A 426401-nucleotide genomic window follows, 5' to 3' on the forward strand; every position below is an offset into this window, starting at 1 on the left:
GACGGCGCCGCTCATGCCGACCCCTTTTGCCCTGGCCGCCCTGTCGGGACCGGCCGCCGCCCCCGCTGCGACCGCCCAATGACCACACACCGTATCGACGCCCGCTTCGCCGCCCTCAAGGCGGAGGGCCGGGCCGGTTTTGTCGCCTATGTGATGGCCGGCGACCCCTCGCGCGATGAGTCCCTTGAAATCCTGCGCGGACTTCCGGCGGCGGGTGCGGACATCATCGAGCTGGGCTTCCCCTTCTCGGACCCCATGGCCGAAGGCCCCCCCATCCAACGGGCTGCCCTGCGCGGCCTCAAGGCCGGTCTGACGCTTAAGGGCACGCTTGATCTGGCCAAGGCCTTCCGCGAAGGCGATGCGGATACCCCGCTCATCCTGATGGGGTATCTCAATCCGCTTGAAAGCTACGGCTACGAGGCCTTCGCCCGCGACGCCGCGGCCAGCGGCGTGGACGGCGTGATTATCGTCGATTGCCCGCCTGAGGAAGCCGATCCTCTGACCGACGCCCTGGACCCCCACCAGGTCTCCCTGATCCGGCTGGCGACCCCAACCTCGGACGACGCCCGCCTGAAGGTGATCGCCCGGCGGACCTCCGGCTTCGTCTATTATGTCTCGGTCGCGGGTGTGACCGGGGTCAAGGAAGCCCAGGCCGGTTCGGTCGCTCCCGCGGTCGAGCGAGTGCGCAAGGCGTCGGGCCTGCCGGTCGCTGTCGGTTTCGGAATCAAGACGCCGGAACGGGCGGCCGAGGTCGCCCGCGTGTCCGACGCCGTCGTCGCCGGCTCCGTGCTGGTGGACGAAGTCGCCGCCGCTCTTGAAGCGAACGAACCCGCCGCTCCGCGCGTTCTGGCGAAGGTGCGCAGCCTCGCCGACGCGGTGAAGGGTGCGCGCGCGACAGAAACCGTCTGATCTGAACCGCATCGTTCTGAAACCAGATGCGTCGCATCTGGCTCGAAAATGCTCTAAAGCGCCCCGCATGGTCGACAAGAACAAACCTCAGCAGGAGAAGCGCGGCGGCTGGCTGTCCCGCTTCGCCCCCGGCGTCCGCAAGATCGTCAGCCGTCGGGACACGCCTGACAATCTCTGGGTCAAGGACCCGGACAGCGGCGAGATGCTCTATCGCTCGGACCTCGAGAACGCCCTTTGGGTGACCCCCTCGGGCCGTCACATGCGCATCGACGCGCCGACGCGCCTGCGCTTCACCTTCGACGGCGGCCAGTACGAGTCCATCGACACCCCCGACGTGCCGGAAGACCCGCTGAAATTCTCGGACGGCAAGCCGTACAAGGATCGCCTGAACGCCGCGCGCAAGGCCGCCGGCCGCAAGGACACCATGGCCATCGGCTTTGGTGAGATCGACGGGACCGAAGCCGTCGCCATCGTCCAGGACTTCACCTTCATGGGCGGATCGCTGGGCATGGCCGCGGGCGAAGCCTTCATCGCCGCCGCTCGCGCCGCCATCGCACGCGGCGTGCCGCTGGTCTGCTTCACCGCCGCCGGCGGCGCCCGTATGCAGGAAGGCGCCCTCAGCCTGATGCAAATGGCCCGCACGACGCTGGCGATCCAGGAACTGAAGGCCGCCCAACTGCCCTTCGTCGTCGTCCTGACCGACCCGACCACCGGCGGCGTCACAGCCAGCTACGCCATGCTTGGCGATGTCCATCTGGCCGAGCCCGGCGCCCTGATCGGCTTCGCCGGTCCGCGCGTCATCGAGGCGACCATCCGCGAGAAACTGCCGCCGGGCTTCCAGCGCGCCGAATACCTTCAGGAAAAGGGCATGGTCGACAAGGTCGTCGCCCGTGGCGATCTGCCTGAAACTCTCGGCCAGATACTGTCGATCCTGATGGGCGGGAAGCGCCGGGCCGCGTAATAGCGGTCATGGACCCGATCTCCGAACGCCTTCGCGCGCGGCATCCGCAACGCATCGACCTGTCACTGGGTCGAATGAAGGCCTTGTGCGCGGCGCTTGGCGATCCGCAGGATCGCCTGCCGCCCGTCATCCATGTGGCGGGCACCAACGGCAAGGGCTCGACCGTGGCCCTGCTGCGCGCCATCGCCGAGGCGGCGGGACTCAAGGTCCACGTTTATACCTCCCCGCATCTGGTGCGGTTCAACGAGCGCATCCGGCTGGCCGGCGAACTGATCACCGACAAGGCCCTGAACCTTATCCTCGACAGGATCGAGACCGTATCGGGCGAAGCGACCGTCTTCGAAAGCACGACCGCCGCCGCCTTCGTCGCCATGACCGAGACCCCGGCCGATCTCGCCATCATCGAGGTCGGGCTTGGCGGGGTGCTGGACGCCACGAATGTGATCGAGCGTCCGCTGCTCAGCCTGATCACTCCGGTCGATCTGGATCATGCGGAGTTTCTGGGCACGTCCCTGCGTGGCATCGCGATCGAAAAGGCCGGCATTCTGAAGCCCGGAGCGCGCGGCCTGATCGCCCGACAGGCTGAAGAGGCCATGGCCGCCATCGAGGTGGTCGCCCAGGCTGTTGGCGCACCCCTGACCGTCATGGGCGTGGACTTCGACGCCTGGGCCGAGCGAGGCGGCATGGCCTTCCAAGACCAGGAGCGCTTTCTCGACCTCCCCGCGCCCGCGCTGACGGGCGGGCATCAGATCGACAACGCTGGTCTCGCTGTCGCCGCCGCGCTGGAACTGGACCTGCCCGAAACCGCCATCGTCGAGGGCCTGAAGACGGTGCGCTGGCCGGCTCGGTTGCAACGCCTGACCGCCGGTCCCTACGGCGAGGCGGCGAGGGCGGCGGACGCGGAGCTCTGGCTGGACGGCGGGCACAATCCCCATGCGGCCCGGGCGCTGGCGACGGCGCTGGCCTCCCGACAGGCGAAAGCGCCCCGTCCCACGGCCCTGATCGTCGGCATGCTGGGCAACAAGGATGCGGGCGGCTTCTTCGAGGCGCTGAAGGCATCCGACGCCACCGTTTTCACCGTCGGCTTCGAGGGCGCGGCGGCAGACCCGGAAGCGCTGGCGGCCGTCGCACGTGGCCATGGACTGGGCGCCGCGGTCTCGGGCTCCGTCGATCAGGCGCTGACGCAAGCCCTGCGGCTGGGCGCGGGACGCGTGGTCATCTGCGGCTCCCTCTATCTGGCAGGCGAGGTTCTGGGCGCGTCGCCCGAGACCTGGCCGACCTGAGCCGGACAGAACAACGCCCGCCCGGCGAGGCCGGACGGGCGCGTCTGAAGTGACGACAAAGCGGCGGCGATCAACCCTCGGCCTTCACCCCGGCCTCGGCCAGCCATTCGACAATCTTGCCCTTGGGCATGGCGCCGACCTTCATCGAGGCCATCTGACCGTCCTTGAACAGCATCAGCGTGGGGATGCCCTTCACGCCCAGCTTGGACGGCGTCATCGGACTGTCGTCGATGTTCACCTTGGCGATGGTGACCTGACCGTTCAGTTCGTCGGCGATCTGCTCCAGCGCAGGGCCGATCTGCTTGCACGGGCCGCACCATTCCGCCCAGAAGTCGACCAGCACCGGCTGGGACGCCTTGAGCACGTCGGTTTCGAAGCTTTCGTCAGTGACCTTGACGGTGGCCATGGATGTTCTCCTGACGGCCCGCGCGGGACCGCGTCGCATGAATGTCAGCCGGACACCTTAGGGTGATTCCGGCCCGTTGCAGCCGATGTGGGAAACCAGGCCCCCAAAATCAACGGATCAGCGCCGCCTCCAGCATCGCCTGCGGAACCGGCATCAGCTGCGGCCCGTCCGTCCAGACGAGAGCCGCCGCCACCGGTCGATCGGGATACATTTGTCCCAAGATGGAGACATAAACCGCCAACTGCAGCACATAGGCCGGGTCCGCATCCTCGATCCTCGAGGGCGCCGGGCGGTTGGTCTTGTAATCGACCACCAGAACCCGCTCAGGTGTAACCACCAATCGGTCCATGCGACCGGAGACGGTCACCCCGTTGACCCTTCCCGTCAGCGCGACCTCGGGCCGGGAACCTTGGCCGAAGACCGGCGCGAACAGCGGATGGTCGAGAACCGTCAGCGCCGCCCCGATCATTTCCGCCCGTTGCTCTCCGCTCAAATCCCGCTCTCGGGACAACAGGCGTCCGGCGATCGCCGGACGTTGGTCCGACGGGACTTCAGGCAATCGTTCAAGCAGACGGTGGATCAGGTCGCCCCGCCGGAATCGCCCAAGGCCGCCGCCTCCCATAGAGAGAGGCGAAGGCGCCGGGATGCGCAGCACCTCGTCCATCTGCGAGGGTGATGCGATCCGGGCGGCGGGGTCAGGCGAGGGAGAAACGCGGGCCCAGTCCGGCGCGATGACACGCCCGGCCGGAGCCGCGCCTTTCGGCGGCGCCTGGCCGGGATCGACCCCGTAGCGGCGCAGCTCGCCCACCATCCGGACCTGTCCCTCCAGACCGTCAAAGGTGCGGGTCAGGACATCCCACCAGCTGCCTTCGTCAAAGCCGGCCTTTGTCTTCGCGCTGCCCTTGCCCATGATCACGATCCGGTCCCGGGCGCGGGTCAGGGCGACATAGAGCAGACGCAGGGTCTCGGCGTCCGCCTGGGCCTGCCGGGCGTCGCGCGCGGCGCGCGAGGCTTCGCAGTCCTCCTTCGAGCTGCCCGGGCACATCAGCCAGGCCTCGGAGCCATCCTCCAGCGCCACAGGCATGAGGGACGGCCCCTGAGCCTTCGCCCGGCTGGTGGTGTCCGGCAGGATGACTACCGGCGCCTCCAGCCCCTTGGCGCCGTGGACCGTCATGACGCGAACCTCGCCACGTGGCCCCTCCAGCTCCCGCTTCACCTCCACGTCAGCGGCTTCAAGGCGGGCCAGACAGGTCTCCAGGTCGATGGCTCCCCGGCCCTCGGCCGCCAGCACCTGGTTCAGCGTCTCATCGATCGCCTCTTCGGCCTCCGCGCCCAGACGCCGCAGGATCCGCGCCCGTCCCGAAACGCCCGTGTCGTCCACCCGGCTGAGCACGGCGGAGAAGAAGGCGAAAGGATCACGGTCACTCATGGACAGGGCGAAGTCCAGCATGTCCCGCGCTCGGGACCATTCCGGCCGCTCACCGGCGCGGTCCGTCAATTCCCGCCACAGCCGCCGACGTTCAGACTTTGCGCCCGCGAGGGCGAACAGTCCGTCCTCATCCACATCGCACAGGGGGCTGCGCAGCAGGCCCGCCAACGACAGATCGTCGTCCGGATAGAGGACAAAGCGGGCCAGGGCGATCAGGTCATCAAAGACGATGTGCGACGACAGCTTCAGCCGGTCCGCCCCCGCCACGGGCACGCCCGCCGTCTTCAGCGCCCGGATGATCTCCTCGAAGGTCGCATCGCGACGACGCACCAGGATCAGGAAGTCGCCATAGCCCGATGGGCGAGGCTCGCGGGTCTTCCGATCATACACCGTGACCCCGGTCTCGACCTGCAGCCGGATATCGCTAGCCAGATCGGCCGCCAGTTGCTTGCGGGCCGAGACAGCGGATTCCTGATCGACCGGCGCGTCCCATGCCTCGCGGTCGGGCCCCTTGATCTCCTGATGCAGAGGCCAGAGGTCGACCGAACCGGCCTGTCCCGACCGCATGGCGGTGTGAGTGGGCACGGCCGCCAGGCTTTCACCGACCAGTGCGGCGGCTCGCTCCGGTCCGGCGAAGACCGCGTCCACAAAGCCCAGCACATCCGGGGTCGAGCGGAAGGATTTGGCCAGCTCTACAGCCCTGAATTCCGATCCGGCGCCCTGCACCATCATGTCATAGCGCTGGGACTCCTGACGCAGCCGCTGCGGACGGGCGCCCTGGAAGGAATAGATCGACTGCTTCTCGTCGCCCACCGCGAAGACCGTGCGGTCCAGCCTTTGGCCCGATGGCGGCGGAGGCGTGAACCGTCGCCCCCCTTCCCCTGCGAAGAAGCTTTCGGTCAGGGCTTTCAATATGTCCCACTGCTGGGGCGCGGTGTCCTGCGCCTCATCGACCAGCACATGCTCTATGCCGCCGTCCAGCTTGTAGAGCACCCAGGCCGCCGAAGCCCGATGGGTCAGAAGCTCAACCGTCCTTGCGACCAGATCACCGAAGTCCAGCGCCCCGGTCGCGGCCTTGGCCTGCTCGTAAAGCCGCGCATGGGCCGCAGCGAGGGTCAGGACATGGATCGTGTCCCGCGCCACCCGCAGACGCCGGACCTGCTCCAGCGTCGAGACGTATTTCATCTGCAGATCGGCCAGCCAGCCCCTTGCCGTGGGGGGAGCCTTGGATGTCGCCATCGCCTTGCGCGGCTCGCCTCCGGTGAGGAAGACCTCGGCGATCCCGGCGAAGGTCCAGTCCGCGGCCCGCATCCGGTCAGCGCACTTCTGGTCGTTGGTCCCGCCCATCGCCATGGCGGAGGCCGTCTCCAGCCACTCCGCGCGGTCGAGGAAGCGCATGAAATCGCCCTCCACCGCCTCGGCTGTCTGCTCCGGGTGAGCGCCCACGAGCAGATGGGGGGCCGGCGCCCGACCTTCGGCGACCCTGTCGACATAGTCCGCCAACTTGTCCCGGTCCGTCTCGATCAAGGCCAGAAGCGACTGGAATGCGCCCCAGTCCAGCTCGACCGCGAAATGGCTGTAGGCCCGACCGATAGGGCCGTCCGCGTCCTCCAGGGCGGCGCGGGCCAGTTCCTCCCGCACGGAATGCGACAGGGCCACCGCCGCCTGATCCTCCAGCACCGTGAACCCCGGCGTCACGCCCGCCTCGATCGGAAACCGCCGCAGCAGCTTCTCGCAGAAGGCGTGGATGGTCTGGATCTTCAGCCCACCCGGGGTCTCCAGCGCCTTGGCGAACAGGCGGCGGGCGTCCGACAGCTCCGGCCCCGACAGACTGGCCGGATCGCGGCCGTCCAGATCGGCGAGCGACACCCGCAACCTGTCATCATCCAGGACGGCCCATTCGCCCAGCCGATCAAACAGACGCGCCTGCATCTCGGCGGCGGCGGCCTTGGTGTAGGTGACGCACAGAATTTCGCCCGGTCGCACTTCACGCAGCAGCAACCGCGCCACCCGGTCCACCAGGGTCGAGGTCTTGCCCGAGCCGGCGTTGGCCGTGACGAAGACCGACTGGCCCGGATCGGCCGCGGCGATCTGGGCGGGGTCCGGCAGGATACGCGCGCTCATTCGGCGTCCCCCCCGTCCTCACCGCCGACCACATGCCACTCCCACACCCGGGCGAGATGATCGTAGTTGCCGCCGAAATTGCCCATGAACTGGGGGGCCGTCCAACTGAGGTAGGGCGTCACCTCCTCGTCGAAACGGGCGATCCGCGCGGTCAGGCCGGACAGCGCGGCCTCGCACAGCGCCATCGCTTCGGCCCCTTCGCCACGCACCACCTTGCTCCCCGGCTCCTTGCGCCCGACGACCCGCACATAGGTCAGCTCTTCCGGCTCGACCGGTCCCGTGTCCTTCAGCCCGGCCTCCGCCAGAATGGCCCCGGTCAGCGTCAGCTGGGGCGAGAAGCCGGTCTTCACCTGTTTGGCGCTGGGAACGGAGCCGGTCTTGAAGTCCAGCACCGCCGCCCCCGTCGCCGACAACTCGATGCGGTCGACCCTTGCCGTCAGGCGGAACGGCCCGGCAGGCCCCGGAATGACCATTTCCACCCCTTCCTCGACCCGGATTTCAACACCTCGCGCGCGACGCTCCGCCTCGAACCCGGCCAGCCACACGGCCGCGTTGCGCGCCAGCGGCGCCTCGCGCGCCATGGCGGGGTCCTCGAAACCGGCGGTCGCCAGTTCCTCCAGCAGGAACGCCTCCAGCCGGTCGGCGCGGTCTTCGGGAGGGATCTCGGTCCAGAGCAAGGCGAACCGCTCCATCGCCTTGTGCACCGCGTCCCCACGCGCGAGGGCTTCGGCGGCCTGACCGGGCCGGTCCAATTGTCGCAGATTCAGGACATAGCGTGCATAGACGGCATAGGGATCGCGCACCCAGCGTTCGACGCCTGTAACCGCCAACTTTCTCGGCCGCCGCTCGACCGGCGGGCGCGGTGCGGGGCGTGGCGCGTAAGCCGGACGGGACGAGGCCGGCGCATCCAGCCTCCGGGCCTGTTCCAGCGCCTCGGAAGGTCGTGCAATGGAGACGGGCGTCTCGTCTGTGTGAGCCCCTCGGGTCAGCATCTCGAGCCGCCACAGCCAGCGCGACTTCACCGCCGGCTGCCCCCCCCTGCGTTCACAGTGAACCAGAATGGCCTCATCGGCGCTCGCCGCCTGCACGAAATCCTGCGCCGTCTGACCCAGACGGCGTTCGGGTGGTGGCAAACCAAGTGTCTCGCGCATGGGACGCGAAAGGAAAGGGTCCGTCGGCGCGGCGTTCGGCCAGACCCCTTCCTCTAGTCCGGCCAGGATCATCCGGTCGGCCCGCACCAGACGAGCCTCGATGGCGCCGAGGATACGCAGACGCGGTTGATTGGCCCCGCCGGTCCGCACCGTCTCGTCCGCCAGCAGGCCGTGGACCAGATCAGCGAACTCGCTCCGGTTCACCGCACCCAGCGAACCTCCGCCCTCGATCAGGGCTGACAGCAGGGCGGCGGCGGCCTCACCGTCGGGCCCGCCCCACGCGTCCTGCCTTGCCAGGGCTTCGACAAGCCCGGTCAGGGCTCGCGCGGCTGCGTCCGGTAAGGCGGCTTCGGCGAACGGCGCACGCGCCGCGCCGGACAGGGCTTCAAGTCGGTCCAGCAGGGCCCCGGCGGCCGCAAGTCCCGATACTGTGAACTCCGACGCGACCCGCCCGTCGTCTGTCGGCTTGCCCGCCTCGAGGAGCGCCTTTCGCGCACGGCTCCAGTCGCGTCGGCGCGGACCACGCAGGGCGTATCGCTCAAACGCATTGACCGCGCGATCATAGTCGAACGGCTCCAGCGCCAGCCGCACCTGCGGGTGTTTCAACAGCCCCAGGAGGGTGTGGGGGTCCAGCGGATCAGCAATGAAACGTGCCGCCAGATCCACAAGGCGGCCGGCGGACATCCGGCTCAGCGGCTGACCGGAGGACACGTCAGCGCTCACGCCCCAGCGTTCCAGCCGCGCTGCCACCCGCCGCGACAAATCGAGGTCGGGCGTCACCAGCGCACAGGTCCGCCCCGGCGTTTCAAGCGTTTCTCGCATCATCAGGGCGATGGCCGCCGCCGCATCTTCCTCGGCGCGCGCGGTGACGACTGAAAGGCCACGAAGCCCCTCCGCGATCGGGTCCGCCGACTGCTTGCCTGCCGCGTCGGCCCGCAGGCCCCGGATCAGGTTACGCCAGTCGTCTGTAGCGTCCGCGGGCCGCAAGGCCTCATTCAGCAGTCTCTGACGGGCCTTCCCGCGCGCCTCGACGGCGGCTTCGACGGGTGGACGGAACCAGGGCCGCACACCCTCGCGGTCAACCCGGCCGTCCAGCAACCGCCACAGGGCGTTTTGCGGGTGCTGCTCGCTGTCCCGCAGGCGAGACCAGACCATCGGATCGAGATCCATGTCCAGCCCCGGCAGGACGACACAGCCCTGCGGCGCGTTCGCGACGGCGTTCAGAACATCCGCGGCGGCCGGGGCCGAGCCGGTCGATCCGGCGGCGATGACCGGCTGCTCCGGCGGTCGGTCGCGCCAGCTGTCTGCCAGCAACCGCAATAGCTTTGCCCGTCGCCAGGCCGGATCAACCAGCCCCAGCGCCTTCAGCCGTTTCGGCCAAACCTCGACCGCCAGCCCGAGGAACCGCGCCGATTCCTGCCAGTGCTCGGCCAGATCACCCTCGACCAGACCGGCCACCCGACCGATGTCCTCGATCTCCTCCAGATGGCAGGAATCGAGGAAGCCGCCGAGCGCGTCCGCCATCTCCAGAGCCCGCAGAGGCGACAGGTCCGCGCGGAACTGCTCGGTGATCATCCGCGCCATCTCGAAGCGACGCGTCAGGGGCGCGATGGCCGGCGGCAGGTCCAGTCCCAGTTCACCCGGCGCGAACGGCGGCTCGTCCTCTTCCAGATCGCCCAACGGCCGGACCTGCGGCAGCAGAATGGCCCGCCCGCCCGCCTGCTTCGCCAGCGCCCCGGTGAAGGCGCGCGCCGCCCGGCGATTGGGCAGCAGGATCACGGCATCCGACAGGGCCTCCGGCGGATGATCGCCCAGCCAGTCCAGCACCCCCGCGGCGAGGTCTTCCAGAAATGGCCGCCAAGCCTCCACCGCGTACCAGCGCGGTCGGTCGCCGGCGAAGGGATCGAACCGTGACGTCACGGGCGTCCGGCCAGTCTCGCCTCGGCCTCAGCGCGGGCCTGCGGATCACCGACGTGCATCCAGTCGCCGTCCATCACCACCCCGTACAGCCGCCCGGCGGAGGCGGACCGGCGCCAGAACTGGCTCAGCGAGAACGGACCATCGGGCCCGTCAGCGACATAGTCCGGCTTGCAGATGTGCACGCCCATATAGGCGAAGGGGGCTGACGGCGCCTCGCCCCGGAAGGTCAGCCGTCCGCCTTCATCGAGGAAGAAATCGCCGTCGCCTTCAAATCCGATCGAGCCTTCGCGCTTCGCGAGAAGAAGCGCGGCATCCATGATTGACGGATTCCACAGGCGCGCGAGTTGATTCAGGGCCTCGCCCCGATCAACCCAGACGCTGTCGATATTGGCGACAAAGACAGGATCGCTCCCCAGCAAAGGCGCCGCCTTCTTCAGCCCTCCGCCCGTCTCCAGCAGGGTTTCCCGCTCGTCCGAGATGACGATTTCCGGTCCCCGCCCCCGCGCGGCCAGGTGTGCTTCCAGCCGGTCAGCGAACCAGTGGACATTGACCACGGCCTTCGCGACCCCCGCATCCGCCAGTCGATCCAGCACATGGTCGATCAGGGCGCGCCCGCCGACCTCGACCAACGCCTTGGGCCGGTCATTCGTCAGGGGGCGCATCCGGGTGCCCAGCCCGGCGGCCAGCACCATCGCGGTCTTCGGCGCGTCGGTCATTTGCGGCTGGCCTCCGGCACATGGGCGTTGAACCAGTCCGCGACGGTCTCGAGGCCCGGCGACTTCAGATTGGCGTTCAGATGCGCCCACATGCGCGGCATGAAGGCCGCGTATCGCGGCTTGCCGTCGCGCACGATCAGGCGCGCGAAGACGCCCAGAATCCGCGCCTCGTTCAGCGCCGCCAGACCGGCGTAGTCCCGCATGAACTCGGTCCGGTCCACCTGGGGGCGCAGGCTGAAATAGTGATCCAGCGCCTTCGTCTCGAGCGCGGGCGAAACATCCCGGCGGGCGTCCTGAAGCAGGGAGTGCAGATCCCACGACGGATGGGCGCGCACCGCGTCCTGGAAATCGATCATCCCGACCATGGACGCGCCCGACTTCCCCGGCAGCCGGATCAGATTTTCGGCATGATAGTCGCGGTGCGCCATCACGCTCGCCCCCGCCGCGCCGCGTTCGACCACCGGACGCCACGCCTCGCGCCAACCTGCGATCGCCGCCTCATCGAAGCGCAACGCCGGGTCCAGCTTGGGCATCCATTCCACGAACAGATCGGCTCCGCCCTGCAAGGCCGTTTCGTCATAGACCAGCAGGGGCCAGTCGCCCGCCGCGCCCGATAGCCGCTCCGGCGTCGTCGCGTCATGCAGGGTCGCCAGCGCCTCGACCGCGGCCAGATACAGCGGCGCCTCAGCCTCCCCGGCCTCGATCACCCGGGCGAACAGGGCGTCGCCGAAGTCCTCCAGAACGGCCAGACCCGCCGCCGCGTCCACGGCGAGGATCTCCGGCGCGGACAGGCCCAGCGCTTTCAGATGCGCGGCCACGGCGGCGAAGGCCTCGATCCGGCCGGCGGACAGACGCGCGGTGGCGTTCCAGCCGGAGGCGAGCCGCTGCTCCGGCGTCCACGACGGATCGGCGGGGGGGCTTTCGGCGCTGGCCGCCTGATCCATCAGCATCAGTGAGCGTCCGTCCGTTGTTGTCAGCCGCTCATACCGGCGGGTCGAGGCGTCGCCGGGCAAGGGATCTCGCGCCGCATCCGCCAGACCGGCGGACTTCAGAAACGCCAGACGTTGGGCTTCACGATCAGACATGCAGGTCCTTCAGCTTCTCTTCCCACGCCCCCGCGCCGGACAGGGTCGCCCCCCTTCCCTCGCCTTGTTCGGACAGGGTCACAACCAGTCGATCCGGCCCCAGCCAGGCGCCGGGATCATCACCCAGCCGTTCCGGCCATTCGATGACGGCGCAACCCTCATCCAACGCCTCGTCCAGACCGATCTCCGCGGCCTCCTCAGGCCGCGTCAGCCGGTAGAGGTCGAAATGCGCGACGGGCGGCTCGCTGTCGTAGAACTGAACCAGGGTGAAGGTCGGCGACGGCACATCCTCATCCGGCGTGGTCAGGGCGCGGATCAGGGCGCGGGCCAACGTCGACTTGCCCATGCCGAGCGGGCCATACAGCAGGACGCTCTCACCCGGTTCCAACAGGGGCGCGATGGCCGCGCCCAGCCGCCCGGTGGCGTCCGCGTCCGGAAGGGTCAGGGTCAGATCAGGCAAAGTCGGCGTCCGGCTGGGCGGGCAGGACCCGCTCGGTGAAGGCCTTCAGCGCATAGGTCGCCTTGCCTGCATCGATGTCGAGACGCGACGGCGGGATCGGCTTGCCGACCTTCATCTGGAAGGCCGTCCGGCGCTTGTTCAACAGCTCATGGAACAGGGTGATGTCCCTCAGTTCCTCGGAGAACCGGTCAAACCAGTGGAACAGGCGCGAATAGGGACCGGCCACATGGATCGGCACCACCGGCGCCTCAGACTTCCGCGCCAGGGACGCGGCGGTCGGCGCCCATTCCGGATCGGTGACCGACCCGTCCTTCGCGATCCGCGCCAGCCGCCCGGCCGGGAACATCACCAGACACCGCTCGGCCTCAAACGCCGCCTTCGCCGCCTGCAGTGTGGCGCGGGTCTTCTCGCGGGTGCGTTTGTCATGAACCCACTCCACCGGAATAATCACCTCGCCCAGTCGGGGCGAGACCCGCAGGGCGTCAGCGTTCGCGAAGAAAATGGCGTCCGGCCGCCGCTTTTTGATGGCGTCAAAGACGGCGATCCCGTCGGCGATCCCCGTCGGATGGTTAGCCACCACCACGCATCGCCCCGTCGCCGGGATGCGATCCGCGTTCAGCACCGAGACCTTCAGGTCCAGCAGGTTGCTCATATAGTCCAGCGCCGCCCCGCCCGAGAGCGGCTTGACCGCATCGGCCATGCGGACCGCCTGCGGATAGTTCAGGAGCCGGTACAGAAGCGGCCGCACCAGCGGCCAGACCGCTGACTGCGTCAGCCGCGGCGCGCGCTCGGCGATCAGCACGTCGCAGATGTGCGGCTCAGGTCGCGCGGGCAGGGTCTCGGGGGTCGTCATGCGACGCCGGTTGTCGCCGCTCCCGCGAAGGACGGCAAGCGGCTTGGCGACCGCATCGCACGCCTTTGTGAGCACAGGCGGCGCCGCTTCCGCCCGCCGCCCCCCGGTGCTACGCCACCCGCCGAAGACAAAGGAACCTGCCCATGCGTCACCGCTCCCTGCTTTCGTGCGCCGTCGCCGCCATCGCGCTGTCGACCGCAGTCCCCGCCCTGGCCGAGACCCCGACCGTCTCCCCGGCTCCGGCGGAGGCGTCGGCTCAGGCCGCGCAACCGGCCTTCGACTACCGCGCCATGATCTCGGCCAACCGGCTGGGCGATCCGCAGGTGTCCCCGGACGGCCGCTGGGTCGTCTATTCGGTGACCACCACGGACGTCGCCGCCAACCGCCGCGCGGGCGCCCTGTTCATCCAGGACCTGCGCAGCCCCGGCGAGGGCCGTCGTCTGGCCATCAACGAGGGCGGCGCCAACACCGCGCGCTGGGGTTCGGACGGCAAGCTGTACTTCCTCTCGGGCCGGTCGGGCTCCAGCCAGGTCTGGCGCGCGGAAGCCGACGGGACCGCTCCGGTTCAGGTCACCAACCTGCCGCTCGACGTGAACGCCTACCGCATCAGCCCCGACGCCTCGAAGGTCGCGGTCTCGCTGGCGGTCTTCCCCGACTGCGCCGACCTGGCCTGCACCGTGGATCGCCACAAGGCTGTCGCTGACGATCCTTCGACCGGCCAGACCTACGACCGCATGTTCGTGCGCCACTGGGACACCTGGAACGATCACACCCAGAACCATCTGTTCGTTCTGAACGCCGACGGTTCGGGCCAGCCCGTTCACGTCACCCGTGGCTTCGACGGCGACACTCCGTCCAAGCCGTTCGGCGACGAGAGCGAGTTCGTCTTCACCCCGGACAACCAGGGCATCGTCTTCTCGGCCCGCGAGGCCGGAAAGACCGAGCCGTGGAGCACCAATTTCGACCTCTATCAGGTCGCCATCGGCGCGCCCGGTCAACTGACCAATCTGACCGACGCCAATGACGCCTGGGACACCGGCCCGGTCTTTTCACCGGACGGCAAGACCATGGCCTATCGCGCCATGGCCCGTCCGGGTTTCGAGGCCGACAAATATTCGATCTTCCTGCGCGACGTGGCGACGGGCCAAACCCGCCAGATCGCCGCCGACTGGGACCGCTCGGCCGACACCCTGCAATGGTCGCGCGACGGCCGCACCCTCTACACCACCGCCGGCGACGTCGGTCAGACCCGCCTGTTCAGCATCGACGTCCGTCGCGGCACGGTGATCCCGATCACCGGCGAGGGCCACGTCTCGGCCTTCCAGCAGACGCCCTCGGGCTTCGTCTTCGCCCAGGACAGCCTGACCCGCCCCAGCGAGCTGTTCGTAAAGACCTTCCGGGGGCGCGAAATGCCCGCCCGGATCACCAATGTGAACCCGCAGCTGGACAACCTTGCCTTCGGTGAAGCCGAGCAGTTCACCTTCGCCGGCTGGAATGACGAGACCGTCCACGCCTACGTCATCAAGCCCGCCAACTATGTCGAGGGCCAGAAGTATCCGGTCGCCTTCCTGATCCACGGCGGCCCGCAGGGGTCGTTCGGCAACGGCTGGTCCTACCGCTGGAACCCAGGGACCTATGCCGGTGCGGGCTATGCGGTGGTGATGATCGATTTCCACGGCTCGACCGGCTACGGCCAGGCCTTCACGGATTCGATCAGCCAGCACTGGGGCGACCGCCCGTTCGAGGACCTGCAGAAGGGCTGGGCCGCCGCCCAGGCGAAGTACAGCTTCCTGGACGGCGATAACGCCTGCGCCCTCGGCGCCTCCTACGGCGGCTATATGATCAACTGGATCGCCGGTAACTGGCCGGGTGAGTTCAAATGCCTGGTCAACCATGACGGCGTCTTCGACATCCGCGGCATGGGCTACGGCACCGAGGAGCTGTGGTTCACCGAGTGGGAGTACGGCGGCACCCAGTACGAGAATCCGCAGGGCTACGAGCAGTTCAACCCGGTGAACCACGTCGCCAACTGGCGTGACCCGATGCTGGTCGTCCAGGGCGACCTCGACTACCGCATCCCGACCTCGCAGGGCCTGTCGACCTTCACGGCGCTCCAGCGTCGCGGCATCGACAGCCGCCTGCTGTTCTTCCCGAACGAGAACCACTGGGTGCTGAAGCCGGCGAACAGCCTGCAATGGCACAACGAGGTGTTCGGCTGGCTGGACAAGTATCTGAAGCCGGCGAACTGATCCCGGCGTCAGACCAAAGAGAAAGGGCGCTCCCGGCGGGAGCGCCCTTTTTCATGTCCCGATCCCGTTGGAGGTCAGCGGGCGCGGGCGTTGGCCGAACTGTTCATCAGCCGCGCATGCTCTTTGGCGGTGATGCAGCGCGGGGTTGACCAGGTCGGGTCGGTCGGGCGCAGGGCCTGAACCTCGCGCGCGGTGATGAAGACCGGCGCGGCGCCGTGTTCGCGCGTGAAGGCGCGACGGGTGGCGGCGTCGGTGGCGCAGACCATAACCGGACGAGCCGGAGCCGCTTGCGCGGTTTCGTGAGCGACAGCAGGGACCGCCGAGAGGGCGGAAGCGGCGACCGCGAGGGCCGCAAAGGCGCGAATTGCACGCATGGGATTTCCTCCAGAACGCCTGAAATGCTCAGGACTCGGACGGAATAATGCGCGAACGCCGTCATTTGTAAATCTTATATGACGTTTGGAAGTATGAAATTTTACATTGGCGGTTTCAGGCGGACCTGGGCCTTTCCGCGACCTCGTGCGTTGTGCAGGCTTCGATGGAGCCTCCCCGCTTGCTCAACCCGTTGAAAAACAGCCCGATCTGGCCCGCCGCCCGAGACCGTTTCCTGCTGCCGGCATGGCGATGGGTGCGGGTTCGGAGCGTCAACGCCTACGCGGCGGCCAGAGGCTGGCGACCGGGCCGAAAGACCCGCGTCGCCGGGATCGTCGCCCTCGTTCTGGTGCTGGCGATCACGATCGGCCTCGCCTTGCTCGACTGGAATCTGCTGCGTGGCCCCATCGGGCGCTGGGCCTCGGCCAGATATGATCGTCAGATCGAGCTTAACGGCGACCTGGATGTGAAGCTGTTCAGCTGGACCCCCTCTGTCCACGTCCGTGACCTGCGTGTCGGCGGACCCTCATGGGCGCGGGACCGCGACACGCTGAAGATCGCGGATTTTCAGGGCTCGGTCCGCCTGCTGCCCCTGCTCATCGGCAGGGTCGAGGTTCCGCGCGTCGCCATCGTCCGCCCCGAGGTCGTCCTGATCGCCACCGAGGACGGTCGCCGCAGTTGGCAGCTCAATCCCGACAAGCCTGACGACGGCAAGGGCCTGAAGCTGCCGCCGATCCATCAGCTGATCATCACCGACGGCTCTCTTTCGCTGTACGAGCAACGCCGCAAGATAAGGATGGAGGCCACCCTGTCCGCCCGCGAGGGCTCGCATGGGCGCGCCGGTTTCCGGCTCGACGGTCAGGGCACGATCAACGGCACGCCGCTGACCCTGGCCGTGGCGGGCGGCCCCTTTATCAATATCCGTCGCGACCGCCCCTACCCCTTCCAGGCCTCGCTCGCGGGGGTGAACTCGACGCTCGAGGCGCGCGGCTCCATCACCCGACCCTTCGATCTCGGACAGTTCCAGACGACGCTCAGCCTTCAGGGCCGCGATCTGGCGGACCTGTATCTCCTGACAGGCATCGCCCTGCCGAACACCCCGCCCTATCGGCTGTCGGGCCGACTGACGCGCGACGACGCCAAATTCAGCTTCAACGACTTCGCCGGTCAGGTGGGATCGTCGGACCTGTCCGGCGATCTGGTGGTCGACAAGGTCGGCGATCGTCGGCGCGTGGACGCCGTCCTGCACTCCCGGCTGCTGGACATCGACGATCTCGCCACGGTTCTGGGCGGAACGCCGACGGTCACGCCCGCCGGCAATACGGTGGTGACATCCGGCCAGCCGGGCCGGTTGCTGCCCGACGCACCTCTGGCCGTCGAGCGCCTGCGCGTGATGGACGGCACGCTGCGCTACACGGCGGGACAGGTGAAGCGGAACGAACTGGATATCCGCAAGGTCGAGCTGGGCGCCGATCTGGATCGCGCCATCCTTGATCTCGACCCGGTAGCCTTCACCTTCAATCGCGGCGAACTGCGCGGAACGGCCCGGATCAACGCGACCCGCGACACGCCTTACAGCACCGCCGATTTCCGCCTGCGCGGCTATCCGCTGGAATCCATCATCCCGGCCCAGGGCGGAGTCCCGACCGTGACCGGTCGGGCCTTGGGGCGCCTCCAGCTCGAAGGACCGGGCGCGTCCATTCACGACTTCGCCGCCGCCTCAAAGGGCCAGATCACGGTCGTCGTGCCGCAGGGTCGCATGCGTTCAGCCTTCGCCGAACTGTTGGGCATCAACGCCAGCGCCGGTCTGTTCCGCCTTCTCGGAGGGGATGAGTCCGACGTGGAGATCCGCTGCGCGGTCGCCGACTTCCGCGTCGCGGGCGGTACGGCGACGGCGCGGACCTTCGTCATCGACACCACCCCGGTTCTGGCCCAGGGGACCGGAACCCTTGATCTGGGCGCCGAGACCCTGAACCTGCGCATCGACGGCGAAACCAAGGAGGCCCGTCTGGTTCGCCTCTGGTCACCGATCACGGTGCAAGGATCGTTGACCGCGCCCCGCGTCGGCATCGATACCGGCTCGGTGGTCGGTCAGGCCGGTTTGGCGGGGGTTCTTGGCGCCGTAGTCAATCCGCTGATCGCCCTGCTGCCCTTCGTCGACCCCGGCCTGGCCGAGGACGCCAACTGCGGCGCGCTGATTTCTTCGGCCCGTTGAGCGCCGGCGTTCTGGTCCACGACGGGTCTTCGTGCGTATCTGAAGCATGACACGACGCGGCATTCTCGCATCCACCCTCGGCGCTCTCGTCGCGGCCTGCTCCCCTCTCGGCCTCCTGAACGGGCTGGGGCCGAGGGACGGCGGCGTGCGTCGCGTGGGTCGCGACATCGCCTACGGTCCGGCTGAGCGACAGACGCTCGACATATGGGCGCCGACCGATCCGTCAGATATGGCTCGGCCCGTTCTGGTCTTCTTCTACGGCGGCGGCTGGTCCGACGGGTACAAGAACCTCTACGGCTGGGCTGCGCAAGCATTGGCGGCCCGCGGCTTCCTCGTGGTCGTTCCCGACTACCGGCTGGTTCCCGAGGTCCACTTCCCCGCCTTCATCCAGGACGGCGCCGAGGCCACAGCCTTCGCCGGGACCATCGCGCGTCAGTATGGCGGCGACCCCGCCCGGCTCGGTGTTCTGGGCCACTCCGCCGGCGCCCATCTGGCGATGATGATCGCACTCGACCGACGATACATGGCCGGCGCCGAAGCTCCGAATCTCATCCGGGCCGCCGCCGGTCTGGCCGGACCCTACGATTTTCTGCCGCTGGACGTTCCCGCCTCGATCAACGCGTTCGGCCGCGCGCCCGATCTTACCCTGACCCAGCCGGTCAGCTTCGTTCGCCCCGACGCCCCGCCCCTCTGGTTGGGCCACGGAGCCGCCGACACGGTCGTGCACGCCGAGGACACCACCATCCTGCGCGACCGGATGCAGGCGGTGGGCGGCCGTTGCGAAGCCAAACTCTACCCCGGTCTGTCCCACGAAGACCTGATCGCGACCTTCTCGCCGCTGTTCCGCAAGAAGGCTCCGGTTCTCGACGACGTCACCGCCTTCTTCCGGCGCGAGCTCGGCTGACGTCAGGGTCGGTCACACCCCGTAACCGGTGTTCAGCGTGGCCGTCTCGCCAACGTCACCGTCTTCCGTTAAGGGAGGCCATGACAAATACGATGACAGCACAGGCGGCGCTGGACCGCCTTGAAACCCTCTACTCCGAATCCGTCGCCAATCTTCGCGATGCTGTGAAGACCTTCCTCGCCACGGGCGAGCGTCCCGATGCCGAGGCGCGGGCCAAGGGTCTCTTCACCTATCCTGAACTCCGCATCAGCTGGTTCGGCGACCGTCCGGTCAATCTGGCCACCCGCGCCTATGCCCGACTCTCGCGGCAGGGTGTGTATTCGACGACCGTCACCCGGCCGGAACTATACCGCTCGTACCTGCAGGAACAGCTGGCGCTGCTGGAGCAAGACTACGGCGCGACCTTCGACGTTATCCCGTCGGCGCAGGAAATCCCCTTCCCCTACGTGCTGGACGGCTCGGACGTGGTTCTGGACGCGACCATGACGGCGTCGATCGCCCGCTACTTCCCGACCACCGATCTGGCCCACATCGGCGATGAGATCTCCGATGGCCTGTGGGATTCGGACGAGGAGTTCCCTCTGGCCCAGTTCGACGGCCTGCGCACCGACTTCTCGCTGGCCCGCCTGCGCCACTACACCGGCACTCCGGTCGAGGACGTGCAGAACTACATCCTGTTCACCAACTACAACCGCTACGTCGACGAATTCGTCCGCTGGGCGCTGGAGCAGATCAAGGATCCGAACAGCATCTACGAGACCTTCTCGACCTCGGGCGGGGTCGTGGTCACGCGGGACACGCCGAACCCGGAAGCCGTCGTCGCCGACGCCGCCTGGAAAAAGCACCAGATGCCCGCCTACCACCTGACCGCGCCGGGCTGGAACGGGATCACCCTGGTCAACATCGGCGTCGGTCCGTCGAACGCCAAGACCATCTGCGACCACCTGGCCGTCACCCGGCCGCATGCGTGGATGATGATCGGCCACTGCGGCGGCCTGCGTCCGTCCCAGACCATCGGCGACTATGTGCTGGCCCACGCCTATCTGCGCGAGGATCACGTTCTGGACGCCGTCCTGCCGCCGGACATCCCCATCCCCTCGATCGCGGAAGTTCAGCGCGCCCTGTACGACGCCGCCAAGATCGTCTCGGGCGCCCCGGGCGAGGAAGTGAAGCGTCGCCTGCGCACCGGCACCGTCGTCACCACCGACGACCGGAACTGGGAGCTGCGCTATTCCAAGTCGGCCCTGCGCTTCAACCAGAGCCGCGCCGTGGCAATCGACATGGAATCGGCCACCATCGCCGCGCAGGGTTACCGCTTCCGCGTGCCCTACGGGACGCTGCTCTGCGTGTCGGACAAGCCGCTGCATGGCGAGATCAAGCTGCCGGGGCAGGCCAACCGCTTCTACGAGGGCTCCATCTCGGAACACCTCCAGATCGGCATCCAGGCCGTGGACCTGCTGCGCGCCGAAGGCAACCGCCTGCACAGCCGCAAGCTCCGCGCCTTCGACGAGCCCCCGTTCCGGTAGGTGATACTGCGGGCGCTATTTCGAAGACGCCCGAAGGGATATTTGGACGACGAAAATTGTGACGACGGCGACAGGATATACAGCCTGAGCCGTCGTCCTAGCGCTTGAGCCGTTCCGCATTGGCGGTCGCCGCCGCATGGATCGGCTGCAGGGCGTCGGTCTGAAGCTTCAGCATGGCCACGCCCATGGCCCAGCTCTGTTCGAGAGACCGGGTCCAGGCGTCGGCGGCCCAGGCGCTTTGGGCGGCCATCATCTCCGCCGGGGTCCGGGAACGCAGCACAGCGTCGAAGGCCCGGCCCGCCGCTGCGGTTTCCCGTGCGGCGACCGTCTGCGCCGTCTGCGCCAGCACCGCCGCGCCGTTCAGACCGATGCGGGCCGATCTGGACATGGCGTCCAGTTTCTCCGACCCCATCAACGCCAGCTCCGCCATATCCGCGCCGGCCGGATTCGCGACGGCCTCGGCCATGATGGTCAGCCGCCGGGCGATGACGTCGCCCGAGGCTTCCAGCAGTTCCTGTCCGGCGCGGGCGGCCCGCGCGGCCTCGTCGATAGGGCTCATGGAATGACGGTGCGCCTGACCCGGCCTTACGGCAAGACCTCGACCGAGAAGTCCGCCACATCCTGTAGCAATCCCGGCACAGCGGCATCGATGATCGTCTGGCCGTGCTCCGGGCTGGCCAGCATGGGATCGGAGCCGATCCGGCCGTCCGGGAACCGGGCGCGATAGTCCAGCGCATCGCGGATCGGCCCGTTCGGCGCGATCTTCGGGCTGTAGTCCGCAGTCTTGATCCGGTCCGGATAGGCCGCCTGCGTCACCGCGATCTCGGACGGGGTGGCGTGCATCCCGTGCCCGACCGGGAACAGCCGGTTGCACAGGCTGTTCACGCCCGGCAGGTCCCACCAGTTGCGCAGTTTCAGCACGAACGGCGGGCGATCTTCCGCGAACGACCACTCCGCATAGATCTCGGCGAAGGTGGCCTCGATGGTGGCGACGTTGCCGCCGTGACCGTTCAGGAAATAGATTCGCTCGAAGCCATGGCGGCTCAGCGAATGCACCCAGTCGGTGATCGCGGCCATGAAGGTCGAGGGGCGCAGCGAGATGGTTCCCGCGAAGGCCAGATGGTGCTGGGCCATGCCGATGTTGAACGTCGGTGCGACCACCAGTTGCTCGTCCGCCTTCTCGGCGGCGTGGGCGATGATCTCCGGGCACAGCCAGTCGGTGCCCAGCAGACCGGTCGGCCCGTGTTGCTCATTCGAGCCGATGGGCACCACCACCGTCTTCACGGTCTTCAGCCGCGCGTCGATCTCGGGCCAGGACGACAGATGCATCAGCATGGGCGGAACTCTCAAACCGGGGATGGGGCCGCTCTACACCCATCCCGGGCCGCCGTCATTCCGGAGCAAACGCTCGCATGAAGCGGCGCGTGACCTCGGCCGCGCGGGCGGCGGGATCGATCACCGGATGCGGCACGCCCAGAATGCCGCGCAGATGCCCGTGGCCCAGCACCATGCCCGAGAACATCTCGGCGGCGACATCCGGCTCCGGCACCGACAACACGCCCTTCCGGTCCTGCTCGGCCAGCCAGACGGACAGCTTGCGCAGGCTCTCGGCCGGCCCGGCCTCATAGATGGCCGCCGCGATGTCCGGGGCCTGGGGCGACAGCAGGGCGACCCCGCGCATGGACCCCTTGCTGTCATTGCCGGCGATCTTCTCCAGCAGCAGGCCGGCGAAACCGCGCAGGACCGCCTCGGCGTCCCCGCCTGAGCGCAGCGGCGCGCTGATCGTGTCCGACCGGCGACTGGCCAACGCCCGCCCGATGTCCAGCTTGGAGGGGAAGCGGTTGTAGAGGGTCTGGCGCGAGACCCCGGCGGTGCGTGCGATGGCCTCCATCGAGACTGACACGCCTTTTTCAGCGAAAAGGGCGTGCGCGGCCTCCAGAATGGCCTCGGTCTTGGTCTCGTCGACCTGTCCGGCAATCCTCGGCATCAGTGCGCGTCCGACGCCACGGGTGGCGCGCCCGGCTGCTGTTTCACCGGCTTGGCCAGCAGGGTCACGAAAGCCGCGAAGGCGCAGCCGACGGCCAGCATGGCGAAGGCGTCGCCGAACGCCAGCGTCGTCGCCTGCATCTGAAGCATCCCGTTGACGGCCTTCATCGCTGACCCCGCCGGATCGATCGAGTCGGCGAAACGCTCCTGCATCGCCGACAACATGCCCTGCATGGCGCCGCTGGTGTTCTGAATGCCCTGGGTCAGCTCGCTCATGTGCAGGGCGGTGTTGGTCGTCAGCGAGGTGTTCAGAAGAGCCAGACCCACGGCCCCGCCGACGTTGCGGAACAGGTTCACCAGCCCCGAGGCGTTCTTGACCATGTGCGGCGGCAGGGTCGACATCGTCACCTGCTGCGAGGCGATCATGGCGATCATCACCCCCACCCCGCGCAGGGCCTGAACTCCGGCGAACTCCCAGAAGCCCCATTCGCTGGTCAGCGCATGGGCGTCCCACATGCCCCAGGCGCACATCATGAAGCCCCCGAACATCAGGATGCGGGGATCAACCGCCCGCACCAGCCGACCGGCGAAGGGGCCGGTGGCGAACATGGCCAGACCCGACACGACCATGGTGGTGCCCACCTCGGCCGCCGAATAGCCCCGCACCCGCCCGAGGAAGAGCGGCAGCAGGAAGGTCCCGCCGAACAGGGCCAGGCCGACGGTGAAGGTCATCACCACGCCGACGAAGAAGTTACGATTGGCGAACGCCCGCAGCTCCACGATCGGGTTGTAGTAGGTCAACGTGCGCCAGATGAAGGCCGGGCCGGTCACGGCCGTGACCACTGTCAGCAGCAGGATCTCCTCGTCCGCGAACCAGTCATTCCTGGCGCCTTCCTCCAGCACGAACTGAAGGCTCATCAGGAAGGTCGCCATCAGGACCAGACCCAGCCAGTCGAAGCCCTTGGACAACGACGGATCGCCCTTGTCGAAATTGGCGTACCGGCTGACGAGGAACAGTACGAGAATTCCCGGCGGCACATTGATGAAGAACAGCCAGCGCCAGCTCAGCTGCTCGGTCAGGTGCCCGCCCAGCGTCGGCCCGATGGTCGGGGCCAGGGTCACGATCAGGCCCATGATGACGCTGGCCGTCACGCGCTGCGCGGGCGGAAAGGCGGTGAAGGCCACGGCGAAGACGGTCGGGATCATGGCCCCGCCGACAAAACCCTGAATGGCCCGGAAGAAGATCATCTGCTCGACCGACCCGGACAGGCCGACGGCGATGCTCATCAGAATGAAGCCGGTGCAGGACAGCAGGAACACCTTCTGCGTGCCCCACAGCCGCGACAGGTATCCCGACAGGGGGATCATCACGACCTCGGGGATCAGATAGGCGGTCTGGATCCAGCTGATTTCATCCGCCGACGCCCCGACGCCCGCCTGAATCTGCGGCAGGGAGGAGGCGACGATCTGGATGTCGAGAATGGCCATGAACTGGCCGATCACCATCCCGGCGAAGCCGAGCAGGAGGATCGTCCAGTTGACCTGGGGTTCGGCGGCTGCGGCGGGGGCCGGGGCCTGACCCTGCGTGACGGACTGGGACGTCATGGTTCTGCCTTCCCCGTTCGGGGCGGAGTTCAGCGCGCGGCGGTCTGGACCGGGGCGGCGGCGGATTCGGCGAAGGTCAGGCCGCCCTCGCTCTTGAGATCGACCTTCACCTCGACCGACAGGCCGGGACGCAACACCGCGCCCTCGCGACGATCCACACGGATGCGAACCGGGACGCGCTGGGTGATCTTGGTGAAGTTGCCGGTGGCGTTCTCGATGGGGATCAGGGCGAACTCGGACCCGGTCGCCGGGGCGAAGCTGTCGATGTGGCCGACCAGAGGCTCGCCCTTGAAGGCGTCGGCCTTGATCTCGACCTGCTGGCCCAGACGCATCCGGTCCAGCTGGGTCTCCTTGAAGTTCGCCACCACATAGGTGTCGCCCAGCGGCACGATCGACAGGATCACCCCGCCCGGACGGACATACTGGCCGACCCGCACACCCCGCGCGCCGACGACGCCCGCGACGGGGGCCCGAATGACGGTGCGCTCCAGCGCGATACGGGCCTGTTCGACCAGAGCGCGCGCCTGTTCCACCGAGGCGACCGATTGCTCGCGGGTCGAGCCCAGAACACCGGCGGTGCGCTGCTCGGCGGCCAGCGCGGCCTGCGCCTCGGCGACCGAGGCCTGCGCCGTGCGGGCGCTGGCGCGTTCGGTCTCGATCCGCTGTTGCGAGACCCAGCCCTGCTCGGCCAGCTGGCTGTAGCGGTTGACCTGCTGGCGGGCGAGATCGGCCTGGGCCTGGGCCTGCGCCACCGAGGCGGCGCGGCTGGCGATCATCGCCTGTTCCTGTTCGGCGCGGGCGTCCACGTTGGCGACCCCGGCCTGCAAGGCGGCCAGATTGGCCTCGGCCTGCGCCAGCTTCACCTTGGCGTCGGCGTCATCCAGACGGATCAGCACCTGACCGGCCTCGACGCGCTGGTTATCGGCGACCAGCACCTCGACCACATAACCCTCGACCTGCGGGCTCAGGGAGGTGGTGTCAGCCTGCACGAAAGCGTTGTCGGTGGCTTCCCACCTCTGCTTGCCCTGCCACCAGACAACCCCGCCGGCGATCAGGCCGAGGCCCACGATACCGGCGACGATCAGGGGAAGGCGTTTCTTGACGGCGGGATTCAGAGCCATGTCAGAACTCGAAGTACGGGGGGAGGCGCGATAAAGCGTCGCGCATAAATGGACAGCCTTGTCCAGAAATCAACTCCCTTGTTTCGGCGCCGCAACACGTCATGTTTCGCGCCATCAGGACTGAGGTTTCCGTGTCACTTCCCGCTTTCGTCGATGTGGTCATTGTCGGGGCCGGCGCCGCCGGTCTGGCGGCCGCCCGCGCCCTGTCGCACCAGCCCCTCACCATCGCCGTGCTCGAGGCCCGGGATCGCATCGGCGGCCGCGCATGGACGATCCGGTTCCAGGGCGAGGGCCTCGACATGGGCTGCGGCTGGCTGCACTCGGCGGACGAAAATCCGCTGGCGACCATGGTCGAGCCGGCGGGCCTGACCCTCGACCGCACCCCGCCGCCCTGGCAGGGTCAGGCCTTCAATCACGAGACCACCGACGCCGAGATCGCCGACTTCCGCGCCGCCTGGGACGCCTTTGACGAACGCATCGCAGAGGCCGCCGCCGCCGGTCGTGAAGGCCCTGCCTCCGCCTTGCTGGAGCCCGGCAATCGCTGGAACGGGCGGATGGACGCCATCTCCGGCGCCCTGAACGGCGCCCGCTTCGCCCAGGTCTCCATTCTCGACTACGACGCCTATCGCGACACCGGCGTGAACTGGCGCGTGCGAGAAGGCTATGGTCGGCTGATCGAGACTCTCGGCCGTCCGGTCCCGGTCATCACCGACTGCCCGGTGCGCAAGATCGACCGGACCGGTCCCGTCCTGCGGCTGGAGACCGACCGGGGCGTCATCGAGGCCCGCGCCGTGATCGTGACTCTCCCGACCGACCTGATCGCCCGCGAGACCCTGAAGTTCGACCCGCCCCTGCCCGCACTTCTGGAGGCGGCGAACAATGTGCCGCTCGGACTGGCGTCCAAGATGCACATGACCGTCACCGGGGCAGAGGATTTCCCCGAGAACAGCCAGCTCTGGGGCCGCACCGACACCGCCGACACCGGCGGCTATCACCTGCGCCCCTTCGGCCGGGCGATGATCGAGGGCTACTACGGCGGCGATCTGGCGCGTGGGCTGGAGGCCGAGGGACAGGCCGCCTTCTTCGCCTTCGCCGTGGAGGAACTGGTTCACCTGCTGGGCTCGAACATGCGCCGGCGGCTGGACCCGGTCGTCGCGACCCTGTGGGGCGCCGACCCGTGGTCGCTCGGCGCCTACTCCCACGCCCTGCCCGGTCACGCCGGGGATCGCGCCAGACTGAAGACGCCCGTCGAGAACCGCATCTTCTTCGCCGGCGAGGCCACCGCTGAAGCCTTCTACGGCACCGCCCACGGCGCCTGGATGGAAGGCGAACGGGCGGCGCGGGAAGCCATGGCGACGCTGGGACTTGATCCCGGGCCGCGCCCCGGCGACGAAGGCGCATGAAGCCGCCCGCGCCGAAGCGTTCGAAAAAGCCCGCCCCCAAACGCCCCGCCGTCATGACCGGCGCGGCGATCCCGGTGCTTCGCTGGCCGCCGGACGAGGATCGGGTCGAGACCATCTTCGAGCGGCTTGCGGCCTTCATGCCGGACCCGAAGACCGAGCTGAATTACTCCAACCCCTTCACCTTCGTGGTCGCCGTCGCGCTTTCGGCCCAAGCCACGGACGTCGGGGTCAACAAGGCCACCGACAAGCTGTTCAAGGTCGCCGACACGCCGGAAAAGATGCTGGCGCTCGGCGAGGAGGGGCTGATCCCGTTCATCAACTCCATCGGCCTGTATCGCGGTAAGGCGAAGAACGTCATCGCCCTCAGCCGGATCGTGCTTGAGAAGCACGGCGGCGAGGTTCCGCTCAACCGTGACGAGCTGCAGGCCCTGCCCGGCGTCGGCCGCAAGACCGCCAGCGTGGTGCTGAACGAAATGGGTGTCGAACCGGCCATCGCGGTGGACACCCATGTCTTCCGCGTCTCCCACCGGCTGGGGCTGGCCAACGCCGCGACGCCGGACAAGGTCGAGGCCCAGTTGCACCGGATCGTGCCGGAGGACTGGCTCCCCAAGGCGCATCACTGGCTGATCCTGCACGGCCGCTACACCTGCACGGCGCGCAGGCCGAAATGCACCGCCTGTGTGATCAATGACCTTTGTCCGTCCCGCGCCGGGCTGATGGCGCTGGGCGAAGCCGCCTGACCGCTTCAGGAATCGAGCGCCTCGTCGTCGGCCCCGGCGTCTTCGGGCCGCAGGCCCGGATCGGTCAGCAGGCGGGTCGCCAGCGTGTCCAGCACCTTCAGGGCCGTGACCAGCTCATCATCGGGCACCCCGTCAAACACCCGTGTCCGCATCGCCGCCGCCAGACCGTCGAAGGCCGCCAGGGCCGTCGCGCCCTTCTCCTGCATCACCACCAGTCGCGACCGTCCGTCCCCGATCAGCCGACGTCGGGACACAAGACCGGCATCCTCCAGCCAGTCGACCAGCCGGGTGACGCTGGCCCCCGTGATCTTCATTCGCGCCGCGATCTCCGAGTGGGTCAGGCCCCGTCGCGCATCCGCGAGGACATATAACAGGCTCATGGGCGCCCCCGCATGCCCCGCGCCCCGGTAGGCCTCGGCGGACCGTTGCTGCCAACGCCGCGCCGCCTGCGAGACGCTGTTCACAACCTTCAATTGCAGGGAGTAGCGGGAAGTCGGCACGGCTCTCCAGGGGACGGGCGGCGTAACAATGCGTGAAACGCCGCGCCGTATCACACGTCGGATTCCGGCGTTACCGCATGCCCTTGTTGGGAGAAAAATCCAGCTCTCGCCATGATATATAGCGGGCTAAGCAAACGGGCGCCGCGCATAAATCATTTAAGGTCAGGCTTAACGCAGTTCGCGTTTCCCCTCTCTCCATATCGAGACACGCCATGAAGTCCTTCCTTCGCGCGCGCCCCGCTGATTCGGCGGGTGAGCTCGCCGAGCTGCGCGCCATGCTGGCCGCTGTTCATCGTTCGCAGGCCGTCATCGAGTTCGAGCTCGACGGCACGGTTCGCACCGCGAACCCCAATTTCCTGTCCGTCGTCGGCTACGAGCTGGACGAGATCCGGGGCCGTCACCACAGCCTGTTCATGGACCCTGACGAGGCCGCCAGCCCTGAGTACAAGACCTTCTGGCGTCGCCTGAACGCCGGGGAGTTCATCGCCGACAAATTCACCCGCTACGGCAAGGGCGGGACGCGGGCGGTGATCGAAGCGTCCTACAACCCCATCCTCGATGCGGCCGGGAAGCCGTACAAGGTGGTCAAGTTCGCCACCGACGTCACCGCCGCCGAAATCGAACGCGAACGTCGCGCCGAGGCGGACCGCAGGGAAGCCGAAATCCAGACCAATGTGGTCGAGGACACGGGGCGCGGACTGGCCGCCATGGCGGCGGGCGACCTGTCCTATCGCATCACCAACGAATTCCCGGGGCGCTACGGCCCTCTGCGCGAGAATTTCAACGCCGCCATGAACGCCATGGACGAGGCGATGGGCGTCATTCGCGACAACGCCGGAACCATGCAGTCCGGCGCCGGCGAGATCAGCGGCGCCGCCGAGGAACTGTCCCGCCGCACCGAGCGTCAGGCCGCCTCGCTTGAAGAGACCGCCGCCGCCCTGGACGAGATCACCGCCACGGTGAAGAAGACCGCCGAGAACGCCCTGTCCGCCGACACCGTCGTCGGCCACGCCCGGTCGCAGGCGCAGAGCGGCGGCGAGGTCGTCCAGCGCGCCGTCACCGCCATGGGCGAGATCGAACGGTCCTCCGACCAGATCAGTCAGATCATCGGGGTGATCGACGAAATCGCCTTCCAGACCAACCTTCTGGCCCTGAACGCCGGCGTCGAGGCGGCCCGCGCGGGCGAGGCCGGTCGTGGCTTCGCGGTCGTGGCCTCCGAGGTCCGGGCCCTGGCCCAGCGCTCCGCGGACTCGGCCAAGGAGATCAAGACCCTGATCTCGGCCTCCGGCGCCCAGGTCAAGGACGGCGTGGTTCTGGTTCGCCAGTCGGGCGAGGCCCTGACCGGCATCGTCAGCCGCATCAGCGAGATCACCGAACTGATGGGCGAAATCCGCGCCTCGACCCAGGAACAGGCCTCCGGTCTGGCCCAGGTCAACACGGCCGTGAACGACATGGACCAGGTCACGCAGCAGAATGCGGCAATGGTTGAGGAATCGACCGCCGCCAGCCTGAACCTGACCCGCGAAGCCGCCACCCTCGCCGAGCTGGTCGGACGTTTCCAGGTCAGCGAGGAGGCGCATCGTCCCACGCCGATCCGCGCCGCCGAAGCCCGGATCGCGGCCTTCGCCGCCGAGCCTGCCCCCGCCCGTCCCTCCCGCCCCCGCATGGCGGTCGGCGCCGGTCGCCCGGTCGCCGTCGCCGCCGGCTGGGAGGAGTTCTGATGACGACCGCCCTCGCCGACGGCGGGACGCGGGAGCTGGTCGGCTTCCGCGTCGGGGATCAGGCCTTCTGCATCGACATCACCTCGGTGCTGGAAATCCGGGGGTGGACCCCGGTCACGCCCCTGCCCGAAGCGCCGCCGTACATGACCGGCGTGGTCAACCTGCGCGGCACGGTCCTGCCGATCATTGATCTGGCCGAGCGTCTGGGTCTGCCGACCTCGGAGCCCTCGGCCCGGCACGCCATCATGGTCGCCCGTTGCGGCGGGCGCACCGTGGGCCTGCTGGTCGAGGCCGTGTCCGAGATCATGCAGTTGAACGACGCCATCCTTCAGCAGACGCCGGAGATGGGCCAGGGCGACGGTCAGGGCCTGATCGCCGGCATCTTCGCCGTCGATGGCGGCATGATCAGCCTTCTGGAGCTGGACAACCTGCTTCCGGCCCTGCGCGAGGTCGCCTGATCCGGCGTTGAGCCCTAAGCCTTGAGAATGGTCCGGACGGCCTGCGCGAAATTCCGCCCGCCGTCCGGCGCAGATCCCAGATAGAAGTCCGGCTCGATCAGCTCCGCCTCCATCAGCCGCCACGTTCCGTCCGGCGCCGTCGCCATGTCGATACGGGCGTAGAGCAGCTCTTCCCCGATCGCGGCCAGGGTCGCCTCGGCCAGCGCCGGCGCGCCCTGCGGCGGTTCCGGCAGGGCGACATACTGGCCGCCGAACTGCACCTGAATGCGGAAGTCCCCGTTCACCGGCCGCTTGTTCACCACGTGGCTCAGCTTGCCGCCGAAGAACAGCAGGCTGGTTTCTCCTTCCGTCTCGATGGACGGCAGATAGGGCTGGATCATCGCCGCCCCCTCCGGCGCGCCCTCCAGGGGCTCGCCCTTCGCCAGCCGCAGCGTCTTCCACGCCCCGCCCGAGACGCGCGGCTTGACCACCACCACATCGGTTTCGAACCGGTCGAAGGCGGCGTCCACATCCGCCTGCGTCACGGCCTCGACCCAGATGGTGTCGGGCACGGCCACCCCCTTGTCGGCCAGACGGCCCAGATAGCTCTTGTCCGAGTTCCAGCCGATCACCGACGCCGGGTTGCGCATCCGCACGCCCGCCGCCTCCCACGTCCGGCAGGCCTGAATCCATCGTTGATGATCGCGGTGATAGCCCCACACGATCACCGGCAGGACCAGCGGATAACCGGTCAGGCCCGACGCATCCTCGACATGGTCCGTCCACGGGGTCGGCTCGACGGTCACCCCCGCCGCCTCCAGAGCCGCCGCCAGCCGCTCCAGCACGCCGGGCCACTGGCCGGCATAGGAGGGATCGGCGGGATCGGGGGTCAGGACGGCGATACGGGTCATCCGGCGTTCCTAACGACCCCGCCCGTCTGGTCAAAGCCCCTCCGTCCCGCTATGGGCGCGCCATGACCCAGAACGCCCCCCTCTACGACGTCACCGCCGTCGGCAACGCCATCGTCGATGTGCTGGCCCCCTGCGAGCCCGCCTTCCTCGACGCCCAGGGCCTCGTCGCCGGTTCGATGCAGCTGGTCGACGCGGGACAGAGCGCCGCCCTCTATGCGGCCATGCAGGCGGGTGTGGAGGCCTCGGGCGGTTCGGCGGGCAACACCGTGGCGGGCGTCGGCGGCTTCGGGGGGCGCGCGGCCTACATCGGCAAGGTCGCCGACGATCAGCTGGGCGGGGTCTTCGCCCACGACATCCGCGCGGCGGGCGTTCACTTCGACACCCCGGCCCTGGCCGACGGCGCCGCGACCGGCCACGCCACCGGCGTCTGCATGATCAACGTCACCCCGGACGGCCAGCGCACCATGTGCACCTTCCTGGGCGCCGCCAACCAGCTGACCGTCGCCGACATCGACGCCGACCTGATCGGCGCCTCGGCCATCGTCTATCTGGAGGGCTATCTGTTCGACCCGGCCCCGGCCCGCGCCGCCTTCGAGGCCGCCGCCGCCGCCGCCCACGCCGCGGGTCGCAAGGTGGCCATCACCCTGTCGGACAGCTTCGTCGTCCACCGCTGGCGCGCCGAGCTTCTGGCCTTCATCGAGGCTTCGGCCGACATTGTCCTGGCCAATGAGGCCGAACTGGCCGCCCTGTTCGAGACCGAAGACTTCGACGCCGCCGCCGCCCGCCTTGCCTCAATGGTTGACGTGGCCGCCGTCACGCGCGGCGCAGAGGGCTCGGTGGTCATTTCCGGCGACCAGCGCGTCGCTGTTCCGGCCTTCCCGGTCGACAAGGTCATCGACACCACCGGCGCCGGCGACCAGTACGCCGCCGGCCTGCTGCTCGGCCTCGCCCGCGGCCTGTCGCTGGAAGACGCCGGCAAGCTCGGCTCGCTGGCCGCCTCCGAAGTCATCGCCCACTGGGGTCCGCGTCCCATGACCTCGCTGAAGACGCTGGCGGAAGAGGCCGGGCTGGTTCTGGGCTGACCGCCTCGTCCGGGCCCGGTTTTCGCCGACGGAGCCCGGAAAGTGATTGGTGATTGGTGGTTCGCGGCGTCACGGGTGGTTGTTGTCTTGCCCCTGACCGTGGTCCCGGCCACCCACTAATCACCAATCACTTCCCGGCACACTGCCGGCCGCCTCTAGCTCCGGCGAAGCGTCACATACAGCGCCCCGTCGCCGCCGTGGTGGCGCGCGGCCGGGGCGAAGCCTGACACCACCGTCCGCAGTCCCGGCGCGGCCAGCCATTCGTGCACCGAGGCGCGGATGACGCCCGTACCGCCGCGACGGCCCTGACCGGTCACCACCAGCACAGAACGATAGCCTCGCGCCTGCGCCCCGATCAGGAAGGCGGTCAGGGCGTCCTGGGCCTGGAAACGGCCATAGCCGTGCAGATCGATCTTCGCCTCGATCGGATCGCGTTCGCGCGACAGCCGGCGCTTGCGGCGCGGCTCCAACTCCTCGGGCGCGCCCCGACCACGGGACGGGGACGCGGGCGCGGGCTCCGCGAAAACCGGAAGGGCGGCGGGCCGCGGTCTGGCGACCTTGGGCGGCGTCTTGCTCATGCCTTTCGGCAGGCCCTTCGAAACCGGAACAGTCCGCGGATCGACTTCGGCCATGCCCGGCGTCACGCGCAACGCCTTCTTCGCGACCTTCTCCTTCACCGAGCCCGTGACGCGGGCCCAGATGCGGCGGTCATCGGGGCTCAGATCGTCCCGGCGGCTCATGACGTCCCGTCGAGGTCCTCGTCCGGCGCGGTCTCCTGCGGACCCGGGGTCCAAGCCAGCAGATCGCCCGGCTGGCAGTTCAGCTCGCGGCACAGGGCGTCCAGGGTGCTGAACCGCACCGCCCGCGCCTTGCCGGTCTTCAGGATCGACAGATTGGCCAAGGTCACGCCCACGCGGTCGGCGAGCTCCGTCAACGACATGCGCCGTTCGACGAGGATGCGATCAAGCTGGACGCGGATGGCCATGGACACTCTCTAGCTTCAGGCGCCCTGCGGGTCGACCCGCGGCGCGCCGGGTCGAAAAGGCGGAGCCTTTTGGACGCGCCGCCACATCAAATGGTCAGTTCAGACTCACGACGCAGGCGCGCGCCCTCGCGGAACACTTCCGCCAGCACGAAAACGACCAGCACCGAAAAGGCGGGGGTCACCAGATCAAACACGCTCGGCGGCTCAAGCTCGCCGCGCACCAGACGTGACACCAGATACTGGCCGATCCAGGCGCCGCCGGTCACCACGGCCAGGGTCAGACCGATCTGCTTCAGGCGGCTCACGTTGGCGGGCTGAAAGGGATCGCCCATCTGCAGCGCGCGCACCATGGCGCGCAGATGGTTCAGGATCAGGGAGAAGCCGCCCAGATAGGCGGTGATCGCGCCGACGGCGAACAGGATATAGACGCGCGGAACCGGCACGGTGATGCCGCCGGAATCCGTGGTGACACGCACGCCATCCACGCCCAGCGGCACGAAGATCATAAAGATGAACAGGCAGACCGAGGCGGCGGTGGCCAGGGTCAGGGCCCAGAAGGCGGCCCAGAGGACGGCGCCGAGCAGCCGGCTCATCTGGCCCTGGGCCAGACGCGGAAGGCGGATCCCGAGAGAGGGCGGTTTCGGGAAACGCATGACGTCAGGCTCTCTCAGGCCGGACGTCGGGGCGCGATCGCCGCGCGGGGTCCGGCGAACCCACGCGCGGTCTTATTAATCGCGATTGTCATGCGGCTCGTCAAAGCTCCCTGACCGGTCGGGTCAGAAGAACTGGACGAGGGTCGAGATGAAGGCGACCGGCATGACGGCCAGCAGGAAGGTGTTGAGCACGCCGTGGCCGACCTTTTCGACGAAGTAGGAAGCGTTCATGGTGTTCATAGTCGTTCTCCGGTGATCCTGAGTGAGGGATATTTTCACCCCTCTTCGTTGAAACCGCTGCATCGATCTTGCCGGTCTGGCTCGTATCGGAGAACGTCGCGGCGTCCGTTCTTGAGATAATAGATAGGACGTGCACCGGGGTAAGTCATGTTACATATCGTTTAACGATATTAAACTTGTGCAATGAAACATTAAAGCGTCGCTTGAGGTCAAAATGCTGAAACTTGTCAAAGGGATGCGCATCGTCGCGGCGACCCACAACCCGGGCAAGGTTCCGGAGATCAAGGCCCTTCTGGGCGGACATTACGAGGTGGTCACGGCCGGAAGCCTGAACATCCCCGAACCGGACGAGACAGAGACGACATTCGTCGGCAACGCCCTGCTGAAGGCCCGCCACGCGGCGGACCTGTCGGGCGAGGTGGCCCTGGCCGACGACTCCGGTCTGTCGGTCGCCGCGCTGGACGGTGCGCCGGGCATTTTTTCCGCGCGCTGGGCCGGTCCGGACAAGGATTTCGCCTTCGCCATGCGTCGCGTGGAAGAACGGCTCGAGGAAATCCGGTCCGATGACCGCCGCGCCTGGTTCACCTCGGCCCTCGCCGTCGCCTGGCCGAACGGCCCCGCCGTGGTGGTCGAGGGTCAGGTCCACGGCCTGCTGACCTTCCCCCCGCGCGGCGACCGCGGCTTCGGCTACGACCCCATCTTCATCCCCGAAGGCCAGACGCAGACCTTCGGCGAACTCGACCCCGCCGTGAAGGACGCGCTCAGCCACCGGGCGCGGGCGTTCGAGAAGCTGAAGGCGGCGCTGATGGACTAAGGCCGAAGTGGCGAGTGGCGAGTGTTCTCACGCCAAAGCGTGTAAGGGATCAATCCAACTCCGGATCGCCTCGCCCTTGGGGTGGAATGCCCGCTACGCCCTCTTCCTCCTCGCCACTCGCCACTCGCCACTCGCCACTTCGCGACCCCGGCAGCGACGTCGCCCTCTACGTCCACTGGCCCTACTGCGCCCGGATCTGCCCCTATTGCGACTTCAACGTCGTGCGGGACCGGGGACGCACCGACGAACAGGCCGCGCTGGTCGAGGCCATCCTGACCGACATGCAGGCTCAGGCGGCCCTGACCGGCCCGCGCCGCCTCGCCTCCATCTTCTTCGGCGGCGGCACGCCCTCGCTGATGGACCCGGCTGCCGTGGCGCGGGTGATCGCGCGCGCGCAGACCCTGTTCCAGCCGCGCGGCCCCATCGAGATCACGCTGGAAGCCAACCCCACCGACGCCGAAGCCGACCGCTTCGCCGCCCTCGCCGCCGCCGGCATCAACCGCCTGTCCATGGGGGTGCAGGCGCTGGACGACGCCGCGCTGAAGGCGCTGGGCCGCAATCACTCCGCCGACGAGGCCCGCCGCGCCGTGTCCACGGCCGCCCGCGCCTTCCCGCGCCTGTCCATCGACCTGATCTACGCCCGCCCGGGCCAGAGCATCGCCGACTGGCGCGCCGAACTGTCCGAGGCGCTGGACCTCGGCTTCGAACACGTCTCGCCCTACCAGCTGACCATCGAACCCACGACCGCCTTCGGCCGCGCCTTCGCACGCGGCACGCTGGTTCCGCCCGACGAGGACCTCGCCGCCGAACTCTATGAGACCACGCAGACCGTCCTCGAGGCCGCCGGGTTCGAGGCCTATGAGGTCTCCAACCACGCCCGGGGCGAAGCCGCCCGCTCGTCCCATAATCTCCATGTCTGGCGCGGCGGCGACTACGTCGGAGTCGGCCCCGGCGCCCACGGCCGCCTGACACTGGACGGCGTCCGCACCGCCACGGTCGCCCATCGCGGCATCGCCGATTACACCACGGGTGTCGCCGCCAACGCCCCCTGGACCGAACGCGACAACCAGTCCCCGCTCGAGGCCGCCGAGGAACGCCTGTTGCTCGGCCTGCGCACCGTCGAGGGCGTCTCCCTCACCGACCTCGCCGCTCTCGACCTGTCCCCCGACCGTGGCCGCCTCGCCGACCTGCTCGCCGACGGCTTCCTCACTCGCACCGACGAACACATCGCCGCCACCGCCGCAGGCCGTCCCCTGCTGGATGCGGTGCTGAAGGCGTTGCTGACGTAACCCCTCTATCGTCATCCCGGCGAAAGCCGGGACCAGCGGCGCCGCGACGGCGGCGAAACACAGAAGGTCAAAGCAGGACGCCGGCGCTCCTGACAGCTTCGCGCTCGCGCGCGCCGCTGGGTCCCGGATCGCGCGCCCGCTACGCGACCGCTTGTCCGGGATGACGATAGCAAGAAAGCGATACGTCCAAATTTGACGCACCGGCATGTCAGACTGGATCCCGGTCTTTGACATCGCGGTCCGTGACGCTCCCTCCGGGTTGAGCACAGGCTGAATGCCCCGCCGCACTGAAAACCTCGCCAAACGCCCTGTCGCCGGCGCCTGACGTCGTGCCCGGAGCCCTCATTCACGGTTGAAACGGCTGCCGATCACCTCGTTTCACGAAAAAATGTGCACGATGTGCACTGCATTTTTTTCGAGTGCACATTATCGCCCGACCCCGGCGCCTGTGTCGGGAAGACAGGGTTCCGGCATTTTTCCCCTGACAGGGCCGACCCTGTCAGGCACGGTCCCGCCGATGCCTGATCCCACCCGCCTCAGCAGCCTCATCGAGGCCGAACTTCAACACCTTACTGATGCTTGTGCAGTCGCAGCGATCCGCGCCCGGCTGATCGCCCCCGTCCAGGTCATGCTCGACTGGGACTACGGCGCCCCGGACCAGCAGTTTCCGGGCTGGGTTGTGTTCAGCGATCCCCCGACACAAACTGAGATCGTTTTCTGCGCCGAGGGTTTCGGTCCATCGCGCCCTTGGGGCCTGATCATGCCCCAAGGCGACCAGCGTCCCATAGGGATGGATTCCGGCTGGTTTCAGAGCTTCACGGACGCCTGGCTGGACTCCTGGGCCGCCGCCGACCTTGAGCGCAAGGCCCCGCTCGGGCACGGTCCCGCCGATGCCTGATCCGTCCGTCTTCCCGCCGACCGCCCCGCCCGCGCGCACCGTCGCGCCCGGCCTCTATCTGGTGGCGACGCCCATCGGGAACCTGCGCGACATGACCCTGCGGGCGCTGGACGTGCTGGCCGCCGCCGATCTGGTGCTGGCCGAGGACACCCGCGTCACCGCCAAACTGCTGTCGGCCTATGGGCTGAAGGCGAAGCTGGAGCGCTGCGACGACCACGCCTCGGCCCGCGCCGCCGAACAGGCGATCGAACGGCTGAAGGACGGCGCCGTCGTCGCCTTGGTGTCCGATGCGGGCACCCCGATGATCTCGGACCCCGGCTTCGTCGTCGCCCGCGCCGTTCTGGCCGAAGGCCTGCCGGTCCATCCGATTCCCGGCGCCTCCAGCCTGCTGGCCGCCCTGTGCATCGCCGGCCTGCCCGCCGACCGCGTCACCTTCGCCGGCTTCCTGCCGTCCAGGTCGGGCGCGCGGCGCACCGCGCTGGAGGAGCTTCGCACCGCCCGCCAGACCCTGGTCTTCTTCGAGAGCGGCCCGCGCCTCGCCGACAGTCTGGCCGACATGGCCGCCGTGCTCGGCCCCCGCCCCGCCGCGGTCGCCCGCGAGCTGACCAAACTCTATGAGGAGTGCGTGCGCGGCGCCCTGCCCGAACTGGCCGTCGATCCGCGCTGCCAGTCACCCAAGGGCGAGATCGTCATCGTGGTCGCCCCCGGCGAGGTGGAGGCCGCCTCCGAGGCGGACGCCGACGCCGCCCTGACCGAGGCCCTGACCCGCCTCCCGCCCGGCGAGGCGGCGGCGGAGGTGTCGAAGGCGCTGAACCTGCCCCGCAAGCCGCTCTACAAGCGGGCGCTGGAGCTTCAGGGCCGGTGACCCGCAAGCGACCCTCGGACCGCCTCAAGGCGCCGAAGGTCGTGAAGACGCCGTCGCGCGGCTGGCGCGTCAGCCTCGGCAAGGCCGCCCACCGGGCCGGTCACCGCTCCGAATGGCTGGCCGCCGCCCTGCTGATGCTAAAAGGCTACCAGATCCTCGGCTTCCGCCTGAAAACCCGCGCCGGCGAGATCGACATCCTCGCCCGCCGCGGCCGGACCCTCGCCGTCGTCGAGGTCAAACGCCGCGCCACGATGGAACAGGCCCTCGCGGCGCTTCAGCCGGAACAGTACGAAAGGCTGCTTTCGGCCGGCCGGGCAGTGTTGCGCCAAAGACCCAGCTTGGCCGGACATCTGTTGCGGATTGATATTGTGGCGCTGGCTCCCCGCCGCCTTCCGCGCCATCGTCCGGGTGTGAACCGGGGGCGGTCGTGACGCGCGACGAAGCTGAGACCTGCTTGAGCGAGGCCGGACTGGCCGACGACGACGCCTTCCCCCTGCTGGAAGCGGCCATCGCCTGCGCCATTCACGACTATCCGTTCCGCGACCCGGAGCCGGTCCGGCTTCTCGCCGCCGCCGCCGCCCAGCGCCTGACCGAACGGATGATCGGCGAAAGCCCGGATGACGCCCTGGCCGAGACCATGGCCTGCGACCTGCGCCTGAACGGCGACCTGATCCACTTCGAGCACGTCGGCAACACCGACATCATAGACGTGGCCGAGCGGCGTCGCGGCCTGTCGGCGGCTCTGGCGATCCTCTACCTCGACGCGGCCCGCCGCGCGGGCATCAAGGCCCAGGGCGTCGACTTCCCCGGCCACTTCCTGCTGCGGGTCGAAACGCCGGAGGGCCCGGTGGCGCTGGACCCCTTCAGCCAGGGGCGTCTGGTCATGCCGTCCGAACTGACCCGGCGCGCCCTGCGCGCCGGCCTGACGCCCCATGTCGCGGATCGGCTGGACGTCCTCATGGCCCCGGTCAGCGACCGACAGGCCCTGATCCGGCTGCAGAACCTTCTCTTCATCCGCGCCATCCGCGCCCATGACTACGAGAGCGCCGAGCGGTCGGCCGTCCGCCGCGCCCTGCTGGACCCCGAGGACCACCGCCCCTGGCTCGACGTCGCCGCCGCCCGCGAGAAGCAGGGCGCGCTGGCCGGGGCGCTCGAAGCCCTCTCCCGCGCCCGCTCGCTCGACGACGGCGCCGAAGTCCGCCGCCGCCTGTCCGTGGATCGCGTCCGGCTGCAGCTGAACTGACGCCAAAGGGTTGCGCCCGGCCCGTCCGGCGCCCATTAGCCAAGCTGCTGCCCGCGAGGCGGCCTCAAGTAGCGCGAAGCGCGGTAGGCCAAGAGACAAGTGATGCTGAAGGTCGCGATCCAGATGGACCCCATCGAAGGGGTCAATATCGAGTCCGACACCACATGGCTGCAGGCCATGGAGGCCCAGAACCGGGGCTACCCGCTTTGGGTCTATGACTTCCGCACCCTGGCGCTGGAAGACGGCGTCCTGTTCTGCCGCGCCCGCCCGGTGACGTTGCGCCAGACCGTGGGCGACCACGTGACCTTCGGCGACGAGGTGAAGCTGGACCTGTCGAAGGACGTCGACGTCATCCTGATGCGTCAGGACCCACCCTTCGACATGGCCTATGTCACCGCCACCTACCTGCTGGAGACGGTGCACCCGAAGACGCTGGTGGTGAACGACCCCGCCGAGGTCCGCTCGGCGCCCGAGAAGCTGCTGGTGACGAAATTCCCCGGCCTGACCCCGCCGACCCTGATCAGTTCGGACCCGGTCGCCCTGGGCGACTTCCACCGCCGCCACGGCGAGGTGGTGCTCAAGCCCCTGCACGGCGCCGCCGGCTCGGGCGTGGTGCGGCTGAAGGCCGACGACCCCAACCTCGACGCCCTGGTTGAAATCCACGCCATGGGCTCGCGCGATCCGCTGGTGATCCAGAAGTTCATTCCGGCGGTGTCCAAGGGCGACAAGCGCATCATCCTGATCGATGGCGAGCCCGTCGGCGCCATCAACCGCGTCCCGGCCAAGGATCAGGTCCGCTCCAACCTGCGCGTCGGCGGCACCGCCCAACCGGTCGAACTGACCCCGCGCGATCTGGAGATCTGCAAGGCCATCGGCCCGACGCTCAAGGAACGTGGCCTGCTGTTCGTCGGCATCGACGTGATCGGCGACTATCTCACCGAGATCAACGTCACCTCCCCCACCGGCGCCCAGCAGCTGCTTCGCTTCACCGGCGTCAACGCCGCGGCCCTCATGTGGGATGCCATCGAGAGCAAGCGCGCCGGATAACGTCGCTCTTGCAATGGTTGTGAGTTCGTGTTTCGTTCTTCCCGAATAGCGGGAGAGAATGATGCACGCCAGCGTCGTCACGGTAGCGTTCGAAGGCGTCGACGCCCGGCGTGTGGACGTCGAGGTCCAGCAGCTGTCGGCGGAAACGCCGTCCTTCACCATTGTCGGCCTCGCCGACAAGGCGGTGGCGGAAAGTCGTGAACGGGTGCGCGGGGCCTTCGCGGGCATCGGACTGGCCCTGCCGTCAAAGCGGATCATCGCCAATCTGGCGCCCGCTGACCTGCGCAAGGAGGGCAACCATTTCGACCTGCCGGTGGCTCTGGCCCTGCTGGCCTCGATGGGCGTCATCCCGCCGGACGCCCTGTCCGGCTGGGCTGCGATCGGCGAGCTGGGGCTGGATGGACGGATCGCGCCGGTCGGCGGCGCCCTGCCCGCCGCCGTCGCCGCCGACGGCATGGGGCTGGGCCTGATCTGCCCCGAGTCGAATGGACCCGAGGCCGCCTGGGCGGGCGACGTGGCCGTGCTGGCGCCCCGGTCCCTCATCGCCCTGGTCAACCATTTCAAGGGGACACAGGTTCTCCGTCGGCCCGATCCCGGCGCCATGCGCAGCGGCGAGCGCGTGCCCGACCTGCGCGAAGTCAAGGGACAGGAAAGCGCCAAGCGGGCGCTGGAGATCGCGGCGGCAGGGAGCCACAATCTGCTGTTCGTCGGCCCGCCGGGCTCGGGCAAGTCGATGATGGCCGCCCGCCTGCCCGGCCTGCTGCCGCCCCTGACGCCGAAGGAGTTGCTGGAGACCTCCATGGTCTGGTCGGTGGCCGGGCTGATCGAGCGCGGCGCCCTGACCCGCGACCGCCCCTTCCGCGCTCCGCATCACTCGGCCTCCATGGCCGCCCTGACCGGCGGCGGCCTGCGCGCCAAGCCCGGCGAAGCCTCCCTCGCGCACAATGGCGTGCTCTTCCTGGATGAACTGCCGGAGTATAGCGCCATTATGGAGCAAACACACCTAGAAGAACGGATCGTGCTTCTGGTGTAGGCGGCTCGTCTCAAATGCGTTCTTGCCTGTCCATTTGGGCTCCGGCTTTTTCTTATGGTCGCTCATGACAACGCAATCGGTAAGGGCGGTGGTGACCCGCTTTTCTACAACGACCTTGTAGCCGACGATCTTTTGAGTGGCTGCCCGAGCGCGCTCGAACGCCGCGTCGGCCTCGACCTGCGATACAAACACCCCCCAGATGGTAGTGTTGGGAAGCCGATTCACGAAGTTCACTCCCTTCCAAACATACAGCAGTTCCTCCTTCTCCGCTTGAATGAGAAACTGGCTGTGAGGGGAGCCAGCGTCGGTGTTGAGGTCGTAAGAGATCAGATAGTTGGCCATCAGGGCGCTCCAGAAAGCGAAAGGGCGACGCACGGCGTGCGTCGCCCAGTCGGTCAGCAGTCGGGGAGATCATCCAAGTTGTTCTTGGTGGTCGTGTCCCTATCCGTCCGCAGGTATTTTCCTTTGACGGGATCGTTGACGACCCTGATCTCGGTTCGTCCGCTCGTCCACGGGACGTAGTAGGTGTGGAGGCGGTTTTCGATGTCGTGGATCGCATCGGCCTTCTTCCGAGGCGACCACGCGGCTCCATCATCGCAAAGAGAGGTGATATCGCCGTCCCGGTTCTTACCGGTCTTACGCACAGCACGATCGGCCATGATTAAATTCCATGTATTGGAGTTGGCCCGGCCGCTCAGCGGCCGGGACGAGAGAGGTTGCTACCAGCGCCCCGGACGGGGGCTGGGAGGAGCCGAAGGCCTGCTCGGATAAGACGGCCGCTGAGGAGCGGACGGCCCAGAGGGTCGAGCCGGCGAGGGACCGCTAGGCAGCGACGGACGTTGGGGGGTCATAGGGATTTTCCTTCGGAACGAACGGCGTTCGTGAAATCCCACCTGCTGCGCAGGTTGATTCGGCAAGGACTCTGATTCTAACCTGCCCGAATCATCGGGAATGAACGCCTGATGGTGAAAAGAGGGGAGGGTCGGATTTCCTCGGCTACCAAACTTCGGAACCGACTCCTCCTCTCAGACGCCTCGCTGTCGGCCGCATCACGCTAGCCTAGACGAGCACTACCGCACCTACTTCTTGCCGGGTTCCGACACCGTGCCCTTCGGGTTACGGACGGCTGTTCCAGTCGTCACGTATTTGCCCGTCGAGGCTGAACGGTGCGGTCCCTTGGGGGGCGACTTGGCCATCCCAATCTCCAACACATGGTTACGCGACCGTGCCTCGCGCTGGCACTCATCACACTCGACTGCCACGCTCGATTTCGCAACCCCTATCTTGTGGGTATATCCTGGAAATCCACACGATCTAGTGGACACCGGAAGCGAACACGGCGAATCTTAATCTGATTGGTCTGAATTGGTCGCCCTCGACAAGGGGTGTGTTCCGATTTTGTTTCGCCCATCCACAACTTATCGGCGTTCAGTTTACCATCCTGAGTCATTCGGCGTTTAGCCCTGACGGTGAAGCTTACTGGCATGGCCAGACAGCACGCAGCGACCCAGCTTGAAGACAAATACGCCCGCCTGATGGGCGCCTTGCAGGTGATCGACCAAGAGGTGGAGCCCGTCATCGGCGTGGCGGCGATCATCGAGAAGCAGCTTGAGATCGAGAACCGGAAGCGGAAAATGCTCACTTTGGCGCGGGAACTAACCAGTTCAATCCGCCAGTTCGAGCCGGATTGGGACCCCGAGTCTATCAAGCCCATTGTGACCAAGCCTCGAATTCGTGCGCATGGCGAGGGAGCAAAAGCCGCCTATCGAGTGCTCAAGGCTGCCGAACGGCCGATGACGACTTGGGAGATCGGCAAGGCGATCGCTGTCGAGCTAAGTCTCAAACAGCCGGATCATCGAGAGAAGGCTCGGCTTGCCAACATCGCGAACGGAGCGTGTCAGCGCTCGCTTAAGCGCGGCTTGGTTGAGCGCCATGAGGGGCCGCCGATCCGGTGGTCGGTCAAGCGGCCTTCCCGTGCCTCTGCCAGTATCCGCTCATCGGCCTAGAAATCGCACTCTTGGCGACGGCGCCGACGACCAACGTAAATTGCCGACCGTTGTCCGCTCGGCGGAAGTCTTCGCGCCAGCCTAGCTCCTGCGCATACGCCAGCAAGTAGCGGCCCCATATGCGGTGGTGGACACCGCGTTCGGCCCGCCGAAGGCGGGCGTTGAAGCTCTCCGCCCAGTTGGTGTGGACGCCACCCGGTTCCGCGTATTGGATGCTGTGGTTGATCTGCTTGTGCTCCTCAAAGAACATGTGGAGGGCATTCCATGCAGACCCTTCATCGGTGCGGATGCTCGCGGACGGGTCGATGTGCTGCAAGAGCGCCTTGAACGCCTCGGTCTCCTGCTTCACGACAACCGAGATGGTCCGCCCGCCGGCCCGGCGTTCACGCATAGTCACGACCGACAGCCGCTTCGGATTCTTCACCCGCCGGTCCGGCCGCTCCGCCTTCACGTTCTTATGCTTGATGTGCCCGCCTACCCAGACGCCGTCGATCTCGACCACGCCCGTCAGCATTCGATCTGCCCGCATAGAACCCATCGCCTCTCCTCGGGGTGTGCCGGCTATATCGAGCACCAGAGCCGGCCGATTTCTCAGGAAGAGCTTCGAGAGCGGGCGAACTCAGCCTTCAATCCGCCGTCCCCGGATTCCTTCGACACGATCATGGGCAGGATCGTGTCGAACCTATGCAAGCAGAATCCAGCCCATCGGGAGTGCGGCTAACTCCTCAAAGTGCCGAATCGCTTCGGTCCCGACTCGTTTCTTGACTCATTGCAACCGTTACCCCATCTTGGGTCGTGCCCTTCGCGGCCTCCTTCCGAGTTGCAATTCGGAAGATGGTGGTTAGAAGCGGCTCTGACGGAGAGGAACAAATCGCGTTCTCCCCGCTTTTGTCCATCTCAAGCTGCCATTAACCCCGGCAGTCTTAGAGGTGGGTCAGCACGTAAGGCGGACTGGATTTATCTGGAAAGCCACTCGAAGCTTTCTTTGGCTCTTGCGGCCAATAGGGGGCGCGTTCGTGACGGTTAGATTGTGAACCTCGTCTGCGCAGGCGGCTTCACAATGGTCGTTACGATCCTAAGGTTACGAGGAACGGCCACGCATAGCGCGCCATTCCGCTGCTGAGTACAATGCAAGAAAAGGATTCTGTGCCGGCGAGCTTTAAGCTCGCCGGCGCAACCCCAATTTCAGATCAAATTATCCCGTCATTCGGGGCGATGTTCACGTGCTTTTCCTTCGGAGCACAGGCCTTCCCGTGGCAGTTAGGATACTGAGCATCCAGCTTCCGAACAGCCTCCACATCGAAATGGAATCGGTAGTCGTAGGCCCCGCCCAGCCTGCTGCGTGAGCGCAACAGGCATGTCAGCCCATGATCATCGTCGTCCTTGTTGCGGTAATAGCCGTGGCGGTCATTGCCCGGACTTTTGAAATAATGCTTTCCGTCAGAAAAACAGCGGCGCTGCCCATTTGCCGGCTTGGTCAGAGGGAATTTGCGAACAAAAGAGTCTGTGGCCTCACGCAATAACTGCTCCACATCGTTCGCCTCGCCGAGCTGGCCGTAGAGATCCAAAATCATCTCTCTCAAACTATTGTCAGCAAAGTTCTCGATCGGAAGAAGAAGCGGGGATATGTTTCCAACAGACGTTTTGTCAGTGACGATCCCGACCCGCTGACGGCACTGGGCGACAGCCTTCTCTATCCCGTCCACATATGCGGCCACGCGCGCGTTGCGAGCAGGCGTGGGCACCGGATCGCGGACGATTGCGGGGATAATTTTTGCAAACGCGAACGGGAAAAAAGCTCCCGTTAGAACCTCAGCGTTTTCCTTATGGGCGCCAACCACAATCGTCGTTGTAGGAACTGCTTCCTGTAGCGTCCGCGCATACTTTCGCGCCGCCTCGACTAAGCTGTTAGCGTAGTCCTGCGTGTATGGGCCGGAATGCGGCTTAATAATTAGCGAGCCAGTCTGGACGAACCGCTTGGAAGATCGAGAGCGTATTCTGTCATGAACATCTAGATCGAAGCCCGCGAGGACGACGATAAAGTTCATGCACGCGTTCTCGCGAGAGCGGCAACTGCATCTAAGCTCATGCTTATGCCTTGGAGCTGCTTTCTGTCCAAGCAATCAAGAACGAGATCAAGGACCGTGCGCCCGTCATGAGGGCGCGGAGCTACAGGATCGACCTCCAACTCAAAGGTCTTCCGATCAAGCTTGTGATCATCCAGCCATTTTTCAATGCGCTCAAGGATGACCCTAGGGTTGAACGGCTCTTCAGCTTTCCGAATTAACTCTTCCGGTATCTCAATCCAGCCATCTGCGGGCTCATCTTGAGTCACAACCTCATGCTGTGCCGGATCGTAGAACCTCTTTCCATGCGTTTTAGGCGAGGAAAATGCCAGCCAGAACCAGTGCACATATGATCGCCCGCGAGGACCGGAAGAGCTTTTCTTTACGGGCGGAATAAACGAGTTGCCTTTAGGCCATACAGCAAAGGTGCTCGGCTTCATTTCCACGACATCATATTTGTCGCTGAAGCGCTGACGCATGAAATCGGCGAGAGACAACCCACTCAAAGCCTTCAGGCGAGTGAGGTTTTCTTTGAGCGCAATGCCAATTGCACTCACAAATGCAGGTTTTCCCTCTGCAATTCTTTCTGAGATTATTTTCTCGATTTGGGTCGTGATTAGACCGAGTTCATCCGGTTTGGCCGTCGTTGGATCGGTCATTTGCCCCTCCTACCCCAAGCAAGCTCGGTATCACGCCCCGCTAGCTATTTCATAGTGGTTCGACAACTGTCGATGGAAGACAATCTGTACCACGCCCTCGTCATAAGGATCGCCCGCATCACCCCCGGCCGATCGGGTGCTGTTGCGACGACCCTCCCATCACATAGCCCCAAGAAGCCATCGCCCTCGTGCGCATGGGTGATCTGATAGAGCCGGGAGCCACGCCAGAAGCGTATTGGCTCGGACTGCCGGCCAGCGCTCATCGGTTCAACTCCCACAGCTTGTACAGCCCGCTGCTGGGAGCATTCCGAATGTGGCCGTCAGCCCTGAGCTTAGTCAGGCAGGCACCGATCCGCTTGCGCATTTGGACGACGGTGTTGTCGTCCGCTTTGAGCCGCCGCTCCTTGATCTGCTGGTGGACGATGTCGAGCGCGGTGAGCGGCCGATCCGTCGCCTTCAGCATCCGGATGACCAACCGCACCACCTCACCCTTCTTGGCGCGGTGCTTGGTCGGATACCGGACCAGTCTGGTGGTGTCGGCGTTCTTGTCGAACATCCGGATAGCGGCGTCGATATGATCGAGGTCGCAGATCACCTTGCGCTCATCCGCCCGCAGTTGCTTCAAGAGCAGGGCGAGTTCGGAGCGCTTGGCGATCAAGCCGGCGATCGTTCGGGGGCGGTCAAAGCCTTCGTGTTCCATGCAAAGAACGTAGCAAGAACAGCTAGTTAGTCATCCCGCCGCTAGGTGTGTTTGCTCCATAATGGCGGAGTATAGCGCCCAGGCCCTCGACTCGCTCCGCCAGCCCCTTGAGACCGGTGAGATCGTGGTCGCTCGCGCCAACGCCCATGTCCGCTATCCGGCGCGCTTCCAACTGGTGGCGGCGATGAACCCTTGTGGCCGTGTTGCCTTGTCAGCATCATTTCCGGATGGAAGGTGGAGGAGGGTTATCTCGATCTCCGTCCTGCCCACCACGATACGCTCCGTGATGGCTTCGACGATCTGCCGCTTCTCTTCCTCGGGGAGGTCTCCCCATCGTGTGGCTAGGTCTCTGGCTTCTACGAGAGCCTCGTCTCGCGACAAAAGGCTGATCCGCAGGACGTCGAGTTCGGCTTGGAGCCGCGGCAGTTCTTGCTCGAGCTGGTCCCGACGCTCGGCGAGCGGACGGTGCCTGCGGCCGAAATCGTCCTTGCTGAGCGCGTCGGCGAGATAGAGCTCGTACAGGCGATCGTCATCGGACGTGATCTTACGGAATTCGGCTTCGGCGGCCGTGACCAGTTTGGTCTTTTCACGGATGGCGTCCTGGGCGGCCTCGTTGTGCACGGCGACCTCCTCTGGAGAGATCAGGAAGTGCGTGAGCTGGGCACGATAGACCGCTTCAAGATCCCCTAGCCTCAGACCGCTTCTATCAGCGTCCGACAAACAAGTGGGTTGGTCAGGTCCTGCGGGATCGGCTGCGGCTTCAGACCACGAAATCCCGAGGCGTGTATGTAATCCCGCAGTCGGAACGGCCGAGGCCCCCGAGGCGAAGAACGGCTTGTAGCAGAGCGAACCGATGGTCAAGCCCGGTACGCCCCTGCGGACATCTTCGAACCTTTGGAAACGGCCTACTTGCTAGGCCAGAACGCCGCCTGGGTGTTCAGATACGGCGAACAAGAGCTCCGCACAGCCCTGTTCAAAATCGCTGCTTCGAACCCGATCCTGACCGATAGAAAAGTGAGCTTTCAGGCCGCGGAACCAGTCTCATGGGTCGCCGATTTGCAGCGATTTCTCCTTAGGCGGTGGGACGTAGAGGACGTTCGAACCTTTTCCGGTAATCCGTCCATTGTACCGCACCTCGAGGGGGCCGGAGAACGTCCCCCAAATCCACCACGTCCTTTCACCCGACGTGATGCAAAGATCCTGCTTGAAGGATGGCAGCAAGCCGCTGCGAAACCGAGTTGCCGAGCTCGCACCGATGCTCTGGAAGGCGTGAGAGAGATGCTCTTGTCACCCCTCACAGATTCCGTCCCATCTCGCCTGGCAGCGTAATCAGAATGAATCTCAAGTAGTGAATGCTTATTGCTAAGCTCCACACTGTTCGCCGCCGAGATTTCACAGCAAATTTCGCTCTTGGGGCGAACCGATCTTCACGTTGTCGCGAACGGACATTTGCACACGTTGACTCTGTTTAGGACCGCGCGCCCTATGAAGTCACGGATTTTGCCGACCACCTGGGAGAGTACGCTAACGATTATCGACTGACTGCAGGCACCAAATCTTCGTAGCCAGGTGCAGCCATGTCTGAGTTAGCGAACATCGATAGACGCGTCCCGCCTGTAGGGCGGAATGGATCACTGTTTTCGGTCTTTGAACCGTTGTGCCGCTGCTCTCGGGCCAGCGGTATTTTTTGATCTGCGGTCCGGCAAGGAGGTGCCTCATGCCTAGCCCATAGTCAGCGTACCGGCATCGCAGTGTGACGTCCCGAAACGAAGAAGGGCCGTCACCAACGGTGACGGCCCCCTACCAACCAGTGAACCGACCAAGGTCTGAATCAAACTCGGTTCACCAGAGGAAGGACTATGAGATGCTTAACGCAGCTCTCTTGGTGAGACATGTCTCGGCGATAGCCAAAACATGCGTTCACGTTGTTCGTGTTGCCGGCCCTACATGCCACGCGACGTCGTCTGCCGATAAAGTGCTTCTTCGCCTCGTTCAGGCGTTCGACGCTTTTACGGTGGGTGACCTCGTTGGGATGGGTATGGCCTTCATCTGGGCCTTGGGGAACTTGGTATTGTTCCTCGATGCCGCAGTGACCGCCTACTCTCATCTCCGGCACTCCGGCAAAAGAGCGTAAAGTCTGACGCCTGTCGGAGCGGTCTAAGTCGGCCGCTTCGGCAGTGCGTTTAGTGTACCAGAGGGACGATGGGTTGGGCCTATCGCCCAGTTGGGGATAGTGCTGTCTGACTTCCGGCGAGATGACACCGACACAGCCCACACCGCGCGCCTCGCATACGCTACGTTGCCCGAATACGCAGCGCTTCAAATAGAAAGGGAGCGCTGAATTTCACTCCGGGTCAAGCGATGCAGTGACTTGTATCGCAAACGTGACCTTCCAAGTCCGGTAATTGCGTGCGCCGGTTAGGCGGCCGCTTCAGCTTTTAAGCACGATTTCTCTAGTTCTGACTTACGTTCAGTTCACAGTAGCGCGCCTGAACACAGATTCGAATTTCTGTCACGGCGACCACGGGCGGTGGGGCGTAGAGGGCGTTCGAATATTTCCGACCATGAGCCCATTTTAACAGTTTAAAGTGGGGCTAATACACGTCCACAAAGTCCCCAAACCCCTAACTGGGCTTGACGCTGTGGCATTCGTTACCCGTTGGCAGAACGCTGCGCGACTGGACAGCTATCGGGCTCACATCGCCCTGACGAACTAATGTCGAAGTTCGAATTTCGACTTAAGACTTCGACAGAAACCCATCCAGCGTCTGCACAAAACGTGCAGCCCAACTTATAGTTTGTTCCTGTAGCAAAGAACTCCAAGGAAAAATAAAATTACAGACAATCCGCCAGCGCTTAATACTTGCCACACGTCATGCCAAGATATGAATAAAAATTCCCCTCGATTTGAGAATCTCAATACGTATTCGCCAGACTCAAAGTTAGGTCTATTTCTTACTAGAAATTCCCACCTCCTAAATGTAAGGAAAAGCATTACAAAAGACAATGCTGAAAAAGCAAAAGAGCCAAAAAATCTAATCACATTCATCTGTCCGTCGTGGTCATTATTACAGTCTTCGTATATCCCGCAAAACTCGTTTCACCTCCAGCAAGTCCAGCCGTAAATCCACCAGAAGCGCCAGCAACCGAGCCGTCATCATTAAACAATATGGCCCCGTCGGCGGTACCTCCAGCCACAAGCCCGCCACCAATGCCGGCTTCCGCAGCGCTTCCCCCCAGCCCGTCGACGGGCACATTGGCCCCCTCCACGCTTACCCCGAGCGCCCCACCTAACCCAGCCCCAGCTCCACCCCCGCCGGACAAAAAGGCCCCTAGGTCGCCGTTTGAATCAATGGCGACACCAAAAGAACCTTTGAGCGAGACCACACCAAGGGTGAGTTGCCCCGAAACGGCAACCGAAAGCGTATTACCCTGTATCTGTTCAACAGCTTGCGGTGCCGAAGCCAGCGCCGGCTGCCGTAAATTGGAGCGGGGGCTCTGCGGCTGGCGCAAAGCGGGTCTGGGCGGCGTCAAAACCCTCTCGGTCTCGGAGGCCATCCACTCGCGCGTAAGCCCGGGACGTAAAGTTGATGATTGCATCCCGTTCGGATCGGTTGCATTCGCGGGATCGAGTCCGACGTACATATACAGGTTCGGATCATCCTTCGTCCCGATGGGATCGGTGGTCAGGAAGGTCCCCAGGTACGGCGAGTAGTACCGCGCCCGGTAGTAATAGAGCCCCGTCTCCGGATCGTACTGACGCCCGGTGTAGCCGAACGGGCTCTGGCCGGGCGGCGCACCCTCCCCGTACGGAGAGTAGGTGGCCGTAGACACCGTCTCGCCTGCACTGTTGGACGTCGCGATCACCGAACCCTGATGGTCGGTATGGTGCCAATAGACCACGCCGGTCGAGGTCACCGTCGCCAGCCGCGCGTCCATCGTCGGTTTGCCGTCCTTGTCCACCGTCCCGTCCGGGATGAACCTGCGGATAAGGTCGCCGTTGACGTCGTACTCGGCCAGTTCATCGGTTCCAGACCACATCGTGCGGGTGGTGACGCCGTTGACCACCTTCTTGGTGCGGCGGTCGTCGCTGTCGTAGTGGTAGCTGGCCGTCAGCGGATTGACCGCCGCGTTGTTGGTCACGACGGCCAGACGGTGGCCGTAGGTCCAGCTGTAGGTCCAGGTCACCGCCGCCCCGCCGCCGACCGGCGTGCGCACCTCCTGCGACAGGTCTCCGTCACCGTTCCAGGTCAACGCCCGGCTTTCGACCGCGTCGCTGACCGAACTGATCCGATTCATGTTCGAGGCCGGACCATAGGTGCGGCCATAGCCCAGCGTCGGCATCCACTCGAACACCGGCTGGTTGATGCCGATCGAGGTCACCTTGCCGGACTGGTCCCGGCCATAGGTGAAGCTGGTCGCCCCCGGCCCACTCCCCGCCACGAAGGCGTGACTCATCCCGGTCAGGTCGTTGTCGACATCATAGCTGTAGGCCGTGTCCGCCGCCGCGCCCGGACGGTCGACGCCCGTGCGCCGGCTGAGCGAATCATGACTGACGCCGACCGTCTGCGTGCCCGCGGCGCCGGGGAAGCTGATGGTCTGCACCCGGTTGGCCAGGTCGTAGACGTAGTTGATGGTCCAAGCGCCCCCGCCCGACTGGGGCTGGTTGATCGCGGTGCGATTGCCGCGTCCGTCGCCGTAGGCATAGCCGGTCGTATAGCTGATGCCGCCCGTCCCTTCCGGACGCCACTGCTCGGCCGTCAGCCGCTTCAGTCCGTCGTTGTAGGTGTAGTTGCGAACATCCCGACGCAGGCTGTCGTCGAAGGTCGCGGTCGTCGTGGTCTGAGTCGAGACGTCCCGGTAGGCGGGACGACCCGCCAGATCATAGCCGGCGACCGTATTGCGCCCACGATAGACGTAACCGGTCTCAGCGGCGCCGAACTCGCGCACATGGAAGTCGCGGCCCATGGCGTCATAGAACAGGCTGACCAGATGGCCCGCGGGCTGTTTGCGCGCCACGACCTGACCGCGCTGGTCGCTGGCCGTCCACGCCTGAAGGGTGTTGGCGTAGATGGTGCGGACCGGGCGCCCCAGACCGTCATACTGCTGCTCGGTGCGATTGCCGTTGGCGTCAATCTCCGCCACCTGCAGGCCGCCGGCGTTGTACTCGAACCGGCGCCAGCGGGTCTCTGAGAAGGTCACGTCGGTCGGCAGTTCGGTCGCGGCCGTGCAGCCGCTCGAGCTTGCGCGCTGGAAGCGATGGATCGCCGTCGGCTGGCCCGCAAGGTTGTAGACCGTCCGCGTCGCCCGAAGCTCCGGATCGATGGTCATCACCGGTCGGTCGACCAGATCATAGCAGGTGCGGGCGATGTCGCCGGACGGGTCCGTCACGGTCAGCGGCTGGTGCGTCGCCGAATAGGTGGTGGTCGTGGCCTGCCAGGTCGAACTGCTGGAGTCCCACTGCTCGACCAGGGTCTGGTCGCCATTGTCGTCATAGAACCATTTGGTCGCGATGTTGGTCCCGGCCGCCCCCGTCTCCAGACGTTTGCGGCGCATGGAATCGTATTGGGCCGTCGTCGTGGCGCCTCCCACCGTCGTGGTCAGCACATTGCCGACGGGATCACAGGTGAAGTCCGTGGAGATCGTGCCGCCGGAAACCTGGGAGCCCTGGACCTGCCGGGTGAGGCAGAAGGCCGGATTGGTCCCACCGCCATAGGTCATGGCGGATTCCACGCCGGTCGGGTCCTGGGTCCGGTTCGGACGACCGTAGCTGTCGTACCAGGTGCGCCAGACCGGATGGGTCAGGGCGTTGTTGTTGGTCGCATCCGGGACCTTGGGTCCGGTCATCACATCGACCAGGCCCTTGCTGTTGTAGCTCAACGTCCATTCCGGCCGGGTCGGGTCCGCCGCCGTCGCCGGCAGGCGGATCAGGGTCGGCTTGTGCCAGACGGGATCATAGTCCGCCTCGATGCGGATGGTCGTGCACCAGTAGTTGGCGGCCCAGGTCTGTTGCTGGGGGGTTGTGTAACCCGAGATGCAGTTGTCGATCGGCGTCTGCTCGCGCGCCCGCAGATCGCCCCAGCGGTCAAACTCGAACGTCGTCCGGTCACCGTAGGGGGTTTTGATCTCGATGGTCCGGCCCGGGCCGTCGTACTTCGCTCGCGAGGTGCGGCCCAGGGCGTCGGCCGAGGCGATCAGGCGCCCGTCCTCGTCATAGGCCTGACGCACCACGCCGTCTTCAGCGTCCCGCGCCGAGGAGAAGGTGAAGGTCGAGGAGTGATAGACCGTCTTGCGGTTCTGGGCGTCGAACGATTCCGCCACATAGGGCGCAACCTGGCCGCCCACCGCACGCCAGTCGAACCGGGCCCGCGGCGTCGCAACACCCTCGTCCACGACCTGCGTCAGAACCTGCTGGAAGCCGGCGCCTCCGCCCTGCCCGCCCGAAGCTGGGCCATAGACATATTCACGCTTGCGCAAACCCGGACGGTCGGCTGTGATCAAACGTGAAGCGCAAAAATTAACATTGATCTGGCAGTCGAAAGCATAGCTGAACAGCAGTTGGTCGTTCCCGCCGGTCACCTTGAGCAGCCGCCCCCCACTTCGGCTGGCCTCATAGCATTCTTGCTCGGCTTCCCTGCGCCCTCCCCCATATTCAATGCCGCCCGCGACATTATTACAGGCCGTCGTCTGCAGCTGCGTTGGCGCGAAAGCATGCTGGAAGGTCAGGCTGGCGCCGAGGTTATTGGACACAGTGGACAGTTGCGGCGGATTGGAGTCATTGCCGCCACCATAGGTCAACGTGATCACTACCCCGGTGGGGAATGCCCAAGTCGTAAGGGCGCCCGGCCTGCGAGCAAAGTTAGCACCGAACGCGTTTTGCACCTCACTGAAGGTCATCACGGAACGATCTGATAGCGTCCAGTCATAGGTCCAGACGCCGGGAGCCGTGGAAGCCACCGCTAGTTGCTCCGTGGGCGCGTTCGGGTTGCGCCAAGTCCCATCAGCCATCCGCACAAAACGGGCGGACTGTCCGCCGCCGTTCAGGCTGATGACGTTGGCATCGAACTGGGATTGCAACCAGTTGGCGGAAACCCCGGAGATCAGCGAGGCCTCCAAAGTGTCTGCGCGGCCAGCCTGGAGCGCAATGAGCGCCGTTATCAGAGTCGGCGCCACACTGACCGTATCCGCCTGAGGGAAAAGCACCCCCACGTCCGACGACCGGTTCACCGAACTTTCCCAGTTGTGGGTCCAACCCATGCCGAGGCTACCAACACCCTCCACCGGCCCGCCCGAGCTATAGCTTCGCGAGAAGCTCAGGGAATAGGGAAACTCCCCCTGCCCTACCGTGATCTCGGAACCTTCGCCAAACGAAAGGGATCCGATACGCAGGTCAACCGCCCCCAAATGCGTGCCTGCCACATTGGCGGCGATCTGCCGGCTTTCCGCCTTACCAAGATAGTCCAACGGGTTTGGCGCTTCGGTCGAGGCCCCCTTCAGGAAGTAGGTTCGTGGATCCACGTTTGTAGAATCGCCCTCTGACCGGTGACGAATGATCCAAGCCTGCTCGGACCCGTCGTTGCGGCGCGCCAAAAACGCATCCGCCCCGTCGGTCGTCGTTACAATCGAGAACCCTCTCTGCAGATAGCTCTCCATTTGTGTCCGGGTGTCAGCCTTCACTGCCGACGGCAAGCCTGCGGTCGACCCCACCGCAGTCAACACTTTCAGGGTGGGAGACTGCGCGATACGGGACGATGCGGTGACTTGGATCAGAGACCCGGTGAACATCGGACGCTCTACAGCCGTCTGTCCCAAAGCCAGAGCTTCACCTGTGACCGAAAGCGACGCCAGAGCGGACAAGATGTGGTGCGGCTCGTCCCCGTTTCCCGCGGCAATGCCAACGGCGGTGTCCACATCCAGAACGTTCAAATCATAGCTGGGCGTCAAAGACAGCCCGATTGAATGCTGGTGGAAAATTCGCGCACCTGACAGAGGCTCGATCACCCGCACCGTGTTGTCGAAGATGTCGGTCCAGGTGTTGAGAACCGTGTCCTTCTTGGTTGCCATCTCTGCTGCGGCGACCTCTCCCTGCGGAAAAAGGCGGGCGCCCTTATCGCTGCTCTGGACCCAGTAGCGCCAATCAGTAGCCTGGGTGCCGTCACAGGCTGGCGACGTGCTGGTGCCTGCGGCGGATTCACAGGAATACGGGTTTCCACGGGGGATAATCCGGTGCTGTTGAATAGGATCGTGCGCCGCCGCCCATAGCGCCTTTCGACCGCTACTCCCGCCAGCGGTGCGGACCAGGATGTCCGCCCGTTTGCCGATTTCCAACTGTTTCGTCACGGTTTCGTCGGCGAAGCTGCCGACAGGCCAAGCTTGACTGTTTTCAGGATTTACGCCGGACCGCCGCGCAGCATATGGATGATTGATCGTCAGGCGAAGCAGACGATTGTCGGCGTTGAATTCGGCCTCGGCCGGCGTGACGCCGCAGACAATCTGGTCCACTGCGGGATCATCACAAGGGGGCGGCCCGCCGCGAACTCCGCCGGTGAAATATGCCGTGGCGTTGGTATCCAGATGCTCCTGCTTGCGGACCGCGACAACCAGGCGACGCGTCTGAATTTGAGCCTGCGTACGCCAGCCATACATTGAGGGCAGATCGAAGGTGTGGTTGAAACCTGCGGCGACCATTGTCAGCGTTGCCCGGTAAGGCGCAGGGACTTCGCCGCTCCAGCGCGAAGAGACGCTCGCCTGACGCGCGATCTGGGCAACCCGCAGCGCCTCTTCGGAGCGCCTGATCTCCCAGCCACCGGTCACCTGCTTCAATGAACGGCCGCTATTCGCGTCGGTCATCAACGCGTCCTGAAGGGCGTCGGCATAGGCTGTCATCTTGGTGTTGATGCTGGTCGCATTCAGCCCGGTCAGATTATCACCGCTGACGGAGACGCCCGACGAGATGTTGTTCCAGGCCGAGGCCGCATTGGTGCCCGCCGCGTCCCACAGGTCGATGCCGGCGATCTGGTCGTTGAGCTTCAGCGACGGATCAAAGGCGTACCAGCTGCCCCCGATATTGGCCTCGACCCACAGGTGCAGCATCGTCACCGTGCTGACGTCGCCGCTCATCGATCCGCAGGCCGTCGCGCCGTTCACCGTCGCCGGGGTTCCCGCCGCCGCCAGCAACAGACAGGCCTGGCTCGCATTGCTGACGCGCAGGATCGATCTGGCGTCCGCGCCGGACAGGTTGACCTGGCCCAGCACGAAGCGCGCCTGGTAGCCTGAGGCCCGCAGCAGCTCGACCATCAGCTGCGACTGGTCGAACGACCCGCCCGAGCCGTCCAGCAGCACGCCGTCCGCTCCCTTGTGCAGGCCGAACTGCGGTTCGAACAGGATGGTGTTGTGCACGAACTGGTAGATGCGGTCCGGATCGTTCTCCAGCGCTCGGGCCAGCGCCGTGATCCGCGCACTCGGCGCACCGGCCGTCGGCGAGGTTGGGGAACCATAGACCGTCGCCAGATCACCGCTGCCGGGCGAGACGAGAGATTGCTGAACCGAGAGCCGGAACCCGGGGAGGTCAGACGCCGTGTAGGTGGAGAGCGTGTAGCCCGGCGTCCCTTGCGCGCGCGCGCCGGTCTTCGACACCGACAGGAAGGCGCCCGCCGAGGCGCCCAGCGCCATCGTCCCGGCCAGACCCGCCAGCATGACGCGACGAAGTCCCATCCGGCGAACAACCTGCCGGACCTTCCCAACACCGAGACCCATCAACGCCCCCAACGCGCAACAGCTACGCTTACAGACAAGCTCAACCGCCCTCGCTTTGAAAGAGAGAAAATCCACCCCTCAACGAGAAATTGCAGCTTGTCCCTGCAATAAGGCTCAGCTTTAGTCTGCTCGCTAGCCGGCGGGGGATGTATGGCGCGTTTGAACGCATTGCTGACAGGACTGTGGGGGCGAGCGCGCGCCTGCGGATCCGCCCTTCGGCATCAATGGGCTCATATCCTGGACATGGAGCAGTTCCACTCGGCGACGAGCTGGCGGGACCGTCTGAAGGCCGTTGCATGGAAGAGAGTTGCGATCGTCGGCAGCGGACTGGCGACCGTCGCTCTCGCGGTCAGCTTGGGCGCTTGGCTTCTACAGCCCGAATTCCGAGGCAGGCCTCCGCGCCTCCCGACCGAGCAGGAATGGCGCGCCAATCAGGACGCCGAGCGAGCCATGGAAGCCGAACTCTCGCCCGCGCTTGCCGAAGCCAACAAAGCCGTTCCGAACTGAGGTCGCCGATGACGTTCGCCAAGCCCATCAGCGCCGTTCTGGGCGCCCTGCTCCTTGCATCCGCCCTGCCGGCTCATGCGGGAGTCCAGTATGTTTATGACAGCTCCGGCCGTCTCATCCGGGCGATCTATTCGAACGGCGTGACCATCAACTATCGTTATGATGCGGCGGGCAATCGCACCCAGATCGTGACCACCAATACGCCGAACACAGCGCCGACCGCGGTCAATGACGCCGCGTCGGTGCAGGTGTCGGCGAGCGTGAACATTCCGGTACGGGCGAACGACTCCGACCCGGACGGAAACACCCTGACCGTCACCAACCTCGGGACCATAACCGGCGGCGGCTCCGTCTCCATCCAGGGCGGCGGAACCTACGTGCGCTACACGGCGCCGGCGAGCGCGGGAACAAAGACCTTTACCTACACCGTCTCTGACGGCGCCGGCGGCACGGCGACGGCAAGCGTCACCGTCACCGTCTCGTCGGCGAACCAACCGCCGGTGGCGACGAACGACGACGCCAGCGCGACAGTCAGCGCCGCACAGGCTATCTTCCCCCTGGCGAATGACACGGACGCCAACGGCCATGCCCTGACGATCACCGCGGTGACCACGCCGACGGGCGGGAGCGTCGCCATCGCGCCCGGCGGCGGCTATCTGAACTATACCGCGCCCTCCACGCCCGGGACCTATACCTTCAGCTACACGGTCAGCGACGGGAATGGCGGCACGGACACCGCCCAGGTGACCGTGGAGGTGACGCTTGGCGAAGGGTGCGTCCCCAGCGGCGGCAATCAGTGTGGACCGGGCGAGCCCTGAGTCTCACAGACAGTGACGCCTTGCAGCCGGCGGTAGTCATGCAAGGCCCACGCGTGGTCAAGAAACCGCGCTCGCATCCAGAGCACCGTGCCCGGCACGACGTTTGAAGCGACCCGAACATCGAGCTGATCACCCGGAGCAACCATCAGCGCAGGCGGACGATCACCCTCGCTCCGCGATTGCCCGCCGCGCCCATAGGTGAAGCGGGCCCGCAGGCAATCCTCGTCGGACGCATTCAGCCTCAGCAGATTTGAGAGGTTCGCCAACCCCGTCGCTGATCGCGCCAGTTCGGAATCCACGACGATCCCCACCGCCTCAGCAGCTTGGGTCAGCGCCGCCTCATCATCCGTCGCAAGATCGACCTTCTGGCTGGTCGGCGTGAGCGACACACGATAGGTCACCCCATTGATCGCGACCTCGGTCTCGGCCTGGACTGTCAAACCCTCAGCCGCTCGTCCAAGAACGGTCGCCGCGGCGCTTTCCATCCCGATACGCTCACGGATCGTCCCCGCCTCACTGCCGGTCGCCCGGATATAGGACGCCGTCCCCGTCGCCACCACGCCGGCGAAGATCGCCAGACCGACCGTCAGGCTCATGGCGAGCAGGGAGATGTATCCCTGCCGGCGGTCCGGATCAGGGCGCGACGGGCGCTTCAACGGGCAGACTCAGGGCCTGGAGACGGCTGACCATTTCCGCGGTCACCGCTTCGATATCGCCCCGCGACCGGATCACCTTCGGGCGCAGGAACATGACCAGCTCGGTCTGGCGCTGGTTGTTGTCACGCGACCTGAACAAGGCCCCCAGCGCCGGGATGCGGCTCAGATAGGGCACGCCGGTGTCGCCGAGGCTGGTGCTGGATCGCAGCAGGCCGCCCAGCACCACCAGTTGTCCGTCCTCGACCTGGATGCGGGTGTTCAATCGGCGCTGCTGGATGGTCGGTGAATCGATGTCGGAGGTCGTGGTGCCCGCGACCTCGCTGACCTCCTGCTCGATCTGGATGAACATCCGACCGCTCTCGGTGACCCGGGGCGTTACGGAGAGAACGACGCCCGTGTCGCGGTACTGGACGCTGTTGAGGATGCGACTATCGTTGTTCAGGCCGACCGCGGTCTGGGTGATGATCGGCACCTGGTCGCCAACCTGGAGTTCGGCGGTCTCGTTGGACAGCACCAGGACCCTCGGAGTCGAGACCAGTTGAACATCCGTGACGGTCGACAGGGCGTTCAGCACGGCCCGTACGTCCAACGTCGCATAGCTTAACGAGAAGCCCGGGAAGCTGGGCGCGGCCTCGTCATTACTGGTCGAGGAGAAGCCGCCGGTCAGATCGCCGTCATCCAGGAACCACTGAACGCCGAAGCGCAGGCGGTCATTCAAGGTGACCTCGGCGATCGTGGCCTCGATCAGGACCTGGGGCGGCGGCGCGTCCAGCTCGCGCACGATGTCGACGACATTGCGATACTCCGCGTCGTCGGCCAGCAGGATCAGGGAATTCGTCCTGGGGTCGGCCGTCAGCCGCAAGGCTCCGACCGCGCCCCCCGCGACCGCCGCCGGCGTGGCGCCGGCCGTCGTGTCCGCGGGTGCGGGCGTCGACGCCTGTCCGCCGGGCTGTTGCCCGGCGGTCGGCGTCACACTGGTCGCGGCGCCGAGAAGGGAGCCCAGGGTGGTGACAAATTGTTCGGCCTCAAGGTTGGCCAGCGGAATGGATCGCAAACGCCGCGCCGCAGGCGGCGGCGACCGGTCGAAGCGGGCGATCCACTCGGAAGCCCGGTCCAGGCCGGCCGGAGACCGGGCGATCACCAGCAGGCCGTTCAGCCTGTTCAGCTCGATGAACTGGATCTGGCTGCCCAGCGGGCCGTCCGGACCGCCGAAGACCTGGCGGATGTCCGAAGCGATGTCCGCCGGGGTTGCATGACGGACGGGGAAGAACTGCAGGCTCTTGCCCTGGAGCCAATCCACATCGAGCAACCGCGCGGTGCGTACCAGAGCGCTGACCGTGGTCGGATCACCGGTGACGAAGACCTGTTCCCGGGAAGCGTCGGCCCGAACGACCGCACCCTCCCCCGCCAAAGGCTCAAGCAGCCGGGCGATCTCGGCGGCGCTGATCGATCGCGCCTGATAGACAGCGGAACCCGCGAGGACATCGGCGCTGTCCCCCGCAACCGGCAAGCCGTTGAACCGGGTCGCTTGGGCGGACGGCACCACGGCATATCCCGCGCCTTCGCGAACGACAGCGGCATTGATGCTTCGCAGGGCGCGGTCAAAGCTCGCCAGCGCATCCGCCTCGCTCATCCGGCCGACCAGGCTGAGCGTCAAAGACCCCTGCACCGAGGGATCCAGGCGATAGGATTTGCGCAAGGACTGGCCGATCACCGCATCCACGACGGCCGCCACCGGCGCCTGGTCGAACACGACATTCATCGACCGTTGCGGTGATGCGCGCGGCGCGGGCGCCGACGGCGCCGCGGCGGCGTTTTCGATGCGCCATGCGAGCGCGTCCTCATCCACGGCCGCGGTCGTGTCCTCGACCGCCGGGGTCAGCGCCGCCGGGCGGCTCTGGGGAATGACCGCCAGGTCCGGTCGGATGGCGCGCGGCGCTTCACAGCCGGCAAGAACACACATCGCCGCGCCTACAAGCGCGCGGGTCTTCAAGGTCATTGGGCCGCCTGCAAGGTGATGTCGCGCTTGAACCCGTTGCCGCCGGGCGACTTGTCAGACCCATAGCTGGTGAGGGTGAACCGGTCGCCTGCCGCAGCCGGCGGCGCATAGACGATGTCCGCGCCCCAAGGGTCTTTCAGCAAGGCCTTGTCTGACAGATACGGACCGGCCCAGTCCGCCACTCCCGTCGGGGCGTCGGTCAAGGCCGCCAGACCTTCTTCGGCGCTCGGGTAGCGCATGAGGTCCGCCGAATACATCTCCAGCGCCGCGGCCACGCTCTCCATCTTCAGACGGGCGGCCCGAACCTTGGCGCGGTCCATCTGACCCAGGGTCTGCGGGACCACGATCGCGCTGATCAGACCGATGATCACCAGAACCACCAACATTTCCGTCAGGGTATAGCCTGATCGCCGACCGGATCGCTCCGATCGCACCCCTTTGCCAATATCCCCCATGGCTCCCCCAGAACCGACGCGCTAATCAAGCGACTATAGGGGAGCGGGGGCCGAGTCCATCGGCGTCGGAATGACTGTAACGTCTGATGAGTTCGAACTGCCGGCGCCCGACCATGCGCGGGCTGACCTGGCCCGGACGCTCGGCCTGTCCGGCAGCGCCGTGGATCGCGCGACCCGCGCCAGCCGGGCTTCCGGCCAACCGCTGGCCGTCGCCCTGAGCCTGCTGGGCCTGGCGACCGAAGAGGCGATCGCGGACGCCTGCAGTCAGTTGTATGACGCCCCGCGTTGGCCGGACACCCGGCCGATCGAACCCCTTGAGTTGCCCGGCCTCAACGCCCGCTTCCTGCAGGATCGCTACGCGATCGCCATGGCGGACGACACCGGCGAATGGTGCCTGGGCCTGGTCGATCCGGGGGACGCGGCCACCCGGGAGGCGCTTTGGTTCGCCCTGGGGCGCGAGATACGCATCCGCACGATCACGCTCAGCGGTTGGCGCCAGACCCAGACCTCGGTCGATGCAATAGATCTCCCGCAAACAGCCGCGCCGATCGCCGCGACCTGGCTTGATGACGCCGAAAGACTCCGCGACACCGCCCGCGACGCCCCCGTGGTGCGCATCTCCGAACAGATCCTCGAGCGCGCCTTCCTGCTGAACGCCTCCGATGTGCACATCGAGCAGAAGATAGACCACACCCGGGTGCGCCTGCGCATCGACGGCCAGTTGCAGGACCAGGACCGCCTGCCCGGCGAGGTCGGTCCAGCACTGATCGCGCGCATCAAGGTGTTGTCGGATCTGGATGTCGCGGAGCGCCGTGCCCCCCAGGACGGCCGCACCACCATCAACGTCCGCGGCGTGCCCGTCGATGTCCGCATCTCGACCACCCCGACGGTGTTCGGCGAGTCCCTCGTCGTCCGTCTGCTGACGCGGCGCGACGTGGAGTACTCCCTTGAACGGCTGGGCCTGCGCGATGCGGTGACCACGGGGCTGGACCAGCTCCTGAAACGCACCCACGGCCTGCTTCTGGTGACCGGTCCCACCGGCAGCGGCAAGACCACCACCCTCTACGCCGGCCTGCGTCGGCTGGCCTCCGCCCGCCAGAAGATCCTGACCGTCGAGGATCCGGTCGAATACGTCTTCGAGGACATCCTGCAAAGCCAGGTCAACGAAGCCGCCGGTTTCACCTTCTCCACCGCCCTGCGCGCCTTCCTGCGACACGATCCCGACGTCATTCTGGTGGGCGAAATCCGCGACACGGAGACCGCACGGCTCGCCGTCCAGGCCAGCCTGACCGGACACCTTGTGCTGGCGACCGTGCACACCAACGACGCCGCCACCACGCCGTCCCGGCTGATCGACATGGGGGTCGAGCGCTATCTGCTGGGCGACGCCCTGATCGGCGTCATGGCCCAGAGGCTCGCGGCCCAGCTCTGCGCCCACTGCCACACCCTGGAGCCGCTCGACGCCCCGGAACGCGCGGCCCTTGCGGACGCAGGCCTGCCAAGCTTCCCACGCGTCGGTCGCGCCCAGGGCTGCCCGGCCTGCGGGGGAACCGGGCGGCGTGGTCGGCGGGCGATCACCGAGCTGATGGTCTGCACGCCGGAGGTGAGCGAACTGATCGGCGCCGGGGCCCCGGCCTCCGCGCTCCGCGAAACCCTCCCGCGCCAAACGGGCTACGCAAGCCTGCGCCAGGACGCCCTGTCCCAGTCCGCGCAAGGCCTGGTCGACTGGGGCGACGCCTGGCGGCTGGCTGACCGATGAAGGCCTTTCGCTACCGGGTGCTGACCCCTGAGGGCCGACACCAGACGGGGGTGAGCTACGCCGCCTCCGCCGCGGCGCTGCGCGATCGCCTGATCGAGAGCCGTCTACACCCCGTCCGGATCCGCCCCGCCCTGTTCCAGCGTCAGGGCTCGCTTCGCCTGTCGAACGCCGAGGCCGCGCGGCTGGGCCGCGACATGGCGCAACTGATGCAGAGCGGCATGGCCATCGGCCCGGCCCTGAGCCTGCTCGAAGCCCGCGAAACCCCGAAGCTCGCCGCCATCATCCGGGAGATCCGCCGTCGACTGATCGAAGGCGAACCACTCTCACGCGCCCTCGGCGTCGCCACCGGCGCGCCGGCGCGGCTCCTGCAGTCCCTGGCGCGCGGCGGCGAGGCCTCCGGCCGCCAGACAGAGGTGCTCGCCGCCGGCGCCGCCTCCCTGGCCGCGATGGACCAGCTGGGGCGTCGCCTGATCACGCTGGGCCTCTATCCGGGCTTCGTGATCGCGGTCGCCCTGGGCGCGATCGGCATCTACGCCTACGCCGTCCTGCCGGCCCTGGAGCCCGCCTTCGAAGGCCTGGGTCAGGACATCCCCGCCCAGACCCAGGCGGTCCTCACCTTCGGCGTCATGGTCCGCGCGGCGACCCCGGTTGTGCTCATCGGCCTCGGATCAGGCGCCGCCGCCCTGGTCCTCTCGGCCCGCCTGCGCAGGCTCACCCTCGGCCTGCTGTCCCGACTTGGAATGCGAGGCCGTGTTTCTCCCCTGCGGGACTTCGTCTTCGCCAACCTCGCGTCCCGCCTGGCGGTCATGCTGCACGCCGGGGTGCCCCTGGCGCCCGCCTGGCGGCTCGCCCGCGATCCGGTCACGTTGGACTGGCTCAGCCGCGCCCTCGCCGGCCAGGATGATCGTCTGATGGAGGGCGCGCGGCTGTCAGAGATCCTGAGCGCCATTGCCCAGACGCCTGCAGACCTGCTCCACTATGTGACGATGGGCGAACAGTCCGGACGGGCCGCGGAGGCGCTCCAGAACGCTTCGGCCCTGCTGGCCGCGCGCGCCCAGGAGAACGTCGAACGGCTGTTGTCGATCATGACCCCGCTGGTGATCATCCTGGTCGGCGCGATGGTCGGATTGATCACCATGATGGTCTTCCAGGGGCTTCTCGCGATCGGTGACGCCGTTGCCGTCTGACCTCCGGTCCCGTCGAAGCGGTTATCTGGCGGTCGACGCCCTCGCCGGGCTGGCGGTCATGACCCTGGGCGTCGCCGCGGCCGTCGGTCTGGCGGCGACGACGGTGACCCGCCTCGCGCAAGCAAAGGATCGCTTGACCGCCATGCGGATCGCCGACGATCTTTACGAGGAGATCTACGCCGGCGTTCGTCCTGACGGGCAGCAATCCGGAAACACGGATGGACGCCCATGGACCTACGAAAGTCTCGACGCCGACGGGTCCGCCGCGCGGCGCATCCGGATCACCGTGGACCGGCGGTTCGGCCAGGACCTGGTCGTGGACGCCGTGGCGCCGCCCGCGCCGGCTACACCGTCCTCGAGCTCATGATCGCCATGTCGGTCGCCTCCATCCTTATGGTCGGCGCGGGCGCCGCCTATGCCGCCCTGGGTCGCAGCGCCCATCGGCTGGCGCTCGCCCAGGCCGGGCTGGCGGATCGGGCCGTCCCGACCTGCCGCCCCGGCGCGGACACGGGCGCGGGCGCAGGCGCCGGCGCCTCGCCCTCTCCGGACCGTCCCTATCGTTGCACCCTGCCGGAACGGTGCGAGTTTGACAGTGTCAGTCAGTCATGTCGCCCGACCCGGACCTGAGCCTCGAACTGGCCGCCTCCCCCAGGCTGGAGGTGATGACCCGCATCGTCAGCCTGCCGACGGCCTCCCTGCGCCAGGCCAGGGCGATCGTGCGCCTGCAGCTCGACAGACTGTCGCCCCTGCCGCCCCGCGACGTGGTGTTCGATCTCGTGCGCCTCAGGACGACGGGCGCCGAGACAGGATACGCCCTCGGCATTTTGCGGCGCTCGGCGCTTCAGGACGCCGCCTTTGCCTCGCGCCGGGTGATCAGGGTCATCCGCGCCGTGGAAGAGACCGAGGTGACGTTCCGGTTCCGCAACGTCTTCGCCGTCGATGACCGGGAAGTGCGCTGGCTGGTCCATGCGCCGCGCGCGGCGCTGGTCGCGCTCGGCCTGGCCGCCGTCGCCCTGGCCGGCCAGATGCGCGCCGATCAGTGGCGCGCCCAGCGGCTGCCGGAGATCGCCGAGGCCCAACGCGAGACCGCGCGTCGGACCCGGGACGCCCGCGAACAACGCGCCGCCCAGGACGCCTGGGCCGCCCTGGAGCGCACGGACGCCTCCACCCGGCTGCTGTGCGCCAGCGGCGCGATCGGGCCCCGGCCGGTCCCCGTCCTCAATCTTTCGGCCGATACACGCCAGGTGACCTTCACCCCGGAGAACACCGCAGACGTCGCGCGACTGGAGGCGCTCGGCGCCGAGGCTCAACCGGCCAGCGGCGGCGCGCCGCAAGGCGTGTCCTTCGGCGAGGAGACCTGCCGATGATCCCGCCGATCTGGTTCAGGCGCGCGGCCGGGTTGGTTGCGGCCGGCCTCGGCCTTGTCGCCCTCACCTCCCTCATCGCCGTGTTCGGCGACGTCATGGCGGTCCGCGCCGCCCGGGCCGGCGCGCCCGTGTCCGCATCGCCTCCCGCGCAAGGTCCCCTAGCCCCGTCCCTGCGCCCCCTCGTTCACGCACCGGGCGCGGATCCCGAGACCGCGATCGCCGAATACCTGAACGTCCGGCTCGGAGCACTCGGCCTGCTGGTGAATGGCGCCGACACCGTCTCCGTCCGTCCCTTGGGGGGAGGCCTCAAACTGACGGAGATGCGCATCACCGGATCCGGCGACGCCCTGGCCGTCGGTTCCGTCGCGAACTGGGTGGCGGTGAACAGGGAGGCCGTTCGACTTGAATCGCTGGTCCTGGCTCGGGGCGCCGAAGGGCGAGGTCAGGTGACGCTCGTACTGCTGATGGTCGTCGCATGAAGATCGCCAGACGCTATCTGCTCCCGGCGATCCTGACCGGATGCGCGGCGCTCACCCTGGGCTTGCTGCTGTGGCCTCAACCCGAGGCGACGCCGACGCCGCCCCAGCCCCGGGAGCGATACGCCGGCCCCGCGTTCACAGCGCGCCCGGCGACCCGTCTGGCCGCCTTCCCCCTGTCCCTCGGCGCGGCCCGGACAGAACCGGTCGCCCCGGCCGCCGAGTTGCCGACCCTGGTCGGGATCGCGGGCTCCTCCGCCTATCTGAAGGGCCCCGACGGAGAAGTCATTCGCGCCCAGCCAGGCGAAGAGATCGACGGGTGGAAACTGATTTCAGTGCGAGGACGGACAGCCGTGCTCCGGGGTCCCGCAGGTGACTACTCTCTCGACCTGTTCACCCAACAACCTGCGGACGCTGCGGCTCCGCCTGCGCTTTAGCTCCCAAAGGCCTTGTCAGGCCATGCGGCTTGCGCTTCCGGTCGGATCAAAACAGCTTGGCCCGATGACAAAATCCGACCGCTCATTCGATGGTTCGATAGCTCGCTTGAACTGATCGGGCCGTCGCGATGACGTCAAAGAGCTTACAATTGTGCCTGCTCGACGCGGGGGAGAAGGCTAGGCCGGAGGCTCCGGATTGGCCGGCACTAGGTCCAACTCGCGTTGATTCTCTGCCTTCCTCCGATCCAGATCAACGCGGCAATGCTTCGTGCGACAGCGGCAGGCCATCCCGCGCTTCAACCTCCAAGTCAGTGGTGCCGGGCAGTCCGGGCGCTCCACGCCCCAGATACGGTGCCGAACGTCCTTGATCACCGTCACGATCACAAACGGTCGGGCATCGTCGTAGAGAAACGGCGTGAGTTCTTCCAACAGCCCCTCAACCAGGAGGGAGCTCCGAATCCAAAACGCAATCCATGATGATGTTCATATGTTAGCCATGGGGAGTATCGGGCTAGGGCAAATTCGCGTCTAACGCGACAATTGTGAGGCTCGGCATTCTTGCCGAGCGCGCCGGATCACTCGCTCTTATACGACGACACCCCATTGATCTTGCTCGTAGGAATGCGCGCAAAAGATGCTTCATGGACCAAAGAACCACCCATGGTGTACCTTCTTTTGATTTGGGGGAGGATCAAATGAAGCTACTTCTACGTCGCGACCAACGATCAGCGATCATCGGTTCCAAGCCAGTCTTCGTGCTTGAGGTGCGTGCTGAGCTTTCCGCAGAGGAGCGCGAGAGCATCAAGAAATACAAGCTAGGCGACGCCATCCTGTACGAAAGGCGTCCCATGAAAGAGGGTTCAAATGAATACGCTCAGCTCGGGCACGCCCTTGCTTGGCGGTTCGCCAACCTTACCATTCAAGTCTCCGACCTCGCCAATGGCCGCAAGATTGAGTGCAAAGACATCCTCGAGATGCTCGGCGTCGAGGAGCAGCTCAAGCGGGCGGCCCAGACCTTCAAAGCTATCCTCGACGCTGCGTCTAATTTTGGCGGCGAGGAGGTGATCACGCTCTAGCGGCCGTGGACTGGGATAACATCGCTGCCTGGTTCACGGGCGGCACCCGAAACCGCGAACTCTCAGACATGCGAGCGCAGTGGTCGGAGGTAGACGACCTCTGGCAGCGCTCCCCCTTGGCTGTCACTCCACTCGACGATTTGACCGTCCTCATCATGAAGCGGGTCTTCAAGGCCTGTGATCGCCTGCCGGCGTATCCCGTCATTGCGGCTTGTGCGGAAGCGGTCGAACGTATCCTCCGTGCCGAAGACGTCCTGGCGCTTGTCGCGGATTGGCCCGTGATCGACGGCGACGTGGCAGCGGCGGTGGAAGTTCGAAAGCTCCTCGTGCGTCGCCGACGGTGGGCAGCGGACTTCGAGCGGATGTTCAAGACGCTGGGCGATCGGCTGGTCGACGGCTTCGTGACGCTGTTTGCTGCGCTTCCGGAGAGCTGTTTTCAGCCTTGGGATACGGGCCGAGGCGACGCCTTGGGCGTCCCCTTGATCGAGCTTCTTAATCGACCAGCCGAGATGGTCGAGCGGTTCCTGGTACTGCCGAGCACAGACGAGACTGAGCGTCTGGACCTCTTCTACAAGCTCCGGCGGCAGCTGATCCGCAATACGGTTATGGCGTCGGGCTTCGCTGCGGAGACGCCGCCCGAGGACGTGTGGGCAAAGCTCCTGGTGCCGACCCGGCTCAAGGGGCGGACTCGATGTCCGACGGATCGATGAGCACGAGGCGGTCAGCGAGGCTCCCGGGCACGTCCGGCGAGAACAGCTCCAGCCGGATCAGCTTGTTGATCATGTCGCCCTGGCTGTCGATCACCACAACCGACCGTCCATTCGGAACGATCAAGGCCTGGATGGGCCACACCCACTTCCTGATGAAGCGGCTGTCCAACGTGAAGACGGAGATCAGCCTCCACATCCTCGCCTACAACATGAAGCGGGTGATGGCGGTGCTCGGAACGAAGCCCTTGATGGAAGCGATCAGAGCCTGAGAAGGGAGCGCTCTGCGCCTCGCCGTTACCTCCGCCCAGCCGCAGCTCCGCACGTTTTTACACAGCCTCAGTCAGAAGCAGTCACCGGCGATCTAGGAAGTTATGAACTGCCGCTAGGCGGTATCCGGTGGGCAGGTGTGCATCTCGCTCCCACCACATCCACGTCTTCGCATCCGCGCCAACCTGAGCCGCTGCCTCCTTTTGCTGGAGACCCAGCTCTTGCCGGCGGACGCGTAGTCGTTCCCCTAGTGTGGGGTTCTGGGAGAGCGTAGCGTCGGCTCGGCGGGCTTTCAGGGGATATCGGACACCTGGTAGCAAGAAGGCAACGCGACCATGCCGCTGCGGCGTGGGCGGCGCCGGGCGCGGGGCTTGCGGGAAGGCGCCGCGGTGCCAGATGGACTATCGCAACCGCATCTCCGGTCCGATGTTCGACCGCATCGACCTGACGGTGGAGGCGCCCCCGGTCACCGCAGCCGACATGGCCCTGCCGCCGCCCGCTGAAGGCACGGCCGAGGCCGCCGCCCGGGTCCTGCGCGCCCGTGAGATGCAGACCGACCGCCTGCACGCCGCCGGCGTCGATCCTGACACAGCGCAGGATCAGGCGGTGAACGCCCGGGTCTCGGGCGATCTTCTGGACCGCTTCGCCGCGCCGGACGAGCCGGGCAAGGCCTTGCTGATGAAGGCGGGCGAGGTCGGCGGCCTGACCGCGCGGGGCTGGACCCGCACCCTGCGGCTGGCCCGCACCATCGCCGATCTGGACGGGTGCGACGGCGTCCTGCGCCGCCATATCGCCGAGGCCCTGATCTATCGTCGATCAACCGCCGACGCGAACGCCGCCTTCGACGCCCGCCGCCCGGCCGCCCCGGCTCCCGCGCCCGGCCTTCCCGCGTGGTGATCTCTTAACGTCTTGAGTTCACGGTGTGATCGAGGAGAACCCGACATGCCCCGGCGACGGATCGAACAGCCAGCCCCCGCGACGCCCGAGATCGTGTCGACCGAGCAGCAGTTCCTTCGCCTGATGAGTCACGAGATGCGGACACCCCTGAACGGGGTGATCGGCATGCTCGGCCTGTTGTCCCGCACCAGGCTGGACGGCGCCCAGCGCGCCTATGCCGAGGCTGCGCGATCCTCAGCCGAACACCTGCTCGGCCTGGTCAACGACCTGCTGGACTACGCTCGTCTTGAAGCCGGCAAGCTGGAGTTCGACGCCGCCCCCGTCGATCTGGAGGCGCTGGTGCGCGGCGTGGCCGAGCTGCTCAGTCCCCGCGCCCATGATAGGGACCTGGAAATCGCCTGGTCAGTCGCCGCCAACGCCCCCGACGTGCTCGCCGACGAGGGTCGCTTGCGGCAGGTGCTGTTCAATCTGGCGGGCAATGCGGTGAAGTTCACCACGACCGGCGGTGTGCGCATCGCCGTCGAGCGCGCGGGGGGAACAGACGAGGCTCCGCGCCTTGCCTTCATCATCGACGACACCGGCCCCGGTGTTCCCGCCGAGGCGCGCGAGCGCATCTTCGAGGAGTTCGGCCACGTCGACTCCAGCGACGCCAGCCGTTTCGGCGGGGCGGGTCTGGGCCTCGCCGTCGTGCGCAAGCTGGCCGCCGCCATGGACGGGACAGTCGTCGTCACGGACCGCCCCGACGGCCCCGGCGCCCGCTTCCGCTTCGAGGCGCCGTTCCCGGCGGCGCCGGACACTGTGCGCGGACAACCCCTCGCGGACGTTTCCGTCGCGGTCCTCACTCCCGACCTGTTCATCCGTCAGGCCGCCGAGGCCCAGATCATAGCCTCAGGCGGGACCGTGGCGGCGGACGCCTCCATTGTGCTGGTCGATCACGCGGGGCGCCAAAGCCCGCACGGCCTCGCCGCCCGCCCCGCCGACAGCCGGGCCGTGGTGCTGCTCAAGCCCTCCGAACGTGACCTGATCGCCCGCTACCGTTCCTCCGGCTTCCACGGCTACCTCATCAAGCCACTGCGACGCGCCTCGCTGGCCGAGCGAGTTCTGGCCGTCGCCGGGGTTCAAACACTGGAACGGTCCGGCGCCCGTCCGACGCACGCCGACGACGACCGGGTTCTCCCCGGCCGCTTCTCGGGCACCCGGGTGCTGCTGGTCGAGGACAATCCCGTCGGCGCCCTGCTGGCCTCGACCTTGCTGAAACGCGAAGGCTGCGCCGTGGAGACCGCCGCCAGCGGCGAGGAGGCGCTCGCCGCCCTGAAGCGCGCGCGCTACGATCTGGTCTTCATGGACATGCGGATGCCCGGCATGGACGGTCCCACCGCCTCGCGCGCCCTTCGCGCCCGTGGCGACCGCACGCCCATCGTCGCCCTGACCGCCAACGCCTTCGCCGAAGACCGCAAGGCCTGCCTTGAGGCCGGCATGGATGACCATCTGGTCAAGCCGCTGGAACTGGAAGCCATGCGGGCCGCCCTGTCCCGCTGGACGAACCGCGAAGTCCGCGCCAAGGTCGCCGTCTGAATCAAGAGACGCCGGGGGCGTCCGGAGACGCCTATGACCGACAGCTCGACGCCCGCGACCGAGGCCGCCTCGCCGCCGCCCGCGCCCAAGGGTCTGGCCGTCCTGAAGGCCGCCTTCCGCGAACGCCGGACACTGGCGATGCTGTTGCTGGGCTTCTCGGCGGGCCTGCCCTTCGCCATGCTGATCGGCACGCTGAACGCCTGGCTGACCGAGGCCGAAATTCCGGTCGCGACCATCGGCGTCCTGAGCTGGATAGGTCTGTTCGGCGCCTTCCGGTTCCTGTGGTCGCCCGTCGTGAGCTGGACCCCGCCGGTGATCGGCAAGCGGTTCGGCCGCCGGCGCAGCTGGCTGATCGTCCTTCAGGTCATCATCGCCATCGCCCTGGGGCTGGTCGCTCTGTCGCATCCCGACACGGGAGTGCTGGGACCGCTGGCCATGGGGGCTGCACTGGGCGCCTTCGCCTTCGCGACGCAGGACATCGTCATCGATGCCTGGCGGATCGAGGTCGCCGATGAGACGACGCCCATCGACCTGCTGTCGACCATCTACCAACTCGGCTATCGCACCGCCGCCCTGACCGGCGGAGCCGGCGCACTGCTGCTGGCGACGGTTCTGGGCTGGCCAGGGGTCTTCATCGTCGGCGCTGTCCTCATGGGCGTGGGCGTCATGGGCACCCTGATCGCGCCCGAACCCCAAGCCAGCTCCCGCGCTGCCGTAGCGCGCGAACGTCGGGGGTCGCCGCGCCTGCGCCTGATTGTCCTGATCGCCACCCTGTCGGCCTGGGCCTGGGCGGCCTTCATGCTGTTCCGCTTCATGGTCACAGCCCTGACCACTTCGCCGGCGCCGAGCGCGGGCGCATTTACCGGTTCGTGGGGGCCGTGGATCGTCGGCGCGACCGTGATCCTGCCCGCCGCCCTCGCCGGCCTGATTGTCTGGAAGGGTCGCGGACCAACCGCAGAGGAAGCCTCCGCCCGGCCGAAACTGGCTGATACCCTCTATGACGCCATCCTGGCGCCGCTGGTCGAACTGATGGGACGGCTGGGTTGGGGCGCATTGATCGTTCTGGGCCTGATCCTGACCTACCGCATCACCGACGGCGTCTGGGGTCCATTCGCCTTCCCCTTCTACATGGGGGACACTGGCGGCGCGCTGGGCCACACCAATGCGGAAGTGGCGCTGGCGTCCAAGACCTTCGGCGTCTTCATGACCATCGCCGGCATCGCGCTGGGCGGCTGGGCGCTTCTGGTCATCGGCCGGATGTGGAGCCTGCTGATCGGCGCGATCCTGTCGGCCGCCACCAATCTGCTGATGATGGATCTGGCCATGGGCGCGCCGGTGATCGGCGGCTTCATGCGCGCGACGCACCTGTACGACCTGTTCGCCGTCTTCCATATCGGCGAACCGCTGGCCCGCCTGATGCTGGCCATCGCGGGCGAGAACGTTGCGGGCGGCTTCGCCGGCGCGGCCTTCGTGGCCTATCTGTCCGCCCTGTCGAACAAGACCTTCGGTGCGGTTCAGTTCGCGGTCTTCATCTCGCTGGCCCTGCTGATCGGCACGCTCGGCCGGGGCGCGCTGGGAGAGCTGGTCGATGCACAGGGCTATGCGCCGATGTTCGCCATCGCCGCCTGGCTGGGCCTGCTGGCCGTCGTGTTCTGTATCCTGGAGTGGGTGCGCGGCAGTATTGTCGAGCGTCGCAAGGTCGACGCCCGGAGCCTGATCGGCTGAAGGGGAATCGGAGCCAGGCTGGACCGCGTCCAACCTGGCCGATTTCGTTCCGGGCCTGATCGGCCCGGACTTCAGGCCTTACTCCTCGCCTTCGGCGCCGTCTTCATAGGCGGCGAAGGTCGCGGCGGTGATGATCTCGCTGACCGAGGCGCCCAGCGAAACGATCTGCACCGACTTCTCCAGGCCGACCAGCAGCGGGCCGATCACGGTCGCTCCGCCCAGCGCCTGCACCAGACGGGTCGAGATGGCGGCTGAATGAATGGCCGGCATGACCAGAACGTTGGCGTGACCGGTCAGGCGCATGAACGGATAGGCTCCCCGCAGTTCCGGCTCCAGAGCCAGTTCCGGCGGCATCTCACCCTCGTACTCGAAGTCCACGCCCTTGCTGTCGAGGATGCGGATCGCCTCGCGCACCTTCTCGCCCCGCTCGCCCGGCGGGTTGCCGAAAGTGGAGTAGGACAGGAAGGCGACGCGGGGGGTCTTGCCCAGCTTGCGCACCGTAGCCGCCGCCTGGATGGCGATCTCGGCCAGCTCCTCGGCGTCCGGAAGCTCATGGATCGAGGTGTCGGCGACGAACAGGGTCCGGCCCTTGGCCAGCAGGACCGACAGGCCGATCATCCGTTCCTTCACGTCCAGAACGCGGCGGACCTCCTTCAGCACCATATTGAAGTTGCGGGTCACCCCGGTGACCATGGCGTCGGCCTGACCGCGCGCGATCATGGTGGCGCCGAAGTAGTTGCGGTCCTGATTGATCATCCGCTGAACGTCACGGCGCAGATAGCCCCGGCGCTGCAGCTTGGCGTAGAGCCATTCGGTGTATTCGGCGTTGCGGTCGCTGATGCGGGCGTTGACGATCTCGATGCCCATGTCATCGAAATTCAGACCGGCGTCTGCGGCGTTCTTGCGGATCAGCTCCTCGCGGCCCAGCAGGATGGGCGTGCCCAGTTCGGCCTGCTTGAAACCCCAGGCGGCGCGGATGACCGAGGTTTCCTCGCCCTCGGCGAAGACGACGCGCTTGTTCGGGGCGGCGCGCACCGCGCCGGAAATGTTCTGCATCAGGGCCGCCGACGGGTCGAGGCGCTGGCGCAGGGAGGCGCGGTATTCATCCATGTCGGCGATCGGCTGGCGGGCCACGCCGGTGTCCATGGCCGCCTGGGCCACGAAGGGCGGAATGAACCAGATCAGACGCGGATCGAACGGGGTCGGGATGATATAGTCCCGGCCGAACTTCAGCTTGCGGCCACGGTAGGCGGCGGCGACCTCGTCGGGCACATCCTCGCGGGCGAGGGCGGCCAGCGCCTGGGCGCAGGCGACCTTCATCTCGTGGTTCACCCGGCGGGCGCGCACATCCAGCGCGCCGCGGAACAGATAGGGGAAGGCCAGAACATTGTTGACCTGATTGGCGTAGTCCGACCGGCCGGTGGCGATGATGGCGTCAGTGCGGACCGACAGCACATCCTCGGGCAGGATTTCCGGGTCCGGGTTGGCCATGGCGAAGATGATCGGATTGGGCGCCATGGTGGCGACCATCTCCTTGGTGATCGCGCCCTTGGCCGACAGGCCGATGACGACGTCAGCGCCGACCATGGCCTCGGACAGCGTCCGGTGGGGCGTATCGGTCGCATGGGCGGCCTTCCACTGGTCCATGCCGTGCTCGCGGCCCTTGAAGACCACGCCGTCACGGTCGACGATCACGGTGTTCTCGGCCTTCACGCCCGCCGCCTTCATCAGGGCGATGGACGACAGGCCCGCCGCGCCGGCGCCGGACAGGACGACCTTCACGTCTTCCAGACGCTTGCCCGCGACGTGGCAGGCGTTGATCAGGCCGGCGGTGGAGATGATCGCCGTGCCGTGCTGGTCGTCGTGGAAGACCGGAATGTCGAGCAGATCCTGAAGCTCGCTCTCGATCACGAAGCATTCCGGGGACTTGATGTCCTCCAGATTGATGCCGCCCCAGGTGTCTCCGATGTTCTTGACGACGGTGACGAACTCTTCCGGATCGGTGGTCTTCACCTCCACATCGAAGCTGTCGACATCGGCGAAGCGTTTGAACAGGACCGACTTGCCCTCCATCACAGGCTTTGAGGCCATGTGCCCGAGGTTGCCGAGGCCGAGGATGGCCGTGCCGTTCGAAATGACGGCGACCATATTGCCCTTGGACGTATAGTCGTAGGCCTTGTCCGCATCCTTTGCGATCGCCAGCACCGGGATGGCCACGCCGGGCGAATAGGCCAGCGACAGGTCACGCTGGGTCGCCATCGGCTTGATCGGCGCCATCGAGATCTTGCCCGGCGTGGGAAGGCGGTGGAAGTCCAGCGCGTCCTCGTCGGAGAAGGTCTGTTTGTCTGTCAGGTCGGGCATGGCTTTCGGCGTTTCCGGTCGCAAGGTCGCAGGTCGTCTGTGGCCCCGTTCCTAGTGCGCGGGACCCGGCGCGACAACCGCTGACGCAAGGGAAGGCGCAAACCCGGCCGGACAGGCTTTCCCGGCCGGCCGCCCGCCATCCTGTCCGGAAAATGTGACAGGACGGCTCGCAATTGCGCGGATTCCCGCACCTTGAGCCCGATCAGCGCGCCAAACCACTACGGCCAAGGTTGTGTCCGGGGAGCGTCGCTGTTAGTGCGACCCGTTCTCAATATCAGCCCTCCCCCAAGGCAGATCCCGTGACCCTCCGCTCCCTTCTTCTGCTGTCCACCGCCGCCGGCGCCGCCCTGATCGCGGCCCCCGCCTTCGCGCAGGACGCCGCCTCAGCCGCCGAACTCGACGACGTCATCGTCACCGGCTCCCAGGTCCGCCAGGCCCCCGCCTATGCGGGCGGCCAGGTTGCGACCGGCGGCCGCGTCGGCCTGTTCGGTTCGCTGGATGTGATGGACACGCCCTTCTCCAGCACCGCCTACACGGAAGCGCTCGTCCGCAACCAGCAGGCCGTCAGCATCGGCGACGTGCTTCAGAACGACCCGACCGTCCGCGTGTCCAAGGGCTTCGGCAACTTCCAGGAACTCTACGTCATCCGGGGCTTCCCCGTGTACTCGGACGACATGACCTGGAACGGCTTGTACGGCGTTCTGCCGCGCCAGTTCGTAGCGGCTGAACTGGTCGAGCGCGTCGAGGTGTTCCGCGGCGCCTCGGCCTTCCTGAACGGCGCCGCTCCGGGCGGCACCGGCGTCGGCGGCGCCTTCAACCTGACACCCAAACGCGCCGGAGACCTTCCCCTGAACCGCGTCACTCTTGGCTGGGACGGTGGCGACGCCCTCTACGCCGCCGGCGACTTTTCGCGACGCTTCGGAGAGAGCGGCGAGTGGGGTGGCCGCCTGAACGTCGCCGCGCGCGACGGCGAAGGCTCCATCGACCGTCAGAACAGCGAGCTTCAGGTCATCGGCCTGGGCCTCGACCGTCGTGGCGACCGCGCCCGCTTCTCGGCTGACTTCGGCTGGCAGAACCACCGCATCGACGCGCCGCGTCCCAGCGTGACGCCCGCCTTCGGCAGCACGTCGCTCCCGACCGCCCCATCGGCGGACAGCAATTTCGGCCAGTCTTGGACCTATACGGATGAGGAACAGCTGTTCGGAGCCGTGCGCGGCGAGTTCGACCTGACCGACAACGTCACCGCTTGGGCGGCGATCGGCGGACGCCGCGGCACGGAAGAGAACGTTCTGGCCAACCCCACGGCCCAGTCTGATGGACCGATCAGCGCCTATCGCTTCGACAACGTGCGTGAAGACACCGTGTGGTCGGGCGACATCGGCCTTCGCGCCGAACTGACCACCGGCCCGGTCGGCCACACGCTCGTGGCGTCGGCCTCGCAAGTGCAACTGAAGTCGCGCAATGCCTGGGCGGCGTCCGACTTCTCGGGCTTCGCCATGGGCACGCTCTACAACCCGACCCTTGTTCCGGCCCCGGCGGCCTCGATCCTGTCCGGCGACATGGACGATCCGCACGTGACCGAGCGCGTGAAGACCTCCAGCTTCGCCGTCGCCGACATCCTGTCCTTCCTCGACGGTCGTTTGCTGGCGACGGTCGGGGCCCGCTATCAGGAGATCGAGACCAGAACCTACGCCTATGCCGACGGCTCGGCCTACACGCCCTACACCGCCGATGCGGTGACCCCCGTCTTCGCGCTGGTCTACAAGCCGAGCGATACAATCTCGCTTTACGCCAACTACGCCGAAGCGCTGATCCCCGGAAAGATCGCGCCGGGCGTCGTCAACGGCGTGCCGGTGACCAACCCGGGGACGGTGCTGGATCCGTTCCGCGCTGAACAGGCCGAGGTCGGCGTGAAGTACGACGCCGGTTCGTTCGGCGGCACGCTGAGCGTCTTCCGCACCACCCTGCCGAGCGAGTCCTTCGACCCGGGCACGGGTGTCTACAGCTCGGGCGGCGAGCAGGAGAACAGGGGCGTCGAACTGACCGTCTATGGCGAGCCCGTCGAAGGCCTGCGCTTGATCGGCGGCGCCACCTGGCTGGACGCCGAGATCAAGGAAGCCCTGAACACCGCGCTGAACGGCAAATCGGCCATCGGCGTGCCGGAGTTCCAGATCAACGCCAACGTCGAGTGGGACGTGTCCGTCGTGAACGGCCTGACGCTGGAAGGCCGCGCGATCCACACCAGCTCGCAGCCCGCCAGCGCCGACAACACGCTGGAGCTCGACAGCTGGACCCGGTTCGACGCGGGCGTCCGTTATGAGTTCGAGGCCGGTGACCGCCCACTGACCCTCCGCGCACGGGTCGAGAACCTGGCGGATGAGGATCAATGGGTGGCCGTCGGCGGCTATCCGGGCTCGAACTATCTGACGCTCGGCGCTCCGCGCACCTTCCGCCTTTCGATCTCCACGGACTTCTGATCCGGATGAAGCCGGGCACGATCCGGGCGTGGAGCTGGGTGCATAAATGGTCGAGCCTCGTCTCGACCATTTTCCTGCTGATGCTCTGCATCACCGGGCTTCCGCTCGTCTTCACCCATGAGCTCGACCATGTCCTGCTCGGCCACGACGAGACGGCTCCCGTCTCCCGGGGCGCGGAGAAACTGAACCTCGACCAGGTCCTGAACCTCGCCCTCGCCCGCAAGCCAGGCGAGGTTCCGGCCTTCATGAGTTTCGACGTCGAGCGCCCGGTGGTGAATGTCACCAGCATCGACCCGAACGGCCCGGCCGACCGGTACAGCTTCCAGCCGATCAACCAGTTCACCGGCGAAGCCGCGCCACTCGTCGCCGGTCACCCGGTGATGGAGTTCATTCTCCAACTGCACACCGACATGTTTCTGGGGCTAGCGGGGATGCTGTTTCTCGGCGCCATGGGCCTGCTGCTGGTGGCGGCGCTGGTGTCAGGGGTGGTGCTCTACGCCCCCTTCATGCGACGCCTGCCCTTCGGAACCGTGCGGGCGACGAAGGCCGCGCGGACGCGGTGGCTCGACTATCATAACCTGCTGGGCGTGGTGACCGCCGCCTGGGTGCTGGTCGTGGGCGTGACCGGGGTGGTGAACACCCTCGCGGTGCCGATCATCGCCTACTGGAAGGATGACGCTCTCAAGGAACTAATGGTCGCCTATGACGCCCCGGTCAGCCTGACGGAGCGCAGCTCCCTCAACGCCGCCGTCGAGCGCGCCAAACAGGCCCTGCCGGGCATGACGCTGCAGTTCGTCGCCTTCCCCGGCTCGACCTATTCGACCGACAACCACTATGCGGTCTTCTTCCACGGCGACACGCCGCTGACCGAGCATCTGACCACGCCCGCCCTGATCGACGCCCGCACCGGCGAACTGGCGGCGGTCGCGCCCGCCCCCTGGTATGTGAAGACCCTGTCCCTGTCTCAGCCGCTGCATTTCGGCGACTATGGCGGCCTGCCGCTGAAGATCCTCTGGGCCCTGCTGGATCTGGCGACCATCATCATTCTCGGCAGCGGGCTTTACCTGTGGTGGGTCAAGCATCGGTCGGCGAAACGCGGTGCGAAATGAAGACCGGTCCGTTCAGCCTGAAGGTCATCTTCGCCGTTCCGCTGGTCGTCGCCCTCCTGTCCCTGATCGGGCTCGTCGGCGCCCTGCTCGGCGACGGCGTCTGGGACTGGATCGGCTGGCTGGGTCTGGGGGCCTGTATCGCGGTGACGATCTGGGCGTTGATCGCCCGACGGGTTCGCTAGACTCTAGGGCCGCGTGCCGATCCGTGACGGGTCGTCCGAACGCACCACGGACACCACGACGCCACACAGGTCCGACGCGGCTGTCGGACCGTGAACCCGGTCATCCACCGCATTGTCACGGCTGTCACCGAGCGCGAACCAGTGCCCTTCCGGCACAAGAACTTCAGGCGTGTCATCCAACATTTGGCCGTCCCCGAAGTCCGAGATTAGCCAAGACCGGCCGGAAGGCAGAGTTTCACGCCAGACAGAGACCTGCGGATACAACTGTTTCGATTGGTCCTCCGACATGGCGGCGGGATCAACGCGCTCGCGTTTGACCGGCTGTCCATCGACATGGAGGACGCCGCCCATGACCTGAACCGTCTGTCCCGATCCCGCGACGACCCGCCTGAGCCACGGCTGACCTCGGGTGCGCGCAACCACGATGTCTCCCTGAACAGGCCGGGTTGTTCCGCAGACACCGCCGGGACGGTCGGCAAGCGCGACATCCCCCTCCAGGAGGGTCGGCTCCATCGAACCGGAAGACACCCGATAAGCGTGATGCCCGGCAGGCACGAGCACAGGCTCCTCCGTCAGCAGGGCGAAAAGGAGCAGCGCGGCGATCACAGGTTCAACGCGCCCGTCCGCTCGACCTCCACCGGACCGGTCATGAAGACGTGATCACTGGCCTCGTCCCAGTCGATCAGCAGGCGGCCGCCATCGACATCCACCGTGGCATGCCGACCGGTCACCCCCCGCCGCGCCGAGGCGACCAGAGCCGCGCAGGCGCCGGTGCCGCAGGCCTTGGTCAGACCCGCGCCGCGCTCCCACACCCGCAGGCGAATGTGATCCGGCGACAGGGCGTGGACGAAGCCGACATTAACCCCTTCAGGGAACATCGGGTGATGCTCGACCAGCGAGCCCGAGCCGCGCACGAAGCCGTCGTCCGGCGTCTCGCCGACAAAGAAGACCACATGCGGATTGCCCATCGAGACCGCGCCCGGCGTATGTAGCAGGGGGGCGTCGATGGGGCCGACCTGAAGCTCGATCCCTCGCGTGTCCATCTCCTCGGCCAGCGGCACCTGCTGCCAGTCCAGTCGGGGCACGCCCATGTCGACGGTCACCTGTCCGCCCGGCGCGCGGGTCGCCACGGTCGGACCACCGGCGGTGTCGATCACCACCCTGTCCTTGCCCGTGGACTCCATCAGCACCCAGCCGACGCAGCGCAGGGCGTTGCCGCAGGTCTCGACCATGGTCCCGTCATTGTTCCAGACACGCATGAAGGCGTCGGCGCTATTGCTCGGTTCGATGGCGATCAGCTGGTCGCAGCCCTCGCCCGTCTGCCGGTCCGCGATGGCGCGCACCTGCTCAACCGTCGGCGAGAACGGGGTTTCGAGCGCATTGACGACGACGAAGTCGTTGCCGGCGCCGTTCATCTTGAGGAAGGGACGGGTCATTACACTTCGCATATAGGGCCAGACTGGAGCTGAGACGAGAGAACCGCGTTAAGCTGGGCCATGACCACCACTACGCCTGCCCGGAAGACTGTCGGAAAAGCCGCCCGCAAGGGTGACAAGGGGCCGCAATTCCCGGAACCGCCGGCGCGGGGCGAGGGCCTGCGGCTGCGCGCCCGACTGCGCTACCTGTACCACGGCGCGTCCCCGCTGGCGGTGAAGTTCCGGCTGGCTGTCATTGTCATCGACTTCGCCATCATCGCCTTCTTCCTCGCCGCACCGATCCTGCATGAGGCGGGGATCGTTTTCTATGTGATCGACTACATCATCGCCCTGATCCTGATCGCCGACCTGACCGGTCGGGCGCTGGCGCATACGGACATCAAGGACTGGCTCAAGAAGCCCGCGACCTGGGTGGACCTGTTCGTGCTGGCCACCCTGCTGTTCCCTTACTGGCTGTTCAACCTGGGCTTCCTGCGCCTGGTGCGCCTGTGGACCCTGCTCCATTCCGAGTTTTTCTGGCGCACCATTGGACAGAAGTACGATGACACGCGTGTGGAGGAGGTCACCAAGGCTGTCGCCTCGCTGACCACCTTCATCTTCGTGGTCACGGGTTTCGTTTACACCAGCTTCCGGGGCGAGCATCCGGGCATCACCGGCTATCTGGACGCCCTGTATTTCACCATCGCCACCCTGACGACGACCGGCTTCGGCGACATCACCTTGCCGGGCAACTGGGGGCGGGTGCTGTCGATCTTCGTCATGCTGACCGGGATCACCCTGTTCCTGCGGCTGGCCCAGACCATCTTCCGCCCGCACAAGGTCAGCCACGATTGCCCCACATGCGGCCTGAAGAAGCACGACCCCGACGCCGTCCATTGCAAGGCCTGCGGCGAAATCCTGTGCATTCCGGACGAGGGCGCGTGACACCGCGCCGCATGACAAAGCCGTAACCTTTGTCCTCAACGCCTTGCCGACCTTCCGCCCCCGGATAAGGTGCCGGCGACTTTTCCGGGGGAGTACCCATATGTTCCGTTCCGCCGCGCTCGCCGCGCTTCTCGCCACTACCGCCCTTTCGAGCGCCGCCATGGCCCAGACCGCTCCCGCTTCCGCCAACGCCCCCTCGGGCTTCGCCACTTCAGACGCCACCGATCCCTATCTGTGGCTGGAAGAGGTCGAGGGCGAGCGGGCGATGGAATGGGTCCGCGCCCACAATGAACATTCGCTCGGCGTTCTGCAGGGCGACCCCCGCTACGCCCAGCTGCACGCCCAGGCGCTGGAGATCGTGCAGTCTCGCGACCGCATCCCCGGCGTCGGCTTCAACCACGACGGCACGCTGGACAATTTCTGGCAGGACGCCACCCACGTGCGCGGCGTCTGGCGCACGACCACACTGGACAGCTATCGCACGGCCGAGCCCGTGTGGGAGACCATCCTCGACATCGACGCCCTGTCGACCGCCGAGGGAAAGAACTGGGTCTACAAGGGTGTGACCTGCCTGCCGCCGCAGGAAACCCGCTGCCTCGTCAGCCTGTCGGACGGCGGCAAGGACGCCGTCACGGTGCGCGAGTTCGACCGCGCCACCCGCACCTTCGTCGCCGACGGCTTCATCCTGCCGGAATCCAAGGGCGGGGCCTCTTGGATCGACGAGAACACCCTGCTGGTCTCGCGTGACTTCGGCGACGGCACCCTGACGGACTCGGGCTACCCGCGCACCGTCCGCCTCATGCGCCGCGGCCAGACGATCGAACAGGCCACGACCATCTTCGAAGGTCAGCAGACAGATGTTTCGGTCAGCGCCTACACCCTGCGCGACGCCGACGGCGTGGTGAAGGCGACACTGATCAACCGGGGGATCAACTTCTACGAGGGCGAAACCTGGCGTCTGAACGCCGACGGCACGACGACCCAGCTGCAACTGCCGGCCAAGTCGAACATCAACGCCCTGGTGCAGGGCCAGCTGGTGGTCACCACCGATCAGGACTGGACCGCCCCGTCGGGGCAGGAGTTCAGGACCGGCGACGTCATCGCCTGGAACCTCGAGCAATGGCTGGCCAACCCGGCCACGCCCGCGCAACTGATCATCCGCCCGACCGAGCGGGAAGCCATCGAAGGCATCACCGCGACCCGCAACAAGCTGGTCGTGGCCCTGTACGAAAACGTGCGCGGCTCGGTTTACGTCTACCAACCCAATCCCTCGGGCGAGTGGGCGCGGACCCGTCTGGACCTGCCGCAGAACGTCACGGTCGGCGTCGGTTCGGCCTCGGAACGGAACGATCAGGTCTTCGTCAGCGTCGCCGGCTATCTGAACCCGTCCAGCCTCTATCTGGCCGACGCCGCCACCGGTCAGGCCGATGTGGTGAAGTCCCTGCCCGCCAAATTCGACGCCACCGGCATGGTGGTCGAACAGTTCGAGGCCCGCAGCGCCGATGGCACGATGATCCCCTACTTCGTCGTCCATAAGGGCGACATGCCGATGGACGGCTCGAACCCGACCCTGCTGTACGGCTACGGCGGCTTCCAGAGCTCGCTGTTGCCCGGCTATTCGGCCACGGTCGGCAAGCTGTGGCTGGAGCGCGGCGGCGTCTATGTGATCGCCAACACCCGCGGCGGCGGCGAGTTCGGCCCCCGTTGGCACCAGGCGGCCCTTCAGGAAAATCGCCAGCGCGCGCACGAGGACTTCCAGGCCGTCGCCCTGGACCTCGAGGCCCGCAACATCACCTCGCAGCCCCGCCTCGGCATCATGGGCGGCTCGCAGGGCGGCCTGTTCATGGGCGCCATGCTGACCCAGCGCCCGGATCTCATCAACGGCGCGGTCATCCAGGTGCCCCTGTTCGACATGCTGCGCTTCCACAAGCTGCTGGCCGGCGCGTCGTGGATCGCCGAATACGGCAACCCGGACATTCCGGAACAGCGCGCCTGGATCGAGCAGTACTCGCCCTACCAGAACCTGCGCGCGGGCCAGCCCTATCCCGAGGTCTTCATCCACACCTCGACCAAGGACGACCGCGTCCACCCGGGCCACGCCCGCAAGGCGGCGGCGCGTCTGGAGGCGCTGGGCTATCCCGTCCTGTTCTATGAAAACACCGACGGCGGCCACGCCGCCGGCGCCAACCTGCAGGAGACGGCCCGCCGTCTGGCGCTGGAGTACACCTATCTGACCCGCCGCCTGATGGACTCTCCGGCGCAGCAATAGGCCGACCGGTTCAGGGCCTCGAAGCGGTGGAGGGGTGTTCCGCTCCACCGTCTCCGGTCCTTGACCACCCCGACCATCCTGCGGATGGTCCCGCTCCCCCTTCCGGGGAGGAATAACGCGGAGTCTGTTTCGATGATGAAGTCCCTGATGATGGGTGTGGCCATGGTCGCCATCGCCGCGCCCGCCTATGCGCAGAGCCAGACCCCGCCGCACTTCCCCGCCGACCTGACCCCCGCCGGCGTTCGCGCCGCCGACGATCATCTGGCGCTGGAGGAGGTCAACGGGACCGAGGCGATGGCCTTCGTCGCGGCGTCGAACGAGCGCGCCCTGGCCAGCCTGACCAACGATCCGCGCTACGAAACCTTCCGGGCCGAGGCCGAAACCATCCTGACCGCCACCGACCGCATCCCGGCGCCCAGCTTCCTCGGCGACGGTATCGGCAACTTCTGGCAGGACGCGACCAATCCCAAGGGCGTTTGGCGCCGAACCACGCTGGACAGCTACCGTTCGGCCGATACGCAGTGGGAGACCCTGCTGGACATTGACGCCCTGTCGCGCGCCGAGGGCAGGGACTGGGTCTTCAAGGGCGCCAGCTGCCTGGCCCCGGACGAGACCCGCTGCCTGATCAACCTGTCGGACGGCGGCAAGGACGCCGTGGTCGTGCGCGAATTCGACACCACCACCAAGAGCTTCGTGGACGGCGGCTTCATCCTGCCCGAAGGCAAGCACCGCATCAGCTGGCTGGACCGCGACACGCTTCTGGTCGCCACCGACTTCGGCCCCGGCACCCTGACCGAGAGCGGCTACCCCTTCATCGTCAAATCCCTGAAGCGCGGCCAGCCGCTGAACCAAGCGACCGAAGTCTACCGCGGCGACCGGTCGGACGGCGGCTATGGCGTCTCGGCTTCGGTCTATCGTGATAGCCGAGGCGCGGTGGAGGCCGTCATCATCTCGCGTCCTCTGGACACCTACCGGTCGGAGACATGGCGGCTGATTGACGGTCGACCCGCGAAGCTGGCCGTGCCCGAACAGGTCTCCATCTATGGAACGCTGGGGCAGCGGCTGGTGCTGTCGAATGACGAGGCCTGGCGCTGGGGCGCCCGGACCATCGCCCCCGGAACCCTGCTGGCGATTTCCATGGAGGAACTGGCGCGCGGCGCCGGAGGGCTCTACCCCGATACGGATCCGGAAACGATCTTCACGCCCACCCCGCGCCAGTCGCTTCAAAGCGTGGCGGTGATGGATGACCACGTCGTCGCTGTCATTTCAGACAATGTCGTCAGCCGGGTCAGGCGCTATCGCTTCGGCCAGAACAATCAGGCCGTCTGGTCGGGGAGCGATATCGCCGGACCGGAGAACAGCGCCATCGGATTGGGCGACAGTTCGAAGGCGTCGGGACGGGTCTTCGTGTCCGCTCAGGGCTTCCTGACGCCCCCCACACTGGGCCTTCTGGCGGCCGACGCTGCCGCGCCGACCGAGCTGAAGTCGGCTCCCGCCAAGTTCGACGCCTCGACGCACGTCACCGAGCAGTTCGAGGCGACGTCCTCGGACGGGACGAAGATTCCCTATTTCGTCACCCGCCCGCGCGACCAGAGCGGCCCGGCGCCGACCATCCTGTTCGGCTACGGCGGCTTCCAGGTCAGCTTCCCGCCCGCTTACAAACCCGAAATGGGCAAGCTGTGGCTCGAGAACGGCGGCGTCTTCGTCCAGGCCAACATCCGGGGCGGTGGCGAGTTCGGGCCGCAATGGCATCAGGCGGTGCTGAACGAGAACCGCCAGCTCGCCTTCGACGACTTCGCGGCGGTCGCCCGTGATCTGGAAGCGCGTGGCATCACCACCCCACGCCGTCTGGGCATCTATGGCCGGTCGAACGGCGGGGTCCTGACCTCGGTGTCGATCACCCAGCATCCGGAGTTGTTCAATGCCGCGGTCATCGAGAGCCCGCTGATCGACATGCTGCGCTATCACGAGCTGCCCGCGGGCGCTTCGTGGATCGGCGAGTACGGCGACCCCCGAATCCCCGAGGAAGCCGCCTGGATCGCCCGCTATTCGGCCTATCAACAGCTTCGTCCGGGCGCGCACTATCCGCGCGTCTACATCACCACCAACACCCGCGACGACCGCGTCCATCCGGGTCACGCCCGCAAGTTCGCGGCCCGTCTGGGCGATATGGGCTACGACCACCTCTATTATGAGGAAACCGCCGGCGGTCACTCCAATGACGCCGACCCGGTCGCCAACGCCCGTCGCTGGGCGCGCCACTACGTCTATCTGTCGCAACAGCTGATGGATTGAGGAGGCTGGGCTCCATTGGCGATGGAGCCCACTGCCCCTCTTCTGCGCTGGGGAAGTGATTAGTGGTTCGATGCCGCTCGCGCAGGTGCACGGCCTGCGGGCGCCGGCGCCGAAACCGCCACCCATTGATCACTAACCACTAATCACGAGCCGGGCTCCGCAGCCCGCCGCCTCGAGCGCAACCGAGCCCGCCGCTTACGCCGGCTCCGCCACCTTGTCCTTCTTCACCTTGGCCGGCTTTTCAGCCTTCGGAGCCTTGGCGGGCTTGTCGGCTTTCTCGGCCTTGCGAGCCGCCTTTTCAGCCTTCTTGACCTCGCGGGCGGCCTTTTTGGCGGCCTTGGCTTCCGCCTTGGCTTTCAGCGGGGCGGCGTCCGCCTCCCCGGCCAGTTCGCCCAGCAGGTCCAGGAAGACATCACGCTTGCCCTTGGGCAGCAGGCCGACGATTCGCTTGTCAGCGGCCTCGACGCGCGGGCGCGCCGCTTCCAGCGCCGCCTCGCCGGCTGGCGACAGGCGCACAGCCTTGGCGCGGGCATCGAGCGTCGACTTCTCCCGATCCAGCAAGCCCTTGGTGGTCATCCGCGCGACCAGATCAGCGAGGGTCGAACGGTCGATGCCGGTGGCGCGCACCAGATCGGTCTGCGTCAGGCCCGCCTTGTGGCTCACGGCCTCCAGCACGGCGAACTGCCGCTGGGTCAGACCGTCCGGACCCGTCTCTTCGGCATAGATATCGAGCGCCAGCTGCAAGGCGCGGTGAATCAGATGGCTGGGTGAAACGCCGAGGGCGCCGCCACGCTTGGGCTTGTTACCGGACTTGACCATGAACCGTATCCCCTCGGCTGCATCGACAGAGCTAGCAGCCGCGTTTTACGGTTTGACGACGGACAATCTCTTTCAGCGTCAAAGCCCGGTGTCGGGCGATACCGGCTCTACGGTCTCTTCATCCTTGATCAGGTGCTTCATGATGAAGAACACCTGCCAGATGCCGAAGGCGGCCGAAGCCATCCAAAGTCCGCCCCGGAAGGCCATCCAGACATCATAGGGATCCGCCGGTGGACGTTTCAACGCCTGCAGCGCAGCCTCGACCACCACCGGACTGCGCACCAGCTCGTTCACGATCGCCACGGCGGCGAAATACAGGCCGTAGCGTAGCGTCAGCCCACGCCAGCCCGCGTCGGTGATCTTCAGGGCTGAACCCAGAAGATATTTGAACGGATACCGGCCCAGCGGCAACGAACCCAGCAGCACCACCGCGAGCACCGCGTTCTGCACCGTGATCTTGATCTGCAGCAACTTCGGATCGTGAAACACCAGCGTCAGCACGCCGAACACCAGGGCGAAGCCGCCGGTGAGCAGCGGCAAGGGCGCCAGTCGCCGCTCGACGATCCAGCCGATCGCCAGGGCGACAAACGAGGCTCCGACCAGAACCCAGGTCGCGTGCAGCATCGCCTGGGTGCTGTCCTGCTTAAGCACGAACCGCATAAAGGCATAGGCGGCCAGGAAGGCGACGAGCGCGCCGAAATCGACGGCCTGACGAATGCTGGAGCCCCGACGTTCAGTGACTTCGGTCATGGGTTCAGTCCTCCAGTCCGACCAGCGAGCGCGAGAACGCACGGGCATCGAAAGGTTGCAGGTCCTCGACCCCTTCGCCGACGCCGATCAGCTTGATCGGAGCGTCCGAGGCCTGCGCCACCGGCACCAGCACCCCGCCACGCGCGGTGCCGTCCAGCTTGGTCATCACCACGCCCGACACATAGGCCGTCCGGCCGAAGATCTTTTCCTGTTCCAGCGCATTGCGGCCGACCGTGGCGTCCAGCACCAGCAGGGTCTCGTGCGGGGCGTCCGCATCAATCTTCTTCAGCACGCGAACGATCTTCAGCAGTTCGTCCATCAGGGCCGACTTGTTCTGCAGCCGGCCGGCGGTGTCGATCAGCACGACATCGAACCCTTCCGCCTTGGCGCGGGTGTAGGCGTCGAAGGCCAGACCAGCGGCGTCGGCGCCGTCGCGGCGGCTCTCGAAGGTGGCTCCGGCCCGCTCGGCCCAGACCTTGAGCTGTTCACGCGCGGCGGCGCGGAAGGTGTCGCAGGCCACGATCATCACCTTGGCGCCTTGCGCCGTCAGGTCCGAGGCGATCTTGCCCAAGGTCGTCGTCTTGCCCGAGCCGTTCACCCCCACGAACAGGGTCACGAAGGGCTTCTGACCGGCCAGCGGCTCGTAACGGGCCTCGTGATTGATCAGCTCGGCGGCCACGGCCTCGGCCAGCGCTTCCTTGACCTCCCGCTCATTCGCCCCGGCGGAGAAGCGCAGCTCGCGGAACCGCTCCACGATCCGGTCGGTCGCCGCCGGCCCCAGATCGCTCTCCAGCAGATGCTCTTCCAGCTGTTCCAGCGCCTTGTCGCTGAGCGGCTCCTTCACGAACGTGGCGACGACCTGTTCGGTCATCTGCTTGGAGGAACGGCTCAGGCCTTCGGTCAGGCGCGAGAACCAGCCTTTTTTGGGCGTATCGGTCATGACCCCCGTTTAGCGGTCGGCGTTCGTCAGGTCACGGGCTAACGTAGCCGCAGCCCGCCTTTGGCTCTATATGAGCAAAAGACCCCTGAAGGATCGCGCCTTGGCCGAGACATCCGCCTTCCACCGCCCCGCCACCCACGGCTTCGTCCGCGTCGCCGCCGCCACCCCGGTGGTGCACACCGCCGACCCGGCGGCCAATGCTGACGAACACATCGCCCTGATCCGTCAGGCGGCCGGACAAGGGGTGGACCTGATCGTCTTTCCCGAGCTGTCCCTCAGCGGCTACGCCATTGACGACCTGCTGCTCCAGACGGCGCTGCTCGATGAGGTCGAACGGCAGGTCGACCGGATCGTGCAGACGATCAAGGATCTCAAGATCATCGCTGTCGTCGGCGCGCCGGTGCGTCACGAGCAGCGGCTTTACAACGCCGCCGTGGTCATCGCCGACGGCTGGATCTGGGGCGTGGTTCCCAAGACCTATCTGCCCAATTACCGGGAGTACTACGAGAAGCGCTGGTTCTCACCGGCTTCGCCAGAACTGAACCCAGGCGGCGGGACCCATTTCGCGGGCTATTACGCCGCCTTCGGCACCCACCTCATCTTCAGCGTCGAGGATCGTCCCGACCTGAGCTTCGGCGTGGAGATCTGCGAGGATTACTGGGCCCCGCTGCCGCCCTCGACGCGTCTGGCGCTCGCGGGCGCGCGCGTCCTGCTCAACCTGTCAGCCTCCAATGTCGTCATCGGCAAGTCCGTTGACCGCGCCATGCTCAGCTCCAGCCAGTCGGCTCGCGCCATGGCGGCCTATGTGTTCACCGCCTCGGGCTGGGGCGAGAGCACCACCGACCTGGCCTGGGATGGGCAGGCCACCATCCACGAACTGGGCGCCAAACTGGCCGAGGGCGAACGTTTCGCCCTGGAAAGCCACCTGACCGTCGCCGACATCGACCTGGACCGGATTGCGCAGGAGCGCATGCGCACCGGCACCTTCGCCGATTGCGTCCGGCGGGAGATCAAACCCGGCGACTACATCGAGGTGGCGATCCGTGAACAGGGCCTCGGTCAGGCGACCGGGGACCTTGTCCGCCCCCTCGACCGCTTCCCCTTCGTGCCCGACGACCCGGCGCGGCTGGATCAGGACTGCTACGAGGCGTTCAACATCCAGGTTCAGGGCCTGATGCGCCGGCTCAAGGCGACGGGGTCGAAGACCCTCGTCATCGGCGTCTCGGGCGGGCTCGATTCCACACAGGCGCTGTTGGTCGCCTGCCGCGCCTTCGACCGGCTGGGGCTGCCGCGCACCGGCATCCTCGGCTTCACGATGCCCGGCTTCGCCACCTCGGACGGCACCAAGTCAAACGCCTGGGCCCTGATGAAGGCGCTGGGCGTCACCGGCGAAGAGATCGATATCCGCCCCGCCGCCGAGCGCATGCTGGCCGACATCAAACACCCTTACGCCGACGGCGAACCGGTCCACGACATCACCTTCGAGAATGTGCAGGCGGGCCTGAGGACCGACTATCTGTTCCGCCTCGCCAACCACAACGGCGGCCTGGTGCTGGGTACCGGCGACCTGTCGGAACTGGCGCTGGGCTGGGCCACCTATGGCGTCGGCGACCATATGAGCCACTACAACGTCAACGGTGGCGTGGCGAAGACCCTGATCCGGCACCTGATCCGCTGGGTCGCGGCCAAGGAACATGACGGCGAAACGGTTCGCGTGCTGCACGCCATCCTGGACACCGAGATCTCGCCCGAGCTGGTCCCGGCCAGGGACGGCAAGATCCAGTCGACCGAGGCGACCGTCGGTCCCTATGCCCTGAACGACTTCTTCCTGTTCTACATCACCCGCTTCGGGATGACCCCGTCCAGGGTGGCCTTCCTGGCCCATCAGGCCTGGAAGGATGCGTCGACCGGCCACTGGCCCGAGGGCACGCCGGAGGATGAGAAGGTCGAATACGACCTGCCGACCATCAAGAACTGGCTGCGAAAATTCCTGCACCGCTTCTTTCAGACCAGCCAGTTCAAGCGCTCGGCCGTGCCGAACGGGCCCAAGGTCGTCACCGGCGGCTCTCTGTCGCCGCGCGGCGACTGGCGCGCGCCGTCCGACGCGACGGCCAAGGTCTGGATCGATGAGCTGGAGACGAACGTTCCCTAGCGGTTCGCGACAAAGACCAGAACAACCAGCACCGGCGCCAGCGGCAGCAGGACCCGGATGATCGGCACAAGGCGTCGGGTGCTGCCGTCCACCTCCCGGTATCGCCGCGAATAGAGCTCCATGAGGTTGATCGACATTCCTCCGCCCCATGGGCGGAACCCGAGGGTGAATATCTCGGGCGTCGATGGGGGCAGGTCTCCGCTACGCTTCAGGGCGTCCAGCCGGAGGCTCAGATAAACGAGCAGTGCGATCGCCATCATCCAGCAGGCAAACGCTGTGATGCCCAAAGCGGGAGCCAGCCAGCCGATCACGGCACCTCGTTCAGGAACGGGAAGATCGCCGCCTTGGCTTCCGGCTCGTCCAGCATCGGAGCGTGTCCCACGCCCGGCACCTCGACGAAGTCCATCTTTGGCGCACGCTTGCGCATCTTGGTCGCGATGCTCTCGCTCAGCAGGTCCGATGTCTGGCCGCGCACCAGCAGCACCTGACGCCCGCGGGTCAGCCGGCCGAACATCGGCCACAGGTTCGGGACCAGCGCCTTGGCCCCCGCCGCCTTGATCGGCACGGCGATGTCCGGATCGTAGTTCAGCACCGGCGCCCCTTCCGTCCCCTCGCGGAAGATGCGGCGGGCGAAGGCGTCCCAGTCGGCGTCCGTATAGTGTGGGAAGGCGACCGCGTTGATCCGCTTCGCATAGGCGGCGGCATCGGCCCAGGTCGGGGTGTCCACCGGCTGGCCTGAATAGGCGGCGATACGCGCCAGCCCTTCCTTGGCCACCTCGGGACCGACGTCATTGATGATGGCGCCCGCGATCACTTTCGACCGGATGGCGGCCAGCGCCATGGTGATCAGCCCGCCCATGGAGGTGCCGACAAAAACCGCGCGCTCGATTCCGGTCTGCGCCAGCAGCGCCAGCACATCCTGGGCATAGGTGGCCGGCTGATAAGTCATCGGATCCTGGGCCTCGTCCGACAGGCCGCGCCCGCGCACGTCGATGGCCAGCACCCGCCGCCCGCTCTGGGCGATCAGAGGAGCGATGACCTCGAAATCCTTGGAATTCCGGGTCAGGCCGTGAATGCAGATCACCGGCAGCTTCGCCGGCCCGCCGGCAGGGGCGTAGTCGCGGGCATAGAGGCTGAGGCCGTCAGCGCTGGTCCAGCGGCGATCAACGAAGGACTGGCTCATGCGGTCTCCGGGAAGCTAAGGGCCAATCGTAATTCATCGGGGCGGGAAAACCCACCGGTCGAGCCCTGACAAAAATGGATCAGTGGCCGAGGAGTTCGCGGACGAAGTCGTCCAGATTGCCGCCCTCGAAGCGGAAGCCGGGGATGCCCGCGCGTTTCGCGGCCTCCATGTCCGACGGCTGGTCGCCGATCATGAAGCTCTTCGCCGGATCGATATTGTGCTCGGCGATGGCCTTCAGGATCATTCCCGGATTGGGCTTCCGGTCCGGATGGTCGGGATGGATATAGGCCTCGACCCGCCCCTCCGAGTGATACGGACAGGCATAGACGGCGCCGATGCGCCCGCCCCCGAGCGCCAGCTTGCGCACGATCAGATCGTTGAAGGCGTGCATCTGCTGTTCGGTGAACAGGCCGCGCGCGACGCCGGACTGGTTGGTCACGATCACGCACAGATAGCCCAGCCGGTTCAGCCGCCGCACCGCCTCGGCCGCACCGGGCATGATGCGCAGGTGTGATTCGAGATGCGGATAGCCCGTGTCCTCGATCAGAACGCCGTCGCGGTCGAGAAATACAGCGGGATGGCCGGTCGACATGGCGCTTGGGATAGGCGCCCCGGAGGTTCGTTGCAATCCCTCACCCGAAGTGACCCCTCACGATTTGGCGGGACCGGGCGCCATTTGTTAGGAGCGGCCAACCTCACCGGCGCGTTGAACCCGCGCCGCACCGCCCGCGCGTCCGCGACCGGAGACCACGAATGAGCATTCCCTTCATCGACCTTCAGGCCCAGCGCCTGCGTCTGGCCGGCAAGATCGAGGCCGCCGTTCAGGAGGCTGTCGTCGGCGGCGCCTGGGTCATGGGCCCGCAGGTCCGCCAGTTCGAGGCTGATCTGGCCGCCTTTGGTCAGGCGAAGCACGCGCTGGGCTGCGCCAACGGCACGGACGCCCTGGTCCTGCCGCTGATGGCCTGGGGCGTGGGCGCCGGTGACGCTGTCTTCTGCCCCAGCTTCACCTTCACGGCGACGGCCGAGATCGTGCCCTGGACCAATGCGGAGCCGGTCTTCGTGGACGTCGACCCGGTCACCTACAACATCGACCCGGTGAAGCTGGAAGCCGCCATCGAGGGCATCAAGGCCGAGGGCCGCCTGACCCCGCGCGTGGTCATCGCTGTCGATCTGTTCGGCCAGCCCGCCGACTATCCGGCCATCAAGGCGATCTGCGACAGGCATGGCCTGAAGCTGATCTCGGATTCGGCCCAGGGCTTCGGCTGCACCGTCAACGGCGACCACCCGATCAAATGGGCCGATGTCACCACCACCAGCTTCTTCCCGGCCAAGCCGCTGGGTTGCTACGGCGACGGCGGCGCGGTGCTGACCAATGACGACGATCTGGCGCAGGAGATGGATTCCTACCGTGTCCACGGCAAGGTGGTCGCCAAGGACCTGACCGCCGGGGCCGACGCCTTCGAGCACGATCCGAAATACCTGGCCATGCGCATCGGCATGAACAGCCGCCTGGACACCATTCAGGCCGCGATCCTGATCGAGAAGCTGAAGGTCTTCGGCGAGGAGATCGAGTGGCGCAACCGCATCGCCGCCCGCTACAACGAAGGCCTGCGTCCCCACGTCGGCGCGGTGCCGGACGTGCCGGCCGGAAACGTCTCCAACTGGGCCCAGTACACGATCGAGCACGATGACCGCGACGGCCTGATCGCCCATCTGAAAGAACAGGGCGTGCCCACCGCCGTCTACTATCCGGTGCCGATGCACATGCAGCCGGCCTACAGGCACTTCCCGCAGGGCGCGGGCGGTCTGCCGGTCACGGAGCGCCTGAAGGACCGGGTTCTCAGCCTGCCGATGCATTCGGATCTGGACGAAGCGACCCAGGACCGCATCATCGCCGCCGTCGCATCGTTCAAGGGCTGATCCGCATGACCGTCCAGACCACCCCGCTCAAGATCGGCGTCGCCGGAGTCGGCGTCATGGGCCGCAACCACGCCCGCGTCCTGTCGGACGTTCGTGACGTCACCGTCGCCGCCGTCTTCGATCCGGACGCCGCCACGGCCGAGGGCGTCGCGAGCCTGTACGGCGCGACCGCCTTCACCACGGCGGAGGACTTCGTCAACGCGGGTCTGGACGCCGCCGTCGTCGCCACCCCGAACCGCTACCACGCCGACCTGTCGGTTGCCCTGCTCGAGAAGGGCGTCCACGTCCTGGTCGAGAAGCCCATCGCCGCCACCGTCGCCGACGCCCAGCGGATGATCGACGCGGCCAGGGCCAACGACCGCGTGCTGATGGTCGGTCAGGTCGAGCGCTTCAACCCCGCCGTCGAGGCCGTGAAGCGCGCCATCCAGGGCGAGGACGTCATCTCCATCCAGATCACCCGCGTCGGCCCCTTCCCGCCGCGCATGGGCGAGGTGGGCGTGGTCATCGATCTGGCGGTGCACGACATCGACATCATCCGCCACCTGACCGACAGCGAGATCGTCGAGGTCCAGCCGCAACTGGCCCGCACCAAGGCCGAGCGCGAGGACACCGCCCTGCTCCAGTTCCGGCTGGAAAACGGGGTGATCGCCCACATCACCACCAACTGGGTCACGCCCTACAAGACCCGCACCCTGCAGGTCGCCACCAAGGGCAAGTTCGTGGTCGCCGACCTGATGACCCGTCAGGTCACCGAGTATTTCGGCCAGCAGCCGGACGGCAGCTACTCCACGCGCGGCGTGATGAGCTGGCCGAACGAGCCCCTGAAGAAGGAGCTGGAAGCCTTCGCCCACGCCATCCGCACCGGCGAGACCCCGGCGGTCACCGGCGAGGACGGGCTGCGCAACCTGGAAGTCGCGCTGCGCTGCCTGGGCGAGGGCTGATTTAAGCCCCGCCCACCATCTGCATCCCCAGCCATTCGGCGATCAGGGCGGGCTTTTCGCCGCCCTCGATCTCGACGGTCAGTTCGTGCTTGATCAGCCAGCGGCCGCCGCCCTTGTCCTCGGCGGACAGCAGCTTGAAGCGGCCCCGGATCTTCGATCCGGCAGGCACGGGGGCGAGGAAGCGCAGCTTGTCGAAGCCGTAGTTGACGCCCATCACCACCCCGTCCAGCGGCTTCACGCAGTCATAGGACATGGCCGAGGCGAGGCTGAGGGTCAGGAAGCCATGGGCGATGGTCCCGCCGAAGGGCGTCTGCTTCGCCAGTTCGGGGTTCACATGGATGAACTGCCAGTCCTCGGTGGTGTCGGCGAAGGCGTCGATCTTCGCCTGATCGACCAGGAACCAGCGCGAGACCCCGATTTCGGTCCCGACGAGCGACTGCAATTCTGACGGCTTGGGCATGGTTTCCTCCGGTTTTGAGGCCACGCTAGCGGGGTCGGTCCATTATCGAAACCCCTGTCTTCACCCGACCCGACACATCATGAAAATGCGCACTCAAAAATTTTTTGAGTGCACAAAGGTGCACTTTTTCCCGCGAGACAGAGGATGGGCGCAGGGCTCTACCTGAGGGGTTTGGTTGTCAAAGACCCGGGATCGACACGTTAGCAGGTCGGTGCGTCAAAATTGGTCGCAGGGGTCAGTGGAAGGGCCGCCTGTCATCCCGGCCGAAGCGAAGCGGAGAGCCGGGACCGCTTGGTCCTTTAAAAATTCAACGCCCCGGACAGCCCGCAGGGCTGAGCGGGCGACGGACAGAGCCAGGTTCAACCCTGCTCCCGGATAACCGCTTCGCAGTTTCCGGGAGGATGGAGGAAAGAGCGCCAGCATCCCGGATAGCGCCTGCGGCGCTTCCGGGATGACAAGGGGTAGATGAGCAGGAGCCTCCCGGGCTGGTCCTGAAATGGCCTGCCCGCACCCCTCCCAACCCTCCCCGTCGAGGGGAGGGCTATCAGAGTGTAGTCATTTCCCCTCGAACCGGCCCTCGATGATCTCGCTGAACAGGGACGGGTCTACGTTGCCGCCGGACAGGACCACCGCCGTCGTCCGGTCCTTCGCCTCGACCTTGCCGGCCAGCAGGGCGGCCAGCGACACCGCGCCGCCGGGCTCAACCACCAGCTTCAACACACGGAAAGCGTAGCGCACGGCCTCGGCTACCTCGGCGTCCGAGACGGTCTCGACGTGCGACAGGCGGCGGTTGATCGGGAAGGTCAGCTCGCCCGGACGGTCGGTCATCAGGGCGTCGCAGATGGTGCCGTGGGCCGGGGCGTGGGTCAGACGTTCGCCCGCTGCCATCGACAGCTGGGTGTCGTTGTAGTCGCGCGGTTCGATGCCGATGACCGGAACGTCCGGCAGCAGCGCGCCCATCGACAGATTGATGCCGGCGATCAGACCGCCGCCCGAGGCGCCGCACAGCAGCTGGTCGATCTTCGCCCCGACCACCTCGGCCTGTTCCACGATCTCCAGCCCGGTCGTGCCCTGACCTTCGATGACGAAGGGATCGTCGAAGGGCCGGACCAGAACGCTGCCGCGCGTGCGGGCGATCTCCTCGCCGATGTCCTCGCGGCTTTCGGTGTAGCGGTCGTACAGGCGCACCTCGCCGCCGAAGCCGATCACGCCCTCGACCTTCACCTTCGGACTGTCGGCGGGCATGACGATGATGGCGCTGGTCCCCATCATTTTCGCCGCGCAAGCCACCGCCTGGGCGTGGTTGCCGGACGAATAGGCGACGACGCCCCGCGTCAGTTCATCGGCCGTCAGACGGCTGATCCGATTATAGGCCCCACGGAATTTGAACGCCCCCGCCTGCTGCAGGTTCTCGGCCTTGAGCAGGACCCGTCCGCCCAGATGCGCGTTCAGCGCCGGGCTTTCGATCAGGGGGGTGCGAACCGCATGGCCGAGAAGCTGGCGGGCGGCGTCGCGGACGCCTTCAAAAGAGGCTGTGTGGGTCATGGGCTCTCAAGCGGCGCGAAAGTGAGGAGTGTTGGTGAGCGGAGAAGTGAGCAAGGGCGGCGCTCACGCCTCGCTCACTAGCACTCTTCACCCCGCCGGTTCACCGGCCTAACAATCACACATGAAAAGCCTCATCCTCGCTATCGATCAGGGCACCACCTCGACCCGCGCCATCGCGTTCGGCTGCACCGAGGATGGCGGCCTGCGCCCCGTGGCGGTCAGCCAGATCGAGCTGGAGCAGCATTTCCCGCATCCCGGCTGGGTCGAGCATGACGCCGCCGAGATCTGGGCCGCGACCCTGCAGACCTGTCGCGAGGTGGTGCGCAAGGCGGGCGGGATCGGTCGGTTCGCCGCCATCGGCATCACCAACCAGCGCGAGACCTCGGTGATCTGGGACGTCGCCACGGGCGAGCCCCTGCATCGCGCCATCGTCTGGCAGGATCGCCGCACAGCCGCCGCCACCGCGAAGCTGGCCGGCGCCGGACATGAGCCGGAGGTGCAGGCCGCGACCGGTCTGATCCTCGATCCGTATTTCTCGGCCTCGAAATTCGCCTGGCTGCTGGACCACGTTCCGGGCTCGCGCGAGCGGGTGCGGGCCGGCGAGATCAAGCTGGGCACCATCGAGAGCTGGCTGATCTGGAAGCTCACTGGCGGCGCCAGCCACGTCACCGACGCCACCAATGCCTCGCGCACCTCCCTGATGGACCTGCGCGCCCGCCAATGGCGGCATGATCTGGCGGAACTGTTCAATGTCCCGATGGAGGGACTTCCGGAAATCCGGGGCTGCGCCGACCATCTGGGCGACAGCGAGCCGTCGCTGCTGGGCGCGGCCCTGCCGATCCACGGGGCGGCAGGCGATCAGCAGGCCGCACTGGTGGGACATGGCGCCCTCAAGGCCGGGGACGCCAAGATCACCTATGGCACCGGGGCGTTTCTGGTCGCCAATGTCGGGGCCGAGCCGGCGCCGTCGACAACCCGCCTGCTGGGCACATTGGGTTATGACGCGCAGGGGACGGCGGCCTGGGCGCTGGAGGGCTCCATTTTCTCGGCCGGGTCGGCGATCCAGTGGCTGCGCGACGGGCTGAAGGTGATCTCGGAATCGCGCCAGTCCGAGGCCATGGCGCAGGGGCTGAAGGACAACGGCGGCGTCTATCTGGTTCCCGGCTTCACCGGTCTGGGCGCGCCCTGGTGGGAGCCGGACGCGCGCGGAACCATCGTCGGCCTGACCCGGGACAGCGGCCCGGCCCATATGGTGCGGGCGGCGCTGGAATCCCTCGCCTACCAGACCCGCGACCTGCTGGATGCGCTGGCGAAGGACGGGGCGCCGAAGCTGTCCGTGCTGAAGGTCGACGGCGGGGTCACCGCCAACGCCTTCGCCATGCAGTTCGTGGCCGATATCTGCGATGTCACGGTGGAGAGACCCGCGTTTCAGGAGATGACGGCGCTGGGCGCGGCCAAGCTGGCGGCGCTGGGGTGCGGCCTGATCGACACGCTTGACGCAGCGTCCGCCGAGGCTCCGGCCGTCTGGCGCCCCCGCATGTCCGTCGAAGACCGCGAGCGACTGCTGAAGGGCTGGCGCGGCGCGGTGAAGGCCGCCATCATCGCCGCGCAATGACCCAGACGCCCCCTGAAGACGCGCCAACAGACGCCCAGTCGACCTTCTCCGGCACCCGCGAGGTCGATCCCCGATACGCCCTTGATGAGACGTCGCTCGGCGCCTGGCTGGCGGCGAACGTCGAGGGCTACGCCGGTCCCCTGACCGTGCGCCAGTTCAAGGGCGGCCAGTCCAATCCGACCTATGAGCTGTCCACGCCCGGCCAGACCTACGTGCTGCGTCGCAAGCCGCCGGGAACCCTGCTGCCCAGCGCCCATGCGGTGGACCGGGAGTTCACCGTCATCTCGGCCCTGCACGCGCAGGGCTATCCGGTGGCGAAGCCTTGGGCCCTGTGCACCGACGACGGCGTCATCGGCTCGATGTTCTATGTGATGGACAAGGTCGAGGGCCGGGTCCTGTGGGACCTGAAACTGCCGGGGATGGCGCCTGCCGAGCGCCGCGCCGTCTATAACGCGCAGGTCGATACGCTGGCGGCCCTGCACCGGTTCGACCCCGCCGCCATCGGGCTGGGCGACTACGGCAAGCCGGGCAACTATTTCGAGCGGCAGGTCGGGCGCTGGACCAAGCAGTACCGGGCGTCCGAGATCGACCCGATCCCGGCGATGGATCGGCTGATCGACTTCCTGCCCGCCACCCTGCCGCCCGAGGGGCCGACCCGGATCGTCCATGGCGACTTCCGCCTCGACAACATGATCCTTGCGCCGGATCAGGCGCAGGTGCGCGCGGTTCTGGACTGGGAGCTGTCCACGCTCGGCGATCCGCTGGCCGACTTCTCCTATCTGCTGATCGCCTGGGCCATTCCGGGCTCGTTGCGCAACGGCCTCGCCGGCGCCGATCTGAAGGCGCTGGGCATTCCGTCGGTAGAGGAGGTGGTCGCCCGCTATTCGGAGAAGACCGGCGCCCCCGCGCCGTCGAACCTCGACTGGCTGTTCGCTTACAATCTGTTCCGGCTGGCGGCCATCTGTCAGGGCATCGCCGGGCGGGTCCGCGATGGCACGGCGGCCTCGCCGCAGGCGAAGTCCATGGCCGCACAGGTTCCGGCGCTGGCCGAAGGGGCGTGGAGCTTCGCGAAGAAGGCGGGGGCCTGAAGAGAGGAATTAGGGCTCTCCGACCAGCGTAAACGCCGCCCAATAGGCAGGATGGGCCCAGCGGCGTTCGGCGCGGACGGCGCGTTGGCCCGCCTGAAGCGCGCGGGCGCGAACGCCCGGATCGCTGACCGCGTGGCCGTCCAGATCGGCGAAGGTGGCGGTGATCAGGGTGGTGGTGGCGGCGTCCGACACCTCCCAGTGAGACACCAGCACCGACCGCGCGCCCGCATAGAAGAAGGCCCGGGCCAGTCCTGACAGCCCCTCCCCGCCCGGCCGCCCGTCAGACGCCGCGGTGTTGCAGGCCGACAGGACCACGAATTCGGCATTCAGGCGCAGCTGGGCTGCTTCGGAGGCGCTCAGATAGCCGTCGTCGGCCTCCGTCGCCTGATCCGGCGGGGTCATGACCAGCCCCGGCTCGGCCGCGGCTGATCCGGCCATCAGGCCATGGGTCGAGAAGACCACGAACCGGGCGCGCGACAGGGCCTCGGCGTCGGCGGTCCGCACCGCCCGCTCCGTGGCCTCCGAGCCGATCCGCACCACCGAGTCCGGATAGCGGGCCTTCAGCGTCTCCAGCTCCAGCCGCGATCCGCGCAGATAGGGCAGGGCCTTCAGCTTGCTGACATCGGCCAGCTGGCCGTTCATGACCGAGTCCGCCGCCGCCGCGCCGCGCGTCGGGTCGGACGGGGCTCCCGCCAGCAGGGGCGCGCCGAACGCCGCCAGCCGGAGCGGCTCGACCCTCGGCTCATTGCGCGAGGCGGGGGCCAGACCGGGCGGGCAGCCCGCGCTGCGCATCGCCGGAGAGGCGACCAGATAGCAGCGCAGCGACCGCAGGCTGGACACCGCCGGCAACCCGGCCATGGCGTAGCGATCCGCCAGCCAAGGCGTGGCGGCCAGCGCCTCCGGGTCCGCATCGGCCCCTTGCGGCGGCGCGGTCACCAGCACCGAAAGCGGCAGGGTGGACAGGGCCCCGGTCGTGACGGTGATCAGGGTCGTCTTGTCCTTGAAGGTCTCCTCGACCGGCAGGATCAGCTCGGAATACAGTCGCCAGCTCTCGGCCCGGTCGAAAGCAACCGGCTGGCGGCCCGCGAACAGGGTCGGGTCCATGTCATCGCCGCGCGGCGCGGCGGTGGCGCTCAGCGACAGACGCAGCTTGTCCACCGTGACCTTCAGCCGGGCCTCATCCATCGCCTCGGAGCGGGTCCAGGCGGCGCGCTCGCGCGTGACGGCCCAGACATAGGTCGCCTCCGGATTGACCAGGATGAGCAGCAGCCCCTCGTCGGGGCGCAGCAGTTGCCGGGTCTCGGCGATGGACAGGGCGCGGGGGCTGGTCAGATCTGAATAGGCCGGGAAGCGGGTCTCGATCTCGCCGTCCAGCGCCGCCAGACGGGCGGTCGCGGCCTCCCAGTCGGACTGGGCGCGGGTCCGGGCCGCCAGATCGGCGGGATCGGACGAGGCGTAGTGCCGCTCCAGCTCCCGCTCCAGACGGTCGCGGCGGACGATCAGCGCCTCACGCTCCTCGGCCAGACGACCGAGCGCGTCATCGCCCTGGGCGAAGCGGGCGGACACCCGGGCCAGGGCGTCGGCGGCGTCGGAGGCGATGGCCCACTGGGCCGCCTCGAAGGCTTCGGCGCGCAGGCTTTCGGGCGTGTCCGGACGGGCGGGCGCTCCACCGGCGGCCATCAGCAGGCCGGCCGCCGCCAGACCCGCCGCGCAGAGCCGCCCGAAGCGCCGCATCAGTTGCTGAGCACCTGAATACTGGTGCGGACATCCCCCCGGTTGGTCAGGGCGACCCGCATCTTGCCCCCGGCGCGCGAGGACACGGTGCAGACCGGATAGTGGTCGCCGAAACCGTCACGGCACATCGTCGCGCCACGCTGGTCCTGGACAGTCAGGTCGATGTCCGTGTCGCCGTCGCCGATGGCCGCCACCCGCAGCACCTCTCCGGCGCGGGCGTCGACGTCGAAGGTCCAGCTCTCGCGGGCTCTCAGTTGCTTGACGGTGAACACCGGCCCCGCGCCGAACGGTGAGGAGCGGACGCCGCGCGTCATTGGCTCGCGCAGACGGTCGATGGCGTCGATGATCGGCTGGTTGCCCGCCGACAGGGCCGCCGCCTCGTCCAGCAGGCGGGCCGGGGTGAGGATCGGTTCTGGCCCCTCGCCCTGCCGGACCGGCACCTCGGACAGCAGTCGAGCCGCCATGATCAGGGCGCCGGCGTCCCCACGCTCGCGCCCCCATGCCGCCAGTTCGGCGGCGGTCACGGCCTGGGCCACGCCGCGCGCTTCAGGCGTAATGACCGTCTCGGGATCGGTGGTGAAGGCCGACACGCTTCCGGCCGCGGCCAGAACCGCTGCGAGGGCCAGACCCTTCATCACAGGCTTTAAACCGATCATGCGCGCATCCCCGGGCGATGACGCCCCGACGTCCGGGGCCGATCATGCACTGTGAAAGACCTCTGGAGAACAGGGATACTGATCAAAGCTGACAGCGCCGCAATCGGACGGGATCAGCGACTTTCCAGCACCGCCGCCGTCAGGATGCGGCGATCCTCCCGTGACTGGACCAGAACCGCGACCGCCTGATCCGGGCCGGAAGCCTGAGGAAGGGTGTAAAGCACGGGGCGTCCGTTCCACGGCCCCAGCACGCGCAGCGACCGCACGACGTTCACATGCCGCACTTTCTGGCCGCGATTGTCGCCGCCGCCGATCTCCACCGTCTGGGGGCCGGGCGTATAGACCACCGCGACCACCTCGGCCCCGCCCGCGGGCGCGCGGCCCGAGCCGACGCCGACCCGGTCGCCGGTCTCACGGAACTCGACATCAGGCGGAGAGACGCGGCGGGCCGCTTCCTCGTCGATGGCGATCTGGATCGCCTCGATGCTGGCCGGAGCCTGACGGCGCCCGTCGATCACCACCTGCGGCGTCGAAACATTGCGGATGCGCAGCGCCCGGCGATAGTCGCGCTGGCGCTGGGCGAACTCGGGCCGCGCGAAGGTGTCGGCCCAGCCCATATAGTCCCAGTAGTCCACGCCATAGGTCAGGGCGATGACGCCCGGCTCCGCGGCGATGGTCTCGATCCGGGCGTTGGCTTCCGGACACCCCGCGCAGCCCTGCGCGGTGAACAGCTCGACCACCACAGGCTCTGTCGGCGCGGCGCGATGACGGACACGGGTCGACGACGGCTGGGCCGATGAGGCCGCCGTGAGCAGCGCGGTCAGGCCGACCGCGATCGAGAATGTCCACCCCCAGGTACGCATGCGAACATCTTAATCACGGCGTTCACACACGCGCCGGTCATTTTCGCGTGAGCCCGGCGTCAGACCCTGATGTCGAGCAGGCTGCCGGGGCGGCTGGGGCGTTGGCCGCCCTCGCCGGCATCGGCCCTCGGCGCGACCGAGCGAACCGGCGTGTCGCGCTGGACCACCGGCGCCGTGATGGCCGGAGCCGCCGCCGCGATGGAAGGTGAAGCCGCCGCCAGCGCCGACTGGAAGAAGGACGAACGCGAGGCCGCGGCCGGAGACGGGGGCGTCTGCGACGGGAACAACGGCGACGGAACAGGCGGGCGAATCACGCTCATGCCGACAGGGTTAATGAAAACCGTCGGAAAAGGGTTAACGCCCTGAAAGCAAGGGTTTCGGCCCCGGCTCAGACAGGGATCAGCGGCTCGTGGCGGTCGGCAGCGGACGCGCAGGGGCCTGCATGGCCGCCACCAGCCGTTCGATCTCGGCGTCTTCCAGCAACGGCCCGGCGAATTTCGCGACCACCCGACCCTGGGCGTCCACGGCGAAGGTCTCCGGCGCGCCGGTGATGCCCAGATCCAGCCCGGCCCTGCCCTCGCGATCCACCAGAACCATCGAGAAGGGATTGCCCAACTCGTCCAGGAAGGCGCGGGTGGCGACCGGGTCATCCTTCCACGCCACGCCGACGACGGAGACGCCGCGTTCCTTCAGCGCCATCAGCTTCGGATGCTCGACCCGGCAGGGCGCGCACCAGCTGGCGAAGACATTGATCAACATCGGCCGACCGACGCCCGCCGTCTTCAGGTCCACATGGCCCGGCCCGGCTTCGGTCCCGGTCAGGATCGGCAGGACGGTCTCCGGCACGGTCTGACCGACCAGCGCTTCCGGCTTCACCGCCGGATCGCGTTTCAACGACCAGCCGATGAACAGGGCCGACAGGGCGACCAGCACCACCAACGGAACGACAGCAAACCAGCGGCTCATTCTTTTGGCCCTAACGCGCCTTGCGCTGCTTGAGGGCGAGTTTGCCCTACCGCGCCTTGCGCTGCTTGAGGGCGGGCTTGCCCTGCCGCGTCCTGCGCAGCCGGAGGGCGGTCAGCTTCGAGCCTGGCCAGCTCCGCCTTCCAGCGACGCGCCGAAACGAGAGCGCGCGCGGCCAGCGCCGCCAGCACCACGGCGCTGACGCCCCAGGCGGGCCAGACGTAGGCGGCGTACTTCCCCATGTCGAAGTCGAGCATGATCAGGCCTCCAGAGCCCGGCGGGCGCGGATCGCCACGACCCGGCGGCGCACGATCTCGGTGCGGATCGCGGTCAGCCAGATGGCGAGGAACAGGACGAACCAGGCCGCCATCATGGTCAGCAGCGGCGTCAGGAACACCGGCGGCATCGACGGTCCGTCGGCGCGGATCAGGGAGGCGGGCTGGTGCAGGGTGTTCCACCAGTCGACCGAGAATTTCACGATCGGCAGATTGATCAGACCGACCAGTCCCAGCACGGCGGCGGCGCGGGCGGCGCGGGCCTCATCGTCGATCGAGGCGCGCAGGGCCATGTAGCCGAGGTAGAAGAGGAACAGCACCAGCACCGACATCAGGCGGGCGTCGCCCCATTCCCACCAGCTGCCCCACATCGGCTTGCCCCACAGGCTGCCGGTCGCCAGCGCCAGAAGGGTGTAGGCGGCGCCCGGCAGGGCGGCGGCCCGGGCCGCGGCGTCGGCCAGAGGGTGGCGAAACACCAGGGCGAAGAAGCTCGAAACGCCCAGCGCGCCGTAGATCATCAGACCAACCGAGGCGGCCGGAACGTGCACGAACATGATCCGCACGGTGTCGCCCTGCTGATAGTCCTCGGGCGCGGCGAAGCTGAACCAGCTCCCGGCCAGAAGCAGCACGATGGCGGCTCCCCACAGCACCGGCACGAGCGGGCGCGTGAAGCGGGCGAAGCGGTCGGGATTGGCGAGGCCGAACATTGTGAGCGCTCTTTAATCGCCTCTGACGATTTGCGCTACTTGAGGCTTTGTGCGGCCTATCGCGCATCGTGCGGCTTGAAGCTTGACCGTTCGACATGCCAGACCGTCGCGCACCAACTCCCCGAGGACCGCAATGACCGACGACGTGACCAAGGATTCCAACGGCAATATCCTCGCCGACGGCGACAGCGTGACCCTGATCAAGGACCTGAAGGTCAAGGGCTCGGGCGGCGTGACCCTTAAGCGTGGCACGCTGGTGAAGAACATCCGTCTGACCGGCGACCCCGATGAAATCGAGGCCAATGTCGAGAAGGTGCGCGGCCTCGTCCTGCGCACCGAGTTCGTCAAGAAGGCCTGAGCGCAGGTTACAAAGCCTTAAGTGGCGGGCCGTCGCCCCCTCCGGTAGCGCTTGCGTCACACCGGAGGGGAAACCGATGACCGCACGCCTGCTCGCCGCCGCTCCGGCCCTCGGCCTGACGGTCGTCCTGGCCCTGGCCGCCGCGCCCGTCACCGCCCAGGAGACGCCCGCCGCGCCGTCCTTCCTGACCACGCCGCGCGACTGGTCCGCGACCCTGCGCGAGGACGTGACAGCCCTGCACGCCGTCATCATGGACAGCCATCCGGGCCCCTACGATACCCTGAACCCCGGGTTCCGCGCCAAGGCGGAGGCCGGACTGGCGACCGCGTTGCAGCGGGCCGAAACCACCACCGACGCCGGCGGCTGGTGGTGGGCCCTGCGCGCCTATGTCGCCAGCTTCGATGACGGCCACGTGCAGATGGGCCTGAAGGAATCCGGCGGCTTTCCGACCCGCTGGCCCGGCTTCCTGACGAATGACAAGGGCGGCGACCAGATCGTCATGACCCGCGACGAGACCGACGCCGACACCCCGCCCGTCGGCGCCCGCCTGATCGATTGCGACGGCGTGTCGGCGGATCAGCTCGGCGCCGACCGGATCGGCGCTTTCCGGGGGCGCTGGTTCCTGGAATCCCAGCACGTCCTCTACGGCGACTGGCTGTTCATGAACGCCTCCAATCCCTGGACGCCCGAGATGCGCAACTGCCGCTTCGAGGTCGGCGGACAGACCCGCGGCTGGACCCTGAACTGGCGTCCCATCGCGACCGATGACCTGTCCGCCCGCCGTCAGGCCCTGAGCGGCCGGGGGGACTATGAGTTCGGCCTGAAGACGCTGGATGACGGGGGCGTCTGGTTCTCGGCCCCCTCCTTCAACGGGAACCCCGGGAGTGACGCCTATGCGGCCCTCACCCCTTTGATGGAGGAAATGAAAACGCGTCAGACCGAACTGCGCGCCGCTCCCTATGTGGTGCTGGACCTGCGCGGCAACGGTGGCGGGTCCTCCCACTGGAGTGAGCTGGTGGCTCAGGCGCTGTGGGGCGACGACTGGATGGCCTCGCACCAGCTCCCGGCGATTGAAGCCATCGAGTGGCGTGCCTCTGACGATAATCTGAAGGCCATTCAGGCCTATTTCGATGAGTGGACCGCCGCCAACGCGGATGCCCAGCGGATCAACTGGGCCCGCCGCATCATCGATGGCATGACCGCCGCCCGCGCGGCGGGCCAACCCTACTGGCGCGACGGAAACGACCAAACCGCGCCGGAAGAGGCTCGCCCGGCCCCGACCCGGGTCGTGCGTGGTCCGGTCTTCGTCCTGACCGACGCCGGCTGCGGCTCGGCCTGTCTGGACGCCGTCGATCTCTGGAAGGCCATGGGCGGGATCCAGATCGGTCGCGAGACCTCGGCGGACACGGTCTATATGGATGTACGCGGCGACGAACTGCCCAGCGGCCTTGTGCAGATCGCCATTCCCATGAAGGTCTGGCGCGGTCGTCAGCGTGGCAACAACGAGCCCCAGCGCCCGGCCCACGTCTTCGACGGCGACATGACCGACACCGCCGCCCTCCAGGCCTGGGTCCGGACCCTGCCGGAAAACTGACGCCGCTCAGCCCTGGGCGTTGCGGATCGCCGCGGCGCCCGCGAAAGGCGTGATCACCGCGGCGAACAGCACATAGGCGATCAGGAAGGCCAGCGCCGGTCCCGGCGACTGACCGTTCGCCGCCCGTTCCAGCGCTCCCGCCCCGAACACCACCGGCGGGATGAACAGGGGCAGGACGACCACCGCGATCAGCAGACCCCCGCGCTTCGAGCCCAACGCCAAAGCCGCGCCCAGCGCGCCGGTCAGGGCGAAGCCCAGTCCGCCGATCAGGGCCGCCAGCGCGGCCAGCGGAGCCAGCGACACCGGCAGGCCGAGCGTGATCGCCGCCACCGGCGCGGTCACCGCCAGCGGCCAGCCGACCGCCAGCCATTGCGCCTTGGCCTTGGCGATGACCGCCAACTCCAGCGGCGCGGGACCGAGCGCCAGCAGGTCCAGCGTCCCGTCCTCGAAATCCCGCTCGAACAGCCGCTCCAGCGACAGGATCGAGGACACCGCCAACGCCACCCAGGCGATGCCGCCCGCGACCGGTCTCAACGCCGCCGGATCACTGCCCGAGGCCAGCGGCACCAGCACCGTCAGGCACAGGAAGAAGCCGCAGGCCAGCAAGGGCCCGCCCCCGCCCGCCCAGGCCAAAGCCAGTTCGCGCCGCCAGAGGGTCATCAGCGCCTTCATGCGACGCCTCCCGGGGCAAGGCCGATGTCGAGAGACCGCGCCGGGATCGGCAGGGGATCATGGACGGCGGCGAGGATGCATCCGCCGCGATCCAGATGCGCCTTCATCAGCACTCCCATGGCCTCGCGCCAGCGCGCGTCCAGCGGGCTGAGCGGCTCGTCCAGCAGCCAGATCGGGCGCTGCACGGCGATCAGTCGCGCGAAGGCCAGCCGTCTCCTCTGCCCCGCCGACAGCTTACGCACCTCCAGGTCCAGCAGGGGGGTCAGCGCCAGCACATCCACGGCCGCCGCGAGCCCGTCCGCGCCGGCCCCCAGCCACCGGGCCTGAAACATCAGTTCTTCCCGCGCCCGGCGTGCGCCCTTCAGACCGTCCAGATGGCCCAGCCAGTGCAGATGTCTGGTGCGCGCCTCGTCCGCCTCGACGTCGGCGAAGGCGATGCTGCCCGTGTCCGGACGCAGGAAGCCGGCCAGCGCCCGCAGCAGGCTGGTCTTGCCCGCCCCGTTCGCGCCGGTCAGGGCCACGGCCTCGCCGGAAGCCACTGAAAAGGAAAGATTTCGGAACAGAACCCGTTCGCCGCGCGACAGGGTCAGACCATCGACGGTGATCATCTGAAAGGGCTCCAGTTGCGAGCCGCTATCAATGCCCCTTCTGACGTCATGGATTCATGGACGGAGGGGGGAACCATCGCTATATGCCCGAACGCCGCAGCAGGCGTTCGCCGCGCGCGACGGGACCCTGTGCGCCCCGCCGACGAGAGCGCGAACGTGCAACCGGATTGTCGGGCGGCTTTGACCAGAGGACGCTTCTCCATGCCGTCGATCGACAGCCTCAAGACCCGCCAGGACCTTTCGGTCGGGCGCAAGAAATACGCCTATTACAGCCTTCCCGCCGCCGAGGAAGCCGGTCTGACCGGGATTTCCCGCCTGCCGCGCTCGATGAAGGTGCTGCTGGAGAACCTGCTGCGCAACGAGGACGGCGTCTCGGTGACCGAGGCTGACCTCAAGGCCGTCGCCGCCTGGATCGAGAACAAGGGCTCGGTCGAGCACGAGATCGCCTTCCGCCCGGCCCGCGTGCTGATGCAGGACTTCACCGGTGTTCCGGCCGTCGTGGATCTGGCCGCGATGCGCGACGCCATGGCCAAGCTCGGCGCCGACGCCACCAAGATCAACCCGCTGGTCCCCGTCGATCTGGTCATCGACCACTCGGTCATGGTCGACCACTTCGGCACCGCCAAGGCCTTCAACCAGAACGTCGAGCGTGAGTACGAGCGCAACATCGAGCGCTACAACTTCCTGCGCTGGGGGTCGTCGGCCTTCAATAATTTCCGCGTCGTGCCCCCCGGCACCGGCATCTGCCACCAGGTGAACCTGGAAAATCTGGCCCAGACCGTCTGGACGCTGGAAGAAGGCAAGAAGACCGTCGCCTACCCGGACACCGTGGTCGGCACCGACAGCCACACCACCATGATCAACGGCCTGGCCGTTCTGGGCTGGGGCGTCGGCGGCATCGAGGCTGAAGCCGCCATGCTGGGCCAGCCGATCCCGATGCTGATCCCGGAAGTCATCGGCTTCAAGCTGACCGGCAAGCTGCCGGAAGGCGCGACCGCCACCGATCTGGTGCTGACCGTCACCCAGATGCTCCGCAAGAAGGGCGTGGTCGGCAAGTTCGTGGAGTTCTTCGGCGACGCCCTGACCGGCCTGACGCTGGAAGATCAGGCGACCATCGCCAACATGGCCCCGGAATACGGCGCCACCTGCGGCTTCTTCCCGGTGTCGCAAGCCACCATCGACTTCCTGACCGCCACCGGTCGTGACAAGGCGCGCGTCGCCCTGGTCGAGGCCTACGCCAAGGCGCAGGGCCTGTGGATCGACGAAAACTCCGAAGAGCCGGTCTTCACCGACACGCTGGAACTGGATCTGGCCTCGGTCGTGCCGTCGCTGGCCGGTCCGAAGCGTCCGCAGGACCGCGTCGAACTGACCACCGCCGCCCCCGAGTTCGAAGGCCACCTGACCGGCACCTTCGCCCGCGCCGCCGACGCCGAACGCGTCGCGGTCGAGGGTGAGAAGTTCACGGTCGGCGACGGCGACGTCGTCATCGCGGCCATCACCTCCTGCACAAACACCTCCAACCCGTCGGTGCTGATCGCCGCCGGTCTGGTGGCGCGCAAGGCGCTGGCGCTGGGCCTGAAGCCCAAGCCCTGGGTCAAGACCTCGCTGGCCCCCGGCTCGCAGGTCGTCACCGACTACCTGACCGACGCCGGCCTGCAGAAGGATCTGGACGCCATCGGCTTCAACCTGGTCGGCTACGGCTGCACCACCTGCATCGGCAACTCGGGCCCGCTGGACCCGGCGATCTCCAAGGCGATCAACGACAACGGCATCGTCGCCACCTCGGTCCTGTCGGGCAACCGCAATTTCGAAGGCCGCGTGAACCCGGACGTGCAGGCCAACTACCTGGCCTCGCCGCCGCTGGTCGTCGCCTATGCGCTGGCCGGCTCGATGCGCATCGACATCACCAAGGACCCGATCGGTCAGGACAAGAAGGGCAATGACGTCTTCCTGAAGGACATCTGGCCGACCTCGGCCGAAGTCGCCGAAATCCAGCGCAAGTCCGTGACCCCGGCCATGTTCGCCAAGCGCTACAAGGACGTCTTCAAGGGCGATAAGCACTGGCAGGCGATCAAGGTCACCGGCGGCCAGACCTATGAGTGGGACGGCACCTCGACCTACGTCGCCAACCCGCCCTACTTCGAAGGCCTGTCCATGGAGCCGAAGCCGGTTCAGGACATCGTCGAAGGCCGCGTGCTGGCCATCTTCGGCGACTCGATCACCACCGACCACATCTCGCCGGCCGGTTCGATCAAGAAGACCTCGCCCGCCGGTCAGTGGCTGACCAACCACGGCGTCGACGCCCTGGACTTCAACAGCTACGGCGCACGCCGCGGCCACCACGAAGTCATGATGCGCGGCACCTTCGCCAACATCCGCATCCGCAACAAGATCACCCCGGAGATCGAGGGCGGCGTCACCAGGCACTTCCCGTCGGGCGACGTCATGTCGATCTACGACGCGGCCATGCGCTACCAGTCAGAAGGCCGTCCGCTGGTCGTCTTCGCCGGCAAGGAATACGGCACCGGCTCGTCGCGTGACTGGGCGGCCAAGGGCACCAACCTGCTGGGCGTCCGCGCCGTCATCGCCGAGAGCTTCGAGCGCATCCACCGCTCGAACCTGATCGGCATGGGCGTCGTGCCGCTGCAGTTCAAGCAGGACGGCTGGCACAAGCTGGGCCTGACCGGCGAGGAGATCGTCACCATCCGCGGCCTGACCGACGCCAACGTCGGCAAGTTGAAGCCCCGTCAGGACCTGTGGGTCGAGATGTTCCGCCCGTCGGACGGCAAGATGGCCCGCTTCCCGGTCCGCTGCCGCATCGACAACCAGACCGAGCTGGAATACCTGCGCGCCGGCGGCGTCATGCCCTACGTGCTGCGGAACCTGGCCGGCGGTGAAGTCGCCGAGGCTCCGGCCGCCGCCGACTAAGCCAGACCGCCCTCAAGCAGCGAGGCTCCGCGAGCCTCGCGATAGGGCAACAAGAATGAAAGGCCGGTGGAGCGATCCACCGGCCTTTTTCATGCGCTTCGCGCGGCGACCGGCTAAAAGGCGCCGATGCTGCGCCTTTCAGAAATCAAACTGCCTCTCGACCACGCGCCCGAGGCCCTGCCCGAGGCGATCGCCACGCGTCTTGGCGTGCCTGCGCACGATCTCGTCCGCTGGTCGGTGTGGAAGCGGGCGCACGACGCGCGGAAGAAGTCCGCGATCCTGAAGGTCTACATCCTCGACGTCGAAGTCCGCGATGAGGCGGCGGTGCTGGCCCGGTTCGAAAACGATCCGCATGTCCGGCCTTCGCCGGACGTGACCTATCACCCTGTCGCGGTCGCGCCGAAGGACATGCGCCTGAGGCCGGTGGTGGTCGGGGCCGGGCCATGTGGCCTGTTCGCCGGTCTGATCCTGGCCGAGATGGGCTTCCGGCCGATCATCTTGGACCGGGGCAAGGTGGTGCGGGAGCGCACGAAGGACACCTGGGAACTCTGGCGCAAGAGCAAGCTGCACCCCGAATCCAACGTCCAGTTCGGCGAAGGCGGCGCCGGCACCTTCTCGGACGGCAAGCTCTACAGCCAGATCAAGGATCCGCGCTTCCTGGCCCGCAAGGTGCTGACCGAGTTCGTCGCGGCCGGCGCGCCCGAGGAGATCCTGACCGAGGCCCATCCACACATCGGCACCTTCCGGCTGGTGACCATGGTCGAGGCCATGCGCGAGAAGATCGAGGCCCTGGGCGGCGAGTACCGGTTCGAGCATCGCGTCGTGGACATAGAGATGCGGGACGGCGCCCTGAAGGGGCTGCACCTGCACACCGGCGAGGTGCTGGAGGCCGACCATGTGGTCTTCGCCATCGGCCATTCGTCTCGCGACACCTTCCAGACCCTGTACGACCGGGGCGTCCATATCGAGGCCAAGCCCTTCTCCATCGGCTTCCGCATCGAGCATCCGCAGTCGTGGATCGACCGGGCCCTGTTCGGCCCCTGCGCCGGTCACCCCGATCTGGGGGCGGCGGCCTACTCCCTGTCGCACCACTGTTCGAACGGGCGGACCGTCTACAGCTTCTGCATGTGCCCGGGTGGAACGGTGGTGGCGGCGACCAGCGAGCCGGGCCGCGTCGTGACCAACGGCATGAGCCAGTATTCGCGCAACGAGCGGAACGCCAACTCCGGCTTCGTCGTCGGCATCTCGCCCGAGGACTATCCCGGCGATCACCCGCTGGCCGGGATCGAACTGCAGCGGCAGCTGGAGACCCGCGCCTATGCAGCCGGCGGCGGGGACTATTTCGCGCCCGGTCAGCTGGTCGGCGACTTCCTCGCGGGACGGCCTTCGACCGAGCTGGGCGAGGTGGTCCCCAGCTACAAACCCGGTGTACGCCCGACCGATCTGGCGCCCCTGATGCCCGACTATGTCATCGCCGCCATGCGCGAGGCCCTGCCGGTCTTCGGCCGCAAGATCCCGCGCTACGACGACACCCAGGCCGTGCTGACCGGGGTTGAGACCCGCACCTCGTCGCCGATCCGCATGACCCGCGGCGCGGACTTCCAGAGCCTGACCATGCGCGGGCTGTTCCCCGCGGGCGAGGGCGCCGGTTATGCGGGCGGCATCCTCTCGGCCGCCGTGGACGGGATCAAGGTGGCCGAGGCCGTGGCGCGGTCGATGACCGGCCAGTCCTAGTCGCCGGTCTCAGCGTCCGCATGCTCTCGTCGACATCGGGCGACCGAATGAAGTTTGTAAATCGGCACAAGCGATGGCCATTCAGCCAAAAGTTGCCTTCCTGACAGCGTACCAACCGTCGCTTCGGATTGATTCCCGCCTCACCCCAGAATCAAAAAGGGCCGGTGGAGCGATCCACCGGCCCTTTGTCGTTTCCGACTGACGTCCGCCCTTACCCGGCGGCGACGCGATCCGCGTATTCGGGGATCTGGTCGAAATTCATGTAGCGGTAGACCTCGGCGCGGTCGGCGTCGATGACGCCCATCTCGGCCATGTATTCCGCCACGGTCGGGATGCGGCCCAGCTTGGAGGCGACGGCCGCCAACTCGGCAGAGGCCAGGTAGACGTTCGAGCCCTTGCCCAGACGGTTGGGGAAGTTGCGGGTCGAGGTCGAGACCACGGTCGCGCCTTCCTTCACCTGCGCCTGATTGCCCATGCACAGCGAGCAGCCCGGCATTTCCATACGGGCGCCGGCGCCGCCGAGGGTCGAGTAATGGCCCTCCCTGGTCAGTTCGGAGGCGTCCATCTTGGTCGGCGGGGCGACCCACAGACGGGTCGGGATGTCCTTCTTGCCCTTCAGCAGCAGCGAGGCGGCGCGGAAGTGGCCGATGTTGGTCATGCACGAGCCGATGAAGACCTCGTCGATCGGGGTCTCCTGCACCTCGGACAGCAGGCGCGCGTCGTCGGGATCGTTCGGGGCGCACAGGACCGGCTCGGTCACCTCGGCCAGATCGATTTCGATGACGTGGGCGTATTCGGCGTCCGCATCGGCTTCCAGCAGGTTCGGATGGGCGAGCCACAGCTCCATGGCGTCGATCCGACGTTGCAGGGTGCGAGCGTCGGCGTAACCGTCGGCGATCATGGTCTTCATGAGCACGATGTTCGAGGTCATGTACTCGATGATCGGTTCCTTGTTCAGCTTGACGGTGCAGCCCGCCGCTGAACGCTCGGCCGAGGCGTCGGTCAGTTCGAACGCCTGTTCCACCTTCAGATCCGGCAGGCCCTCGATCTCGAGGATACGGCCCGAGAAGGCGTTGACCTTGCCCGCCTTGGCCACCGTCAGCAGGCCCTGTTTGATGGCGTAGTAGGGGATGGCGTGCACCAGATCGCGCAGGGTGATGCCCGGCTGCATCTCGCCCTTGAAGCGGACGAGGATCGATTCCGGCATGTCCAGCGGCATCACGCCGGTGGCGGCGCCGAAGGCCACCAGACCCGAACCGGCCGGGAAGGAGATGCCGATGGGGAAGCGGGTGTGGCTGTCGCCGCCGGTGCCGACCGTGTCGGGCAGCAGCAGGCGGTTCAGCCACGAGTGGATCACGCCGTCGCCCGGACGCAGGGCCACGCCGCCGCGGTTCGAGACGAACTGCGGCAGTTCGCGGTGCGTCTTCACATCCACCGGCTTCGGATAGGCGGCGGTGTGGCAGAAGGACTGCATCACCATGTCGGCCGAGAAGCCGAGGCAGGCCAGATCCTTCAGCTCGTCACGGGTCATCGGACCGGTGGTGTCCTGCGAGCCGACCGTGGTCATCCTGGGCTCGCAATAGGTGCCCGGACGCACGCCCTGACCTTCCGGCAGACCGCAGGCGCGGCCGACCATCTTCTGGGCGAGGGTAAAGCCCTTGCCGCTGTCCTCCGGCGTGACCGGCAGGCGGAACGCGGTCGAGGCCGGCAGGCCCAGCGCCTCACGCGCGCGGGCGGTCAGCGACCGGCCGATGATCAGGTTGATGCGGCCGCCGGCCTGCACCTCGTCCAGCAGGACCTGCGACTTCAGCTCGAAGTCGGCGACCGTCTGGCCGTCCTTCTCGATCTCCCGGCGTAGGGATAGATGTCGATGACGTCGCCCATGTTGAGGTTCGAGACGTCGACCTCGATCGGCAGGGCGCCGGAGTCTTCCTGGGTGTTGAAGAAGATCGGGGCGATCTTGCCGCCCAGGGTCACGCCGCCGAAGCGCTTGTTCGGCACGAACGGAATGTCCTCGCCGGTGGCCCAGATCACGCTGTTGGTCGCCGATTTGCGCGACGAACCGGTGCCGACCACGTCGCCGACATAGGCGACCAGATGGCCCCTGGCCTTCAGGTCCTCGATGAACTGCATCGGACCACGCACGCCGTCCTGCTCCGGGGTGATGCCCGGGCGCGCGTTCTTCAGCATGGCCAGATAGTGCAGCGGGATGTCCGGACGCGACCAGGCGTCGGGCGCCGGCGACAGGTCATCGGTGTTGGTCTCGCCGGTCACCTTGAACACGGTGACGGTGATCTTCTCGGCGACCTTGTCGCGCGAGGTGAACCATTCGGCGTCGGCCCACGACCGGATCACGGCCTGGGCGTTGACGTTGCCGCCCCTGGCCAGTTCGGCGACGTCATGGAAGAAGTCGAACATCAGCAGGGTCTTCTTCAGGCCCTCGGCCGCGACCGCGCCGACCACCGCATCCGTCAGCAGGTCGATCAGCGGCTTGACGTTGTAACCGCCCACCATGGTGCCCAGCAGCTCGGTCGCGCGCTCGCGCGACAGGGCCGGAACCGCGAAATCGCCATGCGCCACCGCCGACAGGAAAGACGCCTTCACCTTGGCCGCGTCATCCACGCCGGGCGGCACGCGATGCGTCAGTAGGTCCAGCAGTTCCTGTTCGGACTCACCGGCCGGGGGCGCCTTGATCAGCTCGATCAGGTCCGCGGTCTGCTCCGCCGACAGCGGGAGCGGCGGGATGCCGAGCGCCGCGCGTTCGGCGACGTGGGAGCGATAGGCTTCGAGCATGAGGGCCTCCTTGATCCAGTCGCGATCAGGTTGGCCACCGGCCCGTCAAAACCGCGCGCGGGCTTTCCCACATAAGGCCCGACGCCGCAACACGAGGGCCCGATCCGGCGGGGACCGGGCGGCAGCCTGTGTCATGCGCGGAACAGGTCACCCCGCGTCAGCCGACGCTTCCGCCCGGGTTCAGCGCCCGAAGACCTCGACACCGATCTCCCCGGCGGGCGTCAGCCAGGCGCGCTTCATGCCCTGGCTGTTGAACGGGGCGGTGATGTTGCCTTCGCGGTCCAGCGCGATCAGACCCCCGTCGCCGCCCATGGCGCCGATCTCGTCGATAACCGCCTGAGCGGCCACGCTCAACGATTGACCCGCCGCCACTCGCCAGGCCGTCTGGGCCGTGGCGGCGACGCGAATGAAGTATTCACCCTGCCCGGTGCCCGAGACGGCGACATTGCCGTCCGCCCACGTCCCGGCGGCGGGTATCGGGGTGTCCCCGACCCGGCCCGGCATCTTGCCGAAAACCCCGGCGGTCGAGGTCGCGGCCGCCAGCCGACCCTCGCTGTCCAGCACGCAGCAGCCCACCGTGCCGTGGCTCAGCGTGCCCGGCGGATGGTTGTCCTCGCCCTTGCCGGCGCGCGTGAACCAGGCCTCTTCATCGGCGATGGGCTCCAGTCCCTGATCCAGCGCGAACAGGGCCGCGCCCTCGCCGGCCAGCATGACGTGTGGCGTCCGGTCCATCACCGCGCGCGCGGCCACCACCGGATTGCGGAAGCCCTGCAGCGCCGCCACGGCGCCCGCCCGCTTCGTCGCACCATCCATGATGCTGGCGTCCAGCTCATAGGCCCCGGCCAGATTCGGCGAGGCGCCCCGTCCGGCGACATAGAGACCCGAGTCCTCCAGCATCACGACCGCCGCGACCGCGACGTCCAGCGCGCTGTCGCCCCGGTCCAGCCGAACCTTCATCGCCTCGACAACCTCGCGCATGTGCACGACCTCCCGGTCATAGTTGCGTTCGCGCCGCGCACCGGCGCCGCCGTGAAGGATGAGGGCGGGTTGGGTCATTGAGGTCTTTTATCTCGTGCCGGGACTGCTAGCGTCTTCCGGTGTGGACGGAAGATCACCGTCCATGCGCTGCAAGGGGCGACGCATGCAAGCACCGGGAACGGGGAATACGACCAAGGGCGCGACGATCACCATTGATCCGGCGCTGGACGGTCGCGCCATGGCCGCTGCCTTCAAGGCCCATGGTCGCATCCACATCCCGGGTTTCCTGGCCCCGCACTCGGCGGCCGCCCTGCACGACGCCCTCGCCGCCGAGACCATGTGGGTCTGCTCCACCCGGGGCGGCGGCCAGAACATCGACATCCCGGTCGAGCATTTCGACGCCTTCACGCCCCAACAGGCGGCGCGATTCTTCAGCCTGGCCCACGCCGAGGCGCGCGACGGCTTCCACTATATGTTCGACAGCCTGCGGGTCAGCGACCTGATCGAGAAGGGCGAGTCGATCCATCCGGCGCTGGCCGCCGGCTACGCCTTCCTGAACAGTCCGGCCTTCCTCGACTTCGTTCGCGCCCTGACCGGCGATGAACGACCCAATCATGTCGATGCCCAGGCGACCCGCTTCGAGGCCGGCCACTATCTGACGCAGCACGACGACAAAAAGCCGGAGGCCGGGCGGCTGTACGCCTATGTGCTGAACCTGACGCCACGCTGGCGTACGGACTGGGGCGGACTGCTGACCTTCATCGACGAGGACGGCCATCTGGCCGAAGCCTACGCGCCCGCCTGGAATGCGCTGAACCTTTTCCGCGTGCCGGCGGAGCACGCCGTCTCCTTCGTCACGCCCTTCGCCGGCGCGCCCCGGCTATCCATCACCGGCTGGGTGCGTCATCTCCCGTCCGACTCCCCGCACCGTCGCGCGTCCGCGCGTCGCCCCTAGAGAGAGATTTCATGCGCGCTGTTCTGTCCAAGGCCCCCGGCGGCCCCGAAACCCTGGTCGTCGAGGAGGTTCTGGACCCCCGCCCGCAGAAGGGCGAGGTGGTGATCGAGGTGAAGGCCATCGGGGTCAACTTCCCCGACACCCTGATCATCGAGGACAAATACCAGTTCAAGCCGCAGCGCCCCTTCTCGCCGGGCGGTGAGGTGGCCGGTATCATCGAGGCCGTCGGCGAGGGCGTGAAGGGCGTCTTCAAGGGCGACCGCGTCATCGCCGTGCCCGGCTGGGGCGGCATGGTCGAACGGCTGGCCGTGCCCGCCAGTCAGGTCATCAAGATTCCCGACGGCATGGATTTCCAGACCGCCGCCTCGCTGGTGATGACCTACGGCACCTCCTACTACGCCCTGAAGGACCGGGCGCAGCTGAAGGCGGGGGAAAGCCTGCTGGTGCTGGGCGCCGCGGGCGGTGTCGGCGTCGCCGCCGTCGAACTGGGCAAGGCCATGGGCGCCCACGTCATCGCCGCCGCCTCGACCAACGACAAGGTCCAGTTCGCGTTGGAAGCCGGGGCCGACAACGGCCTGATCTATCCGTCGGGCAAGATGGACAAGACGGCCCAGAAGGAGCTGTCAGGCGAGCTGAAACTGGCCTCGGGCCGCGACGGCCCCGACGTGGTCTATGACGGCGTCGGCGGCGACTACTGCGAGCCGGCCCTGCGCGCCATGGACTGGAACGGCCGCTATCTGGTGGTCGGCTTCCCGGCGGGCATTCCGTCCCTGCCGCTGAACCTGACCCTGCTGAAATCGGTGTCGGTGATCGGCGTCTTCTGGGGCGCCGCCGTGGCCCGCGATCCGTCGCTGCACGTCGCCAACATGGCCGACCTGTTCAGGTTCTGGAGCGAGGGCAAGATCAAGCCCCGCATCAGCCGCACCTTCCCGCTTGAACGCGCTCACGAGGCCATTCAGGCGCTGGGCGACCGCTCGGTCATGGGCAAGGTCGTGGTGACCGTCGAGGACTGAGCCCCGCTCAGTCCTGATCGCCTTTCAGATGATCAAGCGCGGTCCGGGCCAGTTCCCGGTGCCGCGCCTTGATGTTCGCCCCCAGCGTCGCCAGCAGGGCCGCGAACACCGCCGCGTCGTCGGTGAAGCCGACCACGGCGAACAGGTCCGGGATGGCGTCCGTCGGAAGGACGAAATAGGCCAGCGCCCCCAGCATGATGCCCTTGGCCGCCGTCGGGGTCTCCGGGTCGCGCGCCGCGTACCAGACCGACAGCACCTGATCGGCGAAGGGGATGCGCGCCGCCGTGCGCCGGATCTTGGGCCAGAAGCCCCGGCGCACCCGCGCCTCGTTCACCTGCTGGACGGCGGGCACGAGGGCGTAGGACGGGTCCAGCGCGTTTTCGGGGTTGGCTGCCCCGGCGGCAGGTTTGGCATTGGTGGTCATGGCGGCTAAATCCCCCGCGACAGTCTCGGTTCACAACAACACATAGGGTCTCCGGACATGAAACTCGACAGCAGCATCGCCGCGGTGGTCACCGGCGGCGCCTCGGGCCTCGGTGAAGGCACCGCCCGCGCCATCGCCGCCACCGGCGCCAAGGTCGCCCTGTTCGACATGAACGAGGAAAAGGGCGAGGCCGTCGCGAGGGAGATCGGCGGGATCTTCTGCAAGGTCGACGTCACCTCCGATGAAGAGGTCGCCGCCGCCTTCGCCAAGGCCCGCGCGGCCCACGGGCAGGAGCGCCTGACCATCAACTGCGCCGGCATCGCCACCGGCCAGAAGACCGTCAGCCGCAAGAAGGACACCGGCGAGATCCGCGCTCACGACATGGCGTCGTTCGAGCGCACGGTCCGGATCAACCTGTTCGGCACCTTCCGGGTCCTGTCGCAATCGGCGGCGGGCATGGTGACGCTGGAGCCCATGGCTGACGGCGAGCGCGGCCTGATCGTCAATACCGCCTCGGTGGCGGCCCAGGACGGCCAGATCGGTCAGGCGGCCTATTCGGCGTCCAAGGGCGGCGTCTACGCCATGACCCTGCCCATCGCCCGCGACCTCGCCCAGGAAGGCGTCCGCTGCAACACCATCCTGCCCGGCATCATGTGGACGCCGATGATGGCCGGCATGGACCAGAAGGTTCAGGACAGCCTCGCCGCCGCCATCCCCTTCCCCAGCCGCCTCGGCACCCCCGCCGACTACGCCTCGCTGGTGCTGGAGCTGGCCCGCAACGTCTACATCAACGGCGAATGCATCCGCCTCGACGGCGCCATCCGTCTGGCGCCGCGGTAAGCGCGCTAGCGCTCATGACGCCGTCATTCGCTGCTTGAGCGCAGTTTTTTCAAAAAGGGACTTGCCGGATGTCGAAAGCGTCCGCTATACGCCCGCCTCCAACTGAAGCGCGGGCGTAGCTCAGGGGTAGAGCATCACCTTGCCAAGGTGAGGGTCGGGCGTTCGAATCGCCTCGCCCGCTCCAGTTTGGAACAGCAAAAGGCTCGGTCTTCGGACCGGGCCTTTTTGTTTGGCGTCATGGGCCGCCCCCAGATCGCCACGGTGAGGGTCGGGCGTTCGAATCGCCTCGCCCGCTCCAGTCGAAGCTTTAAAGGGCTCGGTCTTCGGACCGGGCCCTTTTGCTTTTCCGGCCCTAGATCCGCTTCAGCCGTTTCGCGTGCCCGCCGACCATGTTCAGGGCGATGCGGTCGGGCAGGTGTTTGGCCAGACCGGCCAGCAGGTTGTTCATGAACCCCGGCGTGACCTGCGGGCGGTTGGCCTCGACGGCGTCATAGCCGACGCGGGCGACGTGTTCGGCCGTCTGCCACATCCAGGCGGGATAGGCGGTCGAGACCTCGTCGCGCGTGCCGTTGACGTCGTGGAATTCGGTCAGGGTGTAGCCGGGGCAAAGCACGGTGACGTACACACCGGTGTCGAGCAGTTCCAGATACAGCCCCTGCGAGGCCTTGATCAGGAAGCTCTTGATCGGCCCGTACAGGGTGTCGCCGCCGGTCGCGGGCATCCGACCCGCCAGAGAGGCGACGTTCAGGATGCGGCCATAGCTGCGGGCGACCATGTCGGGCGCGAACAGGCGGGCCAGCTCGACCGGCGCGCTCAGCATCACCCGGATCATGGCCGCGTGATCGGCCGGATCCGTCTGAAGGAAGCCCTCGGTCCGGCTGAAGCCCGCATTGTTGATCAGGGCGTCGACCATCAGCCCGCGCTCGAGCACGGCCTCATACAGGGCGCGCGGCGCGGCCGGATCGGCCAGATCGGCGGTCAGGACCGTGACGGCGGACCCCATCCGCCGCAGTTCCCCGGCCAGCGCCTGCAACGGCGCCTCGCGACGGGCGGTCAGGATCAGATCCCAGCCCTCGCCGGCATAGACGCGCGCCAGGGCGGCGCCGATGCCCGCCGACGCGCCGGTGATCAGGGCTGTGCGGCGATTTCCGGGATTCACGCGCGGATCAGGCGGCGACGGGGCAGGATTTGTGGAGCGCGAAACCCGCCAGAGACGCCGGGTTTTCCGCCAGCAGGTCGGCGATGGTGATCTTGGCCAGAGCCGCCGTCGCCGCTTCATCGGCGGCGGTCAGGGCCTTGGCCACCTGACGCGGGATATGCTCGCTGACCGGGCAGCCGCGGGCGCCCGCCGGAGTCGAGCCGATGTGGGCGCAACCGTTGACGGCCTTCAGCACCTCATCCAGGCGAATATCCTCGGGGCGGCGCAGCAGCCAGGCGCCGCCGGACGCACCGGGACGGGTCGCGATCAGCCCGGCCTTGGCCAGCAGGGCGGTCACGCGGCGCACCACCACGGGGTTGGTCGGCACCGACGCGGCCAGCACCGCGCTCGGCGCGGCTTCGGCCGGCGAGTACGCGCCCTTGTGGGCCAGATAGGCCAGGGAGTGGGCGGCGACGGGGAATCGTTGGCTGTCGGACATGGGCGCTCTTTTCAACCCCCAAGATAGGCGTTCCATCCGCGTTTCACAAACAGACGCAACCTTCGCACATGCAGCACGATTGAAACGCCGATTGAAAGGGCCTAAAGGCTCGCCGCTCTTTGATGGGGCCGCGCCAAAGCGGAGCCCCGGAGGAACTTCATGGCCGGGGCCTCTCCCCAAGGTGAAGACGGCGCGACCGGCGCCGGCGACCTGACCTCTTCCCAAACCGCGAATCCTGCTTCCGCCGCCCCCGGCGCGGATGCGCACGGTCACGGCCATGCGGTCGGCAAGGCCGGCAAGTTCGGCCTGATCATCGGCGCCATCGGCGTCGTCTTCGGCGACATCGGCACCAGCCCGCTCTACGCCCTGCGGGAAGCCATCGACCATGCCCGCGACGGCGTGGGCGGCGACCTGGCCGTCATCGGCGTGGTCTCGCTGGCCTTCTGGGCCCTGATGGTGGTGGTGACGTTCAAATACGTCTTCTTCCTCATGCGCGCGGACAACAAGGGCGAAGGCGGCACCCTGGCCCTGATGGCCTTGGCCCAGAACGCCGTCGGACGGCGCTCGGCCCTGATCTTCATTCTCGGCGTCTGCGGCGCGGCCCTGTTCTATGGCGACGGCATCATCACGCCCGCCATCTCGGTCCTGTCGGCCATCGAGGGCGTCAAGGAAGCCCCGGGAATGGGCGGATCGCTCGACCCCTTCATCGTGCCGGTCTCGGCGGGCATCCTGATCGCCCTGTTCATGGTTCAGGCGCGCGGCACCGCCGGTCTGGCCAAATGGTTCGGCCCGATCACCGCCGTCTGGTTCCTGAGCCTGGGCGTGCTGGGCCTGATCCACATCTTCGACGACATCTCGATCCTGCGCGCCCTGTCGCCCCACTACGGCGTGCAACTGCTGATCAACGACGGCTTCCTGGGCTTCGTCATTCTGGGCAGTGTCTTCCTGGCCGTGACCGGGGCCGAGGCCCTGTATGCGGACATGGGCCATTTCGGTAAGTCGCCCATCCGCGCCGGCTGGATGTTCTTCGTCCTGCCCTGCCTGACGCTGAACTATCTGGGTCAGGGCGCCCTGATCCTCGACAACCCCGCCGCCTCGGAGAATCCGTTCTGGAGCATGGTGCCGCAGGTCGTTTACTGGCCGATGCTGGGGCTGGCGACCGCCGCCACCGTGATCGCCTCGCAGGCTGTCATCACCGGGGCCTTCTCGGTCACCCAGCAGGCCGTCCAGCTGGGCCTTCTGCCCCGCATCCAGATCCTGAACACCTCCGAGAGTCAGGCCGGCCAGATCTTCGTCCCGGCGGTGAACACCCTGCTGATGGTGGGCGTACTGGTGCTGCTGGTCGTCTTCCAGAGCTCGCATAACCTGACCGCCGCCTATGGCGTGGCGGTCACCGGCACCATGCTGGTCAACACCCTGATGTCGTATTCGGTCATCACCAAGAAGTGGAAATGGCCGATGTGGGCGGTGCTGGGCTGCCTGATCCCGTTCGGCTTCATCGACACCGTCTTCCTGACCTCGAACCTGCTGAAGATTCCGGACGGCGCCTGGATGCCGCTGGTGCTCGGCGCGGCGCTGGTGTTGCTGATGTGGACCTGGGTGCGCGGCACCCAGATTCTGACCGCCAAGACCCGCAAGGACAGCCTGCCGCTGATCGACCTGATCGAGATGCTCCGCGCCCGTCCGCCCCACCGCGCGCCGGGCACGGCCATCTTCCTGACCAGCGACCCGGACATCGCCCCGGTCGCCCTGATGCACAATCTCAAGCACAACAAGGTGCTGCACGAGAAGAACGTCATCCTGACCGTCCGCACCACCGACCGGCCCCGCGTCGATCCCGCCAACCGGGTCTCGATCGAGCCGATATCTGACGACTTCAAGAAGCTGGTCATCTCCTACGGCTTCATGGAACAACCCAACGTGCCCAAGGCGCTTGGCGTCTGCCGCAAACAGGGTTTGAAGTTCGACATCATGTCGACCAGCTTCTTCCTCGGCCGCCGCTCCGTCGTGCCTTCCGCCACCGAAGGCATGCCCCTGTGGCAGGACCGGTTGTTCATCTTCCTCATGCGCAACGCCGCCAATCCCACCGACTTCTTCCACATTCCGCCCGGCCGTGTGGTCGAACTCGGCACGCAGGTGTCGGTTTGACCGCCCGCGACACCGGCGGTCGGAACTCCGCCGCCCGGGGACGCCGCATGGCCGAAAAGGCCCGAGGCCCGCGCCCGCCGCGCGCCGAGGCCCCGCGCGATGAAGCCGCCGACATCGGCGTCGAGGCCCGTCTGGCCGCCGGCATCCTGCTGAACGCCGCGCTCGAGGGCCGGGGCGGTCTGGATTCCGCCCTGACGTTCCGCGAGGTGTCGGCCCTGCCGCCAGCCGACCGCGCCTTCGCCCGCGCCGTCGCCATGGCCGCGCTGCGCCGTCTGGGCGAGATCGACCAGATTCTGGATCGCCGCCTCAACAAGGCGCCGCCGCTGGCGGTTCGCACAATCCTGCGGATCGCCCTGGCCCAGACGCTGGTGCTCGAGACCCCGGCCTTCGCCGCCGTTTCGACCGCCGTGAAGCTGGCCGAGCGGGATACCAAGACCCGTCCCTACAAGAATCTCGTCAACGCCGTGCTGCGCGGCATCGGTCGTGACGGCCCCGGCCTGACCACCGCCGAGAGCAACCTGCCCGACTGGATCGCCGCCCGCTGGAAGGCGACCTGGGGCGAACAGGGCCTGATCGCCCTGGCTCTGGCCGCGCGCGAGGAACCGCCGACCGATCTGAGCCTGAAGCCCGGCACGGACGCAGCCGCTTTGGCGGACGTCGTCGACGGCGAGGTTCTGCCCGGGGGCACGGTTCGCACCGGTCGCCGCGGCGATGTGGCCGCCTGGCCCGAGTTCGAAGCCGGCAGCTGGTGGGTGCAGGACGCCGCCGCCGCCGTGCCCGCCCGCCTGCTGGCCCCCAAGGCCGGCGAGTCCATCATTGATCTGTGCGCCGCGCCGGGCGGCAAGACGCTGCAGCTGGCCGCCTCGGGCGCCTCCGTCGTGGCGCTGGACCGCTCGGAAAGCCGGCTGAAGCGCCTGCACGCCAATCTGCAGCGCACAGGCCTGTCCGCCGAAGTGGTCGCCGTCCCCGCCGAGGACTGGGAAGACGACCGCGCCTTCGACGGCGTCCTGCTGGATGCGCCGTGCACCGCCACCGGCACCTTCCGCCGCAACCCCGAAGTCCTGCGCGCCACCAGGCCCGCCGACGTCGCCAAGCTGGCCGATGTTCAACACCGTCTGCTGGACGCCGCCGCCGGGCGGGTGAAGCCGGGCGGCCGTCTGGTCTATTGCGTCTGCTCGATGGAACGCGAGGAGGGCGAGACCCAGATCATCGCCTTCCTGCGCCGCAACCCGGCCTTCAGGACGGCGCCTGCGGTGCCCGCCGAGGTGGGCGCGCCGGAAGAGGCCCTGACGCCCGAGGGCTGGCTGCGCATCCTGCCGTCCATGTGGGCGGAAAAGGGCGGCGTGGACGGCTTCTTCGTCGCTCGTCTGGACCGCGTCAGCTGATCGCCGGAACGGCCTCCATCACCACATAGCTGGGGGTGGTGCGGGGCCGGAAGCCGAGGGTCTCGTAGAAGGCGATGGTCGCCGCGTGGCCGATCCGCGCGTGCAGAAAGACAGTGTCGCCCCGATCCAGAATACTCTGCCCCACCGCGCGCATCAGGGCGCCGGCATAGCCGTGGCCGCGATGGTCCGGATGGGTGCAGACGCCGCTGATCTCGCTGAACCCGTCCAGGCTCAGCCGCTCGCCCGCCATGGCCACCAGCACGCCTTCGCGGCGGATGCCGATGAAGGGGCCGAGCAGATGGGTCTTCGAAAAGAACGGTCCCGGCTGGGTCAGGGTCGCCAGCGCCAGCATCTCCGACCCGTCGGCGTCAGTCAGGGCTTCGAACTCGATCAACTTGCCGCCCGCTGACAGGTTGGTGGCCACCATCTGAAGGCAATCGATCCGGTCCACCTCGACCAGACCCTCCGGCACAACCGCATCGGCCTCAAACAGGGCGGCGCGACCGGTCGCCTTGGTCAGCGCCAACCAATCTTCCGGGCGCGCGTCCGGCCCGGCGGCGGCGAAGGTGGCGTAGGCCGGATCGAAGCGGACGACTCCGCCCACATGAAGGGCAAGAGACGCCTGACGGCTGGTCAGCGCGTTCCAGACGGCGCGGTCGAGGGGGTGGCTGGACGTCATTACAGCGATCTACTGCACAACATCGGGTTCGCCAGTTCGGAGCCCGTAAACGATGTCCGCAATTCGCCCGGCATCAAGGCTTGGACGCGGGGTTCCGCTGGGGCCGGATCACAGGCCGCGGCGGCCGTGCGACCACATCGACCCAGCCCGACCTTTCAAACCGTAACCGGATCGGCACGCCGTTCGAGTATCGCTCCGCGTCACTCAGCCCAGCCAAGGAGGCCCGTACCACCACGATGGCGGCGGTCGGACCGGACGGCGGAATCAACAGCGGATCGTCCTGCGGGATCAACGCCTCTTGCCGATCGCGGACATAGACCATGATCGGTCCCTCGACACTCCCCGGAGCCTCGATCTCGACAACCCGGTCCGGCGTCGCGCCGCGATTGGACACAACCACCCAGAAATCAGCCGCATAGGGCGCTTGCGAGCCCTCCACGTTGATCCGGGGTTGGGTGAACTCCAGACTCCCGGCCCGCGCCTCCACCATCGGCGCAGGCATGATCGGAGGTGCGACTTGCAAAGCGACGAACAGGGCCAGAGCGGTGGCTGAGATCATGGCTATGCGCCCCAGAAGCCGATGATCTTCTTCACCTCGGCCACCACCGGGTCAGCGATCTGGGCGGCACGTTCGGCCCCGTCCTTCAGCACCCGGTCGATCTCGGTCGTGTCGGCCATCAGACGACGCATCTCGGCGGTGACCGGGGCCATCGATTCGACCGCCAGCTCGGCCAGCGCCGGCTTGAAGGCGCCGAAGCCCTGACCACCGTACCGGGCCAGAACCTGTTCCCGGGTCAGGTCGGCCAGAGCCGCATAGATGGTCACAAGGTTCTTCGCCTCGGGCCGGTCGTTCAGACCCTCGACATCCTCCGGCAGGTTGCCCGGGTCGGTCTTGGCCTTTCGGATCTTGGCGACGATGGTGTCGGCGTCGTCGGTCAGATTGATGCGCGAGGCGTCCGACGGATCGGACTTGCTCATCTTGGCCGCCCCGTCGCGCAGGCTCATCACGCGCGGGGCCGGGCCCTGCGTCAGGGGTTCCGGCAGCGGGAAGAAGCCGGGGACGTTGAAGTCGTTGTTGAACTTGGCGGCGATGTCGCGGGTCAGTTCCAGATGCTGCTTCTGGTCCTCGCCGGTCGGCACCTCGGTCGCCTTGTACAGCAGGATGTCCGCCGCCTGTAGCACCGGATAGGTGTACAGGCCGACGCTCGAGCGTTCCTTGTGCTTGCCCGACTTCTCCTTGAACTGGGTCATCCGGTCCAGCCAGCCGAGGCGGGCGACACAGTTGAACATCCAGGCCAGTTCAGTGTGCGCGCGAACCGCCGATTGCGGGAAGATCACCGACTTCGCCGGGTCCAGACCCGAGGCCAGATAGGCGGCGGCGATCTCGCGGGTCTGGGCGGTCAGCAGGGCCGGGTCCTGCCACACGGTGATGGCGTGCAGATCGGCCACGAACAGGAAGCAGGGCGCGCCTGTGTCCTGCAGCTGGGTGAAGCGCTTCAGGGCGCCCAGATAATTGCCCAGATGCAGGGCGCCGGAGGCCTGGATGCCGGACAGGATGCGGCGCGGGCCGGTGTATTGAGCCGGGACGGTATCGGTCATGGTCGGGTACTCGGGAGGAATCTGGATCAGACGCGCGAAAACGCGCGCGGCAAGGTGCTGGAGCAGGTCAGCGGCGCCATCGAGGCGCGGCGAAGGTCGGTCCCGAAATCATCATGCCATCGCGCTTATCGCCTCACCGTCGGTCAGTCCAGACCGGAGGAAATCGAGGCGCCCGGCTCACGCCGCAGCACGGCCTTCAGTTCGGCGACGCTGACGGCGCGGAAGGCCAGCAGACAGACGCCGTAGAGACCCGCCCCGACCGCGCAGACCACCAGCACGGCGATCTCCTTGGCGAGGAACAGACGGCTCAGGGTCTCGTAGCCGATGCTCGCGGCCAGCAGCACCGCCGCCATGACCGCGCTGGCCAGCACGACGCGGGAAATACGTGAAATGAAGGCCGTCGAGGCGTGCCAGGCCTTTTCACGGATCAGCGTCCCGCCCAGCAGGGCGACGTTCAGCCAGGCCGACAGGCTGGTGGCGATGGCGAGGCCCAGAACCCCGTCACGACCGGCGGCCGACAGCCAGAAGAACAGGGCCGAACCGACAACGACGGTGAACACCACCGCCGAGATGGCGAAGATCATCGGCCGGCGCGTGTCCTCGCGGGCGAAAAAGGGCGGGGTCAACACCTTGGCCAGCACGAAGGCCGGAACGCCCCAGGCGAACTGGCGCAGCACGTCAGCGGTGCGCGCGGCGTCGGCGCTGGTGAAGGCGCCCCGGGTCACGGTGGCGTCGATGATGAAGAACGGGATCACGAACAGGGCCACCGCCGCGGGCAGGGTGAAGGCCATGGCCAGGGTCACGCCGTCGTCCAGCGTCTTGCGGCCCCCCTCATGATCGCCCTGCACGAAGGCGCGGGTCAGGCGCGGCACCAGCGCCAGACCGATCGCCACCCCGACCAGACCCAGCGGCAGCTGGTACAGGCGGTCGGCGTTGTAGAGCACCGAGCGGGCGCCCTCGTCCGACCCGGTCAGCACCTGACTGACCACCGAGTTGATCTGCATGGCGCCGCCCGCCAGAGCGCCGGGCACGGCGAGGGCCAGCGCCTTCTTCACATTGGGGGTCAGGCGCGGCATGCCCAGCTTCAGCTTCACGCCCAACCGGCGCACGCCCCACCACAACAGGCCCGCCTGAATCAGGCCCGACACCGTCACCGCCGTCGCGGCGGCCAGAAGCGTGGTCTCCTGACTCATCGCAAGGACGCTGGGCGCCAGCAGCGGCACCAGGGTGCAGACGTTCAGGAAGGCGGGCACCGCCGCCGACAGGGCGAACCGTCCGCCCGTGTTCAGCACGCCGGACAGCAGGGAGGCGATGGTCATGCAGGCCAGATAGGGCATGGCCAGCTGGGTCGCGATCACGGCGACGCGCATCACCTCCGCATCACTCCGCCAGGCCGACAGCAGCCAGGGCATGATCCACGGCATCAGCACCTGCAGAACGATGCAGAAGCCCGCGACCACCGCGAACATGAAGCTGAGCGCCTCGGAGGCGGTGACGGTCGCGGCCTCGTCGCCCTCGCGCGCCTTCACGCCGCCGTAGACCGGCACGAAGGCCTGGGCGAAGGCGCCCTCCGCGAACAGACGCCGGAACAGGTTGGGCAACATCAGACAGGTCGCCCACACATCCATCATCGGCCCCTGACCGAACCGGGCCGAGAGGGCCAGATCGCGGGCGAAACCCAGAACGCGGCTCCCCAGCGTCAGGGTCGCTTGCACCAGGGTGTTTCGGGCGAGGCTCATCGGGAACTCGAAGGGACGTGTGACGCTGGCTTAGCGCGCTTCCGGGCGGGGCGATACGGGGCGTTTCCGACCGAATTCCGACACGTCCCGCAGGCTGGCCCGGACCGGGGTGGAGACGGATCGACCATTGGCGTCGCGGCGATCCAGAACCGCCTCCAACGCCTCGCGCAACCGCTCCAGTCTGGGTCCTGCTTTCGGGCGCCGGCCCTTCGCATCCGTGACATAGAAGCTGTCCACCGCCCGCTCGCCGAAACCGGCGATATGGGCCGAGCGGATCGACAGCCCGTTGTCGGTCAGCACCCGCGACAGCTCGGCCAGCAGGCCGGGCCGGTCAGCGCCGGACAGCTCGATCACCGCCGCATCGAGGCTCTCGTCCAGATCAATCAGGGCCACCGGACGCACATCGAAGGCCGCGCGCCGGGGGTTCGGTTGCGGTTCCGGCGGGGGCGTCAGGCCCTTGCCCCGCGCCGCCGCTTCGAGCGCCGAGACCAGCCGGGTCAGACGACGGGGTTCCGCCTGGCCATAGGGCGCGCCCGATCCGTCCTGAAGCTCGAACACGTCCAGCGCGGTGCCGTCTTCCGCCGTCGCCACCCGCGCCCCGACGACGTCGGCCCCGCCCGCCGCCAGCGCCGCCGCCAGATCGGCGAACAGACCCGGACGGTCCTTGGCCGCGACGGCGATGCGGGCGGCGGCCAGAGGCTCATTGCCCTCATCGTCCGGCCTCCCCGTAATGATGCTGGCCGCCGCACCGGACTGGGCGGCGCGCTTCACCAGATCAGGATAGTCCGCCAGCGGGTCCGCCCGGGTCACGTTCTCGCCCCGGAACACCGCCTCGGTGCGCTGATACAGGTCGCGCATCAGCTGGCCCTTCCAGCCGTTCCAGACCCCCGGCCCCACCGCCCGGACGTCAGCCACGGTCAGCACCAGCAGGGTCCGCAACCGTTCGGGGTCCCCGACCAGTTCGGCGAAGGCGCGGATGGTCGCCGGGTCGGAGACATCCCGCTTCTGGGCGTAGTCCGACAGGGCCAGATGGTTGCGCACCAGCCAGACCACGAACTCGGTTCGTCTGGGATCGATTCCCAGCCGGTCGCAGGCGCGACGGGCGGAGATGGCGCCGTCCTCCAGCTGCCCGCGATCCCCGCCCTTGCCCACGTCATGCAGCAGCATGGCCAGCATCAGGGCCTCGAAGTCGTCGATCCGGTGGACCATCTCGGTCGCGGTCGGATGTTCGGCCTTCAGCTTGCCGCGCCAGATGTCGTTGATGATGCCGATGGCCTGCAGGGTGTGCTCGTCCACCGTGAAGGCGTGATACATGTTGAACTGGGTCTGGCCGACGATCCGTCCCCATTCCGGCAGGAAGCGGCCCAGCAGACCCGTCTCGTTCATCAGGGTCAGGACACGATAGGGCCGCTGCCCCGTCAGGATATCCAGAAACGCCCGCGTCGCCTCCGCATCGCGCCGCAGCGACGGCGTCACCAGCGACAAGGACCGCGTCACCGCCGAGAAGGCCTCCGGGTGCAGGTCCAGATCATGCTCGTCGGCGATCCGGAACAGGGTCAGCAGCTTTGCGGGGTCTTCGGCGAAGACCTCCGGCCCCGTCACCGAAAGCCGTCCCGCCACCTCGATGAAGCCCTCGACACCGAGGTTCCGCTTCCGGCCGGGGATCAGACGCGACAGGCTCATCGCCCGCTTCTGATGCCGCGCCTCCAGCTTGGCCGACATGGCCCGGGTCAGGGCGCCGACGTCACGGGCGACAAGGAAGTAGCGGCGCATGAAGCGTTCGACGGCGGGTTCATCCCCCCGTCCCTGCCAGCCCATCCGGCGGGCCACCTCGGGCTGAAGATCGAAGGTCAGCTTCTCCTCGGCCCGCCCCGCGACCAGATGCAGATGCGCCCGCGTGCGCCACAGGAAGTCGAACGATTCCTCGAACGTGCGACGCTCACGGGAGGTCAGCAGATCATCCATGACCCGGGCGCCCAGCGGACTTTCCGGCGCCAGCGAGCGGGCGATCCAGAACAGGGTGTTCAGATCCCGCAGCCCGCCCTTGCCGTCCTTAACATTCGGCTCGACCCGGTAGCGCACCGCCCCGGTCTTCTGGTGACGGACATTCCGCTCTTCAAGTTTGGCGGCGATGAAGGGGCGGGGATCGGCCTTCAGCACGAAGGCGCGGAAGCGGCTGATGAAATCATCGGTCAGCGCCATGTCCCCGGCCAGAGGTCGCGCTTCGAGCAGGGCGGTTCGCACCGTCATGTCGGTCTTCGCCAGCGAAAGGGACTCGTCCACCGACCGCGCCGCCTGCCCGACCTTCACCCCAAGATCCCACAGGACATAGAGCATGAACTCGATCACCTGCTCCGACCGGGGAATGGATTTCCACGGTCGCAGGAACAACAGATCCAGATCGGAAAACGGCGCCAGCACGCCCCGGCCGTAGCCGCCGACGGCGATCAGGCTCAGCCGTTCGGCCTCGGTCGGATTGTAGGCCGGATAGAGAACCTCGGTCGTGAACCGCCACAGGGCGGTCAGCATGTCGTCCGCGGCGTCCGAATACAGGCGCGCCACCTCGACGCCGTCGCCGCCTGCCTCCAGCCGTCGCGCCGCCCTCCCCCGCCCGGCGTCCCAGCTTTCACGCAGGATCGCCGCCACGGCCTTGCGGACGTCCGACGCCACGGCCGCCTCGACGAGCCGTGCGTCAAGAATGTCGGTCACCGACCCTCCATTCCCTTTGACAGGCCCTTGAGGCGATACAGGGCCTCCAGGGCTTCGCGCGGCGTGAGATCATCCGGCTCGATGCCCCGCAAGGCTTCATCCACGGCCGAAGATCTTGCCGGTTCCGGCGCGGGCGGCTCATTGACCGCGAACAACGGCAGGTCGTTCAGGTTGGCGCCGGCGGCCTTGTCGCTTTCCAGCCGGTCCAGCACCTCGCGTGCGCGGGCGACGACCGGGCCGGGCACGCCCGCCAGCTTGGCCACCTGCACGCCATAGGAGCGGTCGGCGGCGCCCGGCGCGGCCTCGTGCAGGAAGACCAGCTCGCCGTTCCATTCCCTGGCCCGCATCGACAGATTGCAGACGTGGGTCAGCCGCGTCTCCAGCGCCGCCAGCTCATGATAGTGGGTGGCGAACAGCGTCCGGGCCCGGTTGCGGTCGTGCAGGGCCTCCGCCGTCGCCCAGGCGATGGCCAGACCGTCATAGGTGGCCGTGCCCCGCCCGATCTCGTCCAGCACCACGAACGACCGGTCGGTGGCCTGAGTCAGGATCGCGGCGGTCTCGACCATCTCCATCATGAAGGTGGAGCGCCCGCGCGCCAGATCGTCTCCGGCGCCGACGCGGCTGAACAGTCGGTCGACCACGCCCAGCCGCATCGCCCGCGCGGGCACGAAGGCCCCGGCCTGGGCCAGCACCACCAGAAGCGCGTTCTGGCGCAGGAAGGTCGATTTACCCGCCATGTTCGGACCGGTGACGATCGACAGCCTGGCGCACCCCGCACCCGATCCGTCCAGACGGCAATCGTTGGGCGTATAGGGATCGCCCGCCGCCTTCACCGCCGCCTCGACCACCGGGTGGCGCCCGGCGGTGACCTCGAAACACAGGGTGTCATCCACCGACGGCCGCACCGCCCCCACCTCTTCCGCCCATTCCGCCAGAGCCGCGTGGGCGTCCAGCTCGGCCAGCGCCTCGGCCACGGCCTGAAGCGGCTGCGACAGGGTCTGGACCGTGCGCCGCCAGATTTCGAAGGTCTCGCCCTCGATGGCCAGCGCCCGATGCCCGGCCTGACTGATCTTCGCATCCAGCTCCGACAGTTCCACCGTCGTGAAGCGAACCTGATTGGCCAGGGTCTGGCGGTGGATGAAGGGGCTTTCCTCCGTCGGACGCAGCAGGGGCTCGGCGGCCTTGGCGCTGGTCTCGAGGAAATAGCCCAGCACGGCGTTGTGCTTGATCTTGAAGGCTACGCCGGATTCGGCGACGGCGCGGGCCTCCAGATCGGCGACCACCCGACGGCTGTCGTCGCGCAGGCGTCGCGCCTCATCCAGCTCGGGCCGGAAGTCGGGGTTCACGAAGCCCCCGTCACGCGCCAGATGCGGCGGCTCGGCCACCAGTCCGGCGCCCAGATCGGCCAGCAGGCGGCCGAGGTCCGGCGAGAGCGTCAACCGGTCGATGCAGGCCGCGATACGCGGCGGCGGTCCGGTCAGGGGATCGGCGACCGGCGGGAACAGGCCCGCGATCCTCCCTGCGATGGACAGGCCGTTGCGGATGGCGGCCAGATCGCGCGGCCCGCCCCGGCCCAGCACCAGTCGCGACACCGCCCGCGCCACATCCGACGACGCCTTCAACCCGTCGCGCAAGTCCCGTCTCAGGTCGCGCCGCTCCAGCAGCCATTCGACCGCATCGAGTCCATGATTGATGGCGACCGGGTCGCGCAGGGGCCGGGCGATCCGTTCGGCCAGCGCCCGCGCCCCGCCGGACGTCACCGTCCGGTCGATGCAGGCCAGCAGGGAGCCGTCGCGCTCGCCCCGCTGGGTGCGATCAATCTCGAGGCTGAGGCGGGTCGCCGGATCGATGGCCAGAAAGCCGGTGTCGCCCGACCGACGCGGCGGTGTCAGGGCCGGTATCTTACCCGCCTGCGTCGTTTCCAGATAGGCCGCGATCAGGCCCAGCGCCGAAACCTCGGCCTCTTCAAACGCCCCGAACCCGTCCAGCGAGGCGACGCCGTACAGCCGCTCGACCCGCACCTTGGCGCCGACGGGTTCGGCCAGCGCCTGCGGCAGGGCCTGCACCACCCCGCCCGAACTGTTCAGGGCGTCCTTGGTCTCCTCATCCGAGAACAGGCGGTCCGGCACCAGAACTTCCGACGGCCGGAACGAGGCCAGGGTCGCGCCGAGGTCGTCCAGGGAACAGGCGACCACATCGACCACGCCGCCGGCCAGCTCGACCACCGCCACGGCGGCCCGCCCCTTGCGCACGGCCACGGCCGCAAGCCGGTTGGCGCCGCGCGCATCCAGCAGGCTGTCCTCGGTGAGGGTGCCCGGCGTGACCACCCGCACGACACCGCGCTGCACCACCGACTTGGAGCCGCGCTTCTTGGCTTCGGCCGGGTCTTCCAGCTGTTCGCAGATCGCCGCCTTGAACCCCTGCCGGATGAGCCGCGCCAGATAGCCGTCCAGCGCGTGCACCGGCACGCCCGCCATCGGGATGTCCTCGCCCTGATGCTTGCCTCGCCTGGTCAGGGTGATGCCCAGCGCCGCCGCCGCGATCTCGGCGTCCTTGAAGAACAGCTCGTAGAAGTCGCCCATCCGGAAGAACAGGATCGCGTCCGGCTGCCCGGCCTTGGCCGTCAGATACTGCGCCATGAACGGCGTCGCGCCCTCCACGGATGGGACGGCGTCGGCTTGCGGCGGGTGAGCGAGGGGAGCGTTCATGCGTGGCGACAGGGTGACGGATCAGGCCCGTCGTCTCAAGCGTGATCCGCCTGTCTTGCACAAGCGTCTTCGCGCTGCGACAAGCCGCACCGGCGGTTAAGGGAACGCGGTCAGACACCGCGGCTGTGCCCGCAACTGTAGGCGGCGAGAGCGTCGTCCGTCCGGGGTTCGCCCCGGCGCCACTGGTCTTCGGGCCGGGAAGGCGAGGGCTTCGCTTGTTGACCCGCAAGCCAGGAGACCTGGCCGCCGATGTCGCTCGCTCCTGTCCGGGACCAGACAGAGGCGCGGGGACTTCCGTCGCAGCGACCCGATCTTGCGCCGTCCGGACCATTCAGGCCCGGCGGATCGGCTCGCTCATATACGGCCCCACGCGCGTCTTCGCGGGGCCGACAAGGGGTCCTCGCTCAATGAAGCGCTCCATTCTCCTCTCCACGGCGGCCCTGACCGCCGCCCTCGCCTCGCCCGTCTTCGCCCGGTCATCGGATGAGCTTCCTGAAGTCGTGGTCACCGCGACCCGCATCCCGGCCATCGTCGCCGAGACCCCGGGCGCCCGCGTCATCGACGCCGATACGATCCAGCAGCGCGGCGCCGTCTTCGCCGCCGACATACTGACCGACGTGCCCGGCCTGTCCGTGACACGGTCAGGAGCGTTCGGGGGTGTCGCCCAGGTCCGCATGCGCGGAGCTACCCCGGGCAAGACACTGGTTCTGGTCGACGGCGCCCCGGTCAACGATGCGGCCGAGCCCAACGGCGCCTATGATGTCTCGGGCTTCGACCTGGGCGATGTCGAGCGCATCGAGGTCCTGTCAGGCCCGCAGTCCTCGCTGTGGGGCTCCGACGCCATCGGCGGCGTGATCGCCTTCACCACCCGAGAGATCAACGGCCTGCGCGCCGAGGCAGAGGCCGGCGACTTCGACACCCTGCGCGGTCGTATCGCCGTCGGCACGGCCAACGAGACCTGGGCGCTGGGCGGCTATGTCTCCCGCTTCACCACTGACGGGATCTCGGTCGCGGACGAGGCCGACGGCAATCCGGAAGCCGACGGCTTCGACAACACCACCGTGGGCCTGCGTGGCCGCTACGCCGTCTCCCCGGCGGTGAAGCTGGACGCCTCGGCCCGCTGGTCGCGAAGCGAGGCTGATCTCGATAACGGCTTCCCCATCGCCGACAACGGCGACCGGTCGGAGTCCGAGCAATGGTCGGGCGTGGTCCGCGCCACCGTCGATGCTCTGGGCCTGCAACATCAGTTCAGCGTCTCGGGCTCGGACATCGAACGCCAGACCTTCAGCGTCTTCGGCGGCGTCTTCGACGCCAACCGTCAGGCCTGGCGCTGGCAGGCCAACGGCGAGACCGGCGCGGCCACCTACGCCTTCGGTCTGGAACGCGAAGAGAGCGAAGGCAGCCTGTCGACCGGCGCCGACGTCAGCCTGGAGAGTACTGCGGCCTTCGCCACCGGCCGTTATCAGGTCACGGACGCCCTGAGCGTCACCGGCGGCCTGCGTTTTGACGACACCGACTTCGGCTCGAAGACCACCGGGCGCGTCTCGGCGGCGTGGGACTTCGGTCCGGGCTTCACCCTGTCCGGCGCCTACGGCACGGGCTTCAAGGCGCCGTCGGTCAGTCAGGCGGCCTGCGACTTCTGCTTCGCCGCCATCCCCTTCCCGACCCTGCGTCCGGAAAAGGCTGAAGGGCTGGAAGCCGCCATCGGCTGGCGTTCGGCCGATGGCCGTATCGAGGGCCGGGCCACGGTCTATCGTCTGAAGGTCGAGGACCAGATCAGCTTCTTCTTCGATACGACCACCTTCGACAGCTATTACGTCAACATCGCCGAGACGGCGACGGACGGGGTCGAGCTGGAGGGCCGGGCGGCGCTGATCAACGGCTTCGACCTGAGCCTGGCCTACGCCTGGACCGACGCGAAGGACGAGACCACCGGCGCCCGCCTGCTGCGCGTGCCGGAACACGCCGGTTCGGTCACCCTCGGCTGGACGGGCGACCGGCTGTCCGGCGCCCTGACCGTGCGGGCGGAAGGCGATCAGGATGACAGTGGTGGTGTCCGCGAGGGCTTCGTCACGGCCAATGTGAATGCGGCCTACGACCTGACCGATCACATCACCCTGACGGCGCGCGTCGAGAATCTGGCGGATGAGCACTACCAGCAGGTGCTGGGCTACGGCGAGCCGGGCCGTTCCGGCTACGTCGGGATCAGGCTGCGCTACTGATCCGGGCGCGAGGCCCGGCCGCTACGGCGGCCGGGTGCTCAAGCTGAAGCAGTTGCCAGTCCAGCGCCGGCGCTGGCGCGTGGGCGGCGGCCAGAATGGCGCGAACCTCGGCGGCGGACGCCGCGCTGGCGACCACCGCCGACACCTGCGGCAAGCCGAGCGTATAGGCCAACGTCGCCTGCATCGGATCGACGCGGGCCTCGGCCAGTCGGCGGCGGATGCGCGACAGCTGCGGCGCATGATGCGCCATCTCGGGCGGCAAGGCGTCGCCGCTCATGAACATCACCCCGCCCGCGAACACGGACGACAGGTGAATGGCGGCGCCCAGATCGGCGATCTCGTCCAGAATCCCGGTCCGGTGGACGCGCTGGTCCAGCAGGTTGCAGGGCAGCTGGACCACGTCTGGCTGGAAGCGGCGGGCCAGCAGCGCCGGGCCGTCCTCGACGGTGGCGCAGAAACCGATGCGGCGGAACAGGCCGCGATCCTTCAGCGCCTGCATACGATCCCAGAGCGCGCGACCTTCGGCGCCGACCAGATCCGAGGCCTTGGAGGCCAGCAGGGTGTCGCCCCGCGGCAGGCCCATCCGCTCCAGCGAACGCCGGGCGCGGGCCTCGACCCGGTCCACGCCCTCCTCGATGGAGACGGTGCGGACCGTCACACGGAAAGGCGACGGGAAGGGCCAGGCCTGACCCAGCAGACGCTCGCCATCCCCGTCCGGCCGGGTCGCCACCAGATTCACGCCCGCGTCGGCGGCCGTCTGCAGCAGGAAGCGCAGAGCCTCCTCGCGCGCACCGGCGGGCGCGGGCAGGGCGCGTTCAGGCTGGTGCACGACGGCGAGCGCCAGCTTGTCGACCGGGGACGGAGCACGGTTGGGGATCACGACCCTACCTTGCGCGCGAATGCTTAAGGCCCCCCTTCCGAGACATTGACCGAATCTTACCCGCGGAACGCCGGTCTGTTCATATTCCTTATGTTTTACAGTGGACTACCTATTGAATGGCGCGGAAATCCCGGGGCGGGAAAAACGCGGTGATCCACAAGAGAATTTCGCCACGGAGCATCGGCGATCTGGAAGATCACTCGGCGAGAGCGGGGAAGAATTCGAACCAGACCCGGCCACGCCCCAATCCGGCCCTTGCATCGCGGGGCGTCTGGCCCTTTAAGCGCGCGCAATAGAAGGAACGCCTCCCCGCGTTCGCCGAAGGATTCTGCCCATGTCGTCCTCCGCCCCCAAGAAGCCCGTCAAGAAGGTCGTGCTCGCCTACTCCGGCGGTCTGGACACCTCGATCATCCTGAAGTGGCTGCAGACCGAATATAACGCCGAGGTCGTCACCTTCACGGCTGATCTGGGTCAGGGCGAGGAGCTCGGGCCGGCGCGCGAAAAGGCGCTGAAGCTGGGCATCAAGCCCGAGAACATCTTCATCGACGACCTGCGCGAGGAGTTCGTGCGCGACTTCGTCTTCCCGATGTTCCGCGCCAACGCCCTGTACGAGGGCAAGTACCTGCTCGGCACCTCGATCGCGCGTCCGCTGATCGCCAAGCGCCAGATCGAGATCGCCAAACAGGTCGGCGCCGACGCCGTCTGCCACGGCGCGACCGGCAAGGGGAACGATCAGGTCCGCTTCGAGCTGGGCTACTACGGTCTGGACCCGGACATCCACGTCATCGCCCCCTGGCGCGAGTGGGAGTTCAGGTCGCGCGAGGCCCTTCTGGACTTCGCCGAAAAGCACCAGATTCCGATCGCCAAGGACAAGCGCGGCGAAGCCCCGTTCTCGGTCGACGCCAACCTGCTGCACTCCTCGTCCGAAGGTAAGGTGCTGGAAGACCCGGCGGTCGAGGCCCCCGAGTTCGTCCACCAGCGCACCCTCTCGCCGGAAGACGCGCCGGACGTGGCGACCGTCATCGAAATCGGTTTCGAGAAGGGCGACGCCGTCTCGATCAACGGCGAGGCCATGAGCCCGGCGACGATCCTGACCGCCCTGAACCAGTACGGTCACGACAACGGCATCGGCCGTCTGGATCTCGTCGAAAACCGTTTCGTCGGCATGAAGTCGCGCGGCGTCTACGAGACCCCGGGCGGGACCATCCTGCTGGCCGCCCACCGCGGCATCGAGTCGATCACCCTCGACCGCGGCGCCATGCACCTGAAGGATGAGCTGGCCGTCAAATACGCCCACCTGATCTACAACGGCTTCTGGTTCGCGCCCGAGCGCGAGATGCTCCAGGCCGCCATCGACAAGTCGCAGGAAAAGGTCTCCGGCACGGTTCGGGTCAAGCTCTACAAGGGCAACGCCACCGTCATCGGCCGCGAGAGCAGCCAGAGCCTGTACGATCAGGACCTCGTCACCTTCGAGGAAGGCGTCCAGGCCTATGACCACCACGACGCCGAGGGCTTCATCAAGCTGAACGCCCTGCGCCTGCGCGTGCTGGGCAAGCGCGACGCCCGCGACAGGAGCTGAAGCTGGGCCGCAAATCCGGCTCGCACGCGGTGACGAAATGCGCCACGGTAGGCCTCACGGCCGCCGTGGCCTTTTTGTATTGATCGGATACCCGATGTCCTTGCGCATCGTTCTGGCGGCCTCCGCCGCCCTGACCCTCGCCACCCCGGCCTTCGCCCAACAGGCTCCCGCGGCCCCGCCCGCGCCCCCGGCGGCGCCGGCCCCCGCGCCCGCACCGACGCCGGAAGAACAGGCCATCATGGTCCGCGTCGAAGCCGCCGGCGAAGCGCTGCAGGAGGTCATGGAGGATCTTGAGCCGCGCGCCGCCGCCGTCCGCGCCGATGCGAGCCTGTCGGCCGCTGACAAGGAAACCCGCATCCGCGCCATGATCGCCGAACATCAGCCGGTGCTGGATGAGTTCAACTCGGCCCTGCAGGGGCTCATGCTGATCAAGGCCGCCGCCGAGGGCGCCTCGCCCGAGGAAGCCGCCCAGGCCGCCGCCATGGTCAGCACCATGGTGTCGGCGCAGATCACCCAGGCCCTTGTGACGGGCGAAGATCCGGACGGCGAATAAGCCTTACCGCGATTTCACTTGAGATCGACCGGCGTTGGGCGGACCCTTCAGTCCTGCCCTTCGCTGGAGTCCTTCGATGATCAAGGCCCTGTCCCTCGCCGCCGCCCTCGCCGTCCTGCCGCTGTCGGCGGCGCTCGCGGCCGACCCCCAAACCGCGCCAGGCGCGTCGTCCGACGCCGCCGAAGCCGCGGTGGAAGCCGCCGCCGAACGGTTTGAGGCGCGCATGGAAGCCTTCGGCGAACGCGCCGACGCCATCTCCGAAGACGCCAACCTCACCGAGCTGGAAAAGAAGACCCGCATCGCCGCCCTGTGGGCCGAGTATGAGCCGGACGTCGCCGCCTTCACCGCCACGGTGACCGAACACGTCGGCGCCATCGCGGGCGCGGCTCTTGCCGAGGTGGATATCGAAGGCATCGTCGCCGAGGCGATGACGGCGGTGGAGGAGTCCGGAGCCCTCGGCGCCGCCACCGGCATCGCGACCAACGGCGCCTGGGCCTCGAACGATCCCGAACATATGGCGACCTACGGCCTGATGGCCGAATACGCGCTGGGCGAGGCCATGGACGCCATTGATGAGGCGACCGGAGGCGAGATCAGCATTGATCTGGGCGACGATGAGGATGCGGCCGTTCCGGTCACCGCCGCCACGACCGTCACGACGCCCGTCGCGGTCCCGGTCCGCGCCGAAGTCCGCTGATCCATCTGGACGCTTGACCCGGAACAGCGTCGGTCCGACAGGATCGGCGCATGGTCCTGCCTGTCGATCCACACCTCTACGCGACCTTCCTTGGAGTGATGGCCGTCATGGCGATCACGCCGGGACCGGCCAATGTCTTCTCGGTCGCCAACGGCATCCAGCGCGGCAAGGCCGGAGCCATGGCGGGCGTGATCGGCATGAACGCCGCCACGCTTGTGTGGTTCGGCGCGGCGGCGCTGGGTCTCGGCGCCCTGGTTGTCGCCTTTCCTGACGTCTTCCGCTTCATCTCGGTCGCGGGCGCCCTCTATGTCGGCTGGCTGGGCTACAAGGCCCTGCGCGGCGCCTTCGCCACCGCCGCCGATCCCGATGCGCCGACCGTGAAGATGGGCCGCAGCGCGATTGTCGACGGCTTCATGGTCCAGATCGCCAACCCCAAGGCCATCCTCTTCTTCACCGCTGTCCTGCCGCCCTTTCTGGACGTGAACCGTCCGGCGGCGCCCCAGCTGGCCCTGTTCGCCCTGGCCACCATCGGCATGGACGTGATCAGCATGTCCGCATACGGTCTGGGTGGCGCGGCCCTTGCGCGGCGGATGTCCGAACCCGGATTTCGCAAGGGCTTCGCCCTGTTGACAGGCGTTCTGCTGATCGCCGCCGCCGTGCTTATTCTTTCGCGTTTATAGCCGTTTGCCGCATCCCGGAACCGGCGACGTTCATGTACCGTTCAGCCAAGGGAGCGCGTAGTTTCGCGTTCAAGGAGCATCCGATGAACACCCGTTTCCTCAAGCCCGTACTGCTGGTGACGGCGGCGGCGCTCGCCCTGTCCGCCTGCGCCACCGCCACCCCCTACGGCCCGGCCGGCCCCAACAGCCGCTACGGCTATTCCGAGCAACGCGTCGACGCCGACCGCTATCGTGTCAGCTTCGCCGGCAACTCCGTGACCTCGCGAGAGCAGGTCGAGATGTCGCTGCTGCTGCGCGCCGCCGAACTGACGCTGGAGAGCGGCCACGACTGGTTCGCCACCGTCAATCGCGCGACGGACCGGGACGTCCGCCTGCAGGCGACGCCCGATCCCTTCTACTATGACCGCTACAGCCCCTTCTGGGGTCCGTCCTGGCGCTATCAGCGTCGCGGGCTGTGGAGCCCGTGGGGCTATCGCGACCCGTTCGGCCCGGACTTTGACGTGCGGGAGATCGACCGGTTCGAGGCTACCGCCGAGATCGTCCTGGGCCGGGGCGCCAAGCCCGCCGGCGATCCGAACGCCTTCGACGCCCGCGAGGTGGTCAACAACCTCGGCTCCCGCGTGCCGCGCGGCTGAGACTCGTCGGACTGAAATGAGGAGGCCCCGCCGGTTCGCCGACGGGGCCTCTTTTTCACCCCACGCGCGGAGCTTTCAGCCGCCGCTTGTTGGTGTGGGTCGCGGGCGCCGAACCCAGATTCTGGGGAATTTCGCCCTTGAAGTAGAAGCGCTGCCACTGCTCCTTCACGGCCTCCGGATCACCGGCGGCCAGCGCGGTATTGAACTCGCCGCGCGCCTTCAGCCAGGCCTCGTATTGACCCTTCATATTGGGGTTTGACTCCAGCGTCCGGATCACCGGTTCCAGGGTTTCGACCTTGCGATGCTCGAACGGGGTGATGAAGCAGAAGGGCTCTCCCTTCTTGAACGTCACCTTGCCGGGGCGGGTGAAGATCCAGTTCATGGTGAAGGGGAAGGGCAGCCAGTCGGTCTCGATCAGGCCGGTCAGCGGCTGGATGCCGTCCTTCACATGGTTCGGCGCCCCGCCCGCCAGCATCCCCCAGCCCGGTGGGGTGCGGAACAGATACTGCGGATGCAGGGTCAGCACCCCACGCGAGAAGTGCGACGTCACAAAGTGGTTCAAACGCGGCGTCGGCCGCTCCGGCGTGATCGTGATGTCGGCCTGCGACGGGCCGCCGTTCCACTCGGCCGTGAAGGTGAACGGGCACTGGATCTCCCAGCCCGTGGTGTTGGCCATGTTCAGCGGCAGGCAGCGATAGGGGTGTCGCTGGGCGAAGGCGTCCATCCAGTCGCGCGAGACCCGGCCCGGGACCAGATCAGGCGGCTGCGGCGACATCGGATAGCATTCCAGTTCCACGGGCGGTCTCCGGCGGGTAAGCGAATACGTCCCCTCCTCCCTACCGAAGCCAGATGACCGAAGACAACCCGACCGCTGCCGCTCCTGTCGCCGAGCCCGCCTTTGACCGCGACCGGCTGCTGGCGTGGATGGCCGAGCAGGGGATCGCGCAGACCACCCATGATCACCCCGCCGTCTTCCGGGTCGAGGAAGGGCTGGAGCTCAAGGCCGCCATGCCCGGCGCCCACACCAAGAACCTGTTCCTCAAGGACAAGAAGGGGAAGCTGTGGCTGATCTCGGCCCGGCAGGACACGGTGGTCGACCTGAAGCGCGCGCCCAAGACCATCGGCTCGGACCGCCTGTCCTTCGGCAACGAGCATCTGCTGTACGAGACCCTCGGCGTCCGGCCCGGCTCGGTGACGGCGCTTGCGTTGATCAACGACCCCGATCAGCGCGTGACCTTCATCCTCGACAAGGCCCTGTGGGACGCCGAGATCGTCAACTTCCACCCGCTGACCAACACCGCCACGACCGCGCTGGCGCAAGGCGAGTTCCGCAAGGCGCTCGACGCCATGGGCCGGGCTCCGGTGGCGGTGGTGGATTTCTCTGACCTGATCTGAGGTTCCAAGGTTCAATCCTTGGCCGGACAGTGCTAGAGCCCCGCGCGTCTCCCCGACCCCATTCCAGATCACGGACGTCGCCATGCCCGCCGCTCCCGACTTTCCCCCCGCGCCGAACCGCGTGGCGCCGAAGCGCGCCCTGATCTCGCTGAGCGACAAGACCGGGCTGGAGGACGCCGCCCGCGCCCTGCACGATCTGGGCGTCGAACTGGTCTCGACCGGCGGCACCCGCGCCGCCATCGCGGGCTTCGGCCTGCCGGTGAAGGACGTGGCCGATCTGACCGGCTTCCCGGAAATGATGGACGGCCGGGTCAAGACCCTGCACCCCGTCGTGCACGGCGGCCTGCTGGGCGTTCGGGACGAGCCGTCCCACGCCCGGGCCATGACCGAGCACGGCATCGGCGGCATCGATATCGCCTGGATCGACCTCTATCCGTTCGAGGCGACCGTGGCTTCCGGTGGAGGTTTTGAAGCCGCCGTCGAGAACATCGACATCGGCGGCCCGGCGATGATCCGCTCGGCGTCCAAGAACCACGGCTATGTCGCCGTCTGCGTCGACAAGGACGCCGTCGATCAGGTGCTGGAAGCCCTCAAGGCCGACGGCGCGACCACGTTGGAACTGCGCAAGCGTCTGGCCGCCCGTGCCTTCGCCCGCACCGCCGCCTATGACGCCGCCGTCTCGGGCTGGTTCGCCGGTCAGGTCGGCGACGAGGCTCCGGCGCGCAAATCCATCGCCGGTTCGCTGGCCCAGACCCTGCGCTACGGCGAGAACCCGCACCAGACGGGCGCCTTCTACCGCACGGGCGAGGCCCGCCCCGGGGTCGCCTACGCCACCCAGATCCAGGGCAAGGAGCTGGGCTACAACAACATCGCCGACGCAGACGCCGCCTATGAGCTGGTGGCCGAGTTCGAGCAGCCCGCCGTCGTCATCGTCAAACACGCCAACCCCTGCGGCGTAGCGGTCGGTAAGGACCTGTCGGAAGCCTACGCCCGCGCGCTCGAGTGCGACGCCGTCTCCGCGTTTGGGGGAGTGATCGCGGTCAACCGCGTGCTGACCGGGGCCGACGCCCGCGCCATCACCGAGATCTTCACCGAAGTCGTCATCGCCCCCGGCGCCGACGATGAGGCGAAGGACGTCTTCGCCGCCAAGAAGAACCTGCGCCTGCTGATCACCAACGGCCTTCCTGATCCCCATGGGCCGGGCGAGGTCTTCCGCTCGGTCGCCGGCGGCTTCCTGGTCCAGAGCCGCGACCGGTCGCTGATCAAGCCGTCGGACCTGAAGATCGTCACGCGCCGCCAGCCGACGCCGACCGAAATCCAGGACATGCTGTTCGCCTTCACCGTGGCCAAGCACGTGAAGTCCAACGCCATCGTCTATGCGAAGGACGGCCAGACGGCGGGCATCGGCGCCGGCCAGATGAACCGCCGCGACTCGGCCCGCATCGCCGCCATCCGCGCCAGGGAAGCCGGTGAGGCCAAGGGCCTGACCACCTCGCTGGCCGAGGGTTCGGCCTGCGCGTCGGAAGCCTTCTTCCCCTTCGCCGACGGCCTGCTGGAAGCGGTCGCCGCGGGCGCCACGGCGGTGATCCAGCCGGGCGGCTCGATGCGCGACGCAGAAGTCATCGCCGCCGCCGACGAGAAGGGCATCGCCATGGCCTTCACCGGCGTCCGGGTCTTCCGGCACTGATCTGGCGCTAGCGCTCGCCGCGCGGCGGCTCGCTGCTTGAGCGCAGGTCCGCCTCACCCCTCCACCACCCTGCGGGTGGCCCCCCTCCCCAGCTTCGCTGGAGAGGTGATCCGGTTTTCACCTCTCCACCCAGTGGGGAGGTGGCTCGACGGCGAAGCCGGAGAGACGGAGGGGTCAGTCCTCAATCACCTCGTGCGCCCCGACGGCTCCGGCGCGCCAGTAGCCGGCGGCCTTCAGCGCCTTCGGATCAAAGCCCATGGCGACCACCACGCCGCGCAGGGTCCGCGCCACCTGACTTTCGCCCGCGATCCAGACATAGGCGTCGTCGCGCGGAAGATCGGCCAGCGCGGTCTCGGCCGCCGCCTGCAGGCCCTCCACGCGACCACGCGGGCCACCCTTGCGATCCACGCGCACCACCGTCAGGTCGGCGGCGCTGTTCAGCGGCGGGGCGGAGGCTTCATCCTCGACCTCCACGATCACCAGCGCCTTGCTGCGTCCAGACAGTTCCTCCAACCGCCGCGAGATGGCGGGAACCGCCGTCTCGTCGCCGATCAGGACGTGATGCGGGAAGGCGGTCGGGACGATGAACGATCCGCGCGGCCCGCCGACGCCCAGCTTCGATCCGGGCCGGGCCGTCATCACCCAGTCCGTCGCCGGACCGCCGTGGCCGACCGCGAAGTCCACGGTCAGGGTCTTCGCCGCCGTGTCCCACAGGCGTGGCGTATAATCCCGCATTACCGGGCGCGGCTCGGCGAAGACCGGCCCGTCCGGCCCCACCGTCGGCAGGGCCAGGGTCTCGCCCTCACGGACGGGGAAGATCTTCACATGGTCGTCGAAGCCCATGGAGACGAAGTCCTCAAGGTCTCCGGTCAGCACCACCCGCTTTAGCGACGGCGTCAGGTCCGAGACCTCGACCACCTCCAGCAGGCGGAATTTCAGCGGGTGCCGGACCCGCCGGGCGATACGAAGGGCGGCCGTCATGCCTTTTCCACCCGATCCGCGGCCTGATTGAGAATGTCGGCGACGGCCTTGATCCGCGCCTCGTCCAGCGGAATGTCCTCGGCCAGCTTGGCGTGAACCACGCCGCGCAGACGGACGATGGCCTCGGCGATGGGCGTCGGCCGCGCCGCGCGATGAGCGAATTTCGCCAGCATCTCGCGCAGATCGGTCAGGGCCTCCGCATTCTCTTCCAGCAGGGTCCGTCCGGCCCCGGTGATGGCGTAGCGCTTCTTGCCGCCGTCCTCATGGCCCTCCAGCGCGCCCATCTCCTCCAGCAGGGTCAGGGTCGGATAGATGACGCCGGGGCTGGGCGCATAGGCGCCGCCCATCCGGGCCTCGATGGCCTTGATCAGCTCATAACCATGCGCCGGGCCGTCCTCGGCGATCAGCGACAGGATCAGCCAGCGCAGGTCGCCCCGCGCCAGCAGCCGCTTGCCGCCGCCGCGATGACCTCGCGGACCACCCCGACCACCGCCTGGACCGCCGGGCCATCCGCGACCGAACTCATTGCGCATGCCGCGCCCGACCTTACCAGGGCCGCCATGGCCCCATCGTTGATGCCACATCATCGCATCCTTCTTTTCGATATATCTATTCATCGAGATTTAGATATATCTGAAACTACAGGTCCGCAAGGGGGTGGCGCTTTTGGTCGAAGCGCGGCTCACTCCGGGCATGGATACGCTCGCCGGCCGCTGGGCCCTTCTCGAAGCCGGGGTCACGATCATCGGACCGGATGACGACCGCCCACGCCCGGCGGTCCTTCTGTTCCATGGCTGCGGCGGCATTCGCGAGCACATGACCCACTACGCAGAGGCGGCGAAGGCCGTGGGCTGGCGGGCCTTCATCATCGATTCCTTCGGACCGCGCGGCTGGAGCCGACAACGCGCCCTGTTCGCCGTCTGCTCGGGCATGACCTTCCGGGGCGACCAGCGGGCGGGCGACGTGCTGGCCGCCCTGGACGGCGTGTCACGTCGGCGAGACGTGGATCGATCGCGGATCACCCTCGCCGGCTGGAGCCACGGCGGCTGGGGCATCATGGAGGCGATGAGCGCGGATCGGCGCGCGGGCAGTCTGGGCCTCCGCGATCCCGGGGCGGCGTCCCTCGACGGCGTCGTCGGCGCCTATCTGGCCTATCCCTACATCGGCTTCGGCGCCTTCAACCGAATGCGGCCCTGGACGCACTGCCCGAAGACCCTCGCCGTCATCTCGCGCACGGATCACCTCAGCACCGTGCGCAACGCCGAACAGGTCCACGACATGGTCCGCCGCTGCGGCGCCGAGGTCGAGACCTGGATCGCGGACGGCAGCCATGCCTTCGATGAACCGGGTGCGGCCAAACCCATGCTGTACGATCCGGCTCTGGCCGACGAGGCCCTGCGCCGCTTCGCCGCCCTGCTGGAAGACGTGGCGGTCGCGCCTGCGAACCCCTAGCGCGGCTCCACCGTCACCGACGCCCGCAGGGAGTTGGCGATGTAGCAATGCTCGTGCGAGCGGTGATGCAGTTCCGCCAGCGCCGCCGCGTCCGGCGAGGTCGCGCCCGAAAAGGTCACCGCGGGCTTCAGCACCACCGAGACGATGGACACCCTGCCCCGGTCATCGCGCCCCATGATCCCGACCGCCTCATCGACATAGCGATCCACGACAAGGCCCGCCTTGGTCGCATAGGCGAGGAAGAACAGCATGTGACAGCTGGACACGGCGGCCACCAGCGCCTCTTCCGGGTCCACGGCGGTCGGGTCGGACATCGGAACCGGCACACTGCCCGGCGCGGATGACCCGCGCACCACGGCCCCGCCGTCGAAACTCCAGTCGTGGGCGCGGCTGTAGCGGTTGTCGAGGAAGGGCTGCTCGCCCCGGACCCATTCAACGGTCGCGACATACTCACTCATGGCGGTCCTTCCTCTCCTGCGATCCTCAGGCCGATGACCAAACCGTGTAGCACGGCTTCACGCGGGAACCCGGACCCGGCTTGCCCGCGCGGGCGACCCGCCTTATCCGGGGTCCATGGCCGCGCCCCTGATCTGCCCCTCCATTCTCGCCAGCGACTTCTCGAAGCTGGGCGAGGAAGTCCGCGCCCTCGACGCCGCGGGCGCCGACTGGATCCACGTCGATGTGATGGACGGCCATTTCGTGCCCAACATCACCCTCGGCCCCGACATCGTGAAGGCCATCCGGCCGCACACGAAACTGCCGTTCGACGTGCACCTGATGGTCGCCCCGGTCGATCCCTGGCTGGAAGCCTATCGTGAGGCGGGCGCCGACATCCTGACCGTACACCCGGAAAGCGGCCCGCACCTGCACCGCACCCTGGGCCGCATCCGGCAGCTGGGCGCCAAGGCCGGCGTGGTGCTGAACCCCGGCACGCCCCTGACCGTTCTGGAAGAAGTCGTGGAACTGGTGGATCTGGTGCTGCTCATGTCGGTCAACCCGGGCTTCGGCGGGCAGTCGTTCATCCCGACCTCCCTGCGCAAGATCGAGAAGGCCCGCGCCCTGCTGGACGCCGCCGGATCGAAGGCCCACCTGCAGGTCGACGGCGGCGTGACCTCGGCCAACGCCGCCGCCTGTGTCGCGGCGGGCGCCGACGCCCTTGTGGCCGGCTCCTTCGTGTTCAAGGGCGGCCCCGACGCCTATGCCGCCAACATTCAAGCCCTGAAGGCCGCGTGAGCCCTCTCGGACCCTTCGCCCGGACGGATGGCGACGGGCCGGCGCCCGGCGAGATCCCCGGCCTGCGCGGCGCGCCGGTCCGCACCCCCGTTCGCACCACGGGCGCCTCGACCGGCCCCGCCCTGTGGCCCGCGATCATCGGCAAGCTGCTCAGCCGCCAGCTGTGGATCGAGGCCTATGGCCTGCCCGGCTACGCCCTGACCCTGCGCGGTCGCACGGCCCAGAGCTTCGCCTCGACGCCGCGCGACTTCCGCCCGGTCGATCCGGCTGTCGGCAAGGGCATCCTTGGAGGCCGTTTCGTTCTGGCCGGCTCGAGCCTTGAGATCGAGGCGACGGAAGACCCCTTCAACCGCCCCAGCCCCAATCGCGCGTTCGCGACCGACCTGCACGCCTTCGCCTGGCTGCCATCCCTGATGGCCCAGGGCGAACGCGGCGCCCGCGAGGCCCTGCGCCTGACCCTGATCTGGGCCGATGTCTTCGTGCGCTGGTCCCCCTTCGCCTGGGACCCCGACATCCTGTCCCGGCGCGCGGTCAACCTGGCCTGCGCCGCCCGTCGCATGGGCCAGGTCGCCACAGAGGCCGAACGGCTGAAACTGGCGAGCATTCTGGGCCGTCAGGCGCGCCAGCTTCTGCGTCCGCCCGGCGGGGTCGCCACCCTGTCCGAGCGCATGACCGCCGCGGCCTTGATCGGCGCGGTCCTGTCCGGTCCGCCCGGCGCATCACTACGCCGCAAGGCCCTGGCCCGCCTCTGCCGCGCCCTGCCCCGCACCGTCGGCGTCGACGGCGGCCATGCCGGTCGCAGCCCGGAGGCCGGTCTTGAGCTCCTGCTCGATCTGCTGACGCTGGACGACGGCCTGTCCCAGATTTCCGAACCCACGCCCGACGCCGTCAGTGATACGATCCACCGGCTGCGCAAGGCCCTGATCATCCAGACCCTGCCGGACGGCCGACTGGCCACCCTGCAAGGCGGCGGCCCCTCGACGGTCGAGCGTGTCGCCGCCGCGCGCGGGATCGAGGGTCGGCCGGAAGACGTCTCCGGCGGCGTCGGCGGGCTCAGCCGCATCCGCAGCCCCCTCCTGACCGTGACGGCAGACACCGCGCCCCCCGCGCGCGGGGCGTGGTCCACCGCCGCCTGCGCCCAACCGCTGTCGCTCGAGATCGTCTGCGGCAAGGACCGTCTGGTCACCGGCTGCGGCTGGACGCCGCGCGCGGCTGATCGGCAGGGCCTGCGCCTGACGCCCGGCCATTCGACCCTGACGCTGGGCGAGATCTCGACCGGCGAACCTCTGGGCGGCTGGAAAGCCGACCTGCTCGGCTCACGCCTCGTCGGCGCCCCCCTGCATGTCGAGGTTGACCAGCGCGACGGCGAAGGCGCCGTCTGGCTGGAGATCGAACACGACGGCTGGGTCCACGAGTTCGGCCTGATGCATCAGCGCCGTCTCTATCTCGACCAGCGTCTGGATGAACTGCGCGCCGAGGAGCGCCTGCACCCGGCGCCGGGCCGCAAGGAGGTCGTGCGCGCCATCGCCGCCCCTTACGCCGTCCGCTTCCAGCTGGAGCCCGGCGTTCAGGCCTCTTTGGCCCGCGACCGCCGCTCGATCCTGCTGCGCGGCCATTCGGGCCGTGGCTGGTGGTTCCGCACCGACGGTCCTGACGTGGCCATCGAGCCTTCGGTCCATGTGGACGAAGGCCTGACCCGCCGGTCGCTGCAGATCGTTGTGCGAGGATCGGCCCGCACCGATTCCGAGACCAAGATCCGCTGGAAGCTCAGCCCGGCGGGCGCCGGCGGCGACCCCTCTTGAGCGTGACGGTCCCCGGGACCATCTGACGAGCTCGCGCGTTACGACTCATCGAAGACCAGGACCGATATGACCCTCACCGACCTGCCTGACGACCTGATCAAGGAAGGCTCCGACGCCGGCTTCATGGCCGATGTGGTCGAGGCTTCGAAGACCCAGCCCGTGCTGGTTGATTTCTGGGCCACCTGGTGCGGACCCTGCCGCACCCTGACCCCGATGATCGAGAAGGCGGTCCGCGCCGCCGGCGGGGCCGTCAAACTGGTCAAGATCGACGTCGACAAGAACCCCGCCTATGCGGGCCAGCTCCGCGTCCAGTCGATCCCGACGGTGTACGCCTTCGTCAACGGCCAGCCGGTCGACGGCTTCCAGGGCGCGGTTCCGGAGAGCCAGCTCAAGGCCTTCATCGACAAGCTGACCGGCGGTCAGAGCGGCAACTCCGACATCGAGCATCTGCTGTCGTTGGGCGAGGAATCCCTGTCGCTGAACGACCTCGGCGGCGCGGCCCAGGGCTTCGCCCAGGTGCTGACGCTCGATCCCGGCAACGAAAGGGGCATCGCCGGAATGGCGCGGGTCTATCTGGCCGACGGCGACGTCGATCAGGCCCGCCAGACCATCGCCATGGCGCCGCAGGACTCACGCGATCCGACCGTCCAGTCGATCCGCGCCCAGCTGTCGCTCAGCGCCGCGGCTCCCACCGGCGCCTCGACCGAGCTTGAAGCCCGGGTCGCCGCCAACCCGAACGATCATCAGGCCCGCTTCGATCTGGCCCAGGCCCTCGCCGCCGCCGGTGATCTGAAGGGCTCGGTCGATCATCTGCTGAAGATCGTCGCCGCGGACCGCGAGTGGAACGAACAGGCCGCCCGCAAGCAGCTGCTGACCGTGTTCGAGGCCGCCGGCGCCACGTCCGACGTGGCCCGTGACGGTCGTCGTCGCCTGTCGTCGCTGCTGTTCGCTTAAGGAGCTCCGGTGGCTCAGGGTTACATCAGGGCCGCCGACCTGCCGCAGGTCATCCCCGTCTTTCCCCTGTCGGGGGTGCTGCTGCTGCCGCGCGGCCAGCTGCCGCTCAATATCTTCGAGCCGCGCTATCTGAACATGATCGATGACGCCATGGCCGGAGACCGGATCATCGGCATCATCCAGCCGTCGGGCGGCTCCCTCCAGCTGCCAGGCCTGTCCCCGATCGGTTGCGCCGGGCGGATCACCAGCTTCAACGAGACCTCGGACGGCCGCTATCTGATCACCCTGACCGGCGTGGCCCGCTACCGCATCGCGACGGAACTTCCGGTCAAGACACCCTATCGTCAGGTCCGCGCGGCCTTCGACGCCTGGGCTGACGATCTGATCCCGCCGCCGCCGGGCGAAGGCGCGCTGGACCGGGACGGTCTGCTGGAGGCCCTGAAGGCCTATCTCGAGACCCGCGGCCTGGATATCGACTGGGACATGGCCGAAACCGCCCCGCCCGAAGCGCTGGTCAACAGCCTGTCCATGGCCCTGCCCTTCGAACCGTCCGAGAAACAGGCCCTGCTGGAAGCCGCTGATCTGGACCGACGCGCCGAGGTTCTGACCGCCCTGATGCAGATCGGCGCCGCCGCCGGAGATCCCGGCGAGGGCGACGGACCGTCAATGCAGTGATCGGGTCGACCCCCGGCCCCTGAGCCTGTAATCTGCTCCCCATGTCCGACGCCTTCCACACCCCGAACACCGTCGATCCGCGCCTGCTCGAGACGCTGGTCTGCCCCGTCACGCGCGGCAAGCTGACCTACGATCGGGAGGCGCAGGAGCTGGTGTCGGCGAGCGCCAGGCTGGCCTTCCCGATCCGCGAGGGCGTGCCGATCATGCTGGCCGAGGAAGCCCGCCAGCTGGGCTGACACATCAACTGAATCCGCGCTCAAGCAGAGAGCCGCCGCGCGGCGAGCGATAGCGCCCTAGACAGCCTCGCCCTTCAGCAGACGCGGCAGGTCGCCCGTCGCGCCGCCGGCTTCATGCATGAAGGCCTTGCGAAGGGCGGGGATGCGGTTGACCGCCGCCATGCCCAGATCGCGCGCCAGACGCACCGGCGCCAGATCGTTCGAGAACAGCCGCACGAAGCCGTCGAACCCCGCCGTCAGGGCGACGTTGTCGAACCGGCGCCAGCGGGCGTAGCGGTCCAGCACGATCTCCGAGCCGATGTCCTCGCCGGTCCGCATCGCCTCCACCAGCACCTCGGCCAGGGCGGCGGCGTCCTTCAGACCCATGTTGAGCCCCTGGCCGGCGACCGGATGCACCCCGTGGGCGGCGTCACCGATCAGGGCGACGCGCGGCGCGGTCATCTCCTCGGCCAACTGAAGGGACAGCGGATAGACGAACCTTGGTCCCACCACCGTGACGTCTTCCAGAAACTCGCCGAACCGTCGCATCAGATGGGACTGGAAGGCCTCATCCGACGCCGCCCGCAAGGCCTCGGCCCGGCGCGTGGTTTCGGTCCACACCAGACTGGCGCGTTGCTCCGTCAGCGGCAGGATGGCGAATGGTCCACCCGGCAGGAAGTACTCATGGGCGACATTGCCGTGGTCCCGCCCGAGGGACACGGTCGCCACCACCCCGCTCTGGCCATAACCCCAGCCCAGGGTGTCGATTTTCGCGGCCTTGCGCACCGGCGACTGACGTCCCTCCGCGCCCACCACCAGCGGAGCCTCCAGAACGGAGCCGTCGGTCAGGGTCACGGTGGCCTTGCCGGGCCCGACCTCGATTGAGGCCGCCTTCGCGGGAGCCCGGACCTCGATCCCGGCGGCGATCACCGCCTCGGCCAGCGCCGTGCGGATGCGGCGGTTCTCGACCATATAGCCCAGCGGCTCGCCGTCGGTGCGGTCAGCGATCTCATCCGCGTCGAAGCGCAGGAAGGCCGATGACGGACGACGGCTGGCCGCGCCGGGGCGATGGCCGTCCGTCACCAGAATCCGGTCCATCCGACAGGCGTGGGGCCGCATCGCCGCCCCCGCGCCGAGGGCGTCGAACATGCGGAAGGTGGCGAAGGCGATGGCCGTCGACCGCCCGTCGAAACTGGGCGCCAGCTGGGCGTCGAAAGGCTGGGGATCGATCAGCACCACCCTCAGCCCGCCCTGGGCGGCCGCCAGCGCGAAGGTCGCCCCGGCCATCCCGGCCCCGGCGATGATGATGTCATAGCGATCCGGCGTGCTCATGCCCCGCTTGTCGCGCCGTGTGGTGTCCGCGTCCAGTGCCTGAACGTCGCGCGGCCGGGGTGAAAGGTGATTGGTGACGGGTGATTGGTGAATGTCGGGACCGCGACTGATGTTCAGAAGGTCGAACGTCGGTGCAGGCGGCATCGAACCACCAATCACCAACCGCCAATCACCTCCCTGGCGCCGTCTGGTAAACGGCCCTTAACCCTCCGCGCGCGACAACAGGGGTCGAGTCCCGCCGTCCCGGAGATCGCGACCGCATGTCCGCCGCCCTCGCCCTTGGTCAACGCGCCTGGGTCAGCGCCCGCATTCTGTGGGACGCCCCCTTCGTCGTCCGCTTCCGCGGCGTGCTGCAGGCGCTTCTGGCGACCCTGCTGGTCGTGGCCATGATCTCGTGGAATCCGGCCGATCCCAGCCTGAACGCCGCCTCCTCCAACGCCCCGACCAACTGGCTGGGGGCCAACGGCGCCCTGTTCGCCGATTTGTTCATGCAGTCACTGGGTCTCGCGGCCTGGCCCGCCGCGCTTTTGCTGGTCGCTTTCGGACTGGCCGGCGCCATCGGCGACGCCATCCAGCAGCGCCTGAAGCCCACGCCCCTGCGCGCACTCGCGGCCACCGGCGGGGTTCTGGCCCTGTCCGCCGGTCTCTCCGCCTTCGCCCACCCGGCCGCGTGGCCGCTGGCCGCCGGTCTGGGCGGTCTGTGGGGCGACGCGGTCACCAGTCTGGTGAAGATGGCCTGCGAGGCGCTGCGCATCGGCGCGGGCGGCCTGATCGCCGCCCTTCTGTTCCTGCCGCTGGGTCTGTGGGGTGTCGGCTACGCCATCGGCCTGCGGCTGGCGGATCTGGGCGAGACCCTGACGTGGGCGCGCAGTCAACGCGCGGGGCGGGGCGGCGTCCTGACGCCCACGCCCAGGCACGCCGCCGCACAGTCCGCGCCGAAACGCGCGCCGCGCCAACGGCCCGAGCCGGAACCGGACTTCGAGCCCGGGCCCGCCCCGCGCGCGGCGACCTCCAAACCCGCGCCCGAACCGACCTATGCACCGGTTTCGCTGGATGACGCCGGGGACGACAGCCCGCCCTGGGCCGATCCCGCCCCGACCCCGGCCCCTCCCCGGGCCGCCCCTGAACCGAAGGTCGCCGCCGCCAAGGCGCCCAAGGCCTCGCGTCGCGAGATTGATGACAATCAGGGCGCCTTCGACTTCGCCAAGGCGGACTCGCTGGACGGTTTCGATCTGCCGCCCCTGGGCATGCTGTCCAAGCCGGAGAAGCGCGTCGCCTCGGTCGACGAGGAGGCCCTGAAGCAGAACGCCAAGATGCTGGAGGGCGTGCTGCAGGAGTTCGGCGTGCGCGGCGTGATCGACCAGATCCGCCCCGGCCCGGTGGTCACCCTGTATGAACTGGTCCCCGCGCCCGGCGTGAAGCACGGCCGCGTGGTGGCGCTCGCCGACGACATCGCCCGCTCCATGTCCGCCCGCGCCTGCCGCATCAGCGTGGTTCAGGGTCGCAACGCCATCGGCATCGAACTGCCGAACGCGCGGCGCGAGACCGTCTATCTGCGCGACCTGCTGGCCTCGACCGAATACGACAAGCCCTCGCACCTGCTGCCTCTGGCGCTGGGCGAGACCATCGGCGGCGAGCCCTATGTCGCCGATCTGGCGCGCATGCCCCACCTGCTGATCGCGGGCACCACCGGTTCGGGCAAGTCGGTCGGGGTCAACGCCATGATCCTGTCGATCCTCTACAAGCTGACGCCCGCCCAGTGCCGCTTCATCATGATTGACCCCAAGATGCTGGAACTCAGCGTCTATGACGGCATCCCGCACCTGCTGGCGCCGGTCGTCACCGATCCGAAGAAGGCCGTCGTCGCGCTGAAGTGGACCGTGCGGGAGATGGAGGACCGCTATCGCCGGATGTCCAAGCTCGGCGTGCGCAACATCGCCAGCTACAACGACCGCGCCCGCGAGGCCCAGGCCAAGGGCGAGCATTTCGAGCGCACCGTCCAGACCGGCTTCGATGAGCAGGGACGCCCGGTCTATGAGTCCGAGAAGATCCGTCCCGAGCCCATGCCCTATCTGGTCGTGGTCATGGACGAGATGGCCGACCTGATGCTGGTCGCGGGCAAGGATGTGGAAGGCGCCGTCCAGCGTCTGGCCCAGATGGCCCGCGCCGCCGGCATCCACCTGATCATGGCCACCCAGCGCCCGTCGGTGGACGTCATCACCGGCACCATCAAGGCCAATTTCCCGACCCGCATCTCCTTCCAGGTCACGTCGAAGATCGACAGCCGCACCATCCTGGGCGAACAGGGCGGCGAGCAGCTGCTGGGTCAGGGCGACATGCTCTACATGGCCGGCGGCGGCCGCATCACCCGCCTGCACGGCCCGTTCGTGGACGACAAGGAGGTGGAGGCCGTCTGTAATCACCTGAAGGCCCAGGCCGAGCCCGACTATCTGGACCTGATCACCGACGATCCGGACGGCGACGGCGACAACGCCTATGGCGACGAGGGCGGAAATGGCTCCTCGGGCGACGACCTGTATGATCGCGCCGTCGCCGTGGTCACCCGCGACCGCAAGGCCTCGACCAGCTACGTCCAGCGCCGCCTGCAGATCGGCTATAACCGCGCCGCCTCCCTGATCGAGCGGATGGAGCAGGAAGGCGTCGTCAGCCCCGCCAACCACGCGGGCAAGCGCGACGTCCTGGCGGGTCCGCCGCCACTTTAGTTTGGGCCGCGGTCAAACGACCCGACGCGGCCTGGCGCTTGGCGCCCGCTTCTTGCCTCTGCTGAGCGGAAGAGAAGAGGAACGTGTCGTTGGCCCGGCCGTTACTGCCCCGCTGTTTTGCGATGTTCCGATGAACACCCCTTCATCGAAGCGCCGGAATATGGTCAGGCTTGGGTCACGCCCCTGACAGACACGACCTGCAAGACGGCATGATCGACAACCATCCCGAACGGGAGAAAAGCCTGATGACCGTCTCACGTCGCGCCTTCGCGCTTGGAACCGCCGCTGTCGCCGCCGTCGCGGCCCTGCCGGCCCATGCCCAGTCCAACCTGTCCGCCGAGGACCAGGCCACCCTGCGCCGCGCCCAGACCTATCTTCAGGGCCTGACCTCGGCCCAGGGCACGTTCACCGAAACCTCCGGCCCCGCCCGCCGCGCCGGTCGGTTCTACCTGCAACGTCCGGGCAAGATGCGGTTCGAATACACCAACCCGACCGGCCTGCTGGTCGTCTCGGACGGCTATAATGTGAAGCGCTGGGACCCGCGCCTGAACCATTTCCAGCAGGTGCCGCTGGGCAATACGCCGCTGTCGACCTTCCTCGCCCGCAACGTCCGTCTGGATCAGGGCGTCCGCATCGACCGCGTCACCCGGATGCAGGGCGGCGCCTTCACCATCAATGCGCGGGATTCGCGCCGTCCGAACGACGGCCAGATCGTCCTGTCCTTCGGCGGCGCGCCCCTTCGCCTGCTGGAATGGACCATCATCGACGCCCAGGGTGCGCGCACCACGACCCGGCTCACCACCCTGCAACCCGCGTCCAGCCTCGCCGCCAGCCTGTTCCAGCTGCGCGACCCGACCCGTCGCCCCGGCCGGAACTAGGACGCTCGCCCGCCACGCGAAGCGTGGCTGTAACGACACGAAAGCCGCCCGCCTTTCGACGGCTTGACATTTTCCGCCGAGAGTGGCCTTTTGGTCACAGATCGGCGGGAGTCGATCAACACCGCTACGGATATCATCCCCTTCCCGGCGGCGAGAGAGACGAACCTTCAGCGCCCGGTCGCCCCCGACCGGGCGCTTTTTTGTCGGCTGCGGACCGTCGGCCCTTCAAGACCCCCCGACCCGCCGCGGCCTTTTTTGTTGGGCCGCGGTCAGAAGGCTCCACCTTCTCGACCCGACGCGGCCTGGCGCTTCGGGGGGGGCTGGCCTGCCAACACCGGACCCGCGCTCAAGCAGTGAGACGCTGCGCGGCGATCGATAGCGCGACAAGGCATCGAAGCTGCTAAGTCCCCTCCCATGCTTCGCATCGCCACCTGGAACATCAACTCGGTCCGCCTGCGCGTGGATCAGGTCGCCCGCTTCGTCGCCGAGGCGGCGCCGGATGTCCTGTGCCTGCAGGAGATCAAATGTCTGGAGGACCAGTTCCCCCGGGCCGCATTCGAGGCCATGGGCCTGCCGCACCTGAAGATCGGCGGCCAGAAGGGCTGGCACGGCGTGGCCATCGCCAGCCGCAAGCCGATCACCGAGGCGCCGAAACTCGACGTCTGCCGCGAAGGTCACGCCCGCTGTGTCGGCGTGATGGTCGACGGCGTCGAGATCCAGAACTTCTACATCCCCGCCGGCGGCGACATTCCCGACCGCGCCCTAAACCCGAAATTCGACCACAAGCTGGACTTCTACGAGCGCCTGACCGCCGACATGGCCACCCGCGACCGCCGGCGCCCGCTGGTTCTGGCCGGTGACTTCAACATCGCGCCCGGCGAGAACGACGTCTGGAACCACCGCTATATGTCGAAGGTGGTCAGCCACACTCCCATCGAGGTCGAGACCCTGAAACGGCTTCAGGACGCGGGCGACTTCACCGACGTCCTGCGCGCCCAGATCCCCGAACCGACCAAGCTGGCCAGCTGGTGGAGCTATCGCGCCGCCGACTTCCGCAAGTCCAATCGCGGCCTGCGCCTGGACCACCTGTGGACCTCGCCCGGCCTGACCCCCGCCGTGACCGCCGGCTCCGCCCGCATCCACGACGACGTCCGCGCCTGGGAACAGCCCAGCGACCACGCGCCTGTGACGATGGACCTAGACGTCTAGAACGGAAAGAAGATCGGAATGGCGATCATGGCCGCGACCCAGGTGACGAGGTTCAGCGGCACCCCGATCCTCACGAAGTCCATGTAGCTGTAGCCGCCCAGCTGGAAGACGAGCACATTGGTCTGATAGCCGAACGGAGTCGCGAAGGCCGCGCTGGCGGCCATCATGACCCCGACCAAAAACGGACGCGGATCGACGCCGAGGCTGGCCGCAAGCGCGACCGCGATCGGGGTGATCAACACCGCGACGGCCGCGTTGGACAGCAATTCTGTGGCGAACAGCGTGACCCCGTAGAGGATGATGAGCGCGCCCAGGGGCCCCAACGGCCGGATCGCATCGATCAGAAGCTCCGCCCCGGCTCCCGCAAGGCCCGTCACCTCGATCGACAGGCCCACCACCACCATGCCGGCGATCAGCAGCAACACCTCGGGGCGAAGACCGGCATAGGCTTCCTCGGCGCTGACCACGCGCAGCAGGATCAGGATCACCGCCCCGGCGAAGGCCGCCGCGGCGATGGGGGCGATCCCCAGGCCCGCGGCGACAATGACTCCGACGAAAACCGTCAGGGACAGGATCGCCCGCCGGACATCGAACGGTCTGTCGGCGGCGGCGAACAGATCCGCATCACCCAGCAGGCCGTCACCGGTCTGCTCCTGCGACCGACGCAGGCCGCTCTCACTGTCCGCGGATCCCAGAAGGCGCCCGCCGACGAAATACAGGTAGGCGCCGCCGAACAGGGCGATGACAAGGGCCACCGGCGTGATCTCGAACAGACCGAAGACCGGCTGGCCGGCGTTGCGCGCCATATCGTTGACCAGCAGGTTGGTCGAGGTGCCGATCAGGGTGCAGGCGCCGCCCATGATCGTCACATAGCTGAGAGGGATCAGAAACCGCTTCGGCGACAGCGCCATGCCGGCCGCGACCTCCTTCACCACCGGCGCGGCCAGAACCACGATCGGGGTGTTGTTCAGAAAGGCCGACGCTCCGCCGCACAGGGTGATCATCAACCAGAGTCCCGCTTCGCCCATCCGGGCGCAGAGGGCGGTCGCCTTGCGGATCATCAGTCCCAGCAGGCCTGACATTTCGATGGCGTAGGCGATGACGAACAGGCCGGCCAGGGCGATAACCGCGGGACTGGCGAAGGCGCCCTGGACCTCCACGGGTCGGATGACGCCCAGAAGCAGCAGGGCCGCGGCGCCGGTCAGCGCCGTCACATCCGACCGCAACTTTCCGTGGATCATGATCGCCACCACGGCGATCAGGACTACCAGGGCGGCGATCTGATCGAAATTCATACCCCTTTGAGAGCCCCGGCGACCCGCGTCGTCAAATTTATTCGGTGCGACGGGACAGGCCGGTCGATTGTGCTAGGCTGCCTTCATGCTTGGCCGGAAGAGACCTTTTCGCCGCGTTTTAGTCCCTGTCGCCCTGGCCGCGATCATCCCGCAGCTCGCAAGCTGCGATCGGGATGAGTTGTCGCCGGATGACCCCGCGCCCGAAGCCGCCATGCCCACCCCCGCGCCGACGCCGCTCCAGCCGACAGCGCCCTTGTCCCGCGCCGATCTGCTCGCGGCCGTTTCCCGCGCGGCGTCCGCCTATGCCGCGGGTCAGATCGCTGATGGGGTCGATCCCCTCGTCGGTCGGCATTTCGCGATCCGCACCCCCTTCGGCTGCGCCGGACCCGCGCCCGCGACGGGTGTGGAAGACGGAGTGGCGGCCTGGTCCTGGGGGCCGGACCAGAAAACCATCCAGCTCTCCCTGACGCCCGGCGGCTGGCTCAATACCGCCCTGATCGCGGGCGCCGGCGATGGCGACTGGGAATCCGTCGAGGGCGTCTGGCTGCCGCGCCCATGGCTGGCGACCGACGCCTGCCCGTCGATCCGCACCGACGCCTTGCAAAGCGGCCAGCCCGCCCCATCCCCGCAGACGGTGGGCCTGGCCGCGATTTCGGAAAAGACCGATTCCCGCGCCGGACGCCGCAACGGTCGGGCCTACACCTTTACGATCCGGGGCGAGGATGATCGGGCGCCCTCAGCGCCGGTCGACGGATACCGAACGCTGCTGGAGGGAAGGATCGCCGCCTTCCCCGGTGGCCGGGCTGTGCGTTGCCGCGCCTCCAGCCCGGACCAGCGGCCAGTCTGCATCGTGGCTATCCGACTGGACCGCGTCGCGTTCACCGAGGCGAGCGGAAACGTCCTGACCGAGTGGCGCGCAGGCTAAGGCTGACAGGTCACGGCTGAAGCCGGTACCCGCCCGCGTCGGTCAGAAGCAGACGCGCCTGACCGGGCTCGGGCTCGATCTTCTGGCGCAGGCGATAGATGTGGGTTTCCAGCGTGTGGGTGGTGACCCCGGCGTTGTAGCCCCACACCTCGGTCAGCAGCTCCTCGCGCGACACGGCCTTGGCCCCGGCGCGATAGAGGTACTTCAGGATGTTGGTCTCTTTTTCCGTCAGCCGGACCCTCTTGCCCTTGTCGTCGACCAGCACCTTGGAGGCCGGGCGGAATTCATAGGGGCCGATGCGGAAGACGGCGTCTTCCGACTGTTCGTGGCTGCGCAGATGGGCGCGGATGCGCGCCAGCAGGACCGCGAAGCGGAAGGGCTTGGTCACATAGTCGTTGGCCCCGGCTTCCAGCCCCAGCACCGTGTCGGAATCCGACGACTGGGCGGTCAGCATGATGATCGGAGTGGAGACGCCGTCCTTGCGCAGCAGGCGGCAGGCCTCGCGCCCGTCCATGTCGGGCAGGTCGACGTCGAGCAGGATCAGATCGGCGCGAACCTCGCGCCCCATCTTCACGCCTTCCGTGGCGGTCGAGGCCTGAACGGGGCGGAAGGCCTCATGCAGGGCCAACTGCTCCGCCAGCGCCTCGCGCAGGTCGTCGTCGTCGTCGATGATCAGGATCGTCTTGGGCGTCGGCATGGGTGCAACAATGGAGAGAGCCGGTCCAAACGCCAAGGGCGCCGGTCCGTTGCGAGGTGTTTTTCAGTCCTTGGGGTGAATTTCAGCGGGTTTCCGGTCTCCGAACAGGGCCGATCCGACCCGCACATGGGTCGCGCCGAAGCGGATCGCGATCTCATAGTCGCCGCTCATGCCCATCGACAGCACCGTCAGCCCGTTCCGGCGGGCGATCTTTCGCAGCAGGGCGAAATGCAGACCCGGCGCCTCGTCCGCGGGCGGGATGCACATCAGGCCCTCAACCGTCAGACCCACGGCGCGCGCCTGTGCGATCAGGGCGTCGGCCTCTTCGGGCAGAACGCCGGCCTTCTGCGGTTCCGCTCCGGTGTTCACCTGAACCAGAACCCGAAGGTCCCGAGCGGTCTTCACCGCCTCGGTGGCCAACACCTCGACCAGCTTCGGACGATCCACCGTCTCGATCACATCGAACAGGGCCACGGCGTCGGCGACCTTGTTGGTCTGCAACGGTCCGATCAGGCGCAGCTCCAGCCCCGGCGTCCCGCGACGCGAGGTCCAGTGCGACCGCGCCTCCTGGACCCGGTTCTCGCCGAACACCCGCTGGTTGGCGGCCAGGGCCGCATCCAGCGCCTCGTCCGGCTGGGTCTTGGTCACGGCGACCAGCGTCACCTCCGCCGCATCCCGCCCGGCGATGCGGCAGGCCCGGGCGATCTTGCGGCGCACCGTCTCGAAGCTGGACGTGATGGAAAGATCGGGGGAAGAGGAGGTCATGGACCGGTCGGATGCGGATACCCTGTGGCGGATCGCCGGCTGTCTAGCCCGTGACGCGGCCAAAGTCAGCCGGGCGACCGGCGCGCCGCGCCCCAATCTGCCGCCCCTGCTCTTCTTCACCGATCCGCACCGGACGCCCGAGCCCTGGCGCGTGGCCGAGCGTCTGCCGGTCGGATCGGGCGTGGTCTTCCGTCATTTCGGCGCGCCCGACGCGCTCCAGACCGCCCAAAGACTGCGTGACGCCACCCGCAGGCGCGACGGCCTGCTTCTGATCGGGCGGGATGCGGAACTGGCGGAAGCGGTCGCGGCGGACGGCGTTCACCTGCCCGAGGCCCTGATCGCGCGTGCCCCGGACCTCGCCGCCGCCCATCCGGGCTGGACGCTTACCGCCGCCTTCCACGCCGTGGCGCCCCTGCCCGACCTGACCGGTCTGGACGCCCTTGTCGTCTCGCCGGTCTTTCCGGCGGGCGGGGCTTCGGGCGAAAAACCGCCTCTGGGCCTCGACCGGCTGACCGTCATCACCCGGACCAGCCTGCTTCCGATCTACGCCCTCGGCGGGATCCACGCGTCGAACGCCCCGGACCTCATCGGCTCGGGCGCATGCGGAATAGCGGCGGTGGGATCGCTACAGGCGGCCTTCGGGGCCTGATCAGAAGCGGAAGATCGATTCCAGACGGAAGCGCGCGGCCGGACGTTCACCTTGCGGCGCACGGGCGGGATCGCGTTCCTGTTCGGCCAGTCCGGCCGAGGCGCCGACCCGCAGACGCGGATTGACGCTGTAGTAGGCGCCGGCCTCGACGTCGCCGAGATTGTTCTCGCGGCCGACGGGCTGGTTCAGGTTCAGGTCGAGGCCCCAGCGCCCGCGTTCGGTGAAGCGCAGACGACTTTGGCCCGCCGGCGCACTGGAGCGGGCGGCGTTGGCTTCGTTCAGGCTGACGGCGGGAGCGCGCGAACGCGACTGCGCGGTCTGGGCCGACGCGACGTCGGCGACAGCGACGAGGGCAAGCCCCGCGACCAGTCCAGCGATGACGGCGCTCTTGCGCATGTCCTGCCCTTTCGTCGCGCCGGGCGTCCCGACGCGATCCATTGGACCCAAGTAAACCTTGCACCCAAGTCCGGTCAACGGAACGGCGACGCTGAAGCTCTGTTCCTCGCGACTCGGGAAGACTCCTGTGGCGCGAGCGTCACGGCCCTTACAGCCCTTGGGCGCCGGTTCGACACGAAGTGGCGCCGTATCCAACGTCTTCGCCTTGTCATCGCCCCTTTTGACCGTGTTATAGAGCCTCGCTTCGGTTCCGACCCGCGTTCGGGCGGTCCGGCGCGCGCGCCGGAAAGTCTGGCGTGCGTCCCGTTCGAATGGAGAACTCTCTATGGTGCTGGTTCGCGGCGCAGCGGTCGCCCTGATCGCTTCCGGTCTGATGCTCAGCGCGTGCAGCTCGCTTCCGAGACTGCCGGGCACCGCCCCGTCCGAAGGCTCCGCCACGGCTCGCACCGCCGCCCAGACGGGCATCGGCGTGAACGCCTATCTGTGGCGCGCCACCCTGGACACCTTCGCCTTCATGCCGCTGGCCAACGCCGATCCGTGGGGCGGGGTGATCAACTACGACTGGTTCACTGATCCGCAGACCCCGAACGAGCGCTTCAAGGCGACCGTCTTCATTCTTGACACCCGCCTTCGCGCCGACGCCCTGAACGTGACCATCACCAAGGAAGTCCGCGGCGCGGACGGCCAGTGGGTCAGCGCTCCGGTCGCCGCCCAGACGGAAACCGATCTGGAAAACGCGATTCTGACCAAGGCGCGTCAGCTCAATCTGCAGAACGCCGGCTAAGCCTCTTTTTACGACCACAGCCTCCTTCAGGCGCGCCCTCAAGGAGCGATGCCTGAAGGATTCCCGTGGCCCGCTACGAGCCCAAGACCGCCGAACCCCGCCAACAGGCCCGCTGGGCGGCCGCTGACGCCTTCCGCACGCCGACCGAAGGCACGGGAAAGCCGAAATACTACGTGCTGGAGATGTTCCCCTATCCGTCGGGCAACATCCATATGGGCCACGCCCGCAACTACGTCATGGGCGACGTGGTGGCCCGTTCCAAGCGCGCTCAAGGCTTTGACGTCCTGCATCCGATGGGCTGGGACGCCTTCGGCCTGCCCGCCGAGAACGCCGCCATCGAGCGCGGCATCCATCCCGGCGACTGGACCTGGTCCAACATCGCCAACATGCGCGACCAGCTGAAGCTGCTGGGCCTGTCGCTCGACTGGAGCCGCGAGTTCGCCACCTGCGATCCGGCCTACTACGGCAAGCAGCAGGCGTGGTTCCTGGAGCTGTTCAAGCGCGGCCTCGTCTATCGCAAGGACTCGGTGGTCAACTGGGATCCGGTCGACAACACCGTGCTGGCCAACGAGCAGGTCGTGGATGGTCGCGGCTGGCGCTCGGGCGCACCTGTCGAGAAGCGCAAGCTGAACCAGTGGTTCCTGCGCATCACCGACTACGCCGACGACCTGATCGAGGGCCTGAAAGAGCTGGAAGGCCGCTGGCCCGAGAAGGTTCGCCTGATGCAGGAGAACTGGATCGGCAAGAGCCGGGGCGCGACCCTGTGGTGGAACATCGTCGAGGCGCCGGCCTTCCTGCCCGCCTCGCCGGAAGGCGAACCCAACCACGCCCGCGATCCGATCGAGGTCTACACCACCCGCCCCGATACCCTGTTCGGAGCGAGCTTCCTCGCCCTGTCGGCTGACCATCCGCTGACCAGGGCCATCGCGGAACACCGGCCGGAGGTTCAGGCCTTCATCGAGACCTGCGCCCGCTCGGGCACCAGCGAGGCCGATATCGAGAAGGCCGAGAAGCTGGGCGTCGATCTGGGCATCCGTGTCCAGCACCCGTTCGACCCGGAACGCACCGTGCCGGTCTGGGCCGCCAACTTCGTCCTGTCGACCTACGGCTCGGGCGCCATCTTCGGCTGCCCGGCCCACGACCAGCGCGACTTCGAATTCGCCACCAAATACAGCCTGCCCATTGTCCCGGTCGTGAGACCCGAAGGCGCGGGTGACGACTTCACCGTCGGCGACGAGGCCTATACCGGTCCGGGCGCCATCTTCCATTCGGACTTCCTGAACGACTTGGACGTCGAGGCCGCCAAGGCCGAGGCCATTACCCGTCTGGAAGCCTCGGGTCAGGGCAAGGGCGCGACCATCTATCGCTTGCGCGACTGGGGCATCAGCCGCCAGCGCTACTGGGGATGTCCCATCCCCGTGATACACTGCGACCGCTGTGGCGCGGTCCCGGCCGCCGAGCTTCCGGTCGAACTGCCGAAGGATGTGACCTTCGACACCCCCGGCAATCCGCTGGATCGTCACCCGACTTGGAAACACGTCAAATGCCCGTCGTGTCACGGTGATGCGACCCGCGAAACCGACACCCTGGATACCTTCGTGGACTCCAGCTGGTATTTCGCACGCTTCACCGATCCGACCGCGGCCGAGCCGATCTCGCAGAGCGCGGCCGACCACTGGCTGCCCGTGGATCAGTACATCGGCGGCGTCGAGCACGCCGTCCTGCACCTGCTCTACGCCCGTTTCATCAGCCGCGCCCTGTCGGACGCGGGCCTGATGACGGTCAAGGAGCCCTTCGCCGGCCTGTTCACCCAGGGGATGGTGGTCCACGAGACCTATTCCGACGGCGTGGACGGTGTCGGGAAGCCGCTCTGGGTCGAGCCCACCGATGTTCATATCGAGACGGTGGACGGCAACCGCATCGCCACCCGACTGTCGAACGGCGCCGTCCTGACCATCGGCGACATCGAGAAGATGTCCAAGTCGAAGAAGAACGTCGTCGCCCCGCAGGAGATCGTCGACACCTACGGCGTGGACGCCGGTCGTCTGTTCGTCCTGTCGGACAGCCCGCCCGAGCGGGACGTGCAATGGACGCCCGGCGGCGTCGAGGGCGCCAGCCGTTTCGTCCAGCGCGTCTGGGCCGAGGTCGACGGCTATGACCCCGCCTTCGCCGGAGAGGCCGACGCCAACGCGTCCCTGCTGCGTGAGACTCACAAGGCCATCAAGGCGGTCAGCGAGGGCATCACCGGCTTCCGCTTCAACTCGGCCATCGCCAAGCTCTATGCCTTCGTCGCCACCGTGCGGGACCACCCAAAGGCCGGCGGCGACGCCCGGCGTCAGGCCCTGTCGGCCCTGCTGCGTCTGGTCGCGCCCTTCACGCCGCACCTGGCCGAGGAAGGCTGGACGCGGCTGGGCGAAGAGGGGATGATCCTGAACGCGCCCTGGCCGGAGTATGATCCGGCGCTGGCGGCTGACGACGAGGTCATTCTGCCCATCCAGGTCAACGGCAAGCGTCGCGGCGAGATCCGCGTCGCCCGGGGTCTGGAGCCGGCGGAAGTCGAAGCCCTCGTCCTGGCCGATCCGGACGTTCAGGCGCGGCTGGAGGGTCTGACGGTGAAGAAGATCGTCGTGGTCAAGGACCGCATCGTCAACGTCGTGGTGGCCGGATGAGAGCCCGTCTCCTCGCCCTCGCGCTCGGCCTTGTCTCGCTGACGGGACTGTCCGCCTGCGGCTTCACCCCGCTGTACGCCAGCGGGGCCGCGGGAACGTCCCTGTCGCGCATCGCCGTGACCACACAGGACGATCGCCTCGGCTATCGGGTCCGCGAGCAGCTTGAGGATGCGCTGGGCCGTGACGGTTCGCAGCCGCCCCTGTGGCGTCTGGAGACCGCGATCGTGCAGTCGCGCCGTCCTCTGGGTCGCCGGATCGACGACACCGCCACCCGGTACGAGCTGACCGTGCGCGGCAGCTGGACCCTGACCCCGACCACGGGCGGCGATCCCGTCACCGGCGTCGAGACCGTCACCACCACCTATGCCGCCGCTGACCAGCCCTACGCCGCCATCGCCGCCCAGCAGGACGGTGAGGAACGCGCCGCGGCCGAACTGGCGCGGCTGATCCGTCTCGAGCTCCTCCGGACCCTGTCCAACCCGTGATTCTGGCGAAACGGCCCGAGGTCGACCGCTTTCTCAGGGCCCCGGACAGGGGCGTCCGGGCCGCCGTGATCCACGGCAAGGACCGTTCCGGCGTCGCTGAGCGGGCCGAGATTTTGTGCAAGACGATCACCCCGGACCTGAACGACCCGTTCAACGTCACGCTTCTGACCGACAGCGACATCGACGGTGACGAAACGAAGCTGGATGAGGCCCTGACCGCGCTCAGTTTGATCGGCGGCCGTCGTCTGGTGCGCGTGCGCCTGTCGAACGAGAAGGCGTCCATCGACAAGATGCTCGCCGCGGCGCTCAAGAGCCACGCCGCCGGTGACTTCAACCCCGACTGTATGCTGGTCATCGAGGCCGGGGCGCTGGGGCGGGACTCCGCCCTGCGCAAGGCCGCCGAGGCCGACAAGGCCGCCGTCGGCATCGCCTGCTATGAGGACGAGACGGGCGACGTGGCCCGCATGACGCGCGAGGCCTTGGCCGGAGACAAGGTCGGGCTGACGCAGGACGCCCTGGATCGCTTCGTCTCCCGCCTGCCCCGCGAGCGCGGTCTGATGCGACAGGAGATCGAGCGCCTGATCCTCTACATCGGCCCGGGCAGCGGCCGGACCATTGACGCGGCCGAGCTGGAGCTGCATCTGGGCGTCGAGCCTGACGCCTCCCTTCAGGACGCCGCCCTTCAGGCCTTCGGCGGTCGTCCCGGTCCCGCACAGTCCGGCCTTCGCCGCGCGTTCGCCGAGGGCGAAAGCCCTGTCATGGCCGTGAGACAAGCCTCGATTCATCTCGGGAAACTGAGGCGGATCAACATCCTGCAAGGCAACGGAGCCAACGCCAGGGAGGCCGCCAAGGCCGCCGGCGTGTTCTGGAAGCAGGAGGCGGAGATGCTGCGTCAGGCGCGCAGCTGGCGTCTGGAGGACCTCGACAAGGTTCTGGACAGCGTCAACGCCGCCGACATCGCCACCAAGACCACGGGATCGCCGGACCAGCTGATCGCGGAGCGCCTTTTGCTCGAGATTTCCGCGCGGGCGCGTCGTCTGGGGCTCTAGCCCCGCTTCGACGCCTTGCGGAACGCCGGCTTGTTGGCCGAGGCGCTCTGGTGCGCGCTGAGCTTTTCGGCGTGCTGGGCGGGCTTGAAACCGCCGCTGGCGGACGGCTTTCCGCCCCCAGCCTTCTTGGCGGCCAGCGCCTTCTTCATCGCTTCAGCGGTCGGATTGCTCGGCTTGTCGGTCATTCGTCCATCCTGCCACCGGCGCGCCGGGCAAGCCAGACATTGGCGCCGCCGCAATCCGGATCATTCTCGACCTGGGCCAGAACCTCGAAACCGATCGCCTCCAGCCCGGTGCGGTACGCCGCCGTCGACAGACTGCCGTGGTACAGCGGCTCTCCGCGCCACTCACCGACGGTGGCCCCCTCCTCCGTCCCGCTGGTGAACATCAGGACGCCGCCCGGCTTCAGATGCCGGGCATAGACCCAGAACATCTCGCGCTGGGCCTCCGGGTCGAGGTGGAAGACGCTGTGCCAGGCGATCAGGCCGTCAAATCGACGCCCCAGAGCCAGACCGCGCATGTCCGCGACGATCCAGTCCTGCTCCGGGAAGCGCAGACGGCAAAGGTCGATCAGGCCCGGCGCCGCATCCACGCCCGTCACCCTCAGATTCTGCTCGATCAGATAGCGGGCGATGGGCTCGCCCGAGCCACAGCCGAGATCGAGAATATGTCCTCCGACCGGGATACGATCCAGAAACCGGTCGAGCCACGGCTTTTCGAACAGGGACCGGCCCCGATCCGCATCCCAGTCCGCGGCCCGGCGGCTGTAGAGATCAACGACCTCGTCCGCCGGCCCCGGCATAGCCGCTCAGCCTCGCATCAGACGGCGGCAAAGGTCATCCAGCTGCTCCAGCGTGCCGTAGCGGATGCTGATCTCGCCCTTGCCGCCCTTGTCGGACAGCTGGACCTTCAGGCCCAGGGCGTCGGCCAGATCCTGCTCCAGCGCCGCCACGTCGGCCGAGCCTTCGCCATCGGCGCGCGGCGCACCGGCGTTTACGGGCTTGGGCCCTTCGGCTGACCGGCGGGCCAGGGCCTCGGCCTGACGCACGTTCAGCCCCTCGCGCACGATCTTGTCCGCCAGATCACCCGCATCGACGGTGTTGATCAAGGCGCGGGCGTGGCCGGCGCTCATCCGGCCGTCGCGCACATAGTCCAGCACCTCGTCCGGCAGCTGCAGCAGGCGCAGGGTGTTGGCCACATGGCTGCGGCTCTTGCCGACGATGCCCGCGACCGCATCCTGCGTCCGGCCAAACCGGTTCATCAGCTGCCGATAGGCGTCGGCTTCTTCCAGCGGGTTGAGGTCCGCGCGCTGGACGTTCTCAATGATGGCGACCTCGAACACCTCTACGTCGTCCATTTCACGAACAACGACCGGCACCTGGGTCAGGCGGGCCATCTGAGACGCCCGCCAGCGGCGTTCACCGGCGATGATCTGCCAGACGCCGTCCTCACCGGGCTGCGAGCGCACGAGGATCGGCTGCAGAACGCCCTTGTCGCGGATCGAGGCGGACAGTTCCTCAAGGATTTCCGGGGTGAAGATCTTGCGCGGTTGATCCGGGTTAGGCTTCAGGCTCTCGATCGGCACGATCCGCACGCCCGCGGGCGCCGGAGAACCGTCGACCGGGACGGCTTCCGCCGCCTGTTCGCCCAGAAGGGCTGACAATCCCCGGCCGAGGCCGCGCTGACGTTCGCTCAAGATACGGATTCCGTTCTTCTAATCATTGATCAGGCGGCCTGCTTCAGGCGTTTGCGCTCGCGCGCCACCACCTCACGCGCCAGTTTCAGATAAGCCTGGCTGCCCGCGCATTTCAGGTCGTAGATCAGCGCTGGCTTGCCGAACGACGGGGCCTCGGCCACGCGCACATTGCGCGGAATGACACTGTCATAGACCTTGTCGCCGAAGTGATTGCGCACATCGTTGGCCACCTGCCCCGACAGGGCGCTGCGGCGGTCATACATGGTCAGGACCAGCCCCTGGATTTCCAGCGCCGGATTCAGGCTCTGGCGCACCATTTCGACGGTCTTCATCAGCTGGGTCAGTCCCTCCAGCGCGAAGAACTCGCACTGCAGCGGCACCAGAACGGCGTCGGCTGCGGCCATGGCGTTCAAAGTCAGCAGGTTCAGCGACGGCGGACAGTCGATCAGGACATAGTCATACCGGGTCTGGCCATCCCGGCCCTGCGCCGCCAGGGCGTCACGCAGGCGGAAGGACCGGCGATCCGCCTGCCCCAGCTCGATTTCAACGCCGGACATGTCGGCGTCTGCCGGAATGATGAAGAGACCGGGCACGGTCGTCTGCACGGCGGCGTCATCGACTGAGCGGCCGTCTACCACCACGTCGTAGATGGTCACTCGCCGTGTTTCACGTGGAACACCCAGACCCGTCGAGGCATTGCCCTGCGGGTCCATGTCGACGATCAGCACCTTCTCGCCGATGGCGGCCAGAGCGGTGCCGAGGTTGATCGCGGTGGTCGTCTTTCCCACCCCGCCCTTCTGGTTCGAAACGGCGAGGACGCGGGTCTTACCAGTTTTTGACACGGCTGATGCCCCGGACAGATACGATACGGCCGCGCGGGTCGCTGCGCGAGACGGAGAGGTCACTTTTGAATTGCCAGACCTTGCGAGCCTCCGCCACCTCAACCTCGGCCTTTTCGCCCTTCAGGAACAATCCCTGGGCGCCGCGCTGTAGATAAGGCTGTGCATAGCCCAACAGCTTCTCCATCGGCGCCACCGCGCGCGCGGTGACGACATTTACGGTAACCACATTGTCCTCGGCGCGGCCGTTGATGACGGTCGCCCGCAGGGACAGGGCGTCGACCACCTCCTGCAGGAACCGGCACCGCTTGCCGAGACTATCGATCAGCCAGACGTGGCTCTTCGGGTCGGTCTTCAGCATGATGGCCAGAACCACGCCCGGGAAGCCCGCCCCCGCGCCGAGGTCGGCCCAGCTTTTCGCGCCCGGGGCCAGATCCAGCAACTGAGCCGAGTCCCGGAAATGGCGGCTCCAGACGTCCGGCAGGGTGTCCGGCCCGATCAGGTTCATCACCGCATTGGCTTCAGTCAGACGAACGACAAAGCGTTCCAGATCGCCCATCTGCGCCGGCGTGGCGTTGAACTCCGCCTGGAAGGCGGCCGCATCATAGGTACTCACGCATCAGCCTCCAAAGGCCGTGGCGCCTTCTTCACATGCGACAACAGGGCGGTCAGGGCGCCGGGCGTCATGCCCTCGATCCGCCCGGCCTGTCCGAGGGTGCGGGGCTGAACGCGGCTCAGCTTCTCCTTCACCTCGTTCGACAGGCTGCCGATAGCCGCATAGTCGAGGTCGACCGGCAGGGCGAGCGCCTCTTCCCGACGCAGGGCCTCGGCATCGGCCGCCTGACGATCCAGATAACCGGCATAGCCTGCGTCGATGGTGATCTGCTCGCGAACCTGCGCCGACCAGCCCGCGATCTGCGGACAGACCGGCAGGAAGGTGTCGAGCGTCACACCGGGGAAGGACAGCAGATCGCGGATCGAGCGACGCTGACCATCGGCGTTGACGCGGATTCCGAGCGCCCCCGCCTCCTTGGGCGTAAACAGCGTTTCACGTGAAACAGCGGTCGCCGCCGCCAGTTCAGCGGCCTTCAGCGCGAAAGACTCCGCGCGGCTGGAACCGACGACGCCCGCCTCGACACCCAGTGGGGTCAATCGTTGATCTGCGTTATCGGCGCGCAGGGTCAGCCGGTACTCGGCCCGGCTGGTGAACATCCGGTAGGGCTCGGTCACACCCTTGGTGACCAGATCGTCGATCATCACGCCGATATAGGCCTGATCCCGACCGAGAATGATCGGGGCCTTTCCGGCGGACGCGCGCGCGGCGTTCAGCCCCGCCATCAACCCTTGAGCGCCCGCCTCCTCATAGCCGGTCGTGCCGTTGATCTGGCCGGCCAGATAAAGGCCGGGCCGCTTCTTGACTTCCAGAGCAGGGCTCAGTTCACGGGGATCAACGTAGTCGTATTCGATGGCATAGCCGAAGCGGAACACCTCGACCTGCTCCAAACCCGGGATGGTCCGCAGGAAAGCCAGCTGGGTCGCGTCGGACACCGAGGTCGAAATGCCGTTTGGATAGATCGTCGGATCATCCAGACCCTCGGGCTCGAGGAAGATCTGGTGCGAGGTCTTGTCGGCGAACCGCACCACCTTGTCCTCGATGGACGGGCAATAGCGCGGACCCCGGCCGGACAGGTGGCCGCCATAGACCGCGCTCTCGCCCAGGTTCTCGGCGATGATCCGGTGCGTCTCTTCCGTGGTGTGCGTCACGCCACAGGTGATCTGGGGCACGTCGATCCGGTCGGTCAGGAAGCTGAACGGCACGGGCTGCTCATCCGCCGCCTGATGCTCCAGCCGATCCCAGGCGATGGTCCGGCCATCGAGACGCGCGGGCGTGCCGGTCTTCAGCCGCCCCATCTGCAGGCCCGCGCCATAGAGGTCCGCGGCCAGACCCGTCGAGGGGGCCTCGCCATGGCGACCGGCAGGCGTGCGCTCATCGCCCTTGTGAATGACCCCGTTCAGGAAGGTGCCGGTCGTCAGCACAACCGCGCCCGCCGACAGGTGCTCATCACTCTCAGTGAGCACGCCGACCACCCGGTCGCCGTCCATGATCAGACCCTCGGCCGTCCCGGCCATCAGCTCGAGGTTCGGGGTCTGCGCCAGCTCGGCCTGCATGGCCTCGCGGTACAGGCGTCTGTCGATCTGACTGCGCGGGCCCTGCACCGCGGCGCCCTTGGAGCGGTTCAGCAGCCGGAACTGGATGCCGGACACATCGCCCAGCCGACCCATGACGCCGTCCAGGGCATCGATCTCGCGCACCAGATGGCCCTTGCCCAGACCGCCGATGGCCGGGTTGCAGGACATCTCGCCGATGGTCTCGAGCTTCTGGGTCAGCAACAGGGTGCGCGCGCCGGTCCGCGCCGACGCGGCCGCCGCCTCACACCCGGCGTGCCCGCCGCCGATGACAATGACATCAAAGGATTTCATCGCCGGGAGATAGTCTAAACCGGGCCGAAATTCCACCGGCGCCGTGGGGGTGAAGAGTGCTGGTGAGCAAGGAAGTGAGCCGCTGTTTCACGTGAAACACCATGCCCCGCTCACCCCGCTGCTCACCAGCACCGCTCGCTCACCGCCTACTTCCCGATGCAGAACGTCGAAAAGACCTCGCCCAGAATATCCTCCACTCCGATGGCGCCGGTCACGCGAGCCAGCGACTCGGCCGCTCGTCGCAGGTCGTCTCCCGCCATCTCCGGCGCCAGATCGAGCGCCCGACGTCCGGCCTCGACCGAGATCAGGGCCTCCTCCAGCCGACGGCGGTGGCGTTCACGGGTGACGGCCGGAAAGTCCGCGCCGGACAGGTCTCGAGCCAGACGAGCCGCGATCCAGTCGTGCAGGGCCGCCATCCCCTCCCCGGTCGTCGTGCTGACCACCAGCGCCTCCCGATCAGGCGGCGGGGCGGCGCGGTCGATGTCGGCCTTGGTCAGCACCAACAGGTCCTCGGGCTTCGCATAGTCGGCGGCGACACCCTCGGCGTCTCCGGGCGCCCGGACCCACAGACGCAGTTCCGCCTGCTCCGCCCGAACCCGCGCCCGGCGCACGCCCTCGGCCTCGACCGGATCATCACTGTCGCGGAGCCCCGCCGTATCGGACAGGGTCACCGCATAGCCGCCGATGACCAGATCCGCATCCAGCACATCGCGGGTCGTGCCGGCGATGGGGGTCACGATCGCCGCCTCCCGGGCCACCAGCGCATTGAACAAGGATGACTTGCCTGCATTGGTCTCGCCGATCAGAACGATGCGATAGCCTTCACGCACCCGCTCGCCCCGTCCGGCGTCGGCCAGGGCGGCCTTCAGATCAGTGATCAGTCCGTCCAGAACCGGCCCGGCGGTGCGCGCCAGATTGTCCGGGACCTCTTCATCCGGAAAGTCGATTTCAGCCTCGACCAAAGCCAAAGCCTTCAAAAGATCGCGGCGGAAACCGGCATAGGCGGCGCCGAGCGCGCCCTCCAGCTGGCCCAGCGCCTGGGCCGCCTGCGCTGTCGTTTCGGCGTCAATCAGGTCGGCCACGGCCTCGGCCTGGGCCAGATCCATACGGCCGTTCTCGAACGCCCGGCGGGTGAACTCGCCCGGATCAGCGGGGCGCAGACCCAGGGCCATCAGCGCCCTCGACGCCGCCTCCACCACCGCCCGTCCGCCGTGCAGATGCAGCTCAGCGCAGTCCTCGCCGGTATAGGAGTTCGGTCCGGGAAAACGCAGGACCAGCGCCTGATCGACGACTCCGCCCTCATGGCTCAGGGTCCGAAGCGACGCCATCCGCGCCCTCAGTCCGCGCGCGCCGAGACCCGCGAGAGCCGCATCCGTGCCCGGGCCGCTCAACCGCACAATGGCGATCGCCCCCCGGCCGGGCGGGGTGGCGAGGGCGAAGATGGTGTCGGTCATGGCGTCAGTCCCACCTCCCCGCTCTGCGGGGAGGTGGCGCGGCGCATCTGCGCCGTGACGGAGGGGTCGGCAGTGGCGAGAACGGACAGAGCCTCTCCACCGCTGCGCGGTCCCCCTCCCCGCGACGCGGGGAGGACAATCCGGATCACGACTTGATCGCCCCTTCCATCAGGCGGCGGAACTGGTCCTGGGCCTGAAGGCCGAAGCTGGTCCAGGTCTTCATCAGTTCCTCGGGCTGCATGGCGGCGACATTGGCCTCCATCCGCTTCTGCATCTCGGCGACCATGGCGTCGTTCAACGGGGTCACATCCGGCAGGCCGAGGAAGGCCCGCGCCTCCGCGGGGGTACAGTCGATCTCGACGTTGATTTTCATGGGATCGCTCCAATCTGTCAGGGACAGTCCTAGACCAATCCGGCCTGCCAAAGGAACCCGAGCATGTCCCTCCCCCCGACCTCGGCCAAGACCCAGTCCGCCGTCCGCTTCGATCATCACGGCGGGGCCGAGGTTCTGGATCTGGTCGAGGTTCCGGCGCCCTCACCCGGTTCCGGTGAAGTCCTGATCCGGAATGTCGCGATCGGTCTGAACTTCATCGACATCTATCAACGCACCGGCCTCTACCCCCTTCCCCTCCCGTCGGGCCTCGGCAAGGAATCCGCCGGCGTGGTCGAGGCGGTCGGCGAGGGCGTCACGCGCTTCAAGGTCGGCGACCGCGTCGCCACCGCCACCGCCCCGGTCGGCGCCTACAGCCAATTCCACCTGATGCCTGAAACCGCTGCCGTCGCCGTCCCGGACGACATCAGCCTGGAGGTGGCTGCCGCCGTCATGCTGAAGGGCATGACCGCCGAGTTTCTGGTCAACCGCGCGTTTCACGTGAAACAGGGCGACGAGATCTTGCTCCACGCCGCCGCCGGGGGGGTCGGCCTGATCCTTGGCCAATGGGCGAAGTCGCTGGGCGCCACGGTGATCGGGACTGTCGGGTCCGAGGCCAAGGCCGAGTTGGCCAAGGCCCACGGCAGCGACCACGTCATCCTCTATGACCGCGAGGACGTCGCCGCCCGCGTGAAGGACATCACCAAAGGCCGGGGCGTCGCCGTCGCCTATGACTCGGTCGGCAAGGACACCTTCGAGGCGTCGCTGGCCAGCCTCAAGCGGCGCGGGACCCTGGTCTTGTTCGGCAATGCGTCCGGCCCGGTGCCGCCGTTCGATCCGCTCCGTCTGTCGCGCGGCGGTTCGCTTTACGTTACCCGCCCGACCCTGTTCGACTATGTCGCCACCGTCGATGAATTGGACGCCAGCGCCGCCGCCCTGTTCGCCGTCATCCGCTCCGGCGCGGTGAAGGTCGAAATCGGCCAGACCTTCCCGCTGGCGAATGTGCGGGAAGCGCACGAGGCGCTGGCCGGGCGGAAGACGACGGGATCGACATTGCTGATCCCCTGATCACCCGCAAAGAAAAAGGGCCGCCCCATCCGGAGCGGCCCTTCGCATTTCCGTGCCGCGGCTGCGGATCAGGTATTCATCGACTGGAAGAAGTCGCTGTTGTTCTTGGACTGGCGCAGCTTGTCGAGCAAGAATTCGATCGCGTCCTGCGGCCCCATCGGATTGAGGATGCGGCGCAGGACATAGGTCTTGGCCAGCTGATCCTTCGGCGTGATGAGGTCTTCCTTGCGAGTGCCCGACTTGAGCACGTCGATGGCCGGGAAAATGCGCTTGTCGGCGACCTTGCGGTCCAGCACGATTTCCGAGTTACCGGTGCCCTTGAACTCTTCGAAGATCACCTCGTCCATGCGCGAACCGGTGTCGATCAGGGCGGTGGCGATGATGGTCAGCGAGCCCCCCTGCTCCACGTTCCGCGCGGCGCCGAAGAAGCGCTTGGGCCGCTGCAGGGCGTTGGCGTCGACACCGCCGGTCAGCACCTTGCCCGACGACGGGACGGTGGCGTTGTAGGCGCGGCCCAGACGGGTGATCGAGTCCAGCAGGATCACGACGTCCTTCTTGTGCTCGACCAGACGCTTGGCCTTTTCGATCACCATTTCGGCGACGGCGACGTGGCGGGTGGCCGGCTCGTCGAAGGTCGAGGCGATGACCTCGCCCTTCACGGTGCGCTGCATGTCCGTCACTTCTTCCGGGCGTTCGTCGATCAGCAGGACGATCAGGAAGACTTCCGGGTGGTTGCGCTCGATCGACTTGGCGATGTTCTGCAGCATGACCGTCTTGCCGACGCGCGGCGGGGCGACGATCAGGCAGCGCTGGCCCTTGCCCAGCGGGGCGACGATGTCGATCACCCGGCCCGAACGGTCTTTCAGCGTCGGATCCTGGATCTCCATGTGAATCCGCTCTTCGGGATAGAGCGGGGTCAGGTTGTCGAACAGGACCTTGGTCTTGACCAGTTCCGGGTCTTCCAGATTGATCGTGTCGACCTTCAGCAGGGCGAAATAACGCTCACCCTCGCGCGGACCGCGGACGGCGCCGTGGATGGTGTCGCCCGAGCGCAGGCCGAAGCGGCGGATCTGCGAGGGGGAAACATAGATATCGTCCGGACCCGGAAGGTAGTTGGCGTCCGGGCTGCGCAGGAAGCCGAAGCCGTCCGGCAGGATTTCCAGCACGCCGTCGGCGATGATCTCGACTTCTTCCTCGGCCAGGGCCTTGAGGATGGCGAACAGCAGGTCCTGCTTGCGCAGGTTCGAGGCGTTCTCGACCTCAAGCCCCTCGGCGAAGGCGACCAGATCTTCCGGCGTCTTGGCGTTCAGCTCGGCCAGGGTGATGCGGCCGTTCGGAACGATCGGCTCACCGTCCTCGTCCTCGTCAGCCTCCTGATCGACCATCGGCAGGTCGGCGGCGGAGACTTCGTTGGAGGCTTCGTCGAGGGTTTCGGTCTCGGGCGCGGTCGGATCGGTGTCGCGGACGTCGGTCATGGGTCTTTGTCTTCTTGGCGTGCAGGCCCGCACGCTCGCGGCGCGAGGTCGGGTCGGGCTGGCGATGTTGGCCTTGCGGCCGGCAGGAGGTGCGATGGGATCCCGCAGGGTCGATCCGGCAGGCATCGCGAGGAGAGAGGGACCGTCCGGCAGAGGGCCAGGACCGGTTCGCATCCAGCGAAACCACGCTTCCGGGGGTCAGGTCAAGCGGGACAGGTAGTGATGAGGACGTTGTACCTTGGCCTTGGCGCACGATAGCCTGATCCAATGTCCCCTCGCTTGTCCCTCGTCCCGATCTGTCTGGCCTCCGCGCTGCTGCTGGGCGGATGCAACGCCGATCCCTCGACAAGGCTTCTGGAAGCCGCCGCCATTGCAACAGATGTCAGCGGTCGTGATGCCATAGCGTTCAAGGATTATGTCGCAGACGCAGAGGTCTATGTGAGGGCTGACCGGGTTGGCGAGATCATCAACATCTACATGGTCCCGTTCCCGGTACCGGGAAGCCAGCAGGCATCATCCGTGCCCGCCTATCTGTCCAAGGCCTCTTACGATGAGCATATGGCCCATCTCGGCCCGCCCCTGACGCTCAAGGGCAGGGAGATGATGCGCCTGACGAGAGGCCGAGGCATCGTCTTCAACCTCGGCTCCGACCGCGTGCTCAACTGGGCGCCGGACTACGCAGATGACGTGCGAGACGAATGGAACGTCGCCGCTCCGCGTTGAGGCTACCTACCCCAGCGTCCACTCCGTCGTCACCGACAGCACCATGATGATGGCCAGGACGAAGGGGATTTCGTTGGTCATGCGCCAGAACTTGCCCGAGTATTTCGAGGTCCCGGCGGCGATCTTTTTGCGCTGCCCGGCCAGAAAGCCGTGCCAGCCGGCCAGCAGGAAGACGCCGACCAGCTTGGTCACCATCCACGGCTGATGCGCAAAGCTCCAGTCCGCCCCCTCACCGCTGCGCAGCCAGAACAGCCAGGCGCCGAAGATGAAGGCCAGGATCATGGCCGGGTTGATGATGATGCGCAGCAGGCGGGTCTGCCATGTCCGCAGCAACGCCTGCATCTCGGATTTCAGCGGCTCGGCCTTGGCGTTCTGTTCGGCGTCATAGGCGAACAGGCGCGGCAGGAAGAGCATGCCGGCCATCCAGGCGATCACCGCCAGGATGTGCAGGCCACGGACCACGTCATAGGTGTTCACGCCGCTCTCCGCTCGCAGGTGCGCGGGCAGGCCTTCCAGTCCGCGCGACAACCGGGACCGTGCGGCGCGACACCGGTTCGCGCAAGCGCCCCGACGGCCGCCTCGGCCAGTTCATTGATGAAGGCCGCCGTCACCCCGACCGCCGGAACCCGCAGATAGGGCGCGACGCCGAGCGTATGCGCCAGCTCGCCGTACTCGATATCGAGCTCAACGAGAGTCTCGACGTGTTCGGAAACGAAGGCGATGGGAACCACCACCGCGCCCACGCTATCCTTGGCCGCCTGTTCCAACGCCTCGGGCGTCGATGGTCCCAGCCATTTCATCGGTCCGACCCGGCTCTGGTAGCAGAGGGCCCAGTCGGTCAGACCCGCCACGGCGGCCACGGCGGCGCAAGTGCTTTCGACCTGCTCCTGATAAGGATCGCCCTTCTTCTCGACCAGCACCTCGGGGATGCCGTGGGCCGAGAACAGGACCCGTACCGGCTTTCCTCCGGCCTCGGCCAGCTTGCCCCGGATCAGGTCCGCCTGCGCCGTGACCCAGCCCGGCGCCTCCGGCCAGCAGCAGACGGTGCGGGTGACGCCCGATCCGGCATAGACCTCGTTCCAGCGCTTCAGCGAGCTTTCGGTCGTGGTGGTCGAGAACTGCGGATAGAGCGGCAGAAGCACGATCTCATCCGGCCCGAAGGCGGCGACGTCAGCAGCGGTCTCTTCGGTCAGCGGATGCCAGTACCGCATGGCGATGAAGGTCTTCACCTCATCCCCCGGCAGGCGCGCGCCGAGCACGGATTCCAGAGCATCCGCCTGCTTCCGGGTCCCTGGCAGCAGGGGCGATCCTCCGCCCATCAGGGCGTAGTTGGCCTGGGCGCTGGTCTCACGACGGCTGGAGATCAGCTTCGCCAGCGGTGTCCGGAACAGGCCCGGCAGGCCGATGATCGCCGGATCATTGAACAGGTTGAACAGGAAGGGTTTCACCGAAGCCTGATCGTCCGGCCCGCCCAGATTGAACAGGACGACGGCGATACGACGGCCTTTCAGATCACTCATTGCGCACCGATCCGTTTCAGCACCTGCTCGACATGGGCGACCGGCACATCCGGCATGATCCCGTGGCCCAGATTGAAGATCCACGGCCCCTGACCCCAGGCCTCGCGCAGTTGGTCCACGCGGCGATCCAGAAGCGGGCCGCCCGTGCGCAGAAGCAGGGGATCGAGCGCCCCCTGGATGGTCCTGATCTTCTGCACCGCCTGACCGACCGGCAGGGGACAGGCGGTGTCCAGGGCCACGGCCTGAACCTCGACCTCGCGCGCATAGCGTTCGGCCAGCGCCGCCGAGCCTCTCGGGAAGCCGATCAGGGGAACGGTGACGCCAAGTTCGCGCACCCGCTTCACCAGCTTGATATGCGGCTGCAGGACAAGGCTCTCGAACAGATCGTCGGGCAGACCCTCGGCCCAGCTCTCGAAGATTTTCAAGGTCTGGGCCCCGGCGTCGGCCTGCATCTTCAGATAGTGGGCGGTGGCCTCGACCAGCACGTCCAGAACCGCCGCCACCTTCTCCGGCTCCGCATAGGCGTAGGTCCGGGCCTGCGCCCGCTCGCCCTTGCCGATGGTCCGCGCCACGCCGTCCAGCATATAGGTCGCCACCGTCCAGGGTGCGCCCGCGAAGCCGATCAGCGCCTTGGACGGATCCAGCTGTTCCCGAACCAGGCTCAGGGTCTGACCGATGGACGACAGGGCCTCACCGGCGCCTTCCGCCTTGTCCCGCATGGCCTCGACCGACGGCATCTCGCCCAGTCGGGGACCTTCCCCGGCCTCGAACCAGACGTCCTGACCCAAAGCCCGGGGAATCAGCAGGATGTCGGCGAACACGATGGCCGCATCAAAGCCGAACCGGCGCATCGGCTGAAGCGTCGCCTCGGCAGCTTTCTCAGGATCGTGACAAAACTCGATAAAGCCCGGCGTGGTCGCCCGCAGCGCCCGGTATTCCGGCAGGTAGCGCCCGGCCTGACGCATGAACCATACCGGAGGACGAGCGGTCGTCTCCCCGGCCAGGGCTTTCAGGAACAGGGGAGTGTCATTCGAGATCGTCATTTGATCGTCGGCTTACCGGGGCGGGGGGACAGGCTCAAGCCCGGCCCCGTGTCGCACCCTTTCCCTTCCCAAACATTCAAATTTGAAAAGGGTGGAAGGAAGTGGGTTGGGCCGGGGATGGCGGGGACAAGTCGGTCGAAAAGGCTGCGGACGGACGGCTTGTGCGGATTCAGTCACAGGGCGATCGACAGGCCTGGTGGCGCCTGTCGATACCGGGGATAACCATTAACAAGACCTTAACAGCGGGCGTTTTCGGGGGTTTGCGCCGGGTGGCCGCCTGGGCGCCGGTTTCGTCGAGCCCGGTTCCTCCACAAGCCCTCCGCCCGGAACCGCCGGCCGGTGGATGAACGGGCTGAAGACGGACCCTCCCGTCCACCTTCATCCCGCTCGCGACCGGGAACGGGGACGGCTATAGAGATCGGCGCCCGGTCATGAACCGAACGGCGCCCCGTCCTTTCCACAGGAGTCCCCGTTGAACGGACCGTTTATCCCGATGAGTCTGCGGCGTCGGGGGACCACGCGATGAGCCCCGCGCGTCCCGCCGGCGCGTCGAAACTCGCCACCTATTTCCATGTCCATCTGGTCTCGGATTCGACCGGCGAGACGCTAAACGCCATGGCCAAGGCCGTGGTGGCCCGTTTCGACGGGGTCATTCCCATCGAGCACATCTACGCCCTGGTCCGTTCGGACCGGCAGATGGAGCGGGTTCTGGACGAGATCGCCGCCGCCCCCGGGGTTGTCCTGCACACCCTTGTGGATCGGGAGCTGCGCGAACAGCTGGAAGAAGGCTGCCGCAGGCTGGACATGCCCCAGATCGCGGCGCTGGACCCGCTTGAGACGGTGCTGTCCCGCTACTTGGGCGCGGCCCTGGCCCCCCGCGTCGGCGCCCAGCATGCGCTGAGCAATGAGTATTTTGACCGGATCGCGGCGCTGGACTTCGCCATGGCCCATGACGATGGGCAGGGCACGACGGAGCAGCTGGAGACCGCCGACGTCATCCTGTGCGGGGTCAGCCGCACCTCCAAGACCCCGACCTGCATCTATCTGGCCCACCGCGGCATCCGGGCCGCCAATGTCCCCTTGGTCCCCGGACAGGAAGACGGTGAGCGCCTGACACAGCTCAAGCATCCGCTGGTCATCGGTCTGACGGTTTCGCCGGACCGTCTGGTCCAGATCCGCCGCAATCGGCTGGATGGTCTCAACGCCAGCCATGCCTCGACCTATATCGACCACGACTCCGTGCGCGAGGAGACGGTCAAGGCGCGCCGGGCGTTCGAGCGTCGGGGCTGGCCGGTGATCGACGTCACCCGCCGCTCGGTCGAGGAGACCGCCGCCGCCATCATCAACGTCCTGAATGAGCGCCGTACCAAACGGGCGGCTGCGTCATGGTAGGCGAGCGTCTGATCCTGGCGTCAAAGAGCGCCGCCCGCCGCGCCATGCTGGACAACGCCGGCGTGCCCTTCACCGTTCAGGTCGCCGATGTGGACGAGGATGCGGTCAAGGCTGTGCACGATCCGGCGGACCCCGCCGGTCTCGCCGTCGAACTGGCCCGGGTGAAGGCGCTGGCCGTCTCGCGCCACGACGCCGACGCCTGGGTGCTGGGCGCCGACCAGACCCTGGCCTTCGACGGGGGCCTGATCTCCAAGGCGAAAAGTCTGGAGGACGCCCGCGCCCGTCTGTCGGCCATGCGTGGAAAAGCTCACCATCTGCATTCCGGCGCCGCGCTGGCCCGCAACGGCCAGATCGTCTGGTCCGGCGTCGACACCGCAGCCATGCAGGTGCGGAACTTCTCCGACGCCTTCCTGGACGCCTATCTGGCGCGTGAGGGCGAGGGGCTGCTGACCAGCGTGGGCTCCTACAAGCTGGAGGGCATGGGCTCGCAGCTGTTCGACCGTATCGATGGCGACTACTTCACCGTTCTGGGCATGCCGTTGTGGCCGGTGCTGGCGGAGCTGCGCCGGGCCGGAGTGCTGCTCGTATGACGATCCACTCCGGGGTCGCCGGCCAGCCGATCAGTCATTCGCTCAGTCCGCTGATCCACGGACTGTGGATCGAGGCCGCCGGGCTGAACGCCACTTATGAACCCTTCGGTCCGGCAGATGAGGCCGGGTTCGACGCCCTGATCGCCGGGGTGCGCTCGGGCGCCCTGCGTGGACTGAACGTCACCGCGCCGTTCAAGGAACGCGCCCTCGCCCTGGCCGATGAGGTCAGCGCCATGGCCCGCGCCTGCGGCTCGGCCAACCTGCTGGTCTTCAATGACGGTCGCCTGTCCGCGGACAGCACCGACGGCTTCGGCCTGATGACGGCGCTGGCGGAGCAGGCTCCGGCTTTTGATCCCGCGGGCGCGCCCGTCGTGGTGCTGGGCGCCGGTGGTGCGGCTCGCGCCGCGGTCGCCGCCTTGCGCGATGCCGGGGCCGAGGTCTCGGTCCTGAACCGCACCCGCGCCCGCGCCGAGGCCCTGTCCGCGGATCTGGGATGTGCCGTCGCCGAAGACCATGCCGTCAAGGACGCCGCCCTGATCGTCAACGCCCTCAGCGTGCGGCCGGAGATCGACATCGCCGCCCTGCGCGCCGACGCCGTCCTGCTGGACATGACCTACAAGCCGCTGATCACCCCCTTCCTCGCCGCGGGTCGGGCGCGGGGCCTGACTGCGGTGGACGGTCTGGCCATGCTGATCGGTCAGGCCCGTCCGTCCTTCGAGGCCCTGTTCGGCGTCCCCGCGCCGTCGGTGGATGTCCGCACCGCCGTCCTGCGCCGTCTGGGAGAGGTCGCATGATCCTGCTTGGCCTCACCGGCTCAATCGGCATGGGCAAGTCGACCACCACCGCCATGTTCGCCGACCACGGCGCCCTGATCTGGAACGCCGACGAGGCGGTGCATCAGCTCTATGCGCCCGGCGGCGCGGCGGTCGAGCCGATCGGCGAGGCCTTCCCCGGCGTGGTCGTGGACGGCGCCGTTGATCGCACCCGGCTGGCCGAGGTTCTGGGCCGCGACGATCAGGCGTTCAGACGGCTTGAGGCCATTGTCCATCCGCTGGTGGCCTGCGGTCGCCTGGCCGATCTGGCGGCGGCCGAGGCGCGGGGCGTGAAACTCGCCGTGCTGGATATTCCCCTGCTGTTCGAGACCGGTGGCGACGCCGCCGTCGATGCGGTGGTGGTGGTCAGCGCTCCGCCGCAGGTGCAGGCGGAACGGGTTCTGGCCCGGCCCGGCATGACCCGCGAACGGTTCGAGGCCATTCTGGCCCGCCAGCTGCCCGATGCGGAGAAGCGCGCCCGCGCCGACTTCGTGGTCGAGACAGGCCGGGGACTGGAGCCCGCCCGCGCCGCCGTCGCCGAAATCGTGGGGACAGTCCTGTCGCCGGAGTGGGTCTCCCCGCGCCGCGCCCTTTCACCGACGCCCGAACGGCTCCATTAAGGGGTCATGCGCGAGATCGTTCTGGATACGGAAACCACCGGCTTCGACCCGAAGACGGGCGACCGGCTGATCGAGGTCGGCTGTATCGAGCTGATGGACCTGCTGCCGACGGGGCGGACCTATCACACCCTTGTCAATCCGGACCGGCTGATCCCGCCGGACGCGACCCGCGTTCACGGCATCACGGACGACAAGGTCAAGGACGCCCCCCGGTTCGCCGACATCGTCAAGGAACTGGACGCCTTCATCGGCGACGCGCCGGTCATCGCCCACAACGCGCAGTTCGACCGCAATTTCATCGACTTTGAATATGCGCGGATCGCCCACCCGCTGATCCCCGGTGATCGCTGGATCGACACCCTGCAGCTGGCCCAGAAGAAGTTTCCGGGCATGCCCAACTCCTTGGACGCCCTTTGCAAACGCTTCAAGGTCAGCCTGGCCGACCGGACGTTCCACGGCGCCCTGATCGACGCCCGCCTGCTGGCCGAGGTCTATCTGGAGCTGCGCGGCGGCAAGGAAAGACGGCTGGATCTGTCGTCGGCCCGGGTGACGGCGGTGTCCGGCCCGGTGACGGCCGCCGCCCACGGCGCGCGTCCGCGCCCGCTGGCCGCCCGCTCGACCGAGGCCGAACGCGCGGCTCATCTCGAATTCCTCAAGGCCACGCTCAAGGACCATACCCTGTGGGAGGGTTATGGTCTGGACATGGAAAAGGCGCCCGCCGCCTGACGGACGCCTTTTCTCTTTTGTCCTAACGCTCGCGACGCGGTCGCTCGCTGCTTGAGGACGAAGCCTGCTCCGTCCTCAAATCCTGTATCGGATCAGGCTTGGCCGGTGTCGGCCGGGCCGCGGGCGATCTGTTGCTGGCGGGCGACGTAGATGGCCGCGAAGTCGATCGGGTCCAGCATGAAGGGCGGATAGAAGCCGCCGTCCGAGGTCGCGCGGGCGATGATCTCGCGAGCGAACGGGAACAGGTAGCGCGGGCATTCGATCAGCAGCATGGGTTCGATGTCCTGCTCCGACACGCCCTGCAGGGCGAACAGGCCGCCATAGACCAGCTCGACGTGGAACACGGCCATGGTGTCGGTCGAGGCCTTGATCGACAGGCGCAGCTCAACCTCGAACAGGCCGTCCTGACGGCCCGAGGCGTTCATTTCCACGCCCATGTCGATGGCCGGCTTGCCGTCGATGCGCAGGCTGTCCGGCGCCTTCGGGTTTTCGAAGGACAGGTCCTTCACGTACTGGGCGACGATACGGAAGCCCGGACCCTGGGGTTGGCCGCCGGTCACGGCGGGGTTGGCGTCGGCGGGCGGAGCGGCGTCGGTCATGGGTGGAAGTTCTGTCTGGAATGTGGGTCGGGCGCACGCCCGGAAGGCGCCGCGACTACCATGCGCGCCCCCCTGCGGCAACGACGCTCGCCCAACCGGGGGGGCGCTTCGCCTTGCGCGGCCCTATATCAGCCCCTAATCGTCATGTTCCGCGTCGTTCTCACGCCGCCAGTCAAGGATGTCCCGTGCCCCCGGTTTCGGTCCAGATCGTCATCTTCGCCGTCATTGCGGCCTTTGTGCTGTTCCAGCTCTACAATGTGCTGGGCAAGAAGGTCGGCCGCCAGCCCGAGGAAGACGCCCGCGCCAAACCGGCGGCCGCTGTCAATCCGGCCGATCCCGCCGGCCAGCCGGGCCGCAGCGTTCTGGACAGCGTCACCCTGGCCGCGATCGCCGGTCTGAAGGCCCGTGATCCGGCCTTCGACCCCGTCCGCTTCCTCGAAGGCGCGCGCGCCGCGCACGAAAGCATCGTTCGCGCCTATGCCGCCGGTGACCGGGAGGCGCTGAGGCCCCTTCTGACCTCCACGGTCATGCAGTCCTTCGAAGGCGGCATGGCCGCCCGTGAGGCGCGGGGCGAGACCGAGACGGTGGAGTTCGTGCATCCGGCCCGCGCGGATCTGGAGCTGGCGACGGCGAAGGAAGATCTGGCCATCGCCAAGGTTCGCTTCCTCGCCGAACTGCGCAGCCGCGTGAAGCCCGCCGACGGCTCGGCGGAGGAACAGATCGAAGAGCGGCGCGTGGCCGAGATATGGACCTTCGAACGCACCCTTGGCGCCAATGACCCGAACTGGGTGCTGGCGCGAACCGAGGCGGCGACGGCCTGACCGTGACCTCCCACCGCGCCGTGAATATTCGGGGCGCGGTTCTCGCCCTTATGGTGACGCTTCTGGCGGCCTGCGCCACCCGGCCGCCGGTCGCCCCGCCAGCGTCGGAACCCTCCGCGCCGACACGGCCCCAGCCGCCTCGTCCGGCCGAGCCCCGGCCTGACCCTCGCCCCGAGCCGGTGGTCGGTGTCAGCCCGGCCTCCCTGCCCGGCTGGGACGAGGAAGATCATCTGGCGGCGTTCAACGCCTTCGCCGACGGCTGTCGGGTCTCGCGCGACACCGCCCTGCGCGCACAGTGCGACCGGGCCATGCACATCCGCCAGACCTCGCGTCCGGTCACGCCCTCCATGGCCCGCGCCTTCTTCGAGGCGGGCTTCACGGTGGTCGAGCAGGAAACCGCCGACCGCGCGGGCCTGCTGACCTCCTATTTCGCGCCCGAATACCCGGCCAGCCGGGTTCAGACCGCCGAGTTCGACATGCCGGTTCTGGCCGCGCCCGCCGGCTGGCGTCGGGGCCAGACCCTGCCGCCCCGCGCCGAGATCGAGGCCGCGCCGCCCACCGCCGCGCTCGCCTGGATGCGGGCCGAGGACCTGTTCTTTATGCAGATCCAGGGATCGGGCTATCTGACCTTCGAGGACGGCTCCAGGGCGCGGGCGTCCTACGCCGCTGATAACGGCCAGACCTTCGTCGGCATCGCCACCCCCATGGTCCGGCAGGGCCTGCTTCCGCAAAACGGAACCTCGGGCGATGCGATCCGGGGCTGGCTGGCTGCGCATCGGGGGGCCGAGGCCCGGGCGGTCATGGCCCTGAACCCCCGCTACATCTTCTTCCGCATGGACCCGGACGACGGCGGCGATCCGTCCGGCGCGGCGGGTGTTCCCCTGCCCGCCCGGCGCGCCATCGCGGTCGATCCCGCCCACTGGCGCTACGGCGATCTGGTCTGGATCAGCGCCGACGGCGGTAATCTGGCCGGCGCGCGCGGCAGCTATCGCGGGCTGGTCGTGGCGCTGGACACCGGCTCGGCCATCCGCGGCCCGGTCCGCGCCGACCTCTACATGGGCCGGGGCGACGCTGCGGGCGCCGAAGCGGGCGCCGTGCGGCATCCGCTCCGGATGTGGCGGCTGGTGCCCAAGCGTTAGGCGGACTTACCGCCGCTTCAACCCGCCCAGAATCCCGCGCAGCAGTTCGCGCGTAAGCGTGCTCCCCGCCGTTCTCAGAACCGACTTGGTCATCGCCTCCACCGGCGTTTCGCGGGTCGATCGGCGCGCGGGCGCACGGGCCGGGGCGCGGGACCGCGCCGCTTCCCGCTCATATCGGGCCTGCATCCGGGCCTGTTCCTTCTCGCGCGCGACAGCGGCCTTTTCGGCGTCCTTCGCGGCGGCGGCGTCCGCCTTGGCCTTCGCTTCCGCAAGCCTCGCGTCCGCGGCGGCCTGATCCGCCTCGCCCCGGCGGGCGGCGAGGATTTCGGCGGCGGAGTCCCGGTCCACGACGGTGTCGTACAGGCCCCGCACCGGGCTGGCGGCCATGATCTGGGCGCGTTCGGCGTCCGTCGCCGGTCCCAGCCGCGAGTCGGGCGGACGGATGGCGGTGCGGCCGACGATGTTGGGCGCACCCTTCTCGTCCAGCGTCGAGACCAGCGCCTCGCCGACGCCCAGACCCTGGATGCATTCCGCCGTGTCGAAGGCCGGATTGGGCCGGAAGCTCTGCGAGGCGGCCTTCAGCCCCTTCTGCTCGGACGGGGTATAGGCGCGCAGGGCATGCTGGATGCGGTTGCCCAGCTGGGCCAGCACGATGTCCGGAATGTCGGCCGGGTTCTGGGTGACGAAATAGACGCCCACGCCCTTGGACCGGATCAGGCGCACCACCTGTTCGACCTTCTCGCGCAGGGCGTCCGGGGTGTCGTTGAACAGCAGGTGGGCCTCGTCGAAGAAGAAGACCAGACGCGGCTTCTCCGGGTCGCCGACCTCGGGCAGTTGCTCGAACAGTTCGGACAGCAGCCACAGCAGAAAGGCCGCGTACAGACGCGGGCTGTTCATCAGCTTGGTCGCGTCCAGCACATTGACCTGTCCCCGGCCATCCAGACCGGTGCGCAGCATGTCCTCCAGACGCAGGGCCGGTTCGCCGAAGAAGGCGCCCCCGCCCTGTTGCTCCAGCTGCAGCAGGGAGCGCTGGATGGCGGCGATGGAGGCCGGGGCCACATTGCCCACCTCGCGCCCGATCCGTTCGGCGTTCTCGCCCACATAGACCAGCATGGCGCGCAGGTCGTCGAGGTCCAGCAGCAGCAGGCCTTCCTGATCCGCGACGTGGAAGACCACCGACAGCACGCCCTCCTGCACATCGTTCAGGTTCAGCATCCGGGCCAGCAGCAGCGGGCCGATCTCGCTGACGGTGGTGCGGATGGGATGGCCCTTCTGGCCGTACAGGTCCCAGAACACGACCGGGGCGGCCCTGGGGTCCAGCGTCAGCCCCATGCCCTGGGCGCGGGCCAGCTGCTTTTCGTTCGGTGATCCGGGCAGGGCGATGCCCGATAGGTCGCCCTTCACATCGGCGCAGAAGACCGGGACGCCCGCGTCCGAGAAGCCCTGGGCCATGATCTGCAGGGTCACCGTCTTGCCGGTGCCGGTGGCCCCCGCCACCACGCCGTGCCGGTTGGCGCGGCCGTACAGCAGGATTTCGGGCTTGTCGGGCGATTGGCCGAGGAAGACGCCGGTGTCGGACATGGGAACTCCGCAGTGGGGGGCGCGCTCATGCTCCACCCGCGCGCCTCGCGGTTCAAGGGCGATTGACGATCCCTGACGAGACCTTGACCATATGCCCATGAAATCGCCCATCGCCGTTCCCACCTCCGCGGTGGCCCGCAATGCCCTCGTGGCGCTCGCCGTCGTCGGCGTCGGCGCCGCCGTCTACTGGATGGCCGACATCCTGACGCCGCTGGCGATGGCGATCTTCCTTCTGATCATGATCGACGGGGTGAAGCGGACCATCGAGAACCGCACCAGTCTGCCGGGGCATCTGGCGGGGACCGCGGCCCTCTTGCTGGTGGTCGTGGGTTTCTTCGCCTCGATCGCCTTCATCGTGAACGGCGCCTACGGCTTCTTCACCGACGCCTCGGGCGTGTCGGCCAACATCGGCCCGCGCATCGACCAGATCCTGCGTGACGGTTCGGCCCTCGTCGGCGTCAGCAATCCGCCGACCACCACCGACCTGATCAACCAGATCGATGTGCGGGGGTATCTGATGACCATCGCCGGTCAGGCGCAGGGCGTGGTCACCGGCTCGATCTTCGTCATGATCTACCTGGGCTTCCTGCTGGCCTCGCAGAGCGGCTTCCGGCGCAAGCTGGTCAACATGTTCCCGGACCGCACGGCCCGCGCCGAGGCTCTGGAGGTGTTTCAGCGGGTTCGCGGCGGGGTCGAGGGCTATCTGTGGGTCCAGACCGTCACCGGCGTCATGATCTGCGCCGCCGCCTGGGTCCTGATGCGGGTGGTCGGGCTCCAGAACGCCGAGTTCTGGACCTTCGTCATCTTCATCGTCGGCTTCATTCCGGTGCTGGGCGGCGCCATCGCCGGTCTGGCACCGCCCCTGTTCGCCCTGGTCCAGTTCGAGAGCTACTGGCCGGCGGCGATCCTGCTGGGCGGCCTTCAGGCCATCCTCTTCATCAGCGGCAACTTCATCCAGCCGCGCATGCAGGGCGACAACCAGAACATCGATCCGGTCGTCGTGCTGCTGGCCCTGGCCTTCTGGGGCAAGGTCTGGGGCGTGGTCGGCATGTTCCTGTCCACCCCGCTGGCGGTCATGGCCATGGCGATCCTCGCGGAGTTCAAGGGCTCGCGCTGGATGGCGATCCTGCTCTCGGGCGATGGAGAGCCCTACGCGACGGACGAAAAGGCCGAGGCGACGCCAAAGCCCAAGCGTGGCCGCGTCAACCCGCCGCAGCCGAAGCCGGATTGAGCCACGCCGGCGCCCTTGATTGGCCACAACCGGCTCCTATCTCCTCACTGTCGCCGCGGGCCCTCCCCTCCCCCCAAAGCCCGCGGTTGAAACGATCAGCGCCACCCTCCCCCCTCCTGGGCGCTGGTCCGAAAGCAGGCCGCCGAACGCAAGTTCGGCGGCCTTGTTCGTTTCAGGCCGTCTCTCCGGCGGACGATGGGGTGCGGCTTTCGGGCCACAGGCCGCCGGTCACCGGTCGGCGTGAGGAACGGGACGCCGGTCTTGCGGATTGATGGTCCGCGGCGGGGGCCGAACCGTTTCTCAATCCGGAAGAGCCCTATGAAATATCTTCTCCCCGCCGCCGCCCTGACCTTGCTGATGACCGGCGTCGCCGCTCCCGCCCTCGCCCAGTCCACCCCGGACTGGAGCGGCCCCTACATCGGGATTTACGGCGGCGGGATCGACAACAAGGAACAGTCGGACGAGACCCTGATCTTCGACCGCGATCTGGACGGAACCTTCGGTGAGACCGTCACCACCGCGGGCGCCACGGACGCCTTCGCGCCGGGCTTCTGCGGCGGCGGCGCGCTGACGTCCGAAGCGGCCGGCGGCTGCGACAGCGACAATACGGGCGTCGAGGGCTCCATCCGCGCGGGCTATGACTGGCAGTTCGGGTCGTTTGTCGCGGGCGTCGTGGCGGAATGGAGCGCCGTCAATCTCACCGACACCGTCACCGGCTTCAGCAGCACCCCGGCCAACTACGTCTTCAGGCGCGAGCTGAATGACATGGCCGCCCTGCGCGCCCGTGTCGGCTTCGCCACCGGCCCGGCCCTGGTCTACATCACCGGCGGCGCGGCCTATGGCGGCATCGAGAACAGCTTCCGCACCACCAACACGGCCAACAGCTTCGTCGTCCAGGAAGACGAGGATGACGCTGACGGCTGGCAGGCAGGCGCCGGTCTGGAGTGGCGTCTGGCCCCGAATCTGTCGGTTACCGGCGAGTATCTCTACACCAGCCTGACCCCCGGCGATTACATCGTCCGCGCCGGCAACACCGGCACGACCCCCGTGACCAATCCGTTCATCCTGGCGCCGAACACGACCGGCACCGACATCACGCGCAGCAATGATGAGATGGAGTTGCACGCCTTCCGGATCGGTATGAACGTCCGCTTCTGAACCGTCCGCTGACTGATCACTGATAACCGGCGCCGGCCTCCGAAAAGGGGCCGGCGCCGTCTCTTTTGGGGGTTCCCGCCGTCGCCGGGCTGGCCTAGTGACCCCGTCTGACGGGACGGCTTGCCCCTGTGCGCAACCGGCCTAGTCTGTGTCCATCACCGGCGGCCCGACGGGGCCGCGCCATACGAGACTTCTCCATGACCGGCGCCTCCGCCCCCACGCTCCCTCAGGCGATCACCCTGGAGGCGCTGGAGGCGAACTTCGCCGCCGCGAACGGTCATCCGCCGGGCGCCGCCGAAAAGTCCTATCTGGCCCAGGTTCTGGAAGACTACGCCGCCGATGAAACGCCGGAGCTGGACGGAGCGGACCTCGCCGCCCTGCTGGCCGCGGTCTGGAAGACGGTTCAGGAGCGCGACGTGGCCGACCCGGCGCGCATCAGCGTCGGTCCGCACACCGGCGCGCGCGGCGCGAACACCGGCTACGACGTTCTCAGCATCGTCCAGAACGACAAGCCCTTCCTGGTCGACAGCGTGATGGGTGAACTGGCCGAGGCCGGCGTCACCGTGCGCTCGATGTATCACCCGATCATCGAGACGCCGAAGGGTCGCATCTCGGTCATCCTCGTGGTCCTGGACGCCCTGCCGCAGGAGCGTCGAGACGTTCTGGGAGAGGCTCTGGCCCAGACCCTGGCGGACGTCCGCACGGCGGTGACCGCCCACGGCGCCATGAATGAGCTGATCGGCAAGTCGATCGCCCATCTGGAAGCCTCGCCCCCCGGCGTCGATCCCGAGGTTCTGGCCGAGAACCTGGCCTTCCTGCGCTGGCTGGCGGCCGACCATTTCGTCTTCCTGGGCGCCCGCGACTACGACTATCCCCGCGACGACGCCGGCGGCTACGAGGCCGAGGCGCCCCTCTCCCAGTCGGGCGAGGGTCTGGGCGTTCTGGCCGACCCGGAGCGCACTGTCCTGCGCCGCGCGTCGGAGCCGGCGGTTCTGACCCGGCAGATGAAGCGTCAGCTGGACCTGTCCGAGCCGGTGACCGTGGCCAAGGCCAATGTCCGCTCGCGCGTCCATCGCCGGTCCTACATGGATTACGTCGGGGTGAAGCGCTACGGCGCCGACGGCCGCCCGTCCGGCGAGACCCGCTTCGTCGGCCTGTTCACCGCCGAGGCCTATGACAAGGCCGCGTCGGAGGTGCCGCTGATCCGCCGCAAGGTCGCCAACGCCCTCGCCCGCGCGGGCAAGCTGGAAGGCACCCACAGCTACAAGCGGCTGAAGAACATCCTCGACAACTATCCCCGGGATGAACTCTTCCAGGTCACCGAGGACGAACTGCTCGATATCGCGCTGGGCATCCTGCACCTGCACGACCGCCCGCGGATCAAGACCTTCACCCGCAAGGATCCGTTCGACCGCTTCGTCTCGATCCTCGCCTTCATCCCGCGTGAGCGGTTCGACGCCTCGGTCCGTGAACGGATCGGCGCCATTCTCGCCCGCGCCTGGGGCGGTCGGATCTCGGCCTGGTATCCGCAGCTTTCGGATCAGCCCCTGGTCCGCATCCACTACATCATCGGCGTGACGCCGGGCGATCATCCGTGCCCGGATCAGGCCGCGCTGGACGCCGAAGTGGCCGAGGCCGGCCGCAGCTGGATCGACCGTTTCGAGAGCGCCCTGCGCGCCGCCGATGTCGATGAAGTCTCGGTCGGCCCGGTCAGCGCCCGCTGGGCCGACGCCTTCGGCGCGGCCTACCGCGACCGCTATGACGCCGCCGAGGCGGTGCGCGACTATCGGGCCATCGACACCCTGAACGCGACCGGCGAGGTCGGTGAGGGCGAACCGGTGGCCGTGCGCGCCTTCCGCACGGATCGCGACGGCTCGCTGAACTTCCGCTTCAAGCTGTACCGCCGGGGCTCGGCCGTACCGCTGTCCGATGTTCTGCCGATCCTGGCCGACATGGGGCTGAAGACGCTTGAGGAATGGGGCTACGCCCTGAAACCCGCCGGCGGTCCGGAAATCCATGTCCACGAATTCCTGATGGAGGACCCGCGCGGCGGCGATCTGGACTTCGCCACCGTCCGCGATCCGTTCGAGGCGGCCTTCGTCGCCGTCTGGAACGGCCGCACGGAAAGCGACGGCTTCAACCGTCTGGTGCTGGAGCTCGGCGTGAACTGGCGCGAGGCGGCGCTGATCCGCACCCTCGCCCGCTATCGCCAGCAAACGGGTCTGGACCCGTCCCAGGCGGTTCAGGAAGAGGCCCTGCGCGACTATCCCGCCGTGGCCCGCGCCATCCTGGCCCTGTTCGACGCCAAATTCAGCCCGGACATCGACGGCGACGTCGCCGAGCGCGAGAGCGTGGTCGCCGATCTGGCCGGCCACATCAACGACCTGCTGCAGGACGTGAAGAGCCTCGACCACGACAAGGCCCTGCGCCGTCTGTCGCTGCTGGTTCAGGCGATCAAACGCACCAACTATTATCAGGTCGGGGCCGACGGTCAGCCCAAGCCCTACATCTCGATCAAGATCGCCTCGCGCGAGCTGGTCGACCTGCCCCTGCCCAAGCCCTTCCGCGAAATCTTCGTCTGGGCGCCCTATATCGAGGGCGTGCACCTGCGCTTCGGTCCGGTCGCCCGGGGCGGTCTGCGCTGGTCGGATCGCCGCGATGACTTCCGCACCGAGGTTCTGGGTCTGGTGAAGGCGCAGCAGGTCAAGAACGCCGTCATCGTACCGGTCGGCTCCAAGGGCGGCTTCTTCCCGAAGAAGCTGGCCGACATCGTCCGCGCGGGCGGCGACCGCGACGCCCAGCAGGCCGAGGCTATTCGCGCCTACAAGACCTTCCTGTCGGGCCTGCTCGACGTGACCGACAACATCGCCCGTGACGGGTCGGTGGTCCCGCCCGTCGCCGTGACGCGCTGGGAGGGCGACGATCCCTATCTGGTCGTGGCCGCCGACAAGGGCACCGCGACCTTCTCGGACATCGCCAACGGCGTGTCGGCCTCCTACGGATTCTGGCTGGATGACGCCTTCGCATCGGGCGGCTCGGTCGGCTACGACCACAAGGTCATGGGCATCACCGCCCGCGGCGCCTGGGAGGCCGTGAAGCGGCACTTCCGCGAGGAGGGCAAGGACATCCAGTCCGAGCCCTTCACAGTCGTCGGCGTCGGCGACATGTCGGGCGACGTGTTCGGCAACGGAATGCTGCTGTCGAAGCAGATCAGGCTGGTCGCCGCCTTCGACCACCGCGACATCTTCATCGACCCGAACCCGGACCCCGCCTCGTCGTGGGTCGAGCGGGAGCGGATGTTCAAACTGCCGCGCTCGTCCTGGCAGGACTACGACACGTCGAAGATTTCGGCAGGCGGCGGGGTCTTCTCGCGTTCGGCCAAGTCGATCCAGCTCAGCCCCGAGATCAAGGCCGCGCTGGACATCCAGGACGACGTTCTGGACCCGGCGGCCCTGATGAAGGCCATCCTCAAAGCTCCGGCCGAGCTGCTCTACTTCGGCGGCATCGGCACTTACATCAAGGCGCCGAACGAGACGGACGCCCAGGTCGGGGACAAGGCCAATGACGCCATCCGCATCGACGGCGCCGAGGTTCGCGCCAGGGTCATCGGCGAAGGCGCCAACCTGGGCCTGACCCAGGCGGGCCGTATCGCCTTCGCCCGCAGCGGCGGTCGCATCAACACCGACGCCATCGACAACTCGGCGGGCGTCGACAGCTCCGACCACGAGGTCAACATCAAGATCCTCACCGGGGCGGCCATCGCCTCGGGCGCGCTGAAACAGGAAGACCGCAACGCCCTGCTGGCCTCGATGACCGAGGAGGTCGGCCTCAAGGTTCTGGTCCATAACTACGACCAGACCCTCGCGCTGACCCTGCAACAGGCCGAAGGCGCGGCCGCGCTGGATTCCCAGCAGCGCTTCATGCAGTGGCTGGGCGGCAAGGGTAAGCTGGACCGCAAGGTCGAGGGCCTTCCGGACGACCAGCGTCTGGCCGAGATGAAGGCGTCGGGCACGCCGCTGACCCGGCCGGAACTGGCGGTCCTGACCGCCTATTCCAAGCTGGAGTTGTTTGACGAGATCGTGGCCACCACGGCGCCGGACGACGCCTTCTTCAAACAGACGCTGGTGCGCTACTTCCCCGGTCCGCTGGCGAAGTTCGAGGCCGACATGCAGCGCCACCGGCTGAAGCGCGAGATCATCTCGACCATCCTGTCGAACGAGATCGTCAACATGTGCGGCGCGACCTTCCCGGAACGTCTGCGCCTGTCGGCACAGTGCGACACCGGCGCCATGGTCATCGCCTTCGAGGCGGCCCGCCAGATCTTCCGCCTCGACGAGGCGTGGAACGCGGTTTCGGCGCTGGACGGCAAGATCCCGGCCGAGGCCCAGACGGCGCTCTATACGGAAATCTCGACGGTGCTGCGCCGCCAGACCTTCTGGCTGGCCCGCCGGGCGGCCCGTGACGGCGCGACCGTGGACGGACTGATCGCGGCCTACCGTCCGGCCGCCGACGCCCTCCGCGCCGCCGGCGGCGCGGTCCTCAGCCGCTTCGAGGAAGGCCGTCTGGAAGCCCGTGTCCAGAAATTCGTCGGCCTCGGCGCGTCGGAAGAGATGGCCCGCGACTTCGCCATGCTGCGTCCTCTGGTCGCCACCGCCGACATCGGCGATCTGGCGCGTGAGGCGGGCTGGCCGGAACCGGCCATGGCCATGCTCTACCACCAGGTCGGCGCGGCCTTCGACTTCGACCGCCTGCGCGCGGCGGCGGGCGCCGTGCCGTCCGTGGATCATTTCGACCGTCTGGCCGTGCGCCGCATGATCGAGGATCTGATGGGTGAGCAGATGATCCTGACCCGCGCGGTGGCCAAGGCTTCCAGCGTGGCGGTCGGCGCCAGCGAGGCCGCGGCCGAGAAGGCCGTCGATGACTGGATCGGCTCACGTCTGGCCATGGTCGAGGCGGTCCGGGCCTCGGTGGATGAGATCGAGACCTCGGGCTCGGGCTGGACCTTCGCCAAGCTGACCATCGCCAACGCTTCGATCCGCGAGATCGCGTCCTCGGCCCGCTGACGCCTCGAGGAGGCTGCTGATGCGCCGGTACGTCCAATTTTGACGTACCGGCGTGTCATGCTCCGGACTGTGACAGCCGACAGCAGGGCGCCGAGGCGGCTATGTCCGATATGTCCGGTGTTTTTGATGAGTCCGGTTGAGTAAATTCAACAGGTTGCGGAGTCCGGCCCGGACATGGCGGACTCATCGGCTCCGGTGGGCGGCAGGGGCCGTTTCGCGGTCCGCGACCTGATCTGCTAGACGTTGTCGGCTGAGGGAGGGCGAACCATGCCCAGGAAGTTTCTCGTCGTCGTGGACGACAGCCCCGAGTTCGAGGGCGCCTTGCGTTATGCCTCGCGCCGGGCCCGCTCAACGGGCGGCCATGTCGTGCTGTTGCGCGTCATCCCGCCCGCCGCATCCGACGCCCACTGGGCCGGCGTGCGCGAGGAGATCGAGCGCCAGACTCGCGCCGAGGCCGAGGCCGAACTGAACCGCTGGGCCGGGGAGGCCGCCGAACGCTCCGGCTCGACCCCCATCCTGCTGATCGAGCGCGGGGAGCCGCAGGGCTGCATCCGCAAGGTCGTCGGGGAAGACAACGACATCAAGATTCTGGTGCTGGCGGCGGGGGAGGGCAGTCGCGGCCCCGGCCCGCTGGTCGCCGCCGTGGTCAAACAGGGCGCCGCCTTCACGGGTCGCAAGCTTCCCGTCACCATCGTCCCCGGCGCCCTGACCGAACAGGACATCGAGGACCTGGCATGATCTCGGGGCCAACGCTCGCCGCGCGGCGGATCGCTGCTTGAGCCCCCTCACCCTCTCGTTGCCCTGCGGCTCTTGAATGGGCGGGGCCGGAAGCGCACTTACCCCTCATGTTCATCCAGACCGAACCGACGCCGAACCCCAACGTCCTGAAGTTCCTGCCGGGACGGGACGTGTCGGAGGATCCCCGCGACTTCGTCAACATCGACGAGGCCGCCGCCTCGCCGCTGGCCGAGGCCCTGTTCGAACTGGATGGCGTGACCTCGGTCTTCTTCGGCTACGACTACATCTCCGTGACCCGCGACGCCCAGGGGCTGGAGTGGAACCAGATGAAGGCCCCGATCCTGGCGGCCATCATGGATCACTTCGTCTCCGGCGCACCCCTGTTCCGCGGCGGGACGTTCGACAGCGCCGACCCGGACGGCGAGGACACCGAGATCGTCGCCGAGATCAAGTCGCTGCTGGACAGCCGCATCCGCCCGGCGGTGGCCCAGGACGGCGGCGACATCCTGTTCGACGCCTTCAACGCGGAGACCGGGGTCCTGTCCCTGCGCATGCGCGGCGCCTGCGCCGGCTGCCCGTCGTCCTCCGCCACCCTCAAGGCCGGGGTCGAGCAGATGATGAAGCACTACGTTCCCGAAGTGACCGCCGTCGAACAGGTCATTTAAGGGCGCTACCGCTCGCGACGCGGTCGCTCGCTGCTTGAGCGCGGTTTGGTCCGCGCGCCGGTCTGGAACTTGAAACGATTTCGTTCGCCCTGCCGACCGACGCGGGCCATAAGACATCATGCCCCGGTTTGAGAGTGACAGTGACGCCCTGCGTCTTGGCGAAGCGCTTGCCGCCCTGCGTCGCGCGCGCGGGTTGAGCCAGGCCGAGGCGGGCGCCCGGGTCGGCATGACCAGTCAGGGCTGGGGCCTGTATGAGGCGGGCAAACGCCCCGGCCTGTTCCGCCCTGATGTCCAGCGCCGCCTGACCGGCGCGGTCGATGCGACCCCGGAGGCCCTGGCCCTGCTGCTGTCCGATGCGTCCGCCCCGCCGCCGTCCACGCCTGACGGTCTGGAGAGCGTGGGCCGGGATTTCGCGGCTGCCGCACCGACCGGCCTTCGCCGTCTCCAGCTCTCCACCGATGATCTCGCCCCCTGGGCCGCATCCGGCGTGACGCTGGAGTACGCCCCCGGTCGCTGGCCGCGCCGGGATCAGGGCTGTGTGATCGACCTCGCGAACGGCGCCCGTCTGATCCGGATCTACGACCGGTCCGAGGGGGAGGATCTGATCGTTCGCGGCGGCCCCGGCGGTCTGTCCGTCGAGGAACGGTTGCCACGCGCGCGGATCAGGGCCGTCTCCGCTGTCGTCGCCCGGCTGGATCTCTGATGAAACTCTTTTGTTGCAACCTTGGGGTGTTTGTGAAACTGTTCGGTATCGAACAGGAGAGCCGCCATGGCCCGCGCCGCCGCCCCGGATCATATCGACGCCTATGTGGGCGCCCGCATCAGCCTTCGGCGCTCGGCGCTCGGTCTCTCGCAGGCCGCGCTGGCCCAGCGCATCGGCGTCAGCTTCCAGCAGGTACAGAAATACGAGACCGGCCAGAACCGCATCTCCGCCTCGCGCCTGCATCGGACGGCGGTGGTGCTGGGCGCCTCGGTGGACGCCTTCTTCCCGGCGATCGAGGGCGCCGCGGCGGGCGAGGCGGACATGCTGCGCGCGCTGGGCAGCACGGCCGACGGGCGCGCCGTGGCGATGGCCTTCCCGCGTATTCCCGACAAGGGCTTGCGGCAGGCTCTGGCCCGGATTGTAACGGCGCTGGCGCCCGCACCCTGAACCCGGTCCTGTGCGGCGCGCCCGGGGAAGGTCGCGCATGAAGGTTCTGGTGATTGATACGGCGCTCGGCCTGTGCACCGCCGGTGTTTTCGAGGTTGAGAACGGGACTGCGCGCCCGCTCGGCCTGCGCTCCGAAGCCATGGCCAAGGGCCACTCCGAACGACTGGGCGGCCTCGCCCGCGACGCCGTCGCCGAGGCGGGCGGGTTCGACGCCGTCGACCGGATCGGCGTGACCGTGGGGCCGGGCTCTTTCACCGGCCTGCGGGTCGGCCTGGCCTTCGCCCAGGGACTGGGCGCCGCCCTGCATCGTCCGGTGGTCGGGGTTTCCACCCTCGATGCGCTCGCCGCCTCCGTGGACGGACCGACGACGGTCGCCCTGATCGACGCCCGTCGGGGGCAGGTCTACGCCCGGTTCTGGCGCGACGGCGCGGCGGACGGTCCGCCCGAGGCCCTGTCTCTGGAGCAGGCGGCCGAGCGGGTGGCCGCCCTCGGCGCCGGCGCCACCCTCGTCGGGACAGGCGCCGCGCTGTTGGCGGCGGCCGCGTCCGGCCTGATCGTGACGGACCTGCCCGGCGCCTCTCCCGAGGCGCTGGCGCGTCTGACCGCCGCCGCCCGCCCCGATCAGGCGCCGCCGTCGCCCCTGTATCTTCGGGCGCCCGACGCCACGCCGCCGACCCGCTTGCCGGGCCAGCCCCGAGGTCAGCCCCGGGCGGCGTCCGCGTGACCGGCGCGCCGGAGGGACAGGCGGAGCGGCTCGCGGCCCTGCACGCCACCGCCTTCGACGCCCCGTGGGACGCCGCCGCCTTCGCCGCCCTGCTGGACCAGCCGGGCGTCTTCGCGGTGGAGCAGGACCACGGCTTCATCCTGATGCGGGCCGTTGCCGATGAGGCGGAAATCCTGACTCTGGCGGTCCGGCCCGAGGCGCGCAGGGGCGGGGAGGGGACCCGTCTGGTCGCCGAGGGCGCCGCCGCCGCCGCCCTCGCCGGGGCGGATCGGGTCTTCCTCGAGGTGGCGGAAGACAACATCGCCGCCCGCGCCCTGTACGCCCGCACGGGCTTCACCGAGGCCGGTCGTCGGCCCCGCTATTATGCGCGTCCGGACGGTTCGCATGTCGACGCCCTGCTTCTCGCGCTGAACTTGCCGGGGCGGCTTCCCTAGAGCGCCGACGCCGCCTATTCTCCTGCGCCATGGACCGGATCGAAAAACTCTGCGCCGACCGCGGCATGCGCATGACCGAGCAACGTCGCGTGATCGCGCGGGTGCTCTCCGCCGCCGCTGACCACCCGGATGTGGAGGAGCTGTACCGCCGGGCCTCGGCCATCGACCCGCACATCTCAATCGCCACCGTCTACCGCACCGTCCGCCTGTTCGAGGAAGCCGGCGTGGTCGAGAAGCACGACTTCGGCGACGGCCGCAGCCGCTATGAAGAGGCCGGCGACGATCACCACGACCACCTGATCGACACCAAGTCGGGCGAGGTCATCGAGTTCTTCGACGCCGAGATCGAGCGCCTGAAGACCGAGATCGCCGAACGCCTCGGCTTCAAGCTGATCGGCCACAAGCTGGAACTGTACGGCACGCCCATCGAGGGCGCCGAGCCGTCGAACCGCGAAGGCCTGATCTTCACCCGTCACGCCGCCCGGGTCGATCCGGCGGATATCGGCTAGCTGGAAGGCGCGTCGGGCGGTAAAAGCCCGTCCATGACCGATACCCTCGTCCCGCCGTCGGGGAAGCAGGCCGCGCCCAAGCGCCTGTTCATCAAGACCTACGGCTGCCAGATGAACGTCTATGACTCGGAGCGCATGGCCGATGTGCTGCGCCCGCTGGGCTATGCCCAGACGGACAGCGCCGAGACCGCCGACTTCGTCATCCTGAACACCTGCCACATTCGCGAGAAGGCGGCCGAGAAGGTCTATTCCGAGCTCGGCAAGATGCGCGAGCTGAAGGACGCCAAAAACGGCGCCATGACCATCGCCGTGGCGGGCTGTGTCGCCCAGGCTGAGGGCGAGGAGATCATGAAGCGTCAGCCGGCGGTCGATCTGGTGGTCGGCCCGCAGGCCTATCACCAGCTGCCGGAACTGCTGACCCGCACCGCCCGCGCGCGCGGCGAGCGGATCGGCGCCGACTTCGCCCCGGACGAAAAGTTCGACGCCCTGCCCGTCGAACGCGGCGTCGAGGGCTTCACCGCCTTCCTGACCGTGCAGGAGGGCTGCGACAAATTCTGCACCTTCTGCGTGGTGCCCTACACCCGCGGCGCCGAGTGGTCGCGCCCGGTGGCGGCCATCCTGTCCGAGGCCCGCGAACTGGCGGCCAAGGGCGTGCGCGAGGTCACCCTGCTGGGCCAGAACGTCAACGCCTATGACGGCGAGGGGCTGGACGGGAAGCCGTCGACGCTGGCCCGTCTGGCTTATCTGCTGGCCGAGGTGCCGGGGCTGGACCGCATTCGCTATACGACCAGTCATCCAAACGACATGTCGGACGATCTGATCCAGGCGCACCGCGATCTGGACGTCCTGATGCCCTGGCTTCACCTGCCGGTGCAGTCCGGCTCGGACCGCATCCTGCGGCTGATGAACCGAAAGCACGGTCGTCAGAAGTATTTCGACCTCATCGAGCGCATCCGCGAGGCCCGGCCCGACATGGCGATGTCCGGCGACTTCATCGTCGGCTTCCCGGGCGAGAGCGACCGGGACTTCGAGGACACGATGGATCTGGTCCGACGGGTGACCTACGCCTCTGCCTTCTCGTTCATGTACTCGCCGCGTCCCGGCACGCCCGCCTCGACCATGGGGGCGCAGGTCCCCGCCGAGGTCTCGCGCGAACGGCTGCAGGCGCTGCAGGCCCTGCTGTTCGAACAGCAGACCGCCTTCAACGAGTCCCGCGCGGGCATGACCATCCCGGTCCTGTTCGAGCGTCCGGGCAAGTTCGACGGCCACGTCACCGGCCGCTCGCCCTGGCTTCAGCCGGTGTATGTTGACGGCGTCGCGGATCAACTGATCGGCCAGATCGTTCCGGTGAAGATCGAGAGCGGCGGCCTGAAGTCCCTCAGCGGCACACTTCTGAAGAAAGCGGCCTAGTGGCGAGAGAGAGTGAATTTCTGGCTTTGGGCGATGAAGCCCTTCACGCGGTCATCGGTCCGAACAGCCGGCACATCGCCCTGATCGAGGACCGCTTCAAGGTGCTGGTCGAAACGCCCGGCGGCGGGGTCTCCATCAACGGCTCGGCGCGGGACCGCGCCCAGGCCAAGCGGGTCATCGAGGTCCTGGCCGACCGCGCCGATCAGGGTGTGGAGATCACCGAGGCCGACGTCCGGACCGCGCTGGGCGCCGCCGTGGCCCAGCCGCGCGCCGGTCAGGGCTCGGTCGCGCCCGACGCCGTGGCCCTGCCGGTTGGTCGGCGTGGCGCCATCGCGCCCAAGACGGCGGCCCAGGCCCGCTATCTGGAGCTTCTGTCCCGCTGCGAGCTGACCTTCGGGGTCGGTCCGGCGGGGACGGGCAAGACCTTCCTCGCGGCCGCCTACGGCGCCTCCCTGCTGCGGCGCGGACAGGTGGACCGGCTGGTCATCACCCGCCCGGCGGTGGAGGCAGGGGAGAAGCTCGGCTTCCTGCCCGGCGATCTGAACGAGAAGGTCGATCCCTATCTGGCCCCCATATGGGAAGCGCTGAACGACATCCTCGGTCCCGACGACGTCCGTCGCCGTCGCGACAAGGGCGAGATCGAGGCCGCGCCGATCGCCTTCATGCGGGGGCGCACGCTCAGTCACGCCTTCATCATCGTCGACGAGGCGCAGAACCTGACCCGCCTTCAGATGAAGATGGTCCTCACCCGTCTGGGCGAGGGCGCGCGGATGGTCGTCACCGGCGACCCCTCGCAGATCGATCTGGTGAACCGCCGGGATTCCGGCCTGCCCCATGCCCTGCGAATTCTGGACGCGGTGCAGGGGGTCGGCGTTCTGAAGTTCGAGGCGCAGGACGTGGTCCGGCATGCGATGGTCGAGCGCATCGTGCGGGCCTATGACGCCGATGCGGCGGCCCCGTCGCCCGATCTGGAAGAGCCGCGCCGGTGATCGAGATCGAGGTCGAGGACGAGGCCTGGTCCGCCGCCCTGCCGCAGGTCGAGGCGGTGGTGAACCGTGCGGCTTCGGCGGCGCTGGGAACGATCAAGGGCGACATCGTCGTTCTGCTGACCGACGATGAGAGCGTGCGCGAAATCAACGCCCGTTTCCGCGACCGCGACCGGCCGACCAATGTCCTGTCCTTTCCTGCGGCCGGGAGCGCCTTTCCGCATCTGGGCGATCTGACCTTGGCCTACGGCGTCTGTGCGCGGGAGGCGGTCGAACAGGGCAAGACCCTGTCGGATCACCTGTCGCATCTGACCGTCCACGGCGTCCTGCACCTGCTGGGCCGCGACCACGAGGACGACGCCGAGGCGGAGGAGATGGAGGCCGAGGAGCGATCCATCCTTGCCAGTCTGGGCGTCGCCGACCCATACACGGTGGATGAGCATTCTCCCGACGACGCCTGACGCCGACAGCCCCCGCGCGCGGTTGATCCTGCGTTTTGGCCGCATCGGTCTGGCGTTGGCCGCCGGCGCGGCGGCGGCGCTGGCCCATCCGCCGTTCGGCATCCTGCCCGGCCTTCTGGGTTACGCCCTGCTGATGTTCCTGTCGGAGCGCTCCACAACGGTGCGCGGCGCCTTCTGGATGGGCTGGCTGGCCGGGTTCGCCTACTTCTTCATCAGCTGCTGGTGGGTGGCCGAGGCGTTTCTGGTCAACCCGGCGCAGGCGTGGATGGCGCCCTTCGCCGCCTCCGCCCTGCCGATCGGTCTGGCCCTGTTCTGGGGAACGGCGACGGCCCTGTATCGCCGCTTCCTGCCGTTCGGCATGACCCGCGTTCTGCTGTTCGCCGCCCTGTTCTGCCTTCTGGAATGGCTGCGGGGGCATGTGCTGACCGGTTTCCCCTGGAACCCGGCCGGGGCCAGCTGGAGGGCGGGATCAGCGGCGTCGCAGTTCGCCGCCCTGGCGGGGGTCTATGGCCTCAGCTTCGTCACCGTGGCCGCCGCCGCCGCCTTCGGCCCGCTGCTGAACGCCGGGTCGCGGAAGGCCCGGATCGTCACGGCGGTTCTGGGCGCCCTGACCTTCGCGGTGCTGATGATCGGCGGCGCGGCGCGCCTCTCGTCGGCCCGGCTGGAGTTGACCCCGACGGTGGTGCGCATCGTTCAGGCCGACGTGTCCCAGGCGACCAAATGGACGCCCGAGGCCTATCAGGGGATTGTCGACCGCTATGTGAACCTGACGGCCCGTCCCGGCGCGGTGACCCCCGATCTGATCATCTGGCCGGAAGGGGCCCTGCCGGCCTCGGCCAACGATGTCTTCGCGCCCGGCGCGCCCGAGGCCCTGGCCATCGCCCGGGCGGTCCAGCCGGGTCAGAGCCTGATCCTGGGTCTCGGGCGAGGCGAGGCCGATCCGTCGGCGCGGGAAGGGGCGCGCTATTTCAACAGCCTGTTCGCCCTGACGGATCAGGGCGGCGAGGGGCTGCGGGTGTCCGCTGTCTATGACAAATACCGGCTGGTGCCGTTCGGCGAGTACCTGCCCGCTGGCGGGGTGATGAGCGCCCTGGGTGTTCGCGCCCTGACCCATATGCCGCTGGACTTCAGCCATGGACCGAAGCCTGCGCCCATAGACATTCCCGGCGTCCCGCGGGCCCAGCCGCTGATCTGCTACGAAAGCCTCTACCCGGGATTCACGCCCGGCGCGGCGGGGCGGCCCGGCTGGATCGTCAACATCTCGAATGACGCCTGGTTCGGGCGGACGTCAGGGCCGGTCCAGCACCTGAATCTGGCCAGCTATCGCGCCATCGAGACCGGCTTGCCCGTGGTCCGCTCGACCCCGACCGGCGTGTCGGCGATGATCGACCCCTGGGGGCGTGTGATTGACGGCCAGAGACTGGACCCGGGCGAGAGCGGCGTCATTGACGCCCGCCTTCCGGCGCCGACCGGTGTGACCCTGTACGGCCGTGTCGGGGACCTGTTGTTCTGGCTGGCTGTTCTCGGCGGATTGCTTGTCACGGCTCCGTGGCGTCGGCTGATTCGTTCCAAGACCGTTGTTCCCTAAGGGTGATTCCCCTATCGGTCACTGCGCTTGCGAAAGGATTCCCGCCCAGCGGGAAAGACGGCGCCTTACGGGCAACTAACCGTCTGTGGCCGCCCTGATTTCTGCGTTTTTTGGTGACACAGCCCCGCTGGCGGCGCATTCAGGCTTGGCCGATTATCGACTTCCAAAAGGCATATGACTATGGCGAGAGGCAAGGGCGAGGATGGTCCTCATCCCGTGGACCGGCATGTTGGCCGGCGTGTCTGCGAGAAGAGGCTGGCCCTCGGCTATAACCAGAGCGATCTCGGTCGCGCCCTGGGTCTGACTTTCCAGCAGATTCAAAAGTACGAGAAGGGCGCTAACCGCATCTCGGCTTCGAAGCTCTGGGACATCGCGCGGTTCTTCAAGGTGGACATCGGCTACTTCTTCGAAGGTCTGACCGGCGCCCAGCTGGCCGGTATGGCCGAAGGCGAAACCGCATTCGAGCACGACTTCCCGGCGACCCGCTACACGATCGAGATCGGCCGTCTGGCGCCGCAGCTGTCGACCCGGCAGCAAAAGCTGGCGCTTGAGCTGATCCGTGATATGGCCGACCGCAAGGAGACCGACGAGGACTGAGGTCCTCGTCGCCTTCAACCGCCGCCCTCGTTGCCCGTTGACCGCCGCCGACCAAAGTCGGGGGCCGCCGCCTTCTGCTCAGCCCAGTAGGCGGCGCCGTCACGTGGCTTGAACATGGTCTTGGCCACGCCGTCGCGCGAGACGACCGCGAAGGTGTTTGTCGAGGCCTGATACAGCAGCACATCGCCGTTGGGGCGCTCAGCCCGATCCACGTCCGCCGGCGGCCGGCTGGTGAAGGCCTGCACCCTGGTCAGATAGTCCTCGGCCGTGCGCGCGCCGAAATCCGCGCCGTTGCGTTCGAACAGTCGCGCCACCTTGGCGTCCACCGTCTCGCGTCGGTTGGCGGTCAAAACCGGGCGGGCCTTTTCGACCGGCGCTTCAACAGCCTCCATCGGGCCTTCGGCGGAGGTCAGCGTCGCCGCCGCGCCCTCCGCCGCCCGGTCCCGGGTCTCGACCGCCGAGCCCCCGTCCCCGCAACCGGCCAGTCCCGCCGATCCCACCACCAATGCGGCCCCCACGGCCACGATCATCGTCGTTCTGCGCATCGCACCCTCCTACGTTGAAACCCACCGGAAACAAGCCTAACCACAGGTTAACAGTTCTTGCAATGTTCTCTTTCGCTGAAGCGTCACTCGACGGCGGTGGACGGCGCCGCTAGATCAAGGGGATGACCACGGCATCGCTGTCCGGACGCAAGGTCCTGCTCATCGTCGGCGGCGGCATCGCCGCCTACAAGGCGCTGGAGCTCGTGCGCCTTCTGAAGAAGTCGGGCGCCGAGGTGATGAGCCTGCTCACATCGGCGGGGGCCGAGTTCGTCACCCCCATGTCGCTGGCGGCCCTGACCGGCCATCCGGTGCGGCAGGCCCTGTTCATGCCCGAGGACGAGACGGCCATGGGCCATATCGAGCTGTCGCGCTGGGCCGATCTGGTGGTGGTGGCGCCGGCGACGGCGGGCCTGATCGCCAAGGCGGCGAATGGCTTCGCCGACGATCTGGCGTCGACCACCCTGCTGGCCACCGACAAGAAGGTGCTGCTGGCCCCGGCCATGAATGTGCGCATGTGGCTGCACCCGGCGGTGCAGGCCAACGTGGCGCGCCTGAAGGGCTTTGACGGCTTCCACGGTGTCGCCGTCGTCGGCCCGGATGAGGGCGAAATGGCGTGTGGCGAGTTCGGACCGGGCCGCATGGCCGAGCCCGCCGCCATCCTGTCGGCCATTCAGGGTCTGCTGGCTGGTCCCGATGGGCGCCCTCTGGCGGGCCGCAGGGCCGTTGTGACCGCCGGTCCGACCTTCGAGCCCATCGACCCTGTTCGGGGCCTGACAAACCGCTCCAGCGGCAAGCAGGGCTACGCCATCGCCACGGCTCTGGCCGAACTGGGCGCCGAGGTGACCCTCGTATCAGGCCCTGTCGCTATCGACGCCCCCGTCGGCGTTACGCGCATCTGGGTCGAGAGCGCGCGCGAGATGCAGGCCGAGGTCCAGAAGCATCTGCCCGCCGACATCGCGGTGATGAGCGCCGCCGTCGCCGACTGGCGCGTTGACGGCGTCGCGTCCGGCAAGATCAAGAAGGCTCCCGGCGGCCCGCCGTCTCTGGCCCTGATCGAGAACCCGGACATTCTGGCCGGCGTCTCCAAGCCCGGTAAGGCGCGTCCGAAGCTGGTCGTCGGCTTCGCCGCCGAGACCTCGGACCTTGAGGCCAACGCCCGCGCCAAACTGTCCCGCAAGGGCTGCGACTGGATCGTCGGCAACGACGTGTCGGACGACGTCTTCGGCGCCGACGGCAATGCGGTCACCCTGTTCACGAAGGACGGCGGCGCCGACGTCTGGCCGCGCCAGTCCAAGACCGAGGTGGCCCGCAAGCTGGCGGCCAAGATTGCTGACCATTTCAAGGCCTGAGCCAGAAAGACCCGCGCCCATGACGACCGTCCGCGTCGAACGCCTGCCGCACGCCGAGGGCCTGCCGCTTCCGGCCTATGAGACCACCGGTTCGGCGGGGATGGATCTGCGCGCGGCCCTGCCGGAGGGGGAGCCCCTGACGCTCGCCCCGGGGGCTCGGGCGCTGGTTAAGACCGGCCTGAAGATCGCGCTGGAGCCGGGCTATGAGGCCCAGGTGCGGCCCCGTTCGGGCTTGGCGTTGAAGCACGGGATCACCTGCCTGAACTCCCCCGGCACGGTCGACAGCGACTATCGCGGCGAGGTCGGGGTCATCCTGATCAACCACGGTCAGGAGCCCTTCGTGATCCAGCGCGGCGAGCGCATCGCCCAGATGGTCATCGCCCGCCACGAGCAGGCGACCATGATCGAGGTTGAGGCGCTGGACCAGACGATGCGCGGGGCGGGCGGTTTCGGCTCCACGGGGCGCTGATCCGGCCTTCGGGAGCGATTCCGCGAGACCGGCGTTAACCCTGCGAACGGGCCAGGCTTGGCCGTATGCAGACGGAGACCTTCGGTATGGAGTCCCTCATCGATTCAATCACCGCCTTCCTGTCCGGTCTCTTCGGTCTGGCGCAGGGCGGGTTCGACGGCGTCAATCAGGTCATGGGTCTGCTGATCGCGGTGATCGCGGCTCTGGTCATGCCGGCGTGGAGCCGTCTGTGGGCGACCGCGCTGGGCGCGGCCTTCGTGCACATCCTGATCGGGGTGATCCGCCCGGTGCTGGACGGTGCATCGCTGACTCTGCCGCCGCTGCTGACCCTGAGCTTCTGGATGACCGTGCTGGCCCTATTCCTGGGCTATGCGATCGTCATCGCCGTCTTCTTCTTCATCAAGACGCTGTTCACCGGCGGCCGCCACCGCCACCGGGTGCACGTGCACTGAGCCCTGACGGGCTCAATGCATTCCTTTTGGGCCGCGGTCAGAAGGCTCAGCCTTCTCGACCCGACGCGGCCTGGCTAGCTGGCGGAAGAAGATGATCCTGATGCGCTCAAGCAGCGAGGCTCCGCGAGCCGAGCGATAGCGCGCCGCGAAACGGTGCGGACAAGCCGTCAGGCTTGTCTGAAACCAAGAACGTCCTGCATGTCGTACAGCCCCGGCTTGCGGTTGCGGACCCAGGCGGCCGCCGCCACGGCGCCGCGCGCGAACAGCGAGCGGTCGATGGCCGAGTGGCTGAGGGTCAGCATCTCGTCGTCCGAAGCGAACAGGACGGTGTGCTCGCCGATGATCCCGCCCGCGCGCACGGACGAGAAGCCGATCTTGCCGCTCTCGCGCGGGCCGGTGATGCCGTCCCAAGGGGCGGCGCGGACATCCTCGAGGTCCTCGTTGCGACCGCTGGCGGCGGCCTCGCCCAGCATCAGGGCGGTGCCCGAGGGCGCATCGACCTTGCGGCGGTGATGGGCCTCGGTGATCTCGATATCCCAGTCGCGCGCGTCCAGACGCAGGGCGGCGTGCTCGACCAGACCGATCAGGATGTTGACGCCGAGCGAGAAGTTGCCGCTGCGCACGATGGCGACCGTCTCGGCGGCCTTGAGGATTTCGGCATCCTGCTCCGGCGTGAGGCCGGTGGAGCCGATGACCAGCGCCGGGCCGCCGCGCGCCGCGCAGGTCTGCGCCAGTTCGACGGAGGCCTCGGGGGTCGAGAAGTCGATCACCACGTCGCACAGCGACAGGTCCGGGGTCTCGCCGCGATCAAAGCGGGCGGCGACGACGACGTCCTCACGGGCGTCCAGAACGGCCGAGACGGCCCGGCCCATACGGCCCCGCGCTCCGGAGATGCCGGCGTGGAAGATGGCGCTCAAATCAGTTCCCCCAAGGACGGAAATCCCACCCTATTGGGCCGTTTCCTTGCTGTCGCCAAGGATGTCGGCCCAGAACCGCTTGGCCTTGCCCGCGAAGGAGGAGTTGCGCGGCGTCTGGGTCTCGCCCAGTGAGGCGGCGAGCTCCTCCAGCAGTTCCTTCTGGCGCGCGGTCAGATCGGTCGGAGTTTCGACGAACAGCTCGACCACCAGATCGCCGCGCTGGCGGCCGTTCAGGTGGGGCATGCCCTTGCCCTTGATGCGGACGGTCTTGCCGGTTTGCGAGCCCGCCGGAACGTCCACCGCCGCGCGGCAGCGACCGTCACACGCTTCGGACACCAGACAGGGGGCGTCGATCTCGCCGCCCAAGGCCGCGACGGTCATGGGAACCGGCACAGTGACCAGAAGGTCCAGATTGTCCCGTTCGAACAACTCGTGCGGGGTCACCGACAGGAAGACATAAAGGTCGCCGCGCGGCCCGCCGCGCTGACCGGCGTCGCCCTCGCCCGACAGACGGATGCGCGAGCCGTCGTCCACGCCCGCGGGGACCTTCAGCTGGAGCTTGCGGTTTTTGCGGACCTGACCGTGGCCGTGGCACGTCCCGCAGGGCTCGGCGATCATTTTGCCGTTGCCGCCGCAGCGGGGGCAGGTGCGCTCGACCTGGAAAAAGCCGTTGGCGGAGCGGACGCGCCCGGCGCCCTGACAGGTGGTGCAGGTGGTCGGCTGGGTGCCCGGCTTGGCGCCCGAGCCCTCGCAGGTGTCGCAGGTCGCGGTGGTGGGGACCGAAATCTCCACGTCGGCGCCCTTGTAGGCCTGCTCCAGCGTGATCTCGAGATCGTAGCGCAGGTCCGAGCCGCGACGCGGCCCGCCCTGTCGTCCGCCGCCGCCCTGACGGCCGCCGAAGGCGTCTCCGAAGGCGTCGCCGAAGACCTGGGAGAAGATGTCGTTGAGGTCGTGGAAGCCCTGGCCGCCGCCGGCGCCGAAGGGATTGCCGCCCGCGCCTCCGCCCGCGTGGCCAAAGCGGTCATAGTGGGCGCGCTTCTGATCGTCGCTGAGGACGCTGTAGGCCTCGGAGATCTCCTTGAAGATCGCCATGGACTCTTCCGAGCCGCCGTTGCGGTCCGGGTGATGCTGCATGGCCAGCTTGCGATAAGCCGACTTCAGCCCCGCCGCGTCGATGGTCCGCTCGACCCCCAGAATCTCGTAATAGTCCCGCGCCATCCGGCGATCGTCCTCTTACTCTGGCCCCGTCCGCACGCCTGTTCCCGGCGTTTGCGTCAAAGGGCTGACCGGGCTGACATGGGCGCCCGATCCTGTGATGCAAGTTTCATGAAAAGACCCCGCCCGTCGCAGGACAAGCGGGGTCTGGTTCAGCTCACACGAAAGCCGTGGCTTACGCGCTCTTCTTGTCGTCGGCGTCCGAGACTTCCTCGAACTCGGCGTCGACCACGCCGTCGTCGGCCGGCTTTTCAGCCGAGGCGTCGGCGTTGTTCTGGGCGGCATACATCGCCTCACCCAGCTTCATCGAGGCCTGGGCCAGGGTGTTGGTCTTCTCGCGGATGACCTCCGGATCGGAGCCTTCCTTGGCCGACTTCAGGTCCGCCAGAGCGGCTTCGATGGCGGTTTTGTCGTCGCCGCCGATCTTGTCGCCGTGCTCGGACATGGCCTTCTCGGTCGAGTGGATCAGGCTGTCGGCGCCGTTCTGGGCCTCGACCAGTTCCTTGCGGGCCTTGTCGGCCACGGCGTTGGCTTCGGCATCCTTGACCATCTTTTCGATGTCGGCGTCCGAAAGGCCGCCGTTCGCCTGGATGCGGATCGACTGCTCCTTGTTGGTCGCCTTGTCCTTGGCGGTCACGTGCACGATGCCGTTGGCGTCGATGTCAAAGGCGACCTCGATCTGCGGCATGCCACGCGGCGCCGGCGGAATGCCGGCCAGATCGAACTGACCCAACAGCTTGTTATCCTGCGCCATCGGACGCTCGCCCTGGAAGACGCGGATCGTCACGGCCGACTGGTTGTCGTCGGCGGTCGAGAAGACCTGCGACTTCTTGGTCGGGATCGTCGTGTTGCGTTCGATCAGCGGGGTGAAGACGCCGTTCAGGGTCTCGATGCCGAGGGTCAGCGGGGTCACGTCCAGCAGCAGCACGTCCTTGACGTCGCCCTGCAGCACGCCCGCCTGAACGGCGGCGCCCAGCGCCACGACTTCATCGGGGTTCACACCCTTGTGCGGCTCCTTGCCGAAGAAGGCCTTCACGGCCTCCTGCACCTTGGGCATGCGGGTCATGCCGCCGACCAGGACGACTTCGTCGATGTCCGAAGCCTTCAGACCGGCGTCCTTCAGAGCCTTCTGGCAGGGCTCGATGGTGCGTTGGACCAGATCCTCGACGAGCGCTTCCAGCTTGGCGCGCGACAGCTTGATGTTCAGGTGCAGCGGGCCCGAGGCGTTCATCGTGATGAACGGCAGGTTGACCTCGTAAGACGTGGTCGAGGACAGCTCCTTCTTGGCCTTTTCAGCCTCTTCCTTCAGGCGCTGCAGGGCCAGCTTGTCGGTCCGCAGATCGACGCCCTGCTCCTTCTTGAACTCGTCGGCCAGGTAGTCGACCAGACGCAGGTCGAAGTCTTCACCACCGAGGAAGGTGTCGCCGTTGGTCGACTTCACCTCGAACACGCCGTCGCCGATCTCCAGGATCGAGACGTCGAAGGTGCCGCCGCCGAGGTCATAGACAGCGATCTTCTGGCCGTCGGCCTTGTCCAGACCGTAGGCAAGCGCGGCCGCGGTCGGCTCGTTGATGATGCGCAGGACTTCCAGACCGGCGATCTTGCCGGCGTCCTTGGTCGCCTGACGCTGGGCGTCGTTGAAGTAGGCGGGAACGGTGATGACGGCCTGGGTGACGGTCTCGCCCAGATAGGCCTCGGCGGCCTCCTTCATCTTGCCCAGGGTGTAGGCCGAGACCTGCTGGGGCGAATAGTCCTTGCCGTGGGCCTTCACCCAGGCGTCGCCGGTCGGACCCTTGGCGATCTCATAGGGGACCATGTCCTTGTCCTTGGCCACCACCGGGTCCGAGAACGAGCGGCCGATCAGGCGCTTGATGGCGAAGAAGGTGTTGGTCGGGTTGGTCACGGCCTGACGCTTGGCGGGCTGGCCCACCAGCACTTCGCCACTGTCCTGGATGGCGACGACCGACGGGGTCGTGCGGTTGCCTTCCGCGTTCTCGATGACCTTGGGGTTCTTGCCGTCCATGACGGCGACGCACGAGTTCGTGGTGCCCAGGTCGATGCCGATAATCTTGGCCATATTTTTAGTCTCTCACTCCATATCAGCGGGCGGTGCGGCGGCCTTTTAAAGCGAAGCGCCGCGCGTGACCGCCCCCGATTTCAGGGTCTGCGGGATTTTTGGAAAGCCCCACGTCTTGCGGGGTTTTCCGGGGATTGACGCCGATATGGGAAACACCCCCCTGCCTGCAAGGGCTTTGGGCGATTCAGTCGTCAGGCTCCGTCAGGAGACGACCGCGAAAAGAGAGCGCATCACACTGTTATTCGGAGCCGGGGGACGGCTCGGGGAGACATGAGATGAAAAAGACCCTCACCATCATCGCCGGCGCCGCCCTCCTGGCGGCCGCCTTTGGAACCGCCCCGGCGACCGCCGCCGCCGAGCCGCGTATTGCCGCACAGCCGGTGACCACCATCGTGGTCCAGTCGCGCGACGGTCAGAATCGCCGCGTCCGCATCCACAACCAGACCGGCTGGACGATGACGCATTTCTACGCCTCGGACTCGCGCGTCGACGACTGGGAGGAAGACATGCTGGGCTCGGGCGTGCTGGCCAACGGCGCCAGCGTCATGATGAACATCGACGACGGCAACGGCGGCTGTCTCTACGACTTCAAGGCCCGCTTCACCAACGGTCAGGAGTTGACGCGGATGCGCATCAACGTCTGCCAGATCGCGGACTATTATTACACGCGCTGATTTTTTCGGATCAGACGCCCGGCCGCCTCGCCGTTCTTGCGGGGAGGCGGTCCGCGGTTCAGGCGGCGCGGCGGGCGAAGGTCTGTTCCGGCGCGGTCGCGAGGCGGAAGCGGTCAACCGATCCGGACAGGCTCTCGGCCTGCTGGAGCAGGGAGTGGCTGGCGGCCGTGGTCTGTTCGACCATCGCAGCATTTTGCTGCGTGACCTGATCCATCTGGTTGATCGCGGTGTTCACCTCGCGCAGACCGAGGGCCTGTTCCTGCGCCGAGGCGGCGATCTCGGAAACGAGGGTGTCGATCTCCGCGACGCGGCTGACGATCCGCTGCAGCGCCTGACCGGTCTGGCCGACCAGATCGACGCCCGAGGCCACCTGAACGCTGGAGGCCGAGATCAGGGTCTTGATCTCCCTGGCGGCGTCGGCGGACCGCTGCGCCAGGGCCCGCACCTCCGACGCCACGACGGCGAAGCCGCGTCCGGCCTCGCCCGCGCGGGCGGCCTCGACCCCGGCGTTGAGGGCCAGCAGATTGGTCTGGAAGGCGATCTCGTCGATCACCCCGATGATCTGGCCGATTTCCTGCGAGGACTTTTCGATGGCGTCCATGGCGTCGACGGCCTTCCGCACGACCTGCCCGGAGGTCTCCGCGTCGCCGCGGGCGCCCAGAACCACGTCCGAGGCCTGACGGGCGCCCGAGGCGGTCTTGTTCACCGTGGCGGTGATCTGGTCCAGGGCGGCGGCGGTTTCCTCCAGCGATGCGGCCTGTTGCTCTGTGCGGCGCGACAGGTCATCGGCCGCCTGACTGATTTCGCTGGAGCCGGTGCGGATCGATCCGGCGTTGCGGGCCACGGCGACCATGGCGCGATTCAGCTGGCTTACCGCGGCGTTGAAGTCGTCCTTCAGGGGCCGATAGGCCTCGGTGAACTCCTCATCGACCGTCGTCGCCAGGTCGCCCTGCGACAGGCCGGTCAGGGCATGCCCAACCACGGCGACCGCATGGGCCTGGACGGCTTCAGCCTCGGCGCGCGCGGTTTCGGCCCGATCCCGTTCCTCGGCCAGCACGTCCAGATAGGTGGAGATGGCCAGATCCATGTCCAGCATGACCCGCTGGGTCAGTTCGGCCACCGCTTCCGAGGTCACCCGATCGTGGTCGGCGGCCTTTTCGCTCCATTTGCGGGGACGCCGGGTGACCCGGTCGATCAGATGGGCCAGCAGCACGCTGTAGCCGCCGATGTACCAGCTCGGCTCCAGACCGATCCGGGCGTGGACCTGCCCGATGGTTCGCACGGACTGGCCGTAGTCGGCGTCGATCCGGCCGTCGATGATCGCTGACCAATGCTTCTGCTGCGCCGCGCTGGCCGCCGAGATGTGGCCTTCGTCCCGGAAGAAGCGTCGCATCTCCGGGGTCGCGCGAACCCGTTCGTAGAAGGCGCCCAGCGCCCCCGGCACGGCGTCGCGCAAGATCGGGCCGATGGACCGGTAGGCGTCCGAAGGCGTCCCGAGGTTCATGAAGGCGAGGCGCCTGCGCAGGGGATCGTTGGACATGTCGGGTCTCGCAGAGGAAGGTTAGTTTGCTAACAATCCGGCGTTCCGTCAGCGTTAACGGCCATCCACGGGATTTCCCTTAGTTCTGGTGTGGATATAAGGATATCCTTATATGTTTCTTGCCCGATGGGGCGCGGCGGTCTATAGGCCCCGCAAACCTTCGATCAGGACCGACCCATGACCGACTATATCGTCCGCGACATCTCGCTCGCCGACTTCGGCAACAAGGAAATCGCCATCGCAGAGACCGAAATGCCCGGTCTGATGGCCCTGCGCGCCGAGTACGGCGCCTCGCAGCCGCTGAAGGGCGCCCGGATCGCGGGCAGCCTGCACATGACCATCCAGACCGCCGTGCTGATCCAGACGCTGGAAGCGCTGGGCGCGGAGGTCCGCTGGGCGTCGTGCAACATCTTCTCGACCCAGGACCACGCCGCCGCCGCCATCGCCGCCAACGGCACCCCGGTCTTCGCCACCAAGGGCGAAACCCTGCTGGAGTACTGGGACTACGCCCACAAGATCTTCGAATGGGCCGACGGCGGCTATCCGAACCTGATCCTCGACGACGGCGGCGACGCCACCCTCCTGTGCGTGCTGGGGCCGAAGGCCGAACAGGACGCCTCGGTTCTCGACAATCCGCAGAACGAGGAAGAAGAGGCCCTCTACGCCGTCATGAAGCGGTACCTGAAGGAGAAGCCCGGCTTCTACTCCGCCATCCGCGACGCCATCGGCGGCGTGTCGGAGGAGACCACCACGGGCGTCCACCGTCTGTACCAGATGGCCGAACGCGGCGAGCTGCCGTTCCCGGCGATCAACGTCAACGACAGCGTCACCAAGTCGAAGTTCGACAACCTGTACGGCTGCCGGGAATCGCTGGTCGACGCTATCCGTCGCGGCACCGACGTCATGCTGTCGGGCAAGGTCGCGGTGGTTTGCGGCTACGGCGACGTGGGCAAGGGTTCGGCCGCCTCGCTGCGTCAGGGCGGCGCCCGCGTGAAGGTCACCGAAGTCGATCCGATCTGCGCCCTGCAGGCGGCGATGGAAGGCTATGAGGTCGTGACCCTGGAAGACGCCGCCGCTGACGCGGACATCTTCGTCACCGCCACGGGCAACAAGGACGTCATCACCGTTGAAAACATGCGGGCGATGAAGAACAACGCCATCGTCTGCAACATCGGCCACTTCGACAGCGAAATTCAGGTCGCGGGCCTGAAGAACTTCAAGTGGGACGAGATCAAGCCGCAGGTCCACCACGTGGAATTCCCGGACGGCAAGAAGATCATCCTGCTGTCGGAAGGCCGTCTGGTGAACCTGGGCAACGCCACGGGCCACCCCTCGTTCGTGATGTCGGCCTCGTTCACCAACCAGACGCTGGCCCAGATCGAACTGTGGACCAACGCCGACAAGTACGAGAACTCGGTCTACACCCTGCCCAAGCACCTCGACGAGAAGGTCGCCTTCCTGCACCTGGCCAAGCTGGGCGCGAAGCTGACCACCCTGTCGAAGGAACAGGCCGACTACATCTCGGTCCCGACCGAAGGCCCGTTCAAGCCGGATCACTACCGGTATTGAGGGCGCCTTGCGCCCTTGAGGCGCTATCGCTCGGCTCGCGGAGCCTCGCTGCCTGAGCGCGAGGCTTCCGGGCTGAAGTGGAAGATCAGAGAGGGGGCCGGGAGCGTCATGCTTCCGGCCTTTTCGTTGTCAGGCGGCGAGGAAGCGCTGGCCCAGTTCCTGATCGCGGTCGGCCAGACCCGTCTCGAAGTCCATGAAGACGTCGATCAGCTCGTCCACCCCCACCGGGGCGGCGCCGGGGGAGAAGCGGAAGCGCCAGAAGCTGACCACATGCTGGATCGCGCCCAGCTGTTCGCCCAGCCGGGTGAACAGGCGCGGGGCCTGCAGCAGGAAGTCCCGGAAGGCGCCGGGGCGAGCTTCCTCGGTCAGGGCCTTGTAGGCGTTCTCGTAGATCAGCAGGGTTCTCGACGCGTCGTCGCAGACGGCGATGATCCGGTCGCGCAGGACCTGACGGCCCCGGTCCAGATATTCGCGGGCGTTGCGGTCGACCTTGCCAAGGGGCTTCACCGTCGAGACGGCGTCGGCCACTCCGGCCACGTCGCTCATGAGGCTGGTCAGCACCCATTTGTAATAGAGGAAGCCCTTCCAGCAGAAGATGCCCTCCTGATATTCCTCGGGCTTCAGGTGCAGGGTCTGGCGCAGGGCCTCCATCCGGTCGCCCGGATCATTGGACAGGATCTTGCCGGCCAGACGACGGGTCGAGCCGACCGCCTCGATCCCGGCGCCGAGGCTCAGGGTCACCAGCGGGCGGATTTCCGCCTCCACGAACTGGACCATCCGCATCAGGTCGCCGTCGCTGATCGAGAAATAGCAGGCCGCCGGCTCGATCCCGGCCCGCTTCAACTGTTCGCGCAGCAGGAAGGGGTCCAGCGAGGGCAGGGCGTCCATCAGGCGCAGGGTGGCCAGATCGGGATGGTTGGGTTCCAGCCCGAAGGTCTCCTGCATCATCCGCTCGAAGCCGCGCTGATCCACGAAGACGAAGCGACCGCCGGTCTTCAGGTCGTCAGAGTCGATCGGGATCACTACCTTGGTCGCCACCTGACGGCGCAGGTGGAAGGCGTCCAGTTCGTCGCGGCGGAGGCGGTGTTTGATGATCAGGGCGCTGTTCAGCGCCGGGGTCCGGAACACGGGGTTCGCGCGCCAGTCCGCCTCATGACCATGCTCATGAGTGACCTTCAGCAGATTCAGCACCCGCGCGGTCGAGGCCGAGCGGCGCAGGTGTGCCAGATTTCGGATCGCGCGGTCGGTCATGAAGCCCCTTGGGTAAGGGGAAACCCTGACACGCAAAGATGACCAACGGCTTAGCCTGTAACCGATTACCGGGCCGGTCCGTCTCAACGCGAACGGGCCGCCCCGCGAAGGGACGGACCGCCCTGTCGTCAGCTCCGGATCAGAATCGGGCGTTGAGGCTGAGCCAGACGCTGCGCCCCTTGTCCTTGTTGTTGTAGTGATCGAAGAACAGGGCCTCGTTTGTGTCCTGATAGTCGCCGTCCGAGTTCAGGTCGCGGAACTCGGTGTCGTAGGTGGTGAAGTCCTCGTCGAGCAGGTTGTTCACCCGGCCGTTCAGCGTCAGCCACGAGGTCAGCTCGTATGAGCCGCCCAGGTTCAGCACCGTATAGCTCTTGTAGAACAGCTCCTCGCCGGTGATCGTGTGGAGGCCGCGATAGCGGTCCGAGCGTGTCTCGCCGGTCAGCAGAAGGTTGAACCGGTCGGTGACCCGCCAGTCCAGCGAAGCGTTGGCCATGTGCCGGGCGCTGTTGCCGAGCGGACGGCCGATCTCGGCGCCGCTCTTCTGTTCACTGTCGGTCCAGGTGTAGTTCCCGCGCAGGCTCAGCCCGCTCAGGATGCGCCAGCGACCGGCGACCTCGATGCCCTGGATCTCGACCTCGTCGATGTTGGTGGCGCGGCTGCTCGAGCCGTAGCCGAGGTCCGCGTACTCGCCACTGCTGGCGCAGGCCAGTGTCAGGCCCGGCCCGCAGGGCTGGTTGGCGATCTTGTCCTCGAAGGTGTTGTTGAAGGCCGTGATGTTGAAGTTGTGGCCCGCCGGGGATTCCCAGTAGACGGCGATTTCGGTGCTGACGCTGGTTTCGGGCTTCAGGTCCGGATTGCCGAACATGGGGGAGGTGCCCTGACCGCCGAAGCCGGTGATGCCGTCGTACAGCTGGGTCGTCTTGGGCGTCTTGAAGCCGGTCGAGACCCCGCCCTTGATGGTCCACCGGTCGTTCAGGCTGAACACCCCGTACAGGCGCGGGCTGAGGTGGTCGCCGAACACCTCGTGGTCGTCGTAGCGGACGCCGAAGGTCAGGGCGAAGGGCTCGACGATCCGCCAGGTGTCCTCGGCGAACAGGGACCACATATTGTGCTCCTGCTTCAGGCCCGGCGTGCCGGTTTCCAGACCGAAGACGCCGTCCGTCAGTTCACCGCGGATGACCTGCAGGCCGGTGACGACGGTGTGGTCGCCCGCCGCCTGGAAGGGCACGGCCAGCTGGGCGTCCAGGGTGTACTGGGCGCTTTCGAGGGTCCGCTTCGGACGCGGCAGGAAGGTCGCCTCGGCCGCCGCGCGGCGGTCCGCCAGGCTCATCCCGGCATAGGCGCCCGTGCCGTCGATCATGGTCAGCAGCAGCTCACGCTCGGCGACCGTGAAGGGCAGGGTGCGGCCGTCGTTGTTGGTCGCCACGTGCGACAGGGTCACCTGGCTTTTTCCGAAGCCCCATTCGCCCTGATGGCTCACCGACCAGAAGTCGCGGGTGAATTCCTGGGCCGGGGCGTAGCCGACGCGCGGATTGGCCCGACGCGTCCAGGTCCCGCCCGAGGTGGTGCAGGTCGCGGCGCTGGAGCCCGTCCCGTTCAGGCAGAAATTCCCCGCGCTCCAGATGCTGTCGATGTTGTCGACCGTGCCGACCGGATACTCCAGCCCGCCCGCGTCATTGGTCTGGATGGCGTTGTCATACTCCTGCCGCGAGGTGTCGTAGTCGACGGTCACGGTCTGGTTGGCCGTGGGCGTCCAGGTCAGGGTCAGGCCGCCGGCGAGGTTTTCGTTGTCCACGGTCTTGCCGCCGCCGCCGAAGCCCAGCGAGCGGACATGCTCGAACCCGGACGGGTCGGTGACCGTGTCATAGACCGGGTTGGAGGCGTTGCGCTGATACCAGCTGCCGCGCGCGTTGAGGTTCAGCACGCCGGGAATCAGCGGTCCGCTGGCGTAGAAGTCGACAGTGGTGTCGTCGCCGTACTCGTCATTGGTCTCGAAGGTCCGGGCGGTGGTCAGCGAGCCGGCCCAGCGATCCAGATTGCGCTTGGTGATGATGTTGATGACGCCGCCCATGGCGTCGGCGCCGTACAGGGTCGAGGCCGGGCCGCGGATGACCTCGATACGCTCGATCGAGTCCAGCGGCGGGATATGGTTGAACTGGTTGCCGCCGAAGCTGTTAGGATAGATGTCGCCGTGGTTGTTCTGGCGACGGCCGTTGATCAGGATCAGGGTGTAGTCCGATCCCATGCCGCGCATGGAGATGGAGCCTTGACCGGTCTTGTCGCGGGTCTCGCCGATGTCGACGCCTTCCAGATCGCGCACCGCGTCCAGCAGGGTCATGTAGGGCCGGGTCTGCAGCTCCTCGACGGTGATGACGCTGATGCTGGCCGGGGCGTCGGTGATCTTCTGCTCGAAGCCGGCGGCGGTGACGACCACCTCGTCCAGCTGGGTCGGCTGATCCTGTTGCTGCGCCAGCGCGGGCCCTGCGGCAGCCATGAGCGCCGTGGCCGAAACCAGCGCGCGGATGGTCTGTTTGCGAGTAATGATCATGACGCCCCCGAACAATGCGAGCGCTTCTCAATATCGTTCGCAGCTACGCCGCAACCGGGTGTGCGCTTTGACCGCAGGTGTCGCAGGGGGCGATCCGCCGCTCTGGCGCACGAGCAGACAGGGGCCTAGAACGCGTTCATGGAACTCTTCGACATCCTCGTTTTCGCGTCCGTGCTGGCCGTGGCGGTGACCCTGGCCCTCGGCCTGCGCCAACTTTACAAGGACGGACCCGAGGCCCGGTCGCGCTCGAACAAGCTGATGCGGCTTCGCGTCGCACTGCAGGCGCTGGCGGTGATCCTGCTGGTCACGGGCCTGTGGTGGAAGTCCACGCACGGGGCCTGAGCCGGTGGTGGTCCTGAACCGCATCTATACCAGGACCGGCGACGGCGGTCAGACGCGGCTGGCCTCGGGCGCGCCTGTGTCCAAGACCGACCCCCGGGTCGAGGCGATGGGCGCGGTGGACGAACTGAACGCTGTCATCGGCGTGGCCCGGCTGCATTCGGGTCAGAACGACCGCATCGACGCCATGCTGGGCCGCATCCAGAACGAGCTGTTCGATCTGGGCGCCGATCTGGCGACCCCGCTGGAGCCCGCGCCCGCATGGGAGGCCCTGCGCATCCTCGACAGCCAGGTCGAACGACTGGAGCAGGAAATCGACTGGATGAACGAGAGCCTGAAAGCCCTCGACAGCTTCATCCTGCCCGGCGGCTCGCCGTTGTCGGCGCATCTGCATCTGGCCCGAACCGTGGCGCGGCGGGCCGAGCGAGATGCGGTCCGTCTGGTCGAGAGCGGAGAGACGGTGAACGGCGCGGCGATGCGCTATCTCAACCGCCTGTCGGACCACCTGTTCTGCGCCGCCCGCCGCGCCAACGCCAACGGCGCGGGCGACATCAAGTGGAAGCCCGGCGCGACGCGGTAGGGATCAGCGGGTCGCTTCAGCCAGCGCCTTTCGCTGACGTTCGGCGTCGGCGTCGCGGGCGGTCTGTTCGGCCTGCAGCCGGTCTTCGATCTCAATCAGCTCGCGATTCTTGCGGTCAGAGGCCTGGGCCCGCGTCTCGCCGGGCTTCCGTCCGGTGATGCCCTCGATCTCGGCGATCGACAGGGGGCGGGCGCAGACTTCCTGATCCGGATCCCACCAGCCGCCGTCGGCGACGCAGCGATCCCCCGGTTCTTTCACCAACACCTGCCAGGCCAGGGTGGCGCCCACCAGAACGGCGAAGGTGCACAGAAACAGCACGCTGAGCCGTTTCATCGTCAAAAGGCGGTGCATCTGGAGCTTCCCGTGATCCGGCGTGTTGACGCCGCGTTACGTTGACAGGCCGGGTCAGGCGTACCTATTGCCTGACCCAACATTCCGGCGACTTTGTGGATAGCGCAATGAAGGTTCTAGTCCCCGTCAAACGGGTGATCGACTACAACGTCAAGGCCCGCGTGAAAGCGGACCAGAGCGGCGTCGATCTCGCCAACGTCAAAATGAGCATGAATCCCTTCGACGAAATCGCCGTCGAAGAGGCCGTGCGCCTCAAGGAAGGCAAGGAGCACCATGCCGCCGGCACGGCGACCGAGATCGTGGTCGTCTCCATCGGCGTGACCCAGGCCCAGGAAACCATCCGCACCGCCCTGGCCATGGGCGCGGACCGCGGCTTGCTGATCCAGTCGGACGCCGACCTCGAGCCGCTGGCCGTCGCCAAGCTGCTGAAAGCGGTGGTCGATGAGGAAAAGCCCGACCTCGTCCTGATGGGCAAGCAGTCGATCGACGGCGACAACAATGCGGTCGGCCAGATGCTGGCCGCCCTGCTGGACTGGCCGCAGGCGACCTTCGCCTCGAAGATCGTCATCGGCGACGGCAAGGCGACCGTTACCCGTGAAGTGGACGGCGGGCTGCAGACCATCGCCTCGACCCTGCCCGCCGTGGTCACGGTGGACCTGCGCCTGAACACGCCGCGCTACGCCTCCCTGCCGAACATCATGAAGGCCAAGAAGAAGGAGATCGCCACCAAGGCCGTCGCCGACTACGGCGTCGACGTCGCGCCGCGCCTGAAGGTGCTGAAGGTCACCGAGCCGCCCAAGCGTTCGGCGGGTGTGAAGGTGGCTGACGCCGCCGAACTGGTTTCCAAGCTCAAGTCCGCGGGGGTTCTGTAATGGCCGTTCTCGTCATCGCCGACCACGACGGCTCGGCCGTTCGCGACACCACCCACAAGACCGTGACCGCCGCCCTCGCCCTGTCGTCCGACGTGGACGTGCTGGTCGTGGGCGCCGGCGCGCAGGCCGCCGCTGACGCGGCCGCGAAGATCGCGGGCGTCCGCAAGGTTCTGCTGGCCGACAACGCCGCCCTGGGCCATCAGCTGGCCGAGGCCGTCGCGGCCACGGTCGTCGATCTGGCGGGCGGGTATGACGCCGTCCTGTCGCCGGCCACCACCGACGGCAAGAATTTCATGCCGCGGATCGCCGCGCGTCTGGACGTCGCCCCGATCTCGGACATCGTCGAGGTCGTCAGCGCCGACACCTTCGTGCGCCCCATCTACGCGGGCAACGCGCTGGAGACCGTGCAGTCCTCGGACGGCAAGAAGGTCATCACCGTGCGCGCCACCGCCTTCGCCCCCGCTGCCGAAGGCGGCTCGGCCAAGGTCGAGGCTGCCACCGGAGCCGGCGAGGGCAAGACCGCCTTCGTCAGCGAGGAGATGGTCAAGTCGGACCGTCCGGAACTGGGCGCGGCGAAGATCGTCGTCTCGGGCGGTCGCGCCCTCGGCTCGGCCGAGGAGTTCCACGCCGTCATGGACCCGCTGGCCGACAAGCTCGGGGCTGCGGTGGGGGCTTCCCGCGCGGCCGTGGACGCCGGCTACGCCCCGAACGACTACCAGGTCGGCCAGACCGGCAAGGTCGTCGCCCCGGCGCTCTATATCGCCATCGGCATCTCGGGCGCCATCCAGCACCTGGCCGGCATGAAGGACTCCAAGGTCATCGTCGCCATCAACAAGGACGCCGACGCCCCGATCTTCCAGGTCGCCGACTACGGTCTGGTCGCCGACTACAAGACGGCGGTGCCGGAACTGATGAAGGCCCTCGGCTGAGGGCTGTCACAGGCAGAATGAAGAAGGCGCGGTTCCGAAAAGGGGGCGCGCCTTTTTCGTGGGCGAGACCTGAGCTGTTCGCTTCGGCTCGCCCGGCATAGGATTAGTCGAATGACCATCGCCTGGACACACGGCTATTCCGCAGACGAACTGGACCGGGCGCAGGAGCGCTTCCGGCTGACGTTCCCGTCCGATCTGGTCGCCCTGTTGCGCGACCGACGTCCGGTCGGCGGCCCCGACTGGAATGATGAAACGGAGATGCGCTCACGGCTGGCCTGGCCGTTCGAGGGGCTTCTGTTTGATGTCGAGGCCAACAGCCTGTGGTGGCCCGAGTGGGGCGCTCGCCCCGACACGCCCGAGGCGTGTGCCGAGGTTCTGCGGGGCGTTGTCGGTCGGGCGCCGCGTCTCATTCCCATCTTCAGCCATCGCTATCTGCCGGCGACCCCGAACCTGCCCGGAAACCCGGTCTTTTCGGTCTATCAGTCTGACGTGATTCACTATGGCGCAGACCTGCAGGACTACGTTGATCGGGAAGAGGGCGGCCGGGATCACACGCCATGGCCCGCCGTCATTCGCGAGATCGACTTCTGGTCAGAACTCGTGCGGCGGAACGTCTGACCACCTGTCCATGACCACCCTCGCCATCAAGCTCACCCCCGGCGCCGCCTCCGACCTTATCGACGGCTGGGATGTGGACCCCGACGGCCGCCCGGTCCTCAAGGTCCGGGTCCGCGCCCGGCCCGTCGAGGGTGAGGCCAACGCCGCCCTGATCAAACTCCTCGCCAAGGCCCTCGGCTTGCCCAAATCCGCCGTCTCGCTGGCGCGCGGCGGGCAGTCGCGGACGAAGATGGTCGCCGTCGCCGGACTGTCGCCGGACGAGGTGCGGGACCGTCTTTCCGCACCGTGACGAAATCGGCCTTTGACGGATCGCGCGACTGCCCCCTTTAATCCGCTCCGAGTTCGCGCCCCCATTATCCGGGCGGGCGCACAGGGGAGCTGTTCATGAGACTTCGACGCCTGGGGGGCGCCAGCCTCGCCGCCATCGCCGTGCTGGCCCTGGGGGCCTGCGCCACCAACGGAAGCACGAGCCCGCAGACCGAGACCGCCGCCACGCCGCGCGCCCGGGCCGCCCTGCCGCCCGGTCTGGACGCCGCCGCCAATCCCGACCCCTTCCCCTCGACCTATCGCGGCCTGCCGCGCGAGAATTTCGCCATCGTCGGCGGCACTGTCTATGACGGCGCGGGCCGCAAGTTCGAGAACGGCGTGGTCGTGGTCACCGATGGTCGCGTGGCCGCCGTCGGCGACGCCTCCACCACCATCCCGGCGGGTTACCGCACGGTGCAGGCCAACGGCCGCTTCGTGACCCCGGGCATCATCGACGTCCACTCGCACCTGGGCGTCTATCCCTCGCCGGGCGTGCAGGGGATGAGCGACGGCAATGAGGCCACCAGCCCGAACACCGCGCAGGTCTGGGCCGAGCACAGCCTGTGGCCGCAGGACCCGGGCTTCAACACCGCCCGCGCCGGGGGCGTGACCACCCTCCAGATCCTGCCCGGCTCGGCCAATCTGTTCGGCGGGCGCGGCGTGACCGTGCGCAACATTCCGTCGGTGACCATGCAGGGGATGAAATTCCCCGACGCCCCCTACGGTCTGAAGATGGCCTGCGGCGAAAACCCCTCGCGGGTCTATGGCGGGCGCAACCAGAGCCCGGCGACGGGCATGGGCAATATGGCCGGCTATCGCGCCGCCTTCATCGCCGCGCGCGACTACAAGGACAAATGGGACAAGTGGCGTCAGTCGGGCGAGGGCTCGCCGCCGACCCGCAATCTGCAGCTCGAGACCCTCGCGGGGGTGCTGGACGGCTCGATTCTGGTCCAGAACCACTGCTACCGGGCCGACGAAATGGCGATGATGATCGACCTGTCGAAGGAATTCGGCTTCCGCATCACCGCCTTCCACCACGCCATCGAGGCCTACAAGCTGGCGCCGCAACTGGCCCGTGAAGGCATCTGCGCCGACATGTGGACCGGCTGGTGGGGCTTCAAGATGGAAGCTCTGGATGCCGTGGAGGCCAACGCCGCCCTCGTCGACGCCCAGCCGGGCTCCTGCGCCGTCATCCACTCGGACGACGCTGAACTGACCCAGCGCCTCAATCAGGAGGCCGCGGCGGCCCTGGCCGCCGGTCGCCGCATCGGCATGAACATTCCGGAGGAGCGGGCGATCAGCTGGATCACCCTGAACCCGGCCCGGTCGCTCGGCATCGCCGACGAGACCGGCTCGCTGGAAGCCGGCAAGCGCGCTGACGTCGTGATCTGGAGCGCCGATCCCTTCTCGATCTACGCCCGCGCCGATCAGGTCTTCATCGACGGCGGTCTGGCCTTTGACCGCGCCAACCCGGCCTACCAGCCGGTGTCCGACTTCGAACTGGGCCAGCCCGGCTACGGCCTGCGCGCCGCCAACGTTCCGCAGGGAGCCCGCTGATGCGCCTCAAGAGCCTGATCCTCGCGGCGGCCTCCGTCGTCGCCCTGACCTCTCCCGCCGCTGCGCAGGAGCTGACCGCCATCACCGGCGGCCGCGTCCTGACCGGTTCGTCCGTCATCGAGAACGGCACGGTGGTCATCCAGAACGGTCGCGTCGTCTCGGTCGGAACCGGCGCAGCTCCGTCCGGCGCCCGCGTCATCGACGCGCGCGGCAAGGTGGTCGCCCCCGGCTTCGTCGCGGTCGATTCCGGCCTCGGCGGGTCGGAGATTTCCTCCGTCGGCGGCTCGGATGACCTGTCCAACGGCGCCAACACCATCAGCGCCGCCTTCGACGTCTCCTATGGCCTCGATCCCTGGTCCTTCACCCTGCCGGTCGCCCGTCTGGGCGGCATCACCCGCGCGGTGGTGGTCCCCAACCATCCGGGCGGCTCCAGCGGCCACAACCACCAGGACGACAGCGACTTCGCCGGGGTCGGCCATGCCGGGCTTCAGTCGCCCAGCCTGTTCGCCGGGCAGGCGGCGGTCATCCATCTGGGCGCGGGCAACGACATTCTGGTGCGCGCCCGCGTGGCCCAGGTCGCGCCCTTCGGCGAAGCCGGCGCCGGTGTCGCCGGCGGCGCCCGGGGTGCCGAATTCACCCAGTTCCGCGAAACCATGAACGAGGTTCGCCTCTACGCCCGCAACAAGGCCGCCTATGACCGGGGCGGCATCCGCGAGCTCAGCCTGTCGCGCGCCGATCTGGAGGCCCTGATCCCTGTGGCCAACGGCTCCATGCCGCTGATCGTCACCGTGCGCCGCGCGGCCGACATCCAACAGGTTCTGCGTCTGGCCAGGGAAGAGGGGGTGAAAATCATCCTCGACGGCGCCGAGGAAGGCTGGCTGGTCGCCGACCAGATCGCCGCGGCCAATGTGCCGGTCCTGCTGAACCCGATCTCCAACCTGCCGGGCAACCTGGAGACGCGCGGCGCGCGGATGCAGAACGCGGCGGCGCTGGATGCGGCGGGCGTGGTCATCGCCATCAAGGGCAATGAGGGCTCGATCCATCGCGCCCGCGAAACCCGCTACAACGCCGGCAACGCCGTCTCGCACGGCCTGCCCTATGAGGCGGCGATCGAGGCGATCACGGTCAATCCGGCGAAGATCTTCGGTCTGGCGGGTCAGTTCGGGGAGCTGCGCCCCGGCGCCGCCGCCGACGTGGTCATCTGGTCCGGCGACCCGCTGGAGCCGCTCAGCCTGGCCGAGCAGATCTGGATCAACGGTCAGGAGCAGGCCCCGACCAGCCGTCAGTTCCTGCTGCGCGACCGCTATCGCGACGGCGGCGAAGGGGCGATGCCGCCGGCCTACGGTCGGTAGGGATTAGGGAACAGGGATTAGGGATTAGGTTTGCGCGTTAGGCAGTCAGGCGATGAGCGGGTATCTCTTCGCCCAATCCCCAATACCTAGTCCCTAATCCCTCCATGTCCTCCCCCCGCATCTTCATCGACGCCGACGCCTGCCCGGTGAAGGACGAGGCCTATCGCGTGGCCGAGCGCTATGGGCTGAAGGTGTTCGTCGTCTCCAACGGCTGGATCAACACCCGTCGCGATCCGTGGATCGAGCAGGTGGTGGTCGATGCGGGCCCTGACATCGCCGACGACTGGATCGCCGAGAGGGCGGGCAAGGGCGACATCGTGGTGACGCAGGACATTCCGCTGGCCGACCGCTGCCTTCAGGCGGGGGCGCAGGCGCTGAAGTCGAACGGCACGCCCTTCACCCCGGACTCCATCGGCTCGGCCTTGGCCGGGCGGATGGTGGGCGAGCATATGCGTTCGATGGGCTTGCAGACCTCCGGCCCGCCGCCCTTCGGCCCCAGGGACCGCTCCGCCTTCCTGCAAGCGCTGGACAGGGCGGTCGTCATCGCCAAACGGGCGCTGGGATGACCGTCATCCCCGAGGACGAGCTGGAGTTCCGCTTCTTCCGCGCGGGCGGGCCGGGCGGCCAGAACGTCAACAAGGTCTCGACCAGCGTCCAGCTGCGCTTCGACGCCCGCAACTCCCCGTCCCTGACCGATCCGGTGCGGGAGCGGCTGCTCAAGCTGGCGGGCAGCCGGGCGACCCTGAACGGCGAAATCCTGATCACCGCCGTCCGTTTCCGCACGCAGGAGCGTAATCGGGCCGACGCTGTCGGCCGTCTTCAGGAACTGGTGGATCAGGCCTCGATCAAACCGGTCTATCGGGTGCCGACCAGACCCACCCGCGCCTCGAAGGAGCGGCGGCTGGAGGGCAAGTCCAAGCGGTCCACGATCAAGAGCGGGCGGGGCAAGCCCCGCCTCGACTGAGCCTAGCGACGGCGCGCGGCCGCCGCTTGCGCCGGCGTGACGGGCAGGGTGGCCAGCGTCAGCTTTCCGTCCCGATCCGTATCCAGCGAGTAGAACCAGCGCTGGGTCGCTTCGGCCCATTCCTGTGACGTCACGCGCTGATCGAGATTGGTGTCAGCCGACTTCACCGGTTGCGGCAGGTTGAAGAAGCCGGAGTCCGCCACCGGTCCGTAGCCGGCCGGACGTCCGCCGCGTCCGCGCGAACGGCGGCTTCCCGGCTGCCCCTGTTGCGGTGCGACGCCAAGGGTTGAGGTGTCCGCCAGCGGGATAGCCTCGCCGCCGCCCGCCGGACCGGGGACATTGATCGTGGGGAAGCCGCCCGGACCTTCACCGCCGGCGCGCTGTCCCATCCCCATGCCCCCGAAGCGGCGCAGGTTTTGCTCATAGGCCGTCAACTCGGTCTGGTTCAGTCGGCCATCGCGGTCGGTGTCCAGAAGCGCGAAATAGCGCAAGCCGTCCGCAGTGAACTCCGCCAGCGTCACCGCGCCGTCATTGTCCGTATCAGCGCCCGCGAACCAGACGGCGGACGGATAGGGCTGATCCGCCGGGGCCACGAAGGGCTCGCCGAAGGGGCTGATGAACAATGACGGCCGGGGCGGTCCCTGCGGCGCGAATGGCGTCTCCCGACCGCCGATGCCCGAGGCGCAGGCCGTGAGCAGGACCGCCAGTCCCGCTACGGCCACCGGGGTCAGGGTCACCTTGAATGCACGCATGGGGGACGGTCTCCGAAGACGCCAGGGAGGGGCTATTGAGCGGGACGGAACAGCAGGGCGTCGATCTTGCCGGCATCGTTGAAACCGATGACCCACTGGGTCGCGGCGTTATCGAAGGTCACGACGAACATGTCCGCCCCTTCCTGCGAGCCGACGAAATCCACGGCCCTAACGGCGCCGAAGCTGCGGATGAGGGGCAGGACACGGGGTTCCTGCTCGCGCATGCGGGTGACCAGACCCTCCTCCATCAGCGAATAGTCGATCGTGCCCGCCTGGGCGTTCTGGATGACCGTGCGCAGGGTGTCTTCGGACTGGGGGTTGGCCGGTTCCGTCGCGGGGGCGATCGGCGCCGGACGGGGCGCGGCGGGCGCCGGGGTGTTCGACGGGCGAGCCGGGGCGTCAAAGCTGTTGGGAACGCTGCCCGCGGCCACCTGGGCCTGAACAGCGGCGGGTGCGGTGATGGTGGTCAGGCCGACAGCGGCGGCCAGAACGAGCAGTTTCATCGGCGGTTCTCCGGAAGCGCTCAGACGATGGTGGGCCAAAGCGACAGAACGAGGGCGGCCACCGAGGCGCATATTGCAACGGTGACACAAACAATGACCCAGACCGGCGTCCGGGCCTCGCGCACGATAACGGTCCGGGCCTGAGGCGGGTTCTGCGCCAGCTTCGACAGGGCCTTCAGTGTCGCGCGCAGTTCGTCGACGGCGTCGCGGATCTGGGCCTGCGGCCCCAATTCGCGACGAATCCAGCGCTCGACCACCGGCTGGGCGGCGGCCCACAGGTCGTGATCGGGGTTCAGGCGACGGGCCACGCCCTCGACCGACACCATGGTCTTCTGAAGCAGGATCAGCTCGGGCCGCAGGTGCATGTCGAACAGGTCGGTGATCTCGAACAGCTGGCCCAGCAGACGGCCCATCGACACCTGCGACGCCTGCTTGCCGATCACCGGCTCGCCGACCGCGCGCAGGGCCTGGGCGAAGGCCTCGACCGAATGTTCGGGCGGCACATATCCGGCCTCGAAATGCACCCGGGCGATGCGGTCATAGTCGCGGCTGATGAAGCCCCACAGGATTTCGGCCAGATAGCGCCGCTCCGCCGGCCCCAGCCGCCCCACGATGCCGAAATCGATCGCCGTCAGCTCCGCCGGGGCGTGGCAGAACAGATTCCCCTCATGCAGGTCCGCGTGGAAGGCGCCGTGGTCCAGCGCCTGCGACAGGAAGGAGCGCACGACGTTGTCGGCCAGCGCATTGACGTCCAGACCCGGCTGAAGAATCGCGTTCGGATCGGTGAGCGGCAGTCCTGTCGCCCATTCCAGCGTCAGCACCCGTTTGCCGACCCCGTCCCAGATCACCGCCGGAGCGTCCATATGGCCGGTGACGCCCTGGGCGTCCGGCTTGGCCATGATCTCCTTGAGCTCGGACGCGGCCGCGGCCTCCAGCCGCATGTCCAGTTCCAGCGTCAGGGCGCGGGCGATGGTCTCGACGAAAGCCGAGGGTTGCAGCCGGCGCGACAGAGGCACGAAGCGGACAGCCAGTCGCGCGGCCAGTCGCATCGAATCCAGTCCCTGCGCCACGCGGCGCTCGACGCCGGGTCGCAGAATCTTGACCGCCACCTTGCGGCCGTCGGCCAGTCGGGCGGGGTGGGCCTGCGCCAGCGAGGCGGCGGCGACCGCCGGACCGAACTCGGTGAACAGGGCCTCGACCGGACGGCCCAGCGACCGCTCGACCTCGCGCCGGGCCTGATCCACCGGGAAGGCGGGCAGGGCGTCTTTCAGGCGGCCCAGATCGCGGGCGAACTCGACGCCGAAGATGTCGGCCCGGGTGGCCAGCACCTGTCCCAGCTTGATGGCGACCGGGCCCAGATGTTCAAACGCCTTGCCCAGGCGCTGGCCCGGACGCCCCTCACGGCCTTCACGCCCCGCGAACAGGTGCAGGAGCCGGGCGATCCAGCGCGCCCAGACCGGCAGCAGGGGGGTGATCTCGCGCGGCGCCAGGGCGTCGTGGCGGATCAGCACGCCCAGCCAGCCCAGCAGTCGCAGGGCGGCGCTCACGGGCGCGCGGACGGGCACCGTGACCGGCGGAGGCGGAGGCGTGCCGGGATCGACCTTCAAGCTCAGATCGCCCATCCGTGGTGGATGGCCGCGACCCCGCCCGACAGATTGGTCACGGTGACGCGCTTGAAGCCCGCCTCCTCGATCATCTGCCTGAACGTCGGCTGGTCCGGGAAGCGGCGGATGCTCTCGACCAGGTACTGATAGCTGTCGCGATCCTTCGCCACCCACTCGCCGATGCGCGGAATGGCGTGGAAGGACCAGGCGTCATAGGCCTTGCGGATGGCGCCGGAGGTCGGGCGCGAAAACTCCAGACACAGGAATCGTCCACCGGGCTTCAGCACCCGGCGCGCCTCGCGCAGGGCCTGCGGCACGTCGGCCACGTTGCGAATGCCGAAACTGATCGAATAGGCGTCCACCGAGGCGTCCGGCAGCGGCAGGGCCATGGCGTCGCCGACGGTCCAGGTCATCTCGGGTTCGCCGCCCTTGTGCACCCCCGCCATGATCATCTCGGCGTTGTAGTCCAGCACAATGACCTTGGCGTCGTCGCCGCCCATCCGCAGCTGGGCCGCCCGCGCCATCTTCGAATAGCGCCGCGACATGTCGCCGGTGCCGCCCGCGACATCCAGAATGGTTTCGCCCGGACGGGGATTCAGCTTCGCCGCGGCGGCGTCTTTCCAGAGCCGGTGCACGCCTCCGCTCATCAGGTCGTTCATCAGGTCGTAGCTGGAGGCCACGCTGTCGAACACGCCGCGCACCATGCGGACCTTCTCCTTCGCGTCCACATCGCGAAAGCCGAAGGAGGAGGTCTTGCCGGCGTCTTGGCCGGACGGGGTTTGGGAGGCGTCGGTCATGCCACCGCTCTACCCCTTCACCGGGGCCGCGTCATCTGCCTGTGTGGCCGCAGCCTCGTCGTTTCAGTTGGCGGTGTTCGGCCTGGGCACGCCGAGGTCCTTCATCACCGACGAGATCATCCGGTAACAGCCGCAGGCGGCGGCCTCCAGACCGGGCCGGTCCAGCACCTCGACCCAGCCCCGTCCGCGCCGGATCAGCTTCTGGCCCTCGATCTCGGACCCGATCTCCGAAACAGTCGCCCGGCGCACGCCCAGCATGCCCGCGATGTCTGACTGGGTCAGCTTGATACGGTCGCCGTCACTGCGATCGTGCAGGGTCAGAAGCCAGCGGGCCATCCGTTCGTCCAGTCGGTGCTGGGCGTTGCAGGCGGCGGTTTGCTGCACCTGGGCGAACAGGCTTTCGGTGAAGCGGGACAGGGCGTCGCGCATCGCCTCGCTGGATCGCAGGGCATCAGAGAAAACATCCGCCGGGCAGCACGCCGCCGTACCTTCGATCTGGGCGATGGCGCGGCTGGAGGCGCGGGCGTTCAGCGGCCCACAGGTCACCCCCACCAGCCCTTCTCGGCCTATGGCGGCGGTCTCGACCATGTGGTCGTCCGCCAGCACGGTCATCAGGGAGACCACGCCCGTCATGGGGAACCAGACCTCCCCCAGCGCCTCGCCGGCGTCGTACAGCATCTGGCCCTGCGCGAAGGGACGCTCGTTCAGATGCGGCTCGATCCGTTTTCGGTCGGCGGCGGGAAGGGCGTTGAGCCAGAGATTGTCCATGCCGTCCTCCTGTGTCGAATGGCGACGCTCGATAACGCCCAAGCTTCCTTCAACGTTCCCGCTCCGCTTGGGCGGTCGCGCGCTTGTGGAGCGGCGAACGGCGGGCTACGCCGGAAAAAACGGAGGGAACGATGCCGGAACAGATTGACGTCGCGGAAGCGCTGAAAGGCCTCCCCAACTGGCGAAAGGCGGACGACGAACGCCCGGCCATCGCCCGCTCCCTGACCTTCGCCGACTTCAACGCGGCCTTCGGTTTCATGACCCGCGTCGCCCTTCTGGCGGACAAGGCTGACCACCATCCGGAATGGTCGAACGTCTACAACCGTGTAGAGGTGCTGCTGACCACCCACGACGCGGGCGGGGTGACGATCCGGGACACCGACATGGCGCGCTTCATCGATGAAGCCGCCGCCGCGATGGGAGCGAAATGATGGGCGGACGGGTTAAGAACAAGAAGGTCCTGATCACCGGCGCCGCAGGCGGGTTGGGCACGGCGATGGCCCACAGGCTGGCTCGCGAGGGGGCGAAGGTCGCCGTGAGCGACATCAATCTGGACGGCGCCCGGGCCTTGGCCGACGCCATCAACGCCGACCATCCCGGCAGCGCCTTCGCCTTCGCGCAGGACGTGACCAGCGAAGAGCAATGGATCGCGGTGATCGACGCCGCCACCCGGGCAATGGGCGGTCTCTCGGTGCTGGTCAACAACGCGGGCATCGGCGGCCCTCTGGCCTTCGTCGAGCAGGACACGGTCGAGAACTGGCAGCGCCAGTACGAGATCAACCTGCGCTCGATCATGCTGGGAACCAAGCACGCCATGCCGCATCTGCGCGACGCTGCCCCGGCCTCGATCATCAATATTTCCTCGGTGGCCGGCCTCGCCGCCGCGCCGGGCATGGGCGCCTACAACGCCACCAAGGCCGGCGTCTGGATGTACTCCAAGACCATCGCGCTGGAGGCGGCCAAGATGGACTGGAACGTCCGCTGCAACTCGGTGCACCCGGTCTTCATCAAGACCCCTATCCTCGATCCCTTCATCGCCATGGCGGGCGGGGATGAGGGCAAGGCGCACGAGCGGCTGGCCCGAGGCATCCCGCTGAAGCGGATCGGCGAGCCGGACGATGTCGCCTACTGCGTGGTCTATCTGGCCTCGGACGAGTCCAAATTCATCACCGGGACCGAGTTCGTCATCGACGGCGGCATGCTGGCGCAATAGGCGCCTGATCGCTGGCGGGACGTCAGTCGACCGCGATGATCTCGACCGATTGGCCCGCCACCACCGCCTCGTCCCCCACCCGCTTGCCGATCAGCGCCCGGGCCAGCGGGGAGACGTGGCTGACCGAACCCTTCGCGGGGTCGGCCTCGTCCTCGCCCGTGATCCGCCAGGTCTGGCTGCGGCCGTCCTCACGTTCGATAGTGACGGAGCCGCCGAAACGCGCGCGCCCGTCGGGCCTGGTCTCGACCAGCTGGGCCGAGGCCCGGCGGGCGGACCAGTACCGCAGGTCCCGCGCCGCCCGCGCCATGGGCGTGCGGTCCGTCTCTATGGAGCCCGCCGCCTGCGCCGCCGCATAGGCGGCCCGCGCCTCCGTCAGGGCGGCCTCGATCCGCGCCAGCCCTTCGGGTGTAACGAGGTTGGCCTGCGGGGAAATGGGACGGTCCGGAAGATCGGCGGCGGTGGCCTCCAGATCTTCCTCACGGGTGAAGGCGACGCTCATGGTCTCAGCCTATGACGATTTCCGGCGGGGTGGTCCACCGGACATGAAAAAGGCCGTGATCGGATGACCACGGCCCTTTTGATCACGAGACGACAGGTCGTCAGACCCGTCGCCCTCGGCCCATGATGAAGTTCACCACGAGCAGGATCAGGAAAACGACGAACAGAACGTAGGCGATGTTCATCGAAATACCCGCGACGCCACCGATGCCGAGAGCGCCGGCGACGAGGGCGAGCACGAGAAAGATAAGGGCCCAGCGAAGCATGAGCGGTTCCTTCCAGAGCGGTTGTTCCAAAGGGGGCGGCTCAGCACCGCTCCTGTGAAACCAACCGCCGGGAAGCGAAGCGGTTCCCGACCTCTAGCGGCGACGCCTCGTGTGCGATTTCTCGGTGAAAGCCGCAGCAACAAGACTGGCAAGCGCCGGATTTCTCAGGAAAATCCAGCCTCCCGCCAAGGCCGCCGCCGTACCCAGGATCGGGCGTTCGCGGAACAGGGCGAAGGCCCGCTCACCCATTCCCATCGGTTCGTCTTCCTCGTCATCATCCGCACCTTCCGTTCGCAGGAAGACGAGGGCGACGACCGCCGCCCCGAGGGCGAACAGCAGGAAGGTGATCGAAGCCGCCGCGAGGGACGGCATCACCATGCTCAGGGCGTAGAAGATCGCCACGCCCAGAAAAATCACGGCGACCAACGCCGCGCCCGCCGCGACGGCGGCTGCGATCGCCTTCTTCACCAGACCTCTGGCCAGCCCCCCGCCGAACATCAGCGGCGACGACCGGCGAGCAGCAGCCCGAGCACGACGCCGACGCCGAGCGCGATGGCGGTCGATTGCAGCGGACGTTCCTGCACCCGCTCGGTCAGATAGCGCTGGGCTTCATCGAAGCGCTCCGACGCATCATCGTAGTACTCGCGGCCCTTCACACGGGCTTCGTCGTAGTAGCCGCGGGCGCGTTCGCGCAGGACATCAGCCTGCTCGCGCAGTCGGGTCTCGGCTTCAGCGGCCTTGGCGCGGATGCGGGCGTCGGCGGCGGACGCCTTCTCCCGCAGCGCGGCCTTCTCTTCGGCGCCGAGGACCTTCAGGTCGTCCTTCAGCGTGTTCAGATCGTTCTTAACTGCGGCGCGGGCCGCCTTGGTCGTCGCCATGATGCGCGCTCCGTTTGGTCAAGCTTGACGGTTAGATAAAGAACCCTGAGCCGGAACGCTACTGTGACCTCGCGGTTCCCGCGGTGCAGCATGGGGGAAGGGAGAGAGCAGGGCTTGGGAATCAGGAATTAGCGAGATCGCGCGGGCGGCATCCGCTACGCCGTCTCTTCCTAATTCCTAATTCCTAAGCCCTACTCCCTCCATGACCTTCCTTTTCCCCCCCGCCCCCACCCCCTCCATGCCGATCGAGGGTTCCGACGCCCGCTTCCCGGTGCGGCGCATCTTCTGTGTCGGCCAGAACTACGCCGCACACGCACGCGAGATGGGCCATCATGAGCGGGCCGACCCCTTCTTCTTCACCAAGCCCGCCGATGCGGTGGTCACGGACGGCGCCGATCCGCTCTATCCGACGGCCACCCGGGACCTGCATCACGAGGTCGAGCTGGTTTGCGCCGTCGGTCCGGACGGGGCGCTGGGCTGGGCAGTCGGCTGCGATCTGACCCGTCGCGACCTTCAGGCCGAGGCCAAGCAAAAGGGTCGTCCGTGGGACGCGTCCAAGGGGTTCGATCAGTCCGCGCCCTGCGCCGCCATCCATCTCGGCGCCCTGCCTGATCCGACGGCGGTCATTGAACTGCGGGTCAACGGCGAGGCGCGCCAGACCGGCCGTCTGGACGACATGCTCTGGAGCCCGGACGAAATCCTGACCAAGGCCCGCGAGCTCTGGGACATTCAGCCGGGTGACCTGATCTTCACCGGCACGCCCGAGGGCGTCGGCCCTCTGGCTCCCGGCGACCGGGTCGAGGCGACCATCGGCGGCCTGCCCGCCCTCCGCTTCACGGTGGCGGCGCGATGATCCTGCACGGCTACTGGCGCTCGGGCGCCGCCTACCGCACCCGCATCGCCCTCGAACTCAAGGGCCTGTCCTATGAGCAGCGGGGCCATGACCTGCGCACCGGCGCCCAGAAGGACCCGGCCTATGTCGCGCTGAACCCGCAAGGCATGGTCCCGGCGCTGGAGGTCACTTCAGACTCCGGGGGCGCCGTCCTGACCCAGAGCCCGGCCATCCTCGAATGGTTGGAAGAGGCGTATCCGACGCCCGCCCTGCTGCCGTCCGACGCCATCGGCCGCGCCCGCGTCCGGGCCATGGCCGCCCTGATCGGCTGCGACATCCATCCGCTCAACAATCTGCGCGTCGGCAAGGTCCTGCGTGAAGGCTTCGGCGCCGATCAGGCCGCCATCGACGCTTGGGCCGCCCGCTGGATCATCCCCGGTTTCGAGGCGCTGGAAGCCCTCGTCGCCCGCCATGGCGCCGGCTGGAGCTACGGCGACGCCCCGACCCTCGCCGACTGCTACCTGATCCCGCAGATCTATTCGGCGGGTCGCTTCAACGTCCCTCTGGACGCCTTCCCGAGACTGCTCGCCATCGACGAAGCGGCGAAGTCCCACCCGGCCTTCGTGGCGGCTCATCCGGACAACCAGCCGGATGCGGGGTGAGGTGAGTGAAAAGTGATTTGTGAGTAGTGAGCAGAAATCGGTTCGGGGGAAGGACTGAAGAACCGAAGCCATGATGCGGTCCCTCCACTCACCACTCACTCTTCACTACTCACCGCCCCCCCCCCTCACCCCATGAACCGGTCCACCGCCGCCAGGAACCGCGTCGGCTGGTCGATCATCACCATGTGCTCGGCGCCCTCGATCCGCTCGAAGGTCGCGGGGTTGGGCAGGCGCGCGTAGGCGTCGCGGAAGACGCTGTCGGCGTGGCCGCGCGGCGAGTTGCGGTCGGGGCTCCAGCCATAGACGACGGTCACCGGGGCGCTGATCCGGGGCAGGCGGGGGCGCAGGTCGACCGTCATCACCTCATACAGGGACTGGGCCAGCACCTGCCGGTCGCCGCCCTGCCAGCCGATGCCGCTGAACAGGCTGTCGGCCGCTCCGCCCAGCTCGACGCCGAACTGCCGTCCCTGTGACCGCAGGGCCTCGTCGCCCAGCAGCTGGATCGCCTGATAGGCCACCTGCGCCAGAGGCTGGACGTCGCGCACCGTCGCCTGCGGGCTGATCAGGGCCGCGAAGAAGGGCGAGGAATCCACCGTCATCAGCCGCCCCACCGCCCACGGCCAGTCCGAGGCGACGCGCAGGCCGATCTGGCCGCCCATCGAATGGCCGATGATGGCGGGCCGGTTCAGGCGGGTCTCGGTGATGTAGCGCAGCACCTCCCCGGCGACAGGCGGCAGGACTCCGCCGTCGCTGTTGGCCTGCGCCGGCAGTTCGCCGAAGCCGCGCACCGAGACCAGATGCAGCCGGTATCGTCCCGCCAGCCGGTCGGCGGTCGAGCGCCAGATGGCGGCGGTCGAGGCGAGGCCCGGGATCAGGATCAGGTCGGGCCCGCTCCCGCGCGTCTCCACCGTGATCCGGCGCGAGGCGAAACCGGCTTGCGCCCATGCGCCGGTCGGGGCCGCCAGCATCGCCGCCGCGCCCGCCGCCTTGATCAGGATGTCCCGTCGTGAGCCTTGCATGCGCCTGTTCTCCCGGCGGATTGCGGCGCCATGATGAAAAAGGCCCGGAGGGCGAACCGTCCGGGCCTTGGTCTTCATCAATCCGCAAGCCGGGTCAGGCCGCCGGGCGCAGACCTGCGCTCAGGGTCGGCTGCTGGGTCCGCTTTTCGCCGCCGGCCGCGATGATGCGGTCGATGCGGGCCTTTTCGGCGCGGAAGGCGGCCAGATCGGCGCCCGCCAGAACGGTGCCTTCCTGGGTGCGCACGCCGGCCGGATTGATCCGTTGGCCGCCGCGCCAGATTTCATAGTGCAGATGCGGACCGGTCGAGGCGCCGGTCGAGCCGACATAGGCCACGACCTGGCCCTGACGGACGCGCTGGCCGGCGCGAATGCCCGAACCGTAACGCGACAGGTGGCCATAGCCCGTCTCGAGGCCGTTCGGGTGACGGATGCGCAGCCAGTTGCCGTAGCCGCCCCAGCGACGGGCCTCGACCACCACGCCGTCAGCCGGAGCGACGACCGGCGTGCCCATGCCCGCGGCGAAGTCGATGCCTTGGTGCATCTTGCGGAAGCCCGCGATCGGGTGACGGCGGAAGCCATAGGACGACGAGATGCGGAAGCCCCTCTCCAGCGGCGTGCGCATGAAGGCCGAACGGGTGTTCTTGCCGGTGGCGTCGAAATACTGGGCTTCGCGGGCCCCGGCGGGCTTGAAGCGATAGAAGGTCACGCCCTTCAACTGGGCGTAGAGCAGGTCGCCGGAGCCGATGGTGCGGCCGTTCTCGGTGACCGTGCGGTCAAAGACATAGGTGAACTCGTCATCCGACCTGATGTCCCGATCCATGTCGAACTTGTGCGAGAACAGACGACCGGCGGTGCGGGCGATCCCGGCGGGCGCGCCTTCGCGACGGGCGGTGCGCGACAGCGAGCCCTCGACCTTGCCGGTCAGGACCACGGTTTCGTGTGTCACCTTCTCTTCCAGCGCGCGCAGACGCAGGGCGCCGTCGAAGCTGCGTGACACCGTAACCTGGCTGGCCGGTCCGGTGCGCATGGTCAGGCCGATCAGACGGGCGTCGCCCCGACCGCCGCGCGGCTTGGAGATGGCGGTCTCGAATTTCTGGCCCGCGCGGATCGAACCGACGTCCATCGCGTTGGAAAGGGTGGCGGCGATGGCCGAGGCTTCCTCGGCTGCGATGCCGGTGCGACGCACGGCCTGCTCGAAGGTCTCGCCGCGACGGATCTGGACGGGAATGGCTTCCGGGGCCGTCATGCCGACGGGCGCGCCGCCGGCGGCGAAGGCCTGGGCCTCAAGCTGGGCGATTTGCCCGGCGGTAAGCATGGGTGCTTCTTCAGCTTGCACAGGTTGATAAACGCGCCCGGCGAGCAGCGCCACCGAGACCGCGGCCACCGCCGTAAGGGCGTGAGGCGCGATGCGCATCGGCTGGCGGCGTGGATCGAACTGAGCCATCGAACCCCGATAAACGACGACGCCGGATCGGCGCCCAAGCCACTAAAAGCAAGGATCGCGCCGGATTGCCCCCCGAAGGAACCATCAAACGCGAAGGGGGCCGTATAGCCCGTCTGCCCCATCATGGGAAGCCAGATCGTTACAGGCCGTTAACCGGAGCCGTAATCGGCCCGGTCATCGCTGGTAAAGCCTTTGTGAGCGATCAGATGATCAGAGGTCAGCGCGACAGTATTCGTGCTGTATCCGATTTCTATTGGCGCGCGGTGGGCATGGTCGGTTGCGACCGACTCTCGCTTCACTCAAAGTTGCCGCCAAGACACTATCCTGTTGCGACGCAGCAACGGTGAATTTGCTCAAGTCGCCATGTCTTTTCCTCATCGCTCTTCCCGCCTCCCCGCCTGTGCCGCTAAAGGACGACGGGTATGAGCGACACGGCCTCACCCCCGCCCGGAACCCCCCGTCCGGACAAATGCCGCGCCCGCCCGGTGGTCCGCCGTGTCCTCGGTGTCGCCGGGATCGTGCTGTGCGTGCTTCTGGTCCTTCTCGCCCTGACCTGGCTGAATCGCCGCGCGGTCACTCGCCAGGTGCTGGTCGGGTGGCTGGAGCGCGAGGGCGTTCCCGCCGATGTCGACATCGAACAGATCGAGCTGGACAGCGTCGTCGCGCGCATTCGCATCGGCGATCCGCGCAATCCGGATGTGACCGTTGAACGGGTCGAGGTCGACTATGTGATCGGCGCGCCCTGGTCCGCCAGGGGGCTGGGTGTGACGCCGAGCCGCATCCGGCTTCTGCGTCCGGTCGCCCGCGTGAGCCTGCGGGGCGGCAAGGTCTCCTTCGGCTCGCTTGATCCCCTGATCGACAAATTCACCGGCCGTCCGCCCGGTCCCGACAGCAAGGCGCCGCTGGTGCTGGTCGAGGACGCGCGGGTGCGCCTGGATACCGACTACGGCCCCGCCGACATTCTGGGCGATGCCCGGGTCGAGGACGGCAAGCTGATGCGGCTGGTCGCCCGGCTGCCCGAAACGGCCCTGCGCAGCGGCGACCGGATCGACGCGCGCGGACTGGCCGCGACCGTCAATATGACCACCACGGGCGACCGGATCGCGCTGCGCGCCACCGCCTCCGCCGCTTCGGCCCGTCTGCCGGGCGTGGGCGGGGAGGGCGTCGGCCTGACCCTGACCGGGAATCTGCCCTATCCGGACCTGAAGACCCGCCGTGGCGACGGTCAGGTGCGGCTTGACGTCCGTGCGACCGCCGACCGTCTGATGACGGGTGAGAACAACGCCCGACAGGTCGAGACCGCGCTCAACTTCGTCGGAACCACGACCGGCTGGCTGGAGGCCTTCCGCATCGAGGGCCGCACCACCTCCGATGTCCGCGCAGCGGGACTGACCGGCGTCGTCGCCGGACAGGGCGCGCGCCTTCGCCTGACCAATGCCGCCACGGTCGTGGACCGGAACGCCGACGGCGTCGGCTGGCGGATCGAAGGTCCGGCCGAGGTCGTCGCCGCTCGTATCGAGGGTGTGGGGCTGAGCGGCTCCGGCGTTCGTCTGACCACCGCGAACCTGATCGCGGGCGGGCGGGGCGCGGCCGTGGAGGCGCAGGGCGCGCTGGCGCTCGCCGCCGACCGCTTTGCCGCCGGGGATCTGTCCCTGACCGGGGCGCGCGGAAGCGCCCGGCTGGATCTGGTCGCCGACGGCGCCCTGCGCGTGGAGGTTCAGGGCGGGCTGCGGGCCGCGCGCGGCGCCTGGCCCCTGTTCGGCGCGCCGGCCCGCGACGACATCGCCGAACTGGCGGGCATGAAGCGCGCCCTGTCCGCCTTCGCCGTCGATATTCCCGCCTTCACCGTCACGACCGGCGGTGGCGGCACACGGGTCACGCTGGATCGGCCCGCCGTCCTGACCCCCGCCAACGGCGGCGTCCTGACGATCCGCGCCGGAAGCGGCCCGATCTTCGCCGCGACGCGCGGCCAGCAGGGCGGCGGCAGTCTCTCGCTGACCGCAACCCGTGGGCAGGGCCTGCCCGAGGCGGCTTTCAATATTCCGCGCTGGTCCCTGACCGAGGGGGGCTTTACCGCGACCCTGGACGGGCGGGCCGCGCTGGACTTCGATCTGGCGCGCGGCATCAGCCTGCAGACGAAGGGCGAGCTGGCCTCTTCGGGCGGCCGCCTGACCTATACGGCGGCCGACTGCATTCCCCTGACGGTCGAACGGCTGGAGCTGGACGAGAGCGACGTCACCGATATCTCGGGCCGCTTCTGTCCGACCAACCGCCCGCTGATCGAGGTGCGCGACGGCGCCTGGCGGGCTGACGGTCGTTTGTCGGGCGTCAGCGCCTCCGCCCCCTTCCTCGCCCTGCATTTCCGCGACGCCGAGGGCGCCCTGACCGCGACCGGCGGTCCGCGGGGCGTCGGCATGGAGGCGCGCGTCAGGTCGGCGACCGTGGTGGACGCCACCGATCCGGCCCGGTTCAACCCCATGACCGCCGTCGGCTCGGCCCGTCTGGCGGACGAAAACTGGAGCGGGGCCTTCGACCTGTCGCACGGCGAGACCTTGCTGGGCCGGCTGACGGTCGCCCATAGCGGCAAGGCGGGCGCCGGCGGGCTGACCATCGACGCCCCGTCCATCGTCTTCGCCGAGGGCGGGCTTCAGCCGTCAGACCTCAGCCCCATGGCGGCCGGCATCGCCGGTTCGCCCGCGACCGGCTCTATAGGCTTCACCGGCCGGGTCGACTGGCGCGCCGACGCCGAAGGAACCAGCTCCGGTCGTCTGACCATCCCCGGCCTCGATTTCACCAGCCCCGCCGGGCCGGTGAAGGGCCTGCGGGGCGTGGTCGACTTCACCAGCCTTGCCCCGCTGGAGGCCGCGCCGGGCCAGACCCTGCATGCTGACCTCGTCGAGTCCGTCGCCCCCCTGACCGACGTCAATCTGGTGTTCGGTCTCGACAAGGCCGCTCTCAGCGTCGAGGGCGCGAACCTCGCCATCGCGGGCGGTGTCGTCCGGGTCGAGCCGCTGTCCGTCCCGCTCGACATCAATCAGGGCTTCACCGGGGTCATCCTGCTGGAAAACGTCCAGCTGGGTCAGGTCGTCACCGACGCCGGGTTCGGCGACAAGGTCAGTCTGGACGCCGTGGTCTCTGGCCGCCTGCCGTTCAGCTGGAACCCGCGCGACGGCGTCCGCATCGTCGGCGGCGATCTCCAGGCCGTCCAGCCGGGCCGCCTGTCCATCCCCCGCTCGGCCCTTGTCGGGCTGGAGGCTGAAGGCGGCGGCGAGGCCCTGCCGCCCAACACGGTTCAGGATCTGGCCTATCAGGCGATGGAGAACCTGGCCTTCGACATCCTGTCCGCCCAGGTGGACAGTCAGGATGAGGGGCGTCTGGGCGTCGTCTTCCGTATCCGGGGCCGCCACGATCCGCCCCGGCGGCAGGAGCTGCGGATTCCGCTGGCCGAGTTCATCAGCCGCGAGTTCCTGAACCGCGAGCTTCCTTTGCCGTCGGGCACCCAGATCGACCTGACGCTGGACACCTCCCTGAACCTGAACCAGCTGGTCGGTGACCTGATGCGGCTGGATCGCGCCCGCAACGGGCAGATTGACGAAGAACAGCAGGACGAAGCGTCGCCTTGATCGGGCCGCCTTCACCGTTCAGAACCCGTTCACCCTGGATCGCGTTTAGTCGCCGCGGATCAATTGGAGTGTCCTCATGACCCGGACGAAGTCTCGCAGAACCGTCGCCCTGCTCGGCCTTGCCGCCATGGCCATGGGCGCCGCCGCCTGCACCCCCACGGTCCGGCTGCAGGTCGATCCGATCCAGATCAACGCCAAACTCGACGCTGACATCCGCGTCCGTCTCGACCGGGAGCTGCAAAATCTCCTGGCCGAAAACCCGAACCTGTTCTGATGCGAAAGGTCCACACGATGTCATTCCGCAAAGTCTTCGTCATGATCGCCGCCGTCGCGGCTCTGGGCGTCGCCGCGGGCGCGGCCTTCGCCCAGACCTCGCAACAGAAGGCCATGATCGATGCGGCCAAGGCAGAAGGCACGGTCGGCGAGCAGGCTGACGGCTATGTCGGCTTCCGCGTCCCGTCGTCCGACTCGGCCCTGACGGCCGCCGTTCAGGCCACCAATGCCGGCCGCCGCGCGGCCTATGCCCGTTCGGCCGCCGAGGCCGGCGGGGGCGCCACCGCCGCCGACGCCGGGGTTCGCATGTTCGAGACCCAGCTCCTGCCGCGCGTCAGCTCGGGCCAGTGGTATCGCAACGCCCAGGGCCAGTGGGTCCAGCGCTAGGCGAAAGCGGGTCGGCGGCGGCCTCTTGAGCCGCCCGCCCCGCCGGGCGATACCGTCGCCATGACCGACACCGCGCCGATTACCTACGCCAGCTATCTGGCCCTCGACGACCTTCTGGCGGCCCAGCATCCGCGGTCCGACCAGCACGACGAAATGCTGTTCGTCATCATCCACCAGACCAAGGAACTGTGGCTCAAGCAGATCCTGCACGAGGTGGCGCTGGCCCAGTCGCTGGTCCGCGCGGGCGATCTGGTTCCCGCCTACAAGTCGCTGGCGCGGGTGAGCCGCATCCAGACGGTCATGACGCTCAGCTGGGATATCCTGGCCACCATGACGCCCGCCGACTACCTGCGTTTCCGCGGTTCGCTCGGTTCGTCGTCCGGCTTCCAGAGCGACCAGTTCCGGCGTTTCGAGGCGGCTTTGGGTCTCAAGGACGACCGCTTCCTGCGCTTCCACGAAGACCGGCCCGAAGCCCACGCTGCGCTCAGGGCCGCCATCGACGCCCCCAGCCTCTATGACGACGCCCTGGCCCAGTTGGCCCGGGCGGGGCTGCCCATCCCCGTCGAAGTCCTGAACCGCGACGTGTCGAAACCCTATGAGCCGTCGGAGGCCGTCGAGGCCGCCTGGCTGGAGGTCTATCGCGATACTGAACGCTGGTGGCCGCTCTATCAGTTGGCCGAGAAGCTGGTCGATCTGGACGACGCCCTGCTGACCTGGCGGCACAAGCATGTCGTGACAGTCGAACGGATCATCGGCCGTCGTCGGGGCACGGGCGGCACCGACGGCGTGGCCTATCTGACCGAAACGCTCCAGCGTCGCTGCTTCCCGGAGCTGTGGTCCATCCGGACAAGGCTCTGATCGGGCCCTGACAATCCCGTGTAGACCACGCTGACGGGCAACCTTCGCCGCAGGCGAGCGCTTTACAGACCTCTCCCCGGAGGATCGACATGAGCAACGCCAACCGTCACGACATTCAGGTTCTCAACGGCCTGATCCGCACCGTCATCGACAGCGCGGACGGCTATCAGGATGCGCGGGACACTACCGCCGACGCCGGCCACCGCGATTTCTTCGCCCGGCGTGAGGCCGAGCGCCGGGTGATCGCGCAGGATCTGTCCTCCGATGTGAGGGGACTGGGGGGTGAACCCGATACGGAAGGGTCCATTCTCGCCAAGGCCCAACGCGCCTTCACGGACGTGAAGCACGCCCTGCTGCGCGACGAGGCCTCCATGGTGGGGGCCGTCGAGGGCGCTGAGGATCAGGTCCGGAACCGGTTCGAAAAGGCGCTGGAAGACTCGAATATCTCCGCCACGACCCGCGAAACGATCCGTCGGGCCTTCGCCCGTGTTCGCGGCGGCGACGAAGTCCATGACCTTCGACACAGCCTCGAAGGTCAGCGCGACGCCAACAATCCGCTGTATCCGCAGTAGGCTGGCGTTCTCCGGGCATCGGCCCGGACGCCCCAATGAAAAGGCCCCGGCGTTTCCACCGGGGCCTTCGTCATTCTAACGACCTGAAGCGGCTTAGGCTTCGGTGTCGGCGGCTTCCGTCTTGCCGGTTTCCGGCACAGCCACCTTCGGCGCGCGGACGGTTTGCTTCTCGGCGATACGGGCCGACTTACCGCGACGGTCGCGCAGGTAGTACAGCTTGGCGCGACGCACGACGCCGCGACGCTTCACCTCGATCGACTCGATCATCGGCGACAGGATCGGGAAGACGCGCTCGACGCCCTCACCGAAGGAAATCTTGCGGACGGTGAAGTTCTCGTTCACGCCGCCGCCGGCGCGGGCGATGCAGACGCCTTCGAAGGCCTGAACGCGCTCGCGCTCGCCTTCCTTGATCTTCACGTTGACGCGCAGGGTGTCGCCCGGCTGGAAGTCGGGGATCGCGCGGGTTTCGATCAGACGGGCCTTCTCTTCGGCCGCCAGGGTCTGAAGGATGTTCATTCTGTTCTCCTCGGGCTTTCGCGCCCTTTAGCTGTGAGTTGGCGGAGCAAGCTCCGCGTTTAGTCCTTCGCGGTATGGGCGGCCCAAAGGTCGGGTCGCCGTTCCCGCGTCGTGATCTCCCGCTGCTCCTGACGCCACTGAGCGACCTTTTTGTGGTCGCCCGACAACAGGACCTCCGGGATCTCCTGCCCCTCGAACTCCCGCGGTCGCGTGTACTGCGGATATTCCAGAAGCCCGTCCTCGAAACTCTCGGACGACAGGCTTTCCGCCGCGCCGAGCACTCCGGGGATCAGTCTGACGCACGCCTCGATCGCGACCATCGCCGCCGCCTCGCCACCGGCGAGAACCGCGTCTCCGACCGAGACCTCCTCAAACCCGCGCGCGTCCAGCACGCGCTGATCCACCCCCTCGAAACGACCGCAGAGAACGACGATGCCGTCCGCCTTCGCCCATTCCTTCACCCGCGCCTGGGTCAGGGGCCGACCCCGGGCGCTCATATACAAAAGCGGCCGTTTGGCTCCCGAGAGGCTATCCACCGCCCGGGCCACAACGTCCGCCTTAAGCACGGCTCCTGACCCGCCACCCGCGGGGGTGTCGTCCAGGAAGCCGCGCCTATCGTCGGAGAACGCCCGGATGTCAAGCGTTTCAAGGCTCCAGAGGCCTTTCTCACGCCACGCGGTCCCGATCAGCGACACGCCGAGCGGCCCCGGAAACGCGTCCGGAAACATGGTCAGGACAGTGGCGGTGAACGGCGGGCGGGGGGACATGGCGGGGGGACATACAGGAAAGGGGCGGTGGAGTCAGGCGGTTGCACGGGCGGTATCGCACGCTTGACCTTTTACGGCTTGAGCCCTCACTGTTTGAGGCGCTCCGGGGGACCACGAATGCGACTGCTGCTTTTCGCCGTTACGGCTCTGGCGCTTTCGTCGTGTTCGACCCTGCCGGAACCCGCCGTCGAACCGGTCCGCCTTGAGACGGTAAGGATTGATCCGGAAGGGGATCTCTCCCTGACGGCGGGAGGCTATGTCGATGTGGAGGGCTTTGCGTTCGACATCTGGTTCGAGAACGACGCCACCGATCTCTCGACGCCGAAGTCTGTGACCTGGTCGATCATTTTCAACAACTACTGCCGCGATCGGGACAGTTGGATCCAGTCCGTCGTCCTTGGTCCCGAGGGTCAGGTTTGGCGCGGCTATCGCACGTTTGTTCCTGCAGGCCCGGATCACCCCCAGAACTGGTCAAGCGGCGGCAGCGGGGCGGACGAATACGGCGGTCCCGCAACCCCGGGCCTGATGGAGGCCATTGTCCGCGGCGGTCGTTTCACGCTCGCCGCGGAAGATGACACGGGGCAGCGCTGGAATGCGGTCGTCATCGACACGCTGACGCCGGACGCGCGGAACCGCCTCTTCGCCGCCCAGGCGCCGTCGGCTCCGCGCCAGACCGAAATGCTGGTCATGGTCGACGGGAAGCCCCCGGCGGCGACCCAGGCGCCCCGGTCCTGTCCCTGAGCCGCGCTCAAGCAGCGAGCGACCGCGTCGCGAGCGTCAGCGCACCCAACATGCGCTCAAGCAGTGAGCGACCGCGTCGCGAGCGTCAGCGCACCCAACATGCGCTCAAGCAGCGAGCGACCGCGTCGCGAGTGTTGGCGCCCTTAACAATGTTGCCCCGCCGCCCAGCCCGACGACCAGGCCCACTGGAAATTATACCCGCCCAGCCAGCCGGTGACGTCCGCCGCCTCGCCGATGACGAACAGGCCGGGGACCGACTTCGCCTCCATCGTCTGCTGGTCCAGTTCGTCGGTGGCGACGCCCCCCAAGGTCACCTCGGCGGTGCGATAGCCCTCTGATCCGACCGGCTTAACGGTCCAGCCGTTCACCGCCTCGTCCAGACGGCGCAGGACCTTGTCGCCGACCTCGGCCAGCTTGCCCTTCACGCCTTCACGCTCGCAGACGCTCTCGGCCAGACGGCGCGGGACGATGTGGCCCAGCGCCGTATGCACCATCTGCTTGCCGTTCTCCTCCTTGGCGGCCTTAAGCGTCGCATAGACGTCCTCGCCAGGCGCCATCCGCACCGTGATCGCCTCGCCTTCGCGCCAGTAGCTGCTGATCTGCAGGATCGACGGCCCGGACAGCCCCCGGTGTGTGAACAGCAGGCCCTCGGCGAATTTGGTGTCGCCCGTCGGTCGTCCCGGCGCTCCGCCGTCCGCCGGGACGCGATGGCTGACCACCGCCTCGACGGACAGGCCGGCCAGCGGCGCCAGCTTCTCCAGCAGGCCCGGCTCGAAGGTCAGCGGTACCAGCGCCGGGCGCGTGTCGGTGATCCGCAGGCCGAAGGTCCGCGCCGTTTCATAGGCCCAGCCCGTCGCGCCCATCTTCGGGATCGACTTGCCGCCGGTGGCCAGCACCAGCGACGCCGCCCGCACCACGCTCCCGTCCGACAGGGCCGCCTCGAACCCGCCGTCCATGCGGCTGATCCGGTCCACCGCCACGCCCATCGACAGGGTCACGCCCGCCTCGCGCATGCCATCCGTCAGCATACGGACGATCTGCTTGGCGCTGTCATCACAGAACAGCTGGCCCAGCATCTTCTCGTGCCAGGCGATGCCGGCCCTGTCGACGCGTTTGATGAAGTCGTGCTGCGTGAACCGCTTGAGCGCGCTGGTCGCGAAACGCGGGTTCTCACCCAGGAAATTGGCCGGGCTCGTCCCCGTATTGGTGAAGTTGCAGCGCCCGCCGCCCGAGATGCGGATTTTCTCGCCGGGGTTCCGCGCGTGATCGACTACGCGCACGGACCGTCCCCGCCGCCCGGCCTCGATGGCGCACATCATTCCGGCGGCGCCCGCGCCGACGATCAGAACGTCGATGGTCTTCATCCGCCCGCTATAGCGTCGGGATCAGGCCGCGTCCCGTTCCGTATCCGGGCCCGTGTCGGGAGGTGTCGGGTGGATGGCCTTGTCCAGCGCCGCATACAGCCTTGCGGGCTCCAGAGGCTTGGCCAGCCAGTCGTTCATCCCCGCCGCATGGCAGGCCGCGATCTGGGCCGCCTCGGTCCCGGCGCTGAAGCCGATGACAGGAACGGCCGCATTGATCCCCTCCGAGGCGCGCAGCCGTCGCGTCGTTTCATTGCCGTCGATGCCGGGCATGTTCACGTCCATCAGAACCACGTCGAACGTCCGGGTCGCCAGCGCCTCCAGCGCCATGTGCCCGTCGCTGGCCGTGACCAGTTCGACGTCCAGCGGCTGCAGCACCAGCGACAGGGTCCGGCGGTTGATCTCATGGTCATCGACGGCCAGCACCCGCAGGCGACGATCCAGCCGCGGCGAGGCCGTGTCGGCTTCGGTCTGAGCGGCCACGGCCACGCCGGTCGGCAGGCTCAGGGACAGGGTGAAGGCGGCGCCTTCTCCGGCCACGCTGGCGGCGGTCAGTTCTCCGCCCATCAGGCGGGCCAGATCGCGGCTGACCACCAGCCCCAGCCCGGTCCCGCCATAGGTCCGCGCCACTTCAGCCGAGCCTTGCGCGAAGGGCGTGAACAGCCGGCTCATGGCCTCGGGCGCTATGCCCGTGCCCTGGTCCCGCACCGTCAGGGTCACGGTCCGGCGCTCGCCCTCCCCCTCGACCGTGGCCTCCAGCGCCACCACGCCTTTCTCTGTGAACTTGATCGCATTCGAGATCAGGTTGTTCAGGATTTGCCGCAGCCGGTACGGATCGCCCTTGAGCCACAGCGCCTCGCCGTCGCCCGGCGCCGTCAGGGTCAGCCCCTTCTCCTTCGCCGGCGCGCTCCAGAACCGCGCCGTGTCGGCCAGCAGGGCGCTCAGGTCGAAGTCCCGGGTTTCCAGCGTCATCGCCCGCGCCTCGATCTTCGAGTGGTCCAGCAGGTCGTTCAGCATCCCCGTCATCAGCCGCCCGGCGTCGATGATCAGGTCCGCCGTCTCGGGCGTGGCCTCGGGCCGGTCACCGTGGCGGATCACATGCGCGCCCGCCAGAATGGCGCTGACCGGCGTGCGAAGCTCATGGCTGACGATGGCGGCCATGGCGGCGCGATCGGCCATCGCCGCCTCTGCCTGCTCCAGCCGCACGCTCGCCTCGCCCAGCGCGGCGATCTCGGCCATCCGCGCCGCGTGCACCCGGCTCCAGACGCTCAGAATGGCCCCGAAGAACAGCAGCACGCACCCGAACAATAGAGGCAGTTCGCCCGTACCTCCGTTCAGCCAGCGGGTCACCGGCATGGCCACCAGAGCCGCCGCATAGGGGGTCGTGCCGATCAGGAACAGGATCCGGCTCTCGATGCCGGAGGCCAGGTTGTTGATCGTTCCTCCGACGACGATCAGCACCGCCGTCGTCGACAGGATCTGGTCGCCGCTGCTCCAGATCACCACCGCCGCGCCCGCATGAATTCCGGCCATCAGCGCGGTTGAGCCGATCGCGGGCAGCATGACCGCATGCCGCTCGACCTCGGGCCCGGCCCCCGCGCGGAACGGCGCCAGGGCCCACCACTCCAGCACCTGAACCGCAGCGGTCAACGCCAGCCAGGGGCCGATCAGCGGGCTCCATCCTGCGGCGTGCAGCATCCAGCAGATCATCGCGCCGAGAACGATGCGCACCAGAACCTGCCCCCGTCGCTCGCGCGCGCTGGTGGTCAGATGGGGGGCGATGGTGGCGTACAGACCCATGGAAACTCTCTCCCTGGGTCAACCTTTACCGCACCGCACCCAAACGATTGGTAACCGTGGTTGTTGAGTTCGAAGAAATTCGCGCCTGTCTCGTTAGCGCTCTCAGTGCGCCTCGTCCCAGTTCGTCGCCGCCCGGGCGTCCACCACCAGCGGCACCGACAGGGCCACGGCGGGTTCGGCCGCGCCCTCCATCACGCGTTTGATCTCGACGATCGCCCGCTCCGCCAGTCCTTCGGGGCATTCGAACACCAGTTCGTCGTGCACCTGCAGCAGCATATTCACCTCTGACAGGCCGGCGGCCTCCAGAGCGGCGGGCATGCGGATCATGGCGCGGCGGATGATGTCGGCGGCGGCGCCCTGGATGGGGGCGTTGATGGCGGCGCGTTCGCCGAACTGGCGCTCGGCGCCCGACTTGGAGTGGATGGCCGGGATGTGGATGCGGCGGCCGAAGACGGTCGAAACCGTCCCCGTCTCGCGCACCTGCGCCTTCGTCGCGTCCATATAGGCGCGGATGCCGGGGAAGCGCTCGAAATAGGTCTTGATGTAGGCTCCGGCCTCGCCCTGGTCGATGCCCAGCTGGGCGGCCAGACCGAAGGCGGAGATGCCGTAGACGATGCCGAAATTGATCGCCTTGGCGCGGCGGCGGGTCTCGGGGTCCATCTGGTCCAGCGGGACGTTGAACATCTCGCTGGCGGTGGCGGCGTGAATGTCGAGGCCCGCCTTGAAGGCGCGCTTCAACTCCGGAATGTCCCCGATGTGGGCCAGCAGGCGCAGTTCGATCTGGCTGTAGTCGGCGCTGATCAGGACATTGCCCGGCCCGGCGATAAAGGCCTGACGGATCTGGCGGCCGGTGGCCGTGCGGATCGGGATATTCTGCAGGTTCGGATCGCTTGAGGCCAGACGGCCGGTCGTGGCGGCGGCCAGCTGATAGCTGGTGTGCACGCGGTCGGTCCGGTCGTCGGCGGCCTCGATCAGGGCGTCCGTATAGGTGCCTTTCAGCTTGGCCAGCTGGCGCCAGTCCAGCAGGACGCGCGGCAGTTCATGGGTCAGGGCCAGCTCTTCCAGCACGCTGGCGTCTGTGCCCCACTGGCCGCTGGCGGTCTTCTTGCCGCCGGGCAGATTCATCTCGCCGAACAGGATGTCGCCCAGCTGTTTGGGGCTGCCGATGTTGAACGGGCGCCCGGCCAGGTCGTGGGCCTTCTGCTCCAGCTCGGCCATTTTCAGCCCGAACTCGCTGGACAGGGCGCGCAGACGGACGGGATCGACCCGGACCCCCTCGCGCTCCATCGCCGCCAGCGTCGCGGGCATGCCGCGCTCCAGCGTCTCATAGACGGTGACCAGCCCCCGCTCCGCCAGCTGCGGCTTGAGGATGCGCCACAGACGCAGGGTCACATCGGCGTCCTCGGCCGCATACTGCGTCGCCGGCTTCAGTTCGATATGCTTGAAGGACTTCTGGCTCTTGCCCGTGCCGCAGACCGCCTTGAACGGGATCGGCTCGTGGCCGAGGTGAAGGCGGGACAGCTCGTCCATCCCGTGCCCGTGCAGCCCGCCCTCAAGCACATAGCTGATCAGCATGGTGTCGTCGTAGGGCGCGACGGTGATCCCGCGCCCGGCCATGACGGCGATGTCGTATTTGATGTTCTGGCCGACCTTCAGGACCGCGGGGTTCTCCAGCAGGGTTTTGAGGCGGCCCAGAGCCGTCGCCTTGTCGACCTGGACGATGGGCTCGCGCGTATCGACCGTGTCGCCGAAGTCCAGACCCCCGCCGCCCGCCGGCGGCTCCAGCTCATGGGTCAGGGGAATGTAGCAGGCGTCGTTGGGCCCCAGCGCCAGCGACACGCCGCACAGGCCCGCGTGGGTGGCGCTCAGGGCGTCCGTCTCGGTGTCGAAACCCACCACCCCGGCTTCGGTCGCGCGGGCGATGAAGGCGTCGAGCGCTTCAAGGGTCTGCACGACGACATAGGCCTCGTGGTCAAACGGCTGGACCGCAACGTCGGTCGAAACCGCCTGCGGGGCATAGCGGGGCGAGATGACGGGGGCGGTCATCGCCTTCGGTCGCGCCGCGAAGGCCGAACCGTCCTTGGCCGGAGCCTTGCCGTCGCCGACACGGTTGCGAAGGCTGCGGAACTCCATCTGGTCGAGGAAGGCGCCCAGGATTTCCGGATCGGGATCGCGCACGGCGAAATCACTGATCGGTTCGGGCGCCGGCGCGTCGCAGTCCAGCTTCACCAGCTCGCGGCTCAACCGGATCTGGTCGGCGAGATTGATCAGGGTCTCGCGACGCTTGGGTTGTTTGATTTCACCCGCCCGGGCCAGCAGGGTGTCCAGATCGCCGTACTCGTCCAGCAACTGCGCCGCCGTCTTGGGCCCGATGCCCGGCGCGCCTGGCACGTTGTCGACGCTGTCCCCGATCAGGGCCTGCAGGTCGATCATCTTCTCCGGACCGACGCCGAACTTCTCAAAGACGGCGTCTTCCGCCAGCCGTCGGTCCTTCATCGGGTCCCACATCACCACAGACGGCCCGATCAGCTGCATCAGGTCCTTGTCGGACGACACGATCACGGCCTCGCCCCCGGCGTCCCGCGCCTTGCAGGCATAGGTCGCGATCAGGTCGTCCGCCTCGAAGCCGGGCAGTTCGACACAGTGCACGCCGAATGCCGCCGTCGCCTCGCGCACAAGCGGGAACTGCGGCACCAGATCCTCGGGAGGCGGCGGCCGGTGGGCCTTGTACTGATCGTACAGGCTGTTCCGGAACGTCTTCTCCGAATGGTCGAAGATGGCCACCAGATGGGTCGGCCCGTCCTCGCCCTTCATGTCCCGCAGCAGCTTCCACAGCATGTTGCAGTAGCCCTGCACCGCGCCCACCGGCAGGCCGTCCGACTTGCGCGTCAGGGGCGGCAGGGCGTGATAGGCGCGGAAAATGTAGGCCGAAGCGTCGATCATCCACAGGCGCACGGGGCCGCCTTCCACGGGCGTGTCAGGGGCGGTGGTCTCGGGCGTCGCGTCGGTCATGGCGCGAACATAGGGGCGCCCGGCCTTCCAGTCACCGGGGCGTTGTCAGGAGATCCAGGTGTTCTCGCACTGGCCCGCCAGCGTCCAGCCGGCGATGCCCGAAACCACCCGGCAGCGCACGCCCATTCCGGCCAGCGGCCCGTGCAGGATGCCCGCCTCGATGGTCGCGCCGCGCCCGTCATAGACCGGCTTCCGGAACTGCACCCACTGCACCCGGTCGCCCGGCTGATGCGGACGGTTCGGATCATAGGTGGTCGGGAAGCTGACGCCGTACCGGCTCCACTCGCAGACCGGCTTCCAGTCGCCGCCCTCGCTGAACAGCCACAAGGGCGGCGGGGTGTTGCCCGCACCGAACTGGTAGTGCCCCTTGGCCACCGCGGCGATCACCGCGCAGTCGTTCTGGTTGGTCGCCTGCTCGCCCTGCGTCCCGGGCAATCCGGGAAGCCCCGGTTCGCCGGGCGTGCTCGCGCAACCGGCCAGAGCGACGAGGGCGGCGGACAGGGCGGCGATGCGCATGGCGGTTCCTACTTCGAACGCAGGCCGGTGATCGTCCGGGTGGGGGCGATGTCCTCGGCCGAGGTGATCAGGTGAACGACGGCGGGCCGTCCGGCGTTCCGGGCCGCGGCGAAGGCGGCGGGGAAGTCTTCGGTGCGTTCGCAACGCACGCCGAATGCCCCGAACGCCTCGGCGTATTTCACGAAGTCGGGGTTCTTCAGATCGGTGGCCATGACCCGCTCCGCACCCGGATAGTGCGTCTCCTGATGCATGCGGATGGTGCCGTAGGCGCCGTTGTCGACGATCACCACCACCGCGTTGATGCCGTACTGGACCGCCGTGGCGATCTCCTGCCCGGTCATCAGGTAGTCGCCGTCGCCTGCGATGCAGACCACGTCGGTGTCGGGCAGGACGCTCTTGGCCGCCAGAGCCGCCGGATAGCCGTAACCCATGGCGCCCGAGGTCGGGGCCAGCTGGGTCCGGCGGGCGTTGTGGCGGTGGAAGCGGTGCAGCCAGGCGGCGAAATTCCCGGCCCCGTTTGTCAGGATGGCTTCGGCGGGCAGAACCTCGGTGATGTGGCGGATCACCTCGCTCATGTTCACCGCGCCGGTGACGGTCACGGGCGCGATGAAGGCCTCATAGTCCGCGTGCGCCTCGGCGGCCTGGGCGCGCCAGTCGCGGCCCGGTTCTATGGTCGAGATCGCCAGCGCCGCCAGCGAGTTGTCGGCCACCCCGCCCAGCGCCGCCGGCCAGACGCGGCCGATCTCCTCGGCGCCCGGATGGCTGTGCACCAGCGTCTGCGCCGTGCCCTCGCGGGTCAGCAGGGTGTAGCCGAGGGTCGGGTTCTCCCCCAGCCGCGCGCCGATGGCGACGATCAGGTCCGACGCCTTCACCCGCGCGATCAGCTTCGGATTGGGCCCCAGGCCGAGGTCGCCCGCATAGTTGGGGCGGTCGTTGGCGATCAGGTCCTTGCGGCGGAAGGACAGCGCGACCGGCAGGCCCAGCCGCTCGGCCCAGTCGCCGATGGCGGTGGTCGCCTCGTCGGTCCAGCCCGAACCGCCCAGCACCAGCAGGGGGCGCTCGGCCTTCGCCAGCTTCTCCGCCAGGGCGGCGATGAAGGCGGGGTCCGGCGCGGCCTTCGCCGGGACGACCGGGCGCATCGGGGCGGGGCCGCCGTCCTCATGCAGGATGTCCTCGGGCAGGGCGATGACCACCGGCCCCATCCGGCCCTGCAGGGCGGTGGAGAAGGCGCGCTCGACCACCTCGACGGTGCGCGCCGGGCTTTCCAGCTCCGTCGCCCATTTGGCCAGCCCGCCGAACACCTCGCGGTAGTCGACCTCCTGGAAGGCGCCGCGACCGCGGTCGGTCAGGGCGATCTGGCCGACGAACAGGATCATCGGGGTCGAGTCCTGATGCGCCGTGTGCACGCCGATGGAGGCGTGGGTCGCGCCCGGCCCGCGCGTGACCATGCAGACGCCCGGCTTGCCGGTCAGCTTGCCATAGGCCTCGGCCATGTTGGCTGCGCCCGCCTCGTGGCGGCAGGCGATGACCTGAATCCGGTCCCGCACATCGGCCAGCGCGTCCAGCACGGCCAGATAGCTTTCTCCCGGCACGCAGAAGACGCGATCAATGCCGTTCACGATCAGGGTTTCGACAAGGCGGCGGGCGGCGGTATTCGCGGGCTGGGTCATGGAGGCGATCTAGCAGACTGCGCGATGCATTGACCATGCAACCGCACGGCCACGCTTGCGTTTACGGCGCAGGTTCAACGTTTCCCCGGAGACTTTCCCATGAAAAAGATCATCGCCCTGACCATCGTCGCCGCCGCCCTGGCCGTTTCGGCCTGCAACACCGTCTCGGGCGTCGGCCGTGACGTGTCCGCCGCCGGCAGCGCCGTCACCACCGGCGCCGAACGCGCGAAGAACTGATCCTTCGGATCGCGCGAATGAAAAGACCCGCCGGTGCGTCCGGCGGGCCTTTGTGTTTCTGCGCCTCAATACACCACGCCGGTCAGATACAGGCCGTCCGACGGGGCCACGGGGCCACAGGCGGCGCGGTCCCTCGCCTCAAGCACCCTGGCCACATCCTCCACCGTCCAGCGGCCCAGCCCGACCTCGCACAGGGTGCCGGTCATCGAGCGGACCTGCCGGTGCAGGAAGCTGCGCGCCTCGAACACCAGATGCACCTCCTCGCCGACGCGGGTGACGCGGGCCACGTCCAGCGTCTTCTCCGGCGACTTCGACTGACAGTTCACATCGCGGAAGGTGGTGAAGTCGTGCAGGCCCACCAGCGTCTGCGCCGCCGCGTGCATGGCTTCGGCGTCCAGCGGCTTCTTCACATGCCAGACCCGACCCAGATCCAGCGCCGGGCGGCCCGGGCGGTTCAGGATGCGATACAGGTATTTGCGCCCGGTGGCCGAGAAGCGGGCGTGCCACTCGTCATCGACCGCCACACAGTCCAGCACCGACACCGCCTCGGTGATCAGGTGGGCGTTCATGGCGTTCATGACCGTGTGCTCGGGCCAGTCCTTCTCCAGATCGAAGCTGACCACCTGACCGGTCGCATGGACGCCGGTGTCGGTGCGACCCGCCGCCGCCAGCCGGATGGTCTGGCCCGAGAAGGCCCTGATCGCCGCTTCCAGCGCGCCCTGCACGGTCGGCTGTCCGGCCTGCACCTGAAAGCCGTTGTAGCCCGAGCCGTCGTATTCAACGGTCAGCCGGTAGCGGGGCATCAGGCCAGAACCGTTCCGGCGGGCAGGCTGAACCCACGCAGCATCTCGTCCGCCGCCTGCTGGGCCTTGCCCTCGCGCTGAACGCGGATCAGGCGCACGGCGCCCTCGCCGCAGGCGATACGCAAGCCGTCGCCGTCCAGCACCGTTCCGGGCGCCCCCGATCCCTCGGTCAGACCTGACAACAGCGCCTTGATCCGCACCGGCCCCTCGACGCCGGGCGCCTCGAACCAGGCGCCGGGGAAGGGCGACAGGCCGCGAATGTGAGCGTCCACCTCGGCGGCGGAACGGGACCAGTCGATGCGGGCCTCGGCCGGGGTGATCTTGCGGGCATAGGTCGGCTCCCCGACCTGCGGCGTGCCCGCGGCGCCGCCACGGTCGATGGCGGCCAGCGCACGCGGCCACAGGCTGGCGCCGGTGTGCGACATGCGTTCCGACAGGGTGGCGGCGGTGTCGTCGGAATGGATGTCCATGATCTCGGACAGCAGGACGTCACCCTCGTCCAGACCTTCGCTCATCCGCATGATCTGTACGCCGGTCTGTTTGTCCCCGGCCATGATGGCGCGCTGGATCGGGGCGGCGCCGCGCCACCGGGGCAGCAGCGAGCCGTGCAGGTTGAAACAGCCCAGACGCGGCGCCTCCAGCACCTCCGTCTTCAGAATCTGGCCGTAGGCGACCACGCAGGCCGCATCCAGATCGAGGCTCTGGAAGTCGGCGATGGCCTCGGGCGACTTCATGGATGCGGGCGTGAACACCGGCAGGCCCATGGTCTCGGCGAAGGCGTGAACCGGCGAGGGCGTCAGCTTCTGGCCGCGTCCGCGCGGCTTGGGCGGTTGGGAATAGACGGCCACGACCTCATGACCGCTGGCGATCAGTTCGGCCAGCGACGGCACGGCGAAGTCGGGGGTACCCATGAAGGCGAGGCGCATGGCGGGCCTCCTAGCCTCTTACTCCCAGCGGGTCGAGACTCCGCCGCCCTCATCCCACTCGCCGCCGGCGTCGAGGGCGTCATTGAAGTCCAGCAGGCGATCCAGAAGGATGCCCGCGACCACGCCGACGGCGGCCACGCCGACAATGGCGGCGACCGAGGCGACGCCGACCTTTTCATTGCGGGTCAGACGACGCCGGCCGCGCGTGTCGATGATGCGGTCGCGGTTGCGTTTCATGCGAGCCATCAGGCGGCCATCCTCGCGGCCTTCTTGACCTTGGCCACGGCGCGTTCGCGGCGCAGGCGGGTCAGGTGGTCGATGAACAGGACGCCGTTCAGGTGATCCATCTCGTGTTGGATGCAGACCGCGTACAGGCCCTCGCACTCTTCCTCGATCGCTTCGCCGTTGAAGCCGAGATATTTGATGCGGCAGCGGGCCGGGCGTTCGACGGAGTCGAAATATTCCGGGATCGACAGGCAGCCCTCGTCGTAGGGCACGGTCTCCTCGGAGGTCCAGACGATCTCCGGGTTGACGAAGAAGCGCGGGTTGCGGCGCGCGGCCTCCCACTGGGCGCGCTCTTCCTCGCTCAGGGTCGACGGATCCACGTCCTCGTCGCCGAGCTTGTCACCCAGGTCCATGACGATCACCCGGCGCGTGTCGCCGATCTGCACGGCGGCCAGGCCGATGCCCGGGGCGTCGTACATGGTGTCGAGCATGTCGGTCATCAGACCGCGCAGTTCGTCGGTCACCGGACCTTCGACCGGAGTGGAGATCTTCTTCAGCACGGCCAGATCGGCGGCGTTGTCGATGGTGAGGATACGGCGAACGGTCATGCCCGCGAGGTAGGCCCGAAGGGGCCGCAGGTCAAGATTTCCGACTGTTTCGAGGGGTTATTGCCGGCTGCGCGCCGGTCAGGTCGCGGGCGCGTCGAGACCCGGCAGGGCGCGCGGCTTCCGGTCCCTGTCGATGGCGACATAGGTGAAGACGCCCTCGGTCACGCGCACGGATTCGGCCGCGACATGGTTGCGGGCGCGCTTCCAGGCCTCGACGTGCACGCGGATCGAGGTGCGGCCGGTCTTGATGACCTTCGCATAGATCGACACCTCGTCGCCCACGGACACCGGCTGGTGGAAGACCATGCCGTCCAGCGCGATGGTGGCGCAGCGACCCTGCGCCAGTTCGAAGGCCGGGGTGGCGCCGGCGAGGTCCATCTGGGCCAGCAGCCAGCCGCCGAAGATGTCGCCTTCGGGGTTGGTGTCGGCGGGCATGGCGATCACCCGGCCGACGGGCTGGCCGGTCGGGCGGGGCGGGGAAGCGTGATCGCTCATGGTCGGATTCCGTGACGTGAGGGGGAGGCCGGCTCATATCGATCCCGACCCGCGGGGCCGCAAGGCCGCGTTCGCCGCGCGTCAGGCTTGCGGGGCGACCGACAGGCCCATGCGGACCAGCGCCGACAGGCTGTCCGCCTGCATCTTGTCCATCACCTTGGAGCGGAAAATCTCGACCGTCCGGGGACTGATCGACAGCAGCAGGGCGATCTCCTTGTTCGACTTGCCCTCGATCAGGGCGTCGAACACCTGACGTTCGCGCGGGGTCAGCAGGCCCAGTTTGCGGTCCGTCTCCAGCCGTTGCTCCTGCCGGGCCGACAGGTCGTCCAGCTGTTCCAGCGCGCCCTTGACGGTTTCCAGCATCCGCACCGGATCGAATGGCTTTTCGATGAAGTCGATGACGCCGGCCTTCATCAGCTGCACCGCCATCGGCACGTCCGCGTGGCCGGTGAAGACGATGACCGGCCAGGTGCGGTCGTTCAGTTCGTTCAGGCGGTGCACCACCTCGGTGCCGTCCATCCCGGGCATGCGGATGTCGGTGACGACGCAGGCGGAGCGGTCCTCCGGCAGGTTGGCGAAGAAGTCGGCGCCGCTGGCGAAGCCGCGCGCCCGGACCCCTTCGCTCCGCAGCAGGTACAGCAACGAGTCCCGCACCGCCGCGTCGTCGTCGATCACGAAGACCGAATGCCTGATGTCGTTCATCCTTCGTCAGCTCCGCGCGGCAGGTCGATAGTGAAGGCGGCCCCGCCCATGTCGCTGCGTCCGACGGTCAGGGCGCCGCCGTGGCTCTCGACGATCTTGCGCGTCACCGACAGCCCCAGACCCATGCCGGAGGACTTGGTGGTCGTCATCGGACGGAAGATGCTTTCGATGTCATCGCCGGCAATGCCCGGACCGTTGTCTTCTACCGTCACCCGATATCCCTCTTCGCCCAAGGACACGCCACGGATCACCACAACGGGTTGCGCCTGCCCCGCGGCCGCCTCTGCGGCGTTACGGACCAGGTTGATCAGGGCTTGTTGAAACTGGATACGCTCGGCCCGCACGGTATCGTCGTTGTTAGCGATAACAGTGCGAATCTCGACCGCCCTGTCGCGACTAATAAGGGCGAAAGATGGGCCCAGGTCCTCGATCATGGAGGAAATCTGCTCGTCGCCCAGTCCGCGTGTCCCGGTGGCCAGCATATCGCGCATGCGACGGATAATCGTCCCGGCCCGGAGAATTTGCCCCTTCGCCAGCTCCAGCGTCCGCGCCGCGCTCTGGCCGATCAGTCCGGCGCGCTCGATGTCGCGCTGGCTGGCCTGCATATAGGTAGTCGCCGCGCTCAGCGGCTGGTTCAGCTCGTGAGCCAGGGTCGCCGCCATCTCGCCCAATGAGTTCAGCCGCCAGACGTGGTTCAGCTGGATGTCCAGCTCGCGCGCCCGCTCGGTGGCCGTCTCGGCCTCCGTCAGATCGGTGATGCAGACCGCCGCATAGTCCTCTTCCGACGCCTCGGGCATCACGCCCATCTGCAGGCTCAGGATCAGCGGTCTGCCGTCCGGACGGCGGCCGATCCAGTGCCCGGTCGGAGCCTCCAGCGGACCGTTCGAGGCCTTGTCGCCCTGTCGGGACAGATCGAAGCCGTGCACCAGATCGCCGAAGGGCCGACCCGCCGTGGTGGCGCTGTCAACATCGAACAGGCTCGCCGCCGCCGGGGTCAGCCGGCGGATGCGCCCGCCGCGATCCAGAATGACGACCGGCACCGTGGCCAGGACGGTGTCCAGCACCGCATTGCGTCCGGCCAGGGTCCGGGTCAGCTCGATGGACCGGCGATGCATGCGTCGCTGCGCCCAGCAGATTTCCGCCACCAACCAGCTGACCGCCACGAACAGGCCGGCGTTGATGACCGTGTCCGCGATGCCCGCGCGCGGGACCAGCAGGATGTTCCCGGCGATGGACAGGGCGATGGCCAGCGCCGTCGGCGCCCGTCGCGCCAGCATGGCCGTGAGCACCACCGCCGGCACCGCCGGCAGGTAGAAGAAGTCACCGAAAAACTCGAGCGCGCCGCGCAGCGCGAAACAGGCGGCCACCGAAAGAACGGCCAGCAGGTAGGCCCGCCACCCACGGTAGGTCCGGGTGGTCGCCATGGAGAACAGAACCTCCGATGCCGAGCGCGTGCCTGTCACCCTTTTCAGATCGATTCCGGTGACCGGATCGACCCCTCCCTCCACCGAAGCCTTCGCTTCGTTCGAGTCAGGCATACCAACTATCTTTGTAAGGGAAAATACGTATGTGTCCCGCGCGACAATATTGCATGTGGAAGCCGGATCGTCGGACGATTCGCGCCGCGGGAAAGTAAACTCGTCCGTGGGGGGATTTCGTCGCCCTGGGGCGCGATCCTCTTACGGGTTGATCGGAGGAGCCGAAAGCCGCCGCCGGGCCGGGGCGCCGGCCTCCGGCCAGCGACAAATGTGCAACAGTTCGTGCCTTACGAGTTTGTACGTACCGTCAAGTTTACGAAGAATATTAGCGTTACCCCGACTATCCCCCTCAACAACCAGGGGTAAGAATGTCCTCCATCGCTTTCAAGAATGTGCGCCGGATTGGCGCGATTGTTTCGTCCGCCGCCGCGATCGTCTGTCTCGCCATCGCCGGTCCGGCCATGGCGGATCCCGAGTTCGACTTCCAGGTCGGCGTCGCCAGTGAGTACCTCGGCAAGGGTGTCGCCAAGAGCAACGGCGAAGTGGCCTGGTCCGGCCAGATCGAAGTCACCCAGGGTGACTTCCACGCCAGTGTCTTCGCCTCGACCGCTGAACTGTCCCAGGGTTCGGATTCCGAAATCGTCACCACCGTGGGCTGGGCTCCCGAGGCCTTCGGCTTCGAGTTCGACTTCGCGGTCGTGAACCGCGAACTGCCCGGCGCCGCCGCCGGAGTCGATGAAAACTATTGGGAATATCAGGCCGACGTCTCGCGCAGCATCGGTCCGGTCAGCGCCCGCGTCCGCGTCAACTATACGGACGATGGCTTCGCGTCGACCCGGGAAGCCTGGTGGGTCGAGGCCCAGGGCGCCTACAAGATTTCGTCCAGCACGAAGGCTTCGGTGGCCGTCGGCAATCGCCGCGCTCACGGCGGCGCCGACTACGTCGCCTGGAACGTCGGCGTGAAGCACAAGCTGACCGACGCCATCGCCGTGGATGTCCGCTGGTACGACACCGACAAGCACGACCTGGGTGAGAACTACGACGGCCGTCTGGTCGGCGCCCTCACCTTCGCCTTCTGATTTTCGTTCGAACGCTCGAGGCTTAACAGTGAACTTCCTGAACAACCTGCCCGTCGGCCGGAAACTCTTCCTGGCTTTCGCCTGCGTTCTGACGGCGATCGCCGCCATGGGCGTGGTCGTCTTCATGCAGATGCTCGCCCTGAACCAGGCGGGCGAGCAGCGCACGGTCGCCAACCAGATGGTCCGCGCCACGGCTGCGGCCGAATTCTATCTGGCGCGTCAGGAGAACGCCTTCCGCGGCTTCCTGCTGTCGGGTGACGAGTACTACATCGAGCGCGCCAACGGGCACCGCGCGAAGTTCAGGGAAGCCGTCCAGGAGATGGCGGACACCGGCGGCCCGGCCGTTCAGGAAGAAGCGACCACCCTGCTGAGTTCGGCGGACGCCTGGTTCGAGCACGTCGTCGTGCGCGGCGCCGCCCTGGCCCGCAATCCCGAGACCCAGTCCCGCGCCATCGCCATGGTGGGCCGCAGCGGCTCCGCCGACCAGATCATCGAGCCGGTCGAAGGCGCCCTGGAGACCATCAAGCAGAGCAACATGGCCGAACTGGAACGCGTCCGCGTGCTCCAGGCCAATGCCGCGACCAGCGCGAAATGGGCGCTGGGCCTGGGCATCGCCGCCGCCATCCTGTTGTCGCTCGGCGCCGGCCTGACCCTGACGCGCGGCATCGGTGGTCCGGTGCTGAAGATGGTCGAGCACATGAAGCGCCTGATCGGCGGCGACACCTCGCTGCAGGTGCCGGAAGCCGGTCGCAAGGACGAGTTCGGCGCCATGGGCCAGGCGATCCTCGCCTTCCGCGACGCCGCGATCGAAAAGGTCCGGGTCGAGGCCGAAGCCGCCGAAGCTCGTGAGCGGGCCGAGGAGGAGCGTCGCCGCAACCTGACCGCCAGCGAAGCCGCGGCCGAGGAACAGGCTCTGGTCGTGAGCGCCCTCGCCGAAGGTCTGGAGCGTCTCAGCGCCGGTGACCTGACCTACCGCCTGACCCAGACCTTCCCGACCCACTATGTGAAGCTGCAGTCGGACTTCAACGCGGCCATCGGCCAGCTGAAGGACGCCATGTCGGTGGTCGTCTCGAACGTCTCGGCCATCCGCTCGGGCTCGGGCGAGATCAGCCACGCCGCCGACGACCTGTCGCGCCGCACAGAGCAACAGGCCGCATCGCTGGAGGAAACCGCCGCCGCCCTGGACCAGATCACCGCCACGGTGAACAAGACCGCCTCGGGCGCCCGTCAGGCCTCGGACGTGGTGCAGGGCGCGCGTGGCGACGCCGAAACCTCGGGCATTGTCGTCCGTGACGCCGTCGCCGCCATGAGCGCCATCGAGCAGTCGTCCAGCCAGATCAGCCAGATCATCGGGGTGATCGACGAAATCGCCTTCCAGACCAATCTGCTGGCCCTGAACGCCGGCGTCGAGGCCGCTCGCGCCGGTGACGCGGGCCGCGGCTTCGCGGTCGTCGCCTCGGAAGTGCGGGCCCTGGCCCAGCGCTCGGCCGAAGCGGCCAAGGAGATCAAGACCCTGATCTCGGCCTCGGGAACCCAGGTCGCCTCGGGCGTGAGCCTGGTCGGTCAGACCGGCGAAGCCCTGCAGCGTATCGTCAGCCGCGTCGCCGAGATCGACAGCCTCGTTTCGGAAATCGCCGCCTCGGCGCAGGAACAGGCCACCGGCCTCCAGCAGGTGAACACCGCCGTCAACCAGATGGATCAGGTCACCCAGCAGAACGCCGCCATGGTCGAGCAGTCGACCGCCGCCAGCCACTCGCTGTCGCAGGAAGCCGAGAGCCTCGCCTCATCGGTCGCCCGCTTCCGCATCGGCGACGGCAGTGTTCAGGCGACCCGCGCCACGCCGCGCGCCTCCGCTCCGGCTCCTCGTCCGGCCGCCCATGCCCCGGTTCCGCAAATGCGCGCCACCGGCCGCGGCGGCGCCGCCCTGAAAACGCAGGCCGTCGAGGACGGCTGGGAGGAGTTCTGATGAGCGCTTCGGTCGTCCTTCCCTCCGTGCTGGACATCCGCGCCGCGGGTCCGTTGCAGGCCGAAATCCTCGGCCTGCGCGGGCAGCCCCTGACCTTGGACGTCTCGTCCGTCGAGCGTCTTGGCGGCCTGTGCCTCCAGGTTCTGCTGTCGGCGCGCGCCACCTGGGCCGCTGACGGTCAGCCGCTGACCGTGACGACCGGCGACGACGCCAACTTCTCCGACCAATGGGCCGCCTTCGGCGCGGCCCCCTTCGACACCAGCCCCGTGGGAGCCGCCGCGTGACCAAGACTGTTCTGACCGTCGACGATTCCCGCACCATGCGCGACATGCTGCTGCTGGCCTTGCAGGACGCCGGCTACAACGTCATCCAGGCCGTGGACGGCGTGCATGGCCTTGAGGTGCTGGCCGCCAACGGCGCCGACATCATCATCACCGACATCAACATGCCCCGGATGGACGGCTTCGGCGTCATCGAGGGCGTGCGCGCCGACCCGAACCACCGCCACACGCCGGTGCTGGTCCTGACGACCGAGAGCGACGCCGAGAAAAAGGCCCGCGCCCGCGCCGCCGGAGCCACCGGCTGGATTGTCAAACCCTTCGACCCGGTCAAGCTGGTGGACGCCGTCCGCCGCGTGGCCGCCTGACCCAGAGGCTTCCGTGGACGCATTCGAAGCGATCAAGGCGACCTTCTTCCAGGAATGCGACGAACTGCTCGCCGACCTGGAAGCCAAGCTGCTGGTGCTTGAGTCGGGCCAGACCGACAGCGAGACGATCAACGCCGTCTTCCGGGCCGTTCACTCGGTGAAGGGCGGCGCCGGCGCCTTCGGTCTGGACGCGCTGGTCCGCTTCGCCCACGTCTTCGAAACCCTGCTGGATGAACTGCGCGCGGGCCGCAAGCCCTGCGACGAGGTCACCGTCCGCACCCTGCTGCGCGCCTCGGACGTGCTGGCCGACCACGTCGCCGCCGCCCAGGGGCACGCCCCGGAGGTCGAGGAAGCCCGTTCCGCCGGTCTGGTCGCCGAGATGGAGGTCCTGACCCATGGCGAGGCCTCGGTTCCCGGCGCCGCCGTCGAGGAGGATGATGACTTCGGCTTCACCCCCCTGACCGTCGGCCTGGCCCCGCTGCCCTCGCTGGATCTGCCGCCCCTCGACCTTCCGCCCCTGGCCGCTCCGGCGGCTGACGCGGGCTGGCGCATCGTGTTCCGTCCGCACGGCGCCATGTACGCCAACGCCAATGAGACGGGCCTGCTGCTGCGCGAACTGGGCCGTCTGGGTCCGATCACCGTCTCGCTGGACGACAGTGCGGTCCCTGCACTCGACGCCCTCATCGTCGAGGAAAACCACCTGATCTGGACCATCGAGCTGACGGGTGAGGCGACCGAGGCCGCCGTCCGTGACGTGTTCGATTTCGTCGAGAGCGACTGCGACCTCAGCATCACCGCCCTGGGCGCCGCCGCGACCTCGCCGGACCTGCCCGATTTGCCGTCGTTGACTGCGGCCGCGCCGGCCCCGGCTGATCTGGATATCTCGGCCCTGCTGGCCGCCGCCGCTGCCGCGCCCGTCGAGACCCCTGCTCCGGCTCCGGTCGCCATCGCGCCGGTCATCGAGGCCGCCGCCGCACCGGTCGCGCCTCCGGCTCCCGCCGTCGCGCCCACGCCCCCCGCCGCGAACGCACCCGCAGCGCCCTCGGCCCCCGCCGCTCCGGCCACCATCCGGGTCGATCTCGACCGCGTCGATCGCCTGATCAACGCCGTCGGGGAGCTGGTCATCCAGCAGGCCATGCTGGCCCAGCGCGTCGCCGAAAGCGGCATGGCCGCCCGGTCGTCGGCGGTCATGATGGGTCTGGAAGATCTCGAACTCCTGACCCGCGAGATTCAGGACAGCGTCATGGCCATCCGGGCCCAGCCCGTGAAGTCGGTCTTCCAGCGCATGCCGCGCCTCGTCCGCGAAGTCGGCGAAATGACCGGCAAGAAGGTCCGTCTGGTCACCGCCGGCGAGGACACCGAGGTCGACAAGACCGTGGTCGAACGTCTGGCCGAACCGATCACCCACATGCTGCGCAACGCCATCGACCACGGGCTGGAAACGCCCGCGGATCGCGAGGCCGCGGGCAAGTCGCCGGAAGGCACGGTCCATCTGGCCGCCCTGCACCGCTCGGGCCGCATCGTCATCGAAATCTCCGACGACGGCCGCGGCATCAACCGCGAACGGGTCAAGGGGATCGCCGTGTCGCGCGGTCTGATCGCCGAAGACGCGGTCCTGACCGACGACGAGATCGACAATCTGATCTTCCTGCCGGGCTTCTCCACCGCCGAGACCATCACCGATGTGTCGGGTCGCGGCGTCGGCATGGATGTGGTCAAGCGCTCCATTCAGGCGCTGGGCGGCCGCATCACCATCAGCTCGGTTCCGGGCAAGGGCTCGACCTTCACCCTCAGCCTGCCGCTGACGCTGGCGGTGCTGGACGGCATGGTCGTCGGCGCCGCCGAACAGACGCTGGTCGCGCCCCTGTCGAACATCGTCGAAAGCCTGACGCCGCGCGCCGATGACGTGCACTACGTCGGCGGCCGTGACGCGGTCATCCGCTTCCGCGAAAACTTCGTGCCGCTGGTCGACGTGGCCCAGGTGATGGGCTTCCGCGACACGCCGGTGACGCCGGGTCAGGGCGTCGCCGTGGTGGTCGAAACCGAATCCGGCGCTCGCGCCGCCCTGATGGTCGACGCCATCCAGGGTCAGCGCCAGGTCGTCATCAAGAGCCTGGAAACCAACTACCAGCAGGTGCCCGGCGTCGCCGCCGCCACCATCCTCGGCGACGGCCGCGTCGCCCTCATCCTCGATGTCGACGCCATCGTCGCCAACGCCCGTCGCCGTGCGGCGGGGCCTGAACTCAAGCTCGCGAGCTGATCCATGACCGAAGTGCAAAACAACGCCGCTGTCCGTGAACTGATCGCCTTCCGTATCGGCGAGCAGGAGTTCTGCGTGGATATCATGTCGGTCCGCGAGATCCGGGGCTGGACCCCCGCGACCCCGCTGCCGCGTTCGCCCGGTTACATGAAGGGCGTGATCAACCTGCGCGGCGCGGTCCTGCCGATCGTCGACCTGGGCGCCCGCTTCGGCCTGCGCACCTCCGAACCGACGGCCCGCCACGTCATCATGGTGGCCCACATCGGCGGCCGCACCGTCGGCCTGCTGGTCGACGCGGTCTCGGACATCATCCAGCTGACCGAAGGCACGGTCCAGCCGACCCCGGACGTCGCCAGCGATGACGTTCGCACCTTCGTGAAGGGCATCTTCGCGCTGGACGGCCGCATGATCAGCCTGATCGAACTCGACATGATCCTGCCGGAAGCGGAAGCCGAAGCCGCATGACCTCCGCCGCCGGGGCGCCGTCGATGGTGGAGGGCGAGTTCGTCCTCACGCCGGAAGACTTCCGCCATATCGCCCACACCCTGCATTCCTACGCCGGCATCGCGCTGGGCGAGGGCAAGGCCGCGCTGGTCTACTCGCGTCTGGCCAAGCGCCTGCGCGTGCTTGGCCTGCGGAATTTCCGCGAGTACTGCGAGCTGATCGACGGCGTCGAGGGCGTCGATGAGCGGCAGCTGATGACGGCGGCCCTGACCACCAACGTCACCCGCTTCTACCGCGAGCCGCACCACTTCGATCACCTGCGCGACCGGATCATGCCCAAGCTGGCCGAGCGCGCCCGCGCCGGCGGCCGGGTCCGCCTGTGGTCTGCCGCCTGTTCGAACGGGCAGGAGCCCTATTCCATGGCCCTGACCGTGCTCCAGACCCTGCCGGAAGCGGCCGAGCTGGACGTGAGGATTCTGGCCACCGACATCGACCCCAACATGGTCGTGCAAGGCTATGAGGGCGTCTATTCCGAAGAGGCTCTGGAGCCCGCGCCGGCCACCCTGTGGCGCAAATATTTCGACCGCGCCGACCGTGGCCAGTGGGTCGCCGGACGCCAGCTCAAGCAGCTGGTGACCTTCAAGGAGCTGAACCTGATCGGTGACTGGCCGATGAAGGGCAAGTTCGACGTCATCTTCTGCCGCAACGTCGTCATCTATTTCGATGACGCCACCCAGGAGCGTGTCTGGAACCGCTTCCTGCCGCTGATGAACCCGGGCGGCACCCTGTATATCGGCCATTCCGAGCGCGTCTCCGGGACCGCAGCCGCCCGCCTGCAGACCAGCGGCCTGACCACCTACCAGCTGGGAGCCGCCGGATGAGCGCCGCCCCGGTCAGGGTCTTGGTCGTCGACGACAGCCCCACCATGCGCGGCCTGCTGACGGCCGCCCTGCGCCGCGATCCCGAGATCGAGGTCGTCGGCTCGGCCGCCGATCCGCTGGAAGCGCGCGAGGCGATCAAGCGCCTGAACCCCGACGTCATCACCCTGGACGTCGAAATGCCCAACATGAACGGGCTGGAGTTCCTCGAGAAGATCATGCGCCTGCGGCCGATGCCGGTGGTCATGGTCTCGACCCTGACCCAGAAGGGCGCCGAAACGACCGTGGCCGCGCTGGAGGCGGGCGCCGTGGACGCGATCGGCAAGCCCATGGACGGCACCCCCGCCGCCGTCGCCTTCGCCGAACTCAACATCAAGGTAAAGGCCGCCGCCCGCGCCCGGGTCCGCCCGCGCGGCGATGTCCCCGCCATTCATCAGGCCCCGGGCGACTACCGCCCGGACCCGAACCTGATCCTCGCCATCGGCGCCTCCACCGGCGGCGTCGAGGCGCTGCTGACCGTGCTGCAGGGCTTCCCGGCCAACTGCCCGGCGACCGTCATCACCCAGCACATGCCCGCGACCTTCACTAAAAGCTTCGCGGCGCGGCTGGACAAGGTCTGCGCCCCGACGGTCACCGAGGCCGAGGACGGCGCGCCGGTCATGCCCGGTCACATCTACATCGCCCCCGGCGGCGAGGCTCACCTCGAGGTCTCCGGCGCCGCGCCGCGCTGCCGCCTCAGCCGGACCGAGACCGTCAACGGCCACCGTCCGTCCGTGGACGTCCTGTTCAACTCCGTCGCCCGCCTGAACCGCCCCATGACCGGGGTGATCCTGACCGGCATGGGCAAGGACGGCGCCAAGGGCTTGCTGACCATGCGCCAGGGCGGCGCCCACACCCTGGGCCAGGACGAAGCCTCGTCCGTCGTCTACGGCATGCCGCGCGCCGCCCAGGAGATCGGCGCCGTCGAACGCCAGCTCCCGCTTCACCGTCTCAGCTCCGCCATTCTCGACGTCTGCGCCGCGTCCCCCCGCGCCGCCCCGACCGCTGCCTGAAGGAATACGTATGCCCGCCGCCGCCGCCCTCCATGTTCTCGTCGTCGATGATCAGCAGACCATGCGCTCGCTTGTGCGCAACAGTCTGCAGCAGCTCGGCGTGCGCGAGATCCGTGAGGCCGCCGACGGCGAGATCGCCCTGCGCGAGATCGTGACCCGCCCGGCCCATCTGGTGATCTCGGACTTCAATATGCCCAACCTGGACGGCCTGGGCCTGCTGCGCGCCATCCGCGCCCACCCGCCGATCCAGACCACCGCCTTCATCATGCTGACCGGCCGCGCCGACCGCGAACTGGTCCAGCGCGCGGTCCAGTTCGGCGTGAACAACTACCTGGTCAAACCCTTCACCGTCGCCCAGCTGAAAGAGAAGCTGGAAGGCGTCTTCGGACCTCTGACATGAGCCCCGCGCAGTCGTCGGATCGCGGCGAGATTCGCATTCACGTCGGTCAGGGCGAGCACCACATCACCGCTGATCCCGCGGTCATGCTCACCACGGTGCTGGGCAGTTGTGTCGCCGCCTGCCTGACCGATCCGGTCGCGGGCGTCGGCGGCATGAACCACTTCCTGTTGCCGGACGGCGCGGGGGCGGGCACCGACGCGGGCCGCCGCTACGGCGCCTATGCGATGGAGCTGCTGATCAACGACCTGATCAAGGCGGGCGCCCGTCGCGAACGCCTTGAGGCCAAGCTGTTCGGCGGCGGTCGCATGTTCGACAGCCTGCGCGACGTCGGCATGGCCAACGCCGAGTTCGCGGAACGCTTCCTGCGCGATGAAGGCATCCGGGTCGTGGGCGGCAGCCTGCGCGGCGCCGGCGGCCGTCGTCTGCACTACTGGCCGGTCAGCGGTCGCGCCCTGCAAAGGGGCGTCACCGACGCCGCCACCACCCCGCCCGCGCGTCCCGTGCCGGCGCCGCCCCCGGTCGCCGCCGGCGGCGATCTGGAGCTGTTCTGATGCCCGCGGACGCGTCCTCCCTGCTGGCCGCCCTGGCCGCCGAGATCGGCGACGTCCGCTCGGGCGTGGATCGCGTCTCGGGTCTGCTGTCCGATCTCGTCCGCCGTCTGCCCGCCGAACACCGGGCCGAGGCCCTGACCGACGCCCAGGCGCTCGATGTGCTGATCCAGCGCCTCGATGCGGTCTCGGGCGTGCTCAACGGTCTCGCCTCGGGCCAGACCTCCGCCGACGCCGTCTCCACCGTCCTGCTCGCGGACATGGCCGGGCGGCTGAACGGTCACCAGCCCGCCCGCGCGTCCGCGGACGCCGGCGACCTGCATCTGTTCGACTGACGCCATGGCCGCCTCCTCCAACGCCCGCGTCAATCTGGAGCACTCGACCGTGCTCCTGATCGACGACAACCCGAAGGCGCTGGATATGCTCAGCTCGATCTTCCAGGGCTTCGGCGTCAAGCAGCAGATCAAGTGCGAAAGCGCGGTCGATGCGGTGGAGATCCTCAAGCGCCAGCCGGTCGATCTGGTCCTGGTGGATTGCTCGATGCCGGAAATGGACGGCTTTGAGTTCACCCGCTGGCTGCGTCGCGAGATGCCCGCACCGGCCAAATACACCCCGGTGATCATGCTGACCGGTCATGCGGCCCAGTCCAGCATCCAGAAAAGTCGTGACTGCGGCGCCAGCTTCGTGGTCGCCAAGCCCCTGACCCCCGCCGTGCTCCTGCGCCGCATCCTGTGGCTGGGCGGTGATGAGCGCGAGTTCGTCGAGTGCGAAAGCTATGTCGGCCCTGACCGTCGGGTTCGCAATTTCGGCCCGCCGCTGGGCCAGCCGGGGCGTCGCTCGGGCGACCTGTCGACCCACGTCGGCGAACCCGCCGAGGCCAATATGGATCAGTCCGATATCGATATGCTGATGAAGCCGATGCGGGTGTCGCTGTGAGCGAAGTCCGTACCCTGAAAATCCAGAGCCCCCTCGCCAGACAGCTGGCCCGTCCCGGCGGGCGCACCATCGCCGACGCCCAGCGTCTGGCCGAGACCGGCCTGCAAAGCCACAAGGCCGACATCATGGGCGATCTGGGTCGCCTGATCGGTCAGCTGGAGACCCTGTGCGTCGAGGCGACGGCCGAAGGCCGCGACCGGGTCTATGTGCTGGCGTCGGCCCTGGTCGATCTGGCCGGCTTCTTCGACACCGGCCCGCTCTACACCGCCGGCTACAGCCTGTGCGACCTGTCCGAGCGCATGCAGGCGATGGGCGTGTGGAACTGGCCCGCCGTCGAGGTGCATGTGAAGGCCCTGCGCCTGATCCTGACCGGCGGCTGCAAGACCGGCGCGGAATCCGACGTCCTGCTTCAGGGCCTGAAGAGCGTGCTCGGGGCCTTCGCGCCCGCCTAGGCGAACCGCGCCTTCAGCTCGCCCTTCACCACCTTGCCCGCCGCGTTGCGGGGCAGGGGCTCGTTCAGGATATGCACCTCGACCGGGGTCTTGAACGCCGCCAGTCGCGACGCCGTCAGGGCCTTCAGCGTATCGGCGTCCACCGTCTGTTCGGGAGCCAGCGACACCACGGCGACCGGGACCTCGCCCAGCACCGGATGCGGCTTGGCGATCAGCGCCGCCTCGGCCACCGCCGGATGCTCGAACAGGATCGCCTCCACCTCCTGGCAGTAGATGTTCTCCCCGCCCCGGATGATGATGTCCTTGGCCCGGTCCACGATGAAGCAGAAGCCTTCCTCATCGATCCGCGCCAGATCGCCCGTGCGCACCCAGCCGTCGACGAAGGTCTCGGCCGTCGCTTCGGGCTTGTTCCAGTAGCCCTTCACGATGTTCGGCCCATAGGCCAGCAGTTCGCCGACCTCGCCCGTCGGCAGCTCCGCGCCGTCCGGTCCCACCACCTTGATCGCGCTCACCGGCATGGCCGGGCCGCAGCTGTCCGGGCGGTTCACATAGTCCTCGCCGAAGTGATGGGTATGTGTGGCCGAGGTCTCGGTCATGCCCCAGCCCGAGCCGGGCCGCGCCGTGGTCCGATCGTCGATCTGGCGCACCAGATCGGTCGGCGCCGCCGCCCCGCCATAGGTCACGGTCTCCAGCGACGACAGGTCGTACCTGTCCCGGTCCGGGTGTTGCAGCAGCTGGATAGCCACCGTCGGCACCCCGCCGATCAGATTGATCTTCTCCCGCTCGATCAGCATCAGCGCCTCCGCCGCGTCGAACCGGCGCTGGCAAACGAGCGTCTGCCCCGTGACGAGCGCGGGCAGCAGCAGGGCGTTGCAGCCGGTGGTGTGGAAGAATGGGATCGACACCAGCCCGACCTTGGGCGGCGCGGTCGGGTCCATCGCGGGCGGCGTCTCGCCCCGGCGCACGAAGGCCCGCACCAGCGAATACAGCCCGGCCATCACGCCGCAACCGGCGTTCCGGTGGGTGCCCAGCGCGCCCTTGGGGAAGCCGGTCGTGCCGGAGGTGTAGAAGATCGCCGCCGGGTCCTCGGGATCCAGCGGCACGTCCGGCATCTCGCCGGCCGGCAGATCGGGCCAGGCGTCCGGCGAGCCGATGACGGCTTCCAGCGTCCCGACGCGGGGATCGCCCGACGCCTCGCGGCCCCGGCACACCAGCACGTCGGTCAGGTCGGTCAGCTCCGGCAGGTGCGGGGCGATCCGCTCCAGCCGCTCGCCGTCCACGATGGCGACGGTGCTGCCCGAATCCTTCAGACCGTAGGCCAGCTCCTCGCCCGACCACCAGGCGTTCAGCGGCGTGACGATGGCGCCCAGCAGACCGGCGGCGAAGAAGCTGACCGGCCATTCCGGCACATTGCGCATGGCCACCGCGACCCGGTCGCCCTTCTTCACCCCGCGCGCCTTCAGGTCCGCCGCCAGCGCCAGCGTCGCACGCGAGAAGGCCTCGAACGACACCCGCTCGTCGCCATAGACGATGAAGGTCCGCGCCCCCCACTGCCGCCCGGCCATGAAGGTGTGCATCAGGGTCGGCGGGGCGTTCTTCCAGATCTTCGTCGGGCGCCCCTCAATGGTCGTCTCGACCACCTCGAAGATCGAGCCCGGCGCGGTCAGGGCGGCGGTCGCCTGGGCGAGAGTCAGCGCGGGCCACGCGCGGGCGGCGGCTTGGTCGGTCATGGGCGTTTTCCTTGGTCCGCCGCTTTGCGCGGTCTGGTCTGACGCCACAGTGATCCCGTTTTCGCCGGGTGATCAAGGTTCAGTTGGTCGCAGGTCGCCGTCAACCCGCCGGCGCGGGGGCCTTGCGCTCCGGCGCCTCTCCCCGGGGGGGGGTGGAGCGAGGCGCCGGACCGCTTCATACCGCACAGACCTTCTCAGGAGACGCGACGGCCCGCGCGGCATGGCCGCCGACCCGGAGCCCAAAGGTTCGGGTCATCGGCGCGCGCGACCGGAGTGCCGATACTAAAACCGGTCGCCCGCCCTTCATAAGCGAGGCCGTGCCCCGACACAGCCTTCACTTTAGTTATAGACACCGGTGACATTCGACCGTCCGGTGCGGCTCGTCCTGCACAGCGAGCCCGGCGCGCGGCGCCGGGCTCAACTGGCTCATGGCCGGGATCGGGGGCAGGCCCGGCGGTGAGGCGGTTACGCCTGCGGGCGGGTGCGCTCCGCCGAGCCTTCGGCGGAGCCGCCCAGCGAGACCGAGGCGCCCGAACGGCTGGCCGAGGCCGCCGCATCGCCCGAACCGCTGCCCTGGACCTGACGGCGCGGAGTGTTCACTGCGCCGGAACCGGAACCGGAGCCGGCGGCGCGGCCAGAGGCTGAGCTGTTCAGCGCGCCGTTGGCGGCCGCGGTGCCGCTGTTGGCGGTGTTGCCCAGCGCCGTCTGACCGGCGGCCGAGGCGCCTTCGGCGGTCGAACCCGCACGGGTCACGCCCGCGGCGGCTTCACCCTGGGCGCGGGCCGAGGCGCGTTCGGCGCGAGCAGCGGCGGCCGCCGCACGGCGCTCGGCGCGGGCGCGGGCCTGTTCGGCGCGGCTGGTGGTCTCGCCGATCCGGTCACGGGTGAACGAACCGTCCACGCCGCCGGTCAGGTTGCCCGAGCCCATGCCGCCCACCGAACCGCCGGCGCCGCCCACCTGTCCGCCCAATCCGCCGGTCAGTCCGCCGGTCAGGCCGCCCGCGATCTGGGCGTTGGCGGCTCCGGCTCCGGCCAGGGTCATGGCGACGGCGGCGGCGGTGATCATCAGGGTCTTGCGCATCGTATCTCTCCTGCGAAAGGTGCGGGCGATATCGCCCTCGCAGAGTCCAACGACGGGTCGATCCGGATTCATCCCGACCCCTGAAAAAAGTTCTGAAAAAAGTTCAGCGGGCCAACTGGCCCCGGGCTCCGACCGCCGCCGGGGCGGTCCTCAGCGTCCCGGCGACCACGCCCCGCCCGTACACAGGATCGGCGCCCGGCGCGCCTTCGTCGGTCGCCGTGCGGGCCAGCGCTTCCACATCCCCGCCGTTTCGCGCCAGCAGCCCGGCCACCAGCGGCGCCGCGAACGACGCCCCCCTGACCGCCACCCAGCCTCGCCCTCCGGCGGCGGCCATGTCCGCGCCCGGCGCGGCGAAGTCCACCTGCGGCCCGCGTCCGGCCTCGGGCAGCACCCGGTTGCGCGCGTTCACCGCCGTCACGCCGATCACGCCCGGATAGCTGGCCGGAAACAGGGGCGGGGCGGCGGGGCCGTCGTTGCCCACGGCGGCCACCACCGTCATTCCCCTCTGCCGCGCCCGCGCGATCGCTGTCTCGATCAGGCCGTTGCGCGGCCCCACCAGACTGATGTTCACCACCCGCACATTCTGGCCCGACAACCAGCTGAGCGCCTGCGCCACCGCTGTCGCCGATCCTCCGGTGGCGGCCCCGCCATAAACGTCCGCCGCATACAGGCTCGCCCCCGGCGCGGCGCTGTGAAAGCCCTGCCCCCGTCCGACCAGCAGCGAAGCCACCGCCGTTCCGTGGGCCGCCGGCCGCGCCGTCCCGACAAAGCCGCGCGTCTGAATGTTGACGCCCGCCAGCGCCGGATGCCCCGCATCCACGCCTGTGTCGATCAGCCCGACCCGGACCCCGCCGCCCTGAAGCGTGGAGGAAGGCGTGGGCTCCATCACCGGGGCGGCCTCGGCCTCGGCCTCCATATCCCCCGCCGGGACATAGACGTGGTTGAAGGCGAACTCTCCGTCCGGCGCCAGGGCCTTCAGTCGCGCCATCGCCCTGCCCGGTGACATCCGTCGCGGCGGGGCCAGCACCACGGTCGTCAGGTCCAGCTCCTCCAGCCGCTCCTCGCGGATCACGGTGAAACCCTCGGCCAGCGCCGCGCGCCGCGCGTCGGGGCTCAGGGTCACCGCCACGATCTCGCCTCGCACGACGGCCCATCCGTCCGGATCGCTCTCCAGCGCCCCGTCCGACCGTCGCACCAGATCGCGGAACCGCGCCGGGACCTGCAGCGCGCCCTCGATCCCGTCGCGCGCCTGACCGGTCAGGCGATCCACCTCGCCCGGCAGTCGGCCCGGCAGGTCGCGGGCGCCCGGCAGTGAAGGCAACCCGCCGCCTCCGGGCAGGCCGATCTGCGCCGAGGCCGGTCCCGCGACCAGCGCCGCGGCACATCCCAAAAGGATCAGAAAATGAGGCCTCATCGGCGGCTCCAACGTATGAAACGGATGAAAGGCCATTGGCGACGGCCCGACAATGGATGAAACGTCAGGGCCGGGACGTTTCATCCCGCATGAGCGGAGTATCGACTTGGACGCATTCCAGACGGGACTGGTGGAGCTTCTTCCCCGGTTGCGCCGGTTTGCGCGCGCCGTCTGCCGCTCGGACGCCGATGCGCAGGATCTGGTTCAGGCCACGGTCGAGCGCGCGCTGCTCAAGCGCTCCGGCTGGACCCCCGGCACCCGTCTCGACAGCTGGGCCTTCACCATCATGAGACGGATCCACATCGACGACGCCCGTTCGAAGGCGCGCTGGGGCAAGGTCCTGTCGCCCGAGGACGATCTCACCTCCAATGTCGCCGACGCCGCCCAGGCGGGCGAGGCCCTGCGCGCCGACGCGCTCGCGGTCCAGGCCGCCGTCCGCAGCCTGCCCGATGACCAGCGGCTGGCCGTGGCGCTGGTCCTCATCGACGGCCTGTCCTACGCCGAGGCCGCCGGTGTGCTGGGCGTCCCGGCGGGCACATTAACCAGCCGACTGGTGCGTGGACGGCAGACCCTTCTCCAGACCCTTGCCGAACAGGGCGTGACCGCATGACACTCTATGACGACGAAACCCTGATGCGCCGGGTGGACGGCGAACTGACCCCCGATCAGGGCGCGGCCATCGACGCAGCCGCCGCGTCAGATCCGGTCCTCGCCGACCGTCTCGCCGCCCTGCGGAGCCTGCGCGCGCTGACGGAGGGGGCCTTCCCCGCCCGGGTCGACCCCCGCGACGACGCCCTCGCCGCCCTGATCGCCGGGGCTCCAGCCGTCGCCGCGCGCGGTCCGTCATGGGCTGATCGGCTCAAGGCCGCCTTCGCCCCCTCGCTGCTGCCGGTGTGGGGCGCGGCGGCCGCCGCGGCCTTCGTGCTGGGCCTGATGGTCGGCGGCCCGGGAACGGAGCAGGGCTTCGTCGTCGGTCCGCAAGGCCAGATCGCCGATGCCGACCTCACCCGCGTGCTGGACCAGCGTCTGGCGGGGCAGGGCGCCGACGCCGAAGGCCGCGCCGTCGGCCTGACCTTCCGGGACGCCGAAGGCCACTGGTGCCGGACCTTCAGCGCCGGTTCGGATGGCGTCGCGGGCCTCGCCTGCCGCGCCGACAACCGCTGGGCCGTTCAGGCTCTCGCCCCGTTCAGCGCCGCCGGTCCGGACGCCATCCGCACCGCCTCGGCTGACATTCCTCCTGTGATTCTGGCCGCCGTCGACGCCGCGCAGGCCGGAGACGTCCTCGACGCAGCCGCCGAAACCCGCGCGCGCGACGGCGGCTGGCGCTGACGCCGATCCCGCGCGTGCCGCCGGATCACTGACTGTTCCGGAGAAAATGGCGTACCCCGGGAGGAGTCGAACCCCTGACCCCTGCTTTCGGAGGTTCATGGTGCCCTGCGGCCGTGGTTGACGCGCGTCAGCGCCGCGTGACAACTTTCGATTGCGCACACCTTGAGCCGGGGGGCTCCATGAGACATCTGCTTGTCGGTCTGCTGATCGGCGCCCTTCTGGCGTCGTGCGCCAGCGCGTCTTCCGGCGCCGCCCAGTTGGCTGCCGACCCGGAGGCGGCTGCTCGGGCGCACGATCTCGCGCTTCGCACCGTTGAAGCCTCCGAGGCGTCGGCCCGATGGGCTTTCGCCCAGTTCATCGTGGCCGCGCTCGGTGTGATCGGCGTGGTGGTCAGTCTGTTCTGGACCGCTCGCGCAGTGAAACACGCCAGCGATGCCGCAAGCGCCGCGCAGGCGCAGATAGCGACCGCGCGGGAAGAACTCACCGTCGCCCAGCAGGAACTGTCGCTCGCTCAGCAAACCCACGAAGACTTCGTCCTCGCCACTGAACGACAGCTCAGGGCCTATCTGATCGCGGCGATCGGCGAACTGAAGATCTGCAAGGCAGGAGCCCCGGTGCGTTGGCGCATACCCTTGCGAAACAACGGCCAGACGCCTGCGAAGAACGTGCGGTTGCACACCTCGGTGATCTATCACCGCCTCGCTGATGCAATTCCGGACGATGTTGACTACGACCGGACCTTCGAAGGCGCGATCATCGGCGCCGGCGAGGAGCGTAGCTTCAGCTTTGAGACCCCGTTCACGCTGACCTCTGCACAGATGAAGGAATTGAACGCCAAGAAAGCCTGCATCCTGGTGCGATGCATAACGCACTACACCGACGTGTTCAGCGCGGATCGAACGACGACCTTCGCCCAGCACTTCTGGGGCACCGGCGAACGCGGATCGCACACAACCGAGTGCGTCAACGACTTCACCTGAAAATATCGCCGCGCCCGGCGACGAACACCGGCGCCGTCCGAACGGTGTGGAAAGGAAAATGGCGCGCCGCCGTGGAAGATGGAGAGAACTATTCCGCTGCGGTCGGTTGGGCGGCTTAGCTGGACCAAGACCTTCTTGGGAAAGCTATCGTTTTTAAGCTGTCGCGTTCATCTATCACGCCCCGACCGTCATCCTGTGCGCATTTCCATCATGGATGGGCTGGCGCTTACGTGATGCAAACCTGCCGTATGCCGGACGCTTGGCAAGCCCGGTTCAGAGCTGTACTTCCCGCTGCTGTTTCTACCCTGCCGCGAAGGCGAGTGCGCTGTCGAATCTTGTCCGAGCGGCGCTGACGTCATCGCGGAGTTGGTAAATTGCATCCACGGATGGGTGACTGGTTGGGGGTGTCTTGAACGCGGATTCTTTGAAGCTCGGGACCACTGGCAATCCGGTTGCCAAGGCTTGGCATACTGTCCTTACCCATATCTGGCTGGCTGTCGCACTGAGCGGCGTATCCAACCTGCTGCTGCTCACACCGACACTCTACCTGATGGGGATCTATCAACGGGTCGTCCCTGCGGCGAGTGTGGAAACCCTGATCGGGCTGACGGTCGCTGCTGTGGCAGCCGTGGTGGCTGTTTCGATTCTTGATGGGCTACGCGTGCGCGTCCTTGCGAAAGCCAGCACGCGGCTTAACCGCAACGCCTCGGACGAGTTGATCCTCGCCTCTCTCAGCCCTGCCCTTCCAACGGTTGTTCGACAGGACAGCCTGCCATCATCTTTGCGTCGTCCCTACTCCTTGGGAGAACGCTTGCCCCCTTCGATCAGATTTCCGGCAGCCTTCTGTCTGTCCACGTGCGCGATGGCCAGCAGGTCACGGCGGGACAGAAGCTCGTCACGCTCGATCCAAATCATTTGATGTTCAATGAACAGGCTGCGGGCGAGACCACGGTCCGGCTTCTGGTCATCAGGGAGCGCCTACGCGCCCAGAAGAACCGGCTTACAGCGCAGCGAGCCGCCAGCGCTCAGTTCGTGTCGCAACGGACCGACTTCCAATCCCAGCTTGCCGAGGCGCGCGCACAACGTGGTGGGATATTGGCCGAGCATTCCCGTCTGGCATCGGCCGAACTTCAGGATGTCGAGTTGCAGCTTGGCCGATCAGCGCCGGAGCTAGGATCCGCAAGTCTGGCGCGAGCGGACAGCGAACTCGTAGCGCCCGTGCCCGGTTGGGTGATCGAGCTGAACGTCGTCGGACCAGGTCAGGTTATCGCACCGGGCGACAAAGTGATGTCGATTGTCCCCGTCCGCGAGACGCTTGTCATTGAGGCGTCATTCACCCCCAAACATGCCAGCGAGCTGCGCATTGGTCAGCGCGCCGATGTCAGACTTGGCGCGAGCGGCTTGCACAGGGGATTGGTTGTGTCTGGAACCATCGAGGCGATTTCGCCAGACGTGGTCACAACGCCCGCTGGCGAAGGGATCATTCTCGCGACGATCGTTCTGCCTGACACTGCTTGGAAGGAGGCGGCCGCCTCCCGCCATTTTGGAATGCTGAGAGCGGGAACTCCGGTCGAGGTCCTCGCGATCGTGCGCCGTAGGTCCCTTGTGGAATATCTGCTGGAACCTCTGACCGCAGGAGCTTGGCGTGCGTTCAGAGAAGCTTGATACCGGCTTGGTGGTCGGACCGTTTCTGATGCGCCCCGTTCGCCCGTCCGACATCGACGAAGTGGTCGGGGATCTTCGAAAGTCTGACCTGCTCGATATCGTCGCTTTGACCCCGGCGCCGCCTCATGTGGCGTTGATCAGAAGTCTTCAGTACTCTTTGCAGATCGTGGCGATTGAAAAGGACGGGCGGTGTTTAGCCCTCGCGGGCCGCCAACCTGCCGATCCCCTTGGTGCGGGGATATGGCTGATTGGTACTGAGGGGTTTGGGGAAGCGCTCATGCTCGGCGGTCTGAGGCACACCCGAAAGGGATTCGACCACCTGCGTGGGACAGAGGCTCGCCTTTATAACTACGTGCCGCAGCTAAATGTGACCGACTTGAAATGGCTCAACTGGCTCGGCTTCAAGCCCGTCGAAGCCATTAGGAATTTCAGGTGTCGCGGCTACACCTGTATCCGGATGCAGTGGGATCAGGACGGACCCGCGCAATCTGACGCAGCACCGTAGGCGATCGCACGGTCATCTGCCGCCAGGGCGGATCGTACCGCTCGTGAGTCGTTTTGCGGTGCGCCGTCGCGCCAGCGAACGCCAAATCGTTGCAAAGTGTCGCTGCGCGGAACCCACCAGCGGCGAAGCGTTCGCCACCCCTTCAAGGTCGTGTTTCGTCCCGGCACAGGGACATCGACCGCCTCTTGCGTCAGACCGATCATTTCGGCGCTACAGGTTAGCAGGCCTATGTCCGCTCCACGGCGGGCGTACAAGGCCCGAAGCCTCATTGCCCCCCGGGCGATCGCAGGGGGAACTGGCTCTCCGAGACCTTGATAGTTGGCTTCGATAGCGACCGCCGAGTGATGGAAGCCGATTACGGTTCCTCGCCTGATGTTCAGGTTCGCCGACGCGACCAGAAGGGAGTTAGCACAGGCTGATGCGCAGACCTTGTCCAGTTCGACTCTTGTGCCAGACAGTCGTCGCAGCCTCCAACGAAGGGCATGCCTGAAGCCGTTGCTGAACGGCGTGTTCGCGTGCTCGAACATGCCGAGGATCACTTCAAACGGCATCGTCAGCAGTGGACGACGAACCAGTACCGCGAGCTGTTGAAACGCGATGGGCCGGAGCTTTCGTTCCGGCCACCAGGTTCGAGTGAGGATCGTTCGGCGAGGCTTATGCGAGCGGCGTCGCGCCTCGTGTCACACAGACATGAAGGGAGGCTCGACAGAATACGAAACGCCTTTTACGACAGGGCTAGCGGAAGACCGCTAGACGAACGGTATAGATGACGGAAAATATCTAGTTGAATTTGCTCAGTTATTATGTATAATTAAAGTATACATCCTCCAAGTGGTGTTTGGTCGAGGGTGTATCTCTCGCTTTGGGGTTAAGTCCCCGAGGCAGGGTTTGGGGGAGCCTAGAGAGTCACTTTGCAAGTGCTCTGCGAGCACCACACAAGGTGAGTTTCAATGGGGATCGGCGAGATTTCAGCCGCAGACCTCGCGAGATATCGCGAGCTCATAGATTGCTGCGGCATCAACGGCGATGAGCGTGATCAGGTGATCCTCATTGTCGTGAACGTCATGAAGTCATTTGTAGACATTGCTTTCCAAAATACTTTATCAACTGAGTCTAGCTGTGCTAGCATCGAATCTAATCGGACATTAAAACAAGATTTTGCTTTGGTCGCAGGGCCAAAAGCTGAATCATCGAACGCCAAGGACGTTCAGAATGGCCAGAAAGCCCCTGACAAAGGCCGTCATCTACTGCCGCGTTAGCTCCACAAAACAAACGACGCGTGGTGATGGATTGTCGTCGCAACAGACGCGATGCCGGGAGTTCGCGAAGTTTCGTGGCTACGAAGTCATGAGGGTTTTCAGCGATGACATGTCCGGAAGCGTCATTGGGCGTCCGGGCATGAACGACATGCTCAAGTTCATTCGCGCCAATCGCAAGAACTCGCTGGTCGTCATCATCGACGATATCAGCCGGCTTGCTCGGGGGCTGGAAGCACACCTGAAGCTGCGTGCTGAAATCGGCCGTGCTGGCGCGGTGCTAGAATCGCCTTCGATCGAGTTCGGTGAGGATTCAGACAGTCAGCTGGTCGAGCATCTTCTCGCGAGCGTTTCAGAACATCAAAAGCGGAAGAATGGCGAGCAGACGCTCAACCGGATGCGCGCCCGACTATCGAACGGGTTCTGGGTGTTCGCTCCGCCCATCGGATACCAGTATGACCGCGCTCCGGCTGGCGGGAAAATGCTGGTTAGACAAGAACCACTCGCGAGCATCCTGAAGGAGGGCCTTGAGGGTTATGCGAGCGACCGGATCAACTCTCCGTCGGAGTTCGCCCGCTTCTTGCAATCCCACGCTGAGTTCCCGCGCGGCCGGCACGGGTCCGTTCTCATTGAACGGGCGACCATTATCCTGAAGCAGGTCCTGTACACCGGATATGTAGCGGCACCGAGTTGGGGTATCGGGCTGCGCAAAGGACAGCATGAGGCTCTGATCAGCCTCGACATGCACACCCGGATTCAGGAGAAGCTTGAAGGCAAGGTGCGAGCACCCTACCGGGTTGATGTAAACTCCGACTTCCCGCTGCGGGGGCATGTCCTCTGCGACGATTGCGGGCATGCGTTGACGGCCTGTTGGAGTTGTGGCCGAGACCGCCTTCACCCCTACTATCTCTGCCGTCAGCGGGGGTGTGTGAGCCGCAACAAGTCGATCAAGAGGAAACGGATCGACGCCGATTTCGAAGCCACACTGAAATCGTTGGTGCCCACCCGAGAGCTGTTCACACTCGCCTCGGTCGCCTTTGAGGATTCGTGGAACGGTCAGCTAGCGAAAGGCAACACACGCCGGACCGAGCTCAAGAGAGAGATGGTCGAGATCGATAAGAAGATCGCGCTCATGCTGGATCGGATCGTAGACGCTGAGAGCCGCACTGTGATGTCGGCGTTCGAGAAACGTGTCGATGAATTGGAGGGGCGCAAGTTGCTTCTGGAAGAAAACATCTCGAAATGTGGCACACCTGTCCGCAGCTATGATGAGACTTTTCGAACCGCGATGGGGTTCCTCGCAAACCCTTGGAATCTCTACGCTTCAGAGCGCCTAGAGGACAAGAGAGCTGCTCTCAAACTGACTTTTCCGAACCAATTGCGCTACCACCGCGAAAGAGGCTTTCGAACCCCTGAAACCTCGTTGCCTTTCAAGGTGTTAGGCGGCGAATTCACGGGGATTGAAGAGATGGCGCACCCGAGAGGATTCGAACCTCTGACCCCTGCCTTCGGAGAGCCCTTTTTGGCCGTTTCTCATCGTTCCGAAAAGTTCCAAGTTACTGAATTTGAACTACATCGTGTTTGGGTTTGTTTCGCGCGGTTTCGCCTAGTTCTGCCATATTTGCCCCACTAGCGCCCCACTAGACGTTCATGGTGGGGGTCAGTCAAATGCAGGAAACGGGCAATGGCCGAGACATCGATCACCACCGACCGCCAGATTGCAGCGCTAAAGCCAAAGCCCCGACTTTACGAGATCGGGATAACCGGTAGCCGTGGACTCTGCCTCAGAGTCTTTCCAACGGGCACGAAGAATTTCGAGTTCCGATACACCGCCGACAATGGCGCCCGACGCCGGCATCCGCTGGGCGCTTACCCCGACATCGGCCTCGCTATAGCCCGCGCCAAAGCTGCGGCTCTTCGCGTCAGCGTCATCGAAGGAGATGATCCCTCAGCGCGACGTGCGAGTGAGCGGGAACAGGCCCGTACCGGCGAGACACTTGCCGAGCTGGCGGACGCCTATTGGCGTGCCGCCGCCAAGGGACTTCATGGCGGTCGTCGTCGCCCGAAGAGCGAGGTGACGATCAAGAAAGAGAAAACCTACTGGAAGAACCACATCGAGCCGCAACTCGGCTCCCGCCGGTTCGCCGAGATCAAGCGGGCGGACATTCGGGTGTTCATGAGGGAGTTGGCGCTCGAAAGCGGCCTTCGACCCGACAGCGTGGCCACGATCGGATCGACCCTTCAGTCAATCCTAGGCTTTGCCGTCCACGAGGAGAGGCTCGAGGCCAACCCCGCGATCGGATTGGCTCAGCCTCTTGCCCTCATCTCACGGGAGAGGATGTTCAACGACGACGCGCTGGCGGTTCTCTGGCGCGCGACCGGAAACGCCACTGCGGTCCGGGGGCGGGATGGGCCGGACAAGAATGCCCGTCTTGAGCCAGAAATCGCGCTCGCGCTTCGGCTTCTCGTCCTCACCCTGACACGCCGGTCCGAGACCGCAGGCGCGCGCTGGGACGAGTTCGACCTCAAGGCCGGCATCTGGACCATTCCTTCCGCAAGGACCAAGGCGCGGCACCTCCACGTCGTACCGCTATCCAAGGCCGCCCTCGAAGTCCTGAACACCGCGAAGGCGCTGCACCCTAAGTCCCATTTCGTCTTCCCATCGACGCGGGCGACTGGAACTCATATCGACGTCCACGGCCTGACCCGAGCGGTCTCTCGGATCTGTACGCGACACAAACTCGCGGCTGGATCCCCGCACGATATTCGACGCTCAGGAGCGACGACCCTGGTCGGAAGGTACGGCGTCAGCCGTCTCGTGGTCGGCTTCCTGTTGGGTCATACCGCGAGGGAGGGTGCTGCAGTGACGAGCGTCTACGATCGACACAGCTACATCCCGGAAAAGTTGGCCGCTCTGGAACTGTGGGCCAAGCATCTCGACGAACTTACCGTTGCTCCGCAGGCCGTCGAGGAGGCCTCGCCGAACCCCCAGCCCGCTCCGGCGTGAGCGACATAGAAGCCGCGCTATCGCTTGAAAGGGGCTCCCGAGGTTACAGGGCAGTTCCCCTCCTAAGGCTGTACGCGCCCGAACCTTCCCTCCCTCTACAATATTTTGCCTGCGGCAATTCTCCAGTTGATCAAAGGTCAGCGCGACGCATACTGACGACGGTTTGGGGGATTTCGTGCTCGCACTCCTGCGTCAGTTCGGCATTGGTCTGGTTGTGCTCCTGATGGTCACGACCCAAGCCTTTGCCGCGCGTGATACGCAGCATCGCATCGAGCACGCTGCCCAGTACCCGGGCGTCCCGTATGCCGACGCCGCCCAGCTCCCCCACGACCATGAGCCATCCGCAGCCGATGATCATCACGATCACGACTCCGATCATGGTTCGGCGGTTGCGACGGATTTGCTCGATCAGCCCGACACCGACAGTCAGCCAGCGCTGCCGCATCACCACCATGCCGGCGTCGACCTTCAGGTCGCGGTGATCGATCCCGATCGCGCCATGCCGCTGCACGCCGCATCCACCGCCCCACTTCTCCCAGGCCGAGCAACCCGCCTGCCTGGAACGCGGCCCGACGGCCCTCTCGACCCTCCCAAACAGCACGCTTGATCGCCTGAAAAGCTGATCCTGCACGGCCGAACGGCCGTGCGCGTCCTGTTGGAGACAATCCTTGATGATCCCGAAGTCCGGCTCAGCCGGATGGCGGGTGCGCGCCGTGGCCGTGTCCACGCTCGCACTCGCAATCGGCGCCGCCTTGGCGCCAACCTCACTGCGCGCTCAGAGCGCGTCGCCCGACAACCCCGCCGCCGCGTCACGTCTGAGCCTGCGCGAAGCGCTCATCAGAGCGGTGGAAGCGGATCCGTCACTACCCGCGACCCGGGCCCGCACGCTCGTCGCGAGCGCTGCGGTGCGACAGGCCGACGTGCGGCCCAACCCGACCCTGGGGTTGATGGTCGAAAATCTACCGACGCTTGGTGGCGGCGATATTCTCGGCCGTACCGAGACGACACTCAGTTACGAGCAGCGTCTCGAGCGCGGCGGCGACCGATCTGCCCGAACGGCGCTCGCCCGGTCCGAGGGCGACCTCATGCTCGCCGAAGCTCAGGTGCGTCAGCTGGACCGTCTCGAGCAGGTGCAGCGCGTTTGGTCCGAGGCTTTGGCAGCCGAGGCGCTTCTGGAGATCGCTCGCGATAGACTGGCGCTTGCCGAAGCGTTCCAGGTCGAGGTGCAGCGCCGGGTCGATGCAGCCAGAGACCCGCTTTTTGCTGGGGCCCGCGCCGAAGCCGAGCTCGCCCAGGCACAGATCGACTTCGACCAAGCGGAGGTCGCCACTCGCGTCGCCCGAGCGACCCTGGCTCGGTTCTGGGACGGCCCTTCGAACTTTGTCTTCGGACCTGAAGTGTTTGCGGACACCTCGTCAGCGCGGATTGCCGCTGGCGAAGTCGCAGGCGCTGACCTCGCCGTCTTCGACCTCCGTCGGGCCCAAGCCCAGGCGCAAGTGCGCGTCGAGGAGGCGCGGGCGGTTCCTGATCCGACTGTGAGCGTTGGCGTCCGGCATATCTGGGACAACGAATTGTCGCTCGTGTTCGGCGGCTCCATCCCATTGCAGCGATACGACCGCAACCAGGGGGCCATTGATCGCGCGAGGGCGGAAGGCGTTGTTGCAGAAGCGGACCGCAACGCATTCCGGATCGAGCGCGAGCGCGAAATCCTCCGCCTACAGGTCCAACTCGCCGCCAAGGCCAGCGAGGCTCGACGGATCGTGGAGGAAACGCTCCCCCAGTCTGAGCGGGCCGTAGACCTTGTGCGCGATGGCTTCCGGCGGGGCGGCTTCACCTACAACGACGTCATGACGGCGCAGACCGCGCTGCTTCAGGCAAGGGCCCGGCGCGTCGCCGTGCTGCAGGCCTTCCACAATGACCGCGCCCGCCTTGATCGGCTGACCGGCGCGCACGCCGACCTGCTCGGTATGGAGATCACCCAATGAGCCGCAGACATACATTCCGCCTCGCCTCCGGCGCGGCGCTGGGCGCGCTTGCCCTGGCGCTGGCCGCCTGCGGCGAGCCTGCGCCTGAAAAGGCGAAAGGGGCGGAAGCCGCCACCGCCGACTACGAACGCGGGCCACACAATGGCCGCCTGTTGAGGGACGGCGACTTCTCGCTGGAGATCACGATCTATGAGGAGGGCCCCGAGCCCTTGTTCCGGCTCTATCCCTACCTCAAGGACAGGCCGCTTGACCCCCGTCAGGTCCAGGCGTCAATCGCCCTGACCCGACTCGGTCCGGCGGTTGATCGGTTCGCTTTCACGCCGGAGGCGGATTACCTCGCCAGCCCCGGTATCGTCACAGAGCCCCACTCCTTCGATGTCGCCGTGACCGCGACGCGATCGGGCCAACGATCGAACTGGACCTATCAATCCTATGAAGGCCGCACGATCATAACGGCGGAGGCGGCTCGCGCCGGAGGCGTCACGGTTCAGCGCGCCGGTCCTGCGGTTCTCGGCGAGAGCCTTCCGTTGACCGGCCGGGTTGAGATCAAGCCAGAAGGGCAGGCTGAGGTTCACGCCCGGTATCCCGGTCGCGTGGTCTCCATGACCGTCGAGTTGGGCACACGGGTCCGTCGGGGCCAGGTTGTGGCGCGTGTGGAGTCGAGCGAGAGCCTCCAGACCTATGCCGTGACCGCGCCGATCTCGGGCGTCATCACAGCCAAGAACGTGAACCCAGGCCAGATCACCGGCAACGGCGAACCCATGCTGGAAATCGGCGACCCGACCCAGCTCCATGCCGAGTTCTTCCTCTATCCTCGAGACGCCGAACGCGTGCGTGTCGGTCAGCGAGTCGAGGTGCGCAGCCTGACCGGCGAAAGCCGCGTGAATGCGACCGTCGAGGCCATCCTCCCGTCAGCGGACGTCCTCAGCCAGACATTGGTTGCGCACGTCCATCTCCCGGCAGGATCCGGCAACTGGCGGCCCGGTCTCGGGGTCGAGGGGTCTGTGCAGGTCGGCTCCGGCGAAGTCCCCCTTGCGGTCCAGACCAAGGCTTTGCAGCCGTTCCGTGATTTCACGGTCGTCTACGCCAGGGTCGGCAACACCTACGAGGTCCGGATGCTCGATCTCGGCCGTCGCACCGACGAATGGACCGAGGTCCTGGGCGGTCTGGAGCCCGGCACGGAGTACGTCGTCGACGGCGCCTTCCTCATTCGCGCGGACATCGACAAGTCCGGCGCGAGCCATGACCACTGAGGGAGCGCGCCGCTATGCTTGAACGCATCATCGCGCTGTCGATCCGGTTCCGCTGGGTCGTCATGGCGCTTGTCCTGTTCGCCGCCGCCGTCGGCGTCTGGAGCTTCCAGAAGCTCCCCATCGACGCGACGCCCGACATCACCAATGTCCAGATCCAGATCAACACGGAGGCTCCGGGCTATTCGCCTCTAGAAGCCGAACAGCGCATCACCTTCCCGGTCGAGACCGCCATCGCAGGGGTGCCGGGCCTCAGCTACACCCGATCGGTCTCGCGCTACGGCCTGAGCCAGGTGACGGTGGTGTTCGAGGACGGCACCGACATCTACCGGGCGCGGCAGCTGGTCAACGAGCGTCTGCAAAGCGCGCTCGGCCAGCTTCCGCCGGGCCTGTCGCCCGAACTCGGCCCCATCGCCACGGGGCTGGGCGAGATCTTCATGTACACGATCGAGGCCGAGCCGAGCGCCCGCAAGCCGGACGGCACGGCCTATACGCCCGAAGACCTACGAACCCTGCAGGACTGGGTCATCCGCCCGCAGATGAGGAACACGCCCGGTGTCACCGAGGTCAACACCATCGGCGGCTTCGTGCGCGAGTACCACGTCACCCCCGACCCGGTGCGGCTCGCCGCTTTCGGCGTCACCATGGCCGACGTGGTCCAGGCCCTGGAGCGCAACAACGCCAACGTCGGCGCCGGCTATGTCGAGCGCTATGGCGAACAGTGGCTGATCCGTGTGCCGGGGCAGGCCTCCACGGCCGAGGATCTTCTGAACGTGGTCATTGCCACGCGCGGCGGCGTCCCGATCCGCGTGGCCGAGGTCGCCGACGTCGGCTTGGGCGAAGAGCTCCGGACCGGAGCGGCGACCGAAAACGGCAAGGAAACCGTGCTCGCCACCGTCCTGATGCTGGCCGGCGAAAACAGCCGTGTCGTCGCCCAGTCGGCAGCGGTCCGACTGGAAGAGGCGTCTAAAGCCCTTCCGCCCGGCGTCGTCGCCTCCCCCGTCTACGACCGCACCGACCTGGTCGAGCGGGCCATCAAGACCGTGGAGAAGAACCTCGTCGAGGGCGCGCTCCTGGTCATCGTCGTCCTCTTCCTGCTGCTCGGCAACATCCGCGCGGCCCTGATCACGGCGGCGGTGATCCCGATCACCATGCTCATGACGATCACGGGCATGGTGCAGGCGGGGGTGTCCGGCAATCTGATGTCTCTGGGCGCCCTGGACTTCGGCCTGATCGTCGACGGGGCCGTCATCATCGTCGAGAACTGCCTGCGTCGCTTCGCCGAGGCGCAGCATCATAAGGGCGGCCTTCTAACTCGGGAGGAGCGGTTCTCCCTCGCAGCCTCGGCATCCAGTGAGGTCATCCGGCCGTCGCTGTTCGGCGTCCTGATCATCACCCTCGTCTATGTGCCGATCTTCGCGCTGGACGGTGTGGAAGGAAAAACCTTCCACCCGATGGCCATCACCGTGGTCATCGCCCTGACCGGCGCTCTGATCCTGTCCCTGACCTTCGTGCCGGCGGCGGTCGCCATGTTCGTCACCGGCAAGGTCCAGGAGAAGGACAGCTTCGTCATGCGCTGGGCGCGGCTGGGCTACCAGCCCGCGCTCGACTTCGCCCTGAAGTTCCGCGTCGCGATGATCGGCGCTGCCGTCGCCCTGGTGGCGCTCGCCGCTTTCGGAGCCTCGCGGATGGGGTCGGAGTTCGTGCCGAACCTAGACGAGGGCGACATCGCCATGCACGCCCTGCGTATTCCGGGCACCAGCCTGACCCAGGCCATCGAGATGCAGACCGCGCTCGAAGCCCGTCTCGCCCAGTTCCCGGAAGTGGAGCGCGTCGTGGCCAAGATCGGCACAGCCGAGGTCGCGACCGACCCCGTGCCGCCGTCGGTCGCCGACACCTTCATCCTTCTGAAGGATCGCGACGAATGGCCCGATCCCCGAAAGCCCAAGCTCCAGCTCGTCCGCGAAATGGAAGAGGCGGTCGAGGAAATTCCGGGCTCGAAGTACGAGTTCACCCAGCCGATTCAGATGCGTTTCAACGAACTGCTTTCGGGCGTCCGCGCCGACGTGGCCATCAAGGTCCATGGCGACGATCTGGATCAGCTGGTCGCGCTCGGCTCCCAGATCGAGGAGATCGTCGGCGGCATTCGCGGCGCGGCCGATCCGCAGTCGGAGCAGGTCACCGGCCTGCCTATGCTGCAAATCACGCCGAACCGGGCCGCGATTGCACGGCTGGGCTTGAGCGTCGAAGACGTCCAGTCAGTCATCGCCACCTCCATGGGCGGCATGACGGCGGGCCAGATCTTCGAAGGAGACCGGCGCTTCGACATCGTCGTGCGACTGCCCGAGGCGCAGCGGACCAACACCGACGCCATCGGCCGCATCCAGGTGCCGCTCCCGGCGGCGGAGGGTCAGTCGCGTGGCTTCGTGCCGCTCAGCGAAATCGCCACGATCGCGCTGGAGACCGGTCCGAACCAGATCAGCCGCGAGGACGGAAAGCGACGCATCGTCGTGACCGCCAATGTCCGCGACCGCGACCTGGGTTCCTTCATCGAAGAGGCCCAGGAGCGTATCGAAAACGAAGTCGATCTGCCGGCCGGCTACTGGGTGACCTATGGCGGCACCTTCGAGCAGCTGATCTCCGCCGCCAAACGGCTTCAGGTCGTGGTACCGGCGGTGTTGCTGCTGATCTTCGGGCTTCTGTTCGCCCTGTTCCGCTCCTGGCGGGACAGCGCCATCGTCTTCTCCGGCGTCCCTCTGGCGCTGACCGGGGGCGTGGCGGCGCTGATGCTGCGCGACCTCCCCCTGTCGATCTCGGCCGGCGTGGGCTTCATTGCCCTGTCGGGCGTGGCCGTGCTGAACGGGGTCGTCATGGTCAGCTTCATCCGAGGCCTGATCGAGGAAGGCAAGCCGGTCGCCGAGGCCATCCGTGAAGGGGCGCTGACCCGTTTGCGGCCCGTCCTGATGACCGCCCTCGTCGCCAGCCTCGGCTTCGTACCGATGGCGGTGAATGTCGGCGCAGGCGCGGAGGTTCAACGCCCTCTGGCCACGGTCGTCATCGGCGGCATCGTCTCCTCGACGGTGCTGACGTTGATGGTCCTGCCTGCGCTCTACAGCCTGATCCACGGACGCGAGCGTCCGCAGGACTGGCCGAAGCGCCCGGCGTGGCTGGATCATCTGCCGTTCCGCAAGTCGCGGCGCGTCTGATGATGGCCGCTCTTCCTCCGAAGAGCGGCGGCGCCGACGCGGTTTCCAACGCGTCGGCGCAGGCCTTTCCGGATCGGCTGCCGGCCCTGACCAGCATCCGGTTCTGGCTCGCCCTCGGCGTCGTGCTCTTCCACTATCAGCTGAACATCGTCCCCGAGGGAGGGGTCGGCCTCGCGCTCATCGAGCGCGCCCGGCTGGCGGTCGACTTCTTCTTCATCCTGTCCGGCTTCGTCCTGGCGCATGTGTATGGCTGTCAGATCCGCGACGGGACCTACAGCCATCGCCGGTTCCTGATCACGCGACTGGCGCGCATCTATCCCGCCCATATCGCAATGCTCGTCTTCATGACGGTCATCGTGGGGGCGGCGCTGATGCTGGGCCAGCCGTTCGACGCCGAGAGCTATATCCCTTCGGGCCTGCTCTCGGCGGCGGCCCTGACCCACGCCTGGTTCCCGGTCACGGTCCCGAACGAATGGAACGGCCCGTCGTGGTCGCTGTCGGCGGAATGGGCCGCCTATCTGGCCTTTCCGGTCTTCGCCTTCGTCGGGCTCAGGCGCGGTCGCGACCCGCGTTTGATCATCGCCCTGGCCATCGGCCTGTTCGTCGCCAGCGACGCCTTCTACCGGTGGCGGTACGACGAGATCCTGACCCATGCCGAGCTCATTCTCGGCGTGCTGAGGATCATCCCGGAGTTTCTCTACGGCATTGGCCTTTATCAGCTCGGCGTCCGGCTGCGGCCCGGTCCCTGGACCGCGCGGGCGGCGGCTGTCCTCTCGACCAGCCTCCTGATCCTCCTCATGGCGTTCAGCGCCGACGAGCGGATCACGGTCGGCGTCTCGGGTCTGGTCATCCTCAGCCTGGGCCTTCTGGCCCGGTCGGGGTCTGACCGCCCCTTGGCCCACCCCTGGGCGCTGGAAGCAGGCGAAGCCTCCTACGCGCTCTACCTCGTCCACCTGCCGCTTCTCATCATCTGGAAGAACGGGGTCGGCATGCTGTCCGGGGTCGATAGCACCTATCGCATGGCGTTCTGGGAAGCCGGAACGCTGCTCGCGATCACCCTGGCGGCGGCCTTCGCCCTGCACGCCTTTTGGGAACGGCCCGCCCGTCGATGGGCGCGGCGTCGCTTCCTCGACACCCCCCTCAACTCCCCTGCCTTGAAAGGACAATCATGACATCCGTGTCCCGCCACGACCCCTGGTCATGGCTCCGATCGCCTTGGACGGCCCTCGTCCTGGTCATCGGCTTCATGCTTCTGGACGGCGCGCTCAGCCCCGCCCTGGCCCACGGCGTCGCCGAGGGCGACAAGGGCTATATCCAGGAGACGTCCGGCTTTCTGTTCTGGCCGTTCGTCTATCTGGGGGCCAAGCACATGGTCACCGGCTACGACCATTTGCTGTTCCTGTTCGGGGTGATCTTCTTCCTCTACCGGATGAAGGACATCTCGATCTATGTGACGCTGTTCGCCATCGGCCACTCGTCCACCCTGCTGCTGGGCGTCCTGACCGACATCAGCGTCTCCAGCTACATCGTGGACGCCATCATCGGCCTGTCGGTCGTCTACAAGGCGCTCGACAACATGGGCGCCTTCCAGCGCTGGTTCGGCTTCCAGCCGTCCACCAAGGCCGCGACCCTGATCTTCGGACTGTTCCACGGCTTCGGCCTGGCGACCAAGCTGCAGGACTTCCAGATGTCGCCGGACGGCCTGATCGGCAACCTGATCGCCTTCAACATCGGCGTCGAAGCGGGCCAGCTTCTGGCGCTGGGCGGCATCCTGATCCTGATGGGCTTTTGGCGCCGCTCGAACAGCTTCTGGGACCACGCCTTCCTGACCAACGCCGTGGTGATGTGCCTCGGCTTCATTCTGACGGGCTACCAGCTCGTCGGCTTCTTCGTCATGTGATCGGAGCACCCGCCATGTACAACGCAAACCGACCCGCCCGCGACCAACTGCCGACCACCTCGGAGTTGCTGAAATCCACCGGCGTCGCCGCCGTCGTCGCCGGCGTCATTCTCGTGACCGTCGTCCTCCCGGCGGAATACGGCGTCGACCCCACCCGCGTCGGCTCGCTCTTCGGTCTGACCGAGATGGGCCAGATGAAGCGACAGCTCGCGCTTGAGGCGGAAGCTGACGCAGCCGCTGACGCTCGCGCGGAACCAACATCACCCGCTCAGGCGCCTGCAGCGCCGACGGCCGCCGCAGCGCCCGCTGCAGAGGTCCCGCAGCAAGTCGTACCGGCCGGGCGCACGGACGAGACGGTGATCGAGCTGGCTCCGAACCAGGGCGCCGAACTGAAGCTTTCGATGGAGGAAGGCGCGACCGTCCGCTTCACCTGGACGAGCAGCGGCGGCCCGGTGAACTACGACACCCACGCCGACCGTCCGGGCGTCCGCTATCACGGCTATGAGAAAGGCACCCTGCAGACCCAGACGGGCGAACTGACCGCGGCGTTCACCGGGGCCCATGGCTGGTTCTGGCGCAACCGCACCGGCCAGCCGGTCACCATCACCCTTCGGACCGAGGGCCCCTACACCGAGATCAAGCGGGTGGTCTGACCCCGTTTGACGGCCGGTCGGGGCGACCCGACCGGTCAGCGGCGGGGCGCGTCCTGCTTGTGTCCCGCCGCACCTTCGGGCTCTGGCCACCGTGGGTGATCCTCATCGATGACTACCGGATGGGCATGACCCGTCCGCGCATCCGCATCCATGAGGTGCGGATGGTCCGACGGCAGGTCCGGATGGCCGTGCGGCAGATTGAGAGGATCCTGTCGCGGCCAGATCATCACCGCCAGCACGGTTCCAGCGCCGCAAAGTCCCGCCAACACCAGGAAAGCCGCCCGCGGATCCGCTTCGGCCGAAACAAGCCCGGCGACCGGGTAGGCGACAAGCCAGCAGGCATGCGACAGAGCGAATTGGGCGGCGAACAGGGCCGGTCGGTCGTCAGAGTTGGACGATCGCCGCAGCGCCCGCCCGGCCGGCGTGATGGTCAGGGAGTAGCCGAATCCCATCACCAGCCAGAGGACGAGGAGTGCGGGATAGCTGGTGGCCCACGCGGCGCCCGCGAGGAGAACGAGCGTCATCGTCCCCGCCCCCAGAAGCATCGCCAGACGGTCGGGCGCCCGTTCAAGAAGTCGGGGGAGAGACAGAGCGGCTGTCATTGATCCGAGCCCAAACGTCGCGAGCGCCCAGGCCGTGGCCTGCTGCCCGAGGGCGAAGTTCGACTGCACCAGAACGACGGTGTTGACGAACACCATGGCGCCCCCGGCCGCGGTTGCCAGGCTGACGGCGAGGAGCCCCCGGAGCCGGGGCGTGAGCGCGAACAACCTCAGGCCTCCGGTCAACCGGCGCATGAAGGGGAGCGGTGTCTTGGCGCCGGTCTTGGGAAGTCGGGCCGAGACGACGGAGCCTGCGGAGATCACGAAGCCGATCGCCGTTGCGACGAACAGATTGTTGTAGCTGATCACCGCCAGCAAGACGGCGGCCAACATCGGGCTTGCCACGCTTTCCAGGTCGGCAGCGAGACGAGAGAGCGACAGGGCCTTGGTGTACTCTCCTTCGTCCTCGAGGAGGTCCGGGATCATCGACTGGAAGGCCGGCGTGAAAGCGGCCGACGCCACATAGAGCACGGCCATCAGGGCGTAGACCTGCCACGCCGCTGCGACGAAGGGGAGGACTGCGGCGACACCGGCGCGAACGACGTCGAGACTGACGAGGAGCGTCTTCCTGGGCAGGCGCGCCGCGAGCGCGCTGGCGAAGGGCGCCACGCCGATATAGGCGATCATCTTGATCGAAAGGACCGCGCCGAGAATCTCTCCCGCCCCGGCGCCGGCGATGTCATGCGCGAGCAGGCCGAGCGCGACGGTCGCCATACCGGTCCCCAGCAGGGCTCCGACCTGAGCGATGAAGAGGTTGCGATAGGCGGGAAAGCGTAGTGGTGAAAACATCGGAAGGCTTCGGCTCCGGTCCAGCCGTCACCCTACAGCCATAACCCCCCGGGGGTATATAGGCAGCGCTCTCAGATCGGGATCGCAGTGGTGTACTTCACTTGGCTCAGGGCGAAGTGTGAGGATGCCGTGTCGACGTTCGGATGATTGAGCAGGTCTCCCATCAGGAACCGCTCATAGCCGGCGACATCGGTTGCGACGACACGCAGAAGATAGTCCCAGTCTCCCGACATGGAGTGCGCCTCCATCACGTCCGCCCGGGTGAGGAGATAGTCCTCGAAGGCCCGGCGATCGTCAGGCGCGTGCGAGCGCATCCGGACCTGACACATCACATTGACGCCTCGCCCCACACTCGCCGCATCGACCAACCGGACCACGCCGGTGAGGACCTCCGCGTCTTCCAACGCCTTGATCCGTCGCCAGCATGATGCGGTGGAGGCGCCGACCCGCTCCGCCAGAGCGGCATGGCTCAAGCCGCCGTCGGCCTGGAGTGCGCGAAGAATACGACGATCCGTGTCGTCGAGCCGAACCGGTTTCATGATCATACCCGTTCTGAAACGAATTGATCGGACATACCGGATGAGCGCCGATCATTGAAAGGCATTGATCGGCGAAGGGGATTATTTTGGTCATCCTCTCGCCCGTCTGGGCGACCCCGGCCAGGAGCCCGTCATGACCATTACGCCCGACAACCCCATCGGCCTCGACGGCTTCGAGTTCGTCGAGTTCACCAGCCCGGACCCCGACGCGATGAGGGCGCTGATCGAACGTCTCGGGTTCGTCCCGACCCATCACCATCCGAGCAAAGCCGTCACCCGCTACAAGCAGGGTCGGACGAACCTGCTCGTCAACAGCGAGCCGGCCGGACAGGCGGCCGACTTCAGGGCCCTGCACGGACCGTCGGCGAACGGCATGGCGTTTCGGGTCGCGGACGCCGATCAGGCCTACACTCTCGCACTGAGCCGCGGCGCGCTTCCGGCCGACGCCGGCGCGGGCGCACTCGGCCCGGACGCGAAGGTGCTCCAGGGCATCGGTGGCTCCTATCTTTATCTGGTGGACCGGCACGGGGCGGCCGGGTCGCTCTACGACGACTGGAACGAGATCGAGGGTTGGCCGGAAGCCGAGGCCGCCAACAGCGTCGGCTTGGACGTGCTCGATCACCTCACCCACAATGTCCGCCGCGGCGAGATGCGGACCTGGTCGAGCTTCTACAATCGAATCTTCGGCTTCGAGGAGCAGAAGTACTTCAACATCAAGGGGCAGGCCACGAGCCTGATCTCTCAGGCGATGATCGCGCCCGACCGCGCTATTCGGATCCCGTTGAACGAGAGCGAGGACGATCAGTCCCAGATCGAGGAGTTCATCCGGGAGTACAACGGCGAGGGCATCCAGCACCTCGCGATGACCACCGAGGACATCTACGACACCGTCGAGCGCCTGAGGGCGCGCGGGGTCAATCTTCAGGACACGATCGAGACTTACTACGAGCTCGTCGACAAGCGCGTTCCGGGACACGGTGAGGACCTCGAACGCATGCGGCGGAACCGTATCCTGATCGACGGCGATGTCGGCGAGCAGGGTCTGCTGCTGCAGATCTTCACGGAGAACCTGTTCGGCCCGATCTTCTTCGAGATCATCCAGAGGAAGGGCAACGAGGGCTTCGGCAACGGCAACTTCCAGGCCCTGTTCGAATCCATCGAGCTCGACCAGATCCGGCGCGGCGTCATCAAGGTCGACGCCTGACCGGACCTCACGACCGCCTGCGAACGATCGTGGAATCGTTCGCAGGCGGCGTGCTCTGATCGACGGGCCGGCTGACCAGACAGGGTCGACCCGTCGGCTCCAATCAGTGGACCATGAAGCGCACCGTCCCGGTCATCTCATGGCCGTTCCCGCCCTGTGCGGTCCAGGTGAGGGTGTAGTTGCCCGCCGCGAGGCGCGGCAGGGCCACCGACGCGCGCGCCGCCGCGGCGGCGGCCGGGACGGTGACGGAGATCGCCGCGCCACGCGCCGGGGCGATGGACACGGTCTTCAACTGCATGGGATGCGGGAAGGTGGCCGTGAAGCGGTCCGGCGTTCCGGACAGCATCGCACCGTCGGCGGGAGTGGTGACGACGCCGGACGGCTGGGCAGGCTGCTGCATCGCGCCGTGACCGGCATGAGCATTCTGTGCGGCGGCGGGAAGCGCGATGAGGCTGAGCGCCGCGGCGATCGTAGCGAGGGTCTTCATGGTCTTGGTCTCCTTTAGAACCAGGCGCGCAGGCCGATCACGGCCCGGACGTCGTCCGGGTCGCGGCCGTCTGCGCGAGTGAAATCCGCGGTTCCCCCCAGGTCGCGGCCCCATTCCACGCCGATGTACGGCGCGAACTCTTTGCGGACCTCGTAGCGAAGCCGGAGCCCGGCCGAGACGTGGCTGAGCCCCGAGCCCATGCCGAGTTCCGGGATGTCGGAGGCGGACGCCTCGATCTCGACGCGCGGTTGCAGGATCAGCCTCTGGGTGATGCGTTGGTCGTACTCCGCCTCAACCCGCGCCGTCAGGTCCCCTTCCGTCGACAGGAAAGCGGCCGCGTCGACTTCCCACCAATGTGGCGCGAGGCCCTGGAGGCCGAGGACCAGATGGGTCGTGTCGTCACCCTCTGAGCGGAAGTCCTGACGGATACCGGCCTGGACATCCCAGAAAGGCCGCACGGCGCGGCTGTACAGCGCCTGGACCTCACCCTCGACCTCGCCCTCGAGGTCGGTTTCACCCTCGGACTTCCACCAGAACCGATTGATGTCGCCGCCGGACCAGCCGTTGAGGTCCCAGACCAGGCTCTCCTCGCCGTCCGAGCTGCCGTACTCAAGACGCTCGACCACGACAGCGGACGTCTTCATCGCGCCGTTCTCCTCGATCAGCAGAGCCCGCGACGCATCCATGGCGGCGGCTCCCCAGACGAGATCGGCCGCGTGCGTCGGTCCGGCGAGGGCGCCGGCGGGTGTAGGCTCCTGAGGCGGACGGCCCGGGTTGTTGGCGCTCGTCGGGACGTCCGGCGCGCCCCCGCTCATCCCGGTCATGTCGTGACCCGCGTGCGGATCTTCGGCCGCTGGCATGACGTGTCCGGCGTGAGGATCGGCCTGGGTCGCCGGCGGGTCTCCATCGATCGGCGACGCCATCGGCATGGCGTGGCCGGTATGCGGGTCGCCCGGTGCGGACGACGGAGGCGGAGACGCCGGCTGAGGCATGGGCATCGTGTGACCGGCGTGGGGGTCCGCCGCTGGAGCGGGCCGAGGGCTCGCCGGAGCATGACCTGCGTGCGAATCCTGCGCGGGCGTAGCCGACGGCCGGGGCGCGGGCGGACGGGCCGGAGCGGCAGGACGGGTGGGCGTGCTCACAGCGGGCGGCATCGCATGGCCACTGTGATCCTGGGCGATCGCCGCGCCGGATGCCGCCATCAATGGAAGCAGACAGATCGTCAGCCGGATCATCGGGCGTCTCCATCGAGCGGACGGACCGTGACGACGTTGAACATCCCGGCGTGCATGTGCATCAGCATGTGGCAGTGGAAGGCCCAGTCGCCCGGCGCATCGGCGGTCAGGTCGAAGGTCGCCTTGCCGCCCGGCATCACATTGACCGTGTGCTTCAGCGGCTGGTGGCCCTCCGGCCCGCCGGTGACCAGTTCGAAGAAATGGCCGTGCAGGTGGATCGGGTGAGACATCATCGTGTCGTTCACCAGAGTGACCCGGACGCGCTCGTTGCGCTCGAAGCGGATCGGCTCGACCAGCTCGGAAAACTTCCGGCCGTCGAAGCCCCACATGAACCTTTCCATGTTGCCCGTGAGGTGAATTTCCATCGTTCTCGACGGGGGGCGCTGGTCCTTGTTCGGCGTGAGCGACACAAGGTCGGTGTAGACCAGCACCCGGTGCGAGACCTCTTCCAGCCCGAGCGGTCGATCCCCCAGACGGGACACCGGCATCGGCGCCACCATGTCGACACCGACCCCCACGGCCATATTCGGCGGCGCATTGTTCGGGTCGCGCATGTCGTGGGACATGCCCGCCATTCCGCCATCCTGCGCGGATCCATGTCCCATGGCGGAATGGTCCATTCCGGCCATGCCCGAGTTGGCGTTCCCGGAGGACGCCATCGCTCCGTGGTCCATCCCCTCCATGCCGCCCATGGACCCCATGCCCATGTCCCGCATGGTCAGCGTCGGCGTCTCGCGGAGCGGAGGAACCTCGGCGGTCATACCCAGTCGCGGAGCCAGGGTGGCCCGCCCCATGCCGGACCGGTCGATCGACTCGGTGACGATGGTGAAGGCGCGATCCTCGGTCGGCTGGACGATGACGTCGTAGGTCTCGGCCACGGAGATCTGGAACTCGTCCACCTCGACGGGGCGCACATTCTCTCCGTCGGCGTTGACCACCGTCATCGCAAGCCCGGGAATACGCACGTTGAAAATCGACATCGCCGAGGCATTGATGATCCGCAGGCGGACCCGCTCACCGGGGCGGAACAGGCCCGTCCAGTTCTCCTGGGGGCCGTGGCCGTTGATGAGATAGGTGTAGGTCTCGCCGGTGACATCGGCGATGTCGCGGGGATCCATCCGCATGGCCCCCCACATTCGCCGCTCCTCCAGGCTCATGCCGTCCTCGCCGGACAGCAGGCCGGACAGGGTCGTTCGGGACCGGTTGAAATACCCTGGGCTCTTCTTGAGCTTCTCCAGGATTTCGTGCGGATGCATGAAGCTCCAGTCCGACAGCACCAGCACATGTTCGCGGTCATAGGCGACCGGATCGGCGCCGGCGGGATCGATGACGATCGGACCGTAGTGGCCCATCGCTTCCTGAAGACCGGAGTGGGAGTGGTACCAGTAGGTGCCCGACTGGATGATCGGGAACTCATAGACGAAGGTCTCTCGAGGGCGGATGCCGGGGAAGCTGATCCCCGGCACGCCGTCCATCTGGAACGGCAGCAGCAGTCCATGCCAGTGGATCGAGGTGTCCTCATCCAGGGTGTTGGTCACCGACAGTCGGGCGTTCTGGCCTTCCCGCAAGCGCAGGATCGGGGCCGGAAGCGTGCCGTTGATCGTCACAGCGTGACCGGTCCGGCCGCCGACGGTGAAGGGTGAGTGCCCGATCGTGAGATCGATATTGGGACCCTGCAGCGTCGGCCCAGCGGCGCGAATGCCGGGCGACCCCGTCTGGGCCCATGCGGGAAGAAGACCCTGGGCGCCGAGAAGGCCGCCCGTAGCGATGGCGCCCCGCAGGAGGGCCCGACGATCAAAGGAAGGGAAGGACATATGGCGGCGGACACCTGACGAAGGCCGGGCATGGGGAGGCGCCCGTTTGGGGGATGACTTGAATACGCGGCTGGATCAGGCCGCCCTCGCTTTCTTCGAGGTTTTTCTCGCTCAGCCCGGCAGGTCGCCAACCGCAGCGGCCAGCTTGCGACGGGCGCGGGCGATCCGGGTTTCGACCGTCTTGACGCTGACGCCGAGAATGGCGGCGATGTCCCCCTGGGAGCGCCCTTCCATGACCGACAGCAGAAGGGGAGCCTTGAGGCCGTCCGGGAGCCGGCCGATGGCGCCATCGACGAGGGCAAGCCGACGCCTGTCGTCGATCCGGGCTTCCGCCAGGGGAGCAGGTTCAGGCAGGTCGGCGACCTCGCGGTCCTCGAGCCCCGTCATGCCGGAAATGATCCGCCGCACCGTCCTCTTCCGGGCCCAATCCCGGCACTTGTTGACGGCGATCGTCCGCAGCCATGCCTCGAACGGCCGGGAAGGGTCATAGCGCCCGATGGCGAGCCACGCCGCGGTATAGGTTTCCTGCAGCAGATCGTGCGCCTCGCTCTCCTCCCCGACATAGCGGCGGATAAAGCGATGCAGATCTCCCATGGTCGAGGCCATGAGAGCGGAAAAGGCGGCGCGGTCTCCACGCGCCGCGCGGGATTCATCGCTGTCCGGCGACGACACCGAACCTACCGGGCGTCTTGCAGCAGGGCGTCCGCGACAGCCGCGTCAAAGGCGCGGCCCTGCTCCGCAGTCAGGACAGAGCGCATTTCGAAGGCGTGAGCGATGGTCGCCTTCTGCAGGGCCCCCATCGCATCGTGGAATTCATCGACGGAGGCCTGGACCGCGGGGCTGTTGCCCTCGTTGGCCGCGATGGCGTCCGCCAGTCTTCGATTGGCCTGCAACAACTGCGCTTCGAGCGGAGCCCGGCGGACCGCGAAACTGCGCTCGATCTCGTCAATCCGCGTGGTCTGCTCGGGGGTCAGGTCCAGCCGGCGATGGACGATCTCGTGAAGCGAAGGCGCCTCATGACGATTCGCTGTCCAGGTCACACCGGCCCAGGCTCCGGCGCCACTCGCCAGGGCGGCGAGCAAGACGGTCACCGCGATGGATTTCCAGCGCGCGCTCATCCGCCGATCTCCGCGCTTGTCAGGGCCGCGAGCCCGACCGTCGGATGGAACAGCGCCGCATCCGTAGAGTGGGCGGGAGCCGAGGGGATGAGCCACTGACTGTTCGCGATACCGGTCACAAGGGCTACGGCCACGATCGCGACACGCAACTTCTCTGTCCGACGGCGCTCGTAGCGCTCGGCGACACGGCGCCAGACACCGGCTTCGAGCGCCTCCAGCGACGGCCCTGGATCGTGGTCGACAGACCCGACAATCAACTGATCGAGTTCCTTCATCATTCGTCTCGCGTCACGCCCCCAGGGTTGATTACGCGGCGCGATCCCGTTCCCCTCGGGGAGGGATGTCGCGCCGTTCGGTGTAGTACTCACATGGCCATGGGCGGAGGCAAGGTGCCGAGCAGAGCCACGAGAGCCAGGATCAGCCCGCCGCACACGAACTCGACCAGCAGGCTGCGCCGAAGGTGCGTGAGCGCATGCGCCGAGCGCGCCTCCATCTGCGGCGCCAGTTGGAAGCGGTGGAGCGCAGCCAGCGCCAACATCAAGAGGAAGAGGCCCAGCTTCAGGATCAGCAGGCCGCCGTACAGGCTTTGCGGAAGTTGAAGGACCCTCGACGGGCCGACGAGGAAGGCGGTGTTGACGAGACCGGTCGCGACGAGGATCGCCACCGCGACCGTTCCGGAGCCCGCGAAGCCCGTCAGCATCGCTGCCGCACGAGCCTCTTCCTCTGAGCCGGGCTCGATGGGCCGAAAGGCGAGCCACAGGAAGGCCGCCAACGCGCCGATCCAGAATGCGGCTGCGGCCGCGTGAACGGCGGTTGACCCCTGATGGATGAACCTGCCGACGCCCTCCGTGGCCGCCCCATGCCCCGTCCATGCGAGGGTCACGACCGAGACCAACCCCAGCAGAACCGCCGGGAACCAGAAGCCACGCCCCTTGAGCCTGAACGCAAACAGGAGGCCTTCGGCGAGCGCCGCCACCCATCGGACCGCCAGCGCGACGCCCAGACCCATGCCGGTCACGACGACCAGCAGGGCCTGGGGATCGAGTGCGCCGGACCAAGACCCCGCCATCAGGGCCGTCTGGGCGAGGATCGCGATCGGTACGACGACGACCATCGCCCCCGTTGCCCACCCGACCTGCGCCCGAAGTCCCTGCAGCGCCCTCTCATCGAGGTGAGGCCGGTTCAGAAGGACGAAGGCGGGCAATCCGAACGTCAGGCTGATCAGTGCGTACTGAACGCCCCTCAAGGCGATGACGGCGAGCTCGATCATCTCACCGGACAGTGAAGTTGAACGAGCCGGTCATGCGGTGTCCATCGCCGGACGCGATCCGCCAGTTCACGGTGTAGGCGCCGGCGGCAAGCGGGCGGGCAGGCGTTCCGGTGAGGGTCTTGCCGTCCTGGCTGACTGCCGTGCGGAGCTCGGTGGCAGCGCCCTGGGCGTTCACCAGTTCGAGACCGGAGAAGGCCGGCACCGAGCGCTCGCTGAACGTCAGGACGATCGCGCGCGGCGCCGCCACCGTCGCGTTGGCCGCAGGATTGGAAGAGACGAGGCGCGAATGGGCGACAGCGACCTGTGGGGCGGCGACCGCCAGCAAGGCCGAGATGGCGACGGGGACGAGGAAACGGGACATTGGGTCACTCCAGTGGTGTCGATGGAGTTACGCGCGTCGCGGGGTTCGCCCTCGCCGGTCGGGATCATTTCACAGGCGGGATCTCAGATGGCCGACCGCGCCGATCGCCGGATCGAGGCGCTCGAGGGCCTGTTGCGGGTCTTCGAGATCAGCCAGGATCGGGCAATCCGGCCGATCGTCGCCCGAGCAGCAATCGACGAGGGTCTGCAAGGTGTCAGCCATCTCCTGCAGGCTGGCGATGCGCGCATTGAGCTCGCCGATATGCACCGACGCGATCCGCTTCACGTCCGCGCTCTGCCGCGAGCGGTCGCCCCACAGACCGAGCAGATCCGTGATCTCGGACACCGAAAAGCCGAGGTCACGCGAGCGACGGATGAACCGAAGCCGGTGCACGTCCTGGACGGAGTAGTCCCGATAGCCCGAGTCCTTGCGATCCGCCGGCGGAATGAGACCCGTCTGCTCGTAGTAGCGGATCATCTTCGCCGAGACGCCCGAGACCCGGGCCGCATCACCAATGTTCATATCCCGAGCTCCCTCACCCCATTCGATCGGCGGTCAAGCCGGAAGGCCCGTCGCCCGGCGCCCTGAAGCCGCGCAGCCGAAGCGCGTTGCCGAGAACAAAGACGCTCGACAGCGCCATGGCCCCCGCAGCGAACACCGGAGACAGCAGAACGCCGAAGGCTGGATAGAGCACCCCCGCCGCCACCGGAATCAAGGCGGTATTGTAGGCGAAGGCCCAGAAGAGGTTCTGGCGGATGTTGCCGATCGTGGCCCGGGACAGGGCGATGGCGGTCGCCACTCCCTTGAGGCTGCCGGACATGAGAACCACGTCGGCCGCCTCGATGGCGATGTCCGTCCCGGTGCCCACCGCAAGCCCGACATCCGCTTCGGCAAGGGCCGGCGCGTCGTTGATGCCATCGCCGACGAAAGCCAGCCGGCCGTACTGCGCCTTGAGCCGTTTGATCGCCTCGACCTTGCCGTCCGGAAGGACTTCGGCGACGACCTCGTCGATCCCCAGCTGGCGGGCGATCGCATGGGCCGTGCGACGGTTGTCGCCGGTGATCATCGCCACCTTCAAGCCCAGGCCGTGAAGTGCGGCGATCGCAGCCGGCGTCGTCGCCTTGATCGGATCCGCCACCGCGAGAATGGCGGCGAGCCGGCCGCCGACGGCCGCGTATAGCGGCGTCTTGCCTTCATCCCCCATCCGGCCTGCGGCAGGAGCGAAGACGCCGACATCCAGGCCGAGCTGTCCCATGTATCGATCCGAACCGACGTTGACGGCGACGTCGCCGATCCGCGCCTTGACGCCCAGACCGGTCTCGGATTCGAAGCTCGTCACCAGGCCCAGCGAAAGGCCCTTTGCGTCGGCCGCCTCCACGATAGCCCGGGCGATCGGGTGTTCGGAGCGGCTTTCCACCGCCGCCACCAGCGCGAGCACCTCATCCCTGTCGAACCCCGGCTCGATCTGGAGATCGGTCAGTGCGGGGCGGCCTTCAGTGAGCGTCCCTGTCTTGTCGACCGCCACGACGCGTGCGTCTCGAAGGAGCTGAAGCGCCTCGCCCTTGCGGAAGAGGACGCCCAGTTCAGCGCCTCGGCCGGTCCCCACCATGATGGAGGTAGGCGTGGCCAGCCCCATGGCGCAGGGGCAGGCGATGATCAGCACCGCGACGGCGTTGACCAGGGCGAAGGTGAGAGCGGGCGAGGGCCCGAACACGAGCCAGGCTCCGAAGGTCAGCGCGGCCAGGGCCATCACGGCCGGGACGAACCACATGGTCACCTTGTCCACCAGCGCCTGGATCGGCAGCTTGGAGCCCTGGGCCTGTTCGACCATGCGGATGATCTGGGACAGCATCGTCGCGCCGCCGACCGCTGTGGCCCGGAACAGCAAAGCCCCCTTCTGATTGATCGTGCCACCGACCACGTCGGCCTCGCTGGTCTTCAGGACCGGCACGGGCTCGCCGGTGATCATCGATTCATCGACATAGCTTTCGCCGTCGACCACGACGCCATCGACGGGGATTCGTTCGCCGGGACGGACCTCGATGAGGTCGCCGGTCACCACCTCGGCGATGGCGATCTCCACCACCGCGCCGTCGCGTCGCACGCGGGCTGTCTTGGCCTGAAGCCCGACGAGGCGCTTGATGGCCTCGGACGTCCGCCCCTTCGCCTGCGCTTCAAGGAAGCGGCCCAGGAGAATGAGGGTCACGATCACCGCCGCGGCCTCGAAGTAGACGTTGACTGAACCCGCAGGCAGCAGGGCCGGCGCGAAGGTGGCGACGAGAGAGTAGGCGTAAGCCGCCAGGGTCCCGACCGCGACCAGGGAGTTCATGTCGGGCGCCAGACGGCCGAGGGCCGGAAGCCCTTTCTTGTAGAAGCGCAGGCCCGGCCCGAGCAGAACGAGGCTGGTGAGGAAGAACTGCAGATACCAGCTCGTCTGCATGCCGATCGTCCGGGCGATCAGGGCATGGGCGCCCGGCACGAGGTGGGAACCCATCTCGAGCAGGAAGACGGGTGCGGAGAGGACCGCCGCCAGCAGAAGGTCGCGCTTGAGCGCCAGGCGCTCGGCCTCCTTGCGGTCCTGGGCCTCATCGTCGGCGTCTGACGACGCGCCCTGGATCGGGCGTGCCGAGTATCCCGCTGCCTCAACGGCCGCGATCAACGACGATGTGTCTGCGGACCCTCGGATCGTTGCGCGCTCCGTGGCGAGATTGACGGTCGCCTCGCTCACGCCCGCGACCGCGCGCAGCGCCTTCTCCACGCGACCGACACACGACGCGCAGGTCATGCCTTCGACGGCCAGTTCGATCTCAGTCGCCGGAACGTCGTAACCGGCCGACTGAACGGCGGCGACGAGACGGGCGCCATCGACAGTACCGCGTGTTTTGATCTCCGCGCGCTCGGTCGCGAGGTTGACGCTGACGGACTCGACGCCTTCGACCTTCCCGAGCGCGCGTTCGACGCGGCCCACACACGAGGCGCACGTCATGCCCTCGATTGGTAGGGACAGGGGAGTCAGCCGGAATTCGGCGGGGGAAACGGGGGCGTTCATGCAAGTCCTCGCGCATGGCGTTGGTCTGTGCCTGACGATGTGCACCTTCCCATCATTGGAAGGTCAATAGGCCTTCGAAGCGAATTTTCTCGCTTGACCTTCCAATGGTGGGAAGCCGCACACCCGTCTCAACTCAATGGACAGAAAGGACCGTCCCATGAAGTTCCAGATTGAAAACATGACGTGCGGCTCGTGCGTGCGGCACGTCAAAGCCGCCATCGAAGGCGTCGATCCCGACGCCACCGTCGAGGCCGATACCGTAGCGCGCCAGATCACCGTTTCGACCACCGCCGACACCTCGGCGATCGTCGAGGCGCTGGCCGGCGACGGCTACACCGCCCAGTCGCTCTAGGAGATCGCCATGCGCATTCTTCCCGCGATGGTCTTGGTCGCCGTCGTCGGCGGCGTCCTTTTCGTCGCCTCAACCCAGTTCAGACAAGGAGGCGATGCCGTCGCCATGGACCACACCGCGCATACTCAGGCCGCCGCTCGCTCGAGCGATCCTGTGATCTCCGCCTACCAGGCAGCCAATGACCGCATGCACGCCGACATGGCGATCGAGTTCACGGGCGACGCCGACAAGGACTTCATGCGCGGCATGATCCCCCACCACCAGGGTGCGATCGACATGGCGCGGGTGGCTCTGGAGCACGGATCCGATCCCAAAGTCCGGGAGTTGGCGCGCCAGGTGATCACCGCCCAGGAGGCGGAGATCGCCATGATGCAGACCTGGCTGGCCAAGAACGGGTCCTGAGCGCGCCCGAGACGCGCATCGGACGGGCCTTCCCCCCCCTGTCAGCCTGTCCCACCTGGAGGCGCGCCGCATGTCGGCGCGCCTTTTTCTTTGCCGGGGTAGTCCTCAGTCCTCATGCTCTTCGGAGATGTGGTGGACCATGTCCGTCAGCACATCGCTGACGTGATCGTCCGCCACTTCGTAGAAGATCTGCCTCGACTTCCGTTCTCCCCGCATCAGGCGCGCGCCGCGCATGAGGCGCAGGTGGTGGCTGACGAGCGTTTGGGAGAGGTCCAGGCTCTCGGCGATGTCCCCGACCGAGCGCGGCCCGCCCAGGCAGAACATCAGGATCCGCAGACGCGTCGGATCGCCCAGCAATTTGAAGGTTTCCGCGAGCATGGTCAGCTGTCCGGGCAGCAGAGCGTTCAACTCGAGCGGCGCGGGCGCCGGATCAGGGGCGGACATTTCTCAGACTCGGGCCAGACATGTGCGATACATGACCATGTATTCATACATGGCGCCCCCGGGGCCTGCAAAGTTGACGGACGGAGGGACGACGGCTCTCGCCCCTCCGCTGATCGTCGGCCGGCCAGCGTCCGCTACCCGGCCTCACCGATCTTCGTCCAGCCGCCTCCGAGCGCCTTGTACAGGGTGACCTGATTGCTCAGCCGTGCGAGCCGTGTCCGGATCAGGGATTGCTCCGCTCCGTACAGCGACCGTTGAGCGTCGAGGACGGCGAGATAGCTGTCCTCGCCTGCCTCGTAGCGTCGCATCGCGAGGTCATGGGCCTCGTGGCTCGCCGCGACCCGCAGGATCTCGACGGCGATCTGTTCGTCGAAAGTCGCCTGTCCGGCGAGACCATCCGAGACCTCCCGGAAGGCGACCTGGATCGTCCGCTCATAGCGCGCCACCTCGATCTGCTTCAGGAGCTCGCTCCGATCGAGGCTGGCCCTAAGCGCCCCGCCGTTGAAGAGGGGAAGAGCGATCCGCGGAGCGAAGCTCCAGGCCCCCGTGCCCGAGGCGAAGAGGTCGTCGAGCGAGCTGCTCGCCGTGCCGCCTGAACCGGTGAGCGTCAGGCTGGGGAAGAAGGCGGCGCGGGCTGCGCCGATGCCGGCGTTCGCCGCCAGCAGGTCCTGCTCGGCCGCCCGGACATCAGGGCGTCGCTCAAGCAAGCTGGACGGCGCGCCTGCCGGAAGCCGCCCCACGCCTAGATCGTCAGGCAGTGCGCCAGCGTCACCAAGGGCGGAAGACAGCTCCTGGCTAAGGGGGGCGCCCAGCAGCAGCACGAGCGCATTTCGGTCCTGGGCGGCGCGGCGACCGTAGAGCGACCGATCGGACTCCGCGGCGCGAAGAGCGATCTCGGCCTGGCGCAGGTCGAGGCCGCCTGCCTGACCGGCGTCGACGAGTTCGCGCGTGAGGTCCACCGAGCGCTGTTGCGCCCTGACGGTCTCATCGGCCAGTCGCAAGGTCGCCTGATCGGCGCGCAGGGTCAGATAGGCATTGGCGACCTCGGCCACGAGGGACAGTTCGGCGCCCTGACGCGCTTCCTCGCGAGACAGATAGTCGGCGAGCGCCTGGGCGTTCAGGCTTCGAACGCGCCCCCAGAGATCGACCTCCCACGCGGTCGCCGCGACGGAGGCCGAATAGGCGCGGGCGATCTCGGGCGCGCCCGGGGCCAGGAGCGCCTCGGGCGTGCGCTGGGCGGTCGAGGCCGCCACCGCGTCAAGACGAGGCAGAAGCTCGGCCCGCTGAATCCTGTAGGCGGCCCGCGCCGTCTCGACGTTCAGGGCGGCGATCCGAAGATCGCGATTGTTCTCCAGCGCGGTGGCGATCAGCGCCTGCAGAACCGGGTCCGGGAACATTTCCCGCCAACCGATGTCAGCGGCGGCGCGGTCGTCAGTGGGGGATCCGGACGGCTCGGCGCCGGTCGGATACTGCGCGGCCACCGGTAGGCCCGGACGGTCGTAGGCGGGCATCATGGTGCAGGCGCCGAGCGTCGTCAGGACAGCGACAGCGACGACCGCACGAGAGGTCGGGGCAGAAAGGAAGGACATGACGTCTCCTCAAAAAGATCTGGGTTGAGGCGTCGCGCCCCCCGCTGCACCCGGCAGCAGGGGCGCGCGCCGTTCAGTCCGCGATGGAGCCGGCCGCCGGAGCAGGCGGGGACGACCGCGCGGTCCGACGCAGTTCGAAGCGGCGGATCATCACGTAGAAGACGGGTGTCAGCAGCAGACCGAACAGGGTCACGCCGATCATCCCCGCGAACACCGCCACGCCCATGGCGTGCCGCATCTCCGCCCCCGCGCCATGCGCCAGCACCAGCGGGATAACCCCGGCGATGAAGGCGAGCGACGTCATCAGGATTGGACGAAGCCGCAGCTTGGCCGCATCAAGCACGGCGCTGAGCGGGTCGGCGCCTTCCTGCTCTCGGGTTCTTGCGAACTCGACGATCAGGATGGCGTTCTTCGCCGCCAGACCGACCAGGACGACGAAGCCGATCTGGGTGAAGATGTTGTTGTCTCCGCCCGAGACCCAGACGCCGACGATCGCAGACAGCAGGGCAAGCGGTGCGATCAGCAGGACCGCCAGCGGAAGGGACCAGCTGTTGTACTGGGCCGCCAGGATCAGGAAGGCGAGCAGCACCGCCAGAGGGAAGACGTACATGGCGGTATTGCCGCCCTGCTTCTCCTGGTACGTCAGGTCGGTCCACTCATAGGTCATGCCCTCGGGCAGGGTCTCCGCCACGATCCTTTCGATGGCGGCCGTCGCCTGGCCCGAAGAGTAGCCCGGCGCCGGTCCCCCGCTGATGTCGGCGGAAGGGTAGGCGTTGTAGTGCATGACCCGGTCCGGCCCGGTCGTGCGGGTGATGGTCACAAGGGCCGCCAGCGGGATCATCTCCCCGGCGGCATTGCGCACCTTGAGCTGACCGATGTCCTCGACCTGCTCGCGATAGGGCGCATCCGCCTGGACCATGACGCGGTAGGTGCGTCCGAAGCGGTTGAAGTCGTTGACGTAGAGCGAGCCGAGGTTGATCTGCATCGTCTCGAAGATGGCGTTCAGCGGCACGCCCTGGGACTTGGCCTTCACCCGATCGATGTCGATCTGGACCTGAGGCGCGTTGGCCTGGAAGCTGGCCAGCATGTTGGCTAGTTCGGGGGCCTGCATCGCCTTGCCCATGATCTCACCCTGGACGCGCGCCAGGGCGTCATAGCCCAGCCCGGCCCGATCCTCGATCTGGAGCTTGAAGCCGCCGAGCGCGCCCAGCCCGGGAACGGGCGGGGGTGGGAAGACGCCGACGAAGCCGTCCGGAATCTGGCTGAACTGGCCCATCAGCTTGCCGGCGATCGCGTGCGCAGAAAGGTCTGGGGATCCTCGGGCCTCGAAATCGTCCAGCATGATGAACATCAGCGCCGAGTTGGGCAGGTTCGCCCCGCCGTTTGGAGACAGGCCCGGGAAGGCGACCACGCTTTCCACGCCGGGTTCAGCCAGGGCCGCTTCCGACATCTGCTGCACGACGGCCTCAGTCCTTTCCAGAGACGCTCCCGTCGGCAGCTGCGCGATGCCGATGAGGTAGTATTTGTCCTGCATCGGCACGAAGCCGGCCGGCACCTGATTGAAGCCCAGCCAGGTCAGTCCGAGGAACCCGACATAGAGGATCGCGACGATCCCGGTGGCCCGAACCGCCCGGCGGACCCCACCCACGTAGCGGTCCGAGGTGGTGTCGAAGAACCGGTTGAAGCGGCGGAAGAAGCCGCCGAACACCCGGTCGATGATCCGCGTCAGGCGGTCGCGGGGCGCGTCGCCGTGGTGCGGGCGAAGCAGGACCCCTGCCAGCGCAGGCGAGAGCGTCAGGGAGTTGATCGCGGACAGGATCGTGCAGATCGCGATCGTCAGGGCGAACTGGCGATAGAATTCGCCCTGCAGCCCGGACAGGAATGCAGACGGAATGAAGACGGCCGCCAGCACGGATGTGATCGCCAGGATCGGTCCGGTGACCTCGTCCATAGCGGCACGCGCCGCCGCCTTGGGCGACTTGCCCATGGCCAGATGTCGTTCGACGTTCTCGACCACGACGATGGCGTCGTCGACGACGATGCCGATCGAGAGCACCAGGCCGAACAGGGAAAGGGTGTTCAGCGAGAAGCCGAACAGATGCATCAGGGAGAAGGTGCCGACCAACGAGATGGGCACCGCGACCAGCGGGATGATCGAGGCGCGCCAGGACTGCAGGAACAGCACCACCACCAAGACCACCAGAAGCGTCGCCTCCAGCAGCGTCATCGCCACGGACTTGAGCGATGCCCTGACGAAGATCGTCGGATCGTAGGCGATCTCGTATTTGACGCCTTGGGGGAAGTCCGCCTGCAGACGCTCCATCGTCTCCCGAACGGCGTTCGAGACCTCAAGGGCGTTCGCGCCCGGGCTCTGCAGGATTTGCAGGCCGACCGCCGGCTCTCCGTTGAGAAGGCCCCGCATCGTGTAGGCGTCCGCACCCAGCTCCGTGCGTGCGACATCGCGCAGTCGCACGATTTGCCCGTCCGCGCCGGCCTTGATGACGATGTCCCCGAACTGTTCGACCGTCGTCAGTCGGCCCAGCGCGTTGATGGAGGTCTGATAGGCCGCGGCGGCGTTGGGCTGCTGGCCGACGGACCCGGCGGCGACCTGGACGTTCTGTTCGCGGATCGCGGCGACCACGTCACTCGCGGTCAGGCCCAGCGCCGCCACCTTTTCCGGATCCAGCCAGGTCCGCATGGCGTACTCGCCCTCGCCGCCGACCAGCACATTGGCCACGCCCGGCAGCCTGGCCAGCTCGTCCCGAACATTCAGAGCGGCGTAGTTGGAGACGTAGAGCGGGTCGTAGCGAGCGTCCGTGGCGCGCATGTGCACCACCATCAGGATGTCCGGCGACGTCTTCTCGGTGACGACGCCGATCTGCTGCACTTCGGCCGGAAGACGCGGCAGCGCGCGCTGCACCCGGTTCTGGACCTGGATCTGCGCCAGGTCCGGGTCGGTGCCCTGTTTGAACGAGATGCTGATAGACATCCGCCCGTCGCTGGACGCCTGGGAGCTCATGTAGAGCATGTTCTCGACGCCGTTGATCGCCTGCTCCAGCGGAGCCGCCACAGTCTCGGCGATGACGTCGGGCGCGGCCCCGGGATAGGCGGCCGTGACCTGAACGGTGGGCGGGGTGACCGAGGGATACTCGCTGAGCGGCAGGCGCAGCAGCGCCAGGCCGCCGGCGATCAGCATCAGGACGGAGAGGACGACCGCGAAGATCGGGCGATCGACGAAGAAGCGAGGGAATTTCATCGCGCGGCTCCTTCGGGAGCCTGAGCGGCGGGGGCCGGTTGCATCGGACCACGCCGCGGCGTCACCGTCATGCCGGGCCGGACGAGACCCTTGAGAATGACGATGTCCGTCGGCTGAAGGCCGCTCTCGACGACGCGGAGACCATCGATGACCGGACCCAGGGTGACCGGGCGGTACTCGACCTTGTTGCCGGCCCCGACCACGAGCACATAGGTCTGGCCTTGGTCGTTGCCGACGGCCTGATCGTCGATCAATGCGGCCTGGCGCGGCGCGGCCGTGTCGAGCTGGACCCGAGCAAACAGACCGGGAGCCAGTCGGCCGCCCGGATTGGCGAGCACGGCTCGCGCCCTGACAGTGCCCGTGCCTCGATTGACCTGATTGCCCAGGAAATCGAGCGTGCCGACATGGGGATACCCGTCCTCGTTCATTAGACCGATGCGGACCGGAAGGCGCACAGTCGCGCGACCCGACGCGTCCGGACGCGCGCGCGCGACGAAGTCGAGATAGGTCGCCTCGTCGATGTCGAAGTAGACCTGGAGGGTGTCTACCGAGACGATGGTGGTCAGCACGGTCGTACCGGCGGCCACCACATTGCCCTCGGTGACGAGGATCCGATCCACGCGGCCGGTGATGGGCGCCGTGACCCGGGCATAGGAGAGGTCGAGCCGTGCGGCGTTGACCGCGGCGCGCGCCGACTGGACCTGGGCCTGCCGCTCGCGTTGCGCCGTCTGGGCGACCTCAAGAGCTCGCGCCGAAATGGCGCCGTTGGGAGCCAGGCTCTCCGCACGCTGAAGGTCTGCGTCCGCCTGCGCCAGCTGAACTTCTGCCTGACGCAACTGAGCCTGGGCCGCGTCGAGCGCGACCTGGAAGGGACGTGGATCGATCTGGAAGAGCGCCTGGCCCCGCCGCACGATGCCGCCCTCCGGAACACTGACGCGCTGGATCGGACCGCTGACCTGAGAGCGCAGTTCCACCGTCCGGGGCGAGGCGAGATTGCCCGTGAACTCGGCTGCCGGTGCTACCTCGCGGGTGATGACCTGGGCGACGGGAACGGTCGGGGCTCCGGCCGGCGCGGCGGCGCTGGGCGGAGCAGGTTTCTGAAGCACGTAGACAAGGCCGCCTGCGGCCAGGAGGCCGCCAACGGCGATGACCGCTGCCTTCTTGTTGATTCGCATTTGTTTCTGACCCCTCGGAGCCCGTCGAGCCCGGCCCGTGCCGGCGGCGGTTTCCGATCGATCAGCGGGTCGTGCGGCTTCCAACGCTTGTAAGGTCAAGCCTCGAAACGCGGTTACCCGACCGGCTCTCTGAGCCCCGGCGCGTGAGCGGCCGCCAAGCCTCGATCAGGCGGGCCGTCGGGCCGCCCGCCAGACAAGGGGCACGAGGATGAGGGCGATGGGCGGGAAGATCATCCAGTTCAGCATCGTCCATCCGCCACTGTTGAGCACGGCCCCGGCCAAGAAGGAGACGCCCGCGGTCGCGCCGAAGACCAGGAAGTCATTGGCGCCCTGAGCCTTGGCCCTCTCCTCGGGGGTATGGCAGTCGGTGACCATCGCGGTCGCGCCGATGAAGCTGAAGTTCCAACCGATCCCGAGCACGATCAGCGTCGCCCAGAAGTGCGCGACAGCGACGCCGGACAGACCGATGGCGGCCGCGACGGCGATCAAGGCGAGGCCGACGGCGGTCACCCGTTCCTTGCCGAACCGCGCCATCAGCCGGCCCGTCACGAAACTGGGACCGAACATGGCGAGGAGGTGCCACTGGATTCCGAGGGCCGCGCTGCCCACGGAATGCCCGTGGTCGACCATCGCCAGGGGCGCACCGGTCATCAGCAGCGCCATCATGGCGTAGGAGACCACGCCGGCGGAGACCGCCAGAACGTACCGCGGCGCGGTCAGGATCTGACCCAGTGACCGCCCGCCGCCTCGATCCGCCCCGGTATCGCCGATCGGCGGCGCGCGGAGCTGCATCAGGATCGGGACGGCGATCAGAGGCAGGATCGCCTGGCTGACGAAGCTTCCCGCGAACGGCGTCCCGCCGATCGCATCGCGCGTCCAGATCACCAGCTGCGGGCCGATGACTGCGCCGGCGAGCCCGCCGACCATGACCCAGGAAATCGCCTTGGCCTTGAGCGGACCCTCCGCCGCATCCGCAGCGGCGAACCTGTAGCTCTGGACATAGGCTCCGTAAAGACCCGCGATGAAGGTTCCGACCGTGAAGATCCAGAAGGCGTTCGCGAAGATGCCCAGGGCCGCCACCGATCCGGCGGCGACGCCGAACAGGGCCCCGAGAAGATAGCCGATGCGGCGGCCGAAGCGGCGCATGATCAGGGCGGCGGGGATCGTGCCGGCCGCGAGTCCCAACCCGAAGACGCTGACAGGCACCGTGGCCATGGCGGGGTCGGGCGCGAGTTGATGGCCGACGAGGCCGCCGAGCGACATCACGATCGGCGCGCTTGCGCCGCCCAGCGCCTGCGCCGCGGTGAGGACGGTGATGTTGCGGCGGGCGAGGGAAGTGTCTGACATTGGAAGTCGGGCCATCAAGCTTATCGGCGCGCCGGTTCTGACGGCGTCGGTTATAGAACGGCATCGCGATCCGGAACCAAAGTGGCGCTGGGGCGATACCTATGCGGGGTATGGGTATCAATGAATGAGAAGAACACCAAGTCCACGATCACGAGCCTGAACCGGATCGCCGGTCAGGTTCGAGGCGTCAGCCAGATGGTCGAGGATGGTCGCTACTGCATCGACATCCTCACCCAGATTCACGCGGTCAAGGCGGCGCTCTCTCGGGTCGAGAGCCAGGTGCTCAAATCCCACGCGGCCTGCTGCGTCGAGGAGGCTATCGCGTCCGGCGACCCCGCGCAGCAGCGCGAGAAATTCAACGAGCTGGTGGAGGTGTTCTCCAAAGCCAAGCTCTAGCCATGGAGGGAGAAGGAGATGGCCACCGGCCAAGCCAAGCGCGCGGAGCTGCACAGGATGGTCATGCCGGACCACACCTGTCCGTACGGCCTCAAGGCGCGGGATCTCCTTCGACGAAGGGGCTACGCGGTCGACGACCATCACCTGACAACCCGGGCTGAGACAGATGCCTTCAAGGCTGAGCACGGGGTCCAGACAACGCCCCAGGTCTTCATCGACGGGGCCCGTATCGGCGGATACGACGACCTGAGGCGCTTTTTCGGGATGAAGGTCCGCGACAAGAACGCCGTGACCTACACGCCCGTCATCGCCCTGTTCGCCATGGCCGCCCTGATGGCGCTGGCGACGAGTTGGGCGGCCTTCGGCCGGATCGTCCCGATCCAGTCCATCGAGTGGTTCATCGCCATCGCCATGTGTCTGCTGGCGCTGCAGAAGCTGAAGGATGTCGACAGCTTCGCCACGATGTTCCTCAACTACGATCTGCTCGCGAAGCGCTGGGTGCCCTATGGGGCGATCTATCCCTACGCGGAGGGCGTCGCCGGCGTCCTGATGCTCGCAGGAGCGCTGATGTGGGCGTCCATCCCGATCGCCCTGTTCATCGGCACGGTCGGCGCGGTGTCCGTGTTCAAGGCCGTCTACATCGACAAGCGCGAGTTGAAGTGCGCCTGCGTGGGCGGAGACAGCAAGGTCCCGCTCGGCTTCGTGTCGCTTAGCGAGAACCTGATGATGGTGGGCATGGCGATCTGGATGCTCGTCAAACCCATGGGCCTGGCTCACTAGATCAAGGATTAGGCAGATGACTCATTCCGAAACCGCCCACGCGTCCCACGGCTCCGGCAAGGGCGCCCACGGACGCCCCTATCTGATGTTCTGGATCAACATGATCCTCGGCCTCATCGTCATGTACGTCGTGATGTTCTCGATGATCGACGGTCCGCGCGACTTCAGAAACAATCTGAACATGGTCTACATGGCCGTGACGATGTGGGCGCCGATGGGCGTCTTCATGCTCGCGACCATGCCCGGAATGTATCCCGACAAGCGTGCGAACCTCGCGCTCTATGCCCTGTTCATAGCGCTGACCGCAGGATCCTTCTGGGCCACGCGGTCCCAGGCGCTCATCGACGACCGGCAGTTCGTCGAGTCGATGATTCCCCACCATTCGGGCGCGATCCTGATGTGTCGCGAAGCCGATTTGTCGGACCCGGAGCTCGTGGCGCTTTGCCGCGACATCACCGTGGCGCAGCGCACGGAGATCGAACAGATGGAGCGGATCGGCCAGCGCCTGCGCTGACCGATCCTGCATTGTTCCAGGTGACGCGCGGCCCGGCGAGCGCCGGGCCGCCGCTCTGCTCAGTGAGCGTGTGAGCCGCACCCGCCGGGGGCGTGATCGTGCCCGTCAGGAGCGCCTGACGCCTGCCCGACCGGGACCGATGCGTCCGGAGAGAGACTGCAGTCGCTGCTCCCACCTGCGTTCCAGGTCACCGCGATCGTTGGGTGCTCGATACTGAAGGTCGTCTTGAGCTCACGCTCCACGGCCTGGGTGACCGCCCGAGCCTTGCCGTCCTCGGTGGGCCGGACGTGCAGAGTGGCCAAGGTGCGTCCGGACGTGATCGACCAGACGTGAATGTGGCTGACATCGGCGAGGTCAGGGACCGACTGCAGCAGATGGTCGACGATCGCATCCGGCTTGGCGTTGTCCGGCGCGCCTTCGAGAAGGATGTGCAGCGACTTGCCCAGCAGCTTCCAGGCGCTCCGAAGGATCAGCAGCGACACCACCACGGACAGGATGGGGTCGATAGGCGTCCATCCGGTGAGCGAGATGATGATGGCGGCGGCCACTGCACCGACCGATCCGAGCAGATCGCCCATCACGTGCAGGGCCGCGCCCTTGATGTTGACGTGCTCGGAATCTCCCCGCGTCAGGATCCAGAAGACCAGGACGTTGATCAGGAGCCCTGCGACGGCCACGCCCAGCATGGGACCGGCCAAGACCGGCGCAGGATCGCGGAAGCGTTCCCAGGCTTCGAAGCCGATCCACCCGACGATGGCGAACAGGGTGACGGCGTTGAAGAAGCCGGCGACCACCTCGAACCTGAGATAGCCGAAGGTGCGCTTGGAATCGGCCATGCGCCGACCGAACCGGAAGGCCAGGTAGGCGAGCGCCAGGGCCAGGGCGTCGGTGAGCATGTGCCCCGCGTCGGCCAGGAGGGCGAGCGAGCCAGAGACAAGGCCGCCGACGACCTCCACGATCATGAAGGTGAAGATCAGTCCGAACGACAGCAGCACCTTGCGCTCGTTGTCTCGGGTCACCGTCGGCGTGTGGTCGTGGTCGTGACCGGAATGGTCGTGGCCTGAATGGTCGTGGCCTGAATGGTCGTGGCCTGAATGGTCGTGGCCCGAGTGATCGTGGCCGGAGTGGGCGTTGGACATGGCAGCTCAGCTTTGTGATGTTGACACATGAATATGTATTCATATGTTAGATGTCAACTTGCCTAACGGAGATTCCTCTTGTCCACCGTCGATCCCGTCGCCGACGTCGCTCTGGACGTCATTCTCGAACATCGGCGCCCTGTCCTGCGGCTGAGGGGCGGCGCGCTTTCGGCGGACGCCCCGTCGGATGTCCTGGTCACGCTGACCCGGCGCGGTCATTCCGCCGAGACCTTCACCTTCCGGCGCGCGGGCGACGACCTTCTGTCCGTGGAGCCGCTGTCGCCACCCTTCCGGTTCGACGCCCGCGTCTCCATCGGGCGGGGCGGTCGCGTCAGCGCTCTGATGACGCAGGTTCGCTGACCCGGTCGCGGCTCGCTCAGAAGGGAGAGAGCGCCAGGTCGATGCGGTGGACGACCTTGCGGAAGGCGTCCGCGATCTCCGCGACGTAGGCCTTGGTGAAGTTGGTCAGCTTCTCGCCGTCCTTGTTGAAACCGTTCCGGTGGACGCAGTCGTGCCGGAGTCGCATGGCCAGGATCAGTGGCGCAGCGGCCTCGCCTTCGGGAAGGACCTCGACCCCGAGCGCGATCTTGTAGACGACGTTGACCTTCGGGGAGATTGTGATAGCGAAGGTCTCGCAGATAGGCGGCCACGCGATCGCGGACGAGGTCCGGATTCGCCTGGATGTCCAGGAGTGAAAACCTCTCCTTGCGCAACTCGGTATCCTGCTCGAGGAGCCGGCCGAGCACCTTGGGATCGTGAAGCACCGACTTCAGAAGGGTGTCGGCGAGATAGGCTTCCAGGGCGACGACATGCTGCGCGAAGACCATGCGATTGATGAGCGCGTCTCCTGCCTCCTCACCGTGAGAATCCAGAAACGCGCAGGTCTGCCGGTAGGAGGCTTCCCAGATCGAATAGGGGTTGTCCGGAAGATCTTCGTCCGACCAATCGTCTTCGTCCGGGGAGAAGAAGGCTATGTCCGCATCCACCCTGGTGTCCGGGTGATCATTCAGCGTGACGTGGCAATCGCCCGCGCTGTTCGTGACATAGGCGTCGAAGTCCTTTCGACAGACGTTGCAGGAGACCACCGTCTCGCCCTCGGAGTTCAGGTCTGACGAACTCTCGGCGGCGCCCCAGTCCGGCTCGGGCACGTCGACCGCCGCCTGGACCACGGAGGAGCAGGCTGGACATTGAAAGGTGACGTGGGTTTCGAACTGCTGCGGCAAATCGGGTCCTCTTCGCTCAAGTCGAGCGGCACGCCAGTTTGACGTGCAACCGGTCTCCCGTCACGCTTGTCGAGCTTGAGACTGGACGGGTGCCGATGACCGACGAAGCCGACGACCCCATGGACCGGATCAGGGACATCGCGGATCGTCGCCGGCGCCGCATCGATCAGCACGACAAGCTGAGGGAGGATCCGCAGTTCAAGGCCGCGATGGGTCGGATCGACCGGCTCATAATGGACTATGGACTGGGGCTGACGGTCATCGACCTGATGGCCACCCGCTGGCCGGAGTTCTTCGAGCAGCTCATCACGCTGCGCGTCAAACAGCAGTTTGTTGAGTCGATGGTGGCCGCAGGTCAGGCCATCAAGGAAGGGCTCCACAATCCGGCGAGGCGCGAACTCCGGTTCCTCCTGGAAGCGTCGATCAAGACCCTCTGGCTGGATACCGGGAGCCCGGCCATCAACGGGGTCGCTCCGCTCGCGACCGTCCCTGGCACAGTCGACGAGAAGGTCGCCGCGCTCGACGACCTGGGCAGGGAGCGGTTCGGAGAAGTCATCGACAGTCTGACCTTCCGCCTGATGGACCCCGCCGGCGCGGACACCTATCGCCAGACCGCGAACAGCCTCTACGGCCGACTATCGACCCACGTTCACATCAGCAGCACCGTGATCGGCAAGGATCTGAAGGGGTTCGACAAGGACCGCGACTTCGGCTTCGAGACCGTGGGCGACGTCAACGCCATGGCGGACCTCATGCGCCAGGTCCTCGACCTGGCCCTCGCCAGCCATTTCGAAGCCTTCGACGCGGGCCTCGTGGGCGACATGTTCGTTGCGCTGTTCGACGACATGGATCGGTGGTCGTTCCGGAAGACGCCGCTGGTGTCCGCTGTGTCCCGAAGGTTCGACGACAAGGCAGAGCGCAAACCGTGAGCCTACGACGGCGCCTGGCATGACCTGCCACCCATTACTGTCGTCGGGAAGATCATATTGCTAGATTTAAGCATTCAGCCCGCCGATTTCCGGCGGAATGCCCGCCATCAATCGGCGGGTTAAATATAACCTTGCATTGCACGAAATATATTTGCACTAATTGACTGCATCGGATCGACGCACGAGCTCGCCGGTCCGCCCACAGTTCAGTCGAGGGCGTCATGCAGGACCCTGCGCCGCGAGATCCTTACAGTTCGGCCCTGGGTGCTGTCAGGCGTTTCGCGGATGCTGGGAGGTTCGTTCCCGGCGAACCCATCGTTGTCACCGAGCTGGCGGCAGAGGTCGGGTTGAGCCCGACACCCGTCCGGGAGGCCTTGGCCTGTCTGGCTGGCGAGGGTCTCATCGAAAGACGCCGCGGCAAGGGCTACTTCTATCCCGCGCTCGGCCCGTCCGACATCATCGATCTGTTCGAACTTCAACTCGCCTATCTCCATGCCGCTCTCACCCTCTATCCGCGCGGACACGCATCCCTGCGCAAGGCGGCCGTGGGGGTCGATCCGCTCGACGGCGTCCAGGCGCTCTACGAGGCGATCATCACCCAGTCTGCCAATGCCGCACTCTGCCTCGCTCATCAGAGGGTCTCAGACCGCCTGTTGGCCGTCCTGCGGGCCGAACGCACCCACGACGACGGCGACGGCGCGACGGTGAAGGCGATGGTGGCGGTCATCGTCGAAGGCGACATCCCAGGACTTCTGGCCCAGCTCGAGACGCATCACGAGCTTCGCTGCAGACGGGCTCAGGTCCTCGACCTCGGATAGAGGGTATCAAGTCAGACCGAAGCCCGGCTTCGGTTCGCACGTTCGCCCCCGCACGCGAGGGCCGCCAGTGCACCGGCGGCGCCGATCCGTCGATCATGGTAGCGCGCCGCTGCGGCCTGGAACCGGGCCTCGACGACATCGGCGTAGGCCGCGTAGAGCTCCGCAGCTTCCTGGTTCAAATCCTGGAACAGGCAGGGCTCAAGATGTCTCAAGACGTCAAGCTGGCCGCTGACTCGCTCGAAGGCGTCCCACAGCACGCCATTGCCGGCGCTACAAACAAGCGTCTCGAACGATCGGCCGACAGAGATTATCCGCCAGGATCTGGCCGAAGGCCGATCCGCCGTGGTTCAGATCGTCTCGACGAACGAGGCCGTGATGGAGCGGCGTCTCGCCTCGATCCCGCCGGAAGAGTGGAACAACCTCTCCATCGACCTGACCCCGCGCGAATACGTCCTCGACTATCTGCGCGAGGCCTTCCCGATCCACTTGATGGAGGCGATCGAGGACGATGACGGGGGCATGACCATGGTCCCCGTGATGGTCGACGGACGCCCTGCTGTCAGCCAGGACGCGCTGCAACGCCGCGCGTTTCTGATCGGCCGCATGGCCAGCCTTCCGGCGGTCCCTGGTGTTCTTGACGCGATACTCGCCGCCTTCGGGACGGACGCCGTCGCCGAGATCACCGGACGCACGCGCCGGGTCGTGGCGCGCGATGGGCGGCGATTGGTCGAGCGGCGCGGGGCGGCCGCGGCCCGGTCCGAAACCGACGCCTTCATGTCGGGCCGCAAGCGCGTCCTCGTCTTTTCCGACGCGGGCGGCACAGGCCGCAGCTATCACGCCGACCTCTCCGCGCCGAACCAGCAGCGCCGCGTCCATTATCTGGTCGAGCCGGGATGGCGGGCTGACGCCGCGATCCAGGGCCTTGGAAGGAGCCACCGGACACATCAGGCGTCGGCCCCGCTCTTCCGTCCCGTGATCACCAACATCCACGGGGAGAAACGCTTCACCTCCACGATCGCGCGACGACTGGACTCTCTCGGCGCCCTGAACCGGGACTGACCTGGATGGCGGTCTGTCACTACGACACCGACCAGCCGCATGCTCACGTCCTGGTACGAGGACGCCGAAGTGACGGCAGGGACCTGGTGATCCCGCGCGACTACATCGGCTACGGCTTTCGCGCGCGAGCCCAGGAGGTCGCCCAGGAACGGCTCGGCGACCTCAGCCGACAGGACGCTGAACGTCGCGTCTGGCGCGAGACCGAGGCGGACCGTTTCACCGCCTTCGACCGACGTCTGATGGCCGCCGCCGACGCCTCGGGTCAGGTCGATGACGGCCTCGGCGGGACCGATGCCTGGACCGCCCTCACACGGGGACGCCTGCGACATCTCGAAAGGCTCGGTCTCGCCACTCGGACCGGCCGACGCTTTCAACTGGCCCCGGATCTCGAACCTCGTCTTCGCCGCCTACAGCTCTCGAAGGACGTGATCCGTACGCTGAACCAGCGTCGGATGCAGGGCGCCGTCGCGGTCGATCAACTGACCCAGGGATCGGTGCGCGGGAAGGTCGTTCAGGCAGGCTTCCATGACGAACTCGGCGGCTCGCCCTATCTGGTTCTGCGCAGTGCGGATGGAGCCGAACACTACGCTCGTCTCGGCGTCGGCGCGGCGCCGCCGGCGATCGGCAAGACCCTCTCGGTGGCGATCGGGGAACGTGGATTCGCCCAGGTCGTGAGCGCCCAACTGGGACGTGGAATCGGGCGCTGAGCATTCCAAGAGACGCGCCCGCCAACCTTGTGAGCGAACATTGATACTCAACCCGCAGTGGTGCTAGAGTGCCCTTCAGACCTCCGGGGGGACGGCATGGCGGCGCTGCGTTTTGTGATCCTGATCGACGACTTCAATCGTCCCAGCCAGGACGAGTATCTCATCGCCATCGAGAAGCCGGACCTGCCGGCCCTGCTGGTCGCCGCCGAGAACTGGAACGGGCTGAACAAGAACGTGGCCAAGCGCCGCTACGTGGCCAAGCGGTTGCAGAGCGTCACCGTCCGGCGCGATGGCGCCGAGTTTCCCGGCGCCGCCTATGTGTTGATGAGCTGATGAGCCGCGCTCTTCTTCTGTCGGCCGCCGTCGCCGCCCTCGCCCTCGGCGGTTGCTCCACCGCGCTGAAGCGCCACGAGGCCATCACCACGGCCGAGGCCCAGTCCCCGCTCGTGCAGGTTCGGCTGTTTGCGACGACGCCGCCGTCGGAGACCCGCACGGTCCGGGGTCTGGATCTGGCGCCCGAAGCCCAGGCGGCCCTGACCGCCGCCATGCTGGCCGAGGGTTGGAGCACGGACGAGATCATCACCGAGATGGCCCGCCAGCAGACCCCGCGCGCCTACGAGCGACGCAGTGATCCGCTCCGCCGCAAGGTGCGGTTCGTGATGACCGTCGAAATGGTCCCGGAATGGTCGCGCGATCCGGCCAATATCGCCGATCGGGTCGAGGACCTCGTCATCACCCTGGAGCCCACCAATGGCGAACGGTTCATCAGCTGGGAGCAGCAGGCGACCGTCTACAATACGGTGAACCTCGGCAGTCAAACGGATACGGCGAGTTTCACCCTCGGCGCGGAGGCCGGCGTCGATGTCGGCGGGTCGCTCGACAGCCTGTCGATCAGCCCCGAATACACGCGCTCGCGGGAGACGGCGGAGACTCTGACCACCCGGGTCGTGGCGTCGAATGTGTCGGTCGACGACGGCGCCCTGGTCTTCTCCCAGGGCAGCGCCCCGAACCAGAACCTCGTCGGCAACATCGTCGTCGATGCGACCCTGAACCTGCCGGCCGCTTTGTCCCGGACCGAGATGGCCTGGCGGACCTCCGAACTGATCGAGGCGCGCGGCGTCTGGGCCGATCCCGCCCGGGTCACCCTGCGGCCCGTCCAGATCACGGTGGCAGCGAGACCTCAGCCCTTCTGTGTGCGGATGGGCGTCAGCTACCGGGTGCGGCACGTCACTCAACCGACCGCCGCGCGATCCGTCTCGGAAGGCGACGACACCGTGGTGCGGATGACAGGCGCGACCTCTGAGACCGTGTCGCTGAGCGGCGCTGACCTTGGCGCGCTGTGGTCGCTGAGGACCGCAGGCCATGTGGCCGTTTCGCTTCAGGCCCGGCGCCCCGGATCGCAGCCGGTAACGCCCGGATTCGAAAGCGCTGCCACGGCCAGCCTCTTCCGGGACTGGCTGATCGCGACGGGCGCTCCCTCGACGCGGGACTTCCTGATCGTGGACGATGAAGGCAGGCCCATCCCGGTGGCGGAGTATCAGACTCTGCAGCTGGTCGAGCGCAAGCTTGGCGAGGGCGGAACCACCGCCTGCTCGGCCTGATCCAGCCCAGGCCTCAGGCGGCTTCCGGAAAGACCTTCTCCACTTCCAGGGTTCCGGCCGGCGAGGCGCGTAGCAGTTCGCCTTCGGGCTTGCGCAACTCCAGCCAGTCGAGGCCGGCGTCGGGTCTCAACAGGACGATCTGCCGATCGTGATAGGGGGCGATGTCGGGGCCCGGCTCCGTGGTGAGCATGGCGAAGGCTCCGTCCCGGACAAGCCCTGCGATCCAGAACACCGGATCGCCAGCGAAGGTGAACCGCCATTTGGTCTTGCGCTTCTGGCCGGGCTCCGGGTCGGTGAACTCGAAGAAGCCGTCAGCCGGGATCAGACAGCGGACCGCGCCGGCGAAGGATCGACCGTCGGATCGGAAGTTGAAGACCGGTCGGCCCTGCGGCGCCTTCCAGGCCCAGGGGGTCACCACCATCTGCGGACCGTCCGGGCCAAGGGTGATGATCGGGGCGCGGTCGCCGATCCGGATCGACGCCATGGGACCGAAGTTCGGCATTCCGCCCGGGAACACCAGCCGGTCGCCTGTGCGGTTGAAGACCTCGATCACATCGTCGAACGGCAGGATGAGCTGGTATTCGTTGCACATGCCGCGACAGCCTTTCTCGACAGCCGCCGCCGGGGCGACCGGGGCCATCTGATCACGTCAGGGGCGGTCGCGAAAGGCGCACCCGGGGACGAGAGACCAGCGTCTGGTGGGGACGGTCGCACAAGATCGATTGACTCCGGACCCCATCCGGATTGAGAACATAAGAAGAACATTCATTCCTCGGACCAGGAGGCCGTCAGATGCAGGACCGCCGATCCGCCGAGATCGAGACGCTGCGCGACCGTATTCGCGCGGTGGAGTATGCGCATCGCCCGGACGGCGGCGTACTCCCCTTCGGCGTTCCCGAGGTCGATGCCTGCCTCCCCGGCGGCGGACTGGCGTTGGGCGCCCTGCACGAAGTCGCAGGTGGGGGCGAGGAAGCGATCGACGGAGCCGCCGCAGCCTTGTTCGCAGCGGGGATCGCGGCGCGAAGGCCGGGACAGGTCCTCTGGTGCGTCACCCGGCCCGACCTGTTCGCGCCCGCGCTCAGCCAGGCGGGACTGGGGCCGGAGCGGGTGATTTATGTGGAGGCGGGCGACGAGCCGACGCTGCTGGCCTGTTTCGAGGAAGGCTTGCGGCACGGTGGGGTCGCCGCCGTGGTCGCGGAGACCGCCCGCCTCGGCCTCACCGCATCCCGGCGCCTTCAGCTGGCGGCCGAAGGCTCAGGCGCGCTCGGACTGGCGGTCCGGCGATGGCGACGCGCCGCCGACGCCGCCGACTTCGGCCAGCCGACCGCCTCCGTCACCCGATGGCGAGTCAGTCCGGCGCCGTCCTCACCGCTCCCCGTGCCCGGCGTCGGTCGCCCGCGCTGGTTCGTCGAACTCCTTCGCTGCCGCGGCGCCGAGACCGCGGACTTCACCCTGGAAGCCTGTGATGAGACGGGTCGTCTCGCTCTACCTGCCGAACTGGTCCGTCGATCGCCTGCGGCGCGACCTGGGCGACGACGCGCCGCCGCCTGACGCCCCCCTGATCCTCGTCGGACGATCCGGCCGCCGCCGGGGCGTCCTGGCCGCCAACCGGGCGGCTGTGGGGCTGGGCGCGCGGGTCGGTATGGCGGCGACCCAGGCCCAGGCTCTGATCCCCGGCCTTATCGTGCGCGATGCCGATCCGACCGGCGACGCGGCGGCTCTCGACCGGCTCGCCGTCTGGGCCCTGCGTCGCTACGCGCCCGTATGCCAGGCCGATGGCGACGGTCTGGCCATCGACGCCACCGGCGCCGCCCATCTCAAGGGCGGCGAGGCGGCGATGCTGGCGGACCTGCGGACACGCCTGTGCGGAGCGGGCATCGAGGCGGACGCAGCGATCGGCCCGACGTACGGCTCCGCCCACGCGGTGGTCCGGTTCCGCCGGGATATGCGGATCATAGATCCGGACACCGTCGATGCGGCGGTGGGGCCTCTGCCGCTGGCCGCCCTGCGTCTGCCTCCGGACTTGATCGTAAGCCTGAAGCGCATGGGTTTCGAGCGGGTGGCCGATGTGGCTCACCGCCCCCGCGCGCCCTTGCTCCACAGGTTCGGGCCGGACCTGGGCCGCCGACTGGACCAGGCCTACGGTCGAACAGACGAGCCGCTCCTGCCCGTTTCGGCGCCCGAGGTTCCCGCCGTCACCCGGACTTTTGCCGAGCCCATCGGCGCGCCTGAGACCCTGGCCCGGTATGTGGGCGGCCTGGTGCATGAGCTGTGCGCCGTCCTTGAGACAGGCGGCCTAGGCGCGCGCCGGCTCGACTGGACCTGCGTCCGGGTCGACAACCGCATCGAAGCCGTCCGCGTGGGTCTGGCGCGTCCGGTTCGGGACGCCGCGAGGCTGACCCGGTTGCTGACCGATCGGATTGAAACCATCGACCCCGGGTTCGGCATCGAGCGCATGACCCTCGCGGCGATCAGCGCCGAACCGCTCGACTGGCGTCCCGTCGGATCGACCTTGGGAGAGGCGACGCCCCCCGACCTGTCCGACCTGGTGGATGTCCTCGCCAATCGGATCGGACCGGGCCGTCTCTATCGGCTGATGCCGGTTGAGAGCGACGTGCCCGAGCGGTCGACGCAGCGCGTCTCGCCGTTGGCGGCGGTCCCGGCGCTGGACTGGAGCCCTGATTGGCCCCGGCCCGCACGCCTGTTTCGTCAGCCGGAACCCGTGGAGACCCTGGCCCTCCTGCCCGACAACCCGCCCTCCCATTTCACCTGGCGCGGCGTGCGGCGGCGCGTGGTGCGCGCGGACGGTCCTGAGCGCATCTTCGGCGAATGGCGGCGGCGCGACGCCGAGGTCTGGGCGGTGCGGGACTATTTCCAGGTCGAGGACGAGGCGGGGCGGCGGTTCTGGTTGTTCCGGGCCGGCGACGGCGAGGACGGTCGGACCGGGGCGCAGGCCTGGTTCATCCACGGGCTGTTCGGGTGACCCCCGGACAAGACCAGGAATCACTGCGCCGATTTCGTCCGGCATGGCAGGGTGGGCGGGAGCGGGGGAGACGAAGACCAGTATGAAACCGGACTACGAGAAGGCGGCGACCGTCGAGCTCACCCTCAAGACCGGAGAGCCGCTTCGCCTGTCCGCCGTCCTTCTTCGCGACCCTCATCACCTGACCTGGAACCGCATCCGCCTTCTGGGCACCGAGAGCGAGAAGCTCGCCCTGTGGAAGCTGGAAGACAGGCATGGCCTGAGCTGGTCCCTGTTCAGGAACGCGAACTGGGGCATGAAGTCGGAGTACCGCACCTCCGGCCGTGGCCTTCTCCGCGACCGGGGGATGACCAAGGGCATGAACATCGATCCCGACGGGGTTCAGGCCTTCGCCGAGATCGAGGTCTTCGAGAGCATCGAGACGATCGTCGACGACGACAGCTGGCGAGACCGGACCGCCCAGTACTGGTTCCTCCAGCGACCCGATGACTGGTCGCCCTACAAGCGACGGTACAGCGAGCCGAAAGGCCTCGACACCTATGGAGACTGGCATGTCCTGCGGAGCTTGGGGCTGAAGTTCCGGCTCGCTCAGATCGGCCACGCCCGGAGCGACGAACGACTGTCGCGCGAGGTCGAACTCATCGAGGTGCCGGCCGTCGAGATCAAACCGCTCGTCGAGATGGACGAGGCGGACTTCGGGATGCGCGCAGACGACCTTTGGTTCAGCCTGCGCATCCTCATCACCTTCCGGCACCGCCAGTTCGTCACGCCCTTGATGGACTACAAGGAGGGCTGGGGTCGAAGGACGCAGACCTGGCACGCCAATGCGGTGGAGCCCAAAGAGAAACGATCCGGCGGGGACATGCCCCCTTTCTATGGATCGACCGGTTCGGTTTTCGCCCAGGCCCTGCCCCGGCTGGCGCGCTACCGGGCGCAGCGAGAAGTGCTGCATGGCGCGGTCTACGGCTATGCGGAGTCCTTCAAGTCGTCCGTCAGCGAGAGCCATCTCACCAGTTGCGTCGAGGGCCTCGAACGGTTGGTCTGCGCCTTCGAAGACATCCACGGCCTGAGCCGGGACGCCGTCGATCGCAAGACATGGAAGCCGATCGCCAAGGCCCTCAAGCAGGCGATCGACGACGTCGGGGTGAAGGCGACCACGCGGGCGCGGCTCAAGCGCGGTCTGGCGTCGCCGACACCCCTTTCGCTTCAGGAACGGGTCGAGCGCATGGCCCGGAAATATCGCCCCTACTGGAATGATAGAGATCGCGCGCTGCTCAACGGGCTGGGCAAGCTCATCAAGACCCGAAACGACATCGTCCACGGGCGGGTGGTGACCGACTACCAGGCCCTCTACGTCGAACTGGTGCGTGGCCGGGCGATCTTCGAACGCCTGTTCCTCAACCTCGTCGGCTGCCACCGGTGCGACATGTCAGGCCATGTCCATCTCGTGGTCGCGGACGATTCCGCGCTGGTCCAGACGGAGGCGGACGCCTCCTGAGCCAACGCGTCGCGCCCGTTCAGAGCCGTCGGAACGCCGGCGGCCGGCGCGGCTCGTCCTGTCAGACCGGATAGTTGCGCTCGTCCACGTAGCCCGCCCAGGCGCCTTGACCGAACGACGGGGACCCGTCGGCCCAACCTGCGGCCTGCCACAGGATATCGAGCTGTTCGTGCAAGCGGCTAGCGATCGGGCCGTCGAGGTCTTCGAGCGTCGCGACGGGCAGGTAGAGGTCCGGACGACGGAAGCGCCGGCCACCCGGCCGCGCGCGCGTGAGATGAACATCTTCGATCCCGTCGAAACTGATCGCGACCAGTGCGGGCCCGCCAAGGCCGAGTTCGACGGCGATGCTCGCCATCCGCTGCAGGTTCCGGACAACGAGGGCCTCAAGGACCAGTCCATCCACGCCGATATCCGGATCATCGTCGATCCGGCTCCCGATCGTCGCCGTGTACTCAAGATAGCCCGGCCGGACGAGACGCATGCGCCACCGGGTTTCCGCGTTGGGGGCCTCGCCCACGCGCGCCGGCATTCCGCAACTCCACCATTGCCGTCCATCGCTGTCCGTCTGGACGCGCTCCTCGAGGTTCGGCGGAAACCGCAGTTGCGCCCTGGAGACCAGGGCCGGCTCCAGGCGCTCCCCCTTGCCGGCGGCGTAGGGAGCCAGCCGCAAGGTCACGGACGGTCGGGTGACGATCTCCGGCAGGCCGCCCCGGTTGGCATCCATCGCCAACTCGTTCAACGCCGCTTCCGCGGCGTCTCGAAGCACCCGTTCGGCGGCGCCCGCGTCGGCGGCTTCGGCGGCCGCGGCCGCATGGGCGCCGCTGGCGACCCGAAGACGGTCCCGCGCGATACGATCCAGGGCGTCGAGGGTGGCGCTGAACTCGGTCGCCCTGGCGTTCAGGTCGCGGATGACCTGCAGCGTTCCCGGCTGCAGACCCTGGGCGATGTCCACATTGGTCTTCGGCCAGCCCATCTCCTGGCTGTTCGGCATGGCGTGGATCCGTGTCGCGACCAGGAGGCCGAGCGCCTGGGCCGATACGCGCGCCTCCGCGAAGGCGGCCTGGACCACCGGATCATGGAACTCGAAGGCCGCGCCGACCCAGTCGTGGTTCATCTCGAGGAGCGGATCGACCCTCGCCATCCGGTAGGGGGTCCCGAAATCGTGCTGATGAAGAAACTGGCGAAGCGACAGCGGGAGTTGCCGATGGAGGCGAGCGAGCAATTCCAGATCGTGGGGATGCGGTTCGGGCGCCGGCCCCGCCATTTCGGCCTTGGCGGCTTCGTCGCCGAAGACGGCGCGAAGTGCGGTCTTGAGCTGGCGGACCAGGTCGTCCCTCACACTCGTCTTGGCGTCCGCATCCGCCGTCTCGGGCAGATCGAATGCGATCGGGCGACGGGTATGGCGAACGTCGAACGGCAACTCATGCTCATCGGGGTCGCCGTAGGCGGTGTTCATCACGGCGATCACGCGTCGCCAGCTGAGCGCCTTCAGCGCGTAGCCGTGCTCGATGCAGACATTCGGGTTCGGCGTTCGTCCGCCGGCCATGCGTTCCGCGACGTAGGTGAGGTCGGACACGAAGACGGCGGCGCGATCGATCTTGCCGAAGATGGTCTCCATGATCGGGGGCGATCCCGGGACGTCGCGTGTGTCGCGATCGACGGACAGATCACGATCCGCCGGGTCCACATCCGCGTCGGCCTGGATGTCCCTGATGGCCCGGTTGAGACAGGTTTCGACAAAGCCGCGGCCCACGCGCGCAGGCGTGTCGCTCTGCCAGGAGAAGAAGATGTGATGCGTCATGGCTCAGGACCGGCGGGCGTCGTGGGTTTCAAACAGGAACATGGCGAGCGTGCCGGCGGCGCCGACGGCGAGACGCGCATGGCGGGGCGCCAGGCCCCGCGCCCGTCCGTCGGGTCCGTGACCGGACCCGTAGAAGTTCCGCATTTCGCCGAGGCCGGCCACTGTCGCGCCCAGGCTGCGCAGGGTCTTCTTCACCGCATCCGCGCCCTTGGCCTCGTTGGGCACACCGTCCGGCACCAGTTTGAGCGCCTTGGTCGCCGCCTTCACGAGGTCGCCCAGGTCGAGCGTGCCGTACTCCTCGCCCAGGTCGGCCAGGATGGTCTTGCAGGTGGTCTCCACCAATTCCTTTGCCGTGCCGATGGCCAGGGCCGGGTCGGTCTCGATCGACGCATTGATCCGCGTGATCTGCGTCTGCAACTGGTCCGCCGTCAGAACCGTGGCCACGGCGCCCAGCGGATGCAGGGTCGAGTGCCCACGCGGCAGGTTGAACGACGCGCCTGAGGTTTCGACACCATCGCGATGGAGGTGCTGGAGGAGGGCCTCCGCCGTCTCGGGGTTCTGGGTTCGCGCCCTCGCCACGACGGTCTGGAAGACTTCGAGCACCCTGGCGACGTGGCGCGGATCGGCGAAGTCGATCCGGTGATAGAGCTGCTCGACCCGTCCCCGCCGCTGCCCGTCCACGCCGGGCGCATGGTCGTAGTCCGGACTGAAGCCCTCGTTGTCGAACTCCGTCGTGATCTCCGCCAGAGTCCAGCCGACCAGTTCCTCGCGGAAGGCGTTGCGGGTGCGTTTGCTGATCAGGTCCGCGGTCACGACGCCGGCTCCAGCGGTAGGGAGGACGCCGGGACGGCCTCGGTTGTGGGGGTGAAGTTGGAGAGGGTGACGCCCACGAGCCGGATGCCTTTCTCGGGCGGGAAGACGGACCGTATCAGCTCCAGGCTAACCTCGTGGAGATGCGGTTTCGAGTTGACGACACTGGCGACCGATCGGCTCCGTGTCGATTGCTGGAAGTCCGCCCATTTGATCTTCACGGTCACGGTTCGCGCCCTGCGTCCGGTCTTTTCGCACCAGGCCCAGACGTCGTCGGCCATCGCCAGCACTCCGGCCTCGATGCGCGACGGATCGACCAGGTCTTCGTCGAAGGTGGTCTCCGAGCCCGACGACTTCCGCTCCCGGCTGACGTTGACCGGCCGGTGATCCTCGCCCCGGGCGATGGCGTAGTACCAGCCGCCGGACTTGCCGAACCGGGCCTGGAGATCCCCGAGCGACCAGACCTTCAGGTCTGCGCCCGTCTGGATCCCAAGGGCGTGCATCCTTGCGGCCGTCGCCGGCCCGACGCCGTGGAACTTGTCCACCGGCAGGGCCTCGATGAAGGCCGGTCCTTCATGGGGCTGGATGGCGAACTGCCCGTTCGGCTTGCGGCGACCGGACGCCAGCTTCGCCAGGAACTTGTTGTAGGAGACACCGGCCGACGCCGTGAGCCCCGTCTCTTCCAGGATGCGGGCCCGGATCGCCTTCGCCGTCATCCACGCCGTCTCCAGACCGGCCCGGTTGGCGGTGACATCCAGATAGGCCTCGTCCAGGGCGAGGGGTTCGATCAGGTCGGTGAACTCGGCGAATATGGCATGGATCTGAGCCGAGACGGCCCGGTACACCTCGAACCGCGGCGGCACGAAGATCAGGTCCGGGCAACGGCGCAGGGCCGTCACCGAGGGCAGGGCCGAGCGAACCCCGAAGGCCCGGGCCTCATAGGAGGCTGCGGCGACGACGCCGCGTCGGGCGCCATGACCCACCGCCACGGGCTTGCCGCGCAACGCGGCATCGTCGCGCTGTTCGACGGACGCATAGAAGGCGTCCATGTCGACGTGGATGATCTTGCGGGGACTCGCCTGCATGCGGCCACGGTAGCAGCTGGAGAACAGACGGTGAACCTGTTCCAAGGTCCATTGAGACCCGCGCGGAGATCGCTCGCTTGATCTTTATGCCTCACGGGCGCGGCTGGCGCTTGAACCCGGCGTCCACTGTTCTTCGTCAGGCTCCATTGCGGCTTGGTCCCTCTCAACGCGACCGCTCGGGACCACAGGGTCACGGGCGACGCTGCGGCCTGCCGGCGACGAGAGCCGCAGATCGTTCCGAGATGCGCAGAGGGCAGTCGCCGCCACAAGTCCGAACACCAGGATCACCACCGCCATCGCGCGACCGGCGGGATCGCGCCCCGCCATCCGGCCGGTCGCCAATGCGATCAACAGCATCGCCATGCCGAACACAGCGAATAGCGGGACGTGGAAGTTCGCGGAGATAGGGACTGAGATCAGCAGGGTCACAGTGCTGGTGACGAGCCCCGAAGCGACCGCGATCAAGGTGTCCTTGACGGGCCGGTACGGCTGAGGCCGCGCCGCTCTCGACCGTTTCCTGGGGCGATAGCGGCCCGGTCGCCATCGGATCGAGCGGCTTCGGATCGGTGAACGTTTGCCACCCATGATCAGCGTGACCGAGCCGGGCGGTTCGCGAGCCATATCCGCATACGGACGATCTCAGCTTCCTGGACCCGGATCATCTCCTCGGCGAGAGCACGGACTTCAGGGTCCTCACCATGCTCCAGGGCGATGCGCGCCATCGCGGCCGCACCCTCGTGGTAAGCGATCATTGTCCGCATGAAATCGACGTCGGCGTCGCCGCTGTAGTCGATCTCCATCGCGGTACGGAGGCTCGCGTTCGCTTCCCTGAACGATCGGGTCGCGGGGCTGTCGGACGGCGCGTCGTCGTGGCCGACATGCGGGTCGATCAGTCGCGCCTCTATCGGCGTTCCGCTTTCCGGCCGCGAGGTCTGCTGGCGCGACAGCATGCCGAAGGCGAACGCGGCGACGAGAAGGAAGAGGGCGACGACGCCCGCCCAGCCAAACCGTCTCATCGATGGTCTCCTGAACCACTCCGGAGCGTCCCGCCGCAGGCACGCGGAGATCTCTGCAGAGGCCGCATCACTGTCCGCCTCCCGTTTCGGCGGCCCGTCGCGCGTCACGCAGGATGTCGATCCCGCCCTTGGCCGCGATGGCGGCGACCAGCACGCCGACCAGGAGATCGGGCCACGACTGGTCCAGCCACAGGACGAGGCCGCCGGCGACAAGGATGCCGCCGTTAGAGGCGAAGTCGTTGAGGCTGAAGGTCTCGGCCGCCCTCATGTTGACGTCGCTGCTCTGCTGCCGACGGATCAACAGCAGGCAGATCAGGTTGATCACCGCCGCCACGACGGCGAGGACCATCATGGTGGGGCCGACCGGCTCGGTTCCCGTCAGCGACCGACGCAAGGCGTCGAGCAGGACCAGGACCGAGAAGATCAGCAGCATGACGCCGGAAACCTGTGCCGCCCGGGTCTTCCAGATCAGCGCCCGCCCGACAGCGAGGAAGCTGATCAGATAGACGGCCGCGTCGGATCCGTTGTCGACGGCATTGGCGAGCAGGGCGCTGGAGTCGGCGGCGAGGCCGCCGACTCCCAGGCCCACGAACAGCAGAGCGTTCAGGGCCAGCACCACCAGGAGGGTGCGGCGCTGGACCTGCTCCGTTTCGTGGGCCCCGCTCATTCGTCGAGCCCTTCCGCCGTCCGGTGCTTCACGGCCTTGGCCGCGAAGGTGGGAAGAACGAGCAGGGTCAGGGCGGTCGCGGTCAGCAGGCCGCCGATGACGACAGTGGCCAGAGGCTTCTGCACCTCGGCGCCCGCCCCGTGGGCGATCGCCATGGGGATGAAGCCGACGATGGCGACCAGGGCCGTCGTCAGCACGGCGCGAAGCCGGCTGAAGGCGCCCTCGATCGCCGCCAGTCGCGGCTCGGCCCCCGCGGTCAACCGCTCCCGGATGGCCTGCATCAGGACCAGGCCATTGAGCGTCGCGACCCCGGACACGGCGATGAAGCCCACCGCCGCGGATACGGAGAAGGGCATCCCGCGAAGCAACAGGGCCAGGGCGCCGCCCACGAGAGCCAGCGGCACGCAGGCGAAGACCAACCCGGCTTCGGCGAACGACCCCAGGGCCATGAACAGCAGGACGCCGATCAGGATGAAGACGATCGGGATGACCAGGCCGAGCCGTTGCTCGGCGCGCTTCAGGTTCTCGAACTGCCCGCCCCAGTCGAGGCGAACCCCGGTCGGAAGCTGGACCTGATCGACCTGTTTCTGCGCATCGGCGACGAAACCGCCCAGATCTCGTCCACGTACATTGGCCTGGACGACCATACGGCGGCTGCCGTCGTTGCGGCTGATCTGGTTCGGCCCCTCGGCGCTCTGGATACGAGCGACGGAAGACAGGGGCACGGTCACCCCGGTCGAGGACACGATCGGCAGGGCGGCGAGGGCCGCCGGGTCGTTACGCGTCTCATCCGGCAGGCGCACCATCACGTCGAAGCGGCGGTCGCCCTCGAAAATGCGACCCGCCTCCGCGCCGCCGATCGCGGCCGAAACCGCTTCGGAGACGTCGGCGGCCGACAGCCCGTAGTTGGCGGCCGCGAACCGGTCGACGCTGACCGTCAGGGTCGGCAGGCCGGAGGCCTGTTCGACGCGGACGTCGGCCGAGCCGGGCGTCTGGCGCAGGGCGTTGGCGACCTGGTCGGCGACCGCCTGCATGGTGGCGAAGTCGTCGCCATAGACCATGACGGCGAGATCGGTCCTCACCCCCGAGATCAGCTCGTTGAACCGCAGTTCGATGGGCTGGCTGAACTCGAAATTATTGCCGATCTGCTGCGAGGCGACCTCCTCGAAGCGGGCAATCAGTTCTTCCTTCTCGAGGTTGGGGTTTGGCCAGTCGCGCCGGTCCTTCAGCACGATGACGCTATCCGAGATGTTCGGCGGCATCGGGTCCACCGCCGCCTCGGCCGTGCCGGTGCGCGAGAACATGGTCTCTACTTCCGGCTGGGCGGTGATGACCCGTTCCAGCGCCATCTGCATGGCGAGGGATTGCTCCAGCGACGCCGAGGGCACGCGCAGCGCCTGCATGGCGATGTCGCCCTCGTCCAGGGTCGGGATGAACTCCCGGCCGAGGGTGGTGAAGGCCACGCCGCCAAGGACGAGCGTGCCGATTGCCGCCATCAGCACGATCTTCGGCCGGTCGACCGCCGCGCGGATGGCGGGCTCGATCCAGCGTCTGGCCCTCCGGAGGATGAAGGTCTCGTGCTCGTGCGCGTGGCCGTGCTCGTCGACCTCGACCTTCTTCGGATCCCGCACCAGAAGCGCCGTCATGGCCGGCACGAAGGTGAAGGAGAAGATGAAGGCCCCGACCAGAGCGAGCATCACCGTCGCGCCCATCGGGATGAAGGTCTTGCCCTCGACCCCTTCCAGCATCAGCAGCGGCGTGAAGACCAGCAGGATGATCAACTGGCCATAGGCGGCCGGCTTGACCATCTGGCGGGCCGCCGCGCCGGCGACCTCGAGCCTCTCGCGCCGCGTCAACATCCGGCCGAGTTCGGCGCGGCGCTGGCTGAGCATCAGAAGGGTGTTCTCGACCACGACGACCGCCCCATCGACCAGGAGGCCGAAGTCGAGGGCGCCGAGGCTCATCAGGTTACCGCTGATGCCGAACCGGTTCATGCCGATCACCGCGAACAGGAAGCTGATCGGGATCATCAGGGCGGTGATCGATGCGGCGCGGATATTTCCGAGCAGCAGGAAGAGCACCACGATGACCAGCAGGGCGCCTTCGGTCAGGTTCCGCGCCACCGTGGCGATGGTGGAGTTGACCAGCGCCGACCGGTCCAGGACCGTGACGGCCTCGATGCCCGGCGGCAGGGTTTTCTGGACCTCCTCCAGTCGATCGCCCGCCGCCTGGGCGACGGTGCGGCTGTTGCCGCCGGCGATCATCAGGGCGGTTCCGAGCACCGCCTCGTGTCCGTCGCGGCTGGCGCCGCCGAGCCGGGGAGCTTGACCGATCTCGACGGTGGCGACATCGGCGACGCGGACGACAAGGCCGCCGCGGTTCACGACAGGGGCCTGGGCCAGGTCCTCAATGGTGAGGGCGAGGGCGTCGGTCCGGACAGTCAGGGCTTCGCCGGCCCGCTGGACGTAGCCGGCGCCGGCCTGGGTGTTGGCCCGGTCGAGCGCCTGGACCAGGTCGCCCATGCCAAGGCCATAGGCCGACAGCCGGGACGCGTCAGGACGAACGGCGTACTCCTTCACATAGCCGCCGACGGTGTCGACACCGGCCAGGCCGGGCGCGGTCCGCATCTGGGGAGCAATGATCCAGTCCTGGACGGTGCGCAGATAGGTCGCGCGCGCCTGGGGCGTGGTCAGAAGCTCGCCATCGGGCGTGAGGTAGGCGCCTCCCGCCTGCCAGCCGGGCTGACCGGGACGCGCGAGGTTGTCCGAGTTGAACGGCTTGTAGTCGACCGTCCACATCAACACCTCGCCGAGGCCCGTGGTGATCGGGGCCAGGGCCGGCTCCACGCCTTCCGGCATCGATTCGCGCGCCTGGGCCAGTCGCTCGGCGACCTGCTGGCGGGCGAAGTAGATGTCGGTCTGGTCGGTGAAGATGACCGTGACCTGGCTGAACCCGTTCCGGCTCAGGGAACGGGTCGAGGTCAGGCCGGGGATGCCGGCCATGGCCGTTTCCAGCGGATAGGTGACCTGCCGTTCGATCTGCTCCGGCGCGAGCGCGGGAGCCACGGTCGTGATCTGCACCTGCCGGTTGGTGATGTCCGGCACCGCGTCGATGGGCAGTTTGGTGAGGTTGAACAGCCCCACGGCCGCGACCAGGACCGTGGCGAGCACCACGAACCAACGGAAGCGGACGGAGGCCTCGATGATGGCTTTGAACATTCGATCCCTCCCCTAGTGGCCGTGCTCGGCTTCGCCCTTGGCCATCTCGGCCTTGAGCAGGAAGGCGTTGGCGGCGGCGATGCGCTCGCTGCCGGTCAGGCCTCGCAGGATCTCCGTACGGCCGGCCGCCTGGCGTCCGGCGAGAACGGGAGTGGCCTGGAAGCCGCCGTCGACCTGGACGAACACCACGGTGTTCCCCTCGACGGTCTGGACCGCCTCGGTCGGCACGGTCAGGCCGCCCGTCGACTGGCCTGTCACGACGGCGCCGGTCACAGCGGAGCCGGCTGGCGGCAGGGTGGCGCCGACCGGCCGGGCGCGGATGACGGCGGCGCCGCTCTCGCCGGCGCCGGCGCCGGCGGCGACGCCGGTCACGACGGCATCGAACTCGCCTTCGGGGCCCATGACCCGCAGGGCGGACCCGGCACGCACATTGGCGGCCAGGGCCGGCGGGGCGTTGAACACCATCTCGACCCGGGCGGGGTTGCTGACCTCGGCGACCACACCGCCCTGAGCGACGAACCCGCCCGGGCCGACCTGGACGCTGGTCACGACGCCCGAGATCGGACTGGCGACGCTGAGGCGCCCGGCAGCATTGGGCGAGCCGGCGGCGCTGGACCGGGCGCGAGCCGCCCGGGCCGCGGCCTGAGCGCTCAGCGCCTCGGCGTGCGAAACCTCTGCTTCGCGTCGGGAGACGACGCCCTGATCGGCCAGTTCCTCGTCCCGTCCGTGCGCCTGTTCCGCGGCTACATAGGCCGCCTGCGCCGCGTCGGCCTCGGCTCGCAAGCTGGCCGCGTCGCCGCTGACCAGGCTCACGAGCGCCTGACCGACCCGGACGCTCTGACCGGGTGCAACGAGCACCCGCTCGACCCGGCCGCCTACGGTCGCGGCGACCGCGGCGCGCGAGTCCACCATGGGCTCGACCCGGCCGGCGAGGCGGGTCTCCGCGCCGCCTCCCCCGCCGACGCTCACCACCGTGATGCCGGCGGCCTGGATCTGGGCGGCCGAGAGTTCGACCCGTCCTTCGGGCGCTTCGCCCTCGGCTCCTGCTTCGCCTTCATGTCCGGCCTCGCCCTCGGCGTGGCCGGCTTCGCCTTCCACCGCGGCCGGCGTGGCCGGTTCCGACCTCTGGGTCGCGAGCCAGAGGCCGCCGCCCCCGAGGATCACCAGGGCGGCGACGCCCCCGATGAGCAGGGTCTTGTTGGATGTGATCTTGCGCATCACTGGGCTCCTTGGAAGGGGGCGCGGCCATCCAGGCGCGCGAGATCGATCTCGGCGCGGACGCGCGCGAGACGGGCGTCGACGGCGGCGGACCGCGCGTTGACGAGGGCGGTACGGGTGACGCGCAGCTCGACCTGGGAGATGCGCCCGGCCTCGAAGCCGATGCGCGACAGGCGATAGGCTTCCTCGGCCGCGGTGACGCCGCCGTCGGCGGCCCGCACGCGACTGACCGAGGCAGACAGGCGCGCCACGGCGGCAGCGCGGTCGGCCTGGGCCTCCTGCCGCGCGAACATCAAACGCGCGTCCGCTGCGCGGAACTCTGCCTGCGCCGCCTCGATGTTCCCCCGGTTCCGGTCGAACAGCGGAAGCGGCATGCTGATCCCGAAGGTCAGGGCCGTCGCGTCCTCGGCCTCGAAGCGACGGATGCCGACGCTCGCATTGATGTCCGGCCGGGCCTGGATGCGCTGCACGTCGATCCGGCGCTCGGCGACCGAACGCTGGGCCTCGGCGACCCGTACCGTGGGGGCGTCCTCAATCACCGAGCCCACGCTCGTCGGCGCCTCATCCAGCAGGCTGGCGTCGATGCGCGTCACCGCGGCAGGGATCATCGCCACGGCTGTGAGGCGCGCGTAGGCAGCGTCGCGTTCGGCGACGGCCTCGTCTAGCGTCGCCCGGGCCGAAGCGGCCTCGGCTTCGCCCTGGATGCCGCGCAGCAGGGGTTCGCGTCCCTCCTCGACCAGCGCCAAAGCCGCGCGGGCGTCGGCCACGGTCAGGTTCAGGGTCTCCTCCGCCAAGGTCGCCCGACGTTGAGCGGCCTCGGCCTCGGCATAGACCAGGGCCAGACGACCGGCGGCATCGATCACCGCGAGATCGCGCTGCAGGCCGACGGCGCCGGCTTCGGCCCGGGCGGCGGCGATCCGTGTGGCGCGTCGGCCCCAGAGCTCAAGATCGGTGCTCAGGGCCAGGGTCGCATCGGCGTTGTCCATTCCGGAGAAGGGACCCGAGCCGAACGCGTTCTCGACATCGAGCCCGAGCACCGGATTGGGCCGCGCGCGCGCCTGCCTTACGCGGGCTTCGGCAGCGTCGTAGTTGGCGCCGGCCTCGAGGGTGGCGGGAGTTTGACCGAGTTGTGAGAGCAACTGGGCATAGGTCGGGGCGGGGTCAGCCCAAACGGGACTGGCCAGGGTCGCCGTGACGGCGACGAGCGCGCAGCCGACCGCGAGACGCGGTCGCCGGCGAAATGTGGGAGACATGTTCCATTTCCAGATTTCTGATTACGAAGAGGCGCCCGCGCGGGCGCAGGTCTTCGGTCAGATTCTGGGGGGGCGCTTCAGGCCGTCTGGCGTGATCGAGGCCCGGAAGTCGTCCTCCCGTCCGCTCAGGGCGGGCGGTTCACCAAATGACGGCGACGGGCTGTCCGTCAGGTCGGCGCGCGCGGTCGAGGTGTGATGGCAATGGCCGTGGGCGCAAATCCCGTGGTTCCCGCCCTTGTCGCCATGATCCCCGTCACGAGGGTCGTGATCGACGCTCGCGTGGGCGGCAGGGGGTTCAGGCGCGCAGGTCGCGGCATCGGCGATAGGCGCGAAGAAGAAGGCGGCGAATACGATAGTCGCCGCCACCACCAGTCTCGCCCATGTCGACATCGACCAGGTCATCGGGCGCTGCATACTGACGTTCCGGTGGCCCGGCAATCTGTTACAGAGTCCGCGCAAGATATCGGCGCCGCGGATATCCGCTGGATGGATCGCGTCGGGCGATCTAGTTCAGCTCAACCTTGAGCCGTTCCTTGTAGACGCCGATCCGTTTGCGGGCGCGGTCCACCAGATCCTCGAAATGCAGGGTCTCGGCATACAGCTCGCCGAGGCGGCGGCCGTTGTCCGGGTCCTCCAGCGTGTCCGAGCGGAAGAAGCCCTTGCCGGCGGCGAACCGGGTCCATCCGAACATCCGCGTGGCGTTGATCGTGTCGCCGACGAGGTAGCCATAGAATTTGCGGAGCTTTCCGTTCGACTTGGCGGCCAGCAGGTGGGCGTACTCCGACAGGTCGCCGATGTGCTCGTCCATGCTGACGCCGGGCGCCTTGAACTCGACGATGATCGCCGAGCCCTCGGCGTTGAAGATGGCGATGTCCGGCCGCATGGCGCGCTTCTCGTCGGAGCGGCGTTGCAGCAGCGCTTCCCATTCGGCGTCGACGTCGCTCTCGAACAGGGGCTGGTCGTCGACCCAGCGGATCTGCGACAGCGGCTTATCCGAGGCGATGTAGTCGTAGTACTGGTACTCCTCGCTCAGCAGCCAGATGTCGTGGTCGGTGACCTCGGTGCTGTCCTTCTTCATGGGGAAGAAGATGCTGTGGATGATGCGCTCGTTCTGGGCCCTCTGGCCAGCGTCCACGCCGGCCGTCTGGACCGTCAGCTGCTTGCCGCAGGCGAGGGCGAGGATCTCGACGATCGCGGCCCGGCGCACAACGAGCTGCGACAGGCTGGCCATGTCGAAATTCTTCAGCGACGCGGTGTAGCGCCACGACAGCTCGTGGATCTTCTGCCGGTAGCCCTCGCTGTGAGGTTCGGCCTTCAGGATCTCCTCCTTCAGGTCGAAGATCTCGGCGGTCTCGGCAATGATCCGCTCCTGGTATTTCCGCAGCACCCGCTCGGCGACGCCGCGCGCCGTGTCGCCATGGTTCACCCGGGTGTCGGTGTCGGTCAGCATTTCCGGAATGACGCCGAACATCTCCTCGACGTTCTGGATGACCTCTTCCTTCTTCCACGAGGCCGGGGTGACGAGTTCGTCGATGATGGGATCGATCGCGTCGTAGAGGCCGGCGAAGGAGATGGCCTCGTCGACGAACAGCTCCTCGGTGGGAATGACCTCCGGGATACCCGCGAAGCCGTCTCGCTGTTCCGTCACCCGGCGGTCCAGGACGTCGCCCTCGATCAGGACGAGGTGATAGTGACCGGCGACCGGGTTGTTCTGCTCCGCGCCGGTGCGCAGATACCGGGTGGTGATGTCGCGCGCCGGGGACGACTTGGCGCACAGGGCGATGGCGTTGCGCGGGAGGTCGAACGCCTTCGCGTCGAGCTGGTAGTAGGTCAGTACGAAGGTCTGCGTCGTACCCAGGGTCTCGCCGGATCGAATGTCCCGCTCGGGCACATCGACCTGTCGCTGGGTCGTCACTTCCGGCAGATCGCCGGCCGTCAGGGTCGCCGTCTTCTGGCTTCCATCCGGATAGGTGGTGCGGAAGGTTATGGCGAAGTCGCCCAGGCGGGCGCCGAGCCCGACTAGGCGCTGCAGCAACGCGACCAGCATGTGCCGGCGCAGATTGTCAGGGTCGAAGATCTCGGTGAGCGGATCGCGGAACAGGTTGTCGCGCGTGGTCGGCTTGAGGCGCTCCAGGAGGATGGTCGCGCCGATGTCCGCCTCCGCACCCGGCTCGACCGCGAAATCGTTGAGGTCGATCTTCTTCAGGCCCTCGGTCGGCGGCAGGCTGCGCGTCATCACCCCGGCGTCCGTCCGATAGGTGCTGCGCAGGCCGACACGGCTGAAGTGGTGGAAGAACTGGATCCGCCCCGACCCCTTGCAACGGCCGATGCCGGCGATGGCCAGGTCGTCCTTGTAGGAGGTGTCCTTGGTCAGGAAGGCGTCGATCTGTTCCGCGCCGAGACCGCAGCCATTGTCCGAACAGGTGACGGCCACATCCAGTTCGTCGCCCAGAAGGTCCGATGCGAACAACCGAACATCCACAGTGACGCTCAGGTCGATATCGGACGGCTGCTTGTGCTGACGGATCAGGAAGGAGTCGATGGAATTGGACAGCAGTTCCTCGAACACGACGTAGCGGTTCGAGCTGATCTTGGTGTTCTTCAGGCTTCCGCGGATATCCAGTGTCATCGCTATTCCGTCGGAAACCCCCGCGTCCCTGGCCGACTTCTGAGGGCCGCCACGCGCCCAAGTCAAGGTTGAGACCGCGCCGGTCGCCGTCGGAGCGGCGTCGTCTTGTGTGGGATCGGGCATCGTCCGCGGTGCTCCTCGACCGACGCCAAGCGCTCTTCCCTTGGGATCGAGACTAGAACATAACGGGAACAAAAAGTCTTCCCCGAATGCGATACGTCGAACTGCAATGCGCCTCCCACTTCTCGTTCCTGCGGGGGGCGAGCGCCTGCGAAGAACTGTTCGTCCAAGCCGCCGCGTGCAGTCTGGAGGCGCTGGCGATCACCGACCGGAACAGTCTGGCGGGCATCGTCCGCGCCCATGAGGCCGCCAAGGCGACCGGCGTCCGGCTGATCGTGGGGTGTCGTCTGGTGCTGGACGACGGGACCGAGATCCTCGTCTACCCGCGCGACCGGGCCGCCTATTCGCGACTGTGCCGTCTCCTGACGGTCGGCAAGCGGCGGGCCGGCAAGGGCGGTTGTCGGATCGGGTGGGAGGACCTGGACCTCTATGGTGAAGGCCTGGTCGCCGTCCTCGCGCCCGACGGCCTGGCCGACACGCCCCGACGACTGACCGCCCTGGCCCGCGTGTTCGGCCGCGACGCCTACCTCGCCCTGACGCTGCACCGGCGCCCCCGCGACCAGTTGCGTCTTCATCGGCTGTCGGAGATGGCCCGCGAGGCCGACGTCCGCACCGTGGTCACCAACGATGTCCTCTTCCACCACCCGGACCGCCGGATCCTCCAGGATGTGGTCACCTGCATCCGCGAAGGGTGCACGATCGACGACGTCGGCTTCCGGCGGACCCGTACGGCGGACCGGCATCTGAAGCCGGTTCGGGAGATGTACCGCCTGTTCACCCGCTATCCGGAGGCTCTGGCCCGGACGCTGGAGATCGCCGACCGGTGCCGCTTCAGCCTGGACGAACTGGCCTACCAGTATCCGAAGGAGGCGGCCCTGCCCGGTCTGACGCCGCAGCAGGCGCTCGAGCAACTGACCTGGGAAGGCGCGGAAAGCCGCTATCCAGAAGGCCTTCCGGACACGGTGCGGGCCAGCCTGCGCCACGAGCTGGGACTGATCGAAAGCCTCGGCTACGCCCCCTATTTCCTGACCGTCCATTCCATCGTCCGGTTTGCGCGCAGCCGGGACATCCTGTGCCAGGGGCGGGGGTCTGCCGCCAACTCGGCGGTCTGTTTCGTACTGGGCATCACCTCCATCGATCCCGGCCGCAACGACCTGCTGTTCGAGCGCTTCGTCAGCCAGGAGCGCAAGGAGCCGCCGGACATCGACGTCGATTTCGAGCACGAGCGGCGCGAGGAGGTGATCCAGTGGATCTACGAGACCTACGGCCGTGACCGGGCCGCGCTCTGCGCCACCGTGATCCGCTATCGGTCGCGCGGCGCCCTGCGCGACGTGGGCAAGGCGCTGGGGCTGTCGGAGGACCTGATCAAGACCCTGTCCTCCCAGGTCTGGAGCTATTCGTCCGAAGGGGTGGAAGACAAACATGTCGAGGACTTGAACCTCAACCTGACGGACCGCCGCCTGCGGCTCGCACTCGACCTGTCGCGCCAGCTGATCGGCTTTCCGCGCCACCTGAGCCAGCACCCGGGCGGCTTCGTCCTGACCGACGACCGGCTCGACGACCTCGTGCCGATCGAACCCGCCGCCATGAAGGACCGGCAGGTGATCGAATGGGACAAGGACGACATCGACGCCCTGAAGTTCATGAAGGTCGATGTGCTGGCGCTCGGCATGCTCAGCTGCATGAAGCGGGGCCTGGACCTCCTTCGGGCCCACAAGGCGACCGACCTCGACCTGGCCTCCATCCCCGCGGAGGATCCCAGGACCTACGCCATGATCCGAAAGGCGGACACCCTCGGGGTCTTCCAGATCGAGAGCCGGGCCCAGATGGCCATGCTGCCCCGGATCAAGCCGCGCACCTTCTACGACCTTGTCATCGAGGTCGCGATCGTGCGGCCGGGGCCGATCCAGGGCGACATGGTCCACCCGTACCTGCGTCGCCGCGAGGGGAAGGAGCCGGTGGTCTTTCCCAAGCCGGAACTGGAGAAGGTCCTGGGCAAGACCCTGGGCGTGCCGCTGTTCCAGGAGCAGGCCATGCGGGTGGCCATCGAGTGCGCCGGCTTCACCGCGTCGGAGGCCGACCAGCTGCGACGGGCCATGGCCACCTTCAAATTCACCGGCGGGGTCAGCCACTTCAAGGACAAGCTGGTCGGAGGCATGGTGGAGCGGGGCTATACCGCCGAGTTCGCCGAGAAGACCTTCAGCCAGCTGGAGGGATTCGGCTCCTACGGCTTCCCGGAAAGCCACGCCGCCTCCTTCGCCCTGATCGCCTACGCCTCGTCCTGGCTCAAATGCCATCACCCCGACGTCTTCTGCGCCGCCCTGCTGAACGCCCAGCCGATGGGGTTCTACGCCCCCGCCCAGATCGTTCGCGACGCGCGCGAGCACGGCGTCGAGGTCCGGCCGGTCTGCGTCAACGCCTCGCGCTGGGACTGCACCCTCGAACCGACGGAGCGGGACAACCGGTTCGCCGTGCGGCTGGGCCTGCGGATGGTGCGGGGCCTGGCCAACGCCGACGCCGCTCGCCTGGTCGCGCATCGGGGCGAGAGGCCGTTCAGCGGCGTGGACGATCTGTGGCGTCGGTCGGCCACGCCGGTCGGCGCCCTGACCCGGCTGGCGGAGGCCGACGCCTTCCTCGAAGGGCTCAGGCTCGGACGCCGGGACGCCCTGTGGGCCATCAAGGCGCTGCGGGATGAGCCCCTGCCTCTGTTCGCCGCCGGCGCCGGGCGCGACGCGATCCCCGAGGTCGCCGAGCCGGACGCCGGCCTGCCCGCCATGCCGGAAGGCCAGGAGGTGGTGGAGGACTATTCCCACATCGGGGTGACCTTGCGCGATCACCCGCTCGCCTTCCTGCGCGACGAACTGCAGGCCCGTCACGTGATGACCTGCGCCGACGGGACGGCGATGCGGGACCGGCGCCTGACCCGCGTCGCGGGCCTGGTCCTGGTCCGCCAGAAGCCGGGGTCGGCCAAGGGGGTGATGTTCATCACCATCGAGGACGAGACCGGCGTGGCCAACCTGGTGATCTGGCCGAGCCTCTATGAAGAGCAACGCCGGGTGGTGCTGGGCGCCAGCCTGCTGGTGGTCGACGGCAAGGTGCAGCGCGAGGGGGAGGTGGTGCACATCGTCGCCACCCGGCTTCACGACGCGTCCGATCTCCTGACCTCCCTGGGGCGACGCGAGGGTTTCCGGCTACCGCACGGGCGGGGCGACGAGGTCTATCGCGGCAGCGCCCCGGACGCCCGAACGCCGAAGGCCCGCGACATCTACATCCCCGACCTGTCGCTGGAGGCCATCAGGGTGCGGACCCGGGATTTCCGGTGAACCTCGCGCACGCGCCCGAGACGTCTGCGTGTCCTTGCGTCCACCGGTCTGAAAAATGGCGTGGACTAGGGGCCGTTCCGACCCGGATACGAGGTCACCTGTGTGACCGGTCTCAGCGCTCTGGCGCTCCCTTGTTGCAGCACCAGCCGGAACACGGCGGCGGCCAGGCTGACCATGTCGACGAGCAGTGCTGCCGCGGCCAGGGTCAGGACCGTTGGGCCGTATCGCTGCGGATGAAGCATCACATACAGGCTGACCGACGCGACCAGCACAATGATGGCGATGGCGACATAGCCCATGGCCAGTCTTAGACCGAACCACAGACGATCCTGCGACCGCGCCTGGTCGAACGTCTCCCGTTCCTGACGCAGTTGCTCAGCGGCCGGACTTCTCGCCATAGCGCCCTAGCCTCCGGGGTCAACGGGCGGCGGGGCCCGCGGGCCGGCCGTCGCGGCGATCAGATCCTCGACCTGAAGCAGGGTCGCGTTGACGATCTCGCCGAAGGGAAAAATGACCACCGGCTCGGCATGGATGCCTTTCCGCGCCAGGGCGGCCCGTTGGTCCGGATCGATCGGGCGCTCCTCGCCGCCGGTACGCTTGCGCCTCTGAAAGACGCCGTCGAACGGTTCGGTGAAACTCGACACCCGCATCTCAAAGGCGTCGCCCACGGTCGCCCCATACTTGAGCGCCAGCAGGCTGTATCCCGCCGAAGCGATCACGGAGACGGAAGCCTCTTTCCGCGTGGCCGCGTCCGGCTTCATCGACAGATGCTCGTTCCAGCTCGGCAGTCGTCCGGCCAGGAGAACGCGTTCGGCTTCGCCGGCGAGGTCCAGGCCGATCGACAGCGCCATGCCGAGGTCCGCCACACGGCGCATGAGCGCAAGCTTGACGATATCCAGCGGCGAGTAGAGCCGTCGCCGCCCCGTGCCCGGGTTCTGGTCCCCGAGCGCGATGACTCCCCGGTTCATCCAGGTCTGGAGAACGTCCTTACGCAACCGCGTGACGGCCAGGACGTCGCCTTGGGTAAACCGGTGAGTGGTCAGATGGGAGGACAGCACCCGACCGAGATAGCATTGCCATCTTTAAATAGCAATGCCACTTACTTCCTCTTCGGCCGTTTGTTTCCTGCGGCTGCCTCTGACTTGGCCTTGCCCGCTGGGAACGCTGACCTCGCACCGGCTCAGGGCCAGGCTTCGTCATCTCGCTCGAACACGTCTCGTTCCCATTTGCCGAGATCGAGGGTGTAGGTCGTGTCCTCGAACTCGGTCGGGGTCAGGGTCGAAGCGGTGAAGGCGAGGGTGAACTTGAAGGTCTCATCCAGCTCGGCGCCGTCGCCCCGCCGGACGTCCGAGTTCGATCCCCACTGCAGTCCGACATCGATGGAGCCGGCCACCTCGAAGCGAAGTCGATCCGGCGCGGCCTGGCGAACCTTGACGTCGTCGACCCAGACCGACTCGATCGAGTGATGAGTGGCCAGTTCGTCGACCGCCGCGATCGTGTCCAGAACGAAAGCGTTGAAGGCCTCGTCGTTGATCTCCTCGGCGAGGGCGTCGATGACTGCGGCGCGCGCCTCCTCCGCCGCCGCGAATACCGTCTCCAAGGCGTCCAGTGAGGATCGGACCAGAATGAGGACCGCCGTTTCCTCGTGGACGTGCGTGCCTTCCCGGACATGGACCCGCTTCGACAGTTCCCGCAGGGAATCCTTCCCGGTCTTCACCGCCCCGCTGATGTCGACGGTGAGGTGCTCCTCCATGAAGGCAGGATCCAACCCCGCCCGAGCCCAGTAGGCGAACCGCTGGGCTTGCGTTGGACGGTCCTGATCCTCTTCGAGCTGGAAGTCGGGCGTCGCCATGACGGCTTCGTCGGGCGCGTTCGCATGCAGGGAGATGCTGACCACCTCCCGCATCGCGGCCGCGAAGAAATTGCCCCGAAGCGGGATATCGATCGGTGCCACGGCGAGCGCCGCATCCAGGGCGGTCCGGCTGAAATCGTCGGGCAGATGATCCCGAAGCGCCGCCGCCTGGTCCGCGAGCGCGGTCCATTCCGAAGCCTGGGTCATGAGGAAGCCCCGCCCCTTCAGATCCGGGTGGTCTGGGCGCGGTCGCCGTCTGCGTCCGGCATCGACCAGTTGTTCTCTTCGGAAATCTCGAAGATCGCGAGGAAGTCGTGCCGCTCGACCAGCAGCTTTTCCAGCTCGACGCCGACCTGCTCGGCGGTCTTGGACACGTGGATGATCCAGCTTGAGGTCGAATGGTGACCGTCGTCGTCGAAGTTCTTGAAGCTGTAGCCGGCCATCGGCTTCAAGGCCTCGCACAGCGCCTCGTACCGCTCCGCACGGTCGCCCTTGCCGGCGGCGTCCCCGGCCGAGGCGAGGCGGTAGTTCACCAGGTATTTCTTGACGGCGAAGTGTTCGTTGACGGTGTCGGCGTGCTGGCGGATTTGATCGGTCATGGGGTCTCGGCGGGCGGGAGGACGGGCCTCATGACATGGTCATTCCGCGGCGGCGACGGAAGGGCCGGCTGGGCTGACGGCATAGAGCGACGGGCGTCACGGGAATAATGACCCACGGGAATGACCTGGGGTATCCTCCGGCCATGACGAAACAACCGAAGGGCGCCGCCAAGGCCGCCACCAAACCCAAGCCCCCTGCCGCCGCGTCGACGGCCGCCAAGGCCCTCGCCGCCGCGCCCCAGGAAGCCCACCTCGACGCCCTGCTGGGGCAAGCCCTCGCGGCCGCGTTTCCGGGCATCGACCGCGCGAAGATCCGCCACCAGACGACGCTGACGGTCCGCATCGGCCATCAGGAGAAGACGTTCGATGCGAAGGCCGAGTGGGAGGGATCCGGCCGCGCCGATATCCTGATCTTCCACGAGGATCGGTGTCTGGCGGTCGTGGAAGTGAAACGCACGACCGTGAAGCTCGCGTTGGACGACGCCGCCCAGGCCCAGAGCTACGCCAACCAGTTCACGCCACGCCCGCCTCTGTTGATCGTCACCAATGGATCGGAGACGATCACCTACGACAGCGCGACCGGGGAACGCTGGTCCGTCGGTTCCGACGCGGAAAAGGCCGTCGCGAAACTGCTGGAGAACGCGACGGCCGTCGCCGCCGCGAACATGAAGTGGGCCGTCGAGGTCCTGCTTGGCCCGGGCGCCGACATCTGGCCTGGGGTCGTGCGCGACCGAACCAGAGAGTTGATCGCGCGGCAGACCGCGCCGGCCGGACAGGGCCGCAAGCCTTTTGCCGAGGGCCTCAAGCTGCCTCGCGATGCGACCCAGAAGGTGCTGGCCCGTCTTCGCGCGGGGGTTCGGTTCGTGCTGGTCGACGGACCGCCCCTGGTGGGGAAGTCCAATGTCCTGCGTGAACTGGCGGAGACCACGCAGACCAGCGAAGAGTTCGCGGTCCTCTTCATGCGCGGGGGCTCGACCGGGCTCTACCAGTCGATCGCCAATATCCTGTCCAGCGCCCTGGAATGGGAGGTGACCCCGGACAATGTGCGCCAATGGCTGCGCCGTCTGTCCCGCTTCGGTCGCGGTCCTACACTGATCCTCACCATCGACGGCCTGGAACCCGGCAACGCCATGGCCAGGGACCTGGAGGAGTTGGCCGACGCCGGGTTCGGCGAAAAGGTGCGGATCGTGGCGTCGATCGACGATGCGCGCCGCATCCTTTTCACCGGTAACAACCGGAACCGGACGGCGATCAACGATCAGGGAGCCGAGACCGTCACCGTGGGCCCCCTTTCGGCGGACGAGTTCAAGTGGGCGCAGGACGCGTTGACGGCTGCGGAGATCCGCTTCCAGCCCGGCGCCCTGCACAGCGCCGACTATCGGGCTCCCTGGGTTCTGCGTGTCCTCTACGACGGCCTCGTCTCGATGCCGGGCTATGACCCGAAGAAGGGGTTCTTCATGATGCCCGCGACCCTGGGCCTCGCCGTTATCGATCACACCCGTACGTCTTTCGAAGATCAGGTCGAAGTCGAGCACGCCTACGGCCTTCTCGCCCGCGATTACATCGACGATGTCGGCGAAGAGCCTGCGGGCCTCGCCCTGGCCCGGTCCTACGCTTTCGTCATTCGCCGGGCCGCGCTCAGCCCCGCCTCTGAGGCCTGCCTTGGTCAGCTCGAAACGAACGGCTGGCTGACCCGCTACCGGAACGACGACGGCCTCGATCTCGTCGCCCCGACCGCGCCGGAGCTGTTCATCAGCGAACTCGCCCGCGCCATGAGCGAGGCGCTGGAACAACGCGCCCAAGACGACCCTATCGCAGCGGCCTACTGGATGGCGGAACGCCTGGAGGCCACCTGCTTCTCCGACCTGATCGGGGCGCAGGCGATCCGGGATTTGGTGAACCGAACCGGCGGGCTGAACTGGCGCATCATCGAGACCCTGCTCGCCATCGAGCCCGAGACCCACCAGGTGAATGACACGACCGTGGCCTTCAAGGCTCCTGATGGGCGGCTGGTGGACCTTCGCGTTCAGGAGGGACGCGCGTGGCTCGTGGATAAGGCCGGTCGGCAACGCAGTCCCGCCATCGATTTCGAGGGTGAAACCCTGAAGAGCTACGCCCGCCTGACGCCTTGGATGATGCTGGGTCAGCTTGCGGCCCTGCCCATGGCGATGGACGAGAATCCCGAAAACCGTGTCGACGCCCGCCTTCTTTTCGAGGTCGGCCAGGCGCCGCTGCCTCTGCTGAGGGATACCGGCGAGAAGATCGGCCACCTCGTGCACGACTTCGGCGATGTCAGTCTGCTTTGCCGAGACAACGGCGTTATCGAGCCGACCACCGCGGCGATGGTTCGGCTGCTGCGATCGAACTGGCCCTATGTGGACGGTTGGATCGACGCCGCGATTGACAGTGGCTCCCTGCCGTTGGTCAACCGCATCATGATCGCATTGTCCGCCATCGGTTCCACGGTTCCGTCACGGTCCGACTGGGCGCGATCCGCACTGGCCGATCGGGTCAATCCCGCAATCGGGGCCCTCATCGACGCGCAGGCCAAGCAGGCCGGCGTCGCCTAGGGCTTGAAGGCGTGTCCTTGCGGCGAGTGTCCGCGGAAATCGTCCAGATCGAGCCAAGGAAATCCAGCGCGGTGACGCGCGACCCACTCCAGCCAAAGCGGAGACGTGGTTCAGCGCGTTCCAGCGAGTTTTGTTTTCACTGCCCCACTAGCGCCCCACTAGCCACTTCAGGGCCTCAGAAACGGCCGGTCAGACACCAGCGACCAGTGCCCAACAATCTGATTTTTCTAGGGAAAAAATGGCGCACCCGACAGGATTCGAACCTGTGACCTCTGCCTTCGGAGGGCAGTACTCTATCCAGCTGAGCTACGGGTGCGTCTGGCGGCGCGAACGCCGGAGGCAAGGCCTCTACAGCAGGACGGCGCCGCCCTCAATCCCGAAAGCATGACGAGGCCCGGCGCGCCGCTTGGCCCGGGCGGCGTCCGGCACTAGCGTGCGCCCTCGCTTCGATGGGAGGACCCGATGCGCGTCGCCATTCTCGCTCTGCTCTGCCTTGTCGGGGCCTGCGCCTCGGCGCCGTCCGCCGGAACCGGTCCGGGCGGAGACACCCTGGACGCCATCGCGCGGGACTATGTCGCCCTGACGCTGGAGATCGGCGAGCGTGAGCCCGGCTATGTCGACGCCTACTACGGCCCGGCCGAGTGGCAGGCCGCGGCCCATGCCGATCCGCGCACCGTGCCCCAGCTGATCCAGGGCGCCGCGACCCTGACGGAGCGCCTGAACGCCGTCTCCGTCGCCGGGGCTGAACCCGCCGTGCGTCAGCGCAAGGCCTATCTGCTCGCCCACGTCTCGGCCGCCTCGGCCCGGCTGCGCATGCTGTCCGGTGAGAAGATGAGCTTCGCCGACGAGGCCGAAGCCCTGTTCGGCATCCGCCCGGAGCTGCGTCCCCTGTCGTCCTTTGATCCGGTGCTGGCCGAGATCGACGCCCTGATCCCCGGCCCGGGCGCCCTGACCGACCGGGTGACCGGGTTCCGCTCGCACTACGTCATTCCGCGAGATCGCCTGCAGCGGGTCATGGACGCCGCCATCGCCGAGTGCCGCGCCCGCACGGCCCGCCACATCACCCTGCCCGCCGACGAGAATTTCACCCTCGCCTTCGTCGGCGACAAGCCGTGGTCCGGGTATAATTATTATCAGGGAAACTCGCGGTCTAAGATCGAGATCAACGCCGACTTCCCCATCTACACCGAGCGGGCGATCGACCTGGGCTGCCACGAGGGCTACCCCGGCCACCACGTCTACAACGCCCTGCTGGAGCAGACCTTCGTGCGCCGGCGCGGCTGGGTGGAGATGAGCGTCTATCCGCTGTTCAGCCCCATGTCCTTCGTCGCCGAGGGCAGCGCCAACTACGGCATCGACCTGGCCTTCCCGGGCGATGAGGCCGCCCGTTTCGAGCGTGAGGTGCTGTTCCCCCTCGCCGGTCTGGACCCGGCGACGGCGCAGAAGAAGGCCCGGCTCGGCGCCCTGATCCGCCGGCTGGGCCGCGCCGAATACACCATCGCCGACGACTACCTGTCCGGCCGGGTCGGGCGCGAGGAGAGCATCGAGCGGCTGATGAAGTACAGCCTCGCCGACCGCGCCAAGGCGACCCAGCGGCTGCGCTTCATCGACACCTACCGCAGCTACATCATCAACTACGGCCTGGGCCGCGACGTGGTTCAGGCCTGGGTCGAGCGGCAGGGGCCGGATCACTGGCGGGGCATGGAGACCCTGCTGTCCAGCCAGATCCTGCCCGTCGACCTCGACTAGTTGATGACCCGGCCGTCCTGGCCCAGGCCGCGCATGAAGGCGGTCAGTCGGGCCAGGGCGCCGAGGTCGCGCTCGTCCGTCCGGCTGCCGGCGCGCATATTGTCCAGCAGCACCTCCAGCATCATCACCGCGTGCTCGGGCGTCTCGGGCTTCTGATCCAGAATCTGGGCCTCGGCGCGGGCGCGACGCAGTTCGTCGCTTTCGTCAGGGCCGCTGGACTGCGTCCAGATCGACCAGGCTTGATGGATGTTTGTCTTGGGCATGGGATCCGCCCTCCCGGGCGAAGCGTCGCGCGGCCCAGGCTTCCCAGGCGCCGACGAAGAAAGTGATACAGATGAGCAGCCACACCTCCATCCGGATGGTGACGGCCGTCCACACGAAGTGCCGGCCGTCGGCCAGCAGGGGGACGAGGTGGGTCAGGACCGAGATCAGCTGGAAGCCGGCGAGGGCCGTCAGCCACCAGCGGTCCCGCGCGTAGGTCAGCCACAGGATCGCGATCAGGAAGACCAGTTCCAGAGCGGCGATGCCGGCGCGCCAGGTGCCGATCTGGAGCGGCTCGAGGAGGGGGACCAGCACCAGCAGAGCCAGCACAAGCACCCCCACGAGCCGTTCTTCCCAGCCGCCGAAACAGAACAGGGCCAGCACACCGACAAGGGTGACGCCTATGATCGCGAAGGTCAGCACGCGCCGGGAGCGATCAGACCGCGGCCAACCGGCCCTGGGGCTTGGTCGTACCGATCTCGCCGTCGTCCGGCTTGGTTTCGCCCGGGGCGAGCAGGGTGTGGTTCAGGCCCATGCGACGGGCGTCGCGCAGGGCGTGATTGTGCGCCTCGACCAGTTCGCCGCGCGCCTCGGTCAGGGTGTGCAGGGCCTTGGCCGCCGCGCTGAAGGCGCGATGTCCGGCGCCGGCCGCCAGACCCGCGCTCATGCGGCCCGACAGGGCGTGGGAGATCATGTCGGCCAGCCGGGCGCCGGCGGCGTCGATCATGTGTTCGGTCTCGCGGAGGTCGAGCGCGACGGCGCTGGCGAACTCGTCAGGTTTCCGGGCGATGTTCATGGATGTCCTTCAGGGATCAGGGATTGCCACCTGTCGGCGCGAAGGAATCCGTCCCCCCGAACACCAGTCCGACCAGTCCCGTGAGAACGGTCAGAACGAGCAGCCCCGCCAGGGCCCATCCGAAGATGGCCATGGTGCGAACACGCAGGGAGCCCGGCGTCCGCCACCGTCCCAGCCGTGTATAGAGCCCGTAGAGCCCCTCCGCGGCCGGAGCGGTCGAAGCGAGGGAACCGGCGACCCGGTCCGCATCGACGCCCTGATCAGGCGCTGAAACGGGCCCCGGCGGTATGGCGTCCGTCGCGTATGACGCGTCAGACGCCAGTGCGCGAAGCGCGGCCTTCCGGGTGCTGACCCCGAACTTCCGCAGGATTTCGCGGAAATGCTTGTCGACCGTGTTCTCCGAGATGCCGAGCGCGCGCGCGATTTCCTTGTCGGTCATCGTGGCCGACAGGCGCAGGCATTCTTCCTGCCTTTTGGTCAGCCGTTCCGGCATTCCGTACTCCCCTTCCGCACAGCTAAGGCGGTTAGGTCGCGGTCGTCCAGAGTCTTGATTCTTCAAGCGCCTTTCCCGAGCGATGGATAATGCTCGAAGTTAACGCCCGGGAACGGCCTTCGGTCGCCGCTCCCGCTACGATCCGGCTAGAGGCGGGCTGTCAGCGACAGGCGGAAAGACCGGGGCGCGCCGCGCGAGATCCACAGCGCGCTGTAGGAACTGGCGGCGTAATCCTCGTCCAGCAGGTTGTCGCCTTCCAGCCGCACCGACAGGTTCCGGGTCAGGTCCCACTCGCCGGCGGCCTTCAGCTTCCAGTAGGCGGGCAGGCGCACCCCATTGGCCTCCAGCGACCCGGCGCGTTCGCCCACATAGGCGGCGCCGGCCGTGACCGACCAGTCCCGTCCGCCGGGTTGGCTGAAGCGCCCCACCATGAACAGGGCGCCCGAATGCTCCGGCACGTTCAGGACCGTGTCGCTGGCGAAGGCCGCGTCATCCGCCTCGGCCTCGGTCCAGGCGTAGTTGCCGATGACCTGCCAGGACTCGCCCAGCGCCAGCGACCCGTCCAGTTCGATCCCGCGGGACGTCAGCCGGCCGACCGGCGCCAGGAAGTTGGGGTCCACGGGGTCGGTGGTCAGGATGTTGGTCTTCTCGATGTCGAAGAACGTGGCCGCCAGATCGAGCCCGTCCCAGGCGCCGCTCAGACCCAGCTCCCAGCCCTCGCCCGTCTCGGGCGCGAATCCCTGTCCGGTCCGTCCGGTGCCCGAGTTCAGCACGAAGGACCGCCCGAACCCGGTGTGCAGGGCCAGCGCCTCGGTCAGCTGATAGCGCGCGCCCACATGGTAGTTGACCGGACTGTCCGCCGCCTCTCCGGTCGCGCCGGTGCGGTTGTTGCGGATGGTCTGGCTGTAGTCGTCATACCGCACCCCGGCGTTCAGGCTCAGCCGGTCGTTCACCTCCCACAGGTCCGAAACATAAAGGGTGACGACCTCGCGCTTCTCCAGATTGTCCGTGAACGGCAGGGGTGTCGGCTGCGGTTGGCCATAGACGGGAGTGTGCACGTCCACCGCATAGGGGGCGCCGGCGTTCGGATTGATCCGCAGCCATTTCTCCCCGTACTCCAGCCGATAGGCTTTCAGCCCGACGGTCGGGCGATGCACCCCGGCGCCCGTTTCGATCCGGCCGTTCAGCTCCACCCGCGCCGACAGGTCGTCGACCGAGAAGTCGCGACCCCGCCGTTGCCGCCACAGCTGGTCCCCGACCAGCCGCGAATGGTCGCTCGACAGCCCCTTCAGCGAGCCGGTCCGCCACGCCAGTCCGCCGTTCAGGCTCCAGTCGTCGTTCAGCCAGTATTCGCCCGATAGCTGATGCCGCTCGTTACGGAACTCGGTGACGCCGTCGGCGGGCTCGCCGTAATAGTTGGTGCGGGGCAGGGCCAGGGCGTCGCCGTTCAGGGCGGGAACACCCCGGTCGAACAGGGTGTCGAAGGCGGTGATCTCGCCCACATAGGTCAGGCGCAGATCGGCCGTCGGTCGCCAGGTCAGCGATGGGGCGATCACGCTGCGGTCCAGCCCGACATGGTCCCGCCAGCCGTCGCCGGTTTCCCCGACCAGAACCAGCCGCGCGGCCAGCGTCTCCGAAATCGGGCCGGTCACATCCAGTTCGCCCCGTCTCAGGCCGAATGACCCGACCGTTGCGGTCAGGCTGGCCTCCGTCTCGAACCGGGGCGTCTTCGACACGATGTTGACCCGTCCCGCCGGGTCGATGTCGCCGAACAGGGCGCCCGACGGGCCTTTCAGGATCTCGATCCGTTCAGCCGTCGCCGGATCGCGCGGCGGGGCCATGCCCCGGTTGGCCAGAAAGCCGTCGACGTAATATTCGGCGCCGCCGTCGGGTGTGCCGAGGAAGCCCCGGATGGCGAAATTGTCCATCACCCCGCCACGGTTGTTCTGCTGGCTGACGCCGCTGACCAGTTCCAGCGCATCGGCCAGCCGGGTCGCGCCCACGGCCTCGATCAGGTCCGACTCTATCGACCGGCTGGACTGGGACATGCGCTCGGTCGCGCCGCCCGCGCCCAGGGTCGCATCGCGCGGCGTCCGGCGGCCCAGCACCACGATCTCGTCCAGCGATGCCGCCTGTTGGTCCGGGGTCGGAGCATCCGGCGCGGGGGATAGGGCGGCCAGCAGGCACAGACCCGCGCAACTCGTCAGCAGGGACAAGGGAAACTCCATTTGTAATGTTATTACGTAACGGCTAGACGCTCTCCCATGTCGCTGTCAACCGCCTCGCTTCCCGTGCCTCCCGCCGGTCCGATCACCGCCCGCATCGCCTCTATCGACGCCCTGCGAGGCTTCGTCATCCTGCTGATGCTGGTCGATCATGCGCGGGAGTTCTTCTTCTTCCACGCCCAGGTCAGCGACCCGATGAGCGTGACGGAAACCTCTCCGGCCCTGTTCTTCACCCGCCTGTCGGCCCACCTGTGCGCGCCGATCTTCGTCGCCCTGACGGGGCTCGGCGCATGGCTCTACGGGTCGAAGAAGGGCGGACCGCCCGCGGCCTCCGGCTTCCTGTTCAAGCGCGGCCTCTTCCTCGTGGTGCTGGAGCTGACGGTGGTCAGCTTCGCGTGGAATTTCGACCTCTCGCCGCCGACGATCTTCCTTCAGGTCATCTGGGCCATCGGCCTGTCCATGATCGCCCTGTCAGCCCTCGTCTGGCTGCCGCGTCCGGTCCTGATCGCCGTCGGCGCGGTCATTGTGCTGGGCCACAACCTGCTCGACCCGATCACCTTCGCGCCGGACCAGCCGGGCCATGCCCTGTGGGCGATCCTGCACGACCGGGGCTTCATCGAACTGCCGTGGGATCAGCGCATCCGCACCTCCTACCCCCTGCTGCCCTGGATCGGCGTGGCGGCGCTCGGTTACGGGATCGGCCCGTGGTTCGCGGGCGAGGCGGGAACGCGTCGTCGTCGTCTGATCGGTCTGGGCCTGGGCATGCTGGCCCTGTTCGCGGTCCTGCGGGCGATCAATGTCTATGGCGAGCCTCTGCCCTGGTCGGTCTATCCGGATCCGCTGCACACGGTCATGAGCGTGCTGAACCTGACCAAATACCCGCCGTCCGCCGACTTCCTGCTGCTCACCCTCGGGATCGGCGCCCTGTTGCTGGCGACGTTCGAGGCTATATGGCTTCGCCTGATCGGCCTTCTGTCCGTGTACGGAAGTGCGCCGCTGTTCTTCTACCTGATCCACCTCTACGGCCTGCATCTGGCCTACAAGGCCTGCCTCGCCGCCTTCGGCCCCAACCATGGCGACAGTTTCGGCGTGCCGAACGTCGCATGGGTCTGGGGCATCGCCGTCGTGGCGGCCATCCCCAGCTGGTTCGCCTGCCGCTGGTTCGCCGGGATCAAACGCCGCAGCGGTCGGTGGTGGATGAAGTACCTCTAGGCAATCGTCAGGGGACGACGCCGGTTACCGGGCCGACCCCGTCATCATCGTCCTCGTCTTTCGGCAGTGGAATTTCCCGTTGGGGCCGCTCCATGGCCTCGGCGTCCCGGCGCAGGTGCTCAAGCTCTTCGCTCAGCGGGGTCTTCGGTTCGGTCATGGCCGGCTCCTTCTACGACCCTGACTCAATGATCGGGACGGACCCGGCGTTCCGTCATGACCCGGGCGTCGCCGCTGATCCGTCCAGTCGAATATCGCGACCCGCGGCCAGACCCAGACCGCCCAGCACCAGACACAGCAGCAGGCAGGTCGTCAGGGAGGCGGTCCAGCCGCCGGTCCAGTCATGCAGGGCGCCGGCGACCAGCGGACCCATCGCCGACAGCATATAGCCCAGCGATTGCACCATGCCGGACAGCCGGGCGGTCTGGCCGGACGAGGTCGTCCTCAGGCCGACGAAGGCAAGCGCCAGAATGAAGGTCCCGCCGTTGGCCAGGCCGAACAGGGCGACCCAGAGGGCCGCCAGCGACGGCGCCGCCAGCAGCCCGAGAACTGAACCCGACATCAGCACCGCCAGACCGGCGGCCAGCCCGCGCTGATCCTTCAGCCGCTTCACCAGCGGCGCCAGCAGCAGCCCGGGGAAGGCCGTCGCCACCTGCATCACCCCGTGCAGGGCGCCGGCGGTCTCCGGCGCGAACCCGCGCGAGATCAGCATCGACGGCAGCAGGGCGACCAAGGCGTAGTAGAGGAAGGAGTTCATCCCGAAGAAGACGGTGATCTGCCAGGCCAGACCCGACCGCCAGAGGGAGACGGCCTCCGTCGGTTCCGGCGTGGCGGCGGCCGGTCCGGTCGTGCGCCGCAACTGGGGCAGCCACAGCAGGGCGGCCGCGACGGGCAGGGCGATGAAGGCGCCCAGCGACGCCTGCCAGTGGAACGCCTCTGTCAACGGCACCACCACCGCTGAGGCCAGCCCGGACGCCAGTCCCATGGTCAGTGCATACAGGGCCGTCAGCCGGGGGATCTGGTCAGGGAAGTCCCGCTTCAGCAGGCTGGGCAACAGGGTGTTGCCGATGGCGATGCCGGCGCCCAGCAGGGCGGTGCCCGCATACAGGCTCCAGACCGGTCCGACGGACCGCGCCACGATCCCGCCGGCGATCAGGGCCAGCGCCAGAAACAGGGTCCGCTCCAGCCCCAGCCCGCGCGCCATCCCGGCCGCGAAGGGCGACACCAGGCAGAAGGTCAGCAGCGGCAGGGTGATCAGGGCGCCCGCCGCGCTCGCGCCCATGCCGAACGCGCCCTGCAGGACGTCCAGCACCGGCCCGACCGCCGTGAACGGCCCTCTCAGGCAGGCGGCGAACAGAAGAATGCCCGCGATGATCCATACGGGGGCGAGGCGGTGGGAAGCGGACATGGGCGAGCACGGGGGGAGGCGACGTCGGGGGGGAGGCGCCCCTTCTGGACCCCGCCGCCGCCCCGGTCCAGACCGCGCCTCCCCTTGGGCGCGCCCTAGCGGTTGTCCGGGTCCGGCCCGACGCCGAAGCCCTGAACCCGCCCCGACGGCGCCAGCGCTACGGTCAGCAGGCGGGTGTTCCCCTCCGGCCCGACGCGATAGCCGTATCGTCCGCTGCCGTCCGGCCGGGTCAGGTCCTGCACGAGGATCATCGGCGCCTCGCGCCAGCCGGCGGGCAGGGAGCCTTGCAGCTCCTGCGCCAGTTCGGGGCTGTGCTCGTAGGGGCTGCCCTCGACGAATTCCGCCTTCAGATCGTCGCCGTCCGCCGCCTTCGCCAGGAAGGTCCGCACCTTCCGCGCCCGCGCCGCGTCGTCTGGCAGGGCCGGGGCCGGTCCGGGCATCAGCGTGGGATCGACCAGTCCCGCCACGATCCGCGCGATCAGCGCCGGGTTTCCCGAAGTGTCCAGATTGGCGAACACCACCACCGTGACGCCCCGGTCCGGATAGCGCGTCATGCTGCTGGTGAAGCCCTGCCAAGACCCGTTGTGCATGATCCGGCGCGTGCCGCGCATCGTGTCGATCTTCCAGCCGAAGCCGTACCGTCCGGGGTTCGGCGTCCCGTCCGCCAGAGGCTGGACGGTCCACATTGTCGCCAGCGAGGCCGGCGACACCAGCCCGCCCTCGACCAGCGCCCGCTCCCACCGGCCCATGTCCTCGACCGTGGTGTAGATCGTCCCGTCGGCGGTCGAGTTGAAGGTCGGCGACACCCACGCCTGGTTCCTCAGCCGCCCGGCGTGCATCTCATAGCCCGAGGCCCGGCGCGGGATCACGTCCGTGTCCGAGATCACCCGCGTCGCGCTCATCCCCAACGGGGCGAAGAACACATCGCGCAGATAGTCGCCGTAGGGCTGCCCCGTCACGCGGTGGATCAGTATGCCCAGCAGCACATAGTTGGCGTTGTTGTAACTCCACTGGCTCCCCGCCTCGAATGCGTTGGGCAGGGCCGCGATCGCCGTCGCCAGCTCGTCCTCGGAGTAGTCCCGGCGGATGTCGAACGGCCCGCCCGGCCCGATCAGCTCGGGATTGTCATACGAGCCGATGCCCGAGGTGTGCGACAGCAGATGCGCCACAGTCACCCCGTCCCAGCTGGCCGTCGCCTCGGGGAAGTACCGGCTCAGCGGCGCGTCCAGCGCCACCTTGCCCTCCTCGACCAGCTTCAGGATCGCCGTCGCCACGAACTGCTTGCCCAGCGAGCCGGTCTGCATCCGCGTGTCCGGCCCCATCGGCGCGGCCCACTCCACATCGGCCAGCCCGTAGCCCTTCATCAGCACCGGCCGCCCCTGCAGATAGATCCCCACCGCCAGCCCCGGAACCCGCTGCCGCTCCATCTCGGCCAGCACATAGCGGTCGATCTCGGCCTGCTGCGCGCTGCTCAGGATCTCCACCTGCGCCGCCGGAGCGGGGGCGGAAGCCGCCTGCCGGGCCGCCGCCTGTCCCGCCCCCAGCGTCATCGCCACCGCGATCACCACCGCCGCCCTCTGCCAACCCGCCCGCATACGCACACCCTTTCGCTACAAATGTAGCGCTACACTTGTAGCGAATATGGTCAGCATTGTGGCGCTTACAGCTGCGTCAGCCGGGGCCCCTCCCACCGGGGCCGCGACAGCTCGGTGATCGCCCAGACCAGCGCATCCGCCCGGCCAGAAACACCCAGGTCCGCCAGTCGCCCGACGAAGCGCGCTGGCCGTCATGGGCCTATGCCGCCCACGCCTCACGGGCCAGTGCCGCCGTCGACGCCCCCGAAGGCCCCGCCGGCAGATGGCGAACTGTTTTTTACAAGCCGCTGATTTCCGGGCGGTTCGCCTCAGAAATTCGGCTGAACTTCCGGATGTCCTACCCCCCCCTCTGCGGCGAGGGGGACCCTTCGAAGCCCGCAGGGCGAAGAAGGGTGGAGGGGTTCCTGAAGCCGCACAGGCGCCCTTCCTTCCCAATCGCCCGAACCGCCCGATTGTTTCGTCCCTGCAATCCGGGTGCAAAGCCCAACCGGCAATCGCGCGCCTTCCCGCAACGGAGAGCCTCATGCGCCTGATCCTGCCCGCCTTCGTCATCGCCGCCGTTCTGCTGGTCTCCGGACCGGGCCGGGCGCAGGACCCAACTCCCTCTGACAACCCCGAAATGGCCGCCATGCTTGAGGCCGATCAGGCCGTGCGTCACGGCATGACCCCCGAACGCCTCCGCGACCGCGCCTTCCTCCAGACCATGATCGCCGAGGACGCCGAACGTCGCCGCCGCACCCGCGCCCTTCTCGAGGCCGGCGCCCTGCGCACGGCGCGGGACTACCGCGCCGCCGCCTTCGTCTTCCAGCACGGCTCCACGCCCGAGGACTATCTGCTGGCCCACAGCCTCGCCGTCGCCGCCCTCGCCCGGGGCGACAGTGAAAGCGCCTGGATCGCCGCGGCGACGCTTGATCGCTATCTCCAGATGACCGGCAAGGCGCAAATCTACGGCACCCAGACGCGAAAGACGCCAGACGGTCCCCCCACGCTCGACCCCTATGATCGCGATCTGGTCCCGGACTCGCTCCGCACCGCGCTGGGCATTCCCCCACAGGCCGATCAGGACGCCCGCATCGCCGTCCTCAACGCCGCCCCCGCCCCGCCCGCGAACGCCAAGGGCCCGGACGGTTCCTGACGCGGGAACAGACCGCCCGTCATGAACACCGCATCACCTTTCCGCTTCGCGGGAAGGGGAACCCTGCGAAGCCCGCAGGGCGAAGAAGAGTAGACGGGCACCCGCCCCAGACACCGTCTGACCTCCGCCCCTGCGGGGAGAGGGACTCTCACCTCCCCATATCCGTTTATCCCGGCGACCCGACGGACGGCGCGCAGTAATCAACGTCGGGCCACGGTCTTGGCCAGCCTCACGCCCGGGGTCTTGGGAAGGTCCGTGTGACCTCAGGCGCAAGCGACTCCGGGCTCCCACTTCGCCGAAGCGAGTGGCTCAAAACATCAGCGCGGTCCCCGCGCTAGACAAGACCCATTTCTTTTAAGAAGCGCGACGGTTGCTTATCCCACCCGTTCATCCGGTCAGCATAGGTCAGCGTTAAACTCTCTTCAGTGCGCGTAATCGCCACGAAGCAGTTGCGCCGCTCTTCCTGCATCTCGGTGCTAGCCGGCCCCTTCTTAACTGCGGCCCAGCTAGGTAGTTGATCATCAACCATTGCCACGAGATAGACATGTCCGAATTCCATCCCCTTCGAAGCGTGGATGGTGAAACAAGGCACAGCGTCTTTTGAAGGGGACGGTGTCTTTGAACGCATGTCCAGTTCTTGGAGCAAAACGTTCAAGGTGGTGCTGGCAGAGCCAAACTGGCCTTCGATCTCGCTCACCAACGTGCCCCAAGTATTTTTCTCATCGGCATAGTCCGCGAAATGTCCCTCAGTATCGAACGCGATATTCTCAAGCGCATCGCACCACCTGAAGGTCGCATCACAGAATGATCTGAAGTCCAGTCGGTCCGCCAAAGCCGTGAGAGAGACGGCGAGGTAGGCGCTCGTCGTGCCAGTAAGGCCCTGCTTTGCAGCGGCTAGATCGGCGAAGGCTCGAAGGGCGCTGCCTTCGAAAGCTGAAGCGTTCGCTGCGACAGCAGCTCCGTCAATTTGGAGGCCTTCAAGATCGTAGAATGCCTTCGACAATCGACGTATCTGCTCACGATCCTGAGGATTGCCCTAGCAGCTGCCGGATGGAGATGCGCTTCTGGTTCTTCCAAGGTCAGAATTGGTACGGCTCCCTCTCCAAACTCACCAATGAGCCTCGCGTCCAAGAACGCGTCGAATAGGCACATCACTGCGAGGCTTTGAGTGCCTTCGCCATGTTGAGCTAATGGCAGTGCAGCGCCGGAGGCCCCGGAAAGAAGAACTTGGGTCTTTGCTAGGATGTCAAAAACCCGGTTTGGCAAAGCTTCGATGCTAACCGGCGCATCTCCGCCCCCTAAGGGAACCAGTTTTGCGGATTTCGAGAGGCTCTGCTTTACGGTCTCGAACCCCTCGTGAGCATCGAGCACCTGCTGATTGAGCGCTGCGATCTGATCCTCAATCTGCTGGCGGACGCTAGGATCAATCTTCAACGCTTTGACGAATGGCCCCCAGAACGGGGCGCCAGCCCTAAACTCTTTCCCAGCATCCCTTAAGGCCGCGAGATAAAATGCGGGTATGATCTGTTGGAGCCTCCGAACGGCCGTTCCGTTCGGCGGGAGCGGGTTACCGGCGGGGTCTAGGAACTCGAAGTTGGACGTAAACATATCGAGCGCGTCGTCGTACTTACCGGTGACCTTGAGAGCGACGATCTGAAGCCCGTTCGGCGAAATGCCGACCACGTTGCCAAGCTGTTGAACCTTTGCATCAGGCCATTCGTCAGCTTCGCCTTCGGTAAACGTGAGGGTGATTTCGATAGGTGGAGAATCCGTCGGCACCCCGTCGCCGTCTAGCCGGTAGTCGTACTCGCTAAAGATTCCAGATTTCCGCCCTGCCGCCCGGCTCAGCACAGCATGAATTGCGGCAAGCACGGTCGATTTCCCGGTGTTATTCGCCCCAAAAATGACGGTCGTTTCGTCGAGCTGAAGCTCTAAGTCGCTGACGCCTCGGAAATCCTTAATCCGGACTTTGCTGATCTTCATTGTTCGCCCGAAGTTTACGGATCGTGTCAGAACCCACCAAGTTCGTGGTCAGTAGCTCATGGTGGTGGTGGCTCACAACCTACACTTTGTCGCCGTGAAGCGTAGGTCCGACCGTGACGATGCGTCTGGTCGAAAGTGAGGAGTTGCTGGGAACGTAGCGGACAAAAAAGGCGCCCCGGTCTCCCGGGGCGCCTTCTTCGTTTTCAGTCTGAGCGTCCCGGCGCTCCGGGCGGCTCGCGCCGCCCTTCGGCCAGGATGACAATTGGACTTCGTTAGAAGTCCATCCCGCCCATGCCGCCCATGCCGCCGCCCATGTCGGGGGCGCCGGCGCCGCCCTTCTTGGGCGCGTCAGCCACGGCGGCTTCGGTCGTGATCAGGATGCCGGCCACGGAGGCGGCGTCCTGCAGGGCGGTGCGGACCACCTTGGCGGGGTCGATGACGCCCATCTTGACCAGGTCGCCGTACTCTTCGGTCTGGGCGTTGAAGCCGAACGAAGCGTCGGTGCTTTCGAGGACCTTGCCGACGACGATCGAACCCTCGACGCCCGCGTTTTCCGAGATCTGACGGATCGGAGCCTGCAGGGCGCGACGGATGATGGCGATGCCGGCGGTCTGGTCGGCGTTGTCACCCTTGACGTCGGCCAGGACCTTGGAGGCCTTCAGCAGGGCGATGCCGCCGCCCGGGACGATGCCTTCGTCAGCCGCGGCGCGGGTGGCGTTCAGGGCGTCGTCGACGCGGTCCTTCTTCTCCTTCACCTCGACCTCGGTCGAGCCGCCGACGCGCAGGACGGCGACGCCGCCGGCCAGCTTGGCCAGACGTTCCTGCAGCTTCTCCTTGTCGTAGTCCGAGGTCGTGGCTTCGATCTGGGCCTTGATCTGGGCGACGCGGCCTTCGATGTCCGCCTTCTCGCCGACGCCTTCCACGATGGTGGTGTCGTCCTTGGTGATGGTGACCTTCTTGGCGCGACCCAGCATGTCCAGGGTCACGTTCTCCAGCTTGATGCCCAGGTCTTCCGAGATGACCTGGCCGCCGGTCAGGATGGCGATGTCTTCCAGCATGGCCTTGCGGCGGTCGCCGAAGCCCGGCGCCTTGACGGCGGCGACGCGCAGGCCGCCGCGCAGCTTGTTGACCACCAGGGTGGCCAGGGCCTCGCCCTCGATGTCCTCGGCGATGATGATCAGCGGGCGACCCGACTGGACCACGGCTTCCAGGATCGGGAGCATGGCCTGCAGGGAGGACAGCTTCTTCTCGTGGAGCAGGATGAGCGGCTCCTCGAGCTGGGCCTCCATCTTGTCGGCGTTGGTGATGAAGTAGGGGCTCAGGTAGCCGCGGTCGAACTGCATGCCCTCGACGATGTCGACGGTGGTTTCGGCGGTCTTGGCTTCTTCAACGGTGATGACCCCGTCGTTGCCGACCTTGGCCATGGCTTCGGCGATCAGGCCGCCGACTTCGGCGTCGCCGTTGGCCGAGATGGTGCCGACCTGGGCGATCTCGTCGTTGGAGGTGACCTTCTTGGAGCTGGCCTTGACCTCGGCCAGGACGGCGGTGACCGCCTTGTCGATGCCGCGCTTCAGGTCCATCGGGTTCATGCCGGCGGCGACGGCCTTGAGGCCTTCCTGAACGATGGCCTGGGCCAGGACGGTCGCGGTGGTGGTGCCGTCACCCGCCTTGTCGTTCGTCTTCGACGCGACTTCGCGGATCATCTGGGCGCCCATGTTCTCGAAGGCGTCTTCCAGCTCGATTTCCTTGGCGACCGAAACGCCGTCCTTGGTCGAGCGCGGGGCGCCGAACGACTTCTGGATCACGACATTGCGGCCCTTCGGCCCCAGCGTGACCTTCACGGCGTTGGCGAGCACGTTGACGCCGCGCAGCATCTTGTCACGGGCGTCGGTGTTGAACTGTACGATCTTGGCGGCCATTGGCGGCAGCTCCTGTCTTGTATGAATTTCTGGAGTTAGGCGATCAGACGCGGGTGCTTACGAGAGCACGCCCAGCACGTCCGATTCCTTCATGATGATCAGGTCTTCGCCATCGATCTTGATCTCGGTGCCCGACCATTTGCCGAACAGGATGCGGTCGCCGGCCTTAAGTTCCAGAGCCTGGACAACGCCACTGTCGTCACGGACGCCGGCGCCGACGGCGACGACTTCGCCTTCCTGCGGCTTTTCCTTGGCGGTGTCGGGGATGATGATGCCACCCTTGGTCTTGGATTCTTCTTCAACGCGCTTCACGAGCACGCGGTCGCCGAGCGGACGAAACGCCATTTGTGTATCTCCCTTGAGAAGTTCGAAGCCCCCGGGCGCGGCGAGCCGTTTTGGCAGCCGACAGCCACGAGTGCTAACGCGAGCGGGAGGTAGGGCGGCGGCTCGTGAACGTCAAGCGGTGAGGTGCTTGTGACGCGGGTCAGTCCGACGCGGCGGCCAGGGTCCAGGCGGCCTCGACCTGGCGGGCGAACAGCGGGCGGGCCCCGCGCACGCGGGTGCGCCAGTCACGACCACGGGCCTGCTGGCCCAGCAGATCGCCCAGTCCCCCACGGACCAGCACCAGCGCCTCATCCGAGCGGGCGCGGTTGATCAGGAAGCCGGCGTACTGCTCGGCGCCGGACAGCGCGGTGGCGTGGGCGGGGGGCAGGTGGGCCGCGGCGATGGCGCGCGCGCGCTGGTACAGGGCCTCCGCCTCCGGCGCCCGGCCCAGCCGGTCCAGTACGGCGGCATAGCCGGTCAGGGTGTCCAGCAGATCGGGACTGTCCGCGCCCACGCCTGCTTCATAGACCGCCAGTCCTTCCCGAAACGGCGCCTCGGCCTCGGTCCAGCGGCCCTGATCGGACAGGGCGTAGCCGAGATTGGCGCGGGCGTTGCCGGTGAAGGGATGGTCCGGCCCGACGATGTCCAGCGCCAGCTCGAGCGCCCGTCGGAACGGCGCCTCGGCGCGTTCGCCCTGTTTGGTCACATGCAGATACCAGCCGTAGTTGGTCAGGCACTGGGCCAGCAGGACCGGATCGTTCGCCTTCTCCGCGATGTCCACGGCGCGGACATACAGGGGCTCCGCCTGATGCGCCCGCCCGGTGCGGCGCAGGGAGTTGCCCAGGTTCGACAGAACAATGGCGACGTGGAAGTCGTCCGGTCCGTACAGTACTTCATACATGCCCAGCACCTGCCGGTACAGCGGATCGGCCTCGGCATGGCGTCCCTGCGCGGTCAGGGCGTTGGCGACAAGATTCAGGCTGTCGGCGGTCTTCTCGTGCACCTCGCCAAGATGGGCGCGGCGAAGCTCCAGACTGGCGCGCGCCGAGGCCTCGGCTTCCTCGTTGCGGCCGAGGGCGTCCAGGGCGCGGGCGCGGTCATAGCTGAGGGTCGCCCGCTCCAGCGGGTCGGCGCCCGCTTCGCCCAGCAGCGCCAAAGCGCGTTCGATGTCGGCCAGGGCGCCGACATAGTCGCCGGTCTCCAGCTTCAGCCTCGCCCGTACGGCCAGCGGGTGGGCCGCAACCTTCGAATCCGGCCCCAGCCGGGTCTCGACCACCTCGACCGCCGCCTTCAACGCGACCACCGCGCCGTCGGCGTCACCGGCTCCGTAGCGTTCGACCCCCAGCGCGACCAAGGCTTCGGCGGCGGCTCCGGCATCAGTTTCGCGCCGCAGGATGGCGCTGATGGGATCGACTTCGGTCGCCGCGGAGATACGGACATCGGCCGGTGGGGCGACCGCGGGAGGCGGTGGAGGCGGTGGAGGCGGCGGCGGCGGCGGTGGCGGAGGCGGTGGAGGCTGTTGAACCACCTGCGCCGCGGCGGGGGCGGCGGCCAGCGTCAGCGCCAGTCCTGAAGCGGTCGATAGCATGATGATCGCCAGCAGCCGTTTCATGCCCGACCTCTCCCTTTCCGGGCATCAGCCGACATTACAGCGATTTATGCAAGGTGAACCGAAACTGAACGCCTCTCTCCCGGCCGGTTCAGGCTGCCACCGGCATAACGGTCCTCACACCCGGCGGAGACGCCGGTCCCGTTCGAAAGGAACCGACCATGAAGACGTTTTCGAAAATCGCTTTCGCCGCCCCGGCCCTGGTCGGCGCCATGACCCTGATGGCCGCCGCTCCGGCCGAGGCCCAGAGCCGTGATCGTGACCGCGACAACAGCGGTCGTAACGCCATTATCGGCGCTGTGGTCGGCGGCATCGCCGGCGCGGCTGTGGGTAACGGCGACGGCGCCTATGTCGTCGGCGGCGCCCTCGCCGGGGCGGCCCTCGGCGCCGCCGCCAGCAACAACCGTGACGATGACTGCGGCTATTATCGTGGTGGTCGCTGCTACCGGAACCAGGGTCACTGGGAACGCGAGCACGGCATCAACAGCCGCGACCCGCGCTGGGAGCAGCGTCGTGACTACCGCGAACACCGCCGTGATGAGCGTCGCGAACGCCGCGACTATCGCTACGATCGTCGCTGGTAACAGAACACCCTTCCGTCCGTTCGTGTGAATTGATCGGACGTGTGGGCGAGGAAGGCGGGCCTCCTGAAAAGGGGCCCGCCTTTTTCCCGTGTGCCGGTCCTCTGGCGTCCAGCATCGTCCCGGCGCAAGGTGCCGCCGTCAGGGAGGACAAAGACATGGCGGTTACCGGCATCGGCGGCTTCTTCTTCCGCTCGAAAGATCCCGAGGCCCTGGCGGCCTGGTATCTCGAGCATCTGGGCGTCGGTGCGCCTCCGGGCGTCTACGTCTGGGACCAACAGGCCGGGCCGACGGTCTTCGCCCCCTTCAAGGCTGACAGCGACTATTTCGCCGCCGACAAGGCCTTCATGCTGAACCTGCGGGTCGATGATCTGGATGGCCTGTTGGCGTCATTGCGTGCGGCGGGCGTTGAGATCATCACCAAGGACGAATGGGACGCGACGCCCGAGATGGGTCGTTTCGCCCGCATTCATGACCCCGAAGGCAACGCTATTGAGCTGTGGCAGCCGCCGGCGAACTGATCAAACCATCAGTCGCTTCATCAACTCCGCCGTCGACGGGTCGAGGCCGGCTGACGGCTCACCCGCCTCGACGTCCTTCAGGATGGTCTTGGCCAGAACCTTGCCCAGTTCGACACCCCATTGGTCGAAGCTGTTGATGTCCCAGATCACACCTTCGACGAAGGTCTTGTGCTCATAAAGGGCCAGAAGGGCGCCGACGGCTTCGGGGGTCAAGGCGTCCATCAGGATGGTGGAGGACGGGCGGTCGCCGGGGAAGGTCTTGTGCGGGGCCAGACGGTCCGCCTCGGCCTCCGACGCGCCTGCTGCGATCAATTCGGCCCGGGCGTCCTTCTCCGTCTTGCCGACCATCAGGGCCTGCGCTTGCGCCAGCGCGTTGGACCACAGAGGCGCGTCGCCCTCGCGGTCGTCCATCGCAGTCGCCGACGTATGGCCGACGACCACGAATTCGGCGGGAACCACGGTCGGCCCCTGATGGATCTGCTGGAAGAAGGCGTGCTGGCCGTTGGTGCCCGGTTCACCGAACACGATGGGGCCGGTGGCGGTGTCGACGGGCGTGCCGTCGCGCTTCACCCGTTTGCCGTTTGACTCCATCTCCAGCTGCTGCAGGAAGGCAGGCAGGCGGCGCAGGCCGTGGGCGTAGGGGGCGACGGTGCGGGCGTGGCGATCCAACCCCTCGATGTTGAAGACCTGCGCCAGCGCCAGCAGCACCGGTGCGTTCTTCTCCAGATCTGCCTCGGCGAAATGGTCGTCCATCGCGCGGGCGCCGGCCAGCACCCGCTCGAACACATCCCAGCCAAGCGCCACTGCGACCGATAGGGAGACCGCCGACCACAGCGAATAGCGACCGCCGACCCAGTCGCGGAAGCCGAAGGTGCGACCACAGCCCCAGTCCCTGGCCTTGTCCGGCGCGGCGGTGACGCCGATCAGGTGGCGGATCATCCGGCGCGGTGACAGGCTTTCGGCCAACCAGGCCTTGGCCAGTTCGGCGTTGGCCAGGGTCTCCTGCGTGGTGAAGGTCTTGGAGACGACCACCACCAGCGTCGTTTCGGGCTCCAGCCCCGCCAGCGCCTCGGCCATGTCGCGAGGATCGATATTGGCCACGAAGCGCAGGTCGATCGCCGGTTCCAGCGGCTTCAGCGCATCCCACAGCAGGCGCGGCCCCAGATCCGATCCGCCGATCCCGATGTGGACGATGGCCGTGAAGGGTTGCTTGGTCCCGCCGGTTTCGGCGCCCGAGCGGATGTCGGCGGCGTATTGCGCCATGGCGTCACGGGTCTCGTCGACCTCCTTCGACACAGCTTCGCCCAAGGCGTGGAAGTCGGCCCCTTCGGCGGCGCGCAGGGCGGGGTGCAGGACGGCCCGGCCCTCGGTGTTGTTCACGGCCTCGCCGCCGAAAAGGGCGTTGCGGCGACCCTCGACGTCACAGGCGCGGGCGACATCCAGCGCGGCCTCGAAGCCCTCGGCGCTCCAGGACTGCTTCGACAGGTCCAGATACAGGCCCGCCGCATCCACGCTCATCCGGTCGATCCGGCCCGGGTCGGTAGCGAAATGGTGGACGATGCGCGCCCCCGCGTCCTTGCGCGCCACGGCGCGGAGAAGGTCGAGGGCTTGATTGCGGGCGGTCATCGGCGATCTCGGCGGCGGTCGGCGGGGAGTCGTAAACCCTCGTTTACGGGTCGGGCGTAAGCCGGTTCAACGTCGAATCGGTGATTCGGCAAAACAATTGAGGTTGCTTATGTCCTGCGGCGTCGCCCTCGCGATCTCTCTGCTGCTCACAGACCCCAACGTCGCCCTGGCGGCGGAGCAACCGCGCGCCGTCGCCGACGCTCCGGTTTCAGTCGCGGACGAGCCCCTGTTCGCCGATATCGTCAGTCGCGCCGGAGCGCTGCGCGGCGTGGTCGGCCAGTGGCAGGCCAATCTGGCTTCCGCGCCCGACTGGTACATGACCCCCGAGGCGCTCGGCCGGTTCGAGACCGAGACCACGGCGCTGGCCGACCTCGACATGCAGGGGCATCTGATCCTCAAGGAGCGGGGTACCGACGGCGATCTGAAATGCATCCTGCGCGGCATTTCGGAAGACATGCCGAGGAAGGTCGAGGCCGTCCGCACCGCCGCCACCCCGGCCGAACGCCGCGTCGCGCTGGACGAGCTCCACTACCTGCTGAACGACAACATCGAAGTCATCACCGCGCCGCCGCAGCCCCCGGTCTAGAGGCCGAGGGCCGGGACTACGCCTCGTCCGCGTACTTTACCGAGCATCCGTAAGGAGTCGCGAAGGCGGTCCGCACAGGGCGGTCCGACATCACGTCATCCAGCGCCGCGCGGACGAAATTCGTCGCGCCTTGCAGGTCGGCGACGTCATTGGTGGGCTTGTCATCAATGCCGCCGACGAAGACCAGCCGTCCTTCCCGGTCGATGATCCGCATGTCCGGCGTGGTCTTGGCGCCGTAAGCGCGGCCGACCTGACCTGTCGGGTCCAGCAAAAGGTGGGTTGCATTCGCCTTGGTGCGGGTTTTCCAGCTTCGTGCGCTTTCGCCTTCGACATGGCCCTGCGTACCGGGCGCTGACGAGATGACACTCAGCCAGACGATGCCGTCTTCAGCCGCTTCCCTCTGAAGCGCCTGCATGGCGCCCGAATAGTGCTTCTGGACGTAGGGACAGCCTTCGTTGGTCCATTCCAGAACCACGATCTTGCCCCGGAAGTCCGCCAGCGAGCGGGGGGCGCCTTCTGAATCGATCAGGGTGAAGGCCGGAGCGGCCTGACCGGGCATTGGTATGGCCCCCGGCGCGGCGGTGGTTGCGGCCGGCGCGTCAGCCTTTCCCGCGGGCGCGGCGGCCTGCTGCTGGCAGGCGGCGAGAGACAGGGCGGCGAGGGCGACGACCAGCGTCGGAAGGGGCAGGGCGCGAACCATGGCGGTCTCCTTCAGTGGGGTCAGGGCTTCAGGGCCTCGACGACGACGCCCTCGGTCAGCAATTGGGGCAGGATTTCCGGTCCGGCCTGTCCGGGCCGGTAAAGCAGGTAAAGCGGAACGCCTGACCGGCCGTGGCGCTGCAACTCGGCGGTGATCGCGTCATCACGCCGCGTCCAGTCGCCGATCAGATAGACGGCGCGCGACTGTTCCATCGCCCGCTTCACGCCCGGCGTGGTCAGGGAGGTCCGTTCGTTGATCTTGCAGGTCACGCACCAGTCCGCGGTGAAGTTCACCAGCACCGGCCGGCCTTCGGACAGGGCGGTCTGGACCGCCTGCGCCGACCACGGGGCCGATGACAGTTCGCCGGTTCCGGCGTCTGCTGAAGGGGCTTCGACCGGCGCGCGGGCCGCGAGGGTCGCGGCGCCCAGCATGGCCAGAAGCAGAGCCGCGCCCGCAATGGTGTGGATCACCCCGCGACGGCCCAGCGCCCGCTCGCCCTGCCCCGCGCCGACCAGCCACAGGCCCGTCGCGCCCGCCAGACCGGCGGCGAACAACAGGCCCAGACCCTCGGCGCCTGTCTGGTTGCTGAACACCCAGGCCAGCCACAGGGCGGCGCCGTACATCGGGAAGGCAAGGAGGCTTTTCAGCCGGTCCATCCAGGCACCGGGGCGCGGCAGTTTCGACAGCAGGCGCGGCGTCAGGCTGATGGCCACATAGGGCAGGGCCAGACCCAGTCCCAACATCAGGAAGACCGCCAGCGCCATCGGCCAGGGCATCAACAGGGCCGCGCCCAGGGCGAAGGCCATGAAGGGGGCGGTGCAGGGCGCGGCTACGATCACCGCCAGCGCGCCTGTGAAGAAGGACCCCGCGCCGCCGGGCAGTCGGGACAGGGGGCCCGAGCCCACGCCCTGCAATCCACCGCCGATGTGGAAGACGCCCGACAGGTTCAGGGCCACCGCCAGCATCAGCAGGGCCAGACCGGCTGTGACCGGCGCGGACTGCAGCTGGAAGCCCCAGCCGACGGCCTCGCCCGCCGCCCGCAGACCCAGCAGGGCGCCGGCGAGGATGATGAAGGTCGTCAGAACGCCGGCGAGGAAGGCGAGGCCATCTGCCCGCGCGCGTCTCGCGTCATGGGCCGAGGCGGCCAGCGCCGCCGCCTTCATCGCCAGAATGGGGAAGACGCAGGGCATCAGGTTCAGGATCAGCCCGCCCAGCAGGGCGAAGACCAGAGCTTGCGCGAACACGATCCACCCGGTCGCGGGAGCGGAGGCGCCCGGGGTCGGGGCGGCGTCATCCAGCGGGGCCAGTGCGCCTGAGCCGGTCGCGCCGGGCAGGGGCGCGCCGGGCTGGGCGGTGATCTCGAAGGCGCCCTTCGAGGTAGCCAGCACGCCGGCGACAGGGCCTGTCAGGCCGCCCGCGGCCATCTTCCCGCCCGCGGTCAGCACCAGCGTCAGGCCGTTCGGACCCCATGAGCCGCTTTGGGCGCCCGCATGGTCGATGGTCCCGCTTTCGAATGGGAAGAAATAGGTCGGTCCCGGATCGCCTCCAGCCAGAGGTCCGCCGGTGGCCGACAGGGTCAGGACGCCGTTCTCGAGGGTCGCGCGAGCGGTGATCCCCGCCGGGCGTGGCGCCTGCTCGAGGATGCGGGCGATGGCGGCGCCGTGCGCGGCGTCCTGAGGGGCTGCGCCTTCGCGAATCGGCAGATCCAGCCCCAGCGTCAATTCCCGTGGAATGCACATCTCGTCGCTGCAGACGAGGAACAGGGCCTTCACCCGCAGCGGCAGGGTCGAACCGGGTCGTGCGCTGGCGGGGATCTCGACCGGCACGGGCAGATAGACCGCGCCTTCATAGCCGTAGTTCACCAGTCCCTGCAGCCGCTGCCGTTCGGGCAGCGGCCAGACGATGTCGCCCGCCTTAACGCCTGTCGGCAGGGTCCACTGAAGGGTGGTCGGGCCGCCGGAGTCGCCGGGATTGCGCCAGTAGGTGTGCCAGCCGGGTTCGATCTTCTGCCGGACCGCCACCACGGTCGTGCCGCCGGGCGTGGCCCAGCGGCTCATGGACACCAGCTCGGCCTCGATCTCGTCGGTGCGCTGGGGGCCGGTTTGCGCCGCCGCCATCCCGGCGGGCGCCAGAATGAGGGTCAGCAGGATCAGAAGACGGAACAGGCGGCGCACGCGACGGTCTCTCGTTCGGAACCGCCGGACCTTAGCCGCACGGCCCCCGTGTCGTCACGCGCCGCCGTCAGCGTCAGGTCGCCTCAGCGGCGGGGCTGGGGCTTCGGCGCGGCTTCGACAAGCACCTCGGTCCGGCGACGCAGGGGTTCGTTGGTCCCTGCCGCGGTGGTGGCGCCCGCATCGCCGACCGCGCCGACCTCGAACGCGGGCGCTGGCCAGCCCGCGGCTTGCAGGGCTTCGGCCACGGCGATGGCGCGCTGTTCGGACAGATTCAGATTGGAGGCGACCCCGCCCGTCGCCGAGGCCAGACCCACGACCTGCACCCGCTTGATGTCGCAGCCCTGAAGCTGGGTTGCGGTCAGGCCGATGGCCTGCAGCGCCGCGCTGGTCAGCCGGGCCTCGTTCTCGGCGAAATAGACATCGAACCGTTTGGCCGTGCAGGGTGAGGGCTCGGCCACGATCTCGGCCCGGTCCCGCATTCCCGGCGTCCAGCCGCACCCCGCCAGCGCCGCCGCGCCCGCCACGATCACCACAAAACGCTTCATATCCAACCCCTCGTCTGTCCTCCGCCCAGCCCCGGGCGGCGCATGAAAAGGGGCGGCCCGCCCTTCGACGAACCGCCCCCAAAGCTCAGGCCTCAGCCCTTGCTACTAGTAGCGGCGCTGACCGTTTTCCCAGTAGCACTCGTCCTGACGGCCGTCGTAGCAGTAGTAGTACCGGCCTTGACTGTCGGTGTAGCGGCGCTGGTTGGCGCGGTCCTGGCTGGAGCCGCGGATGGCGCCGGCGGCGCCGCCGACGACCGCGCCGATGGCCGCGCCGCGACCGGCGTTGCCGTCGCCTACGTTGTTGCCGATGATGGCGCCGGCCACTGCGCCGACACCGGCGCCGATGGCGCCCTGGCGGACGGTTTCGTTCGGGCCGCCGTAACCGTAACCGTCACTGGCGCAGGCCGAAGCCATCAGGCCGGCCGCCGCAATCGCGATGATCGCCGTTTTCATGATGTGTTCCTTGATCCTCGGGTTCGCCCCTGGGGTGAGAACGCTGGATAAGCTGGGCGGTTCCTCAGCCTATGATCAGGGTTAAGCCTGTACTAGGCTTGCCCCGGACGGTCGCGGAGGGCGGCGGTCGGGGTTTTTTGGATGCAGACGGGGGTTGCGTATGCGTTTTTCTGAACCGGTTCGCATGGCGAACGATGGGGATCACAGTCCTGTGTGGGCGCGCACGAAGCGCCGTCGCGGCGGGGCCAATCCGATTGTCGGCGTGCTTGTGACCCTGCTGGCGGTGTTCGGCGTCCTGACGGCCGTGCTGGGCATCAAGGAGCGGTCCCTGGCCGAGGGCGGCGCGATCATGGACGGCTGGATCGCCGCAGGTGTCGCCACGGTCAAGGGCGAGGCGCCAAAGGTCGCGGACGAGGCGGTCGACACGGCGGGCGATGCGGCCGACAAGGCGGGCAATGCGGTTCAGGCCGGCGCCGCCGCCGCGACGGAAGAGCTCAAGAAGTAGGCCCCGAGGGAAGCGCCGGAACCCTCGCACGAGCGGGGCGTTCGGCCCCCATGGGCGATGCAACGGTCAAGGTTGATGGAACGGCGGCCGTGACTTCGGGCGCGGCCGCGGAGACGCATGCGCTCACGCCGCATGTGGCTATCACGCGGGTCATAATGCTGATCAACCCCTTGTCCGGCAGCGTCGGGCCACGGGCGGTGGTTGAGGCGGAGACCATACTTGCGGACTACGGGTGCGAGGCCTCCGTTGTGGCGCTGGAGGGTGGTCAGTTCGACGAACAGATCAACGCGGCGCTGGAGGCCAAGCCGGACGTCCTGTTCGTGCTGGCGGGAGACGGCACGGCGGGAACGATCGCCTCGCGCGCCGGGCCTGAAGGCCCCTTGGTCGCCCCCTTGCCGGGCGGCACCATGAACATGCTGCCCAAGGCGCTTTACGGCACCGGCGACTGGAAGCCGGCTCTGCGCCGCGCGCTGGAGGAAGGAGCGCCGCAGCCGGTCGCGGGCGGCGAGGTGACTGACGGCGATTTCACCCAGTCCTTCTATTGCGCGGCCATATTCGGCTCTCCGGCCCTGTGGGCGCCGGCGCGGGAGGCGATGCGAACAGGCAAGATCAAGCTGGCCTTCGCCCACGCTCGCCGCGCGCTGAGGCGGGCGTTCAGCGGGCGGCTGAGGTTCTCACTGGACGGTCGCAAGGAACGGCGGGCGGAGGCGCTGGTTCTGATCAGTCCGATGATTTCCCGCGCGATGGAGGAAAACACCGGGTTGGAAGCTGCCGCCATGAACCCGAGCGATGCTATGGAAGCCTTCCGTCTGGCCGCGCACGCCGTGATGGACGACTGGCGGCAGGACCCGGCGGTGACGACGCGCTCCACCCAGAGGGTCGCCATCGTTGCTCGCTCTCGCATCCCGGCGGTGATCGACGGCGAGCCGACGCAACTGCATCACAGGGCCAAGGTTCGTTTCATCCGCGAGGCTTTCCGGGCGCTGGCCCCGATCCCTCCGGCGGCGGAGGATGCCGTCTAGTGGGGCGCATCCTCCAGTTCTCGGACATCCATTTCGGGTGCGAACACAAGCGTGCCTGTTCTGCGGCGCTGGATTATGCGCATGCCAATCCTTCGAACTTGGTCCTGATCACCGGAGACATCACGCAGCAGGGCTTTCCGGATGAGTTCGCGGCGGCCGGGGACTGGATCCGGCGGATGCCGGACCCGCAGTTCGTCATCGTCGGCAATCACGACGTGCCCTACTGGAGTCTGGCCGCGCGCCTGTTCCACCCGTGGAAGGCTTTTGAACGCGCGACGGGGCATCCGGCCCACGATCACCAGTTTCTGAGCCCCGAGCTGATGGTGCGGGGTGTGGTTACGGCGCGAGGCTGGCAGGCGCGGCCGAACTGGTCGAAAGGCGTCATAGATCTGGATCAGACCCGAAAGGCGGCCGAGGCCCTGCGGCAGGCGCCGGTCGGGGCGCTGAGGGTGCTGGCCTGTCACCATCCGCTTGTCGAGATGATCGGCACGCCGATGACGGGGGACGTGAAACGCGGCGACGAGGCCGCCCTGATCTTCGCCGAGGCCGGGGTCGACATCATCACGACGGGGCATGTCCATGTTCCCTTCGCCCTGCCGATCCAGCTCGGCGATCATTGCTCTTATGCGATCGGCTGCGGGACGCTGTCCCACCGCGAGCGAGGGACGCCGCCCAGCTTCAACCGGATCGACTGGGACAAGCGGGAGATCACAGTGACGGCCGTGGCCTGGACCGGCGAGCGGTTCGAGGACACGCAGGTCTGGCGTCTGCCGCGCCGTCAGGACACGCGCAAACCCGCCACCGCGCCGGATCCCAATGTGCCGGGGGAACGCGAGGCGGCGGCGGTCTGAGGTTGCCACGACGTCCGAACCGCGCTTGAGGTCGGCGAATGAAAATCGTCCATGTGATCGGCGCCGGGCCTGCGGGCCTGATGGCTGCGGAACGGCTGGCCGGCGGCGGCGTGCGCGTGGTTGTGCATGATGCCATGCCGTCCGTGGCGCGCAAATTCCTGATGGCGGGGCGGGGCGGACTGAACCTGACCCATTCGGAGCCCATGGAAGGCTTCCTGTCGCGCTATGGTGAGGCGACGACGGTCGTCTCCGGATGGCTGGAGCGTTTTTCGCCCACGCGTCTGATCGGCTGGGTCGAGGGGTTGGGACAGCCGGCCTTCACCGGATCATCAGGCCGTATCTTCCCCAAGGCGATGAAGGCTTCGCCCCTCTTGCGCGCCTGGTTGTGGCGACTGGCGGATTTGGGTGTGGAAGTCCGGACCCGGTCGCGTTGGGTCGGTCGCCGGGACGGCGGCTGGGTCTTCGCCGGGCCGAATGGTGAAACCATTGAAAAGGCCGACGCCGTCGTTCTGGCCTTGGGCGGCGCCAGTTGGCCGCGTCTGGGGTCCGATGGGGCGTGGACGGAAGAACTGCGGGGCGCCGGGGTCGAGGTGGCGCAGTTCAAGCCGTCCAACGTCGGCTTCGACGTGGCGTGGAGCGAGGTGCTGATCGAGCGGTTCGCGGGCGAGCCGCTGAAGACCATCGGCCTGAGCCACGGGGGGCAGTCGGTGCGCGGCGATCTGATGCTGACCCGATACGGGCTGGAGGGCGGCGCGGTCTATGCCCTGTCGGCGGCGCTGCGAGATGCGATCCAGCGCGACGGATCGGCGGAGCTGGTGGTGGACCTGCGGCCCGATCTGTCCATTGAGGCGATGGCGGGTCGACTGACGAAGCCGCGCGGCAAGGACAGCGTCACCAATTGGCTGCGCAAGGCGGGCGGCCTTTCTCCTGCCGCGGTCGGCCTGCTGCGGGAAATCCCCGGCGCGATCCCCGAAGGCGCCGACAAACTGGCCCGGCGGATCAAGGCGGTGCGCCTGACCCTGAAAGGGGTGCAGGGACTTGAGCGGGCTATCTCGTCCGCCGGTGGGGTAAAGCTGGATCAGGTCACGGATGATCTGATGTTGAAGGCTCTGCCGGGTGTCTTCGTCGCCGGCGAAATGCTGGATTGGGAGGCGCCGACCGGCGGTTATCTTCTGCAGGCCAGCTTCGCCTCGGGTGTCGTGGCGGCGGAAGGCGTGCTGGACTGGCTGGGTCTGGCCGGGCAGGGTGCCACGCCGTCCTGACTGTCCGGAGTAGAGCCATGCGCCTGAAATCGATCCTCGTTTCGACCACGGCGCTGCTCTGTCTCGCGGGCGCCGCTCACGCGCAGCAGGCCGATCCGGCCCGGCTGAATGAGCACACCCGCGTTCTGGCCTCGGATGAGTTCGAGGGACGGGGCGTCGCCACTCCGGGCGAGCAGAAGACCGTCGACTATGTGGTCAGCCGGTTTCAGGCGTTGGGCCTCGAACCCGGCGGGCCGGATGGTCAGTGGGTGCAGGTCGCCCATCTGAGCCGGACACAGCAAGCCGGCCCGGCGACCATCACCGCTACCGTGAACGGGCAGGTGCGCACGCTGGAGCGTGGGCCGCAGATTCTCGTGGCCAGCGACCGTCCGGTGGATCGCATCACCCTGACCGACGTGCCGGTGGTCTTCGCCGGTTACGGCGTCGATGCGCCCGAGAAGGGCTGGGACGACTTCAAGGACGTGGATGTGCGGGGCAAGATCATCCTCGTCATCGTCAATGACCCGGACTTCGGCGCGCCCGAGGGACATCCGGTGGCCGGGCGGTTCGACGGCAACGCCATGACCTTCTACGGCCGCTGGACCTACAAATTCCAGGAGGCGGCCCGGCAGGGCGCGGCTGGGGTGCTGGTGATCCACGACACCACGGGCGCCGGTTACGGCTGGAGCGTTCTGGAAGGATCCTCGACCGCGCCGGACTTCGACATCGTGCGTGCGAACTGGGAGGCCGAGCGCGTTCCGGCGCAGGGCTGGATCCAGGGCGATGTGGCCGAGCAACTGATCCGCGACGCGGGCCTCGACTACGCCCGATTGCGCTATCAGGCCCGCAGCGAGGCCTTCCTTCCGGTGGAGTTGCCGGGCGTGACGATGTCGATGGATTTCGGCCAGACCCACGCGACCATCGAGAGCCGTAACATTCTGGCCCGTATTCCGGGTTCGGAGCATCCGGACGAGACGGTGCTGTATGGCGCCCACTGGGACGCCTATGGCCGGGCCACGCCGCAGAACGGCGACGACATCTATAACGGCGCCGTGGACAATGCGACGGGCGTGGCGGCGATGATCGAGCTGGCCCGGATGTTCAAGGCGGGAACACCGCCGGAACGGTCGGTCGTGTTCGCCGCGTGGACCGCCGAGGAGGCGGGGCTGCTGGGGGCGGAATACTACGCCGCCAACCCGGTCTGGCCGCTGGAGACGACCGTCGCCAACATCAATATGGACAGCTTCCTGCCCGGCACCGAGGTCTCGCCCGAGGTCGTGGTCATCGGCGCCGGCAAGAGCGAGACGGATCGCTGGGTAGAGCGTCGCGCCACCGAACAGGGGCGTCGCCTGATCCCCGACCCGGCGCCTCAGGCGGGCGGCTTCTACCGCTCGGACCATTTTCCGCTGGCCAGGATGGGTGTGCCTGCGGTGTTCGCGGCCGCCGGTTTCACCGGGCACAACGCGGCCAGCCGCGACTACGTCCAGAACCGCTATCACAAGCCCTCGGACGAATGGACGCCCGACTGGGTGATGGACGCCGCCGCCGTGGACGTGAACCTGCTTTACGCCGTGGGTCGCGATCTGGCCGACAGCCGCGAGTGGCCGCAGTGGAATGAGGGCGCCGAGTTCGAGGCGGCCCGGGCGGCGTCGGCCGACCGGCGGCGGTGACAGCGGCGTGTCTGGCGGCTAGATCCCCCTCCATGACCTCCCTCCCCGACATCCAAGGCATCTGCCCTGCCGCCTTCGCCGCCGTGAAGGACGCCTTCGCCGCCAATTTCAATGACGCGCCCGAAGGGCTGAACGAACAGGGCGCGCGGTTCAGCGTCCGCATGGGCGGCGAGACGGTCATCGACCTGTGGGGCGGTTCGGCTGATGCGGCGGGGACGATCCCGTTCGGCGAGCGGACCCTGACCCCGGTGTTCTCGACCGGCAAGGCGGTGATGGCCCTGCTGATCGCCACCTGCGTCGAGCGTGGTCTGATGGACTATGAGGCGACCGTGGCCAGCTACTGGCCGGCCTTCGGTCAGGCGGGCAAGGACCGGATCACCGTCGCCCAGATGATGAGCCATCAGGCGGGTCTGCCGGGCTTTGATACGCCCGAGGATCCGGCCATCTGGTTCGACCGCGAGGCGACCTTGGCCCGGCTGTGCGCCCAGACGCCGATGTGGGCGCCGGGCACGGCCTCGGGCTATAGCCCCATCGTCATCGGCTATCTGGCGGGCGAGCTGTTCCGCATCGTCGATGGGCGGACCATGGGCACGGCCCTGCGGGAAGACTTCCCCGGTCTCGATCTGTGGATCGGCCTGCCGGAGGCCGAGCACGACCGCGTCGCCCAGATGCGCAAGCCGACCAAGGCCACCAGCCTCGGCGAGATCGACGCGATCAAGAAGGCCGCCTTCCTCGACAAGGGCTCCTCGCCCGGCGGGCGCGGTTCGGCCGAGTGGCGGTCAATCGAGATCCCGTCCGCCAACCTGCACGGCACGGCGCCCGATCTGGCGCGGATCGTCGGTGTTCTGGCGACCGGTGGTGAGTTCGAGGGACGGACGGTGCTGTCGCCGGAGGTGCTGGCAGCCGCGACGCGCGAGCGTGTTCACGGGCAGGACCGGGTGCTGCCCTATGAGATGAGCTGGGCCGCCGGGTTCACCCGCAACTCGGGCCTCAACATCTTCGGGACCAATCCGGACGCCGTGGGCCATTGCGGCTGGGGCGGTAGCTGCGCCTTCGCCGATCCGGCGAGGGGGCTGTCGGCGGCCTATGTCATGACCCGGCAGTCGCCGCATCTCATTGGCGACCCGAGGGCGCAGCGGCTGATCGGAGCGCTGTACGGGGCGCTTTGAAGGCGTGAAAGGTGATAGGTGAGTAGCGAGTAGAAAGGATGGCGCCCAACCCGGCGCCGCAGCCCGGTTCCAGGCGGACTCGCCACTCACTTTTCACGACTCACTCGCCGCTTACCCTCCGACCGCCTCTTCCGCGCTGTTCTTCAGCGCCAGCCGGGCGGCGCGCTGACGCAGGAAGGCGGCGGCGGCGAACACGCCTGCGCCCGTCCAGATAAAGGCGAAGGAGGCGATCCGCAGACCCGTCAGCTGCTCGCCGGACCAGACGCCGATCACGAACTGGATTGTCGGCGCCAGAAACTGAATGAAGCCGATGGTCGACAGGGGCAGTCGGCGCGCTGACCATGCGAACAGGGCCAGCGGCAGGACGGTCGCCGGACCGTTGGCGAGCGCCCAGGTCAGGTTGACGGGGCTGTCGAAGCCCGCACTGGCGCCGGTATGCAGCAGCCATACGATCCAGAGCAGGCCCAGCGGGGCCAGCAGCAGGCATTCGATGAACAGGCCCGCCTGCGCCTCGATGGGCACGCGTTTGCGGATCACGCCGTAGCTGGCGAACGAGATGGCCAGGGCGATGGAGATCCACGGCGGGCGGCCCAGAGCCAGCGCCTGCAGCAGAACGCCGACAGCCGCCATGCCGATGGCCACCCAGCCCCATTTGTCGATCTTCTCGCGGAACAGCCACAGTCCGACGATCATGTTGAGCAGCGGGTTGATGTAGTAGCCGAGGCTGGCCTCCAGCGTGGCGTGATGGGTCGTCGCCCAGACGTACAGACCCCAGTTCACCGCGATCAGGGCCGTGGACAGCATCAGCCACAGCAAGGTCTTCGGCGAGCGGAACACCGCCATGACCTGCCCGCCCTGTTTGGCCAGAACGACCAGAAGGCCCGCGACCAGAACCGCCCACAGGGCGCGGTGGGCGAGGATTTCGAAGGCATCGAAGCCGATGGCGTGCTGGCCCATGAACAGCAGGGGCATCAGCCCCCACAGGGTGTAGCAGCCGAAAGCGGACAGCAGGGCGGGGCGGCTCGCGTCGGGGCCGGTGGCGGTGGTCATGGGCTTCTCCATCGCCGGGGGAGCGGCGAGACGGAAAGTGTCAGACGTTCAGGGTGCGGTAGCCGGACGACGATTTGATCGTCCCGGTCTCGTCCAGCAGTTGGGCGATCTGGACAGCGTTCAGGGCGGCGCCCTTGCGCAGGTTGTCCGAGACGACCCAGAACGACAGGCCGTTCTCGACCGTGTGGTCCTTGCGGATGCGGCTGACGTAGACGGCGAACTCGCCTGCGGCGTCGACAGGCGTGATGTAGCCGTCGGCCTCGTGCTTATCGACGACCTGGACGCCCGGCGCGTCCCGCAGGACGGCGCGGGCCTCGTCCGGGGTGATCGGGCGGTCGAACTCGACCGTTACGGCCTCGGAATGGCCGACGAAGACCGGAACGCGGACGCAGGTGACGGTCAGCTTGATGTTCGGATCGAGCATCTTCTGCGTCTCCAGCCACATCTTGGCTTCTTCATCGGTATAGCCGTCGTCGCGGAACGAGCCGATGAAGGGCAGGACGTTGAAGGCGATCTGCTTGGGGAATTTCTTCGGCGTGGCGTCGCCCAGACCGTAGATGGCCTTGGTCTGGTTCCACAGCTCGTCCATGCCTTCCTTTCCGGCGCCCGAGACGGACTGGTAGGTCGAGACGACGACGCGCTTGATCTTCGCCGCGTCGTGGAGCGGACGCAGGGCGGTGACCAGCTGGATGGTCGAGCAGTTCGGGTTGGCGATGATGTTCTTCTTCGTCGCCAGCTTGATGTCGTCCGGGTTCACCTCCGGCACGATCAGCGGCACGTCGGGGTCCATGCGCCAGGCCGAGGAGTTGTCGATCACGATCGGACCGGCCTTGCCGATCTTCTCGGACCATTCCTTCGACACAGAACCGCCGGCCGACATCAGGACAATGTCGACGGTCGAGAAGTCGAACTGCTCGAGGTCCTGGCACTTCAGGGTGCGGTCACCGAACGCGACCTCGACGCCCTTGGATTTTCGCGAGGCGATGGCGTGGATTTCGTCGACGGGGAAGTCGACCTCCTCGAGGATGTTCATCATCTCCCGACCGACATTGCCGGTGGCCCCGACGACGGCGACGCGATAGCCCATATGAGTATTCCTTAGGACGCGCTGGCGGTCGCGATGCGGTCGCTCGCTGCCTGAGCGCGAAAAAGTTTAGTCAAGCGAGCCTGCATGTAGTCTTTCGCGGCCGCGAAGCAATCGGTTTTGCAACCGCGCGCGGACGGTTCAGCCTGAGAACGACGCCCTTTCCCATACATCGCCCTTATGGGCGTGCTTTCCTCCTCGCCCCGGCAAGGCTATGCCGGGCGGGATGACCTCCCGCATCCGCTCCGCCTACGACATCCGCATCGAGGAAGGCGTTCTGACGCCCGACCCGGCTCAGGAGCCGTTGATCAAGGCGCTGGAGCGGCTTGAGGCCGACCTGATGAAGAAGAGCCTTTTCGGAAAGCCTCCGGCGGTTCAGGGCATCTACATCTGGGGCCCGCCGGGACGGGGCAAGTCCATGCTGATGGACCTGTTCGTCTCCAGCTCTCCCGAGCCGCGCAAGATGCGCGCCCACTTCCACGCCTTCATGGCCCGCATTCACAAGCTGGTCGATCAGTGGCGAAAGGGAGACCGGAAGACCCGTCAGGCGATCTTCGGCATCCACAAGGGCGATGATCCCATCGAACCGATCGCCGAGCTGATCGCGTCCGAGGCGCGGCTGCTGTGCTTTGACGAGCTTCAGGTCACCGACATCGCCGACGCCATGATTCTGGGCCGTTTGTTCGAAGCCCTGTTCGAACGCCGGGTGGTGCTGGCTGTGACCTCGAACCGCGCGCCGACCGAGCTGTACAAGAACGGGCTGAATCGCCAGCTTTTCCTGCCGTTCATCGCCGAGATCCAGAAGCGTTGCGCGGTGGTCGAGATCGATGGCGCGCGCGACTGGCGACTGGATCGGTTGATGGGCTCGCCGGTCTGGTTCACTCCGGATCAACGCGACGCGTTCGAGACCCTGTGGTTTGAGCTGCGTGGTGGTGAGCCCGAAGAACCCGCCCATCTGACGGTTCTGGGGCGTGACGTGGTGGTCGAGCGCACGGCGGGCGGCATGGCGCGCGCGACTTTCGAGGATCTGTGTGCGCGTCCCCTCGGTCCGCAGGACTATCTGGCCATCGCCGCCCGCTTCCACACGATTTTCCTCGATAGGATTCCGGTTCTGGGCCCGGCGAACCATCACGAGGCCCGGCGGTTCGTGACCCTGATCGACGCGATGTACGAGGCGAAAACCCGTCTGATCGGGCTCGCGGTCGCACGGCCGGAAGCGTTGTACACCCAGGGCGTCGGGGCGTTCGAGTTCGAACGGACGGTGTCGCGCCTGAACGAGATGGCGTCAGCGGATTGGCTGGCCCATCAGCGCGAGATTTGACGCGGCCACAATTCCGCTCTGCCGATCCGGCTGGATCGCGAGCCCTACGGAGATCGATATGCGCCGACTGACCGCCTTCGCCGCCCTTGCCGCCGCCACGGGTCTGGCCTCCGCCGCCCTGCCGGCCAACGCCGGAGATCGGGGCCAGGCGTCCGCGCCGTCCCCGGCCTCCCAGATCGCTGCTGTTGATCGAGGCGTGACCGCGCCGGAGGTGAAGGCGTGGCTGACGGCTCTGGGCGGCAATGTCGTGGATCCGGTCCCGGTCGAGGGCGGCTTTCTGGTTCGGGTGCAGGACAGCCCCCTGCCCTGGAGCCTGAGCCTGTTCGGCTGTCAGACGCGCTGTGACGACCTCCAGTACAATGCGGTGTTCACCGGTCCGGTCACCGAAGCCCAGGTTTCGGCCTGGAACCGGGAAAGCCGCTATCTGAAGGCGGTCTGGATCGGGCCGGCCCAGCCTGGCGGGGATGCGACCATTCTGGCCCAGTATGATCTGCTGCTACTGACCAACGGCTCAGACCAGCTGCAGGAGCCGACCTACATATGGCTTCAGCTTCTGACCCAGTTCGCGCGGTCGCTGTTCTCAAGCCTGCCCGCGGCCCAGCCGCCCGCCGCCCCGCCGTCGGGTCAGTAAGCCGGAGCGGAGTCTTGGCGCTGCACCGGCAGGGTGTTGATGGTGAAGGACAGCGGGGCTGAACAGCCGTTGATGCTTCGCTCGAGCAGAAGATCGACACGTACAGCATCACCCGAGCGGTGCATCAGGTCGTTCAGCGACGGACGCGGTGTTGTACCGGCCACGACCGGTCCCGCGCGCTGCAGTTGGGGATTCTCACACCCTGCCTGACTCAAGGGGGCGGTGCGCTGAAGCGCTCGGGCTTCCGCAGCGGCCAGAGGGTCTGTCGGCGGGGTAGACGTCGTTGCTGTGACGGCCGGGTCGGACATCAGCGCGAGAAGGAGGGGCAGCATCGGCGTCTCCCGTGGTTCGCCGAACAGCCTATGTGGCGCCCGAGGGTACGTCGAGCTGATAACTCAAAGATTGTTGTCTTGAAGATTCGGCAATCAGGGGTTGCCGGGGCGCAGCGGGCGGGCTTTGCTGCCGGTGGGCCCAATCCGGGCCGATCGGGAGGATAGACTGATGCTGATCCGCCTTGCCGCCGCCGCCGCTACGGCCGCGTTCACCCTCGCCGCCACGCCGTTGGTCTCGACCGCCGGCGCGCAGGACTTCCCCGGGACGCCTTACGACGAATGCGCGTTCAACGCCTATTACGGCTGCTACCCTCGTGACGCCTTCGGCAATATCCGGCCGCCCAATCTGGGCGACATCGACGAGGCCGCTGCGTTTGAAGCCTGCTACGCCGCCGCGCATGCCGCCTGTAGCGGATTGCCGGGCGACCCGGGCTGAACCCCCAGGATTGTCATGAAGAAAGGGCCGTGGATCGCTCCACGGCCCTCATTCTTTATGGCCCTATCGCTCGGCTCGCGGAGCCTCGCTGCCTGAGGGCGAACGGGTTGCGCTCAAGTAGCGAGCGACCGCGTCGCGAGCGTTAGCGCCGCTGGCGTTAAGCCAGCGAGGGCTCGATGTCCTTACAGGCCTGGATAAGGCCCTGAACCGACTCCACCGACTTGGCGAACATCGCCTTCTCTTCGTCGTTGGTGGTGAACTCGACGATCTTCTCGACGCCGGCGGCGCCGATCAGGGCCGGAACACCGACGTACAGGTCCGACAGGCCGTATTCGCCCGACAGCCATACAGCGCAAGGCAGGACGCGCTTCTGGTCCAGCAGGTAGGACTTGGCCATGGCGATGGCCGATTCCGCCGGGGCGTAGAAGGCCGAGCCGGTCTTCAGCAGCGCGACGATCTCGCCACCGCCCTTGCGGGTGCGTTCGACGATAGCGTCCAGTTCGGCTTGCGACAGGAAGCCGGCGGCGACGGCATCCGGCAGCGGCAGGCCGCCGACGGTCGAGTGGCGGACCATTGGGACCATGTCGTCGCCGTGGCCGCCCAGCGTCCAGGCGTGGATGTCCTGCACCGACACTCCGGTCTTTTCAGCCAGGAAGTAGGCGAAGCGGGCCGAGTCCAGCACGCCGGCCATGCCGACGACCTTCTCCTTCGGCAGGCCCGAGAATTTCTGCAGGGCCCAGACCATCGCGTCGAGCGGGTTGGTGATGCAGATGACGAAGGCGTTCGGGGCGTGGGCCTTGATGCCCTCACCGACGGCCTTCATGACCTTCAGGTTGATGCCGATCAGGTCGTCGCGGCTCATGCCCGGCTTGCGCGGTACGCCGGCGGTGACGATGCAGATGTCGGCGCCGGCGATGTCGGCGTAGTCGTTGGCGCCCTTCAGGGCCACGTCCTGACCGAAGACGGCCGAGGCTTCCGCGATGTCCAGAGCCTTGCCCTGCGGGGTGCCCTCGGCGATGTCGAACAGGATCACGTCGCCCAGCGCTTCGCGCGCCGCAACGTGAGCCAAGGTGCCGCCGATCATACCGGCGCCGATGAGGGCGATCTTCGCGCGAGCCATGCTGTCTGTCTCCGGGAGGAATGTGTGCGGTTGCGAACCGCGGTCGGCGGCGGTCTAGACCCGTGCGGCCCGGCCTGCAACCGTGACGCCGCGTGAGGACTGTCCTACCCTGTTCCGGACATGACCCGCACACCCGAAACCCTGCCCGAAATCATTGATCCGGACGATGTGCCGACCGGTCTGGTCGCTGTCACGGACGAGCGCGTCGTGAAGGACCAGATGCTGATCTGGCGCGATAAGGTGCTGAAGCGCCCGGGCTTCTGGGACAAGGCGGCGCGCGGGACACAGGACCGGATCAATCGGATCATCCCCGAACGCGTGCATCGGATCGTCACCACGGGGGTGGAGGCGATGACGAAAGGTATTCTGTTCGGCTCTGATCTTCTGAAGGCCAAGCCCATGACGGCGGGCGGACTGGCCGTGAGGGAGGAGAAGGCCCGCGCGACGATCCGCGCCTATCGGAACACCGCCAGCATCGAAGGCGGAGTGGCGGGGGCCGGCGGCTTCGTGCTGGCCGCCGCCGACTTCCCGGCCCTGATGGCGATCAAGGTGCGCATGCTGGGCGAGATCGTCGCCGCCTACGGCTGGGGCGACGGATCGGTGCGTGAGCGGCTATTCGTGCTGCACATCTTCCATCTGGCCTTCGCCAGCGCCCGAAGACGCCCCGAAGCGCTGGCCGATCTGGAGCGGTGGATCGCCGACATCGATCAGCCGCAGGTCCTGACCGACTATGACTGGCGTACCTTCCAGCTTGAGTACCGGGATCACATCGATCTGGCCAAGATGGCTCAGTTGCTCCCTCTGATCGGCGCGCCGGTCGGGGCCGTGGTCAACTGGCGGCTTGTCGAGCGGTTGGGCGAAACCGCGATCATGGCCTGCCGGATGCGGTGGTTCGCGGAGGCGGACTGCTTATCGAATCCGGAGGTTCCATAAGTTTTGTTGTTTCTGACGACAAGGTTTATCGATTTCCCCTTATGGTCGTCATGGTTTTAGGTGCTCCCACAGCATCAGGGAGACGACGACCATGGACGGACACGCCGGAGGCGCGACGCCCCTCAATGATCCGAAGAAGGAGCCGGCCGCGCTGCGCAGCCTTCTGGGTCGGACCAATCGTGACTGGTGGCCCAACCAGCTGACGATGGACATCCTGCACCAGCAAGGAAAGTCGGGCGACCCGATGGGCGACGACTTCAGCTACGCCGAGGCGTTCAAGACGCTGGATCTGGCGGCGGTGAAACGGGATCTGACCGCCCTGATGACGGACAGCCAGCCTTGGTGGCCGGCGGACTATGGCCATTACGGCCCCTTCTTCATCCGTATGGCGTGGCACTCGGCGGGCACCTATCGCACCGGTGACGGGCGTGGCGGCGCGGGCGCGGGGCAGCAGCGTTTCGCCCCCCTGAACAGCTGGCCGGACAACGGCAACCTCGACAAGGCGCGCCGCCTGCTGTGGCCGATCAAGCAGAAGTACGGCGCCAAGCTCAGCTGGGCCGATCTGATGATCCTGGCCGGCAATGTGGCCATCGAAAGCATGGGCGGGCCGGTGTTCGGTTTCGGCGGCGGTCGCGCCGATGTGTGGGAGCCCGAGAAGGACGTCTACTGGGGCACCGAGGAGAACTGGGTCGGGGATGAGGGCAACCAGACCCGCATCCGTCCGGATGACGGCGCGGCGCTTGAGGCTCCTCTGGCGGCCATACAGATGGGCCTGATCTATGTGAACCCCGAGGGACCCGGCGGCGTGCCCGAAGCCCTGCAGTCGGCCCGTGACATTCGCGAAACCTTCGCCCGCATGGGTATGAACGATGAGGAGACGGCGGCGCTGACCGCGGGCGGCCACACCTTCGGCAAGGCCCACGGCGCCGGTGACGCCTCCAAGGTCGGCGCGGCTCCGGAAGGCGCGGACATCGCCCAGCAGGGGATGGGCTGGCAGTCGGGCCATGAAAGCGGCGTCGGCGACCACACCATCACCTCGGGCATCGAGGGCGCATGGACCCCGACCCCGATCACCTGGGACATGACCTATTTCGACATGCTTCTGGACCACGACTACGAGCTGGTCCGCTCGCCCGCCGGGGCGAAGCAGTGGCAGCCGGTCGGAAATCCGCAGGAGACCCTCGCCCCGGCCGCGCATACGCCGGGCAAGAAGGTCCCGACGATGATGACCACGGCTGACATGGCGTTCAAGGTCGATCCTGAATACCGCAAGATCATGGAGAAGTTCCGGGCTGATCCAGCCTACTTCGCCGACGCCTTCGCCCGCGCCTGGTTCAAGCTGTGTCACCGCGATATGGGGCCGAAGGTTCGCTATCTCGGCCCGGACGTTCCGGCGGAGGATCTCATCTGGCAAGATCCGATCCCGGCGCATTCGGGCCCGCTTGTCGGAGATGCCGATGTCCGCGCCCTGAAGGAGAAGATCGCGGCGTCGGGCCTCTCCACGGCCGAGCTGGTCTCGACGGCCTGGGCGGCGGCGGCGACCTATCGTGGTTCGGACCATCGCGGCGGCGCCAACGGCGGCCGTCTGCGCCTCGCTCCGCAGAAAGACTGGGACGTGAATGAGCCGGCGAAGCTGGCGAAGGTCCTCAAGGTCTATGAAGACATCCAGGCGTCTTCGGGCCTGAACGTTTCCATCGCCGACCTGATCGTGCTGGGCGGTTCCGTCGGGATCGAGCAGGCGGCGAAGGCCGCGGGGGCTCCTGTCGAGGTTCCCTTCACGCCGGGCCGCACCGATGCCTCCGCGGAGCAGACCGATGTCGAGGGCTTCGCGGTGCTGGAGCCCCGCGCTGACGGCTTCCGCAACTATCTGCAGGTGCGCTTCAATGTTCCGACCGAGGAACTGCTGGTGGACCGGGCCCAGCTGCTGGGCCTGACCGCGCCTGAGATGACCGTTCTGGTCGGGGGTCTGCGGGTGCTGGGCGCCAATCACGGCGGCTCGACCCACGGCGTGCTCACGGATCGTTCGGGCCAACTGACCAACGACTTCTTCGTCAACCTGCTGGACATGAAGACCGGCTGGAAGAAGGTCGACGGTGAGGGTGACGAAACCTTCGTCGGCACCGACCGCGAGACCGGTGAGGAACTTTGGACCGCGACCCGTACCGATCTGGTGTTCGGCTCCAACTCGCAGCTGCGGGCCCTGTCTGAGGTCTATGCCTCGGCCGACGCCGGGCCGAAGTTCGTCAAGGACTTCGTCGCCGCCTGGGTGAAGGTCATGAACGCGGATCGATACGATCTGAAGGCCTGACGCTTCAAGGAACCGCCCGTTTCCGGCAGGTGGAAACGGGCGGCTTTTCTGATGCACTTTGCCATGTCGATAACGACGCCCTATGTGGCGCGGATGCTCCCCACGCTCCGCCAGCTTCAATATCTGCGTCTGCTCGCCGAGCACGCTTCGTTCAGCCGCGCCGCCGAGGCCGCCCATGTCAGTCAGCCCGCTCTGTCGGCGGGCGTGCAGGAGCTGGAGCGCATTCTCGGCGCGCCGGTGGTCGAACGGACGCGCGGCAATGTCCAGTTGACGGCTGTCGGCGCCGAGGCCGTGCGCCGGGCCGAGGACGTGCTGGCCCGCACGGAGGATCTGGTCGAAGCGGCGCGCAATGCGGGCAAGCCTCTGTCGGGTCGGTTTCGGCTGGGCGTCATACCGACGGTCGCGCCGTTCCTGCTTCCGGCGCGCCTGCCCGGCATCAAGACGGCCTATCCGAACCTGCGCCTGTTCATCCGGGAAGATCTGACGCCCAGGCTGGTCGCGGCGCTTAAGAGCGGCCATCTCGACGCCGCCGTCATCGCCCTGCCCTACAGCGCGGCGGGTATCGAGCATGCGCGGATCGGCGATGATGAAATTCTGGCGGCCGCGCCGGTCGGTCACGCGCTGGCGGGCGAGGGGCCGATCCCGCCGGGTTCCCTGAAAGCGGAGGACCTGATCCTGCTGGAAGACGGGCATTGTCTGCGTGATCAGGCCTTGGCGGCCTTCGATATCGAGGCTCCCAAGGGGGATGACGTTTTCGCCGCCACCAGTCTGCATACGCTGGTGCAGATGGTGTCTTCCGGCCTGGGCGTCAGTTTCCTGCCGGAGATGGCCGTGCGCGCGGGATTGGCCGACATGCCCGGCGTGGTGGTTCGCCCCATCGCAGCCAAGGCTCCCCGACGCGAGATCGTGGTCGCCTGGCGCGCGGGCTCCAGTCGCGCGGCGGAGGCGAAGCTTCTGGCCGAAGCCCTGCGACTGGACTGAAGGCGCTTCATTACGAGTCTGTAAGGTGCGCCCCGGACCGGCCCTGATAGGGTCGCCCCCGCCCGTCGTCCGGGCGTCCGGAGTTGCCCCCCAATGAAGACCCGCCTGATCCTTACCGCCGCCGTTTCAGCCCTGCTGCTCGGCCTGCCCGCCGCCTCGCCCGCACTGGCGCAGACCGCCGCTTCCGCCGCCGGTCAGGTGGCCGTCCCGCCGCTGGGCTTCCAGGAGCGCACCCTGCCGAACGGGCTGAAGATCTATACGTCGCGGGACACCTCGACCTCGAACGTCACCGTGCAGGTCTGGTATCGCGTGGGCTCCAAGGACGACCCCCAGGACCGCTCCGGCTTCGCCCACCTGTTCGAACATCTGATGTTCAAGGCGACGCAGAACTTCCCGGACGAGACCTTCGATCGCCTGACCGAAGATGTGGGCGGCAACAACAACGCCTTCACCTCCGATGACGTCACCGCCTATCACGAGACGGTTCCGGCCAATCACCTAGAGCGCCTGATCTTCGCCGAGGCGGATCGTCTGGGCTCGCTGGTGGTCAATGAATCCGTGTTCGCCAGCGAACGCGACGTGGTGAAGGAGGAATACCGGCAAGGCGTTCTGGCCAGCCCCTATGGGCGCCTGTTCAGCCTGTTCGTTCCGGCGACCATCTATCAGGATCATCCCTATCGTCGCTCGACAATCGGTTCGATCGAGAACCTGGACGCCGCGACCATTGAGGACGTGCGCCGTTTCCACGCGACCTTCTATCGTCCGGACAACGCCTATCTGATCGTGGCGGGCAATTTCGATCAGGCGCAGCTGGACCGCTGGATCGACCAGTATTTCGGTCCGCTGACCAATCCGGACCGCCCGCTGCCGGTCAACGATGTGCGTGAGCCCGAGCCGACCGGTCCGCGCGAGGCGACCTTCTATGCGCCGAACGTCCCGCTGCCCGCCGTTGTGCTGGCTTGGCCGGGCGTGCGCTACGACGATCCGGACCGTGCAGCGCTGACGGTGCTGGACGGCATCCTGTCGACGGGTGAGAGCAGCCGCCTGTATCGCTCGCTGGTCTACGATCAGAAGATCGCCACGCAGGCCAGCTCGAATGTCGACGCCAGCCAGCAGGCCGGCGCGGTCATCACCTACGCCATCATGGCCGAGGGCGAGACGCCGGAAGCCGGTCTGGCTTCCCTGCGTGCCGAGGCCGCCCGTCTGCGTGACGCGCCGGTCACCGCTGCTGAACTGGCCGAGGCCAAGAACGAACTGGTCGCGGGAGCCCTGCGTGAGCGTGAGACGGTCGAGGACCGCGCGAATGTGCTGGGCTGGTCGTTGATCAACACAGGTTCCGCCGCCTCTGCAGATGCCGAGATCGCGGCCCTGCAAGCGGTGACAGCCGCCGACATCCAGCGGGTCGCCCGTCGCTACCTGACGGATAACCGCAGCATCGCCATCCGCTATCTGAACGCCGACGACCAGAACCCGGTCACGGCCCAGTCGGTGGACGTTGAAGCTCCGGTCAAGGTCGCGGATCTGGCCCCGGTCGGCCGTATCTTCGAACTGCTGCCCGAGGCGCAGCGTACTCCGATCCCGGCTGCCGGTCCGGCGGTCGAACTGGCCACCCCGGCAGTGGAGACCTTTACCCTGTCGAACGGGCTGGAGGTCTATGTCGCCCGCAAGCCGGGTCTGCCCCTGATCTCGGCCCGTCTGGGTCTGGCCGCCGGTTCGGCGGACGACGGCGCCAAGACCGGTCTGTCGGTGCTGACCGCCGGTCTGCTGACGCAGGGCTCCAGCGGGCGTTCCGCTCCCGAGATCGCGGCCCAGATCGAACAACTGGGCGCCCAGCTCGGCGCCTCGTCCGGTCCGGACTTCTCGAACGTTTCGGTCAACGCTCCGGCCAACGTGTTCCCGCAGGCCCTGTCGTTGATGGCCGACGTCGTTCGCCGCCCGGACTTCGCCGCCGAGGAGGTTGAGCGCCAGCGGGATCAGTCGCTGGACGGACTGCGCGTGTCGCTCAGCTCGCCCGGCCCGGTCGCCTCGATGGCCGCCGGTCGCGTGGTCTATGGCGACGCCGCCTATGGCGCGCCCGGCGGCGGTACGCCGAACTCCCTGCCGGGTCTGACCCGTGAGGATGTCACCGCCTTCCACGCCTCGCGCTATCGTCCCGAGACGGCGCGCCTGATCTTCTCGGGCGACATCACGGTGGCCCAGGCCCGAGCCCTGGCCGAGCAGGCCTTCGGCGACTGGCGCGCCGCCGGGCCGGCGCCCGCGCCGCGCGCCAATCCGGCGGGTGTCGCCGTCGCTCCGCGGGTCGTGGTCATCGACCAGCCCGGCGCCGGTCAGGCGGCCGTCTATGTCGCCATGCGCAGCATTGACCGGACGGACGCGGACTTCTTCCCGCTGACCCTCGGCAACACCCTGCTGGGCGGCAGTTTCACCTCGCGCCTCAATCAGGAGATCCGGATCAAGCGGGGCCTCAGCTACGGCACGCGCTCGAATCTGGGTGTCCGTCAGGACGATGGCGCCTTCGTCGCCTATGCCCAGACCCGCAATGACGCCGCCGCCGAGGTGGCTGATCTGATCCTGGGCGAGGTGAACCGTCTGTCGACGACCCAGCCGACCCAGAGCGAGATGACCACGCGTCAGGCGATTCTGTCGGGGGCCTTCGGCAGCTCGCTGGAGACCGTCGACGGGCTGGGCGGCGTGGTCGCCAACCTGGCGCTCTACGACCTGCCGATGAGCGATCTGGCCGCCTATGTCGGTCGGGTGGAGGCGATCACGCCGGATCAGGTTCAGGCGGCCTTCGCCGAGCACCTGCCAGTCGCCAACGCCAGTCTGGTCATCGTAGGGGACGCGTCGCAGTTCATCGACGCCATCCGGGCCAAACACCCGAACGTCGAGGTTCTGCCGCTGACCGCGCTGAATCTGGATTCCGCCTCGCTGCGCTAAGGCGTTGATCTTCCCTCCGGCTCCGGCGAACGTCGGCGTCGGAGGGCTCATGATGAAACTGCACATCCTCGCGGCTGCCTTCGGCGCAGTCGCTCTGATGGTCGCCGGTCCGGTCCGGGCGCAGGAGGCGGATTCGCTCGAGAAGGCGATCACCCTTCTTCAGCAAGAACCCATTTCGGCTCTGGCGGAACTCGAACGCCTCTCCGCCGCCGGTGATGCCGAGGCGATGAACATGGTGGCGATTGTCGTCAGTGATCCGCCACCGGGGATTCCCGCCGATCCGGAACGCGCCATGCAGCTTTGGGAACAGGCGTTCGCCAATGGATCAAAGGGCGCGCGGCTGAATCTGGGTACGCGGTTGCTGCTCAATGACGATGCCGGGGATGACGCGCGCGCGGTCGAGATGCTGCGCGATGTCGAGCCCGACCTCATGGGCATCGCCGCCTATCCACTGGGGCGCGCCTATCTGTTCGGTAATGGAGTGGAGCAGGATCTGGAGCGCGGGTCCCGCCTGATGGAGACGGCGGTCCAACAGTCGCCCGGCAACATGGACGCCCAGTTCCTTCTGGGGCGGGCCTACCAGAACGGTTGGGGCATCCAGCCTGATCCGGAGGCAGGCTATCGCCATCTGAAGATCGCCGCCGACGCCGGGGATTATCGCGCCCAGTGGCAAGTGGGGATGATGCTTCTCGACGGCGTCGGGGTGGCCGCCAATCCGGCGCTGGCGCGGCAGTACGTTCAGCGCTCGGCCGATGCCGGTTACGAGCAAGGCATGATCTCGATGGGCGTCATGCTGGCGATCGGCCAGGGCGGCGCAGTCGATGCTCCCGCGGCCCGGAACTGGTATCTGCGAGCGGCGCGCGGAGGGTCGGCTCACGCCCTGCGGGGACTGGGCGCCATGATGGCGGTCGGCGAAGGCGGCCCTGTCGATCTGGCGACCGGCGCGGCCTATCTGCAACTGGCGGCCGAGAGTGGCGATCAGATCGCACGGACATTGTTGCGACAGTTGTCGACCCAGATCGCGACGGCTGATCCGGCCAAGGTCCGTCTGGCGCGCGAGCAGTGGGTCTCGGCCAACGGCGCCCCGCGCTGAGACGGGGTCAGGCTGACAGACAGACCACCCGCGCGACCCGCAGGTCCCGGCGAAGATCGTCGGCGACGAGACCATAATTGTCGACCGTGACAACCCGGCCCATCAGGGGCTCGTCGGCTTTCTGTATGCCGCGCACGGTCGGCTGGAAAGTTTCGGGCGCGGTGGTGTAGATGCGGCCGCGACGGGGGCTTTCGGCGATGGTCACGCCGACGACGCGCCCCTGACGGTCCATGACCGGCGCGCCGGACAGACCCGCCAGCGTGCCGCCGAGGCCATCGGTGCGCCCGACCTCCGCCCAGGCCAGAACCGGTTCATTCCGCTGGCCACGCCCGCGCACCTTCAGGGTTTCCCGGCCCAGCAGGCGTGAGGTCACCTCGCCCGCCCGCGCCTGCGGATAGCCGGGGTGGAAGCCGCGCTGGCCGCTGTGCATGCCTTCGACCGGCGCGATCGGCAGGGCGGAGGGGCCGCCCTCGGTTTGCAGGACGGCGATGTCCGCGCGGGGCGAAAGGCGCACGTCGGCAGCCACGGCTCGACCGCCTCCGACCAGGATCGCCGGCTGGCGACAGCCCTCGACGACATGGCGTGCGGTCACCCATCGTCCCGTTCGGGCGACAGAGAAGGCGGTGCCGGTGCTGGGCTGAAAAGGAATGTCGGGCGCGTTGACGGTGACGGCGGGGTCGAACGGGGTCACCGGGCCCAGCAGGGCGCCCTCGATTTCATCTGGTGGAGCCGGGGCGGGAGGGGCGTCGGCATTCTCCCGGTGGCTCAGCGAGGCGATCAGCAGGGCGCCCAACACCGAAGAATAGATCAGCCAGTCGGGCGGCCTCATCGCATCAGCCTGTCAAGGCCGCCGCGAGGATCAGGGCGGTCGCCAGCTTGGCGCCGACCAGCAGGACCGAAGCGGAAATCTCGCCGTCGCGGATGCGTTGCGGGAGGCCAGTCAGCAGCATGTCGATCAGACGGAAGGCCAGAAGCTGAAGCACAAGGGTCGCCACGCCCCAAAGGACGATGTCCTTCACCGAGGTTGAGACGCTGAGGCTGACGGCCAGAGGGATGGCCAGTCCGACCAGCACCCCGGCGAAGGCCACGGCGGCGGCGGCGTTTCCCTCGCGGATCAGGGTGATCTCCTTCCACGGGGTGAACAGGGCGTAGATCACGGCCCCCGCCAGCAGCAGGCCCAGCGTCACCGCCAGATGGGCAAGCGTCGTGGGAAAGCCGGTTGCGAAGGCCTGCACCTCGGCGCTGTCGAGCACGCGTGAAAGGGACGAACTGTCCATGAGGGTCCGTGGGTCAGGGGGTCAGCGAGGATTGCCCGCTTTTCGCCCCAATCCGCAAGCGCGCGAACGACACAGTCGGTCAAGATTGATGACAGCGTGTATCAGCGGCGGGACAAGGTCAGGCCGCTTCCGCTTCTCCACCCTCGACACCGGCCTTGCGCAGGGCGCTGGCCCGCACCTTCTCGCTCTCTGATTTCAGCTGACCGCAGGCGGCCAGGATGTCACGGCCGCGCGGTGTCCGGATCGGGCTGGCGTAACCGGCCTTGTTCAGGATGGCCGCGAAACGCTCGATCGTCTTCCAGTCCGAGCATTCATACTCGACGCCCGGCCAGGGGTTGAACGGGATCAGGTTGATCTTGGCCGGAATGCCCTCGATCAGCTTCATCAGGGCGCGGGCTTCCTCGGGGCTATCGTTGACGCCCTTCAGCATCACGTACTCGAAGGTCACGCGGCGGGCGTTCGACAGACCGGGGTAGGCCCGGATCGCCGCCATCAGCTGTTCCAGCGGGTATTTCTTGTTCAGCGGCACCAGCACGTCGCGCAGCGGGTCGTTGGTGGCGTGCAGGCTGATGGCCAGCATGGTCTGGGTGCGCTCGCCCAGCTCGGCGATCTTCGGCACCACGCCGGAGGTCGACACGGTGATCCGGCGACGCGAGATGGCGATGCCTTCGTTGTCCGAGATGATGTCGATGGCGTTGGAGACGTGGTCCAGATTGTAGAGCGGCTCGCCCATGCCCATGAACACGATGTTCGACAGGCGGCGGTCTTCCTTGGGCGACGGCCACTCGCCCAGATCGTCACGGGCGACCTGGACCTGGGCCACGATCTCGGCGGCGGTCAGGTTGCGGACCAGCTTCTGGGTGCCGGTGTGGCAGAAGGTGCAGTTCAGGGTGCAGCCGACCTGAGACGACACGCACAGGGCGCCGGCGCGGCCCACGTCGGGGATGTAGACCGTCTCGATCTCGATGCCCGGCGCGGTGCGGATCAGCCATTTGCGGGTGCCGTCCTTCGACACCTGACGCTCGACGATCTCGGGGCGGGCCAGGGTGAAGGCCTCGGCCAGTTTGGCCTGCATGTCCTTGGCGACATTGCTCATCGCCGCGAAGTCGGTGACGCCGTAGTGGTGGATCCAGCTCCACACCTGCGATGCCCGCATCTTGGCCTTCTCGGGCGGACAGACCCCGGCGTCGATCAGCGCCTGCCGCAGCTCCGCGCGCGTCAGACCGGACAGGTTGACCGGGGCTGCAGACGGGGTCGCGGTCGTGCGCGAAAGGTCGAGCGTCAGGCTCAAGGCGGCATCCTTCGAAGTCGGGAGAACGGCCTTATACCACAGATCGCGCTGGATTTAAGGCGGGCCCATGCACGGAACGTCAACCGTCTCGTTCTATCTTTGCGTGCATGAGGCGTGAGGGACGTAAAGCCGAAGAGAAAATGGCGCGGGAGGCCGCGCGCCTCGCGCGCATCCGCCGCCGGTTCGGCAATGTACACGCGGCGCACAACCGACGGGTCGCCATAAGGCGTAGGGCGAGGCGGTTTCGGGGATCTGCGCCGCTGTTCCTGCTGGTCTTTGGGGGGATGTTTACGGCGCTGGTCCTGAGCCCCTTTACGCCCTTCGACAGCCTTCGGCATCTGGCTGCTTCAACCGGATGCGCCACAACGCGAGGGTTGGAGTTGGCGCCGGCGGTCAGGGGAAAGCCGGGTTACTGGGGATGGAATGATCAGGACGACGACGGCGTCGCCTGCGAGTCCCTGCCTTCAGCTCAGGCGGACTTTGGATTGGCGTTCAGCAGTTGCGCCGACGCGTATGGGGCAGATGCTGCCCCGGTTCGTCGCGGCCACCAGGGATACGGTCGTCATCTCGATGCTGACGGCGACGGTGTCGGATGCGAGTGGGCGAGGAATAGACAGTAGGCCCTCACTCCGCCCCATCCTCGATGTGGTGGATCTGGTCGTCATCCAGACCGAAGTGGTGGCCGATCTCGTGGATCAGGACGTGGGCGATGATCTCGCTAAGGCCGACGTCCCCACGCTCGGCCCATTCGTCGAGGATCGGGCGGCGATACAGGAATATCCGGGCGGGCTCCGCCGCCGGGCCCATGCTGTCGCGACGGCCGATGTCGACCCCATGATACAGGCCGGTCAGCTCAAACGGATCCTCCATGCCAAAGCCGGCCAAGACCTCGTCGTCCGCGAAGTCATCGACGCGGATGACGACATCGCCCGCCAGCCCTTTGAACGGCTGGGGCAGGTCGTCGAACGCGGCCTTCGCCAGCCGGGCGAAATCCTCGAGGGAGGGGGCGAGTTGATCGGACCATTGCATAGCGCGTAGGAGTTAGGGCGTAGGGCTCTGCTTGAGAAGGTCTGCACATGCGGCCGGTTCGCGCATCTCGAGACCGCGCCCCAAGCACCAAGCTCCAAGTCCTACGCCCTAGCTCCCCGCCGCCCATGCGTTATGGTTACCGAATCAGGGCTCGGGAGCTGAACGACACACATGGCCGAGGCGGACATCGCCTATGTCGCGACCGCGGGCGCCGCGGGACTGGCGCTGGCGCTCAGCGCCTGGGCCGCGCGGCTGCGTGCGCGCCTGGCCGAACGGAACACCGCGCTTGAGGCCGCCATGCAGAAGGCGAATCTCGATCTGTCCGCCCGGGACGGCGCGCTGGCGGCGTTCGAGGACGTTCGTGTCGCCCTGACGCCCGGCGGCGGGGCTGACCGACTGGGCTCGCCCGCAACATGGGACATGATTGTCCGGGATCTGACGAAGGGCGTCGAGGTCTTCCCCGATGACCCTGCCTATGTGGTTCTGGACGCCGTGCGCGGCGTGGCCGGACCGCGTGTGGATGGGCTGATCGAGCGTGGCGAGGCGTTCGACGCCGTGCTGGAAGGCGAGTCCGGTGCGTGGGCGGTCGAGGGCCGAAGCGCCGCCGGCGCCGCCTGGCTGCGCCTGTCCCGGCTTGGGCTGATCGGCACGGCGGCAGAGAGCGGGCTGGGGCTGCTGGCCGACTACTATCCGGCGCCGACCTGGGTAGTCGATGCGGGCGGGCGTCTGGCCTGGGCCAACCGCGCCTGGCTGGCCGAAATGAAGGTCGAGACGGTCGAGGCCGCGCGCGACAAGACCCTGACCTTCGACCGCGGCGCGGACGCCATCGTGGCCGAAGCCGGGCGGCTGCATCAGCGTCAGGAAGGCTTCCGCTGGACGACGGGCGGCGGACGTCGCCGCGCCTGGCGGATCGTCGCCGAGCCCGCGCCCGGCGGCGGCGTACTGGCCTTTGCCCTGGACATGACCGAGGCCGAGGAGACGCGCGACACCCTGCGTCGCCACGTCGAGGCCCATGACGAAACCCTGAACCATATCGCCGACGCGGTCGCCATCTTCGGCCCGTCCAGGCGGCTGGCGTTCCACAACACCGCCTTCCAGCAGATGTTCAGCGTCGATCCCGGCTATCTCGATGAGCGGCCGACGCATGCCGAACTGCTGGACCGCCTGCGCCAGCGCCGCCTGCTGCCCGAGGTCATCGACTATGCGGGCTGGAAGGCGCGCGAGCTGGACTTCTACGGGGCCGCCGCGGCCGCGCCGGATGACAGCTGGTCCCTGCCGGACGGGCGCACCCTGCGCGTCGTGCGTCAGCCGCACCCGCTGGGCGGGGTCCTGCTGCTGTTCTCGGATATCACTGACGAGCTGAAACTGCGCAGCCGCTTCAACGCCCAGATCCAGGTCCAGACGGCGACGCTCGACAAGCTCAACGACGCCGTCGCCGTGTTCGGTTCCGACGGCCGTATCCGCCTGCACAACGAGGCGTTCGAGACCTTCTGGAGCGTGACCGGCGAACAGCTGCGCGCGGCCGGGGATTTCGACGCCGTCGCCGCCCTCTGCCAGAAGACCATGCCGGACCAGAGCCTCTGGCTGGGCCTGAAGGCGCGGGTTGCTGATCCGGACCCCGAAAGCCGTGTGCCGATCTCGGGCGAGGGACGCACCGCCGATGGTCGCGTGGCCGCCTGGCAGACCCGCCCGCTTCCCGACGGCGCTACACTGGTGGCCTTCTCGGATGTCACCGCCCGCCGTGAGCTGGAGCAGGCGCTGGCCGCCAAGGCGCAGGCGCTGGAAGAGTCCACGGCATTGAAGCGCGAGTTCGTGGGCAGCGTCTCCTATGAACTGCGCACACCGCTGACGACCATCGTCGGCTACTCCGAACTGCTGGAACTGCAAGGCGATCTGCCCAAGCGAAGCCGGCAGCACGCGGGCGCCATCCGCGTCGCCGCCAGCCAACTGGCGACCTCAATCGACGATGTGCTGGACATGGCCCAGATTGATGCGGGCGAGATGGAACTGACATTGGGCGATGTCCGGGTCAGCGATCTTCTGGACACCGCAGCCGAAAAGGTGCGGGCCCGGATCGAGGGCCGGGGCGCGACCCTGACCGTGACTTGTCCGGCGGGTCTGCGTCCCATCCGCGCCGATGCGCAGCGGGTCGGGCAGGCGCTGGAGCATCTTCTGGACAACGCCGCCCGTGCGGTGGGCGAGGGCGGCTCGGTCAATCTGATCGCCGAGGGCGCACCTTCCGAGATCCGTCTCCGGGTCGAGGACAGCGGGCGGGGTATTCCCTACCATCTGCAAGCCCATGTCTTTGATCGCTTCGTCCGGCGCGAGCGGGGCGGCCCGGGGGTCGGTCTGGCGCTGGTGAAGGCGCTTGTCGAGTTGCACGGCGGCTGGGCCGAGGTGGAGAGCGAACCCGGCAAGGGCGCGGCCTTCATTCTGCATCTGCCCCTGGAAGCAGCGAGCGTCGCCGCCGCGCCGGAGTTGCGGCTCGGCTAGTTTGGTATAGAGCGGCGGAGAACTTCAGGATCCGCCCTATGGCCAAGCTGCTCAAGACCGCCCTCATCTACGACTTCGACGGCACCCTCGCCCGCGGGAACATGCAGGAAGTCAGCTTCATTCCGTCCGTGGGCATGGGCATCGGCGACTTCTGGGGCGAGGCCGAGGCGCTGACCAAGGAAGCCGACGGCGACGGCATCCTGATGTACATGCAGCTGATGCTGCAGCACGCCCGCCAGAACGGCGCGCCGATCACCCGCGAGGGGCTGCGTGAGCACGGGCAGGACGTGAAGCTGTTCGACGGCCTGAAAAGCGACCTGACCGGCAAGGGCTGGTTCGAGCGCATCAACGCCAAGGGCCGCGAGTACGGCTTGGATATCGAGCACTACATCGTCTCCGCCGGGCTGGAGGAGATGATCGACGGCTGTCCGATCCGCGATGAGTTCCACCATGTGTTCGCGTCGAAATTCGTCTACGACAAGGATGGCGTCGCCATCTGGCCGGCGGTGGGTGTGAACTACACCACCAAGACTCAGTACCTCTTCCGCATCAACAAGGGCGTGCTGAACCACTGGGAGCACGACAAGATCAACAAATTCATGGCTGACGACGCCCGCCCGATCCCGTTCGAGCGGATGATCTTCCTGGGCGACGGGGACACCGACGTTCCGACCATGAAGATGATGCACACCAAGGGCGGCTTCTCGGTCGCCGTCTACGATCCGCGTAACTCCGAGCGGGACCAGAAGAAGATCTATTCGCTGATCTCGGAGGATCGCGTGAACTTCGTCGCGGCCGCTGACTATCGTGAGGGCTCGGCGCTGGACCTGATCGTGAAGGGCCTGATCGGCCGTATCGCCATCACCGCCAAGACCATGCCCGAAGGCATCTGATCGCTGCATCCGGAACCGTCATCGGCGGCGACTACCCTTATGAAGGCGGATGAACCGCCGGGGGAGATGTCCATGCTGACCCGACTGACCGGCCTGCTGACGCTGATCACCGCCCTATTGTTCGGAGGGGCGGCCATGGCGCAGGACGTGACCCAAAGGCCCATCGCGGGTTTCCCGCACGCCGTCCTCTATACTGTGGGGGACCAGCCGAAGCCCGTCGTCGTCATCCTGCACGGCGCGGACGGCAACGATGAGGCCGGCGTTCGCTTCGGCCCCATCCTCGCCCGCATGGGATACGCCGCTGTCGGGCTTCCCTACTATTCGCCGAACTGGGGCGAGTACGGCCCGCCGCCGAAATTCCCGAACCTTCCGGGGAGCTTCATCGACATTCGGGTCGATCAGATCGCGGAACTGCGCGAGGCGCTGCGCGGCATGGCGGGCGCCGACGTGGAGCGGTTCGGCCTGTTCGGGGTGTCCAAGGGCGCCGAATTCGCCCTGATCGCGGGCAGCCGCTATCCGTGGATCGACAGCATTGTCGCCTATGCGCCGACCGACGTGGTCTGGGAGGGCTGGGGTCTGGAAATGGTGGAAGCAGAGGGGACGCGGTCGTCCTTCTCCTTCAATGGCCGTCCCCTGCCGTTCACGCCCTATCGCGGCTTTGTGGAAGGCCTGTTGGCCGGTCCTGCCGCCGACCTGCGCGCGATCCACGAGAATGGCCGAGCCGATCACCCGGACAAGGCCGCCGCAGCGCGCATCCCGGTTGAGGCCTATCCGGGGAACCTGTTGCTCATCGCCGGGGGACGGGACGCCCAGTGGAACGCGTCCGCCGCCGCCACGACCATTCTGGAAACCCGGACCCGCGCTGGTTTGGAGACCACGGCCCTCATCTACCCGGATGCGGGCCATGATCTGGTCGGCGACGGCGGCGTGCGCCAGGTGGAGCGTAGCGGGGGCTCTCCCGAGGCCGATGCGGCGGCTCGTCAGGACGCTTGGCCCAAGGTCGTGGCCTTCATGGCGCGAACGCTCGACTAACGGCCGCCGGCCCGCAGATAGGCCGCACGAGCGTCTGCCAGACGCGATGGGGTCAGGCCGCGCAAGCTGGCTTGGCCTGTGCGTTTGAAGCCTGCCTCCTGCCCTTTTGACCACGCCAACTCGGCTTCTATGGCGATGCCTTGGGTCAGATCGACGATCTGGACCTGTTTGGGCACGGCCAGGTTGCGGTCCAATCGCACCTTCAGGCCGGTGGCCGAGACGTCGGCGATGAGGCACGGCATTTCCAGCCCGGGCGCGACCACGATTCCTCGCGCGTTGACGGGTGAGCGCGGTTCAAGGCGACGGTCCTGGAAAGTCATGAGGTGATAGTGACCGGCAGACGGTTTCGATCCAGTTGCACAATGACGTCCGCGCGTACCCCGCCGTCGATCATTCGACGGGTAAGACGTTCGAAATACTGGATGAAATCGGCGATCCCGTGACATTCTTCGGGCGTCAGGGGGCGACCGCGCAGGCTTTCTTCCTGTTCGCAGCGCCAATCGAGAACGGTGTCGAAGCCCGGGGCGCGGAGGTACAGTCGCGCATCCAGTCGGTCCGCCAGCGCCAGATAGCGGGCGCCTGCCGCGTCGTTCACAGCTTTGCGCCAGACGGCGTCCGGGTCCTGTTTGCGCTCGAGGATGTTCAAGGGGGTTGCGAGAGCGTCCGCGGCTTCAGGCAGGGCGCCGAGGCACCAGCCGTCGATCAGGATAACGCGGGGGCGTCCGCGAAAGCGTGACCAGTCGTCTTCCGACAGCCGGTCGTCGGTGAGCTTGTCGAAGACGGGCAGCGGAGTTTCGCTATCCGGATCGGCGTTGGAGAGGGCTATGATTGTCCGCTCCAGAAGACCGAGATCGTGTGTTCCGGGCGGGCCGCGTGTGGCGAACAGAGGGTGGATGTCTAGCGCGAGGTCAGCCCGTTCGCCCCGCGTCAGATAGACATCATCCAGCGAGAGCTGCACCCCACCGAACGCCCCGGCGGCCTTGCGCGCCAGTGTCGTCTTGCCCGAGCCCTGCGATCCCGCGACGCCGATGACTGGCGGACGATCCTGTGGCCCCGCCGCGATCAGGCGGCCGACCACGGCGATCAGGTCGAGGCTCAGTGCTGGTTTTCCGGCAGGCGGACCACCAGACCCTCCAGATCATCCGAGACGCGGATCTGGCAGGACAGGCGGCTGTTCGGCTGAACGTTCTCCGCGAAGTCCAGCATGGACTCCTCCATAGCGGACGGACGGCCCGTTTCGGCCTGGAACGCTTCGTCCACATAGACGTGGCAGGTCGCGCAGGCGCAGGCGCCGCCGCAGTCGGCGTCGATGCCCGGGACATTGTTCCGGATCGCGCCTTCCATCACGCTGAGGCCGTTCTTGACCTCCACGGTGTGCTCTTTGCCGTCGTGCTCGACGTAGGTGATCTTGGCCATGTGGGGCTGCTATCAGACTATGAACGGGCGACATAGACCCAGGCGTCGAGCCCGGATTCCAGTGTCACCCGGATGCGGTGGTAATCATCGACCTCATAGTCGTCGGCGGCATGCAGCTCGGCGTCGGTGACGCGGAAGACCACGCCCTCGATCCGTCCTGAACCGTCCGTCGTAGGTCGAACAATCGGGTGGTGGGTCAGGCCGCTCTCGGCGATCACGTTCGGATCGGTGATCTCGACCATGGTCCGCTCATAGCCGCCCAAGGCGTCCGCCAAGCCATCCAGCCGTCGCCCGAAGTTCACCCCCTGCACCTGCGGGTCCTGAAGGGTGCCGTAGGAGAAAAGGAGAACTTCGGTCATCCGGGTCAGGCCGAGGCCTTTTCCTTCTTGCGGCTCGGCGAGACCATCAGTTTCTTGGTCTCGGCGATGGCCTTGGCCGGGTTCAGCCCCTTCGGGCAGACCTGGGCGCAGTTCATGATCGTGTGGCAGCGATAGAGCTTGAACGGGTCCTCGAGATCATCGAGGCGCTTGTCTGTCGCGTCATCGCGGCTGTCAGCGATCCAGCGGTAGGATTGCAGCAGGGCCGCCGGGCCGAGGTATTCTTCCTGGTTCCACCAGTAGCTCGGGCATGAGGTCGAGCAACAGGCGCACAGGATGCACTCGTACAGACCGTCCAGCTTGGCGCGGTCCTCCGGCGACTGCAGACGCTCCGTGGTCGGATCGGGCTCGTCCGACTGGAGGTAGGGCTGGATCGAGTCGTACTGGGCGTAGAACAGGCTCAGGTCGGTCACCAGATCCTTGACCACCGGCTGGTGCGGCAGAGGCGCGATCGAGATTGTGTCCGAGGCGCACTCGTCCATGCCCTTGGTGCAAGCCAGTGTGTTGCGTCCGTCGATGGTCATCGAACACGAGCCGCAGATGCCCTCGCGGCACGACCGGCGGAAGGCGAGGGTCGGGTCGATCTCGTTCTTGATGTGGATCAGGGCGTCCAGGAGCATCGGCCCATGATCGTCGGCCGAGACCTCGAAGATGTCCCAACGCGGATCGGCGTCGACCTCGGGATCATACCGATAGACCTTGTAGGTCTTGACGTTCTTCGCGCCGGCGGGGGCCTTGTGAACCTTGCCGGTGGTGGGCTTCGAGCCCCGGGGGAGAGCAAGCTGGACCATTAGTACACCCGCGCCTTGGGTTCGATGTACGAGACCTCGTCGGACATCGTGTAATTGTGCACCGGACGATAGTCGATCTTCACCGCGTCTCCCGGGGTCTTCCAGGCGAGGGTGTGCTTCATCCAGTTTGTGTCGTCGCGATCCGGATAGTCCTCGCGGGCGTGGGCGCCGCGCGATTCCGTCCGGTTCAGGGCCCCCTCGATGGTGACAAGGGCCTGATCGATCAGGTTGTCGTACTCGAGGGTTTCGACCAGATCGGTATTCCAGATCAGGCCGCGATCCGTGGTCTTGATGTCATTGCCCTGGGCGTGGATGGCGCGCAGTTTGGCGACGCCTTCCTCCAGCGTCTTGCCGGTGCGGAACACGGCGGCGTCCGACTGCATGGCCCGCTGCATCTCTATGCGCAGCTTGGCGGTCGGGGTTGAGCCGTCGGCGAAGCGGAAGCGGTCCAGACGGGCCAGGTGGCTATCGGTTGTCGAGGCCGGGGCGTCCGGCACCTTCGACGTCTTGTCGACGACCTCCCCGGTGCGCAGACCGGCGGCCCGGCCGAACACGACCAGATCGGTCAGGGAGTTGGAGCCCAGACGGTTGGCGCCGTGCACCGAGACGCAGGCGGCTTCGCCCACGGCCATCAGGCCCGGAACCACGCTGTCCGGGTTGCCGTCGCGCAGCGTCAGCACCTCGCCGTGATAGTTCGTCGGGATGCCGCCCATGTTGTAGTGGACCGTCGGCAGGACAGGGATCGGCGCCTTGGTGACGTCGACGCCGGCGAAAATCTTGGCCGATTCCGAAATGCCGGGCAGGCGCTGGTGCAGGATCGCCGGATCGAGGTGATCCAGGTGCAGGAAGATGTGGTCCTTGTTCGGACCCACGCCGCGGCCTTCGCGGATTTCGATGGTCATGGAGCGGCTGACCATGTCGCGGGGGGCCAGGTCCTTCACGGTCGGCGCATAGCGCTCCATGAAGCGCTCGCCTTCCGAGTTGGTCAGGTAACCGCCTTCACCACGCGCGCCCTCGGTGATCAGGCAGCCGGCGCCGTAGATGCCGGTCGGGTGGAACTGCACGAACTCCATGTCCTGCAACGGCAGGCCGGCGCGCAGCACCATGGCGTTGCCGTCGCCGGTGCAGGTGTGGGCCGAGGTGGCCGAGAAATAGGCGCGACCGTAACCGCCGGTGGCCAGAATGACCATCTTGGCGCGGAAGCGGTGCAGGGTGCCGTCGTCCAGCTTCAGCGCGGTCAGGCCGGTGCAGGCGCCGTCCTGCATGATCAGGTCCAGGCCGAAATATTCGACGAAGAACTCGACCTCGCGACGGACCGACTGGCCGTAGAGGGTGTGAAGAATGGCGTGACCGGTGCGGTCGGCGGCGGCGCAGGTGCGTTGCACCGGGCCTTCGCCGTAGTTGCGGGTCATGCCGCCGAAGGCGCGCTGGTAGATCTTGCCTTCGTCGGTGCGTGAGAACGGCACGCCCCAGTGTTCCAGCTCATAGACCGCCTTGGGGGCCTCACGGACCAGATACTCGATGGCGTCCTGGTCGCCCAGCCAGTCCGACCCCTTCACGGTGTCGTACATGTGCCATTTCCACGAGTCCTCGCCCATGTTGCCGAGCGAGGCGGAGATGCCGCCCTGCGCCGCGACGGTGTGCGAGCGGGTCGGGAACACCTTGGTGACGCAGGCGACCTTCAGGCCCTGCTGGGCGGCGCCGAGAGCGGCGCGGAGGCCGGAGCCGCCGGCGCCGAGGACGACGACGTCATATTCGTGATCGACAAATTCGTAAGCAGCCACCGGTCAGGCTCCGATACCCGCCGGCAGAGGGGCGGAGCCCAGAGCCAGACGCACGATGAAGAAGACGCTGGCCGCGGCCAGGGCGAAGAAGAAGAGGTTGACCAGGAACAGCGACAGGCCCTTGGCGCCCGGCGTGTGAACATAGTCCTCGACGATCACCTTCCACGCGAGGGCGGCGAAGGTGGAGAAGATGATGGCCGTGGCGGCCAGCAGGACGGCGTTCACCGGGCTGGCGAACCAGTCCATCACCATAGCGTGGGAGGCGCCGGTCAGGCTGAAGGCGACCCAGCCCACCCACAGGCCCAGCGGCATCAGCAGCAGCAGGCAGACCCGCTCCAGCGCCCATTCTTTCGCGCCGTGACGCTCGGAAATCTTGACGTTCTTCTTGAACTTTGCCGGACCGCTCACAGCGAAACCCTCCCGGTGGCGAACAGGGCCGCCCAGAACAGGATCGCCAGCGGGATCGGCGCCCACACGGCGATGTTGGACAGCAGAGTGGCCGACTTCAGCGTCAGGCCGTTGCCGGTGTCATTGATCAGGTGGCGCCCGCCGTTCAGCACGAACGAGAACAGCACCACGGTCAGGCCGAAGCCGATGAACAGGCCGAATGGCGAGCCGGCGAGCCCGCGGGCCGTCTCATAGGCCTCGGGCCCGCAGGCGGCCAGTCCCAGCCAGGCCAGCCCGAAGAAGGCTCCGACGCTTGCGGCGCCGATGGTGACACGGAACAGGATCGAGGCCGTCATGGTGACGTGCCAGCGCCAGGTCTGCAGATGGGGCGAAAGGGGCGTGATGCGGCCGTTGGGCTGACGCACGAAGCGACCGGTCCGGTCGGTCGCCTTGTCACCCGTCGTTGGGGAGCTCGACATTTGCGAATGGTTCTCAAAAAACCTGAGCGAAATCAGTCGCTCGAAATCGGTGAACAGGCTTTAGTCAGCGACGGCGGGAGGGTCAACGCAGCCAAGGTTCACAACTTTCGCCCGATGACCTCACGGACGGCGCGTTTTCTCATCACAATTTCGAGCGCGGGCGATCTGTAGTAGCTTTGGAAACCTTCGCACGGCAGCTTAAGGCGCATGTCAGGCCTTATCGTCTTCGCACTTGCGGGCGCTCTCCTGCAGCAGTCCGCCCCGCATCCCTCCTCGCAGGTGCTGTATTCGGCGCCCGCGATCCGTCCGTTCGAGCCGAACTCCAGCTTCGGAAGAGAAAACGCACAGGGAGACGGCGACGAAACCCAACGGCCCCCGCTGGCCGCCGCGGTCTCTGTCGACGCCTATGCGCGGTCCTATGAGTTTGTGCCGGGGGCGGTCGAGGTCGCCTACAATCGTGGCGTGACCAATGCCGAGCTTCGGGTTGATCAGACCTCCGGGCCGCTCGACGGGAGCTGGCGCGTGTCTGATGAGAGGGGTCACGTCCTGTTCGGTCTGGTGATGAGCGATCCGCGCAGCGGTCCGGTCGAGGGCGGCTGGCGTAATCCGGACGGCTTCGGCGTCGCCACGGCCAGCGGTCGCACCATCACGCTGGAAGGCATGGGGGTTCTGACGCTGGAGCCCGCGCGCGGCGGCGGCTGGCGGGGAACCCTGGCCTCCAACGGCCGGTCCCGGGCTGTGTCGGTCTCTCGCCCCGACTGATCGTTACTGGCTGAGCCGCAGCCGGGAAATTGCAGCCTGCAGCGCGGGCGCCCCATAGGGCGTCGCGGGCCCTCGACCCCAGACCGGATCGGGCCAGACGGCGTCGTCATGACGGCGTCCGACGACGTGCACATGCAATTGGGCCGTGATGTTGCCGATGGCGCCGACGTTCAACTTCTGAACCGGACGGCCTGATGTCTCACCGAGCAGCCGCACCATATCGCCGGCCCTCAGGACTTCGTCCATCAGGGCCGTGCGCTCGTCCCGCCCCAGATCTTCCAGTTCGTGTAGCCCGGTCCGCCGGGGGATGAGGATCAGCCACGGGAAGCGGCTGTCATCCTGCAGCCGCACCTGACACAGCGGCCAGTCGAGGGCGATGACGGACCCGGCGTCGAAGGCGGGGTCGGCTTTGAAGTCAGTGGACATGACGCCTCGGTCGCCTGTCGGTGGCCGGGCGTCAAGCCGTCCGGTCAGTTCAGGGCGTAGACCACGCAGGCGCGGTCGGTCAGTTCACGCAGCGGCGGTTGCAGCGCCAGCCTCGCCGCCTCGATCTGGGCCTCGGTCGGCGCGCCGGCTCCGGCGGGTGGAGGCGGCGGAGGGGGAGGCGGCGGCGCTCCCGGTGCGCGCTGGACGCGAGCGCCGGTCACCGCGACGTCCTCGACCGTTGTTGCGCCTTCGACGCCGGAACTGTAGGACGGCCAGCCGGCCAGGACATCCGTCTCGCACGCTCGCCCGGTCGGGTCGATGACCCTGACTCCGCCGAGGTCAGCTCCGGCGTTCCCGGCGGCGGCGCGGGCGCGGCGGGCCGCATCCTTGACCGCCTCGCCCTGCAGCCAGGTCTTCACCGCATTCTCCGCCTCGAGATTGAAGCGCACGGCGCTGACGGAGGTCGGCTGGGAGGCGATCACCGTCGCATAGGCGCGTTCCAGCACAGACACGTCCCGGAGGGTCACCGAGACGCTGGCGTCGGCCTGATAGCGGGCGATGCGGTCGGCGCGGACGTTGTCGCGCAGGACGCCGTTCTCATCGCGATACTGGTCGTAGATCGGTCGGGTGGTGATCGAGGTCTCCACACGGGCGACATCGACGCCATAGGCGGCCAGCGCCTGACTGAGGGCGCGGACCTGATCGGCGGCCTTGCGCGAGGCCTCGGCGGCGGTGCGCTCGACCGACTGGAAGGTGGCGTTGAAGGCGGCCCGGTTGGCCGGAACCTCCGTGCGAACATAGCCGACCGAAGCAATGACCGGATCGCGCATCCACCAGGGGGCGGGGACGTAACGATCGCCAATCGCGGCGGGCGGGGTCTGGGCGAGGCCGACGGATGGCGCGAGGGCCGATCCGAGGGCGGTGAAGGTCAGCAGGACGGCGGTTAAACGAGACATTCCGGTACTCCCTGTCGCCCGGTCAGCCTGACGCGCGCGGGCCGGCCGGGAAAGGGCACGGGACCTTGTCGTCAGGTCTTGTCAGGTCTGGGATAGGGGTCGGAAATACCTGTATCCTGTGCGGCGCGGATCACCGGATTTTCGGCGGTTCAATGCGATCCTCATTCCTCCCGGCGGAGACCCTTCATGCCCCTCGACGCCCTGCGCGACCAGATTCCGGCCTATGCCCGCGACATTTCCCAGAACATGGACTCGTTGATCGAGGAGACCATTCTGAGCGAGCAACAGAAGTGGGGTTGCTTCCTCGCTTCGGCTCACGGCATCGGCGTCGCGCCGGTGGTGAAGGCGATTGAGGCCCAGGCCACGACTGTCCTGTCGCCTGAAGCCATGAGCGTGGCCAAGTCGGCGGCGGCCATCATGGGCATGAACAACGTCTACTTCCGGGCGCTGCACATCATGAAGAACCCCGAGTACGCCACGCTTCCGGTTCGCCTGCGCATGAACGTGAACCGCAATCCGGGCGTCGAGCGGGTTGACTACGAGCTCTGGGCTCTGGCGGTGTCGGCCATCAACGGCTGCGGCGCCTGTCTGGACGCACATGAAGCGACGCTGCGCGAACATGCCGTGCCCAACACGCAGATCCAGTGCGCGCTCCGGATCGGCGCGGTGGTCCATGCGGTCAGCCGCATAGTGTCGTCAGAGGCGGCTCTGGCCTCCTAGGGCTGCATAGCGACGGGCGAGGCCCAGTCGGTATCCTTCAGAGCTGCGGCATAGGTCCGGCTGACCGGCGCGACGAGCGAGTCAGAAAGGCGCAACTCGCCCCGTCCCCCCTTCCAGCGGGCGGTTTCCACCCCGGCTCGCGCCACCCACCACGAGCGATGGGTCTGGAAGCCGTCGCAGTCGGACAGCGCCGCCAGCGCATCGCTGAATCGCATCAGGATCAGGCTGGAGCCGGCCTCGGTGTGGATGCGCAGGTAGTGGTCCTCCGCCTGTACGGCGATCAGCCTTGAGCGCGCCAGCCGGGGTGTCAGCTTCGCCCGGATCGCCGGGGGCGTCTGGTTGTCTGCGACCGGCAAGCGAGCATTCGGCGCCGCCATCCTGCGAATTGCGGCGGATGCGATGATGATCGCGATGTTGACGGTCAGCACATCGGGCAAGAGCGGCAGATAGCTTTCCGCAGCGGCGTGGGGCCCGAAGAACACGACCGGAATCACGGACACCCAGCCGGTGATCGGCAAGGTCATCACCGGCAATTGAATGGTGATGAACAGAACCGGGCGATCCCGGAAGATGTGTCTGAGGGCCACCTCGACCAGGGCGGCGATGACCCCGCCGCCGATCAGCGCCATCTGCCAGTAGATGTTACGCAGCCCCGGGCTCATCGCGCCCGTGCCGAAGGCTTCAATCGCGGACAGGAAGAGTCCGAGAAGGACCAGTGCGTTGAATTCCGCAACGGTCGCGCGACCCAGAAGGGGGCGCCGCAGGACATTGATCAACTGCACCTTGGTCACGCGCGGCCCCGTTCGCGAAGGAACCTGCTCCGTTCGCGAACGGAACGCTGACACGTCCCCGGGGGGTGGTTCAAGCCGCCCTTCTCAAACAGGGGAGCGGTCTTGTGAAGCGATTGATGAAGGTGGCGGGGTTCAGTCTTCTGATCCTGATGGCGCTGGGGGTCGCCTTGCTGAGCGCGCGTTATCTGGCGCCCGATCCGGCATTCCCCGCCCCGCCGGTCATCCCGCATCTGGAGCACCGGCCGTGGGCGCTGGTCGTTCATGTCGCCGGGGGGGTCACGGCCCTGACGCTCGGGCTGTTCCAGTTGGTTACCCGCAGAGGCGTGCGCCTGCGGTGGCATCGGTTCGCCGGACGGGGCTATGTGCTCGCCTGTCTGTCCAGCGCGGTCGCGGGGGCGTGGCTCGCCCTGACAACGTCGGCGGGACCAATCGCTGGCGTGGGTTTCGGCGGCTTGGCGGTGGTGTGGTTCTTCACGACCGTCATGGGGTGGCTTAAGGTCATTCGCGGTGATCTGACCGGTCATCGGCGCTGGATGATCCGCAGCCTTTCGCTGACGCTGGCTGCGGTCACGCTGAGAGTTCTGCTGCCCCTCGCGGCCCTCAGCGGGCTGCCGTTCGAAGAAGCCTACCGCGCCATCTCATTCCTGTGCTGGCTGCCCAACCTGCTGATCGCGGAGCTGTGGTTGTGGCGGGTCCACGGAGCCGACAGTTCGCCCGTGGTCAGGCCCCCGGCGTCTCGCCGTGCTCCACATAATGCATCAGGCGGTCGTACTGGCCCTGCATGACGGCGTCGACGCCGTCAGCCCAAGCCCCGACGCCCGCGCCTTCGACCCTGAACGTCATGATCACCGTCACATCCGCGGCGTTCGCGTCTGGCCAGCTGAAGGTCAGGTCGGCCCTGGATGTCCGGCCCTTCAGAGGGCCCAGCGCCGCGTTCAGGCTCAAGTGGTCATCATCCAGCAGAATGACCCGACCATGCTCGAAGGACGTGCCGTCGGCCAATCGTTCACAAAGACAGGCGCCGGGCTCAAGCCGGATCGACAGATTGGAGGCATCGCCGCTGTAGGTATGTGCGCCGTCCCACCAGGCGCCGATGGATTCGAGCGCCATTACGACCTCGCCCGCCGAAGTCTCGATGGACCTGGCGTACCGAAGGGTGAAGCCGTCGGCGCTCCGCTCCACCACTTCCGCGGCGGCGGGGCCCGCCGGCAAGGCCAGCGCCCCGGCGATGAGCAGTGATTTCAGCATGGCCCTTCCTCCTGACAGCCAATGGCCGCCGATCAGAGGGCGGCGTCAAGTCAGGCGGACTGGAAGGTCAGGGGCGCGCCCCAGAACTGGCTGACCCGCTCGGACTGCGGACCCGGATTTCCGGTGGTCAGGAAGTCACGACGGCCGGAGCCGCCGAGCGCGTACTCCGGGTGCCGTGCGAAGTAGCGCTCCAGCGCATCGGCCACGGCGGCGGGCTGGTGAATGATCGCGGTTTCAGCCGGCAGGGCGGCGGCGAAGATATCGGCGACGATCTCGTAGTGGGTGCAGCCGAGGATCGCCTTGTCCGGGTGGCGGCCGATGCGCCGACGCAGGGCGTCGACATGATCACGGACCACGACTTCCAGCTCCTCTGTCGGCGCGCCCAGCTCGATCAGGCCCGCCAGACCGGGGCAGGGTTCGGAGAAGACGGCCAGATCCTCGCGGCGCTTGTCGATCTCGATCTCATAGACCCGGCTCATGGCCGTGGCGGCGGTGCAGAAGACGCCGTTGACGGCGATAGCCTCGACCTTCTCACCTTCCGCCCGATGCTCGGCTTCATAGGTCCAGGGCAGGCCGGTGGCGGCTTCGATGGTCGGCACGATGATGCCCAGCACATTGACCGGGCGGCCATGACGCGCCCGCGCTTCCGGCACCCAGGTCTGTTGCAGGCGGCGCAGGGCGATGGCGCTGGCGGTGTTGCAGGCCAGGACGATGACATTGGCTCCGGCCTCGAACAGCCGTTCGCAGCCCGCGCGGGTCAGATCGACGATTTCCTCGCCGCCTCGGCCGCCATAGGGGGCGTTGGCCTGATCGGCCAGATAGACGAAATCCCGCTCGGGAAAGCGTCGGGTCAGTTCACGGTGGACGGTCAGCCCGCCCACGCCGGAGTCAAAAACGCCAATGGCCATGGGCGCGATTTAGCCGCGCCGCCCGCTTCCGTCCATGGCTGGAGCTTCGGCCTCGTTCGTGTGACAGTCCGCCCGCTCCGGGTCCAGGGTCCGGGGAAACGAACCGACGCTACGGAGTTCCCATGCACAGACGCCATCTTCTCATCGCCGGAGGCAGCCTTATGGCTTTGACCGCCACCGCAGGCTGCGCGACGACCGGAGGCGCCGCGGGCTCCACCGGCGGTATGGCCGAGGACGCCCGGGTCGCCCGCGCTGTCCTGCCGGTTCAGACGCCGCGCGCCGAGCTGCTGCAGGTCTGGACCGGGCCTTATGAGGGCGTGCCCCCGTGGGACAAGGTCACCGCGCCGAAGCTCCGTGAAGCGATCCTTGAAGGCATCGAGCTGCGTCGCGCCGAAATCACGGCCATTGCCGACAACCCCGACGCCCCGACCTTCGCCAACACCTCGGTCGCCATGCAGATGGCGGGTGAACCGCTGGGTCGGGCCATGGCCCTGTTCGGCGTGATGACCTCGAACATCGGCTCGGCCGACTATCAGGCGCTGGATCGTGAAGTCTCGCCCCTGCTCTCCGCCGCGGGCGATGAGATCACCTTCAACGAAAAACTGTTCAACCGCATCAAGACGGTTGCCGACAACGCACAGGCCATGGGCCTGACCGCCGAACAGACCCGCATCGTCACCCGCAGCCGCGATGCCTATATCCGGGGCGGCGCCGCCCTGGACGCGGGCAAGAAGGCCGAGCTGGGCCGCATCAACACCGCCCTGTCCAACGCCTTCACCAGTTTTGGCCAGAAGGTCGTGGCGGACGAAAACACCTGGACGGTCATCACGACCGAAGCGGGCGTGGCCGGTCTGCCCGCCTCGAACAAGGCCGCCGCCGCCGCCGCTGCGCGCAGCCGCAATGTTCAGGGCTGGGCCATCGTCAACACGCGCTCGAGCGTCGATCCCTTCCTGACCTTCGGCGACGACCGCGCCCAGCGCGAGATCGTGTGGCGCAAGTTCGTGAACCGTGGCGACAACGGCGACGCCAACGACACCAATGCGACCATCGCCGAGATCGTTCGTCTGCGGGATCAGCGCGCCAAGCTGCTGGGCTATCGCAACCACGCTGAACTGCGCATGCAGGACACCATGGCCAAGACCCCGGCCGCCGCGATGGACCTGATGAACCGCGTCTGGGCTCCGGCCAAGGCCCGTGTGGCCGAGGAAGTGGCGGACATGCGCGCCATCGCCGGCCATGACATCGAGCCCTGGGACTACCTGTACTACGCCGAGAAGGTGAAGAAGCAGAAGTACGACCTCGATCAGAACGAGCTGAAGCCCTACTTCGAACTGGGCGCGGTCAAGCGTGGCGCCTTCTACATGGCCGAACGTCTGTATGGTCTGGAGTTCAAGGCCCTGCCGAAGGGCGTGGTCCCGGGCTTCACGCCGGACGTCGAGGTGTTCGAGGTCAACGACAAGGCGACCGGTCGCAACGTCGGCCTGTTCTATTCGGACGATTTCGCCCGCGCCGGCAAGCGCTCGGGCGCCTGGGCGACCAGCTATCGCTCGCACTCGACCTATGACGGTCGCAAGAATGTCCTGTCCTCGAACAACAACAACTTCACCAAGCCGGGCGAGGGCGAGCCCCTGCTGATCTCGCTGGACGACGCCGAGACCCTGTTCCACGAGTTCGGCCACGCCCTGCACTCGTTGAACTCCACGGTGAACTATCCGGCGCTGGGCGGCACGCCGCGCGACTTCGTGGAGTATCCGTCACAGGTGCATGAACACTGGGTGCTGTCGCGCCCGATCCTTGACGGCTTCATGAAGCACTATCAGACCGGCGAGCCCATGCCGCAGGCGCTGGTGGACAAGGTCGAGCGCGCCTCCACCTTCAATCAGGGCTATGCGACCGTCAGCTATCTGTCGTCAGCGCTGGTTGATATGGACCTCCACACCCAGGCCACGCCGCCGACCGACATCGACGCCTTCGAACGCGACAGCCTGGCGCGCTACGGCATGCCGAAGGAGATCGTGATGCGGCACCGCCTGCCGCAGTTCAATCACCTGTTCACGTCGGACGCCTACTCCGCCGGCTATTACAGCTACCTTTGGTCGGAGGTGATGGACGCCGACACCTGGGCCTACTTCGAGGAGTCTGGCGACGTCTTCAATCCGGAGATCGGCCGTCGTTACAAGGAGATCATCTTGGCGCCGGGCAACACCACGGATCGGGGCGAAGCCTACCGCGCCTTCCGTGGCCGCGACCCGGACGTGGCGGCCCTGTTGCGGGTGCGGGGCTTCCCCACCAGCTGAGGCTGACAGATCTGTACAAAGGAAAGGCCGGTGGTTCGCCACCGGCCTTTCTCACTGGGTGGGCGAGGCTGAGGCGGCGCCCGTCGCAAGATCAGTAGGCCACGACGGCCCGGCTGGCGGCGTAGTCGACCTGGGCTGTGCCGGGCAGTTGGCGCAGGGCTTCGCGGCGGACAGCGGCTTCGCAGAAGTCGCGGTCGCTCAGGCGGCTGCCCGGACGGCGGGCGGTCCGGCACAGGTCGCGAGCGGCGACCTCGATGCGCTGATCGAGCGCGGCGGCGCCCGCCGACGAGGCCAGGTTCAAATCGGCCCATTGGATGCGGGCCTCCTGCGCCGACGCCGAACCGGCGGCGAGGAGGGACAGGGCGGCGGTCAGGGAAGCGAGGGTCTTCATGGCGGTCTCCTGCGGAGCGCTGCGTCACTCGGGGGTGGTGACGGAAGGCCGTATGAGCCGCGCCTGTTTCAGGCCCGTGAGACTTCGACGGCGAAATCGAGACGCCGCATTAAATCGCCGAAACCTGACCGTTGATCAGCCGCTGTTGCGCAAACCGGCGGCCACGCCGTTGAGCGCCAGAAGGATGCCTTCACGGACGCGGGGGTCATCGTCCCCGGCGCGCCGGCGGCGGATCAGTTCGATCTGCACGTGGTTCAGCGGCTCGACATAGGGCATGCGCAGCCGGATCAGCCTGTCCAGTTCGGGTTGGCCGCCCAGCAGGGCCTCCTGACCGGTAATGGCCAGAACCGCAGCCTCCGTTCGGTCCCACTCGGCCCGGATGGCTGAGAACACCCGATCCGCCAGAGCGGCGTCCGGAACAAGACCGGCGTAGCGTTTGGCGATGGTCATATCCGCCTTGGCCATGACCATCTCCATGTTCTGGATCAGGGTCCGGAAGAAGGGCCAGTCGCGGTGCATGGCCTGAAGCTCATCGACCGATACGCCCTCGACGGCTGAGCCGAAGCCGAACCAGCCCGGCAGCATGACCCGGCTCTGGCTCCAGCTGAACACCCATGGAATGGCCCGTAAATCCTCGATGGCGGTGGACGCGGTGCGTGAAGCAGGCCGCGACCCGATCTTCAGATCGGCGATCTCCGCGATGGGGGTGGCGGCGCGGAAATAGTCGACGAAGCCGTCGGTCTCATAGACCAGCGCCCTATAGGCGCTCATCGAGGCCTGCGAGAGCTTCGACAGGGTCGCGCCATGCTTTGCGGTCAGCTCTGCGTCGGGTGGCGGCGCCAGTGACGCCAGCAGGACGCCGCAGGTCAGGGCGTCCAGATTGCGACGGGCCACCTCGGGCTCACCGTATTTGTTGGCGATAACCTCGCCCTGCTCCGTCACGCGGATACGTCCGGCGACGGTGCCCTGCGGCTGACCCAGCACGGCGGCGAAGCTGGAGCCGCCGCCACGGCCCACCGCGCCGCCCCGACCATGGAACAGCTGCAGACGCAGGCCGGCCCTGTCGGTCACCTCAAGCAGGGCGCGCGACGCCTCGTGCAACTCCCACGTCGAGGTCAGATAAGACCCATCCTTGTTGGAGTCCGAATAGCCGATCATCACCTCCTGCACCCCGCGCGCCTTCGCGACGGCGAGGGCGGACGGTTCCTTCAACAGGCGTTCCAGCGTCGGCTGCGAGGCCCGCAGGTCGCCGATGGTCTCGAACAGGGGCGCGGCCTGAACAGGGCAGGACGACGGGTCCTCCGGCCGGAACAGTCCGACCTCCTTCAGCAGCAGATAGACCTCCAGAAGGTCAGAGGCGGCGTCGGTCTTGGAGACGATGTGCGTCCGGATGGCTTGCGGACCGAACAGGCGCAGGGCCTCGGCCGCCGCCTGCAGGATGCGCCGTTCCTTCAGAGTCTCTTCGGCATAGGTCTCATAGGGATTAAACAGCAGACGCCCGGAAGCCAGCTCGGAAGCCAGAACCGCCAGCCGGGCTTCCTCGCTCAGCGCCGAGTAGTCGTCCGTGACACCGGCCACCTTCAGCAGGTCCGCCACGACCCGCTCGTGCACGTCAGAGTTCTGGCGCAGGTCCAGCGTCGCCATGTGGAAGCCGAACACATCGGCGGCGGTAATCAGGCGGGCCAGCCGGTCTTCCGCGAAGACCGCGCCGTGGTTGGCGACCAGACTGTCCTGCAAGACGGCCAGATCGGCCCGGAAGGCCGACGGGCCCTCATAGGGCTCGGCCGCGAAGGCGGCGGCGCGAGGGGCGGGCTGGCCGGTGAGGATCGGGTGTGTCGCCGCCAGCCGGGCGTAGATCTGGCTCAGGACCTTCCGGTAGGGCTCGTCCGCCCGATGCTCGGAGTGATCGCCCGAAATACCGGCCAGCGCGGCAAGCTCGGGCGAGATCACGCTCATCGAGCCTGAGAGGCTCAATTCGGCGCCCAGCGCATTCACCTCGTCCAGATAAAAGCGCAGGACGGCCCGGGCTTGGGTCCGGAAGGCGGCGGTCAGAACCTCCCCGGTGACGTTGGGGTTGCCGTCGCGGTCACCGCCGACCCAGGTGCCGATGCGGATGAAAGGCTCCAGATCTGGCGCGTCCAGCCGCTTGCGCCAATCCGCGAGCTGGGCCGGGGCGACGTGCAGGAAGATGCGTTCGAGGAAGGAGACGACGGTGTCGATCTCATCCTGCACCACCAGTCCGGCCTGCCGGACCAGTCGCGTGGCCCACAGGATCGTGGTCTGTCGGCGCAGACCTGCATCCCGGGTCTCGACATCGCAAGCGGAGCCGTTCTGGTCGCAGGCGTCCAGCAGGTCCGAGACGGCGGCGATACGGTCGATCACGCTCTTGCGGCGGACTTCGGAGGGGTGGGCGGTCAGGACCGGGGAGATCAGGGCGGTCTTCAGCAGGTCACGCGCGTCGTTCGTGGACTGTCCGGCGGCCCTAAGCCGTTCCAGCGCGCCTTCCGGCGTATCCGGTCGGGCGCCCGAGACGGTCTGTTCCCGCGCGCGCCGCTTGCCCGCCCGGTCCTCGGCGACATTGGCCAGAAGGGAGAAGACGGCGAAGCCGTGCGCCAGCCCAACCGCCTGATCCAGCGAAAGCTCGCCCAGCAGGGTCTCAAGCAGGCGGGCGTCCTTCTCGCCGGCGTTCCGGTGCCAGGCGACTGAGGCCTGCCTCACGGCCTCGATCCGGTCGTAGAGTTCGCGCCCGCCCTCGGCGAGGATCACCTCGCCCAGAAGTCCGCCCAGCAGTCGGACTTCTTCGCGCAGCCGGTCGTCGGCGGCCTGGATCATGGTGGTGTCTCGCAGCGAGGAGGCCGGGAGCGTCACCGTATCAGGGGTTTCGGAATGGGCCATGCCTGACGCCAACGCCGAAACCGAAAGTGCGTTCGGCCCGCCGTTTGCAGTTTCCGACCAGAAGCCCGGCCCGCGTGCTGGGTACCCAGAGGAAATGTCATGTCCATTTCGTTGGTTAGTAGTCTGCTGAGCGGCATCGCCGGTCTGACCGGTACGGATTCGACCCGGCAGAATTCGCCGTCCACCCAAGGTTCCGCACGGGACACGGCCCGCTCGGACATTGAGGACATTCGTCAGAAAGGCCTGACGGAATGGGCGCGTGAACAGAAGATGGAGGCGTTGAAGGAGAAGCTTCGCGCTGAAATCCTGTCGGACAAGGGCATGACCGAGCAGGGCGTCGATGCCTTGCCGCAGGAGCAGGGCGCCTCAATCGAGGGTGAGATCGCCCGCCTGATCCAGCAGAAGCTGGAGGAAACCATGCAGCAGCAGGTGCAGGACGCCGCCCGCAACGGAAAGACCGAGGCCGTCCTGCTGGACATCGTGGTATGACCGACGGCGTCAGGTCCTGAGTCGACAAACGCTCGACTTTCCGCCATAAGCCGCCGCTTCCGACGCAAGTGAACCTGCGTCTCCTCCCACACGACCCCGGTTTCGACCGGACGAGGTGGGCGAGAACCCTCTGCCGACGTGATCGTCGCCAGAGGTTGTCTTCGTATGGAGCCGCCCCACCTGCGCAGGGTTTGTGGCCGATTTTCCGGATTCAGGTCGTCGTGACCTGAAGCGAAAATGGGCGTGAGGTAGTTGATGTTCGAGGCTCTGAACGAGCGGCTTTCAGGCGTATTCGACCGGATCACCGGTCGCGGCGCCCTGTCCGAAAAGGATGTGCAGGAGGCGATGCGCGAAGTGCGCGTGGCCCTGCTCGAGGCCGACGTCGCCCTGCCCGTCGTCAAGGACTTCATCGCCTTCGCCACCGAGCGCGCGACGGGCGAAGAGGTCATCCGTTCGGTCAAGCCGGCCGATCAGGTCATCAAGATCGTCTATGACGGTCTGGTCGAAATGCTGGGCGGCGAAGAGCCGGTTCCGCTGAATCTGAACGCCACCCCGCCCGCCGTCTTCCTGATGGCCGGCCTGCAGGGCTCCGGCAAGACGACGACGTCCGCCAAGCTGGCGCTGCGTCTGACCAAGTTCGACCGCAAGAAGGTCATGATGGCCTCGCTGGACACGCGTCGTCCGGCGGCCATGGAGCAGCTCGAAACCCTCGGCAGGCAGATCGAGGTCGCGACGCTTCCGATCGTGAAGGGCGAGAGCGCCGTCCAGATCACCAGGCGGGCGATGACGTCCGCCAAGCTGCAGGGCTTCGACGTCCTGATCCTCGACACCGCCGGCCGCATTACGCTGGATGAGGCCCTGATGGCCGAGGTGGCGGAAGTCGCCTCTATCGCCAGGCCGGTCGAGACCCTGCTGGTCGCCGACAGCCTGACCGGTCAGGACGCGGTTCGCACCGCCAAGGCCTTCCACGAGCGCCTGCCGCTGACGGGCCTGATCCTGACCCGCGCCGACGGCGACGGCCGCGGCGGCGCCATGCTGTCGATGCGCGCCGTCACCGGCCTGCCGATCAAGTATCTGGGCGCCGGCGAAAAGGTCGACCAGCTGGACGCCTTCGACGCCCGTCGCGTCGCCGGTCGCATTCTGGGTCAGGGCGACATTGTCGCCCTGGTCGAGAAGGCGAGCCAGGAGCTTGACGCGTCCAAGGCCGAGGCCATGGCCCGCAAGCTGGCCAAGGGACAGTTCGACCTGAACGATCTCGCCGCCCAGCTCCAGCAGATGAAGAAGATGGGCGGTCTTCAGGGCATCATGGGCATGCTGCCCGGTGTCGCGAAGATGAAAGCACAGATGGCCGACGCCAACATCGACGACCGCATGATCGCCCGCCAGGAAGCGATCATCTCCTCGATGACCAAGGCCGAGCGCAAGAAGCCGGACCTGCTGAACGCCAGCCGCAAGAAGCGCGTGGCCGCCGGCGCCGGTGTCGAGGTTCAGGACATCAACCGCCTGCTCAAGCAGCACCGGCAGATGGCCGACATGGTCAAGTCGCTGTCGCGCGGCGGACCGAAGAAGATGCAGCAGATGGCCGCCATGCTCGGCGGCCTCGGCGGTGGCGGCGGACCGGACATGGCCCGCCTCAAGGCGATGGGCGGGGGCAAGATGCCCGAGCCGAGCGCCGACGAATTGAAAGCCCTTCAGGACCGCATGGCGGGCCTGGGCGGCGGACAACTTCCGGGGGGCCTTCCGGGCCTGCCGGGCTTCCCTCCCAAGAAATAGAACGATCCCTGAAAGAGACCTGAAATGCTGAAGATCCGTCTGGCCCGTGGTGGCGCCAAGAAGCGCCCGTACTACTACATCGTCGTTGCTGACTCGCACGCTCCGCGCGACGGCAAGTTCATCGAGCGCGTTGGCTCGTACAACCCGATGCTGCCGCGCGACGGCGAGCAGAAGCGCGTTGTGCTGAAGGCCGACCGTATCGCTGAATGGCTGTCGAAGGGCGCGCAGCCGACCGACCGTGTCGCTCGCTTCCTGTCGCAGGACGAAGCGTTGGCCGGCAAGGTGAAGTGGACCCAGTCCAACAACCCGAACAAGGCCCAGCCGGGCAAGAAGGCGCAAGAGCGCGCCGCCGAACGCGCCCAGCGCGAAGCTGACCGCGCCGAAGCCGAAGCCGCCGCCAAGGTGGAAGCCGCTGAAGCCGCCCAGCGCGCCAAGGAAGAAGCCGCTGCCGCCGCTGCTGCTGCGGCCGCCGCTCCGGCCGTTGAAGAAGCTCCGGCTGAAGCCGCTGCTGAAGAAGCCCCGGCTGCTGAAGTCGCCGCCGAGGAAGCCCCGGCCGCCGAGTCGACCGAAGAAGCCTGATTTCTTCCGGTTCGCCGGATTTGATCTGAGGAAGGGCGGCGTCCGACGGGCGCCGCCCTTCTTCTTTTTAGAAGGCGCCCGCCGCGCTTCGCGCTAGTTGAGGCCGGGAAGTCGGGAACGGCGGCAGCGAGGTGACAATGACGCAGGACAAGCTCATTCAGGTTGGACAGATCGCCGGCGGCTTCGGCGTGCGCGGCGAGGTGCGGGTGACCGCCTGGACCGCCGACCCGATGGCCCTGCTGGCCTATCGCGACCTGCTGCGGGCGGACGGGTCGGTGGGGCTGACCCTGACCTCGGCGCGGCCGGACAAGAACGGCGTGGTCGGGCGGGCGAAGGAGATCGCCACCAAGGAGCAGGCCGACGCGATGCGCGGGCTCAAACTGTTCATCCCGCGCGACCGGTTGCCGGAGCCGGACGAGGACGAGTTCTATCTGACCGATCTGGTCGGGGTCGAAGGGCGGGAGCCGGACGGGACCGTGCTGGGCACGGTGAAGTCGGTCCAGAATTTCGGCGCCTCCGACATGCTGGAGATCGCTCCGGCCGCCGGTGGCCCGACCTGGTATCTGCCGTTCACCAGGGACGCCGTGCCCGAGCTGCATCTGGCCGACGGCTGGCTGCTGGTGGTGCGGCCCAACGAGGTCGGCGAGCGCGAGCCCGACTGAGCGTCGGCCTAGCTGTTGTCCTCGGTCGGGGCGTCAGGCCCGTTCTTCTTGATCGAGTCGATGGCGTTCTGGGCCGAGGCCTTGGAGCTGTAGCCCTCGGTCGAGAAGAGCGTTTCCGAGTTGTACTTGAAGCGGACCCGGAACTCTCCGGCCTTGTCCTTGTAGATCTCGAACTTGTGGGCCATGGCGGCTCTCCCTTTGAGATGGGCTCAGGCTGGGCCGGAACAGCGGCGGGCGTCAACCGCCGGTTTGTCGGCAAGCGGACACAGGCTCGTGAGGTCAGCGCCTCCAGCGCAGGGCCGCGAGGGCCAGGAAGCCGGCCAGCAGGCCCCAGAAGGCCGAGCCGATGCCGAACAGGGCGGCCCCCGAGGCGGTCGCCGCGAAGGCGATGACGGCGGCCTCCCGATGGTCCGGTTCGGCCATGGCGCCCTGCAGGGCCCCGGTCAGGGGACCGATGAGGGCGAGTCCGGTCAGCACCGCGAGGGCGGCCGGAGGCATGGCGATGAAAAGTCCCGCCAGAGGGGCGGCGAACAGGGCCACGACCAGATAGAGTCCGCCGTAGATCACGCCGACGATCCAGCGACGCCGCGGGTCCGGATGGGCGTCCGGCCCGGTGCAGATGGCCGCGACGATGGCGGCCAGATTGACCCCGTAGGCGCCGAAGGGGGCGAGGACCAGGGTGGCGAGGCCGGTCGAGAGCAGCAGCGGTCCCGGCGGCGGCTCATAGCCCGCGGCCTTGAGCACCACGAGGCCGGGCAGGTTCTGGGAGACGAGGGTGACGAGGAACAGCGGCAGGGCGAGGCTGACCGCGACCTTGAGGTCGAAGGCGGGCGCGACCGGCGACAGCTGGCCGAACAGGCCGGTTCCGGGCGGCAGGGCGACCTGGCCGCGCAGGGCCAGCACGGCGAAGGCGCCGATGAGGACGGCGGGAAGGGCCCAGGTCGGGGCCAGCCGCCGCATCAGCAGGAAGACCGCGAACAGGCCCGCCGCCAGCGCCAGATCGGTCGGGAAGACGAGAAACAGCTTGAGACAGAAGGGCAGCAGAACGCCCGCCAGCATGGCCGAGGCGATGCCGCCGGGGATCCGGGCCGCCAGCCGCCCGAGGGCGGGGACGAGGCCGGTGACGACCATCAGGCCGCCGGCGATGACGAAGGCGCCGACGGCGGTGGGCCAGCCGACGCCGAGAGTCGATGCCGCCAGCAGGGCCGCGCCGGGGGTGGACCAGGCCAGGATGACCGGGACCTTCATCCGCCAGCTGAGCAGCAGGCCGGGCAGGCCGATGCCGAGGCAGAGCGCCGTCACCATCGACACGATCTGGTCCGGGGAGGCGCCCAGCACATGGCCCGCCTGCACCACCAGCGCGACGGTGCCGCCGAAGCCGATCACGGTTCCGACGGCGGCCGCCGAGATGGCGGAGACGGGCAGGCGAGGGGCGCTCATCCCCGCTGACCGGGCTTAGCCCTCGATGTCGTCCGGCAGGCCGACGGCGTGGAAACCGGCGTCGACGTGGACGACTTCACCGGTGGTGGAGCGGCCGAGGTCCGAGCAGAGCCACAGGGCGGCGCCGGCGACGCCTTCCATCGAGGTCTCTTCCTTGATCAGGGAGAACTGGGCCGACTTCGAGTGCAGGCCGCGGCCGCCCGAGATGCCGGCCAGCGACAGGGTGCGCATGGCGCCGGCCGAGATGGCGTTGACGCGGATGTTCTTCGGACCGAGGTCGCGGGCGATGTAGCGGGTCGCGGCTTCCAGAGCGGCCTTGGCGACGCCCATGGTGTTGTAGTTCGGGATGACCCGTTCCGACCCGAGGTAGGTCAGGGTGATCATGGAGCCGCCGTTCGGCATCAGGCGGGCCGAGCGCCTGGCGACGTCGACGAAGCTGAAGGCCGAGATGTTCATGGCCAGCAGGAAGCTGTCGCGGGTGGTGTTGTCGACGAAGGAGCCCTTCAGCTCGTCCTTGTTGGCGAAGGCCACCGAATGCACGACGAAGTCGATCGTGCCGAACTCTTTTTCCAGTTCCTCGAACGCCTTGTCCATCGAGGCGTCGTCGGTGACGTCGGCCTGGATCAGCAGCTTGGCGCCGACGCTTTCGGCCAGCGGACGCACGCGACGCTCCAGGCTCTCGCCGAGGTAGGTGAAGGCCAGTTCGGCGCCCTGGGCGGCCAGCTGGGAGGCGATGCCCCAGGCGATGGAGCTGGAGTTCGCCACGCCCATGATCAGGCCCTTCTTGCCCTTCATGAGGTCGCCGGTGGGCATGTCCCAGGTGGATTCAGCGGCCATCTTGGCTCTCCTAAAGTGGCCTATCGCTCGCGACGCGGTCGCTCGCTGCTTGAGGCCGGTCGTGGTGGTGTCGTCTAGATCTTGCTGAGGATCAGCGTGCCGTTCGTTCCGCCGAAGCCGAACGAGTTGGACATGACGTGCTTCAGCGGGCCGTCGTGGCGCTTGCGCAGGATCGGCATGCCCTCGAACTCGGGATCGAGGTTCTCGATGTGGGCGCTTTCGGCGGCGAAGTCGTTGTCCATCATCAGCAGGCAGTAGATGGCCTCCTGGGCGCCCGCGGCGCCGAGCGAGTGCCCCGTCAGCGACTTGGTCGAGGAGATCATCGGCAAGTCGTCGCCGAAGACGTTGCGGACCGCGCCCATTTCCTTGCTGTCGCCGACGGGCGTCGAGGTGCCGTGCGGGTTCAGGTAGTCGATCTTCGGATTGCCGGCCATTTCCAGCGCGATCTTCATGCAGCGCTCGGCGCCCTCGCCCGAGGGCGCGACCATGTCGTAGCCGTCGGAGTTGGCGCCGTAGCCGGTGACTTCGGCATAGATCTTCGCGCCGCGCGCCACGGCGCGTTCGTACTCTTCCAGCACGACGATGCCGGCGCCGCCCGCGATGACGAAGCCGTCGCGATCCTTGTCATAGGCGCGGCTGGCCTTCGACGGATTGTCGTTGAAGTTCGAGGACATGGCGCCCATGGCGTCGAACATGTTCGACATGGACCAGTCGATGTCCTCGACGCCGCCGGCGAAGACCACGTCCTGCTTGCCCCAGGCGATCTGTTCAGCGCCCGCGCCGATGCAGTGGGCCGAGGTCGCGCAGGCCGAGCTGATCGAATAGTTGATGCCCTTGAGCTCGAACCAGGTCGCCAGAACGGCCGACGGGCCCGAGGCCATGGCCTTCGGCACGGCGAACGGCCCGATGCGCTTGGGCGCGCCCTTTTCCAGGGTGGTCTGGGCGGCTTGCAGGATAACCTGGGTCGAGGGGCCGCCTTCACCGACGATCAGGCCGATGCGGGGATCCTTGATCTCTTCCGGGGTCAGGCCGGAATCCTTCAGGGCTTCTTCAAAGGCGATGTGGCCCCAGGCGGTGCCGTTGGCCAGGAAGCGGGCGGCGCGACGGTCCACCAGCGGCGCCCAGTCCTCGGCGGTGTGGCCCAGGGCCGGCGGCGCCCAGACCTGCGAGCGGAAACCGTGCGTGGCGTGGTCAGCGGCGTGCTGGACGCCCGACTTCGCATCGCGCAGCGACGCGGTGACCTCGGCGGCTCCGGTGCCGATGGAGGAGACAATGCCCAGCCCGGTGACGACAACACGCCGCATGGTGGAATCCTTCCGTAACTCATCAGTCGCCGCGTTATCCGCGGTCCGGGGGAATATAGGGGACTTACTCGCCCGACGCTTCCGCGCCGCCGAACAGGCCGACGCGCATGTCCGTGGCGGTATAGATAGGAACGCCGTCGGCCTCCATCACCCCGTCGGCGATACCCATGACCAGACGGCGGTTGATGACCCGCTTCAGATTGATCTTGTAGGTCACCTTCTTCACGTCGGGCTGGACCTGGCCGGTGAACTTCACCTCGCCGACGCCGAGGGCGCGGCCGCGGCCGGGACCGCCGATCCAGCCGAGATAGAAGCCGACCAGCTGCCACATGGCGTCCAGGCCCAGGCAGCCGGGCATGACCGGGTCGCCGATGAAATGGCACTGGAAGAACCAGAGGTCCGGATGGATATCCAGCTCGGCCTCGACATAGCCCTTGCCGTGCTCGCCGCCGTCCGCGTTGATCTGCGTGATCCGGTCGAACATCAGCATCGGCGGGGCCGGGAGCTGGGCGTTGCCGGGACCGAACAGTTCGCCACGGCCCGAGGCCAGCAGGGCCTCATAATCGAACGACGACGGATATTTCAGCTCGGACAAAGACGTTCTCGTGGTGATGGGCGCAGCCTGCGCCCGGATGTTGCCGTCGGGTTACACGAGCCCGCATCAGGGCTCAACTTTTTAACGGAGACGGAGGGTTTGCGGGGGCGTGGGGTTTCGGGTGTGGGGTGTGGGGTGCGGCACTCCTGCGCTCCCTCCCCGTCCCGGGGAGGGATGTCGGCGCGCAGCGACGACAGGGTGGGGGC

407 protein-coding genes, 2 tRNA genes, 7 pseudogenes and 1 riboswitch (1 of these 417 running past the window's edge) are annotated in these 426401 nt (G+C 67.5%); of the genes and pseudogenes, 211 read left to right on the forward strand and 205 right to left on the reverse strand.

The features are described 5' to 3' along the window. The 4 genes from ACODRV_RS04170 to ACODRV_RS04185 form a co-directional block, all read left to right on the forward strand. A protein-coding gene (locus ACODRV_RS04170; protein ID WP_141628073.1) for a hypothetical protein crosses the window boundary here: on the forward strand, positions 1–2 show a 2-nt sliver of it. The gene continues 433 nt to the left of window position 1, outside the view; only 2 of the gene's 435 nt are visible here; its start codon lies off the left edge, out of view; the stop codon is cut by the window's left edge — 2 of its three bases fall inside, at positions 1–2. A 76-nt stretch (positions 3–78) separates the two neighbouring features. Then, complete coding sequence (gene trpA, locus ACODRV_RS04175) at positions 79–909, forward strand: tryptophan synthase subunit alpha (protein WP_141628074.1); 831 nt, start codon at positions 79–81, stop codon at positions 907–909. A 67-nt stretch (positions 910–976) separates the two neighbouring features. Continuing rightward, the gene (locus tag ACODRV_RS04180) at positions 977–1870 is read left to right on the forward strand and encodes an acetyl-CoA carboxylase carboxyltransferase subunit beta (protein WP_141628075.1); all 894 of its coding nucleotides are present in this window, start codon (positions 977–979) and stop codon (positions 1868–1870) included. 8 nt (positions 1871–1878) lie between these two features. Next, on the forward strand, positions 1879–3153 hold the full coding sequence (locus ACODRV_RS04185) for a bifunctional folylpolyglutamate synthase/dihydrofolate synthase (RefSeq protein ID WP_141628076.1): 1275 nt from the start codon (positions 1879–1881) through the stop codon (positions 3151–3153). A gap of 70 nt (positions 3154–3223) precedes the next feature. Here ACODRV_RS04185 and trxA (ACODRV_RS04190) read toward each other — a convergent pair whose 3' ends face one another. From trxA (ACODRV_RS04190) to ACODRV_RS04220, 7 genes are all read right to left on the reverse strand, one after another. Continuing rightward, positions 3224–3559: a thioredoxin TrxA gene (trxA, locus tag ACODRV_RS04190; RefSeq protein WP_488907520.1), complete on the reverse strand. Its 336-nt coding sequence runs from the start codon at positions 3557–3559 to the stop codon at positions 3224–3226. A gap of 109 nt (positions 3560–3668) precedes the next feature. Beyond that, complete coding sequence (gene addA / locus ACODRV_RS04195; protein WP_488907521.1) at positions 3669–7112, reverse strand: double-strand break repair helicase AddA; 3444 nt, start codon at positions 7110–7112, stop codon at positions 3669–3671. Continuing rightward, a complete protein-coding gene (gene addB, locus ACODRV_RS04200) occupies positions 7109–10183 on the reverse strand; it encodes a double-strand break repair protein AddB (RefSeq protein WP_488907522.1) in 3075 nt (1024 codons plus the stop codon). Before addB ends, addA begins: the two co-directional genes overlap by 4 nt. Next, positions 10180–10875, reverse strand: a complete 696-nt coding sequence (gene murU / locus ACODRV_RS04205; protein WP_141628415.1) for an N-acetylmuramate alpha-1-phosphate uridylyltransferase MurU — start codon at positions 10873–10875, stop codon at positions 10180–10182. Before murU ends, addB begins: the two co-directional genes overlap by 4 nt. A 20-nt stretch (positions 10876–10895) precedes the next feature. After that, complete coding sequence (gene amgK / locus ACODRV_RS04210) at positions 10896–11984, reverse strand: N-acetylmuramate/N-acetylglucosamine kinase AmgK (RefSeq protein ID WP_141628080.1); 1089 nt, start codon at positions 11982–11984, stop codon at positions 10896–10898. Then, entirely contained in the window at positions 11977–12435 is a 459-nt protein-coding gene (gene tsaE / locus ACODRV_RS04215; RefSeq protein ID WP_141628416.1) for a tRNA (adenosine(37)-N6)-threonylcarbamoyltransferase complex ATPase subunit type 1 TsaE, read from the reverse strand. The genes amgK and tsaE overlap by 8 nt, the downstream gene beginning before the upstream one ends. Position 12436: 1 nt before the next feature. Next, entirely contained in the window at positions 12437–13297 is an 861-nt protein-coding gene (locus ACODRV_RS04220) for a GNAT family N-acetyltransferase (RefSeq protein WP_488907523.1), read from the reverse strand. 143 nt (positions 13298–13440) lie between these two features. Here ACODRV_RS04220 and ACODRV_RS04225 point away from each other — a divergent pair, with 143 nt between their 5' ends. Further along, a complete protein-coding gene (locus ACODRV_RS04225) occupies positions 13441–15546 on the forward strand; it encodes a S9 family peptidase (protein WP_488907524.1) in 2106 nt (701 codons plus the stop codon). A 74-nt stretch (positions 15547–15620) separates the two neighbouring features. Here the strand turns inward: ACODRV_RS04225 and ACODRV_RS04230 are convergent, their stop codons facing one another. Then, a complete protein-coding gene (locus ACODRV_RS04230) occupies positions 15621–15920 on the reverse strand; it encodes a hypothetical protein (RefSeq protein ID WP_488907525.1) in 300 nt (99 codons plus the stop codon). Between the two features lie 179 nt (positions 15921–16099). Between ACODRV_RS04230 and ACODRV_RS04235 the strand changes: the two genes are divergently transcribed. The 3 genes from ACODRV_RS04235 (at position 16100) to ACODRV_RS04245 (ending at position 20563) form a co-directional block, all read left to right on the forward strand. Further along, positions 16100–18133: an AsmA family protein gene (locus ACODRV_RS04235; protein ID WP_488907526.1), complete on the forward strand. Its 2034-nt coding sequence runs from the start codon at positions 16100–16102 to the stop codon at positions 18131–18133. Between the two features lie 46 nt (positions 18134–18179). Further along, positions 18180–19037 carry an alpha/beta hydrolase gene (locus ACODRV_RS04240; protein WP_488907527.1) on the forward strand — a complete coding sequence of 286 codons (858 nt, stop codon included), beginning with the start codon at positions 18180–18182 and terminating at the stop codon, positions 19035–19037. A gap of 80 nt (positions 19038–19117) precedes the next feature. Beyond that, a complete protein-coding gene (locus ACODRV_RS04245) occupies positions 19118–20563 on the forward strand; it encodes an AMP nucleosidase (RefSeq protein ID WP_488907528.1) in 1446 nt (481 codons plus the stop codon). Positions 20564–20660: 97 nt separating this feature from the next. On the opposite strand, the gene ACODRV_RS04250 is transcribed toward ACODRV_RS04245, so the two are convergent. Genes ACODRV_RS04250 through ACODRV_RS04270 form a run of 5 tightly spaced genes read right to left on the reverse strand, consistent with a single transcriptional unit; the run spans position 20661 to position 25275 of the window. Further along, positions 20661–21122: a phasin family protein gene (locus tag ACODRV_RS04250; RefSeq protein WP_141628087.1), complete on the reverse strand. Its 462-nt coding sequence runs from the start codon at positions 21120–21122 to the stop codon at positions 20661–20663. A gap of 26 nt (positions 21123–21148) precedes the next feature. Continuing rightward, positions 21149–21898, reverse strand: a complete 750-nt coding sequence (locus ACODRV_RS04255) for a creatininase family protein (protein WP_141628088.1) — start codon at positions 21896–21898, stop codon at positions 21149–21151. Between the two features lie 55 nt (positions 21899–21953). After that, the gene (locus ACODRV_RS04260; protein ID WP_488907529.1) at positions 21954–22550 is read right to left on the reverse strand and encodes a TetR/AcrR family transcriptional regulator; all 597 of its coding nucleotides are present in this window, start codon (positions 22548–22550) and stop codon (positions 21954–21956) included. Continuing rightward, positions 22550–24154 carry a DHA2 family efflux MFS transporter permease subunit gene (locus ACODRV_RS04265; protein WP_141628090.1) on the reverse strand — a complete coding sequence of 535 codons (1605 nt, stop codon included), beginning with the start codon at positions 24152–24154 and terminating at the stop codon, positions 22550–22552. Before ACODRV_RS04265 ends, ACODRV_RS04260 begins: the two co-directional genes overlap by 1 nt. Before the next feature lie 29 nt (positions 24155–24183). Continuing rightward, entirely contained in the window at positions 24184–25275 is a 1092-nt protein-coding gene (locus ACODRV_RS04270) for an HlyD family secretion protein (RefSeq protein ID WP_141628091.1), read from the reverse strand. 131 nt (positions 25276–25406) lie between these two features. Here ACODRV_RS04270 and ACODRV_RS04275 point away from each other — a divergent pair, with 131 nt between their 5' ends. Then, positions 25407–26678, forward strand: a complete 1272-nt coding sequence (locus tag ACODRV_RS04275) for a flavin monoamine oxidase family protein (RefSeq protein WP_488907530.1) — start codon at positions 25407–25409, stop codon at positions 26676–26678. Further along, positions 26675–27418, forward strand: coding sequence for an endonuclease III (gene nth / locus ACODRV_RS04280; RefSeq protein WP_488907531.1), 744 nt, complete (start codon positions 26675–26677; stop codon positions 27416–27418). The genes ACODRV_RS04275 and nth overlap by 4 nt, the downstream gene beginning before the upstream one ends. A 5-nt stretch (positions 27419–27423) precedes the next feature. Here nth and ACODRV_RS04285 read toward each other — a convergent pair whose 3' ends face one another. Continuing rightward, positions 27424–27918 carry a MarR family winged helix-turn-helix transcriptional regulator gene (locus ACODRV_RS04285; RefSeq protein WP_488907532.1) on the reverse strand — a complete coding sequence of 165 codons (495 nt, stop codon included), beginning with the start codon at positions 27916–27918 and terminating at the stop codon, positions 27424–27426. Between the two features lie 212 nt (positions 27919–28130). On the opposite strand from ACODRV_RS04285, the gene ACODRV_RS04290 reads away from it, so the two are divergent. Beyond that, positions 28131–29639 (forward strand): methyl-accepting chemotaxis protein, encoded by a 1509-nt coding sequence (locus ACODRV_RS04290; protein WP_488907533.1) that lies wholly within the window; start codon positions 28131–28133, stop codon positions 29637–29639. Beyond that, entirely contained in the window at positions 29639–30097 is a 459-nt protein-coding gene (locus ACODRV_RS04295; protein ID WP_141628096.1) for a chemotaxis protein CheW, read from the forward strand. The genes ACODRV_RS04290 and ACODRV_RS04295 overlap by 1 nt, the downstream gene beginning before the upstream one ends. 14 nt (positions 30098–30111) lie before the next feature. On the opposite strand, the gene ACODRV_RS04300 is transcribed toward ACODRV_RS04295, so the two are convergent. After that, on the reverse strand, positions 30112–30987 hold the full coding sequence (locus ACODRV_RS04300; RefSeq protein ID WP_488907534.1) for an ATP-grasp domain-containing protein: 876 nt from the start codon (positions 30985–30987) through the stop codon (positions 30112–30114). A 62-nt stretch (positions 30988–31049) separates the two neighbouring features. Here ACODRV_RS04300 and ACODRV_RS04305 point away from each other — a divergent pair, with 62 nt between their 5' ends. Continuing rightward, positions 31050–32069 carry an adenosine kinase gene (locus ACODRV_RS04305; RefSeq protein WP_488907535.1) on the forward strand — a complete coding sequence of 340 codons (1020 nt, stop codon included), beginning with the start codon at positions 31050–31052 and terminating at the stop codon, positions 32067–32069. Between the two features lie 155 nt (positions 32070–32224). Here the strand turns inward: ACODRV_RS04305 and ACODRV_RS04310 are convergent, their stop codons facing one another. The 3 genes from ACODRV_RS04310 to ACODRV_RS04320 form a co-directional block, all read right to left on the reverse strand. Then, on the reverse strand, positions 32225–32809 hold the full coding sequence (locus ACODRV_RS04310) for a Smr/MutS family protein (protein ID WP_488907536.1): 585 nt from the start codon (positions 32807–32809) through the stop codon (positions 32225–32227). Beyond that, entirely contained in the window at positions 32806–33054 is a 249-nt protein-coding gene (locus ACODRV_RS04315; protein WP_141628100.1) for a helix-turn-helix domain-containing protein, read from the reverse strand. Before ACODRV_RS04315 ends, ACODRV_RS04310 begins: the two co-directional genes overlap by 4 nt. An 86-nt stretch (positions 33055–33140) precedes the next feature. Then, positions 33141–33707: a DUF2975 domain-containing protein gene (locus ACODRV_RS04320; RefSeq protein ID WP_141628101.1), complete on the reverse strand. Its 567-nt coding sequence runs from the start codon at positions 33705–33707 to the stop codon at positions 33141–33143. 454 nt (positions 33708–34161) lie between these two features. On the opposite strand from ACODRV_RS04320, the gene rdgB reads away from it, so the two are divergent. From rdgB to ACODRV_RS04360, 8 genes and pseudogenes are all read left to right on the forward strand, one after another. Then, on the forward strand, positions 34162–34761 hold the full coding sequence (gene rdgB, locus ACODRV_RS04325) for an RdgB/HAM1 family non-canonical purine NTP pyrophosphatase (protein WP_488907537.1): 600 nt from the start codon (positions 34162–34164) through the stop codon (positions 34759–34761). A gap of 86 nt (positions 34762–34847) precedes the next feature. After that, the gene (hemW, locus tag ACODRV_RS04330) at positions 34848–36050 is read left to right on the forward strand and encodes a radical SAM family heme chaperone HemW (RefSeq protein WP_488907538.1); all 1203 of its coding nucleotides are present in this window, start codon (positions 34848–34850) and stop codon (positions 36048–36050) included. 517 nt (positions 36051–36567) lie between these two features. Next, positions 36568–36948, forward strand: coding sequence for a hypothetical protein (locus ACODRV_RS04335; protein WP_488907539.1), 381 nt, complete (start codon positions 36568–36570; stop codon positions 36946–36948). Further along, positions 36941–37813 (forward strand): 16S rRNA (cytidine(1402)-2'-O)-methyltransferase, encoded by an 873-nt coding sequence (rsmI, locus tag ACODRV_RS04340; RefSeq protein ID WP_488907540.1) that lies wholly within the window; start codon positions 36941–36943, stop codon positions 37811–37813. The genes ACODRV_RS04335 and rsmI overlap by 8 nt, the downstream gene beginning before the upstream one ends. Further along, entirely contained in the window at positions 37810–38244 is a 435-nt protein-coding gene (locus ACODRV_RS04345) for a YraN family protein (RefSeq protein ID WP_488907541.1), read from the forward strand. Before rsmI ends, ACODRV_RS04345 begins: the two co-directional genes overlap by 4 nt. After that, complete coding sequence (locus ACODRV_RS04350; protein WP_488907542.1) at positions 38241–39056, forward strand: SirB1 family protein; 816 nt, start codon at positions 38241–38243, stop codon at positions 39054–39056. Before ACODRV_RS04345 ends, ACODRV_RS04350 begins: the two co-directional genes overlap by 4 nt. A 99-nt stretch (positions 39057–39155) precedes the next feature. After that, a complete protein-coding gene (gene gshB / locus ACODRV_RS04355; protein ID WP_240811685.1) occupies positions 39156–40103 on the forward strand; it encodes a glutathione synthase in 948 nt (315 codons plus the stop codon). A gap of 61 nt (positions 40104–40164) precedes the next feature. After that, positions 40165–41082, forward strand: a pseudogene (locus ACODRV_RS04360) (YifB family Mg chelatase-like AAA ATPase); the annotation flags it as partial. A gap of 24 nt (positions 41083–41106) precedes the next feature. On the opposite strand, the gene ACODRV_RS04365 reads toward ACODRV_RS04360, so the two are convergent. Then, positions 41107–41478: a hypothetical protein gene (locus tag ACODRV_RS04365; protein ID WP_488907543.1), complete on the reverse strand. Its 372-nt coding sequence runs from the start codon at positions 41476–41478 to the stop codon at positions 41107–41109. A 53-nt stretch (positions 41479–41531) separates the two neighbouring features. Then, positions 41532–41795 carry a DUF3892 domain-containing protein gene (locus ACODRV_RS04370; protein ID WP_488907544.1) on the reverse strand — a complete coding sequence of 88 codons (264 nt, stop codon included), beginning with the start codon at positions 41793–41795 and terminating at the stop codon, positions 41532–41534. Positions 41796–42620: 825 nt separating this feature from the next. Here ACODRV_RS04370 and ACODRV_RS04375 point away from each other — a divergent pair. Further along, entirely contained in the window at positions 42621–43142 is a 522-nt protein-coding gene (locus ACODRV_RS04375; RefSeq protein ID WP_488907545.1) for a hypothetical protein, read from the forward strand. Here ACODRV_RS04375 and ACODRV_RS04380 read toward each other — a convergent pair. From ACODRV_RS04380 to ACODRV_RS04395, 4 genes are all read right to left on the reverse strand, one after another. Further along, complete coding sequence (locus ACODRV_RS04380) at positions 43096–43680, reverse strand: IS1595 family transposase (protein WP_488907546.1); 585 nt, start codon at positions 43678–43680, stop codon at positions 43096–43098. The two genes, ACODRV_RS04375 and ACODRV_RS04380, sit on opposite strands and share 47 nt — an antisense overlap. Before the next feature lie 652 nt (positions 43681–44332). Beyond that, complete coding sequence (locus ACODRV_RS04385; protein ID WP_488907547.1) at positions 44333–45190, reverse strand: hypothetical protein; 858 nt, start codon at positions 45188–45190, stop codon at positions 44333–44335. Beyond that, a complete protein-coding gene (locus ACODRV_RS04390; RefSeq protein WP_488907548.1) occupies positions 45187–45867 on the reverse strand; it encodes a hypothetical protein in 681 nt (226 codons plus the stop codon). The genes ACODRV_RS04385 and ACODRV_RS04390 overlap by 4 nt, the downstream gene beginning before the upstream one ends. A 259-nt stretch (positions 45868–46126) precedes the next feature. Then, entirely contained in the window at positions 46127–46567 is a 441-nt protein-coding gene (locus tag ACODRV_RS04395; protein ID WP_488907549.1) for a hypothetical protein, read from the reverse strand. A gap of 73 nt (positions 46568–46640) precedes the next feature. Between ACODRV_RS04395 and ACODRV_RS04400 the strand changes: the two are divergent. Continuing rightward, positions 46641–46763, forward strand: a pseudogene (locus ACODRV_RS04400) (ATP-binding protein); the annotation flags it as partial. Here the strand turns inward: ACODRV_RS04400 and ACODRV_RS04405 are convergent. Further along, a complete protein-coding gene (locus ACODRV_RS04405) occupies positions 46721–47428 on the reverse strand; it encodes a hypothetical protein (protein ID WP_488907759.1) in 708 nt (235 codons plus the stop codon). The pseudogene ACODRV_RS04400 and the gene ACODRV_RS04405 sit on opposite strands and share 43 nt — an antisense overlap. 2184 nt (positions 47429–49612) lie before the next feature. Next, the gene (locus ACODRV_RS04410) at positions 49613–56263 is read right to left on the reverse strand and encodes an RHS repeat-associated core domain-containing protein (RefSeq protein WP_488907550.1); all 6651 of its coding nucleotides are present in this window, start codon (positions 56261–56263) and stop codon (positions 49613–49615) included. A 210-nt stretch (positions 56264–56473) separates the two neighbouring features. On the opposite strand from ACODRV_RS04410, the gene ACODRV_RS04415 reads away from it, so the two are divergent. Both ACODRV_RS04415 and ACODRV_RS04420 read left to right on the forward strand, forming a co-directional pair. After that, the gene (locus tag ACODRV_RS04415) at positions 56474–56830 is read left to right on the forward strand and encodes a hypothetical protein (RefSeq protein WP_488907551.1); all 357 of its coding nucleotides are present in this window, start codon (positions 56474–56476) and stop codon (positions 56828–56830) included. A gap of 8 nt (positions 56831–56838) precedes the next feature. Beyond that, on the forward strand, positions 56839–57648 hold the full coding sequence (locus ACODRV_RS04420) for an RHS repeat domain-containing protein (RefSeq protein ID WP_488907552.1): 810 nt from the start codon (positions 56839–56841) through the stop codon (positions 57646–57648). On the opposite strand, the gene ACODRV_RS04425 is transcribed toward ACODRV_RS04420, so the two are convergent. Genes ACODRV_RS04425 through gspG form a run of 3 tightly spaced genes read right to left on the reverse strand, consistent with a single transcriptional unit; the run spans position 57624 to position 60758 of the window. Continuing rightward, entirely contained in the window at positions 57624–58244 is a 621-nt protein-coding gene (locus tag ACODRV_RS04425) for a hypothetical protein (protein ID WP_488907553.1), read from the reverse strand. The two genes, ACODRV_RS04420 and ACODRV_RS04425, sit on opposite strands and share 25 nt — an antisense overlap. Before the next feature lie 37 nt (positions 58245–58281). Continuing rightward, positions 58282–60303, reverse strand: a complete 2022-nt coding sequence (gene gspD, locus ACODRV_RS04430; protein ID WP_488907554.1) for a type II secretion system secretin GspD — start codon at positions 60301–60303, stop codon at positions 58282–58284. Continuing rightward, the gene (gspG, locus tag ACODRV_RS04435; RefSeq protein WP_488907555.1) at positions 60300–60758 is read right to left on the reverse strand and encodes a type II secretion system major pseudopilin GspG; all 459 of its coding nucleotides are present in this window, start codon (positions 60756–60758) and stop codon (positions 60300–60302) included. The genes gspD and gspG overlap by 4 nt, the downstream gene beginning before the upstream one ends. A gap of 70 nt (positions 60759–60828) precedes the next feature. Here gspG and ACODRV_RS04440 point away from each other — a divergent pair, with 70 nt between their 5' ends. The 10 genes and pseudogenes from ACODRV_RS04440 to ACODRV_RS04485 form a co-directional block, all read left to right on the forward strand. Then, on the forward strand, positions 60829–62517 hold the full coding sequence (locus ACODRV_RS04440; RefSeq protein ID WP_488907556.1) for a GspE/PulE family protein: 1689 nt from the start codon (positions 60829–60831) through the stop codon (positions 62515–62517). Then, a complete protein-coding gene (locus ACODRV_RS04445; RefSeq protein WP_488907557.1) occupies positions 62514–63704 on the forward strand; it encodes a type II secretion system F family protein in 1191 nt (396 codons plus the stop codon). The genes ACODRV_RS04440 and ACODRV_RS04445 overlap by 4 nt, the downstream gene beginning before the upstream one ends. Continuing rightward, on the forward strand, positions 63694–64071 hold the full coding sequence (locus tag ACODRV_RS04450) for a hypothetical protein (protein ID WP_488907558.1): 378 nt from the start codon (positions 63694–63696) through the stop codon (positions 64069–64071). The genes ACODRV_RS04445 and ACODRV_RS04450 overlap by 11 nt, the downstream gene beginning before the upstream one ends. Beyond that, positions 64068–64331 carry a hypothetical protein gene (locus ACODRV_RS04455; RefSeq protein WP_488907559.1) on the forward strand — a complete coding sequence of 88 codons (264 nt, stop codon included), beginning with the start codon at positions 64068–64070 and terminating at the stop codon, positions 64329–64331. Before ACODRV_RS04450 ends, ACODRV_RS04455 begins: the two co-directional genes overlap by 4 nt. After that, positions 64310–65071: a hypothetical protein gene (locus tag ACODRV_RS04460; protein WP_488907560.1), complete on the forward strand. Its 762-nt coding sequence runs from the start codon at positions 64310–64312 to the stop codon at positions 65069–65071. The genes ACODRV_RS04455 and ACODRV_RS04460 overlap by 22 nt, the downstream gene beginning before the upstream one ends. Beyond that, positions 65068–65550, forward strand: a complete 483-nt coding sequence (locus tag ACODRV_RS04465; protein ID WP_488907561.1) for a hypothetical protein — start codon at positions 65068–65070, stop codon at positions 65548–65550. The genes ACODRV_RS04460 and ACODRV_RS04465 overlap by 4 nt, the downstream gene beginning before the upstream one ends. Then, the gene (locus ACODRV_RS04470; RefSeq protein WP_488907562.1) at positions 65547–65984 is read left to right on the forward strand and encodes a hypothetical protein; all 438 of its coding nucleotides are present in this window, start codon (positions 65547–65549) and stop codon (positions 65982–65984) included. Before ACODRV_RS04465 ends, ACODRV_RS04470 begins: the two co-directional genes overlap by 4 nt. A 641-nt stretch (positions 65985–66625) precedes the next feature. Beyond that, positions 66626–67060, forward strand: coding sequence for a hypothetical protein (locus ACODRV_RS04475; RefSeq protein WP_488907563.1), 435 nt, complete (start codon positions 66626–66628; stop codon positions 67058–67060). A gap of 5 nt (positions 67061–67065) precedes the next feature. After that, positions 67066–67770 carry a hypothetical protein gene (locus ACODRV_RS04480; protein ID WP_488907564.1) on the forward strand — a complete coding sequence of 235 codons (705 nt, stop codon included), beginning with the start codon at positions 67066–67068 and terminating at the stop codon, positions 67768–67770. 95 nt (positions 67771–67865) lie between these two features. Continuing rightward, positions 67866–68039, forward strand: a pseudogene (locus ACODRV_RS04485) (IS5/IS1182 family transposase); the annotation flags it as partial. 81 nt (positions 68040–68120) lie between these two features. Here the strand turns inward: ACODRV_RS04485 and ACODRV_RS04490 are convergent. Then, positions 68121–68357: a helix-turn-helix domain-containing protein gene (locus ACODRV_RS04490; RefSeq protein WP_488907565.1), complete on the reverse strand. Its 237-nt coding sequence runs from the start codon at positions 68355–68357 to the stop codon at positions 68121–68123. Between the two features lie 4 nt (positions 68358–68361). On the opposite strand from ACODRV_RS04490, the pseudogene ACODRV_RS04495 reads away from it, so the two are divergent. The 3 genes and pseudogenes from ACODRV_RS04495 to ACODRV_RS04505 all read left to right on the forward strand — a co-directional run. Next, positions 68362–68934 (forward strand): annotated as a pseudogene (locus tag ACODRV_RS04495) (magnesium chelatase subunit ChlI family protein); the annotation flags it as partial. Between the two features lie 45 nt (positions 68935–68979). Next, entirely contained in the window at positions 68980–70509 is a 1530-nt protein-coding gene (locus ACODRV_RS04500; RefSeq protein WP_488907566.1) for a response regulator, read from the forward strand. Between the two features lie 33 nt (positions 70510–70542). Further along, positions 70543–72234 carry an AmpG family muropeptide MFS transporter gene (locus tag ACODRV_RS04505; RefSeq protein ID WP_141628109.1) on the forward strand — a complete coding sequence of 564 codons (1692 nt, stop codon included), beginning with the start codon at positions 70543–70545 and terminating at the stop codon, positions 72232–72234. 78 nt (positions 72235–72312) lie between these two features. Here ACODRV_RS04505 and ACODRV_RS04510 read toward each other — a convergent pair whose 3' ends face one another. Further along, a complete protein-coding gene (locus ACODRV_RS04510) occupies positions 72313–74595 on the reverse strand; it encodes an NADP-dependent malic enzyme (RefSeq protein ID WP_141628110.1) in 2283 nt (760 codons plus the stop codon). A gap of 299 nt (positions 74596–74894) precedes the next feature. On the opposite strand from ACODRV_RS04510, the gene ACODRV_RS04515 reads away from it, so the two are divergent. The 3 genes from ACODRV_RS04515 to ACODRV_RS04525 are packed head-to-tail and all read left to right on the forward strand — an operon-like array spanning position 74895 to position 78363. Next, positions 74895–77072, forward strand: coding sequence for a TonB-dependent receptor (locus ACODRV_RS04515; RefSeq protein ID WP_488907567.1), 2178 nt, complete (start codon positions 74895–74897; stop codon positions 77070–77072). Then, positions 76982–78181 carry a PepSY-associated TM helix domain-containing protein gene (locus tag ACODRV_RS04520; protein WP_488907568.1) on the forward strand — a complete coding sequence of 400 codons (1200 nt, stop codon included), beginning with the start codon at positions 76982–76984 and terminating at the stop codon, positions 78179–78181. Before ACODRV_RS04515 ends, ACODRV_RS04520 begins: the two co-directional genes overlap by 91 nt. After that, positions 78178–78363 (forward strand): hypothetical protein, encoded by a 186-nt coding sequence (locus tag ACODRV_RS04525; RefSeq protein ID WP_488907569.1) that lies wholly within the window; start codon positions 78178–78180, stop codon positions 78361–78363. Before ACODRV_RS04520 ends, ACODRV_RS04525 begins: the two co-directional genes overlap by 4 nt. A gap of 3 nt (positions 78364–78366) precedes the next feature. Here ACODRV_RS04525 and lepB read toward each other — a convergent pair whose 3' ends face one another. Next, positions 78367–78969 (reverse strand): signal peptidase I, encoded by a 603-nt coding sequence (lepB, locus tag ACODRV_RS04530; RefSeq protein WP_488907570.1) that lies wholly within the window; start codon positions 78967–78969, stop codon positions 78367–78369. Further along, positions 78966–79799 carry a diaminopimelate epimerase gene (dapF, locus tag ACODRV_RS04535; protein WP_488907571.1) on the reverse strand — a complete coding sequence of 278 codons (834 nt, stop codon included), beginning with the start codon at positions 79797–79799 and terminating at the stop codon, positions 78966–78968. Before dapF ends, lepB begins: the two co-directional genes overlap by 4 nt. A gap of 60 nt (positions 79800–79859) precedes the next feature. Here dapF and ACODRV_RS04540 point away from each other — a divergent pair, with 60 nt between their 5' ends. The 3 genes from ACODRV_RS04540 (at position 79860) to ACODRV_RS04550 (ending at position 85287) form a co-directional block, all read left to right on the forward strand. After that, positions 79860–80723, forward strand: coding sequence for a potassium channel family protein (locus ACODRV_RS04540; RefSeq protein ID WP_488907572.1), 864 nt, complete (start codon positions 79860–79862; stop codon positions 80721–80723). Positions 80724–80823: 100 nt separating this feature from the next. Then, a complete protein-coding gene (locus ACODRV_RS04545) occupies positions 80824–82992 on the forward strand; it encodes a prolyl oligopeptidase family serine peptidase (RefSeq protein WP_488907573.1) in 2169 nt (722 codons plus the stop codon). 132 nt (positions 82993–83124) lie between these two features. After that, positions 83125–85287, forward strand: a complete 2163-nt coding sequence (locus ACODRV_RS04550; protein WP_488907574.1) for a prolyl oligopeptidase family serine peptidase — start codon at positions 83125–83127, stop codon at positions 85285–85287. 195 nt (positions 85288–85482) lie between these two features. Here ACODRV_RS04550 and ACODRV_RS04555 read toward each other — a convergent pair whose 3' ends face one another. From ACODRV_RS04555 to ftsY, 3 genes are all read right to left on the reverse strand, one after another. Beyond that, the gene (locus ACODRV_RS04555; protein WP_141628119.1) at positions 85483–86106 is read right to left on the reverse strand and encodes a MarR family winged helix-turn-helix transcriptional regulator; all 624 of its coding nucleotides are present in this window, start codon (positions 86104–86106) and stop codon (positions 85483–85485) included. A gap of 78 nt (positions 86107–86184) precedes the next feature. Further along, positions 86185–86856, reverse strand: a complete 672-nt coding sequence (locus tag ACODRV_RS04560; RefSeq protein WP_488907575.1) for an inner membrane-spanning protein YciB — start codon at positions 86854–86856, stop codon at positions 86185–86187. A 4-nt stretch (positions 86857–86860) separates the two neighbouring features. Next, a complete protein-coding gene (gene ftsY, locus ACODRV_RS04565) occupies positions 86861–87796 on the reverse strand; it encodes a signal recognition particle-docking protein FtsY (protein WP_141628121.1) in 936 nt (311 codons plus the stop codon). 70 nt (positions 87797–87866) lie between these two features. On the opposite strand from ftsY, the gene ACODRV_RS04570 reads away from it, so the two are divergent. Beyond that, a complete protein-coding gene (locus ACODRV_RS04570; RefSeq protein ID WP_488907576.1) occupies positions 87867–89948 on the forward strand; it encodes an NAD(+) synthase in 2082 nt (693 codons plus the stop codon). Here the strand turns inward: ACODRV_RS04570 and ACODRV_RS04575 are convergent. From ACODRV_RS04575 to ACODRV_RS04585, 3 genes are all read right to left on the reverse strand, one after another. After that, positions 89945–90259 (reverse strand): hypothetical protein, encoded by a 315-nt coding sequence (locus ACODRV_RS04575; protein WP_488907577.1) that lies wholly within the window; start codon positions 90257–90259, stop codon positions 89945–89947. The two genes, ACODRV_RS04570 and ACODRV_RS04575, sit on opposite strands and share 4 nt — an antisense overlap. Continuing rightward, positions 90256–91131, reverse strand: a complete 876-nt coding sequence (locus ACODRV_RS04580) for an alpha/beta fold hydrolase (RefSeq protein WP_488907578.1) — start codon at positions 91129–91131, stop codon at positions 90256–90258. Before ACODRV_RS04580 ends, ACODRV_RS04575 begins: the two co-directional genes overlap by 4 nt. Positions 91132–91210: 79 nt before the next feature. After that, a complete protein-coding gene (locus ACODRV_RS04585) occupies positions 91211–91723 on the reverse strand; it encodes a D-glycero-alpha-D-manno-heptose-1,7-bisphosphate 7-phosphatase (RefSeq protein WP_488907579.1) in 513 nt (170 codons plus the stop codon). A 161-nt stretch (positions 91724–91884) separates the two neighbouring features. Here ACODRV_RS04585 and ACODRV_RS04590 point away from each other — a divergent pair, with 161 nt between their 5' ends. Both ACODRV_RS04590 and ACODRV_RS04595 read left to right on the forward strand, forming a co-directional pair. After that, on the forward strand, positions 91885–93051 hold the full coding sequence (locus ACODRV_RS04590; protein ID WP_141628125.1) for a DegT/DnrJ/EryC1/StrS family aminotransferase: 1167 nt from the start codon (positions 91885–91887) through the stop codon (positions 93049–93051). A gap of 5 nt (positions 93052–93056) precedes the next feature. After that, positions 93057–93992: a Gfo/Idh/MocA family protein gene (locus ACODRV_RS04595; protein WP_488907580.1), complete on the forward strand. Its 936-nt coding sequence runs from the start codon at positions 93057–93059 to the stop codon at positions 93990–93992. 1 nt (position 93993) lies between these two features. On the opposite strand, the gene ACODRV_RS04600 is transcribed toward ACODRV_RS04595, so the two are convergent. Then, positions 93994–94452 carry a MaoC family dehydratase gene (locus ACODRV_RS04600; RefSeq protein WP_488907581.1) on the reverse strand — a complete coding sequence of 153 codons (459 nt, stop codon included), beginning with the start codon at positions 94450–94452 and terminating at the stop codon, positions 93994–93996. Positions 94453–95007: 555 nt separating this feature from the next. Then, entirely contained in the window at positions 95008–95997 is a 990-nt protein-coding gene (locus tag ACODRV_RS04605; protein WP_488907582.1) for a threonine ammonia-lyase, read from the reverse strand. 121 nt (positions 95998–96118) lie between these two features. On the opposite strand from ACODRV_RS04605, the gene glpK reads away from it, so the two are divergent. Beyond that, positions 96119–97612, forward strand: coding sequence for a glycerol kinase GlpK (gene glpK, locus ACODRV_RS04610; protein WP_488907583.1), 1494 nt, complete (start codon positions 96119–96121; stop codon positions 97610–97612). After that, on the forward strand, positions 97609–98700 hold the full coding sequence (locus tag ACODRV_RS04615; RefSeq protein ID WP_488907584.1) for a phosphotransferase family protein: 1092 nt from the start codon (positions 97609–97611) through the stop codon (positions 98698–98700). The genes glpK and ACODRV_RS04615 overlap by 4 nt, the downstream gene beginning before the upstream one ends. A gap of 9 nt (positions 98701–98709) precedes the next feature. Here the strand turns inward: ACODRV_RS04615 and ACODRV_RS04620 are convergent, their stop codons facing one another. From ACODRV_RS04620 to ccmC, 7 genes are all read right to left on the reverse strand, one after another. After that, a complete protein-coding gene (locus ACODRV_RS04620) occupies positions 98710–100434 on the reverse strand; it encodes a CHAT domain-containing protein (protein ID WP_488907585.1) in 1725 nt (574 codons plus the stop codon). Next, on the reverse strand, positions 100434–101090 hold the full coding sequence (locus ACODRV_RS04625; RefSeq protein ID WP_141628132.1) for a hypothetical protein: 657 nt from the start codon (positions 101088–101090) through the stop codon (positions 100434–100436). The genes ACODRV_RS04620 and ACODRV_RS04625 overlap by 1 nt, the downstream gene beginning before the upstream one ends. A gap of 113 nt (positions 101091–101203) precedes the next feature. Further along, complete coding sequence (locus tag ACODRV_RS04630; RefSeq protein ID WP_141628133.1) at positions 101204–101953, reverse strand: DUF1223 domain-containing protein; 750 nt, start codon at positions 101951–101953, stop codon at positions 101204–101206. Positions 101954–102012: 59 nt separating this feature from the next. After that, positions 102013–102273 carry a hypothetical protein gene (locus ACODRV_RS04635; RefSeq protein ID WP_141628134.1) on the reverse strand — a complete coding sequence of 87 codons (261 nt, stop codon included), beginning with the start codon at positions 102271–102273 and terminating at the stop codon, positions 102013–102015. Between the two features lie 79 nt (positions 102274–102352). Then, positions 102353–102919 carry a DsbE family thiol:disulfide interchange protein gene (locus tag ACODRV_RS04640; RefSeq protein ID WP_488907586.1) on the reverse strand — a complete coding sequence of 189 codons (567 nt, stop codon included), beginning with the start codon at positions 102917–102919 and terminating at the stop codon, positions 102353–102355. Beyond that, positions 102916–103173, reverse strand: coding sequence for a heme exporter protein CcmD (ccmD, locus tag ACODRV_RS04645; protein ID WP_141628136.1), 258 nt, complete (start codon positions 103171–103173; stop codon positions 102916–102918). The genes ACODRV_RS04640 and ccmD overlap by 4 nt, the downstream gene beginning before the upstream one ends. Positions 103174–103175: 2 nt before the next feature. Continuing rightward, positions 103176–103898: a heme ABC transporter permease CcmC gene (gene ccmC, locus ACODRV_RS04650; protein WP_141628137.1), complete on the reverse strand. Its 723-nt coding sequence runs from the start codon at positions 103896–103898 to the stop codon at positions 103176–103178. Between the two features lie 133 nt (positions 103899–104031). On the opposite strand from ccmC, the gene ACODRV_RS04655 reads away from it, so the two are divergent. Both ACODRV_RS04655 and ACODRV_RS04660 read left to right on the forward strand, forming a co-directional pair. Further along, positions 104032–104256: an alkylphosphonate utilization protein gene (locus ACODRV_RS04655; RefSeq protein ID WP_017506643.1), complete on the forward strand. Its 225-nt coding sequence runs from the start codon at positions 104032–104034 to the stop codon at positions 104254–104256. A gap of 76 nt (positions 104257–104332) precedes the next feature. After that, a complete protein-coding gene (locus ACODRV_RS04660) occupies positions 104333–105850 on the forward strand; it encodes a S41 family peptidase (protein ID WP_488907587.1) in 1518 nt (505 codons plus the stop codon). Positions 105851–105856: 6 nt separating this feature from the next. Here the strand turns inward: ACODRV_RS04660 and ccmB are convergent, their stop codons facing one another. After that, the gene (gene ccmB / locus ACODRV_RS04665) at positions 105857–106522 is read right to left on the reverse strand and encodes a heme exporter protein CcmB (RefSeq protein WP_488907588.1); all 666 of its coding nucleotides are present in this window, start codon (positions 106520–106522) and stop codon (positions 105857–105859) included. Then, positions 106519–107130: a heme ABC exporter ATP-binding protein CcmA gene (gene ccmA, locus ACODRV_RS04670; RefSeq protein WP_488907589.1), complete on the reverse strand. Its 612-nt coding sequence runs from the start codon at positions 107128–107130 to the stop codon at positions 106519–106521. Before ccmA ends, ccmB begins: the two co-directional genes overlap by 4 nt. 201 nt (positions 107131–107331) lie before the next feature. Here ccmA and acnA point away from each other — a divergent pair, with 201 nt between their 5' ends. Beyond that, positions 107332–110058: an aconitate hydratase AcnA gene (acnA, locus tag ACODRV_RS04675; RefSeq protein ID WP_141628142.1), complete on the forward strand. Its 2727-nt coding sequence runs from the start codon at positions 107332–107334 to the stop codon at positions 110056–110058. 126 nt (positions 110059–110184) lie between these two features. Then, positions 110185–111792 carry an NAD(P)/FAD-dependent oxidoreductase gene (locus tag ACODRV_RS04680; RefSeq protein ID WP_488907590.1) on the forward strand — a complete coding sequence of 536 codons (1608 nt, stop codon included), beginning with the start codon at positions 110185–110187 and terminating at the stop codon, positions 111790–111792. 211 nt (positions 111793–112003) lie between these two features. Here ACODRV_RS04680 and acnB read toward each other — a convergent pair. Further along, a pseudogene (gene acnB / locus ACODRV_RS04685) lies at positions 112004–114585 on the reverse strand (bifunctional aconitate hydratase 2/2-methylisocitrate dehydratase). A 180-nt stretch (positions 114586–114765) separates the two neighbouring features. Continuing rightward, entirely contained in the window at positions 114766–115641 is an 876-nt protein-coding gene (locus ACODRV_RS04690) for an isoaspartyl peptidase/L-asparaginase family protein (RefSeq protein ID WP_488907591.1), read from the reverse strand. Positions 115642–115726: 85 nt separating this feature from the next. On the opposite strand from ACODRV_RS04690, the gene ACODRV_RS04695 reads away from it, so the two are divergent. Both ACODRV_RS04695 and ACODRV_RS04700 read left to right on the forward strand, forming a co-directional pair. After that, positions 115727–116518, forward strand: coding sequence for a 2OG-Fe(II) oxygenase (locus ACODRV_RS04695; protein WP_488907592.1), 792 nt, complete (start codon positions 115727–115729; stop codon positions 116516–116518). An 11-nt stretch (positions 116519–116529) separates the two neighbouring features. Then, entirely contained in the window at positions 116530–117531 is a 1002-nt protein-coding gene (locus ACODRV_RS04700; RefSeq protein WP_141628147.1) for an NADPH:quinone oxidoreductase family protein, read from the forward strand. A gap of 7 nt (positions 117532–117538) precedes the next feature. Here the strand turns inward: ACODRV_RS04700 and ACODRV_RS04705 are convergent, their stop codons facing one another. Next, a complete protein-coding gene (locus ACODRV_RS04705) occupies positions 117539–117955 on the reverse strand; it encodes a YkvA family protein (protein ID WP_141628148.1) in 417 nt (138 codons plus the stop codon). 57 nt (positions 117956–118012) lie between these two features. Here ACODRV_RS04705 and ACODRV_RS04710 point away from each other — a divergent pair, with 57 nt between their 5' ends. Together ACODRV_RS04710 and ACODRV_RS04715 are read left to right on the forward strand one after the other, a co-directional pair. Then, a complete protein-coding gene (locus ACODRV_RS04710; protein ID WP_488907593.1) occupies positions 118013–118795 on the forward strand; it encodes an SDR family NAD(P)-dependent oxidoreductase in 783 nt (260 codons plus the stop codon). A gap of 109 nt (positions 118796–118904) precedes the next feature. Beyond that, positions 118905–118979: transfer RNA gene (locus ACODRV_RS04715), tRNA-Gly, on the forward strand. Positions 118980–119147: 168 nt separating this feature from the next. On the opposite strand, the gene ACODRV_RS04720 is transcribed toward ACODRV_RS04715, so the two are convergent. After that, a complete protein-coding gene (locus tag ACODRV_RS04720) occupies positions 119148–119954 on the reverse strand; it encodes an SDR family NAD(P)-dependent oxidoreductase (RefSeq protein WP_488907594.1) in 807 nt (268 codons plus the stop codon). A gap of 7 nt (positions 119955–119961) precedes the next feature. After that, a complete protein-coding gene (locus ACODRV_RS04725; RefSeq protein WP_141628151.1) occupies positions 119962–120432 on the reverse strand; it encodes an Rrf2 family transcriptional regulator in 471 nt (156 codons plus the stop codon). Positions 120433–120591: 159 nt separating this feature from the next. Between ACODRV_RS04725 and ACODRV_RS04730 the strand changes: the two genes are divergently transcribed. After that, positions 120592–122580, forward strand: coding sequence for a potassium transporter Kup (locus ACODRV_RS04730; protein WP_141628152.1), 1989 nt, complete (start codon positions 120592–120594; stop codon positions 122578–122580). A gap of 47 nt (positions 122581–122627) precedes the next feature. Next, positions 122628–123965, forward strand: coding sequence for an RsmB/NOP family class I SAM-dependent RNA methyltransferase (locus tag ACODRV_RS04735; RefSeq protein ID WP_488907595.1), 1338 nt, complete (start codon positions 122628–122630; stop codon positions 123963–123965). Here ACODRV_RS04735 and ACODRV_RS04740 read toward each other — a convergent pair. From ACODRV_RS04740 to mutS, 6 genes are all read right to left on the reverse strand, one after another. Continuing rightward, complete coding sequence (locus ACODRV_RS04740) at positions 123958–124644, reverse strand: GNAT family N-acetyltransferase (protein WP_488907596.1); 687 nt, start codon at positions 124642–124644, stop codon at positions 123958–123960. The genes ACODRV_RS04735 and ACODRV_RS04740 overlap by 8 nt on opposite strands. A gap of 73 nt (positions 124645–124717) precedes the next feature. Continuing rightward, positions 124718–125203: a hypothetical protein gene (locus ACODRV_RS04745; RefSeq protein ID WP_488907597.1), complete on the reverse strand. Its 486-nt coding sequence runs from the start codon at positions 125201–125203 to the stop codon at positions 124718–124720. Between the two features lie 2 nt (positions 125204–125205). Beyond that, the gene (gene trpS / locus ACODRV_RS04750) at positions 125206–126243 is read right to left on the reverse strand and encodes a tryptophan--tRNA ligase (RefSeq protein WP_141628156.1); all 1038 of its coding nucleotides are present in this window, start codon (positions 126241–126243) and stop codon (positions 125206–125208) included. A 143-nt stretch (positions 126244–126386) separates the two neighbouring features. Beyond that, positions 126387–127982 (reverse strand): murein biosynthesis integral membrane protein MurJ, encoded by a 1596-nt coding sequence (gene murJ, locus ACODRV_RS04755; RefSeq protein ID WP_141628157.1) that lies wholly within the window; start codon positions 127980–127982, stop codon positions 126387–126389. 30 nt (positions 127983–128012) lie between these two features. Beyond that, a complete protein-coding gene (gene glnD, locus ACODRV_RS04760; protein ID WP_141628158.1) occupies positions 128013–130691 on the reverse strand; it encodes a [protein-PII] uridylyltransferase in 2679 nt (892 codons plus the stop codon). Then, positions 130688–133399 carry a DNA mismatch repair protein MutS gene (gene mutS, locus ACODRV_RS04765; RefSeq protein ID WP_488907598.1) on the reverse strand — a complete coding sequence of 904 codons (2712 nt, stop codon included), beginning with the start codon at positions 133397–133399 and terminating at the stop codon, positions 130688–130690. Before mutS ends, glnD begins: the two co-directional genes overlap by 4 nt. A 77-nt stretch (positions 133400–133476) precedes the next feature. Continuing rightward, a riboswitch (cobalamin riboswitch) is annotated at positions 133477–133660 on the forward strand. 146 nt (positions 133661–133806) lie between these two features. On the opposite strand from mutS, the gene ACODRV_RS04770 reads away from it, so the two are divergent. Beyond that, entirely contained in the window at positions 133807–135621 is a 1815-nt protein-coding gene (locus ACODRV_RS04770; protein ID WP_488907599.1) for a TonB-dependent receptor plug domain-containing protein, read from the forward strand. Here ACODRV_RS04770 and ACODRV_RS04775 read toward each other — a convergent pair. Beyond that, complete coding sequence (locus ACODRV_RS04775; RefSeq protein WP_240811687.1) at positions 135605–136501, reverse strand: aldo/keto reductase; 897 nt, start codon at positions 136499–136501, stop codon at positions 135605–135607. The genes ACODRV_RS04770 and ACODRV_RS04775 overlap by 17 nt on opposite strands. Before the next feature lie 334 nt (positions 136502–136835). On the opposite strand from ACODRV_RS04775, the gene ACODRV_RS04780 reads away from it, so the two are divergent. From ACODRV_RS04780 to ACODRV_RS04800, 5 genes are all read left to right on the forward strand, one after another. Next, complete coding sequence (locus tag ACODRV_RS04780) at positions 136836–138080, forward strand: argininosuccinate synthase (RefSeq protein ID WP_488907600.1); 1245 nt, start codon at positions 136836–136838, stop codon at positions 138078–138080. A gap of 94 nt (positions 138081–138174) precedes the next feature. Then, a complete protein-coding gene (locus ACODRV_RS04785; protein WP_488907601.1) occupies positions 138175–138633 on the forward strand; it encodes a hypothetical protein in 459 nt (152 codons plus the stop codon). A 76-nt stretch (positions 138634–138709) separates the two neighbouring features. After that, positions 138710–139330: a hypothetical protein gene (locus ACODRV_RS04790; RefSeq protein WP_488907602.1), complete on the forward strand. Its 621-nt coding sequence runs from the start codon at positions 138710–138712 to the stop codon at positions 139328–139330. Positions 139331–139380: 50 nt separating this feature from the next. After that, entirely contained in the window at positions 139381–140010 is a 630-nt protein-coding gene (locus ACODRV_RS04795) for a LysE family translocator (RefSeq protein ID WP_141625273.1), read from the forward strand. Between the two features lie 83 nt (positions 140011–140093). Continuing rightward, positions 140094–140645, forward strand: a complete 552-nt coding sequence (locus tag ACODRV_RS04800) for a CC0125/CC1285 family lipoprotein (protein WP_141625274.1) — start codon at positions 140094–140096, stop codon at positions 140643–140645. Between the two features lie 55 nt (positions 140646–140700). Here ACODRV_RS04800 and ACODRV_RS04805 read toward each other — a convergent pair whose 3' ends face one another. After that, the gene (locus ACODRV_RS04805) at positions 140701–141441 is read right to left on the reverse strand and encodes a DUF6065 family protein (RefSeq protein ID WP_141625275.1); all 741 of its coding nucleotides are present in this window, start codon (positions 141439–141441) and stop codon (positions 140701–140703) included. A gap of 53 nt (positions 141442–141494) precedes the next feature. Between ACODRV_RS04805 and ACODRV_RS04810 the strand changes: the two genes are divergently transcribed. Further along, a complete protein-coding gene (locus ACODRV_RS04810; protein ID WP_488907603.1) occupies positions 141495–142040 on the forward strand; it encodes a prolyl-tRNA synthetase associated domain-containing protein in 546 nt (181 codons plus the stop codon). An 82-nt stretch (positions 142041–142122) separates the two neighbouring features. Further along, positions 142123–143727 carry a bifunctional phosphoribosylaminoimidazolecarboxamide formyltransferase/IMP cyclohydrolase gene (purH, locus tag ACODRV_RS04815; protein ID WP_141625277.1) on the forward strand — a complete coding sequence of 535 codons (1605 nt, stop codon included), beginning with the start codon at positions 142123–142125 and terminating at the stop codon, positions 143725–143727. A gap of 174 nt (positions 143728–143901) precedes the next feature. Here purH and ACODRV_RS04820 read toward each other — a convergent pair whose 3' ends face one another. Together ACODRV_RS04820 and ACODRV_RS04825 are read right to left on the reverse strand one after the other, a co-directional pair. Next, positions 143902–144708 (reverse strand): siderophore-interacting protein, encoded by an 807-nt coding sequence (locus ACODRV_RS04820; RefSeq protein ID WP_488907604.1) that lies wholly within the window; start codon positions 144706–144708, stop codon positions 143902–143904. After that, the gene (locus tag ACODRV_RS04825) at positions 144705–145292 is read right to left on the reverse strand and encodes a PadR family transcriptional regulator (RefSeq protein WP_488907605.1); all 588 of its coding nucleotides are present in this window, start codon (positions 145290–145292) and stop codon (positions 144705–144707) included. The genes ACODRV_RS04820 and ACODRV_RS04825 overlap by 4 nt, the downstream gene beginning before the upstream one ends. Positions 145293–145401: 109 nt before the next feature. On the opposite strand from ACODRV_RS04825, the gene ACODRV_RS04830 reads away from it, so the two are divergent. Beyond that, the gene (locus ACODRV_RS04830; protein ID WP_141625279.1) at positions 145402–146160 is read left to right on the forward strand and encodes a dienelactone hydrolase family protein; all 759 of its coding nucleotides are present in this window, start codon (positions 145402–145404) and stop codon (positions 146158–146160) included. Here ACODRV_RS04830 and ACODRV_RS04835 read toward each other — a convergent pair. Further along, complete coding sequence (locus ACODRV_RS04835) at positions 146157–146618, reverse strand: OsmC family protein (RefSeq protein WP_488907606.1); 462 nt, start codon at positions 146616–146618, stop codon at positions 146157–146159. The two genes, ACODRV_RS04830 and ACODRV_RS04835, sit on opposite strands and share 4 nt — an antisense overlap. Before the next feature lie 115 nt (positions 146619–146733). Here ACODRV_RS04835 and rpe point away from each other — a divergent pair, with 115 nt between their 5' ends. The 5 genes from rpe to ACODRV_RS04860 all read left to right on the forward strand — a co-directional run bounded on the left by rpe (position 146734) and on the right by ACODRV_RS04860 (position 151060). Further along, positions 146734–147393, forward strand: a complete 660-nt coding sequence (gene rpe, locus ACODRV_RS04840) for a ribulose-phosphate 3-epimerase (RefSeq protein ID WP_141625281.1) — start codon at positions 146734–146736, stop codon at positions 147391–147393. Further along, positions 147390–149195, forward strand: coding sequence for a heparinase II/III family protein (locus ACODRV_RS04845; RefSeq protein WP_488907607.1), 1806 nt, complete (start codon positions 147390–147392; stop codon positions 149193–149195). Before rpe ends, ACODRV_RS04845 begins: the two co-directional genes overlap by 4 nt. A gap of 66 nt (positions 149196–149261) precedes the next feature. Continuing rightward, the gene (trxA, locus tag ACODRV_RS04850) at positions 149262–150149 is read left to right on the forward strand and encodes a thioredoxin (protein ID WP_141625283.1); all 888 of its coding nucleotides are present in this window, start codon (positions 149262–149264) and stop codon (positions 150147–150149) included. A gap of 9 nt (positions 150150–150158) precedes the next feature. Next, complete coding sequence (locus tag ACODRV_RS04855) at positions 150159–150824, forward strand: LON peptidase substrate-binding domain-containing protein (RefSeq protein ID WP_141625284.1); 666 nt, start codon at positions 150159–150161, stop codon at positions 150822–150824. A 41-nt stretch (positions 150825–150865) separates the two neighbouring features. Beyond that, positions 150866–151060 (forward strand): Trm112 family protein, encoded by a 195-nt coding sequence (locus ACODRV_RS04860; protein WP_141625285.1) that lies wholly within the window; start codon positions 150866–150868, stop codon positions 151058–151060. A gap of 57 nt (positions 151061–151117) precedes the next feature. On the opposite strand, the gene ACODRV_RS04865 is transcribed toward ACODRV_RS04860, so the two are convergent. Further along, entirely contained in the window at positions 151118–152371 is a 1254-nt protein-coding gene (locus tag ACODRV_RS04865) for a UbiH/UbiF/VisC/COQ6 family ubiquinone biosynthesis hydroxylase (RefSeq protein WP_488907608.1), read from the reverse strand. Positions 152372–152631: 260 nt separating this feature from the next. Here ACODRV_RS04865 and ACODRV_RS04870 point away from each other — a divergent pair, with 260 nt between their 5' ends. The 3 genes from ACODRV_RS04870 to xth all read left to right on the forward strand — a co-directional run bounded on the left by ACODRV_RS04870 (position 152632) and on the right by xth (position 157181). Next, positions 152632–155094, forward strand: a complete 2463-nt coding sequence (locus tag ACODRV_RS04870; protein ID WP_488907609.1) for a DNA translocase FtsK 4TM domain-containing protein — start codon at positions 152632–152634, stop codon at positions 155092–155094. Positions 155095–155303: 209 nt separating this feature from the next. Continuing rightward, positions 155304–155972 carry a LolA family protein gene (locus tag ACODRV_RS04875; RefSeq protein WP_488907610.1) on the forward strand — a complete coding sequence of 223 codons (669 nt, stop codon included), beginning with the start codon at positions 155304–155306 and terminating at the stop codon, positions 155970–155972. Positions 155973–156386: 414 nt separating this feature from the next. Then, complete coding sequence (gene xth / locus ACODRV_RS04880; RefSeq protein WP_488907611.1) at positions 156387–157181, forward strand: exodeoxyribonuclease III; 795 nt, start codon at positions 156387–156389, stop codon at positions 157179–157181. Here xth and ACODRV_RS04885 read toward each other — a convergent pair. Further along, positions 157178–158476, reverse strand: a complete 1299-nt coding sequence (locus tag ACODRV_RS04885) for an SLC13 family permease (protein ID WP_488907612.1) — start codon at positions 158474–158476, stop codon at positions 157178–157180. The genes xth and ACODRV_RS04885 overlap by 4 nt on opposite strands. 211 nt (positions 158477–158687) lie before the next feature. On the opposite strand from ACODRV_RS04885, the gene ACODRV_RS04890 reads away from it, so the two are divergent. Beyond that, positions 158688–159401, forward strand: coding sequence for a hypothetical protein (locus tag ACODRV_RS04890; protein WP_488907613.1), 714 nt, complete (start codon positions 158688–158690; stop codon positions 159399–159401). A 10-nt stretch (positions 159402–159411) separates the two neighbouring features. On the opposite strand, the gene ACODRV_RS04895 is transcribed toward ACODRV_RS04890, so the two are convergent. Both ACODRV_RS04895 and ACODRV_RS04900 read right to left on the reverse strand, forming a co-directional pair. Then, positions 159412–160098, reverse strand: coding sequence for a response regulator transcription factor (locus ACODRV_RS04895; RefSeq protein WP_488907614.1), 687 nt, complete (start codon positions 160096–160098; stop codon positions 159412–159414). 63 nt (positions 160099–160161) lie between these two features. Next, positions 160162–160863, reverse strand: a complete 702-nt coding sequence (locus ACODRV_RS04900) for a YggS family pyridoxal phosphate-dependent enzyme (protein WP_488907615.1) — start codon at positions 160861–160863, stop codon at positions 160162–160164. Here ACODRV_RS04900 and ACODRV_RS04905 point away from each other — a divergent pair. Further along, positions 160862–161512, forward strand: coding sequence for a thiamine phosphate synthase (locus ACODRV_RS04905; protein WP_488907616.1), 651 nt, complete (start codon positions 160862–160864; stop codon positions 161510–161512). The two genes, ACODRV_RS04900 and ACODRV_RS04905, sit on opposite strands and share 2 nt — an antisense overlap. Here the strand turns inward: ACODRV_RS04905 and ACODRV_RS04910 are convergent, their stop codons facing one another. After that, entirely contained in the window at positions 161513–161908 is a 396-nt protein-coding gene (locus ACODRV_RS04910) for an NtrZ family periplasmic regulatory protein (RefSeq protein ID WP_141625295.1), read from the reverse strand. Between the two features lie 325 nt (positions 161909–162233). On the opposite strand from ACODRV_RS04910, the gene ACODRV_RS04915 reads away from it, so the two are divergent. From ACODRV_RS04915 to holA, 4 genes are all read left to right on the forward strand, one after another. Then, positions 162234–162692: a DUF3576 domain-containing protein gene (locus tag ACODRV_RS04915; protein ID WP_488907617.1), complete on the forward strand. Its 459-nt coding sequence runs from the start codon at positions 162234–162236 to the stop codon at positions 162690–162692. Positions 162693–162757: 65 nt separating this feature from the next. Continuing rightward, positions 162758–165361: a leucine--tRNA ligase gene (leuS, locus tag ACODRV_RS04920; protein ID WP_488907618.1), complete on the forward strand. Its 2604-nt coding sequence runs from the start codon at positions 162758–162760 to the stop codon at positions 165359–165361. Further along, entirely contained in the window at positions 165358–165846 is a 489-nt protein-coding gene (gene lptE / locus ACODRV_RS04925; RefSeq protein WP_141625298.1) for an LPS assembly lipoprotein LptE, read from the forward strand. The genes leuS and lptE overlap by 4 nt, the downstream gene beginning before the upstream one ends. Then, on the forward strand, positions 165843–166895 hold the full coding sequence (gene holA, locus ACODRV_RS04930) for a DNA polymerase III subunit delta (protein ID WP_488907619.1): 1053 nt from the start codon (positions 165843–165845) through the stop codon (positions 166893–166895). Before lptE ends, holA begins: the two co-directional genes overlap by 4 nt. On the opposite strand, the gene ACODRV_RS04935 is transcribed toward holA, so the two are convergent. The 8 genes from ACODRV_RS04935 to ACODRV_RS04970 form a co-directional block, all read right to left on the reverse strand. Further along, the gene (locus ACODRV_RS04935; protein ID WP_488907620.1) at positions 166892–167080 is read right to left on the reverse strand and encodes a hypothetical protein; all 189 of its coding nucleotides are present in this window, start codon (positions 167078–167080) and stop codon (positions 166892–166894) included. The genes holA and ACODRV_RS04935 overlap by 4 nt on opposite strands. Beyond that, complete coding sequence (locus ACODRV_RS04940) at positions 167077–167697, reverse strand: class I SAM-dependent DNA methyltransferase (protein WP_488907621.1); 621 nt, start codon at positions 167695–167697, stop codon at positions 167077–167079. The genes ACODRV_RS04935 and ACODRV_RS04940 overlap by 4 nt, the downstream gene beginning before the upstream one ends. Before the next feature lie 6 nt (positions 167698–167703). Beyond that, positions 167704–168591: a ParB/RepB/Spo0J family partition protein gene (locus ACODRV_RS04945; RefSeq protein ID WP_488907622.1), complete on the reverse strand. Its 888-nt coding sequence runs from the start codon at positions 168589–168591 to the stop codon at positions 167704–167706. A gap of 29 nt (positions 168592–168620) precedes the next feature. Then, complete coding sequence (locus ACODRV_RS04950) at positions 168621–169433, reverse strand: ParA family protein (RefSeq protein WP_141625302.1); 813 nt, start codon at positions 169431–169433, stop codon at positions 168621–168623. After that, entirely contained in the window at positions 169417–169989 is a 573-nt protein-coding gene (gene rsmG / locus ACODRV_RS04955) for a 16S rRNA (guanine(527)-N(7))-methyltransferase RsmG (RefSeq protein ID WP_141628163.1), read from the reverse strand. Before rsmG ends, ACODRV_RS04950 begins: the two co-directional genes overlap by 17 nt. Before the next feature lie 53 nt (positions 169990–170042). Then, on the reverse strand, positions 170043–171911 hold the full coding sequence (gene mnmG / locus ACODRV_RS04960) for a tRNA uridine-5-carboxymethylaminomethyl(34) synthesis enzyme MnmG (RefSeq protein ID WP_488907623.1): 1869 nt from the start codon (positions 171909–171911) through the stop codon (positions 170043–170045). Positions 171912–172057: 146 nt separating this feature from the next. Next, positions 172058–173365 (reverse strand): tRNA uridine-5-carboxymethylaminomethyl(34) synthesis GTPase MnmE, encoded by a 1308-nt coding sequence (gene mnmE, locus ACODRV_RS04965; RefSeq protein ID WP_488907624.1) that lies wholly within the window; start codon positions 173363–173365, stop codon positions 172058–172060. A 145-nt stretch (positions 173366–173510) separates the two neighbouring features. After that, positions 173511–173738 carry a DUF6489 family protein gene (locus ACODRV_RS04970; RefSeq protein WP_141625305.1) on the reverse strand — a complete coding sequence of 76 codons (228 nt, stop codon included), beginning with the start codon at positions 173736–173738 and terminating at the stop codon, positions 173511–173513. A gap of 63 nt (positions 173739–173801) precedes the next feature. Here ACODRV_RS04970 and ACODRV_RS04975 point away from each other — a divergent pair, with 63 nt between their 5' ends. Continuing rightward, positions 173802–174803 carry a quinone oxidoreductase family protein gene (locus ACODRV_RS04975; protein WP_488907625.1) on the forward strand — a complete coding sequence of 334 codons (1002 nt, stop codon included), beginning with the start codon at positions 173802–173804 and terminating at the stop codon, positions 174801–174803. A gap of 68 nt (positions 174804–174871) precedes the next feature. On the opposite strand, the gene rho is transcribed toward ACODRV_RS04975, so the two are convergent. Beyond that, positions 174872–176278, reverse strand: a complete 1407-nt coding sequence (gene rho / locus ACODRV_RS04980) for a transcription termination factor Rho (protein WP_488907626.1) — start codon at positions 176276–176278, stop codon at positions 174872–174874. 267 nt (positions 176279–176545) lie between these two features. Between rho and ACODRV_RS04985 the strand changes: the two genes are divergently transcribed. Next, a complete protein-coding gene (locus ACODRV_RS04985) occupies positions 176546–177001 on the forward strand; it encodes a hypothetical protein (RefSeq protein ID WP_488907627.1) in 456 nt (151 codons plus the stop codon). A 6-nt stretch (positions 177002–177007) separates the two neighbouring features. On the opposite strand, the gene ACODRV_RS04990 is transcribed toward ACODRV_RS04985, so the two are convergent. From ACODRV_RS04990 to hemE, 3 genes are read right to left on the reverse strand one after another with little or no spacing between them, the layout of a single operon-like run. Continuing rightward, on the reverse strand, positions 177008–177478 hold the full coding sequence (locus ACODRV_RS04990) for a CopD family protein (protein WP_488907628.1): 471 nt from the start codon (positions 177476–177478) through the stop codon (positions 177008–177010). Further along, positions 177475–178521 (reverse strand): ferrochelatase, encoded by a 1047-nt coding sequence (gene hemH, locus ACODRV_RS04995; RefSeq protein WP_488907629.1) that lies wholly within the window; start codon positions 178519–178521, stop codon positions 177475–177477. The genes ACODRV_RS04990 and hemH overlap by 4 nt, the downstream gene beginning before the upstream one ends. After that, positions 178518–179564: a uroporphyrinogen decarboxylase gene (gene hemE / locus ACODRV_RS05000; protein ID WP_488907630.1), complete on the reverse strand. Its 1047-nt coding sequence runs from the start codon at positions 179562–179564 to the stop codon at positions 178518–178520. The genes hemH and hemE overlap by 4 nt, the downstream gene beginning before the upstream one ends. Positions 179565–180086: 522 nt before the next feature. On the opposite strand from hemE, the gene ACODRV_RS05005 reads away from it, so the two are divergent. From ACODRV_RS05005 to dnaQ, 5 genes are read left to right on the forward strand one after another with little or no spacing between them, the layout of a single operon-like run. Next, complete coding sequence (locus ACODRV_RS05005; protein WP_141625311.1) at positions 180087–180956, forward strand: pyruvate, water dikinase regulatory protein; 870 nt, start codon at positions 180087–180089, stop codon at positions 180954–180956. Further along, a complete protein-coding gene (locus ACODRV_RS05010) occupies positions 180950–181546 on the forward strand; it encodes a Maf family protein (RefSeq protein ID WP_141625312.1) in 597 nt (198 codons plus the stop codon). Before ACODRV_RS05005 ends, ACODRV_RS05010 begins: the two co-directional genes overlap by 7 nt. Further along, positions 181543–182340 carry a shikimate dehydrogenase family protein gene (locus ACODRV_RS05015; protein WP_488907631.1) on the forward strand — a complete coding sequence of 266 codons (798 nt, stop codon included), beginning with the start codon at positions 181543–181545 and terminating at the stop codon, positions 182338–182340. Before ACODRV_RS05010 ends, ACODRV_RS05015 begins: the two co-directional genes overlap by 4 nt. Beyond that, complete coding sequence (coaE, locus tag ACODRV_RS05020; protein WP_488907632.1) at positions 182337–182978, forward strand: dephospho-CoA kinase; 642 nt, start codon at positions 182337–182339, stop codon at positions 182976–182978. Before ACODRV_RS05015 ends, coaE begins: the two co-directional genes overlap by 4 nt. A 6-nt stretch (positions 182979–182984) precedes the next feature. Next, the gene (gene dnaQ, locus ACODRV_RS05025) at positions 182985–183704 is read left to right on the forward strand and encodes a DNA polymerase III subunit epsilon (RefSeq protein ID WP_488907633.1); all 720 of its coding nucleotides are present in this window, start codon (positions 182985–182987) and stop codon (positions 183702–183704) included. A gap of 92 nt (positions 183705–183796) precedes the next feature. Here dnaQ and secB read toward each other — a convergent pair whose 3' ends face one another. Next, positions 183797–184303 (reverse strand): protein-export chaperone SecB, encoded by a 507-nt coding sequence (secB, locus tag ACODRV_RS05030; RefSeq protein ID WP_141625316.1) that lies wholly within the window; start codon positions 184301–184303, stop codon positions 183797–183799. A 185-nt stretch (positions 184304–184488) separates the two neighbouring features. Between secB and timA the strand changes: the two genes are divergently transcribed. Both timA and ACODRV_RS05040 read left to right on the forward strand, forming a co-directional pair. Beyond that, the gene (gene timA / locus ACODRV_RS05035) at positions 184489–185124 is read left to right on the forward strand and encodes a TIM44-related membrane protein TimA (RefSeq protein ID WP_240811690.1); all 636 of its coding nucleotides are present in this window, start codon (positions 184489–184491) and stop codon (positions 185122–185124) included. Positions 185125–185174: 50 nt separating this feature from the next. Then, the gene (locus ACODRV_RS05040; protein WP_141628165.1) at positions 185175–186263 is read left to right on the forward strand and encodes an MltA domain-containing protein; all 1089 of its coding nucleotides are present in this window, start codon (positions 185175–185177) and stop codon (positions 186261–186263) included. Between the two features lie 6 nt (positions 186264–186269). Here ACODRV_RS05040 and ACODRV_RS05045 read toward each other — a convergent pair whose 3' ends face one another. After that, positions 186270–187844 (reverse strand): helicase HerA-like domain-containing protein, encoded by a 1575-nt coding sequence (locus ACODRV_RS05045; RefSeq protein WP_488907634.1) that lies wholly within the window; start codon positions 187842–187844, stop codon positions 186270–186272. A 91-nt stretch (positions 187845–187935) separates the two neighbouring features. Between ACODRV_RS05045 and ACODRV_RS05050 the strand changes: the two genes are divergently transcribed. From ACODRV_RS05050 to ACODRV_RS05120, 15 genes are all read left to right on the forward strand, one after another. Further along, positions 187936–189075, forward strand: a complete 1140-nt coding sequence (locus ACODRV_RS05050) for an AI-2E family transporter (protein ID WP_488907635.1) — start codon at positions 187936–187938, stop codon at positions 189073–189075. A 318-nt stretch (positions 189076–189393) separates the two neighbouring features. Next, complete coding sequence (locus ACODRV_RS05055; protein ID WP_141625319.1) at positions 189394–190233, forward strand: outer membrane protein; 840 nt, start codon at positions 189394–189396, stop codon at positions 190231–190233. A 197-nt stretch (positions 190234–190430) separates the two neighbouring features. Continuing rightward, complete coding sequence (locus ACODRV_RS05060) at positions 190431–195296, forward strand: NAD-glutamate dehydrogenase (RefSeq protein ID WP_488907636.1); 4866 nt, start codon at positions 190431–190433, stop codon at positions 195294–195296. Between the two features lie 267 nt (positions 195297–195563). Continuing rightward, entirely contained in the window at positions 195564–196034 is a 471-nt protein-coding gene (locus tag ACODRV_RS05065; RefSeq protein WP_488907637.1) for a universal stress protein, read from the forward strand. 107 nt (positions 196035–196141) lie between these two features. Continuing rightward, positions 196142–196699, forward strand: a complete 558-nt coding sequence (locus tag ACODRV_RS05070; protein ID WP_141625322.1) for a NifU family protein — start codon at positions 196142–196144, stop codon at positions 196697–196699. A gap of 118 nt (positions 196700–196817) precedes the next feature. Then, on the forward strand, positions 196818–197402 hold the full coding sequence (locus ACODRV_RS05075; protein ID WP_488907638.1) for a helix-turn-helix domain-containing protein: 585 nt from the start codon (positions 196818–196820) through the stop codon (positions 197400–197402). Between the two features lie 66 nt (positions 197403–197468). Beyond that, entirely contained in the window at positions 197469–197849 is a 381-nt protein-coding gene (locus tag ACODRV_RS05080; RefSeq protein WP_488907639.1) for a helix-turn-helix domain-containing protein, read from the forward strand. A gap of 37 nt (positions 197850–197886) precedes the next feature. Then, a complete protein-coding gene (gene tsaB, locus ACODRV_RS05085) occupies positions 197887–198573 on the forward strand; it encodes a tRNA (adenosine(37)-N6)-threonylcarbamoyltransferase complex dimerization subunit type 1 TsaB (RefSeq protein WP_488907640.1) in 687 nt (228 codons plus the stop codon). Beyond that, positions 198570–199007: a GNAT family N-acetyltransferase gene (locus ACODRV_RS05090; RefSeq protein WP_488907641.1), complete on the forward strand. Its 438-nt coding sequence runs from the start codon at positions 198570–198572 to the stop codon at positions 199005–199007. The genes tsaB and ACODRV_RS05090 overlap by 4 nt, the downstream gene beginning before the upstream one ends. 29 nt (positions 199008–199036) lie before the next feature. Further along, the gene (locus tag ACODRV_RS05095; protein WP_141625327.1) at positions 199037–199516 is read left to right on the forward strand and encodes a Fur family transcriptional regulator; all 480 of its coding nucleotides are present in this window, start codon (positions 199037–199039) and stop codon (positions 199514–199516) included. 33 nt (positions 199517–199549) lie between these two features. Then, complete coding sequence (miaB, locus tag ACODRV_RS05100) at positions 199550–200926, forward strand: tRNA (N6-isopentenyl adenosine(37)-C2)-methylthiotransferase MiaB (RefSeq protein WP_488907642.1); 1377 nt, start codon at positions 199550–199552, stop codon at positions 200924–200926. Next, positions 200926–201915 carry a PhoH family protein gene (locus ACODRV_RS05105; RefSeq protein WP_141625329.1) on the forward strand — a complete coding sequence of 330 codons (990 nt, stop codon included), beginning with the start codon at positions 200926–200928 and terminating at the stop codon, positions 201913–201915. The genes miaB and ACODRV_RS05105 overlap by 1 nt, the downstream gene beginning before the upstream one ends. Beyond that, positions 201912–202373 (forward strand): rRNA maturation RNase YbeY, encoded by a 462-nt coding sequence (gene ybeY, locus ACODRV_RS05110; RefSeq protein ID WP_141625330.1) that lies wholly within the window; start codon positions 201912–201914, stop codon positions 202371–202373. Before ACODRV_RS05105 ends, ybeY begins: the two co-directional genes overlap by 4 nt. Further along, a complete protein-coding gene (gene lnt, locus ACODRV_RS05115; protein WP_488907643.1) occupies positions 202348–203961 on the forward strand; it encodes an apolipoprotein N-acyltransferase in 1614 nt (537 codons plus the stop codon). Before ybeY ends, lnt begins: the two co-directional genes overlap by 26 nt. A 174-nt stretch (positions 203962–204135) precedes the next feature. Beyond that, positions 204136–204558 carry a helix-turn-helix domain-containing protein gene (locus tag ACODRV_RS05120; RefSeq protein WP_370450993.1) on the forward strand — a complete coding sequence of 141 codons (423 nt, stop codon included), beginning with the start codon at positions 204136–204138 and terminating at the stop codon, positions 204556–204558. Positions 204559–204572: 14 nt separating this feature from the next. Here the strand turns inward: ACODRV_RS05120 and ACODRV_RS05125 are convergent, their stop codons facing one another. After that, positions 204573–205103 (reverse strand): S-type pyocin family protein, encoded by a 531-nt coding sequence (locus ACODRV_RS05125; protein ID WP_488907644.1) that lies wholly within the window; start codon positions 205101–205103, stop codon positions 204573–204575. A gap of 122 nt (positions 205104–205225) precedes the next feature. Here ACODRV_RS05125 and coaBC point away from each other — a divergent pair, with 122 nt between their 5' ends. From coaBC to ACODRV_RS05140, 3 genes are all read left to right on the forward strand, one after another. Then, on the forward strand, positions 205226–206452 hold the full coding sequence (gene coaBC, locus ACODRV_RS05130) for a bifunctional phosphopantothenoylcysteine decarboxylase/phosphopantothenate--cysteine ligase CoaBC (RefSeq protein WP_488907645.1): 1227 nt from the start codon (positions 205226–205228) through the stop codon (positions 206450–206452). 19 nt (positions 206453–206471) lie between these two features. Beyond that, entirely contained in the window at positions 206472–206921 is a 450-nt protein-coding gene (gene dut, locus ACODRV_RS05135) for a dUTP diphosphatase (RefSeq protein WP_141625333.1), read from the forward strand. An 86-nt stretch (positions 206922–207007) separates the two neighbouring features. Next, positions 207008–207373: a hypothetical protein gene (locus ACODRV_RS05140; protein WP_488907646.1), complete on the forward strand. Its 366-nt coding sequence runs from the start codon at positions 207008–207010 to the stop codon at positions 207371–207373. 167 nt (positions 207374–207540) lie between these two features. On the opposite strand, the gene dapB is transcribed toward ACODRV_RS05140, so the two are convergent. The 3 genes from dapB to dnaK all read right to left on the reverse strand — a co-directional run bounded on the left by dapB (position 207541) and on the right by dnaK (position 211582). After that, positions 207541–208290 (reverse strand): 4-hydroxy-tetrahydrodipicolinate reductase, encoded by a 750-nt coding sequence (gene dapB / locus ACODRV_RS05145; RefSeq protein ID WP_141625335.1) that lies wholly within the window; start codon positions 208288–208290, stop codon positions 207541–207543. Positions 208291–208320: 30 nt separating this feature from the next. Then, positions 208321–209508, reverse strand: coding sequence for a molecular chaperone DnaJ (gene dnaJ, locus ACODRV_RS05150; RefSeq protein ID WP_488907647.1), 1188 nt, complete (start codon positions 209506–209508; stop codon positions 208321–208323). Positions 209509–209680: 172 nt separating this feature from the next. Next, entirely contained in the window at positions 209681–211582 is a 1902-nt protein-coding gene (gene dnaK / locus ACODRV_RS05155; RefSeq protein WP_141625337.1) for a molecular chaperone DnaK, read from the reverse strand. A 275-nt stretch (positions 211583–211857) separates the two neighbouring features. Here dnaK and ACODRV_RS05160 point away from each other — a divergent pair, with 275 nt between their 5' ends. Beyond that, positions 211858–212256, forward strand: a complete 399-nt coding sequence (locus tag ACODRV_RS05160) for a hypothetical protein (RefSeq protein WP_141625338.1) — start codon at positions 211858–211860, stop codon at positions 212254–212256. A gap of 58 nt (positions 212257–212314) precedes the next feature. Here the strand turns inward: ACODRV_RS05160 and ACODRV_RS05165 are convergent, their stop codons facing one another. Beyond that, on the reverse strand, positions 212315–213796 hold the full coding sequence (locus tag ACODRV_RS05165; protein WP_488907648.1) for a globin-coupled sensor protein: 1482 nt from the start codon (positions 213794–213796) through the stop codon (positions 212315–212317). Positions 213797–213973: 177 nt separating this feature from the next. On the opposite strand from ACODRV_RS05165, the gene ahcY reads away from it, so the two are divergent. Next, the gene (gene ahcY / locus ACODRV_RS05170) at positions 213974–215365 is read left to right on the forward strand and encodes an adenosylhomocysteinase (RefSeq protein WP_141625340.1); all 1392 of its coding nucleotides are present in this window, start codon (positions 213974–213976) and stop codon (positions 215363–215365) included. A 129-nt stretch (positions 215366–215494) separates the two neighbouring features. Here the strand turns inward: ahcY and ACODRV_RS05175 are convergent, their stop codons facing one another. Together ACODRV_RS05175 and ACODRV_RS05180 are read right to left on the reverse strand one after the other, a co-directional pair. After that, a complete protein-coding gene (locus ACODRV_RS05175) occupies positions 215495–216616 on the reverse strand; it encodes a hypothetical protein (RefSeq protein WP_488907649.1) in 1122 nt (373 codons plus the stop codon). A gap of 139 nt (positions 216617–216755) precedes the next feature. Continuing rightward, positions 216756–219164 (reverse strand): TonB-dependent receptor domain-containing protein, encoded by a 2409-nt coding sequence (locus tag ACODRV_RS05180; protein ID WP_488907650.1) that lies wholly within the window; start codon positions 219162–219164, stop codon positions 216756–216758. Between the two features lie 138 nt (positions 219165–219302). On the opposite strand from ACODRV_RS05180, the gene ACODRV_RS05185 reads away from it, so the two are divergent. Continuing rightward, entirely contained in the window at positions 219303–219506 is a 204-nt protein-coding gene (locus ACODRV_RS05185) for a twin transmembrane helix small protein (protein ID WP_141625343.1), read from the forward strand. Positions 219507–219510: 4 nt separating this feature from the next. Beyond that, positions 219511–220083: a cob(I)yrinic acid a,c-diamide adenosyltransferase gene (locus ACODRV_RS05190; protein WP_488907651.1), complete on the forward strand. Its 573-nt coding sequence runs from the start codon at positions 219511–219513 to the stop codon at positions 220081–220083. A gap of 3 nt (positions 220084–220086) precedes the next feature. On the opposite strand, the gene ACODRV_RS05195 is transcribed toward ACODRV_RS05190, so the two are convergent. Beyond that, a complete protein-coding gene (locus ACODRV_RS05195) occupies positions 220087–220434 on the reverse strand; it encodes a hypothetical protein (protein WP_141625344.1) in 348 nt (115 codons plus the stop codon). A gap of 107 nt (positions 220435–220541) precedes the next feature. Here ACODRV_RS05195 and ACODRV_RS05200 point away from each other — a divergent pair, with 107 nt between their 5' ends. From ACODRV_RS05200 to arfB, 8 genes are all read left to right on the forward strand, one after another. Further along, positions 220542–221306, forward strand: coding sequence for an electron transfer flavoprotein subunit beta/FixA family protein (locus ACODRV_RS05200; RefSeq protein ID WP_141625345.1), 765 nt, complete (start codon positions 220542–220544; stop codon positions 221304–221306). Continuing rightward, the gene (locus ACODRV_RS05205; RefSeq protein ID WP_488907652.1) at positions 221306–222235 is read left to right on the forward strand and encodes an electron transfer flavoprotein subunit alpha/FixB family protein; all 930 of its coding nucleotides are present in this window, start codon (positions 221306–221308) and stop codon (positions 222233–222235) included. The genes ACODRV_RS05200 and ACODRV_RS05205 overlap by 1 nt, the downstream gene beginning before the upstream one ends. A 111-nt stretch (positions 222236–222346) precedes the next feature. Further along, entirely contained in the window at positions 222347–222853 is a 507-nt protein-coding gene (locus ACODRV_RS05210) for an SMI1/KNR4 family protein (protein WP_488907653.1), read from the forward strand. A 10-nt stretch (positions 222854–222863) separates the two neighbouring features. Next, a complete protein-coding gene (locus tag ACODRV_RS05215; protein WP_488907654.1) occupies positions 222864–223142 on the forward strand; it encodes a DUF167 domain-containing protein in 279 nt (92 codons plus the stop codon). 95 nt (positions 223143–223237) lie between these two features. After that, positions 223238–224716 (forward strand): amidohydrolase, encoded by a 1479-nt coding sequence (locus ACODRV_RS05220; protein ID WP_488907655.1) that lies wholly within the window; start codon positions 223238–223240, stop codon positions 224714–224716. Further along, the gene (locus ACODRV_RS05225; RefSeq protein WP_488907656.1) at positions 224716–226068 is read left to right on the forward strand and encodes an amidohydrolase family protein; all 1353 of its coding nucleotides are present in this window, start codon (positions 224716–224718) and stop codon (positions 226066–226068) included. The genes ACODRV_RS05220 and ACODRV_RS05225 overlap by 1 nt, the downstream gene beginning before the upstream one ends. Positions 226069–226172: 104 nt before the next feature. Then, on the forward strand, positions 226173–226634 hold the full coding sequence (locus ACODRV_RS05230; RefSeq protein ID WP_488907657.1) for a YaiI/YqxD family protein: 462 nt from the start codon (positions 226173–226175) through the stop codon (positions 226632–226634). After that, the gene (gene arfB / locus ACODRV_RS05235) at positions 226631–227032 is read left to right on the forward strand and encodes an alternative ribosome rescue aminoacyl-tRNA hydrolase ArfB (protein ID WP_488907658.1); all 402 of its coding nucleotides are present in this window, start codon (positions 226631–226633) and stop codon (positions 227030–227032) included. Before ACODRV_RS05230 ends, arfB begins: the two co-directional genes overlap by 4 nt. 2 nt (positions 227033–227034) lie before the next feature. Here arfB and ACODRV_RS05240 read toward each other — a convergent pair whose 3' ends face one another. The 5 genes from ACODRV_RS05240 to ACODRV_RS05260 all read right to left on the reverse strand — a co-directional run bounded on the left by ACODRV_RS05240 (position 227035) and on the right by ACODRV_RS05260 (position 231456). Then, the gene (locus ACODRV_RS05240) at positions 227035–227784 is read right to left on the reverse strand and encodes a hypothetical protein (RefSeq protein ID WP_488907659.1); all 750 of its coding nucleotides are present in this window, start codon (positions 227782–227784) and stop codon (positions 227035–227037) included. 32 nt (positions 227785–227816) lie between these two features. Further along, positions 227817–228287, reverse strand: coding sequence for a hypothetical protein (locus ACODRV_RS05245; protein ID WP_141625355.1), 471 nt, complete (start codon positions 228285–228287; stop codon positions 227817–227819). Positions 228288–228307: 20 nt separating this feature from the next. After that, the gene (gene ubiB, locus ACODRV_RS05250; RefSeq protein ID WP_488907660.1) at positions 228308–229909 is read right to left on the reverse strand and encodes a 2-polyprenylphenol 6-hydroxylase; all 1602 of its coding nucleotides are present in this window, start codon (positions 229907–229909) and stop codon (positions 228308–228310) included. Further along, on the reverse strand, positions 229897–230688 hold the full coding sequence (locus ACODRV_RS05255; RefSeq protein ID WP_488907661.1) for a class I SAM-dependent methyltransferase: 792 nt from the start codon (positions 230686–230688) through the stop codon (positions 229897–229899). The genes ubiB and ACODRV_RS05255 overlap by 13 nt, the downstream gene beginning before the upstream one ends. Positions 230689–230751: 63 nt before the next feature. Further along, positions 230752–231456, reverse strand: a complete 705-nt coding sequence (locus ACODRV_RS05260; RefSeq protein ID WP_141625358.1) for a Crp/Fnr family transcriptional regulator — start codon at positions 231454–231456, stop codon at positions 230752–230754. Between the two features lie 131 nt (positions 231457–231587). Between ACODRV_RS05260 and ACODRV_RS05265 the strand changes: the two genes are divergently transcribed. After that, complete coding sequence (locus ACODRV_RS05265; RefSeq protein WP_141625359.1) at positions 231588–231887, forward strand: 4a-hydroxytetrahydrobiopterin dehydratase; 300 nt, start codon at positions 231588–231590, stop codon at positions 231885–231887. Then, a complete protein-coding gene (locus tag ACODRV_RS05270) occupies positions 231884–232669 on the forward strand; it encodes an SDR family oxidoreductase (protein ID WP_488907662.1) in 786 nt (261 codons plus the stop codon). The genes ACODRV_RS05265 and ACODRV_RS05270 overlap by 4 nt, the downstream gene beginning before the upstream one ends. Before the next feature lie 22 nt (positions 232670–232691). Here ACODRV_RS05270 and greA read toward each other — a convergent pair whose 3' ends face one another. From greA to ACODRV_RS05290, 4 genes are all read right to left on the reverse strand, one after another. Beyond that, positions 232692–233168 carry a transcription elongation factor GreA gene (gene greA, locus ACODRV_RS05275; RefSeq protein WP_488907663.1) on the reverse strand — a complete coding sequence of 159 codons (477 nt, stop codon included), beginning with the start codon at positions 233166–233168 and terminating at the stop codon, positions 232692–232694. Between the two features lie 100 nt (positions 233169–233268). Beyond that, positions 233269–233433, reverse strand: a complete 165-nt coding sequence (locus ACODRV_RS05280) for a DUF1328 domain-containing protein (RefSeq protein WP_141625362.1) — start codon at positions 233431–233433, stop codon at positions 233269–233271. 93 nt (positions 233434–233526) lie between these two features. Then, entirely contained in the window at positions 233527–233901 is a 375-nt protein-coding gene (locus ACODRV_RS05285; RefSeq protein WP_488907664.1) for a hypothetical protein, read from the reverse strand. Between the two features lie 29 nt (positions 233902–233930). Beyond that, positions 233931–234311, reverse strand: coding sequence for a glycine zipper domain-containing protein (locus tag ACODRV_RS05290; RefSeq protein WP_141625364.1), 381 nt, complete (start codon positions 234309–234311; stop codon positions 233931–233933). A gap of 202 nt (positions 234312–234513) precedes the next feature. On the opposite strand from ACODRV_RS05290, the gene ACODRV_RS05295 reads away from it, so the two are divergent. Together ACODRV_RS05295 and maiA are read left to right on the forward strand one after the other, a co-directional pair. Further along, entirely contained in the window at positions 234514–235164 is a 651-nt protein-coding gene (locus tag ACODRV_RS05295) for a fumarylacetoacetate hydrolase family protein (protein ID WP_488907665.1), read from the forward strand. Next, complete coding sequence (gene maiA / locus ACODRV_RS05300; RefSeq protein ID WP_488907666.1) at positions 235161–235805, forward strand: maleylacetoacetate isomerase; 645 nt, start codon at positions 235161–235163, stop codon at positions 235803–235805. The genes ACODRV_RS05295 and maiA overlap by 4 nt, the downstream gene beginning before the upstream one ends. Before the next feature lie 125 nt (positions 235806–235930). On the opposite strand, the gene ACODRV_RS05305 is transcribed toward maiA, so the two are convergent. Together ACODRV_RS05305 and ACODRV_RS05310 are read right to left on the reverse strand one after the other, a co-directional pair. Beyond that, positions 235931–236824: an alpha/beta fold hydrolase gene (locus ACODRV_RS05305; protein ID WP_488907667.1), complete on the reverse strand. Its 894-nt coding sequence runs from the start codon at positions 236822–236824 to the stop codon at positions 235931–235933. Between the two features lie 94 nt (positions 236825–236918). After that, complete coding sequence (locus tag ACODRV_RS05310; protein ID WP_488907668.1) at positions 236919–238139, reverse strand: M23 family metallopeptidase; 1221 nt, start codon at positions 238137–238139, stop codon at positions 236919–236921. A gap of 551 nt (positions 238140–238690) precedes the next feature. Here ACODRV_RS05310 and ACODRV_RS05315 point away from each other — a divergent pair. From ACODRV_RS05315 to ACODRV_RS05335, 5 genes are all read left to right on the forward strand, one after another. After that, positions 238691–241891 carry an intermembrane phospholipid transport protein YdbH family protein gene (locus tag ACODRV_RS05315; protein ID WP_488907669.1) on the forward strand — a complete coding sequence of 1067 codons (3201 nt, stop codon included), beginning with the start codon at positions 238691–238693 and terminating at the stop codon, positions 241889–241891. 76 nt (positions 241892–241967) lie between these two features. Further along, entirely contained in the window at positions 241968–242165 is a 198-nt protein-coding gene (locus ACODRV_RS05320) for a YnbE family lipoprotein (RefSeq protein WP_488907670.1), read from the forward strand. A 17-nt stretch (positions 242166–242182) separates the two neighbouring features. Next, complete coding sequence (locus ACODRV_RS05325; protein ID WP_141625372.1) at positions 242183–242551, forward strand: DUF1318 domain-containing protein; 369 nt, start codon at positions 242183–242185, stop codon at positions 242549–242551. 60 nt (positions 242552–242611) lie between these two features. Next, positions 242612–243409, forward strand: a complete 798-nt coding sequence (locus tag ACODRV_RS05330) for a tryptophan 2,3-dioxygenase (RefSeq protein WP_141625373.1) — start codon at positions 242612–242614, stop codon at positions 243407–243409. Between the two features lie 89 nt (positions 243410–243498). Then, positions 243499–243981, forward strand: a complete 483-nt coding sequence (locus ACODRV_RS05335) for a PA2169 family four-helix-bundle protein (protein WP_141625374.1) — start codon at positions 243499–243501, stop codon at positions 243979–243981. Positions 243982–244074: 93 nt separating this feature from the next. Here the strand turns inward: ACODRV_RS05335 and rplS are convergent, their stop codons facing one another. Continuing rightward, positions 244075–244497 (reverse strand): 50S ribosomal protein L19, encoded by a 423-nt coding sequence (gene rplS / locus ACODRV_RS05340; protein WP_141625375.1) that lies wholly within the window; start codon positions 244495–244497, stop codon positions 244075–244077. Positions 244498–244556: 59 nt separating this feature from the next. Next, positions 244557–245264 carry a tRNA (guanosine(37)-N1)-methyltransferase TrmD gene (trmD, locus tag ACODRV_RS05345; RefSeq protein WP_488907671.1) on the reverse strand — a complete coding sequence of 236 codons (708 nt, stop codon included), beginning with the start codon at positions 245262–245264 and terminating at the stop codon, positions 244557–244559. 117 nt (positions 245265–245381) lie between these two features. Between trmD and ACODRV_RS05350 the strand changes: the two genes are divergently transcribed. Continuing rightward, positions 245382–246005: a hypothetical protein gene (locus tag ACODRV_RS05350; protein ID WP_141625377.1), complete on the forward strand. Its 624-nt coding sequence runs from the start codon at positions 245382–245384 to the stop codon at positions 246003–246005. 143 nt (positions 246006–246148) lie between these two features. Here the strand turns inward: ACODRV_RS05350 and ACODRV_RS05355 are convergent, their stop codons facing one another. From ACODRV_RS05355 to ACODRV_RS05375, 5 genes are all read right to left on the reverse strand, one after another. Beyond that, positions 246149–247369, reverse strand: coding sequence for a BaiN/RdsA family NAD(P)/FAD-dependent oxidoreductase (locus ACODRV_RS05355; RefSeq protein ID WP_488907672.1), 1221 nt, complete (start codon positions 247367–247369; stop codon positions 246149–246151). Between the two features lie 21 nt (positions 247370–247390). Continuing rightward, positions 247391–249166, reverse strand: a complete 1776-nt coding sequence (locus ACODRV_RS05360; RefSeq protein ID WP_488907673.1) for an ATP-binding protein — start codon at positions 249164–249166, stop codon at positions 247391–247393. A gap of 102 nt (positions 249167–249268) precedes the next feature. Then, positions 249269–252178: a DNA polymerase I gene (gene polA / locus ACODRV_RS05365; RefSeq protein ID WP_488907674.1), complete on the reverse strand. Its 2910-nt coding sequence runs from the start codon at positions 252176–252178 to the stop codon at positions 249269–249271. 45 nt (positions 252179–252223) lie between these two features. Continuing rightward, positions 252224–252694 (reverse strand): hypothetical protein, encoded by a 471-nt coding sequence (locus ACODRV_RS05370; protein WP_488907675.1) that lies wholly within the window; start codon positions 252692–252694, stop codon positions 252224–252226. A gap of 8 nt (positions 252695–252702) precedes the next feature. After that, positions 252703–254364, reverse strand: a complete 1662-nt coding sequence (locus ACODRV_RS05375; RefSeq protein ID WP_488907676.1) for a thiamine pyrophosphate-binding protein — start codon at positions 254362–254364, stop codon at positions 252703–252705. Positions 254365–254463: 99 nt separating this feature from the next. Between ACODRV_RS05375 and ACODRV_RS05380 the strand changes: the two genes are divergently transcribed. Then, the gene (locus ACODRV_RS05380) at positions 254464–254601 is read left to right on the forward strand and encodes an entericidin A/B family lipoprotein (RefSeq protein ID WP_141625383.1); all 138 of its coding nucleotides are present in this window, start codon (positions 254464–254466) and stop codon (positions 254599–254601) included. Positions 254602–254666: 65 nt separating this feature from the next. Here the strand turns inward: ACODRV_RS05380 and truA are convergent, their stop codons facing one another. The 7 genes from truA to ACODRV_RS05415 form a co-directional block, all read right to left on the reverse strand. Beyond that, positions 254667–255404 (reverse strand): tRNA pseudouridine(38-40) synthase TruA, encoded by a 738-nt coding sequence (gene truA, locus ACODRV_RS05385; RefSeq protein ID WP_488907677.1) that lies wholly within the window; start codon positions 255402–255404, stop codon positions 254667–254669. Continuing rightward, entirely contained in the window at positions 255404–256330 is a 927-nt protein-coding gene (gene fmt, locus ACODRV_RS05390) for a methionyl-tRNA formyltransferase (RefSeq protein WP_141625385.1), read from the reverse strand. Before fmt ends, truA begins: the two co-directional genes overlap by 1 nt. 18 nt (positions 256331–256348) lie before the next feature. Then, positions 256349–256576, reverse strand: coding sequence for a hypothetical protein (locus ACODRV_RS05395; protein ID WP_488907678.1), 228 nt, complete (start codon positions 256574–256576; stop codon positions 256349–256351). Continuing rightward, complete coding sequence (locus ACODRV_RS05400; protein ID WP_488907679.1) at positions 256576–257163, reverse strand: peptide deformylase; 588 nt, start codon at positions 257161–257163, stop codon at positions 256576–256578. The genes ACODRV_RS05395 and ACODRV_RS05400 overlap by 1 nt, the downstream gene beginning before the upstream one ends. A 78-nt stretch (positions 257164–257241) precedes the next feature. Next, the gene (locus ACODRV_RS05405) at positions 257242–257658 is read right to left on the reverse strand and encodes an acyl-CoA thioesterase (RefSeq protein WP_141625388.1); all 417 of its coding nucleotides are present in this window, start codon (positions 257656–257658) and stop codon (positions 257242–257244) included. 81 nt (positions 257659–257739) lie between these two features. Further along, positions 257740–258360 carry a response regulator transcription factor gene (locus ACODRV_RS05410; protein ID WP_141625389.1) on the reverse strand — a complete coding sequence of 207 codons (621 nt, stop codon included), beginning with the start codon at positions 258358–258360 and terminating at the stop codon, positions 257740–257742. Continuing rightward, positions 258357–259898 carry a sensor histidine kinase gene (locus ACODRV_RS05415; protein WP_488907680.1) on the reverse strand — a complete coding sequence of 514 codons (1542 nt, stop codon included), beginning with the start codon at positions 259896–259898 and terminating at the stop codon, positions 258357–258359. Before ACODRV_RS05415 ends, ACODRV_RS05410 begins: the two co-directional genes overlap by 4 nt. A gap of 308 nt (positions 259899–260206) precedes the next feature. Here ACODRV_RS05415 and ACODRV_RS05420 point away from each other — a divergent pair, with 308 nt between their 5' ends. The 13 genes from ACODRV_RS05420 to ACODRV_RS05480 are packed head-to-tail and all read left to right on the forward strand — an operon-like array spanning position 260207 to position 270499. Further along, positions 260207–260917: a TorF family putative porin gene (locus ACODRV_RS05420; RefSeq protein WP_488907681.1), complete on the forward strand. Its 711-nt coding sequence runs from the start codon at positions 260207–260209 to the stop codon at positions 260915–260917. Between the two features lie 28 nt (positions 260918–260945). After that, positions 260946–262883: a methyl-accepting chemotaxis protein gene (locus ACODRV_RS05425; protein ID WP_488907682.1), complete on the forward strand. Its 1938-nt coding sequence runs from the start codon at positions 260946–260948 to the stop codon at positions 262881–262883. Then, entirely contained in the window at positions 262883–263167 is a 285-nt protein-coding gene (locus ACODRV_RS05430; protein WP_488907683.1) for an STAS domain-containing protein, read from the forward strand. The genes ACODRV_RS05425 and ACODRV_RS05430 overlap by 1 nt, the downstream gene beginning before the upstream one ends. After that, a complete protein-coding gene (locus ACODRV_RS05435; protein ID WP_141625392.1) occupies positions 263164–263529 on the forward strand; it encodes a response regulator in 366 nt (121 codons plus the stop codon). The genes ACODRV_RS05430 and ACODRV_RS05435 overlap by 4 nt, the downstream gene beginning before the upstream one ends. A gap of 13 nt (positions 263530–263542) precedes the next feature. Next, on the forward strand, positions 263543–265789 hold the full coding sequence (locus ACODRV_RS05440) for a chemotaxis protein CheA (RefSeq protein ID WP_488907684.1): 2247 nt from the start codon (positions 263543–263545) through the stop codon (positions 265787–265789). 3 nt (positions 265790–265792) lie between these two features. Then, positions 265793–266254: a chemotaxis protein CheW gene (locus ACODRV_RS05445; protein ID WP_141625394.1), complete on the forward strand. Its 462-nt coding sequence runs from the start codon at positions 265793–265795 to the stop codon at positions 266252–266254. Further along, positions 266251–267114 (forward strand): CheR family methyltransferase, encoded by an 864-nt coding sequence (locus ACODRV_RS05450; protein WP_141625395.1) that lies wholly within the window; start codon positions 266251–266253, stop codon positions 267112–267114. Before ACODRV_RS05445 ends, ACODRV_RS05450 begins: the two co-directional genes overlap by 4 nt. Then, on the forward strand, positions 267111–268163 hold the full coding sequence (locus tag ACODRV_RS05455; protein WP_141625396.1) for a protein-glutamate methylesterase/protein-glutamine glutaminase: 1053 nt from the start codon (positions 267111–267113) through the stop codon (positions 268161–268163). Before ACODRV_RS05450 ends, ACODRV_RS05455 begins: the two co-directional genes overlap by 4 nt. Positions 268164–268173: 10 nt before the next feature. Beyond that, positions 268174–268563: a response regulator gene (locus tag ACODRV_RS05460; protein WP_141625397.1), complete on the forward strand. Its 390-nt coding sequence runs from the start codon at positions 268174–268176 to the stop codon at positions 268561–268563. Then, the gene (locus ACODRV_RS05465; RefSeq protein WP_141625398.1) at positions 268560–269114 is read left to right on the forward strand and encodes a chemotaxis protein CheD; all 555 of its coding nucleotides are present in this window, start codon (positions 268560–268562) and stop codon (positions 269112–269114) included. The genes ACODRV_RS05460 and ACODRV_RS05465 overlap by 4 nt, the downstream gene beginning before the upstream one ends. Continuing rightward, positions 269114–269446 (forward strand): DUF8776 family protein, encoded by a 333-nt coding sequence (locus ACODRV_RS05470; protein WP_488907685.1) that lies wholly within the window; start codon positions 269114–269116, stop codon positions 269444–269446. The genes ACODRV_RS05465 and ACODRV_RS05470 overlap by 1 nt, the downstream gene beginning before the upstream one ends. A 4-nt stretch (positions 269447–269450) precedes the next feature. Further along, the gene (locus ACODRV_RS05475) at positions 269451–270047 is read left to right on the forward strand and encodes a response regulator (RefSeq protein WP_141625400.1); all 597 of its coding nucleotides are present in this window, start codon (positions 269451–269453) and stop codon (positions 270045–270047) included. Then, positions 270044–270499, forward strand: coding sequence for a chemotaxis protein CheE (locus tag ACODRV_RS05480; protein WP_141625401.1), 456 nt, complete (start codon positions 270044–270046; stop codon positions 270497–270499). Before ACODRV_RS05475 ends, ACODRV_RS05480 begins: the two co-directional genes overlap by 4 nt. Here ACODRV_RS05480 and ACODRV_RS05485 read toward each other — a convergent pair. From ACODRV_RS05485 to ACODRV_RS05495, 3 genes are all read right to left on the reverse strand, one after another. Then, entirely contained in the window at positions 270496–272229 is a 1734-nt protein-coding gene (locus ACODRV_RS05485) for a class I adenylate-forming enzyme family protein (RefSeq protein WP_488907686.1), read from the reverse strand. The genes ACODRV_RS05480 and ACODRV_RS05485 overlap by 4 nt on opposite strands. Before the next feature lie 465 nt (positions 272230–272694). Beyond that, positions 272695–273309 carry a hypothetical protein gene (locus ACODRV_RS05490; protein WP_488907687.1) on the reverse strand — a complete coding sequence of 205 codons (615 nt, stop codon included), beginning with the start codon at positions 273307–273309 and terminating at the stop codon, positions 272695–272697. A gap of 103 nt (positions 273310–273412) precedes the next feature. After that, positions 273413–274723 (reverse strand): S8 family serine peptidase, encoded by a 1311-nt coding sequence (locus tag ACODRV_RS05495; RefSeq protein WP_141625404.1) that lies wholly within the window; start codon positions 274721–274723, stop codon positions 273413–273415. A 106-nt stretch (positions 274724–274829) separates the two neighbouring features. On the opposite strand from ACODRV_RS05495, the gene ACODRV_RS05500 reads away from it, so the two are divergent. The 8 genes from ACODRV_RS05500 (at position 274830) to ACODRV_RS05535 (ending at position 283465) form a co-directional block, all read left to right on the forward strand. Beyond that, the gene (locus tag ACODRV_RS05500) at positions 274830–275333 is read left to right on the forward strand and encodes an RNA polymerase sigma factor (RefSeq protein WP_205750807.1); all 504 of its coding nucleotides are present in this window, start codon (positions 274830–274832) and stop codon (positions 275331–275333) included. Then, entirely contained in the window at positions 275330–276052 is a 723-nt protein-coding gene (locus ACODRV_RS05505; protein WP_488907688.1) for a hypothetical protein, read from the forward strand. The genes ACODRV_RS05500 and ACODRV_RS05505 overlap by 4 nt, the downstream gene beginning before the upstream one ends. 179 nt (positions 276053–276231) lie before the next feature. Further along, on the forward strand, positions 276232–277032 hold the full coding sequence (locus ACODRV_RS05510; protein ID WP_141625407.1) for a hypothetical protein: 801 nt from the start codon (positions 276232–276234) through the stop codon (positions 277030–277032). 409 nt (positions 277033–277441) lie between these two features. Beyond that, positions 277442–277951 (forward strand): hypothetical protein, encoded by a 510-nt coding sequence (locus tag ACODRV_RS05515; RefSeq protein WP_488907689.1) that lies wholly within the window; start codon positions 277442–277444, stop codon positions 277949–277951. Next, on the forward strand, positions 277888–278697 hold the full coding sequence (locus tag ACODRV_RS05520) for a beta-barrel domain-containing protein (RefSeq protein WP_488907690.1): 810 nt from the start codon (positions 277888–277890) through the stop codon (positions 278695–278697). Before ACODRV_RS05515 ends, ACODRV_RS05520 begins: the two co-directional genes overlap by 64 nt. Continuing rightward, entirely contained in the window at positions 278678–279202 is a 525-nt protein-coding gene (locus ACODRV_RS05525; RefSeq protein ID WP_488907691.1) for a hypothetical protein, read from the forward strand. Before ACODRV_RS05520 ends, ACODRV_RS05525 begins: the two co-directional genes overlap by 20 nt. A gap of 1212 nt (positions 279203–280414) precedes the next feature. Further along, the gene (locus ACODRV_RS05530) at positions 280415–282091 is read left to right on the forward strand and encodes a recombinase family protein (protein ID WP_488907692.1); all 1677 of its coding nucleotides are present in this window, start codon (positions 280415–280417) and stop codon (positions 282089–282091) included. Between the two features lie 51 nt (positions 282092–282142). Further along, positions 282143–283465 (forward strand): tyrosine-type recombinase/integrase, encoded by a 1323-nt coding sequence (locus ACODRV_RS05535; protein ID WP_312405443.1) that lies wholly within the window; start codon positions 282143–282145, stop codon positions 283463–283465. Positions 283466–283595: 130 nt separating this feature from the next. On the opposite strand, the gene ACODRV_RS05540 is transcribed toward ACODRV_RS05535, so the two are convergent. After that, positions 283596–284192, reverse strand: coding sequence for a hypothetical protein (locus tag ACODRV_RS05540; RefSeq protein ID WP_333895713.1), 597 nt, complete (start codon positions 284190–284192; stop codon positions 283596–283598). Between ACODRV_RS05540 and ACODRV_RS05545 the strand changes: the two genes are divergently transcribed. The 6 genes from ACODRV_RS05545 to ACODRV_RS05570 are packed head-to-tail and all read left to right on the forward strand — an operon-like array spanning position 284179 to position 292459. After that, entirely contained in the window at positions 284179–285450 is a 1272-nt protein-coding gene (locus tag ACODRV_RS05545) for a TolC family protein (protein ID WP_488907693.1), read from the forward strand. The two genes, ACODRV_RS05540 and ACODRV_RS05545, sit on opposite strands and share 14 nt — an antisense overlap. Continuing rightward, entirely contained in the window at positions 285447–286703 is a 1257-nt protein-coding gene (locus tag ACODRV_RS05550) for an efflux RND transporter periplasmic adaptor subunit (RefSeq protein ID WP_333895715.1), read from the forward strand. The genes ACODRV_RS05545 and ACODRV_RS05550 overlap by 4 nt, the downstream gene beginning before the upstream one ends. A 14-nt stretch (positions 286704–286717) precedes the next feature. Continuing rightward, positions 286718–289906, forward strand: coding sequence for an efflux RND transporter permease subunit (locus ACODRV_RS05555; protein ID WP_488907694.1), 3189 nt, complete (start codon positions 286718–286720; stop codon positions 289904–289906). Continuing rightward, the gene (locus tag ACODRV_RS05560) at positions 289906–291078 is read left to right on the forward strand and encodes an acyltransferase family protein (protein ID WP_333895717.1); all 1173 of its coding nucleotides are present in this window, start codon (positions 289906–289908) and stop codon (positions 291076–291078) included. Before ACODRV_RS05555 ends, ACODRV_RS05560 begins: the two co-directional genes overlap by 1 nt. Beyond that, a complete protein-coding gene (locus tag ACODRV_RS05565; RefSeq protein ID WP_312405432.1) occupies positions 291075–291806 on the forward strand; it encodes a HupE/UreJ family protein in 732 nt (243 codons plus the stop codon). The genes ACODRV_RS05560 and ACODRV_RS05565 overlap by 4 nt, the downstream gene beginning before the upstream one ends. A gap of 14 nt (positions 291807–291820) precedes the next feature. After that, positions 291821–292459, forward strand: coding sequence for a transmembrane anchor protein (locus ACODRV_RS05570; protein WP_333895718.1), 639 nt, complete (start codon positions 291821–291823; stop codon positions 292457–292459). A gap of 35 nt (positions 292460–292494) precedes the next feature. Here the strand turns inward: ACODRV_RS05570 and ACODRV_RS05575 are convergent, their stop codons facing one another. Together ACODRV_RS05575 and ACODRV_RS05580 are read right to left on the reverse strand one after the other, a co-directional pair. After that, on the reverse strand, positions 292495–293847 hold the full coding sequence (locus ACODRV_RS05575) for an MFS transporter (RefSeq protein WP_333895719.1): 1353 nt from the start codon (positions 293845–293847) through the stop codon (positions 292495–292497). Positions 293848–293918: 71 nt separating this feature from the next. After that, complete coding sequence (locus ACODRV_RS05580) at positions 293919–294386, reverse strand: Lrp/AsnC family transcriptional regulator (protein WP_488907695.1); 468 nt, start codon at positions 294384–294386, stop codon at positions 293919–293921. A 133-nt stretch (positions 294387–294519) separates the two neighbouring features. On the opposite strand from ACODRV_RS05580, the gene hppD reads away from it, so the two are divergent. Further along, the gene (hppD, locus tag ACODRV_RS05585) at positions 294520–295590 is read left to right on the forward strand and encodes a 4-hydroxyphenylpyruvate dioxygenase (RefSeq protein WP_488907755.1); all 1071 of its coding nucleotides are present in this window, start codon (positions 294520–294522) and stop codon (positions 295588–295590) included. A gap of 103 nt (positions 295591–295693) precedes the next feature. Here hppD and ACODRV_RS05590 read toward each other — a convergent pair whose 3' ends face one another. The 10 genes from ACODRV_RS05590 to ACODRV_RS05635 form a co-directional block, all read right to left on the reverse strand. Then, positions 295694–296077, reverse strand: coding sequence for a copper resistance CopC family protein (locus ACODRV_RS05590; protein ID WP_333895721.1), 384 nt, complete (start codon positions 296075–296077; stop codon positions 295694–295696). A gap of 14 nt (positions 296078–296091) precedes the next feature. Continuing rightward, positions 296092–296937: a copper resistance protein B gene (locus ACODRV_RS05595; protein WP_409615785.1), complete on the reverse strand. Its 846-nt coding sequence runs from the start codon at positions 296935–296937 to the stop codon at positions 296092–296094. A 371-nt stretch (positions 296938–297308) separates the two neighbouring features. Continuing rightward, the gene (locus ACODRV_RS05600; RefSeq protein ID WP_333895723.1) at positions 297309–299126 is read right to left on the reverse strand and encodes a copper resistance system multicopper oxidase; all 1818 of its coding nucleotides are present in this window, start codon (positions 299124–299126) and stop codon (positions 297309–297311) included. Between the two features lie 111 nt (positions 299127–299237). After that, positions 299238–299798: an RNA polymerase sigma factor gene (locus ACODRV_RS05605; RefSeq protein ID WP_333895724.1), complete on the reverse strand. Its 561-nt coding sequence runs from the start codon at positions 299796–299798 to the stop codon at positions 299238–299240. 5 nt (positions 299799–299803) lie between these two features. Continuing rightward, positions 299804–300244, reverse strand: coding sequence for a Spy/CpxP family protein refolding chaperone (locus ACODRV_RS05610; protein ID WP_312404589.1), 441 nt, complete (start codon positions 300242–300244; stop codon positions 299804–299806). After that, the gene (locus ACODRV_RS05615; RefSeq protein WP_444584330.1) at positions 300241–300519 is read right to left on the reverse strand and encodes a hypothetical protein; all 279 of its coding nucleotides are present in this window, start codon (positions 300517–300519) and stop codon (positions 300241–300243) included. Before ACODRV_RS05615 ends, ACODRV_RS05610 begins: the two co-directional genes overlap by 4 nt. Before the next feature lie 89 nt (positions 300520–300608). Next, positions 300609–301514, reverse strand: a complete 906-nt coding sequence (gene copD / locus ACODRV_RS05620; RefSeq protein ID WP_333895726.1) for a copper homeostasis membrane protein CopD — start codon at positions 301512–301514, stop codon at positions 300609–300611. Between the two features lies 1 nt (position 301515). Beyond that, positions 301516–301875, reverse strand: a complete 360-nt coding sequence (gene copC / locus ACODRV_RS05625) for a copper homeostasis periplasmic binding protein CopC (protein WP_312404597.1) — start codon at positions 301873–301875, stop codon at positions 301516–301518. Between the two features lie 69 nt (positions 301876–301944). Continuing rightward, positions 301945–302397 carry a Cu(I)-responsive transcriptional regulator gene (cueR, locus tag ACODRV_RS05630; protein ID WP_312404598.1) on the reverse strand — a complete coding sequence of 151 codons (453 nt, stop codon included), beginning with the start codon at positions 302395–302397 and terminating at the stop codon, positions 301945–301947. A 13-nt stretch (positions 302398–302410) separates the two neighbouring features. Next, the gene (locus tag ACODRV_RS05635; RefSeq protein ID WP_488907756.1) at positions 302411–304924 is read right to left on the reverse strand and encodes a heavy metal translocating P-type ATPase; all 2514 of its coding nucleotides are present in this window, start codon (positions 304922–304924) and stop codon (positions 302411–302413) included. A gap of 157 nt (positions 304925–305081) precedes the next feature. Here ACODRV_RS05635 and ACODRV_RS05640 point away from each other — a divergent pair, with 157 nt between their 5' ends. Together ACODRV_RS05640 and copM (ACODRV_RS05645) are read left to right on the forward strand one after the other, a co-directional pair. Next, positions 305082–305276: a heavy-metal-associated domain-containing protein gene (locus ACODRV_RS05640; protein WP_333895728.1), complete on the forward strand. Its 195-nt coding sequence runs from the start codon at positions 305082–305084 to the stop codon at positions 305274–305276. A 9-nt stretch (positions 305277–305285) separates the two neighbouring features. Further along, the gene (copM, locus tag ACODRV_RS05645) at positions 305286–305678 is read left to right on the forward strand and encodes a CopM family metallochaperone (protein WP_333895729.1); all 393 of its coding nucleotides are present in this window, start codon (positions 305286–305288) and stop codon (positions 305676–305678) included. A 105-nt stretch (positions 305679–305783) separates the two neighbouring features. Here copM (ACODRV_RS05645) and ACODRV_RS05650 read toward each other — a convergent pair whose 3' ends face one another. The 5 genes from ACODRV_RS05650 to ACODRV_RS05670 form a co-directional block, all read right to left on the reverse strand. Next, positions 305784–306122, reverse strand: coding sequence for an ArsR/SmtB family transcription factor (locus ACODRV_RS05650; protein ID WP_333895730.1), 339 nt, complete (start codon positions 306120–306122; stop codon positions 305784–305786). A 134-nt stretch (positions 306123–306256) separates the two neighbouring features. Continuing rightward, positions 306257–307711, reverse strand: a complete 1455-nt coding sequence (locus ACODRV_RS05655; protein ID WP_488907696.1) for an efflux transporter outer membrane subunit — start codon at positions 307709–307711, stop codon at positions 306257–306259. Between the two features lie 73 nt (positions 307712–307784). Continuing rightward, positions 307785–310967, reverse strand: a complete 3183-nt coding sequence (locus tag ACODRV_RS05660) for an efflux RND transporter permease subunit (protein WP_488907697.1) — start codon at positions 310965–310967, stop codon at positions 307785–307787. Next, a complete protein-coding gene (locus tag ACODRV_RS05665; RefSeq protein ID WP_488907698.1) occupies positions 310964–312142 on the reverse strand; it encodes an efflux RND transporter periplasmic adaptor subunit in 1179 nt (392 codons plus the stop codon). Before ACODRV_RS05665 ends, ACODRV_RS05660 begins: the two co-directional genes overlap by 4 nt. A 165-nt stretch (positions 312143–312307) precedes the next feature. Beyond that, positions 312308–313489, reverse strand: coding sequence for an MFS transporter (locus tag ACODRV_RS05670; protein WP_488907699.1), 1182 nt, complete (start codon positions 313487–313489; stop codon positions 312308–312310). A 120-nt stretch (positions 313490–313609) separates the two neighbouring features. Here ACODRV_RS05670 and ACODRV_RS05675 point away from each other — a divergent pair, with 120 nt between their 5' ends. From ACODRV_RS05675 to ACODRV_RS05690, 4 genes and pseudogenes are all read left to right on the forward strand, one after another. Next, positions 313610–313885, forward strand: a complete 276-nt coding sequence (locus ACODRV_RS05675; protein WP_312404612.1) for a metal-sensitive transcriptional regulator — start codon at positions 313610–313612, stop codon at positions 313883–313885. Positions 313886–313918: 33 nt separating this feature from the next. Then, positions 313919–314104: pseudogene (locus ACODRV_RS05680) on the forward strand (glutaredoxin); the annotation flags it as partial. A gap of 45 nt (positions 314105–314149) precedes the next feature. Then, positions 314150–314665 carry a MauE/DoxX family redox-associated membrane protein gene (locus ACODRV_RS05685; RefSeq protein ID WP_409615824.1) on the forward strand — a complete coding sequence of 172 codons (516 nt, stop codon included), beginning with the start codon at positions 314150–314152 and terminating at the stop codon, positions 314663–314665. Between the two features lie 16 nt (positions 314666–314681). Then, on the forward strand, positions 314682–315179 hold the full coding sequence (locus ACODRV_RS05690; RefSeq protein ID WP_007390220.1) for a DUF305 domain-containing protein: 498 nt from the start codon (positions 314682–314684) through the stop codon (positions 315177–315179). Positions 315180–315238: 59 nt separating this feature from the next. On the opposite strand, the gene ACODRV_RS05695 is transcribed toward ACODRV_RS05690, so the two are convergent. Continuing rightward, positions 315239–316318 carry a cation diffusion facilitator family transporter gene (locus tag ACODRV_RS05695; RefSeq protein ID WP_488907700.1) on the reverse strand — a complete coding sequence of 360 codons (1080 nt, stop codon included), beginning with the start codon at positions 316316–316318 and terminating at the stop codon, positions 315239–315241. Between the two features lie 78 nt (positions 316319–316396). Between ACODRV_RS05695 and ACODRV_RS05700 the strand changes: the two genes are divergently transcribed. Beyond that, on the forward strand, positions 316397–316678 hold the full coding sequence (locus ACODRV_RS05700) for a hypothetical protein (protein ID WP_333895734.1): 282 nt from the start codon (positions 316397–316399) through the stop codon (positions 316676–316678). Positions 316679–316694: 16 nt separating this feature from the next. Here ACODRV_RS05700 and ACODRV_RS05705 read toward each other — a convergent pair whose 3' ends face one another. Next, positions 316695–316844, reverse strand: coding sequence for a hypothetical protein (locus ACODRV_RS05705; protein ID WP_488907701.1), 150 nt, complete (start codon positions 316842–316844; stop codon positions 316695–316697). A gap of 229 nt (positions 316845–317073) precedes the next feature. Between ACODRV_RS05705 and ACODRV_RS05710 the strand changes: the two genes are divergently transcribed. The 3 genes from ACODRV_RS05710 to ACODRV_RS05720 all read left to right on the forward strand — a co-directional run bounded on the left by ACODRV_RS05710 (position 317074) and on the right by ACODRV_RS05720 (position 319288). Beyond that, positions 317074–317430, forward strand: coding sequence for a hypothetical protein (locus ACODRV_RS05710; protein ID WP_488907702.1), 357 nt, complete (start codon positions 317074–317076; stop codon positions 317428–317430). A gap of 206 nt (positions 317431–317636) precedes the next feature. Next, positions 317637–318470: a hypothetical protein gene (locus tag ACODRV_RS05715; protein ID WP_333895735.1), complete on the forward strand. Its 834-nt coding sequence runs from the start codon at positions 317637–317639 to the stop codon at positions 318468–318470. A 221-nt stretch (positions 318471–318691) separates the two neighbouring features. Beyond that, on the forward strand, positions 318692–319288 hold the full coding sequence (locus tag ACODRV_RS05720) for a GntR family transcriptional regulator (protein WP_333895736.1): 597 nt from the start codon (positions 318692–318694) through the stop codon (positions 319286–319288). An 11-nt stretch (positions 319289–319299) separates the two neighbouring features. Here the strand turns inward: ACODRV_RS05720 and ACODRV_RS05725 are convergent, their stop codons facing one another. Then, positions 319300–319545 carry a hypothetical protein gene (locus ACODRV_RS05725; RefSeq protein WP_488907703.1) on the reverse strand — a complete coding sequence of 82 codons (246 nt, stop codon included), beginning with the start codon at positions 319543–319545 and terminating at the stop codon, positions 319300–319302. A gap of 52 nt (positions 319546–319597) precedes the next feature. On the opposite strand from ACODRV_RS05725, the pseudogene ACODRV_RS05730 reads away from it, so the two are divergent. The 4 genes and pseudogenes from ACODRV_RS05730 to ACODRV_RS05745 form a co-directional block, all read left to right on the forward strand. Then, positions 319598–320341, forward strand: a pseudogene (locus tag ACODRV_RS05730) (strawberry notch C-terminal domain-containing protein); the annotation flags it as partial. A gap of 11 nt (positions 320342–320352) precedes the next feature. Further along, complete coding sequence (locus ACODRV_RS05735) at positions 320353–321054, forward strand: DUF3363 domain-containing protein (protein ID WP_488907704.1); 702 nt, start codon at positions 320353–320355, stop codon at positions 321052–321054. A 96-nt stretch (positions 321055–321150) separates the two neighbouring features. Then, positions 321151–321387: a hypothetical protein gene (locus tag ACODRV_RS05740; RefSeq protein ID WP_292152467.1), complete on the forward strand. Its 237-nt coding sequence runs from the start codon at positions 321151–321153 to the stop codon at positions 321385–321387. Next, on the forward strand, positions 321387–322655 hold the full coding sequence (locus ACODRV_RS05745; protein ID WP_292152468.1) for a hypothetical protein: 1269 nt from the start codon (positions 321387–321389) through the stop codon (positions 322653–322655). The genes ACODRV_RS05740 and ACODRV_RS05745 overlap by 1 nt, the downstream gene beginning before the upstream one ends. A 13-nt stretch (positions 322656–322668) precedes the next feature. Here the strand turns inward: ACODRV_RS05745 and ACODRV_RS05750 are convergent, their stop codons facing one another. After that, positions 322669–323295, reverse strand: coding sequence for an SOS response-associated peptidase (locus tag ACODRV_RS05750; protein WP_292152469.1), 627 nt, complete (start codon positions 323293–323295; stop codon positions 322669–322671). Between the two features lie 152 nt (positions 323296–323447). Between ACODRV_RS05750 and ACODRV_RS05755 the strand changes: the two genes are divergently transcribed. The 3 genes from ACODRV_RS05755 to ACODRV_RS05765 all read left to right on the forward strand — a co-directional run bounded on the left by ACODRV_RS05755 (position 323448) and on the right by ACODRV_RS05765 (position 327136). Next, positions 323448–324206, forward strand: a complete 759-nt coding sequence (locus ACODRV_RS05755; protein ID WP_292152470.1) for an ImuA family protein — start codon at positions 323448–323450, stop codon at positions 324204–324206. Beyond that, positions 324121–325638, forward strand: a complete 1518-nt coding sequence (locus ACODRV_RS05760; protein ID WP_292152471.1) for a Y-family DNA polymerase — start codon at positions 324121–324123, stop codon at positions 325636–325638. Before ACODRV_RS05755 ends, ACODRV_RS05760 begins: the two co-directional genes overlap by 86 nt. Positions 325639–325720: 82 nt before the next feature. Further along, positions 325721–327136 carry a hypothetical protein gene (locus ACODRV_RS05765; RefSeq protein WP_333895766.1) on the forward strand — a complete coding sequence of 472 codons (1416 nt, stop codon included), beginning with the start codon at positions 325721–325723 and terminating at the stop codon, positions 327134–327136. Between the two features lie 61 nt (positions 327137–327197). Here ACODRV_RS05765 and ACODRV_RS05770 read toward each other — a convergent pair whose 3' ends face one another. From ACODRV_RS05770 to ACODRV_RS05820, 11 genes are all read right to left on the reverse strand, one after another. Then, the gene (locus ACODRV_RS05770) at positions 327198–328754 is read right to left on the reverse strand and encodes a hypothetical protein (RefSeq protein WP_488907705.1); all 1557 of its coding nucleotides are present in this window, start codon (positions 328752–328754) and stop codon (positions 327198–327200) included. Positions 328755–328940: 186 nt separating this feature from the next. Continuing rightward, the gene (locus ACODRV_RS05775; RefSeq protein ID WP_287395715.1) at positions 328941–329750 is read right to left on the reverse strand and encodes an abortive infection family protein; all 810 of its coding nucleotides are present in this window, start codon (positions 329748–329750) and stop codon (positions 328941–328943) included. Further along, positions 329747–330832 (reverse strand): DNA polymerase IV, encoded by a 1086-nt coding sequence (gene dinB / locus ACODRV_RS05780; protein ID WP_287395713.1) that lies wholly within the window; start codon positions 330830–330832, stop codon positions 329747–329749. The genes ACODRV_RS05775 and dinB overlap by 4 nt, the downstream gene beginning before the upstream one ends. An 84-nt stretch (positions 330833–330916) precedes the next feature. Continuing rightward, on the reverse strand, positions 330917–331297 hold the full coding sequence (locus tag ACODRV_RS05785; RefSeq protein ID WP_287395710.1) for a hypothetical protein: 381 nt from the start codon (positions 331295–331297) through the stop codon (positions 330917–330919). Positions 331298–331419: 122 nt separating this feature from the next. Further along, on the reverse strand, positions 331420–331848 hold the full coding sequence (gene copM / locus ACODRV_RS05790; RefSeq protein ID WP_287395707.1) for a CopM family metallochaperone: 429 nt from the start codon (positions 331846–331848) through the stop codon (positions 331420–331422). 67 nt (positions 331849–331915) lie between these two features. After that, positions 331916–332515 (reverse strand): cation efflux transmembrane domain-containing protein, encoded by a 600-nt coding sequence (locus tag ACODRV_RS05795; RefSeq protein WP_287395705.1) that lies wholly within the window; start codon positions 332513–332515, stop codon positions 331916–331918. After that, positions 332512–335733 carry an efflux RND transporter permease subunit gene (locus ACODRV_RS05800; protein ID WP_287395703.1) on the reverse strand — a complete coding sequence of 1074 codons (3222 nt, stop codon included), beginning with the start codon at positions 335731–335733 and terminating at the stop codon, positions 332512–332514. Before ACODRV_RS05800 ends, ACODRV_RS05795 begins: the two co-directional genes overlap by 4 nt. Positions 335734–335745: 12 nt before the next feature. After that, positions 335746–336951: an efflux RND transporter periplasmic adaptor subunit gene (locus ACODRV_RS05805; RefSeq protein ID WP_333895767.1), complete on the reverse strand. Its 1206-nt coding sequence runs from the start codon at positions 336949–336951 to the stop codon at positions 335746–335748. After that, positions 336951–338204: a TolC family protein gene (locus ACODRV_RS05810; RefSeq protein WP_333895768.1), complete on the reverse strand. Its 1254-nt coding sequence runs from the start codon at positions 338202–338204 to the stop codon at positions 336951–336953. The genes ACODRV_RS05805 and ACODRV_RS05810 overlap by 1 nt, the downstream gene beginning before the upstream one ends. Before the next feature lie 57 nt (positions 338205–338261). Beyond that, the gene (locus ACODRV_RS05815; RefSeq protein WP_333895769.1) at positions 338262–338618 is read right to left on the reverse strand and encodes a hypothetical protein; all 357 of its coding nucleotides are present in this window, start codon (positions 338616–338618) and stop codon (positions 338262–338264) included. Positions 338619–338709: 91 nt separating this feature from the next. Further along, complete coding sequence (locus ACODRV_RS05820) at positions 338710–340833, reverse strand: hypothetical protein (protein ID WP_333895770.1); 2124 nt, start codon at positions 340831–340833, stop codon at positions 338710–338712. A 209-nt stretch (positions 340834–341042) separates the two neighbouring features. Between ACODRV_RS05820 and ACODRV_RS05825 the strand changes: the two genes are divergently transcribed. Beyond that, complete coding sequence (locus ACODRV_RS05825) at positions 341043–344276, forward strand: error-prone DNA polymerase (protein WP_333895771.1); 3234 nt, start codon at positions 341043–341045, stop codon at positions 344274–344276. 65 nt (positions 344277–344341) lie between these two features. Here the strand turns inward: ACODRV_RS05825 and ACODRV_RS05830 are convergent, their stop codons facing one another. The 4 genes from ACODRV_RS05830 to ACODRV_RS05845 form a co-directional block, all read right to left on the reverse strand. Further along, positions 344342–344674: a hypothetical protein gene (locus ACODRV_RS05830; RefSeq protein WP_287395699.1), complete on the reverse strand. Its 333-nt coding sequence runs from the start codon at positions 344672–344674 to the stop codon at positions 344342–344344. Positions 344675–344680: 6 nt separating this feature from the next. Further along, positions 344681–345334 carry a MerR family transcriptional regulator gene (locus ACODRV_RS05835; protein WP_287395697.1) on the reverse strand — a complete coding sequence of 218 codons (654 nt, stop codon included), beginning with the start codon at positions 345332–345334 and terminating at the stop codon, positions 344681–344683. Positions 345335–345456: 122 nt separating this feature from the next. Beyond that, positions 345457–346335, reverse strand: coding sequence for a pPIWI-associating nuclease domain-containing protein (locus tag ACODRV_RS05840; RefSeq protein ID WP_287395696.1), 879 nt, complete (start codon positions 346333–346335; stop codon positions 345457–345459). Positions 346336–346352: 17 nt separating this feature from the next. Beyond that, a complete protein-coding gene (locus tag ACODRV_RS05845; protein ID WP_287395694.1) occupies positions 346353–346727 on the reverse strand; it encodes a hypothetical protein in 375 nt (124 codons plus the stop codon). A 143-nt stretch (positions 346728–346870) separates the two neighbouring features. Between ACODRV_RS05845 and ACODRV_RS05850 the strand changes: the two genes are divergently transcribed. Next, the gene (locus ACODRV_RS05850; RefSeq protein ID WP_287395692.1) at positions 346871–349297 is read left to right on the forward strand and encodes a type I restriction enzyme HsdR N-terminal domain-containing protein; all 2427 of its coding nucleotides are present in this window, start codon (positions 346871–346873) and stop codon (positions 349295–349297) included. 239 nt (positions 349298–349536) lie between these two features. Here ACODRV_RS05850 and ACODRV_RS05855 read toward each other — a convergent pair. After that, positions 349537–349613, reverse strand: a tRNA-Arg gene (locus tag ACODRV_RS05855). Between the two features lie 146 nt (positions 349614–349759). On the opposite strand from ACODRV_RS05855, the gene ACODRV_RS05860 reads away from it, so the two are divergent. Then, on the forward strand, positions 349760–351046 hold the full coding sequence (locus ACODRV_RS05860) for a hypothetical protein (RefSeq protein WP_488907706.1): 1287 nt from the start codon (positions 349760–349762) through the stop codon (positions 351044–351046). On the opposite strand, the gene ACODRV_RS05865 is transcribed toward ACODRV_RS05860, so the two are convergent. The 5 genes from ACODRV_RS05865 to ACODRV_RS05885 all read right to left on the reverse strand — a co-directional run bounded on the left by ACODRV_RS05865 (position 351043) and on the right by ACODRV_RS05885 (position 354812). Further along, complete coding sequence (locus ACODRV_RS05865; protein WP_141625409.1) at positions 351043–351309, reverse strand: hypothetical protein; 267 nt, start codon at positions 351307–351309, stop codon at positions 351043–351045. The genes ACODRV_RS05860 and ACODRV_RS05865 overlap by 4 nt on opposite strands. Next, entirely contained in the window at positions 351251–351730 is a 480-nt protein-coding gene (locus tag ACODRV_RS05870) for a hypothetical protein (RefSeq protein ID WP_141625410.1), read from the reverse strand. Before ACODRV_RS05870 ends, ACODRV_RS05865 begins: the two co-directional genes overlap by 59 nt. Positions 351731–351743: 13 nt before the next feature. Next, on the reverse strand, positions 351744–352103 hold the full coding sequence (locus ACODRV_RS05875; RefSeq protein ID WP_141625411.1) for a hypothetical protein: 360 nt from the start codon (positions 352101–352103) through the stop codon (positions 351744–351746). A gap of 16 nt (positions 352104–352119) precedes the next feature. Next, complete coding sequence (locus ACODRV_RS05880) at positions 352120–352596, reverse strand: helix-turn-helix domain-containing protein (protein WP_141625412.1); 477 nt, start codon at positions 352594–352596, stop codon at positions 352120–352122. Positions 352597–352742: 146 nt separating this feature from the next. Next, a complete protein-coding gene (locus ACODRV_RS05885) occupies positions 352743–354812 on the reverse strand; it encodes a TonB-dependent siderophore receptor (protein ID WP_488907707.1) in 2070 nt (689 codons plus the stop codon). 48 nt (positions 354813–354860) lie between these two features. Between ACODRV_RS05885 and ACODRV_RS05890 the strand changes: the two genes are divergently transcribed. Further along, positions 354861–356033, forward strand: a complete 1173-nt coding sequence (locus ACODRV_RS05890) for an acetyltransferase domain-containing protein (protein ID WP_488907708.1) — start codon at positions 354861–354863, stop codon at positions 356031–356033. 7 nt (positions 356034–356040) lie between these two features. On the opposite strand, the gene ACODRV_RS05895 is transcribed toward ACODRV_RS05890, so the two are convergent. From ACODRV_RS05895 to ACODRV_RS05905, 3 genes are all read right to left on the reverse strand, one after another. Continuing rightward, positions 356041–356190 (reverse strand): hypothetical protein, encoded by a 150-nt coding sequence (locus tag ACODRV_RS05895; protein ID WP_168196752.1) that lies wholly within the window; start codon positions 356188–356190, stop codon positions 356041–356043. A gap of 54 nt (positions 356191–356244) precedes the next feature. Next, complete coding sequence (locus ACODRV_RS05900; protein WP_141625415.1) at positions 356245–357438, reverse strand: MFS transporter; 1194 nt, start codon at positions 357436–357438, stop codon at positions 356245–356247. A gap of 95 nt (positions 357439–357533) precedes the next feature. Next, positions 357534–359033 (reverse strand): serine hydrolase domain-containing protein, encoded by a 1500-nt coding sequence (locus ACODRV_RS05905; RefSeq protein ID WP_488907709.1) that lies wholly within the window; start codon positions 359031–359033, stop codon positions 357534–357536. Positions 359034–359556: 523 nt separating this feature from the next. On the opposite strand from ACODRV_RS05905, the gene ACODRV_RS05910 reads away from it, so the two are divergent. Next, positions 359557–360168: a hypothetical protein gene (locus tag ACODRV_RS05910; protein ID WP_488907710.1), complete on the forward strand. Its 612-nt coding sequence runs from the start codon at positions 359557–359559 to the stop codon at positions 360166–360168. A 334-nt stretch (positions 360169–360502) separates the two neighbouring features. Here ACODRV_RS05910 and ACODRV_RS05915 read toward each other — a convergent pair whose 3' ends face one another. The 5 genes from ACODRV_RS05915 to ACODRV_RS05935 form a co-directional block, all read right to left on the reverse strand. Next, on the reverse strand, positions 360503–361171 hold the full coding sequence (locus ACODRV_RS05915; RefSeq protein ID WP_488907711.1) for a 3'-5' exonuclease: 669 nt from the start codon (positions 361169–361171) through the stop codon (positions 360503–360505). Beyond that, positions 361063–362151, reverse strand: a complete 1089-nt coding sequence (locus tag ACODRV_RS05920; RefSeq protein ID WP_488907712.1) for an ATP-dependent nuclease — start codon at positions 362149–362151, stop codon at positions 361063–361065. The genes ACODRV_RS05915 and ACODRV_RS05920 overlap by 109 nt, the downstream gene beginning before the upstream one ends. Positions 362152–362423: 272 nt before the next feature. Continuing rightward, the gene (gene groL / locus ACODRV_RS05925) at positions 362424–364070 is read right to left on the reverse strand and encodes a chaperonin GroEL (RefSeq protein ID WP_488907713.1); all 1647 of its coding nucleotides are present in this window, start codon (positions 364068–364070) and stop codon (positions 362424–362426) included. Between the two features lie 57 nt (positions 364071–364127). Beyond that, the gene (gene groES / locus ACODRV_RS05930; RefSeq protein WP_141625422.1) at positions 364128–364415 is read right to left on the reverse strand and encodes a co-chaperone GroES; all 288 of its coding nucleotides are present in this window, start codon (positions 364413–364415) and stop codon (positions 364128–364130) included. 139 nt (positions 364416–364554) lie between these two features. After that, positions 364555–366006: a tetratricopeptide repeat protein gene (locus ACODRV_RS05935; protein ID WP_488907714.1), complete on the reverse strand. Its 1452-nt coding sequence runs from the start codon at positions 366004–366006 to the stop codon at positions 364555–364557. 158 nt (positions 366007–366164) lie between these two features. Here ACODRV_RS05935 and ACODRV_RS05940 point away from each other — a divergent pair, with 158 nt between their 5' ends. Both ACODRV_RS05940 and ACODRV_RS05945 read left to right on the forward strand, forming a co-directional pair. Beyond that, positions 366165–366587 (forward strand): YMGG-like glycine zipper-containing protein, encoded by a 423-nt coding sequence (locus ACODRV_RS05940; RefSeq protein WP_141625424.1) that lies wholly within the window; start codon positions 366165–366167, stop codon positions 366585–366587. Positions 366588–366742: 155 nt separating this feature from the next. Beyond that, complete coding sequence (locus tag ACODRV_RS05945) at positions 366743–367105, forward strand: VOC family protein (protein WP_141625425.1); 363 nt, start codon at positions 366743–366745, stop codon at positions 367103–367105. Here ACODRV_RS05945 and pgi read toward each other — a convergent pair whose 3' ends face one another. Further along, the gene (pgi, locus tag ACODRV_RS05950) at positions 367106–368731 is read right to left on the reverse strand and encodes a glucose-6-phosphate isomerase (RefSeq protein WP_488907715.1); all 1626 of its coding nucleotides are present in this window, start codon (positions 368729–368731) and stop codon (positions 367106–367108) included. A 109-nt stretch (positions 368732–368840) separates the two neighbouring features. Between pgi and ACODRV_RS05955 the strand changes: the two genes are divergently transcribed. Next, positions 368841–369317, forward strand: a complete 477-nt coding sequence (locus ACODRV_RS05955; protein WP_488907716.1) for a hypothetical protein — start codon at positions 368841–368843, stop codon at positions 369315–369317. Positions 369318–369333: 16 nt separating this feature from the next. Here ACODRV_RS05955 and ACODRV_RS05960 read toward each other — a convergent pair whose 3' ends face one another. The 4 genes from ACODRV_RS05960 to ACODRV_RS05975 form a co-directional block, all read right to left on the reverse strand. Next, a complete protein-coding gene (locus ACODRV_RS05960) occupies positions 369334–370017 on the reverse strand; it encodes a thioredoxin family protein (RefSeq protein WP_488907717.1) in 684 nt (227 codons plus the stop codon). Between the two features lie 20 nt (positions 370018–370037). Continuing rightward, a complete protein-coding gene (locus ACODRV_RS05965; RefSeq protein ID WP_488907718.1) occupies positions 370038–372191 on the reverse strand; it encodes a protein-disulfide reductase DsbD family protein in 2154 nt (717 codons plus the stop codon). An 83-nt stretch (positions 372192–372274) separates the two neighbouring features. Continuing rightward, complete coding sequence (locus ACODRV_RS05970) at positions 372275–372736, reverse strand: OmpA family protein (RefSeq protein ID WP_488907719.1); 462 nt, start codon at positions 372734–372736, stop codon at positions 372275–372277. Between the two features lie 105 nt (positions 372737–372841). Then, the gene (locus ACODRV_RS05975) at positions 372842–373189 is read right to left on the reverse strand and encodes a YMGG-like glycine zipper-containing protein (RefSeq protein ID WP_141625430.1); all 348 of its coding nucleotides are present in this window, start codon (positions 373187–373189) and stop codon (positions 372842–372844) included. 160 nt (positions 373190–373349) lie between these two features. Between ACODRV_RS05975 and ACODRV_RS05980 the strand changes: the two genes are divergently transcribed. The 6 genes from ACODRV_RS05980 to ACODRV_RS06005 all read left to right on the forward strand — a co-directional run bounded on the left by ACODRV_RS05980 (position 373350) and on the right by ACODRV_RS06005 (position 379647). Beyond that, complete coding sequence (locus tag ACODRV_RS05980; RefSeq protein ID WP_488907720.1) at positions 373350–373694, forward strand: hypothetical protein; 345 nt, start codon at positions 373350–373352, stop codon at positions 373692–373694. 155 nt (positions 373695–373849) lie between these two features. Beyond that, entirely contained in the window at positions 373850–374716 is an 867-nt protein-coding gene (locus tag ACODRV_RS05985) for a diacylglycerol/lipid kinase family protein (RefSeq protein WP_488907721.1), read from the forward strand. Further along, a complete protein-coding gene (locus ACODRV_RS05990) occupies positions 374716–375567 on the forward strand; it encodes a metallophosphoesterase family protein (protein WP_141625433.1) in 852 nt (283 codons plus the stop codon). The genes ACODRV_RS05985 and ACODRV_RS05990 overlap by 1 nt, the downstream gene beginning before the upstream one ends. A gap of 38 nt (positions 375568–375605) precedes the next feature. Continuing rightward, the gene (locus tag ACODRV_RS05995; protein WP_488907722.1) at positions 375606–376829 is read left to right on the forward strand and encodes a BaiN/RdsA family NAD(P)/FAD-dependent oxidoreductase; all 1224 of its coding nucleotides are present in this window, start codon (positions 375606–375608) and stop codon (positions 376827–376829) included. A gap of 17 nt (positions 376830–376846) precedes the next feature. Next, positions 376847–378478, forward strand: coding sequence for a M20/M25/M40 family metallo-hydrolase (locus ACODRV_RS06000; RefSeq protein WP_488907723.1), 1632 nt, complete (start codon positions 376847–376849; stop codon positions 378476–378478). A 32-nt stretch (positions 378479–378510) separates the two neighbouring features. Beyond that, positions 378511–379647: a serine hydrolase domain-containing protein gene (locus ACODRV_RS06005; protein WP_141625436.1), complete on the forward strand. Its 1137-nt coding sequence runs from the start codon at positions 378511–378513 to the stop codon at positions 379645–379647. Positions 379648–379758: 111 nt separating this feature from the next. On the opposite strand, the gene rarD is transcribed toward ACODRV_RS06005, so the two are convergent. Both rarD and ACODRV_RS06015 read right to left on the reverse strand, forming a co-directional pair. Next, positions 379759–380697, reverse strand: a complete 939-nt coding sequence (rarD, locus tag ACODRV_RS06010; RefSeq protein WP_488907724.1) for an EamA family transporter RarD — start codon at positions 380695–380697, stop codon at positions 379759–379761. Positions 380698–380737: 40 nt separating this feature from the next. Continuing rightward, positions 380738–381784, reverse strand: a complete 1047-nt coding sequence (locus tag ACODRV_RS06015; protein WP_488907725.1) for an aspartate-semialdehyde dehydrogenase — start codon at positions 381782–381784, stop codon at positions 380738–380740. Between the two features lie 223 nt (positions 381785–382007). Between ACODRV_RS06015 and zapE the strand changes: the two genes are divergently transcribed. Continuing rightward, the gene (gene zapE, locus ACODRV_RS06020) at positions 382008–383102 is read left to right on the forward strand and encodes a cell division protein ZapE (protein ID WP_141625439.1); all 1095 of its coding nucleotides are present in this window, start codon (positions 382008–382010) and stop codon (positions 383100–383102) included. A 58-nt stretch (positions 383103–383160) separates the two neighbouring features. Then, on the forward strand, positions 383161–383733 hold the full coding sequence (locus ACODRV_RS06025) for a YbjN domain-containing protein (RefSeq protein ID WP_141625440.1): 573 nt from the start codon (positions 383161–383163) through the stop codon (positions 383731–383733). Here the strand turns inward: ACODRV_RS06025 and ACODRV_RS06030 are convergent. Further along, the gene (locus ACODRV_RS06030) at positions 383727–384065 is read right to left on the reverse strand and encodes a hypothetical protein (RefSeq protein ID WP_488907726.1); all 339 of its coding nucleotides are present in this window, start codon (positions 384063–384065) and stop codon (positions 383727–383729) included. The two genes, ACODRV_RS06025 and ACODRV_RS06030, sit on opposite strands and share 7 nt — an antisense overlap. A 169-nt stretch (positions 384066–384234) precedes the next feature. Between ACODRV_RS06030 and ACODRV_RS06035 the strand changes: the two genes are divergently transcribed. Continuing rightward, positions 384235–384501 (forward strand): hypothetical protein, encoded by a 267-nt coding sequence (locus ACODRV_RS06035; RefSeq protein WP_488907727.1) that lies wholly within the window; start codon positions 384235–384237, stop codon positions 384499–384501. 157 nt (positions 384502–384658) lie between these two features. Here ACODRV_RS06035 and mdh read toward each other — a convergent pair whose 3' ends face one another. Beyond that, complete coding sequence (gene mdh, locus ACODRV_RS06040) at positions 384659–385621, reverse strand: malate dehydrogenase (protein ID WP_141625442.1); 963 nt, start codon at positions 385619–385621, stop codon at positions 384659–384661. 120 nt (positions 385622–385741) lie between these two features. On the opposite strand from mdh, the gene ACODRV_RS06045 reads away from it, so the two are divergent. From ACODRV_RS06045 to ACODRV_RS06065, 5 genes are all read left to right on the forward strand, one after another. Beyond that, positions 385742–386554, forward strand: a complete 813-nt coding sequence (locus ACODRV_RS06045; protein WP_488907728.1) for an EcsC family protein — start codon at positions 385742–385744, stop codon at positions 386552–386554. Positions 386555–386645: 91 nt separating this feature from the next. Beyond that, positions 386646–388862, forward strand: a complete 2217-nt coding sequence (katG, locus tag ACODRV_RS06050) for a catalase/peroxidase HPI (protein WP_488907729.1) — start codon at positions 386646–386648, stop codon at positions 388860–388862. Positions 388863–388955: 93 nt separating this feature from the next. Continuing rightward, positions 388956–389843 carry a hydrogen peroxide-inducible genes activator gene (locus ACODRV_RS06055; protein ID WP_488907757.1) on the forward strand — a complete coding sequence of 296 codons (888 nt, stop codon included), beginning with the start codon at positions 388956–388958 and terminating at the stop codon, positions 389841–389843. Between the two features lie 93 nt (positions 389844–389936). Then, a complete protein-coding gene (locus tag ACODRV_RS06060) occupies positions 389937–392780 on the forward strand; it encodes a M16 family metallopeptidase (RefSeq protein ID WP_488907730.1) in 2844 nt (947 codons plus the stop codon). 52 nt (positions 392781–392832) lie between these two features. Then, on the forward strand, positions 392833–393873 hold the full coding sequence (locus tag ACODRV_RS06065) for a tetratricopeptide repeat protein (RefSeq protein ID WP_488907731.1): 1041 nt from the start codon (positions 392833–392835) through the stop codon (positions 393871–393873). A 7-nt stretch (positions 393874–393880) separates the two neighbouring features. Here ACODRV_RS06065 and ACODRV_RS06070 read toward each other — a convergent pair whose 3' ends face one another. The 3 genes from ACODRV_RS06070 to rlmN form a co-directional block, all read right to left on the reverse strand. Beyond that, positions 393881–394702, reverse strand: coding sequence for a S1 family peptidase (locus ACODRV_RS06070; protein ID WP_488907732.1), 822 nt, complete (start codon positions 394700–394702; stop codon positions 393881–393883). Positions 394703–394706: 4 nt separating this feature from the next. Next, positions 394707–395150, reverse strand: coding sequence for a DUF350 domain-containing protein (locus tag ACODRV_RS06075; RefSeq protein ID WP_141625447.1), 444 nt, complete (start codon positions 395148–395150; stop codon positions 394707–394709). Positions 395151–395268: 118 nt separating this feature from the next. Continuing rightward, the gene (gene rlmN / locus ACODRV_RS06080) at positions 395269–396441 is read right to left on the reverse strand and encodes a dual-specificity RNA methyltransferase RlmN (RefSeq protein ID WP_488907733.1); all 1173 of its coding nucleotides are present in this window, start codon (positions 396439–396441) and stop codon (positions 395269–395271) included. 284 nt (positions 396442–396725) lie between these two features. Between rlmN and ACODRV_RS06085 the strand changes: the two genes are divergently transcribed. Beyond that, positions 396726–397061: an excalibur calcium-binding domain-containing protein gene (locus ACODRV_RS06085; RefSeq protein ID WP_141628176.1), complete on the forward strand. Its 336-nt coding sequence runs from the start codon at positions 396726–396728 to the stop codon at positions 397059–397061. A gap of 4 nt (positions 397062–397065) precedes the next feature. Here ACODRV_RS06085 and ACODRV_RS06090 read toward each other — a convergent pair whose 3' ends face one another. Further along, positions 397066–397470: a metallopeptidase family protein gene (locus ACODRV_RS06090; protein ID WP_141625449.1), complete on the reverse strand. Its 405-nt coding sequence runs from the start codon at positions 397468–397470 to the stop codon at positions 397066–397068. Positions 397471–397641: 171 nt separating this feature from the next. On the opposite strand from ACODRV_RS06090, the gene ACODRV_RS06095 reads away from it, so the two are divergent. The 3 genes from ACODRV_RS06095 (at position 397642) to ACODRV_RS06105 (ending at position 401888) form a co-directional block, all read left to right on the forward strand. Continuing rightward, on the forward strand, positions 397642–399963 hold the full coding sequence (locus tag ACODRV_RS06095) for a PAS domain-containing sensor histidine kinase (RefSeq protein WP_488907734.1): 2322 nt from the start codon (positions 397642–397644) through the stop codon (positions 399961–399963). A gap of 38 nt (positions 399964–400001) precedes the next feature. After that, positions 400002–400856, forward strand: a complete 855-nt coding sequence (locus ACODRV_RS06100) for an HAD family hydrolase (RefSeq protein WP_141625451.1) — start codon at positions 400002–400004, stop codon at positions 400854–400856. A 72-nt stretch (positions 400857–400928) separates the two neighbouring features. After that, on the forward strand, positions 400929–401888 hold the full coding sequence (locus ACODRV_RS06105; protein WP_488907735.1) for a dienelactone hydrolase family protein: 960 nt from the start codon (positions 400929–400931) through the stop codon (positions 401886–401888). Here ACODRV_RS06105 and ACODRV_RS06110 read toward each other — a convergent pair. From ACODRV_RS06110 to sdhC, 8 genes are read right to left on the reverse strand one after another with little or no spacing between them, the layout of a single operon-like run. Then, the gene (locus tag ACODRV_RS06110) at positions 401885–402208 is read right to left on the reverse strand and encodes a PilZ domain-containing protein (protein WP_488907736.1); all 324 of its coding nucleotides are present in this window, start codon (positions 402206–402208) and stop codon (positions 401885–401887) included. The two genes, ACODRV_RS06105 and ACODRV_RS06110, sit on opposite strands and share 4 nt — an antisense overlap. After that, positions 402205–402966 carry a kinase gene (locus ACODRV_RS06115; RefSeq protein WP_488907737.1) on the reverse strand — a complete coding sequence of 254 codons (762 nt, stop codon included), beginning with the start codon at positions 402964–402966 and terminating at the stop codon, positions 402205–402207. The genes ACODRV_RS06110 and ACODRV_RS06115 overlap by 4 nt, the downstream gene beginning before the upstream one ends. A 17-nt stretch (positions 402967–402983) precedes the next feature. After that, the gene (locus tag ACODRV_RS06120; protein ID WP_488907738.1) at positions 402984–403304 is read right to left on the reverse strand and encodes a 2Fe-2S iron-sulfur cluster-binding protein; all 321 of its coding nucleotides are present in this window, start codon (positions 403302–403304) and stop codon (positions 402984–402986) included. A 17-nt stretch (positions 403305–403321) separates the two neighbouring features. Further along, positions 403322–403663, reverse strand: coding sequence for a gamma-glutamylcyclotransferase family protein (locus ACODRV_RS06125; protein WP_488907739.1), 342 nt, complete (start codon positions 403661–403663; stop codon positions 403322–403324). A gap of 5 nt (positions 403664–403668) precedes the next feature. Next, entirely contained in the window at positions 403669–404472 is an 804-nt protein-coding gene (locus ACODRV_RS06130) for a succinate dehydrogenase iron-sulfur subunit (RefSeq protein ID WP_141625457.1), read from the reverse strand. Continuing rightward, complete coding sequence (sdhA, locus tag ACODRV_RS06135; protein ID WP_488907740.1) at positions 404472–406256, reverse strand: succinate dehydrogenase flavoprotein subunit; 1785 nt, start codon at positions 406254–406256, stop codon at positions 404472–404474. Before sdhA ends, ACODRV_RS06130 begins: the two co-directional genes overlap by 1 nt. A gap of 3 nt (positions 406257–406259) precedes the next feature. Then, positions 406260–406664 carry a succinate dehydrogenase, hydrophobic membrane anchor protein gene (gene sdhD / locus ACODRV_RS06140; RefSeq protein ID WP_141625459.1) on the reverse strand — a complete coding sequence of 135 codons (405 nt, stop codon included), beginning with the start codon at positions 406662–406664 and terminating at the stop codon, positions 406260–406262. Then, complete coding sequence (gene sdhC / locus ACODRV_RS06145; RefSeq protein ID WP_488907741.1) at positions 406661–407122, reverse strand: succinate dehydrogenase, cytochrome b556 subunit; 462 nt, start codon at positions 407120–407122, stop codon at positions 406661–406663. Before sdhC ends, sdhD begins: the two co-directional genes overlap by 4 nt. A 207-nt stretch (positions 407123–407329) precedes the next feature. On the opposite strand from sdhC, the gene ACODRV_RS06150 reads away from it, so the two are divergent. Continuing rightward, positions 407330–407884: a hypothetical protein gene (locus ACODRV_RS06150; protein ID WP_141625461.1), complete on the forward strand. Its 555-nt coding sequence runs from the start codon at positions 407330–407332 to the stop codon at positions 407882–407884. A 3-nt stretch (positions 407885–407887) separates the two neighbouring features. Here the strand turns inward: ACODRV_RS06150 and ACODRV_RS06155 are convergent, their stop codons facing one another. Together ACODRV_RS06155 and ACODRV_RS06160 are read right to left on the reverse strand one after the other, a co-directional pair. Continuing rightward, positions 407888–408310, reverse strand: a complete 423-nt coding sequence (locus ACODRV_RS06155) for an HIT domain-containing protein (RefSeq protein ID WP_141625462.1) — start codon at positions 408308–408310, stop codon at positions 407888–407890. Between the two features lie 44 nt (positions 408311–408354). Then, a complete protein-coding gene (locus ACODRV_RS06160; protein ID WP_141625463.1) occupies positions 408355–409266 on the reverse strand; it encodes an SIMPL domain-containing protein in 912 nt (303 codons plus the stop codon). A 186-nt stretch (positions 409267–409452) separates the two neighbouring features. Here ACODRV_RS06160 and ahpD point away from each other — a divergent pair, with 186 nt between their 5' ends. Next, a complete protein-coding gene (gene ahpD, locus ACODRV_RS06165) occupies positions 409453–409986 on the forward strand; it encodes an alkylhydroperoxidase, AhpD family (RefSeq protein ID WP_488907742.1) in 534 nt (177 codons plus the stop codon). Here ahpD and ACODRV_RS06170 read toward each other — a convergent pair. Continuing rightward, on the reverse strand, positions 409983–410777 hold the full coding sequence (locus ACODRV_RS06170; RefSeq protein WP_141625465.1) for a LytTR family DNA-binding domain-containing protein: 795 nt from the start codon (positions 410775–410777) through the stop codon (positions 409983–409985). The two genes, ahpD and ACODRV_RS06170, sit on opposite strands and share 4 nt — an antisense overlap. A 104-nt stretch (positions 410778–410881) precedes the next feature. Between ACODRV_RS06170 and ACODRV_RS06175 the strand changes: the two genes are divergently transcribed. After that, the gene (locus ACODRV_RS06175; RefSeq protein WP_488907743.1) at positions 410882–411562 is read left to right on the forward strand and encodes a DUF2306 domain-containing protein; all 681 of its coding nucleotides are present in this window, start codon (positions 410882–410884) and stop codon (positions 411560–411562) included. Here the strand turns inward: ACODRV_RS06175 and ACODRV_RS06180 are convergent. Beyond that, entirely contained in the window at positions 411498–412025 is a 528-nt protein-coding gene (locus tag ACODRV_RS06180; RefSeq protein WP_488907744.1) for a hypothetical protein, read from the reverse strand. The genes ACODRV_RS06175 and ACODRV_RS06180 overlap by 65 nt on opposite strands. A 50-nt stretch (positions 412026–412075) precedes the next feature. Beyond that, the gene (locus ACODRV_RS06185; RefSeq protein WP_141625467.1) at positions 412076–412933 is read right to left on the reverse strand and encodes a glutamate racemase; all 858 of its coding nucleotides are present in this window, start codon (positions 412931–412933) and stop codon (positions 412076–412078) included. A gap of 161 nt (positions 412934–413094) precedes the next feature. Between ACODRV_RS06185 and ACODRV_RS06190 the strand changes: the two genes are divergently transcribed. Continuing rightward, positions 413095–415230, forward strand: a complete 2136-nt coding sequence (locus tag ACODRV_RS06190; RefSeq protein ID WP_488907745.1) for a M3 family metallopeptidase — start codon at positions 413095–413097, stop codon at positions 415228–415230. A 91-nt stretch (positions 415231–415321) separates the two neighbouring features. Here ACODRV_RS06190 and ACODRV_RS06195 read toward each other — a convergent pair whose 3' ends face one another. Together ACODRV_RS06195 and ppc are read right to left on the reverse strand one after the other, a co-directional pair. Beyond that, positions 415322–415621 (reverse strand): UrcA family protein, encoded by a 300-nt coding sequence (locus ACODRV_RS06195; RefSeq protein ID WP_488907746.1) that lies wholly within the window; start codon positions 415619–415621, stop codon positions 415322–415324. A gap of 135 nt (positions 415622–415756) precedes the next feature. Further along, entirely contained in the window at positions 415757–418516 is a 2760-nt protein-coding gene (gene ppc, locus ACODRV_RS06200; RefSeq protein ID WP_488907747.1) for a phosphoenolpyruvate carboxylase, read from the reverse strand. Between the two features lie 99 nt (positions 418517–418615). Here ppc and ACODRV_RS06205 point away from each other — a divergent pair, with 99 nt between their 5' ends. From ACODRV_RS06205 to rimM, 4 genes are all read left to right on the forward strand, one after another. Next, entirely contained in the window at positions 418616–419005 is a 390-nt protein-coding gene (locus ACODRV_RS06205) for a hypothetical protein (protein ID WP_488907748.1), read from the forward strand. 255 nt (positions 419006–419260) lie between these two features. Beyond that, positions 419261–420778 (forward strand): signal recognition particle protein, encoded by a 1518-nt coding sequence (gene ffh, locus ACODRV_RS06210; protein WP_141625472.1) that lies wholly within the window; start codon positions 419261–419263, stop codon positions 420776–420778. A 24-nt stretch (positions 420779–420802) separates the two neighbouring features. After that, the gene (rpsP, locus tag ACODRV_RS06215; RefSeq protein ID WP_141625473.1) at positions 420803–421357 is read left to right on the forward strand and encodes a 30S ribosomal protein S16; all 555 of its coding nucleotides are present in this window, start codon (positions 420803–420805) and stop codon (positions 421355–421357) included. 137 nt (positions 421358–421494) lie between these two features. Next, positions 421495–422019 carry a ribosome maturation factor RimM gene (rimM, locus tag ACODRV_RS06220; protein WP_141625474.1) on the forward strand — a complete coding sequence of 175 codons (525 nt, stop codon included), beginning with the start codon at positions 421495–421497 and terminating at the stop codon, positions 422017–422019. Between the two features lie 8 nt (positions 422020–422027). Here the strand turns inward: rimM and ACODRV_RS06225 are convergent, their stop codons facing one another. From ACODRV_RS06225 to fabA, 5 genes are all read right to left on the reverse strand, one after another. Continuing rightward, the gene (locus tag ACODRV_RS06225) at positions 422028–422204 is read right to left on the reverse strand and encodes a YegP family protein (protein WP_141625475.1); all 177 of its coding nucleotides are present in this window, start codon (positions 422202–422204) and stop codon (positions 422028–422030) included. 94 nt (positions 422205–422298) lie between these two features. Then, the gene (locus ACODRV_RS06230; protein WP_141625476.1) at positions 422299–423459 is read right to left on the reverse strand and encodes a benzoate/H(+) symporter BenE family transporter; all 1161 of its coding nucleotides are present in this window, start codon (positions 423457–423459) and stop codon (positions 422299–422301) included. Between the two features lie 15 nt (positions 423460–423474). Continuing rightward, positions 423475–424272, reverse strand: coding sequence for an enoyl-ACP reductase FabI (locus ACODRV_RS06235; RefSeq protein WP_205750896.1), 798 nt, complete (start codon positions 424270–424272; stop codon positions 423475–423477). A gap of 98 nt (positions 424273–424370) precedes the next feature. Further along, the gene (gene fabB / locus ACODRV_RS06240) at positions 424371–425600 is read right to left on the reverse strand and encodes a beta-ketoacyl-ACP synthase I (RefSeq protein WP_488907749.1); all 1230 of its coding nucleotides are present in this window, start codon (positions 425598–425600) and stop codon (positions 424371–424373) included. A gap of 64 nt (positions 425601–425664) precedes the next feature. Beyond that, a complete protein-coding gene (fabA, locus tag ACODRV_RS06245) occupies positions 425665–426186 on the reverse strand; it encodes a 3-hydroxyacyl-[acyl-carrier-protein] dehydratase FabA (protein ID WP_488907758.1) in 522 nt (173 codons plus the stop codon). Between the last annotated feature and the right edge of the window lie 215 nt (positions 426187–426401).

This window comes from Brevundimonas sp. FG8 (genome assembly GCF_057808845.1).

Bases quoted from the DNA above. Each gene is read 5' to 3' on its own strand.
- trpA (WP_141628074.1), top strand. From the start codon at position 79: ATGACCACACACCGTATCGACGCCCGCTTCGCCGCCCTCAAGGCGGAG.
- ACODRV_RS04180 (WP_141628075.1), top strand. From the start codon at position 977: ATGGTCGACAAGAACAAACCTCAGCAGGAGAAGCGCGGCGGCTGGCTG.
- ACODRV_RS04185 (WP_141628076.1), top strand. From the start codon at position 1,879: ATGGACCCGATCTCCGAACGCCTTCGCGCGCGGCATCCGCAACGCATC.
- trxA (WP_488907520.1), bottom strand. From the start codon at position 3,559: ATGGCCACCGTCAAGGTCACTGACGAAAGCTTCGAAACCGACGTGCTC.
- addA (WP_488907521.1), bottom strand. From the start codon at position 7,112: ATGAGCGCGCGTATCCTGCCGGACCCCGCCCAGATCGCCGCGGCCGAT.
- murU (WP_141628415.1), bottom strand. From the start codon at position 10,875: ATGGTGCTGGCCGCCGGGCTGGGCACCCGGATGCGCCCCCTGACGAAT.
- amgK (WP_141628080.1), bottom strand. From the start codon at position 11,984: ATGTCTGATCGTGAAGCCCAACGTCTGGCGTTTCTGAAGTCCGCCGGT.
- ACODRV_RS04220 (WP_488907523.1), bottom strand. From the start codon at position 13,297: ATGACGACCCCCGAGACCCTGCCCGCGCGACCTGAGCCGCACATCTGC.
- ACODRV_RS04225 (WP_488907524.1), top strand. From the start codon at position 13,441: ATGCGTCACCGCTCCCTGCTTTCGTGCGCCGTCGCCGCCATCGCGCTG.
- ACODRV_RS04230 (WP_488907525.1), bottom strand. From the start codon at position 15,920: ATGCGTGCAATTCGCGCCTTTGCGGCCCTCGCGGTCGCCGCTTCCGCC.
- ACODRV_RS04240 (WP_488907527.1), top strand. From the start codon at position 18,180: ATGACACGACGCGGCATTCTCGCATCCACCCTCGGCGCTCTCGTCGCG.
- ACODRV_RS04245 (WP_488907528.1), top strand. From the start codon at position 19,118: ATGACAAATACGATGACAGCACAGGCGGCGCTGGACCGCCTTGAAACC.
- ACODRV_RS04250 (WP_141628087.1), bottom strand. From the start codon at position 21,122: ATGAGCCCTATCGACGAGGCCGCGCGGGCCGCCCGCGCCGGACAGGAA.
- ACODRV_RS04255 (WP_141628088.1), bottom strand. From the start codon at position 21,898: ATGCTGATGCATCTGTCGTCCTGGCCCGAGATCGACGCGCGGCTGAAG.
- ACODRV_RS04260 (WP_488907529.1), bottom strand. From the start codon at position 22,550: ATGCCGAGGATTGCCGGACAGGTCGACGAGACCAAGACCGAGGCCATT.
- ACODRV_RS04265 (WP_141628090.1), bottom strand. From the start codon at position 24,154: ATGACGTCCCAGTCCGTCACGCAGGGTCAGGCCCCGGCCCCCGCCGCA.
- ACODRV_RS04270 (WP_141628091.1), bottom strand. From the start codon at position 25,275: ATGGCTCTGAATCCCGCCGTCAAGAAACGCCTTCCCCTGATCGTCGCC.
- nth (WP_488907531.1), top strand. From the start codon at position 26,675: ATGAAGCCGCCCGCGCCGAAGCGTTCGAAAAAGCCCGCCCCCAAACGC.
- ACODRV_RS04290 (WP_488907533.1), top strand. From the start codon at position 28,131: ATGAAGTCCTTCCTTCGCGCGCGCCCCGCTGATTCGGCGGGTGAGCTC.
- ACODRV_RS04295 (WP_141628096.1), top strand. From the start codon at position 29,639: ATGACGACCGCCCTCGCCGACGGCGGGACGCGGGAGCTGGTCGGCTTC.
- ACODRV_RS04300 (WP_488907534.1), bottom strand. From the start codon at position 30,987: ATGACCCGTATCGCCGTCCTGACCCCCGATCCCGCCGATCCCTCCTAT.
- ACODRV_RS04305 (WP_488907535.1), top strand. From the start codon at position 31,050: ATGACCCAGAACGCCCCCCTCTACGACGTCACCGCCGTCGGCAACGCC.
- ACODRV_RS04310 (WP_488907536.1), bottom strand. From the start codon at position 32,809: ATGAGCCGCCGGGACGATCTGAGCCCCGATGACCGCCGCATCTGGGCC.
- ACODRV_RS04315 (WP_141628100.1), bottom strand. From the start codon at position 33,054: ATGGCCATCCGCGTCCAGCTTGATCGCATCCTCGTCGAACGGCGCATG.
- ACODRV_RS04320 (WP_141628101.1), bottom strand. From the start codon at position 33,707: ATGCGTTTCCCGAAACCGCCCTCTCTCGGGATCCGCCTTCCGCGTCTG.
- rdgB (WP_488907537.1), top strand. From the start codon at position 34,162: ATGCTGAAACTTGTCAAAGGGATGCGCATCGTCGCGGCGACCCACAAC.
- hemW (WP_488907538.1), top strand. From the start codon at position 34,848: ATGCCCGCTACGCCCTCTTCCTCCTCGCCACTCGCCACTCGCCACTCG.
- ACODRV_RS04335 (WP_488907539.1), top strand. From the start codon at position 36,568: ATGCCTGATCCCACCCGCCTCAGCAGCCTCATCGAGGCCGAACTTCAA.
- rsmI (WP_488907540.1), top strand. From the start codon at position 36,941: ATGCCTGATCCGTCCGTCTTCCCGCCGACCGCCCCGCCCGCGCGCACC.
- ACODRV_RS04365 (WP_488907543.1), bottom strand. From the start codon at position 41,478: ATGGCCAACTATCTGATCTCTTACGACCTCAACACCGACGCTGGCTCC.
- ACODRV_RS04370 (WP_488907544.1), bottom strand. From the start codon at position 41,795: ATGGCCGATCGTGCTGTGCGTAAGACCGGTAAGAACCGGGACGGCGAT.
- ACODRV_RS04375 (WP_488907545.1), top strand. From the start codon at position 42,621: ATGGCCAGACAGCACGCAGCGACCCAGCTTGAAGACAAATACGCCCGC.
- ACODRV_RS04380 (WP_488907546.1), bottom strand. From the start codon at position 43,680: ATGGGTTCTATGCGGGCAGATCGAATGCTGACGGGCGTGGTCGAGATC.
- ACODRV_RS04385 (WP_488907547.1), bottom strand. From the start codon at position 45,190: ATGAACTTTATCGTCGTCCTCGCGGGCTTCGATCTAGATGTTCATGAC.
- ACODRV_RS04390 (WP_488907548.1), bottom strand. From the start codon at position 45,867: ATGACCGATCCAACGACGGCCAAACCGGATGAACTCGGTCTAATCACG.
- ACODRV_RS04395 (WP_488907549.1), bottom strand. From the start codon at position 46,567: ATGGAACACGAAGGCTTTGACCGCCCCCGAACGATCGCCGGCTTGATC.
- ACODRV_RS04410 (WP_488907550.1), bottom strand. From the start codon at position 56,263: ATGCTGGCGGGTCTGGCCGGGACGATGGCGCTGGGCGCCTCGGCGGGC.
- ACODRV_RS04415 (WP_488907551.1), top strand. From the start codon at position 56,474: ATGGCGCGTTTGAACGCATTGCTGACAGGACTGTGGGGGCGAGCGCGC.
- ACODRV_RS04420 (WP_488907552.1), top strand. From the start codon at position 56,839: ATGACGTTCGCCAAGCCCATCAGCGCCGTTCTGGGCGCCCTGCTCCTT.
- ACODRV_RS04425 (WP_488907553.1), bottom strand. From the start codon at position 58,244: ATGAGCCTGACGGTCGGTCTGGCGATCTTCGCCGGCGTGGTGGCGACG.
- gspD (WP_488907554.1), bottom strand. From the start codon at position 60,303: ATGACCTTGAAGACCCGCGCGCTTGTAGGCGCGGCGATGTGTGTTCTT.
- gspG (WP_488907555.1), bottom strand. From the start codon at position 60,758: ATGGGGGATATTGGCAAAGGGGTGCGATCGGAGCGATCCGGTCGGCGA.
- ACODRV_RS04440 (WP_488907556.1), top strand. From the start codon at position 60,829: ATGACTGTAACGTCTGATGAGTTCGAACTGCCGGCGCCCGACCATGCG.
- ACODRV_RS04445 (WP_488907557.1), top strand. From the start codon at position 62,514: ATGAAGGCCTTTCGCTACCGGGTGCTGACCCCTGAGGGCCGACACCAG.
- ACODRV_RS04455 (WP_488907559.1), top strand. From the start codon at position 64,068: ATGATCGCCATGTCGGTCGCCTCCATCCTTATGGTCGGCGCGGGCGCC.
- ACODRV_RS04460 (WP_488907560.1), top strand. From the start codon at position 64,310: ATGTCGCCCGACCCGGACCTGAGCCTCGAACTGGCCGCCTCCCCCAGG.
- ACODRV_RS04465 (WP_488907561.1), top strand. From the start codon at position 65,068: ATGATCCCGCCGATCTGGTTCAGGCGCGCGGCCGGGTTGGTTGCGGCC.
- ACODRV_RS04470 (WP_488907562.1), top strand. From the start codon at position 65,547: ATGAAGATCGCCAGACGCTATCTGCTCCCGGCGATCCTGACCGGATGC.
- ACODRV_RS04475 (WP_488907563.1), top strand. From the start codon at position 66,626: ATGGACCAAAGAACCACCCATGGTGTACCTTCTTTTGATTTGGGGGAG.
- ACODRV_RS04500 (WP_488907566.1), top strand. From the start codon at position 68,980: ATGCCCCGGCGACGGATCGAACAGCCAGCCCCCGCGACGCCCGAGATC.
- ACODRV_RS04505 (WP_141628109.1), top strand. From the start codon at position 70,543: ATGACCGACAGCTCGACGCCCGCGACCGAGGCCGCCTCGCCGCCGCCC.
- ACODRV_RS04510 (WP_141628110.1), bottom strand. From the start codon at position 74,595: ATGCCCGACCTGACAGACAAACAGACCTTCTCCGACGAGGACGCGCTG.
- ACODRV_RS04520 (WP_488907568.1), top strand. From the start codon at position 76,982: ATGGGTGGCCGTCGGCGGCTATCCGGGCTCGAACTATCTGACGCTCGG.
- ACODRV_RS04525 (WP_488907569.1), top strand. From the start codon at position 78,178: ATGAAGACCGGTCCGTTCAGCCTGAAGGTCATCTTCGCCGTTCCGCTG.
- dapF (WP_488907571.1), bottom strand. From the start codon at position 79,799: ATGACCCGTCCCTTCCTCAAGATGAACGGCGCCGGCAACGACTTCGTC.
- ACODRV_RS04540 (WP_488907572.1), top strand. From the start codon at position 79,860: ATGACCACCACTACGCCTGCCCGGAAGACTGTCGGAAAAGCCGCCCGC.
- ACODRV_RS04545 (WP_488907573.1), top strand. From the start codon at position 80,824: ATGTTCCGTTCCGCCGCGCTCGCCGCGCTTCTCGCCACTACCGCCCTT.
- ACODRV_RS04550 (WP_488907574.1), top strand. From the start codon at position 83,125: ATGATGAAGTCCCTGATGATGGGTGTGGCCATGGTCGCCATCGCCGCG.
- ACODRV_RS04555 (WP_141628119.1), bottom strand. From the start codon at position 86,106: ATGGTCAAGTCCGGTAACAAGCCCAAGCGTGGCGGCGCCCTCGGCGTT.
- ACODRV_RS04560 (WP_488907575.1), bottom strand. From the start codon at position 86,856: ATGACCGAAGTCACTGAACGTCGGGGCTCCAGCATTCGTCAGGCCGTC.
- ftsY (WP_141628121.1), bottom strand. From the start codon at position 87,796: ATGACCGATACGCCCAAAAAAGGCTGGTTCTCGCGCCTGACCGAAGGC.
- ACODRV_RS04570 (WP_488907576.1), top strand. From the start codon at position 87,867: ATGAGCAAAAGACCCCTGAAGGATCGCGCCTTGGCCGAGACATCCGCC.
- ACODRV_RS04580 (WP_488907578.1), bottom strand. From the start codon at position 91,131: ATGAGCCAGTCCTTCGTTGATCGCCGCTGGACCAGCGCTGACGGCCTC.
- ACODRV_RS04585 (WP_488907579.1), bottom strand. From the start codon at position 91,723: ATGTCGACCGGCCATCCCGCTGTATTTCTCGACCGCGACGGCGTTCTG.
- ACODRV_RS04590 (WP_141628125.1), top strand. From the start codon at position 91,885: ATGAGCATTCCCTTCATCGACCTTCAGGCCCAGCGCCTGCGTCTGGCC.
- ACODRV_RS04595 (WP_488907580.1), top strand. From the start codon at position 93,057: ATGACCGTCCAGACCACCCCGCTCAAGATCGGCGTCGCCGGAGTCGGC.
- ACODRV_RS04600 (WP_488907581.1), bottom strand. From the start codon at position 94,452: ATGCCCAAGCCGTCAGAATTGCAGTCGCTCGTCGGGACCGAAATCGGG.
- ACODRV_RS04605 (WP_488907582.1), bottom strand. From the start codon at position 95,997: ATGACCCACACAGCCTCTTTTGAAGGCGTCCGCGACGCCGCCCGCCAG.
- glpK (WP_488907583.1), top strand. From the start codon at position 96,119: ATGAAAAGCCTCATCCTCGCTATCGATCAGGGCACCACCTCGACCCGC.
- ACODRV_RS04615 (WP_488907584.1), top strand. From the start codon at position 97,609: ATGACCCAGACGCCCCCTGAAGACGCGCCAACAGACGCCCAGTCGACC.
- ACODRV_RS04620 (WP_488907585.1), bottom strand. From the start codon at position 100,434: ATGCGGCGCTTCGGGCGGCTCTGCGCGGCGGGTCTGGCGGCGGCCGGC.
- ACODRV_RS04625 (WP_141628132.1), bottom strand. From the start codon at position 101,090: ATGATCGGTTTAAAGCCTGTGATGAAGGGTCTGGCCCTCGCAGCGGTT.
- ACODRV_RS04630 (WP_141628133.1), bottom strand. From the start codon at position 101,953: ATGCGTACCTGGGGGTGGACATTCTCGATCGCGGTCGGCCTGACCGCG.
- ACODRV_RS04635 (WP_141628134.1), bottom strand. From the start codon at position 102,273: ATGAGCGTGATTCGCCCGCCTGTTCCGTCGCCGTTGTTCCCGTCGCAG.
- ACODRV_RS04640 (WP_488907586.1), bottom strand. From the start codon at position 102,919: ATGAGCCGCTGGTTTGCTGTCGTTCCGTTGGTGGTGCTGGTCGCCCTG.
- ccmD (WP_141628136.1), bottom strand. From the start codon at position 103,173: ATGCTCGACTTCGACATGGGGAAGTACGCCGCCTACGTCTGGCCCGCC.
- ccmC (WP_141628137.1), bottom strand. From the start codon at position 103,898: ATGTTCGGCCTCGCCAATCCCGACCGCTTCGCCCGCTTCACGCGCCCG.
- ACODRV_RS04655 (WP_017506643.1), top strand. From the start codon at position 104,032: ATGACCGACGACGTGACCAAGGATTCCAACGGCAATATCCTCGCCGAC.
- ACODRV_RS04660 (WP_488907587.1), top strand. From the start codon at position 104,333: ATGACCGCACGCCTGCTCGCCGCCGCTCCGGCCCTCGGCCTGACGGTC.
- ccmB (WP_488907588.1), bottom strand. From the start codon at position 106,522: ATGAAGGCGCTGATGACCCTCTGGCGGCGCGAACTGGCTTTGGCCTGG.
- ccmA (WP_488907589.1), bottom strand. From the start codon at position 107,130: ATGATCACCGTCGATGGTCTGACCCTGTCGCGCGGCGAACGGGTTCTG.
- acnA (WP_141628142.1), top strand. From the start codon at position 107,332: ATGCCGTCGATCGACAGCCTCAAGACCCGCCAGGACCTTTCGGTCGGG.
- ACODRV_RS04680 (WP_488907590.1), top strand. From the start codon at position 110,185: ATGCTGCGCCTTTCAGAAATCAAACTGCCTCTCGACCACGCGCCCGAG.
- ACODRV_RS04690 (WP_488907591.1), bottom strand. From the start codon at position 115,641: ATGACCCAACCCGCCCTCATCCTTCACGGCGGCGCCGGTGCGCGGCGC.
- ACODRV_RS04695 (WP_488907592.1), top strand. From the start codon at position 115,727: ATGCAAGCACCGGGAACGGGGAATACGACCAAGGGCGCGACGATCACC.
- ACODRV_RS04700 (WP_141628147.1), top strand. From the start codon at position 116,530: ATGCGCGCTGTTCTGTCCAAGGCCCCCGGCGGCCCCGAAACCCTGGTC.
- ACODRV_RS04705 (WP_141628148.1), bottom strand. From the start codon at position 117,955: ATGACCACCAATGCCAAACCTGCCGCCGGGGCAGCCAACCCCGAAAAC.
- ACODRV_RS04710 (WP_488907593.1), top strand. From the start codon at position 118,013: ATGAAACTCGACAGCAGCATCGCCGCGGTGGTCACCGGCGGCGCCTCG.
- ACODRV_RS04725 (WP_141628151.1), bottom strand. From the start codon at position 120,432: ATGTCCGACAGCCAACGATTCCCCGTCGCCGCCCACTCCCTGGCCTAT.
- ACODRV_RS04730 (WP_141628152.1), top strand. From the start codon at position 120,592: ATGGCCGGGGCCTCTCCCCAAGGTGAAGACGGCGCGACCGGCGCCGGC.
- ACODRV_RS04735 (WP_488907595.1), top strand. From the start codon at position 122,628: ATGGCCGAAAAGGCCCGAGGCCCGCGCCCGCCGCGCGCCGAGGCCCCG.
- ACODRV_RS04740 (WP_488907596.1), bottom strand. From the start codon at position 124,644: ATGACGTCCAGCCACCCCCTCGACCGCGCCGTCTGGAACGCGCTGACC.
- ACODRV_RS04745 (WP_488907597.1), bottom strand. From the start codon at position 125,203: ATGATCTCAGCCACCGCTCTGGCCCTGTTCGTCGCTTTGCAAGTCGCA.
- trpS (WP_141628156.1), bottom strand. From the start codon at position 126,243: ATGACCGATACCGTCCCGGCTCAATACACCGGCCCGCGCCGCATCCTG.
- murJ (WP_141628157.1), bottom strand. From the start codon at position 127,982: ATGAGCCTCGCCCGAAACACCCTGGTGCAAGCGACCCTGACGCTGGGG.
- mutS (WP_488907598.1), bottom strand. From the start codon at position 133,399: ATGAACGCTCCCCTCGCTCACCCGCCGCAAGCCGACGCCGTCCCATCC.
- ACODRV_RS04770 (WP_488907599.1), top strand. From the start codon at position 133,807: ATGAAGCGCTCCATTCTCCTCTCCACGGCGGCCCTGACCGCCGCCCTC.
- ACODRV_RS04780 (WP_488907600.1), top strand. From the start codon at position 136,836: ATGTCGTCCTCCGCCCCCAAGAAGCCCGTCAAGAAGGTCGTGCTCGCC.
- ACODRV_RS04785 (WP_488907601.1), top strand. From the start codon at position 138,175: ATGTCCTTGCGCATCGTTCTGGCGGCCTCCGCCGCCCTGACCCTCGCC.
- ACODRV_RS04790 (WP_488907602.1), top strand. From the start codon at position 138,710: ATGATCAAGGCCCTGTCCCTCGCCGCCGCCCTCGCCGTCCTGCCGCTG.
- ACODRV_RS04795 (WP_141625273.1), top strand. From the start codon at position 139,381: ATGGTCCTGCCTGTCGATCCACACCTCTACGCGACCTTCCTTGGAGTG.
- ACODRV_RS04800 (WP_141625274.1), top strand. From the start codon at position 140,094: ATGAACACCCGTTTCCTCAAGCCCGTACTGCTGGTGACGGCGGCGGCG.
- ACODRV_RS04810 (WP_488907603.1), top strand. From the start codon at position 141,495: ATGACCGAAGACAACCCGACCGCTGCCGCTCCTGTCGCCGAGCCCGCC.
- purH (WP_141625277.1), top strand. From the start codon at position 142,123: ATGCCCGCCGCTCCCGACTTTCCCCCCGCGCCGAACCGCGTGGCGCCG.
- ACODRV_RS04820 (WP_488907604.1), bottom strand. From the start codon at position 144,708: ATGACGGCCGCCCTTCGTATCGCCCGGCGGGTCCGGCACCCGCTGAAA.
- ACODRV_RS04825 (WP_488907605.1), bottom strand. From the start codon at position 145,292: ATGTGGCATCAACGATGGGGCCATGGCGGCCCTGGTAAGGTCGGGCGC.
- ACODRV_RS04830 (WP_141625279.1), top strand. From the start codon at position 145,402: ATGGATACGCTCGCCGGCCGCTGGGCCCTTCTCGAAGCCGGGGTCACG.
- ACODRV_RS04835 (WP_488907606.1), bottom strand. From the start codon at position 146,618: ATGAGTGAGTATGTCGCGACCGTTGAATGGGTCCGGGGCGAGCAGCCC.
- rpe (WP_141625281.1), top strand. From the start codon at position 146,734: ATGGCCGCGCCCCTGATCTGCCCCTCCATTCTCGCCAGCGACTTCTCG.
- trxA (WP_141625283.1), top strand. From the start codon at position 149,262: ATGACCCTCACCGACCTGCCTGACGACCTGATCAAGGAAGGCTCCGAC.
- ACODRV_RS04860 (WP_141625285.1), top strand. From the start codon at position 150,866: ATGTCCGACGCCTTCCACACCCCGAACACCGTCGATCCGCGCCTGCTC.
- ACODRV_RS04865 (WP_488907608.1), bottom strand. From the start codon at position 152,371: ATGAGCACGCCGGATCGCTATGACATCATCATCGCCGGGGCCGGGATG.
- ACODRV_RS04870 (WP_488907609.1), top strand. From the start codon at position 152,632: ATGTCCGCCGCCCTCGCCCTTGGTCAACGCGCCTGGGTCAGCGCCCGC.
- ACODRV_RS04875 (WP_488907610.1), top strand. From the start codon at position 155,304: ATGATCGACAACCATCCCGAACGGGAGAAAAGCCTGATGACCGTCTCA.
- xth (WP_488907611.1), top strand. From the start codon at position 156,387: ATGCTTCGCATCGCCACCTGGAACATCAACTCGGTCCGCCTGCGCGTG.
- ACODRV_RS04885 (WP_488907612.1), bottom strand. From the start codon at position 158,476: ATGAATTTCGATCAGATCGCCGCCCTGGTAGTCCTGATCGCCGTGGTG.
- ACODRV_RS04890 (WP_488907613.1), top strand. From the start codon at position 158,688: ATGCCCACCCCCGCGCCGACGCCGCTCCAGCCGACAGCGCCCTTGTCC.
- ACODRV_RS04895 (WP_488907614.1), bottom strand. From the start codon at position 160,098: ATGCCGACGCCCAAGACGATCCTGATCATCGACGACGACGACGACCTG.
- ACODRV_RS04905 (WP_488907616.1), top strand. From the start codon at position 160,862: ATGGACCGGTCGGATGCGGATACCCTGTGGCGGATCGCCGGCTGTCTA.
- ACODRV_RS04900 (WP_488907615.1), bottom strand. From the start codon at position 160,863: ATGACCTCCTCTTCCCCCGATCTTTCCATCACGTCCAGCTTCGAGACG.
- ACODRV_RS04910 (WP_141625295.1), bottom strand. From the start codon at position 161,908: ATGCGCAAGAGCGCCGTCATCGCTGGACTGGTCGCGGGGCTTGCCCTC.
- ACODRV_RS04915 (WP_488907617.1), top strand. From the start codon at position 162,234: ATGGTGCTGGTTCGCGGCGCAGCGGTCGCCCTGATCGCTTCCGGTCTG.
- lptE (WP_141625298.1), top strand. From the start codon at position 165,358: ATGAGAGCCCGTCTCCTCGCCCTCGCGCTCGGCCTTGTCTCGCTGACG.
- ACODRV_RS04935 (WP_488907620.1), bottom strand. From the start codon at position 167,080: ATGACCGACAAGCCGAGCAATCCGACCGCTGAAGCGATGAAGAAGGCG.
- ACODRV_RS04940 (WP_488907621.1), bottom strand. From the start codon at position 167,697: ATGCCGGGGCCGGCGGACGAGGTCGTTGATCTCTACAGCCGCCGGGCC.
- rsmG (WP_141628163.1), bottom strand. From the start codon at position 169,989: ATGGGCGATCTGGAACGCTTTGTCGTTCGTCTGACTGAAGCCAATGCG.
- mnmG (WP_488907623.1), bottom strand. From the start codon at position 171,911: ATGAAATCCTTTGATGTCATTGTCATCGGCGGCGGGCACGCCGGGTGT.
- mnmE (WP_488907624.1), bottom strand. From the start codon at position 173,365: ATGACCGACACCATCTTCGCCCTCGCCACCCCGCCCGGCCGGGGGGCG.
- ACODRV_RS04970 (WP_141625305.1), bottom strand. From the start codon at position 173,738: ATGAAAATCAACGTCGAGATCGACTGTACCCCCGCGGAGGCGCGGGCC.
- ACODRV_RS04975 (WP_488907625.1), top strand. From the start codon at position 173,802: ATGTCCCTCCCCCCGACCTCGGCCAAGACCCAGTCCGCCGTCCGCTTC.
- rho (WP_488907626.1), bottom strand. From the start codon at position 176,278: ATGACCGACGTCCGCGACACCGATCCGACCGCGCCCGAGACCGAAACC.
- ACODRV_RS04985 (WP_488907627.1), top strand. From the start codon at position 176,546: ATGTCCCCTCGCTTGTCCCTCGTCCCGATCTGTCTGGCCTCCGCGCTG.
- hemH (WP_488907629.1), bottom strand. From the start codon at position 178,521: ATGAGTGATCTGAAAGGCCGTCGTATCGCCGTCGTCCTGTTCAATCTG.
- hemE (WP_488907630.1), bottom strand. From the start codon at position 179,564: ATGACGATCTCGAATGACACTCCCCTGTTCCTGAAAGCCCTGGCCGGG.
- ACODRV_RS05005 (WP_141625311.1), top strand. From the start codon at position 180,087: ATGAGCCCCGCGCGTCCCGCCGGCGCGTCGAAACTCGCCACCTATTTC.
- ACODRV_RS05010 (WP_141625312.1), top strand. From the start codon at position 180,950: ATGGTAGGCGAGCGTCTGATCCTGGCGTCAAAGAGCGCCGCCCGCCGC.
- ACODRV_RS05015 (WP_488907631.1), top strand. From the start codon at position 181,543: ATGACGATCCACTCCGGGGTCGCCGGCCAGCCGATCAGTCATTCGCTC.
- coaE (WP_488907632.1), top strand. From the start codon at position 182,337: ATGATCCTGCTTGGCCTCACCGGCTCAATCGGCATGGGCAAGTCGACC.
- dnaQ (WP_488907633.1), top strand. From the start codon at position 182,985: ATGCGCGAGATCGTTCTGGATACGGAAACCACCGGCTTCGACCCGAAG.
- secB (WP_141625316.1), bottom strand. From the start codon at position 184,303: ATGACCGACGCCGCTCCGCCCGCCGACGCCAACCCCGCCGTGACCGGC.
- ACODRV_RS05040 (WP_141628165.1), top strand. From the start codon at position 185,175: ATGGTGACGCTTCTGGCGGCCTGCGCCACCCGGCCGCCGGTCGCCCCG.
- ACODRV_RS05045 (WP_488907634.1), bottom strand. From the start codon at position 187,844: ATGTCCGACACCGGCGTCTTCCTCGGCCAATCGCCCGACAAGCCCGAA.
- ACODRV_RS05050 (WP_488907635.1), top strand. From the start codon at position 187,936: ATGCCCATGAAATCGCCCATCGCCGTTCCCACCTCCGCGGTGGCCCGC.
- ACODRV_RS05055 (WP_141625319.1), top strand. From the start codon at position 189,394: ATGAAATATCTTCTCCCCGCCGCCGCCCTGACCTTGCTGATGACCGGC.
- ACODRV_RS05060 (WP_488907636.1), top strand. From the start codon at position 190,431: ATGACCGGCGCCTCCGCCCCCACGCTCCCTCAGGCGATCACCCTGGAG.
- ACODRV_RS05065 (WP_488907637.1), top strand. From the start codon at position 195,564: ATGCCCAGGAAGTTTCTCGTCGTCGTGGACGACAGCCCCGAGTTCGAG.
- ACODRV_RS05070 (WP_141625322.1), top strand. From the start codon at position 196,142: ATGTTCATCCAGACCGAACCGACGCCGAACCCCAACGTCCTGAAGTTC.
- ACODRV_RS05075 (WP_488907638.1), top strand. From the start codon at position 196,818: ATGCCCCGGTTTGAGAGTGACAGTGACGCCCTGCGTCTTGGCGAAGCG.
- ACODRV_RS05080 (WP_488907639.1), top strand. From the start codon at position 197,469: ATGGCCCGCGCCGCCGCCCCGGATCATATCGACGCCTATGTGGGCGCC.
- tsaB (WP_488907640.1), top strand. From the start codon at position 197,887: ATGAAGGTTCTGGTGATTGATACGGCGCTCGGCCTGTGCACCGCCGGT.
- ACODRV_RS05095 (WP_141625327.1), top strand. From the start codon at position 199,037: ATGGACCGGATCGAAAAACTCTGCGCCGACCGCGGCATGCGCATGACC.
- miaB (WP_488907642.1), top strand. From the start codon at position 199,550: ATGACCGATACCCTCGTCCCGCCGTCGGGGAAGCAGGCCGCGCCCAAG.
- lnt (WP_488907643.1), top strand. From the start codon at position 202,348: ATGAGCATTCTCCCGACGACGCCTGACGCCGACAGCCCCCGCGCGCGG.
- ACODRV_RS05120 (WP_370450993.1), top strand. From the start codon at position 204,136: ATGACTATGGCGAGAGGCAAGGGCGAGGATGGTCCTCATCCCGTGGAC.
- ACODRV_RS05125 (WP_488907644.1), bottom strand. From the start codon at position 205,103: ATGCGCAGAACGACGATGATCGTGGCCGTGGGGGCCGCATTGGTGGTG.
- coaBC (WP_488907645.1), top strand. From the start codon at position 205,226: ATGACCACGGCATCGCTGTCCGGACGCAAGGTCCTGCTCATCGTCGGC.
- dut (WP_141625333.1), top strand. From the start codon at position 206,472: ATGACGACCGTCCGCGTCGAACGCCTGCCGCACGCCGAGGGCCTGCCG.
- ACODRV_RS05140 (WP_488907646.1), top strand. From the start codon at position 207,008: ATGGAGTCCCTCATCGATTCAATCACCGCCTTCCTGTCCGGTCTCTTC.
- dnaJ (WP_488907647.1), bottom strand. From the start codon at position 209,508: ATGGCGCGGGACTATTACGAGATTCTGGGGGTCGAGCGGACCATCGAC.
- dnaK (WP_141625337.1), bottom strand. From the start codon at position 211,582: ATGGCCAAGATTATCGGCATCGACCTGGGCACCACGAACTCGTGCGTC.
- ACODRV_RS05160 (WP_141625338.1), top strand. From the start codon at position 211,858: ATGAAAAAGACCCTCACCATCATCGCCGGCGCCGCCCTCCTGGCGGCC.
- ACODRV_RS05165 (WP_488907648.1), bottom strand. From the start codon at position 213,796: ATGTCCAACGATCCCCTGCGCAGGCGCCTCGCCTTCATGAACCTCGGG.
- ahcY (WP_141625340.1), top strand. From the start codon at position 213,974: ATGACCGACTATATCGTCCGCGACATCTCGCTCGCCGACTTCGGCAAC.
- ACODRV_RS05175 (WP_488907649.1), bottom strand. From the start codon at position 216,616: ATGACCGACCGCGCGATCCGAAATCTGGCACACCTGCGCCGCTCGGCC.
- ACODRV_RS05180 (WP_488907650.1), bottom strand. From the start codon at position 219,164: ATGATCATTACTCGCAAACAGACCATCCGCGCGCTGGTTTCGGCCACG.
- ACODRV_RS05185 (WP_141625343.1), top strand. From the start codon at position 219,303: ATGGAACTCTTCGACATCCTCGTTTTCGCGTCCGTGCTGGCCGTGGCG.
- ACODRV_RS05195 (WP_141625344.1), bottom strand. From the start codon at position 220,434: ATGCACCGCCTTTTGACGATGAAACGGCTCAGCGTGCTGTTTCTGTGC.
- ACODRV_RS05200 (WP_141625345.1), top strand. From the start codon at position 220,542: ATGAAGGTTCTAGTCCCCGTCAAACGGGTGATCGACTACAACGTCAAG.
- ACODRV_RS05205 (WP_488907652.1), top strand. From the start codon at position 221,306: ATGGCCGTTCTCGTCATCGCCGACCACGACGGCTCGGCCGTTCGCGAC.
- ACODRV_RS05210 (WP_488907653.1), top strand. From the start codon at position 222,347: ATGACCATCGCCTGGACACACGGCTATTCCGCAGACGAACTGGACCGG.
- ACODRV_RS05215 (WP_488907654.1), top strand. From the start codon at position 222,864: ATGACCACCCTCGCCATCAAGCTCACCCCCGGCGCCGCCTCCGACCTT.
- ACODRV_RS05220 (WP_488907655.1), top strand. From the start codon at position 223,238: ATGAGACTTCGACGCCTGGGGGGCGCCAGCCTCGCCGCCATCGCCGTG.
- ACODRV_RS05225 (WP_488907656.1), top strand. From the start codon at position 224,716: ATGCGCCTCAAGAGCCTGATCCTCGCGGCGGCCTCCGTCGTCGCCCTG.
- ACODRV_RS05230 (WP_488907657.1), top strand. From the start codon at position 226,173: ATGTCCTCCCCCCGCATCTTCATCGACGCCGACGCCTGCCCGGTGAAG.
- arfB (WP_488907658.1), top strand. From the start codon at position 226,631: ATGACCGTCATCCCCGAGGACGAGCTGGAGTTCCGCTTCTTCCGCGCG.
- ACODRV_RS05240 (WP_488907659.1), bottom strand. From the start codon at position 227,784: ATGCGTGCATTCAAGGTGACCCTGACCCCGGTGGCCGTAGCGGGACTG.
- ACODRV_RS05245 (WP_141625355.1), bottom strand. From the start codon at position 228,287: ATGAAACTGCTCGTTCTGGCCGCCGCTGTCGGCCTGACCACCATCACC.
- ubiB (WP_488907660.1), bottom strand. From the start codon at position 229,909: ATGGGCGATCTGAGCTTGAAGGTCGATCCCGGCACGCCTCCGCCTCCG.
- ACODRV_RS05255 (WP_488907661.1), bottom strand. From the start codon at position 230,688: ATGACCGACGCCTCCCAAACCCCGTCCGGCCAAGACGCCGGCAAGACC.
- ACODRV_RS05260 (WP_141625358.1), bottom strand. From the start codon at position 231,456: ATGGACAATCTCTGGCTCAACGCCCTTCCCGCCGCCGACCGAAAACGG.
- ACODRV_RS05265 (WP_141625359.1), top strand. From the start codon at position 231,588: ATGCCGGAACAGATTGACGTCGCGGAAGCGCTGAAAGGCCTCCCCAAC.
- ACODRV_RS05270 (WP_488907662.1), top strand. From the start codon at position 231,884: ATGATGGGCGGACGGGTTAAGAACAAGAAGGTCCTGATCACCGGCGCC.
- greA (WP_488907663.1), bottom strand. From the start codon at position 233,168: ATGAGCGTCGCCTTCACCCGTGAGGAAGATCTGGAGGCCACCGCCGCC.
- ACODRV_RS05280 (WP_141625362.1), bottom strand. From the start codon at position 233,433: ATGCTTCGCTGGGCCCTTATCTTTCTCGTGCTCGCCCTCGTCGCCGGC.
- ACODRV_RS05290 (WP_141625364.1), bottom strand. From the start codon at position 234,311: ATGGCGACGACCAAGGCGGCCCGCGCCGCAGTTAAGAACGATCTGAAC.
- ACODRV_RS05295 (WP_488907665.1), top strand. From the start codon at position 234,514: ATGACCTTCCTTTTCCCCCCCGCCCCCACCCCCTCCATGCCGATCGAG.
- maiA (WP_488907666.1), top strand. From the start codon at position 235,161: ATGATCCTGCACGGCTACTGGCGCTCGGGCGCCGCCTACCGCACCCGC.
- ACODRV_RS05305 (WP_488907667.1), bottom strand. From the start codon at position 236,824: ATGCAAGGCTCACGACGGGACATCCTGATCAAGGCGGCGGGCGCGGCG.
- ACODRV_RS05310 (WP_488907668.1), bottom strand. From the start codon at position 238,139: ATGCTTACCGCCGGGCAAATCGCCCAGCTTGAGGCCCAGGCCTTCGCC.
- ACODRV_RS05315 (WP_488907669.1), top strand. From the start codon at position 238,691: ATGAGCGACACGGCCTCACCCCCGCCCGGAACCCCCCGTCCGGACAAA.
- ACODRV_RS05320 (WP_488907670.1), top strand. From the start codon at position 241,968: ATGACCCGGACGAAGTCTCGCAGAACCGTCGCCCTGCTCGGCCTTGCC.
- ACODRV_RS05325 (WP_141625372.1), top strand. From the start codon at position 242,183: ATGTCATTCCGCAAAGTCTTCGTCATGATCGCCGCCGTCGCGGCTCTG.
- ACODRV_RS05330 (WP_141625373.1), top strand. From the start codon at position 242,612: ATGACCGACACCGCGCCGATTACCTACGCCAGCTATCTGGCCCTCGAC.
- ACODRV_RS05335 (WP_141625374.1), top strand. From the start codon at position 243,499: ATGAGCAACGCCAACCGTCACGACATTCAGGTTCTCAACGGCCTGATC.
- rplS (WP_141625375.1), bottom strand. From the start codon at position 244,497: ATGAACATCCTTCAGACCCTGGCGGCCGAAGAGAAGGCCCGTCTGATC.
- trmD (WP_488907671.1), bottom strand. From the start codon at position 245,264: ATGTCCCCCCGCCCGCCGTTCACCGCCACTGTCCTGACCATGTTTCCG.
- ACODRV_RS05350 (WP_141625377.1), top strand. From the start codon at position 245,382: ATGCGACTGCTGCTTTTCGCCGTTACGGCTCTGGCGCTTTCGTCGTGT.
- ACODRV_RS05355 (WP_488907672.1), bottom strand. From the start codon at position 247,369: ATGAAGACCATCGACGTTCTGATCGTCGGCGCGGGCGCCGCCGGAATG.
- ACODRV_RS05360 (WP_488907673.1), bottom strand. From the start codon at position 249,166: ATGGGTCTGTACGCCACCATCGCCCCCCATCTGACCACCAGCGCGCGC.
- polA (WP_488907674.1), bottom strand. From the start codon at position 252,178: ATGACCGACGCGACGCCCGAGACCACCGCCCCTGACACGCCCGTGGAA.
- ACODRV_RS05370 (WP_488907675.1), bottom strand. From the start codon at position 252,694: ATGCGCATCGCCGCCCTGTCCGCCGCCCTCGTCGCTCTGGCCGGTTGC.
- ACODRV_RS05375 (WP_488907676.1), bottom strand. From the start codon at position 254,364: ATGACCCAGCCCGCGAATACCGCCGCCCGCCGCCTTGTCGAAACCCTG.
- ACODRV_RS05380 (WP_141625383.1), top strand. From the start codon at position 254,464: ATGAAAAAGATCATCGCCCTGACCATCGTCGCCGCCGCCCTGGCCGTT.
- truA (WP_488907677.1), bottom strand. From the start codon at position 255,404: ATGCCCCGCTACCGGCTGACCGTTGAATACGACGGCTCGGGCTACAAC.
- fmt (WP_141625385.1), bottom strand. From the start codon at position 256,330: ATGCGCCTCGCCTTCATGGGTACCCCCGACTTCGCCGTGCCGTCGCTG.
- ACODRV_RS05395 (WP_488907678.1), bottom strand. From the start codon at position 256,576: ATGGCTCGCATGAAACGCAACCGCGACCGCATCATCGACACGCGCGGC.
- ACODRV_RS05400 (WP_488907679.1), bottom strand. From the start codon at position 257,163: ATGACCGTTCGCCGTATCCTCACCATCGACAACGCCGCCGATCTGGCC.
- ACODRV_RS05405 (WP_141625388.1), bottom strand. From the start codon at position 257,658: ATGAGCGATCACGCTTCCCCGCCCCGCCCGACCGGCCAGCCCGTCGGC.
- ACODRV_RS05410 (WP_141625389.1), bottom strand. From the start codon at position 258,360: ATGAACGACATCAGGCATTCGGTCTTCGTGATCGACGACGACGCGGCG.
- ACODRV_RS05415 (WP_488907680.1), bottom strand. From the start codon at position 259,898: ATGCCTGACTCGAACGAAGCGAAGGCTTCGGTGGAGGGAGGGGTCGAT.
- ACODRV_RS05420 (WP_488907681.1), top strand. From the start codon at position 260,207: ATGTCCTCCATCGCTTTCAAGAATGTGCGCCGGATTGGCGCGATTGTT.
- ACODRV_RS05430 (WP_488907683.1), top strand. From the start codon at position 262,883: ATGAGCGCTTCGGTCGTCCTTCCCTCCGTGCTGGACATCCGCGCCGCG.
- ACODRV_RS05445 (WP_141625394.1), top strand. From the start codon at position 265,793: ATGACCGAAGTGCAAAACAACGCCGCTGTCCGTGAACTGATCGCCTTC.
- ACODRV_RS05450 (WP_141625395.1), top strand. From the start codon at position 266,251: ATGACCTCCGCCGCCGGGGCGCCGTCGATGGTGGAGGGCGAGTTCGTC.
- ACODRV_RS05455 (WP_141625396.1), top strand. From the start codon at position 267,111: ATGAGCGCCGCCCCGGTCAGGGTCTTGGTCGTCGACGACAGCCCCACC.
- ACODRV_RS05460 (WP_141625397.1), top strand. From the start codon at position 268,174: ATGCCCGCCGCCGCCGCCCTCCATGTTCTCGTCGTCGATGATCAGCAG.
- ACODRV_RS05465 (WP_141625398.1), top strand. From the start codon at position 268,560: ATGAGCCCCGCGCAGTCGTCGGATCGCGGCGAGATTCGCATTCACGTC.
- ACODRV_RS05470 (WP_488907685.1), top strand. From the start codon at position 269,114: ATGCCCGCGGACGCGTCCTCCCTGCTGGCCGCCCTGGCCGCCGAGATC.
- ACODRV_RS05475 (WP_141625400.1), top strand. From the start codon at position 269,451: ATGGCCGCCTCCTCCAACGCCCGCGTCAATCTGGAGCACTCGACCGTG.
- ACODRV_RS05485 (WP_488907686.1), bottom strand. From the start codon at position 272,229: ATGACCGACCAAGCCGCCGCCCGCGCGTGGCCCGCGCTGACTCTCGCC.
- ACODRV_RS05490 (WP_488907687.1), bottom strand. From the start codon at position 273,309: ATGCGCAAGACCCTGATGATCACCGCCGCCGCCGTCGCCATGACCCTG.
- ACODRV_RS05495 (WP_141625404.1), bottom strand. From the start codon at position 274,723: ATGAGGCCTCATTTTCTGATCCTTTTGGGATGTGCCGCGGCGCTGGTC.
- ACODRV_RS05505 (WP_488907688.1), top strand. From the start codon at position 275,330: ATGACACTCTATGACGACGAAACCCTGATGCGCCGGGTGGACGGCGAA.
- ACODRV_RS05510 (WP_141625407.1), top strand. From the start codon at position 276,232: ATGAGACATCTGCTTGTCGGTCTGCTGATCGGCGCCCTTCTGGCGTCG.
- ACODRV_RS05530 (WP_488907692.1), top strand. From the start codon at position 280,415: ATGGCCAGAAAGCCCCTGACAAAGGCCGTCATCTACTGCCGCGTTAGC.
- ACODRV_RS05535 (WP_312405443.1), top strand. From the start codon at position 282,143: ATGGCCGAGACATCGATCACCACCGACCGCCAGATTGCAGCGCTAAAG.
- ACODRV_RS05550 (WP_333895715.1), top strand. From the start codon at position 285,447: ATGAGCCGCAGACATACATTCCGCCTCGCCTCCGGCGCGGCGCTGGGC.
- ACODRV_RS05555 (WP_488907694.1), top strand. From the start codon at position 286,718: ATGCTTGAACGCATCATCGCGCTGTCGATCCGGTTCCGCTGGGTCGTC.
- ACODRV_RS05560 (WP_333895717.1), top strand. From the start codon at position 289,906: ATGATGGCCGCTCTTCCTCCGAAGAGCGGCGGCGCCGACGCGGTTTCC.
- ACODRV_RS05565 (WP_312405432.1), top strand. From the start codon at position 291,075: ATGACATCCGTGTCCCGCCACGACCCCTGGTCATGGCTCCGATCGCCT.
- ACODRV_RS05570 (WP_333895718.1), top strand. From the start codon at position 291,821: ATGTACAACGCAAACCGACCCGCCCGCGACCAACTGCCGACCACCTCG.
- ACODRV_RS05575 (WP_333895719.1), bottom strand. From the start codon at position 293,847: ATGTTTTCACCACTACGCTTTCCCGCCTATCGCAACCTCTTCATCGCT.
- ACODRV_RS05580 (WP_488907695.1), bottom strand. From the start codon at position 294,386: ATGAAACCGGTTCGGCTCGACGACACGGATCGTCGTATTCTTCGCGCA.
- hppD (WP_488907755.1), top strand. From the start codon at position 294,520: ATGACCATTACGCCCGACAACCCCATCGGCCTCGACGGCTTCGAGTTC.
- ACODRV_RS05590 (WP_333895721.1), bottom strand. From the start codon at position 296,077: ATGAAGACCCTCGCTACGATCGCCGCGGCGCTCAGCCTCATCGCGCTT.
- ACODRV_RS05595 (WP_409615785.1), bottom strand. From the start codon at position 296,937: ATGCCAGCGGCCGAAGATCCGCACGCGGGTCACGACATGACCGGGATG.
- ACODRV_RS05600 (WP_333895723.1), bottom strand. From the start codon at position 299,126: ATGTCCTTCCCTTCCTTTGATCGTCGGGCCCTCCTGCGGGGCGCCATC.
- ACODRV_RS05610 (WP_312404589.1), bottom strand. From the start codon at position 300,244: ATGAGCGCGCGCTGGAAATCCATCGCGGTGACCGTCTTGCTCGCCGCC.
- ACODRV_RS05615 (WP_444584330.1), bottom strand. From the start codon at position 300,519: ATGAAGGAACTCGATCAGTTGATTGTCGGGTCTGTCGACCACGATCCA.
- copD (WP_333895726.1), bottom strand. From the start codon at position 301,514: ATGATCGAGCTCGCCGTCATCGCCTTGAGGGGCGTTCAGTACGCACTG.
- copC (WP_312404597.1), bottom strand. From the start codon at position 301,875: ATGTCCCGTTTCCTCGTCCCCGTCGCCATCTCGGCCTTGCTGGCGGTC.
- cueR (WP_312404598.1), bottom strand. From the start codon at position 302,397: ATGAACATTGGTGATGCGGCCCGGGTCTCGGGCGTCTCGGCGAAGATG.
- ACODRV_RS05635 (WP_488907756.1), bottom strand. From the start codon at position 304,924: ATGAACGCCCCCGTTTCCCCCGCCGAATTCCGGCTGACTCCCCTGTCC.
- ACODRV_RS05640 (WP_333895728.1), top strand. From the start codon at position 305,082: ATGAAGTTCCAGATTGAAAACATGACGTGCGGCTCGTGCGTGCGGCAC.
- copM (WP_333895729.1), top strand. From the start codon at position 305,286: ATGCGCATTCTTCCCGCGATGGTCTTGGTCGCCGTCGTCGGCGGCGTC.
- ACODRV_RS05650 (WP_333895730.1), bottom strand. From the start codon at position 306,122: ATGTCCGCCCCTGATCCGGCGCCCGCGCCGCTCGAGTTGAACGCTCTG.
- ACODRV_RS05655 (WP_488907696.1), bottom strand. From the start codon at position 307,711: ATGTCCTTCCTTTCTGCCCCGACCTCTCGTGCGGTCGTCGCTGTCGCT.
- ACODRV_RS05660 (WP_488907697.1), bottom strand. From the start codon at position 310,967: ATGAAATTCCCTCGCTTCTTCGTCGATCGCCCGATCTTCGCGGTCGTC.
- ACODRV_RS05665 (WP_488907698.1), bottom strand. From the start codon at position 312,142: ATGCGAATCAACAAGAAGGCAGCGGTCATCGCCGTTGGCGGCCTCCTG.
- ACODRV_RS05670 (WP_488907699.1), bottom strand. From the start codon at position 313,489: ATGTCAGACACTTCCCTCGCCCGCCGCAACATCACCGTCCTCACCGCG.
- ACODRV_RS05675 (WP_312404612.1), top strand. From the start codon at position 313,610: ATGAATGAGAAGAACACCAAGTCCACGATCACGAGCCTGAACCGGATC.
- ACODRV_RS05685 (WP_409615824.1), top strand. From the start codon at position 314,150: ATGAAGGTCCGCGACAAGAACGCCGTGACCTACACGCCCGTCATCGCC.
- ACODRV_RS05690 (WP_007390220.1), top strand. From the start codon at position 314,682: ATGACTCATTCCGAAACCGCCCACGCGTCCCACGGCTCCGGCAAGGGC.
- ACODRV_RS05695 (WP_488907700.1), bottom strand. From the start codon at position 316,318: ATGTCCAACGCCCACTCCGGCCACGATCACTCGGGCCACGACCATTCA.
- ACODRV_RS05705 (WP_488907701.1), bottom strand. From the start codon at position 316,844: ATGCGACTCCGGCACGACTGCGTCCACCGGAACGGTTTCAACAAGGAC.
- ACODRV_RS05715 (WP_333895735.1), top strand. From the start codon at position 317,637: ATGACCGACGAAGCCGACGACCCCATGGACCGGATCAGGGACATCGCG.
- ACODRV_RS05720 (WP_333895736.1), top strand. From the start codon at position 318,692: ATGCAGGACCCTGCGCCGCGAGATCCTTACAGTTCGGCCCTGGGTGCT.
- ACODRV_RS05735 (WP_488907704.1), top strand. From the start codon at position 320,353: ATGGCGGTCTGTCACTACGACACCGACCAGCCGCATGCTCACGTCCTG.
- ACODRV_RS05740 (WP_292152467.1), top strand. From the start codon at position 321,151: ATGGCGGCGCTGCGTTTTGTGATCCTGATCGACGACTTCAATCGTCCC.
- ACODRV_RS05745 (WP_292152468.1), top strand. From the start codon at position 321,387: ATGAGCCGCGCTCTTCTTCTGTCGGCCGCCGTCGCCGCCCTCGCCCTC.
- ACODRV_RS05750 (WP_292152469.1), bottom strand. From the start codon at position 323,295: ATGGCCCCGGTCGCCCCGGCGGCGGCTGTCGAGAAAGGCTGTCGCGGC.
- ACODRV_RS05755 (WP_292152470.1), top strand. From the start codon at position 323,448: ATGCAGGACCGCCGATCCGCCGAGATCGAGACGCTGCGCGACCGTATT.
- ACODRV_RS05760 (WP_292152471.1), top strand. From the start codon at position 324,121: ATGAGACGGGTCGTCTCGCTCTACCTGCCGAACTGGTCCGTCGATCGC.
- ACODRV_RS05765 (WP_333895766.1), top strand. From the start codon at position 325,721: ATGAAACCGGACTACGAGAAGGCGGCGACCGTCGAGCTCACCCTCAAG.
- ACODRV_RS05770 (WP_488907705.1), bottom strand. From the start codon at position 328,754: ATGGAGACCATCTTCGGCAAGATCGATCGCGCCGCCGTCTTCGTGTCC.
- dinB (WP_287395713.1), bottom strand. From the start codon at position 330,832: ATGCAGGCGAGTCCCCGCAAGATCATCCACGTCGACATGGACGCCTTC.
- copM (WP_287395707.1), bottom strand. From the start codon at position 331,848: ATGAGACGGTTTGGCTGGGCGGGCGTCGTCGCCCTCTTCCTTCTCGTC.
- ACODRV_RS05795 (WP_287395705.1), bottom strand. From the start codon at position 332,515: ATGAGCGGGGCCCACGAAACGGAGCAGGTCCAGCGCCGCACCCTCCTG.
- ACODRV_RS05800 (WP_287395703.1), bottom strand. From the start codon at position 335,733: ATGTTCAAAGCCATCATCGAGGCCTCCGTCCGCTTCCGTTGGTTCGTG.
- ACODRV_RS05805 (WP_333895767.1), bottom strand. From the start codon at position 336,951: ATGCGCAAGATCACATCCAACAAGACCCTGCTCATCGGGGGCGTCGCC.
- ACODRV_RS05810 (WP_333895768.1), bottom strand. From the start codon at position 338,204: ATGTCTCCCACATTTCGCCGGCGACCGCGTCTCGCGGTCGGCTGCGCG.
- ACODRV_RS05815 (WP_333895769.1), bottom strand. From the start codon at position 338,618: ATGCAGCGCCCGATGACCTGGTCGATGTCGACATGGGCGAGACTGGTG.
- ACODRV_RS05820 (WP_333895770.1), bottom strand. From the start codon at position 340,833: ATGACACTGGATATCCGCGGAAGCCTGAAGAACACCAAGATCAGCTCG.
- ACODRV_RS05825 (WP_333895771.1), top strand. From the start codon at position 341,043: ATGCGATACGTCGAACTGCAATGCGCCTCCCACTTCTCGTTCCTGCGG.
- ACODRV_RS05830 (WP_287395699.1), bottom strand. From the start codon at position 344,674: ATGGCGAGAAGTCCGGCCGCTGAGCAACTGCGTCAGGAACGGGAGACG.
- ACODRV_RS05840 (WP_287395696.1), bottom strand. From the start codon at position 346,335: ATGACCCAGGCTTCGGAATGGACCGCGCTCGCGGACCAGGCGGCGGCG.
- ACODRV_RS05845 (WP_287395694.1), bottom strand. From the start codon at position 346,727: ATGACCGATCAAATCCGCCAGCACGCCGACACCGTCAACGAACACTTC.
- ACODRV_RS05850 (WP_287395692.1), top strand. From the start codon at position 346,871: ATGACGAAACAACCGAAGGGCGCCGCCAAGGCCGCCACCAAACCCAAG.
- ACODRV_RS05860 (WP_488907706.1), top strand. From the start codon at position 349,760: ATGCGCGTCGCCATTCTCGCTCTGCTCTGCCTTGTCGGGGCCTGCGCC.
- ACODRV_RS05865 (WP_141625409.1), bottom strand. From the start codon at position 351,309: ATGCCCAAGACAAACATCCATCAAGCCTGGTCGATCTGGACGCAGTCC.
- ACODRV_RS05875 (WP_141625411.1), bottom strand. From the start codon at position 352,103: ATGAACATCGCCCGGAAACCTGACGAGTTCGCCAGCGCCGTCGCGCTC.
- ACODRV_RS05880 (WP_141625412.1), bottom strand. From the start codon at position 352,596: ATGCCGGAACGGCTGACCAAAAGGCAGGAAGAATGCCTGCGCCTGTCG.
- ACODRV_RS05890 (WP_488907708.1), top strand. From the start codon at position 354,861: ATGTCGCTGTCAACCGCCTCGCTTCCCGTGCCTCCCGCCGGTCCGATC.
- ACODRV_RS05895 (WP_168196752.1), bottom strand. From the start codon at position 356,190: ATGACCGAACCGAAGACCCCGCTGAGCGAAGAGCTTGAGCACCTGCGC.
- ACODRV_RS05900 (WP_141625415.1), bottom strand. From the start codon at position 357,438: ATGTCCGCTTCCCACCGCCTCGCCCCCGTATGGATCATCGCGGGCATT.
- ACODRV_RS05905 (WP_488907709.1), bottom strand. From the start codon at position 359,033: ATGCGGGCGGGTTGGCAGAGGGCGGCGGTGGTGATCGCGGTGGCGATG.
- ACODRV_RS05910 (WP_488907710.1), top strand. From the start codon at position 359,557: ATGCGCCTGATCCTGCCCGCCTTCGTCATCGCCGCCGTTCTGCTGGTC.
- ACODRV_RS05920 (WP_488907712.1), bottom strand. From the start codon at position 362,151: ATGAAGATCAGCAAAGTCCGGATTAAGGATTTCCGAGGCGTCAGCGAC.
- groL (WP_488907713.1), bottom strand. From the start codon at position 364,070: ATGGCCGCCAAGATCGTACAGTTCAACACCGACGCCCGTGACAAGATG.
- groES (WP_141625422.1), bottom strand. From the start codon at position 364,415: ATGGCGTTTCGTCCGCTCGGCGACCGCGTGCTCGTGAAGCGCGTTGAA.
- ACODRV_RS05935 (WP_488907714.1), bottom strand. From the start codon at position 366,006: ATGAAACGGCTGCTGGCGATCATCATGCTATCGACCGCTTCAGGACTG.
- ACODRV_RS05940 (WP_141625424.1), top strand. From the start codon at position 366,165: ATGAAGACGTTTTCGAAAATCGCTTTCGCCGCCCCGGCCCTGGTCGGC.
- ACODRV_RS05945 (WP_141625425.1), top strand. From the start codon at position 366,743: ATGGCGGTTACCGGCATCGGCGGCTTCTTCTTCCGCTCGAAAGATCCC.
- pgi (WP_488907715.1), bottom strand. From the start codon at position 368,731: ATGACCGCCCGCAATCAAGCCCTCGACCTTCTCCGCGCCGTGGCGCGC.
- ACODRV_RS05955 (WP_488907716.1), top strand. From the start codon at position 368,841: ATGTCCTGCGGCGTCGCCCTCGCGATCTCTCTGCTGCTCACAGACCCC.
- ACODRV_RS05960 (WP_488907717.1), bottom strand. From the start codon at position 370,017: ATGGTTCGCGCCCTGCCCCTTCCGACGCTGGTCGTCGCCCTCGCCGCC.
- ACODRV_RS05970 (WP_488907719.1), bottom strand. From the start codon at position 372,736: ATGAAGCGTTTTGTGGTGATCGTGGCGGGCGCGGCGGCGCTGGCGGGG.
- ACODRV_RS05975 (WP_141625430.1), bottom strand. From the start codon at position 373,189: ATGAAAACGGCGATCATCGCGATTGCGGCGGCCGGCCTGATGGCTTCG.
- ACODRV_RS05980 (WP_488907720.1), top strand. From the start codon at position 373,350: ATGCGTTTTTCTGAACCGGTTCGCATGGCGAACGATGGGGATCACAGT.
- ACODRV_RS05985 (WP_488907721.1), top strand. From the start codon at position 373,850: ATGCTGATCAACCCCTTGTCCGGCAGCGTCGGGCCACGGGCGGTGGTT.
- ACODRV_RS05995 (WP_488907722.1), top strand. From the start codon at position 375,606: ATGAAAATCGTCCATGTGATCGGCGCCGGGCCTGCGGGCCTGATGGCT.
- ACODRV_RS06000 (WP_488907723.1), top strand. From the start codon at position 376,847: ATGCGCCTGAAATCGATCCTCGTTTCGACCACGGCGCTGCTCTGTCTC.
- ACODRV_RS06005 (WP_141625436.1), top strand. From the start codon at position 378,511: ATGACCTCCCTCCCCGACATCCAAGGCATCTGCCCTGCCGCCTTCGCC.
- rarD (WP_488907724.1), bottom strand. From the start codon at position 380,697: ATGACCACCGCCACCGGCCCCGACGCGAGCCGCCCCGCCCTGCTGTCC.
- ACODRV_RS06015 (WP_488907725.1), bottom strand. From the start codon at position 381,784: ATGGGCTATCGCGTCGCCGTCGTCGGGGCCACCGGCAATGTCGGTCGG.
- zapE (WP_141625439.1), top strand. From the start codon at position 382,008: ATGACCTCCCGCATCCGCTCCGCCTACGACATCCGCATCGAGGAAGGC.
- ACODRV_RS06025 (WP_141625440.1), top strand. From the start codon at position 383,161: ATGCGCCGACTGACCGCCTTCGCCGCCCTTGCCGCCGCCACGGGTCTG.
- ACODRV_RS06030 (WP_488907726.1), bottom strand. From the start codon at position 384,065: ATGCTGCCCCTCCTTCTCGCGCTGATGTCCGACCCGGCCGTCACAGCA.
- ACODRV_RS06035 (WP_488907727.1), top strand. From the start codon at position 384,235: ATGCTGATCCGCCTTGCCGCCGCCGCCGCTACGGCCGCGTTCACCCTC.
- mdh (WP_141625442.1), bottom strand. From the start codon at position 385,621: ATGGCTCGCGCGAAGATCGCCCTCATCGGCGCCGGTATGATCGGCGGC.
- ACODRV_RS06045 (WP_488907728.1), top strand. From the start codon at position 385,742: ATGACCCGCACACCCGAAACCCTGCCCGAAATCATTGATCCGGACGAT.
- katG (WP_488907729.1), top strand. From the start codon at position 386,646: ATGGACGGACACGCCGGAGGCGCGACGCCCCTCAATGATCCGAAGAAG.
- ACODRV_RS06055 (WP_488907757.1), top strand. From the start codon at position 388,956: ATGCTCCCCACGCTCCGCCAGCTTCAATATCTGCGTCTGCTCGCCGAG.
- ACODRV_RS06060 (WP_488907730.1), top strand. From the start codon at position 389,937: ATGAAGACCCGCCTGATCCTTACCGCCGCCGTTTCAGCCCTGCTGCTC.
- ACODRV_RS06065 (WP_488907731.1), top strand. From the start codon at position 392,833: ATGAAACTGCACATCCTCGCGGCTGCCTTCGGCGCAGTCGCTCTGATG.
- ACODRV_RS06070 (WP_488907732.1), bottom strand. From the start codon at position 394,702: ATGAGGCCGCCCGACTGGCTGATCTATTCTTCGGTGTTGGGCGCCCTG.
- ACODRV_RS06075 (WP_141625447.1), bottom strand. From the start codon at position 395,150: ATGGACAGTTCGTCCCTTTCACGCGTGCTCGACAGCGCCGAGGTGCAG.
- ACODRV_RS06085 (WP_141628176.1), top strand. From the start codon at position 396,726: ATGTTTACGGCGCTGGTCCTGAGCCCCTTTACGCCCTTCGACAGCCTT.
- ACODRV_RS06090 (WP_141625449.1), bottom strand. From the start codon at position 397,470: ATGCAATGGTCCGATCAACTCGCCCCCTCCCTCGAGGATTTCGCCCGG.
- ACODRV_RS06095 (WP_488907734.1), top strand. From the start codon at position 397,642: ATGGCCGAGGCGGACATCGCCTATGTCGCGACCGCGGGCGCCGCGGGA.
- ACODRV_RS06100 (WP_141625451.1), top strand. From the start codon at position 400,002: ATGGCCAAGCTGCTCAAGACCGCCCTCATCTACGACTTCGACGGCACC.
- ACODRV_RS06105 (WP_488907735.1), top strand. From the start codon at position 400,929: ATGCTGACCCGACTGACCGGCCTGCTGACGCTGATCACCGCCCTATTG.
- ACODRV_RS06110 (WP_488907736.1), bottom strand. From the start codon at position 402,208: ATGACTTTCCAGGACCGTCGCCTTGAACCGCGCTCACCCGTCAACGCG.
- ACODRV_RS06120 (WP_488907738.1), bottom strand. From the start codon at position 403,304: ATGGCCAAGATCACCTACGTCGAGCACGACGGCAAAGAGCACACCGTG.
- ACODRV_RS06125 (WP_488907739.1), bottom strand. From the start codon at position 403,663: ATGACCGAAGTTCTCCTTTTCTCCTACGGCACCCTTCAGGACCCGCAG.
- ACODRV_RS06130 (WP_141625457.1), bottom strand. From the start codon at position 404,472: ATGGTCCAGCTTGCTCTCCCCCGGGGCTCGAAGCCCACCACCGGCAAG.
- sdhC (WP_488907741.1), bottom strand. From the start codon at position 407,122: ATGTCGAGCTCCCCAACGACGGGTGACAAGGCGACCGACCGGACCGGT.
- ACODRV_RS06150 (WP_141625461.1), top strand. From the start codon at position 407,330: ATGTCAGGCCTTATCGTCTTCGCACTTGCGGGCGCTCTCCTGCAGCAG.
- ACODRV_RS06155 (WP_141625462.1), bottom strand. From the start codon at position 408,310: ATGTCCACTGACTTCAAAGCCGACCCCGCCTTCGACGCCGGGTCCGTC.
- ACODRV_RS06160 (WP_141625463.1), bottom strand. From the start codon at position 409,266: ATGTCTCGTTTAACCGCCGTCCTGCTGACCTTCACCGCCCTCGGATCG.
- ahpD (WP_488907742.1), top strand. From the start codon at position 409,453: ATGCCCCTCGACGCCCTGCGCGACCAGATTCCGGCCTATGCCCGCGAC.
- ACODRV_RS06180 (WP_488907744.1), bottom strand. From the start codon at position 412,025: ATGCTGAAATCACTGCTCATCGCCGGGGCGCTGGCCTTGCCGGCGGGC.
- ACODRV_RS06185 (WP_141625467.1), bottom strand. From the start codon at position 412,933: ATGGCCATTGGCGTTTTTGACTCCGGCGTGGGCGGGCTGACCGTCCAC.
- ACODRV_RS06190 (WP_488907745.1), top strand. From the start codon at position 413,095: ATGGCTTTGACCGCCACCGCAGGCTGCGCGACGACCGGAGGCGCCGCG.
- ACODRV_RS06195 (WP_488907746.1), bottom strand. From the start codon at position 415,621: ATGAAGACCCTCGCTTCCCTGACCGCCGCCCTGTCCCTCCTCGCCGCC.
- ppc (WP_488907747.1), bottom strand. From the start codon at position 418,516: ATGGCCCATTCCGAAACCCCTGATACGGTGACGCTCCCGGCCTCCTCG.
- ACODRV_RS06205 (WP_488907748.1), top strand. From the start codon at position 418,616: ATGTCCATTTCGTTGGTTAGTAGTCTGCTGAGCGGCATCGCCGGTCTG.
- ffh (WP_141625472.1), top strand. From the start codon at position 419,261: ATGTTCGAGGCTCTGAACGAGCGGCTTTCAGGCGTATTCGACCGGATC.
- rpsP (WP_141625473.1), top strand. From the start codon at position 420,803: ATGCTGAAGATCCGTCTGGCCCGTGGTGGCGCCAAGAAGCGCCCGTAC.
- rimM (WP_141625474.1), top strand. From the start codon at position 421,495: ATGACGCAGGACAAGCTCATTCAGGTTGGACAGATCGCCGGCGGCTTC.
- ACODRV_RS06225 (WP_141625475.1), bottom strand. From the start codon at position 422,204: ATGGCCCACAAGTTCGAGATCTACAAGGACAAGGCCGGAGAGTTCCGG.
- ACODRV_RS06230 (WP_141625476.1), bottom strand. From the start codon at position 423,459: ATGAGCGCCCCTCGCCTGCCCGTCTCCGCCATCTCGGCGGCCGCCGTC.
- ACODRV_RS06235 (WP_205750896.1), bottom strand. From the start codon at position 424,272: ATGCCCACCGGCGACCTCATGAAGGGCAAGAAGGGCCTGATCATGGGC.
- fabB (WP_488907749.1), bottom strand. From the start codon at position 425,600: ATGCGGCGTGTTGTCGTCACCGGGCTGGGCATTGTCTCCTCCATCGGC.